The organism is Janibacter sp. RAF52, assembly GCF_052114035.1.
Classification (GTDB): Bacteria; Actinomycetota; Actinomycetes; order Actinomycetales; family Dermatophilaceae; genus Janibacter; species Janibacter hoylei.
On sequence record NZ_JBFRDY010000002.1, the window covers coordinates 55,133 to 411,464 of the forward strand.

Annotated in this window: 348 protein-coding genes, 7 tRNA genes, 3 pseudogenes and 1 riboswitch; of the genes and pseudogenes, 195 read left to right on the plus strand and 163 right to left on the minus strand. The window is 72.1% G+C overall.

All coding sequences use genetic code 11. From position 1 onward, the window contains the following. The first annotated feature begins 27 nt into the window (after positions 1-27). A complete protein-coding gene (locus AB4Y78_RS02690) occupies positions 28-1,272 on the plus strand; it encodes a DUF4032 domain-containing protein (protein WP_441714899.1) in 1,245 nt (414 codons plus the stop codon). Next, the gene (locus tag AB4Y78_RS02695; RefSeq protein ID WP_282070622.1) at positions 1,273-1,851 is read left to right on the plus strand and encodes an RDD family protein; all 579 of its coding nucleotides are present in this window, start codon (positions 1,273-1,275) and stop codon (positions 1,849-1,851) included. A 50-nt stretch (positions 1,852-1,901) separates the two neighbouring features. On the opposite strand, the gene rlmB is transcribed toward AB4Y78_RS02695, so the two are convergent. Together rlmB and cysS are read right to left on the minus strand one after the other, a co-directional pair. Continuing rightward, on the minus strand, positions 1,902-2,849 hold the full coding sequence (gene rlmB, locus AB4Y78_RS02700) for a 23S rRNA (guanosine(2251)-2'-O)-methyltransferase RlmB (protein WP_441714900.1): 948 nt from the start codon (positions 2,847-2,849) through the stop codon (positions 1,902-1,904). Continuing rightward, entirely contained in the window at positions 2,849-4,282 is a 1,434-nt protein-coding gene (gene cysS / locus AB4Y78_RS02705; protein ID WP_441714902.1) for a cysteine--tRNA ligase, read from the minus strand. Before cysS ends, rlmB begins: the two co-directional genes overlap by 1 nt. Before the next feature lie 40 nt (positions 4,283-4,322). Between cysS and AB4Y78_RS02710 the strand changes: the two genes are divergently transcribed. After that, positions 4,323-4,781: a hypothetical protein gene (locus tag AB4Y78_RS02710; protein WP_441714904.1), complete on the plus strand. Its 459-nt coding sequence runs from the start codon at positions 4,323-4,325 to the stop codon at positions 4,779-4,781. 9 nt (positions 4,782-4,790) lie between these two features. Here the strand turns inward: AB4Y78_RS02710 and AB4Y78_RS02715 are convergent, their stop codons facing one another. Both AB4Y78_RS02715 and AB4Y78_RS02720 read right to left on the minus strand, forming a co-directional pair. Then, positions 4,791-5,420: an MBL fold metallo-hydrolase gene (locus tag AB4Y78_RS02715; RefSeq protein ID WP_441714905.1), complete on the minus strand. Its 630-nt coding sequence runs from the start codon at positions 5,418-5,420 to the stop codon at positions 4,791-4,793. Next, positions 5,417-6,505, minus strand: coding sequence for an S-(hydroxymethyl)mycothiol dehydrogenase (locus AB4Y78_RS02720; RefSeq protein ID WP_441714907.1), 1,089 nt, complete (start codon positions 6,503-6,505; stop codon positions 5,417-5,419). Before AB4Y78_RS02720 ends, AB4Y78_RS02715 begins: the two co-directional genes overlap by 4 nt. Before the next feature lie 92 nt (positions 6,506-6,597). Between AB4Y78_RS02720 and AB4Y78_RS02725 the strand changes: the two genes are divergently transcribed. Continuing rightward, a complete protein-coding gene (locus AB4Y78_RS02725) occupies positions 6,598-6,924 on the plus strand; it encodes a hypothetical protein (RefSeq protein WP_007927248.1) in 327 nt (108 codons plus the stop codon). Continuing rightward, positions 6,921-7,619, plus strand: a complete 699-nt coding sequence (locus tag AB4Y78_RS02730; RefSeq protein WP_441714909.1) for a type 1 glutamine amidotransferase — start codon at positions 6,921-6,923, stop codon at positions 7,617-7,619. The genes AB4Y78_RS02725 and AB4Y78_RS02730 overlap by 4 nt, the downstream gene beginning before the upstream one ends. A 4-nt stretch (positions 7,620-7,623) precedes the next feature. Here AB4Y78_RS02730 and ispF read toward each other — a convergent pair whose 3' ends face one another. Next, the gene (gene ispF, locus AB4Y78_RS02735) at positions 7,624-8,124 is read right to left on the minus strand and encodes a 2-C-methyl-D-erythritol 2,4-cyclodiphosphate synthase (RefSeq protein WP_040881212.1); all 501 of its coding nucleotides are present in this window, start codon (positions 8,122-8,124) and stop codon (positions 7,624-7,626) included. Positions 8,125-8,179: 55 nt separating this feature from the next. Here ispF and AB4Y78_RS02740 point away from each other — a divergent pair, with 55 nt between their 5' ends. After that, a complete protein-coding gene (locus tag AB4Y78_RS02740) occupies positions 8,180-9,244 on the plus strand; it encodes an NAD(P)-binding domain-containing protein (protein ID WP_441714966.1) in 1,065 nt (354 codons plus the stop codon). Here the strand turns inward: AB4Y78_RS02740 and ispD are convergent. Together ispD and AB4Y78_RS02750 are read right to left on the minus strand one after the other, a co-directional pair. Further along, positions 9,216-9,878, minus strand: coding sequence for a 2-C-methyl-D-erythritol 4-phosphate cytidylyltransferase (ispD, locus tag AB4Y78_RS02745; protein ID WP_282070612.1), 663 nt, complete (start codon positions 9,876-9,878; stop codon positions 9,216-9,218). The two genes, AB4Y78_RS02740 and ispD, sit on opposite strands and share 29 nt — an antisense overlap. Positions 9,879-9,922: 44 nt before the next feature. Further along, entirely contained in the window at positions 9,923-10,405 is a 483-nt protein-coding gene (locus AB4Y78_RS02750; protein ID WP_007927253.1) for a CarD family transcriptional regulator, read from the minus strand. 155 nt (positions 10,406-10,560) lie between these two features. On the opposite strand from AB4Y78_RS02750, the gene AB4Y78_RS02755 reads away from it, so the two are divergent. After that, complete coding sequence (locus tag AB4Y78_RS02755) at positions 10,561-11,082, plus strand: hypothetical protein (RefSeq protein ID WP_282070611.1); 522 nt, start codon at positions 10,561-10,563, stop codon at positions 11,080-11,082. A 28-nt stretch (positions 11,083-11,110) separates the two neighbouring features. On the opposite strand, the gene AB4Y78_RS02760 is transcribed toward AB4Y78_RS02755, so the two are convergent. Both AB4Y78_RS02760 and AB4Y78_RS02765 read right to left on the minus strand, forming a co-directional pair. After that, positions 11,111-11,791 carry a response regulator transcription factor gene (locus AB4Y78_RS02760; RefSeq protein WP_007927255.1) on the minus strand — a complete coding sequence of 227 codons (681 nt, stop codon included), beginning with the start codon at positions 11,789-11,791 and terminating at the stop codon, positions 11,111-11,113. Beyond that, complete coding sequence (locus AB4Y78_RS02765; protein ID WP_007927257.1) at positions 11,791-12,963, minus strand: sensor histidine kinase; 1,173 nt, start codon at positions 12,961-12,963, stop codon at positions 11,791-11,793. The genes AB4Y78_RS02760 and AB4Y78_RS02765 overlap by 1 nt, the downstream gene beginning before the upstream one ends. A 156-nt stretch (positions 12,964-13,119) precedes the next feature. Here AB4Y78_RS02765 and phoU point away from each other — a divergent pair, with 156 nt between their 5' ends. Then, the gene (phoU, locus tag AB4Y78_RS02770; protein ID WP_040881213.1) at positions 13,120-13,794 is read left to right on the plus strand and encodes a phosphate signaling complex protein PhoU; all 675 of its coding nucleotides are present in this window, start codon (positions 13,120-13,122) and stop codon (positions 13,792-13,794) included. Between the two features lie 61 nt (positions 13,795-13,855). On the opposite strand, the gene AB4Y78_RS02775 is transcribed toward phoU, so the two are convergent. Genes AB4Y78_RS02775 through AB4Y78_RS02790 form a run of 4 tightly spaced genes read right to left on the minus strand, consistent with a single transcriptional unit; the run spans position 13,856 to position 17,151 of the window. Next, entirely contained in the window at positions 13,856-14,590 is a 735-nt protein-coding gene (locus tag AB4Y78_RS02775) for a phosphoglyceromutase (RefSeq protein ID WP_007927262.1), read from the minus strand. Between the two features lie 22 nt (positions 14,591-14,612). Then, the gene (locus AB4Y78_RS02780) at positions 14,613-15,137 is read right to left on the minus strand and encodes a YbjN domain-containing protein (RefSeq protein ID WP_007927264.1); all 525 of its coding nucleotides are present in this window, start codon (positions 15,135-15,137) and stop codon (positions 14,613-14,615) included. After that, positions 15,134-16,414, minus strand: coding sequence for a D-inositol-3-phosphate glycosyltransferase (gene mshA, locus AB4Y78_RS02785; RefSeq protein WP_282070609.1), 1,281 nt, complete (start codon positions 16,412-16,414; stop codon positions 15,134-15,136). The genes AB4Y78_RS02780 and mshA overlap by 4 nt, the downstream gene beginning before the upstream one ends. Continuing rightward, positions 16,411-17,151 carry a hypothetical protein gene (locus AB4Y78_RS02790; protein WP_282070608.1) on the minus strand — a complete coding sequence of 247 codons (741 nt, stop codon included), beginning with the start codon at positions 17,149-17,151 and terminating at the stop codon, positions 16,411-16,413. The genes mshA and AB4Y78_RS02790 overlap by 4 nt, the downstream gene beginning before the upstream one ends. 73 nt (positions 17,152-17,224) lie before the next feature. Here AB4Y78_RS02790 and AB4Y78_RS02795 point away from each other — a divergent pair, with 73 nt between their 5' ends. Then, complete coding sequence (locus AB4Y78_RS02795) at positions 17,225-18,037, plus strand: class I SAM-dependent methyltransferase (RefSeq protein ID WP_282070607.1); 813 nt, start codon at positions 17,225-17,227, stop codon at positions 18,035-18,037. Here AB4Y78_RS02795 and AB4Y78_RS02800 read toward each other — a convergent pair. From AB4Y78_RS02800 to ygfZ, 7 genes are all read right to left on the minus strand, one after another. Continuing rightward, positions 18,025-18,390 carry a phosphomannose isomerase type II C-terminal cupin domain gene (locus AB4Y78_RS02800; RefSeq protein ID WP_282070606.1) on the minus strand — a complete coding sequence of 122 codons (366 nt, stop codon included), beginning with the start codon at positions 18,388-18,390 and terminating at the stop codon, positions 18,025-18,027. The two genes, AB4Y78_RS02795 and AB4Y78_RS02800, sit on opposite strands and share 13 nt — an antisense overlap. Before the next feature lie 49 nt (positions 18,391-18,439). Continuing rightward, positions 18,440-18,733: a DUF2516 family protein gene (locus tag AB4Y78_RS02805; RefSeq protein ID WP_265230576.1), complete on the minus strand. Its 294-nt coding sequence runs from the start codon at positions 18,731-18,733 to the stop codon at positions 18,440-18,442. Positions 18,734-18,742: 9 nt separating this feature from the next. Then, complete coding sequence (dtd, locus tag AB4Y78_RS02810; protein ID WP_282070605.1) at positions 18,743-19,171, minus strand: D-aminoacyl-tRNA deacylase; 429 nt, start codon at positions 19,169-19,171, stop codon at positions 18,743-18,745. Then, entirely contained in the window at positions 19,168-20,157 is a 990-nt protein-coding gene (locus AB4Y78_RS02815) for an asparaginase (protein WP_306512091.1), read from the minus strand. The genes dtd and AB4Y78_RS02815 overlap by 4 nt, the downstream gene beginning before the upstream one ends. 60 nt (positions 20,158-20,217) lie before the next feature. Then, the gene (locus tag AB4Y78_RS02820) at positions 20,218-20,844 is read right to left on the minus strand and encodes a hypothetical protein (RefSeq protein ID WP_441714915.1); all 627 of its coding nucleotides are present in this window, start codon (positions 20,842-20,844) and stop codon (positions 20,218-20,220) included. After that, positions 20,841-21,410: a helix-turn-helix domain-containing protein gene (locus AB4Y78_RS02825; protein ID WP_282070602.1), complete on the minus strand. Its 570-nt coding sequence runs from the start codon at positions 21,408-21,410 to the stop codon at positions 20,841-20,843. Before AB4Y78_RS02825 ends, AB4Y78_RS02820 begins: the two co-directional genes overlap by 4 nt. A gap of 62 nt (positions 21,411-21,472) precedes the next feature. Continuing rightward, a complete protein-coding gene (gene ygfZ / locus AB4Y78_RS02830) occupies positions 21,473-22,495 on the minus strand; it encodes a CAF17-like 4Fe-4S cluster assembly/insertion protein YgfZ (RefSeq protein ID WP_306512094.1) in 1,023 nt (340 codons plus the stop codon). Positions 22,496-22,550: 55 nt separating this feature from the next. Between ygfZ and AB4Y78_RS02835 the strand changes: the two genes are divergently transcribed. Further along, positions 22,551-23,546, plus strand: coding sequence for an LCP family protein (locus AB4Y78_RS02835; protein WP_282070601.1), 996 nt, complete (start codon positions 22,551-22,553; stop codon positions 23,544-23,546). A 55-nt stretch (positions 23,547-23,601) separates the two neighbouring features. Here the strand turns inward: AB4Y78_RS02835 and AB4Y78_RS02840 are convergent, their stop codons facing one another. Then, positions 23,602-24,096, minus strand: coding sequence for an FABP family protein (locus tag AB4Y78_RS02840; protein ID WP_128277297.1), 495 nt, complete (start codon positions 24,094-24,096; stop codon positions 23,602-23,604). Between the two features lie 49 nt (positions 24,097-24,145). Continuing rightward, on the minus strand, positions 24,146-24,988 hold the full coding sequence (locus AB4Y78_RS02845; protein WP_441714917.1) for a hypothetical protein: 843 nt from the start codon (positions 24,986-24,988) through the stop codon (positions 24,146-24,148). A 42-nt stretch (positions 24,989-25,030) separates the two neighbouring features. On the opposite strand from AB4Y78_RS02845, the gene AB4Y78_RS02850 reads away from it, so the two are divergent. The 8 genes from AB4Y78_RS02850 (at position 25,031) to pstB (ending at position 34,152) form a co-directional block, all read left to right on the plus strand. After that, complete coding sequence (locus AB4Y78_RS02850) at positions 25,031-25,738, plus strand: response regulator transcription factor (protein WP_040881214.1); 708 nt, start codon at positions 25,031-25,033, stop codon at positions 25,736-25,738. Continuing rightward, positions 25,735-26,628, plus strand: coding sequence for a mycothiol synthase (mshD, locus tag AB4Y78_RS02855; protein WP_441714920.1), 894 nt, complete (start codon positions 25,735-25,737; stop codon positions 26,626-26,628). Before AB4Y78_RS02850 ends, mshD begins: the two co-directional genes overlap by 4 nt. A gap of 5 nt (positions 26,629-26,633) precedes the next feature. After that, on the plus strand, positions 26,634-28,916 hold the full coding sequence (locus AB4Y78_RS02860) for an RNA degradosome polyphosphate kinase (RefSeq protein WP_282070598.1): 2,283 nt from the start codon (positions 26,634-26,636) through the stop codon (positions 28,914-28,916). A 2-nt stretch (positions 28,917-28,918) separates the two neighbouring features. Beyond that, the gene (locus AB4Y78_RS02865; protein ID WP_282070597.1) at positions 28,919-29,875 is read left to right on the plus strand and encodes an NUDIX hydrolase; all 957 of its coding nucleotides are present in this window, start codon (positions 28,919-28,921) and stop codon (positions 29,873-29,875) included. 222 nt (positions 29,876-30,097) lie between these two features. Continuing rightward, positions 30,098-31,213 (plus strand): phosphate ABC transporter substrate-binding protein PstS, encoded by a 1,116-nt coding sequence (gene pstS, locus AB4Y78_RS02870; protein ID WP_282070596.1) that lies wholly within the window; start codon positions 30,098-30,100, stop codon positions 31,211-31,213. A 115-nt stretch (positions 31,214-31,328) separates the two neighbouring features. Next, positions 31,329-32,288 (plus strand): phosphate ABC transporter permease subunit PstC, encoded by a 960-nt coding sequence (gene pstC / locus AB4Y78_RS02875; RefSeq protein ID WP_441714922.1) that lies wholly within the window; start codon positions 31,329-31,331, stop codon positions 32,286-32,288. After that, positions 32,288-33,349, plus strand: a complete 1,062-nt coding sequence (pstA, locus tag AB4Y78_RS02880; RefSeq protein ID WP_007927296.1) for a phosphate ABC transporter permease PstA — start codon at positions 32,288-32,290, stop codon at positions 33,347-33,349. The genes pstC and pstA overlap by 1 nt, the downstream gene beginning before the upstream one ends. A 23-nt stretch (positions 33,350-33,372) precedes the next feature. After that, the gene (pstB, locus tag AB4Y78_RS02885; protein WP_007927297.1) at positions 33,373-34,152 is read left to right on the plus strand and encodes a phosphate ABC transporter ATP-binding protein PstB; all 780 of its coding nucleotides are present in this window, start codon (positions 33,373-33,375) and stop codon (positions 34,150-34,152) included. A gap of 85 nt (positions 34,153-34,237) precedes the next feature. Here pstB and AB4Y78_RS02890 read toward each other — a convergent pair whose 3' ends face one another. From AB4Y78_RS02890 to AB4Y78_RS02920, 7 genes are all read right to left on the minus strand, one after another. Continuing rightward, positions 34,238-35,239 carry an anion permease gene (locus AB4Y78_RS02890; RefSeq protein ID WP_441714924.1) on the minus strand — a complete coding sequence of 334 codons (1,002 nt, stop codon included), beginning with the start codon at positions 35,237-35,239 and terminating at the stop codon, positions 34,238-34,240. A 5-nt stretch (positions 35,240-35,244) separates the two neighbouring features. After that, complete coding sequence (locus AB4Y78_RS02895; protein WP_007927299.1) at positions 35,245-35,871, minus strand: DUF47 domain-containing protein; 627 nt, start codon at positions 35,869-35,871, stop codon at positions 35,245-35,247. Positions 35,872-36,118: 247 nt separating this feature from the next. Then, positions 36,119-36,547, minus strand: coding sequence for a hypothetical protein (locus tag AB4Y78_RS02900; RefSeq protein ID WP_441714926.1), 429 nt, complete (start codon positions 36,545-36,547; stop codon positions 36,119-36,121). A gap of 176 nt (positions 36,548-36,723) precedes the next feature. Continuing rightward, complete coding sequence (locus AB4Y78_RS02905) at positions 36,724-37,446, minus strand: enoyl-CoA hydratase/isomerase family protein (RefSeq protein ID WP_259911080.1); 723 nt, start codon at positions 37,444-37,446, stop codon at positions 36,724-36,726. Between the two features lie 24 nt (positions 37,447-37,470). Beyond that, positions 37,471-38,529, minus strand: a complete 1,059-nt coding sequence (locus AB4Y78_RS02910) for an ABC transporter substrate-binding protein (protein ID WP_441714928.1) — start codon at positions 38,527-38,529, stop codon at positions 37,471-37,473. Continuing rightward, a complete protein-coding gene (locus tag AB4Y78_RS02915) occupies positions 38,526-39,329 on the minus strand; it encodes an ABC transporter ATP-binding protein (RefSeq protein WP_441714930.1) in 804 nt (267 codons plus the stop codon). Before AB4Y78_RS02915 ends, AB4Y78_RS02910 begins: the two co-directional genes overlap by 4 nt. Continuing rightward, entirely contained in the window at positions 39,326-40,384 is a 1,059-nt protein-coding gene (locus AB4Y78_RS02920) for a FecCD family ABC transporter permease (RefSeq protein WP_441736848.1), read from the minus strand. The genes AB4Y78_RS02915 and AB4Y78_RS02920 overlap by 4 nt, the downstream gene beginning before the upstream one ends. Positions 40,385-40,423: 39 nt before the next feature. Next, a riboswitch (cobalamin riboswitch) is annotated at positions 40,424-40,600 on the minus strand. 83 nt (positions 40,601-40,683) lie between these two features. Between AB4Y78_RS02920 and AB4Y78_RS02925 the strand changes: the two genes are divergently transcribed. Then, the gene (locus AB4Y78_RS02925) at positions 40,684-42,366 is read left to right on the plus strand and encodes a S8 family peptidase (protein WP_441736850.1); all 1,683 of its coding nucleotides are present in this window, start codon (positions 40,684-40,686) and stop codon (positions 42,364-42,366) included. A gap of 30 nt (positions 42,367-42,396) precedes the next feature. Here AB4Y78_RS02925 and AB4Y78_RS02930 read toward each other — a convergent pair. Further along, positions 42,397-42,469 (minus strand) — tRNA-Lys (locus AB4Y78_RS02930). Between the two features lie 107 nt (positions 42,470-42,576). On the opposite strand from AB4Y78_RS02930, the gene AB4Y78_RS02935 reads away from it, so the two are divergent. Beyond that, complete coding sequence (locus AB4Y78_RS02935; protein WP_007927312.1) at positions 42,577-43,833, plus strand: NAD(P)/FAD-dependent oxidoreductase; 1,257 nt, start codon at positions 42,577-42,579, stop codon at positions 43,831-43,833. 94 nt (positions 43,834-43,927) lie between these two features. Continuing rightward, on the plus strand, positions 43,928-45,040 hold the full coding sequence (locus tag AB4Y78_RS02940; protein ID WP_441714936.1) for an acyltransferase family protein: 1,113 nt from the start codon (positions 43,928-43,930) through the stop codon (positions 45,038-45,040). 24 nt (positions 45,041-45,064) lie between these two features. Here AB4Y78_RS02940 and AB4Y78_RS02945 read toward each other — a convergent pair whose 3' ends face one another. After that, the gene (locus AB4Y78_RS02945; RefSeq protein ID WP_441714938.1) at positions 45,065-45,739 is read right to left on the minus strand and encodes a DUF6891 domain-containing protein; all 675 of its coding nucleotides are present in this window, start codon (positions 45,737-45,739) and stop codon (positions 45,065-45,067) included. A gap of 29 nt (positions 45,740-45,768) precedes the next feature. Next, complete coding sequence (locus tag AB4Y78_RS02950) at positions 45,769-47,025, minus strand: DUF445 domain-containing protein (RefSeq protein ID WP_441714940.1); 1,257 nt, start codon at positions 47,023-47,025, stop codon at positions 45,769-45,771. A 40-nt stretch (positions 47,026-47,065) separates the two neighbouring features. Here AB4Y78_RS02950 and AB4Y78_RS02955 point away from each other — a divergent pair, with 40 nt between their 5' ends. Both AB4Y78_RS02955 and AB4Y78_RS02960 read left to right on the plus strand, forming a co-directional pair. Then, entirely contained in the window at positions 47,066-48,502 is a 1,437-nt protein-coding gene (locus tag AB4Y78_RS02955) for a GuaB1 family IMP dehydrogenase-related protein (RefSeq protein WP_441714942.1), read from the plus strand. 4 nt (positions 48,503-48,506) lie between these two features. Continuing rightward, the gene (locus AB4Y78_RS02960; protein ID WP_441736852.1) at positions 48,507-49,556 is read left to right on the plus strand and encodes a PHP domain-containing protein; all 1,050 of its coding nucleotides are present in this window, start codon (positions 48,507-48,509) and stop codon (positions 49,554-49,556) included. Between the two features lie 3 nt (positions 49,557-49,559). Here AB4Y78_RS02960 and AB4Y78_RS02965 read toward each other — a convergent pair whose 3' ends face one another. Continuing rightward, positions 49,560-51,710, minus strand: coding sequence for an acyltransferase family protein (locus AB4Y78_RS02965; protein WP_441736854.1), 2,151 nt, complete (start codon positions 51,708-51,710; stop codon positions 49,560-49,562). A gap of 204 nt (positions 51,711-51,914) precedes the next feature. On the opposite strand from AB4Y78_RS02965, the gene AB4Y78_RS02970 reads away from it, so the two are divergent. The 3 genes from AB4Y78_RS02970 to AB4Y78_RS02980 all read left to right on the plus strand — a co-directional run bounded on the left by AB4Y78_RS02970 (position 51,915) and on the right by AB4Y78_RS02980 (position 52,197). Next, positions 51,915-51,987: transfer RNA gene (locus AB4Y78_RS02970), tRNA-Glu, on the plus strand. A gap of 36 nt (positions 51,988-52,023) precedes the next feature. Continuing rightward, positions 52,024-52,097 (plus strand) — tRNA-Asp (locus AB4Y78_RS02975). A gap of 26 nt (positions 52,098-52,123) precedes the next feature. Beyond that, a tRNA-Phe gene (locus tag AB4Y78_RS02980) sits at positions 52,124-52,197 on the plus strand. 64 nt (positions 52,198-52,261) lie between these two features. Here AB4Y78_RS02980 and AB4Y78_RS02985 read toward each other — a convergent pair. Together AB4Y78_RS02985 and wecB are read right to left on the minus strand one after the other, a co-directional pair. Continuing rightward, positions 52,262-54,385, minus strand: coding sequence for an acyltransferase family protein (locus tag AB4Y78_RS02985; RefSeq protein ID WP_441714948.1), 2,124 nt, complete (start codon positions 54,383-54,385; stop codon positions 52,262-52,264). Beyond that, complete coding sequence (wecB, locus tag AB4Y78_RS02990) at positions 54,382-55,461, minus strand: non-hydrolyzing UDP-N-acetylglucosamine 2-epimerase (RefSeq protein ID WP_441736855.1); 1,080 nt, start codon at positions 55,459-55,461, stop codon at positions 54,382-54,384. The genes AB4Y78_RS02985 and wecB overlap by 4 nt, the downstream gene beginning before the upstream one ends. A gap of 164 nt (positions 55,462-55,625) precedes the next feature. Here wecB and AB4Y78_RS02995 point away from each other — a divergent pair, with 164 nt between their 5' ends. From AB4Y78_RS02995 to AB4Y78_RS03005, 3 genes are read left to right on the plus strand one after another with little or no spacing between them, the layout of a single operon-like run. Further along, entirely contained in the window at positions 55,626-55,970 is a 345-nt protein-coding gene (locus AB4Y78_RS02995; RefSeq protein WP_441714952.1) for a hypothetical protein, read from the plus strand. After that, positions 55,970-58,372 carry a glycosyltransferase family 2 protein gene (locus AB4Y78_RS03000; protein WP_441714953.1) on the plus strand — a complete coding sequence of 801 codons (2,403 nt, stop codon included), beginning with the start codon at positions 55,970-55,972 and terminating at the stop codon, positions 58,370-58,372. The genes AB4Y78_RS02995 and AB4Y78_RS03000 overlap by 1 nt, the downstream gene beginning before the upstream one ends. 12 nt (positions 58,373-58,384) lie before the next feature. Further along, positions 58,385-60,562, plus strand: a complete 2,178-nt coding sequence (locus tag AB4Y78_RS03005; protein WP_441714955.1) for a glycosyltransferase — start codon at positions 58,385-58,387, stop codon at positions 60,560-60,562. Here the strand turns inward: AB4Y78_RS03005 and AB4Y78_RS03010 are convergent. The 3 genes from AB4Y78_RS03010 to AB4Y78_RS03020 are packed head-to-tail and all read right to left on the minus strand — an operon-like array spanning position 60,541 to position 63,985. Next, entirely contained in the window at positions 60,541-62,190 is a 1,650-nt protein-coding gene (locus AB4Y78_RS03010; RefSeq protein WP_441714957.1) for a glycosyltransferase family 4 protein, read from the minus strand. The two genes, AB4Y78_RS03005 and AB4Y78_RS03010, sit on opposite strands and share 22 nt — an antisense overlap. 32 nt (positions 62,191-62,222) lie before the next feature. Next, positions 62,223-62,891 (minus strand): hypothetical protein, encoded by a 669-nt coding sequence (locus AB4Y78_RS03015; RefSeq protein ID WP_441714959.1) that lies wholly within the window; start codon positions 62,889-62,891, stop codon positions 62,223-62,225. After that, positions 62,888-63,985: a glycosyltransferase gene (locus tag AB4Y78_RS03020; RefSeq protein ID WP_441714960.1), complete on the minus strand. Its 1,098-nt coding sequence runs from the start codon at positions 63,983-63,985 to the stop codon at positions 62,888-62,890. The genes AB4Y78_RS03015 and AB4Y78_RS03020 overlap by 4 nt, the downstream gene beginning before the upstream one ends. A gap of 119 nt (positions 63,986-64,104) precedes the next feature. On the opposite strand from AB4Y78_RS03020, the gene AB4Y78_RS03025 reads away from it, so the two are divergent. Genes AB4Y78_RS03025 through AB4Y78_RS03035 form a run of 3 tightly spaced genes read left to right on the plus strand, consistent with a single transcriptional unit; the run spans position 64,105 to position 68,007 of the window. Further along, positions 64,105-65,364: a nucleotide sugar dehydrogenase gene (locus tag AB4Y78_RS03025; protein ID WP_040881209.1), complete on the plus strand. Its 1,260-nt coding sequence runs from the start codon at positions 64,105-64,107 to the stop codon at positions 65,362-65,364. Next, a complete protein-coding gene (locus AB4Y78_RS03030) occupies positions 65,361-66,266 on the plus strand; it encodes an ABC transporter permease (RefSeq protein ID WP_282070572.1) in 906 nt (301 codons plus the stop codon). Before AB4Y78_RS03025 ends, AB4Y78_RS03030 begins: the two co-directional genes overlap by 4 nt. After that, positions 66,259-68,007, plus strand: a complete 1,749-nt coding sequence (locus AB4Y78_RS03035; RefSeq protein ID WP_306467111.1) for an ABC transporter ATP-binding protein — start codon at positions 66,259-66,261, stop codon at positions 68,005-68,007. Before AB4Y78_RS03030 ends, AB4Y78_RS03035 begins: the two co-directional genes overlap by 8 nt. Before the next feature lie 9 nt (positions 68,008-68,016). Here the strand turns inward: AB4Y78_RS03035 and AB4Y78_RS03040 are convergent, their stop codons facing one another. Continuing rightward, positions 68,017-69,159, minus strand: coding sequence for a glycosyltransferase family 4 protein (locus tag AB4Y78_RS03040; protein ID WP_282070571.1), 1,143 nt, complete (start codon positions 69,157-69,159; stop codon positions 68,017-68,019). Positions 69,160-69,363: 204 nt separating this feature from the next. On the opposite strand from AB4Y78_RS03040, the gene AB4Y78_RS03045 reads away from it, so the two are divergent. Further along, positions 69,364-69,561, plus strand: a complete 198-nt coding sequence (locus AB4Y78_RS03045) for a DUF3073 domain-containing protein (protein WP_441714281.1) — start codon at positions 69,364-69,366, stop codon at positions 69,559-69,561. A gap of 6 nt (positions 69,562-69,567) precedes the next feature. Here the strand turns inward: AB4Y78_RS03045 and AB4Y78_RS03050 are convergent, their stop codons facing one another. From AB4Y78_RS03050 to AB4Y78_RS03065, 4 genes are all read right to left on the minus strand, one after another. Next, a complete protein-coding gene (locus AB4Y78_RS03050) occupies positions 69,568-70,155 on the minus strand; it encodes a response regulator transcription factor (protein WP_387354606.1) in 588 nt (195 codons plus the stop codon). A gap of 23 nt (positions 70,156-70,178) precedes the next feature. Further along, positions 70,179-71,309, minus strand: a complete 1,131-nt coding sequence (purM, locus tag AB4Y78_RS03055; RefSeq protein WP_265230513.1) for a phosphoribosylformylglycinamidine cyclo-ligase — start codon at positions 71,307-71,309, stop codon at positions 70,179-70,181. Further along, on the minus strand, positions 71,306-72,793 hold the full coding sequence (purF, locus tag AB4Y78_RS03060; RefSeq protein WP_441714278.1) for an amidophosphoribosyltransferase: 1,488 nt from the start codon (positions 72,791-72,793) through the stop codon (positions 71,306-71,308). The genes purM and purF overlap by 4 nt, the downstream gene beginning before the upstream one ends. A 192-nt stretch (positions 72,794-72,985) precedes the next feature. Continuing rightward, positions 72,986-73,216, minus strand: coding sequence for a hypothetical protein (locus tag AB4Y78_RS03065; protein ID WP_282070569.1), 231 nt, complete (start codon positions 73,214-73,216; stop codon positions 72,986-72,988). 22 nt (positions 73,217-73,238) lie between these two features. Between AB4Y78_RS03065 and AB4Y78_RS03070 the strand changes: the two genes are divergently transcribed. After that, on the plus strand, positions 73,239-74,297 hold the full coding sequence (locus tag AB4Y78_RS03070; RefSeq protein ID WP_441714276.1) for a Gfo/Idh/MocA family protein: 1,059 nt from the start codon (positions 73,239-73,241) through the stop codon (positions 74,295-74,297). A 58-nt stretch (positions 74,298-74,355) separates the two neighbouring features. On the opposite strand, the gene AB4Y78_RS03075 is transcribed toward AB4Y78_RS03070, so the two are convergent. Continuing rightward, on the minus strand, positions 74,356-74,730 hold the full coding sequence (locus AB4Y78_RS03075) for a sterol carrier family protein (RefSeq protein WP_040881113.1): 375 nt from the start codon (positions 74,728-74,730) through the stop codon (positions 74,356-74,358). Between the two features lie 153 nt (positions 74,731-74,883). Here AB4Y78_RS03075 and AB4Y78_RS03080 point away from each other — a divergent pair, with 153 nt between their 5' ends. Then, positions 74,884-77,187, plus strand: a complete 2,304-nt coding sequence (locus AB4Y78_RS03080; protein WP_441714274.1) for a bifunctional metallophosphatase/5'-nucleotidase — start codon at positions 74,884-74,886, stop codon at positions 77,185-77,187. Positions 77,188-77,344: 157 nt separating this feature from the next. Next, entirely contained in the window at positions 77,345-78,160 is an 816-nt protein-coding gene (locus AB4Y78_RS03085) for a spermidine synthase (protein ID WP_441714272.1), read from the plus strand. Positions 78,161-78,162: 2 nt separating this feature from the next. On the opposite strand, the gene AB4Y78_RS03090 is transcribed toward AB4Y78_RS03085, so the two are convergent. Next, positions 78,163-78,831 (minus strand): HAD family hydrolase, encoded by a 669-nt coding sequence (locus AB4Y78_RS03090; RefSeq protein WP_259910927.1) that lies wholly within the window; start codon positions 78,829-78,831, stop codon positions 78,163-78,165. Between the two features lie 127 nt (positions 78,832-78,958). Here AB4Y78_RS03090 and AB4Y78_RS03095 point away from each other — a divergent pair, with 127 nt between their 5' ends. Beyond that, on the plus strand, positions 78,959-79,633 hold the full coding sequence (locus tag AB4Y78_RS03095) for a hypothetical protein (RefSeq protein ID WP_441736857.1): 675 nt from the start codon (positions 78,959-78,961) through the stop codon (positions 79,631-79,633). Positions 79,634-80,308: 675 nt separating this feature from the next. Here the strand turns inward: AB4Y78_RS03095 and AB4Y78_RS03100 are convergent. From AB4Y78_RS03100 to purS, 5 genes are all read right to left on the minus strand, one after another. After that, positions 80,309-80,536 (minus strand): CDGSH iron-sulfur domain-containing protein, encoded by a 228-nt coding sequence (locus AB4Y78_RS03100; RefSeq protein ID WP_441714268.1) that lies wholly within the window; start codon positions 80,534-80,536, stop codon positions 80,309-80,311. Further along, entirely contained in the window at positions 80,533-81,588 is a 1,056-nt protein-coding gene (locus AB4Y78_RS03105) for an iron-containing redox enzyme family protein (RefSeq protein WP_441714266.1), read from the minus strand. Before AB4Y78_RS03105 ends, AB4Y78_RS03100 begins: the two co-directional genes overlap by 4 nt. Positions 81,589-81,727: 139 nt before the next feature. After that, entirely contained in the window at positions 81,728-84,001 is a 2,274-nt protein-coding gene (purL, locus tag AB4Y78_RS03110; protein ID WP_441714265.1) for a phosphoribosylformylglycinamidine synthase subunit PurL, read from the minus strand. Continuing rightward, positions 83,998-84,669, minus strand: coding sequence for a phosphoribosylformylglycinamidine synthase subunit PurQ (purQ, locus tag AB4Y78_RS03115; RefSeq protein WP_007926879.1), 672 nt, complete (start codon positions 84,667-84,669; stop codon positions 83,998-84,000). Before purQ ends, purL begins: the two co-directional genes overlap by 4 nt. Beyond that, entirely contained in the window at positions 84,666-84,956 is a 291-nt protein-coding gene (purS, locus tag AB4Y78_RS03120) for a phosphoribosylformylglycinamidine synthase subunit PurS (protein ID WP_007926877.1), read from the minus strand. The genes purQ and purS overlap by 4 nt, the downstream gene beginning before the upstream one ends. Before the next feature lie 97 nt (positions 84,957-85,053). Here purS and AB4Y78_RS03125 point away from each other — a divergent pair, with 97 nt between their 5' ends. Continuing rightward, a complete protein-coding gene (locus tag AB4Y78_RS03125) occupies positions 85,054-86,706 on the plus strand; it encodes an ABC1 kinase family protein (protein WP_441714262.1) in 1,653 nt (550 codons plus the stop codon). Here the strand turns inward: AB4Y78_RS03125 and AB4Y78_RS03130 are convergent. Genes AB4Y78_RS03130 through AB4Y78_RS03145 form a run of 4 tightly spaced genes read right to left on the minus strand, consistent with a single transcriptional unit; the run spans position 86,703 to position 90,271 of the window. Further along, complete coding sequence (locus AB4Y78_RS03130; protein ID WP_441714261.1) at positions 86,703-87,242, minus strand: DUF1697 domain-containing protein; 540 nt, start codon at positions 87,240-87,242, stop codon at positions 86,703-86,705. The two genes, AB4Y78_RS03125 and AB4Y78_RS03130, sit on opposite strands and share 4 nt — an antisense overlap. Beyond that, the gene (locus AB4Y78_RS03135) at positions 87,242-88,960 is read right to left on the minus strand and encodes a fatty acyl-CoA synthetase (RefSeq protein ID WP_441736883.1); all 1,719 of its coding nucleotides are present in this window, start codon (positions 88,958-88,960) and stop codon (positions 87,242-87,244) included. Before AB4Y78_RS03135 ends, AB4Y78_RS03130 begins: the two co-directional genes overlap by 1 nt. After that, complete coding sequence (locus AB4Y78_RS03140; RefSeq protein ID WP_441714259.1) at positions 88,843-89,742, minus strand: phosphoribosylaminoimidazolesuccinocarboxamide synthase; 900 nt, start codon at positions 89,740-89,742, stop codon at positions 88,843-88,845. Before AB4Y78_RS03140 ends, AB4Y78_RS03135 begins: the two co-directional genes overlap by 118 nt. 25 nt (positions 89,743-89,767) lie before the next feature. Further along, the gene (locus AB4Y78_RS03145) at positions 89,768-90,271 is read right to left on the minus strand and encodes a hypothetical protein (protein ID WP_441714257.1); all 504 of its coding nucleotides are present in this window, start codon (positions 90,269-90,271) and stop codon (positions 89,768-89,770) included. Positions 90,272-90,473: 202 nt separating this feature from the next. On the opposite strand from AB4Y78_RS03145, the gene AB4Y78_RS03150 reads away from it, so the two are divergent. Next, positions 90,474-90,701 carry a WhiB family transcriptional regulator gene (locus tag AB4Y78_RS03150; protein ID WP_441714255.1) on the plus strand — a complete coding sequence of 76 codons (228 nt, stop codon included), beginning with the start codon at positions 90,474-90,476 and terminating at the stop codon, positions 90,699-90,701. 9 nt (positions 90,702-90,710) lie between these two features. On the opposite strand, the gene purD is transcribed toward AB4Y78_RS03150, so the two are convergent. Then, complete coding sequence (gene purD / locus AB4Y78_RS03155) at positions 90,711-91,997, minus strand: phosphoribosylamine--glycine ligase (RefSeq protein WP_007926865.1); 1,287 nt, start codon at positions 91,995-91,997, stop codon at positions 90,711-90,713. Between the two features lie 299 nt (positions 91,998-92,296). Here purD and AB4Y78_RS03160 point away from each other — a divergent pair, with 299 nt between their 5' ends. Continuing rightward, positions 92,297-94,498: a HelD family protein gene (locus tag AB4Y78_RS03160; RefSeq protein WP_441714251.1), complete on the plus strand. Its 2,202-nt coding sequence runs from the start codon at positions 92,297-92,299 to the stop codon at positions 94,496-94,498. A 16-nt stretch (positions 94,499-94,514) separates the two neighbouring features. Here the strand turns inward: AB4Y78_RS03160 and AB4Y78_RS03165 are convergent, their stop codons facing one another. The 6 genes from AB4Y78_RS03165 to fbaA all read right to left on the minus strand — a co-directional run bounded on the left by AB4Y78_RS03165 (position 94,515) and on the right by fbaA (position 100,425). Continuing rightward, positions 94,515-96,143: a phytoene desaturase family protein gene (locus AB4Y78_RS03165; protein WP_441714250.1), complete on the minus strand. Its 1,629-nt coding sequence runs from the start codon at positions 96,141-96,143 to the stop codon at positions 94,515-94,517. Between the two features lie 98 nt (positions 96,144-96,241). Next, a complete protein-coding gene (locus AB4Y78_RS03170; RefSeq protein WP_007926862.1) occupies positions 96,242-96,421 on the minus strand; it encodes a DUF5302 domain-containing protein in 180 nt (59 codons plus the stop codon). A gap of 187 nt (positions 96,422-96,608) precedes the next feature. Next, positions 96,609-97,898: an adenylosuccinate synthase gene (locus AB4Y78_RS03175; RefSeq protein ID WP_441714248.1), complete on the minus strand. Its 1,290-nt coding sequence runs from the start codon at positions 97,896-97,898 to the stop codon at positions 96,609-96,611. Between the two features lie 84 nt (positions 97,899-97,982). Continuing rightward, positions 97,983-98,777, minus strand: coding sequence for a hypothetical protein (locus tag AB4Y78_RS03180; protein WP_441714246.1), 795 nt, complete (start codon positions 98,775-98,777; stop codon positions 97,983-97,985). Between the two features lie 209 nt (positions 98,778-98,986). Continuing rightward, positions 98,987-99,391: a DUF3151 domain-containing protein gene (locus AB4Y78_RS03185; protein ID WP_441714244.1), complete on the minus strand. Its 405-nt coding sequence runs from the start codon at positions 99,389-99,391 to the stop codon at positions 98,987-98,989. Continuing rightward, the gene (gene fbaA / locus AB4Y78_RS03190) at positions 99,391-100,425 is read right to left on the minus strand and encodes a class II fructose-bisphosphate aldolase (RefSeq protein WP_441714243.1); all 1,035 of its coding nucleotides are present in this window, start codon (positions 100,423-100,425) and stop codon (positions 99,391-99,393) included. Before fbaA ends, AB4Y78_RS03185 begins: the two co-directional genes overlap by 1 nt. A 147-nt stretch (positions 100,426-100,572) precedes the next feature. Here fbaA and AB4Y78_RS03195 point away from each other — a divergent pair, with 147 nt between their 5' ends. Continuing rightward, the gene (locus tag AB4Y78_RS03195; protein WP_265230486.1) at positions 100,573-101,172 is read left to right on the plus strand and encodes a hypothetical protein; all 600 of its coding nucleotides are present in this window, start codon (positions 100,573-100,575) and stop codon (positions 101,170-101,172) included. A 31-nt stretch (positions 101,173-101,203) separates the two neighbouring features. Here AB4Y78_RS03195 and AB4Y78_RS03200 read toward each other — a convergent pair whose 3' ends face one another. Beyond that, positions 101,204-102,421: a pyridoxal phosphate-dependent aminotransferase gene (locus AB4Y78_RS03200; RefSeq protein WP_441714241.1), complete on the minus strand. Its 1,218-nt coding sequence runs from the start codon at positions 102,419-102,421 to the stop codon at positions 101,204-101,206. A gap of 155 nt (positions 102,422-102,576) precedes the next feature. On the opposite strand from AB4Y78_RS03200, the gene putP reads away from it, so the two are divergent. Together putP and AB4Y78_RS03210 are read left to right on the plus strand one after the other, a co-directional pair. Continuing rightward, on the plus strand, positions 102,577-104,103 hold the full coding sequence (putP, locus tag AB4Y78_RS03205; RefSeq protein ID WP_441714239.1) for a sodium/proline symporter PutP: 1,527 nt from the start codon (positions 102,577-102,579) through the stop codon (positions 104,101-104,103). A gap of 133 nt (positions 104,104-104,236) precedes the next feature. Next, positions 104,237-105,538 (plus strand): acyltransferase family protein, encoded by a 1,302-nt coding sequence (locus AB4Y78_RS03210; RefSeq protein ID WP_441714238.1) that lies wholly within the window; start codon positions 104,237-104,239, stop codon positions 105,536-105,538. 21 nt (positions 105,539-105,559) lie between these two features. Here AB4Y78_RS03210 and AB4Y78_RS03215 read toward each other — a convergent pair whose 3' ends face one another. Beyond that, positions 105,560-106,246 (minus strand): TrmH family RNA methyltransferase, encoded by a 687-nt coding sequence (locus AB4Y78_RS03215; RefSeq protein WP_441714237.1) that lies wholly within the window; start codon positions 106,244-106,246, stop codon positions 105,560-105,562. A 39-nt stretch (positions 106,247-106,285) separates the two neighbouring features. Here AB4Y78_RS03215 and AB4Y78_RS03220 point away from each other — a divergent pair, with 39 nt between their 5' ends. The 3 genes from AB4Y78_RS03220 (at position 106,286) to AB4Y78_RS03230 (ending at position 108,809) form a co-directional block, all read left to right on the plus strand. Then, positions 106,286-106,936, plus strand: a complete 651-nt coding sequence (locus AB4Y78_RS03220) for a DedA family protein (RefSeq protein ID WP_441714235.1) — start codon at positions 106,286-106,288, stop codon at positions 106,934-106,936. A 62-nt stretch (positions 106,937-106,998) separates the two neighbouring features. Further along, positions 106,999-107,964: an ATP-binding cassette domain-containing protein gene (locus AB4Y78_RS03225; RefSeq protein ID WP_441714233.1), complete on the plus strand. Its 966-nt coding sequence runs from the start codon at positions 106,999-107,001 to the stop codon at positions 107,962-107,964. Then, positions 107,961-108,809, plus strand: coding sequence for an ABC transporter permease (locus tag AB4Y78_RS03230; RefSeq protein WP_441714231.1), 849 nt, complete (start codon positions 107,961-107,963; stop codon positions 108,807-108,809). Before AB4Y78_RS03225 ends, AB4Y78_RS03230 begins: the two co-directional genes overlap by 4 nt. 47 nt (positions 108,810-108,856) lie before the next feature. On the opposite strand, the gene AB4Y78_RS03235 is transcribed toward AB4Y78_RS03230, so the two are convergent. Both AB4Y78_RS03235 and serS read right to left on the minus strand, forming a co-directional pair. Continuing rightward, positions 108,857-111,592 (minus strand): AAA family ATPase, encoded by a 2,736-nt coding sequence (locus AB4Y78_RS03235; protein WP_441714229.1) that lies wholly within the window; start codon positions 111,590-111,592, stop codon positions 108,857-108,859. Between the two features lie 80 nt (positions 111,593-111,672). Further along, the gene (gene serS / locus AB4Y78_RS03240) at positions 111,673-112,995 is read right to left on the minus strand and encodes a serine--tRNA ligase (protein ID WP_306514031.1); all 1,323 of its coding nucleotides are present in this window, start codon (positions 112,993-112,995) and stop codon (positions 111,673-111,675) included. A gap of 99 nt (positions 112,996-113,094) precedes the next feature. On the opposite strand from serS, the gene AB4Y78_RS03245 reads away from it, so the two are divergent. Beyond that, the gene (locus tag AB4Y78_RS03245) at positions 113,095-114,222 is read left to right on the plus strand and encodes a diacylglycerol/lipid kinase family protein (RefSeq protein ID WP_040881107.1); all 1,128 of its coding nucleotides are present in this window, start codon (positions 113,095-113,097) and stop codon (positions 114,220-114,222) included. Positions 114,223-114,254: 32 nt separating this feature from the next. Here AB4Y78_RS03245 and AB4Y78_RS03250 read toward each other — a convergent pair whose 3' ends face one another. Together AB4Y78_RS03250 and AB4Y78_RS03255 are read right to left on the minus strand one after the other, a co-directional pair. Further along, positions 114,255-114,779 carry a gluconokinase gene (locus AB4Y78_RS03250; protein WP_282070540.1) on the minus strand — a complete coding sequence of 175 codons (525 nt, stop codon included), beginning with the start codon at positions 114,777-114,779 and terminating at the stop codon, positions 114,255-114,257. Continuing rightward, a complete protein-coding gene (locus AB4Y78_RS03255) occupies positions 114,779-116,179 on the minus strand; it encodes a GntP family permease (protein ID WP_441714226.1) in 1,401 nt (466 codons plus the stop codon). Before AB4Y78_RS03255 ends, AB4Y78_RS03250 begins: the two co-directional genes overlap by 1 nt. Positions 116,180-116,314: 135 nt before the next feature. On the opposite strand from AB4Y78_RS03255, the gene AB4Y78_RS03260 reads away from it, so the two are divergent. Next, complete coding sequence (locus tag AB4Y78_RS03260) at positions 116,315-117,025, plus strand: FadR/GntR family transcriptional regulator (RefSeq protein ID WP_441714225.1); 711 nt, start codon at positions 116,315-116,317, stop codon at positions 117,023-117,025. 9 nt (positions 117,026-117,034) lie between these two features. Here the strand turns inward: AB4Y78_RS03260 and AB4Y78_RS03265 are convergent, their stop codons facing one another. Continuing rightward, positions 117,035-118,492 carry an HAD-IB family hydrolase gene (locus AB4Y78_RS03265; protein ID WP_441714223.1) on the minus strand — a complete coding sequence of 486 codons (1,458 nt, stop codon included), beginning with the start codon at positions 118,490-118,492 and terminating at the stop codon, positions 117,035-117,037. 61 nt (positions 118,493-118,553) lie between these two features. On the opposite strand from AB4Y78_RS03265, the gene AB4Y78_RS03270 reads away from it, so the two are divergent. From AB4Y78_RS03270 to AB4Y78_RS03345, 16 genes are all read left to right on the plus strand, one after another. Next, a complete protein-coding gene (locus AB4Y78_RS03270) occupies positions 118,554-119,237 on the plus strand; it encodes a 4a-hydroxytetrahydrobiopterin dehydratase (protein ID WP_441714221.1) in 684 nt (227 codons plus the stop codon). Between the two features lie 68 nt (positions 119,238-119,305). Then, entirely contained in the window at positions 119,306-120,064 is a 759-nt protein-coding gene (locus AB4Y78_RS03275) for a hypothetical protein (protein WP_441714219.1), read from the plus strand. Beyond that, positions 120,061-120,807: a hypothetical protein gene (locus AB4Y78_RS03280; RefSeq protein ID WP_441714218.1), complete on the plus strand. Its 747-nt coding sequence runs from the start codon at positions 120,061-120,063 to the stop codon at positions 120,805-120,807. The genes AB4Y78_RS03275 and AB4Y78_RS03280 overlap by 4 nt, the downstream gene beginning before the upstream one ends. After that, the gene (locus AB4Y78_RS03285; RefSeq protein ID WP_441714216.1) at positions 120,804-121,559 is read left to right on the plus strand and encodes a hypothetical protein; all 756 of its coding nucleotides are present in this window, start codon (positions 120,804-120,806) and stop codon (positions 121,557-121,559) included. Before AB4Y78_RS03280 ends, AB4Y78_RS03285 begins: the two co-directional genes overlap by 4 nt. A 43-nt stretch (positions 121,560-121,602) precedes the next feature. Beyond that, positions 121,603-122,310, plus strand: coding sequence for a hypothetical protein (locus AB4Y78_RS03290; protein WP_007926819.1), 708 nt, complete (start codon positions 121,603-121,605; stop codon positions 122,308-122,310). Next, positions 122,307-123,071, plus strand: coding sequence for a hypothetical protein (locus AB4Y78_RS03295; protein WP_441714214.1), 765 nt, complete (start codon positions 122,307-122,309; stop codon positions 123,069-123,071). Before AB4Y78_RS03290 ends, AB4Y78_RS03295 begins: the two co-directional genes overlap by 4 nt. Next, positions 123,068-123,814, plus strand: a complete 747-nt coding sequence (locus AB4Y78_RS03300) for a hypothetical protein (protein WP_441714212.1) — start codon at positions 123,068-123,070, stop codon at positions 123,812-123,814. The genes AB4Y78_RS03295 and AB4Y78_RS03300 overlap by 4 nt, the downstream gene beginning before the upstream one ends. Then, positions 123,811-124,551: a hypothetical protein gene (locus AB4Y78_RS03305; RefSeq protein WP_441714210.1), complete on the plus strand. Its 741-nt coding sequence runs from the start codon at positions 123,811-123,813 to the stop codon at positions 124,549-124,551. The genes AB4Y78_RS03300 and AB4Y78_RS03305 overlap by 4 nt, the downstream gene beginning before the upstream one ends. Next, positions 124,548-125,255, plus strand: coding sequence for a hypothetical protein (locus AB4Y78_RS03310; protein ID WP_441714208.1), 708 nt, complete (start codon positions 124,548-124,550; stop codon positions 125,253-125,255). Before AB4Y78_RS03305 ends, AB4Y78_RS03310 begins: the two co-directional genes overlap by 4 nt. A 44-nt stretch (positions 125,256-125,299) precedes the next feature. Beyond that, positions 125,300-128,917 (plus strand): transglutaminase family protein, encoded by a 3,618-nt coding sequence (locus tag AB4Y78_RS03315; protein WP_441714207.1) that lies wholly within the window; start codon positions 125,300-125,302, stop codon positions 128,915-128,917. A gap of 53 nt (positions 128,918-128,970) precedes the next feature. After that, positions 128,971-129,546, plus strand: coding sequence for a hypothetical protein (locus AB4Y78_RS03320; RefSeq protein WP_441714205.1), 576 nt, complete (start codon positions 128,971-128,973; stop codon positions 129,544-129,546). After that, entirely contained in the window at positions 129,543-130,103 is a 561-nt protein-coding gene (locus AB4Y78_RS03325) for an OmpA family protein (protein WP_441714203.1), read from the plus strand. The genes AB4Y78_RS03320 and AB4Y78_RS03325 overlap by 4 nt, the downstream gene beginning before the upstream one ends. Positions 130,104-130,191: 88 nt before the next feature. Then, positions 130,192-130,647: a MarR family winged helix-turn-helix transcriptional regulator gene (locus AB4Y78_RS03330; protein ID WP_007927210.1), complete on the plus strand. Its 456-nt coding sequence runs from the start codon at positions 130,192-130,194 to the stop codon at positions 130,645-130,647. Between the two features lie 2 nt (positions 130,648-130,649). Further along, positions 130,650-131,072 carry an organic hydroperoxide resistance protein gene (locus AB4Y78_RS03335; protein ID WP_007927209.1) on the plus strand — a complete coding sequence of 141 codons (423 nt, stop codon included), beginning with the start codon at positions 130,650-130,652 and terminating at the stop codon, positions 131,070-131,072. A gap of 5 nt (positions 131,073-131,077) precedes the next feature. Next, complete coding sequence (locus tag AB4Y78_RS03340) at positions 131,078-132,088, plus strand: NADP-dependent oxidoreductase (protein WP_441714200.1); 1,011 nt, start codon at positions 131,078-131,080, stop codon at positions 132,086-132,088. Next, on the plus strand, positions 132,088-133,437 hold the full coding sequence (locus AB4Y78_RS03345; protein WP_128277317.1) for a cryptochrome/photolyase family protein: 1,350 nt from the start codon (positions 132,088-132,090) through the stop codon (positions 133,435-133,437). Before AB4Y78_RS03340 ends, AB4Y78_RS03345 begins: the two co-directional genes overlap by 1 nt. Before the next feature lie 48 nt (positions 133,438-133,485). On the opposite strand, the gene AB4Y78_RS03350 is transcribed toward AB4Y78_RS03345, so the two are convergent. From AB4Y78_RS03350 to AB4Y78_RS03365, 4 genes are all read right to left on the minus strand, one after another. After that, positions 133,486-134,109, minus strand: a complete 624-nt coding sequence (locus AB4Y78_RS03350; RefSeq protein WP_387355585.1) for a hypothetical protein — start codon at positions 134,107-134,109, stop codon at positions 133,486-133,488. After that, complete coding sequence (gene egtD, locus AB4Y78_RS03355; RefSeq protein WP_387355584.1) at positions 134,106-135,062, minus strand: L-histidine N(alpha)-methyltransferase; 957 nt, start codon at positions 135,060-135,062, stop codon at positions 134,106-134,108. Before egtD ends, AB4Y78_RS03350 begins: the two co-directional genes overlap by 4 nt. Further along, the gene (gene egtB, locus AB4Y78_RS03360) at positions 135,059-136,309 is read right to left on the minus strand and encodes an ergothioneine biosynthesis protein EgtB (protein WP_441714197.1); all 1,251 of its coding nucleotides are present in this window, start codon (positions 136,307-136,309) and stop codon (positions 135,059-135,061) included. Before egtB ends, egtD begins: the two co-directional genes overlap by 4 nt. Before the next feature lie 145 nt (positions 136,310-136,454). Further along, entirely contained in the window at positions 136,455-136,928 is a 474-nt protein-coding gene (locus AB4Y78_RS03365; protein WP_441714195.1) for a pyridoxamine 5'-phosphate oxidase family protein, read from the minus strand. A 245-nt stretch (positions 136,929-137,173) separates the two neighbouring features. Between AB4Y78_RS03365 and AB4Y78_RS03370 the strand changes: the two genes are divergently transcribed. The 3 genes from AB4Y78_RS03370 to AB4Y78_RS03380 are packed head-to-tail and all read left to right on the plus strand — an operon-like array spanning position 137,174 to position 138,787. After that, positions 137,174-137,965, plus strand: a complete 792-nt coding sequence (locus tag AB4Y78_RS03370; protein ID WP_440290037.1) for an isocitrate lyase/PEP mutase family protein — start codon at positions 137,174-137,176, stop codon at positions 137,963-137,965. Between the two features lie 20 nt (positions 137,966-137,985). Next, the gene (locus AB4Y78_RS03375) at positions 137,986-138,615 is read left to right on the plus strand and encodes a hypothetical protein (protein WP_265230455.1); all 630 of its coding nucleotides are present in this window, start codon (positions 137,986-137,988) and stop codon (positions 138,613-138,615) included. After that, entirely contained in the window at positions 138,578-138,787 is a 210-nt protein-coding gene (locus AB4Y78_RS03380) for a hypothetical protein (protein ID WP_265230454.1), read from the plus strand. The genes AB4Y78_RS03375 and AB4Y78_RS03380 overlap by 38 nt, the downstream gene beginning before the upstream one ends. A gap of 64 nt (positions 138,788-138,851) precedes the next feature. Here AB4Y78_RS03380 and AB4Y78_RS03385 read toward each other — a convergent pair whose 3' ends face one another. Together AB4Y78_RS03385 and AB4Y78_RS03390 are read right to left on the minus strand one after the other, a co-directional pair. Beyond that, the gene (locus AB4Y78_RS03385; RefSeq protein WP_440290039.1) at positions 138,852-139,301 is read right to left on the minus strand and encodes a methyltransferase family protein; all 450 of its coding nucleotides are present in this window, start codon (positions 139,299-139,301) and stop codon (positions 138,852-138,854) included. Positions 139,302-139,469: 168 nt separating this feature from the next. Then, complete coding sequence (locus AB4Y78_RS03390) at positions 139,470-140,282, minus strand: helix-turn-helix domain-containing protein (protein ID WP_441714193.1); 813 nt, start codon at positions 140,280-140,282, stop codon at positions 139,470-139,472. A gap of 78 nt (positions 140,283-140,360) precedes the next feature. Here AB4Y78_RS03390 and AB4Y78_RS03395 point away from each other — a divergent pair, with 78 nt between their 5' ends. Beyond that, positions 140,361-140,870, plus strand: a complete 510-nt coding sequence (locus AB4Y78_RS03395) for a VOC family protein (protein ID WP_040881185.1) — start codon at positions 140,361-140,363, stop codon at positions 140,868-140,870. Positions 140,871-140,888: 18 nt separating this feature from the next. Here AB4Y78_RS03395 and AB4Y78_RS03400 read toward each other — a convergent pair whose 3' ends face one another. After that, complete coding sequence (locus tag AB4Y78_RS03400) at positions 140,889-141,899, minus strand: aldo/keto reductase family protein (RefSeq protein WP_128277321.1); 1,011 nt, start codon at positions 141,897-141,899, stop codon at positions 140,889-140,891. Positions 141,900-141,971: 72 nt separating this feature from the next. Continuing rightward, a complete protein-coding gene (locus AB4Y78_RS03405; protein ID WP_441714191.1) occupies positions 141,972-142,772 on the minus strand; it encodes a maleylpyruvate isomerase family mycothiol-dependent enzyme in 801 nt (266 codons plus the stop codon). 37 nt (positions 142,773-142,809) lie between these two features. Between AB4Y78_RS03405 and AB4Y78_RS03410 the strand changes: the two genes are divergently transcribed. Both AB4Y78_RS03410 and AB4Y78_RS03415 read left to right on the plus strand, forming a co-directional pair. Then, a complete protein-coding gene (locus tag AB4Y78_RS03410) occupies positions 142,810-143,673 on the plus strand; it encodes an SDR family NAD(P)-dependent oxidoreductase (protein WP_238148212.1) in 864 nt (287 codons plus the stop codon). A gap of 15 nt (positions 143,674-143,688) precedes the next feature. Beyond that, entirely contained in the window at positions 143,689-144,474 is a 786-nt protein-coding gene (locus tag AB4Y78_RS03415; protein WP_441714189.1) for an acyl-CoA thioesterase, read from the plus strand. Positions 144,475-144,619: 145 nt separating this feature from the next. Here AB4Y78_RS03415 and AB4Y78_RS03420 read toward each other — a convergent pair whose 3' ends face one another. Then, a complete protein-coding gene (locus AB4Y78_RS03420; protein ID WP_259911484.1) occupies positions 144,620-146,131 on the minus strand; it encodes a DEAD/DEAH box helicase in 1,512 nt (503 codons plus the stop codon). Between the two features lie 211 nt (positions 146,132-146,342). On the opposite strand from AB4Y78_RS03420, the gene AB4Y78_RS03425 reads away from it, so the two are divergent. Both AB4Y78_RS03425 and AB4Y78_RS03430 read left to right on the plus strand, forming a co-directional pair. Continuing rightward, positions 146,343-146,930, plus strand: coding sequence for a hypothetical protein (locus AB4Y78_RS03425; RefSeq protein WP_007927178.1), 588 nt, complete (start codon positions 146,343-146,345; stop codon positions 146,928-146,930). 31 nt (positions 146,931-146,961) lie between these two features. Next, positions 146,962-147,222: a hypothetical protein gene (locus tag AB4Y78_RS03430; RefSeq protein WP_007927176.1), complete on the plus strand. Its 261-nt coding sequence runs from the start codon at positions 146,962-146,964 to the stop codon at positions 147,220-147,222. 292 nt (positions 147,223-147,514) lie between these two features. Here the strand turns inward: AB4Y78_RS03430 and gdhA are convergent, their stop codons facing one another. Continuing rightward, positions 147,515-148,870 (minus strand): NADP-specific glutamate dehydrogenase, encoded by a 1,356-nt coding sequence (gene gdhA / locus AB4Y78_RS03435; RefSeq protein ID WP_441714186.1) that lies wholly within the window; start codon positions 148,868-148,870, stop codon positions 147,515-147,517. Positions 148,871-148,976: 106 nt separating this feature from the next. On the opposite strand from gdhA, the gene AB4Y78_RS03440 reads away from it, so the two are divergent. The 5 genes from AB4Y78_RS03440 (at position 148,977) to AB4Y78_RS03460 (ending at position 151,923) form a co-directional block, all read left to right on the plus strand. Next, on the plus strand, positions 148,977-149,291 hold the full coding sequence (locus AB4Y78_RS03440) for a GNAT family N-acetyltransferase (protein ID WP_040881176.1): 315 nt from the start codon (positions 148,977-148,979) through the stop codon (positions 149,289-149,291). A 2-nt stretch (positions 149,292-149,293) separates the two neighbouring features. Continuing rightward, positions 149,294-150,211 (plus strand): exodeoxyribonuclease III, encoded by a 918-nt coding sequence (locus AB4Y78_RS03445; protein WP_040881184.1) that lies wholly within the window; start codon positions 149,294-149,296, stop codon positions 150,209-150,211. Between the two features lie 113 nt (positions 150,212-150,324). Beyond that, entirely contained in the window at positions 150,325-151,203 is an 879-nt protein-coding gene (locus tag AB4Y78_RS03450; protein WP_441714184.1) for a bile acid:sodium symporter family protein, read from the plus strand. A 9-nt stretch (positions 151,204-151,212) separates the two neighbouring features. Further along, positions 151,213-151,569, plus strand: a complete 357-nt coding sequence (locus AB4Y78_RS03455) for an ArsC/Spx/MgsR family protein (protein ID WP_259911493.1) — start codon at positions 151,213-151,215, stop codon at positions 151,567-151,569. Positions 151,570-151,602: 33 nt separating this feature from the next. Next, positions 151,603-151,923 carry a putative quinol monooxygenase gene (locus AB4Y78_RS03460; RefSeq protein WP_007927167.1) on the plus strand — a complete coding sequence of 107 codons (321 nt, stop codon included), beginning with the start codon at positions 151,603-151,605 and terminating at the stop codon, positions 151,921-151,923. Positions 151,924-151,929: 6 nt separating this feature from the next. Here AB4Y78_RS03460 and AB4Y78_RS03465 read toward each other — a convergent pair whose 3' ends face one another. Next, positions 151,930-153,108, minus strand: a complete 1,179-nt coding sequence (locus AB4Y78_RS03465; protein ID WP_441714181.1) for a hypothetical protein — start codon at positions 153,106-153,108, stop codon at positions 151,930-151,932. A 104-nt stretch (positions 153,109-153,212) separates the two neighbouring features. Here AB4Y78_RS03465 and AB4Y78_RS03470 point away from each other — a divergent pair, with 104 nt between their 5' ends. Both AB4Y78_RS03470 and AB4Y78_RS03475 read left to right on the plus strand, forming a co-directional pair. Further along, positions 153,213-154,307: an App1 family protein gene (locus AB4Y78_RS03470; RefSeq protein WP_441714179.1), complete on the plus strand. Its 1,095-nt coding sequence runs from the start codon at positions 153,213-153,215 to the stop codon at positions 154,305-154,307. Beyond that, the gene (locus AB4Y78_RS03475; RefSeq protein ID WP_441714177.1) at positions 154,300-155,160 is read left to right on the plus strand and encodes an Fpg/Nei family DNA glycosylase; all 861 of its coding nucleotides are present in this window, start codon (positions 154,300-154,302) and stop codon (positions 155,158-155,160) included. Before AB4Y78_RS03470 ends, AB4Y78_RS03475 begins: the two co-directional genes overlap by 8 nt. A gap of 33 nt (positions 155,161-155,193) precedes the next feature. On the opposite strand, the gene AB4Y78_RS03480 is transcribed toward AB4Y78_RS03475, so the two are convergent. The 5 genes from AB4Y78_RS03480 to AB4Y78_RS03500 all read right to left on the minus strand — a co-directional run bounded on the left by AB4Y78_RS03480 (position 155,194) and on the right by AB4Y78_RS03500 (position 160,515). Next, complete coding sequence (locus AB4Y78_RS03480) at positions 155,194-156,057, minus strand: hypothetical protein (protein ID WP_441714175.1); 864 nt, start codon at positions 156,055-156,057, stop codon at positions 155,194-155,196. A gap of 1 nt (position 156,058) precedes the next feature. Then, positions 156,059-156,733, minus strand: a complete 675-nt coding sequence (locus tag AB4Y78_RS03485) for a response regulator (RefSeq protein ID WP_441714173.1) — start codon at positions 156,731-156,733, stop codon at positions 156,059-156,061. Beyond that, positions 156,730-158,019 (minus strand): sensor histidine kinase, encoded by a 1,290-nt coding sequence (locus AB4Y78_RS03490; protein WP_306513528.1) that lies wholly within the window; start codon positions 158,017-158,019, stop codon positions 156,730-156,732. Before AB4Y78_RS03490 ends, AB4Y78_RS03485 begins: the two co-directional genes overlap by 4 nt. Positions 158,020-158,107: 88 nt before the next feature. Beyond that, positions 158,108-158,887: a fructosamine kinase family protein gene (locus tag AB4Y78_RS03495; protein ID WP_265230437.1), complete on the minus strand. Its 780-nt coding sequence runs from the start codon at positions 158,885-158,887 to the stop codon at positions 158,108-158,110. 152 nt (positions 158,888-159,039) lie between these two features. Continuing rightward, on the minus strand, positions 159,040-160,515 hold the full coding sequence (locus tag AB4Y78_RS03500) for an NAD-dependent malic enzyme (protein ID WP_441736859.1): 1,476 nt from the start codon (positions 160,513-160,515) through the stop codon (positions 159,040-159,042). A gap of 111 nt (positions 160,516-160,626) precedes the next feature. Between AB4Y78_RS03500 and AB4Y78_RS03505 the strand changes: the two genes are divergently transcribed. The 6 genes from AB4Y78_RS03505 to AB4Y78_RS03530 all read left to right on the plus strand — a co-directional run bounded on the left by AB4Y78_RS03505 (position 160,627) and on the right by AB4Y78_RS03530 (position 165,605). After that, entirely contained in the window at positions 160,627-161,691 is a 1,065-nt protein-coding gene (locus AB4Y78_RS03505; RefSeq protein WP_441714168.1) for a WXG100 family type VII secretion target, read from the plus strand. Positions 161,692-161,717: 26 nt separating this feature from the next. Then, on the plus strand, positions 161,718-162,371 hold the full coding sequence (locus tag AB4Y78_RS03510; RefSeq protein WP_441714166.1) for a hypothetical protein: 654 nt from the start codon (positions 161,718-161,720) through the stop codon (positions 162,369-162,371). A gap of 73 nt (positions 162,372-162,444) precedes the next feature. Then, the gene (locus AB4Y78_RS03515; RefSeq protein WP_441714164.1) at positions 162,445-163,659 is read left to right on the plus strand and encodes an AAA family ATPase; all 1,215 of its coding nucleotides are present in this window, start codon (positions 162,445-162,447) and stop codon (positions 163,657-163,659) included. Positions 163,660-163,664: 5 nt separating this feature from the next. After that, entirely contained in the window at positions 163,665-163,856 is a 192-nt protein-coding gene (locus AB4Y78_RS03520) for a hypothetical protein (protein ID WP_259911519.1), read from the plus strand. Positions 163,857-163,901: 45 nt separating this feature from the next. Further along, on the plus strand, positions 163,902-164,951 hold the full coding sequence (locus AB4Y78_RS03525) for a zinc-binding dehydrogenase (RefSeq protein WP_441714162.1): 1,050 nt from the start codon (positions 163,902-163,904) through the stop codon (positions 164,949-164,951). 69 nt (positions 164,952-165,020) lie between these two features. After that, on the plus strand, positions 165,021-165,605 hold the full coding sequence (locus AB4Y78_RS03530; protein WP_265230432.1) for a dihydrofolate reductase family protein: 585 nt from the start codon (positions 165,021-165,023) through the stop codon (positions 165,603-165,605). Positions 165,606-165,730: 125 nt separating this feature from the next. Here AB4Y78_RS03530 and AB4Y78_RS03535 read toward each other — a convergent pair whose 3' ends face one another. From AB4Y78_RS03535 to AB4Y78_RS03555, 5 genes are all read right to left on the minus strand, one after another. Then, positions 165,731-167,332 carry a DUF222 domain-containing protein gene (locus AB4Y78_RS03535; RefSeq protein ID WP_441714159.1) on the minus strand — a complete coding sequence of 534 codons (1,602 nt, stop codon included), beginning with the start codon at positions 167,330-167,332 and terminating at the stop codon, positions 165,731-165,733. A gap of 100 nt (positions 167,333-167,432) precedes the next feature. Continuing rightward, on the minus strand, positions 167,433-168,371 hold the full coding sequence (locus AB4Y78_RS03540; RefSeq protein WP_441714157.1) for an MBL fold metallo-hydrolase: 939 nt from the start codon (positions 168,369-168,371) through the stop codon (positions 167,433-167,435). A 225-nt stretch (positions 168,372-168,596) separates the two neighbouring features. After that, entirely contained in the window at positions 168,597-168,962 is a 366-nt protein-coding gene (locus AB4Y78_RS03545) for a DUF2809 domain-containing protein (RefSeq protein ID WP_441714155.1), read from the minus strand. A gap of 164 nt (positions 168,963-169,126) precedes the next feature. Then, entirely contained in the window at positions 169,127-169,753 is a 627-nt protein-coding gene (locus AB4Y78_RS03550) for a maleylpyruvate isomerase family mycothiol-dependent enzyme (RefSeq protein WP_007929638.1), read from the minus strand. A 67-nt stretch (positions 169,754-169,820) separates the two neighbouring features. Then, positions 169,821-170,138, minus strand: a complete 318-nt coding sequence (locus AB4Y78_RS03555; RefSeq protein WP_441736861.1) for an alpha-hydroxy-acid oxidizing protein — start codon at positions 170,136-170,138, stop codon at positions 169,821-169,823. Between AB4Y78_RS03555 and AB4Y78_RS03560 the strand changes: the two are divergent. Beyond that, positions 170,025-171,461: pseudogene (locus AB4Y78_RS03560) on the plus strand (sodium:solute symporter family transporter); the annotation flags it as partial. The gene AB4Y78_RS03555 and the pseudogene AB4Y78_RS03560 overlap by 114 nt on opposite strands. Positions 171,462-171,476: 15 nt before the next feature. After that, a complete protein-coding gene (locus tag AB4Y78_RS03565) occupies positions 171,477-171,608 on the plus strand; it encodes a putative transporter small subunit (protein ID WP_007929627.1) in 132 nt (43 codons plus the stop codon). A gap of 77 nt (positions 171,609-171,685) precedes the next feature. Here the strand turns inward: AB4Y78_RS03565 and AB4Y78_RS03570 are convergent, their stop codons facing one another. Continuing rightward, entirely contained in the window at positions 171,686-172,639 is a 954-nt protein-coding gene (locus tag AB4Y78_RS03570) for a hypothetical protein (protein ID WP_128277331.1), read from the minus strand. 82 nt (positions 172,640-172,721) lie between these two features. Further along, positions 172,722-173,957: an MFS transporter gene (locus tag AB4Y78_RS03575; RefSeq protein ID WP_259921418.1), complete on the minus strand. Its 1,236-nt coding sequence runs from the start codon at positions 173,955-173,957 to the stop codon at positions 172,722-172,724. Between the two features lie 163 nt (positions 173,958-174,120). On the opposite strand from AB4Y78_RS03575, the gene AB4Y78_RS03580 reads away from it, so the two are divergent. The 8 genes from AB4Y78_RS03580 to AB4Y78_RS03615 are packed head-to-tail and all read left to right on the plus strand — an operon-like array spanning position 174,121 to position 183,875. Continuing rightward, positions 174,121-175,617: a pyridoxal phosphate-dependent decarboxylase family protein gene (locus AB4Y78_RS03580; protein WP_259921420.1), complete on the plus strand. Its 1,497-nt coding sequence runs from the start codon at positions 174,121-174,123 to the stop codon at positions 175,615-175,617. Further along, on the plus strand, positions 175,614-176,945 hold the full coding sequence (locus AB4Y78_RS03585; protein ID WP_282070478.1) for a lysine N(6)-hydroxylase/L-ornithine N(5)-oxygenase family protein: 1,332 nt from the start codon (positions 175,614-175,616) through the stop codon (positions 176,943-176,945). Before AB4Y78_RS03580 ends, AB4Y78_RS03585 begins: the two co-directional genes overlap by 4 nt. Beyond that, a complete protein-coding gene (locus tag AB4Y78_RS03590) occupies positions 176,942-179,329 on the plus strand; it encodes a GNAT family N-acetyltransferase (protein WP_441714150.1) in 2,388 nt (795 codons plus the stop codon). The genes AB4Y78_RS03585 and AB4Y78_RS03590 overlap by 4 nt, the downstream gene beginning before the upstream one ends. Next, positions 179,326-181,275 carry a penicillin acylase family protein gene (locus AB4Y78_RS03595; RefSeq protein ID WP_441714148.1) on the plus strand — a complete coding sequence of 650 codons (1,950 nt, stop codon included), beginning with the start codon at positions 179,326-179,328 and terminating at the stop codon, positions 181,273-181,275. The genes AB4Y78_RS03590 and AB4Y78_RS03595 overlap by 4 nt, the downstream gene beginning before the upstream one ends. Continuing rightward, a complete protein-coding gene (locus tag AB4Y78_RS03600) occupies positions 181,272-181,784 on the plus strand; it encodes a GNAT family N-acetyltransferase (RefSeq protein WP_259910698.1) in 513 nt (170 codons plus the stop codon). Before AB4Y78_RS03595 ends, AB4Y78_RS03600 begins: the two co-directional genes overlap by 4 nt. A gap of 48 nt (positions 181,785-181,832) precedes the next feature. Further along, positions 181,833-182,000 carry a hypothetical protein gene (locus tag AB4Y78_RS03605; RefSeq protein WP_259910700.1) on the plus strand — a complete coding sequence of 56 codons (168 nt, stop codon included), beginning with the start codon at positions 181,833-181,835 and terminating at the stop codon, positions 181,998-182,000. 29 nt (positions 182,001-182,029) lie between these two features. Next, the gene (locus AB4Y78_RS03610; protein WP_441714145.1) at positions 182,030-183,337 is read left to right on the plus strand and encodes a glycoside hydrolase family 15; all 1,308 of its coding nucleotides are present in this window, start codon (positions 182,030-182,032) and stop codon (positions 183,335-183,337) included. Positions 183,338-183,362: 25 nt separating this feature from the next. Then, positions 183,363-183,875 carry a GyrI-like domain-containing protein gene (locus AB4Y78_RS03615; RefSeq protein ID WP_441714143.1) on the plus strand — a complete coding sequence of 171 codons (513 nt, stop codon included), beginning with the start codon at positions 183,363-183,365 and terminating at the stop codon, positions 183,873-183,875. Positions 183,876-183,881: 6 nt separating this feature from the next. On the opposite strand, the gene AB4Y78_RS03620 is transcribed toward AB4Y78_RS03615, so the two are convergent. Both AB4Y78_RS03620 and AB4Y78_RS03625 read right to left on the minus strand, forming a co-directional pair. After that, positions 183,882-184,727 carry an SDR family oxidoreductase gene (locus AB4Y78_RS03620; protein ID WP_441714141.1) on the minus strand — a complete coding sequence of 282 codons (846 nt, stop codon included), beginning with the start codon at positions 184,725-184,727 and terminating at the stop codon, positions 183,882-183,884. A 2-nt stretch (positions 184,728-184,729) separates the two neighbouring features. Next, complete coding sequence (locus AB4Y78_RS03625) at positions 184,730-185,044, minus strand: hypothetical protein (RefSeq protein ID WP_128277350.1); 315 nt, start codon at positions 185,042-185,044, stop codon at positions 184,730-184,732. Positions 185,045-185,249: 205 nt separating this feature from the next. On the opposite strand from AB4Y78_RS03625, the gene AB4Y78_RS03630 reads away from it, so the two are divergent. Both AB4Y78_RS03630 and AB4Y78_RS03635 read left to right on the plus strand, forming a co-directional pair. After that, the gene (locus AB4Y78_RS03630; protein ID WP_202865246.1) at positions 185,250-186,428 is read left to right on the plus strand and encodes a thiolase family protein; all 1,179 of its coding nucleotides are present in this window, start codon (positions 185,250-185,252) and stop codon (positions 186,426-186,428) included. Next, positions 186,428-187,177, plus strand: coding sequence for an enoyl-CoA hydratase/isomerase family protein (locus AB4Y78_RS03635; protein ID WP_306513422.1), 750 nt, complete (start codon positions 186,428-186,430; stop codon positions 187,175-187,177). The genes AB4Y78_RS03630 and AB4Y78_RS03635 overlap by 1 nt, the downstream gene beginning before the upstream one ends. Before the next feature lie 9 nt (positions 187,178-187,186). On the opposite strand, the gene AB4Y78_RS03640 is transcribed toward AB4Y78_RS03635, so the two are convergent. After that, positions 187,187-187,693, minus strand: coding sequence for a DUF4395 domain-containing protein (locus AB4Y78_RS03640; protein ID WP_306513420.1), 507 nt, complete (start codon positions 187,691-187,693; stop codon positions 187,187-187,189). A 74-nt stretch (positions 187,694-187,767) separates the two neighbouring features. Between AB4Y78_RS03640 and AB4Y78_RS03645 the strand changes: the two genes are divergently transcribed. After that, entirely contained in the window at positions 187,768-188,160 is a 393-nt protein-coding gene (locus AB4Y78_RS03645) for a hypothetical protein (protein ID WP_441714138.1), read from the plus strand. Positions 188,161-188,170: 10 nt separating this feature from the next. Continuing rightward, positions 188,171-188,638, plus strand: coding sequence for an aminoacyl-tRNA deacylase (locus tag AB4Y78_RS03650; RefSeq protein ID WP_441714136.1), 468 nt, complete (start codon positions 188,171-188,173; stop codon positions 188,636-188,638). A gap of 398 nt (positions 188,639-189,036) precedes the next feature. Here the strand turns inward: AB4Y78_RS03650 and AB4Y78_RS03655 are convergent, their stop codons facing one another. Then, positions 189,037-189,795 carry an SDR family NAD(P)-dependent oxidoreductase gene (locus tag AB4Y78_RS03655; protein ID WP_441714134.1) on the minus strand — a complete coding sequence of 253 codons (759 nt, stop codon included), beginning with the start codon at positions 189,793-189,795 and terminating at the stop codon, positions 189,037-189,039. An 80-nt stretch (positions 189,796-189,875) separates the two neighbouring features. Here AB4Y78_RS03655 and AB4Y78_RS03660 point away from each other — a divergent pair, with 80 nt between their 5' ends. The 3 genes from AB4Y78_RS03660 to AB4Y78_RS03670 all read left to right on the plus strand — a co-directional run bounded on the left by AB4Y78_RS03660 (position 189,876) and on the right by AB4Y78_RS03670 (position 192,725). Further along, positions 189,876-190,835 (plus strand): methylenetetrahydrofolate reductase, encoded by a 960-nt coding sequence (locus AB4Y78_RS03660; RefSeq protein WP_259910719.1) that lies wholly within the window; start codon positions 189,876-189,878, stop codon positions 190,833-190,835. 88 nt (positions 190,836-190,923) lie between these two features. Then, on the plus strand, positions 190,924-192,087 hold the full coding sequence (locus AB4Y78_RS03665) for an LLM class flavin-dependent oxidoreductase (protein WP_441714131.1): 1,164 nt from the start codon (positions 190,924-190,926) through the stop codon (positions 192,085-192,087). Beyond that, positions 192,084-192,725 (plus strand): FMN reductase, encoded by a 642-nt coding sequence (locus AB4Y78_RS03670; RefSeq protein WP_306513412.1) that lies wholly within the window; start codon positions 192,084-192,086, stop codon positions 192,723-192,725. The genes AB4Y78_RS03665 and AB4Y78_RS03670 overlap by 4 nt, the downstream gene beginning before the upstream one ends. A gap of 146 nt (positions 192,726-192,871) precedes the next feature. Here AB4Y78_RS03670 and AB4Y78_RS03675 read toward each other — a convergent pair whose 3' ends face one another. The 3 genes from AB4Y78_RS03675 to AB4Y78_RS03685 all read right to left on the minus strand — a co-directional run bounded on the left by AB4Y78_RS03675 (position 192,872) and on the right by AB4Y78_RS03685 (position 195,816). Next, on the minus strand, positions 192,872-194,356 hold the full coding sequence (locus AB4Y78_RS03675) for a hypothetical protein (RefSeq protein WP_441714129.1): 1,485 nt from the start codon (positions 194,354-194,356) through the stop codon (positions 192,872-192,874). A 41-nt stretch (positions 194,357-194,397) separates the two neighbouring features. Then, positions 194,398-194,832, minus strand: coding sequence for a hypothetical protein (locus tag AB4Y78_RS03680; RefSeq protein WP_441714127.1), 435 nt, complete (start codon positions 194,830-194,832; stop codon positions 194,398-194,400). 63 nt (positions 194,833-194,895) lie between these two features. Then, complete coding sequence (locus AB4Y78_RS03685) at positions 194,896-195,816, minus strand: NAD(P)H-dependent flavin oxidoreductase (protein WP_441714125.1); 921 nt, start codon at positions 195,814-195,816, stop codon at positions 194,896-194,898. A gap of 38 nt (positions 195,817-195,854) precedes the next feature. Between AB4Y78_RS03685 and AB4Y78_RS03690 the strand changes: the two genes are divergently transcribed. Continuing rightward, a complete protein-coding gene (locus AB4Y78_RS03690; protein WP_441736863.1) occupies positions 195,855-196,529 on the plus strand; it encodes a peptidylprolyl isomerase in 675 nt (224 codons plus the stop codon). A gap of 28 nt (positions 196,530-196,557) precedes the next feature. Continuing rightward, the gene (locus AB4Y78_RS03695; protein ID WP_007928576.1) at positions 196,558-196,893 is read left to right on the plus strand and encodes an MGMT family protein; all 336 of its coding nucleotides are present in this window, start codon (positions 196,558-196,560) and stop codon (positions 196,891-196,893) included. Between the two features lie 21 nt (positions 196,894-196,914). On the opposite strand, the gene AB4Y78_RS03700 is transcribed toward AB4Y78_RS03695, so the two are convergent. Continuing rightward, the gene (locus AB4Y78_RS03700; RefSeq protein WP_007928575.1) at positions 196,915-198,423 is read right to left on the minus strand and encodes a DHA2 family efflux MFS transporter permease subunit; all 1,509 of its coding nucleotides are present in this window, start codon (positions 198,421-198,423) and stop codon (positions 196,915-196,917) included. Between the two features lie 58 nt (positions 198,424-198,481). On the opposite strand from AB4Y78_RS03700, the gene AB4Y78_RS03705 reads away from it, so the two are divergent. Then, positions 198,482-199,030: an XdhC family protein gene (locus AB4Y78_RS03705; protein ID WP_441714120.1), complete on the plus strand. Its 549-nt coding sequence runs from the start codon at positions 198,482-198,484 to the stop codon at positions 199,028-199,030. On the opposite strand, the gene AB4Y78_RS03710 is transcribed toward AB4Y78_RS03705, so the two are convergent. From AB4Y78_RS03710 to AB4Y78_RS03720, 3 genes are all read right to left on the minus strand, one after another. Further along, the gene (locus tag AB4Y78_RS03710; protein WP_441714118.1) at positions 199,021-199,581 is read right to left on the minus strand and encodes a nucleotidyltransferase family protein; all 561 of its coding nucleotides are present in this window, start codon (positions 199,579-199,581) and stop codon (positions 199,021-199,023) included. The two genes, AB4Y78_RS03705 and AB4Y78_RS03710, sit on opposite strands and share 10 nt — an antisense overlap. Before the next feature lie 135 nt (positions 199,582-199,716). Next, entirely contained in the window at positions 199,717-199,869 is a 153-nt protein-coding gene (locus AB4Y78_RS03715) for a hypothetical protein (protein ID WP_441714116.1), read from the minus strand. A 257-nt stretch (positions 199,870-200,126) separates the two neighbouring features. Continuing rightward, a complete protein-coding gene (locus AB4Y78_RS03720) occupies positions 200,127-200,942 on the minus strand; it encodes a hypothetical protein (protein ID WP_441714114.1) in 816 nt (271 codons plus the stop codon). A 158-nt stretch (positions 200,943-201,100) separates the two neighbouring features. Between AB4Y78_RS03720 and AB4Y78_RS03725 the strand changes: the two genes are divergently transcribed. The 3 genes from AB4Y78_RS03725 to AB4Y78_RS03735 are packed head-to-tail and all read left to right on the plus strand — an operon-like array spanning position 201,101 to position 204,033. Then, positions 201,101-202,351 (plus strand): beta-propeller fold lactonase family protein, encoded by a 1,251-nt coding sequence (locus AB4Y78_RS03725; RefSeq protein ID WP_441714112.1) that lies wholly within the window; start codon positions 201,101-201,103, stop codon positions 202,349-202,351. Further along, positions 202,348-203,232, plus strand: a complete 885-nt coding sequence (locus tag AB4Y78_RS03730) for a diacylglycerol/lipid kinase family protein (protein WP_441714110.1) — start codon at positions 202,348-202,350, stop codon at positions 203,230-203,232. Before AB4Y78_RS03725 ends, AB4Y78_RS03730 begins: the two co-directional genes overlap by 4 nt. Before the next feature lie 42 nt (positions 203,233-203,274). Then, the gene (locus AB4Y78_RS03735; RefSeq protein WP_259910749.1) at positions 203,275-204,033 is read left to right on the plus strand and encodes an SDR family oxidoreductase; all 759 of its coding nucleotides are present in this window, start codon (positions 203,275-203,277) and stop codon (positions 204,031-204,033) included. A gap of 208 nt (positions 204,034-204,241) precedes the next feature. On the opposite strand, the gene AB4Y78_RS03740 is transcribed toward AB4Y78_RS03735, so the two are convergent. Next, positions 204,242-205,210 (minus strand): helix-turn-helix transcriptional regulator, encoded by a 969-nt coding sequence (locus AB4Y78_RS03740; RefSeq protein ID WP_259910752.1) that lies wholly within the window; start codon positions 205,208-205,210, stop codon positions 204,242-204,244. A 125-nt stretch (positions 205,211-205,335) separates the two neighbouring features. Between AB4Y78_RS03740 and AB4Y78_RS03745 the strand changes: the two genes are divergently transcribed. The 4 genes from AB4Y78_RS03745 (at position 205,336) to AB4Y78_RS03760 (ending at position 208,868) form a co-directional block, all read left to right on the plus strand. Next, positions 205,336-205,929 (plus strand): DinB family protein, encoded by a 594-nt coding sequence (locus tag AB4Y78_RS03745; protein ID WP_259910756.1) that lies wholly within the window; start codon positions 205,336-205,338, stop codon positions 205,927-205,929. 7 nt (positions 205,930-205,936) lie between these two features. Beyond that, positions 205,937-206,590, plus strand: a complete 654-nt coding sequence (locus AB4Y78_RS03750; RefSeq protein WP_259910758.1) for a VOC family protein — start codon at positions 205,937-205,939, stop codon at positions 206,588-206,590. 98 nt (positions 206,591-206,688) lie between these two features. After that, entirely contained in the window at positions 206,689-207,201 is a 513-nt protein-coding gene (locus AB4Y78_RS03755) for a MarR family winged helix-turn-helix transcriptional regulator (protein WP_441714107.1), read from the plus strand. Further along, positions 207,198-208,868, plus strand: coding sequence for a DHA2 family efflux MFS transporter permease subunit (locus tag AB4Y78_RS03760; RefSeq protein ID WP_441714105.1), 1,671 nt, complete (start codon positions 207,198-207,200; stop codon positions 208,866-208,868). Before AB4Y78_RS03755 ends, AB4Y78_RS03760 begins: the two co-directional genes overlap by 4 nt. A gap of 56 nt (positions 208,869-208,924) precedes the next feature. Here AB4Y78_RS03760 and AB4Y78_RS03765 read toward each other — a convergent pair whose 3' ends face one another. Continuing rightward, positions 208,925-209,839, minus strand: coding sequence for a pseudouridine synthase (locus AB4Y78_RS03765; RefSeq protein WP_441714102.1), 915 nt, complete (start codon positions 209,837-209,839; stop codon positions 208,925-208,927). 83 nt (positions 209,840-209,922) lie between these two features. Between AB4Y78_RS03765 and AB4Y78_RS03770 the strand changes: the two genes are divergently transcribed. Beyond that, on the plus strand, positions 209,923-210,945 hold the full coding sequence (locus tag AB4Y78_RS03770) for a pirin family protein (RefSeq protein WP_441714100.1): 1,023 nt from the start codon (positions 209,923-209,925) through the stop codon (positions 210,943-210,945). 121 nt (positions 210,946-211,066) lie between these two features. On the opposite strand, the gene rsgA is transcribed toward AB4Y78_RS03770, so the two are convergent. Continuing rightward, the gene (gene rsgA / locus AB4Y78_RS03775) at positions 211,067-212,164 is read right to left on the minus strand and encodes a ribosome small subunit-dependent GTPase A (protein WP_441714098.1); all 1,098 of its coding nucleotides are present in this window, start codon (positions 212,162-212,164) and stop codon (positions 211,067-211,069) included. Positions 212,165-212,213: 49 nt separating this feature from the next. Further along, the gene (locus tag AB4Y78_RS03780; RefSeq protein ID WP_265230398.1) at positions 212,214-212,729 is read right to left on the minus strand and encodes a hypothetical protein; all 516 of its coding nucleotides are present in this window, start codon (positions 212,727-212,729) and stop codon (positions 212,214-212,216) included. A gap of 149 nt (positions 212,730-212,878) precedes the next feature. Between AB4Y78_RS03780 and AB4Y78_RS03785 the strand changes: the two genes are divergently transcribed. Continuing rightward, a complete protein-coding gene (locus tag AB4Y78_RS03785; protein WP_259910770.1) occupies positions 212,879-213,625 on the plus strand; it encodes a thermonuclease family protein in 747 nt (248 codons plus the stop codon). 30 nt (positions 213,626-213,655) lie between these two features. Here the strand turns inward: AB4Y78_RS03785 and AB4Y78_RS03790 are convergent, their stop codons facing one another. After that, positions 213,656-214,132, minus strand: coding sequence for an ATP-binding protein (locus AB4Y78_RS03790; protein ID WP_007928559.1), 477 nt, complete (start codon positions 214,130-214,132; stop codon positions 213,656-213,658). A 100-nt stretch (positions 214,133-214,232) separates the two neighbouring features. On the opposite strand from AB4Y78_RS03790, the gene AB4Y78_RS03795 reads away from it, so the two are divergent. From AB4Y78_RS03795 to AB4Y78_RS03810, 4 genes are all read left to right on the plus strand, one after another. Continuing rightward, the gene (locus AB4Y78_RS03795) at positions 214,233-215,114 is read left to right on the plus strand and encodes a DUF5926 family protein (RefSeq protein WP_007928558.1); all 882 of its coding nucleotides are present in this window, start codon (positions 214,233-214,235) and stop codon (positions 215,112-215,114) included. A gap of 2 nt (positions 215,115-215,116) precedes the next feature. Then, positions 215,117-215,818: a glycosyltransferase gene (locus AB4Y78_RS03800; RefSeq protein ID WP_441736865.1), complete on the plus strand. Its 702-nt coding sequence runs from the start codon at positions 215,117-215,119 to the stop codon at positions 215,816-215,818. After that, on the plus strand, positions 215,815-217,344 hold the full coding sequence (locus AB4Y78_RS03805) for a glycosyltransferase 87 family protein (RefSeq protein ID WP_441714093.1): 1,530 nt from the start codon (positions 215,815-215,817) through the stop codon (positions 217,342-217,344). The genes AB4Y78_RS03800 and AB4Y78_RS03805 overlap by 4 nt, the downstream gene beginning before the upstream one ends. Before the next feature lie 97 nt (positions 217,345-217,441). Further along, positions 217,442-218,314: a hypothetical protein gene (locus AB4Y78_RS03810; RefSeq protein WP_441714091.1), complete on the plus strand. Its 873-nt coding sequence runs from the start codon at positions 217,442-217,444 to the stop codon at positions 218,312-218,314. Positions 218,315-218,334: 20 nt separating this feature from the next. Here AB4Y78_RS03810 and AB4Y78_RS03815 read toward each other — a convergent pair whose 3' ends face one another. Continuing rightward, the gene (locus tag AB4Y78_RS03815) at positions 218,335-220,530 is read right to left on the minus strand and encodes a hypothetical protein (protein ID WP_441714089.1); all 2,196 of its coding nucleotides are present in this window, start codon (positions 220,528-220,530) and stop codon (positions 218,335-218,337) included. Positions 220,531-220,587: 57 nt separating this feature from the next. Between AB4Y78_RS03815 and AB4Y78_RS03820 the strand changes: the two genes are divergently transcribed. The 3 genes from AB4Y78_RS03820 to pheA are packed head-to-tail and all read left to right on the plus strand — an operon-like array spanning position 220,588 to position 223,198. Next, positions 220,588-221,832 carry a glycosyltransferase 87 family protein gene (locus AB4Y78_RS03820; RefSeq protein WP_259910781.1) on the plus strand — a complete coding sequence of 415 codons (1,245 nt, stop codon included), beginning with the start codon at positions 220,588-220,590 and terminating at the stop codon, positions 221,830-221,832. After that, positions 221,829-222,236, plus strand: a complete 408-nt coding sequence (locus AB4Y78_RS03825) for a DUF4446 family protein (protein WP_007928547.1) — start codon at positions 221,829-221,831, stop codon at positions 222,234-222,236. The genes AB4Y78_RS03820 and AB4Y78_RS03825 overlap by 4 nt, the downstream gene beginning before the upstream one ends. Positions 222,237-222,265: 29 nt before the next feature. Then, positions 222,266-223,198 carry a prephenate dehydratase gene (gene pheA, locus AB4Y78_RS03830; protein WP_306513240.1) on the plus strand — a complete coding sequence of 311 codons (933 nt, stop codon included), beginning with the start codon at positions 222,266-222,268 and terminating at the stop codon, positions 223,196-223,198. Positions 223,199-223,219: 21 nt separating this feature from the next. Here pheA and AB4Y78_RS03835 read toward each other — a convergent pair whose 3' ends face one another. The 6 genes from AB4Y78_RS03835 to AB4Y78_RS03860 form a co-directional block, all read right to left on the minus strand. Further along, positions 223,220-224,263, minus strand: coding sequence for an alpha/beta hydrolase (locus tag AB4Y78_RS03835; protein ID WP_441736867.1), 1,044 nt, complete (start codon positions 224,261-224,263; stop codon positions 223,220-223,222). Then, positions 224,260-225,288, minus strand: a complete 1,029-nt coding sequence (locus AB4Y78_RS03840; protein WP_441714086.1) for a 1-acyl-sn-glycerol-3-phosphate acyltransferase — start codon at positions 225,286-225,288, stop codon at positions 224,260-224,262. Before AB4Y78_RS03840 ends, AB4Y78_RS03835 begins: the two co-directional genes overlap by 4 nt. Next, the gene (locus AB4Y78_RS03845) at positions 225,285-226,109 is read right to left on the minus strand and encodes a patatin-like phospholipase family protein (protein WP_441714084.1); all 825 of its coding nucleotides are present in this window, start codon (positions 226,107-226,109) and stop codon (positions 225,285-225,287) included. The genes AB4Y78_RS03840 and AB4Y78_RS03845 overlap by 4 nt, the downstream gene beginning before the upstream one ends. 9 nt (positions 226,110-226,118) lie before the next feature. Next, entirely contained in the window at positions 226,119-227,126 is a 1,008-nt protein-coding gene (locus AB4Y78_RS03850) for a transglutaminase family protein (RefSeq protein ID WP_007929912.1), read from the minus strand. Then, positions 227,123-229,714 carry a circularly permuted type 2 ATP-grasp protein gene (locus AB4Y78_RS03855; protein ID WP_441714081.1) on the minus strand — a complete coding sequence of 864 codons (2,592 nt, stop codon included), beginning with the start codon at positions 229,712-229,714 and terminating at the stop codon, positions 227,123-227,125. Before AB4Y78_RS03855 ends, AB4Y78_RS03850 begins: the two co-directional genes overlap by 4 nt. 145 nt (positions 229,715-229,859) lie before the next feature. Then, on the minus strand, positions 229,860-231,092 hold the full coding sequence (locus tag AB4Y78_RS03860) for an endonuclease/exonuclease/phosphatase family protein (protein ID WP_441736869.1): 1,233 nt from the start codon (positions 231,090-231,092) through the stop codon (positions 229,860-229,862). A 304-nt stretch (positions 231,093-231,396) separates the two neighbouring features. On the opposite strand from AB4Y78_RS03860, the gene AB4Y78_RS03865 reads away from it, so the two are divergent. After that, positions 231,397-231,984: a helix-turn-helix domain-containing protein gene (locus AB4Y78_RS03865; protein ID WP_441714077.1), complete on the plus strand. Its 588-nt coding sequence runs from the start codon at positions 231,397-231,399 to the stop codon at positions 231,982-231,984. Next, positions 231,981-233,261, plus strand: coding sequence for an MFS transporter (locus tag AB4Y78_RS03870; protein ID WP_441714075.1), 1,281 nt, complete (start codon positions 231,981-231,983; stop codon positions 233,259-233,261). Before AB4Y78_RS03865 ends, AB4Y78_RS03870 begins: the two co-directional genes overlap by 4 nt. A gap of 5 nt (positions 233,262-233,266) precedes the next feature. On the opposite strand, the gene AB4Y78_RS03875 is transcribed toward AB4Y78_RS03870, so the two are convergent. The 5 genes from AB4Y78_RS03875 to AB4Y78_RS03895 all read right to left on the minus strand — a co-directional run bounded on the left by AB4Y78_RS03875 (position 233,267) and on the right by AB4Y78_RS03895 (position 239,345). Beyond that, the gene (locus tag AB4Y78_RS03875; RefSeq protein ID WP_259910087.1) at positions 233,267-233,731 is read right to left on the minus strand and encodes a hypothetical protein; all 465 of its coding nucleotides are present in this window, start codon (positions 233,729-233,731) and stop codon (positions 233,267-233,269) included. 24 nt (positions 233,732-233,755) lie between these two features. After that, complete coding sequence (locus AB4Y78_RS03880; RefSeq protein ID WP_387355531.1) at positions 233,756-234,919, minus strand: acyl-CoA dehydrogenase family protein; 1,164 nt, start codon at positions 234,917-234,919, stop codon at positions 233,756-233,758. Between the two features lie 151 nt (positions 234,920-235,070). Continuing rightward, positions 235,071-235,913: a CoA transferase gene (locus AB4Y78_RS03885; protein ID WP_387355530.1), complete on the minus strand. Its 843-nt coding sequence runs from the start codon at positions 235,911-235,913 to the stop codon at positions 235,071-235,073. A 1-nt stretch (position 235,914) separates the two neighbouring features. Then, complete coding sequence (locus AB4Y78_RS03890) at positions 235,915-238,089, minus strand: 3-hydroxyacyl-CoA dehydrogenase NAD-binding domain-containing protein (RefSeq protein ID WP_387355529.1); 2,175 nt, start codon at positions 238,087-238,089, stop codon at positions 235,915-235,917. 35 nt (positions 238,090-238,124) lie between these two features. After that, on the minus strand, positions 238,125-239,345 hold the full coding sequence (locus tag AB4Y78_RS03895; protein WP_259910083.1) for an acetyl-CoA C-acetyltransferase: 1,221 nt from the start codon (positions 239,343-239,345) through the stop codon (positions 238,125-238,127). Between the two features lie 114 nt (positions 239,346-239,459). Between AB4Y78_RS03895 and AB4Y78_RS03900 the strand changes: the two genes are divergently transcribed. Beyond that, entirely contained in the window at positions 239,460-240,032 is a 573-nt protein-coding gene (locus tag AB4Y78_RS03900; RefSeq protein ID WP_265230376.1) for a TetR/AcrR family transcriptional regulator, read from the plus strand. Between the two features lie 108 nt (positions 240,033-240,140). Here the strand turns inward: AB4Y78_RS03900 and AB4Y78_RS03905 are convergent, their stop codons facing one another. Next, entirely contained in the window at positions 240,141-240,371 is a 231-nt protein-coding gene (locus AB4Y78_RS03905; protein WP_441714070.1) for a hypothetical protein, read from the minus strand. 66 nt (positions 240,372-240,437) lie between these two features. Beyond that, the gene (locus AB4Y78_RS03910; RefSeq protein WP_169330622.1) at positions 240,438-240,575 is read right to left on the minus strand and encodes a hypothetical protein; all 138 of its coding nucleotides are present in this window, start codon (positions 240,573-240,575) and stop codon (positions 240,438-240,440) included. A 69-nt stretch (positions 240,576-240,644) separates the two neighbouring features. On the opposite strand from AB4Y78_RS03910, the gene AB4Y78_RS03915 reads away from it, so the two are divergent. Both AB4Y78_RS03915 and AB4Y78_RS03920 read left to right on the plus strand, forming a co-directional pair. Then, the gene (locus AB4Y78_RS03915) at positions 240,645-241,193 is read left to right on the plus strand and encodes an NYN domain-containing protein (RefSeq protein ID WP_259910080.1); all 549 of its coding nucleotides are present in this window, start codon (positions 240,645-240,647) and stop codon (positions 241,191-241,193) included. 79 nt (positions 241,194-241,272) lie between these two features. Continuing rightward, on the plus strand, positions 241,273-241,758 hold the full coding sequence (locus AB4Y78_RS03920) for a hypothetical protein (protein ID WP_306514139.1): 486 nt from the start codon (positions 241,273-241,275) through the stop codon (positions 241,756-241,758). A gap of 56 nt (positions 241,759-241,814) precedes the next feature. Here the strand turns inward: AB4Y78_RS03920 and AB4Y78_RS03925 are convergent, their stop codons facing one another. The 3 genes from AB4Y78_RS03925 to AB4Y78_RS03935 form a co-directional block, all read right to left on the minus strand. Continuing rightward, complete coding sequence (locus AB4Y78_RS03925) at positions 241,815-242,675, minus strand: outer membrane protein assembly factor BamB family protein (RefSeq protein WP_265230373.1); 861 nt, start codon at positions 242,673-242,675, stop codon at positions 241,815-241,817. A gap of 95 nt (positions 242,676-242,770) precedes the next feature. Then, positions 242,771-243,241: a hypothetical protein gene (locus AB4Y78_RS03930; protein WP_265230372.1), complete on the minus strand. Its 471-nt coding sequence runs from the start codon at positions 243,239-243,241 to the stop codon at positions 242,771-242,773. Between the two features lie 79 nt (positions 243,242-243,320). After that, positions 243,321-243,403: transfer RNA gene (locus AB4Y78_RS03935), tRNA-Leu, on the minus strand. A gap of 692 nt (positions 243,404-244,095) precedes the next feature. Here AB4Y78_RS03935 and AB4Y78_RS03940 point away from each other — a divergent pair. From AB4Y78_RS03940 to pknB, 6 genes are read left to right on the plus strand one after another with little or no spacing between them, the layout of a single operon-like run. Further along, positions 244,096-245,010: an FhaA domain-containing protein gene (locus AB4Y78_RS03940; RefSeq protein ID WP_259910075.1), complete on the plus strand. Its 915-nt coding sequence runs from the start codon at positions 244,096-244,098 to the stop codon at positions 245,008-245,010. 33 nt (positions 245,011-245,043) lie between these two features. After that, entirely contained in the window at positions 245,044-245,532 is a 489-nt protein-coding gene (locus tag AB4Y78_RS03945) for an FHA domain-containing protein FhaB/FipA (protein WP_259910074.1), read from the plus strand. 2 nt (positions 245,533-245,534) lie between these two features. Continuing rightward, complete coding sequence (locus tag AB4Y78_RS03950; RefSeq protein ID WP_259910073.1) at positions 245,535-246,767, plus strand: Stp1/IreP family PP2C-type Ser/Thr phosphatase; 1,233 nt, start codon at positions 245,535-245,537, stop codon at positions 246,765-246,767. Next, positions 246,764-248,140, plus strand: a complete 1,377-nt coding sequence (locus AB4Y78_RS03955; protein WP_259910072.1) for an FtsW/RodA/SpoVE family cell cycle protein — start codon at positions 246,764-246,766, stop codon at positions 248,138-248,140. Before AB4Y78_RS03950 ends, AB4Y78_RS03955 begins: the two co-directional genes overlap by 4 nt. Continuing rightward, positions 248,137-249,591 (plus strand): peptidoglycan D,D-transpeptidase FtsI family protein, encoded by a 1,455-nt coding sequence (locus AB4Y78_RS03960; RefSeq protein ID WP_007929569.1) that lies wholly within the window; start codon positions 248,137-248,139, stop codon positions 249,589-249,591. Before AB4Y78_RS03955 ends, AB4Y78_RS03960 begins: the two co-directional genes overlap by 4 nt. A 52-nt stretch (positions 249,592-249,643) precedes the next feature. Continuing rightward, positions 249,644-251,509, plus strand: coding sequence for a Stk1 family PASTA domain-containing Ser/Thr kinase (gene pknB / locus AB4Y78_RS03965; RefSeq protein WP_259910071.1), 1,866 nt, complete (start codon positions 249,644-249,646; stop codon positions 251,507-251,509). 145 nt (positions 251,510-251,654) lie between these two features. Here pknB and AB4Y78_RS03970 read toward each other — a convergent pair whose 3' ends face one another. Genes AB4Y78_RS03970 through AB4Y78_RS03980 form a run of 3 tightly spaced genes read right to left on the minus strand, consistent with a single transcriptional unit; the run spans position 251,655 to position 254,205 of the window. After that, the gene (locus AB4Y78_RS03970) at positions 251,655-252,662 is read right to left on the minus strand and encodes a YihY/virulence factor BrkB family protein (protein ID WP_259910070.1); all 1,008 of its coding nucleotides are present in this window, start codon (positions 252,660-252,662) and stop codon (positions 251,655-251,657) included. Between the two features lie 9 nt (positions 252,663-252,671). Continuing rightward, positions 252,672-253,328 (minus strand): aminodeoxychorismate/anthranilate synthase component II, encoded by a 657-nt coding sequence (locus AB4Y78_RS03975; protein WP_259910069.1) that lies wholly within the window; start codon positions 253,326-253,328, stop codon positions 252,672-252,674. A gap of 16 nt (positions 253,329-253,344) precedes the next feature. Then, on the minus strand, positions 253,345-254,205 hold the full coding sequence (locus AB4Y78_RS03980; RefSeq protein WP_007929576.1) for a DUF881 domain-containing protein: 861 nt from the start codon (positions 254,203-254,205) through the stop codon (positions 253,345-253,347). Between the two features lie 78 nt (positions 254,206-254,283). Here AB4Y78_RS03980 and AB4Y78_RS03985 point away from each other — a divergent pair, with 78 nt between their 5' ends. After that, on the plus strand, positions 254,284-254,652 hold the full coding sequence (locus AB4Y78_RS03985) for a cell division protein CrgA (RefSeq protein ID WP_007929577.1): 369 nt from the start codon (positions 254,284-254,286) through the stop codon (positions 254,650-254,652). 177 nt (positions 254,653-254,829) lie between these two features. On the opposite strand, the gene AB4Y78_RS03990 is transcribed toward AB4Y78_RS03985, so the two are convergent. Together AB4Y78_RS03990 and AB4Y78_RS03995 are read right to left on the minus strand one after the other, a co-directional pair. After that, positions 254,830-255,723 (minus strand): rhomboid family intramembrane serine protease, encoded by an 894-nt coding sequence (locus tag AB4Y78_RS03990; RefSeq protein WP_259910068.1) that lies wholly within the window; start codon positions 255,721-255,723, stop codon positions 254,830-254,832. Positions 255,724-255,728: 5 nt separating this feature from the next. Beyond that, a complete protein-coding gene (locus AB4Y78_RS03995; protein WP_265230364.1) occupies positions 255,729-256,250 on the minus strand; it encodes a peptidylprolyl isomerase in 522 nt (173 codons plus the stop codon). A 126-nt stretch (positions 256,251-256,376) separates the two neighbouring features. Between AB4Y78_RS03995 and AB4Y78_RS04000 the strand changes: the two genes are divergently transcribed. Continuing rightward, entirely contained in the window at positions 256,377-257,402 is a 1,026-nt protein-coding gene (locus AB4Y78_RS04000) for a hypothetical protein (RefSeq protein ID WP_007929582.1), read from the plus strand. Positions 257,403-257,601: 199 nt separating this feature from the next. On the opposite strand, the gene AB4Y78_RS04005 is transcribed toward AB4Y78_RS04000, so the two are convergent. Continuing rightward, on the minus strand, positions 257,602-257,847 hold the full coding sequence (locus AB4Y78_RS04005; protein ID WP_259910096.1) for a hypothetical protein: 246 nt from the start codon (positions 257,845-257,847) through the stop codon (positions 257,602-257,604). Between the two features lie 66 nt (positions 257,848-257,913). Between AB4Y78_RS04005 and AB4Y78_RS04010 the strand changes: the two genes are divergently transcribed. Next, positions 257,914-258,081 carry a hypothetical protein gene (locus AB4Y78_RS04010; protein ID WP_259910066.1) on the plus strand — a complete coding sequence of 56 codons (168 nt, stop codon included), beginning with the start codon at positions 257,914-257,916 and terminating at the stop codon, positions 258,079-258,081. A gap of 57 nt (positions 258,082-258,138) precedes the next feature. Here AB4Y78_RS04010 and AB4Y78_RS04015 read toward each other — a convergent pair. From AB4Y78_RS04015 to gyrB, 6 genes are all read right to left on the minus strand, one after another. After that, positions 258,139-258,211 (minus strand) — tRNA-Ala (locus AB4Y78_RS04015). Between the two features lie 13 nt (positions 258,212-258,224). Continuing rightward, a complete protein-coding gene (locus AB4Y78_RS04020; RefSeq protein ID WP_259910065.1) occupies positions 258,225-258,410 on the minus strand; it encodes a DLW-39 family protein in 186 nt (61 codons plus the stop codon). A 19-nt stretch (positions 258,411-258,429) separates the two neighbouring features. Next, positions 258,430-258,506 (minus strand) — tRNA-Ile (locus AB4Y78_RS04025). A gap of 87 nt (positions 258,507-258,593) precedes the next feature. Then, entirely contained in the window at positions 258,594-258,929 is a 336-nt protein-coding gene (locus AB4Y78_RS04030; protein WP_238539416.1) for a DUF3566 domain-containing protein, read from the minus strand. Between the two features lie 131 nt (positions 258,930-259,060). Further along, on the minus strand, positions 259,061-261,640 hold the full coding sequence (gene gyrA, locus AB4Y78_RS04035) for a DNA gyrase subunit A (RefSeq protein ID WP_441736872.1): 2,580 nt from the start codon (positions 261,638-261,640) through the stop codon (positions 259,061-259,063). A 70-nt stretch (positions 261,641-261,710) separates the two neighbouring features. Next, entirely contained in the window at positions 261,711-263,819 is a 2,109-nt protein-coding gene (gene gyrB, locus AB4Y78_RS04040) for a DNA topoisomerase (ATP-hydrolyzing) subunit B (protein ID WP_375545592.1), read from the minus strand. A gap of 94 nt (positions 263,820-263,913) precedes the next feature. On the opposite strand from gyrB, the gene AB4Y78_RS04045 reads away from it, so the two are divergent. Next, on the plus strand, positions 263,914-264,624 hold the full coding sequence (locus tag AB4Y78_RS04045) for a hypothetical protein (RefSeq protein ID WP_387355517.1): 711 nt from the start codon (positions 263,914-263,916) through the stop codon (positions 264,622-264,624). A 68-nt stretch (positions 264,625-264,692) separates the two neighbouring features. On the opposite strand, the gene AB4Y78_RS04050 is transcribed toward AB4Y78_RS04045, so the two are convergent. From AB4Y78_RS04050 to dnaA, 8 genes are all read right to left on the minus strand, one after another. Next, positions 264,693-265,562, minus strand: coding sequence for a hypothetical protein (locus tag AB4Y78_RS04050; RefSeq protein WP_441714059.1), 870 nt, complete (start codon positions 265,560-265,562; stop codon positions 264,693-264,695). A 1-nt stretch (position 265,563) separates the two neighbouring features. Beyond that, the gene (locus AB4Y78_RS04055) at positions 265,564-266,412 is read right to left on the minus strand and encodes a hypothetical protein (RefSeq protein WP_441714057.1); all 849 of its coding nucleotides are present in this window, start codon (positions 266,410-266,412) and stop codon (positions 265,564-265,566) included. A gap of 200 nt (positions 266,413-266,612) precedes the next feature. Next, entirely contained in the window at positions 266,613-267,167 is a 555-nt protein-coding gene (locus AB4Y78_RS04060) for an LURP-one-related/scramblase family protein (RefSeq protein ID WP_259910059.1), read from the minus strand. Positions 267,168-267,181: 14 nt separating this feature from the next. Beyond that, positions 267,182-267,724 (minus strand): DUF721 domain-containing protein, encoded by a 543-nt coding sequence (locus tag AB4Y78_RS04065; protein WP_259910058.1) that lies wholly within the window; start codon positions 267,722-267,724, stop codon positions 267,182-267,184. Beyond that, positions 267,721-268,926 (minus strand): DNA replication/repair protein RecF, encoded by a 1,206-nt coding sequence (gene recF, locus AB4Y78_RS04070; protein ID WP_441714054.1) that lies wholly within the window; start codon positions 268,924-268,926, stop codon positions 267,721-267,723. Before recF ends, AB4Y78_RS04065 begins: the two co-directional genes overlap by 4 nt. 1 nt (position 268,927) lies before the next feature. Further along, positions 268,928-270,013, minus strand: coding sequence for a phosphogluconate dehydrogenase (NAD(+)-dependent, decarboxylating) (gene gnd, locus AB4Y78_RS04075; protein ID WP_007926504.1), 1,086 nt, complete (start codon positions 270,011-270,013; stop codon positions 268,928-268,930). Positions 270,014-270,064: 51 nt separating this feature from the next. Next, positions 270,065-271,198 carry a DNA polymerase III subunit beta gene (gene dnaN / locus AB4Y78_RS04080; protein ID WP_282070356.1) on the minus strand — a complete coding sequence of 378 codons (1,134 nt, stop codon included), beginning with the start codon at positions 271,196-271,198 and terminating at the stop codon, positions 270,065-270,067. A 746-nt stretch (positions 271,199-271,944) separates the two neighbouring features. Beyond that, positions 271,945-273,435: a chromosomal replication initiator protein DnaA gene (gene dnaA / locus AB4Y78_RS04085; RefSeq protein ID WP_259910054.1), complete on the minus strand. Its 1,491-nt coding sequence runs from the start codon at positions 273,433-273,435 to the stop codon at positions 271,945-271,947. Positions 273,436-273,879: 444 nt separating this feature from the next. On the opposite strand from dnaA, the gene rpmH reads away from it, so the two are divergent. From rpmH to AB4Y78_RS04125, 8 genes are all read left to right on the plus strand, one after another. Continuing rightward, positions 273,880-274,017, plus strand: a complete 138-nt coding sequence (gene rpmH / locus AB4Y78_RS04090) for a 50S ribosomal protein L34 (RefSeq protein ID WP_007926496.1) — start codon at positions 273,880-273,882, stop codon at positions 274,015-274,017. Between the two features lie 10 nt (positions 274,018-274,027). Continuing rightward, the gene (rnpA, locus tag AB4Y78_RS04095; protein WP_007926494.1) at positions 274,028-274,402 is read left to right on the plus strand and encodes a ribonuclease P protein component; all 375 of its coding nucleotides are present in this window, start codon (positions 274,028-274,030) and stop codon (positions 274,400-274,402) included. Beyond that, on the plus strand, positions 274,399-274,731 hold the full coding sequence (gene yidD / locus AB4Y78_RS04100) for a membrane protein insertion efficiency factor YidD (RefSeq protein WP_007926493.1): 333 nt from the start codon (positions 274,399-274,401) through the stop codon (positions 274,729-274,731). Before rnpA ends, yidD begins: the two co-directional genes overlap by 4 nt. Beyond that, positions 274,728-275,765, plus strand: coding sequence for a membrane protein insertase YidC (gene yidC / locus AB4Y78_RS04105; RefSeq protein ID WP_441714050.1), 1,038 nt, complete (start codon positions 274,728-274,730; stop codon positions 275,763-275,765). The genes yidD and yidC overlap by 4 nt, the downstream gene beginning before the upstream one ends. Positions 275,766-275,816: 51 nt before the next feature. Further along, positions 275,817-276,446 (plus strand): Jag family protein, encoded by a 630-nt coding sequence (locus tag AB4Y78_RS04110; protein ID WP_441736874.1) that lies wholly within the window; start codon positions 275,817-275,819, stop codon positions 276,444-276,446. 88 nt (positions 276,447-276,534) lie between these two features. After that, a complete protein-coding gene (rsmG, locus tag AB4Y78_RS04115; protein WP_387355514.1) occupies positions 276,535-277,071 on the plus strand; it encodes a 16S rRNA (guanine(527)-N(7))-methyltransferase RsmG in 537 nt (178 codons plus the stop codon). A 369-nt stretch (positions 277,072-277,440) separates the two neighbouring features. After that, positions 277,441-278,454 (plus strand): ParA family protein, encoded by a 1,014-nt coding sequence (locus tag AB4Y78_RS04120; protein WP_441714046.1) that lies wholly within the window; start codon positions 277,441-277,443, stop codon positions 278,452-278,454. Then, entirely contained in the window at positions 278,451-279,554 is a 1,104-nt protein-coding gene (locus tag AB4Y78_RS04125; protein ID WP_441714044.1) for a ParB/RepB/Spo0J family partition protein, read from the plus strand. Before AB4Y78_RS04120 ends, AB4Y78_RS04125 begins: the two co-directional genes overlap by 4 nt. 99 nt (positions 279,555-279,653) lie before the next feature. Here the strand turns inward: AB4Y78_RS04125 and trxA are convergent, their stop codons facing one another. The 8 genes from trxA to AB4Y78_RS04165 form a co-directional block, all read right to left on the minus strand. Next, on the minus strand, positions 279,654-279,977 hold the full coding sequence (trxA, locus tag AB4Y78_RS04130) for a thioredoxin (RefSeq protein WP_259909187.1): 324 nt from the start codon (positions 279,975-279,977) through the stop codon (positions 279,654-279,656). 46 nt (positions 279,978-280,023) lie between these two features. Next, complete coding sequence (gene trxB, locus AB4Y78_RS04135) at positions 280,024-281,058, minus strand: thioredoxin-disulfide reductase (protein ID WP_007926485.1); 1,035 nt, start codon at positions 281,056-281,058, stop codon at positions 280,024-280,026. A gap of 109 nt (positions 281,059-281,167) precedes the next feature. Further along, positions 281,168-281,929, minus strand: coding sequence for a hypothetical protein (locus AB4Y78_RS04140; protein WP_007926483.1), 762 nt, complete (start codon positions 281,927-281,929; stop codon positions 281,168-281,170). Further along, complete coding sequence (sigM, locus tag AB4Y78_RS04145; RefSeq protein WP_441714041.1) at positions 281,922-282,551, minus strand: RNA polymerase sigma factor SigM; 630 nt, start codon at positions 282,549-282,551, stop codon at positions 281,922-281,924. Before sigM ends, AB4Y78_RS04140 begins: the two co-directional genes overlap by 8 nt. A gap of 4 nt (positions 282,552-282,555) precedes the next feature. Further along, positions 282,556-284,475: a hypothetical protein gene (locus tag AB4Y78_RS04150; RefSeq protein ID WP_441714039.1), complete on the minus strand. Its 1,920-nt coding sequence runs from the start codon at positions 284,473-284,475 to the stop codon at positions 282,556-282,558. 94 nt (positions 284,476-284,569) lie between these two features. Then, on the minus strand, positions 284,570-286,243 hold the full coding sequence (gene murJ / locus AB4Y78_RS04155; RefSeq protein ID WP_007929775.1) for a murein biosynthesis integral membrane protein MurJ: 1,674 nt from the start codon (positions 286,241-286,243) through the stop codon (positions 284,570-284,572). After that, positions 286,244-288,274 (minus strand): DUF6049 family protein, encoded by a 2,031-nt coding sequence (locus AB4Y78_RS04160; RefSeq protein ID WP_441736876.1) that lies wholly within the window; start codon positions 288,272-288,274, stop codon positions 286,244-286,246. Further along, positions 288,247-288,729 (minus strand): NUDIX hydrolase, encoded by a 483-nt coding sequence (locus AB4Y78_RS04165; protein WP_128277031.1) that lies wholly within the window; start codon positions 288,727-288,729, stop codon positions 288,247-288,249. Before AB4Y78_RS04165 ends, AB4Y78_RS04160 begins: the two co-directional genes overlap by 28 nt. 156 nt (positions 288,730-288,885) lie before the next feature. Between AB4Y78_RS04165 and AB4Y78_RS04170 the strand changes: the two genes are divergently transcribed. The 17 genes from AB4Y78_RS04170 (at position 288,886) to AB4Y78_RS04250 (ending at position 311,248) form a co-directional block, all read left to right on the plus strand. Next, positions 288,886-289,848: an esterase/lipase family protein gene (locus AB4Y78_RS04170; RefSeq protein ID WP_441714034.1), complete on the plus strand. Its 963-nt coding sequence runs from the start codon at positions 288,886-288,888 to the stop codon at positions 289,846-289,848. Positions 289,849-290,007: 159 nt separating this feature from the next. Beyond that, a complete protein-coding gene (locus AB4Y78_RS04175) occupies positions 290,008-291,477 on the plus strand; it encodes a CCA tRNA nucleotidyltransferase (protein WP_441714032.1) in 1,470 nt (489 codons plus the stop codon). Between the two features lie 114 nt (positions 291,478-291,591). Further along, complete coding sequence (locus tag AB4Y78_RS04180) at positions 291,592-292,923, plus strand: hypothetical protein (RefSeq protein WP_441714030.1); 1,332 nt, start codon at positions 291,592-291,594, stop codon at positions 292,921-292,923. 73 nt (positions 292,924-292,996) lie between these two features. Further along, complete coding sequence (locus AB4Y78_RS04185; protein WP_128277034.1) at positions 292,997-293,473, plus strand: hypothetical protein; 477 nt, start codon at positions 292,997-292,999, stop codon at positions 293,471-293,473. A 10-nt stretch (positions 293,474-293,483) separates the two neighbouring features. Then, positions 293,484-293,957: a hypothetical protein gene (locus tag AB4Y78_RS04190; protein WP_128277035.1), complete on the plus strand. Its 474-nt coding sequence runs from the start codon at positions 293,484-293,486 to the stop codon at positions 293,955-293,957. Positions 293,958-293,962: 5 nt separating this feature from the next. Then, positions 293,963-294,793: a PP2C family protein-serine/threonine phosphatase gene (locus AB4Y78_RS04195; protein ID WP_259909179.1), complete on the plus strand. Its 831-nt coding sequence runs from the start codon at positions 293,963-293,965 to the stop codon at positions 294,791-294,793. A 2-nt stretch (positions 294,794-294,795) separates the two neighbouring features. Continuing rightward, positions 294,796-296,865, plus strand: coding sequence for an FHA domain-containing protein (locus tag AB4Y78_RS04200; RefSeq protein ID WP_441714027.1), 2,070 nt, complete (start codon positions 294,796-294,798; stop codon positions 296,863-296,865). Positions 296,866-296,872: 7 nt separating this feature from the next. After that, positions 296,873-298,594 (plus strand): protein kinase domain-containing protein, encoded by a 1,722-nt coding sequence (locus AB4Y78_RS04205; RefSeq protein WP_441714025.1) that lies wholly within the window; start codon positions 296,873-296,875, stop codon positions 298,592-298,594. Next, positions 298,591-299,070: a hypothetical protein gene (locus AB4Y78_RS04210; RefSeq protein ID WP_441714023.1), complete on the plus strand. Its 480-nt coding sequence runs from the start codon at positions 298,591-298,593 to the stop codon at positions 299,068-299,070. Before AB4Y78_RS04205 ends, AB4Y78_RS04210 begins: the two co-directional genes overlap by 4 nt. After that, positions 299,067-299,783, plus strand: a complete 717-nt coding sequence (locus tag AB4Y78_RS04215; protein WP_441714021.1) for a hypothetical protein — start codon at positions 299,067-299,069, stop codon at positions 299,781-299,783. The genes AB4Y78_RS04210 and AB4Y78_RS04215 overlap by 4 nt, the downstream gene beginning before the upstream one ends. Before the next feature lie 7 nt (positions 299,784-299,790). Then, entirely contained in the window at positions 299,791-301,239 is a 1,449-nt protein-coding gene (locus AB4Y78_RS04220) for a hypothetical protein (RefSeq protein WP_441714019.1), read from the plus strand. A gap of 13 nt (positions 301,240-301,252) precedes the next feature. Next, entirely contained in the window at positions 301,253-302,221 is a 969-nt protein-coding gene (locus AB4Y78_RS04225) for an AAA family ATPase (RefSeq protein ID WP_282071997.1), read from the plus strand. A 13-nt stretch (positions 302,222-302,234) separates the two neighbouring features. Continuing rightward, positions 302,235-303,659: a DUF58 domain-containing protein gene (locus AB4Y78_RS04230; RefSeq protein WP_282071996.1), complete on the plus strand. Its 1,425-nt coding sequence runs from the start codon at positions 302,235-302,237 to the stop codon at positions 303,657-303,659. Next, on the plus strand, positions 303,656-306,049 hold the full coding sequence (locus AB4Y78_RS04235; protein ID WP_441714016.1) for a DUF3488 and transglutaminase-like domain-containing protein: 2,394 nt from the start codon (positions 303,656-303,658) through the stop codon (positions 306,047-306,049). Before AB4Y78_RS04230 ends, AB4Y78_RS04235 begins: the two co-directional genes overlap by 4 nt. Positions 306,050-306,054: 5 nt before the next feature. Further along, positions 306,055-310,452 carry an FtsK/SpoIIIE domain-containing protein gene (locus AB4Y78_RS04240; RefSeq protein ID WP_441714015.1) on the plus strand — a complete coding sequence of 1,466 codons (4,398 nt, stop codon included), beginning with the start codon at positions 306,055-306,057 and terminating at the stop codon, positions 310,450-310,452. 180 nt (positions 310,453-310,632) lie between these two features. Continuing rightward, positions 310,633-310,905: a WXG100 family type VII secretion target gene (locus tag AB4Y78_RS04245; protein ID WP_441714013.1), complete on the plus strand. Its 273-nt coding sequence runs from the start codon at positions 310,633-310,635 to the stop codon at positions 310,903-310,905. Between the two features lie 49 nt (positions 310,906-310,954). Next, entirely contained in the window at positions 310,955-311,248 is a 294-nt protein-coding gene (locus tag AB4Y78_RS04250; protein WP_441714011.1) for a hypothetical protein, read from the plus strand. A gap of 69 nt (positions 311,249-311,317) precedes the next feature. Here the strand turns inward: AB4Y78_RS04250 and AB4Y78_RS04255 are convergent, their stop codons facing one another. Then, complete coding sequence (locus AB4Y78_RS04255) at positions 311,318-311,536, minus strand: biotin/lipoyl-binding carrier protein (protein ID WP_007925829.1); 219 nt, start codon at positions 311,534-311,536, stop codon at positions 311,318-311,320. A gap of 145 nt (positions 311,537-311,681) precedes the next feature. Here AB4Y78_RS04255 and AB4Y78_RS04260 point away from each other — a divergent pair, with 145 nt between their 5' ends. From AB4Y78_RS04260 to AB4Y78_RS04270, 3 genes are all read left to right on the plus strand, one after another. Further along, positions 311,682-312,332 (plus strand): LuxR C-terminal-related transcriptional regulator, encoded by a 651-nt coding sequence (locus AB4Y78_RS04260; RefSeq protein ID WP_441714009.1) that lies wholly within the window; start codon positions 311,682-311,684, stop codon positions 312,330-312,332. Between the two features lie 121 nt (positions 312,333-312,453). Further along, positions 312,454-314,643 (plus strand): ATP-binding protein, encoded by a 2,190-nt coding sequence (locus tag AB4Y78_RS04265; protein ID WP_441714008.1) that lies wholly within the window; start codon positions 312,454-312,456, stop codon positions 314,641-314,643. Between the two features lie 95 nt (positions 314,644-314,738). Then, a complete protein-coding gene (locus AB4Y78_RS04270) occupies positions 314,739-315,608 on the plus strand; it encodes a CHAP domain-containing protein (RefSeq protein WP_441714006.1) in 870 nt (289 codons plus the stop codon). A gap of 78 nt (positions 315,609-315,686) precedes the next feature. Here the strand turns inward: AB4Y78_RS04270 and AB4Y78_RS04275 are convergent, their stop codons facing one another. Then, positions 315,687-316,781, minus strand: a complete 1,095-nt coding sequence (locus AB4Y78_RS04275) for an inositol-3-phosphate synthase (protein WP_007925826.1) — start codon at positions 316,779-316,781, stop codon at positions 315,687-315,689. Beyond that, entirely contained in the window at positions 316,778-317,374 is a 597-nt protein-coding gene (locus AB4Y78_RS04280) for a PadR family transcriptional regulator (RefSeq protein WP_441714004.1), read from the minus strand. Before AB4Y78_RS04280 ends, AB4Y78_RS04275 begins: the two co-directional genes overlap by 4 nt. 165 nt (positions 317,375-317,539) lie before the next feature. Between AB4Y78_RS04280 and AB4Y78_RS04285 the strand changes: the two genes are divergently transcribed. From AB4Y78_RS04285 to AB4Y78_RS04320, 8 genes are all read left to right on the plus strand, one after another. After that, positions 317,540-319,897 carry a transglycosylase domain-containing protein gene (locus tag AB4Y78_RS04285; RefSeq protein WP_441736878.1) on the plus strand — a complete coding sequence of 786 codons (2,358 nt, stop codon included), beginning with the start codon at positions 317,540-317,542 and terminating at the stop codon, positions 319,895-319,897. 128 nt (positions 319,898-320,025) lie between these two features. Further along, a complete protein-coding gene (locus tag AB4Y78_RS04290) occupies positions 320,026-321,219 on the plus strand; it encodes a hypothetical protein (RefSeq protein ID WP_441714000.1) in 1,194 nt (397 codons plus the stop codon). Positions 321,220-321,390: 171 nt separating this feature from the next. Beyond that, a complete protein-coding gene (gene rpsF, locus AB4Y78_RS04295) occupies positions 321,391-321,678 on the plus strand; it encodes a 30S ribosomal protein S6 (protein ID WP_007925817.1) in 288 nt (95 codons plus the stop codon). A 75-nt stretch (positions 321,679-321,753) separates the two neighbouring features. After that, positions 321,754-322,356 (plus strand): single-stranded DNA-binding protein, encoded by a 603-nt coding sequence (locus tag AB4Y78_RS04300; protein WP_259909163.1) that lies wholly within the window; start codon positions 321,754-321,756, stop codon positions 322,354-322,356. 95 nt (positions 322,357-322,451) lie between these two features. Beyond that, positions 322,452-322,688 carry a 30S ribosomal protein S18 gene (rpsR, locus tag AB4Y78_RS04305; RefSeq protein WP_007925814.1) on the plus strand — a complete coding sequence of 79 codons (237 nt, stop codon included), beginning with the start codon at positions 322,452-322,454 and terminating at the stop codon, positions 322,686-322,688. A 30-nt stretch (positions 322,689-322,718) separates the two neighbouring features. Next, a complete protein-coding gene (gene rplI / locus AB4Y78_RS04310; RefSeq protein WP_007925812.1) occupies positions 322,719-323,165 on the plus strand; it encodes a 50S ribosomal protein L9 in 447 nt (148 codons plus the stop codon). 182 nt (positions 323,166-323,347) lie between these two features. Further along, entirely contained in the window at positions 323,348-324,928 is a 1,581-nt protein-coding gene (locus AB4Y78_RS04315; RefSeq protein WP_306512842.1) for a DUF3352 domain-containing protein, read from the plus strand. Positions 324,929-325,092: 164 nt separating this feature from the next. Then, a complete protein-coding gene (locus AB4Y78_RS04320) occupies positions 325,093-325,713 on the plus strand; it encodes a hypothetical protein (protein ID WP_441713997.1) in 621 nt (206 codons plus the stop codon). 98 nt (positions 325,714-325,811) lie between these two features. On the opposite strand, the gene AB4Y78_RS04325 is transcribed toward AB4Y78_RS04320, so the two are convergent. Next, on the minus strand, positions 325,812-327,155 hold the full coding sequence (locus AB4Y78_RS04325) for an MATE family efflux transporter (protein WP_441713996.1): 1,344 nt from the start codon (positions 327,153-327,155) through the stop codon (positions 325,812-325,814). A 108-nt stretch (positions 327,156-327,263) separates the two neighbouring features. Here AB4Y78_RS04325 and AB4Y78_RS04330 point away from each other — a divergent pair, with 108 nt between their 5' ends. The 7 genes from AB4Y78_RS04330 (at position 327,264) to AB4Y78_RS04360 (ending at position 334,490) form a co-directional block, all read left to right on the plus strand. Then, positions 327,264-329,339 (plus strand): discoidin domain-containing protein, encoded by a 2,076-nt coding sequence (locus AB4Y78_RS04330; protein ID WP_441713994.1) that lies wholly within the window; start codon positions 327,264-327,266, stop codon positions 329,337-329,339. 145 nt (positions 329,340-329,484) lie between these two features. Beyond that, positions 329,485-330,444, plus strand: coding sequence for an AAA family ATPase (locus tag AB4Y78_RS04335; RefSeq protein WP_441714283.1), 960 nt, complete (start codon positions 329,485-329,487; stop codon positions 330,442-330,444). A 7-nt stretch (positions 330,445-330,451) separates the two neighbouring features. Next, positions 330,452-331,333, plus strand: coding sequence for a DUF58 domain-containing protein (locus AB4Y78_RS04340; RefSeq protein WP_265230324.1), 882 nt, complete (start codon positions 330,452-330,454; stop codon positions 331,331-331,333). Continuing rightward, positions 331,323-331,796 (plus strand): hypothetical protein, encoded by a 474-nt coding sequence (locus AB4Y78_RS04345; RefSeq protein WP_007925800.1) that lies wholly within the window; start codon positions 331,323-331,325, stop codon positions 331,794-331,796. Before AB4Y78_RS04340 ends, AB4Y78_RS04345 begins: the two co-directional genes overlap by 11 nt. Beyond that, positions 331,796-332,779: a VWA domain-containing protein gene (locus tag AB4Y78_RS04350; RefSeq protein WP_040880857.1), complete on the plus strand. Its 984-nt coding sequence runs from the start codon at positions 331,796-331,798 to the stop codon at positions 332,777-332,779. The genes AB4Y78_RS04345 and AB4Y78_RS04350 overlap by 1 nt, the downstream gene beginning before the upstream one ends. Further along, complete coding sequence (locus tag AB4Y78_RS04355; protein ID WP_282071976.1) at positions 332,776-333,747, plus strand: vWA domain-containing protein; 972 nt, start codon at positions 332,776-332,778, stop codon at positions 333,745-333,747. Before AB4Y78_RS04350 ends, AB4Y78_RS04355 begins: the two co-directional genes overlap by 4 nt. Continuing rightward, a complete protein-coding gene (locus AB4Y78_RS04360) occupies positions 333,747-334,490 on the plus strand; it encodes a hypothetical protein (protein WP_259909153.1) in 744 nt (247 codons plus the stop codon). The genes AB4Y78_RS04355 and AB4Y78_RS04360 overlap by 1 nt, the downstream gene beginning before the upstream one ends. Positions 334,491-334,502: 12 nt before the next feature. Here the strand turns inward: AB4Y78_RS04360 and AB4Y78_RS04365 are convergent, their stop codons facing one another. Beyond that, complete coding sequence (locus AB4Y78_RS04365) at positions 334,503-335,243, minus strand: GntR family transcriptional regulator (protein WP_306512832.1); 741 nt, start codon at positions 335,241-335,243, stop codon at positions 334,503-334,505. Positions 335,244-335,380: 137 nt separating this feature from the next. Between AB4Y78_RS04365 and AB4Y78_RS04370 the strand changes: the two genes are divergently transcribed. The 11 genes from AB4Y78_RS04370 (at position 335,381) to AB4Y78_RS04420 (ending at position 348,081) form a co-directional block, all read left to right on the plus strand. Next, positions 335,381-336,397 carry a Gfo/Idh/MocA family protein gene (locus tag AB4Y78_RS04370; protein ID WP_441736880.1) on the plus strand — a complete coding sequence of 339 codons (1,017 nt, stop codon included), beginning with the start codon at positions 335,381-335,383 and terminating at the stop codon, positions 336,395-336,397. A gap of 2 nt (positions 336,398-336,399) precedes the next feature. Next, the gene (locus AB4Y78_RS04375) at positions 336,400-337,320 is read left to right on the plus strand and encodes a TIM barrel protein (protein WP_441713989.1); all 921 of its coding nucleotides are present in this window, start codon (positions 336,400-336,402) and stop codon (positions 337,318-337,320) included. After that, positions 337,320-338,282 carry a 5-dehydro-2-deoxygluconokinase gene (iolC, locus tag AB4Y78_RS04380; protein ID WP_441713987.1) on the plus strand — a complete coding sequence of 321 codons (963 nt, stop codon included), beginning with the start codon at positions 337,320-337,322 and terminating at the stop codon, positions 338,280-338,282. Before AB4Y78_RS04375 ends, iolC begins: the two co-directional genes overlap by 1 nt. After that, on the plus strand, positions 338,279-339,178 hold the full coding sequence (locus tag AB4Y78_RS04385) for a Cgl0159 family (beta/alpha)8-fold protein (RefSeq protein WP_040880852.1): 900 nt from the start codon (positions 338,279-338,281) through the stop codon (positions 339,176-339,178). The genes iolC and AB4Y78_RS04385 overlap by 4 nt, the downstream gene beginning before the upstream one ends. Continuing rightward, a complete protein-coding gene (gene iolB / locus AB4Y78_RS04390) occupies positions 339,175-340,143 on the plus strand; it encodes a 5-deoxy-glucuronate isomerase (RefSeq protein WP_441713984.1) in 969 nt (322 codons plus the stop codon). Before AB4Y78_RS04385 ends, iolB begins: the two co-directional genes overlap by 4 nt. A gap of 286 nt (positions 340,144-340,429) precedes the next feature. Next, positions 340,430-342,394, plus strand: a complete 1,965-nt coding sequence (iolD, locus tag AB4Y78_RS04395; RefSeq protein WP_441713982.1) for a 3D-(3,5/4)-trihydroxycyclohexane-1,2-dione acylhydrolase (decyclizing) — start codon at positions 340,430-340,432, stop codon at positions 342,392-342,394. A 72-nt stretch (positions 342,395-342,466) separates the two neighbouring features. Further along, positions 342,467-343,435, plus strand: a complete 969-nt coding sequence (locus tag AB4Y78_RS04400; RefSeq protein ID WP_040880840.1) for a substrate-binding domain-containing protein — start codon at positions 342,467-342,469, stop codon at positions 343,433-343,435. Between the two features lie 7 nt (positions 343,436-343,442). Continuing rightward, positions 343,443-344,483 carry an ABC transporter permease gene (locus AB4Y78_RS04405; RefSeq protein WP_007925780.1) on the plus strand — a complete coding sequence of 347 codons (1,041 nt, stop codon included), beginning with the start codon at positions 343,443-343,445 and terminating at the stop codon, positions 344,481-344,483. Beyond that, positions 344,480-345,364 carry an ATP-binding cassette domain-containing protein gene (locus AB4Y78_RS04410; protein WP_282071961.1) on the plus strand — a complete coding sequence of 295 codons (885 nt, stop codon included), beginning with the start codon at positions 344,480-344,482 and terminating at the stop codon, positions 345,362-345,364. Before AB4Y78_RS04405 ends, AB4Y78_RS04410 begins: the two co-directional genes overlap by 4 nt. Then, on the plus strand, positions 345,361-346,476 hold the full coding sequence (locus tag AB4Y78_RS04415; protein ID WP_441713978.1) for a Gfo/Idh/MocA family protein: 1,116 nt from the start codon (positions 345,361-345,363) through the stop codon (positions 346,474-346,476). The genes AB4Y78_RS04410 and AB4Y78_RS04415 overlap by 4 nt, the downstream gene beginning before the upstream one ends. Positions 346,477-346,572: 96 nt before the next feature. Further along, a complete protein-coding gene (locus AB4Y78_RS04420) occupies positions 346,573-348,081 on the plus strand; it encodes a CoA-acylating methylmalonate-semialdehyde dehydrogenase (protein ID WP_441713975.1) in 1,509 nt (502 codons plus the stop codon). 199 nt (positions 348,082-348,280) lie between these two features. Here the strand turns inward: AB4Y78_RS04420 and AB4Y78_RS04425 are convergent, their stop codons facing one another. Further along, the gene (locus tag AB4Y78_RS04425) at positions 348,281-349,090 is read right to left on the minus strand and encodes an alpha/beta hydrolase (RefSeq protein WP_441713973.1); all 810 of its coding nucleotides are present in this window, start codon (positions 349,088-349,090) and stop codon (positions 348,281-348,283) included. A gap of 188 nt (positions 349,091-349,278) precedes the next feature. Here AB4Y78_RS04425 and AB4Y78_RS04430 point away from each other — a divergent pair, with 188 nt between their 5' ends. Further along, the gene (locus AB4Y78_RS04430; RefSeq protein ID WP_441713971.1) at positions 349,279-350,502 is read left to right on the plus strand and encodes an NAD(P)/FAD-dependent oxidoreductase; all 1,224 of its coding nucleotides are present in this window, start codon (positions 349,279-349,281) and stop codon (positions 350,500-350,502) included. A 21-nt stretch (positions 350,503-350,523) separates the two neighbouring features. Here AB4Y78_RS04430 and AB4Y78_RS04435 read toward each other — a convergent pair whose 3' ends face one another. From AB4Y78_RS04435 to AB4Y78_RS04445, 3 genes are read right to left on the minus strand one after another with little or no spacing between them, the layout of a single operon-like run. Beyond that, complete coding sequence (locus AB4Y78_RS04435) at positions 350,524-351,552, minus strand: Gfo/Idh/MocA family protein (RefSeq protein ID WP_441713969.1); 1,029 nt, start codon at positions 351,550-351,552, stop codon at positions 350,524-350,526. Position 351,553: 1 nt separating this feature from the next. Further along, a complete protein-coding gene (locus tag AB4Y78_RS04440) occupies positions 351,554-352,324 on the minus strand; it encodes an SDR family oxidoreductase (RefSeq protein ID WP_259909142.1) in 771 nt (256 codons plus the stop codon). Between the two features lie 9 nt (positions 352,325-352,333). Next, positions 352,334-353,500: a phytanoyl-CoA dioxygenase family protein gene (locus AB4Y78_RS04445; protein ID WP_441713967.1), complete on the minus strand. Its 1,167-nt coding sequence runs from the start codon at positions 353,498-353,500 to the stop codon at positions 352,334-352,336. A 162-nt stretch (positions 353,501-353,662) separates the two neighbouring features. On the opposite strand from AB4Y78_RS04445, the gene AB4Y78_RS04450 reads away from it, so the two are divergent. After that, positions 353,663-353,986, plus strand: a complete 324-nt coding sequence (locus AB4Y78_RS04450; RefSeq protein ID WP_259909140.1) for a type II toxin-antitoxin system VapC family toxin — start codon at positions 353,663-353,665, stop codon at positions 353,984-353,986. 118 nt (positions 353,987-354,104) lie between these two features. Here AB4Y78_RS04450 and AB4Y78_RS04455 read toward each other — a convergent pair whose 3' ends face one another. Further along, a complete protein-coding gene (locus AB4Y78_RS04455; protein ID WP_007925767.1) occupies positions 354,105-354,719 on the minus strand; it encodes a DUF5701 family protein in 615 nt (204 codons plus the stop codon). A gap of 132 nt (positions 354,720-354,851) precedes the next feature. Between AB4Y78_RS04455 and AB4Y78_RS04460 the strand changes: the two genes are divergently transcribed. Both AB4Y78_RS04460 and AB4Y78_RS04465 read left to right on the plus strand, forming a co-directional pair. Then, on the plus strand, positions 354,852-355,244 hold the full coding sequence (locus AB4Y78_RS04460; protein WP_072625978.1) for a YciI family protein: 393 nt from the start codon (positions 354,852-354,854) through the stop codon (positions 355,242-355,244). After that, positions 355,241-356,029 (plus strand): RNA polymerase sigma factor, encoded by a 789-nt coding sequence (locus AB4Y78_RS04465; protein ID WP_259920868.1) that lies wholly within the window; start codon positions 355,241-355,243, stop codon positions 356,027-356,029. The genes AB4Y78_RS04460 and AB4Y78_RS04465 overlap by 4 nt, the downstream gene beginning before the upstream one ends. On the opposite strand, the pseudogene AB4Y78_RS04470 reads toward AB4Y78_RS04465, so the two are convergent. Beyond that, a pseudogene (locus tag AB4Y78_RS04470) lies at positions 355,984-356,136 on the minus strand (AAA family ATPase); the annotation flags it as partial. The gene AB4Y78_RS04465 and the pseudogene AB4Y78_RS04470 sit on opposite strands and share 46 nt — an antisense overlap. 119 nt (positions 356,137-356,255) lie before the next feature. On the opposite strand from AB4Y78_RS04470, the pseudogene AB4Y78_RS04475 reads away from it, so the two are divergent. Beyond that, positions 356,256-356,332 (plus strand): annotated as a pseudogene (locus tag AB4Y78_RS04475) (Cd(II)/Pb(II)-sensing metalloregulatory transcriptional regulator CmtR); the annotation flags it as partial.

The window sequence follows — 356,332 nt, forward strand, 5'->3', positions numbered from 1 at the left end:
TGGAGCGATCGACCGAAGGGAGCCGCCGTGCCGCTCGACATCCAGGCCGCGCAACCCGACCCGGCCCTGCTCGACCTGCCGTGGTCGGTACCGCTGGCGGACTGGCCGGAGGACCTGCTCGCCGCACTCCCTCGCGGCATCTCGCGGCACGTCGTGCGGTTCGCCCGGCTCTCGGGCGGCATCGTCGCGGTCAAGGAGATCGCCGCGCCCCTGGCCCGCAACGAGTACCGACTGCTGCGCCAGCTGCGGCGCCTCGACCTGCCCTGCGTCGTCCCGCTCGCCGTCGTCACCGACCGCACGGACGCCTCCGGCCAGCCACTCGATGCCTGCCTCGTCACGCGGCACCTGCAGTTCTCCCTGCCCTACCGCGCCCTCTTCAGCCAGTCCCTCCAGGCCGACACGGCCGTCCGGCTCGCCGACGCCCTCGCGGTGCTCCTCGCCCGGCTGCACCTCACCGGCTTCTTCTGGGGCGACGTGTCGCTGTCCAACACGCTCTTCCGGCGCGACGCCGGTGCCTTCTCCGCCTACCTCGTCGACGCCGAGACCGGTGAGCTGCACGACCGGCTGAGCGACGGGCAGCGCGCGCACGACCTCGACCTCGCCGAGACCAACATCGCCGGCGAGCTCATGGACCTCGCGGCCGGGGGCTACCTGCCCGACGCGCTCGACCCGCTCGACGTCGCCGCCGACGTCATCGCCCGCTACCGGGGCCTGTGGCAGGAGCTCACCGGTGACGAGTGGTTCGACTCCGGCGAGCGGTGGCGCGTCGACGAGCGCATCCGCCGGCTCAACGCGCTGGGCTTCGACGTCGACGAGCTGGCGATCACCACCGACCTCGACGGCACCCACCTGCGCATCGAGCCCAAGGTCGTCGACGCCGGGCACCACAGTCGTCGGCTCATGCGCCTCACCGGGCTCGACGTCGAGGAAAACCAGGCCCGCCGCCTGCTCAACGACCTCGACTCCTACCGTGCGGCACTCGACCGGCAGGGCGACGACGAGGGGCTCGTCGCGCACGACTGGCTCACCCGCGTCTACGAGCCGACCGTGCGACGCATTCCGCCGCAGCTGCGCTCCAAGCTCGAGCCGGCGGAGATCTTCCACGAGATCCTCGAGCACCGGTGGTACATGGCCGAGCGCATCGGGCACGATGTCCCCATCGAGGAGGCCGTCACGGCCTACCTCGAGGAGGTCCTGCCCAGCAAGCCTGACGAGCAGTCCGTCCTCGGGACGGACACGCAGATGCTGCCCGTCGTCGACAAGGAGAGCTAGATGTCGGTCCCGACTCCCCCGCCACCCCCGACCACGGGCAGCGACCCCGACCGCCCGGGCTCCCGCGCCTGGGTGGAGCAGCGCTACGGCCGCACAGCGGCCTTCGCCGACCGCATCGTGCCCGGCATCATCGACGGGCTGCTGTCCACGGCCGCGGCCTTCGTGCCGCTCGTCCTCGGCATCATCTGCATCGCGGCCGGCGTGCCCGACACCTATGACTGCGGGGGCTACTACTACTCCGACACCTGCGAGGTCCCCGGCTCCGGCTCGGGGCTGCTCATCTTCGTCGGCATCCTGTGTTTCCTCCTGACCTTCGTCGCCAGCCTGGCGATGGTCGCGTGGAACCGCGTGTGGCGGGTCACCAAGACCGGTCAGAGCATCGGCAAGAAGGTCACCGGGCTCAAGGTCATCGACGCCACGACGGGGCAGCACCCGCAGCTCGGCGCGATGGCGCTGCGCGAGCTCGTGCACCAGTTCGCCGGCATCATCAGCTGGATCTGGATGCTCGTCGACGACGACGACCGCACGCTGGCCGACATCGTGGGCAAGACCCACGTCGTCCACACCGACCGGGGCTGAGCCCGGCTCGGTCCGCTACCCCGGCCCGCGGCGGCCGGGTGGGGGTGCGCTCACCCCCGGCTCCGCAGGCGGGCGACCTCGTAGAGGGTCACGCCCGCCGCGATGCCGGCATTGAGCGACTCGGCGCTGCTGCTCATCGGGATCGAGACGATCTGGTCGCACGTCTCGCGGACGAGGCGCGAGAGGCCCTTGCCCTCGGAGCCCACGACGACGACGAGCGGCGAGGTGGCGAGCTCGAGGCCCGGCAGCTCGACGTCGCCCTCCATGTCGAGGCCGATGACGAAGAAGCCGGCGGACCGGTAGTCCTCCAGGGCGCGCACGAGGTTGCTCGCCTGGGCGACGGGCACCCGGGCGGCCGCGCCGGCGGAGGTCTTCCACGCGGCGGCGGTCATGCCGGCGCTGCGTCGGGAGGGGACGACCACGCCGTGCCCGCCGAAGGCCCCCACCGAGCGCACGATGGCACCGAGGTTGCGCGGGTCGGTGATGCCGTCGAGGGCGACGACGAGCGGCACCCCCGGCAGCTGAGATTCGGCGAGGTCCTTGGGGTGCGCGTACTCGTAGGGCGGCACCTGCGCGGCGAGCCCCTGGTGCACGGCACCGTCGGTGAGCCGGTCGAGCTCCGAGCGCGGCGTCTCCAAGATCGGGATGCCCGCCTCGGCCGCGATCGTCAGGGCCTCGCGGACCCGGTCGTCGCTGTCGATCCGGTTGGCGATGTACATCGTCGAGATGGGCACCTCGGTGCGCAGCGCCTCGACGACGGAGTTGCGCCCGGCGATCATCTCGGTGGAGCCGGACTTCTTGCGGCTGCCGCCGGGCCGGGAGGTGGGGCGGCGCTCCGAGGGCTTCTTGTACGCCTTGTGGTTGGGGCGCTCCGAGGCCTTGGGCGTCGGCCCCTTGCCCTCCAGGCCGCGCCGCCGCTGGCCGCCGGAGCCGACCTGGGGCCCCTTCTTCGACCCGGAGCGGCGCACCGCACCGCGCCGCGAGCTGTTGCCGGCCATCAGTGATCCTTCCTGGCGAGGCTCCACCGCGCGCCGTGCGGGGTGTCCTCGATGGTGATGCCCGCGGCGACGAGCGCGTCGCGGATCTGGTCTGCCGTCTCGAAGTCCCGTGCGGCCCGGGCCGCGGCTCGGGCCCCGACCTGCAGCTGCACGAGGGCGTCGAGGGCATCGGTGAGCTCACGCTCGCGGCTGCCACCGGACTGCCCCCACGTCGCGGACAACGGGTTGATCCCGAGCACGTCGGTCATCGCCAGGACGGTGGCGGCGATCTGCGCGGCCTCGTCGCGACCCCCTTCGTCGAGGGCGGTGTTGCCCTGCCGCACGTGGTCGTGGACGACGGCGAGCGCGCCGGCGACGCCGAGGTCGTCGTCCATCGCCGTGGCGAAGTCGGCGGGCAGCTCCACGCCGGGGTCCGCCTCGGCAATGGTCTGCCCGGGCAGCGCCCGGCGCAGGAAGCCCTCGATGCGCTCGACCGCCGCCGCGGCCTCCTCGAGGGAGCCGGGGTGGTACTCGATCATCGAGCGGTAGTGCGCGGCGGTCAGGAAGTAGCGGACGGTGAGCGGGTCGTGCTCCTGCACGAGCTGCTGGACCTCGAGGGCGTTGCCGAGGGACTTGCCCATCTTTTCCCCCTTCACCGTCACCCAGCCGTTGTGCAGCCAGTAGCCGGCGAAGCCGAGGCCGGCCGCACGGGACTGGGCCTGCTCGTTTTCGTGGTGGGGGAAGCGCAGGTCGATGCCGCCGCCGTGGATGTCGAAGGTGTCACCGAGGTACTTGCGGGCCATCGCCGAGCACTCGAGGTGCCAGCCGGGGCGACCCTCGCCGTAGGGGGTCGGCCAGTTCGCCGTGGCCGGCTCGTCTGCCTTGCGGCCCTTCCACAGCGCGAAGTCCCGCGGGTCGCGCTTGCCGCGCGGGTCGGCGTCCTCGGCCGCGACCATGTCGTCGAGGCCCTGGTGGCTCAGCTCGCCGTAGTCGGCCCAGCTCTTGACGTCGAAGTAGACGTCGCCGCTGCCGTCGGCCGCCGGGTAGGCGTGGCCACGCTCGACGAGCAGGTCGATGAGGTCGACCATCTCGGTGATGTGGCCGGTCGCGCGCGGCTCGTAGGTCGCCGGCAGCACTCCGAGCAGGTCGAGCGCCTGGCTCGTGTAGCGCTCGTTGCGATAGCTGAGCGCCCACCACTCCTCGTCGCTCTCGGCCGCCTTGCGCAGGATCTTGTCGTCGATGTCCGTCACATTGCGCACGAGCGTCACGTCGTAGCCGTGACCGCGCACGAGCCAGCGACGCAGCACATCGAAGGCGACGGCGAAGCGCAGGTGACCGATGTGCGGCGCGCCCTGGGTCGTGAGCCCACAGATGTACATCCCCACCCGGCCGGGGGTCACGGGGACGAAGTCGCGCTGCTCGCGCGTGGCGGTGTCGAAGAGCTGCAGGGTCACGGGCTCAAGGCTAACGGGCGCAGGTGGTTACCTTGGCCTCGTGACGACCCAGATGGCGTCGTGGGCGGCCGTGACCCTCGCCGTGCTCCTCGGCCTCTGGTCCTTCGGCGTGGGCATCGCCTTCGGGCGTCAGCTCACGCGGCTGTGGTTTCGCCCGGGCCCGAGCGCGTGGCGCACGGCCGCACGGGTGCTCCTGCTGCACGGCGTCCTCATCACGCTCCTCCTGATGAGCGTGCTCGTCGTGCTCGCCGTCCGCGAGGAGACGACGTACCGGACGTGGCTGCTGGGCGGCCTGCTCGCGGCGACCCTCGTGCCGCTCGGCCCGGTCGTCGCCAACGTCCTGCCGAGCCCGTCCGGCCTGGCCCCCGACAAGGGGGCTCTTGCCCGCGCGGGGGCCGACGAGAGCCAGGCCGCGGTGGTCCGGTGGCTGGGCGCCCCCTTCGCCATCGTCGAGATGGCGATGCTCGTGACGGTCTGCTTCCCAGCACTCGCGGCCTGACCCTGCGGCTCAGTGCCCCCGGTCGAGCCACTCCTGCACGTGGGGGGCCTCGGCGGCGATGGTGGTGTCGTCGCCGTGGCCGGTGTGCACGACGGTCTCCGAAGGGAGGGTCAACAGCGTGTCGCGGATCGACTCCACGATCGTCGGGAAGTCGGAGTACGAGCGCCCCGTCGCGCCGGGTCCGCCCTGGAAGAGGGTGTCCCCGGAGAAGAGGGCCCCGAGCTCGGGGGCGTGCAGGCAGCAGGCGCCCGGCGCGTGACCGGGCGTGTGCAACACCGTGAGGTCGGTGCCCGCGACCGTGATGACCTGGCCGTTCGCCAGCGCACCGTCCGGTGCCCGGTCCGGGTAGGTCATCTGCCACAACGGCGCCTCGTCCGGGTGCACCAGGATCGGCGCACCCGTCGCCTCGGCGACCTGCGCCGCGGCGTTGACGTGGTCGTTGTGCGCGTGGGTGCACACGATCGCCGTGACGGTCCGCTCGCCGATCGCCTCGAGGATCGGTCCGGCCTCGTGGCCTGCGTCGATGACGAGCACCTCGGTGTCGTCACCGACGATCCACACGTTGTTGTCGACCTCCCACGAGCCCCCGTCGAGCTCGAAGGTGCCCGACGTGACGACCCGCTCGACCCGCGCGGTCACAGGACCACCACCGAACGCAGCACGTCACCGGAGTGCATCTTGTCGAAGGCCGACTCGATGTCGCCCAGACCGATCCGCTCGGTGACGAAGGCGTCGAGGTCGAAGCGCCCCTGGCGGTAGAGGTCGACGAGCAGCGGGAAGTCGCGGCTGGGCAGGCAGTCGCCGTACCAGCTCGACTTGAGGGCACCACCTCGGCCGAAGATCTCGATCATGGGGAGGGTGACCTCCTTGTCCGGGGCCGGGACCCCGACGAGGACGACCCGACCGGCCAGGTCGCGCGCGTAGAAGGCCTGCTCGTAGGTCTGCGGCAGGCCGACCGCGTCGACGACGACATCGGCGCCGAAACCGCCCGTCAGCTCACGGACCCGCTCGACGGTGTCCTCGGTGCTCGCATCCACGGTGTGCGTGGCACCGAAGCCCTTGGCGATCTCCAGCTTCCGCGGATCCATGTCCACCGCGATGATCGTCGTCGCACCCGCAACCTTCGCGCCCGCGATCGCCGCATCACCGACACCACCGCACCCGATGACCGCAATCGACTCACCACGAGTGACCTCACCGGTGTTGACCGCGGCACCGAAGCCGGCCATCACACCGCAGCCCAGCAGGCCCACGGCCGCCGCGTCGGCGTCCCCGTCGACCTTGGTGCACTGCCCCGCAGCGACGAGGGTCTTCTCGGCGAAGGCGCCGATACCCAGCGCGGGGGTCAGCTCCTCGCCGGTCTCGGCGATGGTCATCTTCTGGGTCGCGTTGTGCGTGTCGAAGCAGTACTGCGGCTTGCCCTTCCGGCACGCGCGGCACTGACCGCACACCGCCCGCCAGTTGAGGATGACGAAATCACCGGGCGCCACCTCGGTGACCCCCTCGCCGACAGCCTCGACGACACCCGCGGCCTCGTGGCCGAGGAGGAAGGGGAACTCGTCGTTGATCCCACCCTCGCGGTAGTGCAGGTCGGTGTGGCACACCCCGCACGACTGGACCTTGACCACGGCCTCACCCGGACCGGGGTCGGGCACGACGATGTCGACGACCTCGACATCCGCCCCCTTCGAACGAGCAATGACTGCCTTGACGGTCTGCGACACGATTCGACTCCATTCGACGGCGGGGCGGCGGCCCCGAGGTTCACGCCCCATCGTGACCCATCCGCCCACCGCCGTGGGCATAGGGTCTGGCCATGGATACGAGTCTGCTGGCCGAGGTCCTGCTCACCCGGCTCGCGTGGAGCCTCCCGGTCGCCATCACGGCGACCGTCATCGCCGTCCTCGCGCTCGTGCGCCGGGACGACGGCCAGTGGTGGAAGTTCGTGATCGCCGGCTGCGCCGCACTCCTCCTCGCGCAGCTCGTGGGCCTCCTGGGGACCACGCTGCTGCTGGCGAACCACGACTTCCACCGCTTCCAGTGGATCACCTCGATCCCCACCCTCGTGCTCGACGTCCTGGCGCTGGGGCTGCTCGCAGCGGGCGCCTTCACCGGCCGCCGACCGACGGTCACCCCGCGATGAGCCTGCTCGTCGTCCAGCACCAGCGGACGTGCCCTCCGGGCCGCTTCGGCGACTGGCTCACTGACGCCGGCGTCGAGCTCGACGTGCGCCGCCCCGACTCCGGCGACTCCCTGCCGATCGACCTGTCGGGTCACGACGGCCTGCTCGTCCTCGGCGGCCAGATGGGCTGCCGCGACGACGAAGTGGCCCCGTGGCTGCCGGCCGTGCGTCAGCTCATCACCACCGCGGCGAAGGGGGCCACCCCCACCCTCGGCATCTGCCTGGGCCACCAGCTGGCCGCGGTCGCCCTCGGCGGCGAGGTCGGTCGCAACCCCGGCGGGCGCACCCTCGGTGTCCTGACGGTCGCCGGCACCGGCTCGCTCGCCGACGACCCCGTGCTCGCCGGAGCGGCCGGCGCGCCTGTGCCGCAGTGGAACGACGACGTCGTCACGCGACTGCCCGAGGGCGCCGTCGCCCTCGCCGACAACGAGCGCGGCGACCTCCTCCTGGCCCGCCTGGCCCCCACCGTCTGGGGCGTGCAGGGGCACCCCGAGGCAAACCTCGGCATCGTCACCGCGTGGGCGGACTCCGACGCGGGGGCACCCGAGCTGGCGGACATCGACGTACCCGCCGCGCTGGCCGCGGTCGCCGACGCACAGCCGGCCGTCGAGGCCGCGTGGCGGCCGGTCGCCGAGGCCTTCGCCCGGCTGCTCTGAGGTCTCAGCCCCCGACGACGAGGGCGGTCGCGACGGCGGCCGCGCCCTCGCCCCGGCCGGTGAGCCCGAGTCCGTCGGTCGTCGTGCCGCTGAGGCTGACGGGCGCACCGCACGCCGCGGACATCGCCTGCTGGGCCTCCTGACGACGGGTGCCGATCTTCGGGCGGTTGGCGACGACCTGCACGGCGACGTTGCCGATCTCGTAGCCCGCCTCGCGCACGAGCCGGGCCGCCTCGGCGAGCAGGGTGAGGCCCGAGGCGCCCGCGAGCTCGGGGCGGTCGGTGCCGAAGTGCTGACCGAGGTCACCGATGCCCGCCGCGGCGAAGAGCGCGTCGCACGCCGCGTGGCAGGCGACGTCGGCATCGGAGTGCCCCTCGAGACCGACCTCGCCGGGCCACAGCAGCCCACCGACCCACAGCTCGCGGCCCGAGTCCGGCGCCGCGAAGGCGTGGACGTCGACACCGATCCCGGTGCGCGGCAGCCGGGCGACCTCGTGTGCACTCATGGCGACAGTCTCGCAGCCGGGGATCACGCGCGGCCGCACCTGCGTTGGACGCAGCGTGACCCCCTTCGACTCCCTCGTCATCGGCGCCGGCCAGGCGGGGCTGTCCGCCAGCCACCACCTGCGCCGGCTCGGCATCCGCCACGTCGTGCTCGACGCCAACGAGCGCGCCGGCGGCGCCTGGCAGCACCGCTGGGACTCGCTGACGATGGCCGACGTGCACGGCGTCGCCGACCTGCCCGACGCCCCTGCACCGGGCGGCTCGCACGACCGCGCCAACGAGGTCATCGCCCGGTGGTTCGACGACTACGAGCAGGCCCACGACCTGCCGGTGCTCCGCCCGGTCAGGGTCGACCGGGTCACCGACGTCGGCGGCATGCTCCACGTGCACGCTGCACAGCGGACCTGGGTCACGCGCACCCTCGTCAACGCGACGGGGACGTGGACCCACCCCTTCGTCCCGACCTACCCGGGCCAGCGCGACTTCGCCGGGGAGCAGTGGCACACCGTCGCCTACCCGGGCCGCGAGCACTTCCGCGGCATGCGCGTGCTCGTCGTCGGGGGCGGCGCCTCCGCCGTCCAATTCATCGGCGAGCTCGCGACGATCGCCGAGATCACCTGGGTGACGCGGCGGCCACCGGTGTGGACCGACGAGTTCTCGGGACGGCGGGCGATCGAGCTCGTCGAGGAGCGGGTGCGCGAAGGGAGACCACCCGCCAGCGTCGTCTCGGTCACCGGGCTGTCGCTGCGGCCGCAGGAGATGGCCGCAGCCCGCACCGGGGTCTACGAGCGGCGGCGGCCGATCTTCGATCGGATCGAGCGTGACGGGGTGCGCTGGGCCGACGGCAGCTTCGTCGCGGCCGACGCGATCCTGTGGGCGACCGGATTTCGCCCCGCGGTGCGCCACCTGGCACCCCTCGGCCTGCGCAGCCAGCACGGCGGCATCGCGCTGCTGCCCGGATCACGCGACGTCCAGACCTCCGTGACGGCGGCCCGCGACCCGCGCGTCCAGCTCGTGGGCTACGGCCCGTCCGCCAGCACGATCGGCGGCAACCGGGCGGGCCGCGCGGCGGCCCTGGCCGTCCGTCGCCAGCTCAGCGGAGCAGCTGCTCCGCCCGGGTGAGGTCCGCTGGCGTCGTCACCTTGAGCGCTCGCTCGTCACCCTCGACGACGAGCACGTCGTGGCCGAGTGCCTCGACCATGGCCGCGTCGTCGGTGGCCGCCGCGCCGGCCGCGTGCGCCGCGGCGAGGACGGTCCGGTCGAAGCCCTGCGGGGTCTGCACCGCGCGCAGCGTCTCGCGGCGCGGAGTGGCCGTGATCCGCCCGTCGGGGCCGACGACCTTGATGGTGTCGACGACCGGGACCCCGGGGATGGCGCCGGTCGCGCCGGCGTCGAGTGCAGCGAGCACCCGCCAGAAGACGGTCGCAGGCGTCAGGCAGCGGGCCGCGTCGTGGACGAGCACCCGGTCGACCGTGGGCGACAACGCAGCCAGGCCGGCAGAGACCGAGTCGGTGCGCTCGGCCCCACCGGGCACGACCACGCAGCGCGTGGCACCGGAGTCGAGGCCGGCGACGAGGGCGCTCGCCTCACCGACGAGGTCCTCGGGCACGACGACGGCGATCTCGGCCGGCGTCGTCTCGAGCGCCCCGCTCACCGCGCGCTCGAGGATCGTCACCCCGGCCAGCTCGACGAAGGCCTTGGGCCGGTCGGCACCCAGGCGCGTGCCCGACCCCGCAGCCACGACGACGACGCCCACACCGTGACCGGTGTGGGCGTCGCACTGCTGGAGCAGTGAGTCGTTCAGGACGCGAGGACCTCGTCGAGGATGACCTCGGCCTTGTCCTCGTCCGTCTTCTCGGCGAGCGCGAGCTCGGAGACGAGGATCTGGCGCGCCTTGGCGAGCATCCGCTTCTCACCGGCGGACAGACCGCGGTCCTTCTCGCGGCGCCACAGGTCGCGGACGACCTCGGCCACCTTGATGACATCGCCCGAGGCCAGCTTTTCCAGGTTGGCCTTGTAGCGGCGCGACCAGTTGGTCGGCTCCTCCGCGTGCGGGGTGCGCAGCACCTCGAAGACGCGGTCGAGGCCCTCCTTGCCTACGACGTCGCGGACACCCACGAGGTCGCAGTTCTCGGCGGGCACCTCGATGGTCAGGTCACCCTGCGCCACCTTGAGCTTGAGGTACTGCTTGTCCTCACCCTTGATCTTTCGAATCTTGATCTCTTCGATCAGAGCAGCCCCGTGGTGGGGGTACACGACCGTCTCGCCGACCTTGAAAACCATGTGGAGATTTCCCCTTTCGCGACCTCCAGATTATCACGGCGTGTCGTAGGTCGCACAGTCGTCCGAGGGAGCAGAATGCCCCTCGCGCGCCCGCGGAGAGGCATGTCACGCGACCCCGCACGACCCCGGCACCGCCCCCCGCTAGGCTGTGCCCCGTGAAGCGCAACCTCGTCTCCCGCACCCCCGTCATCGCCCTCGCCGTGGCCCTGGCTGCCGGCACGGCTGGATGCTCGGTCAACTCCCCCTTCCAGACCGCCGAGACCATGGCGCTCGCCGACGGCGTCCCGGTCGACCTCGACGGGGCGCAGGTCCGCAATCTCGCCCTCGTCAGCGGCGAGAAGGGCGGCGACGCCACCGTCATCGGTGCCGTGGAAAACACCAGCGGCGAGGAGCTGACCTTCACGGTCGCCGTGAACGGCGGCAGCAAGGCCTCGACCAAGGTCCCGGCCCACGCCACGGTCAACCTCAGCTCCGAGGACAAGGTGACGCTGAGCAAGGTCGCCGCCGCCCCAGGCGACATGATCGACGTCGAGGTGAGCGACGGCGGTGCCGCGACTCCCGTGAGCATCCCCGTCCTCGACCCCACCGGCTACTACGAGGACTACGCACCCGAGGGCTGGACCCCCACCCCCACGCCGTCCGCGACGGAGGAGCACGGCGAGTCCGAAGGTCACTGACCCGCTCGASCKCTCACSGTGAGCGGGCTCAGCCCTCGAACTTGTAGCCCAGGCCGCGCACGGTGACGATGTGCACCGGCTTGGCCGGGTCGGGCTCGATCTTGGCCCGCAGCCGCTTGATGTGCACGTCCAGGGTCTTGGTGTCACCGACGTAGTCGCTCCCCCACACGCGATCGATGAGCTGCACGCGGGTGAGCACCCGGCCGACGTTGCGCAGCAGCATCTCGAGCAGCTCGAACTCCTTGAGCGGCAGCGAGATCTGCGTGCCGTCGACCGCCACGATGTGCCGGTCGACGTCCATCCGCACCGGGCCGCCCTCGATCGTCGCCGGCAGCAGCTCCTCCGGCTCGTTGTTGCGGCGCAGCACCGCCTTGATCCGGGCGAGCAGCTCGCGCGAGCTGTAGGGCTTGGTGACGTAGTCGTCCGCACCGATCTCGAGCCCGACGACCTTGTCGATCTCACCGTCCTTGGCGGTGAGCATGATGACGGGCACGTTGGACCGCTGCCGGATGGCCCGGCACACGTCGATGCCCGACAGGCCGGGGAGCATGAGGTCGAGGAGGACCAGGTCCGCACCGTCGGCGTCGAAGGCGGTGATGGCGTCGGGGCCGGTCTCGGCGACCGCGACGTCGTAGCCCTCCTTATCGAGCAGGTAGGACAGGGGGTCGGAGAAGGACACCTCGTCCTCGACCACGAGGATGCGGGTCATCAGCGGGACTCCTTGGGGGTGGTGGTGGGTGAGTGTGGTGTGTCGGCCTGCAGGGTTTCGGCCGCGGCAGGCAGGCGGATGGTGAAGGTCGATCCGTGGTCGCCGTCGCTCCACACCTGGATGTCGCCTCCGTGGTTGGCGCAGATGTGCTTGACGATCGACAGACCGAGCCCGGTCCCGCCGGTGGCCCGGGAGCGGGCGGCGTCCATCCGGTAGAAGCGCTCGAAGATCCGGGTCTGCTCGTGCTCCGGGATGCCCGGCCCCTGGTCGGTGACGGCGATCTCGACCGTGTCGCCCTGCAGTCGCGCACCGACCCCGACGGCGGTCCCGGCGTCGGCGTACGAGATGGCATTGCCGACGAGGTTGCGCACCGCCGTGATGAGCATGTCCTCGTCACCGCGGACGTAGAGGTCCGCGGCGACCTTGTCGGTCAGGGTGATCTGCTTGGCCTCGGCCTCGAGCCGCAGGTGGTCGAGCGCCAGGGCGACGACGTCCTCGATCTCGACGAGCTCGGGGTCCTGGAGCACCGGCGTGCCCTGCAGGCGCGAGAGCTCGACGATCTCCTTGATCAGGCTCGACAGACGCACCGCCTCGCCCTGCATGCGCCGTGCGAAGCGGTCGACGGCCTGCGGGTCGTCCTTGGCGTCCATGACGGCCTCGGCGAGCAAAGAGATGCCCCCGACCGGCGTCTTGAGCTCGTGGCTGACGTTGGCGACGAAGTCGCGGCGGGTCTCCTCGACGCGCCGCCCGTGGGTCTGGTCGTCGACGAGCAGCAGGAGGTTCTTCGCCCCGAGCGGCGCGACGCGCGCCGACACGTAGACGAGGGTGCTCAGCCCGGGGCGGGCCAGCTCGAGCTGCGCCTCGCGGATCACGCCGTCACGGGCCACCTGCTCGACCATGGACGCGATCTCCGGGTGGACGAGCTGTCCGTGTCGCACGAGCCCGTAGGTCACCGCGGCGGGCGAGGTCGTGATGACGCGGCCAGCACGGTCGACGACGACCCCGGAGGAGCGCAGCACGGCAAGGACGTCGCCGACGCCGTGGGGCACCTCCGGCTCCGGCTCTGGGGCGGCGGCGCGTTCGCGGTCACTCATGGTGATCGCGGCCCAGACGAGGAAGCCGATGAGCAGGCCGGCGACGCCACCGAGAATTGCCGCGGTCGTAGGCTGCACGTCACCGAGAGTACTTCTCCGTCAGGGCACACTGACACCGGGCGAGCGGTCGCGAGACGACCTCCTGCGGTGTTCACCTGCCCGCCGCAGGATGTTCACCGCGACCGCGTTCACTGGCCCGGGCACCTGCCCGTGCACACCGACGAAGGGGACACCATGCGCCAGATCTTCCACGACGAGCTCGAGCAGATCGCGAGCGACCTCGTCGAGCTGGCCGGGCTCGTCGCCACCGCGATCCGCCAGTCGACCGAGGCCCTCCTCGAGGCGGACGTGCAGCTCGCCGACCGGGTCATCGAGGGCGACCGGGCCATCGACGACCGCCGCAACGACCTCGACGCCCGCTCGGTCGACCTGCTCGCCCGACAGGCGCCGGTCGCGAGCGACCTGCGCACGGTCGTCGCCTCCATGCGCATGTCGAGTGACCTCGAGCGCATGGGCGACCTCGCCCGCCACGTCGCCCAGGTCGCGCGCATGCGCTACCCCGAGCAGGCCGTCCCCACCGAGCTGCGCGAGACCTTCATGCGCATGGGCAGCATCGCCGAGCGGATCGTCACCGAGGTCGCCGCGGTCATCCTCAGCCAGGACGTCGCGGCGGCCGGCGAGATCGAGCGGATCGACGACGAGCTCGACGTCCTCCACCGCGAGATGTTCACCCTGCTCGCCGAGGGCGCCTGGCAGCACGGCACGACGAGTGCCGTCGACGTCGCCCTCCTCAGCCGCTACTTCGAGCGCTTCGGCGACCACGCCGTCACCGTCGCGCGACGCGTCAACTTCCTCGTCACGGGTCAGGCCGGCGCCGTCGAGCTGCCCGAGGAGTCCGAGCGCAGCTGATCGCCCCGACGGTGAGGGCCCGCCGACGTGACGTCGGCGGGCCCTCACTCGTGCGGTCGGGTCAGCGACCCTGGTTGGCCACCGCGGCCGCCTCGGCGGCCGCTGCCTCGGGGTCGAGGTACTCGCCCGGACGCGTCGGCATGAAGTCCTCACCGAGGTCGTAGACGAGCGGCATGCCCGTGGGGATGTTGAGCGCCGCGATGTCCTCGTCGCTGATCCCGTCGAGGTGCTTGACGAGCGCGCGCAGCGAGTTGCCGTGGGCGGTGACGAGCACGGTGCGGCCAGCGGTCAGGTCCTCCCGGATCGGGCCCTCCCAGTACGGCATGAGGCGGGCGATGACGTCCTTGAGGCACTCCGTGCGCGGCACCTCGGGCAGGTCCGCGTAGCGCGGGTCGTCGGTCTGGGCGTACTCGTCGTCGGGCTCGATGGCCGGCGGCGGGGTGTCGAAGCTGCGGCGCCAGAGCATGAACTGCTCGTCGCCGTACTTGTCCCGGGTCGCCGCCTTGTCCAGGCCCTGCAGGGCGCCGTAGTGGCGCTCGTTGAGCCGCCAGTCGCGGCGCACGGGGATCCAGTGGCGGTCGGCGGCGTCGAGGGCCAGGTTGGCCGTCGTGATCGCGCGGCGCAGCACCGAGGTGTGGACGACGTCGGGCAGCAGGCCCGACTCCTTGATGAGGCGGCCTCCGCGGACGGCCTCCTCACGGCCCTTGTCGATGAGGTCGACGTCGACCCATCCGGTGAAGAGGTTCTTCTCGTTCCAGTCGGAGCGGCCGTGGCGGAGCAGGATGAGAGTCGACATGGCGCACAGCGTAACGACGCCGTCAGTCCTGCGCGGACCCGTCCGGGTGCTCGAGCACCGACCGGAAGGCCTCGAGGTTGCGCAGGGACTCGCCGCGCGAGACGCGCCAGTCCCACTCCTTCTGCATCGACGTGCGGAAGCCGAGGAGCAGCAACTCGTTGAAGGGCGCGTCGGCCGCCTCGAGCACGACGCCGAGCACCTGGTCGACGAGCTCCTCCGTCACGGCACGAAGGGGGACCCTCCCCCCGACGTAGACGTCACCGGAGGCGTCGATCGAGTAGGCGAGCAGGGGCATGCGCAGGTTGCGCCGCAGCAGGTAGCGGTAGAAGCGCTCGTGCTGCTCGTCCGCATTGCGGATGACGAAGGCCGAGACGGACAGGGCGCTCTCGCCGACGACGAGCGAGACGACGGTCTTGAGCTTCTTCTCCCCCGGGAGGGTGACGACGAGCTCGCCATCACGGGCACCCCCTTCGTGCTCCAGCTCGGCCTCGGTCACCACGCGGGTCACGACGTCGAGAGCGCGCTCGCGCTCGGTCTGCTCGGTCATCGGGCCACCTCCAGGGGCTCGGCGTTGACGGCACTGTGCTCGGCGACGGCGTCTTCGTAGACGTCGAGCAGCCGGTCGACGGTATCGGACCAGCCGAAGCCTTCGGCGTGCCGGCGTGCCCGGCCTCGCAGGTCCGCGGCCAGGTCGGGGTCGTCGATGATGCGGAGCATCGCCTCGGCCCACGTCGTCGGGTCGTGGTCGGGGACGAGGACCCCCGCGTCGCCGACGGCCGTCGGGAGGCCACCCACCTGGGCGGCGAGGACCACGGCGCCCGAGGCCTGGGCCTCGACGGCGACGAGACCGAAGGACTCGGTGTACGAGGGCACCGCGACCAGGTCGGCAGCCCGGTACCAGTCGGCGAGCTCGCTGCGGCTCACCGGGGCCGACAGGTGGAGCACGTCACCGACCCCGAGCTCCTCGCCGAGACGCTGCAGGCGGTCGGGGGCGCTCAGCCCGCGCCCGGAGGCACCGCCGAGCACGGCGACGACGAGCCGGTCACGCAGCTCGGGGCGCTGCTCGAGGATCTGCGCGGCGGCCCGGACGAGGACGTCGGGTGCCTTGAGCGGCTGGATCCGGCCGACGAAGAGAAGGACGAGCGCGTCCTCGCGCAGGCCCACCCGGGCCCGCGCCGCACTCCGGTCGCCCGGTGCGAAGCGGTCGAGGTCGACCCCAGGCGGCACGACGACGACGCGCTGCAGGTCGGCGTCGTAGTACTCGACGAGCTCGGCCGCCTCCTGTTCGGTGTTGGCGACGAGCCGGTCGGCGATCTCGACGACCTGGGCCTCACCGATCTCCCGGCCGGGGGGCTCGGGCACGTCGTCCGCGGCGAGCTGACGGTTCTTCACCCGCGCCATCGTGTGCATCGTGTGGACGAGCGGGACCTGCCACCGCTCGGCGACGAGCCAGCCCACCTGCCCGGAGAGCCAGTAGTGCGAGTGCGCGACGTCGTAGTGCCCCGCGGGGACCCGCGCGATCTCGCGCATCATGCCGGCGGCGAAGGCGCACAGCTGCCCGGGCAGATCCTCCTTGACGAGGCCCTCGTAGGGCCCGGCGTCCACGTGGCGCACCGTCACCCCGGGCAGCATCTCCACCGCGTCGGGCAGGTCCGTCGCCGTGCGCCGGGTGAAGATCTCCACCTCGACACCCCGCGCCGCGAGCTCGCGCGCGGACTCGACGACGTAGACGTTGAGCCCGCCCGCGTCACCGGTGCCGGGCTGGGCGAGGGGCGAGGTGTGCACGCTGATCATCGCCACCCGCCGGATGGGTCGTCCGGTCACTGCTCCACCGTCCTCCGGTAGCTCGTCATCGTCACGGTCGCGCTCGGCGACCACGTGTGCAGGTCGGTGTGCCCCGTGCGCCGCAGGTCGACCCCGCGGTGGGCCGGCCCCGGCCCGAGGCCGATGACCGTCCCGAGGTCCGTCGCGTAGGCGTCGGCGACCGACACGGCGCTCTCCCCGACCCACCACGCCCGCTTGCGCAGCAGACGGTCGGGCAGACCCGGCCCGCGGCCGACCGTCCCGAGCTCCTGGGCGGAGTGCACGACGACGGCGTCGGCCCCCTTCGCCTCGACGGTCAGGGAGATGCGCGAGGCCTGCAGCCGGACCGTCATCGTCACCGGCAGCCGGCCCTCGTCGTCGGTGAGCTCGCCCGACCAGGTGACCTCGCCCGCCCGGATGGACAGACGGTCCACGCGCAGGTTGCTCCACGTGGCATCGATGGCCTCGGTGCGCTCCTTGCCCGTGCCCTCGACGTGACCGGTCAGCGCGGAGACCGGTGAGCCGCCGCGCACGGTGCGGAAGAGGACGCGGCCACCGTTGGTCACCCGCAGCCCGGTCCCGTCGAGCTGGGCCGCGCGCCCCTGGCCGAGGGTCACGACGCCGCTCGCCTCGGGGGCCACGACGAGCAGCCCGGGCTGGACCGGCCGCAGGCCCGAGTCACGGCCGAGCGCCGGCGGGACCCAGATGACCGCGGCGAGCACGAGGGCAGCACTGAGCGAGAGGAGCAAGGACACCATGCTCCAGCTCACCCGTCGGTCCGCTCGCCACACATTCGTCAGCCTAGTTCGCGCGAGGACCTACGCTGCCTGCGTGTCCAGTCCCCGCCCCCTCGGCAGCATCACCCGAGGGACGACCAACCCCAACCGGCTGCGCCGTTGCGACCGGTGGTTGCTCGCGACCCACCGCGACCGTCTGACGAAGGGGGACCCGCCCCACCTCGTCGACCTCGGCCACGGCGCCTCCGGCGTGACGACCGTCGAGTGGGCCGACCGCGTGCAGGCGGTCCGCCCCGGCGCGACGGTCACCGGGCTGGAGATCGACCCCGAGCGGGTCGCGTCGGCGCAGGCCTGGGCCCGGCCCGGCGTGGACTTCAGGCTCGGTGGCTTCGAGGTGCCGGGGCGGCCGGCGCGGATCGTGCGGGCCTTCAACGTGCTGCGCCAGTACGACGAGACCGAGGTCGAGGGGCCGTGGCGCACGATGCTCGCCCGGCTCGACCCGCGCGGCCTGCTCGTCGAGGGCACGTGCGACGAGCTCGGCCGGCTCGGCAGCTGGGTCACGCTCGACGCCGACGGCCCGCAGACGCTCACGCTGTCGTGGCGGCTGCGCGACCTCGACGCGCACCGGCTCCCTTCGGTCGTCGCCGAGCGCCTGCCCAAGGCGCTCATCCACCGCAACGTCCCCGGCGAGCCGGTCCACGACCTGCTCCGTCTCGTCGACGACGCGTGGCGCCGGGCCGCTCCCTTCGCGCCGTACGGGGCACGGCAGCAGGCGGTGGCCGCCTTCGGTCAGGTCGCGGCGGTAGCCCCGGTCGTCGGGGGCCGGGACCGGTGGCGGCTCGGCGAGCTGACCCTGCCGTGGGCGGCCGTCGCCCCCCGCAGCGGACCGCTGGCTCAGCGCTGGTAGTCGTCCTCGAGACGCACGATGTCGTCCTCGTCGAAGGTGCCGTAGCCGACCTCGAGGACCCGGCATGGCTGCTCGCCGGAGTTGCCCATGCGGTGGACCTGACCCTGCGCGATCCACACCTGCTCGCCCGGCTGGGCGCTCCACGTCTCGTCACCCACGGTGACGTCGATCGGCCCGTCGAGCACCTGCCAGAACTCGGCCCGGTGCTGGTGGGTCTGCAGGGAGAGGCGCTGCCCGGGGTTGACCGTGATGACCTTGACCGTCGTCGGCTCGTTGAGGGTGAACTGCTGGAAGCTGCCCCACGGGCGCTCCGAGACGAACATGGCCTCGCGCGGGTCCGGCAGGTTGGTCACGACATCTCCCCTGGATCGTGGTCGCTGATCGATCGCCATTGTGCACGACTCACCGGCGGCGACCGAGGATCTCGTCGATCGCCGGGCGGACGTCGGCGAGGTAGACCCCCGCGACGACGATGCCGATGATCGCGAGCAGGCCGACGCCGCCGACCGCGGCGAGCCCCATGAGCGTGGCGATCGCCAGGGCCGCGACCCAGAAGGTCTTGGACTGCTTGCCGGTCGCCGTGAAGGCATCGGGCCGTTGCCGCACCGCGTGGACCAGGGCGAAGACCTCGGCCCCGAGCGCGAGGAGGGACAGGATGAGGACGATCGTCGCCTGGATGTCGCTGAAGATCTGCACGTCGGCAGCCTAGGCGGGCACGTCGAGGACGATGGTCACCGGACCGTCGGCGTGGATGTCGATCGCCATGTCCGCGCCGAACCGTCCGGTCGCGACCGACACCCCGAGATCGCGCAGTCCGTCGGCGACGGCCGCGACGACCGGCTCGGCCACCGGGCCGGGGGCCGAGGCATTCCACGACGGCCGCCGCCCCTTGCGCACGTCGGCGTGGAGGGTGAACTGGCTGACGACGAGGACCTGCGCGCCCCGGTCGAGGACCGAGGTCTCGTCGCGCAGCAGGCGCAGCTGGGCGATCTTGCGCACCGTCGTCGCGATCTCCTCCGGCCCGTCGTCGTGGGTCACCCCGACGAGCGCGACGAGCCCCTCGCCGATCTCGCCGACGACCTCGCCCGCCACCGTGACCCGAGCCGAGGTCACCCGCTGCAGCACCGTCCTCACGGGGTGCGCAGGTCGAGCACCTCGACGGCCCCGACGGGTCGGCCGTGCCCGAGCACCGGCTGGTCGGCCAGGTCCCGCAGCCCGGGGGTGTCGACGCCGAGCGTCAGGAGGGCCTGGGCGAGCAGCCCCCGCCGGGCCCGGGAGAAGGGCGCCCCGTCGGCGACCTTGACCGCCACGCCGCGCCCGTCGGCCAGTCCGGCCGCGTAGACCGACTCGGCGCCGTCCTTGGCGATGAGCCCCGGCACGGCCTGCATGAACTGGGTGACGTCCCGATCGGTGCCGCCGACCATGTGGGGGGCCGTGCGCATGGCGTCGGCGACCCTCCCTTCGTCCGTCGTGGGCTCCGCGGCGGCGAGCCGTCCGAAGGAGGCGGCCAGCCCGCGCAGCGGGACCGCGAAGAGCGGCGCGCCGCACCCGTCGACCGTCGTGTGGGTCACCTCGCCGACGACCTCGTCGGTCGTCGCCCGGATCGCCTGCTGCAGCGGGTGCTCGGGGTCGAGGTAGGTCTCGGTCGGCCAGTCGTTGACCCGGCACGTCGCGAGCATGCCCGCGTGCTTGCCCGAGCAGTCCTGGGCGACCGGCTCCGGGCCGCGACCGCCGGCCAGCCACCGCGCGTGCTCGAGCTCGCCGAGCGGCAAGGCGGGCGTGTTGCGCAGGGCAGAGAGGTCGAGACCCACCGTCGCGAGGATCTCGGCGGCCCCCTCGCGGTGGACCTGCTCCGCGGAGTGGCTCGAGCACACGAGTGCGAGCAGGTGCGGCGGCAGGTCGAGGCCGTGCCGGACCATCGCGAGCGCCTGGATCGGCTTGAGCGAGGACCGTGGCAGCACGGGGTCGTCGACCCGGCCGTGGCGAAGGGGGGTCCCCCCACCGGGGTCCGTGGCGACGAGCGTCGCGCGGTGGGCGGACTCGACGAAGCCCCCGCGGGTCACGTGGACCAGCACGGGGGCGTCGTCGAGAGCTGTGGTGTCGGGGGCCTGAGCGGTCACCCGCCGGAGGCTACCGGCTCACCACAGGGTCGGCTGCTCCGCCAAGGGAGCCGGACTCCTTCAGTCGCCGACCTTCTCGGTGGCCTTGGCAGCAGCGGTCGTAGTCTTGGCGGCCGTCTTCTTGGCGGCGGTCGCGGTCGACTTGGTCGCGGTGCGGGTGCGGGTCGCGGCCTTCTTGGCGGTGGTGCTCGTGCGCTTCGCGGCGGTGGTGGTGCGCTTGGCGGAGCCGGAGACGGCCTTCTTCGCCTTGGCGGTGTCGACCTTGACGTCGACGTCCACGGAGTCGGCGACGGCCTCGGCAGCCTTGGCGGCCTCCTTGCGACCGATGGTCAGCGTGGCCTTGGCGGAGCGCTCGACGTCGGCGACGGCCTTCTTGACGGTCGTGACGACACCCTTGCCCAGGGCGACGGTGGCCTCGGCCTGACCGACGAGGTCCTGGGTGGCCTTCTGCTTCTTGATGCGGGTGACGAGGGCCTCGCCGCGCTTGGTGAGGTCGGCGTAGTACGCCTGCGCGTCGGACGGGGCAGCCTTGACGCGGGCCTGGACCTTCTTGGGCTCCAGCTCGGCACGCAGGGCGGCGATCTGGGCGGTGTAGCCGCGGACGGTCTCGACGGTGAGGTCGGTGGCGCCGATGGTGGCGTAGGTCTGCTCGGTGACGACCTTCTTGACGGTGGTGGTGACGCTCATGAGGTGCTCCTTGGAGTGCTCTTGCGGGTGGACGTACGCGAACCCGACGACGCTGCCGAGCCCTTCGTGCTGGCCGCGGTCTTCTTCGCGGTGGTCGTGGTCGCCTTCTTCTTCGGCGTGGACTGCTGGGCCGCCTTGCGGGTGGCGCGGGCACGCGGCGTCGGGCGCGCAGGCCCGGCGTGGTCGTCCGCGGCGGTGACACCGACGAAGGACTCGTAGATCTCGAGCAGCGTCTGCCGCTGGCGCGAGGTGAGTGCGGGGTCGGTGGCGATCGCGGCGCGGGTCGTGGCCCCGGCCTCGGCGGCGGCGTCCTTGGGGTCGAGCAGCCCGGCCTGGACGTAGAGGGTCTCGGCGGAGATCGACAGGCCCTTGGCGATCTGCTGGAGGATCTCGGCGCTCGGCCGCTTGACCCCCCGCTCGATCTGGCTCAGGTAGGGGTTGGAGATCCCGGCGATCGCGGAGAGCTGGCGCAGCGACAGCTTCTTGGTGAGCCGCTGCTCGCGCAGGTACTCACCGAGGTTGTTGCCCAGGTTGCCCGGGAGGGCGTCCAGCGGGTTCTTCGACATGCCCCCAGTGTGCTTGCTCTAGTTAGCAACTGCAAGCCAAAGACAGCAGAAGGTGACCCGACTCACCCCCGGGGGACGACCACCGTCTGGGCGGCGGCGATGTCCGGGGCGACGAGCAGGTCGGCGGAGTCGTCGGTGTTGCGCTTGAGCACGGCGAGCGCGATCGGGCCGTCCTCGTGGTGCCGGGCCACGGAGGTGATCCGACCGACGACGCGCTCCCCGAGCGTGATCTCCGCGCCGGGGTCCGGGAGCGTGTGCCCGGAGCCGTCGAGGTGGACGAAGGCGAGCCGGCGCGGGGGTCGCCCGAGGTTGTGCACCCGGGCGATGGTCTCCTGACCGCGGTAGCACCCCTTGTGCAAGTGCACGGCCGTGCGCAGCCAGTCGAGCTCGTGGGCGATCGTCCGGTGGTCGGTCTCGGCCCCGAGACGGGGACGCCACGCGGCGATGCGCAGCGCCTCGGCGGCCCAGGTGCCGACGAGCTCGCGGTCACCGACCGCGGCGGCGACCTCGTCGACGGGGACGATGACCTCGCGCCAGCGCCGGTCGCGACCGGGGTGCTCCTCGACCGGCGGGCCGTAGAGGGCGGAGTCCCCGACGAGTCGGGGCCAGGGGTCGACCCAGGTCGGGGGCTCACCCTCGCTGCCCTCACGGTCGACGGTCTCGCCGAGCACCGCGTAGCGGTCCGAGACGTCGGCGACGTCGACCCGCAGCATGAAGCGCATCGAGTCCAGCCAGGCCGCCAAAGACGCCGCGGTGCCCGGCTCGACGGTGATCCAGGTCGTCTCACCGTCGTCGACGAGGTGCAGGGCGTGCTCGACGTGCCCCTTGGGCGTCAGCACGAGCGACTCGGCGGAGGTGCGCGGTGCGAGGCCGGTCAGCTGCTGCGAGGTCAGCGAGTGCAGCCACGAGAGCCGGTCCGGTCCGGTGACCGTGACGACCCCGCGGTGCGACAGGTCGACGACCCCCAGTCCCTCGGCGAGGATCCGCTGCTCCCGCATCGGGTCCCCGTAGTGGGCGGCAACCCCCGCGTCGAGACCCTCGCCCGGGACCGCGCCGGGCGCCTGCAGCAGGGGGGAGGTGCTCATGACCCCAATCTACGGCGTTCAGGGAGTCACCACCCCGGGCCCCTACCATGTGGCCATGCTCGAAGAATTCGCGGACGCCGACGACACCGTCGAGGAGTCCCGCCGCCCACGCCGGCGCCGTCGCGGCCGTCGCATCATCGGCTCGCTGCTCGCCCTCGCCCTCCTCGTCGCCGTCGGCGTCGGCGGCTACGGCTGGTTCCTCAGCAGCAAGGTCGACCGCAACCTCACGCACGAGGACCTCCTCGGCGCGAGCGCGGCCAAGACCGAGACCGCCAGCGGCAAGAAGCTCGTGAGCGACATGGGCACCAACTACCTGCTCATCGGCTCCGACGCCCGCCCCGGCGAGACCGCGAGCCGGTCCGACGTCATCCAGCTCGTCCACGTGCCGAGGGACCGCAAGGACGTGTGGATCATCCACTTCCCGCGCGACCTGTACGTCCCGATCCCCGGCCACGGCGAGGGCAAGATCAACGCCGCCTACGCCTACGGGCAGTCGCCCCTGCTCGTCGAGACGATCCAGGACCTCGTCGGGGTCAAGATCGACCACGTCGCCAAGACCGACTTCGAGGGCTTCAAGAACCTCACGGACGCCCTCGGGGGCGTCACGGTCACCAACCAGCACGCCAGCCCCGAGTACCCCGCCGGCCAGCTTGAGCTCGACGGCGACGAGGCCCTCGCCTACGTCCGCGAGCGCAAGACCCTCGCCGAGGGCGACATCTCCCGCGGGCAGCGGCAGCAGGCCTGGCTCAAGGCGATGATGGCGGAGACGCTCAGCCCCGGTGTGCTGCTCAACCCGAGCAAGCTCGGCAACGTCATCGAGGCCGGGACGAGCAACACCGTCGTCGACAACGACCTGACGACCGGCCGCATCCGCAGCGAGGCGATCAAGATGCGCAACGTGCGTGGCGGCGACATCCACTTCGTCACCGCGCCCTTCAGCGGCTACGGCACGACGAGCCGGGGCGAGTCGATCGACGTCCTCGACGAGCCCGGCATGGACCGCCTCTCCGACGCCCTGCGCACCGACGACATGGAGGGCTACGAGGAGTAGGGAGGGCGCTGCGCCCCCTGCCCTTCGAAGCGCTCGCCAGCGCCGTCTCGGGGGGTCACTCGACCCGCTTGAGCTCCGCCGAGAGGTGGCTCGTCATCGGCTGGCCCATCGCGGCCATGTCCATGACCCACATGAGGTTGGACTTCACGAGGCCGTACATGCGCTTGGCCGCGGAGTACTCCTTCGCGTGCGGGCTGCGGATGACCCCGTCGGTCTGCAGCTCGATCCGGCCCGGCTCCACCGTGCCGTAGTACATCTCGACGATGCCGGTGGGGTGGACGAGGAGCAGCTCCGCCTCCCCTTCGCCCCCGGCCCGCCAGAAGCCCAGCTCAGTGCCCGACGGACGCACCTTGTTGCCCTCGTCGTCGAGGATCCACGACTGGCTCTCCCACCGGAGGAAGGGGCGCGAGTCGTGGCTGACGACGATCTCCTGACCGAAGTTGGCCGACTCGATCGACGGGTAGCCGAGGACGCCGGCGCCCTCCCAGCGGCCGACGAGCCAGGCGAGGGGTGCGACATCGGGGTGGATCGTGGGATCGAGGGTGAACACGCGCCCATCGTAGACGCGGCGTCGACCGCCCGACCGCCCCGAGGAGTCGCTAGACGAGCGGCAGCCGAGCCACGAGGTGCACGAGCGGCGCGACGACGAGGACCGACGCGGTACCCGCGGCGAGCGCCCCGAGGGGGCCGTCGACGGCGGCTCGCTGGGCGAGGGCCCGACGCATCGCGGCGGCCGCCCCGGCACCGGCCACGCCGATGAGCGCCGGCCAGGCGGCGAGCTGACCGTCGATGACGAAGTGAGCGGCCAGCGCGGCGAGACCACCGACGAGCATGCCCGTCGGGATGAGCCACGGGCTCGCCCCCGGGCGCTCGAGGACCAGGTCGACGAGCGCCGCCACCGCGAGGGCGATGCCCACGACGACGACCGGCCCACCCCCGCCGACGAAGACCGTGCTGACGAAGAGCCCGCCGCCGCCGATCGTCAGCAGGCCGAGGGCCGTGCCGGACAAGGAGGTCGCCAGGTGCACCCGCGCGGGGGCGTGGACGAGGGGGTGGAGGCACATGCCGATGACGCCGAGGGCGATCGCCGCCGGGACGTGCTCGAGGTAGGGCTCGCGGTCCTGCACGGCCAGGGCTGCGCCGAGCGCCAGCGCGGTGACCGCGAGGACCACGGTCATGCCGACGTGGCTGCGTGGAGCGACGAGCGGGGGCCAGCCGATCGCCACGGCGAGACCGATGGTCACGATCGTCACGATCTCGACGACGCGCTCCCCCGAGGCGCCTGCGGCGCTCAGGGCGAGCCCGGCCACGACGGTCGCGGCGACCACGACGGGCCGTGGCCGCGTCGCCGGGGCCGTCGGGTCGACTCCCCGGTCCGCGCCCGCACGCTGCGTGCGGCGCGAGGCTCGGGTCTCGTGCTCGGCGGGTACATCTGTGGTCACGTGGCGAGGGTAGCCGCCCGTTCACGCATATTCTTGGGGGCGATGGCCAGACTGCTCCTCCTCACGGACGACCTGGCGCCCAGCGCAGAGATCCTCCCTGCCCTCGGGCTGCTGGGCCATCACGTGCGCACGCTCCCTGCCGAGGCGGCCGCCGTCATCGAGGCCCCGGCCGTCGACGTCGTCCTCGTCGATGCCCGCACCGAGCTGGTCCAGGCGCGCTCGCTCTGCCGCGTCCTGAGCGCCACCGGCACCGGCGCCCCGGTCATCGCGATCCTCACCGAGGGGGGCCTGACCGCCGTGACCGCCGAGTGGTCGGTCGACGACGTCGTCGTCGAGGGGGCCGGTCCCGCCGAGGTCGAGGCCCGGCTGCGCCTGGCGATGACCCGCACCGCCGAAGCCGACGCGGAGGACGACGAGCGGATCGTCGCCGGCGACCTGACGATCGACGAGAGCAGCTACTCCGCCCGGCTCGGGACGCGGCTGCTCGACCTGACCTACAAGGAGTTCGAGCTCCTCAAGCACCTCGCCCAGCACCCGGGTCGCGTCTTCACCCGGGCCCAGCTCCTCCAGGAGGTCTGGGGCTACGACTACTACGGAGGGACCCGCACCGTGGACGTCCACGTCCGACGCCTGCGCGCCAAGCTCGGCAGCGAGCACGAGCAGCTCATCGGCACGATCCGCAACGTCGGCTACCGCTTCGTCCCCGACCGCGGCGACGAGCTCACCGAGACGGGGGGCGAGGTCTCGTGACCTGGTCTCCCACCCCCTTCGTCGAGCTGGCTCCCGAGCAGGTCGAGCAGGTGCGCGCCGCTGCGTCGGCCGTGGCCTCCGCCGACGGGGTCGAGCCGCTCAGCGAGGCCTTCCTCCTCGCTCTCCCCCGGGCCGGCGACCACCTCCTCGTCACGGAAGGCGACCGCCTGCTCGGCTACGCGGCCACGCTGGCCGACGGCTCGCTCGAGGCCTTCGTCGTCCCCGACGCCCGGGGTGAGGGCACCGGGACCGCCCTGCTGACCACCGCCCTCGAGCGGCGCCCCGACGCCCGCCCCTGGGCCCACGGCGACCTGCCCGCCGCCCGCGCGCTCGCCGACCGCCTCGCGCTGCACGTCGTGCGCGAGCTGCTCGTCCTCGCCCGCCCGGTCGGGCCCGGCGACGAGATCGACCCGCAGCTGCCCGACGGGATCCGCCACCGGACCTTCCGACCCGGTGAGGACGACGCCGCACTCCTGGCCGTCAACGCGGCGGCCTTCGCCCACCACCCCGAGCAGGGGAGTCTCGACGCCGACGGTCTCGCCGAGCGGGCCGCTCAGCCCTGGTTCGACCCCGAGGGGCTCATCCTCCTCGAGGACGACGACCCGAGCCGTCTCGCCGGATTCCATTGGACCAAGATCGACCCGCCCGGCGGGAGCACCGGCGAGGTCTACGTCGTCGGCGTCCACCCCGAGCTGCACGGCCGGGGGCTCGCCGGCTCGCTGACCCGGCTCGGCCTGGCCCACCTCGCCCGACGCGGCGTCGTGGACGTCGAGCTGTACGTCGAGGGCGACAACGAACCCGCCCTCGCGACCTACCGCAGGGCCGGCTTCGAGCGGCGGGCCGTGCACGTGATGTATTCACGCGAGGTTCACCCCGCAGTGACAGGATGAGGTGCATGTCCGACGCTTCCTCCCCCGTGCCCCGCCCTGCCGTGACCGCGCGCCCGGGCACTGGTCCCGCCGGAGACATCTCGATCACCTCCTCGTCCCCCGCCGCGACGCCCGAGCTGCGCCCGCGGGCGGCCAACGGCCGCTTCGTCCGCGCCGGCGGCAGCGACGACGCGGACGAAGCGCCAGACCTGCCCGTCGACCGCTTCCTCGACCGCGAGATCAGCTGGCTGCAGTTCAACGAGCGCGTGCTCCAGCTCGCGGCCGACGAGTCCGTGCCGCTCCTGGAGCGCGCCCGCTTCCTCGCGATTTTCACGAGCAACCTCGACGAGTTCTTCATGGTCCGGGTCGCCGGGCTCAAGCGCCGCATCGCCACCGGCATCGCGGTGCGCAGCCCCTCCGGGCTCGAGCCGCGCGAGGTGCTCGAGCAGATCTCGCGCATCGCCCACGACCTCACGGCCGTGCAGACCCGCATCTTCGAGGACTCGGTCCGCCCCGCGCTCGTCGACGAGGGCATCAGCATCGTGCGCTGGAGCGAGGTCGAGCCCGCCGAGCAGGAGCGGCTCGGCGAGCTCTTCGGCAGCGAGATCTACCCGGTCCTCACCCCGCTCGCCGTCGACCCGGCCCACCCCTTCCCCTACATCTCCGGGCTCTCGCTCAACCTCGCCGTCATCCTCATCAACCCCAAGACGGGCAAGGAGCACTTCGCGCGGATCAAGATGCCGCCCTCGCTCCCGCGCTTCCTCAAGGTGCGGCGGGCGACGGCCTCGGTGACCTCCGACCTCTTCGAGGCGCGCTTCGTGCCGCTCGAGGACGTCATCGCCGCCCACCTCGACCAGCTCTTCCCCGGCATGGAGGTGCACGAGCACTACTCCTTCCGCGTCACCCGCAACGAGGACCTCGAGGTCGAGGAGGACGACGCCGAAAATCTGCTCGCCGCCCTCGAGAAGGAGCTGACCCGGCGCCGCTTCGGCCCGCCGGTGCGTCTCGAGGTCGAGGAGGACCTCGACGACCACGTCATGGAGCTGCTCTCGCGCGAGCTCGGCGTCACCGACGACGAGGTCTACCGTCTGCCGGCACCGCTCGACCTGCGCGGTCTCAACGAGATCGCCGACATCGACCGGACCGACCTGCACTTCCCTCCCTTCGTCGCCCGGACCAATGCCGACCTGGCGCCGGCGGAGTCCTCCAAGGCCGCCAACCTCATCGGCCGCATCGCCCGGCAGGACGTGCTGCTCCAGCACCCCTACGACTCCTTCTCGACCTCGGTGCAGGCCTTCATCGAGCAGGCCGCCGCTGACCCGCAGGTCCTCGCGATCAAGCAGACGCTCTACCGGACCAGCGGCGACAGCCCGATCGTCGACGCCCTCATCGACGCCGCCGAGGCCGGCAAGCAGGTGCTCGCCGTCGTCGAGATCAAGGCGCGCTTCGACGAGCAAAACAACATCGAGTGGGCCCGCAAGCTCGAGCACGCCGGCGTCCACGTCGTCTACGGCATCGTCGGCCTCAAGACCCACTGCAAGCTGGCGCTCGTCGTGCGGCAGGAGGCCGACGGGGTCAAGCGCTACTGCCACGTCGGCACCGGCAACTACAACCCCAAGACCGCGCGCCTCTACGAGGACATGGGGCTGCTCACCTCCGACCCCGTCGTCGGTGAGGACCTGACCCGCCTCTTCAACCAGCTGTCGGGGCTCGCGCCACGCAGCAAGTTCAAGCGTCTGCTCGTCGCACCCCGCAGCATCCGCGACGGACTCGTCGAGCGGATCGACAAGCAGATCGCCCGCCAGGAGCGCAGCGGCGACGGCTACGTCGCCGTCAAGGTCAACTCCCTCGTCGACGAGCGGACGATCGACGCCCTCTACCGCGCGAGCAACGCGGGGGTCCGCGTCGACGTCTGGGTCCGCGGCATCTGCGCCCTGCGCCCGGGCATCGACGGCCTGAGCGCCAACATCCGGGTGCACTCCGTGCTCGGCCGCTTCCTCGAGCACTCCCGCGTCTTCCTCTTCGGGCAGGGCGAGGACCGGGAGGCGTGGATCGGCTCGGCCGACCTCATGCACCGCAACCTCGACCGACGCGTCGAGGCCCTCGTGCGCATCAGCGAGCCACGCCACGTCGACCAGATCTTCGATCTCGTGACGCGTGGCATGTCCGGCGACTACGCCCACTGGAGCCTCGACGGCGACGGGCGCTGGACCCGGGTGCACCAGGGCCCCGACGGGTCCCCGCTGCCCGACATCCAGGCCGCCCTCATCGCGATGCACGCCAAGCGGCGCCGCAAGGCGCGGCGCTGACGATGGCCACCGTCCTGGCCGCGGGCACCCTGCCGTGGCGACGTCGGCGCGGGCGACTGCAGGTCGCCCTCGTCCACCGTCCCCGGTACGACGACTGGTCGTGGGCCAAGGGCAAGCTCGACCCCGGCGAGACCTTCCCCGTCGCCGCGGTGCGCGAGACCCTCGAGGAGACGGGGCTGCGCGTGCGGCTCGGGCACCCGCTGCCGACCACGACCTACACGGTCGCGACGAAGTCCGGCCCCGCGGTCAAGGAGGTGCGCTACTGGGCCGCCGAGGTGACCGGCGGCGTCGGCGGGCTCGTCCACGAGGTCGACGAGGTCGCCTGGCTCGAGGCCGACGCGGCCCGTGCGACGCTTACCTACCCGCACGACCTCGCCCAGCTCGACGCCCTCGTCGCCGCGGACGCGCAGGGGAGCCTGACGACCTGGCCCCTCGCCGTGCTCCGCCACGCCAAGGCCCGCCCCCGCGCCTCGTGGACGGACGACGACTGGCTGCGGCCCCTCGACGACCAGGGGCGTGCACAGGCGGCCGACCTGGTCCCCCTCCTCGCCGGCTACGGCATCGAGCGACTCGTCAGCAGCCCCTCGACCCGGGCGAGCGACACCCTCGCCCCCTACGCCACCGCCTCCGGCGGACGCCTGCGCCTCAAGCCCGGCTTGTCCGAGGAGGGTTACGCCGAGGACCCCAGCCGCGCCGGCCACCACCTCAACCGGTTGCTCGAGCGGGGTGTCCCCGCCTGCCTGTGCAGCCACGGGCCGGTCCTGCCCGACCTCGTGGCCCGGGTGCACGAGCGGGTCGACCCACGCCTGGCCCCCGGTCTCGTCGCGCGGTCCGTCGTCGACGACGCCGTCGGCTCCGGCCTGGCGAAGGGAGAGGTCCTCGTCGCCCACGTCGTGGGCACCGGCGAGGACGCGCGGGTGGTCGCTGCGGAGCGGCACCACCCCCTCGACCGCGGCTGAGGACCGGCGCGGCGAAGACCGGACGCCGGCTCCCCATACCCCGAGGACGCACGCGGCGCGACCGGACCACGCATTGTGCAGGTCTGATTCATCGACTGTTCACCGGTTGCGGCCCTTGCGGTCACCGTCGCTCCCTACCTTCGTCGTGTACGACCACGGCGGTCGCGGCGGGCTGCCCTCGTCGCGCGTCCGTGTCCACCCCCTCAGAGAGGTTCGACAGACGTGATCCGTTCCACCCGCGGCCGCAAGGTCCTCACCACTTCCGCTGCTCTTGCCCTGACCTTCACGATGGCCGCCTGTGGCGCGGGCAACGAGGGCGAGACCTCCGCCTCCGGTGGCGACGGCGACGCCGCTGCCTCCGCCTCGGGCACCATCAAGGGTGCCGGCGCCAGCTCCATGGAGAAGGCGCAGAACGAGTGGATCGCCAACTTCACCGACGTGGCCCCTGACGCCACCGTCGAGTACGCCCCCGACGGCTCCGGCACCGGCCGGGAGAAGTTCATCAACGGCGCCGTGAACTTCGCGGGCACCGACTCCGCCATGGAGGACGACGAGATCGCCAAGGCCAAGGAGAAGGGCTGCACCGGCGAGACCATCCAGTTCCCGATCTACGTCTCCCCGATCGCCGTCGCCTTCAACCTCAAGGACGTCGACAGCCTCAACCTCAGCGCCCCGGTCATCGCCGACATCTTCTCCGGCAAGATCAAGACCTGGAACGACCCGGCGATCGCCAAGGAAAACGAGGGCGTCGACCTGCCCGACACCAAGATCACGCCGGTCAACCGCTCGGACGAGTCCGGCACCTCCAAGAACTTCTCCGCGTACCTCTCCGAGGCCGCCCCGGAGAACTGGAAGCACGAGCCCGAGGACGTCTGGCCGATCAAGGGTGGCGAGGCCGCCAAGGGCACCTCCGGTGTCGTCGACACCATCGGCGCCGGCGAGGGCAACATCGGCTACGCCGACGCCTCGCAGATCGGTGACCTCAAGGCCGCCAAGATCAAGGCCGGCGAGGAGTTCATCGAGTACACCCCCGACGCCGCCGCCAAGATCCTCGAGAGCGCCGAGCGCGTCGACGAGAGCAGCAAGACCAACTACGCCGTCAAGCTCGACCGTGGCAACGCGGGCGAGGGCGTCTACCCGGTCGTGCTCGTCTCCTACGCGGTCGCCTGCACCGACTACGAGGACAAGGACGTCGCCAGCACGGTCAAGGCCTACCTCGAGTACGCCGTCTCCGAGGACGGCCAGAAGGCCTCCACCGACGCCGCCGGCTCGGCCGGGCTGAGCGAGGCCGCGACCAAGAACGCGACCGACGCCCTGGGCCAGATCAAGACCGACTGACCAGTGTGACCCTCAGGGTCGACCCAATCGGCCCTGTGGCTGCAGCGCAGTCGCAGGGCCGATCGGCCTGTCAGCCCACCCCCTTCCCACCCCCTGAAGGAAGCAGCAGGACACCGTGAGCAGCACCTCAGCAGTGGACTCCCCCGGACGGAGCGACCTGAAGTCCGGACGCCGATTCGGCGACGCCGTCTTCAGCGGACTCTCCCTCTCCGCCGGCGTCGTCATCCTCCTCGTCCTCGTGGGGGTGACCTTCTTCCTCTTCTTCGGGGCCAAGGACGCCCTCCTGGCCGACCCCTCCGAGGTCCGCGGGCAGAAGGGCCTCGTCGCCTACATCGGGCCGCTGATCTTCGGCACCCTGCTCTCGTCGATCATCGCGCTGCTCATCGCCGTGCCGCTCTCGATCGGCATCGCCCTCTTCATCAGCCACTACGCGCCGCGCCGCCTGGCTGCGGGCCTGGGCTACATCGTCGACCTGCTGGCGGCCGTGCCCTCCATCATCTTCGGTCTGTGGGGCATGCAGATCGCGCAGAGCGCCGTCCCGACCTTCGAGTTCCTCCACGAGTACCTCGGCTGGATCCCGCTCTTCGGCGGTGAGTCGGTGACGACCACCGGTCGCACGATGCTGATGATCGGCGTCGTCCTCGCGATCATGATCCTGCCGATCATGACGGCGGTGAACCGTGAGGTCTTCCTCCAGACGCCGCGGCTGCACGAGGAGGCCTCGCTGGCCCTCGGCGCCACGCGGTGGGAAATGATCCGCCAGACGGTCATCCCCTTCGGCAAGTCGGGTGTCGTCTCCGGTGCGATGCTCGGTCTGGGCCGCGCCCTCGGCGAGACGATGGCCGTCGCGATCATCCTGTCCGCGAGCGGCGGCGGCTACTCCTGGGAGCTGCTCACCTCGCGCACGCCGGGCACGATCGCCGGTGACATCGCGCTGAACTTCCCGGAGTCCTTCGACATCGAGCGCAGCACCCTCTTCGTCTCCGGTCTCGCGCTCTTCGTCGTCACCTTCCTCGTCAACATGTTCGCTCGGTGGATCATCTCCCGCCGGTCCGAGTTCTCTGGAGCCAACTGATGACCGCCACGACCCACGACGACGTCCAGGCGGACGGCCGCCTCGAGCAGCCGGTCCGCTGGGCGATCCTCGCCGGCGCCGGTGTCGCCGCCGTCGCCCTCCTCGCCGTGGTCGGTGGGCTCAGCCCGCTGACCGTCATCCTCGTCGGTGCGCTCTTCTACTGCATCGCGATCTACGTCGCCTCGCGCAGCGTCGAGGGCTCACGGCACGCCATGGACCGCCTGGTCACCGGCGTGGTGACGACGACCTTCCTCCTGGCGATGGTGCCGCTCGTCTCCGTGCTGTGGACGATCATCTCCAAGGGCCTGGACCGCTTCGACGTCGAGTTCTTCACCTACTCGATGCGCGGTGTCACGACCGGTGAGACCGGCGGTGCCTACCACGCGATCATGGGCACGGTCATCACGACCGGCATCGCGACGCTCATCTCCGTGCCGATCGGCCTCTTCGCCGCGATCTACCTCGTCGAGTACGGCAACAAGGGTCCGCTCGCCCGCGGTCTGACCTTCTTCGTCGACGTCATGACGGGTATCCCGTCGATCGTCGCGGGTCTCTTCGCCATCGGCTTCTTCACGATGATGCTCGGCGACGAGTCCTACCAGTCCGGCATCGTCGGCGCCGTGGCGCTGTCGGTCCTGATGATCCCGACGGTCGTGCGCTCGAGCGAGGAGATGCTGCGCCTCGTACCCAACGAGCTGCGCGAGGCGAGCTACGCGCTCGGCGTCTCCAAGTGGCTGACGATCGTCAAGGTCGTGCTGCCGACCGCCGTCGCCGGTCTGGCCACGGGCGTCACCCTGGCGATCGCCCGCGTCATGGGCGAGACGGCCCCGCTGCTCATCACGATGGGTGCGGCCAAGGCCGTGAACTTCAACCCCTTCGAGGGCTCGATGTCGGCGCTGCCGCTCTTCGCGTACAGCTCCTACGCCAACCCGGGCACCAACAAGGACGACAGCATCGCCGCCGCCTGGACCGCAGCCCTGGTCCTCATGGTGATCGTCATGGTCCTCAACATCGTCGCCCGCCTCATCTCCAAGTTCTTCGCCCCCAAGACCGGTCGCTGACGCGACAGACAAGGAACCACGACGTGTCCAAGCGCATCGACGTCAAGAACCTCGACATCTACTACGGCGACTTCCTCGCCGTGAAGGACGTCTCGGTCACCATCGAGCCCCGGTCGGTCACGGCCCTCATCGGCCCCTCGGGCTGCGGCAAGTCGACCTTCCTCCGCTCGCTCAACCGCATGCACGAGGTCATCCCCGGAGCCCACGTCCAGGGCGAGGTGATCATCGACGGGGAAAACCTCTACGGCAAGGGTGTCGACCCGGTCATGGTCCGCCGTAAGGTCGGCATGGTCTTCCAGAAGCCGAACCCCTTCCCCACCATGTCCATCCGCGAAAACGTCCTCGCCGGCGTCAAGCTCAACAACAAGCGGATCAAGAAGTCGGACGCCGACGAGCTGGTCGAGACCAGCCTGCGCGGCGCCAACCTGTGGAACGAGGTCAAGGACCGCCTCGACAAGCCCGGCTCCGGCCTCTCCGGTGGTCAGCAGCAGCGCCTCTGCATCGCCCGCACCATCGCCGTCAAGCCCGAGGTCGTCCTCATGGACGAGCCGTGCTCGGCGCTCGACCCCATCTCCACGCTCGCGGTCGAGGACCTCATCGCCGAGCTCAAGGAGAACTACACGATCGTCATCGTGACGCACAACATGCAGCAGGCGGCGCGCTGCTCGGACCGCACGGGCTTCTTCAACATCGAGGGCACCGGCAAGCCGGGTCAGCTCGTCGAGTTCGACGACACCCAGAAGATCTTCAACAACCCCACCGAGAAGGCCACCGAGGACTACATCTCCGGTCGCTTCGGGTGATCTGCCGCCCCCCTTCGCCGGGGGCAGCCGCGAACGGCCGACGGACCCGCAGGGGGGATCCGTCGGCCGTTCGTCGTGCTCGGGGTCAGACGCCGAAGAGCGGCATCGCCACCCACATGACGACGGCTGCGCTCAGCCCCGCGCCGGGGAAGGTGAAGATCCAGGCGCCGACGATGTCCTTGGCGACGCCCCAGCGCACGGCCTTGAGCGAGCGCGTGGAGCCGACGCCCATGATGGCCGCCGTGATGGCGTGCGTCGTCGAGATCGGCGCCCGCAGCATCGTGGCGACGTAGAGGATCGAGGCCGCGGTGACCTCCGCGGCGAAGCCCTGCGGCGGGTCGAGGTGGATGATCCCCCGACCGAGGGTGCGCATGATGCGCCACCCGCCGGCGTAGGTGCCGAGGGAGATGACGACGGCGGACATGACGAGGACCCACATCGGGATGTGGTGGTCGTCGCCGCTCTGGTACCCGGCGACGGTCAGGGCGAGCACGACGACGCCGGCGGTCTTCGCGGCGTCCTGCATGCCGTGGCCGAAGGCCATGGCCGCGGCGGACGCGGTCTGCGCCATGCGGAATCCGCGTTTGGTCCGCCCCGGGTGGGCGTCGCGGAAGATCCGCAGGATGAGCTTCATGACGAGGAAGCCGACGAGGATGCCGACGAAGGGTGAGACGAGCATCGGGATGACGACCTTCTCGAAGATGCCTGCCCACTTCACGGCGGCGCCGGCGGCGAGCGCCGCACCGCCCAGGCCGCCGATGAGCGCGTGCGACGACGACGACGGGAGGCCGAACCACCACGTGAGCAGGTTCCACAGGATGGCGCCGAGCAGCGCGGCACCGCACAGGACGAGGCCGAGCTCACCGCCGGGGGCCTCGATGATGCCCTTGCCCACCGTCTCGGCGACCTTGGCGCCGAAGAAGGCGCCGAAGAGGTTGGCGACGGCCGCCATGGCGAGCGCAGCCCGCGGGGTCAGGGCGCGGGTCGACACCGACGTGGCGATCGCATTGGCCGCGTCGTGGAAGCCGTTGGTGTAGTTGAAGCCCATCGCCAGCGCGGTGACGAGCGCTACGGGAAGCCAGTCCACGAAGGTCAGGACTCCTTGATGGCGATCGTCTCGACCCGGTGGGCGACGCGCTCGAAGGCATCGGCCGCCTGCTCGAGGCGCTCGATGATGTCCTTGTGCTTGATGATCTCGACGGGGTCGGTCACCGCGCCGCCGAAGAGGTCCCGCAGCAGCGTGCGGTGGATGACGTCACCCTCGTTTTCGAGGCGGTTGATCTCCACCCAGTACTCCGGCAGCGCCTTCATCGTCGCCAGGCGGGGCATCGAGGCGGCCGTGAGCTCGGCCATCCGGACGATGACCTCCATCTGACCGGTCACCTCCGGCATGAGCCCGTCCATGCGGTAGAGGACCACCATCTGGCCGACCGACTCCAGGGAGTCGGTGCAGTCGTCGAGGGCCGCGGCCAGCTCGACGATGTCGCCGTGGTCGAAGGGGGTGACGAAGCTCGAGTTGACCTTGTGGATGACCGCGTGGGTCACCTCGTCGGCGTCGTGCTCGATGTCCTTGAGCCGGGGCAGGAGCGCCTCGCGCTCGGCGGGCTCGGCCGCCAACATCTGGGTCAGGGTCTCGGCAGCCAGGACGCTCTGACGGGCGCTGTCGGCGAGGAGCTGGAAGAAGGCGTCGTCGCGGGACGACGGTCGCAAGATGCCCACGGGGGTCAGACTCCGGTTCAGGGGAGGAAGCAGGGTCGCGCCTACTCTAGGACCGCTGGGCCATCCACGCGTCATCGGGCGTTCACGCGCGAGACACCGGGGATGCACCGGGTCGGGAGCGCCTCACGGCGCACGGCCGCTCGTGGCGGCGTATTTTGGGACCCGGGGCTACCGCGACCCGGTGCACCAGACCAGCGTAACCACGCGGTGGCCGGATCTGTTCCCGCGGCTGGTCAGGACGACCCGGTCAGGACAGTGCCCCGGCCCGCCAGAGCCGGGCGCACGCCTCGAGGTCCTCGGCGGTCCCGATCATCGATGCGGCGGTCGCCACGTCGCCGTCGTCGAGGTGGGCGCGCCCGGTGGCGACGACGCGGCAAAAGGCTGCGGCCCGCTCGAGCGCGACGGCGAGGTCGCCGTCGAAGACGCCACCGAGGATCCGGTCGGACAGCGCGCGGACCTCGTCGGCACCCGGTGGGTCGACGACGCCGGCGATGGCATGGCTCACCTCGGCGACCGCGAGCCCGGCGGCGTACTCACGCGCGGCGACCTCGGGACGGCGCTGGATCCAGGCCCGCAGGACGTAGACGCGCCACAGGGCTCCGGGCAGGCTGCGCGCCGGGCGGTCGGCCCACAGCTGGGCGAGGGTGTCGATGCCGAGGTCCTCGACGAGCCGCACCAGCCGGGCCGTCGTCTCCGGCGAGAAGGTGCTCGGCCTGCGTCGACGACGGTCTGGGCGGCCGCGTGTGCGGCCGCGGCGGTCTCGGCGGGGTCGGGGAGGGTGCCGCCGTGCGCCTCCATGGCATCCGGCCCGAAGTGGAGCGGACGTCGCGGCCGACCGGGGTCGCCCACCGGTCAGTCCTTGCTGCGCATGAGCAGCGCCCGCACGAGCGTCACGGCCTCGGACTGGGACAGCTCGGTGCGCGAGGTCTCCCAGGAGGCGTGCAGCAGGCGGCGCATCTCGGAGTTGGCCCACAGGTGCTTGCCGCCGAGGTTGTCCGCGGCGTCCTTGAGGGCGGCCGTGACATCGCCGTCGGGTGCCATCTCGGCGATGCCCCAGTCGTCGGCGGTCGCGGCGTCCAGCGTGCGGCCGCCGAGCCCGAAGGCGAGCGCCCGCTGCTGCCCGATGGCGCGGGGCAGGAGCCAGGCCAGCCCCGGGTCGGGGGCGCCCGTGCCGCCCTTCGGCGCGACGCAGAAGCTGGCGTCGTCGGCGCAGAAGGCGAGGTCACCGGCGAGGACGAGCCCGAGACCGGACCCCATGGCCCGCCCGTGGACGCCGACGAGGACGAGCTTGGTCGAGGAGTTGAGCAGCGCGAAGAGCTCCTCGAGCGCGGCGGCCAGCTCGAAGACCGCGGTCGTCGGGTCGTCGGCAGCCTCGGCATCGCGCGTGTCCGAGCCGAGGCAGAAGTCCTTGCCGTTGGCGGTCAGCGTGATGATGTCGACATAGGGGTCCGAGAGGGCGCGCTCGATCTGCTCGCGCAGTGTCCGCGCCATCTCGAGGTCGAGCGCGTTGCCGGCCTCGGGACGGTCGAGGACGATCTGGGCCAGCCGGTCTGATGCTTCGTACGTGACTCCCACACCACGCACCTTAGCCACCGCCGCTCACTTCTTCGATGTCGTCGGCTGGAGGTCGTGCTCGGGCTCGATGTCGCTCTCGGGCACGAGGTCGTGCTCCTCGAGGGCGACCCGCAACTGCTCGGCCGAGTTGATGTTGAGCGGGCTGCTCGTCCAGGCCGGGATCGGCAGGTTGAGGAAGCGCTCCTCCTTGACCGCGGGCAGGTCCTTGGTCGCCGGGTTGCTCTTGAGCACCTTGACCTTGTCCTCGAAGGTCTGCCCGTCGTAGTCGACGAAGGCGAAGAAGTCCGGGTCGGAGGAGACCAGCTGCTCCCACGACACCTCGGCCCAGGTGTCCTTGACATCGGCCGTCGCGTTCTTGGCGCCGGCCGCCTCGATGATGGCCTGCGGGCCACCGAAGGAGCCGGAGGTGAAGATCTGCTTGGTGCCGGAGTCGAAGAGGAAGACCGTCGGGGCCTCCTTGGGCTGCGGCGCGGCCTGCAGGGCCTTGAGCCGCGCCTCGATGTCGGCGTTGACCTCCTTCGCCTCCTCCTCACGACCGGTGATCTTGCCGAGGTTGTCGATGTCGGCCGACAGCGCCTCCCACGGGGGCATCGTGCCCCGCTTGCCGTCGGCCTGACGGCAGCTCTCGGACAGGACGTATCCGGCGATGTCTCGGTCCGCCAGGAGGTCGGGGGTGAGCTTCTTCTCCTCTGAGTAGCCGTAGTTCCAGCCGGCGAGCATGACGTCAGGCTTCTGCGCGATGACGTTTTCCATCGTCGGGTAGTCCGTGGTCGCCACGGGCAGGGCATCGACGACGTCCGTGCCGTAGGCCGTCGAGAGCGCCTTGGTGTCGCTCAGACCGCTGACGCCGGCCACCTGGTCCTGCGCACGGAGCGAGAGCACCATCGACAGCAGGTTGCCGTCGCCACCTACGTACATCCGCTCCGCGGGCGAGGGGAAGGACGCGTCGGTACCGCAGTTGGAGATCGTCACCTCGCCACCCGCGGTGGTGGCGTCGGTGCCTGCGTCGTCGCCGCAGGCGGACAGCAGTCCGACGGTGAGGGCGAGGGCTCCGCTGACGCAGGCTGCGCGAAGGGGGGTCATGAGGCTGCCTTCCGGTGGCTGGCGGCCGGCGGGGCGCCGGCTCCGAGGACGAGGTGCACCCGGCCGGTCGCCGGGTCCACGAGGTGCTGGGCGTCGACGTCGAAGACGTGACGCACGGTCTGGGGGGTGAGCACGGCGGCGGGAGGACCGACGCTGTGGAGCCCGCCGTCGTGGAGCACGGCGACCTCGTCGAAGTGGGCGGCGGCCAGCTGCAGGTCGTGCACGGCCGCGACCACGGTCCGGCCCAGCGCCCGGACGGTCTCCAGGAGCTGGATCTGGTGGTGCACGTCGAGGTGGTTGGTCGGCTCGTCGAGGACGAGCAGGTCGGTGCCCTGGGCGATGCCGCGGGCGAGCATCGCGCGACGGCGTTCGCCACCGGAGAGGTGCTGGCAGGGGTGGTCGACCTTGTCCGCCAGGCCGACGGCGTCGAGTGCGTCGAGGACGAGGCGGCGCTCCCCCTTCGCGTCGACGGCCCACGGGGGGCGGTGCGGGATGCGGCCCATGGCGACCATCTCGCCGACGAGGAGGTCCTCCGGCGGGGCGTCCTCCTGGCCGACGTGGGCCACCCGGGTGGCGCGCTGCCGCGCCGGCAGCGTCGTCAGGTCGGCGCCGTCGACGTGGACGCTTCCGGCTACGGGCCGGCGCAGGCCGACGAGCGCGCGGATGAGCGTGGACTTGCCGCTGCCGTTGCGCCCGACGACGGCGAGCATGGAGCCGCGGGGCACGGTCAGGTCGACGCCGGAGACGATGGTGCGGCCGTCGATCGCCGCGGCGAGGCCGCGGCAGCTGAGGTGGCTCATTCGCCACCTCCCGAGTAGGTGTAGTGCCGTCTGCCGAGCAGCAGCAGGAAGATCGGGGCGCCGACGAGGCCGGTGACGACGCTCAGCGGGATCTCCTGCGGCCGCACGACGACCCGGGCCGCGATGTCGACCCAGAGCATGAAGAGGGCCCCGCCCACGGCGGCGATCGGCAGGACGTGACGGTGCAGGGCGCCGACGACGATGCGGGCCAGGTGGGGGACGACCAGCCCGACGAAGCCGATGCCGCCCGAGACCGCGACAAGCACACCGACGAGGACGGAGGTGAGGACGAAGAGCCCGATCCGCAGACCACGGACGGGCACGCCGAGCCCGGCGGCGACATCGGCCCCCGCGGCGAGCGCGTCCAGCCAGGAGTGCAGCGCCAGCAGGATCGCGATGGCCAGCACCACGACGATCACCGACGGCAGGATCTGCTGCCACACCGACCCCGAGAGGCTGCCGAGCAGCCAGAAGAGCACCGACTGGGTGGCCCGCGGGTCGGCGCTGAAGAAGACGAGGAAGCTCGAGACGGAGCTGAAGGCGGCGGACATCACCACGCCGGTGAGGATGAGCCGGAGGGGGGTGATCCCGCCCTGCCACATCGAGATCCCGAAGACGAGGGCGGTCGCGAGGAGCGCGCCGCCGAGCGCCCCGAAGGACAGCGCCCAGATGCCCAGGCCGCTGAAGGCGCCGATGACGATGACGAAGGTGGCGCCCACGCCCGCGCCGGCCGAGACACCGAGGAGGTAGGGGTCGGCGAGCGGGTTGCGCACGAGCGTCTGCATGCACGCCCCGGCCATGGCCAGCCCCGCGCCGACGACGACGGCCATGATGACGCGGGGGGCGCGCAGCTCCCAGACGATCGTGTCGTAGGTGGGGTCGGCCCCCTTCGACCCGGACAGGCGCGCCCGCAGCACGTCGACGACACCAGAGACCGAGAGCGGCTCGGAGCCGAAGGCGAGCGAGGCGACGGCGCTGACTGCGGTCGCCAGCAGCAGGGCGACGAAGAGGGGCGTGACGGGCAGTCGACGCCCGCCGGGACGGTCGTGGGACACGCGGCTCCAGGTGCCTCGGGGGCCCAATCGCGAGACCCGTGCGGATGCAGCGAGCCAGCAGGTTTTCGGACTCGGGGTCGACCCGGCGGGGCCCCTTCCCAGACCTCACGGCCCAGTGGCTTGCACCCCGCCAGTCACCCTCACCGCTGCGCGACAGCTCCGGAGTCTCACCGGATTCCCTTGCACTGGTGTGCGTCTGGCTCGCAGCCAGCCTAGGCCACTGGGCAGGCGGCTTCCTGCGGGCCTGCCCCCTTCGCCTCCTAGACTCAGTGCACCGGACCGACGAAGGGGGACGACCGATGCGGGCACGTCGTGGCGTGGGGGTGCTGACGGCACTCGCCCTGACGGTGAGCGGGTGCACGCTCGTCGGCGGTGAGGACCCGCCGGAGACCAGCGGGTCGACGTCGGCCCCGGTGAGCACGCCGCGGGAGACGACGGTCGAGACCTTCGACCCGCCGCTGGGGGGCCGCGACTGGGTGGTCGTCGTCGAGGACCCGGCCGACACCCAGGACGTCGCTGATGCCCTGAAGGCCGACGGCCTCGACCTCACCTCGATCAACACGGGCATCGGCATGGTGACCCTGCGCAGCACCGCTCGCGACGTCGCGGAGCGGGCGAAGGGAGTCGACGGCGTGAGCGCCGCCGTCACCGACCGCAGCACCGACTGGCACCCGCCCCACGTGCCCCTGCCGAGCGACGGCGACCTGACACCGGCCACCGACATCCCCGCACCCCCGGACGCCCCCGAGGGCGGCGACCCCTTCGACGGGTGGCTGTGGGGCCTGGAGGAGATCGACGCCGCCGGCGCCCACGAGGTGACGACCGGCCGACGCGAGGTGCGGGTCGGGGTCATCGACACTGGCGTCGACAGCAGCCACCCCGACCTGGCCCCCGTGCTCGACACCGGCCTCTCACGATCCTTCGTCTCGGACCTGCCGGAGATCGACGGCTCGTGCGAGGTCGACAGCTGCGTCGACCCGGTCGGCGTCGACGACGGCGGTCACGGCACGCACGTCGCCGGCACGATCGCCGCCGCGGCCAACGACCTCGGCGTCACCGGCGTGGCGCCGGGCATCACCCTCGTCGACCTGCGGGCCGGGCAGGACTCCGGCACCTTCTTCCTCGGGCCGACGGTCAATGCGCTCACCTACGCCGCCGACCAGCAGCTCGACGTCGTCAACATGAGCTACTACGTCGACCCCTGGCTCGTCGCCTGCCCCGGCGGGGCGAAGGGGGACAGCCCCGAACAGGCCGACTTCCAGGACGTCGCCCTCGAGCTGATGCACCGCGCCTACGACCTCACCCACGAGGCCGGCGTGACGATCGTGACCTCCGCGGGCAACGAAGGCGCCGACGTCGGCTCGCGCGGCCCCGACGAGACGAGCCCCAACTACGGCGACGACGCCCACGCGCGCACCGTCGACCCGCAGGAGTGCGAGCGCATGCCGCTCGACGGCGAGCACGTCATCGGTGTCGCGTCGATCGACGAGGGCGCGGTCCGGTCGACCTTTTCCAACTGGACCTCCGACCCCGACGACGGGCGCATCGACGTCGCGGCCCCCGGCGGTCAGGAGCCCGACGGTCGCGGCGGCATCCTCTCCGCCCTCCCCCGCGACCTCGCCCGGACCGAGGGGTCCGTCGACGACGAGGGCCGGGTCACCGAGAGCGGCAACGAGCAGGTCGTGCGCAGCTGCCCCGACGGCATCGGCGACACCGACCCCGACCCCGACCGGCGCTGCGGCCTCTACACCTGGCTCCAGGGCACGTCGATGGCCTCGCCGCACGTCACGGGCACGGCGGCGCTGATCATCAGCGCGCACGGCGAGCGCATGTCGCCCGACGACGTCGCCGCCCAACTGCGCGAGACGGCCGTCGACCAGCCGTGTCCCGCGGACGAGGGCAGCGTGACGTGCGCGGGCACGACCCAGCGCAACGGGATCTTCGGCGAGGGCGTCGTCGACGCGGGCGCAGCGGTGCGCTGACCGGCTCCGACGTCACCTGACACCACACAGTGGGCCCCGTGGGATTCGAACCCACAACCTACGGATTAAAAGTCCGCAGCTCTGACCGTTGAGCTAGAGGCCCGGCCGCCACAGCGTAGTGCGCAGCAGGGCTTTGCCCACCAACGTGATCTGGGGCACAGTGTGCAAGATGCGCCGCGGAGACCCCGCGGGCCGTCTCGAGAGGACACGATGAGCAGCCAGGCCCCCACCCCCCGCAGAGTCGCCGTCGTCGGCGCCGGCATGGTCGGTCTGTCGACCGCGTGGTTCCTGCAGGAGCACGGCATCGAGGTCGACGTCTACGACCGCGACGGCGTCGCCGCCGGCTCGTCGTGGGGCAATGCCGGCTGGATCACCCCGGGCATCTCGACCCCGCTGCCCGACCCGGCGGTCCTCTCCTACGGGATCAAGGCAGTCATCTCGCCCGCGTCACCGGTCTACGTCCCCGTGACGACCGACCCGCGGCTGCTGAAGTTCCTCGCGACCTTCACCCGCAACAGCACGATGCGCCGCTGGTCGCGCTCGATGCGCTCGCTCGTGCCGATCAACGGGCACGCCCTGCCCGCCTTCGACGACCTCGCCGCCGGCGGCGTGGGCGCCACTGCCCTCGAGGCCACCTCCTTCATCGCCGGCTACCGCACGCGCAGCGAGACGGAGTTCCTGCTCACCGAGCTCGAGCACATCGCCGCCTCCGGGCAGGACGTCGGCTTCGAGGAGCTGACGGGCGACGAGGTCCGCTCCGCGGAGCCGACCTTCTCCGACCAGATCGGGGCGGGCATCCGCCTGCTCGGCCAGCGCTACGTCAACCCCGGCGAGTACGTCGACGCCCTCGCCGCCTCGGTGCGGGCCCGCGGCGGGACGATCCACGAGGGCACCCGGGTCACCGGCATCACCGATGAGACGAAGGGGGTGCGCCTCGCCCTCGACCAGGCCGGCACGCAGGCCGTCGACGCCGTCGTCGTCGCGACGGGTACCTGGCTCGACGAGCTCGCCCGCCCCTTCGGCGTGCGCGAGCACGTCCAGGCCGGCCGCGGCTACAGCTTCTCGGTGCCGATCGAGCACACCCCGCGCGGGCCGGTCTACCTGCCGGCGCAGCGCATCGCCTGCACACCGCTCGGTGACCGGCTGCGGGTCGCCGGGATGATGGAGTTCCGCGCGCCCGACGCCGCGCTCGACCCGCGCCGGATCACCGCGATCGTCGACGCCGCCCGGCCCTTCCTCACCGGCGTCGACCTCGACGACCGCCAGGACGAGTGGGTCGGCTCGCGCCCCTGCACCTCCGACGGCCTGCCCCTCATCGGCCGCACGAGCTCGCCGCGCGTGCTCGTCGCCGGCGGCCACGGGATGTGGGGCATGACCCTCGGCCCGGCCACCGGCCGGCTGCTCGCGCAGACCATCGCGACGGGCCGACCGGCCCCCGAGCTCACCCCCTTCGACCCGCTGCGCTGACCCGACCGGCTGGGGCCTCCGCGCCGAGACGGGGTGAGCCTTCCCACCCCCTCTCGATGTGACGGGCCGTTACCTCTTCGTTACGGTCGAAGGGATGTCCTCCCCCGTCAGTTCACTCCTCACCAGCCGCGACAACTCGCTCAACGCCGTCCGCCTCGGGCTTGCCGCGGCGGTGATCCTCGCCCACTCGTGGCCGCTCGGTGGCTACGGGGCGAGCGCCATGGAGCGCTTCGGCACGATCGGGGTCAACGGATTCTTCGCCCTCTCCGGCTTCCTCATCGCGGGCAGCCGGCTGCGCAACGGATTCGGCACGTACATCTGGCGGCGGGCCAAGCGGATCTTCCCGGGCTTCTGGGCCTGCCTGGCCGTCACGGGCTTCGTGCTGGCGCCGCTCGGCGGGGTCATCGGCGGCCACGGGTGGAACCCCGCCGACTCGCTCGCCTACGTCCTCGACAACGCGGCCCTCGTCATGACCACCCCCGCGATCGGCGGGACGCTCGCCGGCGCGCCCAACCCGGGCATGTGGAATGGCTCGCTGTGGACGCTCATGTACGAGTTCGCGGCCTACCTGCTGTGCGGCGCCGCCCTGGGCATCGTGTGGGTGCGACGCCACCTCGTCGCCTCCGCCGCAGTCGCCGCGGTCGCCCTGCCCCTGCTCAGCTGGTGGGTCGGTGAGCTCTCCGGCGCCGCGCACATGATCACGAGCGCCCTGCGCCTCTTCACCTTCTTCGCCGTGGGTGTCCTCGCCTACGCGCTGCGTGACCGGCTCCGCACGACGACCCCCCTCACGGCCCTGTCCGTCGTCGCCGTCGTGGGGCTGACCGTCGCCAGCGAGTCGGCGCTCAACCTGCTCGGCGCGGTGCCGCTCACCTACGCGCTGCTGCACGTCGGTGGCACCTGGCGCACCTCGATCGCCGCCCGCGAGGACCACTCCTACGGGCTCTACGTCTACGGCTGGCCCGTCCAGCAGGTGCTCGGCATGCTCGGCCTCGGCGCGATCGTGCCCGCGCCCGTCTTCGCGCTCGTCTCCTTCGCCTGCGTGCTGCCGCTGGCGGTGCTGTCGTGGCGACTCGTGGAGCGCCCCGCGATGCGCGTGTCGCTGCCCTCGCTGCCGACCCGACCCACGGGCGACCTGCATGTGGCCGACCAGCCCCGGCGGCACGTCGAGCGGGCAGAGGTCCGGCTGCCGCTCAGCGCACCCCGCTGACGCCCAGCGCACCCCCTCCGGCGCTCAGGCGTCGCCCGGCACCGGGTACCAGCGCAGCCTCTCGAGGGTGATCGTGCTGGCGCCGGACCCGTCCCACGTCGGCGCGAGCCCCTCGCCCTCGAGCGCCGCGACGACCCGTCGACCGACCGCCTCGTCCTCGGCGTACTTGTCGGCAGCGGACGTCGCCGTGTAGCGCGCCGCGGCATACCGCAGGTGCAGGGTGCCGGGTCCGTCGACGACGCGCTCGACGTCCTGGGCGTGGAAGAAGACGTAGCCCTCGGCCCCGACGTCCCCGGCCTCCTCCGTCGCGAGCTCGTGACCCTCGTCGTTGTCGTACCCGAGGGCCTCCACCGCGAGCACCCCCTCGGCATTGAGCGCGACGAAGGCCCGCCGCACCGAGCCGGAGTCGTCGTCATCGCGGTGCTCCTGCGCCAGCTGGACGCGCCGGTCCCACTCCTCGCGCAGGATCTCGCGGGCGCGCTCGAGCGGCAGCCCCTCGGCGGCCGCGTCGGTCGCGAGGTCGTCGTGCTGCACCATCGGCATCCGCGTCGTCGCGAAGGTGACCCGGGCCGAGTCACGCAGCGCGGACTCGTGCTCGGCGAGCTCGTCCGGCGAGAGCTCGACGGCCGGCTCCTCCGGTACCTGCCGCGCGGGGGCGGTCGGGTCCTGGCGCTTGCGGAGGCGGTCGAAGAGTCCCATGCGGCCACGCTAGCGCCGGGCCGTCCCCGTCAGGCGATGAGCACGCTCACCGAGTGGATCGCCAGGCCAGCGAGGGCGCCGACGACGGTGCCGTTGATCCGGATGAACTGCAGGTCGCGGCCGACGAAGAGCTCGATCCGCTCGCTCGCCTCGTCGGCGTCCCAGCGCTCGACGGTCACCGAGATGACCTCGGCGAGCTCGTCGCCGTAGGTGTTGACGAAGAAGGCGACGACCTCGCCCAGGTGGGTCTCGAGGCGCTGCTGCCACGCCGTGTCGTGCGCGAGGTGGTCGCCCAGGTGCGTGAGCAGCTCGTCGCCGCGGCGCCAGAAGTAGGACTCCCGGTCGGCCATCGCCCCGAGGAGCGAGGTGCGCAGCGACTGCCACACGGCGACGGCGCTCGTGGGCACCTGCGGGTGCGCGAGCAGACGCTCCTTGAGCGACTCCGCGCTCGCCATGACCTCGGGGTCGTGCTGCAGGTCTGCCGCCAGGCGGCGCAGCAGGTCGTCGAGGGCCGCGCGGGCCGGGTGGCGGGCATCGGAGCGCATCTCGCCGAGCCAGGTGACCGCCTGCCGGTAGGTCCAGTCGATGACCTTGTCGTCGACCCACTCAGGCGTCCACCACGGCGCCTTGTCACCGACGACCTGCTTGAAGAGCTCCGGGTTGTCCCGCAACCACCGGGTGATCTCGTCGATGCCGAGGTCGACGAGACCGGTGTGGCTGCCGCCGTCGACGACGCCCTCGAGGAGCGACCCGGCGATCGGGCTGATCGGCTCCTGCGCCAGGCGCGGCAGGAGGAGCTGCTCGAGGAAGTCGTGCACGTCCTCGTCGGCCACCCGCTCGAGGGCGCGGGTCCCACCGCGGGCGACCTCGGTGAGCACCCGCTGCCGCTGGTCGGCGCCACCGAGCCAGGTACCGAGGCGCTGGGCGACGTGCGCGGAGGCCAGCCGGTCACGCGCGATCTCCTCGGTGAGGAAGTTGTCGGCGACGAACTCCTGCAGGCTGCGTCCGAGCTCGTCCTTGCGCTTCTTGACGAGCGCCGTGTGCGGGACGGGCAGGCCGAGCGGGTGACGGAAGAGCGCCGTGACGGCGAACCAGTCCGCGAGGGCTCCTACCATCGCCGCCTCGGCGGCGGTGTTGACGAAGCCCCACACGCCGCCGTGGTCGAGACGCAGGGTGATGACGTAGACGAGCGCCGCGAGGACGAGCAGCCCCGTGGCCACGGTGCGCATGCGGCGCAGACCGGCCCGGCGGCGCTCGTCGGCGGGGGACTCCTGCAGGAAGCTCACCCTGCGATCCTGCCCCATCTCCCTCCCTACACTGGTCACCGTGGAGTTCCTCAACGGCCTGGTGCCCCAGTTCGACCTGACCTACGACGACGTCTTCATGGTGCCGAGGCGCAGCGAGGTCGCGAGTCGGCACGAGGTCGACCTCACCACCCAGGACGGCACCGGCACGACGATCCCGCTCGTCGTCGCCAACATGACGGCGATCGCGGGTCGCCGGATGGCCGAGACGACGGCCCGACGCGGTGGTCTGACGGTCATCCCGCAGGACATCCCCGTGCAGGTCGTCGCCGAGGTCATCTCGTGGGTCAAGGCCCGCGACCTCGTCCACGACACCGCGATCACGCTCGAGCCGAGCACGACCGCCGGCGAGGCGCTCGCCCTCATCAGCAAGCGGGCCCACGGCGCGGGTGTCGTCGTGCGCGACGGCCGCCCCGTCGGGGTGGTCACCGAGCGCGACCTCGACCGGGTCGACCGCTTCACGCAGGTCCTGGACGTCATGTCAGCCGACCCGATGACCCTGTCGGCCGGGGCCGACCCCCGCGCGGCCTTCGACGAGCTGCACCGCGCTCGCCGCCGGGTCGCGCCCGTCGTCGACGCCGACGGCCGGCTCGTGGGCATCCAGACGACGAAGGGGGCGGTGCGCGCCAGCATGTACACCCCCGCCGTCGACGCGCAGGGCCGGCTGCGGATCGCCGCGGCCGTGGGGATCAACGGCGACGTGGGCGGCAAGGCCGCCGAGCTGCTCGCGGCCGGCGCCGACGTGCTCGTCGTCGACACCGCGCACGGCCACCAGCGCAAGATGCTCGACGCCCTCGCGGCCGTCCGCGCCCTCGACCCGCACGTGCCCGTCGTCGCGGGCAACATCGTCTCCGCCGAGGGCGCCCGCGAGCTCATCGAGGCGGGCGCCGACATCGTCAAGGTCGGGGTGGGCCCCGGCGCGATGTGCACGACACGGATGATGACGGCCGTCGGTCGGCCGCAGTTCTCCGCGGTGCTCGAGTGTGCCGCGGCCGCCCGCGAGATGGGCAAGCACGTGTGGGCCGACGGCGGGGTCCGTCACCCGCGCGACGTCGCCCTCGCCCTCGCCGCCGGTGCGAGCAATGTGATGATCGGCTCCTGGTTCGCCGGCACGCTCGAGTCGCCCGGTGACCTCGTCGTCGACGCGGACGGACGCCGCTACAAGGAGTCCTTCGGCATGGCGTCGGCACGGGCGGTGCAGCACCGCACGGCGGCGGACTCCCCCTTCGACCGGGCTCGCAAGTCCCTCTTCGAGGAGGGCATCTCCAACTCGCGGATGTACGTCGACCCGCAGGGGCCGGGCGTCGAGGACGTCATCGACGAGATCGTCGGCGGCGTGCGCAGCTCGTGCACCTACGCGGGCGCGACGACGCTCGAGGAGTTCCACGAGCGGGCACTCGTCGGGCTCCAGTCGACGGCCGGCTTCGCCGAGGGCCGACCGCTGCACACCTCCTGGTGACGTCGTGAGGTCCCTCGACCCGCTGGAGGCCCCGGTCGACCCGGTGGCGGCGCTGCGTCGCGTCGCCTTCCTCCTCGAGCGGTCCCGGCAGCACAGCCGGCGGGTCGAGGCCTTCCGGGGCGCCGTCGCGACCCTGCGCGAGCTGGACGAAGGGGAGGTCCGCGAGCGGGTCGAGGCGGGCACCGTCACCGAGCTCGCCGGCATCGGCAGGTCCACGGCCGGGGTCATCGAGCAGGCCGTGCGCGGCGAGCTGCCCGACTACCTCGCCACCCAGCAGGAACAGCACGGCGGCCCGCTCGTCGAGGGCGGCACCGCCTACACCGAGGCGATCATCGGCGACTGCCACCTGCACTCGGACTGGTCCGACGGAGGCAGCCCGATCGACGAGATGGTCCTCACGGCGGTCGAGCTCGGGCAGGAGTGGATGGTCCTCACCGACCACTCGCCCCGCCTGCGGATCGCCAACGGGCTCTCCGCGCAGCGACTCGCGCAGCAGCTCGACCTCCTCGCACGGATCGACGCGTCGCTCGGCGACGCCTTCACCGTGATGTCCGGCATCGAGGTCGACATCCTCGACGACGGCGGTCTCGACCAGACGCCGGAGATGCTCGCGCGGCTCGACCTCGTCACGGCGTCGGTGCACTCGAAGCTCAAGATGGTGCGGGGCCCGATGACCGCCCGCATGGTCGCGGCCGTCGCCAACCCGCGCGTCAACGTCCTGGGCCACTGCACGGGTCGTCTCGTCACCGGCTCGCGCGGCACGCGCCCGCAGAGCGACTTCGACGCGCGCGCGGTCTTCGAGGCCTGCGCCGAGCACGACGTGGCGGTGGAGATCAACTCCCGCCCCGAGCGGTGCGACCCGCCCGACGAGCTCGTCGAGCTGGCTCTGGAGATCGGCTGCCTCTTCGCCGTCGACTCCGACGCGCACGCGCCCGGCCAGCTGGAGATGAAGGCCTACGGCGCCGAGCGCGCGGAGCGGCTCGGGGTGCCGCTCGAGCGGATCATCACGACCTGGGAGGCCGAGCGGGTGCGGGAGTGGGCCGCCCCGCGCTGAGCCTCACTCGTAGAGCTGGGGGGCCTGCTCGCGCAGCTCGCGCGACAGCGGCGCGGCGAGCGTGCGGACAAAGGTCGACGACAGGTGCGAGGCGTCGCGGTAGACGATGACGTTGCCGACGACCGCCGGGCAGGTGTCCTTCGGGCAGTAGTACTCCGACAGGTCGACGTAGCCGATCCCGTCGGTGCCCTCCAGGCCGACGAAGGGGGACGTCGCCGCCAGTCCGTAGTTCTTGCTGCCGACCCGCGGGGTGTCGCAGTCGCTCGGGTCGTCGGTGCGGCTGAGGCACTCGGACAGCGGCTTGCGGATGCGGGGGCTGTCGCGCATCGTCAGCACGGGGATGTCGCGCTCCTCCAGCTCGGCCCACTTGTCGAGGAATCCGCGCGAGGTGCTCTCCGGCGCACCGAGGCTGGTCGTGCCGATGGTGACGACGAGGTCGGGGTCGAGGTCGTCGAGGACGTCGACGATCTCCTTGTTCCAGGCGACGCACGAGCTGCGCGGGGTGATGTCGCGCGGTCGCGGGTACTGGCCGTGGTTGCTCGTCAGCTGGCAGCCGCCCTTGTCGGCGACGAGGATGCGCCAGCCGTGCTGACGGCCGAGCTCCTCGAAGGCGGGCACCCACTGGCCGGCGTGCGAGCCGCCGGCGACGACGACGACGGGCATCTCCTCCCAGCCGGGCGAGCCCTCGGGGTGCTCGGGGTCGTCGCAGATCAGCGGCGTCTCCGTGCCGGGCCCGTCGGCCTGCTGGCGGCAGGGCTTGTCGTAGTAGTCGGGCTGGTCCTTCTCGAGCACGCCGAGCTCGGGGATGAGCTCGGCGTCGGGCGCGGCGTCCACCCAGCTGTCCGGGTCGAGGTCGCGGGCGCCGGGGTTGTCGAGCACGAGGGGCTTGTCGGCGGAGCCGAGCACCTTGTCCTCCGCGGCGACGCGCGTGAGCGACTCCTGACGCGCCAGCTCGTCCTGCTCGTGGCGGGTGATCGCCTGGGCGCCGAGTGCGGTGGGTGCCGCGACGAGCACGACGAGCGCCGCTCCGAGCGCCATGGCCGGGCCGGGCCGGGAGCCGAGTCGGGCGGTGACCGGGCGCTCGACGAGACGCAGGGTGAGCTGGGCGAGCGTGATGGCGAGCGCGAGGATGCCGACGGCCTCGAGGAGGCCGACCCGCTCGTGCCCGCTGTGGCTGATCCACAGCACGAGGATCGGCCAGTGCCACAGGTAGAAGGCGTACGAGATGTCGCCGACCCAGGCGAAGGGCCGCAGCTGCAGCACCTGCGTCACGCCCCACCGGGCGTCGTGCTCTGACCACATGACGAGCGCGAAGCCGAGGACGGGCCACAGGGCCCACGGGCCGGGGAAGAGCTGGCCGCCGTCGAGGAAGAAGCCGCAGGTGATGATGAGCAGCAGGCCGATCCAGCCGGTGACCGGGCGGATCGCGCGCGGCAGCACCTCGGCGCCGAGCAGCGCGATGAGCGCACCGAAGGCGAGCTGCCACAGGCGCGTGCCGGTGTTGAGGTAGGCATTGGCCTGCTGGGCGTGGTGCATGTAGACGGCGAAGGGGAAGGAGGCCGCCATGACGAGGACGGAGACGACGATCATCGCGGTCCGGGCGCGCATGCCGAGGCGGCGGGCCACGACGACGGCGAGGATCGTCAGCACGGGCCACAGCAGGTAGAACTGCCCCTGCACGGAGAGCGACCAGATGTGCTGGAAGACGCTCGTGTCCGCTCCGGCGGCCTCGTAGGCCAGCTGGCTCTTGATGAGCTCCCAGTTCTCCACGTAGAGCACCGAGGCGGCGGCCTCGCGCAGCAGCGCGTTCCAGCGGCTCTCGGGCAGCACGAGCAGTCCGGCAACGGTCGTGACGGCCACGACGGTGACCATGGCCGGCAGCAGGCGTCGGGCCAGCCGACCGATGTAGGGACCGACGCGGATCCGACCGGTCGTCGCGGCCTCGCGCAGGAGCATGCCGGTGAAGAGGAAGCCGGAGACGACGAGGAAGACGTCGAGACCGCCGGAGACGCGGCCGTGCCCGAAGACGTGGAAGAGCGCGACGAGCAGGATCGCCAGGCCGCGCAGGCCGTGCAGCTCGGGCCGGAAGCGCCGCTCGGGCAGCCCCTCGGTCAACCGTCCGGACGAGCCGGGCGCCGTGTCTGTCTCCACCATGGGTCCTTCGTGTGCTGGTCAGGGGGCCACCCGTCAGGGTAACTGCGGGGTGCACGCATTCCGCTGCGGACGGACCGTCGGCACCCGGTCCCGCGGGGGCCGACGCGCTCGTTTTGGCGATCGGCGATGTGTCTCGTATGCTTCTCGAGTCCTCGACGGATTCGGGTGCTGCCTGCTGCGTAGCGAGGGGGTTCTCGGAGACGGGTCCCCATCGTCTAGCGGCCTAGGACCCCGCCCTTTCACGGCGGTAGCACGGGTTCGAATCCCGTTGGGGATACGCACAGCAGTATCGTGCACGTGCCTTGCACACCAAGGCCCTGTAGCGCAGTTGGTTAGCGCGCCGCCCTGTCACGGCGGAGGTCGCGGGTTCGAGTCCCGTCAGGGTCGCTCGCTGGTCCGGTTCGGACCGGCTCGGCCAGGTAGCTCAGTTGGTACGAGCGTCCGACTGAAAATCGGAAGGTCGGCGGTTCGACCCCGCCCCTGGCCACCGGAGCCAAGACGAAGGGCGCCACCCCCAGCGGGGCGGCGCCCTTCGTCGTCCCTGCCCGGGGTTACGGGATGTCGTCCACGGTGATCTGGCCCGCCTGCCGCTGCGTCAGCTCCTCGGCCGCGAGCGCGCGGTAGAGCATGGGCGTCAGCGAGCGGATGTAGCTGGCCGTGATGTGGCTGCCCTGGCGGTAGACGAGGGTGCCGCCGACGACGGCCGGGCACGTGTCGCGCCCGGGCGGGCAGATCCACTCGTTGAGGTCGACGAAGGGGAGCTCCTCCGCCCTCGCGACGGCCCGCAGCGCCGATGTGCCGTTGCCCGCACGTCCCGTGCCCGCTGCGGGGAAGTCGCACTGCGCGAAGTCCTCACGGTGCTCCTCGACGCAGGCGTAGACCTCGTCCTTGGGGCGCGGGGTGTCGGCGAGCATGACGACCTCGGTGCCCTGCGAGCGCAGGTCACCGATGGCCTCTGCCATGCCCTCGCGGAGCTTGGGCGAGTCGGTCGTGCTCTGCGAGACGATCGCGATGTCGGGGGCGCCCTCGGACTCCATGTGCCCCACGACGTTGCGGCTGTAGGTCGAGCACTCGGCCTTGTTGGCGCCGGCGTAGGTGAAGGGGCAGGCCGCCTTGAGGTAGAGCTCCAGGCGCCAGCCCTCGCTGTCGGCGATGGACTCGACCGCGGGGAACCACTGCCCCATCTTGGAGTCACCGAGGATGGCGATGCTCGTGTCGCCGTCCTGCGCGCCGTAGACGCACGAGGGGTCGACGTCGACGGTGCCGTTGGTCATCTGGCAGCCGTCCTCGTAGTACGAGGGGTTGTCTTCGGTGGCGACAGCGGGGTCGGGCACGACGTCGCCGGAGGTCGGCAGCTGCGCGACCGCCTCGTCGTCCACGCTCCAGTCCTCGCTCGCGGCGTCGGCGACGAGGGTCGTCGCCCCCTCGACCTGCGCGTCGGGGTCGAGCTTGGGCACCGAGGCCCAGACCGCCGTGCCGACGAGGGTCGTCACCACCATCGACGCGAGGCCGAAGAGCAGCCCCCGCGAGGCCTTGGCGCTCAGCCCGGGGTGAAACCGGATCGGGTCCTCGACGAGGTGCTTGGTCAGCCAGGCGAGGACGACCGAGAGGACGCCGAGCAGGGCCAGGTGGCGCAGCCGCACGTCGGGGTAGGCCTGCTGGGCCAGCGTGATGAGGGGCCAGTGCCACAGGTAGATCGCGTACGACAGGCCGCCGATCCAGACCATCGGCTTCAGGCTGAGCAGCCGGGCGGCCACGGTGCGCTGCGTCGAGCAGCCGGCCGCGATGATGAGTGCCGCCCCGACGGTGGGCACCAGGGCCCACGAGCCGGGCCAGGCGACCTTTTCGTCGAGGAGGAAGGCCCCACCCAGCACGAGCACCAGCCCGATGCCCGACAGCACCTCGGCGGCGATCCGCGGCAGGGCGGTCAGCCGCAGCACGAGGAAGGCGAGCAGGGCCCCGATCGCCAGCTCCCAGACGCGGGTCGTCGTGTAGAAGTAGGCCGTCGCCGGGCTCGCCGCCGTGTGGACCACCGAGTAGGTGAGGGAGGCGAGCGCGATGACGGACAGGACGCCGAAGAGCAGCGGCTTGGCGCGCACCGACAGGCGTCGGGCGAGCACGAGCCCGACGATGATGACGAGCGGCCAGACGACGTAGAACTGCTCCTCGACCGACAGCGACCAGTAGTGCTGCAGCGCCGACGGTGCGTCGTCCTCGGCGAGGTAGTCGACCGACCGCAGGGCGAGCGCCCAGTTGATGACGTAGAAGGTCGCCGCGATGACGTCGACGCCCAGGTTGGCCCGGTCGCCACCGGAGAGGACGAACCACCCGGCGATCGCCGTGAAGACGAGGACGACCGAGGCGGCCGGCAGCAGCCGTCGGGCCCGGCGGGCGTAGAAGTCCGCGATCGAGATGCGCCCGGACCGCACCGTCTCGCGCAGCAGCAGCGAGGTGATGAGGAAGCCGGAGATGACGAAGAAGATGTCGACGCCGACGAAGCCGCCGGGCAGGAAGGGCATGCCGACGTGGTAGAGGAGCACGGTGCCGACGGCGATGGCCCGCAGGCCCTCGATGTCACCGCGGAGGTTCTTGCCCCCCTTCGCCCCGTGGTGCGCCTCGGCGGCGCTCTCCCTAGCCTCGGCGCTCAGACGTGTGTCCCCCGAGCTCGCGGTCACGCCTCGCCTCGACGAGCGGCACCCACGGCCGCGGCGAGCACCTTGGCGATGCGCTCACCGGCGTGGCCGTCCCACAGGGGCGGCGTGTCCCAGGTCTCGAGCGGGCCGGTGGCGAGGACCTCGCGGACCCGCTCGGAGAGCGTCTCGCGCGTGACGAGCTGGTTGGTGCCGTGGGTGATGGTCACCGGGCGCTCGGTGTTGGGGCGCAGGGTGAGGCACGGGACCCCGAGGATCGTCGTCTCCTCCTGGACGCCACCGGAGTCGGTGACGACCGCGGCGGCGCCGCGGACGAGGCCCATGAACTCGATGTAGCCGAGCGGGTCGATGACGCGCATGCCCGGGTGGTCGAGGAAGCCGGCCTCCTCCAGCCGGGCCCGGCCGCGCGGGTGCAGCGGGATGACGACCTGGGCCTGGTCGGCGACGGCGTGCATCGCGGCGACGAGCGCCTTGACGTCCTCCGGGTCGTCGACGTTGCCCGGCCGGTGCAGCGTCGCAACGATGTAGTCACCCTCGATGCCGACCTCGCCGCGCACGGCCCCGGGGTCGAAGCGCTCCTTGTTCTTGAGCAGCGTGTCGATCATCGGGTTGCCGACGAAGTGGATCTTGTCCGGGTCGGTGCCCTCGTTGCCGAGGTGACCGATCGCGTCCGTGCTCGTCGTGAGCAGCAGGTCGGAGAGCTTGTCGGTGACGAGCCGGTTGATCTCCTCCGGCATCGTCATGTCGAAGGAGCGCAGGCCGGCCTCGACGTGGGCGAAGGTGATGCCCATCTTCGAGGCGACGAGCGCAGCGGCGACCGTGGAGTTGACGTCGCCGTAGACGACGACGAGATCGGGGCGGCGCTCGGTGAAGAGCTCCTCGAGCGCCTCCATGACCTTGGCCGTCTGCGCCCCGTGGGCGCCCGAGCCGACACCGAGGTTGACGTCCGGCTTCGGGATGCCGAGCTGCCGGAAGAAGATGTCGGACATCTTGTCGTCGTAGTGCTGACCGGTGTGGACGAGCAGCTGCTCGACGTCGTACGCGCCGAGCCCCTCGAGGACGGGCGCCGCCTTAGGGAAGTTGGGGCGAGCACCGGTCACGTGCAGAACAAGAGGCGCCACGGGTCGTTCTCCTTGGATGGGTCGGGGACGGTCGAGACTCTCGGGCCGCAGACAGTCTCGCACGGCGCTCCTGCCCCGACCCGGCACGAGGCTTAGGATGCTGCGGATGGTTCCCGCACCCACGCACCACGAGGACGACGCCCATGGGCTCTGACCCGCGATCCGCCCGTGCGCTCCTGCGCCGCTCCTCGACCGTGGTCGCCGCGCAGGCCGCGCTCCTGCTGATCACCGTCGCCCTGGCCGCTCTCGTCGGCTGGGAGGCCGCTGTCGTCGGCCTGGCGCTCATGCAGCTCGTCACCACCGTGGTCGTCGTCGGCCCGTGGGGCGCCCCTCCCCGGGCCAGCGCAGGCGGCGCCGCCTCCACCGACGTGGCCGAGCTGTCGCAGCGCGTCGACGCCCTCGGAGCCCGCCTCGTCGCCAGCACCGAGCGCACCCGCGTCGAGGTGCTCGACGCCCTCGCGGATGGTCGGCGGGACCGGACGCGCTGATGGGGGACTCCCCCACCGGCCTCGTCCCCGACGCGGCGCAGCAGCTGACCGCGTCGGACCTCGACGCCTATGCCGCCTTTGCCCTGCGCACCCGCAGCCCCTTCGCCCGTGAGGTCCTGCGGGCCGGGGGCCACACCGACGTGCTCGGCCGGGTCCTCGCCCTGGGCGGCGCCGACGGGTCCCACGCCCGCGGTCTGGCCGTCCTCGACGACGCCGTCGCGGCGGGCGGGGTCGGCTCCCTTCGTCCGGAGGCACTGTCCGTCTGGACCTCCCTGCTGCTGCGTGCCGGGCGGGAGGACCAGCTGCGCGCGGTCCTCGCCACGCCCGACCTGCCGCTGACCGACGCCGAGCGGTGGGTGCTGCGCACCGACCTGGCCAATCCCCACCGCACCGGTGCCGGCCTGACCGGCGACGCGCTCGCCGCCGCCGAGCGGGACTGGCTCGCGGTGCTCAACGAGGTGCACGCCCCCGACGGCCTCGAGCCGGTCGAGCTGGTGCCCCCCGAGGGGCACGACACGGTCTACCAGCGACTCACCACCACCCTCGACGCCGCCGTCGACGGCGACCTCGTGAGCGTCGTCATGTCGGCCTACCGCCCCGACGCCGACCTCCGGCTGGCCGTCCGGGGGGTGCTCCAGCAGACCTGGCGCAACCTCGAGCTCATCATCGTCGACGACGCCTCCGGCCCCGGCTCCGACGCACTCCTCGAGGAGGTCGCGGCACTCGACCCCCGCGTGCGGGTCGTGCGCGCCCCCCGCAATGCCGGCACCTACGCCGCGCGCAACCTCGCGCTCACCGTCGCGCGGGGCCGCTGGATGACCTTCCAGGACAGCGACGACTGGACCCACCCACGACGCATCGAGCACCAGGTCCGGCACCTGCTCGACTTCCCCCGGGTGCTCGCCAACCGGACATGGACGCTGCGCTCCTACCCCGACCTGACGATGACCTTCGTCGGCTACCCCGCCCGGCGGCTCAACGCCAGCTCCCTCCTCCTCGACATCGCACAGGTGACCGAGCTCGTCGGCGACTTCGACGTCACCCGCAAGTCCGGCGACATGGAGCTGCCGCTGCGCCTGCGGGCCGTCCGCCCGGGCAGCGTGCGCGACCTGTCGCACCCCTCACCGCTCGCGATCACCCAGCTGCGCGTCGGCTCGCTCTCCCGCGACGACGCCGTGCCCGGGTGGACCCGCTGGGACCGGCTCGCCTACCGCGACAGCTACCTCGAGTGGCACGAGCAGCTCGCGACCGGCCGGATCGCCCCCGGCCCCGGCTCGACCCGGCCCTTCCCCCTCCCCCGGCACGGCTGGTACGCCGACCGCGACCAACGCGACCCGGCCGTCGCCTGGGACGTCGTCGTCCTCGGCGACATCCGGCCCGTGGCCCCCGACGCCCTGCGGACGCTGGGCGTGGCCCGCACCGCCTCCGCGAGCGGGCTGCGGACCGCGATCGCCCACGCCGAGGCGCCCCGCCCGTTGTCGACCAAGCGGCTCGACCTGCTGCCCGGCGTCTCCACCGACGTGCGCCTGGGCCGTCTCGGCCTGACCAGCGCCCACGAGGACGACGCCGTCGACCTGCTCGTCGTCACCTCCCCGGAGAGCGTGCTCCACCTCGACGGCGCCGGCCTGCGCCCCGGCTCCGTCCTCGTCGTCACCGACACCGCCGAGCCGCAGGGCTGGACCGTCGCCGCCGTCGACTCCCGCTGCGCCGAGCTCTTCGGCGTCACCCCGACGTGGGGCGGGCCGGCCGCCGTCCACGAGCCCGGCTCCCCCGTGCGCGCCGCCGTCCCCGCCGACCGCTGGACCGACGCCGACCTCGCCGACGTCGTCGGCGCCCGCTGGCTGGAGGTGCCCGGGCACCGTCGCCCGAGCGCCGCCGACGGCATCGCCATCGGCCACCACCTCCCCGATGCCCGCGAGCACTGGCCCGAGCCGGCCACCGCGATCCGGGCCGCCCACCCCGGCACGGTCGTGCTCGCCGACCGGGGGGAGGTCCCCGTCGAGGTCCACTGCCTGCACGGGCTCGGCGCGGTGACCAAGGCCCTCGGGCGGCGTCGCCCGCCGCCGTCCTGGCTCTCCTTCGCCGGGACCGGCATGACGCCGCGCGAGTTCCTCTCCCACATCGACGCCTTCGTCCACCTCGGCGTGTGGGGCCGGGCCGCCGAGCACGCGACGCGCGAGGCCCTCGCTGCGGGCCTGCCCTGCGTCGTCGGCACCGACGCCGCCCCCAGCGGGCTGACCGGGCGGATCCGGTGCGTCGCCCCGGACGAGGTCGGCGCCGCCCTCGCCGAGCTCCTCGCCGAGCCGGCTGCCGCCGACGCCGCCACCGCGGCGCGAGAGGCCGCCTGGACCCGCACCCTCCACGACCTGGTGGCCACCCCCACCGCCCCTGACCCCAACTGACAGGTATCGCCCATGAGCCCCAAGGCACCGCTCCAGCGCCGCGTCCGCGCACGCCTGCTCCCCTTCGCCGGGTACCTGCCCGCCGAGCGCGGGCCGGCTGGCGTGCAGCGACTCGCCCAGAAGGGCCGCGTGGCCGCCGCCAACCGCCTCATCCGCAAGAACCCCAGCGTCGCCCTCGCCCGGCTCGAGGCGGAGCTGACCGACGACTCGCCGCCCTCGACCGTGCGGTCCACCGCCTCCGCGGCCTGGGCCACGGACGACTTCGTCAAGGCGGCAGGGCTCTACGAGCGGCTCGTCACCTCCGGCGACGGCACGGCGATGGACGTCCTGCGGTGGGCCCGTGCGGGGCGCAAGGCGGAGTCGCCGCAGATCCTCGCCCGCGCGCAGGACGCCGCGCTCTCCCGGGTGCCGGCCGATGCCTCCGAGCTGACGAAGGGGGTCAAGACCCTCAAGGACGCCCCCGCCGACGAGCTGGGCCGGGTGCGCGACTGGCGCGAGCGGATCGCCGCCGCCCACCCCGAGCTCGACCTCATCGACGTCGACCGCCTCATCACCGACCTGCAGGTCCACGAGGCCCTCTCCGACGACCACCTCGACCCGGCCGTCGTCACCGACGTGCTCGCCCGTGACGGCGGCGCCGCCGCGCTCGTGCGCAGCCTGCTCCGATCGCGCCGTCTCGACGAGCTCGAGGAGCAGCTCGGCGCCTTCGATGCGAGCATCGCGGCCCGCGTGCCCGACACGCTGTGGCAGCGGGTGGTCAAACTGGCGATGTCCCTCGGCTGGACCTCCCTGGCGGCCCGCGCCGCGGAGTTCGCGCCCGACCAGGTCGAGGGTGACCTGCGCCGCCGACTGGCCGCCGACGCGGCCGACGAGCAGGCGATCCTCGCCGACCCCTGGCAGCCTCCGGCCGCCGCCCCGGCCCCCGCGAGCAGCGAGCTGGACCCGCTCTCGGTCGTCTCCGTGCTCGGCCAGTCCCTGCCCATCCGCTCCGGCGGCTACGCCACCCGCTCGCACGGCATCCTCACCGGCCTCGCGGTCCAGGGGTGGGACATGGCGGCCGTGACCCGGCTCGGCTTCCCCTTCGACCTGTGGTGGGGCGCCGACGACGAGCGCACGCCGGCACCCGTCGACGTCGTCGACGGCATCCCCTACCACCGTCTCCTCGAGGACGGGGTGCGCGAGTACCCGCGCGCCCCGCTGCCGCCCTACGTCGAGCGAGGCGCCGCCGGCATCGCCGAGCTGGCCCGCGAGCGCCGCGCGAGCCTCGTCCACGCGTCGAGCCTCTACGACGTCGGCATGGCCGGCCTGAGCGCGGCCCGCCAGCTCGGCCTCCCCTTCGTCTACGAGATGCGGGGGCTCAAGCAGCTGCTCGAGGACGCCCGGCAGCCGCTCTTCTCCGCCTCCCCGCGGCGCGACTACCTCGACCTGCTCGAGGGGACCGTCGCGCGTGAGGCCGAGGCGGTCCTCGTCATCACCGAGGCCCTCGGCCGCGAGATGGTCCGCCTGGGTGTCGACCCCGAGCGCATCACCGTCGTCCCCAACGGCGTCGACGCCTCACGCTTCACCCCCCGCGAGCGCGATGAGGAGCTCGCCCAGCGCCTCGGCGTCGCGGGCAAGACGGTCATCGGCTACATCGGCGGGCTCGTCCACTACGAGGGTCTCGACCTGCTCTTCCAGGCGGTCGCGCAGCTGCGGGAGCAGCGCAGCGACTTCCACGTCCTCGTCGTCGGGGACGGCGCCCACCAGAAGGCCCTGCACAAGATCGTCATGAAGCTCGACCTGGGTGACGTCATCACCTTCACCGGGCGGATCCCCCACGAGGACGTCGAGGACTACCTGAGCCTGGTCGACATCACGCCCTTCCCGCGCAAGCCGCTCAAGGTGTGCGAGATGATCTCGCCGATCAAGCCCTTCGAGTCGATGGCGATGCGCAAGACCGTCGTGGCGTCGGACGTCGCCGCCCTCGCCGAGATCGTCCAGGACGGGGTCACCGGCCGTCTCTTCGCCAAGGGCGACGCGACCGACCTGGCGCGGGTCCTCGACGAGCTGCTCGACGACCCGGAGCAGCGCGCCCGCCTCGGCGAGGCCGCTCGCACGTGGGTCGTCGAGGAGCGCGACTGGCACAAGATCACCAGCCGCGTCGACGGCGTCTACCGGGGGCTGCTCGGTCAGTCGAGCACGGAGGCGTAGATCCGCGCGTAGCGGTCGTCGTTGTGGGCCCAGGTGCGGTGCCCCAGCACCCACTCGCGGGCGCGCGACGACAGCTCGGCGCGGCGCTCGCTCGACCCGGCGAGTTCCTCGAGCACGTCGGCGAGCGACGTCGCGTCACCCGTCACGAAGGTCTCGCCGCGGTCGCCGTCGCCGGTGATCTCCTGCAGCGCCGGCAGGTCGGAGACGACGAGCGGCACCCCGAGCGCCATGGCCTCGTAGGGCTTGAGCGGCGTGACGAGCCGCGCCGCTCGCTCGTCGACGCGCGGGATGACGAAGACGTCGAGCTGCGCGTAGTACTGCGACACCTCGTCGTGCGGGATGCGACCGGTGAAGTGGACCGCGTCGCCCGCCTGGCACTCCCGGGCGTGCTCCTCGAGCAGCTCGCGACGCTTGCCGTCGCCGACGACGAGCGCGGTGGCGTCGACGCCTCGTCGGCGCAGTTCGAGCGCCGCGTCGATGAGCAGCTCCTGTCCCTCGCGGAAGTGGTCGAGGTTGGAGACGTAGCCGAAGACGAAGCGCCCGGTCAGCCCGAGCCGCTCGGTGAGCGCCTCGTCACGCTCGACGGGGACGAAGGCCGACGGGTCGACGCCGTTGGGCACGACGTGGACGTGCGCGGGGTCGACGTCGCGGGCGACGATGTCGTCCTTCATCGACTCGCTGAGGGTCACGACGGCGGCGGCCTGCCGCAGGCAGTGCGCCTCGGCGGCGCGTCGGCGCTCGTAGACCTCGGCCCGCTCGGCCCACGCGGTGTCCTGGGTCCACAGCGACTCGAAGAAGCCCCGCACCTCGTAGACGACGGGGACGTCGAGCGCCGCGCCGACGGCCATCGCGACGAGCGCGGCCTCGGTGCCCCGGTGCCCGGAGTGGACGTGGATGAGGTCGGGCGCCTCCTGCGCGACGACGGGAGCGAGCGCGGTGGCGTAGGCGCTGAGGTACTCGTCCCACGGCTCCTTGTCCGGGATCTGCTCGCGCAGCAGGTGCCGGTAGCGCACCCCGCCGACGGTCTCCTCGTCGGGCACGTCGTCGATGCCGATGCTCCGGGGGAAGTCGAGCGCCGTGACGGCGACCGGGTCGAGCCCGGCGTCGAGCTGACCGGTGAGCGTGTACATGCTGCGCATGGAGTAGCCGCTCTGCCGCTGGGGCATCCCGATCTTCAGCAGGTGCAGCACCTTGGTGCGCGACCGGTCGCGCTCCGCCGGCTCCGGCAGCGCCGCGAGCACGGCGGGGTCGATCGTCGGGAGCCAGCCCGGCTCGGACTCGTGCCAGCGTCCCTCGGCGGCGCGCAGGTACTTCGGCAGGCCCGTGTCGTGGGGCATGACCTCGATGCGGCGCCGCAGGGTCTTGATGTGCAGGCTGAGGTTGCCCGCCTTGGAGGCGCTCATCTGGATCTGCCGGAGGAGGGCGGTGTCGGGGTCGCTCTGCTGCGCGAGCCGGTCGTACTCCTCGTGCGCGAGGGCGAGCGCCTCCTCGTGGCGACCGGCACCGGTCAGCTCGGCGAGGCGGGTAGCCGCCTGCGCGTCCGCGGGGGTCGCCGGGGTCGCGGGTGTCGAGCCCCGTCGGCGCAGTCGTCGGACGAGTCGGTCGCGCAGGTGTCTCAGGTCAGCCACCCGGCGAGACTACCCGCGCGCCCGCGCCGCTGTCAGACGCCGCGGCCGGTACCGCCGGCGTCGGTGATGCCGGTCAGCGCGGGCAGGTCGTGCAGGTCGTGCTGGTCGGCGAGGTAGCCGGGCAGGGCCTCGAGCAGCTCGACCTGGGCGGGTGCGAGCCGGGCCCTGCGCGCGGCGGGGACGTCGAGGACGAGCCATGCCCGGTAGTGGTCGGTCATCGCGACGACCCGGCGAGCGCGGTGCCGGCGCACCGCCGCCGCGTCGCCGATGTCGGCGGGGTCGGGCAGCAGCTCGACGGCATGGCCCGCGCGCCGGACGACGTCCAGGGCGTCGCCGGTGACGAGGAAGACCGCGCGGAAGCACCGCAGCCGCTCCTGCAGCCGCCCGATCTCGGCGACGACCTGGGCGACCTCCTCCGGCGTCGCGGGGCGCTCCCCGTCGGGGTCGTCGAGGGTGATGACGACGACGGGCCAGCGGTCCGCGCCGGCCGTGTCGACCCCCTTCGCCGTGACGAGGGGGTGGCTGGAGCCGCCGAGGCGCCCCCCTTCGCCGACGAGGCGGGTGAGCAGGTCGACGACCGTCTCGTTGCCACGGATGCGCGGCAGGAGGCTGTCGGTCACCTGCCGGTAGCCCGGCGCGGTCCGCACGCGGCGGGCCAGGGTGCTCAGGCGGCTGCTGGGGGGCGGGGCGGCGCTGCTCATCGGACGGCTCCGGTCGAAGGGAGGGACACCAGCTCGCGGATCGCGTCGGCCGCGGCGGGGGCGCCGTTGCCGGGGTCCGCCGCGCGGGCGGTCGCGGCCATGGCCGGTCCGCGGTCGAGGAGGTCGGCGAGCAGGGACTGCGTCGGCGCGGCGGCGAGGTCGGTGGCGCCCAGCGCCCATCCGGCCCGCACCGCGTGCTCGACCCGGGTCTCCTGGTCGTCGAGGTTGGTCCGCGTGTTGGGCACGAAGAGGGTCGGCAGGCCGAGGCGGAGGTTTTCGTGGAAGGAGTTGTACCCCGCAGCGCTCACCGCGAGGTCGAAGGCGGCGAAGCGGCGGCTGATCGGGAAGTCCTGCACGTGGTGCACGTCCAGGCTGGTGCCGGCCTGGACGGCGATGGCCGCCTGGGTGACGCATGCACCGACGCCGAGGGCGGACAGCCCCGCGACGACGGCCCCGAGGTCACCGCGCGTGTCGTTGATGTTGCCCGCGCCGAGGGAGACGAGCGCGAGCGGGGCGTCGGCCGGCAGGCCGAGCTCGCGCCGAGCGGTCGCGCGGTCCTGCAGGTCGGTCGTGTCGACGAGGGTCACCGGACCCACCCTCCGGGCGTCGCGGCCGACGGTGGCCCCCCGGTCGGAGGCCCCGGCGAGGTCTCCGGGCTCGAGGACGAGGTCGAACCACGACTCCTTGGCCAGCTGGTCGACATTGCGGTCGGGCCGCCACATCGCCCGGCGGGACCACACCCAGCGGGCACCCGGCACGGCCTCGCGCGCCAGGTCCATGCCGGCGTAGGGGTGGGTGCCGTCGAAGACGACGACGTCCGGCCGCGTGCGGCGCAGGTACTCGACGAGACGGTCGAGGAAGAGGCGCCGCCAGGTCGCGGCCCGCAGGCCGGTGCTGCCCCGCGAGGGCAGGTACTCGTACCGGTGCCCGAGCTGTCCGACGACGGGCACGGCGGTCGACATCGACAGGAAGCGCACGTCGAGGCCCTCGAGCCCCTGCGCGTAGGCGAGCAGCCGGGTCAGGTGCCCCATGCCCGTGCCGTTGCTCGACATGAGGACCACCCGAGGAGGTGCGTGCGTGGCGACGGGTCCCATGGGCCTGCATCCTGTCATGACGGGCCACCGGGACCCGGCGAGCCGTGGCGCGGCTGGGCCCGCGCGAGCAGGCCTCGCCTGTACACTCCACAAGCCACATACCTGCATCAAGGAGCAGCATGTCAATGGACGTCGCGATCATCGGTCAGGGGTACGTCGGACTGCCCCTCGCCCAAGAGGCCTCCCGCGTCGGGGTCAAGGTCCTGGGCTTCGACATCAACCAGGGTGTCGTCGACGCTCTCAACTCCGGTGTCTCCCACATCGATGACCTCTCCGACGACGACATCGCCGCGATGATCGCCGCCGGCTTCGAGGCCACCACCGACCCGTCCCGTCTCGACGAGGTCAAGACGATCGTCATCTGCGTGCCCACGCCGCTGTCCGAGGACGGCGGGCCCGACCTCGGCCCGATCAACTCGGCCGTCAAGACCATCGCCGAGCACCTGCAGCCCGGCCAGACGATCATCCTCGAGTCGACGACCTACCCGGGCACGACCGACGAGGTCGTCCGTCCGGCCCTCGAGGCCGGTGGCCTCGTGGCGGGCAAGGACTTCCACCTCGCCTTCTCGCCCGAGCGCATCGACCCGGGCAACGAGCAGTTCGGCGCCAAGAACACCCCCAAGGTCGTCGGTGGCCACACCCCCGAGTGCGGTGACGCCGCCGCTGCCTTCTACGGCCAGTTCGTCGACACGGTCGTCCGCGCCAAGGGCACCCGCGAGGCCGAGACGGCCAAGCTGCTCGAAAACACCTACCGCCACATCAACATCGCCCTGGTCAACGAGATGGCGCGCTTCTGCCACGACCTCGACATCGACCTGTGGGACGTCATCGCCGCGGCCAAGACCAAGCCCTTCGGCTTCCAGGCCTTCTACCCCGGCCCCGGCGTCGGCGGGCACTGCATCCCGATCGACCCCAACTACCTCTCCTACAACGTCCGCGCGAAGCTCGGCTACCCCTTCCGCTTCGTCGAGCTGGCCCAGGAGATCAACGCGACGATGCCGGCCTACGTCGTGCAGCGCGCGCAGAACATCCTCAACGAGGACAGCAAGCCGCTGCGCGGCTCGACCGTCCTCCTCCTCGGCGTCACCTACAAGCCGGACATCGCCGACCAGCGGGAGTCGCCCGCCGTGCCCCTGGCGCAGCAGCTCATCGCGAAGGGGGCGTCCGTCCAGTACTTCGACGCCAAGGTCGACAACTGGAAGGCCGTGCCCGAGGCGACCCGCGTCGACGACCTCGACGCCGCCGTGGCCGCCGCGGACCTGACGGTCCTCGTGCAGAACCACAAGACCTTCGACATCGAGGACCTGGCCGGCAAGGCGCAGCGCTTCTTCGACACCCGGGGTGTCGCCGCGGACAGCGACAAGGTCGAGCGGCTGTGACCGAGGCCCCACCGCGGGCCTCACTTCCCTCACCACTGACACCGAAGGAGGCCGCGGACCTCGCGGCCTCCCACGGGCTGCGGACGCTTTCGGAGCGTCCGCAGCTCGGGCGTTATCTCGCCGACCTCTGGCAGCGGAGGTCCTTCCTGTGGACCCTCTCCTCCGCCCAGACCCGCGCCCAGAACGAAGGCAACCACCTCGGTCAGCTCTGGGCGCTGCTCAACCCCGCCTTCCTCATCGGCAGCTACTTCCTCATCTTCGGGCTGCTCCTCGACACCCGGGGCGGGGTGGCCAACTTCGTGGCCTTCCTCGCGATCGGCGTCATCATGTTCGCCTTCACGTCCTCCGTCATCACCCGGGGGGCCAAGGCGATCTCGAGCAACACCTCGCTCGTGCGTGCGCTCCACTTCCCCCGCGCGATCCTGCCGATGTCGGTCATGCTCACCGAGCTGCTGGCCGCCGTCCCCGCCTTCGCCCTGCTCTTCGGGCTGATGCTCATCACGGGCGAGACGCCGGACTGGGAGTGGCTCCTCTTCCCCGTCGCCGTGATCATGCAGGGCCTGGCCCTGCTCGGCATCGCCTTCATCTGCGCGCGGATCGTCAATGCCTCGCGCGACATGGGCAACCTCATCCCCGTCATGGTGCGCCTGCTGCGGTACGTCTCGGGTGTCTTCTTCCCGGTGGCGCACTACGCGAAGGGGTTGCCCCACCTCGCGCAGGACATGCTCGTCTACCAGCCCTTCTCGCTCATGCTGACGACCGGCCGGCAGGCGCTGCTCACCGACCCGGACCACGACGTCGTGCTCACCGACTGGCTCGTCATGGCCGCGTGGGCCATCGGCCTGGTGACCATCGGCCTGGTGGTCTTCTGGCGCGACGAGGCGAGGTACGGCCGTGGCTGACCCCACCCCGCAGCAGGCTTCCGAGCCCACCCCGACGGTCATCGTCAACCACCTCGACGTCAAGTACACCGTCTACGGCGGTGGCCGGCGCGGCACTCCCCTCGGCCAGCGGCGACCCTCTCTCATGGACCGGCTGCAGCAGCGCCCCGAGCCCAAGGTGCGCGAGATCCACGCCGTCAAGGACGTCAGCTTCGTCGCCCACCACGGTGAGTCGATCGGCATCATCGGCCGCAACGGCTCGGGCAAGTCGACGCTGCTGCGGGCCGTCGCCGGGCTCATCCCACCCGCCGGCGGACGCCTCTGGGTCGCCGGCGAGCCCTCGCTGCTCGGCGTCAACGCCGTGCTGATGAACAAGCTGAGCGGTGAGCGCAACATCCAGATCGGCGGCCAGGCCCTCGGCCTGTCGCGGGCCGAGATCGCCGAGCGCTTCGACGACATCGTCGAGTTCTCCGGCATCGGTGACGCCGTCTACCTGCCGATGAGCACCTACTCCTCCGGCATGAGCGCGCGGCTGCGCTTCGCGATCTCCACGGCCGCGGCCCCCGACGTGCTGATGATCGACGAGGCGCTGGCCACGGGTGACGCCGACTTCCGTGCCAAGAGCGCCGCGCGCATCGCCGAGATCCGCGAGCAGGCGGGCACCGTCTTCCTCGTCTCGCACTCCAACTCGAGCATCCGCCAGATGTGCGACCGGGCCCTGTGGATGGACCAGGGGCACCTCATCATGGACGGGCCGACCGAGGAGGTCGTCTCCGCCTACGAGGACACCCTGCCCAAGAAGAAGGGCAAGGCCAAGAAGAAGAAGATCACCGCGGCCGACGACATCCACGTGCCCGGCACGAGCCGGTGGACCGGCGAGGACCGCTTCCAGGTCGCCGCGGCCATCACCAAGCACGCGTGGCGCAAGCCGGGCATCGACGGGTGCTTCGTCGTCAGCGTCCACCGTGCGGCTGCCGCCCGCGTGGCGGCGCCGGTGGCTGCACGTCTGGGCTGGCCCCTGCTGTGGGTGCGGCCCGGTCACGTGCCGAGCTCGACGGTCGACGAGCTCAACCGGCTCCAGCCGGAGCGCATCGTCGTGCTCGGCGGCGACGAGCTGATCGCGCCCGAGACGGCCGCCCGCCTCGAGGAGCTGGCCCCCGGTCGCATCGAGCGCATGGGCAGCGACGACGACGCGATCACCTCGGCGGCGGTCCTCACCGCCTTCCCGCCCGACGACCGCTCGACGGTCCACGTCACCCAGCCGCACAGCTCGGGCTCCAGCCCCGTCATCTCCCTCGCGGCCGCGGTCGCCGGTCGCGCGGTCGTCGCGTGCAACACGTCGACAGTGGCCGACGAGCTGCTCTCCGCCCTGGCCGAGCTCGGCCCGGAGCGCCTCGTCCTCGACGGTACCGAGGAGGACTGGGCCGCCGACGCGGTCGAGGCCCTGCGCTCGGCCGCGGGGGCGACCACCGAGTTTTCCAAGCGGGGCGCCATGGCCCTGGCCGCTGAGCAGTGGGCGGACGTCGAGCCCGGTGGCGAGATCATGGTCACCGGTCGAGCGGTCGGCGAGCTGCTCACGGGCGCCGTCGCCGCGGTGCACACGGGACGACCCCTCTTCATCTACACCCCCGACCGGATGCCGCCCGTCGTGCGCAAGGAGCTGACCCGGCTGGCCCCGAGCTCGATCGTGCTCATCGGCACGCTCGAGGCGATGCCGCCCGCGGTGCGCACCAAGGTCGGCGGGCTGCTCGCACCCCGCTGACCCCGGTGGTCACCGTCGGGGCGATCGCTCCGCGGCGACGTCGGTGAGCGCACCGACGAAGGCGGTGGCCCCCTTCGCCCAGTCGTACCGCTCGCGGACGAGGTCGCGCCCGCGCACACCCATGGCCGCCGCCCGCTCGGGGTGACGCCACAGGTCGAGCACCGCGTCGGCCACCGCCTGCGGGTCGTCGAAGGGCACGACCACCCCGGCATCCGCCTGCTCGACGATCTCGCGGGCCAGCGGCAGCGGGGTTGTCACGGCAGGGACGCCGTGGGCGAGGTACTCGACGACCTTGGTCGGCATCGACCCGCGGTAGTTGGGCAGGTCCCGCAACAGCGACAGGCCGGCGAGGGCGCCGTCGAGCCGCGCCATCGCCTGCTCGGCGGGCTGGAAGCCGTGCCAGGTCACGACCCCGTCGGCGGCCCCCCGCTCCATCGCAGCGCGGGAGGCGTCGTCACGGGCCGGCCCGATGACGTCGAGCGTGATCGCCCCGTCGGAGGCGGCGTGGGCGAGCCGGGCCGCCCCGACCATGAGCTCGCTGCCGCGGGCGAGCGTCAGGTTGCCGACGTGCACGAGGCGAGCGCCACCGGCCGGCGGGCCGTCCGCAGGCACGCGGACCGCGTTGGGGACGACCGTGTGGGGTCGGCGAAACCGGTCGGCGTAGGCGTGCTCGGCGAGCAGCAGCGGGTGCCGGCGCTCGACGAGCCCCTCCGCGGCGCGCCATCCGGCCGCGACGGGTCTGCGCACGGGCGCCGGGAGCCAGTCCTTGACGACGAGGGCACCGGCCGGGTCCTCGTGGACGTCCCACACGAGGTGCCGCAGCCCGAGACCGACGGTGGCCGGCAGCAGCTCGGGGTCGTGGACGAGCACGACGTCGTGCTCGGGCGCCAGCCGACGCACGGCCGCGCGCGCGGCGCGGCCGGCGGCGAGGCGGCGACGCCCGGCCGCCCGCGGCAGGTCGAGACAGGTCAGCCCGCCCTCGGGTGCCGGCACGGGCAGGTCGTGGGCGACGAAGGGAGCCAGGTAGGTCACCTGCCACCCCGCCTCGAGCAGGGCGGCGATCTCCCGATGACGGATCCGCGAGTCCTGCGGGTGGTGCACGACCGTCACGACGAGAGCCCGGAGGGGGCTCCGCGGCAGGCCAGCGGTCACGACCTCTCCCTTCGTCGGTGTCGTAGCGCCGATCCTACGTCTCGGCCCGGTGAGACCGATGGGACGAACCGGCCGCGGCTCATGTACCGTTGACCTCACGAGAAACCACACAGATCCGGGTCCGCTCTGGTAGTGCCGCCCTCCCCACGGGGAGAGTGGGATGATCAGCGCCGACCCGCACTAGCGTAATGAGGGGGTCACGCCATGGGGCGCGGCCGAGCGAAGGCGAAGCAGACCAAGGTTGCCCGCGAGTTGAAGTACTACTCGCCGGAGACGGACCTGCGAGCGCTGGAGACGGAACTTCACGGTCAGTCCGCCAAGTCCACGGGGCGTGCGACGCATGACGACGCGCACGACCGGGACGAGGACGAATACGACGACTGGTCGCCGCCACAGCGCTGACCTGCCTCAGATCAACCCCTGACGCCGGGCCTCCGCGGCCGCAGCCTCCCTGCGCCGCACACCGAGCCGCCCGTACGTGTGTGACAGGTGCGACTTGACGCTGGACGGGCTCAGGTAGAGCCGCTCGGCGATCTCCTGGTTGCCCAGACCGTCGGCGACGAGCCGCAGCACCTCCGCCTCCCGCTCCGTGAGCGGTGGCGCCTCCCGGCGCACCCGCTGCACGAGCGGCCCGGTCACCGGCTGGTCGAGCTCGGCGACGTCCCCGCGGGATGCCGCGCGGATCGCGGCCCCGATCTCCAGGGGTGTGCTCGACTCGGCCAGGCACCCGTGGGCGCCGGCCGCGATGATCGCCTCGGTGCACTCGACGACCTCGGTGAGCACGACCCATGCCGGGCCATCCGGAGCGCGCAGCTCGGGCAGCACGTCCGTCGCACCTGGTCCGACGTCGAGGCCGCCGAGCAGCACGACGACGTCGACCGCGGGGGTCGAGAGCACCTCACGGGCCGTCGCCGCAGGCGTGACGAGCTCGAGGTCGGGCTCCGCCGCGAGCACCGCGACGAGGGACTGGCGCCGGGTCTCCGCGGCATCGGCCACGAGGACCCGGATGGCGGCGGGTCTCAGACGTGCTCCCCGACGACCTGCACGGCGCCGCCGTGCACTCCCTTCGCCCCCTGGACGACCTCGGCACCGGCCACCGGCTCGGTCGTGGCGGCGTCGGAGACCTCACCGAGGACCCAGGCGTCGATGCCGGCGGCCCGCGAGCGGGCGATCGCCGCGTCGACGCTCGCCTGCGGCAGTGCCGCGACGAAGCCGATGCCCATGTTGAGCGTGCGCTCGAGGTCGGCGCGCGGGACGGCGCCGAGCTCACCGACGAGGGTGAAGATCGGCGGCGGCGTCCACGAGGCGCGGTCGACCCGGGCGATGGTGCCCTGCGGCAGCACGCGCGCGAGGTTGGCCGCGAGCCCGCCGCCGGTGACGTGGCTCAGCGCGTGCACGTCGACGTCGTCGGACCGCACGAGGTCGAGCAGCGCGCGGGTGTAGATGCGGGTCGGCTCGAGCAGCTCCTCGCCGAGGGTGCGGCCGAGCTCGTCGACCTGCCGGTCGAGCTCCCACCCGGCGCCCGCGACGACGCGACGCACGAGCGAGTAGCCGTTGGAGTGCAGGCCCGAGGAGGCGAGGGCGATGACGACGTCACCGGCGGCGACGCGGTCCGGCCCGAGGACCTCGTCGTGCTCGACGACGCCGGTGGCGGCACCGGCCACGTCGTACTCGTCCGGGTCGAGCAGGCCGGGGTGCTCAGCCGTCTCGCCGCCGACGAGGGCGACACCGGCGAGCTCGCACCCCTTCGCGATGCCGCCGACGATGGCCGCGATGCGCTCCGGGACCACCTTGCCGGTGGCGATGTAGTCGGTCATGAAGAGCGGCTCGGCACCGCAGACGACGATGTCGTCGACGACCATGCCCACGAGGTCCTGGCCGATCGTGTCGTGCCGGTCCATCGCCTGGGCGATCGCGACCTTGGTCCCCACGCCGTCGGTCGAGGTCGCGAGCACCGGCCGCCGCATGCCCTGCAGTGCGCTCGCGTCGAACATGCCGGCGAAGCCCCCGAGGCCACCGAGGACCTCGGGGCGGGTGGCCCGGCGGACCGACTCCTTCATCAGGTCGACGGCCTTGTCGCCGGCCTCGACGTCGACGCCCGCGTCGGCGTAGGTGATCGGGGTCTGCTGGGTGGTGTCGGGGGTCGTCACGGTCGGCGTACCGCCTCTTCGGTGGGGGTGAACTCGAGCTCGAGCAGGGACTTGCCGAGGCGGTCCTCGCTCGGCAGCTCCATGGGATAGGTGCCGGAGAAGCAGGCGGTGCACAGCTCGTCGACGGGCTGCTCGGTGGCGGCGATCATGCCCTCCTCGCTGATGTAGCCGAGCGAGTCGGCGCCCAGCGAGGTGCAGATCTCGTCGACACCGAGCCCGGTCGCGATGAGCTCGGCCCGGGTCGCGAAGTCGATGCCGAAGAAGCACGGCCACTTGATCGGCGGCGAGGAGATGCGCACGTGCACCTCGGCGGCGCCGGCCTCACGGAGCATCCGCACGACGGCCCGCTGGGTGTTGCCCCGCACGATCGAGTCGTCGACGATGACGAGGCGCTGCCCCTTGATGACGTGGTCCAGGGGGTTGAGCTTGAGCCGGATGCCGAGCTGGCGGATCGTCTGGCTCGGCTGGATGAAGGTGCGGCCGACGTAGGCGTTCTTGACCAGGCCCTGACCGAAGGGGATGCCGGACTCCTGGGCGTAGCCGATGGCGGCCGGGGTGCCCGACTCGGGCGTCGCGATGACGAGGTCGGCCTCGACCGGGTGCTCGCGGGCCAGGGCACGGCCCATCTCGACCCGGGCCTCGTGGACCGTGCGGCCGTTGATCGTCGTGTCGGGGCGGGCGAGGTAGACGTACTCGAAGACGCAGCCCTTGCGCGTCGGCTCGGCGAAGCTGCGGGTGCGCAGACCGTCCTCGTCGATGGCGACGAGCTCGCCGGGCTCGACCTCGCGGACGAAGGACGCACCGACGATGTCGAGGGCGGCGGTCTCGGAGGCGACGACCCAGCCGCGCTCGAGCCGGCCGATGACGAGCGGGCGCAGACCCTGCGGGTCACGCGCGGCGTAGAGGGTGTCCTCGTTCATGAAGACGAAGCAGAAGGCGCCACGCAGCTGGGGCAGCAGCTCCATCGCCGCCTCCTCGAGGGAGCGGTCCTGCTCGCCGGCCAGGAGCGCGGTGACGAGGGCGGTGTCCGTCGTGTTGCCGCGGCTGAGCTCTCCCTTCGACAGGCCACGCCAGGTGCCGTCGACCTCAGGGGTCTCGGCGCGCGCCTCGACGAGCTCGAGCAGCTCGGCGGAGTTGATGAGGTTGCCGTTGTGGGCGAGCGCGACGGTGCCGGTGTCGTGGCCGCCGAGGGTCGGCTGCGCGTTTTCCCAGGTCGACCCGCCGGTCGTGGAGTAGCGGCAGTGGCCGACGGCCATGTGACCCCGCAGGGTGGACAGGCTGCGCTCGTCGAAGACCTGCGAGACCAGCCCCATGTCCTTGTAGACGAGGATCTGCTGGCCGTTGGAGGTCGCGATGCCCGCCGACTCCTGCCCGCGGTGCTGCAGGGCGTAGAGGCCGTAGTAGGTCAACTTGGCGACGTCCTCGCCGGGCGCCCAGACGCCGAAGACACCGCAGGCGTCCTGGGGTCCCTTCTCGCCCGGCATCAGGTCATGGGACAGGTTTCCGTCTCCGCGTGGCACGGGGACCAGTCTCCCACAGGGCCGGGGCGCGGCTGCTCCCCCTTCGCTCCTGCGCATCTGCCGAGGGAAAGACGCACCCCCAGCCGCATTCCCCTAGGGAGATGCGCGCCCCCAGCCGTACTTCCCTGGGGAGATGCGGACGAAGGGGGTCAGACGTCACCTGCGGTAGGTGAAGAGGGCCGCGACGGCGGCCCCGACGAGCGCGCCGAGGAAGAGCCCCAGGACGCTCATGTACCCGAGCGCGGCACCCGGGTCGTAGGTGATGTCGAAGCCCTCGTTGCGGTTGGGGCCCAGCCAGGAGACGACCCCGAAGATGACGAAGCCGATGACCGCCCCCGTCACGACGAAGGGGATCGGCTTGGGGTTGCTCCGGGGACGCTTGCTCACCCCACCATCGTAGGTTGGGCCCATGACCGACCCGCGCCCGCATGCCGACGTCCCCGGCATGAAGCTGCCCACGCCGCGCACACCCGACCCTGCGAGCGCCCCCGGGCTGCGGTGGGGTCTGCTCGGGGCGGGGTGGATCGCCGAGCAGATGACCATCGCGCTGCAGGGCACGAGCCAGCAGGTCGTCGCCGTCGGGTCCCGCGATCTGGGGCGGGCGCAGGCCTTCACCGCCGCGCACGCGCCCGGTGCCCGCGCGCACGGTGACTACGCGTCGCTCGTCGCCGACGACGAGGTCGACGTCGTCTACGTCGCGAGCCCGCACAGCGAGCACCTCGAGCACGCCCTCCTCGCGATCGGCGCCGGCAAGCACGTGCTCGTCGAGAAGCCCATCGCGCCCACCGCGGCCGAGGCGGCCCAAATCGCCGCCGCCGCGAGCGGGGCGGGCGTGTACTGCATGGAGGCGATGTGGACACGCTTCCTGCCGCACATCGACGTCCTGCGCCAGGTGCTCGACGCCGGTCTGCTCGGCGAGGTGAGCACCGTGCTCGCCGACCACTCGATCCAGCTGTGGCCCGACGGCCCCGAGCGCCTCGCCGACCCCGATCTCGCCGGGGGCGCCATGCTCGACCTTGGCATCTACCCCCTGTCCTTCGCCTCGCTGTGCCTCGGCGGCATCACGTCGGCGACGGGTCTGGGGTCGCTGACCGACCGCGGGGTGGACCGGCGCCTCGCCTGGGTCGCGCAGGGCCCCACGGGAGCGGTCGCGTCCCTCGCGACGGACATGTCGGTCTCGTCGCCGACGACGGCCTCGGTCAACGGGACCTGGGCCCGCCTGGAGCTCGACACGATGTTCTACACCCCGACGACGATGCGGCTCGTCGGCGCCGACGGGGTCGTCCTCGACGAGATGGTCGGCGACCCGATCGAGCAGCACCGCGGCCTGCGGCACGAGGCGACGGAGGTCGCGCTGCGGGTCACGGCCGGCGAGACCGAGTCGCCGGTCATGCCGCTGGAGGAGTCGGTGCACCTCATCGGTGTCGCCGAGGCGCTGCTGGCCTCCCTTCGCCCCGCATTCCCCTAGGCAAATACGGAGGACATGCGCATTTCCCTAGGGAAATACGGAGGACGTGCGCATTTCCCTAGGGAGATGCGAGGGGGAGGTGGGCCGAGAGGTCCGTGCGCTGCCCGCTGACCCTGACCCGCCCCGCGGCGACGCCCTCGGCCCAGTCGAGCTCGCCGGTGGCCAGCTCCAGCCAGGTCTGCGCGTCGGTCTCGACGACGGCCGGCGGGGTGCCGCGGGTGTGGACCGGCCCCTCGACGCACTGCACGGCGGCGAAGGGAGGCACCCGCACCTCGACGCTGCGCCCGGGCGCGGCGTCTGCGAGCTCGGCGACCGTGTGCCGCACGGCCGTCGCCACGACGGCGCGGGGCAGCGTCGCGCGATCGTCACTGGCCGACCACGCGGCGAGCGCGGCCCACCCTTCGTCCACGGGGATCCGACGTCGTCCAGCCACGGGACCAGTCTCGCACCGCCTACCGTTCACCCACTGGCCAGCCTCCGGCCCCGTCTCGTCATGCGAAGGCCCCCGAGCTCGGGCACAGTCTGCTGGTGAGGCCCACCCCTTGCCGGGCCCCGCCACACCGTTGTGCTCTGGGAGGAACCCCGAATGACCCTCAAGAACAAGGGCGCGTCCCTGCTCGTCGGAGCGGGTGCGGTCGCCGCACTCGTCGCGACGTCCGGTGCCGCGCACGCCGCCGACCCCGTCGAGCCGGGAGCGATCGACCCGTCGCTCACGACCGTCAACCTGCTGAACGTCAACGACTTCCACGGTCGGATCGACGCCGACGGCACCGGCAAGAGCGGCAAGGCCTTCGCCTGCACCGTCGTCACCACCCGCGCCGAGCTCGGCGAGGACAGCACCGCGCTGCTGTCCGCCGGCGACAACATCGGGGCCTCGCCCTTCACCTCCGCCTCGCAGGAGGACAACCCGACGATCGCCTTCCTCAACGCCCTGGGCCTGCGCGCCAGCGCCGTGGGCAACCACGAGTTCGACCGCGGCTTCTCCGACCTCACCGGTCGGGTCGACCAGGCGGCGGACTTCGAGCTGCTCGGCGCGAACGTCTACGAGCGCGGCACCACGACGCCGGCGCTGTCGGAGTACGAGATCGTCGAGGTCGGGGGGATCAAGGTCGGCGTCGTCGGCGCCGTCACCCAGCAGACGCCGACGCTCGTCTCCCCGCAGGGGGTCGCCGGCCTCGACTTCGGTGACCCGGTCGCCGCGGTCAACCGCGTGGCGGCCCAGCTCAAGGACGGCGACGCGACCAACGGCGAGGCCGACGTGGTCATCGCCGAGTACCACGAGGGCGCCACCGAAGGCGATGCCCTGAGCACCCTCGAGGACCAGGTGGGCGCCGGTGGCGCCTTCGCCAAGATCGTCGAGGACACCACGGCCGAGGTCGACGCGATCTTCACCGGCCACACCCACAAGCGCTACGCCTGGGACGCCCCCGTGCCCGGTGGCGACGGCACCCGGCCGATCATCCAGTCCAACTCCTACGGCGACACCCTCGGCCAGCTGCAGCTGGGCATCGACCCCGAGACCGGTGAGGTCGTCGAGTACTCGGCGACCAACGTCCCCGTCGCCCCGGCCACCGAGGAGTGCGCCGGCGACCCGACGTACACGACCGCCGCGGGCATCGTCGACGACGCGGTCGAGGAGGCCGACGAGCTCGGCAAGGTCGTCATCGGCGAGGTGAGCGACGACATCACGACCGCCCACAAGGACGGCAACCGCGACGACCGGCTGCGCGAGTCGACGCTCGGCAACCTCACCGCCGACATCTGGCTCGACGCCCTCAACCAGCCCGGGCGCCCCGGCGCCGACATCGGCATCATGAACCCCGGCGGCCTGCGCGACGAGCTCACCTACGAGCCGACCGGCGACGAGGAGCCCGGCGAGGTCACCTACGCCGAGGCCGCCGCGATCAACCCCTTCGCCAACACGCTGATGACGGTCGACCTCACCGGCGAGCAGTTCACCACCCTGCTCGAGCAGCAGTGGCAGCCCGAGGGCAGCTCGCGGCCCTTCCTCAAGCTCGGCCTCTCCGACAACGTCACGTACACCTACGACCCGGACGCCGCTGCCGGCAGCCGGATCACGTCGGTGAGCATCGAGGGCGAGCCGATCGACTCGGCCGGCACCTACACGGTGGCGTCCGGTTCCTTCCTCATCGGCGGCGGCGACAACTTCTCGGTGCTCGCCGAGGGGGCCGACCGCAAGGACACCGGCCTCATCGACACCGACGCCTTCGTCAACTACTTCTCCGCCCGCGACGTCGTCGACCCGGACTTCCGCAAGCAGGCCATCGCCGTGAGCGACGCGCCGAGCGAGCTGACCGAGGGTGACGAGGTCTCCTTCACCGTCTCCGACGTCGACCTGACCTCGCTGGGCGCCCCCGACAACACGGAGGTCGAGGTCTTCGTCGGCGACACGTCGGTCGGCACCTTCCCGGTCTCGTCCGAGTCGATCGACGGCACGCCGACGCGCAAGGGCAGCGCCGACGTCAGCTTCACCGTGCCGGACGGCCTGGAGGCGGGGGCGGCGACGCTGCGCATCGTCGCCGCGCCGAGCGACTCCCAGGCGACCCTGCCGGTGACGGTCGTGACCGACGACGAGCCGACCTCGACGACGACCTCCACGTCGAGTTCCACGTCGAGTTCTACGTCGAGCACCTCGACGAGCTCGAGCACCTCGGGCACCGGGACGAGCACGAGCGGCACGCCGACCGCGACGGGCACGGCCACGTCGACCGACGACGGTGGCGACGCCACCGGCCCGGTCGTCGAGACTGACCGCCCGGGCGGCCCGATGGACACCGGCGTCGTCGGCTCGGGCCTCGGCCTGGCGCTCCTGGCCGGCATCGCGCTGGCGATCGTGAACGCCCGCCGCACCGCCTCGCGTCGCCACTGACGCACAGCCCGAAGGGGGTCACGGCCGCTGGTCGTGGCCCCCTTCGGTGCCCTTCGAGACGGCGCTGGCGCGCCTCCTCAGGGACCGTGGACGCGAGACGGCGCTGGCGCGCCTCCTCAGGGACCGTGGACGCGAGACGGCGTGGGAGGGTGGGGCCATGGCGGAGGTGGAGCTGGTCCTCGACGAGCAGGGCGGGGTCACCGTCATGCGCGACGGCCACCCGCAGAGCCATGTCGACGTCGACGACCCGGGGCACCTCGTCTTCGAGTACGTGCAACACATCGCCGCCGTGCTCGACGCGGTCCACCCGGACCCCGACCCGATCGGGGTGACCCACGTCGGCGGCGCAGGCCTCACCCTCCCGCGCTGGGTGCAGGCGACCCGGCCCGGCTCCCCGCAGATCGTCATCGAGCCCGACGAGGCGCTCACCGCGCTGGTGCGCGCCGAGCTGCCGCTGCCGCGCGGGCACCGGATCCGGGTGCGTCCGCAGCTCGGGCGTCCCGGGGTCGAGGAGCTCCGGGACGACGCCGCCCACGCCCTCGTCGTCGACGCCTTCGACGCGGGCCGGGTTCCGGCCGACCTGCAGACCGTCGAGTTCTTCGAGCAGGTGGCGCGGGTCCTGCGGCCCGACGGCGTGCTCGTCATGAACTCCCCCGACGAGCCCGGCTGGCGACACCTGGCCGACGTGGTCGCGGGAGTACGGGCCGCCTTCGGTCCCGACGGGTCGCTCGCGCTCGTCGCCATGCGCGATGTCATCAAGCGGCGCCGCTACGGCAATGTCGTGGTCGTCGCTGCCCACCGGCCGCTCGACGTCGAGGAGATCAGACGGCAGGTGGGGCGCTGGCCCTTCCCCTCCGGGGTGCTCGCCGGGGCGGAGCTGGCCCGACGGACCGCGGCCGGGCGGGCGCTCACGGACGGGACGGCACGCCCTTCGCCCGCAGCGCCGGCCCCGGGGGGCTGGCGGGTGCGCTGACCTCAGCCCACGCCGGCCAGACGGCTGACGACCGACGGCAGGTCGACCATGTCGCTGATGACCGCAGCAGCGTCGTCGAGCCAGCCAGTCGGGGTCATGTCGCTGTGGTAGCCGACGACCGGCATGCCCGCGGCGACGGCCGCCTCGACGCCTGCGCGGCTGTCCTCGACGACGACGCACCGGTCGGGGGCGTAGCCCATGGACTCGGCGGCGAGGAGGAAGACGTCGGGAGCCGGCTTGCCGCGCTCGACCTGCTCGGCGCTGAAGCGCGCGGACTCCGGGAAGAGCCCGTCGAGGCCGGTGCGCGCGAGCTTCGTGGCGATGGCCGCACGGAGCGAGCCGGAGGCGACACACACCTGCAGGCCGATCTCGCGGATGGCCGCCACCGCCTCGGCAGCACCCGGGACCGGCTCCAGCTCCTCCTGGCTGCGGGCGAACTCAGCCCGCCACGCGCGCTCCCACTCGGGGTCCGGCACGGCCCCGGTCAGCTCGGTCAGAGTGACTCGGTTGTCCTTGTAGGCCTTGCCGACGAAGGTCTCGACGGCATCGGCCTCGGTGAAGTCGACTCCGGCGTCGCGCATCATGCCGGTCCAGGTGCGCACGTTGAGGCGCTCGCTGTCGACGAGCACGCCGTCGCAGTCGAAGATGACGAGCCAGGGCGTGTCAGGCATGGACGGTCACCGGCTCTCGACGACGTCTGCCACTGTACCCATGACCCCACGATATCGGCGAGGTGCGATGAGGTGCTCGGCATGTCCGTTCCCCTGCTGTGCCGTATGAGCGGGATATCTTCTCGTCATGTTCCATGCGCGTCCTGCCGTTCGCAGCGCAGACCTGGCCGGGCGCGGCCTGTCGCTGATCATCAACCGCGTCTACGGCCAAGGCGCGCCTCGTCCGCTGCATCCGCGCGGGCAGAGCAGTCGCGCGACCTGGCAGGTCACGGCGCAGCGGTTGGCCCCCCTCGGCGTCCCGGTGCTCGACGGAGGAACCCGTGACTGCGTGGTGCGCCACAGCCGCGCAGTCGGCTTGCCCGGCACGTTGCCGGACATCGAGGGTTTGGCCATACGGCTCGAAGGCCAAGACGGTGGCGACCTTCTCCTGGCCGGTACCGGGAGCGGCATCCTCACCAGATATGCGCTCGTCCCCCGCAGGAGGGACGGCGTGTGTTCCACCTTGCTGCCCATGCGTACCCCGACCGGTGCTGTGCTGCTCCGGGCGTCGCCAGCGCCCGCCGACAACGCCACGTGGCATCTGTCATGGGCGCGTCCAGCGGGCACCTGGCACACCTTCGGAAGGCTCACCCTCCACGCCGATGCAGGCCCTCCGACCCCTTTCGACCCGATCAACGGACTCCCCACGGGTCTCAGCCAGTACGACGTCGTCGCCCGGCTACGCAACCCGGCCTACATCAGGGCTGCCATGCAGCGCAGTTCCCCGGCCGGGTCCCCCCACCACGCCGCAGAACTCGACTGATCGCCGCCCGCCAACGAGTCGACGGGACGCTGGATCAGTCGACTGGGGTACCGACGCAGGACAAGAACTTGCGCACTGGAGGCCCCGAGATGGTTTGCGCCAGGCTCGAGCCCAGGGCTGCTGGCAGCCCTCGCACGGCCAGACTGCTCTCGAGAAGCATCTCGGTTCCGCCTCCTCGACGCTCCGTCAGAGTGAGGACGACGAAGATGATCGCGAACGCTCCACGGTCGGCGTGATCGAGCAACTGGTCGAGGGGCCCCTCAGCCACGCCACCTGTGCGACGAGCAGCGCGCCGAGCAGGAAGAGCCCCAAGAGCGCGGCGCCGAGCACCAGTCCTTGCACGATCCCTCTGCTGGTCTGCCCGTCGCGCTCTCAGGCTCTGCCCACGTGCAGGGGCCCAGAGACCCAGGCGCCCAGCAACCACACCGTCCCCAGCAGCGCGGTGGCCACGTAGAACGTGCGATCGCCGGGCTCGATGTCCAGTGCCCACGCGTTGGTCCCGGTCCCGATGACCAACGTCACGGCGACAGCCCACCGACGGCGCGTCACCGCCTGCACGCTCTCCCGAGGGTCAGGGGGTCAGCAGAGCGGCCGAGACAAAGGCCCGCACGTCGTCGAGTGGATCGATCATGTGCAGCCCCACGTCGCGCCGACCGTCTGATCTCCGGGTCGAGCTCACACCTTGTGCGTCCCGTCGCACCACGGCAACCGGCCCGAGTTCCCACATCTGCACACCGCCACGACGGGTCGGCTCACCGCGTGGGCGGTGCCGTGCGCGTCGACGATCTCCTGCGCCCCGCGCACCAGGACCGGCCCGCCCGGGCAGGGCAGGATGTCCACATGAGCGCCGCAGTCCTCCGCTCGCACGTCGCCGGCACGCGTGAGCTCCACCCCGTCAGTCACGCCGCGCCCACCGCCGGCTGGAGCAACGCAGAGCGCGAGTCACGCCAGGCACCCACCGCGGCCTGAGCGACTCGACCCTCGAGATACAGCCCGCTGAGGAACCCGTAGAGCACCTTCTCCGTGCCGGCGGGGTCAGCGGCGGCCACCGCCGTGCACATCTGCCGGATCGCGATCTGCTCATGAGCGGCATCTGCCTCGACATGCTCACCGAAGTAGCGGTGGGCCTGCTCTGGCAGCTTCAGTCGCCGCGCCCCGGCGACGTACTCCTGGCAGGGCAGGGAGCTCGTGGTCTCGATGAAAGCCAGATGACCGGCCACCGCCCCGACCCATTCGCGTCGCGACGCCCACCACCCGAGCGCGGTGTTGGCGGCCAGCACCTCGCAGGGCCACGCGTCGCAGTAGTCCCCGTACCGATCCGACAGCTCCACCGACCGCATCGCCTCGGCGAAGATCCTCGAGTGTTGATCATTCAACCGGCCGTTGCCGTACTCGTCGAACTGGATCTCCAGCAGCGGTAACTTCGCCTCGTCGGGCAACCGCGGGATCGCGAAGGTGTGCGGGTCGCCCTCCTTGAGCTGATATGCCGACTTCAGGATCAACATCTCGCGCCACTGCTGATGACTCATCTCCCGCCGCGCGAAACTCGCGATGGACGGCGCCTCGGTGAACTCCGCCCGCGGAAGGTCGAACAACGTCCTCACCAGATCGTCCGTGGCTGAGGTCAAGTGCCGCGCCACGACGGGAGCAACCACCCGACTCAGGTCAGACTCCAGAGCATCCTCGAGAGCCAGACGCAAGGCCACGACGTCGGGGTCGACCTCGCACCTGGCGTCCACACCCGCGAAGCCGTGGTAACTCAGCCCCTGCGCCACCCACAGCGCCATCAGGCGGTCGTCGTCCGAGAGGATCCCGCTCCCGCGGACCACCTCTTCCGACGGCTGTGGCGTGGCGCTCGCCGCCTCGGACCACCCCAGCCGCTGCACAAGCCACTGCGACACCGGACCCCGCTGACGGGGCAACCGCGGCGCGGTCGGCGAGACGAGGGAAGCCATGCTGACCAACCACTCTCTTTGAGGGGACGGTGGATCCACTTGATCCTAGGGGCCCGTCCGCGGCTGGAGCCACCGGCGATGCGTACTCACGAGGACCGAGCACGCAGCGACCACCCTGTGCGCAGGTGCGCGGGGGCTCTCAGCCGAAGTAGCGCGCCATCGTCCCGGTGTGGGCGGCCCGCATCTCCTCGACCGGCAGGTCGAGCACGTCCTTGATCCGCAGCCGGTCGCCGTCGGTCGTGCCGAGGCGCGCCAGCGGGACCCCGTGGGCCTCGGCGATGCCGACGACGGCCGCCAGGTCGGCCTCGGAGCGCACCGTGACGACCGCCCGGGCGGTGGACTCGGAGTACAGCGCGGTGAAGGCGTCGATGCCGTCGCGCTCGAGGACCGGGGCCAGGTCGATCGAGGCGCCGGTGCCACCGGTGAGCGTCGACTCGGCGAGGGCCACAGCCAGACCGCCGTCGGAGAGGTCGTGCGAGCTGGCCAACAGGCCGCGTCGCACGGCGTCGACGAAGAAGGAGGCGAGCGCCTTCTCGGCCGCGAGGTCCACGCGCGGCGGGGTGCCGCCGAGGTGGCCGTGCAGCGCGTGCGCCCACTCGCCGCCGTCGAGCTCGTCGCGGGTCTCGCCGAGCAGGAGGACGATCTCCCCCTTCGCGGCGAAGCCGGAGCCGACGGACGTCGCGACATCGTCGATGACCCCGAGCACACCGACGACGGGCGTCGGGTGGACGGCGGTCTCGCCGGTCTGGTTGTAGAAGGAGACGTTGCCGCCGGTCACCGGGATGCCGAGCTCGAGGCAGGCGTCGAAGAGCCCGGCGATGGCCTGCTGGAACTGCCACATGACGCCGGGGTCCTCGGGCGAGCCGAAGTTCAGGCAGTCGGTGACGGCCAGCGGCAGGGCGCCGGAGGTCGCGACGTTGCGGTAGGACTCGGCGAGCGCGAGCTGCGCGCCGGCGTAGGGGTCGAGCCGACCGAAGCGGCCGTTGCAGTCCGTCGAGACCGCGACGCCCAGACCGGACTCCTCGTCGACCCGCACCACGCCGGAGTCGTGCGGCATGGCTCGCTTGGTGTTGCCCAGGACGTAGCGGTCGTACTGGTCGGTGACCCACGACTTGTCGCAGATGTTGGGCGAGGCGAGCAGCGCGAGCAGGTCGGCGCCGAGGTCCGCCGGGCGGGGAAGGGAGGAGCTCGCGTCAGCCTGCGCCGCGTCGAGCCACTCCGGGCGAGCGATCGGACGCTCGTAGACCGGGCCGTCGTGGGCGACGGAGCGCGGCGGCACGTCGACGATCGTCTCGCCGTGCCAGGTGATGACGAGCCGGTCACCGTCGGTGACCTCGCCGAGCACGGCGGCCTCGACGTCCCAGCGGGTGGTGATCTCGAGGAAGGCGTCGAGCTTGTCGGGCGCGACGACGGCCATCATCCGCTCCTGCGACTCCGACATGAGGATCTCCTCGGCGCGGAGGGTGGAGTCGCGCAGCGGCACCTTGTCGAGCTCGATCTGCATGCCGCCGTCGCCGGCGGAGGCCAGCTCGGAGGTCGCGCAGGACAGGCCGGCACCGCCGAGGTCCTGGATGCCCTCGACGACGCCCGCGGCGTAGAGGTCGAGGCAGCACTCGATGAGGACCTTTTCGGCGAAGGCGTCACCGACCTGGACGGCGGGCCGCTTGGCGGGGCCGCCCTCCTCGAAGGTCTCGGACGCCAGGACCGAGACGCCGCCGATGCCGTCGCCGCCGGTCTTGGCGCCGAAGAGCACGATCTTGTTGCCCGTACCGGAGGCATTGGCGAGGTGGAGGTCCTCGTGGCGCAGCGAGCCGACGCACAGCGCGTTGACGAGCGGGTTGCCCTGGTAGCACTCGTCGAAGACGATCTCGCCGCCGATGTTGGGCAGACCGAGGGAGTTGCCGTAGCCGCCGATGCCCTTGACGACGCCGGGCAGGACGCGGGCGGTGTCGGGGTGGTCGATGGCACCGAAGCGAAGGGGGTCCATCACCGCGATCGGGCGGGCGCCCATCGCCATGATGTCGCGGACGATGCCGCCGATGCCGGTCGCCGCGCCCTGGTAGGGCTCGACATAGCTCGGGTGGTTGTGCGACTCGACCTTGAAGGTCACCGCCCAGCCCTGGCCGATGTCGATGACACCCGCGTTTTCGCCGATACCGGCGAGGGTCTTGCCCAAGGGCGTCTCGGAGGGCAGGTCACCGAAGCGCTTGAGGTGGACCTTGGAGGACTTGTAGCTGCAGTGCTCGGACCACATGACCGAGTACATCGCCAGCTCGGCGCTCGTCGGGCGACGGTCGAGGATCTCGCGGATGCGCTCGTACTCGTCGGCCTTGAGGCCGAGCTCGGCCCACGGCTGCTCCGTGTCGGGGCTGCCCTGCGCGACGGCGACGGTGTCGAGGTTGCTGACGGTCACGCGGACACCACCTGCTCGAGGACGGACGTGAAGAAGGTGCGACCGTCGAGGCTCGGGCCGAAGCCCTCCTCGACGGCGTGCTCGGGGTGCGGCATGAGGCCGACGACGTTGCCCCGCTCGTTGGTGATGCCGGCGATGCCGCGAGAGGAGCCGTTGGGGTTGTCGCCGACGTAGCGGAAGGCGACCTGTCCCTCCCCTTCGAGCCGGTCGAGGGTGGTCTCGTCGGCGACGAACTGGCCGTCCTGGTTCTTCAGCACGATGCTGATCTCCTGGCCGGCCTCGAAGCCGGAGGTCCACGCGGTGCTCGTGCTCTCGACGCGCAGGACCTGGTCACGGCAGAGGAACTTGCGGTGGTCGTTTTGGATCATCGACCCGGGGAGCAGGTGCGACTCGGTGAGGATCTGGAAGCCGTTGCAGATCCCGAGGACCGGCATGCCCCCCTTCGCCGCAGTGATGACCTCCGTCATGACCGGGGCGAAGCGGGCGATGGCGCCGGCGCGCAGGTAGTCGCCGTAGGAAAATCCGCCGGGGACGACGACCGCGTCGACGCCGTGGAGGTCCGCGTCTCCGTGCCACAGGGCGACGGCCTCGCCGCCGCAGAGCGTGACGGCGCGGCGGGCGTCGGCGTCGTCGAGGCTGCCGGGGAAGGTGATGACGCCGATCTTCACGCGCCGGCCCCGGTGATCGGCGCCTGCTCCGGCTCGTCGCTCGTCAGCTCGTGGACGCTCACGACGTCCTCGATGACGGGGTTGGACAGGAGGGTCTCGGCGGCCTCGCGGGCCTGCGCGAGGTGCGCGTCGGTGACGTCGCCGTCGACGGACAGCACGAAGCGCTTGCCCTGCCGCACGTCGGTGAACTGGTCGATCCCCAGCCGGGGCAACGCCCCGCGGACCGCCTGGCCCTGGGGGTCGAGGATCTCGGGCTTGAGCATGACGTCGACGACGATGCGTCCCACAGGGTGTCTCCTGGTGCGAAGGGGGTGGTCCGCCCGCGAGTCTAGTTGGCCCGGACACCTCGCTCCCCTGCGGTGCTATCCCCGGCAGGATGGGGCCATGAGCAGCCGCTACGCCGACCTCGTCCGCCTCCTGCTCCGGCATGCCCGGGGAGACCTGCTGGCCGGGGCGCAGGTGGACGGGTTCGGCGGTGGCGACGACCTGCCCGAGGGGTCGGACGCACGGGCGCGGGCCTTCGCCGAGGACCTCGAGTCGATGGGGCCGACGTACATCAAGCTGGGCCAGCTGCTTTCGACACGCTTCGACCTGCTGCCCGCGGCCTACACCGACGCGCTCACCCGCCTGCAGGACACGGTCGAGCCCTTCCCCGTCGCGCAGGTGCACGAGATCGTCGAGGAGGAGCTCGGAGCGCGGATCAAGGACGTCTTCGCCTTCTTCGACGAGGAGCCGCTCGCGGCGGCCTCGCTCGGGCAGGTGCACCGGGCGACGACCCGCTCCGGGCGCGACGTCGTCGTCAAGGTGCAGCGCCCCGACGTGCGCGAGACGATCCGGGGCGACATGGACGTCCTGGACACCGTGACCGGATTGGTCGACAAGCACACGAGCGTCGGCAGCTCCTACGGCCTCAACCAGCTGCTCCACCAGTTCCGCCGGTCCCTCATCGACGAGCTGGACTACCGACGCGAGGCGCGCAACCTGCTGCGCTTCATCGACCTGACCGGCGGTCACGACCGACTCGTCGTTCCCGAGCCGCTGCTGCAGCTGACGACGACCCGGGTGCTGACGATGGACTACATCGAGGGCCGCAAGGTCACGGACCTGGGGCCGCTCGCCCTCCTCGACCTCGACGCGCGGCCGATCGTCGACCAGCTCTTCCACTGCTATCTGCAGATGATCCTCGACGACGGCGTCCTCCACGCCGACCCGCACCCCGGCAACCTGCTCGTCACCGACGACGGACGGCTCGCCCTGCTCGACCTCGGGATGGTCGCGACCGTCCCGCAGCGGGTGCAGGCGCACGTGACCAAGCTGCTGCTGGCCATCCACGACGGCGACGGCGAGGAGGCGGCGGTCGTGCTCGGCGACATGGGCCACGCCCTCGACGACTACGACGTCGCCGGATTCCGCGACGACGTCGCCCACCTCGTGAGCGAGGCGGTGACCACGGGGTCCGACCTCGAGGCGGGCCGGCTGCTCGTCGAGCTCTCGCGTGTCTCCGGGGTGCACGGGCTGCGCCCGCCGGCCGAGATGGCGATGATCGGCAAGGCCCTGCTCAACCTCGACCAGACGACCTCGCACCTGGACCCGGACTTCTCACCCGCCGACGCGATCCGGGACAACGTCTCGGACATCTTCGCCTCGTCGCTGAAGGTCTCCCCCGGCGGTGTGCTCGCGGCAGCGATCGAGGCCAAGGAGTTCACCGCGCTCCTGCCCAAGCGGGCAAACCGGATCCTTGACGCGCTCGCCCGCGGCGAGATGCGCGTGCACGTCGACGCGATCGACGAGCAGCGACTCCACCTCGTCCTGCAGCGCATCGCCAACCGGCTGACGCTGGGGCTCATCATCGCGGCCACGATCATCGGCGCGGCGATGATGATGCGGGTCGAGACCGAGTCGACGATCCTCGGGTTCCCCGCGATCGCGATGCTCTTCTTCACCATCGCGGTGCTCGCGGCGATCCTGCTCGGGGTCCACATCGTGCTCACCGACCGCAAGGTGGCCCAGCAGCACCCCGAGCCGCAGGAGCGCTAGCCCCACCGCCTCGCCAGCTCACGTACGACCGTCAGGTTGCGGTTGGTCCACACGCCCATCGCCCGGTCGTGCGCGGCGGGCAGCTTCACCTGGTGGTAGCGGTCCTTGCCGTCGAGCACGAGGTGGACGGCCCGGCCGCGGACGGTGGTGGCCTCCCCTTCGCCCTCGTGCGTGAGCAGCTCGACGGCCTCCGCCGATGGCTCCTCCCGCATGAAAGTCACGTAGTGCGCCGCCACGTCGAAGGGCGCCCGCCCGGCCACCTCCTCCGCGTCCGCGACGACGGCCACCAGCTCGGCCGGCGCGAGCACCACGGTCGGCACCTCGAAGCCCCGGTCGGCGAGGAAGGCCTTCTCCAACGTCGACTCCACCGCCGAGGTCGACCGCTGCCGGCTCGTCAGCCGGACGTTGCCGGTGTTGAGGTGCACGGCGACGTCGCACGCGCCGGTCTCCTCGACGACCCGCTGCAGGTCAGCCTTGGGGAACGTGCGCTTGGCGCCGAGGTTGATCGCGCGGAGGAAGGCGACGTAGGTGGCCATCAGCTGAAGCGCTCGCGCAGCTCTCGCTTGAGGATCTTGCCGCTCGGGTTCTTCGGCAGGGCCTCGAGGATCTCGACCCGCTTGGGCCGCTTGTAGCTCGCGAGCACCTGCCTGCAGTGGTCCTGGACCGACTCGGCGGTCAGCCCCGACCCCTGCTTGGCGACGACCGTCGCGGTGACGGCCTCGACCCACTTCGGGTCGGGCACGGCGAAGACCGCCACCTCGGCGACGTCGGGGTGGGCGTAGATCGCCTCCTCGACCTCGCGGGAGGCGACGTTTTCACCACCGGTCTTGATCATGTCCTTCTTGCGGTCGACGATCGTGATCCTCCCCTCGTCGTCCGCGATGCCGAGGTCGCCGGAGTGGAACCACCCTCCGGCGAAGGCCTCGGCCGTCTTCTCCTCGTTGCGCCAGTAGCCCGCCGCGATGTGCGGGCTGCGGTGCACGACCTCGTCGATCTCACCGACGGGCACCTCGTGGCCGGCGTCGTCGACGAGCCGGGTCTCGACCATGAGCACCGGCCGCCCCGCGGAGCCGGCGTGCGACAGCTGCTCGTGCGGCGGCAGGATCGTCGCGACGGGGGCGAGCTCGGTCTGGCCGTAGAAGTTCCACAGGTCGACGTCGGGCAGCCGCTCCTGGATCTCCTTGAGCACCTCGACGGGCATGGGTGAGGCGCCGTAGTAGCCCTTGCGCAGGCTGCTCAGGTCGGTCGTGTCGAAGTCGGCGTGCCGCAGCAGCGAGATCCACACCGTCGGCGGGGCAAAGTACTTCGTCACCCCGTGCTCGGCGATCTTCGCCAGCACCGTCGCCGGGTCGGGCGCGGGCAGGATGATGCTCGTCGCCCCGAGCATGATGTCCGGCCCGAGGAAGCAGTCGAGCTGCGCGCAGTGATAGAGCGGCAGGGTGTGCAGGTCGACGTCGTCGCCGGTCATGCCGCCGTCGACGATCGCGCTGAGGTACTCCGCCTGCAGCGCCCGGGAGGTGAGCAGCGCCCCCTTCGGCCGGGACTCGGTGCCGGAGGTGTACATCAGGCGGATCGGGTCGTCGTCAGCGACGAGCGGCGGCTCCCAGCCGGTCGCGTCGGTGGCGACGAGGTCGGCGAAGGGGGTCCACCCGCCGCGTGCGTCGCCGGTCACCACGCGGGTGCCGATCTCGAGCCCGCTGGCGTCGATCGCGGCGTCGGCGGTGGCGACGAACTCCGGCTGGGTCAGCATGGCGACCGGCTCGCTGTTGCCGAGGATGAAGCCGACCTCGTCGGCGGTGAGCATGAAGTTGATCGGCACGAGGATCGCGCCGAGCCGCGCCGCCCCCCAGGCGATCGCGGCGAAGTCTGCGCTGTTGCGGCTGAGCAGGGCGACGCGGTCGCCCTTCGTCACGCCGCGCTCGGCGAGGCCGGCGGCCACGGAGGTGACGATCGCGTCGAGCTCGCGGTAGGTCCAGCGGACGTCACCGTCGATGATCGCGACCTTGTCCGGTGGCGAGCAGCGCTGCGGCGCAACACCTCCCCGAGACCGTTGGCACGGGCGATGGCCATCTCCGTCGTCATCGACATGACGGCAGTCTGCCCACCGGAGGGGGTGAGCACCACCCCCGACCCGCCTCAGACGGAGAAGGTCTGCCCGGTGAGCCGCTCGTAGGCCTCGACGTACTTGGCCCGGGTCTGCGCGACGACGGCCTCCGGGAGCGCAGGGGGCGCCTCGCCCGAACTCTTGTCCCAGCCGGATGCCGGCGAGGTCAGCCAGTCACGCACGTACTGCTTGTCGTAGCTCGGCTGCTGCCGGCCCGGCTCCCACTGGTCGGCGGGCCAGAAGCGGGAGGAGTCGGGGGTGAGCACCTCGTCGGCGAGGACGATCTCGTCGCCGCGCATGCCGAACTCGACCTTGGTGTCGGCGAGGATGATGCCGCGATCGGTGGCGATCTCGTTGCCGCGCTGCAGGATCCGCACGGTGAGGTCACGCACCCGCGAGGCGAGGTCCTCGCCGATCTCGGCCACGACGCCGGAGTACGGGATCGGCTCGTCGTGCTCTCCGACGGGTGCCTTGGTCGACGGGGTGAAGATCGGCTCCGGCAGGGGCGAGCCGTCGACGAGGCCGGCCGGCAGCTCGATGCCGCTCACGGCGCCGGTCGCCCGGTACTCCCCCAGCCCGCCGCCGGTGAGATAGGCGCGGGCGACGCACTCCACGGGCAGCATCTCGAGCCGCTCGACGAGCACCGCGCGGCCGGCGACAACCGCGGGGACGTCGGTCGAGACGACGTGGTGCGGGACGAGGTCGGCGAGCTGGTCGAACCACCACAGCGACATCTGGGTCAGGATCGCCCCCTTGTCGGGGATCGGGGTGTCGAGCACGAAGTCGTAGGCCGACATCCGGTCGCTCGCGACGAGCAGCAGCTGGTCCTGGCGCGGCTGCCCGTCGGCGCCGACCGGCGCGTACAGGTCGCGCACCTTGCCGGAGTAGACGTGGGCGTAGCCGGGCAGCTCGAGGGGGGCGTCGCTCGTCATGGGGTCATCTTGGCAGCGGCCCGGCTCAGCCGCGGCGGCGGGCCAGCCGGCGGGCGCCGGCCGCGCCGAGCCCGGCGGCCAGGAGCACGGCCCCGAGCGGGAGGAGGACGATCTCGTTGGCGATGCTGTACAGCGGGCTCTGGAGCGTGACCGGCCCCTCCCGCCCCAGCCTGGCGACGAGGCTCGCGCCCGACCGAGTGGTGACGTAGAGGCCGACGGCGAGGGTCGCCAGGCCGGCCACGGTCGTGCCCGACGACGACCACGCGGTGAGCGCCGCCCACAGCGCGGCCGCGACGAGCAGCGCGACGACCCCGGCGACGAGCTCGCCCCAGCCGCGCTCGAAGCTGACCCGGTAGGCCAGCGCCGACCGGGCCACGAGCAGGGCCCCACCGACAGTGAGGAGCCACGGCAGCACCGCGGCGAAGGGCGTGACCAACCGCGCGACGAGGTGGCCGCCACCCCCTTCGGTCCGGTCCTCGGCGCGCTGCGCGGCCGTCGTGGCGGTCGTGGTCTCCGGCTCCCCAGTCATGCGGACATGCTCCCACCAGCGGGCCCGCCGAAGGGGGCTCACGTCCCGCCCCGCAGCCCCTGCGGCCACCGCCGGGAAGCGCAGCGTCGGAACGCTCACCCCGGCACGCGCCGCGGTCTCGCCGATGGTCAGCAGCTCGCGCGTCCATGCCCTCGAGCTAGCGACTTGACCTCAAGCGCACGTGAGGTCAGAGCCTGTCGGCATGAGGACGACACCGCCGTGCCAGGTCGAGCCCGAGTTGTGGTTCTCCGAGGGGCTCGAGGAGGCCAAGAGCAGGTGCCGGGGCTGCCCCCTTAGCCCCATGTGCCTGCAGGGAGCCATCGACCGGGCCGAGCCGTGGGGGGTGTGGGGCGGCGAGATCCTCCAGTCCGGGCAGGTCATCGCCCGCAAGCGGGTCCGCGGCCGCCCCCGCAAGGACGTCGCCGCCTGAGGCGCCTCCTCAGGCGTGGATCTCACCGCGGGAGGCGCGCAGGGCGATGTCGGTGCGGTGGTGCCCGCCCTCGAGCTCGACGAGGTCGACGGCCGCGTAGGCCCGCGCCCGCGCCTGCTCGAGGTCCTCGCCGAGCGCGACGACCGAGAGCACACGACCACCCGACGAGACGAGCCGGCCGTCGTCGGCCCAGGTCGTGCCCGCGTGCAGCACGTGCACGCTCTCGGCGAGGTCACCGGCCGCGATCTCCTCGAGGCCACCGATCTCGACGCCGGTGCGCGGCGCCGCCGGGTAGCCCTCGGCTGCGACGACGACCGTCACGCTGGCCTGCGGGCTCCACCGCAGCGGGTCGTGCTCGTCGAGACGACCGTCGGCCGCCGCCGCGAGCAGCACCGCCAGCGGCGACTCGAGCCGCGCGAGCACCGACTGGGTCTCCGGGTCGCCGAAGCGCACGTTGAACTCGATGACCCGCGGCCCCCGCGAGGTCAGCGCCAGGCCGACGTACAGCACCCCGACGAAGGGAGTCCCCCGCCGCGCCATCTCGTCGACGACCGGCTGGGCGACGCGGGCGACGACGTCGTCGACGAGCCCCTCCGGGGCCCACCCGAGCGGGCTGTACGCGCCCATCCCGCCGGTGTTGGGACCCTCGTCGCCGTCGAAGATCCGCTTGAAGTCCTGCGCCAGGTCGAGCGGCACGACGGTCGAGCCGTCGCAGATGCAAAAGAGGCTGGCCTCGGGGCCGTCGAGGTACTCCTCGATGACGACGCGGGCGTCGTCCCCCTTCGCCAGGCAGGCCAGTCCGTGCTCCATGGCCGCGGCGCGGTCCTCGGTGACGACGACCCCCTTGCCGGCCGCCAGTCCGTCGTCCTTGACGACGAAGGGGGCCCCGAAGGCGTCGAGCGCCGCGGCCAGCTGCTCCTCGCTCGTGCACACGTGCGCCATCGCGGTCGGCACCTCGGCGGCGGCCATGACCTCCTTGGCGTAGGCCTTGCTGCCCTCGAGGCGAGCGGCCTCGGCACCCGGGCCGAAGCAGCGGATACCGGCCTCCCGCAGCGCGTCGGCGACACCAGCGACGAGCGGCGCCTCCGGGCCGACGACGACGAGGTCGACCTCGTGCTGCTCGGCGAGGGCGACGACCGAGGCCGGATCGGTCGCGTCGACCGGCACGTTGAGCGCCAGCGCGTCGGTGCCGGGGTTGCCCGGGGCGGCGATGACCGCGGCCACGGTGGGGTCGAGGGTGAGTGCGCGGACGAGAGCGTGCTCGCGGGCGCCGGATCCGATGACGAGAACCTTCACGGGGGTGAGCCTACGGCCCGGAGGACGGAGAAGGGGCGCAGCTCTCGGCAGGCAGGGGGTATCTGCCGTGAGCTGCGCCCCCGGGGTCGCGGGTCCAGACATCAGGGGGGACACCGACCGCGCGACCGTCGACCGAAGCCGACGGGTTGATACTGACACTTCGTTGAGGGTGAAATCAAGACAGGCGAAAAAACATCCGCGCCCGGCCGCCCCGCCCGGCCGACGAGAGGTCGCGAGAGCACCCCCGCGAGGACCTAGACTGGATCCTTCCGCCGATCTGGAGGGGAGCAGGACGACACGTGACCGACACCCACGTCGACGCCGTGGCTGCGGAGATCGCCATCGAGCAGCAGCACCTGGACCGCGTCCACACCGAGCTGGCCAAGGCCGGCCAGCGAGCCGACCTCGTCGCTGTCGACGGCCTGTCCCGCGGCCGTACCGACCGCACCGGCGACGTCCGTGACGAGGAGATGTCCGGGCTCTTCGAGCGGGACGCCCTCGTCTACAACGCCGCCCGTCGCATGGCCCACCTCGAGCACCAGCACGAGGGCCTCGTCTTCGGCCGACTCGACCTCGAGCACGCCTCCGGCGCGGGCACCGAGCGGGAGATCCGCTACATCGGTCGCCTCGGCGTCCGCGACGACGACTACGAGCCGCTCGTCATCGACTGGCGCGCCCCCGCGGCCTCGCCCTTCTACCGGGCGACCCCCGTCGACAACCACGGCGTCATCCGCCGGCGCGTGCTGCGCTGCCGCGGCGAGCAGGTCATCGGCGTCGAGGACGACCTCATGGTGCCCGAGGCCCCCGACGACCTCGTCGTCGTCGGCGACGGTGCGCTCCTCGCCGCCCTGACCCGCACCCGCGGCCAGCAGATGCGCGACATCGTCGCCACGATCCAGACCCACCAGGACGAGGCGATCCGGGCGAGCGACCGCGGCATCACCGAGATCAGCGGCGGCCCCGGCACCGGCAAGACGGTCGTCGCGCTGCACCGCGCGGCCTACCTCCTCTACGCCAACCGACGCCGCTACGAGTCCGGGGGCATCCTCGTCATCGGCCCCTCCTCGGCCTACACCGCCTACATCGAGCGGGTCCTGCCTTCGCTCGGCGAGGACTCGGTGACCCTGCGCTCGCTCGGCGACGTCGTCGACGTCATCACCGCCGTGCGGCAGGAGGCTCCCGAGGTCGCCGCGATCAAGGGCTCGCTGCAGATGCGCACGGTGCTCAAGCGGCTGGCCGCGCGCGCGGTGCCCGGCGCCCCCACGAGCCTGCGCGTCATGGTCGGTGGCCTGCCCGTCCACCTCGACGAGCGGGCCCTCACCGACATCCGTCGCCGCGCGCTGCGCGACCGCACCCGCAACCAGGCGACCAAGCACGTCCGCGAGCTGCTCGCCGAGGCCGCCTGGCGGCAGGTGCGCGAAGGGGACCGCGACGAGTTCCTCGACGCCTTCGACGAGTCGCTCGCCGTCGACGACTTCGTCGCCCAGTGGTGGCCCCAGGTCGATCCCCGCGAGGCCCTCCTCTGGCTCGCCGACACCGAGCTGGCCTACGAGGTCTGCCGGTCGGTGCTCAGCCAGGGCGACGCCGCCGCGCTCGCCCACGCCGCCCGCGAGACCCTCGAGCTCGGCACGTGGAGCGTCTCCGACGTCGCGCTCGTCGACGACCTGTCGGTGCGGCTGGGGCAGGTCGAGCAGCCCGAGGCGGAGGAGCGCTCCTTCTACGAGATCGAGGAGCTCGACGGCGTCGAGGAGCTGCGCGCCATGGGCTCGGCGATCCGCGCCCCCGAGATGGCCCACTCCCTCACCCCGACGACGGCCCGCGAGCGGCTGCTCACCGGCACCGTCGGGCGCCCGGGCGAGTACGCGCACGTCCTCGTCGACGAGGCCCAGGACCTCTCACCGATGCAGTGGCGGATGATCGGCCGGCGCGGCCGCCGCGCCTCGTGGACCGTCGTCGGCGACGTCGCGCAGGCCTCGTGGCCCGACATCGCCGAGGCCGAGCGGGCCCGCGACGAGGCCTACGGCACCCAGCCCCGGCAGTCCTTCCACATGACGACCAACTACCGCAACGCGCAGGAGATCTTCGACTACGCGCGCGAGGTCATCGTCCCGGTCGTGCCCGACGCCGACATCCCCGATGCGGTCCGCGAGACGGGGGTCCGGCCCGTCGAGGTGACCTTCGGCGACGCCATCGACACCTCGCGCCCCGACGTCGGCGCCGTCGCGGCACAGGCCCTCGACGCCCTCGCCGCCGAGGTCGACGGGTCGATCGCGGTCATCACGCCGCAGCGTCACGCAGCAGCCGTGCTGCCGCTCGACGGCACGCACGACGGGCGGGTCATCGTCATCGACCCGCTGTCGACCAAGGGCCTGGAGTGGGACGCGACGCTCGTCGTCGACCCCGACGCGATCGTCCAGGAGTCCCCGGGCGGCGCCCGCGTGCTCTACGTCGTGCTCACCCGCGCGGCCCACCGCATGTCGGTGCTGCGCCCGACCGACTGAGGAGCCGCGGGCGAGGTCAGGGCTGCTCGTCGTGGAGCCACCACAGCGCGCCCGTGAGGGCCCGGCCTCGCGGTCGACCCCACCAGCGGGCGTCCTGCAGCGCCGCGCGCGCCGCGAGGTGGCCGCAGCCGCCGTGCACACCGCCGCCGGGGTGGGTCGCCGCGCTGCCGAGGTAGAGCCCGCCGACGTGGGTGCGCGGCCCACCGAGACCGGTGACGGGTCGCCACAGCGCCTGCTGGAAGAGCTGCTGCGTGCCGCCGCCCACCGCACCCCCGACGAGGTTGGCATCGGCCCCCTCGAGATCGCCCGGGGTCTGCACCCACCGCCCGACCTCGTGCTGCGACCACCCCGGGGCGAGCGACTCGAGCAGCCGCTCGCAGCCCTCGACGGTCGCGGCCACCGCCGCGGCATCGGCGGGCCGGTGCCGCGGCAGGTGCGTGTAGAGCCACAGCGCCTCGGTGCCCTCCGGCGAGCGCGAGGGGTCGATCGTGCTCATCTGCCCGACGAGGGCGAAGGGAGCCCCCGGCACCTCTCCCGCCTCGAGCTCCGCCGACCAGCGGATGAGGCCGGGCACGTCGTGGCCGACGTGGAGCACCCCGGCGCCCCGCGCCTGCGGCGCGGTCCAGGGCACCGGGGCGTCGAGGCGCAGGTTGAGCTTGAGCGTCGGCAGGTCCCAGGCGAAGCGCGCCAGTCGTCGGCGCAGCCCGGCCGGGACGTCGGCCGGGTCGAGCAGGTCCTCGTAGAGGCGCTGCGCGCTCGTGTCGGCCACGACCGCACGACGCACCCGCACGCGCCGCCCGTCGGACAGCTCCACACCGTGGACGCGCCCACCGGCCACGACGACCCGCCCGGCGCCGACCCCCGTCTCGACCCGGGCACCAGCCGCCTCGGCCCGGAGCCGGAGCGCGCGGGCCAGCTGCCGGGTCCCTCCCCGCGGTGAGGGGAAGCCGACGTCCTGGCACAGCATCGTCATGAGCCAGCCGTAGAGGCCGCTGCCCGGTGCCGTGGGTGGGATGTCGGCGTGCATGGCATTGCCGGCGAGCAGCTGCGCGGCGCCGTCGCCCCCGAAGTGCTCCCGTGCCAGCTGGTGCACCGGCAGCAGCGCCATGCGGGCGAGATCCGGCGCCTCACGCAGCCCGATCCGGGCGACGAGGCGGGCGGCGTCGGCGACCGGGGGCCAGCGGGTGAGCAGGGCGCGGATCAGTGGCTCGCGCACCCGCTGCCACTGCTCGACCATCTCCAGCCAGGCGGCCCCGTCGCCCGGGTGCCCGCGGTCGAGGTCGGCGGCGGTGTCGAGCGGGTCGGCGTGCAGCGCGATGCCGTCACGGTCCCGGCCGGCGAGGTGCGCCAGCGGCCTCGGTGCGTGCGCCCACTCCAGCCCGTGGTGCTCCAGACCGAGGTCGCGCAGGACCGGTGAGGCGAGGGCCAGCGGGTGGCAGGCGCTGAACTCGTCCTCGACCCAGTCCCCGTCGACACGGCTGGCGACGGCCCCACCGACCTCGTCGCGCTCCTCGACGACGAGCACGTCCCAGCCCGCATCGGCGAGCAGGGCGGCGGTCACGAGGCCGTGGTGACCGGCGCCCACGACGACGGCGTCGACGGTCTGCATGCGGCCCCCTTCGTCCTGTCCGGTCAGCCCGATCATGCCAGCGGGTCCGGCACGACCCCCGCAGTGCCCGTCAAGACGGCGCCGGGGCGCCTCCTCAGGGACCTCTCTCCGGGGGTCGCGTCGTGGAGTGTCGGTCAGCCGCTCTTGCGGCGGAACATCTGCTGGGTCGCGCTGGTCTCGGCGCGGTGTGCGTCCTCGACCTTGCCGTGCGCCCCATGGGGCGAGACATCCGCTCCGCCGTGCGTCTGCTTCCGCTCCAGCGCCTCCCGGAACTTCGCCTTCACGTCCTCAGGAGCGCTCTCGTGCTTGCTCATGGGGCCTCCCTTCGTCGCCGGCCGTGACCGCGTGCGCGGCCCCGTCCCACCACCATGGTCCAGATGTCGGCCGCTGGCAACGGCTTTTTGGGACCGAGCGTCAGGCGTCGAGCAGCGAGTGGCCCCGCGTGCCCTGAGGAGCGAGGCCGTCCACGGCCGAGCGTCTCGAAGGGCAGGAACCGGCGGGTCAGGCGTCGAGCAGCGGGTGCCGCTGGATGATCTCCTCGCGGCCGGGGCCGACCCCGATCGCCGAGACGCGCGCACCGACGAGCTCCTCGACCCGCAGGACGTAGGCCCGGGCGTTGGCCGGCAGCTCCTCGAAGGTGCGGCACGCGGAGATGTCCTCCCACCAGCCGTCGAGGTACTCGTAGATCGGCGTCGCGTGGTGGACGTCGGACTGGTTGACCGGCATCTCCTCGACGCGCTCGCCGTCGATCTCGTAGGCGACGCAGATCGGCACCCGCTCGAGGCCGGTGAGCACGTCGAGCTTGGTGACGACGAAGTCGGTGACGCCGTTGATCCGCGTCGCGTAGCGGCCGACGACCGCGTCGAGCCAGCCGGTGCGGCGCGGCCGACCCGTCGTCGTGCCGTACTCGTGGCCGGTCTTGCGCAGGAACTCGCCGTCGTCGTCGAAGAGCTCGGTCGGGAAGGGTCCCTCGCCGACCCGCGTCGAGTAGGCCTTGAGGATCGCGATGACCCGGCTGACCCGGGTCGGCGGGATGCCCGAGCCGGTGCACGCCCCGCCGGCGGTCGCCGACGACGAGGTGACGAAGGGGTAGGTGCCGTGGTCGACGTCGAGCAGGGTCGCCTGACCGGCCTCGAGCAGGACGTTCTTGCCCTCGTCGAGCGCCTTCTCCAGCTCGAGGCTCGTGTCGACGACCATCGGGCGCAGCCGGTCGGCGTAGGAGAGCAGCTCGGCGACGACGGCGTCGACGTCGGCCGCGCGGGTGTTGTAGATCTTGGCGAGCACCTGGTTCTTGAAGTCGAGGGCCGCCTCGACCTTCTGCCGCAGGATCCCCTCGTCGAAGATGTCCTGCACGCGGATGCCGACACGGTTCATCTTGTCCGCGTAGGTCGGGCCGATGCCGCGACCGGTCGTGCCGATCTTGCGCTTGCCGAGGAAGCGCTCGGTCACCTTGTCGAGCGTCCGGTTGTACGGCGCGATGAGGTGCGCGTTGGCGCTGATGAGCAGCTTGGAGGTGTCGACGCCACGGGCGTCGAGGCCGTCGAGCTCCTGGAAGAGCACCTCGAGGTCGATGACGACGCCGTTGCCGATGACCGGCACGACGCTCGGCGTGAGGATGCCGGAGGGGAGCAGGTGGAGGGCGTACTTCTCCCCCTCGATGACGACCGTATGGCCCGCGTTGTTGCCACCGTTGAACTTCACGACGTAGTCGACGTCGTTGCCCATCAGGTCGGTGGCCTTGCCCTTGCCCTCGTCGCCCCACTGGGCTCCGATCAGCACGATCGCCGGCATCGGGTCCTCCTCGCCCGCCGTGCGGCGGGTGTCGACAGCACGTCAGCCGCGGGGTCTCCCGCGGCTGCTCACGGGGTCAGTCTACTAAGGCGTGCTCTCGAGCCGGCCGTCGCGCTCCAGCGCGGCCCCCAGCTGGAAGCGGGTCCCGACGCCGTACTGGTCCATGAGGGCGGCGACCCGACGGCGCACCGTGCGCAGCCCCACGTGCAGCGTGCGGGCGATCATCTCGTCCTTGGCGCCGAGCGCGAGCATCCGGATCAGGGCGTCGTCGCTGCAGCCTTCGGGCACCTCGATCTCCGGCGAGAGGCTCCACGTGAGGTCGAACCACGCTCCGAAGCAGGCGACGAGGCCGGGATTGCGGATGACGGTGTACGGACTCGTCGGGTCACCCCAGACCGACAGGGTGATGACGGCCTCGTCGCCGAGGACGATGAACTCGGTGCCGACGAGGTCGGAGACCCGCTGCTGCTGCCCTGCGCCACGCTTGGCGGCCAACTCGGATCGGGCCAGCTCCGTGGTCAGGCACGAGGGGTGGATGAGGACCCGCTGCTGCTGCCCCTCGACCGCGCGCGAGCGCTCGTGACGGCCGTTGACCTCCTCCCGCCCCGCACCGACCGCCAGATCGAGGATGACGTTGTCCGTCCGGTCGACGCTGCCCGCGATACGGTCGATCATCGGCGCCGCCATCTCCTGCGTCAGCACCTGGACGCCGGGGTCCTCGCCGAAGTTGATGTTGTGCATCCGCGCCCGCAGGGTCATCAGGGCGTCGCCGATGTCGATGAGCTTTTCGCGGCCCTGCTCGATGCGGATGGTGTCCTCGGCGAGATAGCGCTCCAGGCGCAGCAGCGGCTCGTCCTCGGGGACGGAGGGTGGCGACATGATTGGCATGTTACTGCCAGTGGCCTCCCCATGCCGTCTTCTGGCGACGTCGTGGGGCACAATGGCTCTGCGCAGGGGCGCTGCCAGGGATCAGGGGACCGACGGCAGCGCCCCGCGCCTCGCTTGATCCGGACACGGGACACCGGACCCCACGAAGGGCGTCACGACCACGGTCGTGACGCCCTTCGTGCGTTGTGTTGGGGTAAGGGTCAGCCGAGCAGGGCCCGCGCCGCCTCGAGGGAGGAGTCGGTGAGGAAGGTGCGGCAGCGCGCCTCCTCCTCGGTCTCACCGATCTCGCCGGCCGCCTGCGACAGGGCCGCGAGCGCCCGCAGGAAGCCGCGGTTGGGCACGTGCGCCCACGGCACCGGGCCCTGGCCCTTCCACCCGGAGCGACGCAGCGCGTCCAGACCACGGTGGTAGCCGGTGCGGGCGTAGGCGTAGCCCTCGATGGAGCGACCGCCGTCGAGCGCGGCCTCGGCGAGCACGGCCCACGGCAGGGAGGACGAAGGGAGGTCCGCCGCCACCGCGGCCGCGTCCTCACCGGCCTCGATGCGCGCGGTCGCCGGGTCCTCGGGCAGCTTCGTCTCGGGGATGCCGAGCAGGTTGTCCACCATCAGGCCTTCACCGACGTCCCGGCCGAGCGGAGGTTTTCGCAGGCCTCGACGATGCGGGCGGCCATGGAGGCCTCGGCCTCCTTGCCCCACGCGCGGGGGTCGTACTTCTTCTTGTTGCCGACCTCGCCGTCGATCTTCAGCACGCCCGAGTAGTTCTCGAACATGAAGCCGGCGACCGGGCGGGTGAAGGCGTACTGGGTGTCGGTGTCGACGTTCATCTTCACGACGCCGAAGTCGACGGCGTCGCTGATCTCCTGGGCCGTCGAGCCCGAGCCACCGTGGAAGACGAGGTCGAGCGGGCGCTCGCCGTGGTCCGTGCCGTACTTCGCGACGATCGCGTCCTGGCACTGCTTGAGGATCTCGGGGCGCAGCTTGACGTTGCCCGGCTTGTAGACGCCGTGGACGTTGCCGAAGGTCAGGGCCGTCATGTAGCGGCCCTTCTCACCGAGGCCGAGCGCCTCGACGGTCGCGAGCGCGTCCTCGGGGGTCGTGTAGAGCTGGTCGTTGATCTCATTGGCGACACCGTCCTCCTCGCCACCGACGACGCCGATCTCGACCTCGAGGATGATGTCGGCGGCCGCGCTCAGCTCGAGCAGCTCCTGCGCGATGGTGAGGTTCTCGTCGAGCGGGACGGCCGAGCCGTCCCACATGTGCGACTGGAAGATCGGCAGGCCGGTGGCGTTTCGGCGCTCCTTGCTCGCGGCGAGCAGCGGCCGGACGAAGCCGTCGAGCTTGTCCTTGGGGCAGTGGTCGGTGTGCAGGGCGATGTTGACGTCGTAGTTCTTCGCCACCTCCTGCGCGTAGGCGGCGAGCGCGAGCGAGCCGGTCACCATGTCCTTGATCGTCGGGCCGGAGAGGTACTCGGCGCCGCCGGTGGAGACCTGGACGATGCCGTCGCTGCCGGCCTCGGCGAACCCGCGGATCGCAGCGTTGAGCGTCTGGCTGGAGGTGACGTTGATCGCCGGGTAGGCGAAGGACCCGGCCTTCGCGCGGTCGAGCATGTCGCGATAGACGTCGGGAGTGGCGATGGGCATGGCGTGGAGCCTCCTGGCGCGGTGATCGGTGGTCTTGGCGCCGATCCTCGCAGATCACCCCGCGCCCGACCACGCACCCTTTGCTAGGTTCGGTCGCGCGACCGGGGGGGACGCGCCCCTCGCCACGTCACGACGAAGGGGAACCACGTGCACTTCCGTACCCGACGCCGCCTCGGGGCCGCTGCCGCCACCGCCGCCGTCCTCCTGACCGCCGCCTGCGGTTCCGACCCCTCCGGGGAGGAGTCCTCGACCTCCCCTTCGTCGTCGTCGGGCGCGGCCACCTCCTCCGCGGACGGCGGCGAGGCCACCGGATCCAACACGATCGTCGTGGACGGCACGACGATCGAGGCCCCCTGGAAGCCCGCCTGCCAGCGCAGCGAGGACGGCACCAAGGGCGCGATCGACCTGCTCGACCTGCCGAGCCTGGAGGAGATCGAGGAGTCGGGCGAGATCGACAGCACCATCGTCGGCGCCGACTTCGACCTCGACGGCGACGAGGCGACCCTCACCGGCTTCCGGGTGACCAACGGCTCCCAGGAGGACCTCATCGCCGACCGCTTCGGGGACCTCGTCGGCAACGAGGACGACATGACGATCACCTACTCGCAGGAGGCCGTCCGCGTCGAGGGCACCGCCCAGGGCGAGGTCGACGGCACGGAGCGCAAGGACATCCCCTTCGTCATGGATGTCGGGTGCACCACCTGGATGGGGCTGACCAATGAGGGCGACGTCGCCCCGCCGAGCTGATCGCGGACGGGTCCTCAGGGCGCGAGCAGGCTCATCGGCGGGCGCCCGTGGAGCCTCGGGAGTCCTGCCAGGCGATGATCCGCTCGAGCGCCTCGGCGATGGCCTCGGGACCGGCCGCGAGCGACAGGCGCACGCAGTGCGATCCCTCGACCGGGTCGAAATCGCCGCCGGGCGTCACCGCGACCCCGGTCGCCTCGAGCAGCGCCGCCGCGTACTCCCGGGCGTCCGCGAAGCCCGCGAGCTGGTCACCCAGGTCGGCCCAGTAGTAGAAGGCACCATCGGCCGGCGCCGCCGCGCCCCAACCAAGCTCGGGCACCCGCTCGAGCAGCACCTCGCGTGCCCGGCCGAAGTCGACGAGGGCCGCCTCGCACTGCCGGTAGGACTCCTGCGAGAAGGCCGCGACCGCCGCCTCCTGCGCCGCCGCCGGAGGGCAGAGCGCGATGTTGCCCGCGAGCGCGTCGACCGCGGCCCGCAGGTCCTGCGGCACGAGGAGCCAGCCAAGACGCCACCCGGTCATGCCCCAGTATTTGCTGAAGGAGGAGACGACGATCGCGTGCTCGTCGACCTCCCGGGCGCAGACCCCCTTCGCATCGGGGCCGGTGCCGTAGGTGACGCCGTGGTAGATCTCGTCGCTCACGAGCCGCACGCCGTGCGCGCTGCACCAGGCGGCGATCGCGGTGAGCTCACCACGGTCGACCATCGTGCCCGTGGGGTTGGCCGGCGAGGCGAGGACGAGCCCGGCCAGCGGGGCCTGCGCGTGCGCCGCCTCGAGCTGGGCGACGGTCGGCTGGTAGCGCTCCGCCGGACCGGTCTCGATGTCGACGACCTCGCAGCCCAGCCCGGCGAGGATGTTGCGGTAGGCCGGGTAGCCGGGCCGCGCCAGCGCGACCCGGTCGCCGTGGTCGAAGGCCGCGAGGAAGGCCAGGACGAAGCCGCCGGAGCTGCCCGTCGTCACCGCCACCTCGGTCGGGTCGACGTCGAGGCCGTACCACCGCCGGTAGTGGCCGGCGATGGCCGCGCGTAGTGCCGCAGTGCCGAGCGCGGGCGTGTACCCCAGGGCCCTCCCTTCGGCATGGATCGCCGCCGCGGCCGCCTGGACCGGACCGGGCGCGCCCTGGCTGGGCTCGCCGGCACAGAGCGAGATGACCTCGCGACCCTCGGCGCGCATGCGGGCGACCGTGGCGAGGACGTCCATGACCTCGAAGGGAGCGACCGCGGACCGGCGGGAGGGGGTGAAGGGAGGAGCCATGCGGTCATGGTCGCACCCCTCGAGACGGTCGCTTCGCGACCTCCGCCCACGCGGAACGTGGGACCCAGGGGACCGGGGGGCGGTCGCGGGACCGTGACGGGGGCCACTCCCGGGTGTACGGTCGCCCGGCCACACCATCTCGAGAGGACCCCGTCGTGTCGGAGACGACCTACCAGCTCATCGCCATCGGCGTGTACTTCGCCGCGATGCTCGCGATCGGCTACTACGCGTACACCCGCACCCGCAACATCGACGGGTACATGCTCGCCGAGCGAGGGCTGCACCCGGCCGTCGCGGCCCTGTCCGCCAACGCCGCCGACATGTCCGGCTGGCTGCTCATGGGCCTACCCGGAGCGATCTACGCCTCCGGCCTCATCGAGAGCTGGATCGCCATCGGGCTGACGATCGGCGCCTGGCTCAACTGGAAGTTCGTCGCCCCGCGCCTGCGCGCCTACACCGAGATCGCCGGCGACTCGATCACCATCCCGAGCTACTTCGGCCGGCGCCTGCGCGACCGCACCAACCTGCTGCGCATCACCGCGGCGCTCATCATCCTCGCCTTCTTCACCTTCTACGTCTCCTCCGGCATGGTCGCCGCCGGCAAGTTCTTCGAGAGCTCCTTCGGCTGGACCTACCTGCACGGCGTGCTGCTCGTCGCGGCGATCACCCTCGTCTACACGCTCTTCGGCGGCTTCCTCGGGGCGACGCTCACCGATGTCGCGCAGGGCCTGCTGATGTTTGCTGCCCTCGTCGCCGTGCCGATCGTCGCCGTCTTCAAGGTCGGCTCGCCGGGCGAGATCGTCGACGGCGCCACGGCCGCCAACCCCGACGCCTTCAACCTCTTCGCCGGGGACGACGGCACCGCGCTGCTCGTGCTGTCGATCATCTCGACGGCCGCGTGGGGCCTGGGCTACTTCGGTCAGCCGCACATCATCGTGCGCTTCATGGCGCTGCGCTCCTCCGCCGACGCCCACTACGGCCGGATCGTCAGCACGACCTGGATGATCATCACCGCCCTCGGTGCCATCACCACGGCCCTCATCGGTGTCGCGTACTTCAACGGGCCCGACCCGGCCAAGGCGATCGAGGACCCGGAGACCGTCTTCCTGCTGCTGAGCCAGATCTTCTTCCACCCGCTCGTCGCCGGATTCGTCCTGGCCGCCGTGCTCGCGGCGATCATGTCGACGATGTCGAGCCAGCTCGTCGTCTGCTCCTCCGCGCTCGTCGAGGACCTCGTCAACCTCACCGGTCGCAAGGCCTCCGACACGGCCCTGCTCATGTACGGCCGCATCGGCGTGCTCGTCGTCGCCCTCGTCGGGCTCGTCCTCGCGTTCGACCCCGACTCGGCGATCCTCGAGCTCGTCGCCTTCGCGTGGGCCGGCTTCGGTGCCGCCTTCGGCCCGATCATCCTGCTCTCGCTCTACTGGCGCCGCCTGACCGCCCACGGCGCGCTCGCCGGCATGATCGTCGGTGCCGTCACGGTCTTCGTCTGGGGCAACATCGACAGCCTGAGCGACCGGATGTACGAGATCCTCCCGGGCTTCCTGCTCAACCTGCTCGTCGCCGTCGTCGTCTCGCTGGCCCAGCGGACCGACGAGCCGGGCATCGGCGAGGAGTTCGACCGGATGGAGCGCGACCTCGCGCGCGATCGGGGCGACATCGACCTGACGGCCGCCCCGTAGCCGGGCCCGGCCCCTCGAGACGGTCGCTGCGCGACCTCCTCGGGGAGCGTGGGCCCGGGGTGAGTATCGGGTCCCGGGGACCTGAGTACTCCGGCGGATCCCCCCTTCGTCGCGGGTCGGGAGTCTGGTCGGCATGGACACGACGACGATCTCCCGCCTCGCGGCGGCCACGCCCGACACCCGCAACCGGGTGGTCGACCTCTACCGTGCCGTCGCCATCGGCGTCGTCGTGCTCGGTCACTGGCTCATGGCGGCCGTGGTCGTGCGCGACGGCGAGCTGGCGATGGCCAACACGCTCGACCTCGTACCGCCCCTCCAGGGCCTCACCTGGGTGCTACAGGTCATGCCGCTCTTCTTCCTCGTCGGCGGGTACGCCAATGCGACGTCGTGGCGCTCCGCGCGGGCGAAGGGGGACACCTGGGCGACGTGGCAGCGCGCCCGACTGCGCCGGCTGATGACGCCGGTGCTACCGCTGCTCATCGCCTGGCTGGCCATCTGCTCGGTCGGGGTCGCCGCCGGCGTCTCCCCCGACCTGCTGCGCACAGCGAGCCAGTCGGCGCTCGTGCCGACGTGGTTCCTCGCCGCCTACGTCCTCGTCGTCGCCGTGGCCCCGGTGACGTTGGCGCTCTGGGAGCGGTACGGCTGGTGGAGCTTCGTCGGCGGCATGGCGGTGGCCGCGGTCGTCGACCTCGTCTCGATCTCGACCGGCTCGATCCTCGTCGGCTTCCTCAACTACCTCTTCGTGTGGGCGAGCGTCCACCAGCTCGGCTACGCCTGGCGTGACGGCGCCCTCGACGGCGCCCGCCGCCGGCTCGCCCTGTCGGCCCTCGGCCTGGCCGCCGTCTCAGCGCTCGTGTGGGTCGGCCCCTACCCGGTCGGCATGGTCGGCACCGGGCAGCCGGTGGAAAACTCCTACCCGGCCCGCGTGACGCTCCTCTTCCTCGGGATGTTCCAGATCGGGCTGGCACTGCTCGCCGAGCGCCGACTCCAGGCCTGGCTGCAGCGACCGGCCGCGTGGCGGGCGACGATCGCCGTCAACGCCCGGATCATGACGCTCTACCTCTGGCACATGACGGCGATGCTCGGCCTCGTCGGCCTGTCGCTCGCCCTCGGCGGGCGCGGCCTGCACCTCGAGCCGGCCACCGGCGCCTGGTGGGCCACCCGACCGGTGTGGTTCGCGGTCTGCGGCGTCGTCACCGTCGCCCTCATCGCGGTCTTCGGCCGGCTCGAGGACCCGAGCGTCGACCTGCGGCCCGCCCCCCGCGTGTGGCGCCCCGTCGTCGCGACGGTCGCGGTCTGCGGCGGCCTGGCCGTCATGGCGAAGTCGGGCATCGTCTCCGCCGACGGCGTGCACTGGGTCTGGCCGGTGCTGCCGGTCGCGGCCCTGCTCCTGCTGCGGATGGTGCCGCTGCGCTCGCTCGCGCCGCGGGCCTGACCCCGGTGCCCCGCGGCGACCTCAGGGAGTCGTGGGGCGCTGGCCGAAGGTGTGCCGCCGCACCCAGGCATGCATGGCGATGGCTGCGGCGGCGCCGGCGTTCATCGATCGGGTCGAGCCGAACTGGCTGATCTCGAGCACGACGTCGCAGGCGGCGAGCATCTCCGGGGAGATGCCGGGGCCCTCCTGCCCGAGGACGAGGACGCAGTCGCGGGGCAGGTCGTGGGTCTCGATCGGGACCGAGCCCGGCACGTTGTCGATGCCGACGACGCGAAGGGGGGTCCCCCCTTCGCCCGCCGTCGCCGCCCACTGCGCGAAGGCCGTGACGTCGGGGTGGTGGTGCTCCACCTGGTAGCGGTCGGTCACCATCGCCCCTCGCCTGTTCCACCGCCGCCTGCCGACGATGTGGAAGGCCGCGGCGCCCAGGGCATTGGCCGTGCGCACGACGGAGCCGATGTTGAAGTCGTGCTCCCAGTTCTCGATCGCGACGTGGAAGGCGTGCCGCCGCGTCGCCAGGTCGGCGGTGATCGCCTCGTGCGACCAGTACCGGTAGCGGTCCTCGACATTGCGCCGGTCGCCCTCACGCAGCAGCTCGGGGTCGAGCCGCGGGTCCTGCGGCCACGCGCCCTCCCACGGCCCCACGCCGTGGCTCACAGCCGGCGCGAAGGGAGCGCCCGTAGCCTTGTGTCGATCATCCGGGGTGCTCACGGGCCCCCACCGTAGACGTCACCGCCTCGGAAGGGCCGCATGAACACCATCGTCGAGTGGGTCCTCGACCTCATGGACCGGATCGGGGGGCCCGGCATCGCGCTCGGCATCTTCCTCGAAAACGTCTTCCCACCCATTCCCAGCGAGGTGATCCTGCCGCTCGCGGGCTTCACGGCCGCCCAGGGGCGCTACTCGCTCGTCGAGGCGGTGCTGTGGGCGACCTTCGGCTCCGTGGCCGGGGCGCTCCTGCTCTACGGCATCGGCGCGGCCCTCGGCCTGGATCGGCTCAAGGTCATCGCGCACAGGATGCCGCTCGTCGACGTCGCCGACATCGACAAGACCGACGCCTGGTTCAGCGAGCACGGGCCCAAGGCGGTCTTCTTCGGCCGCTTCGTCCCCGGCATCCGCAGCCTCATCTCGATCCCGGCCGGCATCGACCGCATGCCCGTGACGAAGTTCCTCGGCTACACGACCGCCGGCTCGCTCATCTGGAACACCCTCTTCGTCTGGCTCGGCTACCAGCTCGGCGACCGCTACCACCTCGTCGAGCAGTACATGGACCCGATCAGCAAGGTCGTCTACGTCCTCATCATCCTCGCCGCCCTCGGGGTCGTCGTGTGGATGTGGCGGCGCTCGGTGCGCCGGCGCCACGACCCGGACGACCACATCGACGTCGAGACCCTGCAGTAGCCCCCGAGCCTCGGAGGGAAATCCGCTGGGCGCTGTCGGTGCCGCCCCGTAGCGTTGCCAGCATGACCTCCCCCGTGATCGAGGCTCGCGGCCTCGTCAAGACCTTCGGCGACTTCGTCGCCGTCGACGACGTGAGCTTCGAGGTGCCTCGCGGCACCGTCTTCGGCCTCCTGGGGCCCAACGGCGCCGGCAAGACGACGACGGTGCGCATGATGACGACGCTGGCCACCCCGACGCGGGGGACGGCGACCGTCGCCGGCCACGACGTCGTGCGCGAGCCCGACGCGGTGCGGGCGAGCATGGGCCTGACCGCCCAGGGGGCGACCGTCGACGACCTGCTGACGGGGCGCGAAAACCTCCGGCTCATCGGCGACCTCTACGGCCTGCCCGGGCGCGAGGTGCGACGCCGGGCCGAGGACCTCCTCGAGCGCTTCTCGCTCACCGAGGCGGGCGACAAGGTCGTCAAGGACTACTCCGGCGGCATGCGCCGGCGCATCGACCTCGCGGTCAGCCTCATCGCGCACCCGTCGGTGCTCTTCCTCGACGAGCCGACGACGGGTCTGGACCCGCGCAGCCGGGTGGAGCTGTGGGAGGTCCTGCGTGACCTCGTCCGTGAGGGCACGACCCTGCTGCTCACGACCCAGTACCTCGACGAGGCCGACCAGCTGGCGGACCAGATCTGCGTCATCGACCACGGGAGGATCATCGCCCAGGGAACCCCGCTCGAGCTGAAGAACCAGTCTGGGGCGACGAGCCTCGTCGTCACCGTCTCCCGCCACGACGAGGTCTCCCGGGCCGCGGAGCTCGTCCGCGGCGCCGTCGGCGAGGTCCACGTCGACGCGGACGCGCGGCGGCTCACGGCGCCCGGTGCGGGTGTCGCCGACCTGACCCGCATCGCCGGCGCCCTCGACGGCGCGGGCATCGAGGTCGACGACCTCGGCATGCAGCGGCCGAGCCTTGACGACGTCTTCCTCTCCCTCACCGGTCACGCGGCCGAGGAGGCCACCAACCAGGAGGCACCGGCATGACCACCCACGCAGAGGCAGCACCCGCGGAGGCCGTCGCCCCGCGACCGACCGGCGCCGGTCGGGTCCGGCAGATCACCACCCTGGTCCGCCGCAACCTGACCCACATCAAGCGGCAGCCCGAGATGCTCACCGACGTGACGATCCAGCCGGTGATGTTCGTGCTGCTCTTCGCCTACGTCTTCGGTGGCTCGATCCAGATCCCCGGCGTCGACTACAAGCCCTGGCTGCTGCCCGGGATCATGGCCCAGACGATCGCCTTCAGCGCCTTCATCGTCGCCATCGGGCTCAACACCGACATCGGCAAGGGCATGGTCGACCGGCTGCGGTCGCTGCCGATCCGTCGCTCGTCGATCCTCATCTCGCGCAGCATCGCCGCGCTCATCCACTCGAGCATCGGCGTCGCGGTCATGTCGGTCACCGGGCTCTTCATCGGGTGGCGGCTGCACGACGGCGTGGTCAACGCGCTCATCGGCTACGGGCTGCTCCTGCTCTTCGGCTTCGCGATGATCTGGATCGGGATCCTCGTCGGGTCGGCCATGCGATCGGTCGAAGCGGTCAACGGTCTGATGTTCACGACGATCTTCCCGATCACCTTCCTGTCCAATGCCTTCGCGCGGACCGACGTCATGCCGAGCTGGCTGCGCACCGTCGCCGAGTGGAACCCGATCTCAGCCCTCAGTCAGGCGATGCGTGACAACTGGGGCGTCGCGGGTCAGCCGCTGCGCGCCGACGCCCCGTGGCCGCTGCACCACCCGGAGCTGGCCACGATCATCTGGTCCGTGGGCATCACCCTGGTCATCGCGCCGCTCGCACTGCGGGCCTTCAACGCACGGACGACCGACTGACCCGGCCGCTCGACCGGGTTGCCGTAGAGGGCTCAGCCCGCCCCGGGTCAGCGCGACCGGCGGCCGAGGACCAGGGTCGCCAGCTGCGTGCGTGAGCGCACACCGCTCTTGCGGTAGATCCGCGTCAGCGTGCCCTCGACGGTCTTGACGCTCAGGTGCAACCGCTGGGCGATCTCCCGGTTGCTCGCGCCGTCGGCGACCAGCCCGGCGACCTGCTGCTCGGTGAGGGTGAGCTGGGCCAGCGGGTCGGCGCCCTCGGGCTCCTCCGGCTCCAGCGAGTGCAGGGCCGCGCCCTCCGGGAACCGGGCCTGCACCCAGGCGGCCCACGGGTCGGCGTGCAGTGGCCGCAGCACCTCGCGGGCGCGGGCCGCCGCCTCGAGACTGCGGCCCGTACGCCGGGCCCGACGCTCGACGTGCGCCAGGGCCACGAGCGAACGGGCCTGCTCGATCGGCAGGCGACGCTCCGCCGCCGCCGTGGCGGAGCGGGTCACCAGCAGCCGGGCACCGTCGAGGTCCCCCTCGGCAGCCGCGATCTCGGCCTCGGCGCGATCCGCGGCGATCCCCGTGCCGGGGGCACCGAGACCCGCCTCGACGGCCGACCGGACCTCGGCGAGCAGCGCCGCCGCCTCGTCGGTCTCCCCGACGAGTGCGAGCGCCGTCACCGCATCGGTGTGCCAGCGCAGGGCGGTCACGTCGCGGATGCCGCTCGCCGCTTCGATCCGCCGCAGCTCGCGGTACGCCGCCACGGCCGCATCGAGCTCGTCGAGGTGCAGACGAGCCAGCCCCAGCTGGGCCAGCTGCCGGCGCAGGTAGCGCTCGTCCCCCTGCTCCCGAGCGAGGTCCACGCCACGCGAGCTGATGAGGGCCGCCCGCTCGAAGGTGCCGCCGACGAGCTCCGCCAAGGCCTCGATGTACCAGGTCGTCGCGACCGGCGTGTGGAAGTGTGAGGCCGCACGGGTGGCCCGCGCCGCCAGTTCGAGTGCCTCCCGGCCCCGACCCTGGCGGGCGACGACCTCGACGAGGCTGCGCAGCACGTGCACCGTGTCGTACCCGGCGTCCGGGCCGACCCCCGCCAGCAGGTCGACGAACTCGGACCGGGCGCGGCGCAGGTCGTCGTCGTGGAGGGCGAAGCGGGCGGCGATGTAGCGCGGAGAGGTGTGCACCTGGCCCGGGCGGGGCGGTCCGGCGAGCGAGGCCGCCTGCTCGATGAGCTCGCGGGCACTCCCTTCGCCGAGGGACCGGCTGACGGAGGCGGCCACTGTGAGCGCCTCGACCTCGATGTCCGGGCGGCCCGCGCGCCCCGCCAGGTCGACGGATCGCCGCGCCAGGTCGAGCGCGGTGCGCAGCTCGTGCGTGCCGAGGAGGATGCGGGCGCGCTGGAGGAGCACCCGCGCCTGCAGCTCGGGGTGGCGCTCGGAGGCGTGCAGCGCGGCGATGAGCACCTCGTCGGGCGAGCTGTCGTCGAGCTCGAGCAGGGCGAGGTCGGCCCGCACGCGCTGGTGGGGCTCGGTGAGTTCGGCAGCGCCCTCGATGGCCCGGTGCAGCACACGGGTCTCCTTGCCGATCACCGCGTTTTCGAGGCAGCAGGTGAGCCACTCGGCCCGCTGCGGGGTCCCGGCGTCGGCGGCGAGCAGGTAGAGGTGCGCCGCGAGGTCGTGCTCGCCCCGCGCTGCGGCAGCCGCGGCGGAGGAGGCCAGGTCGGCCGGCCGCGTCGACGGATCGCCCGCCAGGGCGCGGTGGTAGCGGGTCAGTGCCTCGCTCCCGGCGTGGTCGGCCAGCTCGCGGTGCAGCCGGACGAGCTCGTCGCTGTCGACCGGCTCGAGCAGGACGTCGGCGAGCGCCCCCGGCGTGAGACGCAGGTAGTCGTCCTCGTCGACGACGAGGGCCAGGGCGCGGGCCGTGCGGATGCTCTGCGCGGCCTCGCGGCCCCCGAGGCGGATGAGCACCTCGACGGTCGGCTGGTGCATGACCGCGATCCGTCGCAGGGTGGCGAGCACCACCTCGGACAGCGGCTGCACCCGCTCACGAGCCCGCGCGTACTCGGCCCGGGAGACGGTCGACGGCGAGAGCTCGTCGGCGGTCGCGGCGATCTCGTGCGCGATCCCGGGGTTGCCACCGGACTCGCGGTGCGCCCACAGGGCGGTGTCGGTCGGCACGCCGACGGCGGCGAGCATCTCGACGGTGTCGGCCCCGGCGAGCGGCTCGAGGTCGATGTGCAGCACCGGCACCTCGCGCACCTGGCCGGGGGTGGGGACGAAGCCGGCGCTCCCGGCCGGCTCGCCCGGCCCCACCCCGAGGAGCATGCCGACCGCGCCGGGCCCGAGTGAGCGCCCCGCGGCCACCCGCAGGGCGGTGAGGCTGGACTCGTCGAGGTGCTGGGCGTCGTCGACGACGAGGACGAAGGGGGCCCGCGACGCCCGCGCGGTGAGCAGCTCGGTCAGTGCATCGGCCAGCCGGCTGCCGGGGGCGTCGGCCCGGGCCTCGGCGTCGAGGAGCACCGTCCGCATGCTCGCAGGCAGCTCGTCCAGGACGTCGTCCTCGAAGGCCTGCGCGATGAGCGTCGCGCCGTGGCCGGCGACGCCCGGGCGCTGCAGGCGCACGGCGACGACCTGGGGCAGTCCGGCGGCGACGAGGTCGAGGAAGGTGCTGCGTCCCATGCCCCGTGGGCCGTGGACCGCGATCGCCTGTCCGTCGAGGACGCGCGCGGTGACGGCGGCGACCAGGCGGGCACGCCCGACCGGGGCGGGGACTCCGCCCAAGTCGTGCTGCGCAGCGAGATGCACGCGAGCTCCTCCGTCGTCGGACCCCTCCAACGTAGCCCGCAGGCCTGCGCGGGCTACACCGCGGGTCGGTCGAGCGGATGTCACCGGGGGGAGATGACCTCGGTGCCGAGGAAGGGTTGCAGCGCGCTCGGCACCCGGACCGACCCGTCGGCCTGCTGGTGGTTTTCCAGGATCGCGACGATCGGGCGAGTGCTCGTGATGGCGGTGCCGTTGAGGGTGGCGACCGTCCGGGTGCCACCTCCGTCGGCCTGACGCTCGCGGATGCGCAGCCTGCGCGCCTGGAAGGTCGTGCAGTTGCTCGTCGACGTCAGTTCGCGGTAGCTGCCCTGGGTGGGGACCCACGCCTCGCAGTCGTACTTGCGCGAGGCGGGACCGCCGAGGTCGCCGGCGGCGACGTCGATGACGCGGTAGGGCAGCTCGAGGGCCTCGAGCACCCGCCGCTCGATGCGCAGCAGGTTGTCGTGCTCGGCCTGGGCGTCCTCGGGCCGGCAGAAGACGAACATCTCGGTCTTCTGGAACTGGTGGACCCGGAAGATGCCACGGGTGTCCTTGCCGTAGCTGCCCGCCTCGCGGCGGTAGCAGGTCGAGGTTGCGGCATAGCGCAGCGGGCCGGCGCGCAGGTCGAGGATCTCGTCGGCGTGGTAGCCGGCGAGCGCGACCTCGGAGGTGCCGGTGAGGTAGAGGTCGTCGGCGGGCAGGTGGTAGACCTCGTCGCCGTGCGCGTCGAGGAAACCGGCGCCGGCCATCGTCTCGGCGCGCACGAGGTTGGGGACGACGAGCTGGGTGAAGCCCTCCTCCGCGGCGATCTGCTGGGCCAGGCTCATGAGAGCGGTCTCGAGCCGGGCGCCGATGCCGGTGAGGTAGTAGAAGCGGCTGCCGCTCACCTTGGCCCCACGCTCCATGTCGATGGCGCCGAGCAGCTCACCGAGCTCGAGGTGGTCCTTGGGTTCGAAGCCCTCCGCGGCAAAGTCGCGCGGGGTCCCGACCTCCTCGAGCAGGTCGAAGTCCTCCTCGCCGCCGGCGGGGACTCCCTCCTGGATGACGTTGCCGATCTGACGAAGGGAGGTGTCCAGCTCCCCCTTCGCCGCCTCCGCCGCGGCCTCGAGCTCCTTGACCCGGGCCGACAGCGCCGCGCCCTTGTCCCGCAGCGCGGCAGCCTCGGCCTCGAGCTCCGTGACGTCCTCGCCGGCCTTCTCGGCCTTCTTGAGCCGGCCCATGAGCGGGCCGAGCTCCTTGCTCGCCGCCTTCTGCTCCGCGCGCGCTGACTCGAAGGCACCGATGGCCTCGCGGCGGCGCTCGTCGGCCGCGAGGACGGCGTCGACGAGGGACTCGTCCTCGCCACGGGCGCGCTGGCTCGCGCGGACGGCATCGGGCTGGTCACGCAGGAACTTGAGGTCGATCACGTGACGCAGGATATCCGCGATGGGCCGCGGGCCCTCCCGCCCTCGTCGGGCGCGAACGCGACGCCACCGCGACGGCGTGGGTCGGGTAGCGTCACCGCCGTGTCGGACTGGACCCTCTTGGCGCTCGCGCTCGCCCTCTCGCTGGCCCTTGTCGGCGTCATCATCGCCCTCGTCCTCGCCGGCCCCGGCGCGGCTCGCGCCCGTCACGCGCGGCCACGCCCGACCCGCGGCAGCTTCCGCCGCGACGGCGCGCCGGAGCGCCCTCGCCGCGCGGCGATCATCATCAACCCGACGAAGTTCGACGACGTCGCGGCGACCCGCCGTGAGCTGACGGCGGCGAGCGCCGCGCTGGGCTGGTCCGAGCCGCTCTACATCGAGACGACCGCCGAGGACCCCGGGACGGGGCAGGCCCGCGAGGCCCTCGAGGCCGGCGTCGACGTCGTCTGCCCGCTCGGTGGCGACGGCACGATCCGCGCCGTGGCGGTCGCCCTCGCCGGGACCCGGACCCCGATGGGGCTGCTGCCCCGCGGCACCGGCAACCTGCTCGCCCGCAACCTCGACATCCCCGTCGCCGGCGACCTCACCGAGGCCCTGCGCGTCGCCTGCAGCGGGCGCAACAAGGCGATCGACGTCGCGTGGCTCGAGCTGGACCCCGCGGAGGAGGCGGCCACCGACGACTCCGGCCAGGCCGAGGAGCCGGTCGAGGGCCCACCCGTGGACCGGCACCCCTTCCTCGTCATGGCCGGCATGGGCTTCGACGCGGCGATCATGGGCAACACGAGCGAGCAGCTCAAGGCGCGGGTCGGCTGGTCGGCCTACTTCGTCACGGGCATCAAGAGCATCTTCATCCAGCGATTTCGCGTCCGGTGGAGCATCGACGGCCGGGAGCAGCGGCCGGTGCTCGCCCGCACGATCCTCTTCGGCAACTGCGGCACCCTCACGGGCGGCATCCAGCTCATCCCCTCGGCCCGTCTCGACGACGGCCTCGTCGACGGGATCGTCGTCGCGCCCAAGACCCTCGTCGGGTGGGGCTCGATCGCGGTGCGGGTCCTCGGCCGCTCCGACAAGGCGGGTCAGGAGCTCATCCGCACGAGCGGTGCCGAGTACACCGCGGTCGTCGACGAGCCGCACCCGGTGCAGGTCGACGGCGATGTCATCGGCGAGGCATCGCGGCTGCGGGTGACGGTCGACCGGCAGGCGCTCGTCGTGCGGGTCTCGGGGGTCTGAGCCCCGGGCGGGCAGGCCTCTGGCGAAGGGGGTCAGCGCGCGGGGACGACCTGCGCCATGACCTGGTCGACGAGGTCGTCGGGCGCGGCGGTGAGGTCGAGCTCGAGGCCGTCCTCGTCGGGCTCGAGGTCCTCCAGGGTGTCGATCTGCGACTGGAGCAGCGAGGCGGGCATGAAGTGCCCCTTGCGCCCCGAGAGCCGCTCGGCGATGACCTCCGCCGAGCCGTCGAGGTGCGCGAAGACGACCCGGTGACCGGCCCCGAGGGCGGCGACGTCGGCGCGGAGCACGTCGCGGTAGACCCGCTTGAGCGCCGAGCAGGTGATGACGGTGTCCTCACCCCGCGCCGCGTGCTCGGCCATCCAGGCCGCGAGGTCGCGCAGCCACGGCCACCGGTCCTCGTCGGTGAGCGGGATCCCGTGCGACATCTTGTCGATGTTGGCCTGCGGGTGGAAGGCATCGGCCTCCGCGAAGACCCAGCCGGTCCGCTCGACGACGCCCTCGGCCACGGTGCTCTTGCCGCTGCCGGAGACGCCCATCGCGACGACGTGGACGCTCATCACAGCACCAGGCTCAGCGCGAAGGCGAGCACGAAGCCGATGCCACCGATGAGGGTCTCCATGACGGTCCACGTCTTGAGCGTCGTCTTTTCGTCCATGCCGAGGAAGCGGCCGACGAGCCAGAAGCCCGAGTCGTTGACGTGCGAGAGCACGGTGGCGCCACCGGCGATGGCGATGACGACGAGCACGAGATCGATCGAGGTCAGGCCCGACGAGGCCTCGATCGTCGGGGCCATGAGACCCGCGGCGGTCGTCAGCGCGACCGTGGCGCTGCCCTGGGCGACGCGCAGCGCCGCGGAGGCGACGAAGGCGGCGACGATGACCGGCAGCCCGGTGGACTCGAGGGTCTCGGCGAGCGCCCGGCCGATGCCGCTCGCGCGCAGCACACCACCGAACATCCCACCGGCACCGGTGATGAGGATGATGGCGCAGACGGGGGCGAGGGCGTCGTTCATGATCGTCTCGACGTCGGCCATCGAGCGGCGCCGCCAGCCGAGGACGACCATCGCGAAGAGCGTCGTGATGAGCAGGGCGATCGGCGTCTTGCCGATGATCCGCAGCGCGGCCACCCACGTCGCGTCACCGTCGACGACGCCCTGCGTCGCGAGGGTGTTGAGGCCGGTGTCGACGAAGATCAGCACCATCGGCAGCAGCAGCACGGCGAGGACCAGGCCGAAGGAGGGCAGGCGGGTCTCCCCCTTCGTCTCGGGGACGGGGCCACCGGAGAGCAGGTCCGGCACGTCGACCATGTAGCGGCTGCCGGCCCACACGCCGTAGAGGTAGGACGCGAGGAACCACGTCGGCAGGCCGACGAGGAGGCCGAAGACGAGGAGCAGGCCGATGTCGGCGCCGACGAGGTCGGCCGCGGCGACCGGGCCGGGGTGCGGCGGGACGAAGGCGTGCATGACGGCGAAGGCACCGGCGGCGGGGAGGGCATAGCGCAGGACCGACCCGCCGAAGCGTCGCGCGACGCTGAAGATGATCGGCAGCATGACGACGAGGCCGGCGTCGAAGAAGATCGGGAAGCCGAAGAGCAGCGAGGCCACACCCAGCGCGAAGGGAGCCCGGTCCTCGCCGAAGCGGGTGATGAGGGTGTCGGCGAGCACCTGGGCGCCGCCGGTCACCTCGAGCAGGCGACCGATCATCGCGCCGAGCCCGACGAGCAGCGCGACCGAGGCCAGGGTCGTCCCGAAGCCGTCGGTCAGGGTGGTCACGACGTCGGCGGGAGCGATCTTCGTCGCGAGGGCGGTGAGGAAGCTGACGAGCACCAGCGCGACGAAGGCGTGCACCTTGAAGCGGATGATGAGCAGGAGCAGCAGCGCCACGGCTGCCGCGGCGATCGCGAGCAGCGGGCCGGACCCGTAGGCGGGCTCGGGCACGGCATCCTCGACGAGAAACATCTTCGGTCCTCCGGGTGAACAAGGGAGTCGGGCGGGCGCCCAGCGGACTCACTGTGGCAAACGTATGCTTATTGTGCAAGCAATCGTCATCTCATTCCTTGGAGGAGCGCCATCACGCATGGGACAATCCGGCGCATGACGAGGACGCAGGGCGGGGGCCTGCACCACAGCGTGCTGACGCAGATCGGCGCCGACCTCACCTCGGGCACGCTCGCCGCCGGGGACGTCTGCTCGATGGAGCAGCTCGAGGGTCGCTACGGCGTCTCCCGCACCGTCGTGCGCGAGGTCGTCAAGGTGCTCGAGTCGCTCGGCGTCGTCACCTCACGTCGCCGCGTCGGGGTGACGATCCAGCCCGAGAGCGCCTGGGAGGCGCTGAGCCCGGTCATCATCCGCTGGCGCCTCGAGGGCCCGCAGCGCCTCGCCCAGCTGCGCGAGGTGAGCGAGCTGCGCCGCGGTGTCGAGCCGCAGGCCGCCAGGCTGGCCGCCCAGCGGGCGACCCCCGAGCAGGCCACCCGTCTGCGCGAGGCCGCCGAGGGGATGGCCGCCACCGGACCGGAGGGCGACCTGCAGGCCTACCTCGCCCACGACATCGTCTTCCACCAGACCCTGCTCGAGGCGTCGGGCAATGCACTGCTGTCGGGCTTCGCCCCCTTCGTCGCCGAGGCGCTCACCGGGCGGACGGAGCACGACCTCATGCCCGAGATCCCCGAGCAGGGCGCGATCGACTGGCACGCGGAGGTCGCCCGCGCGATCGCCGGCGGCCACCCTGACCTGGCGGAGGAGACGACCCGGCGGATCGTCACCGAGGCGCAGGACGCGATGGACGAGATCGACGCCGCCGGCTGACCTCGGTGGTCACTCGCCGTACTCGACGACCTCGTCGTCGTCGACGTCCGCCGCGTACCAGCGGTCCTCGACCGGCACCCGCCCGTCGGGATAGGTCAGGGCCAGCTCGGCCAGGGTCGGCCGCGGGGGCGTGCGGACCTCGTCGGGCAGCAGGTCGGTGATGGCGTCGAAGACCCGCTCCATGTCGCGCGGCACCGACCGGTACTTCAGCTCGACCGGCTCGCCGAAGGTCACCGTCACCTCCGGCCGGGTCAGCGGGTTGGTGAGCATCCGCGGCAGCTTGGCGCTGCGCGGCCAGACCTTTTCGGTCCCCGTGATGGCGAAGGGGATGACCGGCGCCTGGGTGAGGTGGGCCAGGCGGGCCGCCCCGGGGAAGCCGGTCATGCCGGGCTCGAAGAAGGGGATGCCGCGCGGGATCGTCCCCTCGGGCATCATCGCGACGAGCTCGCCGCCGCGGATGGCCCGCACCGCCGAGGCGAAGGCGTCGGGGCTGTCGGGGTCGTCCTGGTGCCGGTCGACGCTGATGCCGCCGCCGGCCCGGAAGACCGTGCCCAGGCCGGGCACGTCGAAGAGCTCCTTCTTGCCGAGGAAGCGCGCCGAGCGGGGTGTGCGGCGGAAGGCGACGGCCATCGCGACGAGGTCGAAGTAGGAGCGATGGTTGCCGACGAGGATCGCCGGCCCGGCGTCCGGGATGTGCTCGGTCCCGCGGACGGTGAACTTCGCGTACGGGAAGACCTCGGGTCGCGAGAGCAGGGCGATGGCACGCTGCAGCTCCACGCCGATGACCGGCAGCTTCATCACGCCGGGCGAGGTGTCGAAGTGCAGGACCGGCCAGCGCGCGGCGATGGCGAGGGCCTGCAGGCGCGGGTCGGGGTTGACCGCGCCGGGGTTGCCGACGGCCCGCAGCAGGGGCGCGTCGTAGATCGAGTCGGAGTAGGCGAAGGAGGCGTCCAGGTCGATGCCCTCCTCCTCCGCGAAGTCGCGGACGGCGGCGATCTTGCCCATCGACCACACGAAGTGCCCGTCGTTGCGCCCCGTGAAGCGCCCGTCGTCACCGACCTCGTAGCGGGTGGCGATGACGTAGTCGATGCCGAGCCGCTCAGCGAGCGGCAGGACGAGGTGCTCCGGCGTCGTCGTCGCGAGGACGACCGGGCGCCCGGCCTCGTGGTGCTCGTCGATGAGCATCCGGGCGAAGGGCCCGACCATCGGCTCGAGGACGTCGGCCGCGAGCTGCGCGGCGTCGTCGAAGGCGTCGGCCGGCTTGCCCTTGGCCACGAGGACCGCCTGGCGGGCGAGCGCGATCGACCCGAGGGACTCGCCGAGGAGGTTGAAGTAGCCGAAGAGGAGCGCCTCGCCGGGCATCCGGGCCGAGACGACCCCGGTCAGCCGCATGGCTGCGGACAGCGCCGGACCGGAGGCCTTGGGCAGCAGGGTGCGGTCGAGGTCGAAGAAGGCAGCACCGGTCATGTCGCGAGGCTATCGACGTGAGGAACTCACGGACACCCTCGCGACGTCTAACGTGGATCACATGAGCGATGACGCCAGCACCGTCCTGACGAGCACCCAGGTCGACGACCACGCTCCCCGCGGGTGGCGCGAGGTCGACGGCATGCTCCGGACCCGGCTGCGCACGGCCGGCTACACCGAGGCGGTGGAGCTGGTGACCCGGATCGCCGCGGCGGCCGACGAGGCGGACCACCACCCCGACATCGACCTGCGCTACAACTGGGTCGGCCTGCGCCTCGTCAGCCACGACGTCGGCGGCCTCACCGAGCGCGACATCGAGCTCGCGGGCGAGATCAGCCGGATCGCCGACGACCTCGGCGCGCAGGCCACCCCCGAGGTCGCCGTGTCGATGACCATCGGCATCGACACCGCCGACCCCGACGCGATCCGTCCCTTCTGGTCCGCCCTCACCGGGCACCGGCCAGGGAAGGGGGGCCCCGACGTCCTCCCGTCCCCGGACGGGCAGCTGCCGGAGATCTGGTTCCAGCAGAGCGAGCCCCGCGAGGGGCGCAACCGGCTGCACCTCGACGTCTACGTGCCCCACGACGAGGCCCTCGCCCGGGTCGAGGCGGCGGTCGCTGCCGGCGGCCGACTCGTGACGGACGACTTCGCCCCCTCGTGGTGGGTCCTCGCCGACGCGGACGGCAACGAGGCGTGCGTGTGCACGTGGCAGCACCAGCGCAACGACCCGCGACCGCGCCCCTGACGCAGGCAAGTCGTGAGAACCTGTGGGCGCGACCTCCCTCCGACACCGAGACGACGAAGACGACCCACATGACGCGTGCCGCCCGCCGCCTGGCCCCCATCGCCGCCCTCTCCCTCGCCCTGACGCTCGCCGCCTGCGGAGACTCCGACGACCCGCCGCCGACCGAGACCAGCGCATCCGCGAGCCCCCAGGGCGAAAGCGGCGAGGCCGGTGGGGAGGCGGAGCAGGAGGAGAGCCTCGACAAGCCGGAGCAGCAGCAGGTCGACTCGGCGACGGCCAAGGCGGCCCTGCCGACCGTCGAGGACATGCCGGGTGACGGGTGGGGCATCGACGTCTCGACCTTCAGCACCGACCCGCCGAAGTACGACCCGGCCGGCTGCGCCGCCGTCGAGCTCGACAACGACGAGGACCGGGCCTTCACGAAGGACCACCGCAAGGTCAAGGAAAACATCCGCTTCAGCCGCTCCAACGGCGACAACCTGGAGATCACGGCCGTCTACATCGACTCCTACGACGAGCCCTACCCGCTGTCGGTCTTCGATGCCGCCGGCGAGCAGGTGACCTCGTGCGAGAGCTACCGCTGGCAGCGGGGCAACGGCGACACCACCCGCCACGTGAAGCCGCTCAGCACGCCCGCGGTCGGCGACCGCGCCTTCGCCGTGCGCCTCACGAGCGACGGCAGCCCCGGCGCCACCGACCGTCTCTACGTGCGCAGCGGGCACAACGTGCTGACGATCATGGGCGAGGGCGACGACGACGGCTCGGACGGCACCCTGCTCGCCGACATCGCCCAGGACATCCTCGACGAGCTGAAGAAGACCCCATGACGACGCGGCGCGCCACCCCCTTCGCCCTCGCCTGCATCGCGGCCCTGGCCCTCACCGCCTGCGGCGGCGACGAGGAGTCACCGGCCTCGGGTGCCCCGACCGTGACCGTCACCGAGACGACCGAGGCCGCGGAGGCCCCGACCGCGCCGGAGCAGCAGGAGCTCACCGCGGCCCAGATCAGCGCCGCGCTCCCCCGCGAGGAGGACATGCCCTCCGGCTACGCGGAGCACCCCGATGGCTTCGACGCCGACTCGACCTCGGAGCGCAGCGCCGACCCCGAGTCGTGCATGGCCCTGTACATGTCGACCGAGGAGATGCGCACCTTCACCAAGGAGCACTCGACCCAGGGCGAGGGCGTGCGCTACCAGCGGCAGCAGCAGAAGGGCTATGCCCCGAGCATCGTCGTCGCCGTGTGGACCTTCGACGAGCCGTACCCGGCGAAGTTCTTCGACCAGGCCGGCTCGGCCCTGGCCGAGTGCGCCACCTACGACACCCGCTTCGAGCCCGAGGCCAACAGCGTGCGCAATGCCGCCACGGCGATCCCGACCCCCACGGTCGGCGACCAGAGCTTCGGTGTGCGCCTCGGCGACCCGCAGATGGACCTCGGCGTCGACTACCTGTGGGTGCGCAGCGGCCACAACCTCATCAGCGTGCGGATGACGACGACCTGGCGCATGGACAACGACCAGGACCTCGACACCTACGCGCAGGGCGTCATCGACGAGCTGAAGAAGACGCCGTGACCCTGCCTGCCCGACGCCTCGCACCGGCCCTGGCCGTCGTGGCGCTCGGCCTGTCGGCCTGCGGGGGCGACGAGCCCGCCCCCGCCCCCTCGAGCAGCACCCAGAGCAGCACCGGGAGCTCCGGCGAGGGCACGACGAGCAGCCCGGGCAGCTCGTCGTCGACGGCGTCGAGTCGCGCGCAGCGCGAGCTGACCCAGGCCGAGGTCGACGCCGCCCTGCCCGGCGAGGACGAGGGCCCCTACCCGGTCGACTCGGACGGGGTGACCTTCGCGAACGCAGGGAAGCTCAGGACCGAGCCCGCGGACTGCTCGGCGATCTACCTGGACTCGCCGGAGGCGCGAGCCTTCGCCGACGAGCACCGGACCGCCCGCGGCGGCATCCTCTACACCGAGCCGCGCGACCAGTTCTCCCCCCAGCTGTCCGTGCGCATCATCAGCCACGACGCGCCCTACCCGCAGGAGATCTTCGACGCGGCCGGCGCCGCCGTGGGCGAGTGCGCCACGCACGACAGGGCGCTCACCGAGGAGGACGCCCTCGGCGAGTGGGAGGCGACGAGCATCCCGACGCAGGCCATCGGCGACCAGGCCTTCGGCGTGCGCATCGGACGGCCGCAGTTCGACGCGGCCGTCGACTACCTGTGGGTGCGCAGCGGGCACAACCTCATCAACGTCCGCATGGTCTCGGGCTACTCGCAAGACAACGACACCCGACTCGGCACCTATGCGCAGGGCGTCCTCGACGCCCTCGACTGACCGCCCGCGCCCTACACTCGGGGCGGCGGACGAAGGGAGACACATGGGGCACCCCCGCACCGCAGCCCGCGGACTCGTGATGCTCGGCGCGCTCGCGCTCGTCGCAGGCTGCATCCCCACGCTCGCCGACGACGACCCCACCGGCGACCCGAGCACCGCCAAGGTCGGGGCCGGGCAGCTGACGGAGGAGCAGATCGCCTCGGTGCTCCCCGGCGAGGACGAGATCCCCGAAGGCTTCAGCCCGGAGACCGACGAGGGCGCCCCCTCCGACCCCGAGGCGACGGCCTACCCCGCCACCTGCCTCGACGTGCGCCTGGCCGGCACCGCCGGCAAGGAGCTGGGCACCCACCGCACGGCACGCCGCACCGCCAACTTCGTCGGCAGCGAGGGCGGCTACCTCAGCGTGACCGTCTCCAGCCACGACCAACCCGTCCCGGCGCAGCTCTTCGACGACGCCGGCGCCGCCGAGAGCCAGTGCGGCACCTTCCAGCTCATCGACAAGGAGGGCACGACGTCGTGGAAGCTCTCGCGCGTCGCCTTCCCCCAGCTGGGTGACCGCACCTACACGACCCGGGTCGAGGCCACGACGGAGGGCGACATCTTCCGTGGCGGGGTCATCCAGATCGCGGGCGTGTCCGTCGGCAACAACCTCGTCTACGTCGTCTACAGCGCCGGCCCCGCCTCGAGGTACGAGCCGACCGCCGTCGAGACCTTCGCCAAGACCACCGTCGACAACCTCGACGCGTTGTGAGCCTCCGCCGACCGGTCGCCCTGGCCGCCGCAGCATCCCTAGCCCTCGCCGGGTGCGGCCTGCGCGACCGGATCCAGCCGACGACGACGGGCACGTCGACGCCCGACCCGGGCAGCTCCCAGGGCAGCGAGGGCGAGGACCTCGGCACCCTCACCGGATCCGGTCGACCCCTGGACGAAGGGGGACTGCGCGCGGCCCTCCCTTCGGCCGACGAGGTGGGCGACGGCTGGGGAGAGGACCCCGTCACCACGGTCACCGAGACGCAGAGCGCCGACGTCACCCCGGCGACCTGCGCGCCCCTGCTGCAGAAGGGGCCGGGCTGGGACTCCGTCCGGGCCACGCAGCGGGCCCGGGTCCAGACCAACCTGCGACGCACCGACAACCCCCAGCCCCCGGGGACCGAGCGGCACCACATGGGGGTGTGGGCCTACTCCTTCGACGACCCCTACCCGTCGCAGCTCTTCGACGAGGCCGGGCAGACCATCACCGACTGCGCGGGCTTCGACGTCAAGCAGCGCGACACCGGCAACACGAGCAGCTACGAGGCCGAGCCGCTGGCCTTCCCCACCCTCGGTGACCGCACGCTCGCCATGCGGCTCACCGTGCGCCAGACGATGGAGACCTTCACCATCGACTTCGTCGTCATCAAGATCGGCCACAACACCGTCACCATCGCCAACGGCACCTACAACGGCACCCCCGACTCGCAGGTCACCGAGTCCGCGGCCCGCGCGGCGGTCGACGGACTGGAGCAGTCGTGAGCCGCCCCGCCAGCCCCCGCCGGATCACCGCCGGCCTCGCCGCAGCCCTCACCATCCCGCTCGCCGGGTGCATCCCGACGCTCGCCACGGACGACCCGAGCAGCTCGGCGACCTCGGCGACGCCCACGGGCGCCGGTCGCCCCGTCGACGAGGCCACCCTCGCCAGCGTCATGCCGGCCGCCACGGACCTTCACCCGGAGTGGCAGGACGACACCGACGGCTCCCCCACCTCGGAGGTCGAGAAGGAGGACTTCTCTCCCCCGTCGTGCGCGCGGACCGCCGCCGTCGGGCCCGAGTGGGAGGCGATGGACCAGCACGAGAGGGCCGAGGCCGACCACGACTACGCCCGCCCCCGCGGCACCTACGACACGGTGGACGAGTCGTTGGGCCTGAGCATCACCTCGTACGACCAGCCCTACCCCACCGACCTGCTCGACACCCGTGCCGAGGCCCTCGCCGACTGCCCGGAGTACCAGTTGGAGTCAGACGGCGAGTGGGTCCCCTATGAGGTGGAGCACCTGAGCTTCCCCACCCTCGGTGACCGCACCCTCGCCTACCGCCTCGTCGCGCGCTTCGAGCTCGGCGGGTCGGAGACCTGGTACGCGACGCTCGACGTGGTCACCGTCGTCGTCGGGCACAACCGCATCTCGGTCACCTCCACCGCCCTGAGCGGCACTCCCGACCCGGCGATCTCCGAGACGGCGGTCCGCTCCGTCATCGACGGTCTGGAGCAGCAGCCATGAGCCACCGCACCCGCACGGTCACCGCCGGGCTCGCCGCCGCCCTCGTCATCCCGCTCGCCGGGTGCATCCCGACGCTCGCCACGGACGACCCCAGCACGTCCCACCCTTCGTCCGGCACCGCGGCACCCACACCTCCGCAGCACGAGCGGGCCGGGCGCGAGCTGACCCAGGCCGACGCCGAGGCGGCCCTGCCCGACCTCCCGCAGGGAGCACAGGAGCGCTCGACCGAGGTCACCGCGAGCCACCGCAAGACCGACCCCGAGTCCTGCCTCGAGGTCCTGCGGATCGGGCCGACCTACGACGAGCTCGCCGAGAGCCGCGTCGCCTCGGCCAAGACGGCCTGGTACGTCCAGACCGACGGCGGACGCCAGATCAACGTCGGCATCGACTCCTTCCCCGACGAGATCGGCCCCGACCTGCTCGACCGGGCCGGCGCGGCGCTCGGCGAGTGCTCCTCCTTCAGCATGACGGGGCTGGGCGACACCGGTCACTTCGACGACCGTCTCTGGGCCGACGGTCGGCCCGCACCACCGCTCGGCGACCAGGGCTTCGCCGTCCGCGTCACCCAGCTGGCCCAGCAGGACCGCAAGACCGTACGGCTCTACAGCGACTACCTCGTCGTCAGGGCGGGCCACAACCTCGTCACGGTCACCGTGTCCCATTGGGACGAGAGCATGACCTTCCAGGTGCTGCAGGACCACGCGACGGCTGTGCTCGACGAGCTGGATCAGCAGTGACCGGGCTCGGTGCGCGAGCGGCTGCCCTGGCGGCCGCTGCGACCCTGCTCGCGGGATGCGTGCCTCCCTTCGCCGGTGACGAGACCCCATCCGGCGCACCTGCCAAGGACCCCGGCCGGCAGCTCACCCAGGCGGAGGTCGACGCCGCCCTGCCCGACCTACCCGCGAGCGCTGAGCCCGTCGAGGAGGAGGCCGAGGACCCCGACGACATCGAGCCGACCACCTCCCCCGCCGAGTGCCTCGCCGTCCGGCTCGACGGCCCCACCTTCGACGCCCTGCGGGAGGACAAGGTCGTCAGCGCGGAGCGCAGCTGGAGCTCGGACGAGCCCGCAGGCGCCGTCACCACCGCCCACGTCGCCTCCTACTCGCGACTGGTCGGCCCCGAGCCCCTCGACGCAGCCGGCGCCGCGACGGGTGGGTGCAGCGCGTTCACCTACTCCGGGCGCGACGCAAGCGGCGACTTCACCCTCCACATGGGGGCTGCACCGCGGACCGTCGACCCCGTGGGCGAGCAGACCTTCGCCGTCCGGATCACGGTCGAGGAGGTCATCGGCGGCGCCGACCGGCGCGTCCACATCGACCACCTCGCCGTCCGCTCCGGCCACAACCTCATCCTTCTCACCCGCACCCACTGGGACGACGACGCGACCCACGCAGACCTCGAGCAGTACGCCCGCGAGGCCCTCGACAACCTCGCAACATAGCCCGGCGCCACGCTCGGCGAGCTCCCCGCACCTAAGGTGGGCACGTGACCATCCGCGTAGCCCTCGAGCACCGCACGTCCTACGAGTTCGCCGAGCCGGTGCACGTCTACCCGCACACGATCCGGCTGCGGCCGGCGCCGCACTCGCGCACGCCGATCCCCAGCTACTCCCTGCGGATCGAGCCGGCCGGCCACTTCCTCAACTGGCAGCAGGACCCCTTCGGCAACTGGCTGGCCCGCGTCGTCTTCCCCGACAAGGTCTCCCGGCTCGAGATCACCGTCGACCTCACGGCGGACATGACGGTCATCAACCCCTTCGACTTCTTCGTCGAGGACTGGGCCGCGACCTTCCCCTTCGCCTACCCGCAGCAGGTCCGCGACGACCTCGCCCCCTACCTCCAGCCCGTCGACGACGCCGGCGAAGGGAGCGGACCCGCCCCCGAGGTCACCGCCTGGCTCGAGCGCGTGCTGCCGACTCTCCTCACCGCGCCGCGCGATGCCGCGCCGGGCGAGGGCACCCGCATCGTCGACTTCATCGTCGCCCTCAACCGGGCCGTGCGCGAGAGCGTCGACTACACCGTGCGGCTCGAGGCCGGCGTGCAGACACCGCAGCACACCCTCGAGCGCGGCATCGGCTCCTGCCGCGACAGCGCCTGGCTGCTCGTCTCCGCGCTCCGGCAGCTCGGGCTCGCGGCCCGCTTCGTCTCCGGCTACCTCGTGCAGCTGACCTCCGACCTGAGCGCCGTCGGCGACGACAGCCTCAATGGTCCGGTCGAGGACTTCACCGACCTGCACGCCTGGGCCGAGGTCTATGTCCCCGGCGCCGGGTGGATCGGGCTCGACGCGACCTCCGGCCTGCTCTGCGGCGAGGGGCACATCCCCCTCTCGTGCACCCCGCACCCCGCGTCGGCCGCCCCGATCAGCGGCGCGACCACCCCGACGCAGGTGACCTTCGACTTCGCCAACACGGTGACCCGCTTCGCCGAGGACCCCCGCGTCACCCATCCGGTGAGCGACGAGCAGTGGGCCGCGATCACCGCGCTGGGCGAGTCCGTCGACGACCTCCTGACGCAGGGCGACGTCCGCCTGACGATGGGCGGCGAGCCGACCTTCGTCGCGGCCGGCGGGACCAAGGACCCGCAGTGGCACACCGCCGCCGACGGCGACGAGAAGCGCGAGCTCGCCATGGCCCTGGCCCGCCGCCTCTCCGGGCCCGGCGCGCTGCGCCACCACGGCCAGGGCAAGTGGTACCCCGGCGAACCGCTGCCGCGCTGGCAGATCGGCCTCGCCGAGCGCGTGGACGGCGAGCCCCTGTGGCACGACCCCGACCTGCTCGACGACCCGTGGGGCCCCGTGCGTCAGGAGTCCGGGAGCAGCGCGGCCGCCGGTCTCGCGCGCGATCTGGTCGTCGGCGTCGCCCGCCGCCTCGGCGTACCCACCGAGCAGCTCGTCGCGGCGGTCGAGGACCCCCTCCAACAGCTCGTCCTCGAGGCCCGGCGCCCCACCGGCGAGGCCCCGACGCCCGGCGACCTCGCACCCGACGACGAGGCGGCCTCTGACGAGGCCGCCCGCGCCGCAGCCCTCGCCGAGATCGACACGCAGGTCGACCCCGACACCCCCGCGGCCTGGGTCCTGCCGATCTTCCCGGCGCCCGACGGCGAGGGCTGGGCCACGACGACCTGGCGCACCCGTCGCGGCTTCCTCGCCCTCGTGCCCGGTGACTCCCCCGCCGGGCTCCGGCTGCCCCTGTCCTCCCTCGCCTGGAGCGAGGGGCCCACGGTCCCCGAGCGGTCCCCCTTCGAGCCGCGCGGAGCGCTGCCCGCCCTCGACCCGAGCACGCTCCCGGACGTCGCCGTCGACCCGGCGCAGGTGCTACCGATCGACGAGTCGCCGCGGACCGCCCTCGTCGTGCAGCACCGCGACGGGCACCTCTTCGTCTTCCTGCCGCCCGTCGAGCGCTTCGAGGACGCGCTGCAGGTCGTCACGGCCGTCGAGGCTGCCGCCGCCGAGCTCGGGGTGCCCGTCGTCCTCGAGGGCTACCCCCTGCCCGGCGACGACCGCGTGCGCACGATGTCGGTGACGCCCGACCCGGGCGTCATCGAGGTCAACGTGTCGCCGACGAGCTCGTGGGGCGAGCTCGTCGGCCAGACCGAGTCGCTCTACGAGCACGCTCGCCAGATCCACCTGTCGACGGAGAAGTTCGACCTCGACGGCTCGCACACCGGCACCGGCGGAGGCAACCACCTCACCCTCGGTGGCACGACCGCCGCCGACAGCCCGATGCTGCGCCGCCCCGACCTGCTGCGCTCGCTCGTCACGTACTGGCAGCACCACCCCGCCCTGAGCTACCTGTTTTCGGGGCGCTTCATCGGGCCGACCTCACAGGCGCCACGCGTCGACGAAGGGCGCGCCGACACGCTCTACGAGCTCGAGATCGCCTTCGCCCAGCTCGAGCACGTCATCGCGATGGAGCACGACGTCGAGGCGATCACCGAGCCCCTCGACGAGGACCACCGCCCCAAGCGGCACACGCGCCCGTGGCTCGCCGATCGGCTGCTGCGCCACCTGCTGACCGACATCACGGGCAACACGCACCGCTCGGAGTTCTGCATCGACAAGCTCTTCGCGCCCGGCTCGGAGCGCGGCCGGCTCGGGCTGCTCGAGATGCGCGGCTTCGAGATGCCGCCCCACCCGCGGATGGCGCTGCTGCAGGCGCTCCTCGTGCGCGCCCTCGTCGCCCGCTTCTGGGCGGAGCCGTACACCGCACCCCTCGTCCACTGGGGAACCCGGCTGCACGACCGGTACCTCCTGCCGGCCTTCGTCGCCGCAGACCTGCGCGACGTGCTCGACGACGTCAACCGCTACCTCGAGAGGGCCGGGGCCGGCCGCATCGACCCAGCGTGGTTCGACGCCTTCCTCGAGTTCCGCTTCCCGCGGCTCGGCGACACCGTCGTCGGCGGCGTCGAGCTCGAGCTGCGCACCGCCATCGAACCCTGGCACGTACTCGGCGAAGAGGTCAGCCAGTACGGCACCGCCCGCTATGTCGACTCCTCCGTCGAAAAGGTCCAGCTCCGCGCCGTCGGCCTCGTCGAGGGGCGGCACGTCGTCACGTGCAATGGCGTGCCCGTGCCCATGGTCCCCGTGGCCGAGCAGGGCTGGGGCGGGCCCGTCGGGGCGAAGGGGAGCACCGGCGCCTTCGTCGGTGGCGTGCGCTACCGGGCCTGGGCTCCCCCGTCGGCCCTCCACCCGACGATCGGCGTGCACGGCCCGCTCGTCTTCGACCTCGTCGACAGGTGGTCGGGGCGCTCGCTCGGCGGCTTCACCTACCACGTGACCCACCCCGGCGGCGTCTCGTACGACACCTTCCCCGTCAACGCCGCCTCGGCCGAGTCGCGCCGCGCCGCGCGCTTCGTCACCGCGGGGCACACCCCCGGGCCGGTCGACGTCGCCGCGCTGCCCGACCCGATGCGGGGCTTCGGCCCGGCGGTCACCGACTTCCCCGTCACGCTCGACCTGCGCCGCTTCCCCGGCACGGACCGGCAGCCGGCGACGGAGGACGACTTCGCGACCCCGCCCCCGGAGGCCGTCGACGCGGGCATGCCGCCCACGGACGGCGAGCCGGTCGTCGAGATCACCGCAGAGGGGCCGGTCGCCGAGCGCTGACGAGCACGTCGGCTGCTGCTACTTTCGTCCCAACCATCGACCGGGGGGCCGTCATGAAGCATCCATTCATCCGCCGTCTCAGCGTCACCGCGGCAGCCGTCGTCACACTCGTCCTCGCCGGCTGCTCCGGTGACTCCGACGGGGGCGGGGGTGAGTCCGGTTCCTCCGGTGGCGGTGGCGAGGAGGAGTCGACCCAGGTCGTCAACGACGCCGGCGTCGAGGACATCGACCTCGACGACGCGGTGGCCACCCAGACGGTGAAGAACCCCGGCAGCGACATCGAGATCGAGCTGCGCGTCTTCCCGCTCGAGGTCGAGGGCAAGGTCCAGACGCTGCGCATCGCCGTGACCCCGAAGTTCGAGGGCGGCGACACGGTGAACCTCTACCGGATCTTCGCTCAGACCCCCTACAGCCCGCAGCTTGTCGACCGGGACAACCTCAAGGTCTACTCGGTCATCAGGGAGCTGAGCGACAGCTGGGCCATCGACGAGGTCAAGACCGACGCAGCCAGCGGGGAGACGATCATCGCCTGGTCGCAGCACGCCGCCCCCGAGGACGACGTCGACAGCTTCGACGTGCTGGTCAAGGACGGGTGGCCTGCCTTCACCGACGTGCCGGTCAAGCGATGAGCACGACTGCGTGGCTGCTCGCTGCGGCGGTCACCCTGGGAACCGGAGCAGCCAGCGATGGTCCCGATGACCTGCCCGAGCCCCGCCAGGAGCTGATCGATGAGTCCGTGCACACGTGGACGGACGAGCACATCGAGCGCTCCGTGCGCACCTGGTCCGTCGACGACTCCGTCCAGCCCCTCGTCGACACCGTCACGACCGGCAGCACGACGACGGTGACCTTGCTCAGCGACATCCTCTTCGACTTCGGTACCGCGAAGATCGACGCGACCGCGCGCACGGCCGTGGAGAAGTCCGCGCAGAGCATCCCGAAGGGGGCGAAGGTCACCGTCGAGGGCCACACGGACTCGATCGGCTCCCCCTCTGACAACCGCACGCTCTCGCTCCAGCGGGCCCAGGCCGTGGCCAAGGTGCTTGCCGACGAGCGCCCCGACCTGAAGCTCACGGTGCGGGGCCTCGGCGAGTCCCAGCCCGTCGCCGACAACACCTCTGGCGGCGAGGACAACCCGGCCGGCCGGGAGAAGAACCGGAGGGTGGAGATCTCGCACCGCTCGTAGGCCCGCGCCCCCTCCTCGCGCGAGGATGATCGGGCATCACCACCGAATATTCATTGCACACAACTTAATTGTGTGCAACCATCATGGGGTGCAGACGGACCACCACCTCGACCAGCAGATCTGCTTCGCCCTCTACTCGGCGGCGCGGGCGGCGACCGCGGCCTACAGAGACGCCCTCGCCGAGATCGGCCTGACGTACACCCAGTACGTCACCCTGCTCGCGCTCTGGGAGCGCGACGGACGCACCGTCACCGAGCTGGGCGACGCGCTGCATCTCGACAGCGGGACCCTCTCCCCTCTCCTCAAGCGGATGTCCGCGAGCGGTCTCGTCGAGCGCCGCCGCGAAGGGGAGGACGCCCGCCGCGTGACGATCCACCTGACCGACGCTGGCCGGGACCTCGAGTCGCAGGTCGCGGCGATCCAGTGCCGTCTGCACGACACCGTCGACATGGAGCCGGAGGAGCTGGCGACCCTGCGTCGTCTGGCCCAGCGGTTCTGCGACTCCGTCGGCGACACCACCCCCACCCCCACCCAAGGAGCATGACGATGAAGACTCTCTACACCGCAGAGGCCCTCGCCACCGGCGCCGGCCGCGACGGGCACGGCCGGACCAGCGACGGCCGCCTCGACCTCGACCTCGCGATCCCCCAGGAGATGGGCGGGTCGGGCGAGGGGACCAACCCCGAGCAGCTCTTCGCCGTCGGCTACGCCGCGTGCTTCCACTCGGCGCTGCAGGCCGTGGCCCGCGCGGGCAAGGTCGACGTCGCCGACTCGGCCGTCGGCTCCCGCGTCCACATCGGTCCCAAGGACGGCGGCGGCTACCAGCTCGCCGTCGAGCTCGAGGTCACCCTGCCGCACCTCGACCCCGAGGCCGCCCAGCAGCTCGCCGACCAGGCCCACGAGGTCTGCCCCTACTCCAACGCCACCCGCGGCAACATCGACGTGACCGTCACGGTCGTCCAGGACTGAGGCCCATGACCCAGCTGCCCACCTCCACCCGTCAGGTCGTCCTCGCCTCGCGCCCCCAGGGCGCGCCGAGTTCCGACAACTTCCGCCTCGAGACCGTCGACCTGCCGCAGCTCGCCGACGGTGAGGTCCTCGTGCGCAATGTCGTCATGTCGCTCGACCCCTACATGCGCGGTCGGATGAACGACGTGAAGTCCTACGTCGCCCCCTTCGAGATCGACGCCCCGCTCGACGGCGGCGCCGTCGGCGAGGTCATCGCCTCCCGCTCCAACGACGTCGCCGTGGGCCAGCACGTGCTGCACGGCCTCGGCTGGCGTGAGCACGCCGTGCTCCCAGCGAAGGCGGTCCGGTTCGTCGACACCGACGTCGCCCCTGCCTCGACCTACCTCGGCGTCCTCGGCCTCACCGGGCTGACCGCCTACGTGGGCCTGACCGCCGTCGCCGGGATGCGCGAGGGCGACACCGTCTTCGTCTCCGGCGCCGCAGGTGCCGTCGGCCAGGCCGCCGGTCAGATCGCCAAGGCGCTCGGCGCCGGCCGGGTCGTCGGCTCGGCGGGCTCCGCCGACAAGGTCGCCCGCGTGGTCGAGCTGGGTTACGACGCGGCCTTCAGCTACCGCGACGGTCCCGTCGCCGAGGGGCTGGCCTCGGTCGCGCCCGACGGCATCGACGTCTACTTCGACAACGTCGGCGGCGAGCACCTCGAGGCCGCGATCGGCGCGCTGTCGACCTTCGGTCGGGTCGCGATGTGCGGGGCGATCTCGCAGTACAACTCGACCGAGCCGCCCGCCGCACCCCGCAACCTGGGCCTCGCCATCGGCAAGGGGCTGACCCTGCGCGGCTTCATCGTCGGTCAGTACCCCGAGCTCGTCGCCGAGTACCACTCCCGGGCTCCCCGGTGGCTCGCCGAAGGTCGACTGGTCGCCGACGAGACCTTCCGCGACGGCCTCGACGCCGCCCCGCAGGCCTTCATGGACCTGCTCGATGGTGCCAACATGGGCAAGATGCTTCTCCGCCTGTGATGGGCACCGCGATCATGTGGTTTCGCCGGGACCTGCGTCTGCGCGACCACCCCGCCCTGCGGGAGTCCGCCTCCCGGGGAGCTGTGCTCCCACTCTTCGTCATCGACCCGTCGATGTGGGGGCCGGCCGGCGCGGCGAAGACCGCGTGGTTGGCCGCCACCCTGCGGGCGCTCGACGCGTCGCTCGACGGTCGTCTCGTCATCCGCCTCGGCGACCCGGCCGAGGTCGTGCCGCGCGTCGCCCGCGAGGTCGGGGCCACCTCGGTCCACGTCAGCCGGGAGAACGAGCCCGGCGGCGTCGAGCGCGATCGTCGTGTCGTCGCCGCGCTGCGCGAGATCGGCGTCGAGGGTGTGGCCACCGGCTCGCCCTATGCCGTCGACCCCGGCACGGTGCGGACGAAGGGAGGCACCCCCTTCAAGGTCTTCACCCCCTTCGCCGCTGCGTGGCGCGAGCACGGCTGGGACGAGCCGACGAGTGCGCCGCGAGGCGTCGAGTGGGTCGAGGCCGACACCGACGGCCGGGTCGAGGCGATGCTCGACAAGGCGGCCCGCGAGTGCCCGATCGACCTGCCGACCGCCGGCGAGGACGCCGCCCGGCGTCGCTGGGTGCGCTTCCGCGACGAGGCGCTGGTCGACTACGACCACGATCGCGACCTCCCGGCCGTCGAGGGGACCTCGCGCATGTCCGCCGACCTGCACCTCGGGGTCGTCCACCCCCGCCAGCTCCTGCACGACCTGCGCGAGGAGCGCGGCGACGGGGCGCAGACCTACCGCACGGAGCTCGCGTGGCGGGAGTTCTACGCTGACGTGCTGTGGGCCAACCCGGACTCCGCGTGGCAGGACCTGCGGCCACTCCCCCTTCGCTACGACGAACCGCAGGACGCCATCGAGGCGTGGCGTGAGGGGCGCACCGGCTACCCGATCATCGACGCGGGCATGCGCCAGCTGCTCGGCGAGGGATGGATGCACAACCGGGTGCGGATGGCCACGGCGAGCTTCCTCACCAAGGACCTGCACGTGTGGTGGCCCGTCGGCGCGCGGCACTTCCTCGAGCACCTCGTCGACGGGGACCTCGGGTCCAACAACCACGGCTGGCAGTGGGTCGCCGGCACCGGCACGGACGCGTCCCCGTACTTCCGTGTCTTCAACCCCGTGACACAGGGCAAGCGCTTCGACCCCGACGGTGCGTACGTGCGCCGGTGGGTGCCGGAGCTGGCCCATCTCGAGGGCGCCGCAGCGCACGAGCCGTGGAAGCACGACGACGGGTACGCGCACGACTACCCGGAGCGGATCGTCGACCACGCGCAGGAGCGTCTCGAGGCCCTGGCGCGCTACGACGAGGCGACCTGAGGCGAGCTGCTCGCCGGGTCGGGCATCACGCTGCCCCGACTGCGCTCGTCAGTCCGCGTCGACGCCTCGCTCGACGGTCGTCGTCACCCGCGTCAGGCTGGGTGACGCGGGCGTGGAGCTGAAGCCGAATCGTGGCGGCGGCGTGACCGGGGCGAGGTGGCCGATGACCTGGCCCGACCAGGTGCCGGACAGCGAGGTCACCCGCCGCTGGTCGTGCGCCCCGTAGTACTCGCGCCGCCCACCTCCGGCGCTGCCGACGGTGCGCACCCCCGGGAGCAGCCGCCGAGCGATCGGGTCGGCCAGGTGCGCGAAGGCGCGGCTGCGCCCCATCCGCTCGGGCACGGGGCGCAGGAGCAGACCGATGGCCGTGCGCGCTCCCAGACCGATCGTGCACCGCAGCGGCCCGGCGTCGAGGCGCCACGCGGCATCGTCGGCCTGCAGGATGACCGGGCAGACCCGGACCTCGTCGAAGGAGTACGTGGCGGCGACGTACTGGGCGACGCGGTGGTCCGGCGCCAGCAGGACCCGACGGTCGTCGGGCGTCGCGACCATGACGTCGGTGAAGGCCCCGAGGGGCGAGTCCCACCAGTCGCCGACCACCAGCCGCAGCCCGCTGCTGCTGCCCGCCCCGAGGATGCGCCCGTGGAAGCGCTCGAGGACGGTGCGGGTCACGGCGGGCCGTCGTCGCGGCCGGCGACCCGGGCGAGGGTCAGCGAGAAGTCGCCCGCCGCGTCGGTCCAGCTCGTCACCGGCTCGAAGCCGTGCTCGGTCAGCTCGTCACGGAGCAGGCCGAGGTCGAACTTGCGCGAGATCTCGGTCCGCAGGTGCTCCCCCTTCGCCAGGCGCCACGTGCGACCGATCCCGGTGAAGTCGGCCGTGATGTCACGCACCGCACGCAGCCGCATCTCGATGCGCGAGGCGCGGTCGTCCCACGCGGCCTCGTGGACGAGGTCGTCGCGGGACAGACCCGTGACCGGCGTGGTGCGGGTGATGACGTCGACGAGGTTGAGGTTGAAGCGCGCGGTCACTCCTGCCCCGTCGTCGTAGGCCGCGACGAGCCGGTCCGGGTCCTTGACGAGGTCGGCGCCGAGGAGCAGGTGGTCGCCCGGGGCGAGGGCCGCGTGCACCATGTCGAGGAACCCGGAGCGCTCGTCCTCCTCGAAGTTGCCGATCGTGCCGCCGAGGAAGACGAGCAGACGTTCGCCCGGCTCCCCCGACAGCGGTGGCAGGTGGTGGAAGTCGGCGACCGCCGGCTCCACCCTCAGGGCCGGGTAGTCCGTGCGCAGACGGTCGGCGGCCTCGAGCAGGACCTCCTTGCTGATGTCGAGCGGCGCGTAGAGCGCCGGCATCCCCTGCGCGGTGAGGGCGTCGAGCAGCTCACGGGTCTTGGTCGCCGTGCCCGCCCCCAGCTCGTGCAGGCTCCGCGCGCCGCTCAGCGCGATGATCTCGCCGCTGCGGTGGGTGAGGATCTCCTGCTCGGCACGCGTCGGGTAGTACTCGGGCAGGGTGGTGATCTCGTCGAAGAGGCGGGAGCCCCGCTCGTCGTAGAACCAGCGTGGCGGCAGTGTCGCCGGCTGCGACCAGAGGCCGGAGCGGAGGTCGGCCTCGAGCTCGGCGCGGCTCACCGGGCGAGTCGCAGTCCGGAGAAGGCCCACCGGGACGCGGCGGGGAAGAAGTTGCGGTAGGTCGTGCGCGGGTGGTCCGGCGGGGTGACCGCTGAGGCGCCCCGCAGGACGTGCTGGTCGTTCATGAACTTGCCGTTGTACTCGCCCACGGCGCCCGGGGCCGTCTCGAATCCCGGGTACGGCAGGTACGCACTCGCCGTCCACTCCCAGACGTCGCCGAAGGTGACCTCGGCCGCCGGCCCTGGGTGGCAGCGCTCGGCGTCGAGCAGACCGCCGTGCGTCTGGTGACCGCTCACGGCGCGGGCCTCCCACTCCTGCTCGGTGGGCAGGCGGTGGCCGGCCCACCGGGCGAAGGCGTCGGCCTCGAAGAAGGAGATGTGGCACACCGGCTCGGCGGCCACCACCGGCCGCCGACCCGACAGGGTGAACGTCGTCCAGCCGTGGTCGTCGTCGGGGCGCCAGTAGCCGGGCGCGTCCCAGCCCGTGGCCTGCAGGGTCGCCCACCCGTCGGAGAGCCACAGGTCAGGGCGCGCGTAGCCACCGTCGTCGATGAACTGGACCCAATCGGCGTTGGTCACCTGGCGGGTGCCGACCTCGACGTCGTCGAGCCACACCCGGTGGCGTGGCCGCTCGTTGTCGAACGCGAAGCCGCTGCCGTCGTCGCCGATGTGCGTGACCCCACCGGGCACGTGCGTCCAGCGCTGCGGGAGGGGGTCGGCCGCGGGGTCGGGGTCGGGCGCCCGCTCGACGTAGACCGGCTGGAGGACATTGCCCGAGAGGAGGTGCTTGACGTCCATGAGGAGCAGCTCCTGGTGCTGCTCCTCGTGGTGGCAGCCGAGCTCGACGAGGTCGAGCAGCGCCTCGTCGAGGGTCCCGTCCTCGAGCCGGGCGACGAGCTGCTCCTCGACGTCCTGGCGGTAGGCCGCGACCTCGGCGACGCCCGGGCGGGTCACGTGTCCGCGCGCGGCGCGGGGGTGACGCTCGCCCACGGCCTCGTAGTAGCTGTTGAAGAGATAGCGGAAGGCGGGGTCGCGCGGTCGGTAGGCAGGGTCGGCACCGAGGACGAACTCCTCGAAGAACCACGTGGTGTGGGCTCGGTGCCACTTCGTCGGGCTGGCCTCGGTCATCGACTGCGGCGTCTGGTCCTCGGGACCGAGGTCCCGGGTGAGCCGGTCGGTCCCTGCCCTGACGGCGAGGAACCGCTCGGTCAATGCGGCGAGGTCTGGTCGGGGAGAGGTCGTGGTCATGCTGTCCTCCATGCGACGGAGGTTGACGACCACCGTCGGGCACCGGGGAAGTGGAGCTTCGGACGGGCTGGACGCTACACGCATCCCCCGACGAGCGCGCGTCGTGGCCCCGCGTGGGGGCGGCGCGCCGGGGACGCGGCGTCGCTCAGAGGCTGACGGTGCCGGTGTCGCCGAGGTCGGGCCGCCCGTCGCTGACGAGTCCCTTGGCCATCTGGACGACCGTCGCCACGGTGCCGGGCGAGGTCCAGTAGCGCGCGGTGTCGGCCGTGACCGTGATCAGGGTGCTGTTCGAGTCATCAGGGCCGCCCTCCATGAAGGCACCGGCCGACGCGTCCCACAGCCGCCCGAGCAACTCCCGGTCGTCGTTGCGACGGGCCGTGCCGCTGACGCTCACCCAGCCGTCGTCCGTGGCGTACGCGATGTTGACCTCGGGGTGGGCCGCGATCGCCCGCACCTTGTCGGTGTCGGCCTCGGTGATGAAGTGGATGGTGCCCGGGTCGTCGAGGTCCTGGGTGCCCATCGGCACCGACACCAGGCGTCCGTCCTCGACGTGGGTGAGGACGGCGATCCTCGTCTCCCGCATGATCGTGGCGACGGTCTCGATCTCGGTCTCGCTCATCGTGCGCTCCTTGTGCTCTCGGGGCGGTCTTCGTCGGCTGACTACCCGCTCCACTCGTGTCGACACACGGTACCCGCGGATCTGAGGCACCCGACAGCGCACCTGACCGATGTCGGGGCCCACCTCGGGTGCTCCGTGCCGAGCCGGGCGCCGCGACGCGCGGCGAGGCCGTCTCGCTCGCCCGGGACGCCGGCCTGATCGGCTGAGGCCTTGTCGCCCCCTTCGCCAGTTGGGGGGGTGGAGCCATGAGCGATCTCAAGAGCCTGGCCAGCGACCTCCTCCGCCTGCACCACACCGACGAGACCCTCGTCCTGCCCACGGTCTGGGACGTGTGGTCCGCGCGTGCGGTCGTCGACGCGGGCTTCCCCGCCCTGACCATCGGCAGCCACCCACTCGCCGACTCGCGCGGGCAGCAGGACGGCGAGGGCATGACCCTGGACGACGCGCTCGACGGCATCCGTCGGATCTGCTCGGCCGTGCGCGTGCCGGTGAGCGCCGACGTCGAGTCCGGTTACGACACCCCCGCCGCCGAGCTCGTCGAGCGGGTCCTCGACGCCGGCGCGGTGGGCATCAACGTCGAGGACACCGTGCACTCGCAGGACCGGGTGCGCGAGGTTGCCGAGCACGCCGACTACATCGGGGCGCTGCGCCAGGCCGCCGACGAGGCCGACGTCGAGCTCGTCATCAACGCACGCACCGACGCGCTGCTCCACGGCACCGACCGTTTCCCCGACCCGGTCGCCGAGGCGATCACCCGCATCCGGGCGTGCGAGGAGGCCGGCGCCCGCTGCGTCTACCCGGTGAAGATCCCCGACGCCGCCACCCTCGCCACCCTCATGGAGGCGACCTCGCTGCCGCTCAACGTCACCGCCCACCCCGTCGACGGCGCCCCCTCGGGATCCCTGCAGGAGCTGCGCGACGCGGGGGTGCGCCGGGTGACCTTCGGCCCGCTGCTGCAACAGGCGCTCACCCAGTCGGTCGCCGAGCTCACCGGCCCGTGGCTGGGCCGGGCCGGGTTGGCCGGCCAGTCGGACTGACCTCCGGCAGACTCGGGCGCATGCGACCCCTCCCCCAGCACTGGCAGCTCGCGAGCGCCGAGGTCGAGCACGAGGGGCGGCGCTTCCCCCTTCGCATCTGGGGGTGGTCGGCGGAGTCGGCCGCCGACGCGGCCATGCGCGCGCAGCACCGGCTCGCCGCGGCCGTCGACCAGCTGACCCGCGGGCGGGCCGGCTTCGACTACTACCCCCGCACGCCCGTGCGCGCGGAGGTCCTCCACGAGGTACGCGGCGCCGACGGTGCACTGATCGGGGCCGTGACGCGCAACCGGATGGGTGTCGAGGTGCTCAACACCGACGTCCTGCTCGTGGCCGACGTCGACCTGCCGCCTCAGCGCAAGCTGTTTCGCACCGTGCAGCCCGACCCCCGCCCTGCGCTCGAGCGCATCGCCCGGTGGGCGGCCGCGCACCGCGACCTCGGTGTGCGCCTATCGCACCGCAGCCGGCCTGCGCGTCATCATCACCGGGCTGGCGAGCGGGCCTCCCGACCTGACGGCCCTCGTCGACCTCGGCTCGGACGACCTTTACGTGCGGCTGTGCGGACTGCACGAGACCTTGCGGGCCCGGCTGACGCCGAAGCCCCACCGGGTCGGCATGCCGAGGATCCGTGCGAGCTGGCCCTACCTCGGTGACGCCCAGCGGATCGCGGAGAAGTGGCTCAGGGACTACGAGCGGGCGTGCGCCCGCCGTGCCGTCTGCGAGCTGCTGTCGGTGACCGGTCCCGCCCCGGACGGAGACGCCGCCGTGCTCGTCGACCTGCACGACCGGGCCACGCAGGCGACCTCGGGCCAGCAGTTGGCGTGAGCCGGCCCGGGCGCGGGCCGGCTCACGGGCGCGGGCAGACGCGGGCGCGGGCCGGCGCCCAAGGTCACAACCAGCGCCGCACGCTCGCCACGTAGTCGCCATAGGTCGAGCCGAAGCGGTCGCGCAGCGCCTCCTCCTCGGCCGAGACCTGGAAGGTGTCGATCACCCCGACGAAGCCGGCCACCGGCAGGATGGCGAGCAGGTCGCGGCGGTGGATCGCGTAGCCGGCGAGCAGCAGGGCGTCACCGAGGTAGATCGGGTTGCGGGAGTAGCGATAGATGCCCTGGCGCACGACCTTGCTCGCGTCGGCCGGACGGGTCGGATCGAGGGTCGTGCCTGCGGCGCGGATCTCCCGGATGCCGGCGGCCGCGACTCCCAGGCCGGCCGCGGCGACTGCCGCTCCGAGGAGCGAGGTGGCCGGTGACGTGGACGACCCGCGGCTCAGCAGGCGTTGCGCCGCGAGCGAGGCCAGCACGACGACGGGCGGCGAGCGCAGGATCGAGAGGGGCTCCATGCACCAACGGTAGTCGCGTCGGCGCTCCGTGGACAGGCCCCGACGATGACGAGGAACCTCACCCCCTCCGCGAGTCGAAGAAGATCCGCGACCTGGATGTCGCGCTCCTTCTTCGACTGGCCATTCCCGGGCCGGGCTGTGCCGCGACCCAGCGGTCCGGACACTGAGTCAGTGTGACTCAGTGCCCCCGGCGCGGTACCCGGTCGGGGTGAAGCCGAGCATCCTGCCGAACTCGCGTGTGAGGTGGGCGTGGTCGGCGTAGCCGAGGTCCGCGGCGATCGTCGACAGGTCGGCTCCCGGCTCCTCACGGACGCGCTCGGCCGCCTCCTGCAGCCGGCGGCGACGGATGATCTCCCCCGGGCTCATCCCGACGTGCGTTCTCGCCAAGCGCTGCACGGTGCGCACGGACGCACCCAGTCGCGCGGCGAGGTCGTCGACCCGCAGCAGGGAGGGGTCGCTGTCGGCCAGCTCGACGAGACGCCGGGCCGGGACCGCGTCGGGATCCGCGGCCACCGCCGCCCCCACCTGCGTGGCGAGCCAGACCTCGAGCAGCCGCGCTGCGGCGGTGTGCCGTTCGTCCGCGTCGCCCGGGCCGTCCATGACCCGGGTGACGTCCGCGCGGAGGCGGGTCGCCCCCTTCGTCTCGGTGTCGCGGTCCCGCAGCGTGCCCACGTCGCCGACGAGCGCATGGGCCGCCCCCGGACGCAGCAGGGCGCCCACGGCCCAGCCGCGCCCGGTGAGGTCGCGCCGCCAGGCCCGGGAGACCGGGCCGTACACCCGCACCGCATCGGCCTCGACGACGAGCTGGCACGCAGGGAAGGGCAGCGTCAGCGCCTCGTGCACCGCCCCCTCCGGCAGGTCCCACTCCGGCACCCAGAACCACCGCGCGAGGGGCTCTCCCTCCGCCGTCGGGAGGATCCGGGAGACCGGCGCCCGGGCGTCCGGACGCAGCTGGCCCTTGCGCGGGATCGCCTCGCTCACGGGCCGAGCGTAGGGGCACCCACGAGGTTGGCGCAGATCTTCAAGCGTCCCGCCCTCGGGCTGCCTAGCGTCGTGCCCATGGACACCACCACCGCAGCGACCGGCCAGCACACCGACCACGGCGTGCCGCACGGGTTCACCAGCCTGACCCCCTTCCACACCGTGCAGGACGCGCAGGGCGCGATCGCGTGGTACGAGCGGGTCTTCGGCGCGCGCACGGTAGACGTGACGCACATGCCGGACGGGAAGGGAGGGACGCTCGTCGCGCACGCGACGCTCGACTTCGGGCGGGGCCGGCTGCAGATCTCCGACCCGATGCCGGACTTCGGTCTCGTCGCACCCCACGAGGACGACGTCGTCTGCTCCTCGATCGCGCTCTACGTGCCCGACGTCGACGCCGTGGTCGCCGAGGCGCAGGCCGCGGGCGCGACGCTCCGGGAGCCGCTCGCCGACTTCGTCTCCGGCGACCGCTTCGCCTCGATCCGCGACCCCCACGGGCTGCGCTGGGCCGTCATGACCCGCGTCGAGGACCTGTCCGACGAGGAGTCGGCGGCGCGGGTGCGGGAGTGGGCGGCCGGGCAGGGGTGAGCCCGGCCGCCCCCGCGGTCAGCTCGGGCGACGCTTGGGCGCGTTGGCCTCGGTCAGGCCGGCGTCGCGCTCGACGTGCTCGCCGAGGACGGCATCGATCTTCGCCATGACCTGCGGCTCGAGGGTGACGCCAGCCGCCTTGACGTTTTCCTCCACCTGCTCGGGACGCGAGGCACCGATGATCGCCGCGGCGACGTTGGAGTTCTGCAGCACCCACGCGACGGCCAGCTGGGCCATCGACAGGCCGACCTCGTCGGCGACCGGGCGCAGACCCTGCACCGCGGTGAGCAGGGCGTCGTTGCCGACCCGCCCGGAGATCGAGCCGCCGACCTCCTCGTGGGCGGCGCGGCTCCCTTCGGGCAGAGGCTGACCCGGCTGGTACTTGCCGGTGAGGATCCCCTGGGCCACGGGGCTCCAGACGATCTGTGACAGGCCCAGCTCCTCGCAGGTGGGGACGACCTCGTCCTCGATGACCCGCCAGATCATCGAGTACTGCGGCTGGCTGGAGACGAGCCGGATGCCGAGGTCGCTCGCCAGCCGGTGGCCCTCGCGGATCTGCTCGGCGGTCCACTCGCTGACGCCGATGTACAGCGCCTTGCCCTGGCGCACGACGTCGGCGAAGGCCTGCATCGTCTCCTCGAGCGGCGTCTCGGTGTCGAAGCGGTGCGCCTGGTAGAGGTCGACGTAGTCGGTCTGCAGGCGGCGCAGCGACCCGTCGATCGACTCGCGGATGTGCTTGGCCGACAGGCCGGAGTCGTTGTGCCCGCCCGGTCCGGTCGGCCAGTAGACCTTGGTGAGGATCTCGAGCGACTCGCGCCGCTCGCCCTTGAGGGCTTCGCCGAGGACGGTCTCCGCCTTGGTGTTGGCGTAGACGTCGGCGGTGTCGAAGGTCGAGATGCCGTGGTCGAGGGCCGCGCGCACGCAGGCGGTCGCGGCGTCGGCCTCGACCTGCGAGCCGTGGGTGAGCCAGTTGCCGTAGGCGATCTCGCTGACCTTGAGACCACTGTTGCCGAGGTAGCGGTAGTCCATGTGCCTCACGCTACGCCGGGGGTCTCGAGGCTCCGGCCGGGGGCGGCCTGCGCACCTCGACCCGCGTGGCGGTCAGGGAGTGACGTTGAGCCGCCCCAGCACGATCGCGGCGGTGCCCTCGTCGCCGGTGACCCCGACCGTCGCCTCCTCCGGCGAGATCCGGCCGCCGGTGAGCCGCAGCCAGGTGATGTCGTCGAGCTCGAGGGTCACGTCGCTGCCCTCTGCGGGGTCGAAGGGAGTGGCCCTCCCGTCCTCGCCGACCCGGGCCGCGAGGGTGCGGCCCTGCGGACCGGTGATGTGCGCGACGACGGCGGTGCCCGTGGGCAGTCGGCGCAGGGTCATGGGGAAGACCTTGGTCATGATGCCCGCGACGTACGCGGCCCCGACCCCGGTCGTCGTCATGGGGCGGCCGGTCGCCTCGCGGACGTCCTGCTCGTGGACCCACAGGTCGATAGGGCGGTTGCGCAGGAGCGTGGCGAGGTCCCAGCCCAGGCGCCCGGCGACGCCGGGGGCCTGCGCCTTCGGGTCGGACAGGTCGAGGCCCGCGAGGACCTCCCGCCGTCCTACACAGGCCTGCTCGAACTCGGCGAGGACGGCCTCGGCGCTCATCCCCCGCCGCGCCTCCACCCCGACGTGGGTGAGGTCGGTGGGCATCGCCTGGTTGGGCGCGGAGTCGACGTCGATGTGGCCGCCGTCGGGCTGTGGCATGCCGGCCACCTCGGACTCGAGGTGGGCGAGGTGCGCCACGACGTCCTGGACGCTCCACCCCGGCAGCGCCGGCTTGCTCCAGTCGTCGTCGGAGAGGTCGCGCAGGACGGTGAGCAGGTCCTGGGAGGTCTGCTCCCACAAGGCCACGGGGTCGGGTCGCGTCATGCCGTCAGCGTAGGGGTCGCCGTGACACGATCGGTGGGTGACCGATGACCGACCGGACGTGTCCCCCCTTCGTGCCGTGTTGTTGGGCTGTGGCGACCTCGGGATCCGCGTCGGGACCGCCCTGCTGGGGGCCGGCCACGAGGTGACCGGGGTGCGGCGCAATGTCGCTGCGCTGCCGGCCGGCTTTGCGGGCGTGTCCGCGGATCTGGCGTCTGGTGAAGTCCCCGACCTGCCCGCGGACCTGCTCGTCGTCTCGTTGACCCCCGACCGCCGGGACGAAGGGGGCTACCGCCGCGCCTACCTCGACGCGGTCCGCGGTGGGCTCGACGCGGTCCTGCGGGCGGGGACGCCTCGCCGCGCCGTGCTCGTGTCGTCGACGAGCGTCTACGGGGACCTCGCGGGAGACCTCGACGAGACGACCAGCGTTGCGCCGCAAGCGGATCGGCCGAAGATCCTGCTGGAGTCGGAGGCCCTCTTCCGCGAGGCGCTCCCCCGCGCGACGGTGCTGCGCCTCAGCGGGCTCTACGGCCCCCCGGGCAACCGGCTCGTGCGCACCGTGCGGGCGGGTGAGAACCGTGACCCAGGACGCTGGACCAACCGGATCCACCGCGAGGACGCGGCGGCGGCGATCACGCACCTGCTGACGATGCCCGCCGAACCCGCCGACCTCTACGTCGGCACGGACGACGAGCCGGCGACGGCGGGTGACGTAAGGGACTTCGTGGCCGACGAGCTCGGGCTCCCCAGGCCCGCTCCCACCGGGGACGTCGAGCCTCAGGGTCGGCGGATGCGCAATGCGCGGCTGCGGTCTACGGGAGTGGACCTGAGGTACCCGACCTATCGCGAGGGGTACCGGGCGCTGCTCGAGCTCGAGGGGCGGGCTGGCGGCACGTCGACCTGAACTAGGGTTCGACCCATGAACCTGCAGGAGATGCTCGACCAGGCCGCCACCGGCACCGTCCACGTCCAGGAGGGCTGGGGCCAGGGACGGGCGACCTACGGCGGGCTCGTGGCCGGGCTGGCGCACGCCGGCCTGCGCGGGCAGTTCGTCGACGCTCCGCCGCTGCGGCACCTCATGGTCAGCTTCGTCGCGCCGCTGGCGCCGGGCGACGCACAGATCGAGGTGACGCCGCTGCGTCAGGGCAAGAACGCGACCCAGGCCCAGGCGCACCTCGTGCAGGACGGGCAGGTCGTGGCCGCGGTGCTCGCCGCCTTCGGTCGGGAGCGCGAGTCGGCCATCTCGGTCCCGCACGAGACGGTGCCGATGCCACAGCTGCCGGAGCCGGAGTCGATCGAGCCCTTCCCGTACATCCCCGGGGCGACGCCGGACTTCTTCCAGCACGTCGAGCTGCGGCTGGCGGACGGCGCCGTCCCCTACACCGGTGCCGACACGTCGCACATGCACGGGTGGATGCGCTTCCGCGAGGCGCCGCCGGTCTTCGACGAGCGGCACTTCGTGACGCTCGGGGACGCGTGGCCCCCGGCGGTCATCCAGATGCTCTCCCAGTTCGCTCCCGGCAGCAGCCTGACCTGGTCGCTCGAGATCACCGAGGACGTCGCTGCCGAGCCCGACACGCACTGGGCCTACGCCGTGCGCACCGACCGGGCCGAAGGCGGGTACGCCCACACGGACGCGCGGATCTGGCACCCGGACGGGCGGCTCGTCGCGATCAGCCGGCAGACGGTGGCGATCTTCGGCTGACTGGCTGGGGTGAGCGGTGGCCCGCTCACCAGCTGGTGATTCGAAGAAGGAGCGCGACCTGTTGGTCGCGCTCCTTCTTCGAATGACGTGCTGGTTCTTCGACTGAGGTGCTGGGGGCGTCGACCCAGCTCCGCTCAGCTGTGGGTCAGCGGGAGCGGCCGGTGCTGCTGGAGCTGAAGGCCACGACGCTGCCACCGCGGCTGGCGCCCTGGCGGCTGCCGCCACCCTGACCGCCACGGCGCTGACCGCCGTTGCCGCCGCGGGACTGACCGCCCTGACCACCGGAGCGGCCCTGACCGGAGCCGCCACCGTTGCGGTTGCGACCGGCACCGCCGCGCTCACCGCGCTGACGCTGGCCACCCTGGGCGGAGCCACCCTGGCCACGACCACCCTGGCCACCACCGGACCGGCCGCGACCGCCGCCGCGGGGACCCCCCTTCGCTCCGCCGTTGCCCTGCTGCGGGACGTCGGGGACGAAGGCGCCGGGGAAGGACCGCTCGCCCGGGGCGAGCTCACCGAGGAGCTCGTGGCCGACGGAGACGCGGGTCGTCGTCGGCTTGATGCCCGCCTTGCGGGTGAGGTCCTTGACGTCGCGGACCTGCTCGTCGGTCATGAGCGTGACGACCGTGCCCTCGGCGCCGGCGCGGGCCGTGCGACCGGAGCGGTGGAGGTAGGCCTTGTGCTCGACCGGCGGGTCGGCGTGGATGACGAGCGAGACGTCGTCGACATGGATGCCACGGGCGGCGATGTCGGTGGCGACGAGGGTCTGCGCGGTGCCGGAGTGGAAGGCCTCCATGGTCCGGGTGCGCGCATTCTGGCTGAGGTTGCCGTGCAGCTCGACCGCGGGGACGCCGGCGGCGTTGAGCTGGCGGGCCATCTTCTTGGCGCGGTGCTTGGTGCGGGTGAAGACGACCTTGCGGCCCGGCGCGGCGACGAGGTCGGTGAGGACCGGCAGGTGGTCCGTGCTCTTGATGTGCAGGACGTGGTGGGTCATCTTCGCGACCGGCGACTGGGCCGAGTCGGCCTCGTGGGTCACCGGCTGCTCGAGGTAGCGCTTGACGATCTGGTTGATCGCGCCGTCGAGGGTCGCGGAGAAGAGCATCCGCTGGCTGCCGCGCGGGGTCTTGTCGAGGATCCGCTTGACGCCGGGGAGGAAGCCGAGGTCGGCCATGTGGTCGGCCTCGTCGAGGATCGTCACCTCGATGGCCGACAGGTCGACGTGCCCCTGACCCATGAGGTCCTCGAGGCGACCCGGGCAGGCGACGACGACGTCGACGCCGGCGGCGATGGCCTTGACCTGCGGGTTCTGACCGACACCGCCGAAGACGGTGCGGCTGCGCAGGCCGACGGCCTGCGCGAGCGGGGTGAGGGAGTCCTCGATCTGGGTGGCGAGCTCCCGGGTCGGGGCGAGGATCAGCGCACGGGGGCGCTTGGCCTGGCGGCGCGTGCCCGACTCGACGAGGCGAGCCACGAGCGGCAGGAGGAAGGCGTAGGTCTTGCCCGAGCCCGTGCGCCCGCGGCCGAGCACGTCACGGCCGGCGAGGGAGTCCGGCAGCGTCGCCGCCTGGATCGGGGTCGGGGTGGTGATGCCCTGCTCCGCGAGGACGGAGGTCAGGGAGGTGGGCACGCCGAGGTCGGCGAAGGTCGTGGTCGTCACGAAAAAATGGCTCCAGACGGAGTCGTGATGCTTCGGTTCTGCCCGGCGCGAGTGCCTACCTGCGTCAAGCAGGAGGGGGTCGCGGCGCGATGGCATCAGTGCAATCAGAGAAGCAGCTCGCTGCAGAACTGAACGGCTGCTTCGTCAAGTGTAGCGGCGACGGGGGTGGCGCCTGACCGCGGGTGTCGGCGGCAGCTGCCAAGCTGCGAGCATGCCGATCGAGATGCGCTCCTTCGCGCGCAGCGTCATGAGCGATGACGAGCGCCGCGAGGTGGAGGCCGTGGAGATGCTCGCCGACCACCTGCGCGACGAGCTCGTCGAGCGCGAGGTCGCCATCAACCAGGCGCACGTCGTTGGCGCGCAGAGCGCGGCGATCCAGGCGATCGTCGCCGAGGTCCTCACGGACGAGCTGGGCTTCGGTCAGGAGGTCGTGCTCACGCCGCAGGACGGGATCGTGACCAGGGCACGGCCCGACTTCGTCTTCCAGCTCTCCCCCGGTCGAGGCGTCATGGCCGAGGTCGAGCGCGGCGGCACGGTCAACAACAACCACGACCTCAAGGACATGTGGAAGGCGCACATCGCGCAGGACATCCAGCACCTCTTCCTCGTCGTACCCAACTCGAACTGGACGGGCGTCGGCGGTGCACGAGAAAAGCCCTACCCCCGCGTGCTCAACCGCGTGGGTGCATTTTTCGGCACCCCACGCCGCGAGGTCGACGTCCTGTCCGCGCACGTCTTCGGCTACGGGCTGCTCAGCCTGCAAGCTGCGGTCGAGCTACGACCCGACGAAGGGAGCTGACACCCCCTTCGTCGCAGCTCAGGGTGGCGGCATGACTCGACACACCCAGCGCCCCGACCACACCGCCGAGCTGACGAAACTGCGCGCCCGCCTCTACTCACCGGAGCTCAGCCCGCTCGAGGCCGGCGCGATGCTCACCGCGACCGAGCTGCTACGCCTCCACGAGGACGGCGCCTTCGAGATCTGCACGAGCCCGCACAGCGCGGCGATGGTCAGGCTGTGCCTCGGCGCCCCCTTCGAGCTGGTGCACGTCGAGGGTCACGACTGCTGCGACTGCTGCGGGTGCGCGTGAGGGCCGCGGACGGTGAGGAGGGTCGGCGTGGCGTCGAGCTGACGTCGAGAACGACAAGGTGACCACGCGACCACGACCCTTCGAGACGGTCGCTGAGCGACCTCCTCAGGGAACGGGGGCCCTTCGAGACGGTCGCTGAGCGACCTCCTCAGGGAACGGGGGCCCTTCGAGACGGCCGCTACGCGACCTCCTCAGGCAAAGGGGGCCCTTCGAGACGGCCGCGGGCGGCCTCCGGGTCCTGAGGAGCGAGGCCGCCTGCGGCCGGAGCGTCTCGAAGGGCAGGGAGCGGGGATCAGATGACGCCCTGGGCCACCATCGCGTCGGCGACCTTGATGTAGCCGGCGAGGTTGGCGCCGGCGACGTAGTCACCGGGGACGTCGAACTCCTCGGCGGTCTCGAGGCAGTTGGCGTGGATGTCGCGCATGATCTCCTCGAGGCGCAGCTCGGTCTCCTCGAACCCCCACGAGTCGCGGCTCGCGTTCTGCTGCATCTCCAGCGCAGAAGTGGCGACGCCACCGGCGTTGGAGGCCTTGCCGGGCGCGTAGAGGGTGCCGGCCTCGCGGAAGACCTCGATCGCCTCCGGCACGCACGGCATGTTGGCGCCCTCGGCGACGAGCCGGACACCGTTCTTCACGAGGGTGCGGGCGTGCTCCTCGGAGAGCTCGTTCTGCGTGGCGCACGGCAGGGCGACGTCGCACGGCACGTCCCAGATGGAGCCGTCGGCGACGTGGCGGGCGGAGCCCCCCTTCGCCTCGGCATAGTCGGTCAGGCGGCCGCGCTGGACCTCCTTGATCTCCTGGAGCAGCGCGAGGTCGATCCCCGACTCGTCGACGACGTAGCCGGCGGAGTCGGAGACCGCGACGACGGTGCCGCCGAGCTGGTGGACCTTTTCGACCGCGTAGATCGCGACGTTGCCGGAGCCGGAGACGACGACGCGCTTGCCGTCGAGGGACTCGCCCTTCGCCTTGAGCATCTCCTGGGCGAAGAAGACGGTGCCGTAGCCGGTCGCCTCGGTGCGCACCTGCGACCCGCCCCACGACAGGCCCTTGCCCGTGAGGACGCCGGCCTCCCAGCTGTTGGTGATCCGCTTGTACTGGCCGAAGAGGTAGCCGAGCTCGCGGCCACCGACACCGATGTCGCCAGCCGGCACGTCCGTGTACTCACCGATGTGGCGGTAGAGCTCGGTCATGAAGGACTGGCAGAAGCGCATGATCTCGGCGTCGGACTTGCCCTTGGGGTCGAAGTCGGAGCCGCCCTTGCCGCCACCGATCGGCATGCCGGTCAGCGAGTTCTTGAAGACCTGCTCGAAGCCGAGGAACTTGATGATCGACAGGTTGACGCTCGGGTGGAAGCGCAGCCCGCCCTTGTAGGGGCCGAGCGCGGAGTTGAACTCGACGCGGAAGCCGCGGTTGATCTGGACGTCCCCGGAGTCCGTGGTCCACGGCACGCGGAAGATGATCTGCCGCTCCGGCTCGCACATCCGCTTGAGGATCGACCACTGCGCGTACTCGTCGACGCGGCCGGCGATCGGCGACAGCGACTGCATGACCTCGTAGACGGCCTGGTGGAACTCGCGCTCACCGGGGTTGCGGGCGATCACCTCGTCGAAGTGCCCCTGGAAGTTGGGGTGCAGGGCCTGGGTGGTCACAGCCGGTCTCCTTCGAAGGGGGATGGGTCGGCTCACGTTAACCGCCGAGAGAGCCCCTCCGCCGGGGTGTCCGAGGGTTGTCCGCGTCACGTGCAAGGCTGGTGCCATGAGCGCTTCCGTGAGCAGAGAGACCGGGCCCGACCGCTTCGAGGTGAGCTCCGACGGCGCCGTCGCCGGCTTCGCCCAGTTCGTCGACCACGACGGCCGCAGGGTCTTCTTCCACACCGAGATCGGCGAGGAGTTCGGCGGGCAGGGCCTGGCCGGCACCGTCGTCGAGACGGCCGTGCGGGCCACCCGCGACGAGGGCCTGACGGTGGTGCCGGTCTGCCCCTACGTCACGAAGTGGCTGACGAAGCACACCGACCACGGCGCCACCGTCGCGCAGCCGACCCCGGACGACCTCGCCGCGATCCCGCAGTGACCCTGCGCGTCGCGACCTTCAACGTCAACGGGATCCGGGCGGCGCAGCGGCGCGGCTTCGAGGCCTGGCTCGCCGAGCGCGACCCGGACGTCGTCGCGCTCCAGGAGGTGCGCTGCCCGCCCGCGCAGCTGCCCGCCGGCGTCTTCGGTGACCACCACCTCACCTACGAGCCGGGCCACCTCGCCGGCCGCAACGGCGTCGCCGTGCTCACCCGCACCCGCCCCGCGGCCGTGCGCACGTGGGACGGCGAGGTCCTCATGCGCGCACCTGGCGAGGAGCACCTGCACACCGAGCCCTCCCCGCCGGGCACGATGGCGCGCGGGTTGTCCCCCTTCGCCAGCGAAGGGAGGTACGTCGAGGTGGACCTCGCGGACCGCCCCCTCACCGTCGCCAGCCTGTACCTGCCGAAGGGAGGGCTGCCGGCCCACCTGCAGAAGCCCGGCGGGCGCGAGGCGCCGGACGGCGGCGCGAAGTACGAACGCAAGATGGGCTTCCTCGCCTCCTTCGCCCGGCAGCTCGACCGCTCGCGCAAGACGGCGCGCGCCGCCGGCCGCGAGTTCCTCCTCCTCGGTGACCTCAACGTCGCCCACACCCGGCTCGACGTCACCAACTGGCGCTCCAACCAGAAGTCCGAGGGCTTCCTGCCCGAGGAGCGCGAGTGGTTCGACTCGATCGTCTCGCCGCGCACGCTCGTCGACGTCGTCCGCGCGCAGCACCCCGACACGACCGGCCCGATGTCGTGGTGGTCGTGGATGGGTGGGGCCTTCGACCGCGACACCGGCTGGCGGATCGACTACCACCTGGCCACCCCCGGCCTGGCCAAGCGCGCGGTCACCGCCGGCACCGACCGGCCGGCGAGCGGCCCGGAGCGGGTGAGCGACCACGCTGCGGTCGTCGTCGACTATGCCGAGGCATCCTGAGTGGGTCCCACGTTCCGCGTGGGCGGCCGTCCGCGACCGTCTCGAAGGGCGCCGACTGATCGTCCGGCGCCGGGGGGCTACCGCAGATACCTACCGGCCGGTAACCTCCACCCATGGACCAGTCTCCGGCCCTGTCCATCGGGCTCCCCATCGCCATCGGCATCGTCATGCTCGGACTCGGCCTGTCGCTCACCAGAGCCGACTTCACCCGGGTGCGCGAGGCCCCGCGCGCGGTGATCGTCGCCCTGGGGCTGCAGATGCTCTTCCTGCCGCTGCTCGCCTACGGGCTCATCCGGCTCTTCGACCTCGCGCCGCTCCTCGCGGTCGGCGTCATGCTCCTCGCCGCCTCGCCCGGTGGGACGACGGCGGGGATGTTCAGCTACCTCTTCCGCGGCGACGTCGCGCTCAACGTCACGCTCACGGCGGTCAACTCGGTGCTGACGATCGTCACCCTGCCCCTCGTCACCGGCTGGGCGGTGAGTCACTTCAACGCGGAGAGCGAAGGGGTCGGCGTCCAACTCGGCAAGTTCGGCGGGGTCGTCGTGCTCGTGCTGATGCCCGTCGCCATCGGCATGTGGCTGCGCTCGGTCCGCCCGCAGATCGCCGAGCGCGCGGAGCGTCCGATCAAGGCCTTCGCCATCGTCTTCCTCGTCGTCGTCGCCATCGGGGCGATCGTCGCCGAGCGGGACAACATCGTCGAGTACACCCGCTCGGCCGGACTGCTCGTCACCATCCTGTGCGCGCTGGCCCTGATCGTCGGCTACGCCGTCGCCCGCGGTCTGCGCCTCGACCGCGCCCAGGGCGTGGCGACCGCCTACGAGGTGGGCATCCAGAACACGACCCTGGCCATGACCCTCGCCCTGAGCGTCATGGGCAGCACCGAGATCGCCATCCCGGCCGCCGTCTACTCGATCGTCATGAACATCTTCGGCTTCGCCTTCGGCATCGCCCTCAACCGCCGGCCCGAGCGGGCCCCGGTCCCGGCCGTCTAGGTTGGCCTCATGAGCGATGTCACCGTGCTGCACAACCCGAAGTGCTCGACCTCCCGCGCCGCGATCGAGTCGATCGAGGGCGCCGGGGTCTCGGCCGAGGTGCACCAGTACCTCAAGCAGCCCCTCGACGAGGCCGCACTGCGCGAGCTCATCGGCAAGCTCGAGGACGAGCCGACCGACCTCGTGCGCCGTGATGCCTTCTTCAAGGACCAGGGCCTGACCGACGCCGACGTGGCGACCGTCGACCAGGTCGTCGCCGTCCTCGTCGAGCACCCACGTCTCATGCAGCGGCCTGTCGTCGTCAAGGGCGACCGGGCGATCATCGGTCGGCCCAAGGACCGGGTCGCTCCCTTCGTCGCCGGCTGACACCCTCGGTGCGAAGACGACTACGGTGAGGTCATGATCCTCATCGTCGTGAAGTTCCGCACCAAGCCCGAGTACACCGAGCAGTGGCCGGAGATCGTGGAAGAGTTCACCCGCGCCACGCTCGCCGAGCCGGGCAACATCTTCTTCGAGTGGTCGATGAGCCTCGACACGGATGACGAGTGGGTCCTCGTCGAGGCCTTCCAGGACGACGCCGCCGAGGCGCATGTCTCGAGCGACCACTTCGCCGCCGGACTCGAGGCGATGCGCCCCGCGCTCGCGGAGACCCCGCGGATCATCAGCCGCGCCGTCGAGGGCACCGGCTGGGGCGAGATGGGCGAGCTCAAGATCGACTGAGCCCGCTCAGGCCACGGCGAGCACGCCGTGACCCAGCAGCTGCGTGACCGCGGAGATCACGATGCTGGCCGCGTCCGGGTGCGCTCCGAGCGCGGCCGTCACCCCGTCGACGAGCTGCTCCACGGTCTGCGGTTCGTCGGCACAGCGCCACACCGCAGTCCCCGGGCCGGCGAGGCGCAGGGGGCGTGCCCCCTGGAGCACGAGCACCTCACCGTCGCAGGCGATGGCGTCCGACCACGGGGCCCGCACCACGCGCACGGTCGACAGATCGACCGAGCCCGCGTCGGGCTCGACCCGCTCGGCGTCGACGGCGAGCCGCTGCCCACCGGTCGGGGGCAGGTGCTCCCACGTCGGCTCGGCCGGCACCGCCGACGCCAGGTGCTGGCGCACGAGGTCGACGCACCCGTCGATCTCCGCATAGCTCAATCGCGCCGGGGGGCCGCCGACCGTCACGGCCCGGGCCAGCCGGTCGAGGCCGTCGTCGAGCCACCAGGTCGACGAGGTCTCGGGCAGCAGCGCGAGCACCTGGTCGACGAGTCCCACCTCCTCGATGACCGGCTCGGTGACCGTGGCGTCACGGGCGAGGGTGAGCAGCGCCGCGAGACGGGGCGCGACCGGGGTCGGCCCGAGGCCGAGGTCGTCGGGCGCCGGCTCCTCCTTGTGGAAGCGGTCGTCCGGGTCGATGACGAGAGACGGCGGCTTGGGGTGGGGGGCGATCCGGCCGTCGGGCAGCATCACCACCGACTCGTCCGAGACGTAGCCGAAGTGCCGCCCGAGCTCCCGGGTCGCGGTCGACTTGCCCCCTCCCGAGGGGGCGACGAGCACGACGGTGCGGCCCTCGTCGTCCGCGAGCGCCGCGGCGTGGAGCAGGGTGGCCTGCCCTCGCAGGCGCATCAGACCGGCCCGCGTCACCTCGCGGGAGAGGGCGTAGGCGATCTTGTCGGCCTGCGCCGCACCGGTGACGAGCTCACCCTCAGCGACCGCCCCCGGGTCGCCGGCGTGGACCCGCACGCGGATCGGCTCGTCGACCAGCCGGAGCCGGTCGGGCGCGGCGAGCAGGTCGATGCAGCGCTGCCAGCGGTGGGCCATCGCGTCGGCCTCGTCGGGGTCGAGCGCGGACACGTCGAGCACCCACGTGCACCCCATCGTCGCGAGATCGATCGCCCGCACCGCGGCCTCACCCACCGACGGCCCTCCCTTCGCCGGGGATCACTCTGCCAGAGCCGATCCGGCGAAGGCAGTGACGTCCACCCCCTCCGCCGTCACCGTCGCGCACTAGGCTCGGCCCCATGCCGCGACCCCACGCAGCCGCGATCATCGAGGACGCATGGCACCGCCAGGTGGCGGGGGCCATGCGTCGCCGAGGGTGGGGCACACGCGTGCTCACCTACACCGGCTACGGCAGCGCCGAGCGGGTGCGCGTGCTCGGTCGCGTCCTCATGACCCGCCGCCCCTACGCCCCGGCCGCCGCGGATGCCCGGGCGACGTGGCTCGAGCTGCGCACCGCCGACAGCGAGCGAAGGGGGTGGCGCAGCTTTTTCACCACCCCGGCAGTGGGTGAGCCGGTGACCGTGCGCATCGGCGATCGCGAGTACCGCACCCGGTGCGACCGCTCAGGGCTGCTCGACCTGACGATCACCGACCACGGGCTCGCCCCCGGCTGGCACGACGTCGAGATCGCCTCGCCGCGGGCCGCGGACACGACGGCGGCCGTCTTCGTCGTCGGCCCCGACCAGACCTTCGGCATCGTCTCCGACATCGACGACACGATCATCACGACGACGATGCCGCGCCCGATGATCGCGGCGTACAACACCTTCTTCCGCCACGAGGGCACCCGCCGCGCCGTGCCCGGCATGGCGACGATGTACCGCGAGCTGCTGGCCGCGCACCCGGGGGCACCGATCGTCTACGTGTCGACGGGCGCGTGGAATGCCGTGCCCTCCCTCACCCGATTCATGCGCCGCGCCGGGTACCCGCTCGGTCCCCTGCTCATGACGGAGTGGGGCCCGACCAACACCGGCTGGTTTCGCTCCGGCCAGGACCACAAGCGCGCCTGCCTGCACCGGCTCGCCCGCGAGATGCCCCAGGTGCGCTGGGTGCTCGTCGGCGACGACGGCCAGCACGACCCGAGCCTCTACGGCGAGTTCGCCGAGCAGCGCCCCGACCGGGTGCGGGCCATCTGCATCCGGGTGCTCACGGCGACCGAGCAGCTGCTCAGCCACTTCACGCCCATCGCCACCGACGACTTCGAGCAGCACGTCGGGGTCGAGCTGCCGGTGGTCCACGCCGCCGACGGCTACACGATGCTCGAGCAGCTGCGCGGCGCCCTCGCCGCCGACGACGTGAGCCGCTCCGACGCCGCAGGAGCCAGCGGTGCCTGAGATGCCCGAGGTGCAGGGGCTCGTCGACTTCCTCGGCGAGCGCCTCGACGGACTGGCGGTCGAGTCGCTCGAGCTCGCCTCGTTTTCGGTGCTCAAGACCTTCGACCTTCCGCCGCAGGCCCTCGCCGGCGCCCCGGTCGACGGCGTGCACCGCCACGGCAAGTTCATCGACGTCGACTGCGACGGCATCCACCTCGTCATCCACCTCGCCCGCGCCGGGTGGATCCGCTGGTCCGACGAGCTGCCCCGCACCGTCCTGCGCCCGGGCAAGTCCCCCATCGCGCTGCGCGTCCGGCTCGTCGACGGGTCCGGCTTCGACGTCACCGAGGCCGGGACCAAGAAGAGCCTGGCCGCCTACCTCGTGCGCGATGTGCAGGACGTGCCCGGCATCGCCCGGCTCGGGCCCGACCCGCTCGCCGAGGACTTCACCCGCGACGTCTTCGCGGCCCTGCTCGCCGGGCGCACTACCCAGATCAAGGGGGTGCTGCGCGACCAGTCACTCATCGCCGGCGTCGGCAACGCCTACTCCGACGAGGTGCTGCACGTGGCGCGGCTGTCCCCCTTCGCCAAGGCCGCCTCGCTGACCGACGAGCAGGTCGACACCCTCTACGCGGCGCTCCGCTCCACCCTGAGCGACGCCGTCGCCGCCGCCTCGGGCAAGCCGGCGAAGGAGCTCAAGGACGCCAAGCGGGCCGGGATGCGGGTGCACGGACGCACCGGTGAGGCCTGCCCGGAGTGCGGCGATGTCGTGCGCGAGGTGAGCTTCGCCGACCGGTCGCTGCAGTACTGCGCGACCTGTCAGACCGGCGGCACGCCGCTGGCGGACCGGCGCACGAGCAAGTTCCTCAAGTAGCGCCGGCCCGCCGCGGCGGGTGGTCCTGCCAGATCAGCTCGGGTCGATGGCGACCGACCCGACCCCGGCCTCGACGTGGACCGTCCGGTCGGAGGCCGGGTCGTGCCCGAGGGAGTTGGCCAGGCCCGCCGCGCCAGAAGCAGTCACCCGGTACCCGACGGTGTCCGGCAGGCGCAGGCTCACGTCGCCGACGCCGAGGCGCACGTCCACGGACTCGGGGGGCTCGACCCCTTCGTAGCTGAACGAGCCGACGCCCATCTCGACGTCCAGCTGCTCGCTCTCCGCCCCGGTGACGGCGACGTCGCCGACGCCGGTGCTGATCCGGATGTCACCGGCCACGTCCTCGATCTCGACGGCGCCCACGCCCTGCTCGATGCGCAGATCGGTGTCGGCGGGCACGACGACGAGCCAGTCCGTGCCGCAGACGGAGCCGAAGGAGCGCGAGGGGCACGAGGAGCGCAGGGTGGCCGTGCCCTCGCTCGCGCGGACCGACGTCGACGGCTTCCACAGCCCCCAGGTGCTGGTGACCACCGCCTTGGGCGACTCCCCCGGCTCGGCCGCGCGGATGCGCACGTCGCCGACACCGCCGGCGAAGTTCACCGCCGAGACCTCGCCCAGGGCCTGCTCGCGGGTCTCGGACTGCTTGAGCATCGGTCCGACGAGTGAGGCGGACACGAGGGCCACGAGCACGACGGCGACGAGGGCCGCGATGACGCGGATCGGGCCGGTGGGGGTGCGGGAGGGGCGGGTCTGCGCGGCGAGCTGTGCCGCCTCCGCACGTCGCGCCTCGCGCTGGCGCGCGGCATCGGTGAGGTAGCGCTCGCGCAGCTCGGGATCGGCCGGCTCACCGGGCTTCGGCGGCAGCGGGGTCAGGGTCGTCGGGGGTGCGCTGGTCATGTCAGTCCTCCTGGTCGAGCCAGCGCAGCACGGCCAGCACGCGTCGGTGGTCGCCGTCGGCCGGGGGCAGGTCGAGCTTGGTGAAGATCGACGTCATGTGCTTTTCGACCGCACCGTCGGAGATGTAGAGGCCCTTGCCGATCGCCGAGTTGGTCCGGCCCTGGGCCATGAGGTCGAGGACCTCCCGCTCGCGCGGGGTGAGCGCCGCGAGCGGGTCGGCGTGCCGGGCCCGGGTGAGCAGCTGGGTGACGACCTCCGGGTCGAGCACCGTGCCGCCCGCGGCGACGTCGCGCAGCGCCGCGATGAAGTCGCTCGTGTCGGCCACGCGGTCCTTGAGCAGGTAGCCGACCCCCGTGGACCGGCTGGCGACGAGCTCGGTCGCGTACTGCTCCTCGACGTACTGCGAGAGCACCATGACCGCCGTCTCCGGGTGCTTGTCGCGCACCGCGAGCGCGGCGACGATCCCCTCGGAGGTGAAGGTCGGGGGCATCCGCACGTCGACGACGACGAGGTCCGGCTCGTGCTCGTCGACGGCGGCGAGGAAGGTCTCGGCGTCGGGGCAGGCCGCCGGCACCTCGAAGCCCGCGGAGGTCAGCAGGCGCACGATGCCGTCGCGCAGGAGGACCGAGTCCTCGGCGAGGACGATCCTCGTCGGCTGGGTGGTCGGGTCGGTCATCGCAGGCTCCGTCCGGTGCGCAGGGGGAGTGTGGCGGTGAGGGCGGTCGGTCCGCCCTCGGGGGAGGTCACGTCGAGGGTGCCGTCGACGGCGGTCACCCGCTGGCGCAGCCCGGTCAGCCCGGTGCCGCGAGCGGGATCGGCGCCTCCGACGCCGTCGTCGGTGACGGTCGCGGTCAGCTGCTCGCCGTCAGCGGTGACGACCACCTCGTCGTGCTGGGCACCGGAGTGCTTCGCGACATTGGTCAGGGCCTCGCTGACGACGAAGTAGGCGATGGCCTCGGTCGTCGGGTCGAGCCGGCCGACGTCCCGGACCTCGACGGAGACGGGCACGGCGGCGCGGGCGGCCAGGGCGGGCAGTGCCGCCTCGAGGCCACGGTCGGCGAGGATCGGCGGGACGATGCCGCGGGCGACGTGCCGCATCTCGACGATCGCCTCCTTGGCGGAGCGGTGCGCCTCGTCGACGAGCTGGGCGGCGGCATCCGGGTCGCGGTGGATGGCCTCCTTGGCCATGCCGAGGGTCATCGCGATCGAGACCATCCGCTGCTGCGGTCCGTCGTGCAGGTCGCGCTCGATCCGTCGCCGCTCGGCCTCCACGGAGTCGACGGCCTCGCGGCGCGACTCGCTCAGGGTGTCGACCCGGGCCGTCAGGTGCTCGACGACCTTGCGCTCGTCGCGGCCGAGGAGCCAGCGGGCGAGCATGACGTCGACCGAGGTGACGAGGTGCGCCAGGAGCGGCATGACGAGCAGGGCGACGAGCGCGATCGTCCAGGCCGTCGCGAGCTGCGTCGTGCCCTCGATGCGCAGCCAGCCGAAGAGCGAGTAGCCCCCATCGGGCAGGCGGCCGCCGAGCAGGGGTGCGCCGAGGACGAGCAGGGTCTGCGACAGCCCGATGAGCATGAGCCACCCGGTCACCGCCCCCCACATCGCGTGCAGCACGAGGTAGGCGGTGCTGCGCCACGCGTGCTGGTCGAAGAGGAGCCTGCGCCACAGCGGCTGCACCCGGCGGGCCGGCGGGTCGACGCGGCGGCCGGAGAGGGCGACGACGCGGTGCCGCTCGGCGTGTCCGACGACCCCGCACAACCACACGAGCGGCACGAGGAGGAGCAGACCGAGCCCACCGGCGCTGATGAGCAGCACGGCCGTGAGGACGAGCGAGACGAGGACCATGGCCCCGATCGAGGTGAGCGCGCTCGTGATGAGCAGCAGGACGCTGCCCCACCCGGCCAGCCAGCGGCGCGGGAGGCTCGGGCGCTCCAGTGATGGGGTGAGGGTCTGTGTGGTCACGTGCCCAACCTACGAAGAGCGAGCCGCTCCGGTCTGCCCTGCGCTCCCCCATCTCGCAGGGGGGATGTCCCCCCTCCGACCGGTCCGGTCAGGCGTAGGACTCGGCCATCCGCACGGCTTGGCCGACGTACTCACCGCCGAAGACCAGCGCGTGCACCATGACCGGGCACAGCTGGTGCAGGCCGACGCGCTCCTGCCAGCCGTCGGCGAGCGGGGCCGCCTCGTCGTAGGCCGCGATGATCCGGGCGATGTGCGGCGCGGTGAAGAGCAGGAGCATGGCGAGGTCGGTCTCGGCGTGACCGCCGTGGGCGGCCGGGTCGATGAGCACGGCGCCCTGCCGGGTCCACAGGATGTTGCCCGCCCACAGGTCGCCGTGGATGCGGGCCGGGGGCGGGCCGTCGTCGAACTCGCCGGACTCCAGGCGGGCCGCGACCCGCTCGAAGGTCGGGGTCTCGTCGGCCCACAGCCCCGCGGAGCGGCCGAGACGCAGCAGGTGCCGGATGCGCTGCTCGGCGAAGAAGGCGCCCCAGGTGTCGGTCGGCTCGAGCGGCATCGGCAGCGGCGAGTCGGCCGGGCCGATGAAGCCGTGGCTGCTCCACCGCGCCGGCGGCGCCCCGAAGGCCGGTGCCCCGGCCGCGTGCGTCGCCGCGAGGGCGACCCCGAGCTCGTCGGCCTGGACATTGGTCGAGGGCGCGGGGTCGTACTGCAGCAGGTCGATGTGGTCGAGGTCGACGTCCTGCAGCTCGGCGACCTGCGCGCCCCCGCCGGCTTGGGCCTCGGCGAGCCACAGCAGGCCGGCGGCCTCCCAGGAGGAGTAGCCGCGCGGGGCAGCCGAGGTGTCCTTGCGGTACGTGCGGGGCGGCTTCACGTGGTCAAGCCTGCCATTCGCGCCCTCCGCTCCCCGGGGACCCTCCACCACCGCTCCCTGAGGAGGCCGCCTGCGGCCGTCTCGAAGGGGCCGCTCCGGACGACGGGGCACGCCGGCGCCCGCCGACATCCCCCTTCGTCCTGCGCTGGCGCTCAGCGCACGCGGGGCAACGTGCCGGTCTCGTCGACGGGGGCGGCGGTGGAGCGCGAGCCCACCTTGATCGGACCGGTCGCGCCGGCGGAGGTCTTGCCCTCGCCGGCGATGGCGACGGCGACGGTGTCGGCGACGTCGGGGTGGAAGACGCTCGGGATGATGTACGAGGGGTTGATCTCCTCGTCCTTGACGACCGCGGCGATGGCGTCGGCCGCCCGGATGAGCATCTCGATGCTCACGTCCTCGGCGTGCGCGTCGAGCAGACCGCGGAAGACGCCGGGGAAGGCGAGCACGTTGTTGATCTGGTTGGGGTAGTCGCTGCGGCCCGAGGCCACGACCTTGGCGTACTGCGCGGCCTCGGCCGGGTCGATCTCCGGGTCGGGGTTGGCCAGCGCGAAGACGATCGGGTCGGTCGCCATGTTGTCGCGGATCCACTCCGCCTTGAGCAGGTTGGGCGCCGAGACGCCGATGAAGACGTCAGCTCCCTGCAGCCCGTCGGCGAGGTCGCCGCGGACCTTGCGCGGGTTGGTCCGCTCGGCGAGCTCGCGCTTGGCACCGGTGAGCGACTCGTCGTCGGAGGAGAGCAGCCCCTCACGGTCGTAGACGACGACGTCCTGGGCGCCGGCGGCGAGCAGCAGGGTGACGATCGCCGAGCCGGCGGCGCCACCGCCGGAGACGACGATGCGCACCTCCTCGAGCCACTTGTCGACGACCCGCAGGGCATTGCGCAGGGCCGCGAGGACGACGATGGCGGTGCCGTGCTGGTCGTCGTGGAAAACGGGGATGTCGAGGCTCTCGCGCAGCCGGCGCTCGATCTCGAAGCAGCGCGGCGCCGCGATGTCCTCGAGGTTGATGCCGCCGAAGCCGGGCGCGATCATCTCGACCGCGCGGATGATCTCCTCGGTGTCCTGCGAGGCGAGGCAGATCGGCCACGCGTCGATGTCGGCGAACTGCTTGAAGAGCGCGGCCTTGCCCTCCATGACGGGCATGGCGGCCTCCGGGCCGATGTTGCCCAGGCCGAGCACGGCCGAGCCGTCGGTGACGACGGCGACGCTGTTGCCCTTGATCGTCAGCCGGCGGGCGTCCTCGGGGTGCTTGGCGATGGCGCTCGAGACGCGACCGACGCCGGGGGTGTACGCCATCGACAGGTCGTCGCGGGTCTTGAGGGCCACCTTGGAGCGGATGGCGATCTTGCCGCCGAGGTGCAGCAGGAAGGTGCGGTCGGAGACCTTGTGCACCTTGACCCCGTCGATCGCCTCGACGGCCTCGACGAGGTCGTCGGTGTGGTTGACGTCGAAGCCGGAGCAGGTCGCGTCGACGACGAGCCGGTCGTGGCGGGAGTCCGCGATGTCGACGGCGGTGACGATGCCGCCCTGCTCGGAGATGGCGGTGGCGATCCGGCCGACGACGGCGTAGTCGGGCGAGGTGTGCAGGCGGATCGTGATGGAGTACGACGAAGGTGTGGCTGCGGGCATGTGACCAGTGTCTCACCGCCGTCCGGGTGCTCCGCGCCCGGTCTCGGGGACCGCTCCCCATCGCAGCGGACCCTCGGCGGACCTAGGTTGGTCCCGACGAAGGGGGGGAGCATGCCGCTCTCGCACGGCGCCGACGCGGCGCGACTGCACGACATCGGGGCCGACCTCGGCACGAGTGCCGAGCGCCTCGCGACGCTCGGCACGACCGGCGACTCCCTCGTCGCGACGACGCGTGAGGCCTGGGCGGGGCCTGACATGGAGCAGTTCGTCGCCGACTGGGAGGCCTCGCGACAGCAGCTGCGGTCGTGCACGGAGCGGCTCACCGCCTTTGCCCGCGAGCTGCTCGTCCAGGCCCGCGAGCAGGAGCAGGGCAGCAGTGGCGCGGGCGGGGGTGTGGGCGGTGACCTACCCACCCGGACGGAGGGCGGGGCCCCCCTCAGCGCCGCCGCCAGCCTGCCCTCCGACGTCAAGACCGCCGAGGACCGTGGACCCGATGACGGGGGCCGACCCACCGGCCCCCGACCACCGGGGGCACCGCCGCCCCTCGAGCGTGGTCCGGACGGCATCGTGCTGCCCCGCGGCCTGAGCGCCGACGACCCCATCGTCGAGGAGCTCGCGTCGACTCCCACGGGTCGCGAGACCCTCACCTGGCTGGCCGACAACGACATCCGGGTCTGGTACGACGACGACCTCGAGGGCGCCTACTACCAGCCGGCCCTCGACTCCATCACCCTCGGCAAGGACCAGTACCGGGACGGGCAGACGCTCGTCCACGAGGCCAGCCACGCTCGGTGGGACGTCGACGCCAAGGCCGCGGACGTCGACGAGGTCAGCCGCAACACCTACATCCAGAGCGAGTACGACGAGGAGACGGCTGGCACCATCGAGGCGATCCAACACGCCAAGGAGTGCCGCGCGGACCTGGGGTACGCCCACTACACCGAGTCCGAGCGCCGCTACGACGAGGGCTACGACCGGGGGTACAACGAGGCCCTCGAGCGCGGCCGGTCCCCGCAGCTGGCGCACCAGGCCGGAGAGTCCGCCGGTCGAGCGGCCGTCCGCGAACGCTTCAGCTCCGGTGACTCGAGGTCCTCCGACGGAGGCCAGACCTACGGCGAGCGTGCCGGCGGGATCTGGGATGCCGAAAACGACTGGAACCCCTTCAACGGGATCTGACGCGACCCATGGCCCACCATCGACACATGAGGATGAGACACACGGCCGCCGGCCTCGCTCTGGCGATGGTCGTGACGGGTTGCTCGAGCAAGGAGGACGCGACGGAAGAACGCATCCGGGAGGGCCTGCCGGACGACTCCGTCGTCGCGACGGTCATGGACGACCAGCCCACCGAGAGCAGAGAGCTCGACCTGCCCCAGCTGCCGGAATGGCGCCTGGCCGAGGTGCGGGCCACCGGCGAGCGGCCCTTCACCACCGTCGTGGCCTACCCGCCAGAGGGTGACCCGCGCACCATCGTCCTGACCGGCAACCCCGACCAGTGGGAACTGGTCACCACCGAGGGCCACGTCGAGGATGCCGCCGGCGCGCTCGCCGTGGCCCGCACCTGGTACGACTCGATCCGCCGGACCGACCAGCTGTGGTACCGCGTCGAGTCCGTGGACGACATCGACTGGCAACCGGTCGTCGACGAGGACGAGGTCACCCGCCTGAAGGAGGGCTACCGCGGCCGCATCACCACCCCGGAGGCGACCCGGTCGGGTGATGGCTGGTCCGTCGCGCTGTGGACGATCGAGCAGGGTGACCTCCTGCGTCACGAGCTCACCATCGGCGCGGACGCCACCGTCGACGACTCCGCCGAGACCCTCGAAAAGAAGATGCCGGTGAGCGTCGCCGTCTGACCGCCGCGACGCGCCGATCCACGAATCTGCCGAGATATCCCCCTTCGGCTAGACGGGCGGATACGGTCGCATCGTGGACCCGATCACCAACCCCTACGCCCCCGGCGCGGGCCAGCGCCCGCCCGAGCTCGCCGGTCGCGACGAGCAGCTGACACGCTTCGACGTCGTGCTCAAGCGGATCGTCAGCGGCCGGCCCGAGCGCTCGCTCGTCCTCACGGGGCTGCGGGGCGTCGGCAAGACCGTGCTGCTCAACCAGCTGCGATCCGCGGCCGTCCGCGCGAAGTGGGGCACCGGCAAGCTCGAGGCACGCCCCGAGCTCGGCCTGCGCCGGCCGCTGGCGAGCGCGCTGCACCAGGCGGTGCGCGAGCTCGGCCACACGCAGGAGGAGGAGGTCGAGCACGTCCTCGGTGTCATCAAGTCCTTCGCGCAGCGCGACGCCAAGCCGGGCACCAAGCTGCGTGAAGTGTGGAACCCCGGCATCGACGCTCCCGCCGTCAAGGGGCGCGCCGACTCCGGCGACATCGAGATCGACCTCGTCGAGCTCTTCACCGACGTCGGCGGCCTGGCCGCCGACCTCGGCCGGGGGGTCGCCGTCTTCATCGACGAGATGCAGGACCTCGGGCCGGAGGACATCTCGGCGATCTGCGCGGCCTGTCATGAGATGAGCCAGTCCGGGCTGCCGCTCATCGTCGTCGGCGCCGGGCTGCCGCACCTGCCAGCCGTGCTGTCGGCGAGCAAGTCCTACAGCGAGCGGCTCTTCCGCTACCAGCGCATCGACCGGCTCGCCCGCGAGGAGGCCGACCGCGCCCTCACCGCCCCGGCCGCCGACGAGCTCGCCGAGTACGAGCCGGCGGCGCTCGACGCCCTCTACGTCGCGACCGGCGGGTACCCGTACTTCATCCAGGCCTACGGCAAGGCGGTGTGGGATCAGGCACCGCAGTCACCGATCCGCGCCGAGGACGTGCGCGTGGCCTCCCCCGAGGCGGAGTCGGAGCTGGCCGTGGGCTTCTTCGGCTCGCGGTACGAGCGCGCGACCCCCGGCGAGCGCGAGTACCTGCGCGCCATGGCCGACGTCGCCGCCGACATCGCCGCGAAGGGGGATGAGGCCCTCGACGACATCGAGTCGGTGCTCACCTCCGAGGTCGCCAGCCACCTCGGCAAGAAGCCCCAGTCCCTCTCCCCCGCCCGTGACGCCCTGCTCAAGAAGGGCCTGATCTACTCCGGCGAGCGCGGCCGGATCGCCTTCACCGTGCCGCACTTCGGGCGGTACCTGCGCGAGCAGACCTGAGCCCGGTGGCGACGGCCGAGTCCGGGCAGGCCCGGGCCGCCGACGGCGCGCGCATCGCGCAGCTCCTGGTCGCCGGGATCCCGGACGCCCGGCTCGAGCTCCTGCCCGGCGCCCGGCACGGCTACTACCTCGACGACCCATCCGCCTCGCGGGTCGTCCTCGACTTCATCCGCGAGCACCCGGTGGCGCAGACCTGAGCAGGGCAGTGCTGGGCCCGGACCGACCGCTGTCAGGATGACCGCATGCGAGCGATGGTCCTTGACGACGTCCGAGCCCGACCCGAGGTCAGGGAGGTGGCCGCCCCCTTCGCGCCGGACGGCGGGGTGGTCGTCGACGTGCGGGCGACCGGCCTGTGCCGCAGCGACTGGCACGCCTGGGCCGGCCACGACGACGACATCGCCTGGCCGCACGTGCCGGGCCACGAGCTGGCGGGGGTCGTGAGCGCCGTGGGTGCCGGTGTGCAGCGGTGGCGGGTCGGCGACCGGGTGACCGTCCCCTTCGTCTGCGGCTGCGGACGGTGCGCGTGGTGCGCCGCCGGCGACGCGCAGGTCTGCCCCGACCAGGAGCAGCCCGGCTTCACCCACTGGGGCTCCTTCGCCGAGCAGGTCGCGCTGCACGCGGCCGACACCAACCTCGTGGCACTGCCCGAGTCGGTCGACTTCGCGACCGCGGCGAGCCTCGGCTGCCGCTTCGCCACCGCCTACCGGGCCCTCGTCGCGCGCGCCCACCTGACGAAGGGCGAATGGGTCACCGTCGTCGGCGCCGGCGGCGTCGGGCTGAGCGCGGTGATGATCGCCCGGGCGCTCGGCGCGCAGGTCGTCGCCGTCGACCGCAACCCCGCGGCGCTGGCCGTGGCGGCCGATCTCGGGGCGGAGCACACCGTGCTCGCGGGCGGCGAGGACGCCGCGGGCGTCGAGGCCACGATCATGAACCTGACCGACGGCGGGGCCCACGTCGCCGTCGACGCCGTGGGCAGCGAGCAGACCTGTGCCACAGCGCTGCTCAGCCTGCGGCGGCGCGGCCGACATGTCCAGGTCGGGCTCCTGCCGCCGGTCGACGGGCACCCACGGGCGCCGATGTCGCGGGTCATCGGGTGGGAGATCGACGTGCTCGGCAGCCACGGGATGGCCGCCGTCGACTACCCGGGGATGCTCGCGCTCATCGAGTCCGGCGCATTGGCCCCACAGCGCCTCGTCGAGCGGATCATCGGGCTCGACGAGGCGGCGGCGCTGCTGCCGGGCTTCGACACGGCGAGCGTCGCAGGGATGACGATCATCGACCCGACTCGCTGAGGCGGGGCGAAAACCGCTGCGACACACCCCCCTTCGGCCCGTAGCGTGCCGACTGACGGAAGGGGCACCATGCGCACACTCACGTACTGCGTCGCAGCGACGCTCGACGGCTTCATCGCGGGGCCGGAGGGCGGCGACCCGAGCGGCGAGGACTACATGGCGGTCACGCCGGACCTCGTCGAGTTCATCGCGACCCACTACCCGGAGACGCTGCCGGGGCCGGCCCGGGAGGCGATGGGCCTGACCGAGCCCGGACAGGTCTTCGACACGGTGGTCGAGGGGCGGCGCTCCTACGACATCGGGCTCGCGGCCGGCATCGACGACGCCTATCCGCACCTGCGACACCTCGTCGTGTCGACGACGCTCGGGTCAGCGCCGGCGCCGGCGGTCGAGGTCGTCTCCGGTGACCCGCTCGGCCGGGTTCGCGAGCTCAAGGCCGAAGACGGTCTGGGCATCTGGCTCGTCGGCGGCGGCCGCCTCGCCCACGCCCTGCTGCCGGAGATCGATCGGCTCGTCATCAAGCTCAACCCCTCGGTCATCGGGTCGGGCACCCCGCTCTTCGACGGGGACTTCGCCCCCACGCTCTTCGAGACGGTCGACGTCACCTCGCTGGCCGGCGGGGTGCAGGTCATCACCTGCGAGCGAAGGGCGTAGTACGCACCTGACGGGTTGCCCGCGACCCTGCGTTGCCGTAGGCAATGCGACATCAGTGGCCCCCACCTCGGGCGCAGGCATGCCGCAGCGCCCGACCGCGGGAGGTCGGGCGCGGTGCGGGGTGGCTACAGGTGCCAGGTCACCCCGTCATCACGGACCGTGCACGCCAGCTCCTGCTGGTGCACGCGGGTGTGGTGCCGCTCGCACAGCAACGCCGCATTGCCGATGTCGGTGCGCCCGCCCAGGGACCAGTACTGCACGTGGTGCGCATCGGTCCAGTGCGCGGGCATCGTGCACCCCGGGAAGGTGCAGCCCCCGTCGCGAAGCCACAGCAACCGCTTCTGCCCCGGCGTGAAGAACCTGCTCGCCCGCCCCAGCTCCAGCGGCTCACCACCACTGCCGAGCATCACCGGGATCACCCCCGCCTCGCAGGCCAGCTTGCGCACACTCGCCGGCGAGAGCACCGCACCCGAGGCCGTCACCCCGCCGGCGTGACCGCCACCGGCCACACCACCAGCACCCAGCCCGACGCCCTCGGGGCCCGGCCCGCCGGCCCCGTCGGCGAAGTCGACGCGTCGACCGAAGGGATGCGTGGCGCTGAAGGTCACCCCGCTCGGCCCGAAGGCGCCGCCCGGTCGCCGGGACCCGCACACCCCGCAGGTCCCGTCCGAGGCCATCAGCAGCGAGGTCATCGAGATGGTCACCATCACCTGCGCCTTGTCACTCGTACCCACCTCACCCGGGCTGGACACCCCACGACCCACGACCGACACCAGGGCGTCCGCCCGACGCCGCGCCGCAGGCCGCGGGTCACGCTCGCCGTCAGGACCCTTGACCGGCTTCGACAACCCCGCCACCGCCGCGTCGATGATCGCCGCACCCTCCGCGTCGAGCACCAGCTTGTAGCGCGTCAGCCCACTGGCATCCGTGTGACTCGTCAACGACCGCGCCGACCTCGCCCGCTCGTCATCCGCCGCCAGGTCCTTGGCCGGGCTCAACATCCGCGTCGTCTGGGTGATCGCCGTCGCCAGCTCGCGCTCGTCGAGCCCCGGAACCCGACCCGAGACGCGCCCACCCGGGCCGGTGCGCACGACCTCGTCGCGGGCCGCACCGAGCAGGACCCCCAGATCCGCCTCGAGGAGCTCGGGGTCGGCCACCCGACGCATCCCCTCGTGGAATCGCACCAGCTGATCGGCCTTGCCGAGCGGCAGCCGGCCATCCTCGAGATCGGCGAGCACCCCGGCAAGGCCGGCCGGCGGCGACTGCTCGCCCCACTCCGCTGGCGTCGCCTCCTCGGCCACCTGCTCGGGTGCGTCCGGGCGAAGGGGGGCGGTCCCCCCTTCGTCGACGAGCGCAGGGTCGGAGAGCGCAGGGTCGGAGAGCGCGGACCCGGCCCGCAGACCTGCCCTGGCCACCCGCACCACCGACGCCACGTGGCGCACCGGCGGTCGCGGGGCGGACCGACCCTCGCTGACCGCGACCCAGTCGGTGTCGGACCACGACTGCCCCTGCGGGACACCGCGTCCGATGCCCTCGCGCACGAGCGCCACCTCGGCCGCCTCGAGCACCGCCCGCGCCCGACCGATCGCAGCCAGACCCTCCGCCAGCTCCTCCTCCGTCGCCTGCCACAGGTCCGGCATCTCGAGGGCAGCGATCGTCAGGGCTCGAACCGAGTCCCGCAGACCCGACACGAGCCCGAGCTCCCCCCAGTGCGTCGCCTCTGACATGCTTCGATCATATGTTCGATACAGGCCCTGAGGAACCCTCTGAGCCCTGTGAATTCAAGGAATTTCGCCGCGAGCCTGGGGACGAGTGGCACCTGAGGCGTCAGCCGTCGAGACCGGCCCAGGGGTCCTCGCGCTGCCAGACTCGCGGCAGGTGGAGGGCGACGCCGTCCTCGTCGGCGAGGCGGCCGAGCACGCTGATCGTGACGTCCAGGTCATCGCCTGCGTAGGGCAGGGCGCGCAGCGGACGGTCGAGCGGACTGAAGAAGTCGTCCCAGTGGATGAGCACCACCCTGCGGGCCCCCACGGCACGCACCGTGTGCTCCCAGTAGGCCTCGAGGTACTCCAGCGGCTGTACCCCCAGCTGCCCCACACCCAGGTAGGCGACCTCGGCATCGTGGCCGGCGAGCGCGTCGGGCACGTAACCGGCGCTGCCCTGCAGCAGGGCGGAGCGGCCGCTGCGATGGGTGAGCAGGATCGACCACGCCTCACCGCAGCGGTAGGCGCCCACCTTGACCGGGGGCCTCACGGGCGCCTCGATCTGGCCCGGGTAGCGGTCCGGCGGGCAGTGGTCCGACGCCACGAAGGTCAGGGAGAAGGCACCGCACTCCACGGTGTCGCCGGAGGCGACGACCCGGATGCGCTCGGGCGCGAGCCCTCCGCCGACGCCCACGTTGGCCACCGACTCGCCTCCGACGAGGAGGGCACCGGTGCGCTCGGCGACGACGGCGGAGTCGAGGGCGTGGTCGTAGTGGCTGTGGACGGGGATGACGGCGTCCAGCCCGTCGAGGCCGGCATCGCCGAGGGCGCGGTCGAGGGCGGCATCGATGCGCTCGGCGGACGGCGCGACCCGCCCCAGCCCGACCTGGAGCAGGCCCGGCCGGGAGAAGAACCCATCGGTCATCACCGCCGACTCGCCGTCCTGGACGAGCAAGGTCGAGACGCCCAGGAAGGTCACCGCCAGCGGACCATCCCCGGCGACCGGGACATCCAGGCGCGAGGCGTGGCGGGAGACGTCCGGACGGCCGGGCTTGAGACGCACCCGGTCAGGCTATACGCGCCCCGCAGCCGGCCCTGCAGGCCGTCATCGACCGGCTCTCCCCGGCGAGCCCGTCGCCTTCGTGCTGCACGACAGCGTCGACTTCTCGACGATCGCCGCGATCCTCGAGACCACGCCCACCGCTGCCCCCGAGCTCGCCTCCCGGGCCAGTGCGAAGGTACGGGGGACGGGGGCGGGAGGACTCAGTCGACCAGCCAGAGCCTCGCCTCAGCGCCGCTGGCGCTCCACCAGCACCAACGCCCCGGCACCGACCAGTGCGCCCACCGCGTACCAGAGGAGGTCGTCCGGGGCGAAGGTCGTCCCGAGCACCAGTCGCAGCTGCGGCACCCGCGCCGGCAGACCCGTGAGCTGGGCCAGCTCGACGACCACGCACAGCCCGAGCGCCACGGCGGCCACGACGAGCGGGCGCGGCGACTCACGCCCCGGCCACACCACGCGGAGGGAGAGGACCGCCGCCGTCGCGTAGAGCACGCTGCCGGCGGCGTCGGTCCACACGAGATCGCGGAAGCCCTGGAGGGTCAGCCCGGTCGCCACGACCATGCACAGGACGACGAAGGTGGGGAGGCGGCGCACCGCGCCACCTCACCACCCCCGACTGGCACCCCGCTGAGAGGGCTGACGTGCGCCTCGCCCTGCACCACGGACTACTCACGGGTAGTGTCTGGCGGCCGGTGCACCAATGGCGATGCGCCACCGGTGCGCGCTACGTCGGGGAGGAACCCGCATTTCGGGGTTGCTCACCCCCCGACCAGGCCGACTCCCGGGCCGTCGAGGTCGGGGCGCACGACGTCGCGCCCCGAGATCGCGAGCAGCAGCGCGAGGGCCGGTCCGCGGACCTCGGGCCCGTCGCCGAGGGTGAGGTCCAGGTCGGTCGCCCGCAGCGTGACCCGCTCGGCGACCTCGCGTGCTCCACCGACGGAGGCGGGCGTGCGCGCCTGGTAGCGCAGCGCACCCTCGATCGCCTCGGCGGAGTAGTCGTGCCAGATGCCGAGCGGCCGGCGGATGTCCTCACCGTGGACCACCTCCTCGACGAGCCGGCTCTCGAGCGGGGCGAGCCGGGTGGGCGGCCCCGTCCGCCGACCGGCCACCTGGCGCAGGCTGCTCAGGGTCTCGCGCGGTGTCGCCCCGCGGTGCCGGTCGACGCCCTGCTGGGTCATCCGCTCGAAGTCACCCCGGGCCCGAACCATCCCCCGCACGAGGCCGAAGGGGGTGGCGAGGGCATTGGCGACGAGGTGCGCCGCAACGTCGTGGACGCTCCACCCGTCGCAGAGCGACGCGGTGCGCCACTGCTCGTCGGTGAGGCCCTCGAGGTCGGCCGCCAGTGCGGCCCGCTCGGCGTGGACGAGCTCCCAGACATCTGTCATGGGCCCACCTTGGCACGGCGGTCCGACACCCCGCACGACGAAGCGAGCCCCGCCCGACGTGTCGAGATCACACCTCGACGAGCAGCTCCCGGGTGATGTCGCCGATCGAGGCTGCGCCGACCAGCCCCATCGTCAGGTCGAGCTCGGCGAGCACGTTGTCGACCACCGCGCTCACGCCGGCCGTGCCGTCGAGCGCCAGCCCGTAGACGTGCGGGCGGCCCAGCAGGCAGGCGTCGGCGCCCAGCGCGAGCGCCACGAAGAGGTCCGCCCCCACTACGGGCTGTGGGGCGCCCTGATGATCCTCTTCATCTACCCCTTCGGCCGTCGGATCCGGGCCGTCGCCCCGCAGGCGCACACCCTCGCCGAGGTCATGCGCGCCCGCCACGGACGATCCAGCCAGCTGATGCTCGCGATCTCCAACGTGCTCGGCAGCGTCATCTCGCTCATGTCCAACTCCATCGCCGGTGGCGCGCTCATCGCGATGCTCTCGCCGATGAGCTTCATCCAGGGCGTGCTGATGATCGCGGCCGGCGTGCTGATGTACACGATCTGGTCGGGCTTCCGCGCATCGGTGCTCACCGACTTCACCCAGGTCGTCGCCATGCTCCTCGCCGTCGTCGTCCTGGTCCCGGCCTTCTTCTTCGTGCTCGGCGGGCCCGACCTGCTGCGCGAGGGCGCCGGCAACCTCACCGCCCACCAGTCGAGCTTCTTCTCCTCCGAGGCCTTCCTCGGCCAGGGCGCGCCGTACATCGCGGCCGTCCTCGCCTACGCCATCGGCAACCAGACGATCGCCCAGCGGCTCTTCGCGGTGCGCGAGGACCTCATCAAGCCGACCTTCGTCACCGCGACCGTCGGCTACGGCGCGACGATCATCGGCGTCGGCATGATGGGTGTGCTCGCCCTCTACGCCGGCATCGACCCGGCCGGCGGCGACCCCAACAACCTGCTGCCGCAGATGGCGGCGACCCACCTCGCGACCCCGCTCATCGTCATCTTCTTCGTCATGATCATCGGCTCGCTGTCGTCGACGGCCGACTCCGACCTGGCGGCCCTGTCGTCCATCGTCATGACCGACATCTACGGCGACCGCGCCCGTCGCGCCGGCACGATCAACCCCGCGACGATGCTGCTCATCGGGCGCCTGACGATGGTCGTCGCCACGGTCGCGGCGGTCCTCTTCGCCGCGCTCGAGCTCAACATCCTCGACCTGCTCGTCTTCGTCGGTGCGATGTGGGGCTGCCTCGTCTTCCCCGTCATCGCCTCCTTCTACTGGTCGAGGGTCACCAACGCCGCCTTCACCGTCTCCGTGCTCGTCGCCTTCGCGGTCTTCCTGCCGGTGCGCTTCGGCTGGCTGCCGCAGTCCGGGGCGCTCGACCTCGTCGTCGACGTCGTCGGCATCATCGGCGCCGGCATCGTCATCGGGCTCATGGCCTTCGGCTTCTTCGGCGCCCGCGTCGGCATCTCGCTCGGTGCCGTCTTCGCGGTGGGGGTTGCCCCCTTCGCCATCGGGGTGATCTCGCAGTACCCGGCGCTGTCCGGCTCGCTGGCCGCCTACGCGATCTCGACGATCGTCTGCGTCGTCATGTCGTTCGCGTCGCGACAGCGGCCCTTCGACTTCTCGCTCATCGCCCGTCGCACCGGTGACTTCACCGACGACGAGTCGCTGACCGGCGACGACGACCTCGACCTCGAGCCCGCCCGCTCCTGACCCGGAAGGATCCCCATGTCGATCACCGCACTCACCGCCTACGTCCTCGTCTGGCCGGTCATCGTGGCCGTCATCCTGACGATCATCTGCGTCGCCTTCTACAAGGAGTGGCGCGCCGCCAAGGACGAGGGGCGCAAGATCATCTGACCTCGGCCACGGCATGACGAAGGGCGGGTCCGCACCGTAGTGCGGGCCCGCCCTTCGTCATGCCGGGTGGAGCCGGGTCAGGGGGCGACGGGGCGCCCCTGCAGGTGGCGCCACGTGTAGGCGACGGCGATCGTCATGACCGGGCCCAGCACGATGCCACCGAGGTAGCAGGTGCAGACGGTCGCGATGATCGCGACGACGCCGAGGAGGCAGAGGAGCAGGTTTTCGGCGAGGTTGTCCTTGACGAAGGTGAAGCTCGCCGAGATGGCGTCGGTCGCGCTCTTGCCGTCGAGGACCGCCGCGTTGGTGTAGTAGAGGAAGAAGGTCACGACGATCGCACCGACGCAGAAGACGATGAGGCCGGCCAGCGTGGCGACCGCGACGAGGATGCCCGCCAGGAGGGCCTGACCCCAGGGGATGCGGTTGAAGAGCTGACCGATCTCGACCCGACCGGTGTCGACGACGTCGAGCGCGCCGCGCATGATCGCCAGGCCGACGATCCAGCCGAAGAGGCTGGACAGCAGGCTGCCGACGAGCTCGAGCAGCGAGGAGCCGAGGCTGGCCTCGGGCGTCGGGGTGTCGGGGTCCCACGAGGGCGCCGAGAAGATCTCGAGACCGCCGCCCATGAGGTTGAAGAGGAACTGCACGCCAACGGTGACGACGAGCAGCAGCAGCCCCAGCACGAGGAAGACGCCCACGTGCTGGCCGAACGTGCGGAAGCCGTAGACGATCGCCTCGATCGGGCTGTACGGGGCGGCGAAGCCCCCACCGGGCGGCACCGGCGGCATCCCACCACCACCGGGCGGCATGGGCGGCATCCCGCCACCGGGGCCACCGGCGGGCGGCTGGGACCCGTAGGGCGGCTGGCTGCCGTAGGCCGGCTGCGACCCGTACGGCGGCTGGGAGCCCTGCGGCGCACCCGTGCCCGGAGCGGGCGGGGTGCCGTACGGCGGCTGGCCGCCGGTGGGCGTGCCCTGCCCCTCGGGTGGCGGCTGGTTCGACGGGTACGGCGAGGAGGGCGGATAGCTCATGGGGGTCATGCAATCGACATCTGCCGCCGACAGCAAGCGACTCGCACGGGGAGCACTCCCCCGCGCGTGCGGGCGCCGGGCGTCAGGAGACCCCGTGCCGACGCTGGTGCCGCAGGCCGAGCGCGGTGCCGACGAGGACGAGGGCGATCGACGCGACGAGCACCCCGAGGTAGCCGATCCACACGGCGGCGGTGAGGGCGAGGGCCGCCGCGACGAAGGACATCGCCAACGCGAAGGAGGTGAGCGTCGTGAAGTCGGTGCCGGCCGAGTCGGGGCGGGCGAAGTCCATGTTGATCGTGTAGACGACGACATTGGCCACCGCGTAGGCGGCCATGAAGGCGCACAGTGCGATCGTCGTCCACACGGTCGACGCCTCGCCGAGGGCGAGCGGCACCAGGCCGAGGGTGGCGACGGCGAGGAGCACGCCACCGAGGACGAGGACGCGACGACGACCCCAGCGGCTGACGAGCGCACCCGCGCCGAGCGCCGAGAGGACGGCCGGTGCCGAGGCGATCGCGCCGGAGACGACCCCGATCTTGGTCAGCGACCAGCCGGCGTCGACGAGAGCCGGCGAGACGATCGCGTAGCCCACGGCGGCCCCGATGTAGTAGAGCGGGACGACGACGAGCACCCAGCTGCGGCAGCCCTGCTGGGCGAAGACCGAGAGGAGCTCGCGCAGCCCGGCCCGGCGCACCTGCACCTCGCGGGTCGGCTCGCGGAAGCCGATGACGACGCCGAGGGCCGTGGCGGTGAGCAGGGCCAGGAGCAGGATCGCGGGCACCCAGCCCCACCGGTCGTAGACGACGACGGCCAGGCCGCCGCCGACGACGCTGCCGAGGTAGTTGCCGCCGACCTGGATCCCGTTGCCGATCCCCCGACCGGAGTCGGTGAGGAGGCGGACGGCGAGCGCGTCGGCGGCGATGTCCTGCGTGGCGGAGAAGAGGACGAAGAGCGCGCAGATCGCGAAGACCGGGCCGAGATGGTCGGCGGGGGTGGCGAAGGGGGTGAGCGCCAGCAGCGTGATGACCAGGCCGAGCTGCAGCGGGATGAGCCAGGAGCGGTAGTGGCCGACCCGCCGGCTGCCGAAGCGGTCGACGAGCGGCGCCCAGAGGAACTTCAGCGGCCAGATGAGCCCGATCGTCTGGAGCATGCCGAGCGTCGCGAGGGAGGTCCCGCCGTCCCGGAGGATCGCCACGAGCCCGATCGTGAGGAAGCCCACACCGAGGTACTGGGTGAAGTACAGGGCGGTGATGAGCCGGAACCGCTCTGCGCCAAGGGTTGTGGCGTCTTCAGTGGCAGTCGGGGCAGTGGTCGTCACGGGGTTCTTCCTCGCGCTCGTGGGCAGGTGCCCGGGTAGGGGTCATCGCGCATCGGCGGTGATGCGCAGCGACGCGATCTCGACGAGCGAGGTCGGCGCACGGCAGTTATGTTAGGCCAGCACTACCTAAGTTAGGTGTCCCTTACTTCTAGGAGCATGCTCGGTGAACCCCCACCTCCTGACGCACGAGACCGCCGACGACTACGTCCGCGGCATGGCGCGCGTGACGCAGCTCGTCGCGCGGCACCTAGCCGCGGACGCCCCGTCGACCGGGGCGACCGTCGCCGACCTCACCCCCGCCGTGGAGGGTGTCGACCTCGACCGGCCCGCCTCCGACCTCGACGCGGCGCTGGCCGAGGTGACCGACATCTACCTGCGCGACGCCATCTGGTTTCACCACCCCTCCTACGTGGCCCACCTCAACTGCCCCGTGGCCCTGCCGGCCGTCCTCGCCGAGGGCATCATCTCGGCGGTCAACACCTCCGTCGACACGTGGGACCAGAGCGCCGGCGGCACGCTCGTCGAGCAGCGCCTGATCCGCTGGACCGCCGGCCGCATCGGCTTCGGCGAGGGCGCCGACGGCGTCTTCACCAGCGGCGGCACGCAGTCCAACCTCCAGGGCCTGCTCCTCGCACGCGGCGAGGCGGTCCGCCGGGTCGGGCCCGATGCCACGCTGCGGATCCTCGCGACCGAGCACAGCCACTTCAGCGTCATCAAGGCCGCCCGCATCATGGGGCTGCACCCGAGCGCCGTCATCGCGGTGCCGACCGGCGCGACCGGCGGCATGTCCGTCGCCGCCCTGGCGAGCGAGCTCGACGGCATCCGCGAGCGTGGGGAGACGGCCATGGCCGTCGTCGCGACCGCGGGCACCACCGACCTCGGCGTCATCGACCCGGTCGCCGCCATCGCCGACCTCGCCGCCGCCCACGGCGCGTGGCTGCACGTCGACGCCGCCTACGGGGGCGGGCTGCTCGTCTCCCTTCGTCGCCGGCACCTGCTCGCCGGCATCGAGCGGGCCGACTCGGTGACCGTCGACTTCCACAAGACCTTCTTCCAGCCGGTGAGCTCCAGCGCGATCGTCGTGCGCGACGGCGCGACCCTGGTCCACGTCACCCACCACGCCGACTACCTCAACCCGCGGACCGCGGTGACCCCCAACCAGGTCGACAAGTCGCTGCAGACGACGCGCCGCTTCGACGCGCTCAAGCTCTGGCTGACGCTGCGGGTCACCGGCGCCGACGCCGTCGGCGAGATGTTCGACGAGGTCATCGACCGCGCCCACGAGGTGTGGGAGGTGCTGCGGGAGGACGACCGCTTCGAGGTCGCCGTCGAGCCCGTGCTCAGCACGGTCCTCATGCGCTACCGGCCGAAGGGGGTGGGCGTCACCGAGGCCGACTCGCTCAACCCCCGTATCCGGCACGCCCTCCTCGACGACGGGTCGGTCATGGTCGCCGGCACGACGATCGAGGGGCGGTCGTGGCTGAAGTTCACCCTGCTCAACCCGCAGACCCCCTTGGCGCACCTGCTCGGGATCCTCGAGACGATCGCCGCCACCGGAGAGGCGCTGCTCGCCGCCCTTCGAGACGGCGCTGGCGCGCCTCCTCAGGAACCGGTCCACCTCGACGAGCTGAGCCTCGCGGAGCTGGAGGTGGCGCGATGAAGGTGCACGACTTCGTCGGCATCGGCCTGGGGCCCTTCAACCTCGGCCTGGCCGCCCTGACCCACGACCTGCCCGACCTCGACGGCGTCTTCCTCGAGGCGCGGGACGAGTTCAGCTGGCACCCCGGGATGATGCTCGAGGGCGCGACCATCCAGGTGCCCTTCATGGCCGACCTCGTGACGATGGCCGACCCGACGAGCCGCTTCAGCTTCCTCAGCCACCTCAAGCAGATCGGGCGGCTCTACCCGTACTACATCCGCGAGAGCTTCTACCCGCTGCGCGCCGAGTACGACCAGTACTGCCGCTGGGTCGCCGACCAGCTCGACACCATCCGCTGGGGCCACGAGGTGACCTCCGTCGAGCGCGAGGCCGACGGCACCTACGTCGTCACCGCTCGCCTCGGCGACGGGACGGTCACCTCCCTTCGCGCTCATCATGTGGTGCTCGGCATCGGCACCGAGCCGACGCTCCCGCCCGTCGCGGAGGGCCTCGGCGGACCCGTGACCCACTCCGCGCACTACCTCGAGCACCGAGCGGCCCTGCAGGACCAGGGGTCGGTGACCGTCATCGGCAGTGGGCAGTCCGCCGCCGAGATCTACCTCGACCTGCTCGAGGGCATCACCGAGCACGGCTACCACCTGACGTGGATCACCCGCTCGCCGCGCTTCTTCCCCATGGAGTACACGAAGCTCACGCTCGAGATGACCTCGCCGGAGTACGCCCGCTACTTCCGCGAGCTGCCGATGGAGCGGCGCGACGTGCTGCTGCGCGCGCAGCGCAACCTCTACAAGGGGATCAGCGGCGACCTCGTCGACCAGGTCTACGACACCCTCTACCGGATCCGCGTCGAGACCGGCGCACCCGTCCCGACGACCCTGCTCACCAACAGCGAGGTGCGCGAGGCGAGCTGGGACGCCATCTCCGGGCGGTACACGCTCGGCGTGCACCACGAGGAGCAGGACGCCGCCGTGCGGGTGACGAGCGAGGGCCTCGTCCTCGCCACCGGCTACCGCCCCCGGACCCCCGCCTTCCTCGAGCCCGTCGCCGGACGCATCCGGCGCGATGCCCGCGACCGCTACGACACCGGGGCCGACTACAGCGTCGACCTCGACGGCAGGATCTTCGTGCAAAACGCGGAGGAGCACACCCACTCCGTCCTGGCCCCCGACCTCGGCATGGGCGCCTACCGCAACTCGGTGATCATCAACGCCATGACCGGCCGCGAGGTCTACCCCGTCGAGGAGCGGATCGCCTTCCAGCACTTCGGGGTCGGTGAGATCGACTCCCCCGTGGTGGAGCCCGTGCGCGCCGAGGCGGTGGCGCGATGACCCCCTTCGCCCTGCTCACGCCCGTCGGCCGCGTGACGATCGAGCCGGTCGTCCCCGCCGAGCACGCCGACCTGCTGCACGACTGGGTGACCCACCCCAAGTCGGCCTTCTGGGGCATGCAGGGGTACACCCCGGAGCAGACCCGGGCGGCCTTCGACGAGATCGACGCCGACCAGCACCACGACGCCTGGCTGGGTCGGGTCGACGGCATCCCGACCTTCCTGACCGAGACGTACGACCCGGCGCACTCCGTGCTCGCCGCGCACTACCGGGTCACCCCCGGTCAGCTCGGCATGCACGTGCTCGTCGCGCCGACCGACACGCCGGTGAGCGGCCTGACCTCGCAGGTCTTCCGCGCGGTCATGCACTTCTGCTTCCGCGACCCCGCGACGACCGAGGTCGTCGTCGAGCCGGACGCCCGCAACCACGCGATCCACGCCAAGAACGCCGCCGCCGGCTTCGTCGTCGACCGCCGCATCTCGTTGCCGGACAAGCAGGCCCTGCTGAGCTTCTGCACCGTCGCCGACTTCGCGGCCAGCGAGCTGGAGCGGGGCACGCAGGAGCTGCCGAGCCCCGACGTCGCCCACCTCGAGCCGGGCGTCATGGCCCGCGCCCACCGGCACGTCGCGGCCAAGGCCATCGGCGAGTTCACCCACGAGCGGCTCCTCGAGCCCGAGCCCACGGCGGACGGGCGGTGGACGATCAGCGCCGGGGCGGCCCGCTACACCTTCGCGGCCACCCGGCACGCTCTCGAGCACTGGCGGGTCGACCCGGCGAGCATCGAGCGGACCGTCGACGGGAGCCCGACCGAGGTCGACGCCCTGGTGGTCGTCTCCGACCTGCACGAGGACCTCGGCATCCCCGACCACCTCCGCTCGACCTACCTCGAGGAGCTGAGCGGGACCCTCGCGAGCCTGGCCTTCAAGTGGCACCACGGGCGCCGCACGAGCCGCGACCTCGTCGACGCCGACTTCCAGACCATCGAGTCGGCGATGACCGAAGGGCATCCCGCCTTCGTCGCCAACAACGGTCGCATCGGCTTCTCCGCCACCGACCACGCGGCCTACTCGCCGGAGGCCGGCGCCGACGTGCGCATGCAGTGGATCGCGGTGCGGCGCACCGTCGCCCACCTCTCCCTGGCCGACGGCATGACGGAGGAGGACCTCTACGCGGGCGAGCTCGACCCGGCGGACCGGGAGCGATTCTCCCTTCGTCTCGAGGCGAAGGGGGTCGACCCCGCCGACTACCTGCTCATGCCGGTCCACCCGTGGCAGTGGGACCACAAGCTCGCGGTGACCTTCGCCGCCGACATCGCCCGCCGCGACGTCGTGCACCTCGGCACCACCCACGACCGCTACCGGGCGCAGCAGTCGATCCGCACCTTCTTCAACACGAGCCGGCCCGAGCGGCACTACGTCAAGACGGCACTGGCGATCCAGAACATGGGCTTCCTGCGCGGCCTCTCGCCGACGTACATGGCGGCCACGCCGGCGATCAACGACTGGGTCGCCGGCGTCGTCGCCGCCGACCAGGAGCTCGCCGACTGCGGCTTCAAGGTGCTGCGCGAGGTCGCGGCCGTCGGCTACACCGGCGACGCCTACCACCAGCTCGGCTCGCCCAGTGCGCACACCAAGATGGTCGCCGCCCTGTGGCGCGAGTCGCCGGTGCCCAAGCTCGCTGCGGGAGAGCGCCTCCAGTCGCTCACCGGGCTGCTCCACCGCGACGCCGAGGGCACGGCGCTCATCACCGAGCTCATCGCCGCCAGCCCGATCGGTGCGACCGAGTGGGTGCGACGGATGCTGCGGGCCTACCTGCGGCCGGTCGTCCACTGCCTCGGCGTGCACGACCTCGCCTTCATGCCGCACGGCGAAAACCTCATCCTCGTCCTCGAGGACCACGTGCCCACCGGCGTCTACATGAAGGACATCGGCGAGGAGGTCGTCGTCATGTCCGACCGCGAGCTGCCGCCCGAGGTCGAGCGCATCCGGCACGTCCTCGACCCGCAGGTGCAGTCGCTGTCGGTGCTCACCGACGTGCTCGACGGGGTGCTGCGCTTCGTCGCGGAGATCCTCGCCGACGACGGGGTGCTCACCGGCAAGGACTTCTGGGGCCTCGTCGCCGAGTGCATCACCGAGCACGCGGCCGACCACCCGCGAGCGGCCCGGCTCGACCTGCTGCGGCCGACCTTCGAGCACTCCTGCCTCAACCGGCTGCAGCTGCGCAACACGCTGCAGATGGTCGACCTCAGCGATCCCGAGGGATCGCTCATCCGGGTCGGGGACCTCGACAACCCCCTCCACGCCGCGACCCTTCGAGACGGTCGCTTCGCGACCTCCTCAGGGAACGTCGGCGGCGGCAGCGTGAGCAGGGACGTGGCCGGGTGACCCGACGCTGGCGGGTGGAGCGGGATGCCCACGGCATCCCGCTCTGCTGGGGGGAGACGCTCGAGGACCTCGCCTTCGCCCAGGGTCGGTCGGCCGCTGTCGACCGGGCCTGGCAGATCGAGGTGGAGCGGCGGCGGTCCGAGGCGACCTCCGCCGCCCTCCTCGGGACCTCGGACTGGGACGACTTCGCGACCCGGGCCGACCTGCCCGGCATCGCCCGTGCAGCCGTCGCCGACCTCGACGACGACACCCGCAGCTGGCTGCACGCCTACGTCGCGGGGGTCAACGACGGCCTCGACGAAGGGGGCTCTCGAGCACCGGAGTTCGCTGCCACCGGCACCCAGCCGCAGCCCTGGGAGCCGTGGTCGCCCGCCGGGGTCTTCCTCGTGCAGCACGTGCTCATGGGCAACTTCGGCCACCTGCTGTGGCGGCGGCACGTGCGCGCCCAGCTGGGCGACGACGCCCTCGACCTGCTCAGCCACGAGGGGGTGCCGCTCGGCGGCAGCAACGCGTGGGCGCTCACCGGGTCACGCACCGCCACCGGCGCGCCGATGATCGCCGCCGACCCGCACCGGGTGCTCGAGGCGCCGGGGATCTACCAGCAGGTGCGGCTGACGACGCCGCAGCTCGACGTGACCGGGCTGGCCTTCGCCGGCGTGCCGGGCGTACCCCACTTCGGCCACACCGGGTCGGTCGCGTGGGCGGTCACGCACGCCATGGCCGACTACCAGCAGATCGCCCCTGACGCAGATCCGGTGGTCCCCCACCCGATCTCGCCCGCCGGCCTCGACGGCGACATCGGACTCGCGGCGATGCGTCGGCTGCTCCTGGCCCGCACCGTCGACGACGTCGACGCAGCCCTCGACGGCTGGGTCGAGCCGGTCAACGCCGTCGTCATCGCCGGCGCCGACGGTCGGGTGCGCGAGCGTGTCGCCGGCCGTCTCGTGACGACGCCCGAGGATGCGCATTTCCCTAGGGAAATACGCACTCAGGTGGACCCGCCCCCAGAGGATGCGCATTTCCCTAGGGAGATGCGCACTCAGGTCGGCCACATGGGCACGGTGGCGGCGCCCCCGGCGCGGCGGGACCTCGCCGACGGCGAGGTCGTCGTGCACGCGAACGACCGCCGGCCCTCCGTCGCCGACCTCGGCGAGGAGTTCGCCGCACCGCACCGGGCGCAGCGGATCGCCGAGCTGCTCGGCGAGGGCACCACGTGGGACACCGCCGGCCTCGCGGCGATCCAGGTCGACACGCAGCTCGGCTCCTGGCCGACCTTCCAGACTCTCCTCGGCGGGGTCGCGGCCACCGGCCCCGCCGAGGAGCTGCGCCTGCGGCTGCTCGCCTGGGACGGGCGCATGGACGCGGGCAGCCACGACGCGCCCATCTTCGCGAGCTGGCGCACCGAGCTCGTGCTCGCCGTCGCCGCCCACCCCCGGCTCGCGCCGATCCACGAACCCGCCGGTCTCGCAGCGCTCTTCGCCCCCTGGGTCGATCCCGTCGCCCGGGTCGGCGCCGGGATCGAGCGGATCGTGCACGTCGGGCGCGACTGGGGCCTGCCCATCGACGACCTCGCCGTCCAGGCACTCGTCCGGGTCGCCCAGGCCCCTGCTGACGACCGGACGTGGGGGGAGCGGCACGTCGCCCCCTTCGTCCGGGCCGAGCACACCGTGGCCCCCGCCTCGGGCCCGCTCGGTGGCGACGGCGACTGCGTGCTCGCCACCGCCGCCGCCCCCGGTCTGAGCGACCTGTGCTGGCGGGGCCCGGCCGCCCGGCTCGTCTGGTCCCTCGGCGGACCGAGCGGCTGGGCCGTGCCGCTCGGCGCCGACGGCCCGGCCACGTCACCCCACGCCCACGACCAGCAGGGGCTGTGGCGCGACGGCGACCTCGCCGACGTCGCCACCCCACGACCCCAGCCGCAGTCGACCGACGAGCAGGAGACCCGATGACCGACCTGACCTTCCGACCCCTGCAGCCCGAGCAGGACGCCCCGCTGATCCACGGGTGGGTGACCCACCCGCGCGGGCGCTTCTGGGGCATGGGCGACAAGAGCGTCGAGGAGATCCGCGACGTCTACGCCTTCGTCGACTCGCTCGAGGCGCACTGGGCGTGGATCGGGGAGGTCGAGGGACGGCCGGTGGCGCTGCTGCAGACCTACGAGCCCGAGCACGACCCGATCGCCGAGGCCTACGACGTGCAGCCGGGCGACCTCGGCGCGCACGTCTTCGTCGCCCCCGGCGAGGACCCCCTCGCGGTGGGCGCCGGGATCTTCGCGTGGGCCTTCGCCGACCCGGCCGTGCAGCGGCTGGTCGGCGAGCCCGACGCTGCCAACCGGGCGATCCTCGAGCGGCTGCGGCAGACCGGATTCGAGCTCGGCGAGCAGGTCCGCATCGGGGACAAGGACGCCCGGATGGTCTACCTGACGCGAGAGCGCTTCGCGTCGCTGCTGCAGGTCTGACCACGACCGACCGTGGACAGGCGTCGCGAGCGTCGCCACACTGACCGCATGGGGACACGTACACCCGCGCTCGTCGCGGTGATCATCACCATGGCCTTCGGCCTCGGCTTCGCCTTCTTCGACACGGTGCCGCGCTGGTACCCGGTGGCCGGCGGCATCCTCGTCGCCGCCGCCTGGGTCGCGGTCGGCATGGCGGGCAACCGACGGCGCACCTGAGCCGCGCGACCGCTCGGTAGCGTGAGGGGATGACCGAGCGCGCAGGCCACCCGACCCGGCGCAGCTTCGTCGCCGGGTCGATGGGTGCGGCTGCCCTGACGGCCACGGCCACCGGAGGTATCGGCCTCTACCGCACCCGCCACGAGGTGCCCGCGTCGTACGGGCTCACCGTCGCGATGCAGACCTTGCAGGGTCCGTGGCGGCAGACCCGCCGGCTCGTCGAGACACCCGACCTCGAGCGCCTCTTGCCCGACTCCCGGGTCCTCGTCGGCCCCGAGCAGGGGCCGCTGCTGGAGGCCGAGGAGGAGTGGCTCGCCGGCCTGAGCCTGCCCGGGCACGTGGCCGGCACCCCGCGCGACCTCGCCCGCCAGGCCGCCCTCGACCTGTGGGTGCTCTCCGCGGGCCTGCCCCTCGCCGTCGCCGGGTGGTCCCCGATGTGGCGTCACGCGTGGCCCCGCGACACGGCGCACGTGGCCGTCGCCCTCCACCGCCTCGGCGACGCGAAGGGAGCCACCCGCCAGCTCGCGGCCCTCGCCTCCCGCGTCGGCCGGGCAGGGCGGATGCAGGCCCGCTACGCGCTCGACGGCGGCACCCCGGACGACCGGCCCCCGCAGGACGACGGCTTCGGCTGGGTGCTGTGGGCGGCCGGCTCGACGGCCGACTCGTGGCGGGGCACCTCCCACGCGTCGGCGATCGAGGGCTTCGTGCGGCACTGCGCCACCACGGCACTCGGCCGGCTCGCCGCGGACGGGCTGCCGCTCCCTTCGCCCGACTACTGGGAGCTCGACGAGGGGCAGCTGACCCTCGGGACCGCCGCCCCGGTCCTCGCCGGCCTCGAGCACGCCGCGACCCTCCTGCCGGACCGGCTCGGCGAACGCTGCGCCGCAGCGGCGCTGCACCTCGACCACCAGGTGCACGCGACCTTCGGCATGCGGGGCTGGCCCCGTCGGATCAGCGGCGGCGCGAGCGACACCGCGATCGCCTGGCTGCTGCCGCCCTACCGCACGGCGCCACCACGCGAGGCGGACATCCGGGCCGCGCTCGACGACGCCGCCCGCCAGATGGCCCGGCCCAACGGCGGCTACGCCCCCGGCGGCGACTGGCGCGACGACGGCGTCGCCTGGACCCCCGAGACGGCCGTGCTCGCCGGCGCCTGGGCCACGAGTCCCACGACCCGCGAGCGCGCGGTCGAGACCCTGCGCTGGCTCGCCGAGCACCGCACGTCGGCCGGGTCGCTGCCCGAAAAAGTCCTCGACGACGGCTCCCCCGCCGGCCCGTCGCCGCTCGCGTGGACCGCCGCGGTCACGCTCACCGCCGCGGCCGACGTGGCAGGCTGACAGCACACCGACGCAGGAGGCACCCGTGACCGACACCCCCACCTACCTCCGACCGCCCCACGAGGGCGTCAGCTATCTCGTCACCCAGCAGATCCCGACCGTGGTCCGCCTCGCCCAGGACGTGGCTCCCGACGGGATGCCCGCGATCTTCGACGAGACCTTCACGGCGCTCGTGCCCGCGCTCGCCGAGGCAGGCGTGCAGATCGCCGGGCCCGCGATCTCCCTGCACCACCGCATGCCGGGGGCGACGATGACCTTCGAGGCCGGCTTCCCCGTCGCCGCGCCGCTCGACGGACAGCTCGAGGCGGGTGGCATCACCTTCCTGCCCTCGAGCATGCCGGCGACGCAGGTCGCGACGGTCTCCCACCTGGGCGGGTACGACGGTCTGGGGGACGCGTGGGGCCGATTGATGCAACAGGTGGCGGCCGACGGGCACCAGCCGGCGCTGCCCTTCTGGGAGGTCTACGTCACCGAGCCCTCCCCCGACCTGGACCCCGCGACGCTCCGCACCGACCTGGTGCTGTCCTACGAGAGCTGAGCGGCCTCAGCGACCCGCGGCGAGCACCTCGCGCAGCGGCGTCGCCGGGTGCCCGGTGAGCGCCTCGACGTCGCCGGTGACCTCGGCGTGCTCGCCGGCGGCGACCGCCGTGTAGGTCGAGATCCAGCCGGCGACCTCCCAATCAGGAGCGTCGTAGACCGCCCGTGAGGCTCGGGCCTCGTCGAGCGTCTCGTCGACGTAGGTCACCTCGCGGCCGCTCGCCTCGCCGACGATCGTCGCGATCTCGGTGAAGGACAAGGCTGCTGGCCCCGTCAGCGTGTAGGTGCGGCCGGCGTGGGCGGCCGGGTCGAGCAGCACGGCAGCAGCGGCGTCCGCGATGTCGTCCTGGGCCACGACGGCCACCCGGCCGCTGCCGCCGGGTCCGCGGATGACGCCGTCGTCACCCACGAGCCCCGGCATGAAGTCGGCGTAGAAGGAGTCGCGCAGGAAGGTCCAGGTCAGGCCCGTCCCACGGATCGCCGCCTCCGTCACCGCGTGGTCGCGGGCGAAGGTGAAGGTCGACGCCGCGCTCGCCCCCTGGAAGGAGAGGTAGACGAGGTGCCGCACGCCGGCGGCCGCGGCCGCCTCGACGAAGGTCAGGTGCTGCTGCGCCCGGTCGGCTGCCTCCGACGCGGAGACCATGAAGGCCGTCTCGACCCCCGTGAGGGCCTCGCGGACGGCGTCACCGTCGGCGAAGGGGGCCACGACCGCTGTCGCACCCGGCAGATCCGGCGCCCGGTCGGGGTCGCGGACGAGGAGGCGAAGGGGGACCCCCTGCGTCGCGAGGCGGTCGGCCACGCGGCCACCGATGCCACCGGTCGCCCCGGTGAGGGCGATGGGAGCCGTGGCCACGGTCAGCGCCGGTCGGACAGGGCGTAGGACGCGGCAGCCGAGGCAGCGGCGACGCCGAGGACGGCCGGCCAGGCGCCGACCTTCTTGGCCAGCGGGTGCGAGGCGCCGAAGCCCCCGAGGTAGATCGCCGACAGCGCCGCGGTCGTCGCCGGGTCGGTCTTGGCGAGCCAGCTGCGACCGGCGAGCAGACCGGCCGCGCCGAGGACGACTCCCCCGAGCGGACGGATGCCGCTCTCGCGGGCCGTGAGGTAGCCGCCGATCAGCCCGAGGGCGGCGACGGGTGCGGTCTGGACGCTCTCTGCGCTGCGAAGTGCCATGCGGACAGGCTACGACCGCCCTTCGAGACGGTCGCGGGGCGACCTCCTCAGGGACCGGTGGGACGGTCGCGGGGCGACCGCCCACGCGGGACGTGGGACCCACTCAGGGACCGGTGGGACGGTCGCGGGGCGACCTCCTCAGGGACCGGGAGGGGCGTGGTGGGATGCTGACCTCCGAACGCACCCACCGACCACGGAGCAGCTGATGAGCACCGAGAAGATCGTCGTCGTCGACGGCGCCCGTACCCCGACCGGAAGCTTCGGCGGGATGTTCAAGGACGTGCCGGGCTTCGAGCTCGGCGCCGAGGCCAGCCGGGTGGCGCTGCAGCGCGCCGGTGTCGCGGGCGAGGACATCTCCGAGGTCGTCATGGGCTGCATCGGCCAGGTCGGCCCCGACGCCTACAACGCGCGTCGCGTCGCCGTCACGGCCGGCCTGCCGACCAACGTCCCCGCCTACACGGTCAACCGCCTGTGCGGCTCGGGCCTGCAGGCGATCTGGTCCGCCGCGATGGAGATGCGGTGGAACGACCTCGACTTCACCCTCGCCGGCGGTGACGAGTCGATGACCCGGATGCCCTTCTACGACTTCGGTGCCCGCAGCGGCTACAAGCTCGGCAACCGCCAGCTGCAGGACGGCACCGTCCTCATGCTCACCGACCCCTTCCACGGCATCCACATGGGCGTCACGGCGGAAAACGTCGCGAAGAAGTACGGCGTCTCCCGCGAGGAGCAGGATGAGTTCGCCCTCGAGTCGCAGCGCCGCGCGGCGACCCCCGAGGCGCAGGCAGCCTTCGCCGAGGAGATCACCCCCTTCGAGGTCGGGGGCCGCAAGCCCTTCACCGCCGACAAGGACGAGCACCCCAAGCCCGACACCACCCTCGAGACCCTGGCCGGCCTCCGCCCGGCCTTCGCCAAGGACGGCTCGGTCACCGCCGGCAATGCCTCGGGCATCAACGACGGCGCTGCCTCGGTCGTCCTCGGCCGGGAGTCCGCCGTCGCCGAGCGCGGCCTCACCGGGCTCGTCAGCCTCGAGGCGGTCACCACCGCGGCGATGGAGCCGGAGCTCATGGGCTACGCACCGACCCACGCGCTGCGGGCGCTCTTCGACAAGACGGGGACCTCCCCTTCGGACATCGGGTCGATCGAGCTCAACGAGGCCTTCGCCTCGCAGGCCGTCGCCGTCATCCGCGACACCGAGCTCGACCCCGCGCGCGTCAACCCCTACGGCGGCGCGATCGCCCTGGGCCACCCCGTCGGCGCGACCGGCGCGATCCTCACCCTGCGCCTGGCCAAGGACATGGTCCGGCGCGACCTCGAGCTCGGCATCGTCACCATGTGCATCGGTGGCGGCCAGGCCCTCGCCGCGATGTTCCGGCGGATCTGATGGCCTCCGTCGAGTGCACCGTCGCCGACGGCGTCGCCCGCATCGAGCTCAACCGCCCGGAGGCGGCCAACAGCCTGGACATGGCGCTGGGTGTCGCCCTGCGCGAGGCCGCCGAGCGGGCTGCCGAGGACGAAGGGGTGCGCGCCGTCGTCCTCAGCGGTGCCGGCAAGCGCTTCTGCGGGGGCGGCGACATCGCCTCCTTCGCCGACTCGCAGGACACCGCGGGTGACCTCTACGAGCTCGCCGTCGCCGGGGACGCCGCGGTCGCCGCGCTCGAGGCGCTCGACAAGCCGGTGGCGGTCGCCGTGCACGGTGCCGTCGCCGGCGCCGGGCTGGGCATCATGCTCGCCGGCGACGTCGTCATCGCGGCCGAGGGCACGAAGTTCGTCGTCGCCTACCCCAAGATCGGCCTCAACCCCGACTGCGGCACGTCGACCCTGCTGCCGCTGGCGATGGGTCGGCAGCGGGCGCTCGCCTTCGCGCTGCGTGACCAGCCGCTGTCGGCCGACGAGGCCCGCGAGCAGGGCCTGGTCGCCGAGGTCGCCGCCGACCCGCTGGCCCGGGCCCGTGAGCTCGCGGCCACCTGGGCCGCCGGACCCGCCGGCGCCTACGGCCAGACCCGACGACTGCTGCGGGCAGGCTCCCTTCGCTCTCGTGAGGCGAGCGGTCGGGACGAGGCGGAGACCATCCGCGCCCGGGCGTCGCTGCCCGAGACGCAGGCGCTCTTCGACGCCTTCCTCGGGCGCTGAGCCGGCGGCTCAGGCTGTCGTCACCGGCTCCTCGACGGCCGGGCGGCGACGGGTGATGTCGGCGCAGGCCTCGCAGGTCTCCTCCGGGATGACGCCTAGGCGCATGAGGTGACCGAAGGCCCAGCAACCGGCGCAGAAGCCGAGCGCTGCCTCGAGGGTCGCGAAGACGACGAGCACGCCGAGGACAATCCCCGCGGCGGTGTGCAGGCCGAGACCGAGGGCGAGGACCGCCGCGGTCGTCGAGAAGGCCAGACCGATGCCCTGGGCGAAGCGCTTGGGCGGCCCCGGCGTCAGCACCGGCTGCCCGAGCCGAGGAGCGACGACTCGCATCGCCAACCAGCCGAGAGGGCTGAGCCGGGGCCCGGCGAGCACCCGGCCGAGGAAGCCCAGCGCGAGCGGCACGAGCAGCCACCACCATCCGGTCACGAGCGTCAGCACGCTGATCGCGACGACACCGGTGGCGACCGTGCGCGCCGCCTTGTCGTTGACCGGGTTGGGGAAGTCAAAGAAGGCCATGCCCACAATCATAAGTCTGCGTTTGGACAGGCATAACGTCCTGTGATGTGTGCGCGCTGGCAGGATGAGGCGTCATGCGTTCCGTGACCCACCTGGTGACCGTCGTCGAGCTCGACGACGGAACCAACGGCCCCCGGTCGATGTCCGTGTCCGCACTCCACCTGGCCGTCCTCCACGACGGCACCCGACGGATCCTGCTCGACGATCGGGGCTGGAGTGAGTGGGGCCCGGACGGCCTGTGGGAGCGCATGACCATCGAGGAGATCGCCGGCACGGCCGTCACCGTGGTCGGCCCGGACGAGCCCCACGGCGACCTCACGCACGAGGACATGGAGCAGGATCACTGGGACTTCCTGGCGGAGCGGCTGCGGGCGCAGGGCGTGGCGGCCGATGGCGCCGAGCTGCGCCGGATCCCCCACGAGGTCGAGCTCGGCCAGCGCCTGAGAGCGCGACTCGGACGGCCGTAGGCTGCCGAGCATGGACGGTGGCACCCGAGCGGCACAGGCCCTGGTCGACAGCGGCATCGAGCACACGATCACCCGGCGCGGCATGGTCCGCTCCCTCGAGGAGGCGGCCGCAGCCCGCGGGGTCGAGCCACACGACATCATCAAGACCCTCGTCGTGCGAAGGGGGGAGGGCGACCACCTCTTCGTCCTCGTCCCCGGCGATCGCCAGATCTCCTGGCCGAAGCTGCGTGCTCTGCTGTCGGTCAACCGGATCTCGTTGCCGGACAAGGAGATCGCCCGCGAGGTGACCGGCTACGAGCGGGGGACGATCACCCCCTTCGGCTCGCTGCAGGCACTGCCCGTCGTCGCCGACGAGACCGTCGCCGGCCGCACCGTCTCCATCGGCGCCGGCGCCCACGGCGTCGCCGCCACCCTCGACGCCGACGCCATGCTCGCTCACCTCGACGCCCAGGTCGCGGACGTCACCGACCCCGCCTGACCGGCCCTTCGAGACGGCCGCGGGCGGCCTCCTCAGGGAACGGTGAGGAGCGGGCGCAGGGTGGGGGTCGGCCCGACTCATGGAAAAGTCCCGACCCTGCTACGCCCGGTGAGGCGTCTGCGACAGGAGTCGGGACTTTTCCTTAGGGTCACCCCCAGCCCTGTGCTCGCGGCCCTTCGAGACGGGCGCGGGGCGCCCTCCTCAGGGAACGGGCAGACGGGCCCGGGGCGCCCTCCTCAGGGAACGAGCAGACGGGGCGCGGGGCGCCCTCCTCAGGGAACGGGCAGACGGGGCGCGGGGCGCCCTCCTCAGGGAACGGGCAGACGGGGGGCGGGGCGCCCCCTCAGGGAACGGGCAGACGGGGCGCGGGGCGCCCCCTCAGAGACCGAAGCGCGAACTCAGCGAGGAGCCATGCGCAGCGAGCCGTCCATGCGGATGACCTCGCCGTTGAGGTAGTCGTGGTCGATGATCGACAGCGCGAGCTGGGCGTACTCGTCGGGGCGGGCGAGGCGCTGCGGGAAGGGGACTCCCTTCGCCAGGCCCTCGCGGAACTCCTCGGAGACGGTCGCGAGCATGGGGGTCTCGACGATGCCGGGAGCGATGGTCATGACGCGGATGCCGTACTGGGCGAGGTCGCGGGCAGCGGGCAGGGTGAGGCCGACGATGCCGCCCTTGCTCGAGGAGTAGGCGGCCTGGCCGACCTGGCCGTCGTAGGCCGCGATCGAGGCGGTGTTGATGACGACGCCGCGGGCGCCGTGCTCGAGGGCCTCGGTCTGGGATATCTTCTCGGCGGCGAGCGTCAGCACGTTGAAGGAGCCGACGAGGTTGACCTGGACGACCTTGGCGTAGAAGGCCAGGTCGTGCGGGCCCTTCTTGCCGAGGATGCGCATCGACGGACCGATGCCGGCGCAGTTGACGACGGTGCGCAGCGGCACGCCGGCGCCGGCGGCGGTGTCGACCGCGGCCTGGACCTGCTCGGGGTCGGTGACGTCGACGGCGACGTACTCGACGCCGTCGACCTGCGGGGCGCCCTCGATCGAGGCCGGCAGGTCGAAGGCGAAGACGCGCGCACCGCCCGTGGCGAGCGCAGCCGCGGTCGCTGCGCCGAGGCCCGAGGCCCCTCCGGTGACGATGGCGGCGGTGTCGGTGATCTGCACGGTGCTCTCCTCGAAGGGGGATGGTGTCCGGGTATCGGGCCGAGCCTAACCAGTGGCCGATCCCCGGTTACGGTGCCCGCATGAGCGAGCTCCCTGCGGAGGAATCCAAGCCCCCCTCCCCCGGCGACTTCCCTGCCGCGGTGCGCAACCCGCGCGAGGTCCTGCTCTTCGGCATCACCCCGCCCCGCGCCGAGACCGCCCCCGAGCGGATCAGCGAGATCGCCGCTCGGACCCTCGCCCGCGCCGAGGCCCTGCCCGTCGACGCCCTCGTCCTCTACGACATCACCGACGAGGCCGACCGCAACGCCGCCCCCCGCCCCTTCCCCTTCGCCTCGATGCTCGACCCGGGCGACTACCTCAGCGAGCAGCTCGCCGGCTGGGACCGGCCGGCGATCGTCTACCGCGCCGTCGGCAAGTACCGCGAGGACGAGCTCGCGGACTGGCTGGCCGCGGCGCCGGACAACGTCCTCACCGTCTTCGTCGGCAGCTCGAGCAGAGATGCCGAGGTGAACACGACCCTGCCCCGCGCCCTGGAGCTGCACCGCGAGGTGCGGCCGAGCCTGCCGCTGGGTGGCGTGACGATCCCCGAGCGCCACTCCGGCCGCGGTGACGAGCACGAGCGACTGCTGCGCAAGCAGCACGCGGGCGCCGGCTTCTTCATCAGCCAGATCGTCTACGACATCGGCGCGGCCAAGAACCTCGCCTCCGACTACCGCTATGCCGTCGTCGAGGACGAGCTCGACCCGGCGCCCCTGATCTTCACCCTCTCGCTGTGCGGGTCGGACAAGACGCTGAGCTTCCTCGAGTGGCTCGGCGTGCGGGTGCCCAGCTGGGTGCGCAACGAGATCGTCCACGCCGACGACCCGCTGAAGTGGTCGCGCCAGCACGCGCTCAACGCCGCCCGCGAGCTCACCGACTTCTGCCGCTACCTCGGCATCCCCTTCGGCTTCAACATCGAGTCCGTCTCCAGCCGGCGGGTCGAGATCGAGGCCGCAGAGGAGCTGACCCATGAGGTCGCGGCCCTGCTCGACCGGGTCTAGCCGGCCCACGACGACCACCCGGGAATGGATCCCGGCCCCACTCCGTTAGGATAATTGACGATTCAATAATCCAGCAGGAAGCGCGGCCATGCAGTTCGGACTCTTCTCCGTCGGCGACGTGACGATGGACCCCACGACCGGTCGCACGCCGAGCGAGGGCGAGCGGATCCACGCGATGACGCAGGTCGCCCTGAAGGCCGAGGAGGTCGGGCTCGACGTCTTCGCCACGGGTGAGCACCACAACCCGCCCTTCGTCCCCTCCGCGCCGACGACCCACCTCGCCTACATCGCCGCCAAGACCGAGCGCCTCAAGCTCTCGACCGCGACGACCCTCATCACGACGACCGACCCGGTGCGCATCGCCGAGGACTACGCCTTCCTCCAGCACCTGTCGGGCGGACGCGTCGACCTGATGATGGGCCGCGGCAACACCGGCCCGGTCTACCCGTGGTTCGGCAAGGACATCCGCCAGGGCATCCCGCTGGCGATCGAGAACTACCACCTGCTCCGTCGCCTGTGGCGCGAGCAGAACGTCACGTGGAAGGGCCAGTTCCGCACGCCCCTGCAGGGCTTCACCGCCACCCCTGCGCCACTGGACGGCGTCGCCCCCTTCGTCTGGCACGGCTCGATCCGGTCCACCGAGATCGCCGAGCAGGCCGCCTTCTACGGCGACGGGTTCTTCCACAACAACATCTTCTGGAACATCGAGCACACCGCCCAGATGGTCGGCCTCTACCGCCAGCGCTTCGAGCACTACGGCCACGGCGACGCCAGCCAGGCGATCGTCGGGCTCGGCGGGCAGGCCTTCATGGCCGACAGCGAGGCCGAGGCCAAGCGGATCTTCCGGCCCTACTTCGACAACGCGCCGGTCTACGGGCACGGGCCGTCGATGGAGGACTTCACCCGGCAGACACCGCTCACGGTCGGCACGCCCGAGATGGTCATCGAGCGCACCCTCTCCTTCGCCGACCACGTCGGTGACTACCAGCGCCAGCTCTTCCTCATGGACCACGCCGGCCTGCCGCTCCAGATGGCCCTCGAGCAGGTCGAGATCCTCGGCCGCGAGGTCGTGCCGGTGCTGCGAAGGGAGTTCGAGGCACGCCGCCCCGAGGGCGTGCCGAGCGAGCCGCCGACCCACGCCTCGCTGGTGGCCGAGGGCCCCGACAGCCCGCACCGTAAGGTCGTCACCAGCCCGGTCGCCATCGCCGAGCAGGAGGCTGCGGCGCAGCGCGAGGAGGTCACCACCCGATGAGCCGGTCCGTCGTCGTCATCACCGCTGGGCTCTCGTCGCCCTCGAGCACCCGGCTGCTCGCCGACCAGCTCGCCGACGCCACGCGCGCTGCCGTGGGCGGGCGCGGCGAGTCGGTCGACGTCGAGTTCGTCGAGCTGCGCGAGCTGGCCGTCGAGATGGCCCAGACGATGGTCTCGGGCAACCGGCCAACGCCCGGCCTGGAGAGCGTCCAGGCCAAGGTCGTCGCCGCCGACGGCCTGATCGCCGTCACGCCCGTCTTCACCGCGAGCTACTCCGGCCTCTTCAAGACCTTCGTCGACCTGCTCGACAAGGACGCGCTCATCGGCAAGCCGGTGCTCATCGCGGCCACCGCCGGCACGCCCCGGCACAGCCTCGTGCTGGAGCACGCGATGCGCCCGCTCTTCGCCTACCTGCGCGCGGTCGTCGTGCCGACCGCGGTCTTCGCCGCGACCGAGGACTTCGGTGGCGACGCCGACCTCGAGCGCCGCGTGCACCGCGCGGCGGGCGAGCTCGCCGCCCTGGTCGTCGCCGAGCGCACCGGTGTCGCCGGCTTCGCGCCCACGGGTGACGAGGCGAGCGGCCCGTTGGGTCCGGTGACCGACTTCAGCCAGCTGCTGCGCGGGCACGACGGGAGCTGACCTCCCTTCGCCCGGCTGGGTCACCTCAGGCACCACACGAATATCGGGTCACCCGGAAAACTGCCGCTTCGCAAGGGTTTGAAACTCTTGCGAAGCGGGGGTTTCTCGGGTCACCCGGAAATCATGAGGCGAAGGGGGCGCTCCCCTCAGCCACGCAGGCGCCGCCGAAGGGAGCCCGGCAGGCCGGCCACGGCGGCGACGCCGAGCGCCGTCTTGGGCTCGTAGCCCACGCGCCACAGGCCACCGTGGGCCGCCGCCTCGCTGAAGAGCTCCTCCGGGTGGGCGCGCTGCGGGCTCTCGCGGACGAGATCGCGCACGAGCAGGGCCGCCATGAGCGGACGCACCGTCTCGGGGGCAAAGACCTCCACCCCGAAGCGGTGCGCGCCGCCGTAGGCCGCGCCGAGCACGGGGTTCTTCGTCACCGAGCGCGTCCACGTCGCCGGCGCGACGTTGAAGGAGACCGTCTGACCGGAGCCCTCCGCGGCGACGCCCCGCCACCGCTGCAGCCGCTTGGCGATCGTGTAGTTGGGTCCCTGCTGCGGGACGATGACATCGGCGATGCCGGGGCCCCCTTCGCCGACACCCGCGTAGGCCGGGGCGAAGAGCCGCCCGCGCCCGAGCGCCCGTACCGGGGCCTGCACCCCGCGCAGCCCCACGCCGCGCGCTGCCCAGCGGCGCCGTGACTCCGCGACGACCTCCGGGGGCACGACGAAGGCATCGGTCGGGGTGGCCAGCCAGGCGAGCGCGGTCTGCGGGTCGTCGTCCGTCAGCGCACCCATGAGCAGGTCGACGGCGGCCGTGACCCGCACGTGCACCCCGGAGTCGGCGTAGGCGTGCATGCCGACCGCGAGCGGCTGCTCGCCCCGCACCCGACGCAGCCACTCGAGCACCTGCCCCGGCTGGTGGACGACGTCGGCACCGGAGTCGCCCGCGACGTCGACGGGGAAGGTCAGCGTGCCGGCGCTGCGCGTGGCCAGCCCCTTCTTGTGCCGCCAGGCGCGGCTGCGCGGCAGGTCGATCGCCAGGACGTCGGCTCCCCACGACAGCAGCGTCTCGAGCGGCCCCATCTCCGCGCCGGCGCCGATGAGCAGGGCGCGGTGGCCCGGCAGCGCGAGCCACTCGGGGTGGTCGATGACCTCGGCGACGGCCGCGGCGAAGCTCGGCTCGACGACCCCCGCGTCGACCCAGGCGGCCAGCTGTCCGCGCAGCTCGTCACCGGCGAGCTCGCGGCCACCGACCGGCACCCGCAGCTCGGTCACGGGGTCCGCGGTGCCCCGCACGCTCTCGGAGCCGAAGGGGGCCGCCCCCGCGGGCAGCGTCACGGTCGCCTCGTCGAGCGGAGCCTCGTCGCCGGCGACATCGACGAGCACCATCCGGCGTCGCATCGAGGCGAGCCCGTCGTCCGCGATCCGCCGGGCGGCATCGGCGCTGGCCGCACTCGCCGCGGTCACGTCGTGGACGAGGTCGACATAGCCCTTGCGCCAGTCGCGCACGCCCTCGATGCGGTCGGCGAGCGCGGGGTCGGTCCCGCGCACGGAGTCCGCGAGGACCCCCTTCGTCGTGGCAGTCGTCGACCGCACGCCCTCGCCGTCAGCCGGGAAGTGGACGCCGGCGGAGATCTCGTCGCTCATGCCCCCATCCTGTGACGGCGGTCACGTGCGGATCAAATCCCTCAGACGCTGTACCAGGGCGAGGTCTGCCACGTGGAGCAGGTGCGGGAGCAGACGCGGTACTTCAGTCGGGCCTTGGTGGCCGAGCCGGTCGGGTAGATGCCGGAGCGGATGCGCACGCTCGACGTCGTGGAATGGGTCGCCGGTCCGCCGAAAGGGACCAGCTCGATCTTGCTGGTGCCAGCATGCTTGACGTAACCGCGGACCTGCAGCTCTGCGCGGTACCCGTTGGACCTGCGGGTGTCGTTGAGGACGGCGCTGTAGGTCACCGCCTTGTTGCCGTAGGCGTAGCCCGTGTAGATCTTGCCGCGGACCGTCGCGCCGTAGACGGTGGCGCTCATGCTCGTGGCGGCGCTGGCCGGGCCGGCGGTGGCCAGACCGATGACGCTGGCGGCGGCGATGACGGAGGTGAGTGAGGCGATGCGAGAGGTCTTCATGCCGAGGACGCTACGAGCGCAGTGCCGGTCGCACCATGGGCAGCACTCCCCTGTCGGCCCGGCTCAGCCGCCGGGCACCAGCTGCCGCACGACGCTCGCCGCATCGGTCTCGGCGGTCAGGCGGTCGACACCCACGCCCGCGTAGAGCGGCGTGTAGTCGGTGTCGCCCCGCTCCCGACCGGCGGCGTGCTTCCCCTTCGCCGCGTCGGTCATGGCGTCCTCCTGGCCGGCCCACTGCCGGACGAAGGGGGTCGCCACCGCCCGCCCGCCGAACTCCCGCGGCCACGCGATGCCCTGGGCGACGTCGTGCACCCGCGAGTAGCGGGTGCTGTCAGCCGCGACGAGCGCGGCCCGCGCCTCCGGCGAGTTGTCGGCCTCGGCACAGGTGAGGAAGGGGGTGCCGCACCACGCGCCGGCTGCCCCGGCCGACACGACCCGGGCGAGGTCCTCGGCCGTCGCGATGCCACCGGCTGCGACGACCGGGCGGTCGGTCGCGGCGAGCGCTGCGGCGAGGATCTCGTCGGTGCCCATCTCGTCACGGCCGTGGCCGCCCCCTTCGCCACCGCGAGCGACGATGACATCGGCCCGCGCGCGGATCGCCTCGTCGAGATCGGTCGCGTTGCCGACCTGGCAGGCGACGAGCAGGCCCCACTCGTGCAGCCGGCGCACCGGCTCCCGCAGCGGCCCGAAGGAGACCGAGACGAGCTTGGGCCGGGAGAGCCCGGCGAGCGCCGTCACCGCGTCGATCTGCTCGTCGAGCTCCGGCACCCAGGCCATGAGCCCGATGCCGAAGGGGGCCCCGCCCGCCCCCGCGATCGCCGCCTGCTCCGCGATCCACCCCGGTGACGCGCTGCCGCGCGCGCCGATCATGCCGAGGGCGCCGGCCGCGGAGACGGCGTGCGCGAGACGGCCGCCGGCGACGCCGGCCATCGGGGCGCTGATGATCGGGTGGGTGGTGCCGAGCAGGTCGGTGATCGCGATCATGTCCCTCATCATGCTCCGTGCGCTCCTAGACTCCGGCCATGACCCGACGTACCGCCGCTCTTGCCGCCGCCGCCCTGCTCGCCCTCACCGGGTGCGGCTCCGACTCCACCGACGGCGAGGGCGCCACCTCGTCGGGCGCGGAGACCACGGCCATCAGCGGGGAGACGGAGTGCCCGCCCGAGGACGGGGCGAAGGTGCGGGCCACGAGCTTCGAGCAGGCGCCGCCGATGTGCATCGACGAGGCCAAGACCTACACCGCGACGATGACGACTGATGCCGGTGACGTGACGATCGAGCTCGACGCGAAGCAGGCGCCCGAGACCGTCAACAACTTCGTCGTCCTCGCCCGCTACAAGTACTACGACGGCCTGACCTTCCACCGCGTCATCCAGGATTTCATGGCCCAGGGCGGCGACCCCTCGGGCAATGGCAGCGGCGGACCGGGCTACGAGTTCGACGACGAGCTGCCCCAGTCGGGCGACTACGAGGTCGGGTCCGTCGCGATGGCCAATGCCGGGCCGGACACCAACGGCTCGCAGTTCTTCATCATCACCGGCGACGCGGGCGTGCAGCTGCCGCCGAGCTTCAGCCTCTTCGGCAAGGTCACCGAGGGCATGGATGCCGTCGAGGCGATCGAGGCCGATGGCTCGGTCGGCGACGGCACCCCGGCCAAGGTCCACCGCATCGAGAGCGTGACGATCAGCGAGAAGTAGGCCGAGGGCTCGAGGGGCGGGAGCGGTGGTGGACGACGTCCTCGTCGAGCGCGTGCTGCGCGCCGTCGAGCTCGTGCCGCGAGGGCGCGTCGTCTCCTACGGCGACCTCGCCGCGCTCGTCGGCACCGGCCCGCGGCAGGTCGGCGCGATCATGCGGGTCTACGGCAGCAACGTCACGTGGTGGCGGGTGACCAATGCCACCGGCGACCTGCCCTCGCACCTGCGCCAGGCGGCCTTCGTCGAGTGGGCGGTCGAGGGCATCGAGGTCAAGCCCAATGCGCTCGGCTGCCGCATCCGCGACCACCGGGCCGACCTCACCGAGCTCGCCGCCGCGTGGGAGGCGGCGGTCGCCGCTCTGGCGTGAGTGGCCGGGCCACCCGGCCACCTAGCCCCGCTGGTGACGCATCTGCTCCAGCGCGAGGGCGGCGGCGGCACCGACGACGAGCGCGGCGGCCGGCATGAGCAGTGACTCGGCGAAGGCGGAGGACAGCGCCTCGGCGACCTGCGGGGGCAGGGCTGCGGGACCGGCGGCGGCGCTCCCTTCGCCCGAGCCGAAGCGCTCGGCCGCTTGCGGGCCGAGGTGGGCGGCGATGCGCGCGGACATCAGGGCGGCGATGGCCGCGGACCCGATGACCGAGCCGACCTGGCGGGTCGTGTTGTAGATGCCCGAGCCGGCGCCGGCGAGGTGGATCGGCAGGTTGCGGTTGGCCGTCGTCGCGAGCGGGCCCCAGATGCAGGCGCCGGTCACGCCGATGAAGGTCATCGCGACGCACACGGCGACGATCGAGGAGTCGGGGGTCATCAGGCGCGAGAGCACGAAGAGGGTCACGGCGAAGCCCCCCAGCCCCAGCGCCGGCAGCACCCGCGGGTGGATCCGGTCGACGAGCTGGCCGACCGGCCGGGCGAGGGCGATCGAGGCGATCGCCTGGGGCGCCATGAGCAGGGCGGCCTCCGTGGGGGTGTAGCCGCGCACGCTCTGCAGCCACACGAGGAGGGGAAACATCATGGCCGTCACCGACAGGCCCATCGTCGTGATCGCCAGGTTGGACAACGAGAAGTTGCGGTCGCGGAAGAGCCCGAGCGGCACGAGCGGCTCGGCCGGCCCCCGCGCCTGCCACCCGACGAAGCCGACGAGGACGAGGACCCCGAGGCCGATGAGCGCGGGCACCGTGATCGGGCCGGCGAGCTGCCCCCAGTCGTTGCTCTCGCCCTCCTGCAGGCCGAAGATCACGAGGAAGAGGCCGACGGCCGACAGGCCGACGCCCACCCAGTCCATCTGGTGGGCGTGCCGCTGCAGCTGGGGCACGAGACGGGCCGCCGCGACGAAGCCGAGGATCCCCACCGGCACGTTGATGAAGAAGATCCACTCCCAGCCCCACGAGTCGAGGAGCAGGCCCCCGAGCAGCGGACCGACGAGGAAGGCGACGCCGGCGGTCGCGCCCCACAGCGCCATGGCCGAGCCGCGTCGGGCCGGCGGGAAGGTGCGGGTGATGACGGCCATCGTCTGCGGGGTCATCATCGACGCTCCGAGCCCCTGGACGACGCGGGCGCCGATGAGCCACCCGATGGTCGGCGCGAGACCGCAGGCGAGCGAGGCGAGGGTGAAGATCGCCAGGCCGGTGAGGTAGAGCCGCTTGGGTCCGTAGCGGTCGCCGAAGCGCCCCGTGATGAGCAGCGGCACCGCGTAGGCGAGCAGGTAGGCGCTCGTCACCCACAGCACCGGCTCGATGCCCGCGTCGAAGCTCTCCATGAGCGCCGGCGTCGCGATGGAGACGATCGAGACGTCGACGAGGATCATGAAGAAGCCGACGACGAGCGCCCACAGCGCTGGCCACGGGTTGTCGGGGAACTCGTCGTCGCGGAGCACGGGCGCCTGGCCCGCCTGGGTCGTCATGGGTGCGACGCTACGCCTCGGGTCGGACAGTCCCAGCATCCGTCGTCGTGAGGCGAGCGTGGGCGCACCGGTCGCGCCGCCACCGCGGCTCATCGTCTTCGGCGCCATCGACTTCGCCTCGGCGATGGCCGACCAGGGCCGGCTCCTCGGCTACCGGGTCACGGTGTGCGACGCCCGACCGACCTTCGCCACCGCGGCGCGGCTGCCCGGGGCTCACGAAGTCGTCGTGCGCTGGCCGCACGAGTACCTGCGCGAGGAGGCCGAGGCTGGTCGCATCGACGCGCGCACGGTCCTCACCGTCCTCACCCATGACCCGAAGTTCGACATCCCCCTCCTCGAGGTCGCCCTGCGGCTGGAGCAGGTCGCCTATGTCGGCGCGATGGGCTCGCGCCGCACGCACGACCAGCGCCTGGCGCAGCTGCGCGAGGTCGGCGTCTCCGACGACGAGGTCGCCCGGCTCAGCTCGCCCATCGGCCTCGACCTCGGCGCCCGCACGCCCGAGGAGACGGCCGTGTCGATCGCCGCGGAGATCATCTCGCTGCGCTGGGGCGGCGCGGGGTCACGGCTGTCGGACCGGGGCGGCCCGATCCACCACACTCACGGCTGAGGCCGGTCGACGTCCCGGCCGGTCGCGAGGTCGCTGCACTCGACCCGCTCCGCGCCGTGACGTCGCAGGTAGTCACCGGCACCGCTGTCGCCCGCGAGCTCGGCCACGAGTGGAACCCAGTGGTCGCGCCCGATGAGCACCGGGTGCCCCGGCGCCCCGGCGTACACCGCCCGGCGCAGGGAGCCACGCCCCACCTCTCCCCCGAGCAGCCGCTGCGCCACGACGGCCGTGACGTCGGGCAGGTCGACGAGGTGGACCAGGGCGGCATCGGCCTCACCCTCGCCGAGGACCTCCAGACCATGACGAAGGGAGTGACCCACCCCCTTCGCCCAGTCCGGGCAGTGCGTCCAGGTGGTGCGCGGCAGGTCCAGCTCGGCCTGCTCGCCGCTCGCGCCGAGCACGACGACCGTGGCGCCACAGCCCCCTTCGTCCAGGACGGACACGGCGCGGGCCAGCCACGAGGTGCCGTCGGAGTCGGTGACGAGGGCCTTGGGCCGGCCCATCCGCCGACCGGCTCCGGCCGCGAGGACGAGTCCGTGGACGAGGGTCATGCGCTCGACTGTAGGGACGCGGGCGGGGGGTGCGCATCTCCCTAGGCAAATGCGGGCAGGGCTGCGCATTTGCCTAGGGAAATACGCAGTCCTTGCCCAGCGACTGAACGCAGGTTCAGCCTGCTGAACGTGAGTTCAGTCGACGATCGCACCGGGCGGGCGCGGGTGCGCGATGCCGCGCTCGAGCTCATCGCCGGGCTCGACCCGCAGACCCGTGCGGCACTTGCCATGTCCTCCGACCTCGGCACCCTCTTCCTCGCCGACCACTGGCGTCAGGTCCTCGGCCACGACCCGCTCCACGGCGACGGCCTCGCCCGCTGGGCTGACGAGGCGATGCGCTTCTATGCCGTCATCTTGCCCACACCCGATACAGCCGCAGACGACGGCATCGGGACCCACCCCCTTGGGCCATCCCGCTCGGCGGATACGACGAGGTGGTCGCCTCTTGGGAGCCGCACCGCCTGGCTCACCCCACACCTGGTCGTCGTCACCGGCGGCACCCTGCTCTCGGCAACGTCCCGGCCGAGCGGCTCGACGTCACCGGATCACTCGTCGCGGCGCTCGGCGGCCTCGCCCTCACGGTCCTCGGCGTCATCCGCTTCGTCCGCCGGGACGTCCCGCACCGCTGAGCTCCCCGAGCCGGGCACGGAGGGGCCCCCTGCGGCCCTCCGTGCCCGCTCGGCGTCCTGGTGACGTCGCCGCGAGATCTCGGCCCGCGCCAGGAGCAGACCTGCGATGACGGGGAGGACGTATTTCAGGTGGTCGAGGATCCAGACGAGCCACCCGGGCGCGGTCCAGTCCGGCCACGGGATCGCGGGCAGCTCGATCGACGGCCACGGGATCGACGGCAGGTCCCAGTCGGGCCACGGGATGGACGGCAGGTCCCAGTCCGGCCACGGGATCGACACGACGAAGCGGGCCGCGAGCGCTGCGAGCAGGATCGGGATGACGACCTTGCCTACCCCGGCCAGGACGTGCCGCGCGGCGTAGAGGCGCGGCTTGGCGCGCATCCGGTCCTCACGCACCGCCGCCGGAGACCCGGGCTCCGGCACGAGGTCGAGCCCCCCGACCCCGAGCTGCGCCTTGGCCTCGGCGGTCGAGCGGTCGCCGTCGAACCACGTCGCGCGCACCGGCTTGCTCAGGGTGGTGAAGCGGGCGCGCACGGCCCCGACCTCGTCGGCGAGCTCGTGCTCCTCGTCGGCCACGAGGTAGAGGTTGTCGGCCGCGGCGGACTTCGCCGTGGCCAGCTCCTCGTCGTCGACCCACCAGGTCGCGGTGTTGCTCCACCCGTCGCCGACGGAGGTCTCGACCCGGTGCCGGCGACCGTCGATGACCATCTCGTAGACCTGCGTGCCTCCCATGCCGCCAAGGCTACGAAGGCCCCCGGGGCGCGACATCGGTCGCAGGTCTGGTCCCGCGTCATCCTTTGGTAGGGCTGCGGGCGACGTCGGTGCGCCTCCCCCGCCCACGCGCCCGGCCGCCGTAGTTTGCGAGGAACCGACTGCCGAGGTGTCCTTCCGTGAAGATCAACAACGACCCGGTCTACGTGCGACGACGTCGTGTCGCCCTCGCCGTGCTCGTCATCGTCGTCATCGTCGTCGCGCTCTGCCTCGGCCGCCTCTTCGGCGGCGACAGCGCCGAGGCCGCCAAGGTCACCGCGAGCCCCACCGCTGCCCCCTCACCCTCGAGCGCACCGGCGAAGGTCGAGCAGCCCGCTCCCGAGGAGTCACCGGCGGCGAAGGGAGCACCCGGCGCCCCCGCGGACACGACGATGACGAGGGTCCAGCGGATCACCGGCGAGCTGACCCCCAAGTCGGTCGTCGCCTCGCCCACGGGCCAGGTCTTCACGCAAAACATGATGTACACGCACACGGTGAGCGTCTTCGGCGCCGACGGGGCGCTGCACAAGACGATCTCCGACGAGGTCGACCTCGCCGCCTTCGGCGAGGAGGGCCACTCCGGCTCGAGCCGGGGCGCGCCCGTCGAGATGGCCTTCAGCCCCGACGGCAAGACCGCCTGGGTGAGCAACTACTCGATGTACGGCGAGGGCTTCGCGCCGGAGGGCAAGGACGCCTGCACCGGCCCCGAGGGCATCTCCGACAGCTACGTCTACAAGATCGACACCGCGACGCTCGAGATCACCGACGTCGTCCGCGTCGGTGCGGTGCCCAAATACGTCGCCGCCACCCACGACGGCTCGCGGGTGCTCGTCACCAACTGGTGCTCGATGGACATGGACGTCATCGACACCAAGACCGCCGAGGTCACCCGCACGATCAAGCTCCCCGGCAAGCACCCGCGCGGCATCGCCGTCAGCCCGGACGACAAGGTCGCCTTCGTCGCGATCATGGGCTCCGACGAGACCGTCCGGGTCGACCTGGCGTCCGGTGAGGTGACCGACTTCGCGTCGACGGGCGACGGCCCGCGGCACCTGCTCGTCTCCCCCGACGGCAAGCACCTCTACGTCTCCAACAACGGCTCCGGCACGGTGAGCGAGGTCGACACCACGACCGGCAAGACCGTCCGCGAGGTGCAGGTCGGCTCGCAGCCGCGGTCGATGGCGATGAGCCCCGACGGCGGCGCCCTGTACGTCGGCAACTACGGCAGCAGCACGGTGAGCAAGATCCGCACCGAGGACTTCACGGTCGTCCAGACCGAGTCGACCGACGGCCTGCCGATCGGCATCACCTACGAGCCGACGAAGAAGCGCATCTGGGTCGCCAGCTACGGTGGCTCCATCGTCGTCTTCGACGACTCCCGCACCGCGTGAGGCTCGGCCTCGTCCTCAACCCCTCGAAGGGGGGCTGGGAGCGGGTCCTCGACGCCGTCACCGCGCACGCCCGGCAGTCCCGCTGGCCGGAGCCGGCCGTGCACCTCACCTCCCGCGAGGAGACCGGGCGGAGCCAGGCGGCTGCCGCGGTCGCCGCCGGCGCGGAGCTGGTCGTCGTGGCCGGCGGGGACGGCACGGTGCGCGAGGTGGCCCACGGACTGGCCCGCACGGGCGTCGAGCTGGGCATCGTGCCCGTCGGCACCGCCAACCTGCTCGCGCACAACCTCGGGCTGCCCCGCAACGTCCCTGCGGCCGTGCAGGTCGCGGTGGCCGGTCAGCCGCGCCCGGTGGACCTGGGTCTGGCCCGCGTCGACGACTCGGGGGACCTCCCCTTCGTCGTGCTCGCGGGGATGGGCCACGACGCGGCGACGGTCGCGGCGACCAACCCGACGCTCAAGGACCGGATCGGCTGGCCGGCGTACGTCGCACCGGCGACGGTGAGCGCGCTGCGCCGGCCGGTGCCGGTGACGGTGCGTCACGACGGCGGCGACCCGGAGCACCTGCGGGTGTGGAGCGTGCTCGCGGCCAACTGCACCCGGGTCCGCGCCGGGGTGCACATCGCGCCGGGCGGGCTGGTCGACGACGGGCTCTTCGACGTGCTCGAGGTGACCGTGCGCCGCCCCGGCCAGTGGTTGGGTGTCGCGGCGAAGGGGGTCTTCCGGCTCCCCGGTGACGTCCCGGGGCTGGCGACCCGCGCCTCGCGGGAGGTCGAGGTGGTCAGCGAGGCGCCGCTGCACGTCCAGCTCGACGGCGACGTGCTCGGCCCGGCACGCCGCCTGACGGTGCGCTGCGAGGAGCACGCGCTGCTCGTGCGGACCTGACCGCGCCGCCGCCGTCGGTCGCGCGCCCGGTACCGTCGGGCCATGACCTTCACGACCCTCATCACCGGTGCCAGCTCCGGCCTCGGCGCCGAGATGGCCCGCCAGTTTGCCGCGCTCGGCCACGACCTCGCCCTGACCGCGCGCCGCACCGACCGGCTCGACGAGCTCAAGGCGCAGATCCTCGCCGACCACCCCGGCCGCCGGGTGGAGACCTATGCCCTCGACGTCACCGACGACGACGCCGTCACCGCCGTCTTCGACCAGGCGAAGGGGGACTTCGGTCGCCTCGACCGGGTGATCGTCAACGCCGGCCTCGGCAAGGGTGCGCCCTATGGCAAGGGCAGCCACTACGCCAACCGGCAGACCATCGAGACCAATGTGCTCGGCGCCGCGATCCAGACCGAGGCCGCGATGGCGATCTTCCGCGAGCAAAAGGCAGGGCACCTCGTGCTCATCGCCTCGGTCACCGCGCTGCGCGGCATGCCGAAGTCGATGACGACCTATGGCGCCTCCAAGGCCTTCCTCGCCTCCCTCGGCGAGGGCATCCGCAGCGAGCTCATGGGCAAGCCCGAGCTCGACATCGACGTGACCGTCCTCTACCCGGGCTACATCCGCTCGGAGATGAACGAGAAGGTCGAGCAGAAGACGAAGTTCATGGTCGACACCGAGACCGGCGTGCGCGCGATGGTCGTCGCCATCGAGGGCCGCAAGCCCAAGGCGCTCGTCCCGCCGAAGCCCTGGGTCGTCGTCGGCTCCGCGATGAAGGTGCTGCCGCTCTCCGTCGTTCGCAAGATGCTCTGAGCCCCGCTGGTCGAGGTGCGACGAAGGAGCCTCGAGACCCCGGCTCCTCCTCCGGCTCCGGACGAAGGGGGACGCCGGCGCCCGCCGAAGTCCTTCGATTCGCTGACATGTTGCGGTTGTCGATTCTGACTTCGGCTTGATGTGCGCCGCCATCCCTCTTCGCCCCGCGCCTCGCCTCGGCGCCCGGCCGACCTGAATCTGCAGTGCCCTACGGCAATGCGGTCTGGCGGGTGGCGGCGAGGCGGGTGGTGAACTCGTCGATGACGCTCGCCAGCTCGGGCGGGTCGAGGACGGTCAAGGTGGCGCCGAGGTCGAAGGCGGCGAGGGTCAGGTGGCGGGCGAGGCTCGCGAGGTCGTCGGCGCTCGACTCGAGGTCGGTGACGCCGGGCTCCACCTGCGTCGCGACCCCGTAGGCGGCGGGCACCCGGCGGCGCACCGCGTCGGCGTCGGCGGTCAGGCGGACCCGCACCCGGTGGGCATAGCCGGCACGGGTGACCGCCCGCCGCACGTGCTCGACGGCGTCGGGCGCCGGCCGCGGACGGAAGCGGAAGGTCGACGCCCGCACCCCCGCCATCCGGTCGAGGCGGAAGGTGCGCCAGTCCTCCCTTCGCCCGTCCCACGCGAGCAGGTACCAGCGGCGACCCGTCGCGACGAGGCGATAGGGCTCGACGTCACGGTCGGTCATCTCCCCGCCGCGCCCGGTGTAGCCGAAGCGCACCCGCACGTGTTCGCGCACCGCGTGGGCGAGGACCACGAGCACGCCGGTGTCGACGTCGTCGGTCGCGCCGGGCAGCAGGGCGGTGGCGTCGGCGAGCGCCGCCACCTCGCCGCGCAGCCGCGGCGGCATGACCTGGTCGAGCTTCGTCAGGGCCCGCACGGCGGGCTCACCGATCGCCGAGATCCCTTGTGCCCCCACGCGAAGCGCCACCGTCACGGCCACGACCTCGTCCTCCTCGAGGAGCAGCGGCGGCATCCGCCCACCGCTGCCGAGCCGGTAACCACCACCCACCCCGGGCGTCGCCTCGACGGGATACCCCAGCTCGCGCAGCCGCTCGACGTCCCGCCGCAGGGTCCGGGTGGTCACTCCGAGCAGCTCGACGAGCTCGGGCCCGGTCCACACCGACCGGGTCTCGAAGAGCCCCAGCAGTCGCAGCGCACGTTCGGTCGTCTCGGCCATGTCCACCATCATCCTCGGATCGGTGACAGGACCTGTCCGCAATGCCGTGGACTGTGGGTTCCAGGCGAAGGGAGGTCGCTCCCTTCGCGGCACGAGCACGAGACCACGACCGCAAGGAGCACGCCATGTACCACCCGGCCGTCCACGACGAGGCCACCGGCCTCGCGGAGTACGTCGACACCCAGCTCGAGGCGTTGCGCGCCAGCGCCCACGGCCTCACCGAGGAGCAGGCGCGCCTCACCCCAACCCGGTCGGCCCTGTCCGTCGGCGGGATCATCAAGCACATCAACTTCGTCATCCGCCCACCCGAGGCGCCCACCGACATCACCGTCGGAGAGGAGGGCGAGATCGCGCAGGACGCGACCGCCGCCTTCATGGACACCTTCGCGCTGCGTGACGACGAGACCCTCGCCGGCACTCTCGCCACCTTCGACGAGCGCCGCCCGCAGGTCGTCGCCTGGATCCGCGGCAGCGACGAGGACGAGGAGATCCCCGTCGGCCCGGCCCCGTGGTACGGCCGCATGGACACGCGGCAGGCCCGCCTGCGCTACGCCCACGTGCACTTCGTCGAGGAGCTCGCCCGGCACGCCGGGCACGCCGACATCATCCGCGAGCAGATCGACGGTGCGACGTCGCTCGAGCTGATCCTCGCCGACACGGGCCGGCCGGCGACTCCCTTCGCCGAACCGTGGAGCGCCCCGGGGCCGACCACGTCATGATGGCGGGGTGAGGATCACCGGCCTGACCATCACCAGCCCCGACGTCGCCGCCACGCAGGATGCCTGGCGGCGACTCGGCACGCTCGACCGCGAGATCGAGGTCCAGTCCGGGGACGGCGGCCTGACCGCTGTCACCCTCGGCGTCGACGACGTCGCGGCGACCGAGCGGCTGCTCCAGCGGCGCGGTCTCGTCGGTGACGCCAGCGGCTTCGACCTCGGCGGGCTGATCTGGCGACTCGCTCCCTTCGTCGAGGGCGAAGGGGGCGATGGCGACGCGTCGGACACAGGCACCGACCTCGTCCTCGACCACGTCGTCGTGCGCACCGGCGACGCCGAGCGGGCCGCCGCCGACCTCGGCGCACGCGTCGGTCTCGACCTCCGGCTGGACCGGCGCCTGACCGAGCACGGCTTCCGCGGGCTCTTCTTCCGGTGCGGCGACGCGGTCGTCGAGGTGGCGGCACCGATCGAGCCGACGGGCGAACCCGACTCCTTCGGCGGCCTGGCCTGGCGGTCCGCCGACATCGAGGCCACCCGCGAGCGCCTCGTCGCCGGCGGCGTCGAGGTCTCCGAGGTGCGCACCGGCCGCAAGCCCGGCACCCGCGTGGCGACCGTCCGCCAGCGGGCCCTCGGCACTCCGACCCTGCTCATCGAGCAGAGCTGAGCTTCCATCCCCTGTCGAGCCGATCGCAGACCGGCTTCCTCAGGAGCCGTGCACGACCCGATTTGGATGCTTGCGGCACGCAGGTATATAGTTGATGTATGCACGCAACCAACCCCACCGTCGCAGTTCACCTGCAGGAGACGCTGGGTCAGGTCTTCGGGCTCTTCTCGAAGATGATCGCCCGCCGCCAGGCGCTCGACCCCCAGGCCATGAGCCGCACCGACTACGCCCTCCTCGGCACGCTGGCGCACTGCCCCACCGAGGCCGGGATCCGCATCTCCAAGCTCGCCGAGTCCCTCGGCCACGACCTGTCGACGATCAGCCGACGGGTGAGCCACCTCGAGACGCACGGGCTCCTCGAGCGCCTGCCCGACCCCAGTGACGGGCGCGCCTCCACGGTGCGCCTGAGCGGGGACGGCCTCCAGACGCTCCTCGACGAGCGCAGCGCCCGCACCGGCCTCCTCGGCCGGGTGCTCGCCGACTGGCCGGAGGAGGACCTCGTCGACCTCGACCGTCTCCTCACCCGGCTCGCCGCAGATCTTGCCGCCGACGCGCAGTCGGCGACGCATCCCCCTTCGCACCTCCAGACCTCCGGAAGGACCGCCTCGTGAGCTCCACCACGGCATCCGCCCCCTACACGATGAGCGCGGAGCACAAGCGTGTCTTCGCCGGCCTCATGCTCGGCATGCTCGTCGCCTCCGTCAGCCAGACCATCGTCGGCCCCGCCCTGCCCCGGATCGTCTCCGAGCTCGGCGGCATGGACCACTACAGCTGGGTCGCCACCGCGGCCATGCTCGTCTCCGCCGTCACCGTGCCGGTCGTCGGCAAGTTCTCCGACCTCTACGGCCGCCGCGCCTTCTACCTCGGCGGCATCGTCGTCTTCATGATCGGCTCGATCATCGCCGGCTTCTCGCAGAGCTTCTGGATGCTCGTCGCCGGCCGCGCCGTGCAGGGCCTCGGCATGGGCACGCTCATGCCGCTGTCGCAGACGATCATCGGCGACATCATCCCGCCGCGACAGCGCGGCAAGTACCAGGGCCTCATGGGCGCGGTCTTCGGCGTCACCTCGGTCGCCGGCCCGCTCCTCGGCGGCGTCATCACCGACCACCTCGGCTGGCGCTGGCTCTTCTTCGTGTCGCTGCCCATCGGTCTGATCGCGCTCTTCTTCATCGCGCGCTTCCTCCACGTGCCGCACACCCCGCGCAAGGCCCCCATCGACTACCTCGGCATCACGACCCTCTCGACCGGTCTCGTCGCCCTGCTGCTCGCCGTCTCCTTCGGCGGCTCCAGCTGGGCCTGGGGGTCCGGTGAGTCCATCGGCCTCTTCGCCCTGAGCGTCGTCGCCCTCACCGCCTTCGTCGTCATCGAGCGCAAGGCTGTCGAGCCGGTACTGCCGCTGCGCCTCTTCGCCAACCGCACGATCAGCCTGAGCCTGGTGTCCGCCTTCGGCGTCGCGATCGTCATGTTCGGCGCGATCATCTACATCCCGGTCTTCGCCCAGGGCGTCATCGGGGTCAACGCGACGAACTCCGGCCTGATCCTCATGCCGCTCATGCTCGGCTTCATCATCTGCGGCATCCTCACCGGGATGCTCATCACCCGCACGGGCAGGTACCTGCCCTTCATGCTCGCGGGCATCGCGATCATGGCGGTCGGCGTCTTCCTGCTCACCCGCCTCGACCACACCGCCACGAGCCTGCAGCTCACCGAGGCGATGGTCGTCCTCGGCGTCGGCCTCGGCATGGCGATGCAGCAGTACACCCTCGTCGTGCAAAACGTGGTCTCCCGCGCCGACATGGGCGTCGCCACCGCGTCGACCCAGTTCTTCCGCAACGTCGGCTCGACCGTCGGCATCGCGATCTTCGGTGCGGTCATGTCCAGCGGGCTGCAGGAAAAGATCGCCTCGCACCTGCCCGGCGGCATGCCCGCGCAGGCCGGCGGTCACATGGACGCCGGGGCGGTGCTCGACCCGAGCGCCCTGGCCAAGCTGCCCCCGGCCGTCGCCGACGCCGTCCGCTGGGGCCTGGCCGACAAGCTGACCGACGCCTTCGCGCTCGGCCTGCCGATCCTCGCCGTCGTCTTCGTCGCGACGCTCTTCATCCCCAACACCCCGCTGCGCGAGTCCAACGACGACCACCCGGTCGAGGACGCCGGCCAGCAGGTGCTCGACGCCTACGCGTCGGAGTCCGGTGAGGGCGACCACCGCACCCCGGGCGAAGGGAGCGGCTCCGTCAGCGGGTCGGCCGCATCGGACCTGACCGGAGCGCGCCGGGGCTGATACCCCCTGCGACCGACAGCGGCCCCACCTCGTGACCCGCGGGGTGGGGCCCGCTGCTACGTGATCGGGAGGCTCCGCCCGCTGACGAAGCGCCGCTCGCGCCCGTCGACCGGGTCGACGATCTCGAGGGTGCTCGCGAGCAGCTGCAGCGGCGTCGAGAAGTCGTCGACCGAGACGTCGAGCTCCTCGGGGTAGAGCGGGTCGCCGACGATCGGGATGCCGAGGCCGTGCAGGTGCAGCCGCAGCTGGTGGGTCCGCCCGGTGTGCGGCGTCAGCCGGTAGACGGCGAGGTTGCCGAGCCGCGCCTCGACCTCGATGTCGGTCACCGCGTTGACCGGGGCGTCGGGGACGACCTGCGCCTGCCACACCCCGCGCGTCTTGGCGATGTGGTTGCGCACCGTGCACGGGAAGGCCAGCTGCTCACGCCGGGGCGCGAGCGCGAGGTAGGTCTTGCGCACCTGCCGCTGCTCGAAGAGCGACTGGTACGGCCCGCGCCACCGCCGCTCGGTGGCGAGCAGGAGCACGCCGGAGGTCACCCGGTCGAGGCGGTGCAGCGGCGAGAGCTCGGGCAGGCCCAGCTCGTCACGCAGTCGCACGGTGACGCTCTGCTGCACGTGCCGACCGCGGGGGATCGTCGAGAGGAAGGGCGGCTTGTCGACGACGACGAGCCGCTCGTCACGGTGGAGGACCGCGATCTCGCCGGGCACCTCGGGCTCCTCGCGCAGGTCACGGTGGAACCACACGAAGGTGTGCGGCCGGTAGGCGTCGTCGGCCAGCAGCACCGAACCGTCGCCGTAGACGAAGCGCTCGTCGGCGAGCATCCCGTCGACGTCGACCCCCTCCGGCGAGGTGTCGCGCAGCCAGTGGCCCATCGTCGACCACGGGCGCGGCCGGCCGTGGTCGTGGTCGGGGGTACGCACCCAGGCCGCGCCGAGACCGTGGCGCGGCGGCAGGGGCGAGCGAGGGGGCACGAGCCCGAGACTAGGCGACCTCCCGGAATGTTTGATTTTCAACTACTGTTGTCACAGACGACCACCAACCGAAGGAACACCCGATGCCCGCTGTGACCGTCGACAACATCCTCACCCTCCCCCGCGTCACCCAGCCGACCCCCGACGCGGTCTCCCGCCCGGTGCTGTCGGTGAGCACGGCGCCCAAGAGCTTCGAGGGCGAGGGCTTCCCCGTCCGCCGCGCCTTCGCCGGTGTCGACATGGCGCGCCTGGACCCCTTCATCCACATGGACCAGATGGGTGAGGTCGAGTACGCCCCCGGTGAGGCGCGCGGCACCAGCTGGCACCCGCACCGCGGATTCGAGACGGTCACCTACATCATCGACGGCACCTTCGCCCACGAGGACACCCATGGTGGCGGCGGCCTGATCACCGACGGCGACACCCAGTGGATGACCGCTGGCTCCGGCCTGCTGCACATCGAGGCCCCGCCTGAGGAGCTCGTCGTGAGCGGCGGTGTCTTCCACGGCCTCCAGCTGTGGGTCAACCTCCCGAGCCACCAGAAGATGTCCGACCCGCGCTACCAGGACATCCGCTCCGGCCAGGTCGGCCTGCTCTCCAGCCACGACGGCGGCGCACTCCTGCGCGTCATCGCCGGAGAGCTCGACGGCCACGAGGGCCCGGGCATCACGACGACACCGATCTCGATGATCCACACGACGATCGCCCCGGGTGCCCGGCTGCACGTCCCGTGGCGCGAGGACTTCAACGGCCTGGCCTACGTGCTCTCCGGCCGCGGCACCGTCGGCCCCGACCGGCGCCCGATCCGCGAGGGCCAGCTCGCCGTCTTCGGCTCCGGCGGCGCCCTCGAGATCACCGCGGACGACACCCAGGACGCCCGCAGCGCCTCGCTCGAGGTCGTCCTGCTCGGCGGCCGCCCGATCCGCGAGCCCGTCGCCGCCTACGGCCCCTTCGTCATGAACACCCGCGAGGAGCTCGTCACCGCCTTCGAGGACTTCCAGGCCGGCCGCCTCGGCGTCATCCCCAAGACGCCCAAGGTGCGCCCCGCCCTCGAGGTCGCCGAGGAGCTGGCCCGGGGCAACCACCCCGGCCACGACGTCCTCTGAGGGGAGTCCTCCCCCTTCGCCCCCCGTGGGGGACCTTCGCCTTCTGGGTGCTCGTGCTCCCACCGACGCTGCTGGCCGTGGCCATCGTCTGGGGTTGCGTGCGTCTGATCCGCGGGTCGCGTCACTCCTGACCTAAGGCGAAGGGGTCCTGCCCCCGCTTGATCGCCGCCTGAGCCCGGCCGGCCCGGCCCGTCGCCGCCCACCGCTTGCGCGCGGCCGCGCGGGCGGCGGGGTCGGTGCGCCGGGCGATCCACTCGGCCTCGCGCTGGAGCTTGCCCCAGTTGTGCCAGCGCCGCTCGTCGAGCTCACCCGAGGCGAGCGCGGCCTGCACGGCGCACCCGGGCTCGGTGCCGTGGCCGCAGTCGGCGAACCGGCAGGACGCGACGAGCTGCTCGACGTCGGGGAAGGTGAGGGCCACCCCTTCGCCGTCGTCGTGCAGCCCGATCGAGCGCAGACCGGGGGTGTCGACGAGCACCCCGCCACCGCCGAGCGGGACGAGCTCGCGGGCGGTCGTCGTGTGCCGGCCCTTGCCGTCCTGCCGGGTGTCGGAGACGGCCTGGAGCTCTTGCCCCGCAAGGGCGTTGACGAGCGTCGACTTGCCGGCGCCGGACTGCCCGACGAGCGCGGTCGTCCCACCGGAGAGCACCGCGGCGAGGACGTCGATGCCCTCGCCGGTCTCTGCGGAGACGACGTGGACGTCGACCCCGGGGGCGGCCGCCTCGACCTCGGCGCGGGTGGCATCGGGGTCGAAGGCGAGGTCGGACTTCGTCAGCACGACGAGCGGCTGCGCCCCGGACTCCCAGGCGACGACGAGGTAGCGCTCGATCGTCGACAGGTTGACCCGCGTCTCGAAGGGGACCGCGACAAGCACGTGGTCGAGGTTGGCCGCCATGACCTGGGCGTCGGACCGCTCACCGGCGGCCGTGCGGACGATCGCGGTGCGCCGCGGCAGGACCACTCGGACGACGTCACCATCGGGGCGACGCTCCAGCCCGACCCAGTCGCCGGTCGTCGGCTGGTCCTCGAGATCGCTGCCCGCAGGCAGCCGGACGAGCGCCGGCACTGCCCCGTGCGCGGTGTGGACGGTGACCCGGCCGCGGTCGACCCGGCCGACGCGACCCGCCTCCAGGGCGAAGGGAGCCGACCGCGCCACGTCGTCGAAGGCCGCGGCGCTCGCCTCGTCCCAGCCGAGGGCGGTGAGGGTGGTGGTATCCGTCATCCGGACCACGGTGGCAGCGCACCACCGTGGTCCGCCAACGAATTCCGGGTCAGGCGCGCTTGCGGCGGGTCAGCCAGAGGACGAGACCGATGCCCATGAGGACGACGGCGAGGCAGCCGAGCCCGGCGCCGACGCCCATGCCGATGAAGCCGCCCGTCGAGAGGCTGTCGCCGACACGGAAGGGGCTCGCGCAGTTGATCGTGTAGTCGCCCGCCTGGTCCGCCTCGATGGCGAAGACCCGGTGGTACTGCTCCTCGCCCCAGCTGGTGGTCTGCGTGCTGCCGCTCGCATCGCTCACCGAGCCGGACGGGCCTGTGACGGAGCAGCTCGCGGACTCGTCGCTCGACCACACGGCCCGCGCGTCGCCCTCCTGGAGGGTGACGGTGTGGCTGCCGGTGTACTCGGGGCTGTCGGCGAGGTCCTGCCCCGACCCGACGGTCATGAACCCGCCGACGCAGCACAGCGCGACCGCGATGATCGCGAGGACCGCCCCGACGATGAGGAGCCAGGGCTTGCCGCCCTTCGCCGGCGGGGTGGACGGGTATTGCGGCGCGACGTACGACATGCCGCAAACCCTACGGCAGCGGGCCCTTTGACAATTCAACTTCGTGCGGCCATCCTTCTCCCAGGACCGGGGGGAAGCCGGTCCTGGGTTCGGGCCGGGCCCTGTTGCGCCTTCCCACCCCCATCCCTTCGCCCTGACCGGAGCCTGCCGTGATCCGCCGCCTCGCCACACTGGCTGCTGCTGCCCTCGTCGTCGCAGCCCCTGCTGCCGCTGCCCCCGCGGCCGTCGCCGCCCCTGCTGCCGCGACCGTCGCCACCGCCACCACCGCCAAGCCGCCGAAGGGGGCCAGCTCGGTGCGGGTCCTCAAGGTCACCGACGGCGACACCATCCGGATCAGCTACAAGGGCAAGTCCACGCCCGTGCGGCTCATCGGTCTCAACGCGCCGGAGATGAGCCCCCGCCAGTGCTACGCGACCCAGGCCACGGCCCGGATGAAGCAGCTGACGGCCTCGGGCAGGGTCTACATCAAGGTCGACTCGACCCAGGGCAACACCGACCGCTACGGCCGCCTGCTGCGCCACGTCTACACCCCGGGCGGCCAGTCGGTCGCGCTCAAGCTCATCGACGGCGGCTACGCCAAGGAGTACACGTACAACCGCCCCTACGCCGGTCGCACCTCCCACCTGCGGGCCCAGTCGAAGGCCAAGTCCGCCAAGCGTGGCCTGTGGCGCTCCTGCACCGTCGCCCCGAAGCCCAAGCCCGTCGTGACCAAGCCCAAGCCGGTCACCTCCGGCTGCAAGATCAAGGGCAACATCAGCAGCAGCGGCGAGAAGATCTACCACGTGCCCGGCGGCCGCTCCTACAACGCGACCGTCATCACGACGAGCAAGGGCGAGCGCTGGTTCTGCTCCGAGAGCGACGCCCGGCGCGCCGGCTGGCGCAAGGCGCGCGCCTGACCGATCGCCTCGGCTGAACCGTCGCGGGTCTCAGCCGACGCGGCGGCGCGAGGGGCCGCCGAGAGCGGCCCACACGGTCGTCTGCTTCTCGTCACGCTGCACGCCCCACTCGTGGGCGATGCTGCGCACGATGCGCAGACCGCGACCGGAGGTCGCCCACACCTGACGCGGCGCCGGGGCCGGCTCGGTCTCGGCGCCGCCGTCGCTCACCTCGATCTCGACGGCGTCACCGCGCGCCTTCCAGTGGATCCGGACGGTGCGGTCGGCCAGCGGCGAGGCGTGGCGCAGCGAGTTGGTGACGAGCTCGGTGACGACGAGCTCGGCCTCGCTGGTGATCTCGTCGGAGACCCCCCGAGCGACGAGGTCGAGCGCGACCGCCTCGCGCACCCGGGTGACCGACTGCAGCTCCCACCGGGCGCGGATCGTGCGGGCCTGGCCCTTGCCGATCTCGCCCCCGAAGGAGTCGACGGTCGGTGCGGCGTCGGTGCCGTCGTGTGCCTGGCCCATGGGTGAGGCGGTCCCTTCATCGCGGTCGCTTGCCCGCACATTGTCCCTGTCGCGGCGGTGCGACCCAAGCCCCGGCCTCCGAGGGCCTACGCTGACCGCCATGGGCAAGGCTTCACGACGCAAGAAGGACGCACAGGGCAAGACCAAGGTCGCCCCGGTGCCGTACGTCGCACGTCCCTTCGAGGGGCTGCCGGGCGAGGCGGACTGGGTGGCGGCCTACGAGATCCTCCCCGCCGCCACGGCGACGCTGACGCTGCGCGCCGACGCCGTACCCGACGGGTCTCCGGAGACGGTCACCCTGGCGAGCGTGCTGCCGATGGCCTGGCCGGCGCTGCGCCGCCAGGACGGCACCGTGCTCATCGCCAGCCAGTCCGGCTCGAGCAGCGGTGACCCGAGCCGCGACCTCGGTCAGGCGCTGCTCACCGCGCTGTCCGCCGAGCCGGGCGCGCCGATCCCGCAGCTGCCCCGCACGACCGCCGAGACCCCGCGCCTGCAGGACCTCATCGACACCGACGCTCCCTTCGAGATCACCGTCCACGAGGGCTTCGACTTCTGGGTCGAGGGCCAGGAGGTGAGCGGCGAGGCCGCCGCCTCCCTCGAGCGCGCCAACGAGTCGGTCGTCCCGACGGCCCCGATCGCCGGCACCCCGAGCACCTACTGGTGCCGCATCGGCGAGCGCACCTACATCCGCCACATCATCGGTGACGCCGAGGACGTGGCGACGACCGCACTCGCCCGGCTCCACGCGAAGGGCGAGGCCCACCTCGACGACGACCGCCGCCTGCTCGGCATGTTTCGTGCCGGCGGCCTCGTGGTCCCGGTGTGGGAGGTGGCCCCCGACTCCGACCCGTCGGAGCACGAGGCCGCCGTCGCCGACTTCGCCGCGCGCTACGCGACGGCTGCCGCCTCCGACGACGAGCTCACTGCCGAGGAGCGCCGCGCCCGTGCCGGCCTGCTCTCCCGGCAGGTGACGCTGCGCTGACGATGTCCGCCCGGGTGGCCGCGATCGTGCCGGCCAAGGACGAGGGTGATCGGGTCGCCACGACCGTCACCGCGCTGCTCGGGCTCGACGACATCGCGCTCGTCGTCGTCGTCGACGACGGCTCGACGGACCCGACCGCGGCCGTCGCCGCGGACGCCGGCGCGCTCGTCGTGCGCCACCCCGCCAACCGGGGCAAGGCCGCTGCGCTCGAGACGGGCGTGGCCCGCCTGGCCGAGGAGGAGGCCCGCACCGGCGCCGAGCCCTACCTCCTCCTCTTCGCCGACGCCGACCTCGGGGAGTCCGCGGCCAACCTCGCGCCCCTGCTCGAGCCGGTGCTCGCCGGCACGGCCGACCTCGCGGTGGCCAACATCCCGCGCAGCGTTTCCTCGCTCGGCGCCGGCCGCGTCGTGAGGCTGGCGCGCGGCCAGATCGAGGCGATGACCGGTCGCGTCGTCGAGCAACCGCTCAACGGCATGCGGGCGCTCACCCGGGAGACCTTCGCCGACGCGACCCCCCTCGCCTCCGGCTGGGGCGTCGAGGCCGCGATGCTCGTCGACGTGCTGCGCGCCGGCCGTCGGGTCGTCGAGGTCCCCGTCGAGCTGACCCACCGCCGCACGGGCAACGACATCAAGGGACGGGTGCACCGGGCGATGCAGCTGCGCGACGTCTCGGGCGCCCTGCTCGCCCGCCGCTTCCTCTCGTGACGTCGGCTGCCGACCCGGCGGGGCCGTCGGCACGCCCCGGCTCGCACGCCGACCCGCACGCCGACCCGCACCCCCGCGCGCGCCTCGACGTCGGGCTGCTCGTCGCCGGGCTCGGTCTGCTGCTGCTCGTCGGCGCGAGCGGCACGTCGGTCGCCCTGCCGCCCCTCGGGCCGCACGGCTGGGCCCCGCCGAGCCTGCCGTGGCAGCTGACGCCGTGGACGGTCGTCGCGCTCCAGACCCTCGGCTACCTGCTCGGTGCCGCCTCGCTGTGGCGGCACGTGCGCCGGCCCGTCCCCCTTCGCCTGCAGTGGTGGCACGTCGCTGGGCTCGCCGTGCTCGTGCTGCTCACCGCTCCCTTCGGCACGGCGGACCACACGAACTACGCGGCCTACGGGCGCATCCTCGTCGAGGGCGGCGACCCGTGGACGGTCGTGCCCTCTCAGTGGCGCGGCGACGCCGACCCGGTCGTCCGCTGGGTGCAGGACCCGTGGCGCGAGGCGACGAGCGTCTACGGACCCGTCGGCACCTGGCTCATGGGGCTGTCGGCCCAGGTCGGCGGCGAGCTCGCCCGACAGGTCGTCTGGGTCTGGCAGGCCCTCGTCGTCGGGGCCTGGCTCGGGGTGCGCGAGCTGCTCGTGCGCCTGGGCACGGACCGGCCGACCGTCGACCGGTGGTGGACGACCAATGTCCTCGTCGTCGGGGCGGGCGTGCTCGGCGCGCACGTCGACACCCTCGCCGTCTGTGCCATGGCCGCGGCGCTGGGCCTCGGTCTCGCGGGCCGGCCGCTGCTCGCCGGTCTTGCGACCGGCCTGGCCGCGAGCACCAAGCTCACGGCCGGCGTCGTCGGCGTCGCCCTGCTGTGGGGGTGGCTCGGGACGTCGCCCCGGCCCCGCAGGTGGGCCGAGGTGGCGCGGCTCGTCGTCGGGACCCTCATCGTGCTCGTGCCGGCCCACGCCTTCGTCGGGCGAGCGGCCCTGACGCGGATCGGCGAGGCCGGCAGCGGCATCTCCTACGCCATGCCCTGGCGGTCGGTCTACACGCTGCTCGACCTCGGGCTCGACGAGGGCGTCGCCCGGAGCGTGACGACGTGGGTCGCCGCGATCGGGTGCGTGCTGCTCGCGGTCGCGCTGTGGCGGATCACCGACGGCCTGACCGAGGTGGTGGCGGTGCGGGCGCTCTTCGTCCTGACGACGGCCTACTCCCTCGGCGCCGGGTACGTGCTGCCCTGGTACGAGCTGCCGCAGTGGCTCGCCACCGCCGTCCTCGTCGGGCTCGTCGGTCACGAGGGATGGCGGCGGCTGAGGCCCCTCCTGCTGCTCCTCGTGGCGCGCTCGCTCGTACTGGCCCTCGCCTACGTCCCCGGGCGGGTGCACCTGCCCGAGGACGTCGAGACCGTGACGCTCGCGGTCCGCTTCGTCGCGTCACCGCTGGCGACGCTGGCGGTCTGGGTCGCGATCTGGGTGCTGTGCCGGCAAGCCCGTCAGAGTCGCGTCAGGGGATGGTCAGGAAGGGGTCAACGGATCTAGGATCCAGTGATCGCGCGCAACCCGGGGGGACGAGATGGAGTGCACTTCGTGCGGGACGACGAGCACGGGAGCCTTCTGCCCCGGGTGCGGGGCCCGCATGGCGGCCGATGGTGGCACGGACGACGCCGGTCGCTTCTGGCAGGACGACGAGCCAACCCGCGCCCAGGCAGCACTCGACCCCGGCCCGGGCTGGCCGCAGCCGTCGCCCGAGACCTCGTGGGACGACTGGATCGTGCAGCAGCCGACGCCGCCCGCGGGCCCAGGTCCACTCCCGGTCACGCCCACTGCAGGTGCACCGACAGCGGGGGCCTCGATGGCCCCACCCCCCGGTTCGCACGGCGGCCCGCCGTGGACCGCAATCGTCGCTGCCGTCGCTGCCGGTGTCCTGCTGCTCGGTGCGGGTGGTGCAGCGTTGTGGTTCTTCGGCTCCGACGGCGAGCCCGCGGCCGGGCCCCCTTCGACCTCGACGCCGACGACGACCGTCACGGCCACGCCCCCGCCCACGACGACGGTGACGAGCACCGCGACGCCACCGCCGACGACCACGGTGACGACGACCGCGGCACCACCGAGCGCGGCCGAGCAGCTGAGCGACAAGCGCGACGAGTCCCTCGGCCGGCTCGTCACCGATGGCGACTGGGCGGTGAGCCTCTCGGCCAAGCAGGACGGCACCCGTGACGACCGCCAGCTCACGAGCAGCGGGTCCCACGTCTTCCGCCTCCCCGACATCCTCGAGCTGCACGAGGAACTCGAGGCGACCTACGCCTGGACCGACGTCTACCTGCTCAAGGCCGAGGACCTCGGCAGCACCGTGGGCGCCGATGACGACAAGATCTGGATGACCATCGTCGACCCCGGCTGGCTGACGACCCGCGAGGACGCCGAGGCGTGGTGCGAGGTCGAGTTCTCGTGGCTGAGCGGGGACGACCTCGACAACGCCTGCTACCCCCGCCAGCTGCGGGCTCCCTGACGCCTGCAGTGCGCAGTCGGTCAGCCAGTCGCTGACCCCTCCACCCGCTCATCCCGCGCTCGGCCGACTCCGGCCCACAGGACGAGCAGCGCCGGCGCGAGGACGAGCGCCGCGGCGGCCGGGATCGCCGTGCCCGAGTCGTTGAGCAGGAAGCCGACCGTGAGCGCGACGATGAGCCCGATGAGACCGACGCGCAGCCCGGGATAGGCGGACATCAGCGGCTGGACCGGTTGTCCCGCAGCGCTGCCCGGCCGCGCGAGCACCCAGATGACCGCGACGAGGACGACCGGCACGAGCAGCGCCGCGCGCTCCGGTCCGAGCAGCAGGTCGACATTGGTCTCGAGCTTCCGCACGAGGATCCCCCACGCGTCGCCGTCGAGCAGGCTCTGGAAGAAGCGGCCGAGATGGGTCCGCTGCTCCTCGGACCGCAGCCAGTCCGCCCCCGCCATCGCGAGGAAGCCCACGCCGGTGGCCAGACCGATCGCGGCGACCTTGGCCCACGTGAGGCGGACGCCGGCGACGGCGAGCACGAGGTAGCCGACCGACGGGATGAGCGCGAGCGCGCCACCGCCGTCCGCCCCGAGCCAGGCGTCGACGACGAAGGTCACCAGGCCGACCACCCCGACGACGAGCGCGGCGGCCGTGCGGCGACCGCGGGCGACGAAGGGAGCCGCCAGCACGCTCATGAGCAGGAAGGCCGAGGCGGCGAAGATCGCGAAGGGGACGTTGCCGAAGCCGTGGAAGCGGCCCCCGTCGAGGGGCAGCAGGCCGAGGGCGGAGAGCATCGTCATCCGCCCGCGGCCGAGGAGCAGGTCGCCGGCAAGCAGGGCGAAGGTGATCGCGGAGACCGCGCCGACCGCCGTGCGGGCCATCAGCGGACCCTCGTCCCGCGGGTGCGCAGGTGCCAGCCGCACGACGAGCAGCACGAGCGCGAGCACGGCGGCGACGAGCGCCAGGTCGATGACGCCGAGCCGCAGGACGAAGCCACCGAGGACCGACTCCGTGTCGAACCACCGGGTGAGGGTCAGCAGGTAGGTCGAGGCGGGCACGGCCATCGCCGCGAGGGCGACGAGCCCCACGGCCCGGACGATCGTCGGTCGCCAGCGCTCCGGGCCGACGCGGGCGACGAGCCCGGCGAGGGCGAGCAGCCCGACGAGGCCGACGCCGAAGCCCCGGAAGAAGGGCGGGATGACCTCGTCGGCCGCCTGCAGCTGGGCGTCGTCGTCGACGAGGGTCGCGACCCGATCGCGCGCCGGCGCGTCGTCGGCGACGGGCACGAGGGCGCGCCCGGCGATCCCCTCCGGCGGCTCCATCCCGGCGATCGCCAGCACCGAGTGGGTGAGGTCGGCCACCTGGGCCATCTCGTCGCGCGTCGTCGAGTCGGAGTGCAGCCACCCCGCGGGCGTGCCGCCACCGGTCATCGCGAGGAGCCGCAGACCGGGCTTGCCCCCGTCGTCCGAGAGCCCGGCGACGATGACGACGGTGTCGGAGTCGGCGGCGGTCAGCACGTCGTCGACCGCGGCGTCGACCGCGGCGACCTGCCGCTGCCGCGGGTCCCCCTCCTCGGCGATCGTGATCGGCGGCGCTCCCACGAGGGTGACCGGGCAGGGCTCGGCGACCCCCGGCTCCCCCTCGCCGTGGACGATGCCGTCGCGGGAGGTCATCGCGAGCACCGCGCCCGGCCCGCTGCCGGTGATGCAGCCGCCCGCCTCGTGCACCGCCGACCCGAGCGACCCGATCCGGGCCTCGAAGCCTTGCGCGGCAATCCCCTTCGACAGGCCGCTCCAGAAATCGCGGTCCATCTCGACGGAGGTCATCGCCGACGACGACTCGACCTCCGGCAGGGAGTCGCAGTGCGGCAGCGCTCGCGGGTCGGCCCGCAGCTGCCCCCGGGTCACGTCCCGCGGCTGGGCCGCGCGGTTGCCGGCGGACAGCCCGAGCCACCCGTCGACCGGGCACGAGGTGAAGTAGGTGGAGCGCACGTTGAGGTTGCTGATCGCGCCGCCCTGCGACAGCGAGTGCAGCGCCGGCGTCCCCTCGGCGGTGACGTCGCTCCACGACAGGCCGGGAGCACCCACGACGACGACATCGCGCGGCCCGGTCTCGGCGCTGGCCCGACCGCCGCCGACGCCGAGCACCCCGGCGACGAGCACGAGCAGGACCAGCACGACCGGGAGCAGACCCCGGGCGCGCGGAGGGAGTGCGGCGCCGACCATGCCCCAACCGTAGTGACCTGCGCCGCGGGCCAGCCCCCGTCGGCCACAATGGGGCCCATGTCCCGCCTGAGTCGACCCCACGTCCTCCTCGGGGTCGTCCTCTTCGTGCTCGTCGCCGCCTGGCCGATCGCGAAGTTCCTCTTCCTCTTCCCGCAGGACCAGTGGCAGGTCGACGTGCAGGTCTACCGTGAGGGCGGGCTCTCGGTCCTGCAGGGGCGCGACATCTACGCGCAGATGACCCAGCCGCCGCAGCTGCTGCCCTTCACCTACCCGCCGATCGCAGCCTTCCTCTCCGTGCCGCTCGCACTCGTCCCCTTCGAGGTCGCGGCCTGGCTGTGGACCATCGCCCAGCTGCTCGCCAACGTCGCCATCGTCTGGCTCGCGTGGTACCGGGTGCGCGAGCGGGTCGGGGTCTGGGCGCCGGTCCTCGTCGGTGTCGTCGCCGCCGGATTCCTGTGGACCCAGCCGGTCGGCGACGGGATCCGCTTCGCGCAGATCAACGCCTTCCTCGTCCTCATCTGCCTGCTCGACCTGCAGCGGCCACGGCACCGCTGGCTCGCGCGGGTGCCCCCGGGCGTGCTCGTCGGGCTCGCCATGGCGATCAAGCTGACACCCGGCGTCTTCGTCATCCACTACCTGCTGGGCCGCCGCTGGCGCGAGGCCGGCTGGGCGATCGGCACCGCCACCTTCGTCTCGGTCGCCGCCTGGCTCGTGCTGCCGCAGGCCTCCTTCGCCTTCTGGGGCGGGGCGCTGTCCGACCCGACCCGGCTCGGCCCCAACGACGGCTCGGCCAACCAGGCCTTCCGCGCCACCCTGCTCCGCCGCGGACTCGAGGGCACCGAGCTCACCCTCGCGTGGGCCCCGTGGCTGCTCGTCATGGGCGCGGTCGTCTTCTGGATCGCCCAGCGCGCGCACCGCCAGGGCGACTGGGTCGCGGAGGCGGCAGCCGTCGGCCTCGCCGGCTTCCTCCTCTCCCCGGTCTCGTGGGTGCACCACCTGCACTGGATCATCGTCATCGTCCCGGCGATCCTCGGGCCCTACGTCATGCGCTGGCGCCGGCCCGACTGGCCCCGCCTCGGAGCGGCCGCAGTCGTCATCGCGTGGTTCGTCTGCACCATGCCCTTCTGGGGGGTGCTGTGGAAGCGCGAAGGGAGGGACCCCCGCTGGGTCGGCGACCTGCTCGTCGAGGGCAATGTCATCGGCAGCGTCGTCGTCCTCGCCCTGCTCGCCTGGGCGATCCACCGGACCGACCGTGAGATGCCGGCTCGGGTGCCGGAGGACACGCCTAGGGTGAGCGCATGAGCGCCGTCGAGATCGCCCTGCTGTGCGGACTCGCCCTCGCCCTGGTCGCCGTCGTCGCCCTGCTCGCCCGCACCCGCGCCCTCGGCGAGCGGATCGCGACCCTCGAGGCCCGCTCGCCCGTCGGCGAAGGTGACCTCGCCGCCCTTCGTCACGACATCGGCCAGGCCCTGCGGCACGTGGCCGTCGTCCGCTACGACGCCTTCGGCGACATGGGCGGTCGGCTGAGCTTTTCGGCAGCGATCATCGACGACGCCGGTGATGGCCTCGTCGTGAGCAGCATCCACGGCCGGGGCGAGTCGCGCACCTATGCCAAGGGAGTCGTCGGCGGCGACGCCGACTCGACCCTGACCCCCGAGGAGCGGCAGGCTCTCGCGGCCGCTCGCACCGGATCACCGGACGCCTGACCCCCTTCGTCCGTCCCAGGAGGAGAGACATGACCCGCTACGCCTACCTCGGCCCCGAGGGCACCTTCACCCAGCAGGCGCTGCTGTCGTGGGTGGCCGACGCGGAGCACGAGCAGGTTCCCCTCGGGTCGGTCGACGCGGCCCTCGACGCGCTGCGCGCCGGTGACGTCGACGCCGCGGTCGTCCCGATCGAGAACTCCGTCGAAGGGGGTGTCTCGGCCACCCTCGACGCCCTCACCTCGGGCGACCCGCTCGTCGTCGTCGGCGAGGTCCTCGTGCCGATCACCTTCGTCGCCTGCGCGCGGCCGGGCACCGCGCTGGGAGCGGCGCGAGCCATCGGCACCCACAGTCACGCGTGGGCCCAGGTGCGCGGGTGGGCGGGCAAGGCTGCGCCGCAGGCGATCTACGTCCCGACGCTGTCGACGGCGTCGGCGGCCAAGGACCTCGCCGAGCACCCGGGTGAGGTCGGCTACGACGTCGCGGTCTGCGCCCCGATCGCCGCCGAGCACTTCGGGCTCGAGGTGGTCGCCCACGACATCGGTGACATGAGCAATGCGGTGACCCGCTTCGTCGTCGTCTCCCGGCCCGACTGGCTCCCGGCTCCGACCGGGCGTGACAAGACGACGGTCGTGCTCTACCAGCGCAGCGACCGCGCGGGCGGGCTGCTCGAGCTGCTCGAGCAGTTCGCCGTCCGCGGGATCAACATGACCCGGCTGGAGTCCCGGCCGACGAAGGAGTCGATGGGCTCCTACTGCTTCTCGATCGACCTCGAGGGGCACGTGCAGGACGAGCGGGTCGGCGCGGCGCTGATGAGCCTGCACCGCGTGTGTGCCGACGTGCGCTTCCTCGGGTCCTATCCCGCCGCCGCCGGCACCCCGATCTCGGTCGACCCGATCACGAGCGACGCGGCCTTCGTCGCGGCACGGCAGTGGCTGGACCGGCTGCGGCGGCTCGGGGGCTGAGCCCGGCTCGTGCCCGGCGCGTCACACCTGCCCGGCGAGCACCCCGTCGCACCAGTCGAGCAGCCGGGCCATGAGTGCGTCCGACTCCGGCAGCCGGGCGTCGGAGAGGTAGCTGTGCCACATCCCTTCGGCGAGCACGAGGTCGGCCTCCCCACCGGCGGCCCGCCACGCGGTGTGGATGCGCGCGGTGTCGGAGAGGAAGAGGTCGCGCGTGCCCGTCGTGAAGATCGCCGGCGGCAGCGGCTCGCCCGACCAGTCGGCGTGCACGGGTGAGACGAGGGGGTCGCGCAGGTCGGCCCGCCCGGCGTACGCCCGCGCGAAGCGCTCCTGCTGGCCCCGCCAGCGCAGGTAGGCGTCGCGGCCTTCGTTGACGCGGTAGGAGTCGCCCTCGCCCGCCAGGTCGCCGAAGGGGGTCAGCCCCACCAGGCCGACCGGCTGGGGCAGGTCCGACCCGCTCTCCCGCAGGGCCCGGACCCGCTGCAGCACACCCAAGGCCAGGTTGGCTCCGGCCGAGACCCCGCCGAGGAGGACCTGCGGCCCGCGCTCACGGACCCCGGCCTCGTAGGCGGCCAGGCAGTGCTCGATCGCGACCGGGAAGCGCTCCTCCGGAGCGAGCGGGTACTCCACCGACACCACGGGGCGCCCGAGTCCGGCGGCCAGCCGCAGCCCGGTGCCGTCGCGCGCCGACCCCCAGCAAAATCCGCCGCCGTGGACCCACAGCACCCACGCCTCCCCCGCGCGCGCATCCTGCCCGTCCCTGCGCATTTCCCTAGGCAAATGCGCAGGGAGTGGGCGACCAGATGGCCCTTCCGTGCGCATTTCCCCAGGGAAATGCGCACCGGGGAGGGGAGTCGTCATCACGAGGTCGCCGCGGGCATCGTGCGCGACCTCGACCCCCAGTGCCGCGCGGTCGGTCTCGAAGCCGGCGAGGCGGGCGTCGGCCCCCTTCGTCCGCAACCACCGGGTGATCCGGGGCGTGAGCGGCCACCGGTGCACACGGTTGTCCGCCTCCGCAGCCGCCGCGACGGCCACCGTGCTCACCGTCGGCGGGAACCACGGCTTCACCGGTGCTCTCGCCCGCTGATGCGCCTGTCGACCCAGGAGTTGACCTCCGCCCAGCGCGCGTCGAGCCAGGCGGCGACCTCGTCGGGCCGGGTGGGGACGTCTTCGCTGTGGTACGTCCGGCCGCGGATGAGCAACCGGTTGCGGAAGGGCACGGCGCGGACCACGGCGGCCGGCCCGGAGATCATGTCGAGGCCGGTGTGGGCGATGACCATGACGTCCGCATCGGGCGCGTGCTCGCGCATCGCGGCCACGCCGCGGGAGCGGGGCTCGAGCACCCACGGCCGCGAGCGCGCGAGCTCCTGCCGCGCCGTCTCCCCGCGCGACCCGAGGTCCTCGACGAGCACCTCGTGCCGCTCGCGGGTCCAGTTGCGCCCCTCCGGGAAGATGAGCATCGCGTCCTTGGCCGTGAGCGTCGACGCGAGCTCCTCGACCCCCTTGGTCCGGTCGTCGCCCGCGCCGGATCGCGAGGGCACGAAGTAGGAGTCGAGGCGCTGCAGGACCATCGCGATGCCCGGGTCCCAGAGCATCGCGTCGGCGAGGATGATCCGTGGGATCCGCCCGGCGGTCGAGGCGAGCAGCCAGGCGATGGCCAGCGAGTCGGCCGGGCCGGCGTGGCGGGAGATCACGACGAGCGGGTGCCCCGGTCGGCCGACGGTCAGCTGGCCCTCGATCTCGACGTGGAAGCCGACGACCCGCCGCGCGGTGAAGAGCACGTTGTCGAGCGCCCGCTTGATGAGCGCGAGGTGGTCGGCGTCCCAGGTCGGGCTCGTGCCGCGCGGCGAGCGCAGCCGCAGGTACCAGCACTCGACGACGAGACCGATGTCCTCCCACATGATGTAGACGGTGAGGAAGAGGCAGCGCAGGATCGCCAGCCGCCGGTCCCACGGCCACAGCAGCACGAGGAAGGGCACGAGCACGAGGAAGGCGAGCGACATGACGATGCCGAAGAGCGGGTAGAACGCCTGCAGGACCATCCGCAGCCACAGCGGCGGCGCCGGGAGCGAAGGGAGCGCGCTGATCCTCATCGCGTGGTCCCCTCGAGGTAGGCGCTCGTCGCCTCGAAGGCCCGGGCCATCCGCTCGTCGACCTTGGCGACCGTGCCCTGGCCGAGGAGCGAGGCCGTCGGCGTGCGGTCGGTGCCGCTCGGCAGCACGTGCAGCCGCACGGAGTCGGGCACCTCGGCGATCTCCTCGACGAAGCGGTGCCGGCGGGCGATCTCGAAGGCGACGAGCCCGACGTCGAGCGGGTTGGTCGGCGCGGAGAGCGGCTGCTCGACCCGCCCGACCTGGAGCACGTGCACCTCGGTCGCGCCGAGGGCGATGGCCCGCCCGACGGGGATCGAGTGGACGAGGCCACCGTCGTAGTAGTGCGCCCCGTCGATCTCGACGGGGGCGAAGAGCCCGGGCACGGCGCAGCTGGCGGCGACCGCCGGCCCGATGGGCCCGGCCGTGAACCACCGGGACACCGAGCCCTCGATCTCGGCGGCGACGCACTGGAAGGGGACGGGCAGGTCCTCGACGAGGTCGACGCCGAGGTGGCGCGCGACGAGGTCGGGCATGAGCCCGGGGCGCATGACGTGGGTGCCGTGCTTGGCCAGGCGCGCGGCCCGCCGCACCGGGTTTTCACTCATCTCCCCGGAGCGCACGACGTCGCGCCACAGCTCCTCGAGGCGCCCCACCCCTTCGACCGTCGGGTCCGCGGCGACGAAGGCCCCGTTGAGCGAGCCGATGCTCGTGCCGACGACGAGGTCGGGGGTGATGTCCGCGGCGAGCAGCGCCTGCAGCATGCCCACCTGGGTCGCTCCGAGGACGCCACCGCCACCGAGGACGAAGGCGGTCATGGGCATGGCGTCAGATTACTGCGCCGGCGTGTCGGCCCGCGGGTCGGAACCGTCCTGGGGGATGACGTCGACGCCGACCTTGAGGCTGGAGCCACCCCCTTCGCCGAAGATCACGCCCTTGAGCGGCGAGACGTCGCGGAAGTCGCGCCCCCACCCGGTGACGATGTAGCGCGAGTCGGCGAAGTGGTTGTTCGTCGGGTCGAGGTCGACCCAGTCGCCGTCGGGGGTCATCGCCGCGACCCACGCGTGCGAGGCGTCTGAGCCCTGGAGCTTGACCTTGCCCGGGGCCGGCCGGGTCTCGATGTAACCCGAGACGTAGCGCCCGGGGATGCCGACAGCGCGCAGGCAGCCGGCGGCGAGGTGGGCGAAGTCCTGGCAGACGCCTTCACGCTGGGCGAGCAGCTCGGGCAGCGTCGTCTTGACGCTCGTCGTGCCCTTGGCATAGGTGAAGTCGCGGTAGATGTCGGAGTAGAGGGCGACGAGCGCCTCGCCGAGCGGCCGGTCGGGCGGCAGGATCCCGGCCGAGTAGGCGATGACCTCGGGCGCGATCTCGACGAGGGCCGACGGCAGCAGGTACTGGGCCGCCTCGGCACGGTCGATGCCGTCGCCGGCGGCGATCTGCTCCGCGGCCTCCGCGACGGTCCACGCGTTGAGCCGGTCCATGTCCGGCGCCGGCCACTCGATCTCCATGAGGCTCACCTTGTGCACGTCGAGCACCGTGTGCGGCGTGCGGACCTCGTAGAAGCTCGAGTGGTTGCCGAAGTGGTCGACGTGCTCGGTGAGGATGTGCGGCTCGGGGCTGATCTCGACGCGGTGCTCGAGGACGCGCTGCCGGCTCGTCTCCCGCGGGCGCAGCAGCGCCCGGCCGAAGGAGTCGGTGACGTACTCCTCGTAGGTGTACGTCGTGCGGTGGCGCACCTCGTACTGCCGAAGGGTGTGGTGCTCCGGCTTGATGATCGGCACCAGGGGGTCGCCCGTGGCGACCGGCTCGGGGGCCGGGGGGCGTGACGGGGTGGCGCTCACCAGGACTCCTCTCCACCGTTCCACTGGACCCACTGCACGTTGCGCCCGGCCTGCTTGCGGCGGAAGTAGGCCGCGTCGACGGAGCGGTGCACCTCGCGCAGCTGGGTGCCGAGGCTCGACAGGCTGCCGGCGAGCGGGGCGCGACCGTCGGCGAAGAGCCCGTCGAGGTCGAGCCCGGCGATCCGCTCGGCGATCTCGCGAACGGCGGGCAGCGCGGCCTCGTCGTCGATGAGCTCGAGGTCATCGACGAGGCGGTCGACCTGGAAGGCGACCGAGCGCGGGTTGGTCACGTCGCGCAGGAGCAGGTCGACGGCCGCCTGCAGTGCCGACATCCCACCGAGCCCGGAGGTGAGCCGGCGGCGGTAGGTGATGACCGACTCGGCCGCGAGGAGCGCCGACTCGGTCGTCGTGCCCTCGACGACCGGCGCCCGCTCGACGGCGAGCACGGAGGCGAGCAGCCGGATCGTCTGCTGGGCGCGCTCGACGCGCTTGCCGGCGTCGGCGAAGGCCCACGCCGGGTCGCGGATCAGCGACTCGACACCGATGCCGGCGAGCGCCAGCAGGCCCTCGATGGTCTCCATGAGCAGCTCCTGCAGGTCGTCCTGCGGGACGGCGTGCTGGAGGGTGCGCTCGAGGCGCGACATGACGAGCCAGGTGTCGAGGGAGAGGCTCTCGCGGACCGCCTGGGCAGCGATGACGGCGCGGTGGGTGCTGTAGGCGACCGACCCGACGATGCGGGGGTCGAGGGTCAGCGCGCGCAGGTGCGGCAGCGGGTCCTCGCGGCGGCTGGCCCCCTCGTCGCCGACGAAGCCGGGGTGCACCGACATGACCTCGGTGACCGCGTCGAGGATCGCGAGCATCGCGGCGTGGCCGGTGGTGCCAGGGCGGGCCGCGTGGTCGTCGACGAGGTTGTCCGCGACCCGCAGCAGGCGGGCGGCGGCCTCGGCGCGCTCGGCGTAGCGGCCCATCCAGTACAGGTCGGCGGCGACACGTGGGGCCGGGGCCGCGTAGCCGGCGGCGGTCCCCCCTTCGACCGTGGCGAAGGGGAGGCCCTCCCCCTCGGGGGCGGTCGCCTCGGTGTCGGCGCGGACCCACACGTCCTTGCTCATCGCGCCGGTGAAGCTCGAGATGGCGCCGGAGTCGGCGCGGACGGCGAGCCGGCCGAGGCCGCCGGGCATGACGACGTAGTCCTCCTCGTCGGCGACGGCGAAGGTGCGCAGCACGACGCTGCGCGGCTCGAGGCCGCCGGCGGTGACCACGGGTGCCGTCGACATCGTCAGCGGATCCTGCGCGGTCCAGCGCCACGGCTCGGCCTGGATGCGCATGGCGAGCTCGTCGCGCTCGTCGGCGCTCAGCTCCCAGCCGAAGACCGAGTTGCTGTTGCCGCTGCGCGAGGCCGGCTTGACGACGAGGCTGGAGAGGTTGGTGACGATGTGGCTGAGGTGGGTCGGCTCGCCCGCCCACCACGTCTGGGTCGAGGCGAGGGAGAGGTCCTCGCCGAGGACGTGCCTGCAGATCTGCGGCAGGTAGGGGATGAGCGCCGGGTTTTCGAGCACCCCGGAGGAGATCGGGTTGACGATCGAGACGTGGCCGAGGCGGGCGGCCTCGACGACGCCGGGCAGGCCGAGGCGGGAGTCGCCGCGCAGGTCGAGCTGGTCGATGGCATCGCCCTCGACGCGGCGCATGATGACGTCGACCGGGGAGAGCCCGCTCGTCGTGCGCATCCAGATGCGGCCGTCGCGGCTGACGAGGTCCTCGGACTCGACGACGGGCACGCCGAGCACGGTGGACTGCAGCGCCTCGTCGAAGGCCGCGTCGCTCAGGGCGCCGGGCGTGAGGATGACGATGCGGGGCACGTCGTCGGTGTCGGGGGCGGCGGCGACGAGCGCCTTGTGCACGTGGAAGAAGAACCCGCGCAGCCGCGCGAGGTCGACCTCGCGGTGCAGGTCGGGCAGGACGCGCGCGATGATCCGGCGGTTGGCCATGGCGTAGCCCGCGCCGGTCGGTGCCTGGGTGCGGTCGGAGAAGACCCGCCAGGCGCCGTTGCGGTCGCGGGCGAGGTCCATCGCCGGCATGACGAGCTGGCGGGGCCCGGGCAGGTGGATGCCGTCGGCCTGCGGGAGCCAGCCGTCGTGCCCGTAGACGGCGGCACCGGGCAGGATCCCGGAGCGCACAAGGCTCTGCTCGCCGGTGAGGTCGGTGAGCACGGCGTCGAGCAGGGCGGCGCGCTGGCGCACGCCCTGCTCGAGGCGGGCCCACTCGGTGGAGCCGAAGGTGAGCGGCAGCGGGTCGAGCTCCCACTCGCGCGGCTCGGTGGGGATCTGGCGCCCTTCGGGTGCCTCGCTGTCCTCGGGGGAGACGCCGGCGCCGTAGGTGATGCCGTCGTCGGCGACGAAGCGCCGGGTCGCCGAGCGCGCTGCGAGGAGGGCGGTCAGACCGGCGCCGGCGATCTGGTCGGCGAGCGGCTGCGCCGCCTCACGCACCCCGTCGAGGGTGACGAGCTCGTCGACCCCTTCGCTGCTCGTGACGATCTCGCGGTAGTCGTCGAGCAGGGGTGAGGACCGGTCACCGATGGCCGCAGCGGACATGTGGCGACACTAACGCTGTTGGGTGGACGGGCCCGAACCCCATCCGCCCCACGTTTCTCGGGTCACCCGAGAATCGCCCCCTTCGCAAGAGTTTGGAACCCTTGCGAAGGGGGCGTTTCTCTTGCTGAGTCGGCGCGAAGGGGGGTCAGCGCCGCCCGTGGCCCCGGCCGACCTGCGTGTCGACCCACACCAGCCGGTGATCGCTCGTCGGGAAGGGGTAGCTGCCGGTGAGCCGGTACAGCGGGTGCTCGCTCGTGGGCCAGAAGACCCGTGCGTGCCGGATCGGCAGGTCGCGGCTCGGCAGGACGTAGTCGGCGCGGATGTTGCCCGGCGGCTCGGCGAAGTCGGCGGTGTCCTGCGCGGGGTTGCCGACGTGCTCGTCGTTGATCCCGCCCTGCTGCTCGCTCGCCTCGACGGCGCCGCGGCTCGTCGGGGTCACCGAGGTGTTGACCCGCGGGTGGTCCAGGAGCTGGTGGATCGCGTCGTCGGTGCTGTCGCCGTCGTCGGGGTCGGCGTTCTGGTCGCCCGCGATGACGAAGCTGGCCCCCCGCGGGAGGCCACCTCGCCTCCCTTCGTCGTCGCGGATCCAGCGGGCGTCCGTGCCGCCGGAGACGTAGTCGGCCCACATCCGGATCTCGTCGGCGTTGCGCCGCCCGTTGCGGTCCTCGGGCCCGTCGAAGGTGGGCGGTGTCGGGTGGCTGGCGAGGAGGTGGACGGTCCGGGTGCCGATGCGGATCGGCAGGTCCCAGTGGCTCTTGCTGCTCAGCCGCAGGTCGGCCTGCTCGGCGGGCGAGTAGTAGTCGGTGGGCATGCGGTTGCCGGGCATCGACTGCCACTTCAGCTGCTGGAAGGTGCGCACCTTGCGCGTGTCGATCGGGTACTTGCTGTAGACGACCATGCCGTACTGCCCGGGGAAGAGCCCGAAGCCGTAGGCGTCGTCGCCCCCGCCGACGGTCCCGTCGTTGTTGAGGTCGTGGCCGCTCGGGACGCCCGTGTTGCTCGGCGCGATGTAGTGGTAGGGGTAGTCCACGGGGTCGGCGCCGCGCTGGCCCACGGCCAGGTAGTTGTCGCGAAAGAGGCGAGCGGCCTTGCGGGAGTAGTCGAACTCGTTGACGAGCACGACGTCGGGGTCAGCCCGCTGGATCGTCTCGGCGACGTTGCGCGCCTGCTCGTTGTCACCGGTCGACAGGTCCTGCTCGAGCTGGCCCTCGGTGGCCCGGTTGAGCGAGGCGTTGAAGGTCGCGAAGCGCACCTCCTGACCATGGTGCGGGTGCTTCCCCTTCGGCCGGTGGTCGTGGGCGGTGGCCGGGGCGGCCAGGGTCAGGGCGAGGGCGGCCGCGCCGACGAGCGCGGCGGTCCGGCGGGTGCGTGGCGTCATGCTCCCGACGCTAGGGCCGAAGGGAGAACACCGCCTGTCCAATGGACCAACGCTTCCTCCCCGCCCCCTGAGGAGGTCGCGAGGGGCCCCGCTCCCTGAGGAGGTCGCCCCGCGACCGTCTCGAAGGGTCCCTGAGGAGGTCGCCCCGCGACCGTCTCGAAGGGGGCCGCCCGTGCCACCGCTCCCTGAGGAGGTCGCCCCGCGACCGTCTCGAAGGGTCCCTGAGGAGGTCGCCCCGCGACCGTCTCGAAGGGATCGCAAACATTCCTTTGCAAACAACTCTTTGCGGTCTACGCTGCCCCCCATGGACCCCGTCACCCCCGACGTCACCCAGCTGCGCGCGCTGACCCACCCGGTGCGCATGCGCATCCTCGGCCTGCTCCGCACGCTCGGTCCGGCAACGGCCAGCCAGGTCGCCCGCCGCCTCGGGCTCAACTCGGGCGCCACGAGCTACCACCTGCGGCAGCTGGCGGAGCACGGCTTCGTCGAGGAGGCGAGCGACCTCGGCAACAACCGCGACCGGTGGTGGCGGGCGAGTGCCATGACGACCTCCGTCCGCGACGACGACGTGACGACGGACGAGGGGAGGGACGCCACCGACGCCTTCCACCAGCTGGCCGTCACCCAGCTCGCGAGCCGCATGCAGGGCGCCGCCGTCCGTCGAGGGGGCGAGAGCGAGGAGTGGCGCGCCGTCACCTCGATCAGCGACCTCCAGGTCCCCGTGACCGCGGAGCAGGCGGCGCAGATCCTCACCCGCTTCGAGGACCTCATGTGGGAGGTCCTCGCCGAGCACCCGCCCACGCCCGGCGAGCTCGCCGACGACCAGCGTCGCTACGCCGTCGTCATCTCGAGCTTCCCCACCGATGATGAACCCGCGTGGGAGTCACGATGACCGATCCGCTCTCCCCCCTCGCCGCCCGTCGGGTCTTCCTCACCCTGACGACGACCCGCTGGCTGCCGATCGGCTTCGTCGTCGGGCTGCTCGTCCTGTGGCAGCTCGAGCGCGGCCTGACCCTGCCGCAGGCGCTCACGGCCTCGGCCGTCATGGGCATCGCGGTCGTCGCCCTGGAGCTGCCGACCTCCGGCTTCGCGGACGCCCTCGGTCGCCGCCCGGTCCTCATCGCCGCCGCGCTGGCCAATGTCGCCGCAATGGTTGCGCTCCTGGTCGCCCACTCCTTCACCGCCTTCGTCGTCGCGTCGGTGCTCACTGGCGTCTTCCGCGCCCTCGACTCCGGCCCGCTCGAGGCCTGGTACGTCGACACGGTGCACGCGTCCCGGCCCGGCGCCGACGTCGACCAGGACCTGTCGCGGTCCACCTCGATCCTCGGCCTCGCCATCGCCGGGGGCGCCCTCCTGTCGGGCGGTCTAGTCGCCTGGCACCCGATCGGGTCGCACTCGGCCCTGTGGCTGCCGGTCGTCATCTGCCTCGTGCTCTCCGTGGCCCACCTCGTCGCCGTCGTCGTGCTCCTGCGCGAGCCGGTGACGCACCTCGACTCAAAGGGCTGGGCCCGGGCGGCCACCTCGGCCCGCGAGACCCCCGGCGTCATCGCGTCCGGCCTGCGGCTCGTGCGCGACAACCCCGTGCTCCGCGGGCTGGTGCTGCTCGAGGTCTTCTGGAGCACCGCGATGATCTCGATGGAGTCGCTGACCCCGGTGCGCATGGCCGAGCTCCTCGGCGGCGAGGAGCGAGCGGGCGTCGTCATGGGCCCGCTCGCCGCGGGAGCCTGGGTCGTCTTCGCCGTCGGCGCCTGGCTGTGCGGTCGGGCCTCCGCCCGCTGGGGCGTGGCGCGCGCCGCGATCCTCGGCCGGGTCGTCCACAGCGTGCTGACGATCGGGATGGCCCTGGTCGTCGGGCCGGTCGGCCTCGTCGTCGCCCACCTGCTCGCCTACACCGGCCACGGCATGCAGGGCCCGGCCTACAGCGCGTTGCTGCACCGCGAGGCGACCTCGGCCAACCGCGCGACCGTGCTCTCGCTGGGCTCGATGTGCGCCTTCGGGTCCACCGCGGTCACCATGCCGCTCGCGGGCCTGCTCGCCGACGCGACGTCGACTCAGGTCGCGATGGCTGCCGCCGGGATCTTCGGCCTCGGTGGCGTCTGGTGCCTGCTCCCTGCGCTGCGAGCCGAGCGCCGCCGCCCTTCGCTCGTCGCCTCGGTCGCGACAACCTGACCAGGTCAGCCGTAGACGCGCCCCTGGGTCAGGTGCACCCGGACCGCGACATAGGTCGTCAACGCAGGCACGAGGACGCACAACCACCGGGCCGCCAGGAGGTCACCCTCGAACCCGCCGAGCGCAGCGTGCACTCCCGACCAGAGGGTGACGACGCCGGCGATCGCCGGCAGGAGTTTCAGCAGTGAGCTGCCGTGGGCGGCGAGGCACAGCACGGCGAGCAGGACCAGAGGCACCGCGACCAGGAGTCCGCTCACGTCTCCGGCCCCGGAGAGACCCCACAAGTCGAGGTCGAGGACGGGCGGTGCGACATCTTCCTGCAGCAGGCCGGTCGTCTCCTCCCCTTCGCCTTCCCACCGGGTCATCGGCAGGCAGGTCGTGATGAGCAGCGCGAGGGCACAGGCGACGAGGCCGCCCTTGCCCGCAGCCAGCTCGACGAGATGGTCGTCGCGGTCGCCCCCGGTGGTCATGGCGGCAAACCTAGCGCCACGTCGTCAGAGCGTGCGCGAGATCAGCTCCTTCATGATCTCGTTGGTCCCGCCGTAGATCTTCTGCACGCGCGCACCGGCGTAGAGCCGCGCGATGGGGTACTCGAGCATGTAGCCGTAGCCACCGAAGAGCTGCAGGCACCGGTCGATGACGTCGCACTGGACGTCGGTCGTCCAGTACTTCGCCCGCGAGGCGGTCACGGCGTCGAGCTTGCCGTCGACGTGCAGCGCGACGCAGTGGTCGAGGAAGGTCCGCGCCGCCATGACGTCGGTGGAGACCTCGGCGAGGGTGAATCGCGTGTTCTGGAAGGCGCTGATCGGCTTGCCGAAGGCGGTGCGCTCCTTGGTGTACGCCAGCGCGAGGTCCACGGCGAGCTCGGCGGAGGCCACCGCGCCGACGGCGATCGCCAGCCGCTCCTGCGGCAGCTGCATCATCAGCTGGTAGAAGCCCTGCCCCTCCTCCTCACCGAGCAGGTTGGCCACGGGCACCCGCATGTCGGTGAAAGCCAGCTCACGGGTGTCCTGTCCGTGCTGACCGACCTTCTGCAGCACCCGACCACGCTCGAAGCCCTCGAGACCGTCGACCTCGGCCACGATGAGCGAGATCCCTTGTGCCCCTTCACCGCCGGTGCGTGCGACGACCACGACGAGACCGGCGTGCGAGGAGTTGGTGATGAAGGTCTTCGACCCGTTGATGATGTAGTGGTCGCCCTCGCGCCGGGCCGTGGTCTTGATGTTTTGCAGGTCCGACCCGGTGCCCGGCTCGGTCATCGCGATGGCACCGATGAGCTCGCCGGAGGCCATGCGCGGCAGCCACTTCTGCTTCTGCTCCTGCGACCCGTAGGCGAGCAGGTAGTGGGCGACGATCGAGGAGTGCACGGAGTAGCCGAGCGCGTCGTCTCCGGCCCGCCCCTGCTCCCACATCACGGCCGCCTCGTGGGCGAAGGTCCCGCCACCGCCGCCGTACTCCTCGGGGATCGAGATGCACAGCAGGCCCGCGGCGCCCGCGGCCAGCCAGGTCTCCTTGTCGACCTGGTGCTGCTCGGCGAAGCGCTCCGCGTGCGGCGTCACCTCCCGCTCGAAGAAGGTGCGGGCGAGGGTGAGCACATCGGCCACCTCGTCCTGCATCCACGGGGAGGCATAGGGCTGGGGCATCAGGATCTCGGGCATCGTTGCCTCTCTGTCGTGAGTGCGGTTCGACCAGGGATGCCGCATCTCCCTAGGGAAATGACACCTCCTGTGGGCATTTCCCTAGGCAGATGCGACGTCTGGGTGCTATTTCCCTAGGGAAATGCGAAGTCGGGGGCGGGCGAGGGGGCGGTCAGGATGAGCGAAGGGGGGCGAGCGGCACGTCGTGCTCCGCAGCCCAGGTGGCCCACTCGTCGGCCGTGCGGGTGGCGAAGACCTCCGCCAGCCGCTCCGTGGTCAGCTCCTCGGGCGCGATCCCGAGCGCCTGAACGACCCGCGCGGTGAAGTGCGGCTCGAGCGCGGCGAGCGCGATCGATCGGTCCGCGGTGTCGTAGACGGCGTAGACCGGCAGGCCACCGCCGAGCAGGGCACCGGGTGCGGTGAGCCCGTGCAGGAGGGGCCCGGCGATCGTCTGCGACACGTCCGACAAGGCCACCTCGCGGCGTACCCCTCCACCCGTGCGGGACCGGGCCACGAGCGCGGCCGCAGCCTCCGCCGCCGCCCGCTCCGACCCGGCGAGGTCGACGACGAGGGTGGCGGGCATCCTCCCTTCGCCGAGCAGTCCGGTCACCGCCTGGTAGGTGAGGTCGTGACCGGGGGTCTCCGCCTCGTCGCCCGGGTGGCCGACGATGTCGACCTGGCAGACCTGCGGGTGCCGCGCGTGCACGGACTCGAAGTCGAGCCCGAGCCTGCGCAGCGCCGACGGCCGCGAGCTGGTGACGAAGACGTCTGCGGCAGCGAGGAGCTCGTCGACCTCGGCCCGACCGGCGTCGGACTTCAGGTCGACCCGACGCACCTCCTGACCGACGTGCAGCTCGTCGTAGTAGTCCTTGGCGAACTGCTCCATCGGGTCACCACCCGGGGGCAGGACCGTCACGACGCTCGCCCCCTGCCCGGCCAGCCGCGCGACGGCGGCCGGCCCGGGCAGGTTGATGGCGATCGAGACGACGCGGACGCCGGTCAGGGGGCCGGTCATGTCAGGCCTTGTCGACGAGGGTGCCGGCGGCGACGCGGCCGCGCAGCCACTCCGACGGGCGGAAGCGCTCGCCGTAGGTGTCCGCGAGCTCGTCGGCGCGCGCGACGAAACCGGCCAGGCCGCCCTCGTAGTTCGTCATGAAGGTCGCCGGCCCACCGGTGTGCGGCGGGAAGCCGATGCCGAAGATGCCGCCGATGTTGGCCGACTCGGTGTCGGTGAGCACGCCGTCCTCGAAGCAACCCGCGGTCTCCAGCGCCATGATGAAGAGGTAGCGGTCCTGCAGATCACGAAGGGGGACCTGCGTCCCCTTCGCGAAGCGCTCGCGCAGCCCGGGCCACAGGACCTTGGGCCCGTCGGCCGGGTAGTCGTACATGCCGGCGCCGGCGGCGCGGCCCTTGCGACCCTCCGCGACCATCGTGTCGATGAGCTCCTCGCCCGGGCCCTTGGGCAGGGTCTTGCCCTCCGCGGCCGCGGCCTTGTCGGCCTCCGCGCGGATGTGCTGGGTGAGGGTCAGCGAGATCTCGTCGAGCATCGCCAGCGGCGGCGCGGGGAAGCCCGCCGTCGTCGCGGCCCGCTCGACGACCATCGGGTCGATGCCCTCGGCGACGGCGACGGCGCCCTCGAGGATCAGCGTGCCGAAGACCCGGCTGGTGTAGAAGCCGCGGCCGTCGCCGACGACGACCGGGATCTTGCGGATCTGCTGGACGATGTCGATCGCACGGGCGGTCGCCTCGTCGGAGGTCTGCTCGCCACGGATGATCTCGACGAGCTGCATCTTGTCCACCGGGGAGAAGAAGTGCAGGCCGATGAAGTCGGCCGGCCGGCTGGAGAACTCCTGCAGCGAGGTGATCGGCAGGGTCGAGGTGTTGGAGCACAGAAGCGTGTCCGGCCCGACGACTGCTTCGACCTCGGAGAAGACCTGCTTCTTGAGGTCGTAGTCCTCGAAGACCGCCTCGATGACGACGTCGACGCCCGCCAGGTCGTTGACGTCGGCCGTCGGGGTGATCCGCGCGAGCACGGCGTCGGCCTTGGCCTGGTCCATCTTGCCGCGCTCGACTCGCTTGGCCAGGAGCTTCTCGGAGTAGCTCTTGCCCTTCTGCGCGCCCTCGATCGAGACGTCCTTGAGGACGACCTCGATGCCGGACATGGCGGCGGAGTAGGCGATGCCAGCGCCCATCATCCCGGCGCCGAGGACCCCGATCTTGCCGACCTGGCGGCGCTCGACGCCCTCGGGGCGCAGCTTGCCGCTGTTGATCGCCTGCAGGTCGAAGAAGAAGGCCTGGATCATCGCGGTCGACTCGCGGCCCGCCGCGAGCTCGGTGATGTAGCGCGACTCGATGCGGCTCGCGGTGTCGAAGTCGACCTGCGAGCCCTCGACGGCCGCGGCGAGGATCGCGCGGGGCGACTTCGTCGGGGCACCCTTGAGCGTCTTGCGCAGGTTGGCGGGGAAGGCCGGCAGGTTGGCGGCGAACTTCGGGACCGACGGGCTGCCGCCGGGGATCTTGAAGCCTTTGACGTCCCACGGCTTGGTGGCCACGCCCTCGTCGTCCTGGTGCTCGCGGATCCACGCCTTCGCGGCCGGCACGAGCTCATCGCGGGTGGCGACGAGCTGGTCGACGACCCCCTTCGCGTGGGCCTGCGCCGGCGCGTACTGCTGGCCCTGCAGCAGCCAGCCCATGAGCGCCTCCTGGATGCCGAGCATCCGCACGAGGCGGGTGACGCCGCCACCACCCGGCAGCAGGCCGAGGGTGACCTCGGGCAGGCCGAGCTTGACCTTGGGGTCGTCGACGGCGATGCGGTGGTGGGTGGCGAGCGCGAGCTCGAGACCGCCGCCGAGCGCCGCACCGTTGATCGCGGCGACGACGGGCTTGCCGAGCTGCTCGAGGCGCCGCAGCTGCGACTTGATGCCCTCGATGCCGGCGAAGAACTCACCGGCGGTCTCGGGGGTCACCGACTGCAGGTCGGTGAGGTTGCCGCCGGCGAAGAAGGTCTTCTTGGCGGAGGCGAGGACGACGCCGGTGATGTCGTCGCGCTCGGCCTCGAGCCGGTCGACGGTCTCACCCATCGCCGCGACGTAGGTGTCGTTCATGGTGTTGGCGCCCGCACCGGGGTCGTCCATCGTCAGCGTGACGATGCCCTCGTCGTCGCGCTCGTAGCGGATCATGTTCTCGCTCATGGCTTCTCGTGCTTCCTGTCCGTGACGAAGGGGGGTCAGACGCGCTCGACGATCGTGGCGACACCCATGCCGCCGCCGATGCAGAGGGTGGCGATGCCGCGCTCGAGGTCGCGGCGCTCCAGCTCGTCGACGAGGGTGCCGAGGATCATCGCGCCGGTGGCGCCGAGCGGGTGGCCCATGGCGATCGCGCCGCCGTTGACGTTGGTCTGCTCCTCGCTCCAGCCCATGTCGCGCATGAGCTTGAGGGCGACCGCGGCGAAGGCCTCGTTGATCTCGACGAGGTCGATGTCGCTGGCCTTCATGCCGACCCGGTCGAGGGCCTTGCGGCACGACGGGGCGGGGCCGGTGAGCATGATCGTCGGCTCGGAGCCGATGACCGCGGTGGAGACGATGCGGGCGCGCGGGGTCAGGCCCATCTCGTGGCCGACGCGCTCGTTGCCGACGAGCAGCAGCGCGGCGCCGTCGACGATGCCCGAGCTGTTGCCGGCGTGGTGGACGTGGTTGATCGCGTCGACGTGCGGGTACTTCTCGGTGGCGACGAAGTCGAAGCCGCCCTGCTCGCCCATCGCGGCGAAGGAGGGACGCAGCCCGCCGAGCGACTCGGCGGTCGTCCCGGGGCGGATCGTCTCGTCGCGGTCGAGGATCGTGATGCCACTGGCGTCCTTGACCGGGATGACGCTCTTGTCGAAGTAGCCGCCCTCCCAGGCAGCAGCCGCGCGGGCGTGGGACTGCGCGGCGAAACGGTCGACCTCGGCGCGGTCGTAGCCCTCGATCGTCGCGATGAGGTCGGCGCTGATGCCCTGGGGCACGAAGTCGGTCTCGAGGGCGGTGCGCGGGTCCATCGCCCACGCGCCGCCGTCGCTGCCCATCGGCACGCGCGACATCGACTCGACACCACCGGCGATGAGCAGGTCCTCGAAGCCGGAGCGCACGCGCGCCGCGACCTGGTTGACCGCCTCGAGGCCGGAGCCGCAGAAGCGGTTGAGCTGCACGCCCGCGACCGGCTCGGGGTAGCCCGCCTTGAGGGCGGCGATGCGCGGCAGGACGGCGCCCTGGTCGCCGACCGGCGAGACGATGCCCATGACGAGGTCGTCGACCTGGGCGGCGTCGAGGCCGGGGTTGCGCTCGCGGATCGCCTGCAGGAGGCCGACGGTCAGGTCGATCGGCTTGACCTCGTGGAGGGAGCCGGAGGCCTTGCCCTTCCCTCGGGGTGTGCGGACGGCGTCGTAGATGATCGCCTGGGGCTGCTCGGGCATGGGCCGGCTCCTTCGCGGGTCACTGCTGGGGTTCGCCTCGCACCCTACGCAGGCGTTGAACACGTGTGCAATGGTGGGTCGACTTGTTCACCGTCACACCGAAGGCAGGTCCCCGTGGGTTCACGAGAAGGCGCCGCCGGCGACACCAGCACGCGGATCCGGGACGCGGCACTGGCGCTCTTCGCTGAGCGGGGAGTCGCCGCGACGAGCCTGCGCGAGGTCGCCCGCTCCGCCGGCGTGGCCCCGGGGCTCATCGGTCACCACTTCGGCGGTAAGGAGGGTCTGCGCGAGGCCGTGGACGCCTTCGTCGTCCAGCGCTTCCGCGAGGCCCTGGCCTCGGTCCCCCTCGAGGGCACGACCGCGGAGATCGCGGCGGGCCGTGACGCCGCTGTCGCCCGGATGTTCGCGACCAACCCCGAGGTCATCGACTACCTGCGCCGCGTCGTCGTGACGCCCGGCCCCGGCGATATCGGCCTGGCCCGCCTGCTCATCGAGGAGACCATCGCGCAGACCCAGACCCTGCGCGACCACGGCGTGACCCGCAGCGGGGTGCCGGTCACCGAGCAGGCCGTCGCCGTCCTGCTGCGGCAGCTGGGCACCTGGCTGCTCCAGCCGACCCTCGACCGGATCTGGCAGCTCTCCGGCGCCGAGGGCGACTCCCCGGAGGTCCGCGTCACCCTGCGCTGACCCACCCGGCCCCACCTCCGGTCCCTGCCCTTCGAGACGCTCGGCCGCGGACGGCCTCGCTCCTCAGGACCCGGAGGCCGCCCGCGGCCGTCTCGAGGGGACGCCCGTTCAGCCCTTGCGCCAGAGGACGAAGGCCCCGACGACCATCGCGAGACCCAGGAGCATCACGAGCCCTCCCACGACGAGCATCGCGCCGGCGCCGGTGTCGTAGGCGCCGGTCATCACCGCTCCCAGGCCCCCGCACAGCAGGACGAGGAGGCCACCGCCGCCGAGGACCGCCCCCGCGAGAGACAGCAGCACGACCCCGCTGGTCTTCGCCGCCGACGGCGGCTGGGGCACAGAGCCCCCGTGACTCGGCGGCGGTCCCAGAGGGCCCTGTCCCGGCGGCAGGCTCACGAGCCCCGCTCAGCCGTTGGGGTCGGCATTGGCCGGGCACTCGCACCACTGGTCGGCGGGCACCTGGGCCCGCACCTGCGCGACGTGCTCGCCGCACCCGCTCCACGTCGTCTTGCCGCACTGCTGGCACCGGACCGGCATGCACACGGGCGGTCACTCCCCTTCGTCGTCGTCGCGCCGGACACGCTCCGGCGCCGCTCACAGTAGGGTCCCAGCATGGCCGATCGCAGCACCTACCTCCTCGTCGACGGGGAAAACATCGACGCCACCCTCGGGGTCTCCGTCCTCGGGCGGCGCCCGGAGCCGCAGGAGCGGCCGCGGTGGAACACGCTGCTCGAGTACACCGAGGCGGCGTGGGGCCAGCCGGTCAAGGGGCTCTTCTTCCTCGCGGTGGCCGGTGACCTGCCGGCCTCCTTCGTCCAGGCGCTGCTCGCGATGGGCTACCGGCCGGTGCCGCTGCGCGGCGAGGGCAAGGTCGTCGACATCGCGATCCAGCGCACGGCGCAGGCGCTCGTCGAGCGCGATGCCGACGTCATGCTCGTCAGCCACGACAACGACTTCACGCCGCAGATGGAGGCGCTCGCCGAGGACGAGGACCGGCGCATCGGCATCGTCGGCTTCAGCGAGTTCATGGCCAACGGGCTCAAGCAGATCGACGGCATGGAGTTCTTCGACCTCGAGTACGACGTGTCGGCCTTCAAGAGCCGCCTGCCGCGCGTCCGGGTCATCGAGATCGACGAGTTCGACCCGCTCGAGTTCATCTGACGAGCTGCGCGTCACCGCTCGAGCATCCTCGGCGCTGCCCTCGTTGGACTCCCGGGCTGCCAGCCGATAGGCAGGAGGCATGGAGCAGACACCGGCGCCCCCGATCCTCATGGGCGTCTACCGCTACCCGCGGATGATGACCTCGAAGTCCGAGCCGACGATCCTCGGCGTCCTCCCGGGCCGGGTGTGGCTCGTCGGCCAGGGCGGCGTCCTCTTCGACGCGCCCGCGCAGGCGATCCGCGCCAAGACGAACAAGACCGTCGGACACGTCACCCTCGAGGTAAACGGCGGCAAGCACGTCCTCGCGGGGATCGGCAGTGCCTCGGGCGCCCCGTTCAGCGAGCAGCAGCTCGCCGAGCTGGCCGCCTCCCGGCCGGCCGTCGAGGGCCATCCAGCAAGCCAGTCGCTGATGGCCGGCCGCGCCCTCTACGTCGGGGCTCCGGGCAAGGTCGACGGGACCTACCAGGGCGGCGTCCAGTCGATCGTCGGCCGCGAGATCGGGCAGCAGCGGGAGATCGGCGCTGCCCTGCGCGAGCTGCTCACCGCCGTGGGCGTCGCGGTCTGAGGCCGCCCGACTGCCGGGCGCTGCATCCCCCTTCGTCGCCGCGTCGCGGGCAGTCGTCAGGGCAGGTCGACGACCACGACCCGACCGGTCGCCGTCGTGATGACGGCCCGGTCGTCCGACAGCAGCCGCACCGAGGTCCCGCCGACGTAGCCGGAGAGCAGCGGGCGGCTGCGGCCCGTCGCGGGGTCGAGCTCGTCGACGAAGCCCAGCGTCGTCGCACCGACGATCGTCCCGTCGGACCGGACCGCGAAGTCGTCGAGGCTCGTGCTCACCCCGGCCACGCGCTGCGTCGCGCCGGTCGACGGGTCGACGCGGAAGACGGCGCCGAGCAGCGTCGAGCCGACGTACAGCTGACCCTGCGGCCCCACGGCCACCCCGTTGGGCGTGGGGAAGGACGAGGTGAGACGGCGCCGCTCCCCGGTCTGCGGGGCGACCCGGTGGACCCCTGCGTCACCGCCCAGGGTCACGCTGACGACGAGGTCACCGTCGGGCAACCGGGACATCCCGTTGGCCTCACCCATGCCGGTGGTGAAGGTGCGTCGGGCCCCGGTCGTCAGGTCGATGGCGAGCACGCCGCCCTTGCGGGTGAAGATCGAGGCGGGTGTGTTGCCGGTGACGACGTAGACGGTGTCGCCGTCGACGACCATCTGGCTGGGGTCGGCGACCTCTGCGACCGTGGTGATCTGGTGCGTCTGCGCGTCGACACGCTGGATCTTGTGCTGGTTGAGGTTGGCGACCAGCAGGTCCCCGTCGGCCGGGATCGCCGCCCCCTCCGCCCAGCCGCCGATGTTGACGTCGAGTCCGTCGGTGACCGCGACGCTCGTCGTCGGCGCGGCGACCGCCCCGGCCGACGGAGCGGCGATGAGCGTGAGAGCCGCGGCCGCGTCGACGATCGTGGTCCGGGTCAGGTGGCGCATGGTGTCCCCTCGTCGAGCCGAGCTCGCCTCGGCAGACACGGCCAACCTAGCGACCGAGCGTGCCGCGCACCTGGCAGACGTCAGAGCTCCCCTACTCAGGGGACGTCCCGATCGTCGTTGAAGGGCGACTCCCGGAGCACGGCGACGTGGTCGGAGTGCAGGCGATCGCCCCACGCCAGCTCCACCCGGCTCAACCAGAGCTCGCTCAGGTGGAACCACTGACGCCGAGAGTCCTCTCGCGGGCGACGATGCCTTGCCTCGTACGTCCTCGCGAGCTGGGCCGCCATGTCCGTCACGAGCGATTCGACCACCCCGTCGACGCTCTCGTGCACCTCGTCCCGGACGAGCTTGCCCCGCTCATGAGTCCGGACGAAGAGGCGGCCGTCGTCCTCGCCGTAGTACGGGTGGGCTCCGTCGATGTTGTCGCGGTCGGGCACCCGCCAGAGCCGCAGACCCGACTCCCGCTCGAGGACCGCGACGCACTCCTCCAGACGGCGGGCGACCTCGGCGAGACGATCGGGCACGTCGGCGCCGCGCCCCGGCTGAGTCTGCGGGTCAGGTGCCATGCCGGCCAGCCTGCCACCGACCGGGTGCAGGCACGACGAAGGGCGTCCCACCAGCTGGTGGGACGCCCTTCGTGAACTGTGCGCGAGGGGGGATTTGAACCCCCACGCCCTTTCGGACACTGGCACCTGAAGCCAGCGCGTCTGCCGTTCCGCCACTCGCGCAAAGAGTGAGCCGCGCACCTCTCGGCGCACGAGCCGTCTTATTGTGCCCCATGACCCGGCCGATCCCCAAAGCGGCGGGGCGCAGGGTCCCGGTCAGCCCTGCTCGCTCACGCTGAGGTGCTGCTGGGCCAGCCGGCGAAGGGGGGGCGAGCACCCGGTCGACGAGGACGGTCCCGAGGACCACCTGCCGCACTGCGCCGGCGGGGTCCTGGGGGACGGAGTCGACGTCGACCCGGGCCACACGCAGGCCCCCTTCCGCGTAGGCGCTCATGCGAGTCTCGTCGAGCCCGGGTACTCCTCGCGCAGCCGGCGCACGACCCCCGGCACCCACACCTGGGCCGCGGAGCTGAAGGAGGCGCCTCCGCGCGCCCCGCACCCACTGAGCTTGTCTCCCTTCGAGACGGCCGCGGGCGGCCTCCTCAAGGAGCGCGTGGGAGACGGCCGCGGGCGGCCTCCTCAGGGAGCGCGTGGGAGACGGCCGCGGGCGGCCTCCTCAGGGAGCGGGTGAAGGGACTACGGCCTTACCCCCCGGTGGGGTAGGGCCGTAGCGCTGACGCGAACTCCTCCCTTCGCCGGCCGACCCTCCCGCAGCGGGCAGACGCACCACGGCGCGGATGCAGGCATCGCCCAGCCAGCGCCGTTAGGGTGGCCGGACCCATGTCCGAGTCGACCGCTGCCCGAAGGGAGGAAGCGTGAGCCTCTTCGAGAGGATGGAGCGCAAGCTCGAGCGCACCGTCAACGGCGTCTTCGCCCGCGCCTTCCGTGCCGAGGTGCAACCGCTCGAGCTGGCCTCCGCGCTCCGCCGCGCGATGGACGACCGGGCGACCATGCTCGGCCGGGGTCGCACGATCGTGCCCAACCTCTTCACCGTCGAGCTCGCACCGAGCGACTACGAGCGCCTCACCGAGTTCGACCAAGAGCTCGAGGACGAGCTGGTCGCGGCCGCCCAGGAGCACTGCGAGTCGCAGCGCTACCAGCCCGGCGGCCCCCTGCAAGTCCTCTTCGACCAGGACGACGAGCTCGAGACCGGCGTCTTCCGGGTCCGCCCCGCCACCGCCCGGCAGCGTGTCGAGCGCGCCGAGCAGGTGCGCGCCTACTCCGACGAGCAGGCCCGCACCGACGACCGTCACGACGCCTACGACGAGTACTCCGGCGGCTGGGACCTCGACGACGTCGAGGACGAGCCGGCACCTGCACCCCCGCCCGCTGCCCCCCAGCAGACCGTCCCGCGGCCCCGCCCGGCCGCCGAGGACCAGCCGACCGCCGTCCACCGCCCTGCACCGGCCCGCCCCGCAGCCACCCCCCGCTCGGTCCACGACCGGCCCTGGCTCGAGGTCGACGGCGAGCGCTACCCGCTCATCGCCGCCATGACCGTGCTCGGCCGCGACGAGAGCGCCGACGTCGTCCTCGACGACCCCGGCATCTCCCGCCGGCACTGCGAGGTGCGCGTCACCCATGACGGGCCCCGCCTCGTCACCCACGTCCGGGACCTGCGCTCGACCAACGGCACCTTCGTCAACGGCGAGCCGACCGACGCCGCCCAGCTCTCCGACGGCGACCGCATCACCGTCGGTCGCACCCAGGCCACCTTCCACGCCGGTCGCTGACGCGACCACCATCCCCCCGACAGGAGCCCCGAGTTGAGCGAGTTGACGGTCACCGTGCTGCGCCTCGGCCTGCTCGTGCTGCTGTGGGTCTTCGTCCTGTCGGTCGCCTCCGTGCTGCGCACCGACCTCTTCGGCACCCGGGTCGTCAACCGTCGCCCCGCCCCGCCCAAGAAGGCTGCCCGCCGCGCCAGCACCGAGAGCGCCGCCCCGCGCCCCGCGCGCAACCCGCGCACGCCGACGCACATCGTGCTGACGACCGGCCCGCTCACCGGCACCTCCCTCCCCCTTCGCGACGCCGGCGTCCTCATCGGACGCAACCCCGAGTGCGCACTCGTCCTCGACGACGAGTTCGCCTCCGGGCGGCATGCGCGGATCCTGCGCGCCGAGGACGGCTGGTACGTCGAGGACCTCGGCTCGACCAACGGCACCTTCGTCGGCCAGTACCGCGTCGGCGACCCCGTCCCCGTCGAGGTCGGCACCTCGATCCGGATCGGGCGCACCGTCATCGAGCTGAGGAACTAGCGATGGCGCTGACTTTCCACTACGCCGCCCGCTCCGACGTCGGGCTGGTCCGCAAGGACAACCAGGACTCCGGCTACGCCGGCCCCCACCTGCTCGTCGTCGCCGACGGCATGGGCGGCCACGCCGGCGGCGACATCGCCTCCGCGACCGTCGTCACCGAGCTCGTCGAGATCGACCACGACTCCCTCACCGCCGCCGAGGCCTCCACCCAGCTGGGGCGGGCCATCACCGCGGCCAACGACGAGATCGCGCGCACCTTCGCCGACAACCCCGAGCTCGAGGGCATGGGCACGACGGTCACCGCGATCATGCGCGCCCGCAACAAGCTGATCCTCGCCCACATCGGCGACTCCCGCGCCTACCTGCTGCGCGAAGGGCGCCTGGCCCAGATCACCAAGGACCACTCCTTCGTGCAGACCCTCATCGACGAGGGGCGCATCACCGAGGACGAGGCCAGTACCCACCCGCAGCGCTCCGTCGTCACCCGCGTGCTCACCGGCGACGCCGGCGACGAGCCCGACATCGGGGCCCGCGAGGCCCGCCTGGGCGACCGCTACATGCTGTGCTCCGACGGGCTCTCGGGCTTCGTCGCGCTCGACACCATCGAGGAGATCCTCACCGCCGGCATCTCCCCCGGGCGGGCGGCCGACGACCTCGTCTCCCTCGCGCTGCGGGCCGGTGCCCCCGACAACGTCACCGTCGTCGTCGCCGACGTCGTCGACTCCGGCACCGGCCCCTCGACGCAGCCGCAGGTCGTCGGCTCCGCCGCCCTGCGCCGCCCCGCCAAGCGGGTCGACACCTCGCCCGCCGCCCGGGCCGCCGCCCTCACCGCGGGCGACGACGACGAGGAGGTCGAGCTCGCCGAGGAGAGCCCGAGCCGACGCGCCCGCTGGCTGCGCCGCATCGGCGGGTTCGCCGTCGCACTGCTCCTCCTCGGCGCCGTCGCCTACGGCGGCTACGCCTGGACCCAGCAGCAGTACTACGTCGGCGCCCGTGACGGGCACGTCACGATCTTCCGCGGCGTCGCCCAGGACCTCGGCCCGATCACCCTGCACACCGCCGTCGACGAGACCGACATCGAGATGGCCGAGCTGCCCTCCTTCTACCGCGACGAGGTCGAGGCGACGATCTCCGTCGACTCGCGCCCGGCCGCCGACGAGCGGGTCGCCAGCCTGCGCGCCGCCGCCGAGAAGTGCGGCCGGCTGCGGGCCACCGGGGAGCCCTGCGGGCGATGAGGCGGGCCATCACGACGATCACCCCGGCACGCGGGCGCAATGTCGAGCTGCTGCTCACGGCGCTCGCCATCGGCGTCGTGATCCTCGCCTACGTCAACGTCACCGTCGCGGAGTCCGGCGAGATCCCGCCCGACCTGCTCGGCCACACCGGCATCCTCGCCGCGATCGCGCTCGGCGTGCACCTCGTGCTGCGCTGGCGGGCCTCCTACGCCGACCCGATCATCCTGCCCATCGTCACCCTGCTCAACGGCATCGGACTGGTGATGATCCACCGGCTCGACCTCGCCGCCGGCCGCGACTTTAGCTCCGGTTTGGCCCTGCGCCAGCTCATCTGGACCGGCATCGGCGTCGGCATCGCCCTCGTCGTGCTCGTCGCCCTGCGCGACCACCGCGTCCTGCGCCGCTACACCTACACGGCCGGCCTCGCCGCCCTCGTCTTCATCGCCCTGCCGCTCACCCCCTTCGGCCACTCCGTCTACGGCGCGAAGATCTGGATCAAGCTCGGCGCCTTCACCTTCCAGCCCGCCGAGGTCGCCAAGATCCTGCTCGCGATCTTCTTCGCCGGCTACCTCGTGCAGACCCGCGACATGCTCGCCCTCGCCGGCCGCAAGTTCCTCGGCATCACCTTCCCCCGTGCCCGCGACCTCGGGCCGCTCGCCATCGCCTGGCTCGCCGCCGCCCTGGTGCTCGTGCTCGAAAACGACTTCGGCACCACCCTGCTGATCTTCGGCCTCTTCGTCGCGATGCTGTACGTCGCGACCGAGCGGATCTCGTGGATCGTCCTCGGCCTGCTCACCGCCGCAGCCGGCGCCCTCGTCGTCTACCAGTTCGCCTCGCACGTGCAGACGCGCGTGCTGTGCTGGACCGACACCTTCTCCGAGGAGGGCATGGAGCAGTGCGGCCAGATCGGCACCGGCATCATGGGCATGGCCGCCGGCGGCATCTCCGGCACCGGCTTGGGCCGCGGCCGGCCGTGGCTCACCCCCCTGCCCGAGTCGGACTTCATCTTCACCAGCCTCGGTGAAGAGCTCGGCCTCATCGGCGTCTTCGCGCTGATCATGCTCTACGCGCTGCTCGTCGAGCGCGGCCTGCGCTCGGCGATCGGCCTGCGCGACGGCTTCGGCAAGCTCCTGGCGACCGGCCTGACCTTCGTCCTGGCCATCCAGGTCTTCGTCGTCATCGGCGGCGTCACCCGCGTCATCCCGCTCACCGGGCTGACCCTCCCCTTCGTCGCCTACGGCGGGTCCTCGCTGCTGACCAACTGGACGCTCGTCGCGATCCTCCTGCGCATCAGCGACCACGCCCGCCGCCCCGAGCCGGAGTTCGACCCCGCCTCCATGGACGCCCCGACCCAGGTGGTGAAGACGCGATGAACCAGCCCATCCGCCGGCTCTCGATGCTCGTCGCCCTGATGTTTGCCCTCCTGCTCGGGTCGAGCACGTGGATCCAGGTGCTCGGCTCCCAGGACATCAACGACCGCCCGGGCAACCGCCGCACCCAGCTCGAGAGCTACTCCCGCGAGCGCGGGCAGATCCTGCTCGCCGGCCGCCCCATCGCCAGCTCGACGCCCTCCGACGACGACCTGCAGTGGCAGCGCGAGTACAGCGACCCCACGCTCTACAGCCACATCACGGGGTGGAACTCCTTCACCTACGGTCCCGGTGGCGGCGTCGAGTACGCCGCCGACGGCCTGCTCTCCGGGCGCGACGACAAGCTCTTCTACGACCGCCTCACCGGCACCATCGCCGGCCGCGAGCCGAAGGGGGCCAGCCTCGAGCTGACCATCAACCCCAAGGTGCAGAAGGCCGCGAGCCAGGCCCTCGGCGACCAGCGCGGTGCCGTCGTCGCCATGGACCCGCGCACCGGCGAGATCCTCGCGATGGTCTCCCACCCGGACTACGACCCCACACCGCTCGTCAGCCACAGCCCCGCGACGGAGAAGAAGGCGTGGGACTCGCTGAACGGCGACCCCAACCGCCCGCTCGTCAACCGCGCGATCTCCGGCAACCTCTACCCGCCCGGCTCGGTCTTCAAGATCGTCACCGCGGCCGCCGCCATCGAGGACGGGCAGTGGGACAAGGACTCGTCGATCCCCGGCCCCGCGGTGCTCGACCTGCCGCAGACCGACGTCGGCCTGCCCAACTCGCACCCCGGCGCGTGCGGCCCGAACGACAAGGTCACTCTCGCCGTGGCCATGCAGGACTCGTGCAACACCGCCTTCGGCTGGCTCGGCATGGAGCTCGGCGGCGACGCGATGCGCGAGCAGGCCGACAAGTTCGGCTTCGGCGAGGACCTCGACATCCCCATGAGCGTTACACCGTCGACGGTGCCCGCGGAGCTCAGCCCGCCGCAGGAGGCGCAGGTCGGCATCGGGCAGTACGACGTGCGGGTCACCCCCCTCCAGGTCGCCATGGTCACCTCCGCCGTCGCCAACGACGGCGTCGTCATGCGGCCCTACCTCGTCCAGTCGGTGCTCGGCTCCGACCTGTCGACGATCAGCGAGACCAAGCCGCAGCAGCTGTCCGAGGCCATGCAGCCCGAGACCGCCGACCAGCTGACGGGCATGATGCAGCTCGTCGTCGACCAGGGCACCGGCAAGCAGGCGGCCGTGCCCGGCACGAGCGTCGCCGGCAAGACCGGCACCGCCGAGCACGAGGACGGCAAGGCGCCGCACGCGTGGTTCACCGGCTTCGCCCCCGCGGACAACCCCCAGGTCGCCGTCGCCGTCGTGGTCGAGGACGGCGGGCGCGCTGGCAACGAGGCCTACGGTGGGTCGGTCGCCGGCCCGATCAGCGCCGCCGTCATGAAGGCGGCGATGGAGTGACCACCCCACGCACCCCCCGCAGCACACCCACTCGCGACGCCAGGGAGACACGATGAGCGCAGCGGCACCCCGCCTGCTCGGCGGACGGTACGAGGTCGGCGAGCTCATCGGGCGTGGCGGCATGGCCGAGGTCCACCTCGGCCACGACACCCGCCTCGGTCGACCCGTCGCGATCAAGATCCTGCGCACCGACCACGCCCGCGACGCCGCCTTCCTCGGGCGCTTCCGCCGCGAGGCCCAGTCCGTCGCCGGGCTCAACCACCGCTCGATCGTCGCCGTCTACGACTCCGGCGAGGACCGAGTCGTCGAGGCGGGCGGGGCCCACCTCGACATCCCGTACATCGTCATGGAGTACGTCGACGGCCGGACCCTGCGCGAGCTGCTCAACGAGTCCGAGACCGGCACCCTCGAGCCCACTGAAGCCGCCCGCATCGTCCAGCAGGTCCTCGAGGCCCTCGACTACAGCCACGACATGGGGATCGTCCACCGCGACATCAAGCCGGGCAACGTCATGATCGCCGACGACGGCGCGGTCAAGGTCATGGACTTCGGCATCGCCCGCGCCATCGCCGACACCCAGGCGACGATGACCCAGACCCAGGCCGTCATCGGTACCGCCCAGTACATCTCCCCCGAGCAGGCCCGCGGTGAGACCGTCGACAAGCGCAGCGACGTCTACTCCACCGGCTGCCTGCTCTTCGAGCTGCTGACCGGACGCACGCCCTACACCGGCGAGCCGATCTCGCTGACCTACCAGCACGTCAACGCCGACATCCCGCTCCCTTCGAGCGTCAACCCGCAGGTGCCGCCGCAGCTCGACGCGATCGTCCACCACGCCCTGACCAAGGACCGCGACGAGCGCTACCCCGACGCGAAGTCGATGGCCGAGGACCTCGAGGCCTACCGCGCCGGCAGGCCGATCAGCCCCGTCGCCACCGAGCGCCTCGACGCGGCGACGACCGCGCTGCCCGTGGTCGCGCCGCGGGGCGAGCCGACGCCGCGCACCGACCCCGAGACCGCGTCGATGCCGGTGGCCCAGCAGCGGCGCCGCGGCGCGGGTCTCGGGTGGCTCATGGCCGCCCTCCTGCTCATCCCGATCGCCCTCCTCGGGTGGTTTGCCTGGGATGCCAGCCAGGACGCGGAGGTCGTGCAGGTCACCGTGCCCAAGGTCGTCGGCAGCGACGAGGACGCCGCCGTCGCCAGGCTGGAGAGCGTCGGCCTCAAGGCGGACGTCGAGACCGTGACCGATGACGGCGCCGTCGGGACCGTCATCGCGCAGGATCCGGGCGAGGGCACGAGCGTGCCCGAGGGCGACACCGTCGTCATCCAGGTCTCCGGCGGGCCGGACGAGGTCGGTGTGCCGAGCGTCGTCGGCATGGGACGCAACGAGGCCACCAAGGCGCTCCAGGACGCCGGGCTCGAGGTCGGTCAGATCACCGAGGAGGACAGCCCCGACCAGGGCCCCAACCGGGTCATCAGCTCCAGCCCCGGGCCGGCCGAGTCGGTCGCGAAGGGAAGCAAGGTCGACCTCGTCATCGCCTCCGGTGACGTCGACCTGCAGGACTACACGGGCCAGAAGATCGACGACGTCCGCAGCGACCTCTTCGGCCTCAAGCTGAAGATCAAGGAGACGACCCGCGAGTCCGACGAGGACGAGGGCACGATCCTCGAGCAGACCCCCGGCGAGGGCAAGATCCGCCAGGGGCGCACGGTGACCTTCGTCGTGGCCCGCAAGCCGGCCGAGACGGTGACGACGACGCCGAGCTCGAGCGAGACCTCGGACGAGCCGAGCGACTCGGAGTCGTCCGAGCCCAACCCGACGTCGACCTCCCCTTCGGCCCCGCTGACCCCGACGCCCTCGGAGCCGAGCAGCACCCGCTCGACCAGCAGCACCACGCAGTCCCCCGCCAGCCCCTGACCCTGCCCACCTCGCATGTCCCTCGGCGGATGCGCAGGGGGTTGCCCAGGGCGTGCGCATTTCCCTAGGGAGATGACACCCCGCCCTGACATCTCCCTAGGGAGATGTGGGCTTCCGTGCGCATTTCCCTAGGGAGATGCGCAGGTCAGCTGATGTCGCCGTCACCATCCCTGTCCCCGTCGTCGCGACGGCGGGCGTCGTCGAAGAAGACGTCGATCCGCTGGAATCCCTTGAGCCGCTGGGCCTCCGCGTGCCGGGCGTAGGCGCGCTGGTCGGCCCCGGTGAGCACGACCTGGTCGGTGAAGGGCGTGAGCAGAGCCCGGGGCCACAGATGCTCCTTGAGCACGACGTTGACCTCGAGGCAGAGCATGATGACGACGGCCATCGTGTAGAGGAAGACCAGCAGGCCGAGGACGACGGCGAAGACGGAGTTGAGGTTGCTCGCCCGCTCGATGACCGTGCTGACGTACACGGCACCGACCGCCTGCATCCCCTGCCAGGCCAGCGCCGCGAGCACGGCGCCCGGCAGCACGTCGGTGAGGCGCAGCGGCCGGGTCGTCGAGATGATGAAGACCAGCCCGATGACGAGCGTGTTGAGCCCGATCGAGGCGATGGTGATCGCCCAGCCCGCGTAGCCGCCGGCGACGAGCCGCTGCAGGTAGGTCGTCAGACCGGTCGTCAGGACGATCGTCAGGCCGGCGACGGCCAGCAGGAGCAGGCCACGGGCACGGCTGGCGAAGGGGTTGGGCCGGGAGTTGCGCGGGATCATCCAGGCGGTGTTGCTCGCGTACTGCAGCGCCTGCCCGACGCCGAGCCCGCCGTAGAGCGCCGCGAGCCCACCGATGAGCAGACCCATCGGCCCACCGCCGAGGGTGCCGGTCGTCCGCAGCTCGTCGCCGACGATCGGGAACTCCGACAGCGCCGAGTCGAGGATGCGGTCCTGCCACTGCGGCTGCCCCTGGAGGATGAAGCCGACCGCAGTCGACAGCAGCAGCAGCGCGGGGAAGAGCGACAGGAACCCGTAGTACGTGAGCAGTGCGCACAGGTAGCCGCCGAAGTCGTCGAAGAACTTGTAGACGACCGCGATGGGGAAGCCGACGAGCGGGTGACGACGCTGGAGCCGGTCGACCGGACCGATGCTGGGCTCGCCCACAGCCGACCGTCAGCCGGCCGTGACGGCCCGCGCCACGCCTTCGACGTCGCGCACGAGCGGTGACATCCCGATGCTGCGCTCGACCGCACCCTCGTGGCCGGTCAGCTCCAGCCAGTTGGCCAGGATCCGGTGTCCCCCTTCGGTGAGCACCGACTCGGGGTGGAACTGCACGCCGTGCAGCGGCAGGTCGCGGTGACGGGCGGCCATGATGATGCCCGACTCGGTGTGCCCGGTCGGCACGAGCGTGTCCGGCACGGTGGCCGGGTCGATCGTCAGCGAGTGGTACCGCGTGGCGACGAAGGGGGACGGCAGCCCCGCGAGGACACCGTCACCGTCGTGCAGGACCCGGCTCGTCTTGCCGTGGAGCAGCTCGGGTGCCCGCCCGACGCTGGCGCCGAGGACGACCCCGAGGGCCTGGTGGCCGAGACAGACGCCGAGCATCGGCTGGGCCCGCTCAGCACAGGCCTCGATCATCGCCGTCGAGACGCCGGCCTCCTCGGGCGTGCCGGGCCCCGGCGAGACGAGCACGCCGTCGAAGTCGGCCGCGTCCGCCGGCGTGATGGCGTCGTTGCGCACGACCGTCGTCTCGGCGCCCAGCTGCTGGAGGTAGCCGACGATTGTGAAGACGAAGCTGTCGTAGTTGTCGACGACGAGGATCTGGCTCACCGGGTCAGTATCTCCCTCAGTCGGTAGCGGGCAACGGGCGGGCGTGCTCGAGCCGGGTGCGACCGTCGAAGGCGGGCAGCTCCGACTCGTCTGCCCGGCTCACCTCGTAGCCGAGACCGACGGCGTCGACGTACTGGCGGTAGATGTCGACCGCTGGGTCGTCGTCGAGCGCCTGCTCGAGCTCGTCCGGGTCACCAACGGCCGTGATCGTGAAGGGCGGCGAGTAGACGCGGCCCTGGAGGATAAGCGTGTTGCCGACGCAGCGCACGGCGCTCGTCGAGATGACCCGCTGGTCCATGATCTGCATGGCCTCGGCGCCGCCGCGCCACAAGGCGTTGACCACGCCCTGCACGTCCTGCTGGTGGACGACGACGTCGTCGACGGTGAAGCCCTCGGGCACCTCGCTCGCCTTGAGGTGGGCGTCGTCGAGGGTGACCGTCACCGACGGCCCCTTGACCGGGGTCAGGCCCGCGACGCGGCCATTGGTCGTCGTCTCCTGCGAGATCTCGCGCATCCGCGCGCTGCCGGGCACGGCCTCGCGGGTGAGCCGGTCGACGTCGCTGCGCAGGGTCCGCACCTCCTGCCCGGACCGCTCGTTGTCGAGGGTCCGCTCACGGATGACGTCGGGTAGGCCCGTCGCCTCGCTGCGCAGGTCGGTGCCGCGGGCGGTCGTGCTGGAGGTCGCGAAGAGCAGGCCAGCACCCATGGCGATGACCGGCACGAGCGAGGACCACCGGCTGGGCCGATGGGTCAGCCAGGTACGCACGCGCGGGCCGAGGCCGGCCGAGGCGTCGGCCGGGGCGGTGGGGGTGTCGTCGGCGGCCCGGTCGTCGGTGGCGGCGGTCGGCTCGTCGGCCGCGGGCTGGGCGTCGGTCACGGGTACCCCCTTCGGTCGGTTGGTCGGGCCCGGACCTCTACGCTAGGCCACGACCCCGATCATCCCGAGGAGCACCCTGTGGCGAAGTCCGCCGACGACGCACCGGACGCCAAGGCCGAGGCCGACGCGACCCCCAGTACGACGACGTCGACGTCGTCCGCCGCGCGCAGCAAGCGCTCGGGCGACCCGCGCAGGCGCGCGGCCGTCAAGGACGCGGAAGAGGCCGCCGAGGCGAAGTCCCGCCACAAGGTCAAGGCCCAGCAGATCGGCAACCCCGGCTGGTTCGTCCCCGTCATGCTCGGCCTGATGCTCATCGGCCTCGTGTGGGTCGTGACCTTCTACATCACCCAGGAGCAGTACCCGGTCGAGTCCTGGGGGCGCTGGAACCTCGGGGCCGGGTTCGCCTTCATCCTCGCCGGCTTCGCGATGACCACCCGCTGGAAGTAGCCGGTCACCCACTCCTCACAGGCCGCACCGTCCACACGGACGGTGCGGCCTTGTGCGTGTCCCCACCCCCAGCCCTGTGCACACAATCCTGTGGACAACCCACGTTATCCACAGGATTGTGCACATCTGGGGACAAATGACACGCGTGTAACTCCCGGATTTCCGGGGTTTCGCACGTCAGGCGAAGGGGGTGAGCACCGGCGCTGAGGACATCGCGTACTTACCCACAGCCAGGGCGAGGACGACGAGCAAGGTCGCCCCGATCCCGACCCAGGCGATTGCCGGCTGACGTCGGCTGCGGGAGAGCGCCAGCGCCAGGGCCATGACGGCACCCGCGACGAGGCCGCCGAGGTGGGCCTCCCACGCGACGTTGGGGACGACGAAGCCGATGACGGCGTTGATGCCGATCGTCGCGATCATCGACGAGCTGTCGCGGCCGAGGTGCCGGTTGAGCACGATGACCGCGGCGAAGAGGCCGAAGACGGCACCCGAGGCCCCGACGACGGGCACGTACGCGCCCGGGTCGTAGGGGTCCACCGGCTGGAAGAGCAGCCAGGTGACGCTGCCCGCGAGTGCGGCGACGAGGTAGACCGCGAGATAGCGGGCCCAGCCGAGCATCCGCTCGAGGTACCCGCCGACGAGCCACAGCGCGAGCATGTTGAAGAGGATGTGCATCGGCTGGTTGGGGCTGTGCGCGAAGGCCGAGGTGATGAGGCGCCAGGGCTCGGCGGTGCCGAGGGCCGGCGCGAAGGCGACCTCCTGGAAGACCCGCGGGGAGAGCAGCTCGGCGACCCACACGACGGCGCAGACCGCGATGATGCCCATGGTGAGCATCGGGCGACCGTCACCGGCGCGGCCGCCGAAGATCGTCACCTGGGGGCGTTCCCCCTTCGCCTGCTCGCGGACGCAGTCCACGCACTGGACGCCCACGGCGGCGCTGCGCTGGCACTCCGGGCAGACAGGGCGACGGCACCGCTGGCAGCGGATGTAGCTGACCCGGTCGGGGTGACGCGGGCAGACGGGGACGTCGCCGGAGCCGCCGTCCGGCGCGCCGGACGGCGGCTGCGACATGCGGATCAGTCCTCGACGATCTCGACGGACTCGATGACGACCGGCTCGACGGGCTTGTCCATCGCACCGGTCGGCACGGCCGCGATCTTGTCGACGACCTCACGGCTGGGGCCGTCGGCCACCTCGCCGAAGATCGTGTGCTTGCCGTTGAGCCACGGGGTCTCGCCGACGGTGACGAAGAACTGCGAGCCGTTGGTGCCGTGGCCGCCGCGCTTGCCGGCATTGGCCATGGCGAGCAGGTAGGGCTTGGAGAAGGTGAGGTCGGGGTGGATCTCGTCGTCGAACTCGTAGCCGGGGCCACCGATGCCCTGACCCAGCGGGCAGCCGCCCTGGATCATGAAGCCGGAGATGACCCGGTGGAACTCGAGGCCGTCGTAGAACTTCTGCGGGTTGGTCCGGCCCGCGTCGTCCTTGTACTCCGCCTCTCCCGTGGCGAGGCCGACGAAGTTGGCGACCGTCTTGGGGGCGTGGTCGGGGAGGAGGGCGATGGTGATGTCGCCGAGGTTCGTGTGCAGGATGGCCTTCATGCTCCCCATGGTAGTCAGGGGGCCCGACACGGCGAACGTGGCGGGCCTCATCGCAGCCCTCGGTTTCGTCCGTCGCCGATCCGGTGCAGGATGGGGGTGAGTCCCCCGACGTCCGCAGGAGGAAGTGTGTTCCAGAAGAACAACAAGGTCGAGGGTGGTCGGGTCCGTGCCCACGAGACCGCCGAGGCCGCATCGCAGAAGGTGCACGAGATCATCGACAAGGTGGCCGAGCACTCCGAGCAGGGAGCCGAGCGCGCGCAGGAGCTCAAGGGCGCCGCCGCCGAGCAGGCCCAGTCCGCCAAGGTGAGCGCCGCCGCCCGCGCCGCCGACCTGCGTGAGCAGGCCGAGGACGTCAAGCAGCAGGCGGCCAAGGACGCCAAGCGCAACCGCAAGGCTGCCCGCAAGCAGGTCAAGGCCACGAGCAAGCGCGCCCGCAAGCACGCCGACAAGGCCGGCTCCGAGGTCCAGGACCTGCGCGACACCTTCGTCGACGAGGTGCTGCCCAAGGTCGCCACGACGGCCTCCGGCCTCGCCGCGGCGGGTGTCGCCGCGGGCCGCAAGGCTGCCGACGAGGCGGCCTCCCGCGCCCCCGAGGTCGTCGCCGCGCTGCGTGACGAGCAGGACCCCAAGCTGGCGCTCGCCGCGGCGAAGGGGGAGAAGCCCCGCAAGAAGCGACGCGGGCTCAAGCTGCTCCTCCTCGCGCTGGTCGCGGGTGGCATCGCCGCCTTCGTGGCGAAGCAGAAGCAGGGCCCCAAGAAGGACCCGTGGGCCGTGCCCGCCGGTGACCCCTACAAGGCTCCCGCCACCGGCCGCGACTCCTCGCTGGCCACCGGCACGTCCGCTGCCGCCACCACCGCTGCGGCCGCCCCGGCTGCTGCTGCCGGTGTCGCCCCGGCGGCCGAGGTCGTCGACGAGGCGCCCGTCGCCGCGCCGCTGGCCGACGTGGACGTCGACGACGAGGGTGCCGACTCGATCGACTCCGAGGAGACGCTCGAGGACACCCGCGCCGAGGGCGACGACGCCTGGAGCTCCGCCCGTGACTGGGCCGACAACTCCGCGGTGCCGTCCGTCACGGACACCTCCGAGGGCAGCGACGTCACCCCGCACAACCTGGGTGGCGACCTCCCCGTCGAGGGCGACACCACGGCCTGATTCATCACCGATCCCCGAGGAGGGCGCCCCGCGCCCGTCTCGAAGGGCCACGACGAAGGGCGCCGCTCCCCACACCGGGGGGTGGCGCCCTTCGTGGTCTGCGGGCCCAGGCGAGGGAGTCGCGGACGAGCCGGGTGGAGCCGGCTGCCTGCTCGACCTGCACCCAGTGGCCGCACTGCCCAAGGACGTGCAGCTGCGATCAGCCGCCGACGAGCTCCGGTGCGCGCTCGGCGGGGGCCTCGCGCCGCTGGCGGGGGATGAGAAGGCAGACGAGCGCACCGGCGAAGGCGGCCCCCGCACCGACGAAAAAGCAGACCCGGAAGGCGGACTCGTCGGGGATGACGTGGCCACCCAGGCTGATCGTGCGGCTGGTGAAGATCGCGGCCATCACCGCGCCGGCGAGGAGCTCGACCTCGAGCAGTCGACCGTCAACCGGCAGGTCCACGCGGCGCTCGAGTCAGGGATCGTCGAGCGCTCCCGCCCCTCCGGCTCGCCGACCTATCTCGTCGGGATGAGCGTCGAGGGTCGGGAGCGCTTCCTCGCCGACATGGACCGCCTGCTCGCCGTCTACGACCGGGCGGTCGCCGCCGTGCCCGCGGCGGAGCAGGAGCGCTTCCTCGAGCACCTCGCGGCCTTCGTCGCGGCGCTGGACCCGCACACGGTCACCGCTACCGACTGACGGCACGACGAAGGGGGGCCGCCCCGCTGATGCGGGACGACCCCCCTTCGATCTCGGTGGAGGCGATCGGACTCGAACCGACAACCCTCTGCTTGCAAAGCAGATGCGCTACCAATTGCGCCACGCCCCCGAGGGCTGGTCGATCAGGTGGGGCGGTCGGTGACCGCCGCCCACGCACCGCCCGATCCGCCGGGGGCGGGTGCGGTGCTGCTCATCCGGCTCGTCGCGGCGTGCAGGTCCTTTTCGGACCGCTGCTGCTCGAGCTTGCGCCGGGCGTAGGCCGCGCCGGCGGCAGCCGCGACAATGACGAAGACCTTCTTCACGAACATCTCCTCACCGTCGTCGTGGTGGTGGGCCCAGGAGGACTTGAACCTCCGACCTCTTCGTTATCAGCGAAGCGCTCTAACCGCCTGAGCTATGGGCCCGTTTGCGCCGTGGAGAGTCTCCGTGGCGCGACGCCCGAGATTACCCCACACCCGGCGCCGAAACCAAAACGGCGCCGGGGGTGCGGATCAGTCGTCGGTCAGCGTCATGTGCACGCCGCCCACGAGGCTGGCGACGATGTTGTAGAGGAAGGCACCGAGGGTGGCGATGGCCGTCAGCAGGAAGACGTCGACGACCGCGATGACGATCGACAGCGAGACGACCCGGCCGAAGCCGAGGAAGTCCATGACGTCGAACTCCTCGCCCGAGCCGTCACCGATGATCTGGCCGGCCAGCTCGTTGACGGAGTCGAAGACCCCCATCGCCGAGAGCAGCACCCACATGACGGCCGTCATGACGACGAGCGCGATGCCCAGGGCCACGGAGACGAGGAAGCCGACCTTCATGACGGAGAAGGGGTCCACCCGCGAGACCATGAGCTTGACGCGGCGACCGGCCCGGGGGGCGGGTCGGGAGGCGGTGCCTCCGGACGAGGTCCGCCGGGCCTGGGACGACCCTGCAGCCGTCCGCACGGCCGTGGTCTCTCCTGTCGAGCTCACTCCTGGTCACCTCCGGGGGCATCCCCCTGCTGGGCGGTCTCCGCCGGGACCTCCCCGGCGGACTGCACGTCAGGGTCCGACGCTACCTGCTCGTCCCCCGGCTCCGCGTCCTCGCCACGGTCGACGTTGCGAGCAACTGCGACGATCTCGTCACCCTTGCGCGGCGAGGCGAAGCTGACGCCCTGGGTGTTGCGGCTCGTCCGGTTGACCTCGGCCACCGCCGAGCGGACGATGTTGCCCTTTTCCATGACGACCATGACCTCGTCGTCCTCGTCGACGACGAGAGCACCGACGAGCCGACCGCCCTTGCCGGACTTCGCCGCGAGCACGCCGAGGCCGGCGCGGCCCTTGGCGGTCCACTCGGAGGCGGAGGTCCGCTTGGCGACGCCGTTGTCGAAGACGACGAAGACGTCCGGGTCGGTGCCGTCCTCGATGACGTTGAGCGCGAGCAGCGAGTCGCCGTCGCGGAACTTCATGCCCGTGACACCGCTCGTCGAGCGGCCCATCGGCCGCAGCACGTCGTCGGTCGCGTGGAAGCGCACCGACATGGCGTCCCGCGAGACGAGCAGCAGGTCGTCCTCGGCCGACACGAGGCCGACCCCGATGAGCTCGTCGTCCTCCCGCAGCTTGATGGCGATGAGGCCGCCGCTGCGGGGCGAGTCGTACTCGGTCAGGCGGGTCTTCTTGACCAGGCCGCGCTTCGTCGCGAGGACGAGGTAGGGGGCCGCCTCGTAGTCCTTGATGGCGTAGACCGCGGCGATCTGCTCGTCCGGCTGGAAGGCGAGCAGGTTGGCCACGTGCTGGCCCTTGCCGTCGCGGGCCGCCTCGGGCAGCTCGTAGGCCTTGACCCGGTAGACCCGGCCGAGGTTGGTGAAGAAGAGCAGCCAGTGGTGCGATGTCGTCGTGAAGAAGTTGCGCACGACGTCCTCGCCGCGCAGCGCCGCGCCGCGCACACCCTTGCCACCACGCTTCTGCGCGCGGTACTCGTCGACCCGGGTGCGCTTGGCGTAGCCACCCCGGGTGATCGTCACGACGACGTCCTCCTCGGGGATGAGGTCCTCCATCGCGACGTCACCGTCGTAGGGGAGGATCCGGCTGCGCCGCTCGTCGCCGTAGCGGTCGACGATCTCACCGAGCTCGTCCTTGACGATCTGCCGCTGCCGCTCGGGCTTGGCGAGGATGTCCTTGTAGTCGACGATCCGCGCCTCGATCTCGTCGTGCTCGTCGATGATCTTCTGCCGCTCCAGCGCGGCCAGACGGCGCAGCTGGAGGTTGAGGATCGCCATCGCCTGCAGCTCGTCGATGTCGAGCAGCTTGATCAGGCCCTCGCGGGCCTCGTCGACGGTCGGGGAGCGGCGGATGAGCGCGATGACCTCGTCGAGCAGGTCGAGCGCCTTGAGGTAGCCGCGCAGGATGTGGATCGCGGCCTCGTCCTTGCGCAGCCGGTACTCGGTGCGGCGGACGATGACGTCGATCTGGTGCTCGACCCAGTAGCGGATGAAGGCCGAGATCGGCAGCGTCCGCGGCACCCCGTCGACGAGCGCGAGCATGTTGGCGCCGAAGTTGGTCTGCAGCTGGGTGTGCTTGTAGAGGTTGTTGAGCACGACCTTGGCGACCGCGTCCCGCTTGAGGACGATGACGAGTCGCTGGCCGGTGCGGCCGGAGGTCTCGTCGCGGATGTCGGCGATGCCCGACAGGCGACCCTCCTTGGTCATCTCGGCGATCTTCTGCGCCAGCGCGTCCGGGTTGACCTGGTAGGGCAGCTCGGTGACGACGAGGCAGGTGCGTCCCTGGATCTCCTCGACCTCGACGACCGCCCGCATGATGATCGAGCCGCGGCCGGTGCGGTAGGCGTCCTCGATGCCGCGCGTGCCCATGATGAGCGCGCCGGTGGGGAAGTCGGGGCCCTTGATGAAGCCCATGACCGCCTCGAGGGCCTCCTCGCGGGAGGACTCGGGGTGGTCGAGCATCCACTGGGCGGCGTCGGCGACCTCGCGCAGGTTGTGCGGCGGGATCTGGGTCGCCATGCCGACGGCGATGCCGGCGGAGCCGTTGGCGAGGAGGTTGGGGAAGCGCGCGGGCAGCACGTCCGGCTGCATCGTCTTGCCGTCGTAGTTCGGGACGAAGTCGACCGTCTCCTGGTCGATGTCACGCACGAGCTCCAGCGACAGCGGAGCCATCTTGCACTCGGTGTACCGGGGGGCGGCCGCACCGTCGTTGCCCGCGGAGCCGAAGTTGCCCTGCCCGTCGATGAGCGGGTACCGCAACGACCACGGCTGCACGAGGCGGACCATGGCGTCGTAGATCGCGCTGTCGCCGTGCGGGTGGTACTGGCCCATGACGTCGCCGACGACGCGCGAGCACTTGTTGTAGCCGCGGTCGGGGCGGTAGCCACCGTCGTACATGGCGTAGACGATGCGGCGGTGCACGGGCTTGAGCCCGTCACGCACGTCGGGCAGGGCGCGGGAGACGATGACGCTCATCGCGTACTCGATGTAGCTGCGCTGCATCTCCGCGTTGAGGTCGATCGGCTCGGTGCGATCCGCCTCGGGGGGCGTGGTGGGGGTGTCGGTCATGTGGTCAGGTCACCTCGGGGTCGTGCCGAAGGGGGGGCAGGGCGGGTCGTCGCGGTGCGCGCCGGCCGGGTCAGATGTCGAGGAAGCGCACGTCGCGCGCGTTCTTCTGGATGAAGCTGCGGCGGGACTCGACGTCCTCGCCCATGAGCACGGCGAAGATCTCGTCAGCCGCGGCGGCGTCGTCGAGGGTCACCTGGAGCAGCACGCGGCTGGCCGGGTCCATCGTCGTCTCCCACAGCTCCTGGTAGTTCATCTCGCCCAGACCCTTGTAGCGCTGGATGGCGTTGTCCTTGGGCAGTCGCCACCCCTTCGCCTGGCCCTCGGCGACCATGGCGTCGCGCTCGCGGTCGGTGAAGGCGAACTCGTGGTCGTGGTTGGACCACTTGAGGCGGTAGAGCGGGGGCTGGGCCAGGTAGACGTAGCCGGCCTCGATGAGCGGCTTCATGAAGCGGAAGAGCAGCGTGAGCAGCAGGGTGCGGATGTGCATGCCGTCGACGTCGGCATCGGCCATGAGCACGATCTTGTGGTAGCGCGCCTTGGCGATGTCGAAGTCCTCGCCGATGCCCGTGCCGAAGGCCGAGATCAGCGCCTGGACCTCCTGGTTGGCGAGGATCTTGTCGATCCGCGCCTTCTCGACGTTGAGGATCTTGCCGCGGATCGGGAGGATCGCCTGGTTCTCCGGGTTGCGGCCCGCCTTGGCCGAGCCGCCGGCGGAGTCGCCCTCGACGATGAAGACCTCGGAGACCGTCGGGTCCTTGGACTGGCAGTCGGAGAGCTTGCCGGGCAGGCCGCCCGACTCGAGCAGCCCCTTGCGCCGGGTCGCCTCACGCGCCTTGCGCGCGGCCATGCGGGCGGCGGCCGCCTGGACGGCCTTGCGGACGATGTCCTTGCCCTCGTTGGGGTGCGCCTCGAGCCAGTGGCCGAACTCGTCGGTCATCGCCCGCTGGACGAAGCCCTTGACCTCGGAGTTGCCGAGCTTGGTCTTGGTCTGGCCCTCGAACTGCGGCTCGCCGAGCTTGACGGAGATGACGGCGGTCAGACCCTCGCGGATGTCGTCGCCGGTGAGGTTGTCGTCCTTGTCCTTGAGGAGGTTCTGCTTGCGCGCGAAGTCGTTGATGAGCTTCGTCATCGCCGCACGGAAGCCCTCCTCGTGGGTGCCTCCCTCGTGCGTGTTGATCGCATTGGCATAGGTGTGGACCGACTCGCTGTAGGCGCTCGTCCACTGCATCGCCAGCTCGAGGGAGAGGGCCCGCTCGGTGTCCTCCGTCTCGATCGAGATGATCTCGGCGGTGACCGGCTCGGCCTTCTTGGAGCCGACGAGGTGGCTGACGTAGTCGACGATGCCGTTGTCGTAGCGGTAGGAGACCTTGCGGGCCTTCTTGGCGGGGGCGGTCTCGCCGCCCTCCGAGTCGACGACCTCGGTGATGTCGTCGTCGACGTGGTCGAGGTCCTCGGCCTGCTCGGTCTCCGTGGGCTCGTCGACCCGCTCGTCGACGAGGTTGATCGTCAGGCCCTTGTTGAGGAAGGCCATCTGCTGGAAGCGGGCGCGGATCGTCTCGTAGTCGTACTCGACCGTCTCGAAAATCTCGGGGTTGGCCCAGTACGTGATCGTCGTGCCGGTCGCGTCGGTCTCCTCCTCACGGCGAAGGGGGCCGGTCGGCACGCCGTGGTCGAAGGACATGCGGTGGGCGTGGCCCTTCTGCCGCACGCAGACGTCGAGGCGGGTCGAGAGGGCGTTGACGACGGACGAGCCGACGCCGTGGAGGCCACCGGAGACCTTGTAGCCGCCGCCGCCGAACTTGCCACCGGCGTGCAGCTGGGTGAGGACGAGCTCGACCGCGGAGATGCCCTCGGCCTCGTGGATGTCGGTCGGGATGCCGCGGCCGTTGTCCTTGACCCGGACGGCACCGTCCTCCATGAGCGTCACGTCGATCGTGTCGGCGTGGCCGGCCATCGCCTCGTCCACGGCGTTGTCGACGATCTCCCACACGAGGTGGTGCAGACCGCGCTCGCCGGTGGAGCCGATGTACATGCCGGGCCGCTTGCGCACGGCCTCCAGGCCCTCGAGGACCTGGATCGCACTCGCGTCGTACTCGGGGCTCCCCGTGTCGGGGGACTTCGGCTGGATCTCAGGCGACTGCTCGTCTGCCACGGTGCTCCTCGAGCTGGTGCGGTGCATGGATCGCCGCGGGCTGGCCCCTGGGGCTGGCACCGCGGCCTCAACCCTCTGATCCTACCCTCTGGAGCGTCCTCGCGCGGCATCTTGTGGGCCCGTGGCGGCGGCTCTCGCCGCCCCGCGGGGCGCCGGACGACTCCCTCCACACATCGGGGCCCCTCCGGCGCTCTCGTCGGCTGCACGACGAGGCGCCGTCGGGGAGTCCTCCGCGAGCTCCTGCGAGGGCAGCGAGTCGCCCTCGGAGTCGGCCTCCGAGAGCCCGAGCGAGAGCGAGTCCGCCGAGGGCGAGAGCGGCGGCGAGGGCAGCGTCACCGCGTCGAAGTCCGGCGTCACCTTCGATGTGCCGGACGGCTGGACCACCGTGGACCCGTCCGCGCTGGCCAAGGACCCCGACAAGGCCCCGCAGTCGATCAAGACGATGGCCGAGACGGCGGGTCAGCCGGTCGACCAGTTCCTCACCCAGCTGTCGCAGAGCATCGACGTGCTCGTCATGGGCGAGGCGGAGGACGGCTTCTCCCCCAACATCAATGTCATCCCGAGCCCCCAGGCCCTCACCGAGTCCGACCTCAAGGCCAGCCTTGCGCAGCAGTCCGCCACGGTCTCCGGCACCGAGGAGGTCGACACGGACTCGGGCAAGGCGACCGTCGCGACCTACACGATGTCGGCGGGCAGCCAGACCGTCCACGGCCAGATGATCGCCGTGCCGTCCGACTCGGGCGCCGCCGTCATCACCGTCTCGACCATCGACAAGGACGAGACCGCCGAGGTCGCCAAGACCATCACCGACAGCGTCACCAAGGCCTCCTGACCCGGCCCACGACGCGGCGAGCCCGTCACCCCCTTCGTCCGGGGTGGCGGGCTCTCGCCGTCCCGGGGTCAGGAGCAGGCGCCCGCCGGCAGCTCGTCGCGGTGCCGGCGCACGACCTGCGCGAGCTGGTCCGCGATGGCCGTCCCCTGGGCGTGGGTCCCTGTGCGTACCTGGAGGGTCACCGCCGTCCGCCCGCCCTCGCCGGGCACGATCCCCAGCTGGCGCACGACGTACCCCTCCGGCGTCGAGCCCCAGCCGCCCTTGTACCGGGACCCGGCGATGCCGCCGAGACCCCAGCGCTGGCCGTCGACGACCTGGCCCATCGCAGTGGTGACCGGTCGCGAACCGCTGAGGCAGGGCAGGGCGGAGGTCATCCGGGTCTGGTCCGTCAGGCGCCACGTCGCTTGGCCGAAGGGGGAGTACCCCTCGACGACGACGCGCGACGGGACCCCGGTGCGACGGTCACCCCCACGACGCAGCTGCTCCTCCACCGCCCCGGAGGCGCTCGCCCCGTCGCCGAGGGACTCCCACAGCCTCGCCGCGGCCTCGTTGTCCGAGGCGGTGAGGGCCGAGGTGATGTCGGTGGACAGGCGCTCACCGTCGCCGGCACGCACGACGGCCAGGGCGAGAGGGACCTTGATCGTCGACCAGGCGACGAGCGGCGGGGCATCACCGACGACGACCGGCACGCCGCCACCGACCGGGGCGTAGGCCAGGGCGATGTCGGCGTCCGGGTGGTCCGCGACGACCCGGCGAACGTCACGCGCGAGACCGACGGAGGGCTTCGTCGAGGTCGGGCTGGCCCTGCTCGTCACCGAGGTGCTCGGGGTCGAGGTGCTCGAGGAGGCTGCGCTCGACGGGCCCTCCGGGGCGCCACAGGCACCCGTGGCGACGACGAACGCCGCCAGCAGCGACCCGCCGAACAGCCGCCGCCGCACGTCAGTAGAGGACGACGACGGCGTCGTTGCCCCCGGTGCAGCGGGTGACGGTCGAGCCGGTGCAGGTCATCGTGTAGTTCTTCTTGGTCACGGGACTGCGCACCTCGAGCTTCGTCGAGCCGCTCGTCGAGTCCTCCGCGAGGTAGGCATCGCGCACCGCGCCGGCGAAGGCGCAGCTCGTGACCTCGGATCCACGTCCCACGGAGGTGCCCTGCTTGGGTCCGGCGCACTTGGTGACGCCGTCGGGGAGCTTGCCCGTGCGCCTGACCGTCGTCGACGAGGAGCTGCTCGACGACGAGGTCGAGCTGGACGTCGATGTGGAGGTCGTCGGCTGCGAGCTGGAGGTCGACGTGACCGTCGTCGACTTGGCCACCGGCTCGTCGTCGCCGCTGTTGAGCGCCATGACGGCCCCGCCGACGCACAGGCCACCGACGAGCACCCCACCGACGAGCATGCCGACCATGCCCGCCGGGGACACACCCCGACCCGGCTCGCGACGCGGAGGCTGATGGGCCTGCGGCTGCTGCGCGTAGGCCTGCTGCGCCGGCGCGGCGTGGGCCTGCTGCCAGGCGGCAGGGGCGGGGACCGCCGGTGGCGCGGCCTGCGGCTCGGGCTGCCACCAGTCCTCGGGCACGGCACCCGACGGGGTGGGCTCGGGCGTGATCGGCGGGACGACCGGCGTGGCCTGCGTGGGCTCGCCGCGACGGAGCAGCTCGACGTCCTGCGTGGGCTCGTCCTCGGGCTCCGTGGGCGCAACCCCTCGCGTCGGTCCCATGTGACCGGACGGGGTGGGGTCGCCGAAGAAGTCGTCGAAGGCGTCAGCGCCTCGACCGTCCTTCGGACCACTCATGATGCTCTCCTCGCAGGCATGGACACGCCCTCGGGATCAAGAGCGGCACCTCACGATGCCATAACAACCCGGGGTGACGGCCAATCGTCCGTGGCGGGCGTCACCCCTTCGGGCCCGACACCGGCGTCGCCCACCCCGCCGAAAGGGGTGCGCAGGTCGCGGATGAAGAAGCAGTTGACCCACACCGTGCAGGCGTACGCTCAGCCGTTGTTGCGCTGCTTGGCCCGGATGAGGTCGAGCGCGATGACGGCGCCGATCGTCCCGAGCTTTTCGGGGGCCGGCACCTGAGGGCTGAAGCCGAGGACGTAGCGCTCACGCCCGAGGAAGACCTGGGTGACGCCCGGCCAGTGCCTGCTCACCGTCGCGGCCACCCCACCCGGCCCGGTCACGCTGAACTCGTGGTCGAAGAGGGAACCGTCCAGGCGCAGCTGCGGGCCGGTCGTCAGCTCGATGCGCAGCGCCTTCTTGAAGAGGGTGAACTCCTTGACGATGCGCGCGACGAGGTTGCCGTGCCCGTCGAGCACCTCGAAGCGGTCGAGACCGAGGTTGGGCGGGTCGACGAGCCGCATGAGGAGGGTCCCGTCGCTGTCGACGATCGCCAGCTGCCGGTTGCCCATGAGCAGCCGCGATCCCGCACCACCCTCTGTGACGATCCGCCCGACCGGCTGCCCGGTGAGGTCGTGGATCGCGAAGTCGTTGCTCAGGAATGACCGCACCTGGTCCAGGACGATGGCATCGGTCTGCAGGATCCCCATGTGCCCAGTGTGCTCTACCCGTACGTGTCCCGAGGGCCCCGACCGTCGCTCGTGCGCCGCGGACCCCGCGACCACGACGGGGCGCTCGGCCCGTGCACCCGGATCTCGTGGACGACGTCCGGCCCCACGGAGTCGGTGATCCGCCCGAGCAGGGTGCTCGACAGCAGCCGGATCTGGGTTGCCCAGGCCGTCGAGTCGGCACGCACCGACAGCACCCCGGCCTCGAAGGTCACCGGCTCGCAGTGCTCGGCCACCTCACGACCGACGATCTCCGACCACCTGCCCATGACCGACCCGGCGGCGACGTCGACCTGCCAACCGCGGTCGCCGACGAGTCGCTCGACCTGGTCACCGATGGTCTGCGGGTCGCGGCCGCCGAAGGACAGCACCCCCTGCGGCTGCCACTTCCGCTTGCGGCGCGGCTTCATCCCCGGGCGCAGCCCCTTGCCCGCCGCCACGGCGCGGGCCCGGGCCAGTGCCGCTGCGGCGGCGTCCTGCTCCTGCGGCCCCTCCACCTCGCCCTCCGACGAAGGGGGCGGGACCTCCCCTTCGCTCATGGGGCGGACACCTCGCCGAGACTCACCGCGTAGGTGCGGCCGGCCAGCCCCTCGGGCACGTCCTCGGGCACGGCAGCGGTGATGAGCACCTGCTCGCAGTCGGCGATCATCGCGGCCAGCCGCTCGCGCCGCCCGGAGTCCAGCTCGGCGAAGACGTCGTCGAGCACGAGCACCGGGTCGTCGCCCAGGTCGTGCCGCAGCAGGTGGTAGGCCGCCAGCCGCAGACCGAGGGCGAAGGACCACGACTCACCGTGGCTCGCGTACCCCTTCGCCGGCATCTCGCCCAACCCGAGCACGAGGTCGTCACGGTGGGGGCCGACGAGGTTGACCCCCCGCTCGATCTCCTGGCTGCGCCGCTCCGCCAGCGTCTCCAGGAGCATGGTGCGCAGCTCGTCCGGCTCGGGCACCGCGCCGCCGGCGATCGCCTCGGCCCCCGCATCGTGCAGCGAGCTGCGGTAGACGGCAGTCGCCTCCGACTGGTTGGCGCTCACCTCGCGGTAGGCCTCCTGCAGGTGCGGCACGAGGTCACGCAGCAGCCGCAGTCGCGCGTAGAGCAGCTGGCTGCCGACCGTCGCCAGGTGGTCGTCCCAGATGTCGAGGGTGCGCACCGCCTCCTCGGCGGCCTCCCGCGGGTCGACGCCCTCCGGTACCGAGGCGCTGCGTCGCCCCCGCCCCCGGCGGCCACCGAGGAGCGAGGCTGCCGACTTCAGCAGGGCACCGCGCTGCTTGAGGATCTTGTCGTAGTCGGAGCGCACCCCGGCCCAGCGGGGCTGACGCTGCACGAGGAGGTCGTCGAGGAAGCGCCGCCGCTCACCCGGGTCGCCCTTGACGAGCGCCAGGTCCTCCGGCGCGAAGAGCACCGTGCGCAGCGTGCCGAGCACGTCGCGGGTCCGCGGCAGCGGCGAGCGGTTGAGCTTGGCCCGGTTGGCCTTGCCCGGGGTGATCTCGAGCTCGACAAGGCTCTCGCGACCGTCGCGGACGACAGCGCACCGCACGATCGCCCGGTCCGCGCCGAAGCGCACGAGCGGCTGGTCGGTCGCGACCCGGTGACTGGAGAGGGAGGCGACGTAGCCGATGGCCTCGACGAGGTTGGTCTTGCCCTGGCCGTTGAGCCCGACGAGAGTGCTGACGCCCGGCTCGAGTGCCAGCTCGGCGCTCGGATAGCTGCGGAAGTCCCCGATGCTCAGGTGACGGACGTGCACGTCACTCGGTCGACCCGGACCCGCTCGTCGGTCCCGGCGACCCACCCGTGCTCTGCGTACCCGACGTGGGGCCCGCGTCGGCGGCATCCCCCTGCGCGGCCTCGGCGGGGGCCGCCGGCTTGTCGATCTTCTTGTCCTCCTGGGCCCGGCTCGCGGCGGGCGAGGCCACGCCCTTCGCCGCCTCGGCACGCAGGTCCTCGCCCTCGGCGACGGTCATCACCTGGTGGCCGCCGAACTGGCCGCGCAGCGCGGCGACCGCCTGCATCGCGGGGCTCACCTGCTGACGGGAGGCGAAGCGCGCGAAGAGCGAGGCTGAGATGACCGGCATCGGCACGGAGTTGGCGATGCCCTCCTCAACGGTCCAGCGGCCCTCTCCCGAGTCGGCGGTGTAGTCGCTGACGTCGTCGAGGTCGGGATTTTCCTCGAGGGCCTTGACCATGAGGTCGAGCAGCCAGGAGCGCACGACGGTGCCGCGGCTCCACGCCTTGAAGGCGCCGGGGACGTCGGTGACGATGTCCTTCTTCTCGAGCAGCTCGTAGCCCTCGGCGTAGGCGTGCATCAGGCCGTACTCGATGCCGTTGTGCACCATCTTCACGTAGTGACCGGCACCCACGGCGCCCGCGTGGACGAAGCCCTCGTCGCGCGGCCCCTCGGGACGCAGCGCATCGAAGATCGGCATCGCCTGCTCGACGTGCGCGGCGTCGCCACCGACCATGAGGCCGTAGCCGTTGTCCAGGCCCCAGATGCCGCCGGAGACGCCGCAGTCGAGGTACCCGACCCCCTTCGTGCCGAGCAGCTCGGCATTGGGGCCGTCGTCGCTGAATCGGGAGTTGCCACCATCGATGACGAGGTCACCGGGCTCGAGCCGCTCAGCGAGGTCGGCGATGACCGCCCGGGTCACCTCGCCCGCCGGCACCATGACCCAGACGACGCGCGGGGTCTGCAGCGCCTCGACCATGGCCTGCACGGACTCGACGTCGGAGACCTCGGGGTTGGTGTCGTAACCGACGACCTCGTGACCGGCACGGCGCACACGCTCGCGCATGTTGCCGCCCATCTTGCCCAGACCGATGAGACCGAGCTGCATGACGAGTGCCTTCCTGTCGGGGGTCGCCCTGGGGTGCAGGACGAAGGGAGGTCAGCCGGCGAGACGCACCGGCTGCAGGACGTAGCGGTAGGAGGTGTCCATCTCGCCGTCCTGGCTCTCCTGGCCGGTGATCATCGCCGGCTTGAGGGGAGCGGTGAAGGAGAGCCGGGTGAAGTTGGTGCCGAGCACGCCGAGCCCATCGAGGAGGTAGCCGGGGTTGAAGGCGACCTCGATGTCGGGCCCGTCGACGGCGGCCTCGACGGCCTCCGAGGCCTGGGCGTCGTCGCCGGTGCCGGCCTCGATCGTCACCTGGCCGTCGGTGAACTTCAGCCGCACCGGCGTGTTGCGCTCGGTGACGAGAGCGACGCGCTTGACGGCCTCGGTGAGCAGCTCGGTGTCGACGACCGCCTCGGTCTCGCTCGAGCTCGGGAAGATCTTGGCGACCTTGGGGTACTCGCCGTCGAGCAGACGACTCGTCGTGTGTCGCTGGCCGGCCTCGAAGCCGACGAGACCGGAGCCTCCCGCCGCGGCACCGAGGGAGACCTCGATGGAGCCGGCGGCACCGAGGGCCTTGGCGGTGTCGGACAGGGTCCGGGCCGGGATGAGCGCGATGTGGCTGGCATCGGAGGCATTGGGCTGCCAGGTGAGCTCGCGCATCGCGAGGCGGTAGCGGTCTGTGGCGAGCAGGGTGACCTTCTCGCCCTCGATCTCGACGCGCACGCCGGTGAGGATCGGCAGGGTGTCGCCGCGGTCGGCCGCGATCTGCACCTGCTGGACGGCCTGGGTGAAGGCGGTGCCGTCGATGCTGCCGCTGGCCTCGGGGCTCGTCGGCAGGGTCGGGTACTCGTCGGCCGGCATCTGGAGGAGGGCGAAGCGCGAGCTGCCGCAGGTCACCTGGACCTTGGCGCCGTCCGTGGTGACGTCGACCGGCTTGCCCGGCAGGTTGCGGGAGATGTCGGCGAGCAGGCGGCCGAGGACGAGCACGGTCCCGGGCTCGGAGACCTCGGCGGCGACGGTGATCCGTGCCGAGACCTCGTAGTCGAAGGTCGAGAGCGTGATCGTGCCCTCGTCGCTGGCCTCGACGAGGACACCTGCGAGGACGGGGACCGGAGGTCGGTTCGGCAGACCGCGGGCCACCCAGGTGACCGCCTCGGCCAGCACATCGCGCTCGACGCGGAACTTCACGACAGACCTACCCTTCGGCGCGCCCGTGAGGGAGCTGGATGGATGACACGTTCTTCGGTGGTGCCCATGGCGAATGACACGTCGGACGTGCGCACACGCATGGGCTCCAGACATTACGCGGTCGAGCGCCCGGTCGGCGACTGCGGGTCGCCTTGTCATTCGTCGTCCGGGCGTGGTCCACAGATCGGGCCACCGTCATGCGTGGGGGAGGGATCGGATGGAGAGAGGACTCATCGTTGTCATAGGCGGTGTGGATCTCGTGGACAAGTGGGTTCTGGCCCGAGATCTGGCGGTACACAGCTGTGGACAACGCCGTGGATGACGACGTGCACGACAGAGGGGTGCTGTGGGTGGAGATGCGTCGTCACCAGTGGGCCCTCGTCGTGCACACGTCGTGCACAGCGTCGTCCTCACCCGGTTGTGGGTAGATCCGGTGGTCTGGGGCCACCTCCAGGCGTCCGAAGGGAGTGGCCAGCCCCTCGGCACCGCGCGCGCCGGGCCAGGGTGTGGACGAGCGGGGGACGTGGTGTGGACGAGGCTCGCCGTACCCCGACTTTTCGGGTGCTTCCGGGTATGCACAAGGTTGTCCACACCTTGGGGACATGTGGACGAAGGGAGGGGGTCCCGCGAGATCACGCCCGGATCTCGGGTGGCACACAGCTGGGGAGAAGCCTGTGGACAACGAGCGATGCGCGTGTATCCATGAATATCTGCTGGGGGATAGATCGACCGATAGTGATCGATCGTCAGCCGGCCTGCTGCTTGATCCGGTTCGTCAGCTCGGTGACCTGGTTGTAGATCGCCCGCCGCTCGCCCATGAGCTCACGGATCTTGCGCTCGGCGTGCATGACCGTCGTGTGGTCGCGGCCGCCGAACTGCTTGCCGATGTTGGGCAGAGACATGTCGGTGAGCTCGCGGCACAGGTACATGGCGATCTGGCGCGCGGTGACGAGCAACCGGGTGCGTGAGGCGCTCTGCAGGTCCTCGATGCTCAGCCCGAAGTAGTCGGCCGTCTGCGCCATGATCGTCGCGCTCGAGATCTCGCTCGACTGCTCGTTGGGGATGAGGTCCTTGAGGACGATCTGGGCGAGCCCGATGTCGACCGGCTGACGGTTGAGGCTGGCAAAGGCGGTGACGCGGATGAGCGCACCCTCGAGCTCGCGGATGTTGGTGCTGATCCGACTGGCGATGAACTCCAGGACGTCCGCCGGGACGGAGAGCTTTTCCTGGATGGCCTTCTTGCGCAGGATCGCGATGCGGGTCTCGAGGTCAGGCGGCTGCACGTCGGTGAGCAGGCCCCACTCGAAGCGGCTGCGCATCCGCTCCTCGAAGCCCGAGAGGAGTTTCGGAGCGACGTCAGAGGTGATGACGACCTGCTTGTTGGCGTTGTGCAGCGTGTTGAAGGTGTGGAAGAACTCCTCCTGCGTCTGCATCTTGCCCTGCAGGAACTGGATGTCGTCGATGAGCAGGACGTCGACATCGCGGTAGCGACGCTGGAAGTTGGCCGCCTTGTCGTCGCGGATGCTGTTGATGAAGTCGTTGGTGAACTCCTCGGAGTTCACGTACCGCACCTTGACGTGGGGGTAGAGGCTGCGGGCGTAGTGCCCGATCGCGTGGAGCAGGTGGGTCTTGCCCAGGCCGGACTCGCCGTAGATGAAGAGCGGGTTGTACGCCTTGGCCGGGGCCTCGGCGACCGCGACCGCTGCGGCGTGGGCGAAGCGGTTGCTCGCGCCGATGACGAAGGTGTCGAAGATGTACTTCGGGTTGAGCCGGGTCAGCTCGACCTGCTCGGGCTCGGGCCGCCCGCGACGCGGTCGCACGGGTGCCGGCTCGGGGTCCTCGTCGACGAGGCCGTCGTCGCGGTCCTCGACGGGCAGGGTCGACGACAGGCCCTGGGGTCGGGGGGCGGTCGTCTCCGCGGGAGCAGCCGGCTCCGGGTCGAGACCCTGGGTCGGCGGGAGCGGCTCACCGTCGGCGAGGTCGGGGTCGACGGTCACCGCGAGGCGGATCTGACGCCCGAGCTGCTCGGAGAGGGCCTGGGTGACGTGGCGGCGCAGACGCTGCTCGACGAAGTTCTTCGAGAAGTCGTCGGGGACGGCGATCAGGGCGGTGTCGTCGAGGAGTCCGACGAGGCGGGCCATGCTGAGGAAGGCGCGACGCGTGACGGGGACACCGTCGGCGTCCAGGGACTCGAGGGTGGTGCGCCACACCTCACCGAAGTCGACCTCGTCGGCCACGGGCGCACACCTCAAATTCCTGCGGCTCGCTGGCCGATCGATTCCCTGTCAGCTCTCATCCTGCCCCGGTGACGGCGGATCATCCACATCGTTGTCCACAGACTGTGGGTATACATGTGGGGCAGGTGCGCTGACGCTAACAACCCGAGCGGGCCGGGGCAAGCCGATCGGACCGGCAATCGTGCCGTCATCGGCGTGTCGCCTCGTCCGGGGCCGCCGACGCAGGCATCGTCATGCGGTTGGCCCACCGACACCGGCCGATCGTCGTGGGTTTGACCCTCTGTGGCGGCGTCCCGTACCGTGGTCGTCGGCCTGTCGGACGCTTTCGCATGCCCATCATCCCGCTGGCCCCCCGGTGAGCGAGGTGGGCTTCCGATCGCGGCCGAAGGGCGTAGAGGACTTCAGCACCGGGCCCACCGGCCCACCGACCCATCGGAGACTGCCATGAGCAAGCGCACCTTCCAGCCCAACAACCGTCGCCGCGCCAAGACGCACGGCTTCCGTCTGCGCATGCGGACCCGCGCCGGCCGGGCCATCCTGTCCAACCGCCGCGCCAAGGGCCGCTCCAAGCTCTCCGCCTGACGAGCCGCTGGTGCTGCCCGCGCGGCACCGCCTGACGGACCGCGCGGACTTCGCGGCAACCATCCGGGGACGCGGCGCCAAGCGCCACGGTTCCAGGCTGCTCGTGGTCCATGCCCGTGTGGCGGACTCGACCCAGACCGACGCCCGAGGAGATGACTCCCCGCGCGTCGGTCTCGTCGTGTCCAAAGCGGTGGGCAACGCCGTGACCCGGACCCGGGTGAAGCGCCGTCTGCGGGCCCAGGCCGCCGAGCTGATCGGCGGCCTGCCGGCCGGAGCCGACGTGGTCATCCGGGCCAACCCGGCTGCAGCCGCCGCTGACTCGCACGAGCTGGGTGACGCCCTTCGACACTGCCTGCGTCACCTCCTCGACGGGGACCGGGCATGAAGGTGCTCGCGCTGCCACTCATCGGCCTCGTGCGCGGCTACCAGCTGCTCGTCTCGCCACTGCTGCCCCAGAGCTGCCGCTACTTCCCGAGCTGCTCGGCCTACGGTCTGACCGCCCTGCGCAGGTTCGGCCTCGTGCGGGGCAGCTACCTGACCGTGCACCGCATCGTGCGGTGCAACCCCTGGTCCGCCGGGGGCATCGACCACGTGCCCGACACCTGGGCGCAGCGCGGCTCGCCTGACCTGGCGCGTCCGCGCTTCGCCGATGTCGAGCGCGACGACGACGACGTCGACACCGGCGTCACCGACCGAAGGACGTTCACCACGTGAGCTTCAGCGACATCATGTACCCCTTCGAGTGGCTCGTCGCCTGGATCATGCATCTGTGGCACGGCGCACTCACCGCGATCGGCCTGCCGGAGGCGAGCGGGTGGACCTGGACGCTGTCCATCGTCGGCCTCGTCGTCGTCATGCGGGCGGCGCTCATCCCGCTCTTCGTCAAGCAGATCCACGCCTCGCGCAAGATGCAGCTCATCCAGCCCGAGATGGCGAAGATCCAGGCGAAGTACAAGGGCAAGAACGACCCGGACTCCCGTCAGAAGATGACGGAAGAGACGATGGCGCTCTACAAGGACAGCGGGACCAACCCCTTCGCGTCCTGCCTGCCGATCTTCGCGCAGATGCCCTTCTTCTTCGGCCTCTTCCGGGTGCTCAACAGCCTCGACGAGATCGGTGCCGGTACCAAGAGCGGCATCGGCCCGATCACCCAGGAGGTCGCGGCCCAGGCCGAGTCGTCCACGATCTTCGGAGCCCAGCTGTCGGCCCAGTTCCTGGGCACGGACGGGGGCCTGAGCGTCAAGATCGTGACGATCACGCTCATCATCCTCATGTCGCTGACGACCTTCACGACGCAGTACCAGCTGATGCGCAAGAACATGCCGGCTGCCGCGCTCGAGGGTCAGTTCGCGCAGCAGCAGAAGATCATGCTGTACCTCTTCCCGATCATCTTCGCCGTCTCCGGCGTCTACTTCCCGATCGGTGTCCTCATCTACTGGTTCACGACCAACGTGTGGACGATGTGCCAGCAGTTCTACGTCATCCGTCGCATGCCGGCGCCCGGCTCCGCCGCGGAGAAGGCGATGCAGGACCGTCGCCGGAAGGCGGGTAAGCCGCTCGACACCCCCGAGGAGGCGCGCGAGCGGGCTCACGACGCCGAGATGGCCGAGGAGCTGACGGCGAAGGGCGTGATCTCTGGTCAGCGCCAGCAGCCCACCTCCAAGAAGCGGGCCAAGAAGAAGGGCGGCCCGCCGCCGAAGTCGGGTGGCTCTGCCGTGAGCGAGCAGAAGCCCAAGACCGACAACTGACCTCGGTCGTCCCTCGTTGGACGACCGCCCGCCACACGCAGGAGAAGCACCATGAGTGAGACCCCCATGACCGAGGTCGCGGCCGAGCCGGAGACCACGGAGACCCCCACCCCCGAGACGGCGGCGCCGAAGCGTTCGCGTCGTGAGCTGCTGGAGCGGGAGGGGGAGGTCGCGGCCGACTTCCTCGAGACGCTCCTCGACATCGCCGACCTGGACGGCGACATCGACCTCGACATCGACGGAGACCGCGCGGCCGTGGCGGTCGTCGACTCGGACGAAGGTCGGGTCCCACGGCGGCTCGTCGGCCAGGACGGCAAGGTGCTCGAGGCGTTGCAGGAGCTGACCCGCCTCGCCGTGCAGTCGGCGACCGGCGACCGCAGCCGCCTCATGCTCGACGTCGCGGGCCACCGCGCCGCTCGTCGTGCCGAGCTCGTCGAGCTGGCGCAGCAGGCGATCGACACCGTGAAGTCTTCCGGCGAGTCGGTGGACCTGGAGCCGATGAGCGCCTTCGAGCGCAAGGTCGTCCACGACGAGGTGCTGGCTGCGGGCCTCGTCTCGGACTCCTCGGGTACGGAGCCCCGGCGCTACGTTGTCGTGTACCCCGCTGAGGCGGCTGCCGGCGACCAGTCGACCGACGCATCGACCTCGGACTCGGCCGCCGCCGACTCCGCCGATGCGTGACGTTTCACGTGAAACGGCCCGGTCATGACCGCTGAGATCCCCCCGTCCGCGCGCCGAGGCCTTTGTCGCCATCCTCGCGGACACGGGTGTGAGCCACGGACTCATCGGTCCGCGCGAGGTGCCCATCCTGTGGGAGCGCCACGTCCTCAACTGTGCCGTCATCGAGGACGCGTTCAGTCGAGACGCCCGTGTCATCGACGTGGGGTCGGGCGCAGGTCTGCCCGGTCTCGCTGTGGCGATCGCTCGACCCGACCTCGATGTCCATCTCGTCGAGCCGATGCTCCGACGGACGGAATGGCTCGAGCACACGACCCGCGAGCTCGACCTCGACAACGTGACCGTCCACCGTGGTCGCGCCGAGGAGTTCCACGGCCAGCTGTCGGCTCCCTTCGTCACGGCGCGGGCTGTGGCCCGTCTCGACAAGCTCGCCCGATGGTGTGTCCCTCTCGTCGACCCCGGTGGTCACATGGTTGCCATGAAGGGGCGATCGGCAGCGGATGAGATCGCTACGGCGGCGAAGGTGCTACGGCGACTGGGAGTGACAGCAAGCGAGGTCACGCCGCACGGTGCGGACATCCTGGACGAGCCGACAGTCACCGTGGACTGCTCGGTGCGGGGCAGCTAGCTCTCATCGGACTCACTCGCGGCCCGTTTCACGTGAAACACGTGAAACGGGTCGCGGTCGTGTCACGCCCGGGTCCGGAGGATCAGCGGCCCCAGCTGCACTCCGAAGCAGCAGGCTCCATGGCGCCACCGTCGACCTCTCGCGTTTCACGTGAAACACGGCGCCATCCCCAGACGGCTGTGCACGACATGTGGACATCCCTGTGCATGACGAGTCTGTCATCCACAACGACCACGCGCGTTTGGCGTGTCGGCCCCCGCTGGGGTTGGATGGCGGGGCTCGCATGCCCACAGGAGGAATGTCTCGGTGACACCAGCACGAACCGTTGCCCCGGGGATCGGATGGCCGGGTCTGGAGACACCGGCGGCTATGGCACCTGTCGGCTGGATCGCCGACGAGGTGGTGGGTGCGGCTGCACCACCCCTCGACGCGGCACCTGTGGACGACGTGACCGACCCCGTGTCCCTGGCGGAACCCGCCCCGACCCACGAGGTAGCCGTGCCGGAGATCGACGAGACGCAGGGCGCCGCCCGCCCCGCCGCGGACGAGCCGCCAACGCTCCCTCGCCCGTCGAGGCCGCGGATCATGACGGTGTCGAACCAGAAGGGTGGTGTAGGCAAGACGACGACGGCGGTCAACATCGCTGCCGCGCTCGCCGAGGCCGGGCTCCACGTCCTCCTCATCGACACCGACCCGCAGGGCAATGCGAGCACGGCGCTCAACATTGACCACCACTCCGAGGTCCCCAGCGTCTACGACGTCCTCGTCGACGGCACCGCGATCTCTGACGTCATCCAGGCGTGTCCGGATGTGGACAACCTGTGGTGCGTGCCCGCGACGATCGACCTGGCGGGAGCGGAGATCGAGCTGGTCTCCCTCGTTGCCCGGGAGAGCCGCATGAGCAAGGCGATCGACCGGTGGATGGTGGAGCGTGCCGAGGCCGGTGTGGCCCGGATCGACTACGTCATCATCGACTGCCCCCCGAGCCTGGGTCTGTTGACGGTCAACGCCTTCGTCGCCGCCGACGAGGTCCTCATCCCGATCCAGTGCGAGTACTACGCCCTCGAGGGGCTGAGCCAGCTCCTCAACAACATCCAGCTCATCAAGACGCATCTCAACCAGGACCTCCACGTGTCGACGATCCTGCTGACGATGTACGACGCTCGCACCCGGCTGTCGGCGCAGGTGGCCGACGAGGTGCGGGAGCACTTCGCCAGTCAGGTGCTCGAGGCCACCGTCCCGCGATCGGTCCGCGTGTCCGAGGCTCCGAGCCATGGCCAGACCGTCATCACCTACGACCCGCAGAGCACGGGGGCCCGTTCGTACCGGGCAGCCGCCGCCGAGATCGCCCACCGTGGCGCCGAGATGAAGGAAGAAGCATGAGCGAGAAGCGACGCGGTCTCGGGCGGGGCCTGGGAGCCCTGATCCCTGACGCCGGGACGGCAGGACGGGGCACCGAGCGCCCCGTGGACGTCTTCTTCCGAGACCAGGAGCGGACCCCGACGGTCCCCAACACGGTTGCCGGCATGGTGGCGGAGCAGCACTCCGCGTCGGATGAGGGTGCCGACTCGTCGAAGACCGTCGTCCCGGATGCCCCGACAAGCGGTATTTCGCAGGAGCAGGAAGCGCCCGCGGAGCAGACGGCTCCAGACGGCCTCGCACCGGTGCCCGGAGCGACTTATGCTGAGGTTCCCGTGGCGGCCATCCGCCCCAACCCCAAGCAGCCCCGCACCGTCTTCGACGAGGACGACATGTCCGAGCTGGTCCACTCGATCCGTGAGATCGGTGTCCTTCAGCCCATCGTGGTCCGGCGCGTCACCGCCGAGGACGGCCTCGAGTACGAGCTCATCATGGGCGAGCGCCGGTGGCGGGCCAGCATCGCGGCCGGCAAGGAGACGGTCCCGGCCATCATCAAGGCTACGGAGGACGACGCCCTCCTGCGGGACGCACTGCTCGAAAACCTCCATCGGAGCAACCTCAACGTCCTCGAGGAGGCGGCGGCCTACCAGCAGCTGCTCGACGACTTCGGATGCACACAGGAGGAGCTCGCCGGGCGGATCGGGCGCTCCCGCCCGCAGATCTCCAACACCCTGCGTCTGCTGCGGCTGCCCCCACTCGTGGCTCGTCGGGTCGCTGCCGGGGTCCTCAGCGCAGGCCACGCCCGGGCCCTGCTGACACTCGACGACGGTGAGCAGATGGAGCGACTCGCCCAGCGCATCGTCGCCGAGGGGCTGTCGGTCCGCACCGTCGAGGAGATCGTGGCCCTCGGCATGGACCCGGAGAAGCCGCGCCGATCCGCCCCCCGGGCGGGCCGGTACAGCCCGCAGCTCGACGATCTCGCCGGCCGTCTCAGCGACCGGCTCGACACCCGGGTGAAGATCAACCTCGGTCAGCGCAAGGGACGGATGACGATCGAGTTCGCGTCGATGGAGGACCTCGAGCGCGTCCTCGGGCAGATGGGCGTCGAGGCCGACATCGACTGACGCCTCTGACGACGAGAGGCCCCGCGGCAGCGCCGCGGGGCCTCTCGTGTGTGTGACGCTCGGATCAATGCCGTTGTGCCACAGCCAAATTCGTCAGACTCAGGCGACGAAGGGGTCGAGCTCCTTGACGAGCTTGGGCTTCGGGACGGCACCGACGATCGTCTTGACGACCTCGCCACCCTGGAAGACGTACATGGACGGGATCGAGGTGATGCCGTACTTCGCGGTCGTCTGCGGGTTGGCGTCGGTGTCGAGCTTGACGATCTTCAGCTTGCCGTCGTACTGGCCGGACAGCTCCTCGAGGACCGGGGCCACGGCGCGGCACGGGCCGCACCAGGTCGCCCAGAAGTCGACGAGGACGGGGATGTCGCTCTTGAGGACGTCCTGCTCGAAGGTGGCATCGGTGGTCGGCGTGGTCGCCATGTCGGGTCCTTGTCTCTCGGTGACGGGTCGGTGGTGGATCGGTGGGTCAGCGGGCGCCGACGGTGCCGGCGACGGGGTTGTCCTGCGCGGTGAGGGCCTGGTCCTCGGCGGGCAGGCCGGCCTCCTCGCGGGCGGCGAGCCAGCGCTCGGCGTCGAGGGCCGCGGCGCAGCCGGAGCCGGCCGCCGTGATGGCCTGACGGTAGGTGTGGTCGACGAGGTCGCCGGCCGCGAAGACGCCGTCGACGTTGGTGCGCGAGGAGCGTCCGTCGACGAGGACGTAGCCCTCCTCGTCCAGTGCGACGGTCGTCGCGTCGGTGGTGGCCTTGAGCAGCTCGTTGCGCGGGTCGTGACCGATCGCGACGAAGAGGCCGGTGGCCTCGATCTCGCGCGTCTCGCCGGTGACGGTGTCGCGAAGGGTGAGCCCCGTGACCTTGTCGTCGCCGTGGATCGCCGCGACCTCGCTGTTCCACGCGAACCGGATCTTGTCGTTGCCGTGGGCGCGCTCGGCCATGATCTTGCTGGCGCGCAGCTCGTCGCGCCGGTGGACGATCGTCACCGAGCGGGCGAACTTCGTGAGGAAGGTGGCCTCCTCGACGGCGGAGTCGCCCCCGCCGACGACGACGATGTCCTGGTCGCGGAAGAAGAAACCGTCGCAGGTGGCGCACCAGCTGACGCCGTGGCCCGACAGACGCTTCTCGTCGGGCAGCCCGAGCTCGCGGTAGGCCGAGCCCATGGCGAGGATGACGGCGTGGGCCCGGTGGGTGCCCCCTTCGCCGTCCGTGACGACCTTGACCGGGCCGTCGAGCTGGACGGCGGTCACGTCGTCGGTGACGATCTCGGTGCCGAAGCGCTCGGCCTGTGCGCGCATGCCGAGCATGAGGTCAGGACCCATGATGCCGTCGGTGAAGCCGGGGAAGTTTTCGACATCGGTCGTGTTCATGAGTGCTCCGCCTGCGGTGACCGAGCCCTCGAACATCAGGGGCTGGAGGTTGGCCCGGGCGGCGTACACGGCGGCGGTGTAGCCCGCCGGGCCGGAGCCGATGATGATGACATTGCGGATGTCGGAGCTGGCGTCGGCCACGAGGAGAGTCCTTGGATCGGGGAGGGCGCCACAGGGCGCGCACGGTCTGAGAGGTCAACGCCATCGTAGATCCGTCTGTTCCCCGGGGCGGGGCGCACCCCCGCTCAGGTCACTGCTCGGTGAGGTCGACGGCGTCCGGCCAGATCGGCTCGCACCCAGAGGTGATGGCCCAGGCCTTGGCGGGGCCGTCGGGGAGGCTCTGGGCGACGATGAGCAGACCGTCCTCCCCGTCGAACTTCGCGACGTCGACGACGACGGCCTGCATCTGGGGTGCGCCGAGTCGGGCGAGGCAGTCGCTGGCACCGGCTGCCGTCGTCAGCGTGCCCAGAGCCCGGTCGTTGGTGTTTTCGGGGAACTCGGTGGGGTTGTCGAGCAGCTGCGATGCGCCGTCCGATACGGTCGCCTCGCTGTAGTCCTGGCCGCTCGCGGTGATGACGAAGGCCGGGACCTCGTCGTCGGGCGAGGCCGCGTCTCCGGCCGCCTCGCTGCTCCCGGCGGACTGCTTCGCGCTCTGCGTGGGCGCGGCGTCGGATGCGGTGTCCCCGCCGCCGTCGAGCCGGTTGATCATCAGACCGCCGACCCCGAGCGCGACGACGATCGCGGCGGCCGCTCCGAGGATCCACGGCGCCTTGGGCCGCCGGGTGCCCCGCGGGCCGGCGTCGCCCATCGTCCGCCAGAAGGGGGTGTCGTCGGTGTCCGACGCCCCACCGTCACCGTCGACGTCGGCGGTGTCTGACGGCGCTTGGCGGGCGGCTTCTTCGTCCGCGAGGCTCTCGGTGATGCGCTTGTTGAGGTCGGCGGGCATCGGTCCACTCTCCTTGAGGCTGGCCAGCAGGTGACGCATGCCCGTGGGGTCCTGGTCCTCAGTCATGGCCACCTCCCTTCGAGTCCGTGTGGCCTGGTGTGTCTGACGTGTCGGCTGCGCCGGAGGTTCCCTCGTCGGTGAAACCGGCGGCGACCAGCGCGGCGGCGAGGGCCTCACGGCCCCGGGCGCAGCGGGACTTGACGGTGCCCACCGCGACGTCGAGCACCTGCGCGGCCTCGGCGACGGGCAGGCGATGCATGTCGACGAGGACGAGGGCCAGGCGCTGTCCCTCGGGCAGGCTGTGCAGCGCCTCGTGCACGGCGAGCCGGGTGTCGACCCGGCTCGCGGAGTCGGGTGCTGCCGGTGCACGCGAGACGACCTCGTCGGTCAGCTCGGCGGTGGGCCGCGCCTTGCGGACCTGGTCGATGCTCGCGTTGACGACGATGCGGTGCAGCCAGGTCGTGACCTGGGCGTCACCGCGGAAGGAGTCGGCCCGACGGAAGGCCGACACGAAGCCCTCCTGGACGGCCTCGGCGGCCAGTTCGCGGTCGCCGCAGACGCCGACCGCGACGGCCCACATGCGGTCACGGTGGCGCCGGTAGACCTCACCGAAGGCCTCTCGGTCACCGGCGACGTGCCGCCGCAGGAGGATCCGGTCGTCGACCTCGTCGAGGGGCGTGGTCGTCATCGCGTCAGCGGACGGTGACTTCGCCGAGGCTGGCGCGATAGCGGCCGTCGTCGGAGGGGGCGAGGGAGGTGAACCAGATGGTCACGTACTGCGCCGTGACCTCGGACTGCGGCTCGAGGACGACCTGGCCGGTGCGGCCCTCGGTCTTGCCGATCTCGGTGCCGGAGTTGGTCGCCTGGTCGCCGGCGTAGACGGTCGCCTGGGCGCTGGTCGGCAGGTCGAGGGTGACAGAGCTGATCTTCTGCGCCTGGCCGAGGTCGACGGTGATGCCGACGCCCTGCTTGACGCCGCCGAAGGTCTCGCTGTTGTAGCCCTCGGTCGTCCACACGGTCTGCGGGCTGCCGTCGTAGACGCGCTGCACCTCGGCGTTGTGCTCCACCCCGTCGCCGGGGGGCGGGTCGAAGCCCGCGGCGTTGATGATGCCGAAGGGTTCGCCGCTGCCGTCGCCCTCACTGCCGGAGTCGGAGGACTGGGTGGTCTGGGCGGCGGTCGTCTCGTCGCCACCGAGGATCTTGCCGAGGTCGGTGCCGGAGCCGATCCGCGAGGAGCCGAGGCCACCGATGACGCACGCGACGAGCACGAGGCCCGCCATGAGGGCGAGCACGAGGTTGGACTGGCTGCGGCTCGGCGGCGCACCGGCCGAGGCGGGCAGCAGCGGGGCCGGGGCCTCGAGCTCGGCGGTGACGGGCGCGGCGCCGAGCGAGCTGCGGGTGCGCTGGTCCTTGCGGATGGCCTCACGGCGCTGGCGGGCGTCGTGGATCGCCTCCTTGGAGCGGTCGCCGGCGGTGCGTGCGGCCTTGCCGAGGCGGTCGCCGATGACCTTGCCCCCGGCGCCGACAGCGGCCGCGGCTGCTGCGGCGGCGGCCGCGGCGCGGCGCTCGCCGTGGTGGTCGTCGCCCTCGTCCTCGCTCTCCTGGCCGTCAGCGGTCCGGGACCCGGTGTATCGCGTGGTGGTGGGCTCGGTGGCCGCCTCGCCGTCGTCGTGGGCCGGGAGGTCGCGACCAGGGGTGATGACGACTGTGTGGCGGCTGTCGCCGCGCGTGTCGATGGTCTGGGTGACGTCCTCGTCGCGGTCGGCGCCCTCGGCGAGCTCGGTGGCGGCTGTCGCGGGGGTCTCCGCCGCCGCAGTGACCGTCGGCACGACCTGGGTGTCGGCCGACCCGGTGCGCACCGCGCCGGCGAGGGGGATGCGGGACCACGGCGCGATCTGGGCGGCGTAGTCGCCGGGCGAGTCCGGGCCGGTGTCGTCGCCGAGGGTCTCGCGGCAGATGGTGTCGAGGTCGCCTGGGACGGCCACCGCGAGGTGCGAAGGGGGCGTCGGCGCGCCGTCGCTCGTCGGTGCGGCGGGCAGGCTGGTCGAGCCGGGCAGTGGCCAGGTGCCGGTGAGGCCGGCGTAGGCGAGGGCGACGATGGCGCGGGCGTCGTCGCGGTCGGCCTCCTCACCCTCGGTCTCGGTGCCGGCGAGGGCGGCGGAGGTGGCGAGGCCGCGCACCTTGACCCGCCCGTCGTGCGTCAGCAGGACGATGTCCGGGGTGAGGGCGAGGTGGTGCAGGCCGCGGGCCCGGGCGGCCTCGACTCCGGTGGCGATCTCGCCGGTGATGCGGCGGACCTCCTCGGCGGGCAGTCCGTCGGTGCCGATGGCCTCGGCGTAGGTGCGGGCGTCGGCGAGCGACTCCTCGGCGACCCAGGACAGGTCGCCCTCGGTGTCGACGTCGAGGATGCGGACGAGCTGGGCGGCCTCGACCCCGGCGGCCCGCCGTGCCGCGTCGAGGGCGGCGGGGGTGCTCGCGCCGTCGGTGGGCATGACGAGCAGCGTCACGTCGCGGTCGAGCGTCGTGTCCCTCGCGGTCCAGCGCTCGCCGCCCGCGATCTCCTCGATCCGGGATGCGACCGTGTATCGACCGAGCTCGGTCCCCGGGTTCACCCCGTGCACGTTGTCCCTCTCGTCGGTGGATGTCTGCCGCGCCATCCTAGGTGCCCGACCCGGTCGAGGTCGGGAGCCCGCCGCGGGGGGCGCGTCAGCCGCGCCGCAGCCGTCGGGTGAGGGGGGCGAGTGTCTCGGTGACCTCGCGCACCCGCATCCGGGCGGCGAGGGCGAGGCTCAGGGCGAGGACGACGAGGGCGACGAGGGCTGTGACGACGACGGCCCCGGCCCAGGTGTCGGTGTCGAGGACCAGGTCGAGGCCGCGCAGGACGAGCCCGCCGCAGGCGGTGGCGGCGACGGTGGCGATGACGAGGCGGATGTTTTGCTGCAGGACGCGGCCGAGCTGGAGGGGGCCGAGCCGGCGGCGCAGCAGCCAGAAGCCGATCAGGGCGGCGGTGAGGTTGGAGACGGACTGCCCGATGCCGACCCAGGTCGCGACGTCCTCGGGGGGACGGGTGGAGCCGAAGAGGGTCACGGAGACCGCGACGAGGGTGACCACGAGCTGCAGGCCGAAGGGGGTGCGACCGTCCTCGTAGGCGTAGTAGGCCCGTTGGACGAGGAAGAACCAGCCGTAGGGCACGAGCCCGAGCATCATCGTCACGAGGACGCCCACCGAGGCGTCGGTCGCGGCGCGGGGGGTGCCGGGCAGGATCGCGGCGAGGACGAAGGGGGCGAGCAGCACCATGATCGCGGTGGCCGGGATCAGCACGACGGCGGGCAGGGTCATGCCGCGTCGCAGGTCGGCCGTGACGGCGGCGGTGTCGCGGTCGTGGGCGGCGTGGGAGAGCCGGGTGAAGAGGGCGGTGACGAGGGAGACCGTGATGAGCCCGTGGGGGAGCATGAAGAGCAGGTAGGCATTGGCGTAGGCGGTCAGGCCGGCGCCCTCGACGCCGAGGTGCTGGGCCTCGTAGGTCGCGGAGGTCAGGACGCGGGAGTTGACGAAGTAGCCGAGCTGGCCGACGGCGACGGCGGCGAAGGCCCACATCGCCATGCGTGAGGCGCTGCCGAGGCCGCTGCCCCGCAGGCCCCAGACCGGCCGGTAGCGCAGGCCGGTGGCCCGCAGCGACGGGACGAGCACCAGCGCCTGCAGGGCGATCGAGAGGGTGGCCGAGCCGGCGAGGACGGCGATCATCGTCGGGCTCCAGTCGGCGACCGGGGCTCGCAGTGGGGCGTCGGTCAGCAGGAACCACGCGAGACCGGCGATCGCGACGACATTGGCCAGAGCGGGCGCCCACATGAACATGCCGAAGCGGCTGTGGGCGGTGAGGACCTGCCCGAAGAGGGTGTAGACGCCGTAGAAGAAGACCTGCGGCAGGCAGATGACGGCGAAGGCGGTCGCCAGGCCCCGCGAGGGTCCGTCCCAGCTGCCGGAGACGACCAGCTGCACGAGCAGGGGCGCGGCGAGGGTGAGGGCGAGGGTGACGGCCGCGAGCGTGGTCACGGCGATCGTCAGCAGTCGGTTGATGTAGACGGTGCCGCCGTCCTCGTGGCGCATGGCCTTGGTGATCTGCGGGACGATGACGGCGTTGAGCACCCCGCCGGCGATGAGCAGGTGGAAGATGTTGGGCAGCGTGTTGGCGGCATTCCAGGCGTCGGCCGGCACGAGGTTGAGGCCGACGACAGCGATGGTCAGGGTGTTGCGCACGAGGCCGAGCACCCGGGAGGCCAGGCTGCCGGCGGCCATGATCGCGCTCGAGCGCACGATCGAGGGCTGCTCACGGGTCGTCGTGGGCTCCACGTCGTCGGGCCCGGTGGGCGCCTGACTCATTCAGCTCTCCTCGGTGGGCTCGTCCGCGGTCCTCGGACGACGACCGCCCCGCACGGTACGCCACGTGCCGCCGGCCAGGAGGAGGGCGGCCGCGCCACCGATGACCCAGTAGATGGATGCGCCGGTCGGACGCACCTTGACGCGCAGGGTCGCGGGTGCGGTGACCTCGTGCCCTGAGGGGGTGGCGACCGAGACGTGGACGGGCACCTGCCCGGCGGCGAGGGCGCTGGCCTGGACGGTCACGGTGTGGCTGCCGCCGGGGCCGATCGTCACGGGCTCGGGGTCGTCGTCGATGCGCAGGGAGGGGTTGCCCGGGGAGAGGCGGACGACGAGGTTGGTCAGCTCGACGTCGGTGCGGTTGACGATCGTGATCTGCAGCCGACCCGTGTCGGCGAAGAAGTTGACGTCGCCGGACCGGACGACGACGTCATCGGCGGTGAGAGCGACCTCGTCGGTGACCTGCTGCTGCAGCGCCGCGTAGTCGCTCGGTGCGGTGCGCCACCGGGCGGAGGTCAGCTGGTGGAGGGTCGGCACGAGCTCGCGTCGCCAGGCCCGTCCGTCGGAGCGGACCGACGCGAAGGTGACCATCGCCTCCTGGTCGTCGGAGATCTGCTGGGCGCGGTTCTTGCTGAGCAGCGCGGCCCGAGGCGTGTCGGGCGTGGTGGCGCGGCGGATCTCGGTGCGCGTGCGGGGCGTGCGGACCGGATCGGCGTCCTCGGCGGCGGTCAGGACGCTCGCGAGGTCCCCCTTCGTCACCCACGGGATGTCCCCGGAGGCGTCGCGCAGCTGTTCCCACGCATCGGGGTCCGGGGTGGTGCCGCGGTCGGGCACGACGAGCACGGTGCGGGGGGTGCCCGATCGTTCGGTGAGGATCGACGCGGTCTCGGCGACGAGCTGCTGCCGGGCGAGGACGACGTCGTCCGGGCCGGTCAGTCCGGCGACGAGCTCGGAGAGCGGGCCGTCGCGCACGACGAGCGGGGTCCCCCCGGTCGTGCGGACCCCGCCGGTGGCGGTGAAGCCGTCGGACTCGAGGCTGCTGTCGGGGACGAGGAGCGAGGTCGGGTCGGCGTGGAGGTCGTCGAGTGCCTCCGCCCGCTCGTCGGTGGCCAGACCGTCGGCAGGCCACAGGACGTCGCTGCGGGCGCCGAGCTCCTCGGCGACCGCGGCCCCGTCGGCGACGCGGGGGCGGACGAGGCGGGCCGCGGCCCCGGAGCGGGCCCCGGCGGCGACGTCCGCGTCGGCGCCCGGGAGCACGAGGGTGCGCGACCCGACGATGCGGTCGCGCAGGGCGGTGGCACGCTCGGCGCGCACCCGCCGCTCGGCGGTGCGCGTGGTCTCCTCCTCGGGCACGTCGAGCAGGGTGGGGTCGATCAGCCAGGCCTCGTCACGGGCCGGAGGTTCGTCGGTGAGCCGGGCGAGCCGCGAGTCGGGGCCGACGGCCTCCGACCAGGCCTTGGCCCTCCCTTCGCCGTGGCCGAAGAGACGACGGTCGGCGGGCAGGCCGAGCGGGATGCCCCAGACGAGGCCGAGCGGCTCGTACTCCTTCGTCCGGTGGACCCCGATGAAGGTGTGCACCGCGGTCGTCTCCGTCTGGATGCTCACCCAGGCGGCGCCGGCGGAGGCGTCGGGCAGCAGGTCGTCGGCGTCGACCCGCAGGACGAAGGGGGTCGACCGTCCAGCCGGGAGGTCGTCGAGCGAGTCGTCGTCGAGGGAGGCCCCTTCGACGGGGCGGGTGCCCTCGGTCCAGGTGGCGATGTCCGAGCGGCGGCTGCCCGCCTGCTGCGGGACGAGCCGGACCGAGGGGCTCTCGAGGGTCTCGGTGCCGGTGTTGGTCAGTCGGCCGCGGACGGTAGCGCGGCCGTCACCGTCCGCGACGGGGGTCATGGAGGTGATCGTCAGCCGGGTGCCCGTGGCATCGGGCGCCTCGGGGGCAGCGGTCGAGGGCGCGGCAGCGACGGGGAGCACGACGAGCACCGCGAGCAGCAGGCCCGCGATGCGTGCGCTCAGCCGTCGCCGGCGAGCCGCTGCCACGCCTCCCTCGCGATGCGTCGCTCGTTGGGGAAGGTCAGGTGCCGGGGGGCGTCCCGCAGCGGCAGCCAGGCGACGTCGACGGCCTCGTGGTCGGGGTCGTTGTCGATCGTCAGGTACCCGCCGATGGCCTCGAGCAGGTAGTGGTGGACGAACTTGTGGATCCGCCGGTCGGGCGTGGCGAACCAGTAGTCGATGGTGCCGAGCTCGACGAGGACCCGCGCCTCGATGCCGGTCTCCTCCGCGACCTCGCGCGCGGCGGTCTCGACGAGGGTCTCCTCGCCCTCGATGTGCCCCTTGGGCAGGCACCACTCCAGGCGACCGGCCCGGTTGCGCCGCGCGATGACGGCGATGCGGGCCTCCCCTTCGTGCACGTCGACGACGACGCCCCCCGCGCTGCGCTCCTCGACCGCAGGCAGACGGCGCTGCGGTCCGGAGGTGGGAGCGGGGTGACTCATGTGGTCACTGTAGCCACCGCGCCCGTGGCTCCCCCGGGGAGCATGGTCCGGTGGCTCGGGGAGCGGGCGCGGCCCACCTACCGGTAGGTTCGGACGGCACCGCCGAGGACGTCGGTGCCGCCAGCGTCAGCGTCGACGCCGTCATCTGGAGCCCTCATGAGGTCATCTCTTCGCCGACTCGCCGTCTCCGCCGCCGCTGCAGCAGTGGCCTGCGGTGCGCTCTCCGCCGCACCGGCCAGCGCCGCACCGGCGGCTGCCGACGCCGCGCCCAAGGTCGGTCCCTACCAGCTGAACTTCAGCAGCAGCCTGCTCTACTCGCTCGTCTACCCCGACGCGCAGGCGCAAGGGGTCAACGACTGGGGGTGCGTGCCGCGAGCGGGTGAGCACCCGGTCGTCCTCGTCCACGGCACCTACGCCAACCAGTACAACTCCTTCGCCCGGATGGCGCCCGAGCTGCGATGGGCCGGCTACTGCGTGTACTCCTTCAACTACGGCACCGACGGTACGGATGCTGCGGCGCAGCTGCCCGGGGTGTACGGCACGACGGGGCTGTCGGACAACGGCGACGAGCTCGCCGCCTTCGCCGACACCGTGCGCGCGCGCACCGGGGCCAGCAAGGTCGACTTGGTCGGCTGGTCGCAAGGCGGGACGATCATCACCGACGTGCTGAAGAAGCACGGCGGCGGTGGGGTCGACGACGTCGTGACCCTCGCCGGCAGCCACCACGGCACGACCCTGTCGGGTCTGGGGACGATCGCCGAAGCCGTCGGGGCGACGGACCTCACCCGGGCCGGGCTGGGCCAGGCCGCCGTCGACCAGATCAAGGGCTCGGAGTACATCACCGCACTCACCGCCGACGGCGACACCGTGCCCGGGGTCGACTACACCGTCATCGGGACGAAGTACGACGAGGTGGTCACCCCCTACCGCAGCACCTTCCTCACTGCCGGTCCGGGAGCCACGGTCCGCAACATCACCGTCCAGGACGGCTGCGCGATCGACTTCAGCGACCACCTGTCGATAACCCACAGCCCCCGGGTCATCGACATCACCAAGCGCGCGCTCAGGGCCAACGGATCGGGGACCCTCCGCTGCCTGCCCAACGCGCCCGTCCTCTGACCCACCCCCTCGCCACGCATTTGCCTAGGGAAATACGGATCCCCCCGCGCATTTCCCTAGGCAGATGCGGACCCCCCCGCATTTCCCTAGGGAAATGCGGACGGGGGGTGGGGGCGGGGCGAAGGGAGCGGGCCCGGGCACCGCGTAGCCTTGGGCCCCATGTCCGACCCCGCCCTGCCCCCGGAGATCCTGCGCGCCGCGGTGGCCCACCTGGCTCCGACGGTCCCGCTCCTCACCGACCTGGGTGAGCGCTTCGCGGCGGGTGGGCACGAGCTCGCGCTCGTCGGCGGGCCGGTGCGTGACGCCTTCCTCGGGCGGACCAGCGGCGACCTCGACTTCACGACCTCGGCGTCGCCGGACGAGACCGAGGCGATCCTCGCCGACTGGGGCGACGCCCACTGGGACATGGGGCGCGACTTCGGGACGATCGGTGCACGCAAGGGCGCCGACGTCGTCGAGGTGACGACCTACCGGGCGGACGCCTACGACGGGACGACCCGCAAGCCCGTCGTCGCCTTCGGCGACAACCTCGAGGACGACCTCGTCCGCCGCGACTTCACCGTCAACGCGATGGCCCTGCGACTGCCCGACCTGGAGCTCGTCGACCCGCACGGCGGCATGCGCGACCTCGCCGCGGGGCGGCTGCGTACCCCGTCCGCCCCCGAGGTCTCCTTCAGCGACGACCCGCTGCGGATGATGCGCGCGGCGCGCTTCGTCGCCCAGCTCGGGGTGAACCCCGGGCCCGAGGTCGTCGAGGCGATGACCGCGGCCGCGGGGACCCTCGAGATCGTCTCGGCCGAGCGGATCCGTGACGAGCTGGTCAAGCTGCTCCTGGCCGCCGACCCGGTCGCCGGGCTGCGGGTCCTCGTCGACACCGGCCTGGCCGAGCACGTCCTGCCGGAGCTGCCCGCACTGCGGCTCGAGATCGACGAGCACCACAGGCACAAGGACGTCTACGAGCACTCCCTGACCGTGCTCCAGCAGGCGATCGACCTGGAGGGCGTGGCGGGGCCGGACCCCGACGCGGATCTCGACCACCCGGTGCCGCGGCCCGACCTCGTCCTGCGTCTTGCCGCCCTGCTGCACGACATCGGCAAGCCCCGCACCCGTCGCTTCGAGGCCGGAGGGGGTGTCTCCTTCCACCACCACGACGTCGTCGGGGCCAAGATGACCGCCAAGCGGATGCGGGCGCTGCGCTTCGACAAGGAGACGACCAGGTCCGTCGCGCGCCTCGTCGAGCTGCACCTGCGATTTCACGGCTACGGCGACGGGCAGTGGACCGACTCGGCCGTGCGTCGTTACGTCACCGACGCCGGGCCCCTGCTCGAGCGCCTCCACCGGCTGACCCGCGCCGACTGCACCACCCGCAACCAGCGCAAGGCGGATCGCCTGCGCCGGGCCTACGACGACCTCGAGGAGCGGATCGTCGAGCTGCAGGAGCAGGAAGAGCTCGACCGGGTGCGCCCCGAGCTCGACGGGCACCAGATCGCGCAGGTCCTCGGCATCGACCCCGGCCCGGTCCTCGGCGAGGCCTACCGGTACCTCCTGCAGGTCCGTCTCGACGAGGGCCCGATCGGCGAGGAGGCGGCCGCGGACCGGCTGCGTGCGTGGTGGGCCGAGCGCGGGTGACGGCCGGCCCGGACCCGATGGGGAGTGCTGCCCATCGCCCTGCGGCGCCCACCGCCCTAGATTTGGGCTGACCCGCCCGCGAGGGCCGCACCGCCCACCTGCCAGGGAGAAACCATGACCGTCCGTGAAGGCATGGACAGCTCGCGTGTCCGAGAAGTCGCGAGCGGCCTCGACACCCAGGTCCATCGACTCGGGGAGATCCTCGTGCGCGGCAATGCGAGCGCCGCGGTCCTCGGGGACAACTGGGGCGGCGAGGACGGGCAGGAGCTCCTGCGCCAGTGGCGCGACGACGCCGGCAAGCAGGTCGGGGCCGCGAGCGAGATGCTGCGCTCGATCTCCAGCGAGCTGCGCCGACAGGCGGACGACCAGGACCGCGGCTCCGGCGGGCAGGGCAGCGGCGGGGGACCCGGTGGTCCGGGCGGTCCGGGCGGACCCGGTCGCGAGCCGGGTGACGGTCGCGGCCGCGGCACGGACGCCGAGGAGCGCCCCGACATGGGCAACGGCTACGACATCCTCGGGCGCGACCAGGACTCCTGGGGGGTGCGCACCAACACCGACGAAGAGGGCAACAAGCACCACTACGACCCGATCACGGGCAAGACGTGGCAGGAGGACGCCGAGGGTCGGTGGCTCAACAGCCAGGGCCCTCTCGGCCACGAGATGCGCTCGCACACGGACATCAACGAGCGCGGCGACGGGTGGGAGACCGCGCACGAGAGCACCCGCGGAGAGGGTGGGGGGTACCGCGAGTGGGGCGAGTCGTGGTCCAACGAGTGCTCCTTCGACGACAACCGCTGGCAGGACGTGCAGGGCGTCCTCGACAACGTGCAGAGCGAGCCCATCGTCGAGCAGGGCCTGTGGGATGGCCAGGTCGGCGACCAGGTGGCCCGGGGCGAGGTCGGCAACGACCAGGTCGGCGCGAGCGGCGAGTTCCTCTCGTACAACGCGGAGTCGCAGGGCTCGATGGGCATCGACGCCACACGCGGTGCCTACGTGGACGCCAGCGCCGAGGCCGGCCTCTACGTCGCACGCGGCGAGGCCCACTGGGCCAACGACCACGGCACGTCGGCGCAGGCCGAGGGCTACATCGGTGCGCAGGGCGAGGCCACGGCCGGCGCCCAGATCGGCCCGGGCGGTGCGCGCGTCGAGGCCGGTCTCGAGGCCTTCGCCGGTGGTCGGATCGAAGGGGGTGTGAGCCAGGACCTCGGGCCGGCGAGCGTCGGGGCCTCCGGTTCCCTGTCGTACGGCATCGGTGCCCACGCCGAGGGGAGCGCGGAGTTCTCCGCCGACCGGGTGGGCGTCTCCTTCGACGTCGGCGCCACCCTCGGCGTCGGAGCCTCCATCTCGCTCGACCTGTCGGTCTCGCCCAACGAGATCATCGACGGCCTGAGCGATGTCGGTGAGTCGCTCGCCGAATCCCCGTTCAACCCAGGCAACTGGTGGTGACCCCCCTTCGTCCCGAGATGGCAGGCTGGGCCCCAGACCCCGGCCGCCGCCCCCGAGCACACAGGAGCGCAGCATGACCCAGATCAGCTACCCCAGCGAGGTCGTCCCCGGCCCCCCGCCCATCACCCTCGAGATGCCTGAGGGCTGGGAGCAGGTGTGGGCACCGGACACGCTCATCGCCATCCGCGACCGGGACGAGGGCGCCACCCACTTCCTCGCCAACGTCGTCGTGCGCTTCTACCAGCGGCTGGCTCCCTTCGGGCCCGAGGAGATCCACGCGGAGCTGAAGCAGTACGCGCAGCAGCGTCAGGAGGGGACGGTCGGCCAGCTCAAGCACCAAGAGGTCGACGGTCGCGAGTTCGTCGGGGCCGACGTGGCCTTCGTCGACGCCGAGGCGGGCACCGTCGGTCAGGTGCACTGGTTCACGGCGCAGCGGCAGAACGACGTCTTCGACGTCATCCAGGTCACGGGGTCGTACGCCGGCGCGCGCCGCGAGACGGACTACGCCACCATCGATCGCATCGTCGACTCCATCCGCATCAACCCCTGAGAGCCGCCCCATGCCGCAGCTGACCTACCCGAGCGAGGTCTTCCCGGGTCCCCCCGGTGTGACCATCGACGTCCCGGACACGTGGGCGCCCGTGCGGGTCGGCGGGACCCTGCTGTCCTGCCGCCGCATCGAGAGCGACCACGGCTTCGCGCCCAATGTCGTCATCCGAGGCTTCCAGCGCACGGGGGACTTCTCGATGCGTCAGGCCCTGGACGAGCTGCGCGGCTTCGTCGCCCAGCAGGACCAGGGCCACGTCGACGAGCCCTTCGAGCTCGAGCTGGGCGAGGTCCCCTTCGTGGGGGTCAACGTGTCGTGGACCGACCCGGAGATCGGGACGGTCGTGCAGATCCACCTCTTCGCCGGGTCGCGGCGAGGCCGCATCGTCGACCTCGTGCAGGCCACCGGGTCCGTGGGTGGCGGTGACGCGCAGAGCGCCTACGGCGAGGTCCAGCAGGTGCTGCGGACGATCCGGGTCACCCGGTGACGGCGGTGGCACGACCCGAGGAGCTGCCCGGCCTGACCCTGCGGGTGGGTGCGGCGACGGACACCGGGCGGGTGCGCTCGCTCAACGAGGACTCGGCGCTCGCGGAGGGCGGCATCTTCGTCGTCGCCGACGGCATGGGCGGGCACGCAGCCGGTGAGGTCGCCAGCGGCATCGTCGTCGAGACGATGCGCGAGCTGGTATCGCGCGAGGACCTCACGGCCGACGGCGTGAGCAGCCAGCTCGTGCTGGCCAACGACCGCATCCTCGAGGCGGTCGACTCCCACCCGGAAAACAAGGGGATGGGCACGACCGCCACCGGTCTGGCGCTCGTCACCGCCGGGGGCGCCGACCACTGGGCGGTCTTCAACGTCGGCGACTCGCGCGTCTACCGGGCCATCGACGGCGCACTCACCCAGGTGACCGTGGACCACTCGGAGGTGCAGGAGCTCGTCGAGGCCGGAGTCATCACCGCCGAGGAGGCCCGCACCCACCCGGCGCGCAATGTCGTCACCCGCTCGCTGGGCACGGACTACGCCTACCAGGCCGACGTGTGGGTGCTGCCGCCCTATGCCGGTGAACGCTTCGTCATCTGCTCGGACGGCCTGACCAACGAGATCACTGACGAGCAGCTGCATGAGATCCTGCAGCGCGAGCCGCACCCCCAGGCCGCAGCCGAGGAGCTCGTCCGGGCCGCGGTCGCGGCCGGTGGGCGTGACAATGTGACCGTGGTGGTCGTCGACCTGCACGGTTCGGTGGGGGACGACCTGTCGGAGACGAGCCCCCGGGCCACGGGGGACGACACCGCGCCGCGGGGACAGCTGAGCGACAAGGAGTGACGATGAGCACGAGGATCGACGGTCGGGCCGGGTGGATCGAGGTCACCCGGGATGGGCTGCACCTGCTCGCGAAGGGCGACGCCTCCCTCGCCGAGCGTGTCGAGGCCGCCCTCGGGTCGGCCGGCGGCGACGACCTCGTCGATGTCGTGACCGACGAGCTGACGACGGGCGGCGTGCGTCGCACGCCCGACTTCGCCCTCGTCGACGAGACCTCCGGCCGGGTCCTCGTGCGCGGCACCGCGTCGGTGACCGTCACCGGGGCCGAGGGGACCCGCACGGTCCTGGCGCCCGCCCGTGGACCGTGGACCGACGAGGACCTCGAGGGCGGCTCGGACGAGGTGGTGCTCGCCACGGGTGAGCCCGAGCCCGTCGCCGCCGCGCCTGACGTCGAGGAGCCGGCTGCCGAGGAGCCCGTCGACGACGCGCCCGTTGCTGACGAGCCGGCTGCCGAGCAGCCGGCCTCCGACGCACCCGCGCCGGAGGCTCCGGAGCAGGCAGCGGCGCCTGAGGCCCCCGGCTGGGCGATCCCCTCCGTCTTCGCCGCGGAAGCGACCTCGGCCCAGGAGCCGTCCCAGCAGGAGCCGGTCGAGGAGGGGCGGGTCGTCGAGAGCCCGGCCCCCGAGGCCCAGGACCTCGTCGAGCCCGAGCCCCAGTCAACGGCGCCCACCGACGACGCTCCGGCGGCCGCGACGGCCCCCGGCGCCCCGGCCGAGGACGAGGAGGAGCTGCCGAGCTTCGACTTCCTCTTCGGCAACACCCAGCACCACCGCAGCTCGCTGCTGGCGGCCATGGAGGAGGACGAGTCCAAGCAGGCCCCGATCGACTCCGGTCCGGTCGCCGCCGCCGGTGGCTACCAGCCCTCGGACAACCCGGCCAATGCCACCCTCGCCCCGCCCTCTGAGGAGGACGAGCTCGACGGACCGGCAGAGCCGGTGGGCCCGACCGTCGGCGAGCTGCCGGGTGGCCTGCCCCCGTTGCCGGGGAGCGCTCCCTTCGCCGCCGGCGACAGTGACACCTCGGGTGACGGCATCGGCTACCCGGCCGAGGAGGAGCCGGGCGCAGGCACCGGGTACCCGGCCGCGCCCGCGGCGGAGGCCGCCGATGAGCAGGTCCCGAGCCACAGGGGCCAGGACGAGCCCACGGACGAGGAGCCGGCAGCCGCCGCTCCCATCCCGGCCGCGGCCCGGGCGGCCGTCCCGGCGGCGCCGAGCGGTGTCATGGCCGCCCGCGACACCGCGACGGGTCGTGAGCCCGGGGGTGGTCGGCCGCAGTTCGTCGACGGCCACCTGGTGGGGTCGCGGGTGCCCGAGGCAGCCGCCGAGCCGTCGAGTGCGCCGGTGCACAGCGGCCCGGGTGCCGCCCCCGTCGACAGCGGTCCGGCCGCAGCAGCAGCTCCGACGGCCCCCGGGACCTCCGCCCCGGAGGCCTCCGACGGGCTGATCTCCTCCGTGCCCTGGGCCGGTGACGGTGGCGCCCCCGCGGGCGGACCGGCCGGCCCCAACCCCGGGGTGCCGGGCCTGCCCTTCGGCCTGCCGGGCCCGCCGACCCCCGACCAGGGGGCTGCCGTCCAGCCCGAGCCGACGTCGACGGGGGGCGAGCAGCCCGGCGCCGCCGAGCCCATGGTCCTCGCGGTGCGCTGCTCCGTCGGTCATCTCAACGCGCCCCACGCCACTCGCTGCCGGGTGTGCGGGCAGGACCTGCCGAGCCAGCAGCCCGAGCAGACCGCCCGTCCGGCCCTCGGTCACCTGCGGTTGTCGACCGGCGACGTCGTCACGCTCGACCGTGGGGTGCTCATCGGACGCGCGCCGCGCGCAGACGTCACCGGCCCGCGCACGCCGCACCTCGTGCGCATCTCCAGTCCCGACAACGAGATCTCACGCAACCACGTCGAGGTCGTGCTCGACGGCTGGCACGTGCTCGTCCGTGACCTCGGCTCGACCAACGGCACGACCGTGGCGCTGCCCGGGTCCTCGCCGGTGCGGGTGCGCCCCGGCGACCAGCAGACGATCGAGCCGGGTACGACGATCACCCTCGCCGACCAGGTCTCGATGGTCTTCGAGGTCACGGGATGATGCCTGAGTGAGCAGCACGTTGCCGCCCGACCTCGAAGGGCTCGACTACGTCCAGCCGCTCGGCTCGGGCGGCTACGCCGACGTCTTCCTCTACGAGCAGCAGATGCCGCGGATGAAGGTCGCGGTCAAGGTCCTCAAGACCGAGGGCCTGACGCCGACGATCCAGCAGCAGTTCATCGACGAGGCCAACACGATGGCCCAGCTCGCGGACCACCCGTACATCGTCCAGGTCTTCCGTGCGGGGACGAGCGACGACGGGCGCCCCTTCCTCGTCATGAAGTACTACCCGCCGCCCAACCTCGCCCAGCGGGCGCGGACGGCGCGCTTCTCGGTCGAGGAGGTGCTGCGCACCGGCATCCAGCTGGCGAGCGCCGTCGAGACCGCGCACCGGGCCGGGGTCATCCACCGCGACATCAAGCCGGCCAACGTGCTCGTCAGCCAGTACGGCTCGCCCGGCCTGACCGACTTCGGCATCGCCGGGCGCGGTGGTGCCCTCGAGGAGCTCGACGAGGACCTCGGGGTCTCGATCCCGTGGGCCCCGCCGGAGGTCCTCTTCGGCCACAGCAACGGTGACGCGCGCGCCGACGTGTACGCCCTGTCGGCGACCCTGTGGCAGCTGCTCGTCGGGCGGTCCCCCTTCGAGGTGCCGGGCGGGGACAACTCGGCCCTGGAGCTCATGCCCCGCATCCGGTCCAACCCGCCGCCGAGCACCGGCCGGGCCGACGTGCCCCAGTCCCTCGAGCGGCTCCTCGCCCAGGCGATGAGCAAGAACCCGCTGGCGCGACCCGCCAGCGCGATCGAGTTCGCCCGCAGCCTCCAGCAGATCGAGCAGGAGGAGCGCTTCTCCCGCACGGCCATCGTCGTCCTCGACGAGCTCGGGCACAGCGGGGACTCCGGCCGCCTGCCGGGGCAGACGCAGGACCGCACCCAGCTGCGGGCCTCGTCGGGGTCCACCCCCCGCCCCACGACGGGTGCCCCGCCGCCGCCGCTCGGCCAGCCGGTCATCGGTGGGCAGCTGAGTGGAGGACGCAGCATCGGGCACTCCGGGCCGGTGCCGATCGCGGACGGCGTCGTCGCCCGCGCAGGTGACCCGGCGCCCTCCGGGCCGCGTCCGGACCACGCGTCCGGGCCGCGACCTCCGCAGTCCTCCGGCCCCCGCCCGCCGTACGCGCCGGGCCCCCAGCCCGCGCAGAGCTCCGGCCCCCGTCCACCACAGGCCTCGGGCCCGCGCCCACTGCAGTCACCGCCGGGTGGTCCCGGTGGTGGGCCCCGGCACGGGTCCGGCGCGCCACGACGGCCCGGCCCGCGACGCTGGGTGCCGATCGTCGCCGGCGCCTGCGGCTTCCTCCTCATCGTCGGGATCATCGGTACGGCGCTCGCCCTCAACGGTGGGAGCGAGGGCACGCAGACGTCCGGCACGGGCGGTGCGACCGGGGGCTCGCTCGACAGCGCCCCGACCTTCACGATGCAGGTCGAGGACTCGCAGCTCGTCTACACGATCGACTACCCCAACTACCAAGAGGGCGACCGCTACCTCGTCAAGGCGGCCCTGTCCGAGGACGTCATCGACAAGGCGACGGCCTACGGCGTCTCCGAGATCGACACGACCACCGGGACGGGGACCTTCTCGCAGGAGTTCGGGTCGGCCAGTCGCCAGTGCGCGCGCGTGCGCGTCCAGCGCGGCGAGGACTACTCGCCGTGGAGCGAGACGAAGTGCGCGGACAAGTGAGCACCCGTCCCCGCACCACCCCGCCGCCTCCCGTCCCCGAGCCCCCGAAGAAGGGGATCGAAGTCGGCCTCGTGCCGCTCATCGCGAGCATCGTCGGCGTCCTGCTCGTGTGCGGCGCGATCGGTGCCGTCCTGTGGGTGACCCGCGACGGGGCCGACCCGCCGCCGACGACGAAGGTCGACCCGACCCAGCCGACGGGTGCGCTCTCCGGTGCACCCGACCTGTCGGTCCGGCTCGACGGGGAGACGATGGTCTTCACCTTCGCCTACCCGGGCCTGCAGGATGGGGACTACTTCTACATCCGCACCGGTGAGGATCCCGACCGGGTGACGGGGACCCCGGTCCGCGTCGACAGCACGGAGCACCGGCTCGGGGTCTCCCCGGGGGTGCAGCAGTGCGCGACGGTCCAGGTCGTGCGAGGCTCCCAGCGGTCCGGGTGGTCACAGGTGCAGTGCGAGACGGTGAGGAACTCATGAGTGACAGCGTGGTGACGGTGGACTTCTGCGGGGAGCTCCACGAGGCGCCGAAGGACGGGACGCTGACGATCGGCCGGGAGGGCGATGTCGAGATCGACGACAACCCCTTCCTCCACCGGCACTTCCTCCAGGTGACCCACGAGGGCGGCTGGTGGTGGCTGACCAACATCGGCTCGACCCTCACCGCGACCGTGGCCGACAAGAAGGGCCTCTTCCAGGCGTGGCTCAACCCGGGGGCACGGATCCCCCTGGCCTTCGAGCGGGTCACCGTGTGGTTCACGGCCGGCCCCACGACCTACGACTTCGACGTCCTCGTGGCCAACCCGGGCTTCGTCTCGATCGACAACGACGTGCTCGTGCCGCAGTCGGGCGGGGAGACGACCGTCGGTCGGGTCTCGCTGACGCCGGACCAGAAGCTCCTCGTCGTCGCCCTGTGCGAGGACTTCCTGCGGCGTGACGGGGCCGGGCAGGGGACCATCCCGAGCTCGGCCGCGGCGGCCGAGCGGCTGGGGTGGAAGGTCACGAAGTTCAACCGCAAGCTCGACAACGTCTGCCAGAAGCTCGCCGACGCGGGCATCCGCGGTCTCCACGGTGGCCCGGGCAAGCTCGCCAGCAACCGCAAGTCACGGCTCGTCGAGCACGCGCTGTCGACCCGCGTGGTGACCGACGCCGACCTGGTGCTCCTCGACGACGGCTCCTCCGAGGAGGACTGACCGGGGGATGAGCGTGCAGGGGCAGGGGGCGGCCGAGGGGACCGCCGAGACCGCGGGCCGTCGTCGGCCCGTCTGGCTCACCGCCGTCTCGGGGGCCGTGGTCTCGGTGCTCGTCGTGGTGCTCGGGATCCTCGCCGTGCGTGCCGACGGTGAGCCGGTCCACGACGTCGCCCTCTCCGACGGCGGGATCTGGGTCTCGGGCGGCAGCACCGGCTACTGGGGTCGGGTCAACACCGGCGCCCACGGTCTCGACCTCGTCATCGGGGGTGGCAAGGCCGTCTCGGGCGCGAAGGGAGAGGCGCCGCCGGACATCCTCCAGGACGGCCGCAACGTCGTCGCCGTGACGAGCGACCGCCGTCTCGTCGGCATCGACTCGCGGTCGGGCGAGCCGCTCGAGGGCGAGGTGGAGCTGCCGAAGCCCACCTACGTCACGGGTGTCGACTACGCCAAGCCCGACCTCGTCGGTCTCCGCGGCAACACCCTGGCCGTCGTCGACCACGACACCGGGCGGGTCTGGGCCAAGCGCCTCGACCCGAAGGGGGGCACCCCGGTCGCGGACCTCATGGACACCGGTGAGCTCACCACCGTCGGGCCCAATGCGTCGGTGACGGTCGACGTCGACGGGGACGTCATGGCGGTGTCCGCGGAGTCGGGCACGGTCGTGGAGATCGCCGCCGAGGGCGACGGCTTCGGGTCGCCCGAGCGAAGCGACCTCGGCTTCAACGGGCGGGCCGCGGACATCACTGCGGTCGGCGACGCGTGGGTCGTCCTCGACCTCGAGAAGGGGGAGGTCCACGCCGAGGGCCTCGAGCAGCCGCAGGCGCTGCCGGGGGAGACGCAGGACCAGGCCGGCGTCACCCTCGTCATGGCGACCCTCCAGCAGGCCGGCCCGAGCAACGAGGTCGTCGCCTTCCAGACCCGCGACGAGGCCGGCTACGTGCGGATCGTGGAGGGAGCCGAGTCGTCCACGGAGAACGGGGTGACCTCCGGTCTCGCCGATGAGGAGGCGCAGGCGCGCTACCAGCGCATCTCCCGGCCGACGATCAACGGAGACTGCCTCTACGCGGCCTGGGGCGACGGCGACACCGTGCGCTGGGGCTCCGCCTGCGGTCAGGCGAGCTCGCCCACGACCGAGCTGCCCGTCTCCGGTACCTTTTCGCGCCGCTACCCGGTCGCCGTGCGGCACGACCGGGGTCAGCTGCTGCTCAACGACCTCGACACCGGTCGCGTCTACGACCTGACCCTGCCGGGAGAGGTGCGGATCGACACGTGGCCCGCCGAGTCGGCGGGCTCGACCCCCCGGGTGTGGGACCCGATGTCGAGCAGCGCCTCCCCGTCGAGCACCAGTCGACCGAAGCCGTCGAAGACCTCGACGTCGGCGAAGAAGAAGACGACGAAGAAGAAGGGCTCGGGCGCCAAGAGCCCGACCTCGACGTCCACCAAGAAATCCGGATGAGGAAGCAGGAACGATGAGCGTCTCCCAGGAGCAGGCCGGGTGGTTCAGCCAGGCCTTCCAGCAGATGGTCGGCAACATCGACCATGTCGTCCTCGGCAAGCAGCACGTGGTGCGCCTGGCCCTCACCTGCCTGCTCTCCGAGGGCCACCTCCTCCTCGAGGACTACCCGGGGACGGGCAAGACGCAGCTGGCCAGGGCGCTGGCCGCGACGGTCCAGGGCACCAACAGCCGCATCCAGTTCACCCCGGACCTGCTGCCCAGCGATGTCACCGGCGTGACGATCTACGACCAGCAGAGCAAGCGCTTCGACCTGCACAAGGGGCCGGTCTTCGCCTCGATCGTCCTCGCCGACGAGATCAACCGGGCCTCGCCCAAGACGCAGTCGGCGCTCCTCGAGGTCATGGAGGAGGGCCGGGTGACGATCGACGGGACGACCCACGAGGTCGGCGCGCCCTTCATGGTCGTCGCGACGCAGAACCCCATCGAGCAGGCGGGCACCTATCGCCTGCCGGAGGCCCAGCTCGACCGCTTCCTCATGAAGACCTCGCTCGGCTACCCCGACCACGAGGCGACGGTCGCCGTGCTCGCCGACGCCGCTCGTCGTGACCGGGCTCGCGGTCTGCGCCCGGTCGTCACGACGAAGGTCGTGGGTGACATGGCCAAGCTCGCGGACCAGGTGCACGTCGACGCGGCGATCCTCGCCTACGTCTCCCGGATCGCGGAGGAGACGCGGCGTCACCCCAACGTGCGCCTCGGTCTGTCGGTGCGTGGCTGCCTGGCCTTCGTGCGCTGCGCCAAGACCTGGGCGCTCAGCCAGGGTCGGACGCACGTCGTGCCCGACGACATCAAGATGCTCGCCGAGCCCGTCATGAGCCACCGCCTGCTGCTGTCCGCCGAGGCGGAGTTCGCGGGTGTCCGCGTGGGTGACGTCATCGGCCGCGTGCTCGGCGAGGTCGCCCCGCCGACCGAGCGCGTCGCCTGACCCGCAGCCCTCGATGACGACCGGACTGCCGACCCCGCCGCCCGACGCCCCTCGTGGGCGCGGTCGCGTCCGCGCGCCCGATACCCCGGCGACCCCCACGGGCCCGTCGGAGCACGAGGCCCGGCTCCAGCAGATGGCGGAGTCGTCGAAGCTGCGTGCCACCGGCGCCCGCCGCACCGTCACCCTGCCCGGTGCGTCGGTCGTCGCGGCCGGCCAAGGCGCGGGCCGGGCGGTCCGCTCCGGTGTCGCGGCGACGGACGAGCGGGTCCGCCGCACGTGGTTCGGCGGTCGGCTGGACTGGGTCACCCCGCTCGGCTGGACCCTGCTCGCGCTCGGCGCCGTGCTGTGGGTGCTCGGCGCGGTCCTCGGGTGGGTCGAGCTCACGATCATGGCGGCGACCCTCCTCACCCTCGTCGCGGTGTGCGTGCTGGTCTCGCTCGGTCGTCACAAGGCGGACGTCACGCTCGTCGTCGAACCGGTCCGGGCGGAGATCGGCGACCTGGCGCAGGGCCACGTCGTCCTCACCAATGCCTCGCGGCGCACGATGCTCCCTTCGCTCGTGCGGCTGCCGGTCGGTGACCACGACGAGCTGATCCCCGTGCCGCTGCTGCGCAGGGGGGCACAGCACCGCATCTCCTTCCCCATCGCGACGTCGCGCCGCGGGGCCGTCCCCGTGGGGCCGCCGACGACCGTCGTCGGTGACCCGCTCGGCATCACCCGCCGGACCGCGACCTTCGGCGAGCAGCAGATCATGCACGTGCACCCGCGGCGGATTGCGCTCGAGTCCGGTGCCCACGGCCTGCTGCGTGACCTCGAGGGCGAGGCGACGCCCGAGCTGTCGATGGCGGACATCTCCTTCCACGCGCTGCGCGAGTACGAGCCGGGCGACGACCGTCGCCACATCCACTGGCGCTCCTCGGCCAAGCACGGCCAGCTCTTCGTGCGCCAGTTCCAGGAGACGCGTCGGTCGCACCTGGGTGTCGTCGTCGACACCGACCCGGCGATGTACACCGACGGCGAAGGGGACGTGGAGACGGCCATCGCCGTGGCGGCCTCCCTCATGGTCCAGTCGATCAAGGACGAGCAGGAGGCGACGGTCGTGTGCCGCGACGGGCTCGCCTCGCGCACGACGGTCCCGCTGGTCCTCGACACCCTGACGACGGCGACCCTCGGTCGGGTCGACCTCGTCCGGTCGGCCCGGGTCGTCGTCCAGCACGCCCCGGACTCGTCGGTCGCCGTGCTGTGCACCGGCCCGGCGCGGGCCTTCCTCGAGATCCAGCAGTGCCTCGGCGAGTTCGAGACCGAGGTGCACAAGGTCGCCGTCATCGTCGACCCGACGGCCAGTGCGACCGTGCGTCGGGTGCGCGGTCTCACGGTCGTCACCCTCGCCGAGCTCGGCGACCTCACCGACGTCGTCACGGGACTGGTGCCGGCATGAGCCTCGTGGGTGCCCCCAAGCCGGGGATGATCAAGCCCCAGCAGACGACGGGCGAAAAGGTGCGCGCGACCCTCGGCCGGATGCGGCCGGGTGCCGCCCACTGGGTCGACACCGTCTTCACCATCGCCCTCGTCGCGTGCGCGCTCGTCGGGCTGCGCACGGTGGTCTTCGGCTGGGAGTGGTGGCAGGCCGCTGCCGCGGGTGTCCTGCTCGGGCTCGTGCTCGGGCACATCCAGGGCACCTACCGGTGGCCCCTCGTCGCGACGACCGCGCTCGGCGCGGTCCTCTACTTCCTCCTCGGCGGGCCGCTCGCCGTCCGCGACGACGTGAAGTGGGGCTTCCTGCCCACGGGGACGACCTTCCGCGACCTGCTCGCGGGGCCGACCCGCGGCTGGATGGACCTGCTGACCCTCGTGCCGCCCGTGGACGCCCGGGGCCACGTCCTCGCCGTTCCCTTCTTCCTCGCGCTCGTCGGCACCGCGACGACCTATGCGACCGCCCGCGTGACCCGCTCGCGGCTGCGGCTGGGGCTGGCTCCCTTCGTCCTCCTCGCGGTGACGATCGCCTTGGGCACGACCGCTCCGGCGTCCCCCTGGGTGCAGGGTCTGGTCTTCGTCCTCCTCCTCGTCGCGTGGTGCGTCGCCCGTGACCACCTCGACCCGGAGGTCGGCATCGCCCGCCCGGGGGCCCGTCGCCCGGCGCTGTCGCGCGTCGTCGCGGGGGCCGTCCTGCTCGGCGTCGCCGCGCTCGTCGGCGGGCTCCTCGGCCCGCACCTGCCGGGCAGCGGTGGTGAGCGGCAGGTCGTGCGCACCGATGTCGTGCCGGGCCACGACACCAATGTCCTGGCCTCGCCGCTCTCGCGGTACCGCGAGTTCACGGCGACGAGCCCGACGGGCCTCTACGACCGTCAGCTGCTCCAGGTCGACGGTGTACCGGCGACGACGCCGATGCGACTGGCCACGCTCGACACGTGGGACGGGTCGACGTGGGGCATCGCCGGCCGTGGCTCCGAGCGGGCCGACGCCGGCCGCTCCTTCCAGCAGTTCGGCCGCCGGGTCGGCGTGCTCGCCAGCGACGACACGACGCAGGTCAAGGTGACCGTCCCGGAGGGTGGCTACACCGGGTCGTGGGTGCTCACGACCGGTCGGGTCGAGGGCATCGAGTTCCTCGACGACACGCAGGAGCGGCTCGAGGGCCAGGCCTGGCTCAACCTCAGCACCAACACCGTGCTCGTGCCGCCGGCGATCCGCCCGGGCGATGGCTACGAGGTGCGCACCGAGCTCCCGCCGAAGGGGGCCGGTGCCCTCCCCGAGTCCCTGCCCGTGGCCTCGGGCAGCATGCCGATCTCGGGCGACGCCTCCTTCGTCGACGGGCGCATCGCGGCCTGGAAGGGGGACGCCACCGACCGCTGGGGGCAGTTCCGCAACATCGCGGCGACCCTGCGCGAGGAGGGCACCTACACGGACGGGACGCCGGCGACGGGTGACCACGTGCCCTCGGACGACGACCTCGCGGCGCAGACGCAGCGCTTCCCCGCCGGGCACGGCCTCGGGCGTCTCGACGCCTTCCTCAACTCCGACCCGCTCGCCGGCAACGACGAGCAGTACGCCTCGACGCTGGGCCTCATCGGCAACCGGCTGGGCATCCCGACCCGGGTCGTCGTCGGGGCGACCGCGACCGACGACGGCGTCATCCGCGGCCGTGACATCCACGCCTGGGTGGAGGTCCAGCAGGCCGACGGCAGCTGGTTCCAGGTGCTGCCGCAGACCTTCATCCCCGACATGGCCGAGCAGGCGACCCCTGCCGACACCGACACGACGCCGTGGGAGGCGCCGGCCGTCGAGCCGCCCCCGCCGCCGCCCCCGCCGCCACCGCCCCCGCCGGAGCCGGTCGTCGACTGGTCCGCGCCGTCGACGTGGCCCCTGTGGGCCCAGCTCCTCGGGGTCTTCGTCGGCATCCCGCTCCTCCTGCTGCTCCTCACCCCGCTCCTCACGGCCGTGCGTCGGGCCGTCCGGCTGCGTCGCGGCACGCCCGACCGCAGGGTCGGTCGCGCGTGGAACGACCTCGTCGAGGAGGCGAGGGTCCTCGGCCGCACGCTCCCGGCCGGCGGTACCCGCATCGAGCAGGCTCGGGCCCTCGGGCCCGCCGTCGACGCGGTGCCCGCGGCGATGCGGGCCGATGCCCTCGTCTTCGGCGAGGCGCCGCCCCAGCCGGCCGAGGTCACCGCGTGGCAGGCCGAGCTGCGCCGGGTGCGCCGTCGGCTGCGGCGCGCGGCTCCCTTCGTCACCCGGGTCCGCACGATCTTCGACCCGCGCCCGCTGTTGTCCCGCCAGGAGGACATCGGGCTCCACGACCACACCACCGCCCCCTCCCGGAAGGCGCTCCGATGAAGCTGATGTTCACCCTCCGCGGGTCCGACAACCAGGACACGGACCTCGTCGCGACCGTCGACGGCCGCACGACGGTCGGTGACCTCGCCGAGCACCTCGTCCTCGCCGACCCCGAGCGGCAGCGGTCCGGGGTCACACCCGGGCACGCGGACCTCGGTGAGCTGACGCTGGCGCTCGTCGACGAAAACCACCGGGCGGTCGACCCGCACACCACGGTCCAGGAGTCGGGCCTGCACTCCGGGGCCCACCTCGCGGTGACCCGTCGGTCCTCGGGGTACAAGGACACCGAGGCCCCCATCGCCATCGCGCGGGTCGTCGCCGGGCCGGACACCGGTCGGGAGTACCCTCTCCAGCGGGGGACCTCGCACGTCGGGCGTGGTCGCGGCTGCGAGGTGCAGATCAACGACGCCTCCGTCTCGCGACGTCACGCCAAGCTGCTCGTCGCGGACGTCGTCGAGGTGACCGACCTCGGCTCGTCCAACGGCGTCGTCGTCGGCGACGAGCAGGTCGACCGGGCGATCCTGCGCGAGGGCGAGACCTTCACCATCGGTGACACGACCTTCGAGATCTCGGCCCGGACCGCGGCCGCGGGCGTCACCCGCACCGAGTCCGGTGACGTGGCCTTCGTCCGCTCGCCCCGGATCGCACCCGTCTACCAGGGGCTGCAGTTCGAGGTGCCGGAGCTGCCCGAGCGCGGCAAGCCGCAGCGCATCCCGCTGGCGATGATGATCGTGCCGGTCTTCATGGGCGCGACCCTCTTCGCCATCACCCGCTCTCGCTTCACGATCATGTTCATGCTCATGATGCCGATGATGATGCTCGCCAACGCGTGGGAGTCCAAGCGGCGCGTGCGGTTGGACTTCGAGGAGGCGATGGTCGACTTCCGCGAGGACGTGGGCTACCTCGTCGAGGACATCGAGACCGAGCTCGACCGCGAGCACGACGTGCGTCGGCAGGAGCACCCGGCCGTCGCGCAGTTCGGCCAAGCGGTTGCCGCCCACCACCCGCTCATGTGGACCCGGCGGCCGGGGGAGCCCGGCTTCCTCGAGTACCGCCTCGGTCTGGGCGTGCGGCCGAGCCGCAGCGAGATCAAGCTGCCCAAGATGGGGCGGACCCGCGCCGAGGCGTGGCTCGAGGTCTCGACCCTCATGCAGGGCCTCGGTGTCGTCGCCGACGTGCCGGTGACGGCCCACCCGCTGCTCGACGGCGCCATCGGCGTCTCGGGACCGCGCGACGCGGCCCTCGGCCTGGCCCGCTCGCTCGTCGTCCAGACCCTCGCGGCGCACTCGCCGGCCGAGGTCGTCCTGTGCGCGCTCACCTCGACGACGTCGGCGCGTGACTGGGACTGGCTCAAGTGGGTGCCGCACACCTCCTCGCCGCAGAGCCCGCTCGACGTGCAGCACACGGCCAGCTCCGGCCCCGGGTGCTCTGCGGTCATGGAGCAGCTCGAGGGCCTCGTCGCCGGCGCCGCCGGGAGCAATGACACGCGCAGCGGCCCGGCGGTCGTCGTCCTCGTGGAGAACGACGCGCCGGTCGACCGGGCCCGCCTGGTGCAGCTCGCCGAGACGGGCTGGCAGCAGGGGGTCGTCGTCATCTGGGTCGCGCCCGTCACCGAGCAGCTGCCGGCGGCGTGCCGCACCTTCGTCGAGGTCGCCGACGGAGGCGCCTGCCGGGTCGGCTGGGTCGGGCCCGCGCAGGTGGCGACGGACGTGCAGGCGGACCTGCTCGCGCCGACCGACGCCGAGACCATCGCCCGCCAGCTCGCACCGATCACCGACTCCAGCGCGCTCGCCCAGGACGACTCCGACATCCCGCGGTCGGTCTCCTACCTCGCTCTCGTCGGGACCGAGATCGCCCAGTCCGAGATGGCCGTCATCGAGCGGTGGAACGAAAACCGCTCGATCCTCACCGGCCGGCACGCGCCGCCGACCCCGAGCCGCAAGCCGGGCTCCCTTCGCGCCGTCATCGGTCAGTCCGCGCTCGGCACGCACAGCGTCGACCTGCGCACCGACGGGCCGCACGCCCTCGTCGGCGGGACCACCGGTGCCGGCAAGTCCGAGCTGCTCCAGGCGTGGATCCTCGGCATGGCGACGGCCAACAGCCCGCAGCGGGTGACCTTCCTGCTCGTGGACTACAAGGGTGGTTCGGCCTTCCGCGACTGCGTCCAGCTGCCGCACACGGTCGGCATGGTGACCGACCTGTCGCCGCACCTGGTGCGACGGGCCCTGGAGTCGCTCTCGGCGGAGCTGCACTACCGCGAGCACCTGCTCGCCCGATTCAAGGCCAAGGACCTCGTCGAGCTCGAGCGTCGCGGCGAGGTCGAGGCCCCGCCGAGCCTGATCATCGTCGTCGACGAGTTCGCCGCGCTCGTGCAGGAGGTGCCCGACTTCGTCGACGGCGTCGTCAACATCGCCCAGCGCGGTCGCTCGCTCGGCATCCACCTCATCCTCGCGACGCAGCGCCCCGCGGGCGTCATCAAGGACAACCTGCGCGCCAACACCAACCTGCGCATGGCGCTGCGGATGGCCGACACCGATGACTCGACCGACGTCCTCGGCACGCCGGATGCGGCCTACTTCGACCCCGGCCTGCCGGGCCGGGCGATGGCCAAGTCGGGACCGGGCCGTCTCGTGCCCTTCCAGACCGGCTACGCCGGTGGGTGGACGAGCAACACGCCGCCACCGCCGGACATGCTCGTCTCGACGCTGACCTTCGGTGCGCCGGTCGCGTGGGAGCTGCCTGCCACGCCGAAGGGGGACGAAGACGCCGACCTCGGTCCCACGGACATCCAGCGAGTGGTCGAGACCGTCGAGCGGGCCCGGGTCGAGGCGGAGATCCCGATCCCCCGCAAGCCGTGGCTGCCCGAGCTCGAGGAGGTCTACGAGCTGGCCAAGCTGCCGACGGACCGCCGCGACGACGAGCTGGTCATCGGCATCGCCGACAACCCGGAGCGGCAGAGCCAGCCGTCGATCTCCTTCCGCCCGGACGTCGAGGGCAACCTCGCGGTCTACGGTGCGTCGGGCTCGGGCAAGAGCACCTTCCTGCGGACCATCGCCATCGCCGCGGGATTCACCGTGCGCGGCGGGCCCTGTCACGTCTACGGCCTCGACTTCGGCAACCGCGGCCTGTCGATGCTCGAGGACCTGCCGCACGTCGGCAGCATCATCTCGGGTCAGGACGAGGAGCGGGTCAAGCGGCTCATCACGACGCTCCGCGAGACGATCGACGAGCGCGCCATCCGCTACTCGGCGGCCAATGCCACGACGATCACGCAGTACCGCAAGATCACCGGCCGCACCGACGAGCCGCGGATCTTCGTCCTCGTCGACGGGCTCACCGCCTTCCGCAATGCCTACGAGTCGGCGGGGGCGCTGATGAAGTGGCTCGACGCCTTCACCGCGCTCCTCGCCGACGGGCGCCCGGTGGGTGTCCACTTCGTCCTGTCGGTCGACGCCCGCAACGGGCTGCCGGTGGCGATGGGCTCGTCGGTCCAGTCGCGCTTCGTGCTGCGCATGGCGACCGAGGACGACTACTCCTTCCTCGGCGTGCCGGCCGACGTGCTCACGCCGGAGTCGCCGCCCGGCCGGGGCATCTTCAAGAAGCGCGAGGTCCAGGTGGCCGTGCTCGGCGGCACCCACGACGCCTCCGAGCAGTCGCGCATGGTCCGCGGTTTCGCCGAGACCATGACGAAGTCGGGAGTGCGACCGGCCGAGCCGATCGCCTCGTTGCCGGAGGTCGTGCCGGCAGCGAGCATGCCGGCCCAGGTTGACGGTCTGCCCGTCATGGCGATGAGCTCCGACGCGATGGCCCCGGTGACCATCGACCCACGCGGTGGCTTCATCGTGACCGGCCCACCCGGGAGCGGGCGCACCACCGCGGTCGTCCAGCTCGTGCGTGCGGTCAAGCGGTGGGACCCCACCTGCCAGGTCAGCCTCATCACGCTGCGCCGCAACTCGGAGCTGCTCGGTCTCCCCGAGATCGACGCCTCCGCGACCCGCGAGGACGACATCAAGGAGCTGTGCGCGACGCTCAAGGAGCGGGCGCTCGACGAGAGCTCTCCCCGGCAGGTGCTCGTCTGCGAAAAACTCGACGACCTCAACGCGCCGCCCTTCCAGATGCCGCTGCAGGAGGTGATCAAGCCGCTCGTCGACAACGACCACTTCGTCATCGGCGAGGCCGACCCGAGCGCGCTCAGCACGAGCATGGGCCTGCCGGGCCTGGTCAAGGCCAGCCGGTCGGGCATCGCGCTGGCGCCCGACGGGTCCGAGTCGTCGATGATCTTCAAGACCAACTTCCCGCCGCTGGCACGGGTCGTCATGCCCGAGGGCCGAGGGGTCCTCGTGCGTCGCGGCAAGTCGATGATTGTCCAGATGGCCCTCCCCGCCGGACTGGGGAGATCATGAGTTCCGCTGTGCCGCGACGGTATCGACGGGTGGGTGCCGTTGCGGTGGAGGTCGGGGGAGTTCTCCCCATGTACCTCCCCGCGCACCTTCCTTAGTGTTGACCTCAGTCGGGCGGAGGGATCGCTCGAGTGAACAGCACAGATCCACATCACCAATCACCATCTACAGCAGGAGGACACCATGGGTTGGCTCGGAATGAACCTCGACGTCGTCAAGGGTGAGCTGCCGAAGTGGCAGAACCTCGCCGAGGACCTCGGCACCGTGATCACCAACGTCAACACCCAGGTCCAGGCGGCGAACGAGGCCTGGAACGGCGCCGACTCGGAGAAGTTCGTCTCGGAGTGGGAGTCCCAGCACCGCCCGCAGCTCGAGAAGATCAAGCAGATGCTCGACGCGCTGAGCGACCAGCTCCAGCACGAGAGCACCCAGCAGGGCGAGATCTCCGGCTCCTGATCGACCACACCGACAGCTTCGAACCACACAGACTTGAAGGGACACTGAGATGAGCGGAAACCTGACCGACGGAATGGATGTTGCCAAGATCAAGGAGGTCGCCACGCAGCTGACCACCCAGTCCGGCAAGATCAGCGAGGTCACCACCAGCGGCACCACCCAGGCCGCCACCCTCGCGGAGAACTGGCTCGGCCCGGACTCCGAGCAGTTCGCCAGCTCCTGGCAGGACGCCGTCAAGGCGCTCCAGAGCGCGCAGGACTCGATCGACGCCTACGCGAAGCAGGCGGTCCAGCAGGCCGACCAGCAGACCGAGGGCTCGGGCGGCGGCGGGCGCGGCGCCTGATCGTCACCACACGCACCGAAGGGTGGGCCCGACCGCATGGTCGGACCCACCCTTCGTCGTGTGCGCAGGTCAGTCGTCGATGACGACGAGCACCTCGCCCTCCTGGACGACGTCGCCGGGGGCGACCTTGACCTCGGCCACCCGGCCGGAGCGCTCGGAGAGCACGGGGATCTCCATCTTCATCGACTCGAGGAGGACGAGCTCGTCACCCACGGCGACGACCTGGTCGGCCGCCACCTGCACGGCGATGACGTTGGCGACCAGCTCCGACTCGACCCTGTGACCCATGGCACACAGGCTAACGGGCGTGCGGCGCGCGGTCGTCACCCGTGGGTGCGGACGAGCGCCGGGAGATCCGCCGAACCGGGGACTTCCCCTGTGGGCGTGAGGGGAGGATCGTGGCCTCAGGCTCGGTCGGGAGGGAGGGGTCTGGATGAGCGGACCTGTCACGGTCGCGCTCGTGGACAACCACGAGGTGGTGCAGCGCGGCATCGCGGCGATCATCGCGACGGTCCCGCAGGAGTTCGTCTGCGTCGGCGCCTACACCGATCCGGGTCCGTTGCTGGACGACCCGGACCGCTGCCCAGCCGTGGTGGTCTTGGACCTGTGGCTGGGTCGTGACGACGCGGACTCGGGGTGGGCGATCGAGCCGCTGCGCCAGGCCGGGGCGAGTGTGCTGCTCCACACGACGGAGGAAAGACCGGTACGACTGCGCTCGGCCGTCCAGGCGGGGGCGTTGGGCCTGGCTCTCAAGAGCGACGGCGCGGACGCCTTCCTCGACGTGCTGCGTGGGGTCGCGATGGGCGAGTTCGGGTGCACCAGCGAGCTGGCCTCGGCACTGCTCGCGGACGGGGGCCGCGCAGCGCGTCTGGCGCCCAGGGAGGTCGACGTGCTCACCTCGCTGGCCGATGGGCTGACGCGCGATCAGGTCGCCGCCCGTCTCGGGATCTCCGAGGGCACGGTCAAGACGCACCTGATGCGCACCCGGGAGAAGTACCTGGCGCTGGGGCGCGACGTGACGAACTCGACCTCGCTCGTCGTGGAGGCCCACCGTGACGGCTACGGCACGTCTCCGCACCTCTGACGTGCCCCCGGGCGGCTCGTGGGTTCTGGCCCGACGAGACCACCGTGGGGACGGGCGCGGCGCGCGCTTGGAGAGGGCCCTGCTCCGTGTGCACGGGGGGATCCTGCTGACCTTCGTCGTCGTGAGCATCGCACCCGTGACGGGGACCGGCGACTGGCAGACGAGCCAGGTCCTCCCACGCCTCGTCATCGCCGTCATCTACCTCGCCGTGGTGGTCGACCTGCAGCTCCGGGGCGAGCGACTTGTGCACGTGGTCGCGCTCTGCGTACCCCTGCTCCTCGCCTCGATGTCCGAGGCACTCCCCGTGACTAGTGACGTGGCGCCCGGGCTGACCGTGGGGGCCTTGGCTCTCAGTGCGGCCCGCCTGCTGCGTCCTCGGGGTTATCTGTCCGTCATGCTGCCCGCAGGTGCGGCACACGTGACTGCGCGAGTCGTCGCCGGCGGGTCGGGGAGCACTGCGCTGTCCGATGTCGTCGTCGGTGTCGGCATGACCTGGGCGGTGTACGGCTTCGTGCAGTCGCTGTACCTCGCTGCCGGCCGGTCGGCGGATGCCGACGCGGAGACGGCGCGGCAGCGGGTCTCGGCACTGGAGGAGAGTGCCGATCGTCGGGCGGTCGCAGCAGCTGGCCGGGCTCTGCACGACGATGTGCTCGTCGTGCTGAGGACCATCGCGGGCGGGCGCGGTGGGGTGGGCCGCATCCGGCAGATGTGCGCCCAGGCGGTTCGCGCGGTAGCCGACATCGAGGCAGCGATCGTCGCGACGGAGAGGGCGCAGGCGGACGTTGCCGATGGGCAGCACGGTGTCAGGGCCCTGGCGCGGGAGCTCGAGAGGTCGACTCCGACCGGCTTCCACGTCGACGTCGTCGGTGCTGACGCGTCGTGCGTGATCCCGAAGGCGTCCTACGAAGCCCTGCGGCGAGCCTTGGGTGAGGCGCTGCGCAATGTGTCCCGGCACAGCGGTCTGGCGGCGGCGGAGGTGCGGTTCGACGTGACCGATGACGTGCTGTCGGCCCAGGTGGTCGACCACGGCACCGGGATGGCGGAGTCGATGTCCCCCGGTTACGGGCTGTCGGTATCGATCCGGGAGACGGTGGAGGACGTCGGAGGGCGTGTGCAGGTCGGGGTTACCCCGGGTGGTGGTGTGACCGTCCTGCTGGAGATGCCCTTGACCAGCAGGCGGCGCCGGTCGGTGCTGGAGCGCGAGTACGACCTGACCCTGCGCGCGATCGGGTCGGCCCGTCCGATCCTCTCCATCACCTGGCCGGTGGCCGTGGTCTGGCTCTACACCGCCGTGCGGTACTCGTGGGCGTGGCCGACGCCGGCCGTGTCCCTGACCCTCGCGCTGCTCCATGGCGCGATCACCGCCCTCGTCCTCCACCGCGTCCTCCGTGGTGCGCCGACGGCACGGTGGCTGGTCATGACGCAGGGCGGACTGCTCATCGTGAACGCGGTGTCCTTGGCCCTGTCCCCGGCGGGTTCGCTGCTCGACTACCGCTCGTGGCCCATGGGCTTCCTGGCCGTGCCCTTGGTCGTCCTGATGATGGTCCTGCCCGCCAGGGTCGCGCTGGTGATCCTGACGCCCCACGCTCTCCTCGTCCTGCTGGCCGTGTGGGTCCGGCCAGAGCTCTCCGCCGGGGTCGTGCCCGTCGCCTCGCTCAACGCCGTGCTCGCCACCCCGATCGCCGCACTGGTGCTTGGTCGGCTGATGCGGAGGATCGGTCGGCACATCGAGGCCGAGGAGGAGGAGAGCGAGCGTCTCTCGGCGGTGCGGGCCGCGCGTGCGTCGATGGCCGCTGTCGACCAGCAGCACCTGGCGCGGGCTCGCGAGGCGGTCGTGCCGTGGCTGCGCGCCATCGCGGCGGGGGCGGTCGACCCGATGGCCGCGCCGAGCCGTGAGCAGGCCAGGCTGCTCGCGTCGGAGGTGCGGGACGACCTGTACGCGCCAGGTTTCGTCACCGGTGCTCTCCATCCGATCGTGACCGGGTTCCGGCAACGGGGCGGCACCTTCACGGTACGTCCCTCGGAGCCGGTCAGTACGTCGGACGACGGGATCCGAGGTGTGCTGGCAGAGGTTCTCGCGAGCCTGGACGGAGGTCGACGGGTCACGGTGTCCTTGGTCCGTCGGGGGCCGGGGACCCTCGTCGGTGCTCGCATCGCGATCATTCCACCCGTCTCCTCGCCTGTCCCCGGAGACCTGCGCCGGTGCACGGTGGAGTCAGATGCCTTCAGCACCACCATCGTGGTCGGGGCGCCGCAGCCACAGGCGACCGGTGACCGGCCAGCGGAAGAGGTGCTCGCGGCCAGCGAGTGATCGCGGCGCTGTCCCCCTTTTGCCGGACTGGTGCCGTCTGGAGCCGTGGCAGGACGATCTCAGGGTCAGCTCGCACCGCAACCTGGGAGATCGCCATGAATGCTCGTCCTCGTCGCTCCAGACGTCTCGCGCTCAGCGTGGGCGCGGTCAGCTCGGTGCTCCTCGGAGTCTCGATCGCCGCAGCCGCGCCCAGTGGGGCCGCGAAGTCCCACTTCAACACCAACCCCTACACCACCAAGTGCGCCAAGTCCTCGTACGTCCTGTCGTCCAAGGCCGTCTCCGGCGGCACCGCCCGGATCATGGTCTCGAGGACGTGTGGCACCAACTGGATCGAGTACGTGGGCAAGGTCCAGACGACGACCAAGTCCGGCAAGGACTTCACGACCAACAGGTGGACCCGTACCGAGGTGGACAAGCTCGGTCACGCCGTCAGCATGCAGTCCTACGCCCCGGGACGGACGAAGTACACGGCGTACGTCAAGATCGGCAGCACGACGACGACGGCGACGTGCACCAGCACGTGCTCGTGGAAGGTGACCTCGCCGCCCACGCCCAAGCCGACCCTGAGCCGGAAGGTCGACTCCTTCGTGACCAAGTGGAAGGGCAGGTACGCCGACTTCGACGGTCGCCACGGCGCCCAGTGCGTCGATCTGGCGCAGTACTACAACCGCGACGTCGTCGGCGCCCGGTTCATGAGCACTCCCTACAGCTGGGGCGCCAAGGACATCTGGCGGACCTACGACGCGGGCAAGTACACCCGAGTCGCTCCGTCCAAGAAGGCTGCCAAGGGTGACGTGGCGGTCTGGGACGGCATGCGGTCGAACGGCTACGCAGGTCACATCGCGATCGTGCTCGTGGACCAGGGATCCTCGGTCAAGGTACTGAGTCAGAACCCGGGCGCCACGAAGGTCATGACCATCTCGAAGTCGAGGCTCCTCGGCTACCTCCGGCCCAAGGCGAGATGACCTTGCGGCCGGTGTGGCGAAGGGGGTGGCCCGGCGTCGAGCCGGGCCACCCCCTTCGTCCTGGGCACGTGCCCGAGGTCAGCGCTCCTCGGTGCCTGCGATGAAGGCCTCGAGCTTGGCCCGGCCCTCGGTGTCCTCCCGCTGCTCCGGCGGGGACTTCATGAGGTAGCTGCTCGCGGAGAGCAGGGCACCGCCGACGCCGCGGTCCTTGGCGATCTTCGCCGCACGGATCGCGTCGATGATGATGCCGGCGCTGTTGGGGGAGTCCCAGACCTCGAGCTTGTACTCGAGGTTGAGCGGCACGTCGCCGAAGGCGCGACCCTCGAGGCGGACGTAGGCCCACTTGCGGTCGTCCAGCCAGGCGACGTAGTCCGACGGGCCGATGTGGACGTTGCGGTCGTCGGCCCCGACGCCGGCGAGCGGGCCGTCGAGGTTGGACGTGACCGCCTGCGTCTTGGAGATCTTCTTCGACTCCAGGCGCTCGCGCTCGAGCATGTTCTTGAAGTCCATGTTGCCGCCGACGTTGAGCTGGTAGGTGCGGTCGAGGACCACGCCGCGCTGCTCGAAGAGCTTGGCCATGACGCGGTGCGTGATCGTCGCGCCGACCTGGCTCTTGATGTCGTCGCCGATGATCGGGACACCGGCGTCCTCGAACTTCTGGGCCCACTCCGGGTCGGACGCGATGAAGACGGGCAGCGCGTTGACAAAGGCGACGCCGGCGTCGATCGCGCACTGCGCGTAGAACTTGTCCGCCTCCTCGGAGCCGACCGGCAGGTAGGAGACGAGCACGTCGACCTCGGCGTCCTTGAGCGCCTGGACGACGTCGACCGGCTCGGCCGGGGACTCGTCGATCGTCAGCGCGTAGTACTTGCCGATGCCGTCGAGCGTGTGGCCCCGCTGCACCGTGACGCCGGTCGTCGGGACGTCCGCGATCTTGATCGTGTTGTTCTCCGAGGAGTTGATCGCCTCGGCGAGGTCCTTGCCGACCTTCTTGTCGTCGACGTCGAAGGCGGCGACGAACTGCACGTCCGAGACGTGGTAGTCGCCGAAGGTCACGTGCATGAGGCCGGGCACGGTGCCCGACGGGTCGGCGTCCTTGTAGTACTCGACACCCTGGACGAGCGAGCTCGCGCAGTTGCCGACGCCGACGATGGCGACACGGATGGCAGTCATGGGTTCTCCTTGGTGGGGGGCGGGTTGAAGGCTGGGTGCGATGGGTCGCTGAGGGTGCCCGGGCGGGCGTGGGGCTCCCGGCGCTCGGCGTCGATGAGCTCGTCGAGCCACGCGACGGCGCGCTCGGTCGCGTCCTCGTCGTGCGCGGCGAGGGCGGCCGACCAGCGGTCGGCCCGGGTGGCGCCCTCGCGCATGGCACGCAGCTGCTCGGCGAGGCGGGCCCGGCGCCCTTCGAGGATCCGCAGGCGAACCTCACGCTCGGTGCGCGCGAAGAAGGCGACCCGCACGTCGAAGGCGTCGTCGGCCCAGCTCGGCGGGTCGGACCGGCCGGCCAGCTCGGCGAAGGCCGCCCGACCGGCCTCGGTGATCGTGTACGTGATCCGCTGACGCCGTCCGCCGCCGGTACGCGCGCCGTCGCCGTCGACGAGGCCCTGACCCTGCAGGCTCGCCAGGCAGGGGTAGAGCGTGCCGAAGGAGAGCGCCCGGAAGGCGCCGAGGCGGGTGTTGAGCCGACGGCGCAGCTCGTAGCCGTGCAGGGGGTCCTCGTGGAGCAGGCCGAGCACGGCGAACTCGAGCATCTCGCGACGGCGCACGTGACTCCCTTCGCCCGGTCGGTGGACCACCGGCCGGCGGCTCGGTGCGGGGAGAGCGTACCCGATGTATCGAGGTGATACATCGACTCGACGTGGGTGGGCGCGCCGCGATGCGTTCATACTGGGGAGGTCTAGTCGTGATCCCGCGTGTGCAGAGGTGCCCTCATGTCCGACTCCCCCCGCTCCCGCGCCGAGGCGCGGTCTCGGCGACGCTCGTCGTCCCGGCGGAGCAGCGCGCGCCCCAAGCGGGGGAAGCGACGCATCCTGCGCAAGGTCCTCATCGGGCTGACCGCCCTCGTCGCTCTCGGCATCGGCGCGGTCGTCGCGGCGTACCTGCTCATCGACATCCCCAAGCCCAACGACCACGCGGTCTCGCAGGCCTCGGTCATCTACTACTCCGACGGCAAGACGGAGATGGACCGGATCGCCAAGGTCAACCGCGAGGCCGTCGAGCTCGACCGGGTGCCGGAGCACGTGCAGCACGCCTTCCTCGCCGCCGAGGACCGCAGCTTCTACGAAAACCGGGGCATCTCGCCCAAGGGCATCTTCCGTGCGGTGAGCGGTGCGCTCGCCGGCGAGGACCGGGGCGGCGGCTCGACCATCACCCAGCAGTACGTGAAGAACTACTTCCTCACCCAGGACCAGACGCTCGAGCGCAAGGGCCGCGAGATCCTCCTGTCGGTGAAGATCGACGGTGAGCTCAGCAAGGACGAGATCCTCACCAACTACCTCAACACCATCTACTTCGGTCGCGGCGCCGACGGCATCCAGACCGCGTCCAAGGCCTACTTCAACAAGGACGTCGAGGACCTCACGCCCTCCGAGGGCGCGCTGCTCGCGAGCGTCATCCGCGGCCCCTCGCTCTACGACCCCGCCCTCGGCGAGGAGCAGACCGAGCTGGCGACGAGCCGGTGGAACTACGTCCTCGACGGCATGGTCGACCAGGGCTGGATGACCGCCTCCGAGCGGGCCGAGCAGAAGTTCCCGAAGACCAAGGCGCCCAAGCGATCGCAGGCGAAGTCCGATGACATCGGCTTCATCACCGAGGAGGTGCGCTCCGAGCTGCGCAACCGCCTCGAGCTGAGCGACGCGGACATCGACCGCGGCGGCTTCAAGATCGTCACGACGATCGACAAGGACGCGCAGGCCGCGGCGGTCAAGGCGGTCAAGGAGCACCGGCCGACGGGGCGCCGGACCGCGGACCTCCACATCGGTCTCGCCTCGGTGCAGCCGGGCGACGGGGCGATCCGGGCCATGTACGGCGGCGAGAAGTTCGGCCGCGGCAAGTACGGCTACTTCAACTCGGCCGTGGACGGCAAGATGCAGGCCGGCTCGACGATGAAGCCCTTCACGATGATCGCGGCCCTGCGCAAGGGCATCCCGCTGTACACGACGTACAGCGGCGCGAGCCCGTACTACAACCGGGCCTTCGTCTACTCCGGCTCCGACGCCACGCCGATCCAGCGGGCCGGTGGCATCGTCAACTACGGCAACTCGTCGTACGGCCCGGTCAACATGCGCACGGCGACCCAGAAGTCGGTCAACACCTACTACGCGCAGCTCAACCTCGCGGTCACCCCGAAGTCGACCGCCGCGTCCGCCAAGGACGCCGGCGTCATCGGGTGGCAGGGTGACAAGAAGGTCCCGCTGTCGGACGGCCCGGGCAATGTCTTCGGTACGGACTCCGTCCGGGTCATCGACATGGCCAATGCCTACGCGACGATCGCGGCCGAAGGGCGCCGGGCCACCCCGTACTACATCTCGTCGGTGACGAGCACGGGCGCCTACGACATCGACTACAAGGTCAAGAAGGACGTGCGGCGGGCCTTCCCCCAGGACGTCGCCCGCGACACGATCCAGGCCATGAGCCTCGTCGGTCAGCCCGGCGGCACCGCCTACCCGACCGTCGCCGATCTCGGCCGCCCCGTCGGGGGCAAGACCGGCACGACCTCCAACAACTACGCCGCCTGGTTCGACGGCTTCACCCCGGGCCAGCTCGCGACCGCCGTCGGCATGTACAAGGGCGACGGCTCGCTCACCGAAGAAAACCAGCTGAGCAATGTCGGCGAGTACGGAGAGATCACCGGTGGCACCGTGCCGGCGCGGATCTGGACCGACTACATGATCGGCGCGCTCGAGGGTGAGCCGGTCAAGCGGCTGCCACCGCCGGGCAACGTCAAGTACCGGCCGCAGACCGACCCGCCGACCGACGCCCCGGCGCCGATCACGACGACCCAGGCCCCCGCGCCCACGCCCACGACGACGCGCTCCCCGAGCAGCTCCTCGTCGAGCTCGAAGTCCTCGTCGAGCAGCTCCTCGTCGACGTCGAAGTCCACGTCGACCTCGAAGTCCACGTCGACGACGAAGTCGCCGACCTCGACCCCGAAGCCGACCTCGTCGACTCCCAAGCCGACCTCGTCGACCCCGAAGCCCACCTCGACCACGCAGCCCCCTGAGCCCCCGGAGCCGACGCTGCCCAGCCTGACGCCGGGCCGGGGTGCGACCGAGGGCCGAGGCGACTAGTGCCCCGCGAGTGGACGCCGCGCGACCTCCTGCCCGGGGACGCCAGCGCGATCATCGGTGGTCCGCTGGGGCGACGGGCGTCGGGGCGCGAGCGGAGTCTGGGTCGGCTCCTGCCCCTGATCGTCCTGATGTCGGTGCTCCCGATCTCGGGCGCGGTGCTGCGTCAGGGCCACTGCGTGGCCAACGGGTGGAACGGCGACGACCAGTTCTGGCGGGGCTGCTTCTCCGACCTGCCGGCGCAGTACCAGCTGGCCGGGCTCGACCGGGGGCTGCCAGCCTGGCTGGGCGGCGACGTCCGGCTCGAGCAGATGCCGCTGCTGTCGGGGCTGATGGCTTTGGTCGGCGGCATCGTGCCGGACGGCAACTGGCTGGACTCGTCGCGCTGGTACCTCGTCATCTGGACGCTGCTCATCACCGCCGCGCTCGCCGTCGCGGTCTGGTGCGTGGGCCGGCTGCGTCCGCAGCGGCTCGACCTGGCGACCCAGCTCGCGCTGTCGCCGATCCACGTCGTCGCGGCGCTGCTGTCGCCCGACCTCGTCGTCGTCACCCTGGTCCTCGCGGCGATGCTCGCCGACGCGCGTCGTCGCACGACCCTGGCGGGCGTGCTGCTCGGGCTGGCTCTGCTCGGGCACGCGTGGGTCGGCCTCGTCGCGATCGCCCTCGTCGTGGCCGCCCGCCGGGAGGAGCGCACCGACGAGGCGGTCCGCACGGTCGTCATCGCCCTCGCGACCGCCGTGGGCATCATGGCCGTGCTGGCGATCGCCTCTCCTGACATCGTCCTCGGGCCCCTGCAGACGTGGTGGGCGGAGAAGCCCGGCTACGGCTCGATCCTCATGATCCCGGAGCTCGCCGGGCACCCGGTGCCGGACCGGGTCGCGCCGATCGTCGCCCTCGTCGGGTGGGTGGGCGCGGTCTGGGCGGCCGTCGTCATGGCCCGTCGCGCGTGGCGCCCGGCGACATGGGCGCAGGTGGCGGCCTTCAGCGTGCCGGTCCTCGCGCTCACCGGCACCTCGGTGCCGGTGCAGGCGGCGCTGTGGGTGCTGCCGCTCGCGCTCCTCGCGGGCGTCTCGTGGCGCACCCACCTGGGCTTCGTCGCCGTCGAGGCGGTCCACGCGAGTGCGCTGTGGCTGCACATCGGCGCGGCGTCCGACCCGGACAAGGGACTGCCCGCCCCCTGGTACGCCGTCGTCGTCCTCGGCCGGGCCATCGCGTGGTGCTTCCTGCTGTGGAGCGTCTGGTACACCCCCGTCGACAACCCGGCGCCCCGTCCACAGCCGGGCCCCCGCCTCGACGCCCGTCCACAGGAGCCGGCCGGGGTCTGACGTCGGCCACCCGTCCGGGGCACGCTTTGGTGCGAAGGGAGTGCAGCCGATAGCCTTGGTCGGTCCCCCGCGTCTGCTCGTCGCCCGACGAGCCTGCCCGGGGGCGGATGCACAACCCTCCTGTCACGGAGAGACCGTGACCGTTCAGACCGAAGGAGGCGGGTTATCAGCATGCGTCAGTACGAGCTCATGGTCATCTTCGACCCCGAGACCGACGAGCGGGCCGTCCAGCCGCTGTTCGACAAGTTCCTCACCGTCGTCACCAAGGACGGCGGCAGCGTGGACAAGATCGACCACTGGGGCCGTCGTCGTCTCGCCTACGAGATCAACAAGAAGGCGGAGGGCCTCTACGCCGTCGCCAACCTGACCTGCACGCCGGAGACGAGCAAGGAGCTCGACCGGCAGCTGGGTCTCTCCGAGCAGGTCCTGCGGACCAAGCTCATGCGCGTCGAGGCCTGAGCGGCCTCACCCTCCGGCCTGTCGGTGTCTGCTGACAGGCTCACCTGAGACGATCACCGATCGAGAAGGAAACCCATGGCTGGCGAGACCCCCATCACCGTTATCGGCAACCTCACGGCGGACCCGGAGCTCCGGTTCACGCCGAGTGGTGCCGCAGTGGCCAACTTCACCGTTGCCTCCACCCCTCGCACGTTCGACCGTCAGACGAACGAGTGGAAGGACGCGGAGACGCTCTTCATGCGCTGCTCCGTGTGGCGCGAGGCCGCTGAAAACGTGGCGGAGTCCCTCACCCGTGGTACCCGCGTCGTCGTGACCGGTCGCCTCGTCTCCCGCTCGTGGGAGGACAAGGAGACCGGGCAGAAGCGCTCCGTCATGGAGATGCAGGTCGACGAGGTCGGCCCGTCGCTGCGCTATGCCACCGCCAAGGTGACGAAGACCCAGCGCGGTGGCGGCGGCGGCCAGGGCGGTGGCTCGTGGGGCGGCGGCCAGCAGGGCGGCGCTCCCCAGGGTGGCGGCTTCGGCGGCCAGCAGGACGACCCGTGGGCGAGCGGTGGCCAGCAGGGCGGCGCTCCCCAGGGTGGCGGCTTCGGCGGCCAGCAGGCTCCTGCCCAGGGCGGCGGCAACCAGGGTGGCGGCGGCTGGGGCAGTGCGCCCAGCTACGACGAGCCCCCCTTCTGATCGATCTCTCACGCCCGGGTACGCCCGGGCACTGACACCACCCCCATCCCGAGGACCAACCTCGGGCTCTCGTGAACACGAAGGAGAGCACCACGATGGCCAAGCCCGTAGTGCGCAAGCCCAAGAAGAAGGCCAACCCGCTCAAGGCGGCGAAGGTCGAGAACATCGACTACAAGGACGCGAACCTGCTGCGCAAGTTCATCTCCGACCGCGGGAAGATCCGCGCCCGTCGGGTCACCGGCGTCTCCGTCCAGGAGCAGCGTCGCATCGCGACCGCCGTCAAGAACGCCCGGGAGATGGCGCTGCTGCCCTACTCCTCGTCCAACCGCTGATCCGCGGCCGCGAAGAACTCAGGAGCAGACATGAAGGTCATCCTCACCCACGAGGTCTCCGGCCTCGGTACCGCCGGTGACGTCGTCGACGTCAAGCCGGGCTACGCCCGCAACTTCCTCTACCGCCGCGGTCTCGCGGAGCAGTGGACCAAGGGTGCGCAGAAGCAGGTCGAGGCGCTCGCCGCCGGCCGTGCGGCTCGCGCTGGCAAGTCCCTCGAGGAGGCGACGTCGATCAAGGGCAACCTCGAGTCGAAGTCGGTCACCATCAGCGCCCACGCCGGTGAGTCCGGTCGCCTCTTCGGCGCCGTGACCAGCCGCGAGGTCGCCGAGGCCGTCGCGGCCGCCGGTGGCCCGGAGCTCGACCGTCGCACGATCGAGATCCCGACCCCGATCAAGTCGGTGGGCCCGGCCGAGGCGCTCGTGCGTCTCCACCCCGAGGTCCAGGCGAAGATCAGCCTCGACATCGTCGCCGGCTGACGACACCCGCTCGAAGGGGGGCGATCCACCGTGTGGTGGGTCGCCCCCCTTCGTCATGCGTCCTGCGTGAGCTCCCCAGGGGCGGCGCCGTCGTCATCTCATGGGTAGTCCTCCCCATGTCCGTGGGGCGGTCGCCGACCGTAAGGTCTTGGTAAGACATCACGACGAGCGGGGAGCCCACCATGACCATGCCGCCCTACGGCCAGCAGCCCGGCTACGGCCAGCAGCCCGGCTACGGCCAGCCCTACCAGGGACAGCCGATGTACCAGCAGCCCTACGGCCAGCCCGCCGGCCAGTGGGGTCAGGCGCCCCAGCAGCCGACGCCGCGCTCCGGCTCCGGCCTGAAGTGGCTCGCCTTCGGCACCGCAGGTGTCCTCTCGCTCGGCCTCCTCGGCGGTGGCGCGCTCTTCGCCTACAGCAAGATCAACGGGGGCGGCCCCCAGCCCGAGGAGGCGCTCCCGGCCTCGGCCTTCGCCTTTGCCAAGCTCGATCTCGACCCCTCCGCAGACCAGAAGGTCGATGCCTTCCGCTTCGCCCGCAAGTTCCCGGGTGCCCAGGACCCGCTGGCCGACATGGACGAGGACGGGGACTTGCGCAAGGAGATCTTCGAGGAGCTGCAGGAGGACGGCGAGTTCGAGGGCGTCGACTACGCGCAGGACGTCGAGCCGTGGCTCGGCCAGCGGGTCGGCGTCGCGCTGCTCCCGGGGACCGACGGCGGTGAGCCCGAGGTCGTCATGGCCCTGGCCAGCACCGACCAGGACGCCGCCACCCAGGGCATCGGCAAGCTCGCAGGCGACGGCACCTACTGCTCGGTCCAGCCCGAGTGGGTCCTCTGCGGCGAGGACCAGGGGGTCGTCGACAAGGCGGTCAACGAGGCCGCGTCCGCCCCGCTCTCGGAGGCCGACGGCTTCTCGCAGGACATGTCCGACCTCGGGGAGGACGGCATCGCGACGGCGTGGATGGACGGCACCAGGGCCGCCGAGCTCGAGTCGGTGATCGGCGAGGACGTCACGGGCAGCGGCCAGTCGCAGGGGCGGTACGCCGCCGCGCTGCGCTTCGACGGGCCGACCCTCGAGCTCGCCGGTCGGGTCAACGACCTGCCCGAGGGCAGTGTGCCCGCGGGTGACGGGACCTCCATCGGCAAGCTGCCGACGAGCACGCTCGCGGCCTTCTCGGTCGCCGGCCTCGACGAGTCGCTGCGCAAGGCCTGGCCCGACATCGACAAGGCGGCCCGCGAGAGCCTGGGCGACGAGTGGCAGGAGGGCCTCGACGACTTCACGAGCGAGACCGGTCTGTCCGTGCCCGAGGACGTCGCCAAGGCGGTCGGCAGCGAGACGACCGTCGCGCTCGGTCCGGACGCCGACGAGCCCAAGGTGGCCTTCGTCAGCAATGGCGACCGCGGCCTGATCGACAAGGTCGTCGGGAGCACGCAGGGCAGCCCCTCCGGCTACTCCAGCGGTCCGGTCTTCGAGGTCAAGGACGCGGGTGACGGGCGCACCGTCGTCGCGACGCCGTCCGGCTACGCCGACGAGGTCGCCGGTGGCAGTGGGCTGGGTGACTCCGACGCCTTCAAGGACGCCGTCCCGGACGCCGACAAGGCCGGCACCGTCGCCTACGCCGACATCAGCAAGATCGTCGAGACCTTCGGCTCCGACATGGACGACGAGACCAGGGCCAACCTCGAGCCGCTGTCGGCCGTCGGGTTCGCGATGTGGGGCGAGGGCGACCAGGCCGAGTTCACCCTCCGTCTGACGACGAAGTGAGCCCGCTGCGGGCGGCCCGCTGTGCCGCCCGCGATGACGAAGGGGGCGTCCCGCCGACGACCGGCGGGGCCCCCCTTCGTCATGGGGCGTCGTCCAGTGGACGGGGCGGGGGGGCCTGACTTTCGCCCGCCCCGCGCAGCGGGCAGGATGCAGGGGTGACTTCCATGGATCAGACCGACCGCAGTGGTGAGCGTCGAGCCGACTTCTGGCGGGCCGTCGGCTCCGTCGGGGCGCAGCACGGCGCGCTGGGCGACGCCGACGAGGGCGGGCTGTGGCCGACGGGGGCCTCGTCCTACGTCCTCGTGACGACGCCCCACACGGGCATCGTCAGCACCGACGGCCTGAGCGCGGGCTCCGGCGGTCTGGGCGTCGAGCTCTACGTCGAAGGGCGCGAGCTGCTCTCCGGGCCCACCGGCGAGGGGCGGTGGCTGACCGCCGCCCTCGAGGAGGCGGCCGGTGCCGTGGCCGGTGCTGCGGCGAGCCTCGCTGAGGCACTCGACGCCCACGACCTGCTCTCCGTCGAGCTGTCGGGCGAGCACGCCCCGGCCGACTGGGTCGATGACGGCCGTCTCGGCGCGCTCATCGGTGTCCAGCTGCCCGGCCGGCCCGTCGACCTCGACCTCGAGGGCTCCGGCGCGCGGGTCCTCCCGCTCACCCCGCTGCGCCCCGCAGAGCTCGCGGTGGTCACCGCCGAGGGCGCCGCCGGCCGCCGCCGCGTGGCCCAGGGCCTGGCCGCGCAGGGCTGGTACTCCTACGCCGACAGCACCCGCCCCAGCGTCGTCTGAGGGCGCATTTCCCTAGGGAAATGCGCAGGTGGGGCCGAATTTCCCTAGGGAAATGTGTACGTGGATGGGTATTTCCCTAGGGAGATGCGCAGGTGGGGTCAGCGGGTGGCGCCGGTGACGGCCCAGGCATCGCCTCGGATGCGCCAGGCCATGAAGGCGCCCCGCACGAGCATGAAGACGGTGAAGGCCATCCACAGCGCGACGACGGCGGCCTCCGGCCCATGGCCTCCGCCGACCGCCCGGGTCACCGCGACGACGGGCACGTAGGCGAGCAGCACGAGGGCCATCGACCCGGCGAGCCAGCGCCCGTCGCCGGCCCCGATGAGCACCCCGTCGACGACGAAGACGTAGCCGGCGAGCGGTTGCCCGAGCGCGATGACGACCAGCCCCGCGGCGATCGCGCCGCGTACGGCGGGGTCGTCGGTGAAGAGGATCGGCAGCACCCGGTGCAGCGCCAGCAGCACGAGGCCGAGGGCGAACCCGCCCCACACGCCCCACCGGACCATGAGGGCGGTCGCCTCACGTGCCCCCCGCGCGTCGCCGCTGCCGAGCTGGGCCCCGGTGAGGGCCTGGCCGGCGATCGCGAGCGCGTCGAGGGCGAAGACGAGGAGCGACCAGACCGTCGTCGTCACCTGGTAGGCGGCGAGCGGCACGTCACCGAAGTCGGCGGCGGTCGCGACGGTCAGCAGGATGACGGCTCGCAGCGCGAGGGTCCGCACGAGCAGGGGGACGCCGTCGAGGGCAGCGGCCGCCACCCGACCGACGTGCGGACGAAGGGAGGCCCCGGCGGCCCTCCCTTCGCGCAGGACCACCCCGAGCAGTGCCACGGCCATGCCCCACTGGGCGATGACCGTGCCCCAGGCGGCACCGCCGATGCCGAGGTCGAGCCCGAGGACCAGCACGACCGACAGCACGGCATTGGCGCCGAAGCCGAGGGTGGCGACGGCCAGTGGGGTGCGGGTGTCCTGCAGGCCGCGCAGGATGCCGGTGGCGGCGAGGACGAGCAGCATCGCGGGCAGGCCGAGGGCGCTGATGCGCAGGTAGACGACGGCCTCGTCGAGGGCGGCCGGCGACGACCCGAAGGCGTGGGCCAGGGGTCGGGCGGCCAGACCGACGACGAGGGCCGCGAGCACCCCGAGGCCTCCGGCGAGCCAGACGCCGCCGACGCCGGTCTCGAGGGCCCCGCGCCGCGAGCCGGCGCCGAACTGACGGGCGACGACGCTCGTCGTGCCGTAGGCGAGGAAGACGAAGACGCCTGCGGCAGTGAGGAGGACGGAGCTCGCGGCCCCCAGGCCGGCGAGCGGCACGACGCCGAGACGTCCGACGACGGCCGCGTCGACCATGAGGAAGAGCGGCTCGGCGACGAGCGCGAGGAAGGCGGGGACGGCCAGGCCGAGCACCTCGCGGGGGCCGACGCGCGGGGCCGGGTCGGGGGAGTGCACCCACGCACCCTACGGAGCCATGAAGTTACTCACCGGTAGACCAAAGTGTTACTCGTCGGTAGCCTGTGGAGCCCGGGCCTCATTCGACGCCACCGATCGGAGACCGCCATGACCACACCCCGCCGCAGGACCAGGCGCAGAGGGACCCCCTTCGCCCTGCTCGTGCTTGCCCTCGTCCTCGGGCTGCTCGCCCCGGGAGCCGGTGCCGGGACCAAGCCCTGGTACGAGCAGAGCAACCCGCAGGCCAAGGACTCGGAGGTCAACGTCACGGGCGCCCCGTCGACGGCGACGCCGCAGGGGGAGGTGCGCGGGCTCATCGACGCGCACACCCACCTGATGTCCGACGAAGGATTCGGCGGGGACATCGTCTGCGGCAAGACCTTCAGCGAGCTCGGCATCCAGGACGCCCTCACCGACTGCCACAGCCACGGCAGCGACGGGCGGACCGGCCTCATCGAGAACCTCACCCACCTCGAGGGCAAGGGCCCGCTGGACACCCACTCGACCACGCTCTACCCCTCCTTCGCCGATGCGCCGAAGTGGTCCTCGCTGACCCACCAGCAGATGTACTACCGCTGGGTCGAGCGGGCCTGGCGTGGCGGGCAGCGCATCATGGTCGCCGACACCGTCAACAATTCGGTGCTCTGCTCCCTGCCGACGCAGGTCAACACGAGCTCGTGCAACGACATGGACGTCGTGCGCCGGCAGGTGAAGAAGACCAAGGAGCTCGAGGCCTTCATCGACGCGCGGCACGGCGGCCCGGGCAAGGGCTGGTTTCGGATTGCCTACTCGGCCCAGGAGGCCCGCGAGTACATCCGTCAGGGCAAGCTCGCCGTCATCCTCGGGATGGAGGTGTCCGCTCCCTTCGGCTGTGGGCAGACCATCGGGATCGCGCACTGCACCAAGGCCCAGATCGACGCCGGCCTCGACGAGGCCAAGGAGCTCGGCATCCGCTCGATGTACCTGTGCCACAAGTTCGACAACGCGCTGTGCGGGGTCCGCTTCGACTCCGGCACCCAGGGCATCGTCGTCAACGCCGGCAACTTCCTGAGCACCGGGCAGTTCTGGCAGGTGGAGTCCTGCCCGACCTCCCTGCACGACAACACCGTCGAGGGCGGGGTCATCCCGCCCGAGGTGGCCAAGCACCTGCCGGTGCAGGTCCTGCCGATCTATCCCAAGGGGCCGCACTGCAACAAGCGCGGGCTGACCTCGCTCGGTGAGTACGCGCTGCGCGGGATGATGGAGCGAGATCTCATGGTCGAGATCGACCACCAGAGCGTCAAGTCCGCCAAGCGGACGATGGAGATCCTCGAGGCCGAGGGCTACCCGGGCGTCATCTCGAGCCACTCGTGGATGGACAAGCAGTTCACCGAGCGGGTCTACCGGCTCGGCGGCTTCATCGCCCAGTACGGGCACGGTGCCGAGGACTTCGTCGAGGAGGGTCACGCCGATCGGCCGGTGCGGCAGAAGTACGGCGTCGGCTACGGCTTCGGCATGGACATGAACGGCTTCGGTGGCACCCCGCCGCCCCGCGACGACGCCGCGGAGAAGCCGCTGAAGTACCCCTTCCCGACCGTCACCGGGTCGGGCACCGTCGACCGCCAGGTGACCGGCCAGCGGATCTGGGACTACAACCGCGACGGCGTCGCGCACTACGGGATGATCCCGGACTGGGTGCAGGACATGCGCACCCACGGCGGGACCCGCGGCGAGCAGGTCGTCCAGGACCTGCTGCGCGGCCCGGAGTCCTACCTGCGCACCTGGGCGGCGACGACGGGCTGGCAGGAGGGCTCAGACCTGACGAAGGGGGCGGTGGCCACCGCGAGCTCGACCCAGTGGAGCCTCGCGGGCAGCTACCGGGCCGGCAATGCCATCGACGCCAGCGCCACGAGCCGGTGGGCGAGCGCCTGGGGTGACGACGCGTGGTGGGCCGTCGACCTCGGCACCCCGCGCCTCGTGCGTCGGATCACCCTCGACTGGGAGGCGGCGTACGCCTCGTCGTACCGGGTCCAGACGAGCCTCGACGGCCGGTCGTGGACCACCGTCGAGACGGTCAAGGACAGCGACGGCGGCATCGACACCATCCGCCTGCCCGGCGCCTCGGCGCGGCACGTGCGGATCGTCGCCGACCGCCGCGCCACGCGGTACGGCGTCTCCCTGCACGACGTCGTCATGACGAGCTGAGCGAAGGGGGCGATGTCGCGGCCGGTCTCGGGGGGAGTGCTCCCCAGTGCCGCAGGTCGCGTCACTCCGTAGAGTGGCCGCGACATCGACCACCGATCGAAGGGGGAGCCTCGTGCCGCCCACGAGCAGGATCAGCAAGGACCAGATGGAGCGGGCCCGCAGCCTCGTCGCGGCGGTCGACAAGGGCTTCGAGACGAAGGTCGTCGGGCAGAAGCGTCTGCGCGAGACCCTCCTCATCGGTCTGCTGACGAGCGGCCACGTGCTCCTCGAGTCGGTGCCCGGCCTGGCCAAGACCACGGCGGCGCACGCGCTCGCGACGGCGATCGGTGGCTCCTTCAAGCGGATCCAGTGCACGCCCGACCTGCTGCCGAGCGACATCGTCGGCACCCAGGTCTACGACGCGAGCCAGGGCAAGTTCGTCACCCAGCTCGGCCCGGTCCACGCCAACTTCGTCCTGCTCGACGAGATCAACCGCAGCTCGGCCAAGACGCAGTCGGCGATGCTCGAGGCGATGCAGGAGCGGCAGACCTCCATCGGCGGTCAGGTCTTCAAGGTGCCCGAGCCCTTCCTCGTCCTCGCGACGCAGAACCCCATCGAGCAGGAGGGCACCTACGTCCTGCCCGAGGCCCAGCTCGACCGCTTCATGCTCAAGGACCTGCTCGACTACCCGAGCCCCGCGGAGGAGGCCGAGGTCGTGCGCCGCATCGACTCCGGCGTCTTCGACCAGCCGGACCGGGCGATGATCGACGTCGCCGACGCCCGCGAGCTGCAGCGTCTGGCCGCCTCGGTCTACCTCGACAAGGCGATCCTCGACTACATCACCTTCATCGTCTCGGCCACCCGCACCCCGGGCAAGGTCATGCCGCCCGAGCTGGCGCGGTACGTCGAGATCGGCGCGAGCCCCCGTGCCTCCATCGCCTTCGCCAAGGCCGCGCGCGCCTCCGCCCTGCTCCAGGGCCGCGACCACGTCATCCCCGAGGACGTGCGCCACTTGGCCCACCGCGTCCTGCGTCACCGCGTGCTGCTCACCTACGAAGCCACCGCCGACGACGTGCGCGTCGAGACGATCATCGACGCCGTCGTGCGCGCCGTCCGCACCCCCTAGGGCGGCCATGACGCGACTGGTCCACAAGGTCAAGGGGAAGCTGTCGATCCACGTCCGACGCCGGTCGGTCGCGCTGCTCGACGGCGGGTACGCCTCTGTCCACAAGGGACGGTCGATGGACTTCGACGACCTGCGCGAGTACGCGGTCGGTGACGACATCCGGGACATCGACTGGCGGGCCTCGGCCCGGCACGGCTCGATGCTCATCAAGCGCTACGTCGCCGAGCGCCACTTCTCCCTCGTCGTCATCATGCCCGCCGGCCGGGAGATGGCCGCCACGGCCGCCGGTGGGGAGCCCAAGCGCGACATCGCCGTCCTCGCCGCAGGGGTCCTCGGCTGGCTCGCCGTGCGCCACGGCGACGACGTGTCGATGATCAGCGGCGGGCCGGGGCGCATCCACGCCACCCGTGCGCGCAACTCGGAGGCTCACCTCGAGCACGTCCTCCAGGAGACGATCGCCCTCTCCCAGCCGGACTCACCCCCTTCGGACCTGCCGGGACTGCTGCGGCACGTCAGCCGCAACGTCCGCGGGCGCAAGGTCCTGCTCATCATCGCCGACGACGGCGTCGAGCCCCGCGAGGTCGAGGACCTGCTGCGGAGCCTGCGGCTGCGCCACGAGGTCCTGTGGGTCGACGTCGCCGACCTCGACCCCCTCGGCGTCGCCGAGGACACCCTCGTGCGCGATGTCGCCGCCGACCACACGCTGCCCGAGCTGCTGGCCACCGACCGCCTCCTGGCGGAGGAGTTCGGCCGGTCGGAGACCACCCGGAGGGCGGATGTCGAGACCATGCTGCGGCGGACCGACGTCTCCTCCGCGCGCGCCGGGCACACCGACGAGGTCGTGCCGATGATCGTGCGCATGCTCGAGAAGAGGCGCCGTGGACGCTGACCCGATCTACCTCGCCCCGCAGGACTACGCGATCACCTGGCCGCTCCTCGGCGGCTTCATCATCTTCGCCCTGATCATCTGGTGCGTCTGCATCTGGCTCTTCACGCGCACGCCGGACCCGCAGGAGCGTGGCGGCTCACTGCCGCCCTCCGCCCTGACCAAGCTGCGGCGGGACGCCCTGCGTCGGATCGACGAGATCGACTCGGCCGTCGGCGGCGGCAAGATCACCGCCCGCCGGGGTCACCACGAGCTGTCGAAGGTGGTGCGCGGCTTCGTCGCCAAGGCGAGCGGGCTGCGTGCCGACACCATGACCGCGCAGGACCTGCGTGAGCGCGGCCCGGCCCACCTCGCGCAGCTCATCGAGACCTTCTACCCCCGGCAGTTCGGGGCGGCCGAGGCCGACCGGCCGAGCTTCGAGGCGTCAGCGGGCGCGGCCCGCGAGGTCGTCGGGGGGTGGTCGTGATGGGTCTGACGTGGTGGTGGCTCACCCTGCTCATCGTCCTGGCCATCGGCGCCGTCGCGGCCCTCGGCTGGTGGTTCGCCGGGCGCGACACGGCGGCCCGCACGGCCGTCCTCGTCGCCCACACCCGCCGGCTCACCCGACTGCCCGCCTACCGTGCCGCCGTCGCCCGGCAGCGCACCCGGCTGCTCGGGATCGCCGCGATCATCGGCCTGACCGTCCTGCCCCTCGCGGTCGCCGCCGGGCGACCCGCGACGACCGAGACGATCGAGCCGGAGAAGAACAACCGCGACATCATGCTCTGCCTCGACGTCTCCGGGTCGATGATCCGGACCGACAAGGCGGTGCTCGAGGACTTCGCCGAGATCGTCAAGAGCTTCCGCGGCGAGCGCATCGGGCTCGTGCTGTGGAACAACCAGGCGGTCACCGCCTTCCCCCTCACCGACGACTACGAGCTCGTCGAGGAGCAGCTGACCGGCTACGCCGAGGGCTTCACGACCTTCGGCGGCGGGCAGTACAGCCCGACCGACGGCACCTTCAACGAGCGGATCATGGCCAGCTCGCAGGTCGGTGACGGTCTGGCGAGCTGCGTCTTCAACTTCGACCACCTCGACCAGGAGCGGCCGCGCGCGATCATCCTCGGTACGGACAACGAGGTGCACGGCGAGGGCGTCTACACCCTCGACGAGGCGGCCGACCTGGCGACCGAGCGCAAGATCCGCGTCTACGGGCTCAACCCCTACGACTTCGGCAGCAACCACCAGGAGCTCGTCACCGCGACGGAGAAGACCGGCGGGCGGACCTGGGGGCTCGACCAGCCCGGCGCGACGGCCGAGGTGACGAGCGACATCGAGGAGCTCGAGGCGGCCCGCCTGCCCGACAGCGCCCCGATCACCGTGCGCACCGACCTGCCCGCCGTGTGGGTGACCCTGGCGGTGTTCGGCCTGCTCGTCCTCTACCCCGTCCTGTGGAGGTGGCGCCGATGAGCTGGCATCCGCTCCTGCCCTGGCCGATCGTCGTGCTCCTCGGTCTGCTGCTCGTCGGCTTCACCGGCTGGCGCCTCGCCGCCGACTCGCGCCACCGGCTGCGGTGGGGCCTGCGGCTGGCGACAGCGCTCGCCATGGTCGTCGCCCTGCTCGGCCCGGCGACCACCGGCGGCATCGCGCGTCAGGCCGCCTCGGACGTCAACGTCTTCTTCGTCGTCGACACGACGACCTCGGCGATGGCCCGCGACCACGTCGACGGCGCGACCCGCCTCGACGGCTACCGCGACGACATCGCGAAGATCCAGGAGGAGATGCCCGGTGCCCGCTTCTCCATCATCACCTTCGACTACACGGCCCGCGTGACGATGCCGCTCACGACCGACACCCAGGCGCTGCGGACCGCGACGGACAACCTGCGCGCCGAGGACAGCCTCTACTCGGGCGGCTCCTCGGTGACCGAGGCCAATGAGCGCCTGCGCACCACCCTCGAGGGGGTCAAGGAGCGCCAGCCCGAGCGGGCCCGCATCGTCTTCTACCTCGGTGACGGCGAGCAGACCTCGTCCGAGCCGGGGACCCCCTTCGACGTGGCCGACCTCGTCGACGGTGGCGCCGTGCTCGGCTACGGCACCGAGGAGGGAGGCCGGATGGCGACGACGAATGCCGACGGCTCGACCGGTGACGACGTGACCGATGCCTCGGGCAACCCCGGGGTGAGCAAGATCGACGAGGCCAAGCTCGAGGAGATCGCCGAGCAGCTCGGGGTGCCCTACACCCACCGGGCCGGCGGCGACATCGGCCCGGCGCTCGAGGAGGCCGACCCCGGCACGACCGTCGACGGCGCCGGTACCGAGATCGAGACCTACACCTCGCTCGTGTGGGTCGCCGCGGTCATCGCGTGCGTGCTCCTCCTCGTCGACCTCTTCACCATGACCCGAGAGATCGGCCGACTGCGAAGGGTGGAGTCGTGATGGCGACCCTCGAGCCCCGGCTGCGCCGTCGGCGGCGCCTCGTCTGGGGCACCGTGCTGCCCGCGATCGTGCTCCTCGTGCTCGCCGCGCGCTTCCTCACCCTGCCCCTGCACATGGGCTCGGCCCAGGACGCGCACGCCGCGGGCGACGGGCCCGGCGTGGTCCGGGCCGCCGAGCGGCTGGGCATCCTCAACCTCGTCGAGCGGTGGCGTGCTCCCTTCGTCGAGGGGACGGGCAAGTCGATGTCCGGTGACCTCGAGGGGGGTCGGCGCGACCTCGAGCTGGCGCTCTCGCGCACCGGCAACCCGCAGGACGACTGCACCGTGCGGACCAACCTCGTCATCACGATCTCCCAGCAGGCCGACCAGGCCAAGGAGGCCGGCGACGCCGACCAGGAGAAGGCCTTCGCCGAGGAGGCCCTGACGCTCATCGAGGAGGGCCCCGAGGGCTGCCTCGACGGGTCCGACGACGGCAACGAGGGCGAGGCCGGCGCCAAGCAGCAGGAGCAGAAGGACAAGCTCGAGGAGCAGACCGGCAAGAAGGAGCCCGAGGAGGAGCCGGAGGACCCCGAGGACACGAAGGACGACGAGTCCGAGGGTGAAGAGGGCGAGGAGGAGAAGGACCCGAAGCAGAAGGAGCTCGAGGAGCGCAACAAGACCGGTCAGGACGAGGCCGAGAGCGAGCGCCGCCAGGCAGAGGGTCAGGACGAGGGCAACTCCGGGGGCGTCGACAAGCCCTGGTGACGGGCGGGGGCGTCAGCGCTCGTCGAGCATGAGGTCGATCGTGTAGTCCTCGGCCCGGTAGGCGTGGTCGCCGAACTCGACCGCGGCGCCGGAGGCGTCGAAGGCCATCCGCGTCATCGTCAGCACGGGCTGGCCCGAGCGCAGGCCGAGGGCGCGGCGCTCGGCGGCCGTCGGCATCCGCGCGCCGATCGACTGGCGGGCGACGACGGGCCGGACCCCCCGACGGCGCAGGAGCGCGTAGAGACCCTGGGCCTCGAGGGCCTCACGGGTGATGTCCGCGTGGGCCGGCGGCAGCCAGTTGTGCATGATCGCCAGCGGCTGGTCGCCGGCCGAGCGCACCCGCACGAGCGAGAGCATCTCGGTCCCCGGCTCGAGGTCGAGCGCCGCAGCGGCCCGCTCGTCGGTGCCCATCTCGAGCTCGACGATCTCGGTGCGCGGCTGTCTCCCTTCGGCCTCGAGGTCGTCGAAGAGCGAGGACAGGCGCGCCTTGCGGTGCACCTTGCGGTTGGCGACCCGCGTGCCGAGGCCGCGGCGGCGCACGAGCAGGCCCTGGTCGACCATCTTCTGGATCGCGCGGCGCACCGTCGGCCGGGAGAGGGAGAGGCGGGTCGCGATGGCCACCTCGTTTTCGAAGGGATCGCCCGGCTGGAGGCGTCCGTCGTCGACGGCGGCGGTCAGCTGCTCGGCGAGCTGGTGGTAGAGCGGCACCGGCGACTCGCGGTCGATGACCACCTCGAGCTGCTGCGCTGACATGCCGGGGAGCATACGCGCACGACGGCAGGACAGCCATACGTCAATATGTCCTGACAAACTATTGACAGGCGCGAAGGGAGTGGGCCAGAGTGTCCCGCATCACTCACGTGCCCCTCGCGCAAAGGAGCGTGCCGCGGATGCGGATCGGACTCGTCGGCCTCGGCCGCATCGGCGCCTTCCACGCCGAGACCCTCGTGGCCCTGCCGGCCGTGGCGACCCTTGTCGTCACCGACGCCCGGGCCGACGTCGTGGCCGAGGTCGCGGCCCGCCTCCGGGGGACCGGCGCCGCGGTCGAGACGTGCCGGCCCGAGGAACTGCTCGAGGCCGGCATCGACGGTCTCGTCGTCGCGACCGCGACCAACGGCCACGCGGAGTGGATCCGCCGGGGCATCGACGCCGGCGTGGCGACCTTCTGCGAGAAGCCGGTCGCCGGCGACCTCGACGAGATCATCGAGCTGGCCCGCCTCGACGCCGCGAGCGAGACCCCCGTGCACATCGGGCACCAGCGACGCTTCGACGCCGGCTTCGCCCGGGCCCGTGATGCCGTCGCCTCCGGCGAGCTGGGCTTCGTCCACACGATCCGCGCCAACACGCACGACCAGGCACCGCCGCCAGCCGAGTTCATTCCGACCTCCGGCGGCATCTTCCGCGACTGCGGGGTCCACGACTTCGACGCGATCCGCTTCGTCACCGGCCACGAGATCGCCTCCGTCTACGCCGTCGGGGCCAACAAGGGCGCGGACTTCTTCGCCGCGGCCGGCGACGTCGACACCGGCGCCGCGGTGCTCACCCTCGACGACGACACGCTCGTCCTCATGTCGACGACCCGGTACAACGGCGGTGGCCACGACGTGCGCATGGAGGTCATGGGCGAGCGCGGCACGGTCACCGCCGGCCTGGACCACTCGCTCGCGATGGTCAGCGCCGAGCCGGACGTCGACTTCCCCCGCGGCCCGCAGGTGTGGTCCTTCATGGAGCGCTTCCAGCCCGCCTACCGGGCCGAGCTCACCGCCTTCTGCGAGGTGGCCGCCGGCCGCCTCGAGAGCCCCTGCACCATCGCCGACTCGCTCGAGGCCTTCCGCGTGGCGGAGGCCTGCGAGCTCTCGCGCGCCCAGCGCCGCCCGGTGGCCCTGACCGAGATTCGAGGACTGTGACCATGACCGACCCGACCGTGCGCCCCCCGCTCACCGAGCGGATCGCCGCCGCCCCCATCTCGTGGGGGGTGTGCGAGGTCCTCGGCTGGGGGTGGCAGCATCAGCCGCAGACCGTGCTGACGCAGATGCGTGAGCTCGGCATCGCGGCGACCGAGTTCGGCCCCGACGGCTTCCTGCCGGACGACCCGCAGGCCAAGGCGGACACGCTCGCGCAGTACGGCCTGGCCGCGGTCGGCCAGTTCGTCCCCGTCGTCCTGCACGACCCGAGCATCGACCCCCTGCCGACCGTCGAGACGGCGATGGCCGGTCTCGTCGCGGCCCGGGCGACGACCGTGGTCATCGCCGCCGCGACCGGTGCGGAGGGCTACGACGACCGTCCCGAGCTCGACGAAGGGGGGTGGGCCACCCTGCTCGCCAACCTCGACCGGATCTCGGATGTTGCTGCGGCACAGGGCCTCACGGCCACCCTGCACCCGCACGTCGGGACGATGGTCGAGTCCGGTGAGGAGACCGACCGCGTGCTCGCCGGCTCACGCATCGGGCTGTGCCTCGACACCGGCCACCTCCTCATCGGGGGTGGCGACCCCGTGCGCGTCGCCCGCGAGCACCCCGAGCGGATCGCCCACATGCACCTCAAGGACGTCGACCTCGCCTGGGCCCGCAAGGTGCAGGAGGGCTCGGCAACCTACACCGAGGCCGTCGCCGCCGGCATGTACGTCGCCCTCGGCCGTGGCGACGTCGACGTCGCCGCGATCGTCGACTCGCTCGAAGGCGCCGGCTACGCGGGCTGGTACGTGCTCGAGCAGGACACGATCCTCGCCGGTGACCCGGCCGACCCGGCGACGCCGGCCGGTGCGGCAGACCCCGTCGCCGACGTGCGGGCCTCGGTCGACCACCTCGCCACCCTGGGGAGGTGGGGCTGATGCACGATCTCATCACCATGGGCCGGACCGGGGTGGACATCTACCCCCTGGACCACGGGGTGCCGCTCGAGGAGGTGCGGACCTTCGAGAAGTTCCTCGGTGGCTCCGCAACCAATGTCGCCGTCGCCGCCGCGCGGTACGGGCGCTCGACCGCGCTCGTCACCAAGACCGGTGCCGACGCCTTCGGCCGGTACGTGCGGGCCGAGGCCGAGCGCCTCGGTGTCGCCGGTGACCACATCACCCCCATCGTCGGCGACGGCCCACCGACCCCGGTGACCTTCTGCGAGGTGCACCCGCCGGACGACTTCCCGCTGTACTTCTACCGGTGGCCGACGGCCCCCGACCTCATGCTCACCGACGCCGACCTGCCGCTGGAGCAGATCCGCTCCGCCCGCGTCTTCTGGACCACGGTGACCGGTCTGAGCGCCGAGCCCTCCCGCGCGGCCCACCACACCGCCTTCGCCGCCCGCGGCCGCGCCGAGCACACGGTGCTCGACCTCGACTACCGGCCGATGTTCTGGGCCGACCCGAGCGAGGCGACCCGCGAGGTGGGCCGAGCCCTGGCGCATGTGACGATCGCCGTCGGCAACCGTGAGGAGTGCGAGGTCGCCGTCGGCGAGACCGACCCGCAGCGCGCCGCCGACGCCCTCCTCGAGCGCGGCCTCGAGCTGGCGATCGTCAAGCAGGGGCCGAAGGGGGTGCTCGCCGCCACCGCCGACGAGCGGGTGGAGGTGCCCCCCTTCGACGTCGAGGTGGTCAACGGGCTGGGAGCGGGCGATGCCTTCGGCGGCGCCCTCGTCCACGGCCTCCTCGAGGGCTGGGAGCTGCGGCGCACCCTCGAGTTCGCCAACGTCGCGGGGGCGATCGTCGCCTCACGCCTGGAGTGCAGCACGGCCATGCCGACGACCGCCGAGGTCGAGGCCGGCCTGGCGCAGTGGGCGGCGAAGGGAGCGACGGCATGACGACGCAGCAGGCCCGCACCTCGGTCGCCGACCTGACGACGACCCGGGCCACCGACCCGGGTGCCATCACCCGCGGCTGGGCCGCCCGCGAGCGCCGCCCCCTGCTCGGTGGTGACGGCCGGATGCTCCTCGTCGCCGCCGACCACCCGGCCCGCGGCGCCCTCGGGGTGCGCGGTGACCGGCTGGCGATGGCCTCCCGCTCCGACCTGCTGCGCCGCCTGGCCACCGCGCTGTCCCGACCCGGCGTCGACGGCGTGCTCGGCACGCCCGACGTCCTCGACGACCTGCTGCTCATGGGCGCCCTCGAGGGCAAGGTCGCGATCGGCTCGATGAACCGCGGCGGGCTGCAGGGCTCCGCCTTCGAGCTCGACGACCGCTTCACCGGCCACACCGCCGCCGAGATCGTCGCCCGGGGCATCGACGGCGGCAAGATGCTCACCCGCATCGACCTCGACGACCCGGCGAGCGTCGCGACCCTCGAGGCCAGCGCACGCGCGGTCACCGAGCTCGCCGCGCACGGGACCATGGCGATGGTCGAGCCCTTTTGGTCCACCCGCCGCGACGGCAAGGTCGTCAACCTGCTCGACCCGGACTCGACGATCCACTCGATCACCGTCGCCTCGGGCCTCGGCGCGAGCAGCGCCCACACCTGGCTCAAGCTGCCCGTCGTCGACGAGCTCGAGCGGGTCATGGACAGCACGACCCTCCCGTCGCTCCTGCTCGGCGGTGACCCGCAGGGCGACCCCCGCGACGCCTACGCGGCCTGGGGACGCTCCCTGCAGATCCCGCAGGTCCGCGGGCTCGTCGTCGGCCGGGCCCTGCTCTACCCGCCGGACGGTGACGTCGCCGCCGCCGTCGACATCGCCGCCGACCTCGTCCACGGAGGTGCCGCATGAGCCACACCCCGCGCACCGGGGCAGACAACGACCGGTGGTACCTCCCCTTCGCGCCGAAGGGCGGTCCCTGGGCCGTCGAGATCACCGACGCCGTCGACGGCTGGCAGCACACCTCCCTGCGCATCGCGGTCCTCGAGCCCGGCCAGCAGGTCGGGCACACGCTCTGCGGGGAGGAGGGCGTCGTCGTGCCGCTCATGGGCGGCGCGACGGTGGCCGTGGCCGGTGAAGAGCACGTCCTGACCGGGCGGCCGAGCGTCTTCGCCGGGCCGACCGACACCCTCTACGCCCCCGCCGGCAGCGAGCTGACGATCACCAACCCCGGCAGCGCGCCCGCGCGGGTCGCCCTGTGCGGCGCCCGGGTCGAGGACTCGACCGGCGGCGGCCGTGAGGTCGTCCTCGTGCCCGCCGACCGGGTGCCCGTCGAGCTGCGGGGCGCCGGCACGTGCAGCCGCGAGGTCCGCGGCTTCGGCATGCCCGACACCCTGGTGGAGGCCGAGCAGATCCTCGCCTGCGAGGTCATCACCCCCGCCGGCGGCTGGAGCTCCTACCCGCCGCACAAGCACGACACCGACCGCCCCGGGCAGGAGAGCGAGCTCGAGGAGATCTACTACTTCGAGACGCAGTCCGTCGGCGATGCGGCCGCCGGGCGCGCCCCGGTCACCCGCGGCACCGACCGCGAGGACGGCCGCCAGCCGGTCGGCTACCAGCAGGTCTACGGCGCCGAAGGGAGGCCCATCGACGTGCTCGTCGAGATCACCACCGGCGACACCGTGCTCGTGCCCCACGGCTGGCACGGGCCCGCCATGGCCGCACCCGACGCCGACCTCTACTACCTCAACGTCATGGCCGGCCCCGGGCCGGAGCGGGCCTGGCTCATCTGCGACGACCCGGCGCACGGCGCGATCCGGGAGACCTGGGTCGGCGGCCAGGTCGACCCGCGGTTGCCGATCGGAGGCGGACGATGAGGGTCGCCACCATCACGGTCCCTGAGGAGCGAGGCCGTCTGCAGCTGAAGGTCCCCACGGTCCCTGAGGAGCGAGGCCGTCTGCGGCCGAGCGTCTCGAAGGGACAGACCCTTCGAGACGGGCCCGGGGGGCCCTCCTCAGGGACTCTTCGAGACGGGCCCGGGGGGCCCTCCTCAGGGACCCTTCGAGACGGGCCCGGGGGGCCCTCCTCAGGGAGCGGTGGGGGTGGTCGCGGGGCGACCTCCTCAGGGAGCGGGCGGCGCGATGGTTCGGAGAGGTGGCAGCGATGACGACGGTCAGGCTCACGGTGGCGCAGGCGCTCGTGCGCTTCCTCGGGGCGCAGTGGAGCGAGCGGGACGGGGAGCGGCAGCGCCTCTTCGCCGGGGTGCTCGGCATCTTCGGCCACGGCAACGTCGCGGGCGTCGGGCAGGCGCTGCTCCAGGAGGAGCTCGCTGCCGGTGAGGGCGGGCCCGACCTGCCCTACGTCCTCGCCCGCAACGAGCAGGCCATGGTGCACACCTCGGTCGCCTACGCCAAGCAGCGTGACCGCCTGCAGACCTGGGCCTGCACCGCCTCGGTCGGCCCCGGCAGCACCAACATGCTGACCGGCGCCGCGCTCGCGACGATCAACCGGCTGCCGGTCCTGCTCCTGCCGAGCTCGACCTTCGCCACCCGCGCGGCGGGTCCGCTCCTGCAGGAGCTCGAGCAGCCGCACGGCGGTGACCTCACGGTCAACGACGCCTTCCGTCCGCTCTCGCGCTTCTACGACGAGGTGCGTCGCCCGGAGCAGCTGTCCGCGATCCTCCTCGCGGCGATGCGGGTGCTCACCGACCCCGCCGAGACCGGCGCCGTGACGATCTCACTGCCGCAGGACGTCCAGGCCGAGGCCTACGACTGGCCGGTCGAGCTCTTCGCCGAGCGGACCCACCACGTCGCCCGGCCCCCGGCCGAGGCCCCCCGCATCGCGGCCGCCGCCGAGATCATCCGCTCCGCCGAGCGGCCGATGATCGTCGCCGGCGGCGGGGTCCACTACTCCGGCGCCGAGGACGCGCTCGCCGCGCTGTGCGAGGCGACCGGCATCCCCGTCGGGGAGACCCAGGCCGGCAAGGGATCGCTCCTGCACGGTCACCCGCAGCTCCTCGGAGCGGTCGGGTCGACCGGCACGACGGCAGCCAATGCCGTTGCGGCACAAGCGGATGTGGTCATCGGTATCGGCACCCGATACCAGGACTTCACGACCGCCAGCCGCACGGCCTTCGCCGCCGACGGGGTGCGTTTCGTCAACCTCAACATCACCCCCTTCGACGCGGTGAAGCACTCCGGTCTCACCGTCGTCGGCGACGCACGCGAGGCGATCACCGCGCTGACCGCCGCGCTCGACGGCTGGTCCGTCGACGACGACTACCGGCAGGAGCAGGCCGACCTGTGTGCCGACTGGGACGCGCAGGTCGAGGCGGCCCACCACCCTTCGTCGCAGATCACCGACGCGCTCGCCGACGGCCTGCTCACCCAGGGCGAGGTCCTCGGGCTCGTCAACGAGCTCTCCGACCCCCGCGACGTCGTGCTGTGTGCCGCCGGCTCCATGCCCGGCGACCTGCACAAGACCTGGCGGGTCCGCGACCGACGCGGCTACCACGTCGAGTACGGCTTCTCCTGCATGGGCTACGAGGTGCCGGCCTCGCTCGGCATCCGCTGGGCCGACCCGACCCGCGACGTCTTCGCGATGGTCGGCGACGGCGGCTACCTCATGATGCCGACCGAGCTCGTCACCGCGGTCCAGGAGCGGACCAAGGTCATCGTCGTCCTCGTGCAGAACCACGGCTTCCACTCCATCGGGTCGCTCTCCCAGTCCCTCGGCAGCCAGCGGTACGGCACGGCCTACCGGGGCCGCGGCGACGGGGGGCGCCTCGACGGCGACCGGCTGCCCGTCGACCTCGCCGCCAACGCGCGCTCGCTCGGCGCCCACGTCATCGAGGTGCACGACCGGGCCGGGCTCGAAGCCGCCATCCGCGAAGCCAAGGCAGCCCCGGCCGACGACGGACCCGTCGTCATCCACGTCGAGACCGACCCGATGGTCTTCGGGCCCGACTCCGGCTCGTGGTGGGACGTGCCCGTCGGCGAGGTGAGCGAGCTCGACAGCACCCGCGAGGCGCGAGCCACCTACGAGCAGCACAAGAGCCGACAACGTTCGCATCTCGACCCGGCGGAGATCCCGCGTGTCGACGACGCGAGCCCCCAGACTCACAACTGAAGAGAGGTGCCCGCCCGGGCACCGCACCCTTCCGCCGCAACGGAGCGACGGATGATGAGAAAGGCAGAACCCATGTCCCGTTTTTCACGCGTCAGCGTCGCCGCGACGTCGGCCATGGCCGCGCTCGCACTCGCCGCATGCTCCTCCTCCGGGGGCAAGCAGACCGAGGAGGGCGGAGGCAGCGCGGGTGGTGTCGACACCCCCGAGATGACCGTCGCCTTCATCACCCACGCCGAGCCCGGTGACACCTTCTGGGACCAGGTGCGCGCCGGTGCCGAGGACGCCGCCAAGAAGAACAACGTCAAGCTCGAGTACACCGCCAACCCCGAGGGCGCCCAGCAGGCCAACCTCGTCCAGCAGGCGGTCGACAAGAAGGTCGACGGCATCGCCGTCACCCTCGCCAAGCCCGAGGCGATGAAGGGCAACGTCGAGAAGGCCGTTGGCGCCGACATCCCCGTCGTCGCGCTCAACGCCGGCATGAACGAGTGGAAGGACATGGGCGCCCTGTCCTTCTTCGGCCAGGACGACGAGCTCGCCGGAGAGGCCGCGGGCGAGCGCCTCACCGAGGAAAAGGCGGGCAAGACCCTCTGCGTCATCCAGGAGCAGGGCCACGTCGGGCTCGAGGCCCGCTGCAAGGGCGTCGCCGAGACCTTCGACAAGTCCGAGAAGATCTACGTCAAGGGCACCGACACCGCCAACGTGCAGTCGACGATCACCGCCAAGCTGCAGCAGGACAAGAGCATCACGCACGTGCTGACGCTCGGCGCCCCCTTCGCCCTCATCGCGCAGAAATCGGTCAAGGAGGCCAGCAGCGAGGCCAAGGTCGCGACCTTCGACCTCAACGACGAGGCGCTCAAGCAGATCAAGGGCGGCGGCATCGAGTGGGCCGTCGACCAGCAGCCCTACGTCCAGGGCTACCAGGCCGTCGACTCGCTGTGGCTGCGCGTCAACAAGGGCGCCTCCGTCGGCGGCGGCGAGCCGAGCTTCACCGGGCCCGCCTTCGTCGACGACAAGAACGTCGACCTGCTGCTCGAGGACTGATCCGGGGATGACCGCACAGACCGCCGCACCCGAGGCGGACGACCGAGTCGTGGCGAAGGGGAGGGCCGGCCTCCTCTTCGCCCGGCCCGAGGTCGGAGCGCTCATCGGCGCCCTGGCCGTCATGGCCCTCTTCCTCGCCGTCGCCCCGTCCTTCCGCAGCCTGGGCAACACCGGCACGATCCTCTACGAGGCCTCCGCCATCGGCGTCATGGCCGTCGGCGTCTCGCTGCTCATGGTCGGAGGCGAGTTCGACCTGTCGACCGGTGTCGCGGCGACGGCATCGGGGATCTGCGCGGCCCTCACCGCATGGAACTTCGGGCTCAACGTCTGGGTCGGGGTGCTCGCGGCGCTGCTCTTCTCGCTGCTCGTCGGGGCATTCAACGGCTGGCTGCTCATGCGCACCGGACTGCCGAGCTTCCTCGTGACGCTCGGGACCTTCTTCGTGCTCCAGGGTGCCAACCTCGCCGTGACGCGGCTCGTCGGCGGCACCGTCTCGACGCCGACGATCTCCGACATGGACGGCTACGCCTCTGCGCAGCAGGTCTTCGCATGGAGCGTCTCCGTCGGTCCGGTGACCATCAAGTCGCTCGTCGTCTACTGGCTCGTCATGGTCGTGATCGGCTCGCTCGTGCTGCAGCGGACCCGGATCGGCAACTGGATCTTCGCCGTCGGCGGTGACGCCGCCGCCGCCCGCGCCGTGGGTGTCCCCGTCACGCGGGTCAAGATCGGGCTCTTCATGACCGTCGGCTTCTGCGCCTGGATGCTCGGCATGCACCTGCTGTTTTCGTACCAGGTGATGCAGTCCGGCGAGGGTGTCGGCCAGGAGTTCATCTACATCATTGCCGCGGTCGTCGGTGGCTGCCTGCTCACCGGTGGCTACGGGTCGGTCGTCGGCGCGGCCCTCGGCGCGCTGATCTTCGGCATGACCCGCATGGGCATCAACTACGCGGGCTGGAACGTCGACTGGTTCTTCACCTTCCTCGGCGTGATGCTCCTGCTCGCGACCCTCGTCAACCTCTACGTCAAGAAGAAGGCGGACGCACGATGAGCACCCAGACCACGCCGCGGCGCGCGGCCGACGTCGAGCCCCTCGTCGTCATGAAGGACGTCGGCAAGTCCTACGGCAACGTCAATGCGCTGCAGGGCGTCAATCTCGAGGTCTACCCCGGCGAGGTCACCTGCGTCCTGGGGGACAACGGTGCCGGCAAGTCGACGCTCATCAAGATCATGGCCGGGCTGCACGAGCACACCACGGGGACCTTCGAGGTCAACGGGGTGAGCCGCAGCCTCGCGTCGCCGCGTGCCGCGCAGGCGCTCGGCATCGCGACGGTCTACCAGGACCTCGCGCTGGCGCCGCTCATGTCGGTGTGGCGCAACTTCTTCATGGGCAACGAGCTGCGCAAGGGGCCCTTCCTCGACGCGGCCCGGATGAGGTCGATCGCCGACGAAGAGCTGCAGAAGATGGGCATCCACATCGGCGACCTCGACCGGCCGGTCGGTGGTCTGTCGGGTGGTCAGAAGCAGTGCATCGCCATCGCCCGCGCGATCTACTTCGGGGCCAAGGTCATCATCCTCGACGAGCCGACCGCGGCCCTGGGCGTCAAGCAGTCGGGCGTCGTGCTCAAGTACATCGCCAAGGCGCGCGACGCCGGTCTGGGAGTCGTCTTCATCACCCACAACCCGCACCACGCCTACCTCGTGGGCAACCACTTCCTCATCCTCAAGCTCGGCCGGCTCACCCTCGACGCCCACCGCGACGAGCTGACGCTCGACCAGCTGACGGCGGAGATGGCCGGCGGGCAGGAGCTCGACGCGCTCAAGCACGAGCTCGGTGACGTGGACCCCGGCAAGCGGGTGGACCCGGCCGACCCGGAGGTGCAGCTCGCCGGGCCCGGCAAGCCGCAGGTGCAGGGGGAGACGTCGCAGTGACGTCGAGTCCTGCCCTTCGAGACGCTGCGGCCGCAGGCGGCCTCGCTCCTCAGGGACCGGAGGGTGGCCGGGGCCGTCGCGCCGGGCTGCGCGTCGGGGTGGTCGGGGTCGGCACGATGGGCGCCGACCACGCGCGGCGGCTCGCGTCGCGGATCGTGGGGGCCCGCCTCTCCGCGGTCGCCGACCCCGACGTCGAGCGGGCCCAGGCGCTCGCCGACGAGCTCGGCGGGGTCGGCGGCCCGGTGCGGGTGCACGCCGACCCGCTCGACCTGATCGTCGACCCCGAGGTCGACGCGGTCGTCCTCGCCTCGCCGGGGTCGGTCCACGAGGAGCAGCTGCTCGCGTGCTTCGAGCGGGGCGTGCACGTGCTGTGCGAAAAGCCGCTGACGATGGACAGCGCCTCCTCGCTGCGCGTCATCGAGGCCGAGCGGGCGGTCGGCCGCCCGCTCGTCCAGGTCGGCTTCATGCGGCGCTTCGACCCGGAGTACACCCGGCTGCACGAGCTGCTCGGCTCCGGCCGGATGGGGCGCACGCTCCTGCTCCACCAGACCCACCGCAACCTGTCCGTGCCCAATCCCGACTTCCGCTCCGAGATGATCGTCCGTGACAGCCTCGTGCACGAGGTCGACTGCGCGCGCTGGCTGCTCGGCGAGGAGATCGTCTCGATCCAGGTCATCAGCCCGACCCCGACGCGGCACGTCCTCGACGGGGTGGTCGACCCGCAGGTCTCGATCTTCCGGATGGAGTCCGGGGTGGTGGTGACCAACGAGGTCTTCGTGAGCAGCCGCACCGGCTACGAGGTCCGTGTCGAGGCCGTCGGTGAGGACGGCAGCGCGATCATCGGCCGACCGTGGGGCGAGATGTACACGACGACCGTCGGTCCGCAGGGGGTCGACGGCGCCGCGGGCAGCTGGGGTGGCCCGATCGCGCCCGACTACCGCGTCCGTTTCGAGCGGGCCTACGACCTCGAGGTCCAGGCCTGGGTCGACGCCACCCTCCGTGGCGAGGTCGTCGGGGCCACGAGCCGCGACGGCTGGCTCTCGACGCTCGTCTGCTCCGCCGGGATGGAGTCCCTCGCGAGCGGACGACCGGTCGACGTCGCCCTGCCCTGAGCCACCCCCCTTCGCCCGGATGAAGGGGGTACCGCTCACCCCGACCAGTTGTTAATATGTCAGGACAAAGTCACCGTTGCCCAAAGGAGGGCACAGATGAGCGCCAGCCCGACCGCGCCCGGTCGCATTACCCACCTCGTCGGTCACCAGTCGTGGCAGGGGGAGCCCGGCCGGACCAGCGAGGTCTACAACCCCGCGACCGGCGAGGTCACCGGGACCCTCGACCTCGCCAGCGCCGAGACCGTCGACGAGGTCGTGGCCAAGGCCAAGGCGGCGGCGCAGGAGTGGGGCCACATCTCGCTCGCCCGTCGCGTGCGGGCGCTCTTCGCCTTCCGTCAGCTGCTCGAGGAGCGGAAGGACGAGATCGCCAAGGCGATCACCGCCGAGCACGGCAAGACCTACGAGGACGCCAAGGGGGAGATCTCGCGAGGCCAGGAGGTCGTCGAGTTCGCCTGCGGCATCCCGCAGCTGCTCAAGGGTGGCTTCTCCGAAAACGTCTCGACGAGCATCGACGCCTACTCGATACTCCAGCCGCTCGGGGTCGTCGCGATCATCTCGCCCTTCAACTTCCCGGCCATGGTGCCGCTGTGGTTCGTCCCCATCGCCGTCGCGACGGGCAACACCGTCGTCATCAAGCCGAGCGAGAAGGACCCGACCGCGGTCAACCTCATCGCCGACCTGTGGCGTGAGGCCGGAGTGCCGGACGGCGTGGTCAACGTCGTGCACGGCGACAAGGAGGCGGTCGACGCGCTGCTCGACCACACCGACGTCAAGGCGGTCTCCTTCGTCGGGTCGACGCCGATCGCGCGCTACGTCTACGAGCGCGGGGTCGCCGCCGGCAAGCGGGTCCAGGCGCTCGGCGGCGCGAAGAACCACATGCTCGTCCTGCCCGACGCCGACCTCGACCTGGCCGCCGACGCCGCGGTCAACGCCGGCTACGGGGCTGCGGGGGAGCGGTGCATGGCGATCTCGGTCGTGCTCGCGACCGACACGATCGCCGACGAGCTCGTCGCCAAGATCGCCGAGCGCACCCGCACCCTGCGCACCGGTGACGGCATGGGCGACTCCGACATGGGGCCGCTCGTCACCCGGGCGCACCTGGACAAGGTCACCGGCTACGTCGAGGAGGGCGTCGCGGCCGGCGCGGAGCTCCTCATTGACGGGCGCGAGGGTGCGGGCGACCTGGGTGGGGGCTTCTTCCTCAAGCCGACGCTCTTCGACCGGGTGACGCCGCAGATGTCGATCTACACGGACGAGATCTTCGGCCCGGTGCTCTCGGTCGTGCGGGTGGGCTCCTACGACGAGGGCCTGCAGCTGATCAACGACAACCCCTACGGCAACGGCACGACGATCTTCACCAACGACGGTGGGGCAGCGCGGCGCTTCCAGCACGAGGTCGAGGTCGGGATGGTCGGCATCAACGTGCCGATCCCCACGCCGATGGCCTACTACTCCTTCGGTGGGTGGAAGAACAGCCTCTTCGGCGACACCCACGCCCACGGCATCGAGGGCGTGCACTTCTTCACCCGCACCAAGGCGGTCACCCAGCGCTGGCTCGACCCGAGCCACGGGGGCCTGAACCTCGGGTTCCCGCAAAACGACTGACGACTGACGACGGCGCGGCGCGCCGACCGAGCGTCAGCGAGGGCGGGTGAGCGGCCTGGCTGGCAGCGTTGTCGCCACCCGGCAGCGTTGGTGTCACCTGGTTGCCCTTCTCCGGGGGGCCAGGTGACACCAACGCCGTCAGGCTCGACCCCCCTTCGACCGGGGTGGCTCGCGGGCTCCCTTCGTCCGGGGAGCCCGATCAGCCGATGTGCTCGTGCACGAAGGCGAGGACGTCCTCGAGGACCTCTTCGCGGTTGGTCTCGTTGAAGATCTCGTGGCGGGCGCCTGGGTAGCGCTTCGACGGGGCGCCCTCGGGGGCGATGTGTGCCCAGCCCTCGTCGGAGCGGTCGATCGGGACGAGCTGGTCGTCGGCGCCGTGCAGCCAGATCGTCGGGACCTGCAGGCGCCCACCCGCGGTGATCGTCTCGAGGCAGGCGCGCAGCGCGAGGAGGGTGGGCCGCGTGAAGTCGCCGTGCCAGACGAGCTCGTCGGCCTCGTAGGCGCGCCCGACGTCGGGGTAGCGGCTCAGGGTCGTGATGTCGATCGGCGTCGGCGGGATCTCGTCGAGGTCGGCCAGGGCGGTCGGTTCCCACGAGCCGAGCACGGGGCCGGAGAGCACGGTCGCGGTGAGGCTCTCGGGGTGGCGCTGGGTGTAGCGGGCGGCGATCATGCCGCCCATCGAGTGGCCGATGAGCACGAGCGGCAGGTCGGGGTGCTCCTCGTGGGCACGCTGCACGAGCAGGTGCAGGTCGTCGACGACCCGCTCGAAGTCCTCGATCAGCACCCGCTCGCCCTCGCTGCGCCCGTGGCCGACGTGGTCGTGCCCGTAGACGACGGCGCCGTCGGCGGTGAGCCGCTCGGCCACCCACTGGTAGCGCCCGATGTGCTCGCCGTAGCCGTGCGCGATGACCGCGACCCACGTCGGGTCGCCGGGAGGGCTCCACTGCGAGCCGATGAGCAGGCCGGCGTGGCCCTGGGTGTCGATGTCCTCGGGCGGGATGGTGCTCACGGGGTCCTCCTGCGTGACGTCGGTGTCCGGCTCCAGTCTGTCAGCGCAGCCGGTCGAAGGGGGCGGATGTCCGGCCAGTGGCGAGCGATCCCGGAGCACACGGCACTCTCGTCGAGCGGTGACATGTCCTCGACGTCGCCGCGTGGCGCGCGCGTGACCGCCGTCGGACCCTGTGCGAAGGTCGGGTCATGAGCGAGAGCACGCGCGGGCCGGAGCGGATCGTCGTCGTCGGTGCCGGCGAATGCGGCACCCGGGCGGCGATGGCGCTGCGCGAGCGCGGCTTCACCGGCGCGATCACCCTGCTCGGCAGTGAAGACGTCGTCGCCTACGAGCGCCCGCCCCTCTCCAAGGCGGCCCTGGCCGCCGACGACGCCGAGCTGGTCCACCCGTGGACGGCGGAGGCGCTGGCCGAGGCGGGGGTCGCCCTTCGTCTCGGGGTGGACGTCACCGGCATCGACCGCGAGGCGCGGACCGTCGAGACCACCGACGGGCCCGTGCCCTACGACCGGCTGCTGCTCGCGACCGGCGCTGGGCCGCGCCGGCTGGGCCTCGATCACGTGCACTACCTGCGCACCCACTCCGACGCCGCCACGCTGCGTGACCTCGTGAGTAGGGGCGGGCGGCTGCTCGTCATCGGTGCGGGCTTCATCGGCCTGGAGATCGCGGCGGGAGCCCGCGAACGGGGCATGGAGGTCGTCGTCGTCGAGGCCGCCGAGCGTGCCCTGGCCCGGATGGTCCCGCCGGTCGTCGCCGAGCGGGTCGTCGCGCTGCACGCGGCGCACGGGGTCGAGGTGCGCACGGGCACGACCGTCACCGCCGTGGAGCGGCACGAGGGAGGGTTGCGCGCCAGTCTCTCCACCGGCGAGAGCCTCGACGTGGACACGGTCGTCGCCGGTGTCGGAGCCGCCCCGCACACCGAGATCGCCGCTGCGGCAGGGCTGCTCGTCGAGGACGGCATCGTCGTCGACGAGCAGCTGCGGACGAGCGACCCGCGGGTCTGGGCAGCGGGGGACTGCGCGGCCTTCCCCGACGCCCGCAGCGGTCACCGGGTGCGCGTCGAGTCCTGGCGCAGCGCCCACGACCAGGCGGTCACCGTCGCCGCGTCGATGACGGGTGGGCAGGAGCCGCACGTCGCCGTCCCCTGGTTTTGGTCCGACCAGTACGACCAGATGCTGCAGACCGCCGGCCTGCCGACGACCGCCGTCGACGAGGTCGTGCGTCGCCGCGAGGACGGATCGCTGATCCACTTCGGTCTCGACGGCGACGGGCGGCTCGTTGCGGCCACCTCGCTCGGCCGGGGCCCGGTCGTCGCCAAGGACATCCGCATCGCCGAGCAGCTCATCGCGACGCACGCGACCCCCGACCCCGCGGCACTCGCGGACCCGGGGGTCGCCCTTCGCTCCCTGCGGTGACTCAGGGCTCCCTGCGGTGACTCAGGCGCCGCTGGCGGCGCTGCGGACTTCGTTGATCGTCACGGGCCGGTGCTCGGCCAGCGACAGCGTCGCGGCCTCGGCCGCCCACGCGGTGCCCATGGCGTCGGCGACGGTGCACGGGTTGTCGACCTCGCCGGCCGCGACGCGGGTGAAGACGCCGAGCTCGATGCGGAAGGCCTCGGCGAGCCGGTCCATGAAGAACCCGTGGGCCGGGCCCGCGAGCCAGGTCGCGCCCGGCGTCGTCGAGCGAAGGGGGAGCCCCTCGTCGAGACCCGCCGCCACCGCGTCGGCCACGCCGTGGACCTCGAGCCGCACGTCGTAGCCGCGGCCGTTGGTGCGGGTGTTGGACACGACGCCGATCGTGCCGTCGGAGAGGGTGAGCAGCGCCGAGACGGTCGAGTGGTCGCCGTGGGCGGCGTACATGTCGGCCGGGGCGTCGGGGTCGACCGCTCCGGTGGCGTAGACCTCGACGACCTCCTGACCGGTCACCCAGCGCACCGCGTCGAGGTCGTGCACGGAGCAGTCGCGGAAGATGCCCCCGCTCACGGCGAGGTAGGCCGCCGGCGGCGGGGCGGGGTCCAGGGTCGTCGAGCGGACGGTCGTCACCCGGCCCAGCTCGCCGGATCGGACCGCGTCACGCGCGGCGACGAAGGCCGGGTCGAAACGGCGCGGGTACCCGATCTGGACCGGCACGTCGCTGCCGGCGACGGCTGCCTCGACGGCGAGCGACTCGGCGATCGTGCCGGCGACCGGCTTTTCGCAGAAGGTCGGGACCCCCTGCGCCACGGCCGCGCGGATGAGGTCGGCGTGGGCATTGGTGGCCGCCGCGATGACGACGCCGTCGACGCCCGAGGCGAGCAGCGCGTCGGGGTCGGCGACCGCGGCCGCCTTGCCGATCCGGCCGGTGACGGCCTCGACGGCCGCGGCGACCGGGTCGGTGACGACGAGCTCGTCGACGTGGTCGAGCCCGGCGAGGGTGTCGGCGTGGAAGGCGCCGATGCGCCCGAGGCCGATGAGTCCGATGCGCATCTCAGTCCTGCCCTCCGATGACCTGCTGGTCCCAGTCGATGACGGAGCCGGTGACGACCCCGCTGCGGTCCGAGAGCAGGAAGACGACCGCGTCCGCGATCTCGTCGACCTGCCCGAGCTTGCCCATGGGCAGGCGGGCGTTCGCCTGCTCCACCCAGTCGTCGCCGGCGTCGTGGAAGCGGCGCTGCGTCGCGTCCTCGCCCTCGGTCTGCGTCCACCCGATGTTGAGCGCGTTGACCCGGATGCGGTCGAAGCGGTGGGCGTGGGCGACGTTCTTCGTCAGGCCGAGCAGGCCCGCCTTGGCGGCGACGTAGGGCGCGAGGTAGGGCTGGCCGCCCTGGGCGCTGATGCTCGCGATGTTGACGATCGTGCCCGGCGCCGAGCGGGCGGTCATGTCAGCGATCGCGGCCTGCATGGTGAAGAAGGGGCCGCGCAGGTTGGTCGCGATGTGCGCGTCGAAGAGCTCGGGCGTCGTGTCGAGGACGGAGCCGCGGTCGGTGAGCCCGGCGCAGTTGACGAGGCAGTCGATGCGGCCGTGCCGCTCGATCGTGGCGGCGACGACCCCCTTCGCCTGCTCGGGGTCGGAGACGTCGCCGGTGACGGCGCTCGCGCGCTCGCCCAGCTCGGCGGCCAGGGCATCGCCCGGCTCGGGTCGGCGCCCGGAGACGACGACGGTCGCGCCCTCGCGGACGGCGGCGCGGGCGATCCCGGCGCCGACGCCGGACGTGCCTCCTGCCACGAGGACGACCTTGTCGGTGAGCAGCTGCTGCATCGGGCTCCTTCAGGAGGTGCGGCGGGCAGCGGCGTGCCCGGCGAGTCGGGTGGTGAGGTCGGCGGGTGAGGCGCCGTCGGCGAGAGCCTGCCGCACGATGTCGGCCTGCGAAGGGGGCGACATGCCGTCGACGGGCTGGTCCAGGTCGAGATTGGTCGGGAAGGCGTAGCCCTCCGCGCTCGCGCTCACCGCGTGGTCGACGTCGACACCAGCAGCCGTGCGGGACAGGAGCGTCGGGTAGATCGCGGTGACGATGCGCTCGCGGTCGACGGCCTCCATGGCGCGGCCGAAGGCCGAGCTGATCTGCAGCAGGTTGGCCATCCGCCGCACGTCGCTGGTCGTGTTGGACCCGGCCGCGTGGAAGAGGGCGGGGTTGAAGAAGACGGCATCCCCCTTCGTCAGGGGCAGCTGCACGTGGTGCTCGCCGAAGTACTCCTGGAACTCGTCGAGCCAGTAGGCGAGGTAGCCGTGCGGGTACTTCTGCGAGTGCGGCAGGTAGAGCGTCGGCCCGGTCTCGACGGGCATGTCGCAGTGGGCGATCGCGCCCTGGAGCGTGAGCACGGGGGAGAGGGCGTGCGCGTGCGCCGGGTAGCGCTCGGTGACCTCGGGAGAGGCGAAGCCGAGGTGGTAGTCGCGGTGCACGGTCTGCCCGACGCCGCCGGGGTTGACGACGTTGACCTGGCTGGTCACCTGGTAGCCGGGGCCGAGCCAGGCGCGGGCGGCCAGGGCCACGAGGTCGTCGCTGTAGTAGTCGACGAAGTCCTCGGGGTGGTCGACCGCGAGCTTCTCGAGCGCATTCCAGATGCGGTCGTTGACGCCGCCGGCGGCGAAGTGGTCGCCGACCTCGCCCCCCTTCGCACGCTCGGTGGTGATGATCGCCTCGAAGGCCGCGGACACGCGGTCGACGACGGGGTGGGCCAGCGCGCCGGCCATGACGAAGATGCCGGGGCCGTCGGCGAGGACGTGCGCGAGCTCGAACTCGACTGCGGCACAACCCTCCTCGGTGGCGATGGCCGCTCGCAGGGTGGCGGCGTCGTAGATCGGCACCTGCTGCTCGATGCGGTCGGTGAAGGTCAGCTGCGGGTCGGGCTGGGTCTCGAGGAGCTCCCGCAGGTCCTCGACCCGGCAGTCGGCCTGCCGCAGTCGTCCGGCGAAGGGGGTGGACGTCGGTGTCATGTGCTCCACCCTTCACTGTCCGGCCGGGTCGCGTCGAGGTCGAAAGACCTCAAAAAACCCTCAGATGGCCCTGGTGAGACCGTGGGCTGCCGGCGTGATCGTCGATACGTCGGTGCTCGTCTGCATCCACGACGGTGAGCCCGAGGCCGCCGCTATCTGGAGATGCTGCTCGACGAGCCCTCGCCACGCATCTCCGCCGGGTCGCTCCTCGAGGCTTCGATGGTCCTCGACGCGCGCCAGCCCCTGCGGACCTCTCGACGCCTCGACCGACTCGTGGCCGACCTGCGCCTCGACGCGGTGCCGGTGGACGAGCAGCAGGTCGCCGCTGCGCGAGCGGCCTACCGCGACTACGGCAGGGGGTCAGGTCACGCGGCCGGGCTCAACTTCGGCGACTGCTTCGCCTACGCCCTGGCCGCCACGACCGGAGAGCCCGTGCTCTTCACGGGAGACGACTTCACCCACACGGACGTGCTGCCCGTGGTGTGACGCGGGCCCTCACACCACCGAGAAGTCGGTCATCATCATCCGGTCCTCGTGCTCGAGGTTGTGGCAGTGCAGGCGCCAATGTCGCGCGCCACGCCGACTGAGGGCTGTGTGCACGCCGTCAGTGGCGGGCGGCCGCCGAGGCGAAGCCCAGCCAGGTGTGCCGGTTGCCCGCCCAGCACCAGCCGACCTTGGGCGCGCCCTTCCGCTCACGCCCGTCGCGGCCGGTGCCGTTGCTGATCCAGATGGCGGGCGTGCGGGCGTCCAGGCCCTTGGCCTTCGGCTTGCGGGAGGCGATCGTCATGAAGCACCGGTTGCGCTCGAGCCGCTCCGGCTCCTGCAGCAGCCAGCTGATGCCCTCGCTCACCGTGAGCGGGTGGCGGCCGCGCTCGCGGATCGCCGGCAGCGCCTCGTCGGGTGACCAGCCCGCCATCTCGTCACCGCGCTCGATGTCGGTGATCCAGTAGAGCGGTGCATCGGGCACGACCTCGTCGGGCCGCGGCACGAAGTCGGCCAGGTCGGTCATGTCCGTCACGACGAACCCGGGCTGGTCCCCCTTCGTCAGCAGCGGGGCGAGGTCTGCCGCCGGGACGAGCGAAGGGGAGACCACGAGCACGCCGTCGCCCTCCGGGGCGTCGGGGACGAGGTCGGCGAAGGCGGTGGCGGTGAGGCCGGCGAGGTCGTGGACCCCGAGGGCGATGAGGCGGGCGGTCTCGGCGGCGGCATCGGCAGTCATCGGTGGCGGAACGCGCCCCGGCCACCATTCCTTCCCCGAGCATGTCGAAGAGCGCCCCGCGGCTCCGACGTCCGTGGTGTCATGGCCAGCAGGCCGCATCCCGAGGCCGCCCCGGCGGCAGGAGGCACCACCATGAAGTTCGTCATCCTCGTCCACTCCACGCCCCAGCCCTGGGGGCATCCCACGGGCGACTTCGTCGCCGCGCACCAGGCGCTGCCGGCGCAGCAGCGCGAGCAGATGGAGCGCGACTTCGAGCAGCTGCTCACCGAGATGCAGGAGGCGGGCGAGCTCCTCGGCGGCGAGGCCCTCGGCGACCCGGCGACGGCGCGGCTCTACCGCTGGGCCGACGGCGAGCCGATCGCGACCGACGGGCCCTACGCCGAGACCAAGGAGCAGTTCGCCGGCTTCTTCCTCGTCGACGTCGCCGACCGGGAGCGGGCCGAGGAGCTCGGTCGGGCCTTCGCGGGTCCCGGCGAGACGATCGAGATCCGACCGACGATGTGGCCCGGCGGCGAGGAACAGTGACCTCGGCCGAGGGCGTCTGGAGGGAGCACACCGCCGACGTCCTCGCCGCGCTGCTGCGGCGCAGCGGCGACTTCGGGGCCTGCGAGGACGTAGTCCAGGAGGCGCTGCTCGCAGCGGCGGAGCAGTGGCCGCGCGAGGGCCGGCCCGACGACCCCAAGGCGTGGCTGGTCCGGGTGGCCTCCCGCCGGCTCATCGACACCCAGCGCTCCGCGGGTGCCCGCGAGCGCCGCGAGGAGGTCGAGTCCCGCTCTGCCGCAAGGCTGTTCGAAGGGAGCAGGGCCGCCTTCGGCGACCCCGGAGCCGTCGTCGACGGGTCGCCGGCCGATGACGACACCCTGCGGATGGCGATGCTCTGCGCCCACCCCGACCTGTCCGATGCCTCCCGGGTGGCGCTCACCCTGCGGGCCGTCGCCGGCGTGACGACCGCGCAGATCGCGGCCTGCTTCCTCGTGCCCGAGGTGACGATGGCGCAGCGCATCAGCCGGGCCAAGGCGACGATCAGGGCGAGCGAGGCTCCCTTCGCCCCGCCGACGCAGGAGGACGCGACGGCGCGGCTGCACGCGGTGCGGCACGTCGTCTACCTCACCTTCACCGCCGGGCACACGACGGCTGTCGGTGACGCGCTCGTCGACGTCGACCTCCAGCGTGAGGCGCTGCGCGTGGCCGAGCGGCTCCACCGGGCGCTGCCGCACGACCCCGAGTCCGCGGGCCTGCTCGCCCTGCTCCTCGTTAGCCACGCTTGTCCCAGGGGCCGGTACTGGTGGGCGAAGCCGACTCGGCTGTAGAACTGGGGGTAGTGGCTGAACTGCTTCTCCAGGCCGGGCATGCCGATCAGGATCAGGGCGATGTCGTCGCGGTCGTAGCGATCGCGCAGCAGTTCCAGAGCGGCAGGCGTGCCGTCGTTCCTCTCGATAAGTAGCGGTGGTGTCCGGTGAGGGTTCCCCTTACGGGCATGCGATCTGGGCTGACGCCTGTGACCGAGTGTTCAGTGCGTGCTGTATAGTTCAGTCCATGCTGACTATTTCTTCGCGTCTCGACGTGATGAACCGCCTGGGTCGTGCACTGGCCGACCCCACTCGATCCCGGAT

Coding starts and splice junctions, on each gene's coding strand:
- AB4Y78_RS03250 (WP_282070540.1), bottom strand. CDS start 114,779: ATGAGCGTCCACGTCGTCGCGATGGGCGTCTCCGGCAGCGGCAAGAGC.
- AB4Y78_RS04165 (WP_128277031.1), bottom strand. CDS start 288,729: ATGAGTCACCCCGCTCCCACCTCCGGACCGCAGCGCCGTCTGCCTGCG.
- AB4Y78_RS04315 (WP_306512842.1), top strand. CDS start 323,348: ATGACCATGCCGCCCTACGGCCAGCAGCCCGGCTACGGCCAGCAGCCC.
- AB4Y78_RS03255 (WP_441714226.1), bottom strand. CDS start 116,179: ATGTTTCTCGTCGAGGATGCCGTGCCCGAGCCCGCCTACGGGTCCGGC.
- AB4Y78_RS03415 (WP_441714189.1), top strand. CDS start 143,689: ATGAACCTGCAGGAGATGCTCGACCAGGCCGCCACCGGCACCGTCCAC.
- AB4Y78_RS04430 (WP_441713971.1), top strand. CDS start 349,279: ATGAGCGAGAGCACGCGCGGGCCGGAGCGGATCGTCGTCGTCGGTGCC.
- AB4Y78_RS02965 (WP_441736854.1), bottom strand. CDS start 51,710: ATGGTGGAGACAGACACGGCGCCCGGCTCGTCCGGACGGTTGACCGAG.
- AB4Y78_RS03275 (WP_441714219.1), top strand. CDS start 119,306: ATGACGCGTGCCGCCCGCCGCCTGGCCCCCATCGCCGCCCTCTCCCTC.
- AB4Y78_RS03675 (WP_441714129.1), bottom strand. CDS start 194,356: ATGAGCGACGAGATCTCCGCCGGCGTCCACTTCCCGGCTGACGGCGAG.
- AB4Y78_RS03510 (WP_441714166.1), top strand. CDS start 161,718: ATGAGGATGAGACACACGGCCGCCGGCCTCGCTCTGGCGATGGTCGTG.
- AB4Y78_RS03145 (WP_441714257.1), bottom strand. CDS start 90,271: ATGACTGGGGAGCCGGAGACCACGACCGCCACGACGGCCGCGCAGCGC.
- AB4Y78_RS04445 (WP_441713967.1), bottom strand. CDS start 353,500: ATGACACCGACGTCCACCCCCTTCGCCGGACGACTGCGGCAGGCCGAC.
- AB4Y78_RS04300 (WP_259909163.1), top strand. CDS start 321,754: ATGGCTGGCGAGACCCCCATCACCGTTATCGGCAACCTCACGGCGGAC.
- AB4Y78_RS03015 (WP_441714959.1), bottom strand. CDS start 62,891: ATGAGCAGCGCCGCCCCGCCCCCCAGCAGCCGCCTGAGCACCCTGGCC.
- phoU (WP_040881213.1), top strand. CDS start 13,120: ATGCGCCAGATCTTCCACGACGAGCTCGAGCAGATCGCGAGCGACCTC.
- AB4Y78_RS02730 (WP_441714909.1), top strand. CDS start 6,921: ATGAGCCTGCTCGTCGTCCAGCACCAGCGGACGTGCCCTCCGGGCCGC.
- AB4Y78_RS03455 (WP_259911493.1), top strand. CDS start 151,213: ATGAGCGATGTCACCGTGCTGCACAACCCGAAGTGCTCGACCTCCCGC.
- AB4Y78_RS03925 (WP_265230373.1), bottom strand. CDS start 242,675: ATGCGCCACCTGACCCGGACCACGATCGTCGACGCGGCCGCGGCTCTC.
- AB4Y78_RS03340 (WP_441714200.1), top strand. CDS start 131,078: ATGACCCAGCTGCCCACCTCCACCCGTCAGGTCGTCCTCGCCTCGCGC.
- AB4Y78_RS03230 (WP_441714231.1), top strand. CDS start 107,961: ATGACCACCCACGCAGAGGCAGCACCCGCGGAGGCCGTCGCCCCGCGA.
- rlmB (WP_441714900.1), bottom strand. CDS start 2,849: ATGGCCGGCAACAGCTCGCGGCGCGGTGCGGTGCGCCGCTCCGGGTCG.
- rpsR (WP_007925814.1), top strand. CDS start 322,452: ATGGCCAAGCCCGTAGTGCGCAAGCCCAAGAAGAAGGCCAACCCGCTC.
- ispF (WP_040881212.1), bottom strand. CDS start 8,124: ATGAGTGCACACGAGGTCGCCCGGCTGCCGCGCACCGGGATCGGTGTC.
- AB4Y78_RS03480 (WP_441714175.1), bottom strand. CDS start 156,057: ATGACCAGCGCACCCCCGACGACCCTGACCCCGCTGCCGCCGAAGCCC.
- AB4Y78_RS03165 (WP_441714250.1), bottom strand. CDS start 96,143: ATGATCGGGCTGACCGGACAGGACGAAGGGGGCCGCATGCAGACCGTC.
- AB4Y78_RS03220 (WP_441714235.1), top strand. CDS start 106,286: ATGAACACCATCGTCGAGTGGGTCCTCGACCTCATGGACCGGATCGGG.
- AB4Y78_RS04220 (WP_441714019.1), top strand. CDS start 299,791: ATGAGCGTGCAGGGGCAGGGGGCGGCCGAGGGGACCGCCGAGACCGCG.
- AB4Y78_RS03105 (WP_441714266.1), bottom strand. CDS start 81,588: ATGGCTTCCCTCGTCTCGCCGACCGCGCCGCGGTTGCCCCGTCAGCGG.
- AB4Y78_RS04355 (WP_282071976.1), top strand. CDS start 332,776: ATGAGCTGGCATCCGCTCCTGCCCTGGCCGATCGTCGTGCTCCTCGGT.
- AB4Y78_RS03565 (WP_007929627.1), top strand. CDS start 171,477: ATGTCGATCACCGCACTCACCGCCTACGTCCTCGTCTGGCCGGTCATC.
- AB4Y78_RS02835 (WP_282070601.1), top strand. CDS start 22,551: ATGCTCGAAGAATTCGCGGACGCCGACGACACCGTCGAGGAGTCCCGC.
- AB4Y78_RS03080 (WP_441714274.1), top strand. CDS start 74,884: ATGACCCTCAAGAACAAGGGCGCGTCCCTGCTCGTCGGAGCGGGTGCG.
- AB4Y78_RS03185 (WP_441714244.1), bottom strand. CDS start 99,391: ATGGTGGACAACCTGCTCGGCATCCCCGAGACGAAGCTGCCCGAGGAC.
- AB4Y78_RS03280 (WP_441714218.1), top strand. CDS start 120,061: ATGACGACGCGGCGCGCCACCCCCTTCGCCCTCGCCTGCATCGCGGCC.
- AB4Y78_RS03855 (WP_441714081.1), bottom strand. CDS start 229,714: ATGTCCGCTGCGGCCATCGGTGACCGGTCCTCACCCCTGCTCGACGAC.
- AB4Y78_RS03625 (WP_128277350.1), bottom strand. CDS start 185,044: ATGGCACTTCGCAGCGCAGAGAGCGTCCAGACCGCACCCGTCGCCGCC.
- AB4Y78_RS03585 (WP_282070478.1), top strand. CDS start 175,614: ATGAAGGTGCACGACTTCGTCGGCATCGGCCTGGGGCCCTTCAACCTC.
- AB4Y78_RS03270 (WP_441714221.1), top strand. CDS start 118,554: ATGAGCGATGACGCCAGCACCGTCCTGACGAGCACCCAGGTCGACGAC.
- AB4Y78_RS03140 (WP_441714259.1), bottom strand. CDS start 89,742: ATGACGAGCGACGCCCCCCTCGAGCTGCCCGGCTACGCCCACGTCTAC.
- AB4Y78_RS03600 (WP_259910698.1), top strand. CDS start 181,272: ATGACCGACCTGACCTTCCGACCCCTGCAGCCCGAGCAGGACGCCCCG.
- AB4Y78_RS02695 (WP_282070622.1), top strand. CDS start 1,273: ATGTCGGTCCCGACTCCCCCGCCACCCCCGACCACGGGCAGCGACCCC.
- yidD (WP_007926493.1), top strand. CDS start 274,399: ATGAAGGTGCTCGCGCTGCCACTCATCGGCCTCGTGCGCGGCTACCAG.
- AB4Y78_RS03365 (WP_441714195.1), bottom strand. CDS start 136,928: ATGAGCGAGACCGAGATCGAGACCGTCGCCACGATCATGCGGGAGACG.
- AB4Y78_RS04290 (WP_441714000.1), top strand. CDS start 320,026: ATGTCGGTGCTCCCGATCTCGGGCGCGGTGCTGCGTCAGGGCCACTGC.
- AB4Y78_RS04330 (WP_441713994.1), top strand. CDS start 327,264: ATGACCACACCCCGCCGCAGGACCAGGCGCAGAGGGACCCCCTTCGCC.
- AB4Y78_RS03755 (WP_441714107.1), top strand. CDS start 206,689: ATGCACGCAACCAACCCCACCGTCGCAGTTCACCTGCAGGAGACGCTG.
- AB4Y78_RS03180 (WP_441714246.1), bottom strand. CDS start 98,777: ATGTCGCCACCCTCCGTCCCCGAGGACGAGCCGCTGCTGCGCCTGGAG.
- AB4Y78_RS03815 (WP_441714089.1), bottom strand. CDS start 220,530: ATGGTCGGCGCCGCACTCCCTCCGCGCGCCCGGGGTCTGCTCCCGGTC.
- AB4Y78_RS04240 (WP_441714015.1), top strand. CDS start 306,055: ATGTTCACCCTCCGCGGGTCCGACAACCAGGACACGGACCTCGTCGCG.
- AB4Y78_RS03920 (WP_306514139.1), top strand. CDS start 241,273: ATGGAGCAGACACCGGCGCCCCCGATCCTCATGGGCGTCTACCGCTAC.
- AB4Y78_RS04285 (WP_441736878.1), top strand. CDS start 317,540: ATGTCCGACTCCCCCCGCTCCCGCGCCGAGGCGCGGTCTCGGCGACGC.
- pstA (WP_007927296.1), top strand. CDS start 32,288: ATGACCGCCACGACCCACGACGACGTCCAGGCGGACGGCCGCCTCGAG.
- AB4Y78_RS04055 (WP_441714057.1), bottom strand. CDS start 266,412: ATGAGTGGTCCGAAGGACGGTCGAGGCGCTGACGCCTTCGACGACTTC.
- AB4Y78_RS02850 (WP_040881214.1), top strand. CDS start 25,031: ATGGCCAGACTGCTCCTCCTCACGGACGACCTGGCGCCCAGCGCAGAG.
- AB4Y78_RS03995 (WP_265230364.1), bottom strand. CDS start 256,250: ATGAAGGCCATCCTGCACACGAACCTCGGCGACATCACCATCGCCCTC.
- AB4Y78_RS03875 (WP_259910087.1), bottom strand. CDS start 233,731: ATGACCACCGGGGGCGACCGCGACGACCATCTCGTCGAGCTGGCTGCG.
- AB4Y78_RS03685 (WP_441714125.1), bottom strand. CDS start 195,816: ATGATCGCGATCACCGACCTGCTCGGCACCACCCACCCGATCATCAGC.
- AB4Y78_RS03020 (WP_441714960.1), bottom strand. CDS start 63,985: ATGGGACCCGTCGCCACGCACGCACCTCCTCGGGTGGTCCTCATGTCG.
- AB4Y78_RS04120 (WP_441714046.1), top strand. CDS start 277,441: ATGGCACCTGTCGGCTGGATCGCCGACGAGGTGGTGGGTGCGGCTGCA.
- AB4Y78_RS03405 (WP_441714191.1), bottom strand. CDS start 142,772: ATGACGCGACCCGACCCCGTGGCCTTGTGGGAGCAGACCTCCCAGGAC.
- AB4Y78_RS04180 (WP_441714030.1), top strand. CDS start 291,592: ATGACCGTCCGTGAAGGCATGGACAGCTCGCGTGTCCGAGAAGTCGCG.
- AB4Y78_RS03930 (WP_265230372.1), bottom strand. CDS start 243,241: ATGGCACCTGACCCGCAGACTCAGCCGGGGCGCGGCGCCGACGTGCCC.
- gnd (WP_007926504.1), bottom strand. CDS start 270,013: ATGCAGCTCGGTCTCATCGGTCTGGGCAAGATGGGCGGCAACATGCGC.
- AB4Y78_RS03370 (WP_440290037.1), top strand. CDS start 137,174: ATGAGCGATCTCAAGAGCCTGGCCAGCGACCTCCTCCGCCTGCACCAC.
- AB4Y78_RS03665 (WP_441714131.1), top strand. CDS start 190,924: ATGCAGTTCGGACTCTTCTCCGTCGGCGACGTGACGATGGACCCCACG.
- AB4Y78_RS03590 (WP_441714150.1), top strand. CDS start 176,942: ATGACCCCCTTCGCCCTGCTCACGCCCGTCGGCCGCGTGACGATCGAG.
- rpmH (WP_007926496.1), top strand. CDS start 273,880: ATGAGCAAGCGCACCTTCCAGCCCAACAACCGTCGCCGCGCCAAGACG.
- AB4Y78_RS02940 (WP_441714936.1), top strand. CDS start 43,928: ATGTCCTCCCCCGTCAGTTCACTCCTCACCAGCCGCGACAACTCGCTC.
- AB4Y78_RS03485 (WP_441714173.1), bottom strand. CDS start 156,733: ATGACCGACCCGACCACCCAGCCGACGAGGATCGTCCTCGCCGAGGAC.
- AB4Y78_RS03335 (WP_007927209.1), top strand. CDS start 130,650: ATGAAGACTCTCTACACCGCAGAGGCCCTCGCCACCGGCGCCGGCCGC.
- AB4Y78_RS03210 (WP_441714238.1), top strand. CDS start 104,237: ATGGACACGACGACGATCTCCCGCCTCGCGGCGGCCACGCCCGACACC.
- AB4Y78_RS04460 (WP_072625978.1), top strand. CDS start 354,852: ATGAAGTTCGTCATCCTCGTCCACTCCACGCCCCAGCCCTGGGGGCAT.
- AB4Y78_RS03860 (WP_441736869.1), bottom strand. CDS start 231,092: ATGACGCCACGCACCCGCCGGACCGCCGCGCTCGTCGGCGCGGCCGCC.
- AB4Y78_RS02865 (WP_282070597.1), top strand. CDS start 28,919: ATGGCCACCGTCCTGGCCGCGGGCACCCTGCCGTGGCGACGTCGGCGC.
- AB4Y78_RS04450 (WP_259909140.1), top strand. CDS start 353,663: ATGCTGCTCGACGAGCCCTCGCCACGCATCTCCGCCGGGTCGCTCCTC.
- AB4Y78_RS02925 (WP_441736850.1), top strand. CDS start 40,684: ATGCGGGCACGTCGTGGCGTGGGGGTGCTGACGGCACTCGCCCTGACG.
- AB4Y78_RS04125 (WP_441714044.1), top strand. CDS start 278,451: ATGAGCGAGAAGCGACGCGGTCTCGGGCGGGGCCTGGGAGCCCTGATC.
- AB4Y78_RS04365 (WP_306512832.1), bottom strand. CDS start 335,243: ATGTCAGCGCAGCAGCTCGAGGTGGTCATCGACCGCGAGTCGCCGGTG.
- AB4Y78_RS02790 (WP_282070608.1), bottom strand. CDS start 17,151: ATGGTGTCCTTGCTCCTCTCGCTCAGTGCTGCCCTCGTGCTCGCCGCG.
- AB4Y78_RS04410 (WP_282071961.1), top strand. CDS start 344,480: ATGAGCACCCAGACCACGCCGCGGCGCGCGGCCGACGTCGAGCCCCTC.
- pheA (WP_306513240.1), top strand. CDS start 222,266: ATGACCCGCTACGCCTACCTCGGCCCCGAGGGCACCTTCACCCAGCAG.
- AB4Y78_RS03840 (WP_441714086.1), bottom strand. CDS start 225,288: ATGAGGATCAGCGCGCTCCCTTCGCTCCCGGCGCCGCCGCTGTGGCTG.
- iolD (WP_441713982.1), top strand. CDS start 340,430: ATGACGACGGTCAGGCTCACGGTGGCGCAGGCGCTCGTGCGCTTCCTC.
- AB4Y78_RS03710 (WP_441714118.1), bottom strand. CDS start 199,581: ATGACCCTCGTCCACGGACTCGTCCTCGCGGCCGGAGCCGGTCGGCGG.
- AB4Y78_RS03895 (WP_259910083.1), bottom strand. CDS start 239,345: ATGCCCGAGCAGCCCCAGGCGATCATCTACGACGCCGTCCGCACACCC.
- AB4Y78_RS02995 (WP_441714952.1), top strand. CDS start 55,626: ATGGGCTCTGACCCGCGATCCGCCCGTGCGCTCCTGCGCCGCTCCTCG.
- AB4Y78_RS03825 (WP_007928547.1), top strand. CDS start 221,829: ATGAGCGCCGTCGAGATCGCCCTGCTGTGCGGACTCGCCCTCGCCCTG.
- AB4Y78_RS03570 (WP_128277331.1), bottom strand. CDS start 172,639: ATGAGCTATCCGCCCTCCTCGCCGTACCCGTCGAACCAGCCGCCACCC.
- AB4Y78_RS04455 (WP_007925767.1), bottom strand. CDS start 354,719: ATGACTGCCGATGCCGCCGCCGAGACCGCCCGCCTCATCGCCCTCGGG.
- AB4Y78_RS03225 (WP_441714233.1), top strand. CDS start 106,999: ATGACCTCCCCCGTGATCGAGGCTCGCGGCCTCGTCAAGACCTTCGGC.
- AB4Y78_RS04275 (WP_007925826.1), bottom strand. CDS start 316,781: ATGACTGCCATCCGTGTCGCCATCGTCGGCGTCGGCAACTGCGCGAGC.
- AB4Y78_RS04245 (WP_441714013.1), top strand. CDS start 310,633: ATGGGTTGGCTCGGAATGAACCTCGACGTCGTCAAGGGTGAGCTGCCG.
- AB4Y78_RS04435 (WP_441713969.1), bottom strand. CDS start 351,552: ATGCGCATCGGACTCATCGGCCTCGGGCGCATCGGCGCCTTCCACGCC.
- AB4Y78_RS04340 (WP_265230324.1), top strand. CDS start 330,452: ATGACGCGACTGGTCCACAAGGTCAAGGGGAAGCTGTCGATCCACGTC.
- AB4Y78_RS03430 (WP_007927176.1), top strand. CDS start 146,962: ATGACTCGACACACCCAGCGCCCCGACCACACCGCCGAGCTGACGAAA.
- AB4Y78_RS04255 (WP_007925829.1), bottom strand. CDS start 311,536: ATGGGTCACAGGGTCGAGTCGGAGCTGGTCGCCAACGTCATCGCCGTG.
- AB4Y78_RS04140 (WP_007926483.1), bottom strand. CDS start 281,929: ATGACTGAGGACCAGGACCCCACGGGCATGCGTCACCTGCTGGCCAGC.
- AB4Y78_RS04060 (WP_259910059.1), bottom strand. CDS start 267,167: ATGGGGATCCTGCAGACCGATGCCATCGTCCTGGACCAGGTGCGGTCA.
- AB4Y78_RS03130 (WP_441714261.1), bottom strand. CDS start 87,242: ATGGCCACCTACGTCGCCTTCCTCCGCGCGATCAACCTCGGCGCCAAG.
- iolC (WP_441713987.1), top strand. CDS start 337,320: ATGCACGATCTCATCACCATGGGCCGGACCGGGGTGGACATCTACCCC.
- AB4Y78_RS03535 (WP_441714159.1), bottom strand. CDS start 167,332: ATGTCAGAGGCGACGCACTGGGGGGAGCTCGGGCTCGTGTCGGGTCTG.
- AB4Y78_RS04215 (WP_441714021.1), top strand. CDS start 299,067: ATGAGTGACAGCGTGGTGACGGTGGACTTCTGCGGGGAGCTCCACGAG.
- AB4Y78_RS03380 (WP_265230454.1), top strand. CDS start 138,578: ATGCCGAGGATCCGTGCGAGCTGGCCCTACCTCGGTGACGCCCAGCGG.
- AB4Y78_RS02945 (WP_441714938.1), bottom strand. CDS start 45,739: ATGGGACTCTTCGACCGCCTCCGCAAGCGCCAGGACCCGACCGCCCCC.
- AB4Y78_RS03810 (WP_441714091.1), top strand. CDS start 217,442: ATGGCGGCCGATGGTGGCACGGACGACGCCGGTCGCTTCTGGCAGGAC.
- AB4Y78_RS04440 (WP_259909142.1), bottom strand. CDS start 352,324: ATGCAGCAGCTGCTCACCGACAAGGTCGTCCTCGTGGCAGGAGGCACG.
- AB4Y78_RS02750 (WP_007927253.1), bottom strand. CDS start 10,405: ATGGTTTTCAAGGTCGGCGAGACGGTCGTGTACCCCCACCACGGGGCT.
- gyrA (WP_441736872.1), bottom strand. CDS start 261,640: ATGACCGACACCCCCACCACGCCCCCCGAGGCGGATCGCACCGAGCCG.
- AB4Y78_RS03170 (WP_007926862.1), bottom strand. CDS start 96,421: ATGAGCAAGCACGAGAGCGCTCCTGAGGACGTGAAGGCGAAGTTCCGG.
- AB4Y78_RS03450 (WP_441714184.1), top strand. CDS start 150,325: ATGGACCAGTCTCCGGCCCTGTCCATCGGGCTCCCCATCGCCATCGGC.
- AB4Y78_RS03915 (WP_259910080.1), top strand. CDS start 240,645: ATGGCCGATCGCAGCACCTACCTCCTCGTCGACGGGGAAAACATCGAC.
- AB4Y78_RS03630 (WP_202865246.1), top strand. CDS start 185,250: ATGAGCACCGAGAAGATCGTCGTCGTCGACGGCGCCCGTACCCCGACC.
- AB4Y78_RS04225 (WP_282071997.1), top strand. CDS start 301,253: ATGAGCGTCTCCCAGGAGCAGGCCGGGTGGTTCAGCCAGGCCTTCCAG.
- AB4Y78_RS04185 (WP_128277034.1), top strand. CDS start 292,997: ATGACCCAGATCAGCTACCCCAGCGAGGTCGTCCCCGGCCCCCCGCCC.
- AB4Y78_RS03090 (WP_259910927.1), bottom strand. CDS start 78,831: ATGCCTGACACGCCCTGGCTCGTCATCTTCGACTGCGACGGCGTGCTC.
- AB4Y78_RS03885 (WP_387355530.1), bottom strand. CDS start 235,913: ATGACCGGCCCCCTGACCGGCGTCCGCGTCGTCTCGATCGCCATCAAC.
- AB4Y78_RS03735 (WP_259910749.1), top strand. CDS start 203,275: ATGACCTTCACGACCCTCATCACCGGTGCCAGCTCCGGCCTCGGCGCC.
- AB4Y78_RS04335 (WP_441714283.1), top strand. CDS start 329,485: ATGGAGCGGGCCCGCAGCCTCGTCGCGGCGGTCGACAAGGGCTTCGAG.
- AB4Y78_RS04375 (WP_441713989.1), top strand. CDS start 336,400: ATGACCGACCCGACCGTGCGCCCCCCGCTCACCGAGCGGATCGCCGCC.
- AB4Y78_RS03780 (WP_265230398.1), bottom strand. CDS start 212,729: ATGTCGTACGTCGCGCCGCAATACCCGTCCACCCCGCCGGCGAAGGGC.
- AB4Y78_RS03990 (WP_259910068.1), bottom strand. CDS start 255,723: ATGTCGCAGCCGCCGTCCGGCGCGCCGGACGGCGGCTCCGGCGACGTC.
- AB4Y78_RS03305 (WP_441714210.1), top strand. CDS start 123,811: ATGAGCCACCGCACCCGCACGGTCACCGCCGGGCTCGCCGCCGCCCTC.
- rsgA (WP_441714098.1), bottom strand. CDS start 212,164: ATGACGGATACCACCACCCTCACCGCCCTCGGCTGGGACGAGGCGAGC.
- AB4Y78_RS03440 (WP_040881176.1), top strand. CDS start 148,977: ATGAGCGCTTCCGTGAGCAGAGAGACCGGGCCCGACCGCTTCGAGGTG.
- rpsF (WP_007925817.1), top strand. CDS start 321,391: ATGCGTCAGTACGAGCTCATGGTCATCTTCGACCCCGAGACCGACGAG.
- AB4Y78_RS03000 (WP_441714953.1), top strand. CDS start 55,970: ATGGGGGACTCCCCCACCGGCCTCGTCCCCGACGCGGCGCAGCAGCTG.
- AB4Y78_RS03610 (WP_441714145.1), top strand. CDS start 182,030: ATGACCGAGCGCGCAGGCCACCCGACCCGGCGCAGCTTCGTCGCCGGG.
- AB4Y78_RS02910 (WP_441714928.1), bottom strand. CDS start 38,529: ATGACCCCCCTTCGCGCAGCCTGCGTCAGCGGAGCCCTCGCCCTCACC.
- AB4Y78_RS03680 (WP_441714127.1), bottom strand. CDS start 194,832: ATGAAGACCTCTCGCATCGCCTCACTCACCTCCGTCATCGCCGCCGCC.
- AB4Y78_RS04065 (WP_259910058.1), bottom strand. CDS start 267,724: ATGAGCGAAGGGGAGGTCCCGCCCCCTTCGTCGGAGGGCGAGGTGGAG.
- AB4Y78_RS02935 (WP_007927312.1), top strand. CDS start 42,577: ATGAGCAGCCAGGCCCCCACCCCCCGCAGAGTCGCCGTCGTCGGCGCC.
- AB4Y78_RS03325 (WP_441714203.1), top strand. CDS start 129,543: ATGAGCACGACTGCGTGGCTGCTCGCTGCGGCGGTCACCCTGGGAACC.
- AB4Y78_RS04190 (WP_128277035.1), top strand. CDS start 293,484: ATGCCGCAGCTGACCTACCCGAGCGAGGTCTTCCCGGGTCCCCCCGGT.
- AB4Y78_RS03635 (WP_306513422.1), top strand. CDS start 186,428: ATGGCCTCCGTCGAGTGCACCGTCGCCGACGGCGTCGCCCGCATCGAG.
- sigM (WP_441714041.1), bottom strand. CDS start 282,551: ATGACGACCACGCCCCTCGACGAGGTCGACGACCGGATCCTCCTGCGG.
- AB4Y78_RS04405 (WP_007925780.1), top strand. CDS start 343,443: ATGACCGCACAGACCGCCGCACCCGAGGCGGACGACCGAGTCGTGGCG.
- AB4Y78_RS03870 (WP_441714075.1), top strand. CDS start 231,981: ATGACCGATCCGCTCTCCCCCCTCGCCGCCCGTCGGGTCTTCCTCACC.
- AB4Y78_RS02760 (WP_007927255.1), bottom strand. CDS start 11,791: ATGACCCGCATCCTCGTGGTCGAGGACGAGGTGTCCTTCTCCGACCCC.
- AB4Y78_RS03260 (WP_441714225.1), top strand. CDS start 116,315: ATGACGAGGACGCAGGGCGGGGGCCTGCACCACAGCGTGCTGACGCAG.
- gyrB (WP_375545592.1), bottom strand. CDS start 263,819: ATGCACCGCACCAGCTCGAGGAGCACCGTGGCAGACGAGCAGTCGCCT.
- AB4Y78_RS03500 (WP_441736859.1), bottom strand. CDS start 160,515: ATGCCCGCAGCCACACCTTCGTCGTACTCCATCACGATCCGCCTGCAC.
- AB4Y78_RS02915 (WP_441714930.1), bottom strand. CDS start 39,329: ATGAGCCACCTCAGCTGCCGCGGCCTCGCCGCGGCGATCGACGGCCGC.
- AB4Y78_RS03865 (WP_441714077.1), top strand. CDS start 231,397: ATGGACCCCGTCACCCCCGACGTCACCCAGCTGCGCGCGCTGACCCAC.
- AB4Y78_RS03175 (WP_441714248.1), bottom strand. CDS start 97,898: ATGCCGGCGATCGTGCTGATCGGAGCCCAGTGGGGCGACGAGGGCAAG.
- ygfZ (WP_306512094.1), bottom strand. CDS start 22,495: ATGAGCACCTCCCCCCTGCTGCAGGCGCCCGGCGCGGTCCCGGGCGAG.
- AB4Y78_RS03400 (WP_128277321.1), bottom strand. CDS start 141,899: ATGGACTACCGCTACCTCGGCAACAGTGGTCTCAAGGTCAGCGAGATC.
- AB4Y78_RS03740 (WP_259910752.1), bottom strand. CDS start 205,210: ATGGCCGAGACGACCGAACGTGCGCTGCGACTGCTGGGGCTCTTCGAG.
- AB4Y78_RS04230 (WP_282071996.1), top strand. CDS start 302,235: ATGACGACCGGACTGCCGACCCCGCCGCCCGACGCCCCTCGTGGGCGC.
- murJ (WP_007929775.1), bottom strand. CDS start 286,243: ATGAGTCAGGCGCCCACCGGGCCCGACGACGTGGAGCCCACGACGACC.
- AB4Y78_RS03505 (WP_441714168.1), top strand. CDS start 160,627: ATGCCGCTCTCGCACGGCGCCGACGCGGCGCGACTGCACGACATCGGG.
- AB4Y78_RS03025 (WP_040881209.1), top strand. CDS start 64,105: ATGTCAATGGACGTCGCGATCATCGGTCAGGGGTACGTCGGACTGCCC.
- AB4Y78_RS03645 (WP_441714138.1), top strand. CDS start 187,768: ATGCGTTCCGTGACCCACCTGGTGACCGTCGTCGAGCTCGACGACGGA.
- rplI (WP_007925812.1), top strand. CDS start 322,719: ATGAAGGTCATCCTCACCCACGAGGTCTCCGGCCTCGGTACCGCCGGT.
- AB4Y78_RS03125 (WP_441714262.1), top strand. CDS start 85,054: ATGAGCAGCCGCTACGCCGACCTCGTCCGCCTCCTGCTCCGGCATGCC.
- AB4Y78_RS02820 (WP_441714915.1), bottom strand. CDS start 20,844: ATGAGCGTCACCACCACCGTCAAGAAGGTCGTCACCGAGCAGACCTAC.
- AB4Y78_RS03470 (WP_441714179.1), top strand. CDS start 153,213: ATGCCGCGACCCCACGCAGCCGCGATCATCGAGGACGCATGGCACCGC.
- AB4Y78_RS03150 (WP_441714255.1), top strand. CDS start 90,474: ATGAGGACGACACCGCCGTGCCAGGTCGAGCCCGAGTTGTGGTTCTCC.
- AB4Y78_RS03385 (WP_440290039.1), bottom strand. CDS start 139,301: ATGGAGCCCCTCTCGATCCTGCGCTCGCCGCCCGTCGTCGTGCTGGCC.
- purF (WP_441714278.1), bottom strand. CDS start 72,793: ATGCCGGGCGAGAAGGGACCCCAGGACGCCTGCGGTGTCTTCGGCGTC.
- iolB (WP_441713984.1), top strand. CDS start 339,175: ATGAGCCACACCCCGCGCACCGGGGCAGACAACGACCGGTGGTACCTC.
- AB4Y78_RS03460 (WP_007927167.1), top strand. CDS start 151,603: ATGATCCTCATCGTCGTGAAGTTCCGCACCAAGCCCGAGTACACCGAG.
- AB4Y78_RS03700 (WP_007928575.1), bottom strand. CDS start 198,423: ATGACGACCCAGGCGGGCCAGGCGCCCGTGCTCCGCGACGACGAGTTC.
- AB4Y78_RS04400 (WP_040880840.1), top strand. CDS start 342,467: ATGTCCCGTTTTTCACGCGTCAGCGTCGCCGCGACGTCGGCCATGGCC.
- AB4Y78_RS03605 (WP_259910700.1), top strand. CDS start 181,833: ATGGGGACACGTACACCCGCGCTCGTCGCGGTGATCATCACCATGGCC.
- AB4Y78_RS03845 (WP_441714084.1), bottom strand. CDS start 226,109: ATGCCCATGACCGCCTTCGTCCTCGGTGGCGGTGGCGTCCTCGGAGCG.
- egtB (WP_441714197.1), bottom strand. CDS start 136,309: ATGACCACGACCTCTCCCCGACCAGACCTCGCCGCATTGACCGAGCGG.
- AB4Y78_RS03290 (WP_007926819.1), top strand. CDS start 121,603: ATGGGGCACCCCCGCACCGCAGCCCGCGGACTCGTGATGCTCGGCGCG.
- AB4Y78_RS03550 (WP_007929638.1), bottom strand. CDS start 169,753: ATGACAGATGTCTGGGAGCTCGTCCACGCCGAGCGGGCCGCACTGGCG.
- AB4Y78_RS04270 (WP_441714006.1), top strand. CDS start 314,739: ATGAATGCTCGTCCTCGTCGCTCCAGACGTCTCGCGCTCAGCGTGGGC.
- AB4Y78_RS04385 (WP_040880852.1), top strand. CDS start 338,279: ATGACGACGCAGCAGGCCCGCACCTCGGTCGCCGACCTGACGACGACC.
- AB4Y78_RS04170 (WP_441714034.1), top strand. CDS start 288,886: ATGAGGTCATCTCTTCGCCGACTCGCCGTCTCCGCCGCCGCTGCAGCA.
- AB4Y78_RS04010 (WP_259910066.1), top strand. CDS start 257,914: ATGAGCGTCGAGGGTCGGGAGCGCTTCCTCGCCGACATGGACCGCCTG.
- AB4Y78_RS03530 (WP_265230432.1), top strand. CDS start 165,021: ATGCGCACACTCACGTACTGCGTCGCAGCGACGCTCGACGGCTTCATC.
- AB4Y78_RS03890 (WP_387355529.1), bottom strand. CDS start 238,089: ATGAGCGAGAACATGATCCGCTACGAGCGCGACGACGAGGGCATCGTC.
- AB4Y78_RS02725 (WP_007927248.1), top strand. CDS start 6,598: ATGGATACGAGTCTGCTGGCCGAGGTCCTGCTCACCCGGCTCGCGTGG.
- AB4Y78_RS03770 (WP_441714100.1), top strand. CDS start 209,923: ATGCCCGCTGTGACCGTCGACAACATCCTCACCCTCCCCCGCGTCACC.
- AB4Y78_RS03690 (WP_441736863.1), top strand. CDS start 195,855: ATGACCCGACGTACCGCCGCTCTTGCCGCCGCCGCCCTGCTCGCCCTC.
- AB4Y78_RS02775 (WP_007927262.1), bottom strand. CDS start 14,590: ATGTCGACTCTCATCCTGCTCCGCCACGGCCGCTCCGACTGGAACGAG.
- AB4Y78_RS03200 (WP_441714241.1), bottom strand. CDS start 102,421: ATGGCTCCTCCCTTCACCCCCTCCCGCCGGTCCGCGGTCGCTCCCTTC.
- AB4Y78_RS04235 (WP_441714016.1), top strand. CDS start 303,656: ATGAGCCTCGTGGGTGCCCCCAAGCCGGGGATGATCAAGCCCCAGCAG.
- AB4Y78_RS04175 (WP_441714032.1), top strand. CDS start 290,008: ATGTCCGACCCCGCCCTGCCCCCGGAGATCCTGCGCGCCGCGGTGGCC.
- AB4Y78_RS03395 (WP_040881185.1), top strand. CDS start 140,361: ATGGACACCACCACCGCAGCGACCGGCCAGCACACCGACCACGGCGTG.
- AB4Y78_RS02860 (WP_282070598.1), top strand. CDS start 26,634: ATGTCCGACGCTTCCTCCCCCGTGCCCCGCCCTGCCGTGACCGCGCGC.
- AB4Y78_RS03320 (WP_441714205.1), top strand. CDS start 128,971: ATGAAGCATCCATTCATCCGCCGTCTCAGCGTCACCGCGGCAGCCGTC.
- AB4Y78_RS03085 (WP_441714272.1), top strand. CDS start 77,345: ATGGCGGAGGTGGAGCTGGTCCTCGACGAGCAGGGCGGGGTCACCGTC.
- AB4Y78_RS04350 (WP_040880857.1), top strand. CDS start 331,796: ATGGGTCTGACGTGGTGGTGGCTCACCCTGCTCATCGTCCTGGCCATC.
- AB4Y78_RS03375 (WP_265230455.1), top strand. CDS start 137,986: ATGCGACCCCTCCCCCAGCACTGGCAGCTCGCGAGCGCCGAGGTCGAG.
- AB4Y78_RS03095 (WP_441736857.1), top strand. CDS start 78,959: ATGTTCCATGCGCGTCCTGCCGTTCGCAGCGCAGACCTGGCCGGGCGC.
- AB4Y78_RS02825 (WP_282070602.1), bottom strand. CDS start 21,410: ATGTCGAAGAACCCGCTGGACGCCCTCCCGGGCAACCTGGGCAACAAC.
- AB4Y78_RS03795 (WP_007928558.1), top strand. CDS start 214,233: ATGGGCAAGGCTTCACGACGCAAGAAGGACGCACAGGGCAAGACCAAG.
- AB4Y78_RS04020 (WP_259910065.1), bottom strand. CDS start 258,410: ATGTTCGTGAAGAAGGTCTTCGTCATTGTCGCGGCTGCCGCCGGCGCG.
- AB4Y78_RS03525 (WP_441714162.1), top strand. CDS start 163,902: ATGCGAGCGATGGTCCTTGACGACGTCCGAGCCCGACCCGAGGTCAGG.
- AB4Y78_RS02780 (WP_007927264.1), bottom strand. CDS start 15,137: ATGACCGAGCAGACCGAGCGCGAGCGCGCTCTCGACGTCGTGACCCGC.
- AB4Y78_RS03650 (WP_441714136.1), top strand. CDS start 188,171: ATGGACGGTGGCACCCGAGCGGCACAGGCCCTGGTCGACAGCGGCATC.
- AB4Y78_RS04320 (WP_441713997.1), top strand. CDS start 325,093: ATGGATCAGACCGACCGCAGTGGTGAGCGTCGAGCCGACTTCTGGCGG.
- AB4Y78_RS03265 (WP_441714223.1), bottom strand. CDS start 118,492: ATGACCGGTGCTGCCTTCTTCGACCTCGACCGCACCCTGCTGCCCAAG.
- AB4Y78_RS03045 (WP_441714281.1), top strand. CDS start 69,364: ATGGGGCGCGGCCGAGCGAAGGCGAAGCAGACCAAGGTTGCCCGCGAG.
- AB4Y78_RS04260 (WP_441714009.1), top strand. CDS start 311,682: ATGAGCGGACCTGTCACGGTCGCGCTCGTGGACAACCACGAGGTGGTG.
- AB4Y78_RS04200 (WP_441714027.1), top strand. CDS start 294,796: ATGAGCACGAGGATCGACGGTCGGGCCGGGTGGATCGAGGTCACCCGG.
- AB4Y78_RS04370 (WP_441736880.1), top strand. CDS start 335,381: ATGCGGATCGGACTCGTCGGCCTCGGCCGCATCGGCGCCTTCCACGCC.
- AB4Y78_RS04420 (WP_441713975.1), top strand. CDS start 346,573: ATGAGCGCCAGCCCGACCGCGCCCGGTCGCATTACCCACCTCGTCGGT.
- AB4Y78_RS03960 (WP_007929569.1), top strand. CDS start 248,137: ATGAACCAGCCCATCCGCCGGCTCTCGATGCTCGTCGCCCTGATGTTT.
- AB4Y78_RS03820 (WP_259910781.1), top strand. CDS start 220,588: ATGTCCCGCCTGAGTCGACCCCACGTCCTCCTCGGGGTCGTCCTCTTC.
- AB4Y78_RS03345 (WP_128277317.1), top strand. CDS start 132,088: ATGGGCACCGCGATCATGTGGTTTCGCCGGGACCTGCGTCTGCGCGAC.
- AB4Y78_RS03660 (WP_259910719.1), top strand. CDS start 189,876: ATGAGCGAGCTCCCTGCGGAGGAATCCAAGCCCCCCTCCCCCGGCGAC.
- AB4Y78_RS03720 (WP_441714114.1), bottom strand. CDS start 200,942: ATGGGAGGCACGCAGGTCTACGAGATGGTCATCGACGGTCGCCGGCAC.
- AB4Y78_RS04250 (WP_441714011.1), top strand. CDS start 310,955: ATGAGCGGAAACCTGACCGACGGAATGGATGTTGCCAAGATCAAGGAG.
- AB4Y78_RS03800 (WP_441736865.1), top strand. CDS start 215,117: ATGTCCGCCCGGGTGGCCGCGATCGTGCCGGCCAAGGACGAGGGTGAT.
- AB4Y78_RS03880 (WP_387355531.1), bottom strand. CDS start 234,919: ATGCCCGAGATCCTGATGCCCCAGCCCTATGCCTCCCCGTGGATGCAG.
- fbaA (WP_441714243.1), bottom strand. CDS start 100,425: ATGCCCATCGCCACTCCCGACGTCTATCGCGACATGCTCGACCGCGCG.
- trxA (WP_259909187.1), bottom strand. CDS start 279,977: ATGGCGACCACGCCGACCACCGATGCCACCTTCGAGCAGGACGTCCTC.
- AB4Y78_RS03005 (WP_441714955.1), top strand. CDS start 58,385: ATGAGCCCCAAGGCACCGCTCCAGCGCCGCGTCCGCGCACGCCTGCTC.
- AB4Y78_RS03425 (WP_007927178.1), top strand. CDS start 146,343: ATGCCGATCGAGATGCGCTCCTTCGCGCGCAGCGTCATGAGCGATGAC.
- AB4Y78_RS03745 (WP_259910756.1), top strand. CDS start 205,336: ATGTACCACCCGGCCGTCCACGACGAGGCCACCGGCCTCGCGGAGTAC.
- AB4Y78_RS03790 (WP_007928559.1), bottom strand. CDS start 214,132: ATGGGCCAGGCACACGACGGCACCGACGCCGCACCGACCGTCGACTCC.
- AB4Y78_RS03670 (WP_306513412.1), top strand. CDS start 192,084: ATGAGCCGGTCCGTCGTCGTCATCACCGCTGGGCTCTCGTCGCCCTCG.
- AB4Y78_RS04360 (WP_259909153.1), top strand. CDS start 333,747: ATGGCGACCCTCGAGCCCCGGCTGCGCCGTCGGCGGCGCCTCGTCTGG.
- AB4Y78_RS03955 (WP_259910072.1), top strand. CDS start 246,764: ATGAGGCGGGCCATCACGACGATCACCCCGGCACGCGGGCGCAATGTC.
- AB4Y78_RS03640 (WP_306513420.1), bottom strand. CDS start 187,693: ATGGCCTTCTTTGACTTCCCCAACCCGGTCAACGACAAGGCGGCGCGC.
- AB4Y78_RS03070 (WP_441714276.1), top strand. CDS start 73,239: ATGACCGACCCGCGCCCGCATGCCGACGTCCCCGGCATGAAGCTGCCC.
- pknB (WP_259910071.1), top strand. CDS start 249,644: ATGAGCGCAGCGGCACCCCGCCTGCTCGGCGGACGGTACGAGGTCGGC.
- AB4Y78_RS03950 (WP_259910073.1), top strand. CDS start 245,535: ATGGCGCTGACTTTCCACTACGCCGCCCGCTCCGACGTCGGGCTGGTC.
- AB4Y78_RS04110 (WP_441736874.1), top strand. CDS start 275,817: ATGAGTGAGACCCCCATGACCGAGGTCGCGGCCGAGCCGGAGACCACG.